At 65.7% G+C, this 450729-nt stretch carries 424 protein-coding genes, 10 tRNA genes, 1 other RNA gene, 3 pseudogenes and 2 riboswitches (2 of these 440 only partly in view); of the genes and pseudogenes, 223 read left to right on the plus strand and 215 right to left on the minus strand.

Annotated elements, in window-relative coordinates; genetic code table 11:
* Positions 1-269, plus strand: partial view of an MFS transporter gene (locus AC1Z3W_RS21840; protein ID WP_057926737.1) — the 3' end only. The gene continues 1009 nt to the left of window position 1, outside the view; 269 of the gene's 1278 nt are visible here — the last part of the coding sequence; its start codon lies beyond the left edge, outside the window; the stop codon is at positions 267-269.
* A gap of 155 nt (positions 270-424) precedes the next feature.
* On the opposite strand, the gene secF is transcribed toward AC1Z3W_RS21840, so the two are convergent.
* From secF to queA, 5 genes are all read right to left on the minus strand, one after another.
* Positions 425-1375, minus strand: coding sequence for a protein translocase subunit SecF (gene secF, locus AC1Z3W_RS21845; protein WP_124834308.1), 951 nt, complete (start codon positions 1373-1375; stop codon positions 425-427).
* Positions 1376-1393: 18 nt separating this feature from the next.
* Positions 1394-3415 carry a protein translocase subunit SecD gene (gene secD / locus AC1Z3W_RS21850; protein ID WP_483508414.1) on the minus strand — a complete coding sequence of 674 codons (2022 nt, stop codon included), beginning with the start codon at positions 3413-3415 and terminating at the stop codon, positions 1394-1396.
* 106 nt (positions 3416-3521) lie between these two features.
* On the minus strand, positions 3522-3845 hold the full coding sequence (yajC, locus tag AC1Z3W_RS21855; protein ID WP_006476868.1) for a preprotein translocase subunit YajC: 324 nt from the start codon (positions 3843-3845) through the stop codon (positions 3522-3524).
* A 221-nt stretch (positions 3846-4066) separates the two neighbouring features.
* Positions 4067-5254 (minus strand): tRNA guanosine(34) transglycosylase Tgt, encoded by a 1188-nt coding sequence (tgt, locus tag AC1Z3W_RS21860; protein ID WP_057926734.1) that lies wholly within the window; start codon positions 5252-5254, stop codon positions 4067-4069.
* Between the two features lie 161 nt (positions 5255-5415).
* The gene (queA, locus tag AC1Z3W_RS21865) at positions 5416-6483 is read right to left on the minus strand and encodes a tRNA preQ1(34) S-adenosylmethionine ribosyltransferase-isomerase QueA (protein ID WP_057926733.1); all 1068 of its coding nucleotides are present in this window, start codon (positions 6481-6483) and stop codon (positions 5416-5418) included.
* A 167-nt stretch (positions 6484-6650) separates the two neighbouring features.
* On the opposite strand from queA, the gene recG reads away from it, so the two are divergent.
* From recG to ubiA, 7 genes are all read left to right on the plus strand, one after another.
* Entirely contained in the window at positions 6651-9017 is a 2367-nt protein-coding gene (gene recG, locus AC1Z3W_RS21870) for an ATP-dependent DNA helicase RecG (RefSeq protein ID WP_124834309.1), read from the plus strand.
* Between the two features lie 149 nt (positions 9018-9166).
* Complete coding sequence (locus tag AC1Z3W_RS21875) at positions 9167-10126, plus strand: hydrogen peroxide-inducible genes activator (protein ID WP_057926731.1); 960 nt, start codon at positions 9167-9169, stop codon at positions 10124-10126.
* 188 nt (positions 10127-10314) lie between these two features.
* Positions 10315-10452 (plus strand): hypothetical protein, encoded by a 138-nt coding sequence (locus AC1Z3W_RS21880; protein WP_162840561.1) that lies wholly within the window; start codon positions 10315-10317, stop codon positions 10450-10452.
* A gap of 212 nt (positions 10453-10664) precedes the next feature.
* A complete protein-coding gene (katG, locus tag AC1Z3W_RS21885) occupies positions 10665-12851 on the plus strand; it encodes a catalase/peroxidase HPI (RefSeq protein ID WP_483508415.1) in 2187 nt (728 codons plus the stop codon).
* 104 nt (positions 12852-12955) lie between these two features.
* Positions 12956-13102 carry a hypothetical protein gene (locus AC1Z3W_RS21890; RefSeq protein ID WP_162840560.1) on the plus strand — a complete coding sequence of 49 codons (147 nt, stop codon included), beginning with the start codon at positions 12956-12958 and terminating at the stop codon, positions 13100-13102.
* A gap of 120 nt (positions 13103-13222) precedes the next feature.
* Positions 13223-13711: a non-specific DNA-binding protein DpsA gene (dpsA, locus tag AC1Z3W_RS21895; protein ID WP_057926729.1), complete on the plus strand. Its 489-nt coding sequence runs from the start codon at positions 13223-13225 to the stop codon at positions 13709-13711.
* A gap of 281 nt (positions 13712-13992) precedes the next feature.
* Positions 13993-14856, plus strand: coding sequence for a 4-hydroxybenzoate octaprenyltransferase (ubiA, locus tag AC1Z3W_RS21900; protein WP_124834311.1), 864 nt, complete (start codon positions 13993-13995; stop codon positions 14854-14856).
* 97 nt (positions 14857-14953) lie between these two features.
* Here ubiA and proC read toward each other — a convergent pair whose 3' ends face one another.
* From proC to AC1Z3W_RS21930, 6 genes are all read right to left on the minus strand, one after another.
* Positions 14954-15766 (minus strand): pyrroline-5-carboxylate reductase, encoded by an 813-nt coding sequence (proC, locus tag AC1Z3W_RS21905; RefSeq protein ID WP_057926727.1) that lies wholly within the window; start codon positions 15764-15766, stop codon positions 14954-14956.
* A 50-nt stretch (positions 15767-15816) separates the two neighbouring features.
* The gene (locus AC1Z3W_RS21910) at positions 15817-16515 is read right to left on the minus strand and encodes a YggS family pyridoxal phosphate-dependent enzyme (RefSeq protein ID WP_057926868.1); all 699 of its coding nucleotides are present in this window, start codon (positions 16513-16515) and stop codon (positions 15817-15819) included.
* A 122-nt stretch (positions 16516-16637) separates the two neighbouring features.
* Complete coding sequence (gene glcF / locus AC1Z3W_RS21915; RefSeq protein ID WP_057926726.1) at positions 16638-17864, minus strand: glycolate oxidase subunit GlcF; 1227 nt, start codon at positions 17862-17864, stop codon at positions 16638-16640.
* A 3-nt stretch (positions 17865-17867) separates the two neighbouring features.
* The gene (glcE, locus tag AC1Z3W_RS21920; RefSeq protein WP_057926725.1) at positions 17868-18956 is read right to left on the minus strand and encodes a glycolate oxidase subunit GlcE; all 1089 of its coding nucleotides are present in this window, start codon (positions 18954-18956) and stop codon (positions 17868-17870) included.
* Positions 18957-19138: 182 nt separating this feature from the next.
* Positions 19139-20632: an FAD-linked oxidase C-terminal domain-containing protein gene (locus tag AC1Z3W_RS21925; protein WP_483508417.1), complete on the minus strand. Its 1494-nt coding sequence runs from the start codon at positions 20630-20632 to the stop codon at positions 19139-19141.
* A gap of 37 nt (positions 20633-20669) precedes the next feature.
* Positions 20670-22079, minus strand: coding sequence for an FAD-binding oxidoreductase (locus AC1Z3W_RS21930; protein WP_057926723.1), 1410 nt, complete (start codon positions 22077-22079; stop codon positions 20670-20672).
* A 140-nt stretch (positions 22080-22219) separates the two neighbouring features.
* Here AC1Z3W_RS21930 and AC1Z3W_RS21935 point away from each other — a divergent pair, with 140 nt between their 5' ends.
* Together AC1Z3W_RS21935 and hmpA are read left to right on the plus strand one after the other, a co-directional pair.
* Complete coding sequence (locus tag AC1Z3W_RS21935) at positions 22220-22771, plus strand: cob(I)yrinic acid a,c-diamide adenosyltransferase (protein WP_057926722.1); 552 nt, start codon at positions 22220-22222, stop codon at positions 22769-22771.
* Positions 22772-22866: 95 nt separating this feature from the next.
* A complete protein-coding gene (gene hmpA, locus AC1Z3W_RS21940; protein ID WP_483508418.1) occupies positions 22867-24075 on the plus strand; it encodes an NO-inducible flavohemoprotein in 1209 nt (402 codons plus the stop codon).
* Positions 24076-24153: 78 nt separating this feature from the next.
* On the opposite strand, the gene AC1Z3W_RS21945 is transcribed toward hmpA, so the two are convergent.
* From AC1Z3W_RS21945 to aroG, 3 genes are all read right to left on the minus strand, one after another.
* Complete coding sequence (locus AC1Z3W_RS21945; RefSeq protein ID WP_483508419.1) at positions 24154-24543, minus strand: type II toxin-antitoxin system VapC family toxin; 390 nt, start codon at positions 24541-24543, stop codon at positions 24154-24156.
* Entirely contained in the window at positions 24540-24809 is a 270-nt protein-coding gene (locus tag AC1Z3W_RS21950; protein WP_057926719.1) for a type II toxin-antitoxin system Phd/YefM family antitoxin, read from the minus strand. The genes AC1Z3W_RS21945 and AC1Z3W_RS21950 overlap by 4 nt, the downstream gene beginning before the upstream one ends.
* Before the next feature lie 121 nt (positions 24810-24930).
* Positions 24931-26004: a 3-deoxy-7-phosphoheptulonate synthase AroG gene (aroG, locus tag AC1Z3W_RS21955; protein ID WP_057926718.1), complete on the minus strand. Its 1074-nt coding sequence runs from the start codon at positions 26002-26004 to the stop codon at positions 24931-24933.
* On the opposite strand from aroG, the gene AC1Z3W_RS21960 reads away from it, so the two are divergent.
* Entirely contained in the window at positions 26003-26290 is a 288-nt protein-coding gene (locus AC1Z3W_RS21960) for a hypothetical protein (protein WP_162492268.1), read from the plus strand. The genes aroG and AC1Z3W_RS21960 overlap by 2 nt on opposite strands.
* A gap of 110 nt (positions 26291-26400) precedes the next feature.
* Here the strand turns inward: AC1Z3W_RS21960 and tldD are convergent, their stop codons facing one another.
* The 3 genes from tldD to AC1Z3W_RS21975 form a co-directional block, all read right to left on the minus strand.
* Positions 26401-27867: a metalloprotease TldD gene (gene tldD, locus AC1Z3W_RS21965; protein ID WP_057926717.1), complete on the minus strand. Its 1467-nt coding sequence runs from the start codon at positions 27865-27867 to the stop codon at positions 26401-26403.
* Positions 27868-27960: 93 nt separating this feature from the next.
* A complete protein-coding gene (locus AC1Z3W_RS21970) occupies positions 27961-28788 on the minus strand; it encodes a carbon-nitrogen hydrolase family protein (protein WP_483508420.1) in 828 nt (275 codons plus the stop codon).
* Between the two features lie 54 nt (positions 28789-28842).
* Entirely contained in the window at positions 28843-33039 is a 4197-nt protein-coding gene (locus AC1Z3W_RS21975; RefSeq protein WP_483508421.1) for a YhdP family phospholipid transporter, read from the minus strand.
* A 228-nt stretch (positions 33040-33267) separates the two neighbouring features.
* On the opposite strand from AC1Z3W_RS21975, the gene glnE reads away from it, so the two are divergent.
* Positions 33268-36069: a bifunctional [glutamate--ammonia ligase]-adenylyl-L-tyrosine phosphorylase/[glutamate--ammonia-ligase] adenylyltransferase gene (gene glnE, locus AC1Z3W_RS21980; RefSeq protein ID WP_124834319.1), complete on the plus strand. Its 2802-nt coding sequence runs from the start codon at positions 33268-33270 to the stop codon at positions 36067-36069.
* A 137-nt stretch (positions 36070-36206) separates the two neighbouring features.
* Here glnE and recN read toward each other — a convergent pair whose 3' ends face one another.
* Both recN and AC1Z3W_RS21990 read right to left on the minus strand, forming a co-directional pair.
* The gene (gene recN / locus AC1Z3W_RS21985) at positions 36207-37856 is read right to left on the minus strand and encodes a DNA repair protein RecN (RefSeq protein ID WP_483508422.1); all 1650 of its coding nucleotides are present in this window, start codon (positions 37854-37856) and stop codon (positions 36207-36209) included.
* Positions 37857-37875: 19 nt separating this feature from the next.
* A complete protein-coding gene (locus AC1Z3W_RS21990; RefSeq protein WP_483508423.1) occupies positions 37876-38778 on the minus strand; it encodes an NAD kinase in 903 nt (300 codons plus the stop codon).
* A 130-nt stretch (positions 38779-38908) separates the two neighbouring features.
* Here AC1Z3W_RS21990 and hrcA point away from each other — a divergent pair, with 130 nt between their 5' ends.
* The 3 genes from hrcA (at position 38909) to AC1Z3W_RS22005 (ending at position 41546) form a co-directional block, all read left to right on the plus strand.
* Complete coding sequence (hrcA, locus tag AC1Z3W_RS21995; RefSeq protein WP_011544637.1) at positions 38909-39931, plus strand: heat-inducible transcriptional repressor HrcA; 1023 nt, start codon at positions 38909-38911, stop codon at positions 39929-39931.
* 137 nt (positions 39932-40068) lie between these two features.
* Positions 40069-41133: a ferrochelatase gene (hemH, locus tag AC1Z3W_RS22000; RefSeq protein WP_483508424.1), complete on the plus strand. Its 1065-nt coding sequence runs from the start codon at positions 40069-40071 to the stop codon at positions 41131-41133.
* Between the two features lie 5 nt (positions 41134-41138).
* Entirely contained in the window at positions 41139-41546 is a 408-nt protein-coding gene (locus AC1Z3W_RS22005) for an RNA-binding S4 domain-containing protein (RefSeq protein ID WP_057926710.1), read from the plus strand.
* On the opposite strand, the gene AC1Z3W_RS22010 is transcribed toward AC1Z3W_RS22005, so the two are convergent.
* The gene (locus AC1Z3W_RS22010; RefSeq protein WP_006476841.1) at positions 41518-41679 is read right to left on the minus strand and encodes a hypothetical protein; all 162 of its coding nucleotides are present in this window, start codon (positions 41677-41679) and stop codon (positions 41518-41520) included. The two genes, AC1Z3W_RS22005 and AC1Z3W_RS22010, sit on opposite strands and share 29 nt — an antisense overlap.
* A gap of 350 nt (positions 41680-42029) precedes the next feature.
* Between AC1Z3W_RS22010 and grpE the strand changes: the two genes are divergently transcribed.
* The 5 genes from grpE to AC1Z3W_RS22035 all read left to right on the plus strand — a co-directional run bounded on the left by grpE (position 42030) and on the right by AC1Z3W_RS22035 (position 48486).
* Complete coding sequence (gene grpE, locus AC1Z3W_RS22015; protein ID WP_483508425.1) at positions 42030-42575, plus strand: nucleotide exchange factor GrpE; 546 nt, start codon at positions 42030-42032, stop codon at positions 42573-42575.
* A gap of 10 nt (positions 42576-42585) precedes the next feature.
* Entirely contained in the window at positions 42586-43053 is a 468-nt protein-coding gene (locus AC1Z3W_RS22020; RefSeq protein ID WP_483508426.1) for a thioredoxin family protein, read from the plus strand.
* Positions 43054-43200: 147 nt separating this feature from the next.
* Complete coding sequence (gene dnaK / locus AC1Z3W_RS22025; protein WP_057926707.1) at positions 43201-45153, plus strand: molecular chaperone DnaK; 1953 nt, start codon at positions 43201-43203, stop codon at positions 45151-45153.
* A 254-nt stretch (positions 45154-45407) separates the two neighbouring features.
* A complete protein-coding gene (dnaJ, locus tag AC1Z3W_RS22030; RefSeq protein ID WP_057926706.1) occupies positions 45408-46544 on the plus strand; it encodes a molecular chaperone DnaJ in 1137 nt (378 codons plus the stop codon).
* A gap of 4 nt (positions 46545-46548) precedes the next feature.
* Positions 46549-48486: a chorismate-binding protein gene (locus tag AC1Z3W_RS22035; protein ID WP_483508427.1), complete on the plus strand. Its 1938-nt coding sequence runs from the start codon at positions 46549-46551 to the stop codon at positions 48484-48486.
* A 7-nt stretch (positions 48487-48493) separates the two neighbouring features.
* Here AC1Z3W_RS22035 and AC1Z3W_RS22040 read toward each other — a convergent pair whose 3' ends face one another.
* The 8 genes from AC1Z3W_RS22040 to hda form a co-directional block, all read right to left on the minus strand.
* Entirely contained in the window at positions 48494-48943 is a 450-nt protein-coding gene (locus tag AC1Z3W_RS22040; protein WP_483508429.1) for an STY0301 family protein, read from the minus strand.
* On the minus strand, positions 48940-49320 hold the full coding sequence (locus AC1Z3W_RS22045; protein WP_483508430.1) for a BPSL0067 family protein: 381 nt from the start codon (positions 49318-49320) through the stop codon (positions 48940-48942). Before AC1Z3W_RS22045 ends, AC1Z3W_RS22040 begins: the two co-directional genes overlap by 4 nt.
* Before the next feature lie 188 nt (positions 49321-49508).
* The gene (gene panB / locus AC1Z3W_RS22050; RefSeq protein ID WP_483508431.1) at positions 49509-50324 is read right to left on the minus strand and encodes a 3-methyl-2-oxobutanoate hydroxymethyltransferase; all 816 of its coding nucleotides are present in this window, start codon (positions 50322-50324) and stop codon (positions 49509-49511) included.
* Between the two features lie 42 nt (positions 50325-50366).
* Complete coding sequence (locus tag AC1Z3W_RS22055) at positions 50367-51053, minus strand: deoxynucleoside kinase (protein ID WP_057926703.1); 687 nt, start codon at positions 51051-51053, stop codon at positions 50367-50369.
* The gene (gene folK, locus AC1Z3W_RS22060) at positions 51050-51592 is read right to left on the minus strand and encodes a 2-amino-4-hydroxy-6-hydroxymethyldihydropteridine diphosphokinase (protein WP_057926702.1); all 543 of its coding nucleotides are present in this window, start codon (positions 51590-51592) and stop codon (positions 51050-51052) included. Before folK ends, AC1Z3W_RS22055 begins: the two co-directional genes overlap by 4 nt.
* Before the next feature lie 35 nt (positions 51593-51627).
* Positions 51628-53166 carry a polynucleotide adenylyltransferase PcnB gene (gene pcnB / locus AC1Z3W_RS22065; RefSeq protein WP_483508432.1) on the minus strand — a complete coding sequence of 513 codons (1539 nt, stop codon included), beginning with the start codon at positions 53164-53166 and terminating at the stop codon, positions 51628-51630.
* 5 nt (positions 53167-53171) lie between these two features.
* Positions 53172-53849: a histidinol-phosphatase gene (locus AC1Z3W_RS22070; protein WP_124498266.1), complete on the minus strand. Its 678-nt coding sequence runs from the start codon at positions 53847-53849 to the stop codon at positions 53172-53174.
* 11 nt (positions 53850-53860) lie between these two features.
* Positions 53861-54595, minus strand: coding sequence for a DnaA regulatory inactivator Hda (gene hda, locus AC1Z3W_RS22075; RefSeq protein ID WP_057926699.1), 735 nt, complete (start codon positions 54593-54595; stop codon positions 53861-53863).
* 247 nt (positions 54596-54842) lie between these two features.
* Between hda and purM the strand changes: the two genes are divergently transcribed.
* A complete protein-coding gene (purM, locus tag AC1Z3W_RS22080; RefSeq protein WP_483508433.1) occupies positions 54843-55898 on the plus strand; it encodes a phosphoribosylformylglycinamidine cyclo-ligase in 1056 nt (351 codons plus the stop codon).
* 112 nt (positions 55899-56010) lie between these two features.
* Entirely contained in the window at positions 56011-56406 is a 396-nt protein-coding gene (locus tag AC1Z3W_RS22085) for a YybH family protein (RefSeq protein ID WP_483508434.1), read from the plus strand.
* Positions 56407-56472: 66 nt separating this feature from the next.
* Here AC1Z3W_RS22085 and miaA read toward each other — a convergent pair whose 3' ends face one another.
* Together miaA and mutL are read right to left on the minus strand one after the other, a co-directional pair.
* Positions 56473-57447, minus strand: a complete 975-nt coding sequence (gene miaA, locus AC1Z3W_RS22090; protein WP_483508436.1) for a tRNA (adenosine(37)-N6)-dimethylallyltransferase MiaA — start codon at positions 57445-57447, stop codon at positions 56473-56475.
* On the minus strand, positions 57444-59450 hold the full coding sequence (gene mutL / locus AC1Z3W_RS22095) for a DNA mismatch repair endonuclease MutL (protein ID WP_483508438.1): 2007 nt from the start codon (positions 59448-59450) through the stop codon (positions 57444-57446). Before mutL ends, miaA begins: the two co-directional genes overlap by 4 nt.
* 175 nt (positions 59451-59625) lie before the next feature.
* Here mutL and AC1Z3W_RS22100 point away from each other — a divergent pair, with 175 nt between their 5' ends.
* Positions 59626-60309: a DedA family protein gene (locus tag AC1Z3W_RS22100; RefSeq protein ID WP_483508439.1), complete on the plus strand. Its 684-nt coding sequence runs from the start codon at positions 59626-59628 to the stop codon at positions 60307-60309.
* Positions 60310-60386: 77 nt separating this feature from the next.
* Here the strand turns inward: AC1Z3W_RS22100 and AC1Z3W_RS22105 are convergent, their stop codons facing one another.
* Positions 60387-61199, minus strand: a complete 813-nt coding sequence (locus AC1Z3W_RS22105; RefSeq protein WP_057926693.1) for a mechanosensitive ion channel family protein — start codon at positions 61197-61199, stop codon at positions 60387-60389.
* A gap of 281 nt (positions 61200-61480) precedes the next feature.
* Between AC1Z3W_RS22105 and AC1Z3W_RS22110 the strand changes: the two genes are divergently transcribed.
* Positions 61481-62263 (plus strand): SDR family NAD(P)-dependent oxidoreductase, encoded by a 783-nt coding sequence (locus tag AC1Z3W_RS22110; protein WP_483508441.1) that lies wholly within the window; start codon positions 61481-61483, stop codon positions 62261-62263.
* Here the strand turns inward: AC1Z3W_RS22110 and AC1Z3W_RS22115 are convergent.
* Entirely contained in the window at positions 62166-63272 is a 1107-nt protein-coding gene (locus AC1Z3W_RS22115; RefSeq protein WP_244104944.1) for a glycosyltransferase family protein, read from the minus strand. The two genes, AC1Z3W_RS22110 and AC1Z3W_RS22115, sit on opposite strands and share 98 nt — an antisense overlap.
* A 663-nt stretch (positions 63273-63935) precedes the next feature.
* Between AC1Z3W_RS22115 and AC1Z3W_RS22120 the strand changes: the two genes are divergently transcribed.
* Complete coding sequence (locus tag AC1Z3W_RS22120; RefSeq protein WP_483508442.1) at positions 63936-65996, plus strand: capsular polysaccharide biosynthesis protein; 2061 nt, start codon at positions 63936-63938, stop codon at positions 65994-65996.
* On the opposite strand, the gene AC1Z3W_RS22125 is transcribed toward AC1Z3W_RS22120, so the two are convergent.
* Positions 65938-67269, minus strand: coding sequence for a capsule biosynthesis protein (locus AC1Z3W_RS22125; RefSeq protein ID WP_483508443.1), 1332 nt, complete (start codon positions 67267-67269; stop codon positions 65938-65940). The genes AC1Z3W_RS22120 and AC1Z3W_RS22125 overlap by 59 nt on opposite strands.
* A 128-nt stretch (positions 67270-67397) precedes the next feature.
* Between AC1Z3W_RS22125 and AC1Z3W_RS22130 the strand changes: the two genes are divergently transcribed.
* From AC1Z3W_RS22130 to AC1Z3W_RS22165, 8 genes are all read left to right on the plus strand, one after another.
* Entirely contained in the window at positions 67398-69461 is a 2064-nt protein-coding gene (locus AC1Z3W_RS22130; protein ID WP_483508444.1) for a glycosyltransferase family 2 protein, read from the plus strand.
* Between the two features lie 71 nt (positions 69462-69532).
* Complete coding sequence (locus AC1Z3W_RS22135; protein WP_483508445.1) at positions 69533-70651, plus strand: KpsE/RkpR family capsule polysaccharide export protein; 1119 nt, start codon at positions 69533-69535, stop codon at positions 70649-70651.
* 17 nt (positions 70652-70668) lie between these two features.
* Positions 70669-71796, plus strand: a complete 1128-nt coding sequence (locus AC1Z3W_RS22140) for a polysaccharide biosynthesis/export family protein (protein ID WP_483508446.1) — start codon at positions 70669-70671, stop codon at positions 71794-71796.
* 15 nt (positions 71797-71811) lie between these two features.
* Complete coding sequence (locus AC1Z3W_RS22145; RefSeq protein ID WP_483508447.1) at positions 71812-72627, plus strand: ABC transporter permease; 816 nt, start codon at positions 71812-71814, stop codon at positions 72625-72627.
* 4 nt (positions 72628-72631) lie between these two features.
* Positions 72632-73285, plus strand: a complete 654-nt coding sequence (locus AC1Z3W_RS22150; protein WP_483508448.1) for an ABC transporter ATP-binding protein — start codon at positions 72632-72634, stop codon at positions 73283-73285.
* 87 nt (positions 73286-73372) lie between these two features.
* A complete protein-coding gene (locus AC1Z3W_RS22155) occupies positions 73373-77512 on the plus strand; it encodes a glycosyltransferase (protein ID WP_483508449.1) in 4140 nt (1379 codons plus the stop codon).
* A gap of 16 nt (positions 77513-77528) precedes the next feature.
* Complete coding sequence (locus AC1Z3W_RS22160; RefSeq protein WP_483508450.1) at positions 77529-79028, plus strand: BNR repeat-containing protein; 1500 nt, start codon at positions 77529-77531, stop codon at positions 79026-79028.
* Positions 79029-79240: 212 nt separating this feature from the next.
* Positions 79241-80305 carry a glycosyltransferase family 61 protein gene (locus tag AC1Z3W_RS22165; protein ID WP_483508451.1) on the plus strand — a complete coding sequence of 355 codons (1065 nt, stop codon included), beginning with the start codon at positions 79241-79243 and terminating at the stop codon, positions 80303-80305.
* Positions 80306-80736: 431 nt separating this feature from the next.
* Here AC1Z3W_RS22165 and AC1Z3W_RS22170 read toward each other — a convergent pair whose 3' ends face one another.
* The 11 genes from AC1Z3W_RS22170 to AC1Z3W_RS22220 all read right to left on the minus strand — a co-directional run bounded on the left by AC1Z3W_RS22170 (position 80737) and on the right by AC1Z3W_RS22220 (position 97906).
* On the minus strand, positions 80737-81648 hold the full coding sequence (locus AC1Z3W_RS22170) for a glycosyltransferase family 2 protein (RefSeq protein WP_483508452.1): 912 nt from the start codon (positions 81646-81648) through the stop codon (positions 80737-80739).
* Positions 81649-81786: 138 nt separating this feature from the next.
* On the minus strand, positions 81787-82953 hold the full coding sequence (locus AC1Z3W_RS22175; protein ID WP_483508453.1) for a nucleotide sugar dehydrogenase: 1167 nt from the start codon (positions 82951-82953) through the stop codon (positions 81787-81789).
* Positions 82954-83006: 53 nt separating this feature from the next.
* Positions 83007-84365, minus strand: a complete 1359-nt coding sequence (locus AC1Z3W_RS22180) for an aminotransferase class I/II-fold pyridoxal phosphate-dependent enzyme (protein ID WP_124834341.1) — start codon at positions 84363-84365, stop codon at positions 83007-83009.
* Between the two features lie 7 nt (positions 84366-84372).
* Entirely contained in the window at positions 84373-92004 is a 7632-nt protein-coding gene (locus tag AC1Z3W_RS22185; protein WP_483508454.1) for an SDR family NAD(P)-dependent oxidoreductase, read from the minus strand.
* 265 nt (positions 92005-92269) lie between these two features.
* Positions 92270-92632 carry a hypothetical protein gene (locus tag AC1Z3W_RS22190; RefSeq protein ID WP_124834343.1) on the minus strand — a complete coding sequence of 121 codons (363 nt, stop codon included), beginning with the start codon at positions 92630-92632 and terminating at the stop codon, positions 92270-92272.
* Positions 92593-93495, minus strand: a complete 903-nt coding sequence (rfbD, locus tag AC1Z3W_RS22195) for a dTDP-4-dehydrorhamnose reductase (RefSeq protein ID WP_483508455.1) — start codon at positions 93493-93495, stop codon at positions 92593-92595. The genes AC1Z3W_RS22190 and rfbD (AC1Z3W_RS22195) overlap by 40 nt, the downstream gene beginning before the upstream one ends.
* 8 nt (positions 93496-93503) lie before the next feature.
* Positions 93504-94055: a dTDP-4-dehydrorhamnose 3,5-epimerase gene (rfbC, locus tag AC1Z3W_RS22200; protein WP_057926195.1), complete on the minus strand. Its 552-nt coding sequence runs from the start codon at positions 94053-94055 to the stop codon at positions 93504-93506.
* Positions 94040-94933: a glucose-1-phosphate thymidylyltransferase RfbA gene (gene rfbA / locus AC1Z3W_RS22205; protein ID WP_057926194.1), complete on the minus strand. Its 894-nt coding sequence runs from the start codon at positions 94931-94933 to the stop codon at positions 94040-94042. Before rfbA (AC1Z3W_RS22205) ends, rfbC (AC1Z3W_RS22200) begins: the two co-directional genes overlap by 16 nt.
* A gap of 11 nt (positions 94934-94944) precedes the next feature.
* Positions 94945-96006, minus strand: coding sequence for a dTDP-glucose 4,6-dehydratase (rfbB, locus tag AC1Z3W_RS22210; protein ID WP_483508456.1), 1062 nt, complete (start codon positions 96004-96006; stop codon positions 94945-94947).
* Between the two features lie 589 nt (positions 96007-96595).
* Positions 96596-97429, minus strand: a complete 834-nt coding sequence (locus AC1Z3W_RS22215) for a class II glutamine amidotransferase (protein ID WP_483508457.1) — start codon at positions 97427-97429, stop codon at positions 96596-96598.
* Positions 97430-97576: 147 nt separating this feature from the next.
* A complete protein-coding gene (locus AC1Z3W_RS22220; protein WP_483508459.1) occupies positions 97577-97906 on the minus strand; it encodes a carboxymuconolactone decarboxylase family protein in 330 nt (109 codons plus the stop codon).
* A gap of 130 nt (positions 97907-98036) precedes the next feature.
* Here AC1Z3W_RS22220 and AC1Z3W_RS22225 point away from each other — a divergent pair, with 130 nt between their 5' ends.
* Positions 98037-98984, plus strand: coding sequence for a cupin domain-containing protein (locus AC1Z3W_RS22225; protein WP_483508460.1), 948 nt, complete (start codon positions 98037-98039; stop codon positions 98982-98984).
* 233 nt (positions 98985-99217) lie between these two features.
* On the opposite strand, the gene AC1Z3W_RS22230 is transcribed toward AC1Z3W_RS22225, so the two are convergent.
* The 9 genes from AC1Z3W_RS22230 to AC1Z3W_RS22270 form a co-directional block, all read right to left on the minus strand.
* Positions 99218-99294 (minus strand) — tRNA-Lys (locus AC1Z3W_RS22230).
* Positions 99295-99402: 108 nt separating this feature from the next.
* Positions 99403-100152 carry a tol-pal system protein YbgF gene (gene ybgF / locus AC1Z3W_RS22235; RefSeq protein ID WP_124834346.1) on the minus strand — a complete coding sequence of 250 codons (750 nt, stop codon included), beginning with the start codon at positions 100150-100152 and terminating at the stop codon, positions 99403-99405.
* Between the two features lie 19 nt (positions 100153-100171).
* Positions 100172-100681 carry a peptidoglycan-associated lipoprotein Pal gene (pal, locus tag AC1Z3W_RS22240; protein WP_057926182.1) on the minus strand — a complete coding sequence of 170 codons (510 nt, stop codon included), beginning with the start codon at positions 100679-100681 and terminating at the stop codon, positions 100172-100174.
* 17 nt (positions 100682-100698) lie between these two features.
* Positions 100699-101994 (minus strand): Tol-Pal system beta propeller repeat protein TolB, encoded by a 1296-nt coding sequence (tolB, locus tag AC1Z3W_RS22245; protein ID WP_057926181.1) that lies wholly within the window; start codon positions 101992-101994, stop codon positions 100699-100701.
* Between the two features lie 109 nt (positions 101995-102103).
* Positions 102104-103174, minus strand: a complete 1071-nt coding sequence (tolA, locus tag AC1Z3W_RS22250) for a cell envelope integrity protein TolA (RefSeq protein WP_483508461.1) — start codon at positions 103172-103174, stop codon at positions 102104-102106.
* On the minus strand, positions 103171-103620 hold the full coding sequence (tolR, locus tag AC1Z3W_RS22255) for a protein TolR (RefSeq protein WP_057926179.1): 450 nt from the start codon (positions 103618-103620) through the stop codon (positions 103171-103173). Before tolR ends, tolA begins: the two co-directional genes overlap by 4 nt.
* 10 nt (positions 103621-103630) lie before the next feature.
* Entirely contained in the window at positions 103631-104308 is a 678-nt protein-coding gene (gene tolQ / locus AC1Z3W_RS22260) for a protein TolQ (protein ID WP_057926178.1), read from the minus strand.
* Positions 104309-104452: 144 nt separating this feature from the next.
* The gene (ybgC, locus tag AC1Z3W_RS22265; protein WP_057926177.1) at positions 104453-104938 is read right to left on the minus strand and encodes a tol-pal system-associated acyl-CoA thioesterase; all 486 of its coding nucleotides are present in this window, start codon (positions 104936-104938) and stop codon (positions 104453-104455) included.
* A gap of 108 nt (positions 104939-105046) precedes the next feature.
* Positions 105047-105793, minus strand: coding sequence for an SDR family NAD(P)-dependent oxidoreductase (locus tag AC1Z3W_RS22270; protein ID WP_124834348.1), 747 nt, complete (start codon positions 105791-105793; stop codon positions 105047-105049).
* Positions 105794-105973: 180 nt separating this feature from the next.
* Positions 105974-106074: riboswitch (ZMP/ZTP riboswitch) on the plus strand.
* A gap of 137 nt (positions 106075-106211) precedes the next feature.
* Here AC1Z3W_RS22270 and glyA point away from each other — a divergent pair.
* From glyA to AC1Z3W_RS22305, 7 genes are all read left to right on the plus strand, one after another.
* The gene (gene glyA, locus AC1Z3W_RS22275; RefSeq protein WP_483508462.1) at positions 106212-107459 is read left to right on the plus strand and encodes a serine hydroxymethyltransferase; all 1248 of its coding nucleotides are present in this window, start codon (positions 106212-106214) and stop codon (positions 107457-107459) included.
* 6 nt (positions 107460-107465) lie between these two features.
* Complete coding sequence (gene nrdR / locus AC1Z3W_RS22280; RefSeq protein ID WP_006760615.1) at positions 107466-107945, plus strand: transcriptional regulator NrdR; 480 nt, start codon at positions 107466-107468, stop codon at positions 107943-107945.
* A 153-nt stretch (positions 107946-108098) separates the two neighbouring features.
* Positions 108099-108659, plus strand: a complete 561-nt coding sequence (locus AC1Z3W_RS22285; RefSeq protein ID WP_483509576.1) for a GspH/FimT family pseudopilin — start codon at positions 108099-108101, stop codon at positions 108657-108659.
* Complete coding sequence (locus AC1Z3W_RS22290) at positions 108656-109072, plus strand: hypothetical protein (protein ID WP_483508463.1); 417 nt, start codon at positions 108656-108658, stop codon at positions 109070-109072. Before AC1Z3W_RS22285 ends, AC1Z3W_RS22290 begins: the two co-directional genes overlap by 4 nt.
* Positions 109056-109895, plus strand: coding sequence for a PilW family protein (locus tag AC1Z3W_RS22295; protein ID WP_124835145.1), 840 nt, complete (start codon positions 109056-109058; stop codon positions 109893-109895). Before AC1Z3W_RS22290 ends, AC1Z3W_RS22295 begins: the two co-directional genes overlap by 17 nt.
* 109 nt (positions 109896-110004) lie before the next feature.
* Positions 110005-110553 (plus strand): pilus assembly PilX family protein, encoded by a 549-nt coding sequence (locus AC1Z3W_RS22300; protein WP_483508464.1) that lies wholly within the window; start codon positions 110005-110007, stop codon positions 110551-110553.
* Positions 110550-111002 (plus strand): type IV pilin protein, encoded by a 453-nt coding sequence (locus AC1Z3W_RS22305; RefSeq protein WP_483508465.1) that lies wholly within the window; start codon positions 110550-110552, stop codon positions 111000-111002. Before AC1Z3W_RS22300 ends, AC1Z3W_RS22305 begins: the two co-directional genes overlap by 4 nt.
* 73 nt (positions 111003-111075) lie before the next feature.
* On the opposite strand, the gene AC1Z3W_RS22310 is transcribed toward AC1Z3W_RS22305, so the two are convergent.
* The 3 genes from AC1Z3W_RS22310 to AC1Z3W_RS22320 form a co-directional block, all read right to left on the minus strand.
* Positions 111076-111519, minus strand: coding sequence for a DUF3318 domain-containing protein (locus tag AC1Z3W_RS22310; RefSeq protein ID WP_124835142.1), 444 nt, complete (start codon positions 111517-111519; stop codon positions 111076-111078).
* Between the two features lie 43 nt (positions 111520-111562).
* A complete protein-coding gene (locus AC1Z3W_RS22315) occupies positions 111563-111952 on the minus strand; it encodes a phage holin family protein (protein ID WP_057926170.1) in 390 nt (129 codons plus the stop codon).
* A gap of 122 nt (positions 111953-112074) precedes the next feature.
* Complete coding sequence (locus tag AC1Z3W_RS22320) at positions 112075-112377, minus strand: ElaB/YgaM/YqjD family protein (protein ID WP_483508467.1); 303 nt, start codon at positions 112375-112377, stop codon at positions 112075-112077.
* A gap of 315 nt (positions 112378-112692) precedes the next feature.
* On the opposite strand from AC1Z3W_RS22320, the gene AC1Z3W_RS22325 reads away from it, so the two are divergent.
* Positions 112693-113331, plus strand: coding sequence for a peroxiredoxin (locus AC1Z3W_RS22325; RefSeq protein ID WP_034182833.1), 639 nt, complete (start codon positions 112693-112695; stop codon positions 113329-113331).
* Between the two features lie 141 nt (positions 113332-113472).
* Here AC1Z3W_RS22325 and AC1Z3W_RS22330 read toward each other — a convergent pair whose 3' ends face one another.
* Complete coding sequence (locus tag AC1Z3W_RS22330) at positions 113473-114660, minus strand: acyl-CoA dehydrogenase (protein WP_057926169.1); 1188 nt, start codon at positions 114658-114660, stop codon at positions 113473-113475.
* A gap of 128 nt (positions 114661-114788) precedes the next feature.
* Here AC1Z3W_RS22330 and AC1Z3W_RS22335 point away from each other — a divergent pair, with 128 nt between their 5' ends.
* Together AC1Z3W_RS22335 and AC1Z3W_RS22340 are read left to right on the plus strand one after the other, a co-directional pair.
* On the plus strand, positions 114789-115580 hold the full coding sequence (locus tag AC1Z3W_RS22335) for an IclR family transcriptional regulator (protein WP_057926168.1): 792 nt from the start codon (positions 114789-114791) through the stop codon (positions 115578-115580).
* A gap of 126 nt (positions 115581-115706) precedes the next feature.
* Positions 115707-116117, plus strand: a complete 411-nt coding sequence (locus AC1Z3W_RS22340; RefSeq protein ID WP_057926222.1) for a GFA family protein — start codon at positions 115707-115709, stop codon at positions 116115-116117.
* Between the two features lie 189 nt (positions 116118-116306).
* Here AC1Z3W_RS22340 and AC1Z3W_RS22345 read toward each other — a convergent pair whose 3' ends face one another.
* A complete protein-coding gene (locus tag AC1Z3W_RS22345; RefSeq protein ID WP_057926167.1) occupies positions 116307-117110 on the minus strand; it encodes an EAL domain-containing protein in 804 nt (267 codons plus the stop codon).
* A 379-nt stretch (positions 117111-117489) separates the two neighbouring features.
* Here AC1Z3W_RS22345 and AC1Z3W_RS22350 point away from each other — a divergent pair, with 379 nt between their 5' ends.
* Genes AC1Z3W_RS22350 through fahA form a run of 5 tightly spaced genes read left to right on the plus strand, consistent with a single transcriptional unit; the run spans position 117490 to position 123447 of the window.
* Positions 117490-119166, plus strand: coding sequence for an FAD-dependent oxidoreductase (locus tag AC1Z3W_RS22350; RefSeq protein ID WP_483508469.1), 1677 nt, complete (start codon positions 117490-117492; stop codon positions 119164-119166).
* Positions 119167-119207: 41 nt separating this feature from the next.
* Positions 119208-119438, plus strand: a complete 231-nt coding sequence (locus AC1Z3W_RS22355; protein ID WP_124496955.1) for a DUF2783 domain-containing protein — start codon at positions 119208-119210, stop codon at positions 119436-119438.
* Complete coding sequence (locus AC1Z3W_RS22360) at positions 119435-120796, plus strand: MFS transporter (protein WP_175826976.1); 1362 nt, start codon at positions 119435-119437, stop codon at positions 120794-120796. Before AC1Z3W_RS22355 ends, AC1Z3W_RS22360 begins: the two co-directional genes overlap by 4 nt.
* 15 nt (positions 120797-120811) lie before the next feature.
* Complete coding sequence (hmgA, locus tag AC1Z3W_RS22365; protein WP_124835137.1) at positions 120812-122146, plus strand: homogentisate 1,2-dioxygenase; 1335 nt, start codon at positions 120812-120814, stop codon at positions 122144-122146.
* Complete coding sequence (fahA, locus tag AC1Z3W_RS22370) at positions 122143-123447, plus strand: fumarylacetoacetase (RefSeq protein WP_483508470.1); 1305 nt, start codon at positions 122143-122145, stop codon at positions 123445-123447. Before hmgA ends, fahA begins: the two co-directional genes overlap by 4 nt.
* A gap of 141 nt (positions 123448-123588) precedes the next feature.
* On the opposite strand, the gene AC1Z3W_RS22375 is transcribed toward fahA, so the two are convergent.
* From AC1Z3W_RS22375 to bluB, 3 genes are all read right to left on the minus strand, one after another.
* Entirely contained in the window at positions 123589-124749 is a 1161-nt protein-coding gene (locus tag AC1Z3W_RS22375; RefSeq protein ID WP_124835135.1) for an MFS transporter, read from the minus strand.
* Positions 124750-125011: 262 nt separating this feature from the next.
* Positions 125012-126181 carry an MFS transporter gene (locus AC1Z3W_RS22380; protein WP_483508471.1) on the minus strand — a complete coding sequence of 390 codons (1170 nt, stop codon included), beginning with the start codon at positions 126179-126181 and terminating at the stop codon, positions 125012-125014.
* 276 nt (positions 126182-126457) lie between these two features.
* A complete protein-coding gene (bluB, locus tag AC1Z3W_RS22385) occupies positions 126458-127219 on the minus strand; it encodes a 5,6-dimethylbenzimidazole synthase (RefSeq protein WP_483508472.1) in 762 nt (253 codons plus the stop codon).
* Between bluB and AC1Z3W_RS22390 the strand changes: the two genes are divergently transcribed.
* On the plus strand, positions 127151-127570 hold the full coding sequence (locus AC1Z3W_RS22390) for a hypothetical protein (protein ID WP_483509645.1): 420 nt from the start codon (positions 127151-127153) through the stop codon (positions 127568-127570). The two genes, bluB and AC1Z3W_RS22390, sit on opposite strands and share 69 nt — an antisense overlap.
* Here AC1Z3W_RS22390 and AC1Z3W_RS22395 read toward each other — a convergent pair.
* Both AC1Z3W_RS22395 and AC1Z3W_RS22400 read right to left on the minus strand, forming a co-directional pair.
* Positions 127554-128552, minus strand: a complete 999-nt coding sequence (locus tag AC1Z3W_RS22395) for a 2-hydroxyacid dehydrogenase (RefSeq protein ID WP_124835133.1) — start codon at positions 128550-128552, stop codon at positions 127554-127556. The two genes, AC1Z3W_RS22390 and AC1Z3W_RS22395, sit on opposite strands and share 17 nt — an antisense overlap.
* A 30-nt stretch (positions 128553-128582) precedes the next feature.
* Positions 128583-129569, minus strand: a complete 987-nt coding sequence (locus AC1Z3W_RS22400) for a LysR family transcriptional regulator (RefSeq protein WP_057926156.1) — start codon at positions 129567-129569, stop codon at positions 128583-128585.
* Between the two features lie 509 nt (positions 129570-130078).
* Between AC1Z3W_RS22400 and AC1Z3W_RS22405 the strand changes: the two genes are divergently transcribed.
* Together AC1Z3W_RS22405 and AC1Z3W_RS22410 are read left to right on the plus strand one after the other, a co-directional pair.
* A complete protein-coding gene (locus tag AC1Z3W_RS22405) occupies positions 130079-130285 on the plus strand; it encodes a hypothetical protein (protein WP_124835131.1) in 207 nt (68 codons plus the stop codon).
* A 35-nt stretch (positions 130286-130320) separates the two neighbouring features.
* Entirely contained in the window at positions 130321-131532 is a 1212-nt protein-coding gene (locus AC1Z3W_RS22410; protein ID WP_483508473.1) for a pyridoxal-phosphate-dependent aminotransferase family protein, read from the plus strand.
* Between the two features lie 65 nt (positions 131533-131597).
* Here AC1Z3W_RS22410 and AC1Z3W_RS22415 read toward each other — a convergent pair whose 3' ends face one another.
* Positions 131598-132533: an AraC family transcriptional regulator gene (locus AC1Z3W_RS22415; protein ID WP_483508474.1), complete on the minus strand. Its 936-nt coding sequence runs from the start codon at positions 132531-132533 to the stop codon at positions 131598-131600.
* A gap of 133 nt (positions 132534-132666) precedes the next feature.
* Between AC1Z3W_RS22415 and AC1Z3W_RS22420 the strand changes: the two genes are divergently transcribed.
* The 3 genes from AC1Z3W_RS22420 to AC1Z3W_RS22430 are packed head-to-tail and all read left to right on the plus strand — an operon-like array spanning position 132667 to position 134139.
* The gene (locus AC1Z3W_RS22420) at positions 132667-133557 is read left to right on the plus strand and encodes a DMT family transporter (RefSeq protein WP_057926153.1); all 891 of its coding nucleotides are present in this window, start codon (positions 132667-132669) and stop codon (positions 133555-133557) included.
* A complete protein-coding gene (locus AC1Z3W_RS22425; RefSeq protein ID WP_483508475.1) occupies positions 133554-133823 on the plus strand; it encodes an RES domain-containing protein in 270 nt (89 codons plus the stop codon). Before AC1Z3W_RS22420 ends, AC1Z3W_RS22425 begins: the two co-directional genes overlap by 4 nt.
* Positions 133824-133830: 7 nt before the next feature.
* Positions 133831-134139, plus strand: coding sequence for a hypothetical protein (locus AC1Z3W_RS22430; protein ID WP_483508476.1), 309 nt, complete (start codon positions 133831-133833; stop codon positions 134137-134139).
* On the opposite strand, the gene AC1Z3W_RS22435 is transcribed toward AC1Z3W_RS22430, so the two are convergent.
* A complete protein-coding gene (locus AC1Z3W_RS22435; RefSeq protein ID WP_483508477.1) occupies positions 134097-135311 on the minus strand; it encodes an MFS transporter in 1215 nt (404 codons plus the stop codon). The genes AC1Z3W_RS22430 and AC1Z3W_RS22435 overlap by 43 nt on opposite strands.
* A 370-nt stretch (positions 135312-135681) precedes the next feature.
* Here AC1Z3W_RS22435 and xdhA point away from each other — a divergent pair, with 370 nt between their 5' ends.
* The 4 genes from xdhA to AC1Z3W_RS22455 all read left to right on the plus strand — a co-directional run bounded on the left by xdhA (position 135682) and on the right by AC1Z3W_RS22455 (position 140850).
* Complete coding sequence (gene xdhA / locus AC1Z3W_RS22440) at positions 135682-137241, plus strand: xanthine dehydrogenase small subunit (protein WP_483508478.1); 1560 nt, start codon at positions 135682-135684, stop codon at positions 137239-137241.
* A gap of 18 nt (positions 137242-137259) precedes the next feature.
* Positions 137260-139623: a xanthine dehydrogenase molybdopterin binding subunit gene (gene xdhB / locus AC1Z3W_RS22445; RefSeq protein ID WP_483508479.1), complete on the plus strand. Its 2364-nt coding sequence runs from the start codon at positions 137260-137262 to the stop codon at positions 139621-139623.
* 66 nt (positions 139624-139689) lie between these two features.
* Complete coding sequence (gene xdhC, locus AC1Z3W_RS22450; protein WP_057926149.1) at positions 139690-140352, plus strand: xanthine dehydrogenase accessory protein XdhC; 663 nt, start codon at positions 139690-139692, stop codon at positions 140350-140352.
* Positions 140353-140448: 96 nt separating this feature from the next.
* Positions 140449-140850, plus strand: a complete 402-nt coding sequence (locus AC1Z3W_RS22455; RefSeq protein ID WP_124835127.1) for a polyketide cyclase — start codon at positions 140449-140451, stop codon at positions 140848-140850.
* Positions 140851-140896: 46 nt separating this feature from the next.
* On the opposite strand, the gene AC1Z3W_RS22460 is transcribed toward AC1Z3W_RS22455, so the two are convergent.
* From AC1Z3W_RS22460 to AC1Z3W_RS22470, 3 genes are all read right to left on the minus strand, one after another.
* Positions 140897-141844: a LysR family transcriptional regulator gene (locus AC1Z3W_RS22460; protein ID WP_175826966.1), complete on the minus strand. Its 948-nt coding sequence runs from the start codon at positions 141842-141844 to the stop codon at positions 140897-140899.
* 354 nt (positions 141845-142198) lie between these two features.
* Positions 142199-142837 (minus strand): 2-hydroxychromene-2-carboxylate isomerase, encoded by a 639-nt coding sequence (locus AC1Z3W_RS22465; protein WP_057926147.1) that lies wholly within the window; start codon positions 142835-142837, stop codon positions 142199-142201.
* 93 nt (positions 142838-142930) lie between these two features.
* Positions 142931-144376: a TAXI family TRAP transporter solute-binding subunit gene (locus AC1Z3W_RS22470; RefSeq protein WP_057926146.1), complete on the minus strand. Its 1446-nt coding sequence runs from the start codon at positions 144374-144376 to the stop codon at positions 142931-142933.
* Between the two features lie 452 nt (positions 144377-144828).
* On the opposite strand from AC1Z3W_RS22470, the gene AC1Z3W_RS22475 reads away from it, so the two are divergent.
* Positions 144829-145194, plus strand: coding sequence for a BON domain-containing protein (locus AC1Z3W_RS22475; RefSeq protein WP_124835124.1), 366 nt, complete (start codon positions 144829-144831; stop codon positions 145192-145194).
* Between the two features lie 240 nt (positions 145195-145434).
* The gene (locus AC1Z3W_RS22480) at positions 145435-147525 is read left to right on the plus strand and encodes a D-(-)-3-hydroxybutyrate oligomer hydrolase (protein ID WP_124835123.1); all 2091 of its coding nucleotides are present in this window, start codon (positions 145435-145437) and stop codon (positions 147523-147525) included.
* Positions 147526-147731: 206 nt separating this feature from the next.
* Here the strand turns inward: AC1Z3W_RS22480 and AC1Z3W_RS22485 are convergent, their stop codons facing one another.
* The 5 genes from AC1Z3W_RS22485 to AC1Z3W_RS22505 form a co-directional block, all read right to left on the minus strand.
* A complete protein-coding gene (locus AC1Z3W_RS22485) occupies positions 147732-148520 on the minus strand; it encodes a sulfite exporter TauE/SafE family protein (protein ID WP_057926143.1) in 789 nt (262 codons plus the stop codon).
* A 239-nt stretch (positions 148521-148759) separates the two neighbouring features.
* Positions 148760-150199: a DHA2 family efflux MFS transporter permease subunit gene (locus AC1Z3W_RS22490; protein WP_124835122.1), complete on the minus strand. Its 1440-nt coding sequence runs from the start codon at positions 150197-150199 to the stop codon at positions 148760-148762.
* Between the two features lie 104 nt (positions 150200-150303).
* Positions 150304-151038 carry a DsbA family oxidoreductase gene (locus AC1Z3W_RS22495; RefSeq protein ID WP_057926141.1) on the minus strand — a complete coding sequence of 245 codons (735 nt, stop codon included), beginning with the start codon at positions 151036-151038 and terminating at the stop codon, positions 150304-150306.
* 199 nt (positions 151039-151237) lie between these two features.
* A complete protein-coding gene (locus AC1Z3W_RS22500) occupies positions 151238-152032 on the minus strand; it encodes a helix-turn-helix transcriptional regulator (protein ID WP_057926140.1) in 795 nt (264 codons plus the stop codon).
* Complete coding sequence (locus AC1Z3W_RS22505) at positions 152029-152991, minus strand: ornithine cyclodeaminase family protein (RefSeq protein ID WP_057926139.1); 963 nt, start codon at positions 152989-152991, stop codon at positions 152029-152031. The genes AC1Z3W_RS22500 and AC1Z3W_RS22505 overlap by 4 nt, the downstream gene beginning before the upstream one ends.
* Positions 152992-153372: 381 nt before the next feature.
* Between AC1Z3W_RS22505 and AC1Z3W_RS22510 the strand changes: the two genes are divergently transcribed.
* The 11 genes from AC1Z3W_RS22510 to groL all read left to right on the plus strand — a co-directional run bounded on the left by AC1Z3W_RS22510 (position 153373) and on the right by groL (position 163326).
* Complete coding sequence (locus AC1Z3W_RS22510) at positions 153373-154152, plus strand: ABC transporter substrate-binding protein (protein WP_057926138.1); 780 nt, start codon at positions 153373-153375, stop codon at positions 154150-154152.
* Positions 154153-154219: 67 nt separating this feature from the next.
* Positions 154220-155464 carry an NAD(P)/FAD-dependent oxidoreductase gene (locus tag AC1Z3W_RS22515; RefSeq protein WP_483508481.1) on the plus strand — a complete coding sequence of 415 codons (1245 nt, stop codon included), beginning with the start codon at positions 154220-154222 and terminating at the stop codon, positions 155462-155464.
* A 480-nt stretch (positions 155465-155944) separates the two neighbouring features.
* Positions 155945-157348, plus strand: coding sequence for a hypothetical protein (locus AC1Z3W_RS22520; RefSeq protein WP_483508483.1), 1404 nt, complete (start codon positions 155945-155947; stop codon positions 157346-157348).
* A 291-nt stretch (positions 157349-157639) separates the two neighbouring features.
* The gene (locus AC1Z3W_RS22525) at positions 157640-157999 is read left to right on the plus strand and encodes a COG4315 family predicted lipoprotein (RefSeq protein WP_057926220.1); all 360 of its coding nucleotides are present in this window, start codon (positions 157640-157642) and stop codon (positions 157997-157999) included.
* A 54-nt stretch (positions 158000-158053) separates the two neighbouring features.
* A complete protein-coding gene (locus AC1Z3W_RS22530; protein WP_057926135.1) occupies positions 158054-158569 on the plus strand; it encodes a sigma-70 family RNA polymerase sigma factor in 516 nt (171 codons plus the stop codon).
* Positions 158569-159351, plus strand: a complete 783-nt coding sequence (locus AC1Z3W_RS22535) for an anti-sigma factor family protein (protein WP_057926134.1) — start codon at positions 158569-158571, stop codon at positions 159349-159351. The genes AC1Z3W_RS22530 and AC1Z3W_RS22535 overlap by 1 nt, the downstream gene beginning before the upstream one ends.
* A gap of 28 nt (positions 159352-159379) precedes the next feature.
* Complete coding sequence (locus AC1Z3W_RS22540; RefSeq protein WP_483508484.1) at positions 159380-159802, plus strand: quinol oxidase; 423 nt, start codon at positions 159380-159382, stop codon at positions 159800-159802.
* Positions 159799-160431, plus strand: coding sequence for a LolA family protein (locus AC1Z3W_RS22545; protein WP_057926132.1), 633 nt, complete (start codon positions 159799-159801; stop codon positions 160429-160431). The genes AC1Z3W_RS22540 and AC1Z3W_RS22545 overlap by 4 nt, the downstream gene beginning before the upstream one ends.
* Before the next feature lie 30 nt (positions 160432-160461).
* Positions 160462-160971: an SRPBCC family protein gene (locus tag AC1Z3W_RS22550; protein ID WP_124835117.1), complete on the plus strand. Its 510-nt coding sequence runs from the start codon at positions 160462-160464 to the stop codon at positions 160969-160971.
* Positions 160972-161345: 374 nt separating this feature from the next.
* Positions 161346-161639, plus strand: coding sequence for a co-chaperone GroES (locus tag AC1Z3W_RS22555; RefSeq protein WP_011544732.1), 294 nt, complete (start codon positions 161346-161348; stop codon positions 161637-161639).
* Positions 161640-161685: 46 nt separating this feature from the next.
* Positions 161686-163326, plus strand: a complete 1641-nt coding sequence (groL, locus tag AC1Z3W_RS22560; RefSeq protein WP_057926130.1) for a chaperonin GroEL — start codon at positions 161686-161688, stop codon at positions 163324-163326.
* Positions 163327-163490: 164 nt separating this feature from the next.
* Here the strand turns inward: groL and thiD are convergent, their stop codons facing one another.
* Positions 163491-164357, minus strand: coding sequence for a bifunctional hydroxymethylpyrimidine kinase/phosphomethylpyrimidine kinase (gene thiD, locus AC1Z3W_RS22565; protein WP_057926129.1), 867 nt, complete (start codon positions 164355-164357; stop codon positions 163491-163493).
* Between the two features lie 253 nt (positions 164358-164610).
* Between thiD and AC1Z3W_RS22570 the strand changes: the two genes are divergently transcribed.
* From AC1Z3W_RS22570 to AC1Z3W_RS22605, 8 genes are all read left to right on the plus strand, one after another.
* Entirely contained in the window at positions 164611-164781 is a 171-nt protein-coding gene (locus AC1Z3W_RS22570) for a rubredoxin (RefSeq protein WP_004186709.1), read from the plus strand.
* A gap of 104 nt (positions 164782-164885) precedes the next feature.
* Positions 164886-166187: a hypothetical protein gene (locus tag AC1Z3W_RS22575; protein WP_483508485.1), complete on the plus strand. Its 1302-nt coding sequence runs from the start codon at positions 164886-164888 to the stop codon at positions 166185-166187.
* Between the two features lie 182 nt (positions 166188-166369).
* Positions 166370-166948 carry a YqgE/AlgH family protein gene (locus AC1Z3W_RS22580; RefSeq protein WP_006751106.1) on the plus strand — a complete coding sequence of 193 codons (579 nt, stop codon included), beginning with the start codon at positions 166370-166372 and terminating at the stop codon, positions 166946-166948.
* Positions 166945-167394, plus strand: a complete 450-nt coding sequence (gene ruvX / locus AC1Z3W_RS22585; RefSeq protein WP_124835115.1) for a Holliday junction resolvase RuvX — start codon at positions 166945-166947, stop codon at positions 167392-167394. Before AC1Z3W_RS22580 ends, ruvX begins: the two co-directional genes overlap by 4 nt.
* Complete coding sequence (gene pyrR / locus AC1Z3W_RS22590) at positions 167381-167896, plus strand: bifunctional pyr operon transcriptional regulator/uracil phosphoribosyltransferase PyrR (protein ID WP_057926127.1); 516 nt, start codon at positions 167381-167383, stop codon at positions 167894-167896. The genes ruvX and pyrR overlap by 14 nt, the downstream gene beginning before the upstream one ends.
* A gap of 74 nt (positions 167897-167970) precedes the next feature.
* Entirely contained in the window at positions 167971-169002 is a 1032-nt protein-coding gene (locus tag AC1Z3W_RS22595; protein ID WP_006400966.1) for an aspartate carbamoyltransferase catalytic subunit, read from the plus strand.
* A gap of 52 nt (positions 169003-169054) precedes the next feature.
* On the plus strand, positions 169055-170341 hold the full coding sequence (locus AC1Z3W_RS22600) for a dihydroorotase (protein ID WP_175826960.1): 1287 nt from the start codon (positions 169055-169057) through the stop codon (positions 170339-170341).
* A gap of 19 nt (positions 170342-170360) precedes the next feature.
* Complete coding sequence (locus AC1Z3W_RS22605) at positions 170361-171218, plus strand: lysophospholipid acyltransferase family protein (protein ID WP_057926125.1); 858 nt, start codon at positions 170361-170363, stop codon at positions 171216-171218.
* Between the two features lie 34 nt (positions 171219-171252).
* On the opposite strand, the gene AC1Z3W_RS22610 is transcribed toward AC1Z3W_RS22605, so the two are convergent.
* Positions 171253-172092 carry a symmetrical bis(5'-nucleosyl)-tetraphosphatase gene (locus tag AC1Z3W_RS22610; protein ID WP_175826959.1) on the minus strand — a complete coding sequence of 280 codons (840 nt, stop codon included), beginning with the start codon at positions 172090-172092 and terminating at the stop codon, positions 171253-171255.
* Positions 172093-172437: 345 nt separating this feature from the next.
* On the opposite strand from AC1Z3W_RS22610, the gene rfbB (AC1Z3W_RS22615) reads away from it, so the two are divergent.
* From rfbB (AC1Z3W_RS22615) to AC1Z3W_RS22695, 17 genes are all read left to right on the plus strand, one after another.
* On the plus strand, positions 172438-173499 hold the full coding sequence (rfbB, locus tag AC1Z3W_RS22615; RefSeq protein WP_483509578.1) for a dTDP-glucose 4,6-dehydratase: 1062 nt from the start codon (positions 172438-172440) through the stop codon (positions 173497-173499).
* A gap of 11 nt (positions 173500-173510) precedes the next feature.
* On the plus strand, positions 173511-174404 hold the full coding sequence (gene rfbA / locus AC1Z3W_RS22620) for a glucose-1-phosphate thymidylyltransferase RfbA (protein ID WP_483508487.1): 894 nt from the start codon (positions 173511-173513) through the stop codon (positions 174402-174404).
* Positions 174389-174940 carry a dTDP-4-dehydrorhamnose 3,5-epimerase gene (rfbC, locus tag AC1Z3W_RS22625; RefSeq protein WP_175827371.1) on the plus strand — a complete coding sequence of 184 codons (552 nt, stop codon included), beginning with the start codon at positions 174389-174391 and terminating at the stop codon, positions 174938-174940. The genes rfbA (AC1Z3W_RS22620) and rfbC (AC1Z3W_RS22625) overlap by 16 nt, the downstream gene beginning before the upstream one ends.
* Positions 174933-175832 (plus strand): dTDP-4-dehydrorhamnose reductase, encoded by a 900-nt coding sequence (rfbD, locus tag AC1Z3W_RS22630; RefSeq protein WP_483508488.1) that lies wholly within the window; start codon positions 174933-174935, stop codon positions 175830-175832. The genes rfbC (AC1Z3W_RS22625) and rfbD (AC1Z3W_RS22630) overlap by 8 nt, the downstream gene beginning before the upstream one ends.
* Before the next feature lie 391 nt (positions 175833-176223).
* Complete coding sequence (locus tag AC1Z3W_RS22635; protein WP_483509579.1) at positions 176224-177669, plus strand: mannose-1-phosphate guanylyltransferase/mannose-6-phosphate isomerase; 1446 nt, start codon at positions 176224-176226, stop codon at positions 177667-177669.
* On the plus strand, positions 177669-178463 hold the full coding sequence (locus tag AC1Z3W_RS22640) for an ABC transporter permease (RefSeq protein WP_483508490.1): 795 nt from the start codon (positions 177669-177671) through the stop codon (positions 178461-178463). The genes AC1Z3W_RS22635 and AC1Z3W_RS22640 overlap by 1 nt, the downstream gene beginning before the upstream one ends.
* Positions 178463-179683 (plus strand): ABC transporter ATP-binding protein, encoded by a 1221-nt coding sequence (locus AC1Z3W_RS22645; protein WP_483508492.1) that lies wholly within the window; start codon positions 178463-178465, stop codon positions 179681-179683. The genes AC1Z3W_RS22640 and AC1Z3W_RS22645 overlap by 1 nt, the downstream gene beginning before the upstream one ends.
* Positions 179650-181074, plus strand: coding sequence for a class I SAM-dependent methyltransferase (locus AC1Z3W_RS22650; RefSeq protein WP_483508493.1), 1425 nt, complete (start codon positions 179650-179652; stop codon positions 181072-181074). The genes AC1Z3W_RS22645 and AC1Z3W_RS22650 overlap by 34 nt, the downstream gene beginning before the upstream one ends.
* Positions 181074-184799 carry a glycosyltransferase gene (locus AC1Z3W_RS22655; RefSeq protein WP_483508495.1) on the plus strand — a complete coding sequence of 1242 codons (3726 nt, stop codon included), beginning with the start codon at positions 181074-181076 and terminating at the stop codon, positions 184797-184799. Before AC1Z3W_RS22650 ends, AC1Z3W_RS22655 begins: the two co-directional genes overlap by 1 nt.
* Before the next feature lie 12 nt (positions 184800-184811).
* On the plus strand, positions 184812-185852 hold the full coding sequence (gene gmd / locus AC1Z3W_RS22660) for a GDP-mannose 4,6-dehydratase (RefSeq protein WP_483508496.1): 1041 nt from the start codon (positions 184812-184814) through the stop codon (positions 185850-185852).
* Complete coding sequence (locus AC1Z3W_RS22665; protein ID WP_483508497.1) at positions 185830-186747, plus strand: NAD-dependent epimerase/dehydratase family protein; 918 nt, start codon at positions 185830-185832, stop codon at positions 186745-186747. Before gmd ends, AC1Z3W_RS22665 begins: the two co-directional genes overlap by 23 nt.
* Before the next feature lie 259 nt (positions 186748-187006).
* On the plus strand, positions 187007-188071 hold the full coding sequence (locus tag AC1Z3W_RS22670; protein WP_483508498.1) for a glycosyltransferase family 4 protein: 1065 nt from the start codon (positions 187007-187009) through the stop codon (positions 188069-188071).
* Positions 188068-189258, plus strand: a complete 1191-nt coding sequence (locus AC1Z3W_RS22675) for a glycosyltransferase (protein WP_483508499.1) — start codon at positions 188068-188070, stop codon at positions 189256-189258. Before AC1Z3W_RS22670 ends, AC1Z3W_RS22675 begins: the two co-directional genes overlap by 4 nt.
* 481 nt (positions 189259-189739) lie before the next feature.
* Complete coding sequence (locus AC1Z3W_RS22680; protein ID WP_175827383.1) at positions 189740-190705, plus strand: UDP-glucose 4-epimerase family protein; 966 nt, start codon at positions 189740-189742, stop codon at positions 190703-190705.
* Between the two features lie 5 nt (positions 190706-190710).
* Positions 190711-191727: an MraY family glycosyltransferase gene (locus AC1Z3W_RS22685; protein WP_175827384.1), complete on the plus strand. Its 1017-nt coding sequence runs from the start codon at positions 190711-190713 to the stop codon at positions 191725-191727.
* Between the two features lie 12 nt (positions 191728-191739).
* Positions 191740-193623, plus strand: a complete 1884-nt coding sequence (locus AC1Z3W_RS22690) for a nucleoside-diphosphate sugar epimerase/dehydratase (RefSeq protein ID WP_175827385.1) — start codon at positions 191740-191742, stop codon at positions 193621-193623.
* 263 nt (positions 193624-193886) lie between these two features.
* Positions 193887-196262 (plus strand): protease pro-enzyme activation domain-containing protein, encoded by a 2376-nt coding sequence (locus tag AC1Z3W_RS22695; protein ID WP_175825398.1) that lies wholly within the window; start codon positions 193887-193889, stop codon positions 196260-196262.
* 117 nt (positions 196263-196379) lie between these two features.
* On the opposite strand, the gene AC1Z3W_RS22700 is transcribed toward AC1Z3W_RS22695, so the two are convergent.
* The 5 genes from AC1Z3W_RS22700 to AC1Z3W_RS22720 are packed head-to-tail and all read right to left on the minus strand — an operon-like array spanning position 196380 to position 201807.
* The gene (locus AC1Z3W_RS22700) at positions 196380-197486 is read right to left on the minus strand and encodes an MraY family glycosyltransferase (protein WP_175825399.1); all 1107 of its coding nucleotides are present in this window, start codon (positions 197484-197486) and stop codon (positions 196380-196382) included.
* 27 nt (positions 197487-197513) lie between these two features.
* The gene (gene galE, locus AC1Z3W_RS22705) at positions 197514-198536 is read right to left on the minus strand and encodes a UDP-glucose 4-epimerase GalE (RefSeq protein ID WP_175825400.1); all 1023 of its coding nucleotides are present in this window, start codon (positions 198534-198536) and stop codon (positions 197514-197516) included.
* 14 nt (positions 198537-198550) lie between these two features.
* Positions 198551-199687, minus strand: coding sequence for a glycosyltransferase family 4 protein (locus AC1Z3W_RS22710; protein ID WP_175825401.1), 1137 nt, complete (start codon positions 199685-199687; stop codon positions 198551-198553).
* A gap of 42 nt (positions 199688-199729) precedes the next feature.
* The gene (locus AC1Z3W_RS22715; protein WP_483508501.1) at positions 199730-200554 is read right to left on the minus strand and encodes a glycosyltransferase; all 825 of its coding nucleotides are present in this window, start codon (positions 200552-200554) and stop codon (positions 199730-199732) included.
* On the minus strand, positions 200551-201807 hold the full coding sequence (locus AC1Z3W_RS22720) for a lipopolysaccharide biosynthesis protein (RefSeq protein ID WP_483508502.1): 1257 nt from the start codon (positions 201805-201807) through the stop codon (positions 200551-200553). Before AC1Z3W_RS22720 ends, AC1Z3W_RS22715 begins: the two co-directional genes overlap by 4 nt.
* A 242-nt stretch (positions 201808-202049) precedes the next feature.
* Here AC1Z3W_RS22720 and AC1Z3W_RS22725 point away from each other — a divergent pair, with 242 nt between their 5' ends.
* The 4 genes from AC1Z3W_RS22725 (at position 202050) to waaA (ending at position 206957) form a co-directional block, all read left to right on the plus strand.
* Positions 202050-203444 (plus strand): phosphomannomutase/phosphoglucomutase, encoded by a 1395-nt coding sequence (locus tag AC1Z3W_RS22725; RefSeq protein ID WP_175825403.1) that lies wholly within the window; start codon positions 202050-202052, stop codon positions 203442-203444.
* A 175-nt stretch (positions 203445-203619) separates the two neighbouring features.
* Positions 203620-204615 carry a lipopolysaccharide heptosyltransferase I gene (gene waaC, locus AC1Z3W_RS22730; protein ID WP_057928444.1) on the plus strand — a complete coding sequence of 332 codons (996 nt, stop codon included), beginning with the start codon at positions 203620-203622 and terminating at the stop codon, positions 204613-204615.
* 52 nt (positions 204616-204667) lie between these two features.
* A complete protein-coding gene (kdoO, locus tag AC1Z3W_RS22735) occupies positions 204668-205552 on the plus strand; it encodes a Kdo hydroxylase KdoO (protein ID WP_483508503.1) in 885 nt (294 codons plus the stop codon).
* Positions 205553-205589: 37 nt separating this feature from the next.
* Positions 205590-206957 (plus strand): lipid IV(A) 3-deoxy-D-manno-octulosonic acid transferase, encoded by a 1368-nt coding sequence (gene waaA / locus AC1Z3W_RS22740; RefSeq protein WP_124835760.1) that lies wholly within the window; start codon positions 205590-205592, stop codon positions 206955-206957.
* A 189-nt stretch (positions 206958-207146) separates the two neighbouring features.
* Here waaA and AC1Z3W_RS22745 read toward each other — a convergent pair whose 3' ends face one another.
* The 9 genes from AC1Z3W_RS22745 to ureC all read right to left on the minus strand — a co-directional run bounded on the left by AC1Z3W_RS22745 (position 207147) and on the right by ureC (position 213057).
* Positions 207147-207425, minus strand: a complete 279-nt coding sequence (locus tag AC1Z3W_RS22745; protein ID WP_124835761.1) for a hypothetical protein — start codon at positions 207423-207425, stop codon at positions 207147-207149.
* 2 nt (positions 207426-207427) lie between these two features.
* On the minus strand, positions 207428-207709 hold the full coding sequence (locus tag AC1Z3W_RS22750) for a hypothetical protein (protein ID WP_483508504.1): 282 nt from the start codon (positions 207707-207709) through the stop codon (positions 207428-207430).
* Positions 207710-207997: 288 nt separating this feature from the next.
* Positions 207998-208270, minus strand: a complete 273-nt coding sequence (locus AC1Z3W_RS22755; RefSeq protein ID WP_057928449.1) for a hypothetical protein — start codon at positions 208268-208270, stop codon at positions 207998-208000.
* On the minus strand, positions 208251-208769 hold the full coding sequence (locus AC1Z3W_RS22760) for a DUF2778 domain-containing protein (RefSeq protein WP_483508505.1): 519 nt from the start codon (positions 208767-208769) through the stop codon (positions 208251-208253). The genes AC1Z3W_RS22755 and AC1Z3W_RS22760 overlap by 20 nt, the downstream gene beginning before the upstream one ends.
* A 13-nt stretch (positions 208770-208782) precedes the next feature.
* The gene (locus AC1Z3W_RS22765; RefSeq protein WP_483508506.1) at positions 208783-209268 is read right to left on the minus strand and encodes an Hcp family type VI secretion system effector; all 486 of its coding nucleotides are present in this window, start codon (positions 209266-209268) and stop codon (positions 208783-208785) included.
* Positions 209269-209415: 147 nt separating this feature from the next.
* Entirely contained in the window at positions 209416-210063 is a 648-nt protein-coding gene (ureG, locus tag AC1Z3W_RS22770) for an urease accessory protein UreG (RefSeq protein ID WP_057928451.1), read from the minus strand.
* Between the two features lie 12 nt (positions 210064-210075).
* Entirely contained in the window at positions 210076-210756 is a 681-nt protein-coding gene (locus AC1Z3W_RS22775; protein ID WP_057928452.1) for an urease accessory protein UreF, read from the minus strand.
* Complete coding sequence (ureE, locus tag AC1Z3W_RS22780) at positions 210743-211333, minus strand: urease accessory protein UreE (RefSeq protein ID WP_175825408.1); 591 nt, start codon at positions 211331-211333, stop codon at positions 210743-210745. The genes AC1Z3W_RS22775 and ureE overlap by 14 nt, the downstream gene beginning before the upstream one ends.
* Positions 211334-211350: 17 nt before the next feature.
* Entirely contained in the window at positions 211351-213057 is a 1707-nt protein-coding gene (ureC, locus tag AC1Z3W_RS22785; protein WP_124835764.1) for an urease subunit alpha, read from the minus strand.
* 92 nt (positions 213058-213149) lie between these two features.
* On the opposite strand from ureC, the gene AC1Z3W_RS22790 reads away from it, so the two are divergent.
* Entirely contained in the window at positions 213150-214202 is a 1053-nt protein-coding gene (locus tag AC1Z3W_RS22790; protein ID WP_175825409.1) for an RNA-guided endonuclease InsQ/TnpB family protein, read from the plus strand.
* 45 nt (positions 214203-214247) lie between these two features.
* Here the strand turns inward: AC1Z3W_RS22790 and AC1Z3W_RS22795 are convergent, their stop codons facing one another.
* The 12 genes from AC1Z3W_RS22795 to hemN form a co-directional block, all read right to left on the minus strand.
* The gene (locus AC1Z3W_RS22795) at positions 214248-214553 is read right to left on the minus strand and encodes an urease subunit beta (protein ID WP_057928456.1); all 306 of its coding nucleotides are present in this window, start codon (positions 214551-214553) and stop codon (positions 214248-214250) included.
* Positions 214554-214569: 16 nt separating this feature from the next.
* Positions 214570-214872, minus strand: coding sequence for an urease subunit gamma (gene ureA, locus AC1Z3W_RS22800; protein WP_057928457.1), 303 nt, complete (start codon positions 214870-214872; stop codon positions 214570-214572).
* 239 nt (positions 214873-215111) lie between these two features.
* Positions 215112-215987, minus strand: coding sequence for an urease accessory protein UreD (locus AC1Z3W_RS22805; protein ID WP_124835768.1), 876 nt, complete (start codon positions 215985-215987; stop codon positions 215112-215114).
* A gap of 160 nt (positions 215988-216147) precedes the next feature.
* The gene (gene urtE, locus AC1Z3W_RS22810) at positions 216148-216840 is read right to left on the minus strand and encodes an urea ABC transporter ATP-binding subunit UrtE (RefSeq protein ID WP_057928459.1); all 693 of its coding nucleotides are present in this window, start codon (positions 216838-216840) and stop codon (positions 216148-216150) included.
* Between the two features lie 4 nt (positions 216841-216844).
* Complete coding sequence (gene urtD / locus AC1Z3W_RS22815; protein WP_124835769.1) at positions 216845-217702, minus strand: urea ABC transporter ATP-binding protein UrtD; 858 nt, start codon at positions 217700-217702, stop codon at positions 216845-216847.
* Positions 217699-218886, minus strand: coding sequence for an urea ABC transporter permease subunit UrtC (gene urtC / locus AC1Z3W_RS22820; RefSeq protein ID WP_124835770.1), 1188 nt, complete (start codon positions 218884-218886; stop codon positions 217699-217701). The genes urtD and urtC overlap by 4 nt, the downstream gene beginning before the upstream one ends.
* A 1-nt stretch (position 218887) precedes the next feature.
* Entirely contained in the window at positions 218888-220507 is a 1620-nt protein-coding gene (gene urtB / locus AC1Z3W_RS22825; RefSeq protein ID WP_124835771.1) for an urea ABC transporter permease subunit UrtB, read from the minus strand.
* Positions 220508-220668: 161 nt separating this feature from the next.
* Positions 220669-221976 carry an urea ABC transporter substrate-binding protein gene (gene urtA, locus AC1Z3W_RS22830; protein WP_057928463.1) on the minus strand — a complete coding sequence of 436 codons (1308 nt, stop codon included), beginning with the start codon at positions 221974-221976 and terminating at the stop codon, positions 220669-220671.
* A gap of 342 nt (positions 221977-222318) precedes the next feature.
* Positions 222319-222642: a rhodanese-like domain-containing protein gene (locus AC1Z3W_RS22835; RefSeq protein WP_006758748.1), complete on the minus strand. Its 324-nt coding sequence runs from the start codon at positions 222640-222642 to the stop codon at positions 222319-222321.
* 11 nt (positions 222643-222653) lie between these two features.
* A complete protein-coding gene (locus AC1Z3W_RS22840; protein ID WP_057928464.1) occupies positions 222654-223310 on the minus strand; it encodes a protein-L-isoaspartate O-methyltransferase family protein in 657 nt (218 codons plus the stop codon).
* Positions 223311-223414: 104 nt separating this feature from the next.
* Positions 223415-223672 carry a hypothetical protein gene (locus AC1Z3W_RS22845; RefSeq protein ID WP_057928465.1) on the minus strand — a complete coding sequence of 86 codons (258 nt, stop codon included), beginning with the start codon at positions 223670-223672 and terminating at the stop codon, positions 223415-223417.
* A gap of 72 nt (positions 223673-223744) precedes the next feature.
* Positions 223745-225136, minus strand: a complete 1392-nt coding sequence (hemN, locus tag AC1Z3W_RS22850) for an oxygen-independent coproporphyrinogen III oxidase (RefSeq protein WP_124835772.1) — start codon at positions 225134-225136, stop codon at positions 223745-223747.
* Positions 225137-225307: 171 nt separating this feature from the next.
* Here hemN and AC1Z3W_RS22855 point away from each other — a divergent pair, with 171 nt between their 5' ends.
* The 3 genes from AC1Z3W_RS22855 to AC1Z3W_RS22865 all read left to right on the plus strand — a co-directional run bounded on the left by AC1Z3W_RS22855 (position 225308) and on the right by AC1Z3W_RS22865 (position 227255).
* Positions 225308-225625, plus strand: a complete 318-nt coding sequence (locus AC1Z3W_RS22855) for a YkgJ family cysteine cluster protein (protein ID WP_124835773.1) — start codon at positions 225308-225310, stop codon at positions 225623-225625.
* Between the two features lie 139 nt (positions 225626-225764).
* Complete coding sequence (locus AC1Z3W_RS22860) at positions 225765-226346, plus strand: DUF1439 domain-containing protein (protein ID WP_057928467.1); 582 nt, start codon at positions 225765-225767, stop codon at positions 226344-226346.
* Between the two features lie 78 nt (positions 226347-226424).
* Complete coding sequence (locus AC1Z3W_RS22865; RefSeq protein ID WP_057928468.1) at positions 226425-227255, plus strand: undecaprenyl-diphosphate phosphatase; 831 nt, start codon at positions 226425-226427, stop codon at positions 227253-227255.
* A gap of 123 nt (positions 227256-227378) precedes the next feature.
* On the opposite strand, the gene trmB is transcribed toward AC1Z3W_RS22865, so the two are convergent.
* On the minus strand, positions 227379-228146 hold the full coding sequence (gene trmB, locus AC1Z3W_RS22870) for a tRNA (guanosine(46)-N7)-methyltransferase TrmB (RefSeq protein ID WP_483508507.1): 768 nt from the start codon (positions 228144-228146) through the stop codon (positions 227379-227381).
* Between the two features lie 132 nt (positions 228147-228278).
* Positions 228279-228353 (minus strand) — tRNA-Gly (locus tag AC1Z3W_RS22875).
* A 293-nt stretch (positions 228354-228646) separates the two neighbouring features.
* Here AC1Z3W_RS22875 and AC1Z3W_RS22880 point away from each other — a divergent pair.
* A complete protein-coding gene (locus tag AC1Z3W_RS22880; protein WP_006752094.1) occupies positions 228647-228991 on the plus strand; it encodes a cupin domain-containing protein in 345 nt (114 codons plus the stop codon).
* Between the two features lie 120 nt (positions 228992-229111).
* Here AC1Z3W_RS22880 and AC1Z3W_RS22885 read toward each other — a convergent pair whose 3' ends face one another.
* From AC1Z3W_RS22885 to AC1Z3W_RS22895, 3 genes are all read right to left on the minus strand, one after another.
* Positions 229112-230209: a GlxA family transcriptional regulator gene (locus tag AC1Z3W_RS22885; RefSeq protein ID WP_124834148.1), complete on the minus strand. Its 1098-nt coding sequence runs from the start codon at positions 230207-230209 to the stop codon at positions 229112-229114.
* Between the two features lie 319 nt (positions 230210-230528).
* The gene (gabP, locus tag AC1Z3W_RS22890; protein WP_057928543.1) at positions 230529-231923 is read right to left on the minus strand and encodes a GABA permease; all 1395 of its coding nucleotides are present in this window, start codon (positions 231921-231923) and stop codon (positions 230529-230531) included.
* Positions 231924-232486: 563 nt separating this feature from the next.
* On the minus strand, positions 232487-232771 hold the full coding sequence (locus AC1Z3W_RS22895; RefSeq protein ID WP_057928471.1) for a hypothetical protein: 285 nt from the start codon (positions 232769-232771) through the stop codon (positions 232487-232489).
* 416 nt (positions 232772-233187) lie between these two features.
* Here AC1Z3W_RS22895 and AC1Z3W_RS22900 point away from each other — a divergent pair.
* Positions 233188-233397 (plus strand): annotated as a pseudogene (locus tag AC1Z3W_RS22900) (mandelate racemase); the annotation flags it as partial.
* 57 nt (positions 233398-233454) lie between these two features.
* Here AC1Z3W_RS22900 and AC1Z3W_RS22905 read toward each other — a convergent pair.
* The 3 genes and pseudogenes from AC1Z3W_RS22905 to AC1Z3W_RS22915 all read right to left on the minus strand — a co-directional run.
* Positions 233455-233991 carry a chromate transporter gene (locus AC1Z3W_RS22905; protein ID WP_057928473.1) on the minus strand — a complete coding sequence of 179 codons (537 nt, stop codon included), beginning with the start codon at positions 233989-233991 and terminating at the stop codon, positions 233455-233457.
* Positions 233988-234596, minus strand: a complete 609-nt coding sequence (locus AC1Z3W_RS22910) for a chromate transporter (protein ID WP_124834146.1) — start codon at positions 234594-234596, stop codon at positions 233988-233990. Before AC1Z3W_RS22910 ends, AC1Z3W_RS22905 begins: the two co-directional genes overlap by 4 nt.
* Before the next feature lie 128 nt (positions 234597-234724).
* Positions 234725-235147, minus strand: a pseudogene (locus AC1Z3W_RS22915) (DeoR/GlpR family DNA-binding transcription regulator); the annotation flags it as partial.
* Positions 235148-235203: 56 nt separating this feature from the next.
* On the opposite strand from AC1Z3W_RS22915, the gene AC1Z3W_RS22920 reads away from it, so the two are divergent.
* The gene (locus AC1Z3W_RS22920; protein WP_124834145.1) at positions 235204-236088 is read left to right on the plus strand and encodes an SIR2 family NAD-dependent protein deacylase; all 885 of its coding nucleotides are present in this window, start codon (positions 235204-235206) and stop codon (positions 236086-236088) included.
* A gap of 37 nt (positions 236089-236125) precedes the next feature.
* Here AC1Z3W_RS22920 and AC1Z3W_RS22925 read toward each other — a convergent pair whose 3' ends face one another.
* Positions 236126-237310, minus strand: a complete 1185-nt coding sequence (locus AC1Z3W_RS22925) for a S53 family peptidase (protein ID WP_409364310.1) — start codon at positions 237308-237310, stop codon at positions 236126-236128.
* 206 nt (positions 237311-237516) lie between these two features.
* Positions 237517-237681, minus strand: coding sequence for a hypothetical protein (locus AC1Z3W_RS22930; protein ID WP_160327477.1), 165 nt, complete (start codon positions 237679-237681; stop codon positions 237517-237519).
* A gap of 68 nt (positions 237682-237749) precedes the next feature.
* On the opposite strand from AC1Z3W_RS22930, the gene crcB reads away from it, so the two are divergent.
* Positions 237750-238151 (plus strand): fluoride efflux transporter CrcB, encoded by a 402-nt coding sequence (gene crcB, locus AC1Z3W_RS22935; protein ID WP_483508508.1) that lies wholly within the window; start codon positions 237750-237752, stop codon positions 238149-238151.
* A 24-nt stretch (positions 238152-238175) separates the two neighbouring features.
* Positions 238176-238526: a DUF190 domain-containing protein gene (locus AC1Z3W_RS22940; RefSeq protein ID WP_124834144.1), complete on the plus strand. Its 351-nt coding sequence runs from the start codon at positions 238176-238178 to the stop codon at positions 238524-238526.
* Between the two features lie 9 nt (positions 238527-238535).
* On the opposite strand, the gene AC1Z3W_RS22945 is transcribed toward AC1Z3W_RS22940, so the two are convergent.
* Complete coding sequence (locus AC1Z3W_RS22945) at positions 238536-239099, minus strand: YggT family protein (RefSeq protein WP_057928544.1); 564 nt, start codon at positions 239097-239099, stop codon at positions 238536-238538.
* A 76-nt stretch (positions 239100-239175) separates the two neighbouring features.
* Positions 239176-240105, minus strand: a complete 930-nt coding sequence (locus AC1Z3W_RS22950; protein WP_124834143.1) for a Rossmann-like and DUF2520 domain-containing protein — start codon at positions 240103-240105, stop codon at positions 239176-239178.
* 510 nt (positions 240106-240615) lie between these two features.
* Here AC1Z3W_RS22950 and AC1Z3W_RS22955 point away from each other — a divergent pair.
* Positions 240616-240906 (plus strand): hypothetical protein, encoded by a 291-nt coding sequence (locus AC1Z3W_RS22955; RefSeq protein ID WP_124834142.1) that lies wholly within the window; start codon positions 240616-240618, stop codon positions 240904-240906.
* 103 nt (positions 240907-241009) lie between these two features.
* On the opposite strand, the gene AC1Z3W_RS22960 is transcribed toward AC1Z3W_RS22955, so the two are convergent.
* The gene (locus AC1Z3W_RS22960; protein ID WP_057928481.1) at positions 241010-241681 is read right to left on the minus strand and encodes a LysE family translocator; all 672 of its coding nucleotides are present in this window, start codon (positions 241679-241681) and stop codon (positions 241010-241012) included.
* A 34-nt stretch (positions 241682-241715) separates the two neighbouring features.
* Entirely contained in the window at positions 241716-243272 is a 1557-nt protein-coding gene (locus tag AC1Z3W_RS22965; RefSeq protein ID WP_057928482.1) for a UbiD family decarboxylase, read from the minus strand.
* A gap of 598 nt (positions 243273-243870) precedes the next feature.
* On the opposite strand from AC1Z3W_RS22965, the gene AC1Z3W_RS22970 reads away from it, so the two are divergent.
* Positions 243871-244983, plus strand: coding sequence for a transglycosylase SLT domain-containing protein (locus AC1Z3W_RS22970; protein WP_483508509.1), 1113 nt, complete (start codon positions 243871-243873; stop codon positions 244981-244983).
* 119 nt (positions 244984-245102) lie between these two features.
* Here AC1Z3W_RS22970 and AC1Z3W_RS22975 read toward each other — a convergent pair whose 3' ends face one another.
* The 7 genes from AC1Z3W_RS22975 to AC1Z3W_RS23005 form a co-directional block, all read right to left on the minus strand.
* Positions 245103-246299 carry a pyridoxal phosphate-dependent aminotransferase gene (locus AC1Z3W_RS22975; RefSeq protein WP_175825416.1) on the minus strand — a complete coding sequence of 399 codons (1197 nt, stop codon included), beginning with the start codon at positions 246297-246299 and terminating at the stop codon, positions 245103-245105.
* Positions 246300-246369: 70 nt separating this feature from the next.
* Positions 246370-246807: a transcription antitermination factor NusB gene (gene nusB, locus AC1Z3W_RS22980; protein ID WP_014897817.1), complete on the minus strand. Its 438-nt coding sequence runs from the start codon at positions 246805-246807 to the stop codon at positions 246370-246372.
* Positions 246804-247319: a 6,7-dimethyl-8-ribityllumazine synthase gene (ribH, locus tag AC1Z3W_RS22985; RefSeq protein ID WP_040143614.1), complete on the minus strand. Its 516-nt coding sequence runs from the start codon at positions 247317-247319 to the stop codon at positions 246804-246806. The genes nusB and ribH overlap by 4 nt, the downstream gene beginning before the upstream one ends.
* Before the next feature lie 53 nt (positions 247320-247372).
* Positions 247373-248515: a bifunctional 3,4-dihydroxy-2-butanone-4-phosphate synthase/GTP cyclohydrolase II gene (ribBA, locus tag AC1Z3W_RS22990; protein ID WP_057928485.1), complete on the minus strand. Its 1143-nt coding sequence runs from the start codon at positions 248513-248515 to the stop codon at positions 247373-247375.
* Positions 248516-248702: 187 nt separating this feature from the next.
* A complete protein-coding gene (locus AC1Z3W_RS22995; RefSeq protein ID WP_057928486.1) occupies positions 248703-249221 on the minus strand; it encodes a DUF1993 domain-containing protein in 519 nt (172 codons plus the stop codon).
* A gap of 385 nt (positions 249222-249606) precedes the next feature.
* A complete protein-coding gene (locus tag AC1Z3W_RS23000; RefSeq protein WP_175825417.1) occupies positions 249607-249921 on the minus strand; it encodes a helix-turn-helix domain-containing protein in 315 nt (104 codons plus the stop codon).
* Positions 249918-250262, minus strand: coding sequence for a type II toxin-antitoxin system RelE/ParE family toxin (locus AC1Z3W_RS23005; RefSeq protein WP_175825418.1), 345 nt, complete (start codon positions 250260-250262; stop codon positions 249918-249920). The genes AC1Z3W_RS23000 and AC1Z3W_RS23005 overlap by 4 nt, the downstream gene beginning before the upstream one ends.
* Positions 250263-250360: 98 nt before the next feature.
* Here AC1Z3W_RS23005 and AC1Z3W_RS23010 point away from each other — a divergent pair, with 98 nt between their 5' ends.
* Positions 250361-250924, plus strand: a complete 564-nt coding sequence (locus AC1Z3W_RS23010; protein WP_244104860.1) for a DUF6933 domain-containing protein — start codon at positions 250361-250363, stop codon at positions 250922-250924.
* An 87-nt stretch (positions 250925-251011) separates the two neighbouring features.
* Positions 251012-252814, plus strand: a complete 1803-nt coding sequence (locus AC1Z3W_RS23015) for a hypothetical protein (RefSeq protein WP_244104861.1) — start codon at positions 251012-251014, stop codon at positions 252812-252814.
* 104 nt (positions 252815-252918) lie between these two features.
* Here the strand turns inward: AC1Z3W_RS23015 and AC1Z3W_RS23020 are convergent, their stop codons facing one another.
* From AC1Z3W_RS23020 to AC1Z3W_RS23035, 4 genes are all read right to left on the minus strand, one after another.
* Positions 252919-253548 carry a riboflavin synthase gene (locus AC1Z3W_RS23020; protein ID WP_124834140.1) on the minus strand — a complete coding sequence of 210 codons (630 nt, stop codon included), beginning with the start codon at positions 253546-253548 and terminating at the stop codon, positions 252919-252921.
* Positions 253549-253562: 14 nt separating this feature from the next.
* Positions 253563-254684, minus strand: a complete 1122-nt coding sequence (ribD, locus tag AC1Z3W_RS23025; RefSeq protein ID WP_124834139.1) for a bifunctional diaminohydroxyphosphoribosylaminopyrimidine deaminase/5-amino-6-(5-phosphoribosylamino)uracil reductase RibD — start codon at positions 254682-254684, stop codon at positions 253563-253565.
* A 15-nt stretch (positions 254685-254699) separates the two neighbouring features.
* Positions 254700-255983 carry a glutamate-1-semialdehyde 2,1-aminomutase gene (hemL, locus tag AC1Z3W_RS23030; RefSeq protein WP_124834138.1) on the minus strand — a complete coding sequence of 428 codons (1284 nt, stop codon included), beginning with the start codon at positions 255981-255983 and terminating at the stop codon, positions 254700-254702.
* A 186-nt stretch (positions 255984-256169) separates the two neighbouring features.
* Positions 256170-256634 carry a hypothetical protein gene (locus tag AC1Z3W_RS23035; RefSeq protein ID WP_057928490.1) on the minus strand — a complete coding sequence of 155 codons (465 nt, stop codon included), beginning with the start codon at positions 256632-256634 and terminating at the stop codon, positions 256170-256172.
* A 236-nt stretch (positions 256635-256870) separates the two neighbouring features.
* Between AC1Z3W_RS23035 and AC1Z3W_RS23040 the strand changes: the two genes are divergently transcribed.
* The gene (locus tag AC1Z3W_RS23040) at positions 256871-258088 is read left to right on the plus strand and encodes a Bcr/CflA family multidrug efflux MFS transporter (protein ID WP_483508511.1); all 1218 of its coding nucleotides are present in this window, start codon (positions 256871-256873) and stop codon (positions 258086-258088) included.
* Positions 258089-258340: 252 nt separating this feature from the next.
* Here AC1Z3W_RS23040 and AC1Z3W_RS23045 read toward each other — a convergent pair whose 3' ends face one another.
* From AC1Z3W_RS23045 to zwf, 5 genes are all read right to left on the minus strand, one after another.
* On the minus strand, positions 258341-258697 hold the full coding sequence (locus tag AC1Z3W_RS23045; RefSeq protein WP_175825420.1) for a DUF1493 family protein: 357 nt from the start codon (positions 258695-258697) through the stop codon (positions 258341-258343).
* Positions 258697-259125 (minus strand): STM2901 family protein, encoded by a 429-nt coding sequence (locus AC1Z3W_RS23050; protein WP_175825421.1) that lies wholly within the window; start codon positions 259123-259125, stop codon positions 258697-258699. Before AC1Z3W_RS23050 ends, AC1Z3W_RS23045 begins: the two co-directional genes overlap by 1 nt.
* Positions 259126-259461: 336 nt before the next feature.
* Complete coding sequence (locus tag AC1Z3W_RS23055; RefSeq protein WP_483508513.1) at positions 259462-261390, minus strand: bifunctional transcriptional regulator/glucokinase; 1929 nt, start codon at positions 261388-261390, stop codon at positions 259462-259464.
* Positions 261368-262048 (minus strand): 6-phosphogluconolactonase, encoded by a 681-nt coding sequence (gene pgl, locus AC1Z3W_RS23060; RefSeq protein ID WP_483508514.1) that lies wholly within the window; start codon positions 262046-262048, stop codon positions 261368-261370. Before pgl ends, AC1Z3W_RS23055 begins: the two co-directional genes overlap by 23 nt.
* 86 nt (positions 262049-262134) lie before the next feature.
* Positions 262135-263604, minus strand: coding sequence for a glucose-6-phosphate dehydrogenase (zwf, locus tag AC1Z3W_RS23065; RefSeq protein ID WP_057928497.1), 1470 nt, complete (start codon positions 263602-263604; stop codon positions 262135-262137).
* Positions 263605-264032: 428 nt separating this feature from the next.
* On the opposite strand from zwf, the gene AC1Z3W_RS23070 reads away from it, so the two are divergent.
* The 4 genes from AC1Z3W_RS23070 to AC1Z3W_RS23085 all read left to right on the plus strand — a co-directional run bounded on the left by AC1Z3W_RS23070 (position 264033) and on the right by AC1Z3W_RS23085 (position 268434).
* Positions 264033-265280 (plus strand): ABC transporter substrate-binding protein, encoded by a 1248-nt coding sequence (locus AC1Z3W_RS23070; protein ID WP_124834130.1) that lies wholly within the window; start codon positions 264033-264035, stop codon positions 265278-265280.
* Between the two features lie 139 nt (positions 265281-265419).
* On the plus strand, positions 265420-266358 hold the full coding sequence (locus tag AC1Z3W_RS23075; protein ID WP_057928499.1) for a carbohydrate ABC transporter permease: 939 nt from the start codon (positions 265420-265422) through the stop codon (positions 266356-266358).
* Positions 266348-267205 (plus strand): carbohydrate ABC transporter permease, encoded by an 858-nt coding sequence (locus AC1Z3W_RS23080; RefSeq protein ID WP_057928500.1) that lies wholly within the window; start codon positions 266348-266350, stop codon positions 267203-267205. The genes AC1Z3W_RS23075 and AC1Z3W_RS23080 overlap by 11 nt, the downstream gene beginning before the upstream one ends.
* A 110-nt stretch (positions 267206-267315) precedes the next feature.
* Positions 267316-268434 carry an ABC transporter ATP-binding protein gene (locus AC1Z3W_RS23085; RefSeq protein WP_483508516.1) on the plus strand — a complete coding sequence of 373 codons (1119 nt, stop codon included), beginning with the start codon at positions 267316-267318 and terminating at the stop codon, positions 268432-268434.
* Positions 268435-268522: 88 nt separating this feature from the next.
* Here AC1Z3W_RS23085 and AC1Z3W_RS23090 read toward each other — a convergent pair whose 3' ends face one another.
* The 3 genes from AC1Z3W_RS23090 to trxB all read right to left on the minus strand — a co-directional run bounded on the left by AC1Z3W_RS23090 (position 268523) and on the right by trxB (position 271011).
* A complete protein-coding gene (locus AC1Z3W_RS23090; RefSeq protein WP_057928502.1) occupies positions 268523-269146 on the minus strand; it encodes a trimeric intracellular cation channel family protein in 624 nt (207 codons plus the stop codon).
* Positions 269133-269912 carry a Smr/MutS family protein gene (locus AC1Z3W_RS23095; RefSeq protein WP_057928503.1) on the minus strand — a complete coding sequence of 260 codons (780 nt, stop codon included), beginning with the start codon at positions 269910-269912 and terminating at the stop codon, positions 269133-269135. Before AC1Z3W_RS23095 ends, AC1Z3W_RS23090 begins: the two co-directional genes overlap by 14 nt.
* A 136-nt stretch (positions 269913-270048) precedes the next feature.
* Complete coding sequence (gene trxB / locus AC1Z3W_RS23100) at positions 270049-271011, minus strand: thioredoxin-disulfide reductase (protein ID WP_057928504.1); 963 nt, start codon at positions 271009-271011, stop codon at positions 270049-270051.
* A gap of 412 nt (positions 271012-271423) precedes the next feature.
* Here trxB and AC1Z3W_RS23105 point away from each other — a divergent pair, with 412 nt between their 5' ends.
* The 3 genes from AC1Z3W_RS23105 (at position 271424) to AC1Z3W_RS23115 (ending at position 275949) form a co-directional block, all read left to right on the plus strand.
* Complete coding sequence (locus tag AC1Z3W_RS23105) at positions 271424-273733, plus strand: DNA translocase FtsK (protein ID WP_057928505.1); 2310 nt, start codon at positions 271424-271426, stop codon at positions 273731-273733.
* 37 nt (positions 273734-273770) lie between these two features.
* A complete protein-coding gene (gene lolA, locus AC1Z3W_RS23110; protein ID WP_483508518.1) occupies positions 273771-274460 on the plus strand; it encodes an outer membrane lipoprotein chaperone LolA in 690 nt (229 codons plus the stop codon).
* A 178-nt stretch (positions 274461-274638) separates the two neighbouring features.
* Positions 274639-275949 carry a replication-associated recombination protein A gene (locus AC1Z3W_RS23115; protein WP_057928506.1) on the plus strand — a complete coding sequence of 437 codons (1311 nt, stop codon included), beginning with the start codon at positions 274639-274641 and terminating at the stop codon, positions 275947-275949.
* Between the two features lie 39 nt (positions 275950-275988).
* Here the strand turns inward: AC1Z3W_RS23115 and AC1Z3W_RS23120 are convergent, their stop codons facing one another.
* The gene (locus AC1Z3W_RS23120) at positions 275989-276255 is read right to left on the minus strand and encodes a DUF2164 domain-containing protein (protein WP_483508519.1); all 267 of its coding nucleotides are present in this window, start codon (positions 276253-276255) and stop codon (positions 275989-275991) included.
* 251 nt (positions 276256-276506) lie between these two features.
* On the opposite strand from AC1Z3W_RS23120, the gene serS reads away from it, so the two are divergent.
* Together serS and AC1Z3W_RS23130 are read left to right on the plus strand one after the other, a co-directional pair.
* On the plus strand, positions 276507-277808 hold the full coding sequence (gene serS, locus AC1Z3W_RS23125; RefSeq protein ID WP_057928508.1) for a serine--tRNA ligase: 1302 nt from the start codon (positions 276507-276509) through the stop codon (positions 277806-277808).
* 130 nt (positions 277809-277938) lie between these two features.
* Positions 277939-278029: transfer RNA gene (locus AC1Z3W_RS23130), tRNA-Ser, on the plus strand.
* A 148-nt stretch (positions 278030-278177) separates the two neighbouring features.
* Here the strand turns inward: AC1Z3W_RS23130 and AC1Z3W_RS23135 are convergent.
* Positions 278178-279338: an alkane 1-monooxygenase gene (locus AC1Z3W_RS23135; protein WP_483508520.1), complete on the minus strand. Its 1161-nt coding sequence runs from the start codon at positions 279336-279338 to the stop codon at positions 278178-278180.
* Positions 279339-279879: 541 nt separating this feature from the next.
* Here AC1Z3W_RS23135 and AC1Z3W_RS23140 point away from each other — a divergent pair.
* The 5 genes from AC1Z3W_RS23140 to AC1Z3W_RS23160 all read left to right on the plus strand — a co-directional run bounded on the left by AC1Z3W_RS23140 (position 279880) and on the right by AC1Z3W_RS23160 (position 283167).
* Complete coding sequence (locus AC1Z3W_RS23140) at positions 279880-280533, plus strand: GNAT family N-acetyltransferase (RefSeq protein WP_242431893.1); 654 nt, start codon at positions 279880-279882, stop codon at positions 280531-280533.
* Between the two features lie 166 nt (positions 280534-280699).
* Positions 280700-281464 (plus strand): septum site-determining protein MinC, encoded by a 765-nt coding sequence (gene minC / locus AC1Z3W_RS23145; RefSeq protein WP_057928511.1) that lies wholly within the window; start codon positions 280700-280702, stop codon positions 281462-281464.
* A 59-nt stretch (positions 281465-281523) separates the two neighbouring features.
* Complete coding sequence (gene minD, locus AC1Z3W_RS23150; RefSeq protein ID WP_057928512.1) at positions 281524-282339, plus strand: septum site-determining protein MinD; 816 nt, start codon at positions 281524-281526, stop codon at positions 282337-282339.
* A 12-nt stretch (positions 282340-282351) separates the two neighbouring features.
* Complete coding sequence (gene minE / locus AC1Z3W_RS23155) at positions 282352-282606, plus strand: cell division topological specificity factor MinE (protein ID WP_006486661.1); 255 nt, start codon at positions 282352-282354, stop codon at positions 282604-282606.
* A gap of 159 nt (positions 282607-282765) precedes the next feature.
* Positions 282766-283167: a YXWGXW repeat-containing protein gene (locus tag AC1Z3W_RS23160; protein WP_057928513.1), complete on the plus strand. Its 402-nt coding sequence runs from the start codon at positions 282766-282768 to the stop codon at positions 283165-283167.
* A 116-nt stretch (positions 283168-283283) separates the two neighbouring features.
* Here the strand turns inward: AC1Z3W_RS23160 and AC1Z3W_RS23165 are convergent, their stop codons facing one another.
* A complete protein-coding gene (locus AC1Z3W_RS23165) occupies positions 283284-284825 on the minus strand; it encodes a chloride channel protein (RefSeq protein WP_057928514.1) in 1542 nt (513 codons plus the stop codon).
* Positions 284826-284999: 174 nt separating this feature from the next.
* Here AC1Z3W_RS23165 and waaC (AC1Z3W_RS23170) point away from each other — a divergent pair, with 174 nt between their 5' ends.
* A complete protein-coding gene (gene waaC, locus AC1Z3W_RS23170) occupies positions 285000-285998 on the plus strand; it encodes a lipopolysaccharide heptosyltransferase I (protein WP_057928515.1) in 999 nt (332 codons plus the stop codon).
* A gap of 53 nt (positions 285999-286051) precedes the next feature.
* Here waaC (AC1Z3W_RS23170) and AC1Z3W_RS23175 read toward each other — a convergent pair whose 3' ends face one another.
* The 9 genes from AC1Z3W_RS23175 to rph all read right to left on the minus strand — a co-directional run bounded on the left by AC1Z3W_RS23175 (position 286052) and on the right by rph (position 292382).
* Positions 286052-286231, minus strand: a complete 180-nt coding sequence (locus AC1Z3W_RS23175) for a hypothetical protein (RefSeq protein ID WP_057928516.1) — start codon at positions 286229-286231, stop codon at positions 286052-286054.
* Positions 286232-286335: 104 nt separating this feature from the next.
* Positions 286336-287646 carry an MFS transporter gene (locus tag AC1Z3W_RS23180; RefSeq protein WP_057928517.1) on the minus strand — a complete coding sequence of 437 codons (1311 nt, stop codon included), beginning with the start codon at positions 287644-287646 and terminating at the stop codon, positions 286336-286338.
* 291 nt (positions 287647-287937) lie between these two features.
* Positions 287938-288429, minus strand: coding sequence for an energy transducer TonB family protein (locus tag AC1Z3W_RS23185; protein WP_057928518.1), 492 nt, complete (start codon positions 288427-288429; stop codon positions 287938-287940).
* A gap of 228 nt (positions 288430-288657) precedes the next feature.
* Positions 288658-288951, minus strand: coding sequence for a hypothetical protein (locus AC1Z3W_RS23190; protein ID WP_057928519.1), 294 nt, complete (start codon positions 288949-288951; stop codon positions 288658-288660).
* A gap of 157 nt (positions 288952-289108) precedes the next feature.
* Positions 289109-289510, minus strand: coding sequence for a hypothetical protein (locus AC1Z3W_RS23195; protein WP_057928520.1), 402 nt, complete (start codon positions 289508-289510; stop codon positions 289109-289111).
* A 129-nt stretch (positions 289511-289639) separates the two neighbouring features.
* Positions 289640-289727: transfer RNA gene (locus tag AC1Z3W_RS23200), tRNA-Ser, on the minus strand.
* 43 nt (positions 289728-289770) lie between these two features.
* Positions 289771-290985 (minus strand): radical SAM family heme chaperone HemW, encoded by a 1215-nt coding sequence (gene hemW, locus AC1Z3W_RS23205; protein WP_124834124.1) that lies wholly within the window; start codon positions 290983-290985, stop codon positions 289771-289773.
* Between the two features lie 34 nt (positions 290986-291019).
* Positions 291020-291649, minus strand: a complete 630-nt coding sequence (gene rdgB / locus AC1Z3W_RS23210) for an RdgB/HAM1 family non-canonical purine NTP pyrophosphatase (RefSeq protein WP_483508521.1) — start codon at positions 291647-291649, stop codon at positions 291020-291022.
* On the minus strand, positions 291642-292382 hold the full coding sequence (gene rph / locus AC1Z3W_RS23215; RefSeq protein WP_057928523.1) for a ribonuclease PH: 741 nt from the start codon (positions 292380-292382) through the stop codon (positions 291642-291644). Before rph ends, rdgB begins: the two co-directional genes overlap by 8 nt.
* A gap of 175 nt (positions 292383-292557) precedes the next feature.
* On the opposite strand from rph, the gene AC1Z3W_RS23220 reads away from it, so the two are divergent.
* From AC1Z3W_RS23220 to AC1Z3W_RS23235, 4 genes are all read left to right on the plus strand, one after another.
* A complete protein-coding gene (locus AC1Z3W_RS23220) occupies positions 292558-293481 on the plus strand; it encodes a YicC/YloC family endoribonuclease (RefSeq protein WP_057928524.1) in 924 nt (307 codons plus the stop codon).
* A gap of 7 nt (positions 293482-293488) precedes the next feature.
* Positions 293489-294172 carry a guanylate kinase gene (gene gmk / locus AC1Z3W_RS23225; protein ID WP_057928525.1) on the plus strand — a complete coding sequence of 228 codons (684 nt, stop codon included), beginning with the start codon at positions 293489-293491 and terminating at the stop codon, positions 294170-294172.
* 58 nt (positions 294173-294230) lie between these two features.
* A complete protein-coding gene (rpoZ, locus tag AC1Z3W_RS23230) occupies positions 294231-294434 on the plus strand; it encodes a DNA-directed RNA polymerase subunit omega (protein ID WP_006025620.1) in 204 nt (67 codons plus the stop codon).
* Positions 294435-294497: 63 nt separating this feature from the next.
* Complete coding sequence (locus tag AC1Z3W_RS23235) at positions 294498-296864, plus strand: RelA/SpoT family protein (RefSeq protein WP_057928526.1); 2367 nt, start codon at positions 294498-294500, stop codon at positions 296862-296864.
* A gap of 160 nt (positions 296865-297024) precedes the next feature.
* Here AC1Z3W_RS23235 and AC1Z3W_RS23240 read toward each other — a convergent pair.
* From AC1Z3W_RS23240 to AC1Z3W_RS23250, 3 genes are all read right to left on the minus strand, one after another.
* A tRNA-Arg gene (locus tag AC1Z3W_RS23240) sits at positions 297025-297101 on the minus strand.
* Between the two features lie 61 nt (positions 297102-297162).
* Positions 297163-297239: transfer RNA gene (locus AC1Z3W_RS23245), tRNA-Arg, on the minus strand.
* Between the two features lie 68 nt (positions 297240-297307).
* A tRNA-Arg gene (locus AC1Z3W_RS23250) sits at positions 297308-297384 on the minus strand.
* 130 nt (positions 297385-297514) lie between these two features.
* On the opposite strand from AC1Z3W_RS23250, the gene greB reads away from it, so the two are divergent.
* A complete protein-coding gene (gene greB / locus AC1Z3W_RS23255; RefSeq protein WP_057928527.1) occupies positions 297515-298078 on the plus strand; it encodes a transcription elongation factor GreB in 564 nt (187 codons plus the stop codon).
* Between the two features lie 108 nt (positions 298079-298186).
* Here the strand turns inward: greB and AC1Z3W_RS23260 are convergent, their stop codons facing one another.
* Entirely contained in the window at positions 298187-299329 is a 1143-nt protein-coding gene (locus AC1Z3W_RS23260) for a porin (RefSeq protein WP_483508523.1), read from the minus strand.
* An 18-nt stretch (positions 299330-299347) separates the two neighbouring features.
* On the opposite strand from AC1Z3W_RS23260, the gene AC1Z3W_RS23265 reads away from it, so the two are divergent.
* A complete protein-coding gene (locus tag AC1Z3W_RS23265; RefSeq protein WP_141661904.1) occupies positions 299348-299590 on the plus strand; it encodes a hypothetical protein in 243 nt (80 codons plus the stop codon).
* Positions 299591-299826: 236 nt separating this feature from the next.
* Here AC1Z3W_RS23265 and AC1Z3W_RS23270 read toward each other — a convergent pair whose 3' ends face one another.
* The gene (locus AC1Z3W_RS23270) at positions 299827-300090 is read right to left on the minus strand and encodes a hypothetical protein (RefSeq protein WP_057928529.1); all 264 of its coding nucleotides are present in this window, start codon (positions 300088-300090) and stop codon (positions 299827-299829) included.
* 390 nt (positions 300091-300480) lie between these two features.
* Between AC1Z3W_RS23270 and AC1Z3W_RS23275 the strand changes: the two genes are divergently transcribed.
* Together AC1Z3W_RS23275 and AC1Z3W_RS23280 are read left to right on the plus strand one after the other, a co-directional pair.
* Positions 300481-300684, plus strand: a complete 204-nt coding sequence (locus AC1Z3W_RS23275; RefSeq protein WP_006476615.1) for a cold-shock protein — start codon at positions 300481-300483, stop codon at positions 300682-300684.
* Between the two features lie 160 nt (positions 300685-300844).
* Entirely contained in the window at positions 300845-301969 is a 1125-nt protein-coding gene (locus AC1Z3W_RS23280) for an exonuclease domain-containing protein (protein WP_175825430.1), read from the plus strand.
* A 35-nt stretch (positions 301970-302004) separates the two neighbouring features.
* On the opposite strand, the gene AC1Z3W_RS23285 is transcribed toward AC1Z3W_RS23280, so the two are convergent.
* Together AC1Z3W_RS23285 and AC1Z3W_RS23290 are read right to left on the minus strand one after the other, a co-directional pair.
* Positions 302005-302598 (minus strand): chorismate mutase, encoded by a 594-nt coding sequence (locus AC1Z3W_RS23285; protein ID WP_057928531.1) that lies wholly within the window; start codon positions 302596-302598, stop codon positions 302005-302007.
* A gap of 220 nt (positions 302599-302818) precedes the next feature.
* Entirely contained in the window at positions 302819-302965 is a 147-nt protein-coding gene (locus tag AC1Z3W_RS23290; protein WP_009690993.1) for a hypothetical protein, read from the minus strand.
* Between the two features lie 197 nt (positions 302966-303162).
* Between AC1Z3W_RS23290 and AC1Z3W_RS23295 the strand changes: the two genes are divergently transcribed.
* From AC1Z3W_RS23295 to AC1Z3W_RS23310, 4 genes are all read left to right on the plus strand, one after another.
* Positions 303163-303552 carry a DUF2946 domain-containing protein gene (locus tag AC1Z3W_RS23295; RefSeq protein ID WP_057928532.1) on the plus strand — a complete coding sequence of 130 codons (390 nt, stop codon included), beginning with the start codon at positions 303163-303165 and terminating at the stop codon, positions 303550-303552.
* Positions 303553-303679: 127 nt separating this feature from the next.
* Positions 303680-306034, plus strand: coding sequence for a TonB-dependent receptor (locus AC1Z3W_RS23300; protein ID WP_483508525.1), 2355 nt, complete (start codon positions 303680-303682; stop codon positions 306032-306034).
* Complete coding sequence (locus AC1Z3W_RS23305) at positions 306022-307281, plus strand: sialidase family protein (RefSeq protein WP_483508526.1); 1260 nt, start codon at positions 306022-306024, stop codon at positions 307279-307281. The genes AC1Z3W_RS23300 and AC1Z3W_RS23305 overlap by 13 nt, the downstream gene beginning before the upstream one ends.
* On the plus strand, positions 307278-307760 hold the full coding sequence (locus tag AC1Z3W_RS23310; protein ID WP_483508527.1) for a TlpA disulfide reductase family protein: 483 nt from the start codon (positions 307278-307280) through the stop codon (positions 307758-307760). Before AC1Z3W_RS23305 ends, AC1Z3W_RS23310 begins: the two co-directional genes overlap by 4 nt.
* An 87-nt stretch (positions 307761-307847) precedes the next feature.
* Here the strand turns inward: AC1Z3W_RS23310 and AC1Z3W_RS23315 are convergent, their stop codons facing one another.
* The 7 genes from AC1Z3W_RS23315 to pepN all read right to left on the minus strand — a co-directional run bounded on the left by AC1Z3W_RS23315 (position 307848) and on the right by pepN (position 315724).
* Positions 307848-308102 carry a GlsB/YeaQ/YmgE family stress response membrane protein gene (locus tag AC1Z3W_RS23315; RefSeq protein WP_057928536.1) on the minus strand — a complete coding sequence of 85 codons (255 nt, stop codon included), beginning with the start codon at positions 308100-308102 and terminating at the stop codon, positions 307848-307850.
* Between the two features lie 261 nt (positions 308103-308363).
* Positions 308364-308576 (minus strand): hypothetical protein, encoded by a 213-nt coding sequence (locus AC1Z3W_RS23320; protein WP_057928537.1) that lies wholly within the window; start codon positions 308574-308576, stop codon positions 308364-308366.
* Positions 308573-310318, minus strand: a complete 1746-nt coding sequence (locus tag AC1Z3W_RS23325; RefSeq protein WP_124834116.1) for an FAD-dependent oxidoreductase — start codon at positions 310316-310318, stop codon at positions 308573-308575. The genes AC1Z3W_RS23320 and AC1Z3W_RS23325 overlap by 4 nt, the downstream gene beginning before the upstream one ends.
* Positions 310319-310493: 175 nt before the next feature.
* Positions 310494-311273 (minus strand): helix-turn-helix transcriptional regulator, encoded by a 780-nt coding sequence (locus AC1Z3W_RS23330; protein ID WP_483509582.1) that lies wholly within the window; start codon positions 311271-311273, stop codon positions 310494-310496.
* 169 nt (positions 311274-311442) lie between these two features.
* Positions 311443-311518, minus strand: a tRNA-Thr gene (locus AC1Z3W_RS23335).
* Positions 311519-311726: 208 nt separating this feature from the next.
* Entirely contained in the window at positions 311727-312740 is a 1014-nt protein-coding gene (locus AC1Z3W_RS23340; RefSeq protein ID WP_057928540.1) for a class 1 fructose-bisphosphatase, read from the minus strand.
* Between the two features lie 290 nt (positions 312741-313030).
* A complete protein-coding gene (gene pepN / locus AC1Z3W_RS23345; protein ID WP_483508528.1) occupies positions 313031-315724 on the minus strand; it encodes an aminopeptidase N in 2694 nt (897 codons plus the stop codon).
* Between the two features lie 186 nt (positions 315725-315910).
* On the opposite strand from pepN, the gene AC1Z3W_RS23350 reads away from it, so the two are divergent.
* On the plus strand, positions 315911-316615 hold the full coding sequence (locus AC1Z3W_RS23350) for a DUF4136 domain-containing protein (RefSeq protein WP_124834114.1): 705 nt from the start codon (positions 315911-315913) through the stop codon (positions 316613-316615).
* Positions 316616-316667: 52 nt separating this feature from the next.
* On the opposite strand, the gene AC1Z3W_RS23355 is transcribed toward AC1Z3W_RS23350, so the two are convergent.
* The 8 genes from AC1Z3W_RS23355 to AC1Z3W_RS23390 form a co-directional block, all read right to left on the minus strand.
* Positions 316668-317240: a TMEM165/GDT1 family protein gene (locus tag AC1Z3W_RS23355; protein WP_124834113.1), complete on the minus strand. Its 573-nt coding sequence runs from the start codon at positions 317238-317240 to the stop codon at positions 316668-316670.
* A gap of 78 nt (positions 317241-317318) precedes the next feature.
* Positions 317319-317456: riboswitch (yybP-ykoY riboswitch) on the minus strand.
* A gap of 96 nt (positions 317457-317552) precedes the next feature.
* On the minus strand, positions 317553-318869 hold the full coding sequence (guaD, locus tag AC1Z3W_RS23360) for a guanine deaminase (RefSeq protein WP_057928137.1): 1317 nt from the start codon (positions 318867-318869) through the stop codon (positions 317553-317555).
* A complete protein-coding gene (locus AC1Z3W_RS23365; RefSeq protein ID WP_483508530.1) occupies positions 318866-319279 on the minus strand; it encodes a hypothetical protein in 414 nt (137 codons plus the stop codon). Before AC1Z3W_RS23365 ends, guaD begins: the two co-directional genes overlap by 4 nt.
* A 27-nt stretch (positions 319280-319306) precedes the next feature.
* Entirely contained in the window at positions 319307-320332 is a 1026-nt protein-coding gene (locus AC1Z3W_RS23370; protein WP_483508531.1) for an adenosine deaminase, read from the minus strand.
* An 18-nt stretch (positions 320333-320350) separates the two neighbouring features.
* Positions 320351-321355, minus strand: coding sequence for a xanthine dehydrogenase accessory protein XdhC (gene xdhC, locus AC1Z3W_RS23375; RefSeq protein WP_483508532.1), 1005 nt, complete (start codon positions 321353-321355; stop codon positions 320351-320353).
* A gap of 601 nt (positions 321356-321956) precedes the next feature.
* Positions 321957-322469, minus strand: a complete 513-nt coding sequence (locus tag AC1Z3W_RS23380) for a disulfide bond formation protein B (RefSeq protein WP_124834109.1) — start codon at positions 322467-322469, stop codon at positions 321957-321959.
* A gap of 149 nt (positions 322470-322618) precedes the next feature.
* Positions 322619-323995, minus strand: coding sequence for an amidase (locus AC1Z3W_RS23385; protein ID WP_483508534.1), 1377 nt, complete (start codon positions 323993-323995; stop codon positions 322619-322621).
* A gap of 7 nt (positions 323996-324002) precedes the next feature.
* Positions 324003-324683, minus strand: a complete 681-nt coding sequence (locus tag AC1Z3W_RS23390) for a GntR family transcriptional regulator (RefSeq protein WP_057928133.1) — start codon at positions 324681-324683, stop codon at positions 324003-324005.
* A 290-nt stretch (positions 324684-324973) separates the two neighbouring features.
* Here AC1Z3W_RS23390 and AC1Z3W_RS23395 point away from each other — a divergent pair, with 290 nt between their 5' ends.
* On the plus strand, positions 324974-326152 hold the full coding sequence (locus AC1Z3W_RS23395) for a gamma-glutamyl-gamma-aminobutyrate hydrolase family protein (RefSeq protein WP_057928132.1): 1179 nt from the start codon (positions 324974-324976) through the stop codon (positions 326150-326152).
* A 165-nt stretch (positions 326153-326317) separates the two neighbouring features.
* A complete protein-coding gene (locus AC1Z3W_RS23400) occupies positions 326318-326965 on the plus strand; it encodes a DUF2968 domain-containing protein (protein WP_483508535.1) in 648 nt (215 codons plus the stop codon).
* Positions 326966-327072: 107 nt separating this feature from the next.
* Here the strand turns inward: AC1Z3W_RS23400 and AC1Z3W_RS23405 are convergent, their stop codons facing one another.
* Positions 327073-327198, minus strand: coding sequence for a hypothetical protein (locus tag AC1Z3W_RS23405; protein WP_260428289.1), 126 nt, complete (start codon positions 327196-327198; stop codon positions 327073-327075).
* Between the two features lie 82 nt (positions 327199-327280).
* Here AC1Z3W_RS23405 and tcuC point away from each other — a divergent pair.
* Positions 327281-328456: pseudogene (gene tcuC, locus AC1Z3W_RS23410) on the plus strand (tricarballylate/proton symporter TcuC); the annotation flags it as partial.
* Between the two features lie 155 nt (positions 328457-328611).
* Here tcuC and AC1Z3W_RS23415 read toward each other — a convergent pair.
* Positions 328612-330450, minus strand: a complete 1839-nt coding sequence (locus AC1Z3W_RS23415; RefSeq protein ID WP_409364309.1) for a tetratricopeptide repeat protein — start codon at positions 330448-330450, stop codon at positions 328612-328614.
* A 130-nt stretch (positions 330451-330580) separates the two neighbouring features.
* On the opposite strand from AC1Z3W_RS23415, the gene AC1Z3W_RS23420 reads away from it, so the two are divergent.
* The gene (locus AC1Z3W_RS23420; protein ID WP_057928129.1) at positions 330581-332245 is read left to right on the plus strand and encodes an FAD-dependent monooxygenase; all 1665 of its coding nucleotides are present in this window, start codon (positions 330581-330583) and stop codon (positions 332243-332245) included.
* An 8-nt stretch (positions 332246-332253) separates the two neighbouring features.
* On the opposite strand, the gene AC1Z3W_RS23425 is transcribed toward AC1Z3W_RS23420, so the two are convergent.
* Genes AC1Z3W_RS23425 through AC1Z3W_RS23440 form a run of 4 tightly spaced genes read right to left on the minus strand, consistent with a single transcriptional unit; the run spans position 332254 to position 337556 of the window.
* Positions 332254-332505, minus strand: coding sequence for a formate dehydrogenase subunit delta (locus tag AC1Z3W_RS23425; protein ID WP_057928128.1), 252 nt, complete (start codon positions 332503-332505; stop codon positions 332254-332256).
* A 7-nt stretch (positions 332506-332512) separates the two neighbouring features.
* Positions 332513-335464 (minus strand): formate dehydrogenase subunit alpha, encoded by a 2952-nt coding sequence (gene fdhF, locus AC1Z3W_RS23430; protein ID WP_483508536.1) that lies wholly within the window; start codon positions 335462-335464, stop codon positions 332513-332515.
* A 17-nt stretch (positions 335465-335481) separates the two neighbouring features.
* A complete protein-coding gene (locus AC1Z3W_RS23435) occupies positions 335482-337059 on the minus strand; it encodes a formate dehydrogenase beta subunit (RefSeq protein WP_483508537.1) in 1578 nt (525 codons plus the stop codon).
* Complete coding sequence (locus AC1Z3W_RS23440) at positions 337056-337556, minus strand: NAD(P)H-dependent oxidoreductase subunit E (protein WP_483508538.1); 501 nt, start codon at positions 337554-337556, stop codon at positions 337056-337058. Before AC1Z3W_RS23440 ends, AC1Z3W_RS23435 begins: the two co-directional genes overlap by 4 nt.
* Positions 337557-337687: 131 nt before the next feature.
* Here AC1Z3W_RS23440 and AC1Z3W_RS23445 point away from each other — a divergent pair, with 131 nt between their 5' ends.
* The 3 genes from AC1Z3W_RS23445 (at position 337688) to AC1Z3W_RS23455 (ending at position 339840) form a co-directional block, all read left to right on the plus strand.
* Complete coding sequence (locus AC1Z3W_RS23445) at positions 337688-338794, plus strand: substrate-binding domain-containing protein (RefSeq protein ID WP_124834101.1); 1107 nt, start codon at positions 337688-337690, stop codon at positions 338792-338794.
* Positions 338795-338895: 101 nt separating this feature from the next.
* Complete coding sequence (locus tag AC1Z3W_RS23450; protein ID WP_057928123.1) at positions 338896-339165, plus strand: hypothetical protein; 270 nt, start codon at positions 338896-338898, stop codon at positions 339163-339165.
* Positions 339166-339486: 321 nt separating this feature from the next.
* Positions 339487-339840, plus strand: coding sequence for a DUF4148 domain-containing protein (locus tag AC1Z3W_RS23455; RefSeq protein WP_124834100.1), 354 nt, complete (start codon positions 339487-339489; stop codon positions 339838-339840).
* A 798-nt stretch (positions 339841-340638) separates the two neighbouring features.
* Here AC1Z3W_RS23455 and AC1Z3W_RS23460 read toward each other — a convergent pair.
* The 3 genes from AC1Z3W_RS23460 to AC1Z3W_RS23470 form a co-directional block, all read right to left on the minus strand.
* On the minus strand, positions 340639-341232 hold the full coding sequence (locus AC1Z3W_RS23460; protein WP_483508539.1) for a recombinase family protein: 594 nt from the start codon (positions 341230-341232) through the stop codon (positions 340639-340641).
* A gap of 136 nt (positions 341233-341368) precedes the next feature.
* The gene (locus AC1Z3W_RS23465) at positions 341369-343579 is read right to left on the minus strand and encodes a S8 family peptidase (protein WP_483508540.1); all 2211 of its coding nucleotides are present in this window, start codon (positions 343577-343579) and stop codon (positions 341369-341371) included.
* A complete protein-coding gene (locus AC1Z3W_RS23470) occupies positions 343572-344672 on the minus strand; it encodes an AAA family ATPase (protein WP_483508541.1) in 1101 nt (366 codons plus the stop codon). Before AC1Z3W_RS23470 ends, AC1Z3W_RS23465 begins: the two co-directional genes overlap by 8 nt.
* Before the next feature lie 233 nt (positions 344673-344905).
* Here AC1Z3W_RS23470 and AC1Z3W_RS23475 point away from each other — a divergent pair, with 233 nt between their 5' ends.
* From AC1Z3W_RS23475 to AC1Z3W_RS23510, 8 genes are all read left to right on the plus strand, one after another.
* On the plus strand, positions 344906-345727 hold the full coding sequence (locus AC1Z3W_RS23475) for a hypothetical protein (RefSeq protein WP_483508542.1): 822 nt from the start codon (positions 344906-344908) through the stop codon (positions 345725-345727).
* A gap of 152 nt (positions 345728-345879) precedes the next feature.
* On the plus strand, positions 345880-346182 hold the full coding sequence (locus AC1Z3W_RS23480) for a helix-turn-helix transcriptional regulator (RefSeq protein ID WP_483508543.1): 303 nt from the start codon (positions 345880-345882) through the stop codon (positions 346180-346182).
* Positions 346179-346625, plus strand: a complete 447-nt coding sequence (locus AC1Z3W_RS23485; protein ID WP_483508544.1) for a hypothetical protein — start codon at positions 346179-346181, stop codon at positions 346623-346625. Before AC1Z3W_RS23480 ends, AC1Z3W_RS23485 begins: the two co-directional genes overlap by 4 nt.
* Positions 346622-346897, plus strand: coding sequence for a hypothetical protein (locus AC1Z3W_RS23490; protein ID WP_483508545.1), 276 nt, complete (start codon positions 346622-346624; stop codon positions 346895-346897). The genes AC1Z3W_RS23485 and AC1Z3W_RS23490 overlap by 4 nt, the downstream gene beginning before the upstream one ends.
* Positions 346898-347235: 338 nt before the next feature.
* Positions 347236-347412: a hypothetical protein gene (locus AC1Z3W_RS23495; RefSeq protein WP_483508546.1), complete on the plus strand. Its 177-nt coding sequence runs from the start codon at positions 347236-347238 to the stop codon at positions 347410-347412.
* Entirely contained in the window at positions 347405-347752 is a 348-nt protein-coding gene (locus AC1Z3W_RS23500; protein ID WP_483508547.1) for a hypothetical protein, read from the plus strand. Before AC1Z3W_RS23495 ends, AC1Z3W_RS23500 begins: the two co-directional genes overlap by 8 nt.
* Before the next feature lie 11 nt (positions 347753-347763).
* Positions 347764-348321, plus strand: a complete 558-nt coding sequence (locus AC1Z3W_RS23505; protein WP_483508548.1) for a hypothetical protein — start codon at positions 347764-347766, stop codon at positions 348319-348321.
* A gap of 131 nt (positions 348322-348452) precedes the next feature.
* Positions 348453-351302, plus strand: coding sequence for a DUF927 domain-containing protein (locus tag AC1Z3W_RS23510; RefSeq protein ID WP_483508549.1), 2850 nt, complete (start codon positions 348453-348455; stop codon positions 351300-351302).
* A gap of 874 nt (positions 351303-352176) precedes the next feature.
* Here the strand turns inward: AC1Z3W_RS23510 and AC1Z3W_RS23515 are convergent.
* The 5 genes from AC1Z3W_RS23515 to ompA form a co-directional block, all read right to left on the minus strand.
* Complete coding sequence (locus AC1Z3W_RS23515) at positions 352177-353421, minus strand: tyrosine-type recombinase/integrase (protein WP_483508550.1); 1245 nt, start codon at positions 353419-353421, stop codon at positions 352177-352179.
* Positions 353422-353584: 163 nt separating this feature from the next.
* Positions 353585-353954, minus strand: a transfer-messenger RNA (tmRNA) gene (gene ssrA, locus AC1Z3W_RS23520).
* Between the two features lie 17 nt (positions 353955-353971).
* Positions 353972-354688, minus strand: a complete 717-nt coding sequence (gph, locus tag AC1Z3W_RS23525; RefSeq protein WP_057928121.1) for a phosphoglycolate phosphatase — start codon at positions 354686-354688, stop codon at positions 353972-353974.
* Between the two features lie 13 nt (positions 354689-354701).
* Positions 354702-355400, minus strand: a complete 699-nt coding sequence (gene ubiG, locus AC1Z3W_RS23530; protein ID WP_057928120.1) for a bifunctional 2-polyprenyl-6-hydroxyphenol methylase/3-demethylubiquinol 3-O-methyltransferase UbiG — start codon at positions 355398-355400, stop codon at positions 354702-354704.
* A 156-nt stretch (positions 355401-355556) separates the two neighbouring features.
* Positions 355557-356225 carry an outer membrane protein OmpA gene (ompA, locus tag AC1Z3W_RS23535; protein ID WP_057928119.1) on the minus strand — a complete coding sequence of 223 codons (669 nt, stop codon included), beginning with the start codon at positions 356223-356225 and terminating at the stop codon, positions 355557-355559.
* 533 nt (positions 356226-356758) lie between these two features.
* Between ompA and gyrA the strand changes: the two genes are divergently transcribed.
* The 16 genes from gyrA (at position 356759) to cysM (ending at position 374500) form a co-directional block, all read left to right on the plus strand.
* Positions 356759-359362, plus strand: coding sequence for a DNA gyrase subunit A (gyrA, locus tag AC1Z3W_RS23540; RefSeq protein ID WP_057928118.1), 2604 nt, complete (start codon positions 356759-356761; stop codon positions 359360-359362).
* An 83-nt stretch (positions 359363-359445) separates the two neighbouring features.
* On the plus strand, positions 359446-360045 hold the full coding sequence (locus tag AC1Z3W_RS23545) for a DUF2059 domain-containing protein (RefSeq protein WP_040144902.1): 600 nt from the start codon (positions 359446-359448) through the stop codon (positions 360043-360045).
* A 160-nt stretch (positions 360046-360205) separates the two neighbouring features.
* Complete coding sequence (gene serC, locus AC1Z3W_RS23550) at positions 360206-361288, plus strand: 3-phosphoserine/phosphohydroxythreonine transaminase (protein WP_057928117.1); 1083 nt, start codon at positions 360206-360208, stop codon at positions 361286-361288.
* 34 nt (positions 361289-361322) lie between these two features.
* Positions 361323-362405 (plus strand): prephenate dehydratase, encoded by a 1083-nt coding sequence (gene pheA, locus AC1Z3W_RS23555; protein ID WP_175825441.1) that lies wholly within the window; start codon positions 361323-361325, stop codon positions 362403-362405.
* Between the two features lie 187 nt (positions 362406-362592).
* Entirely contained in the window at positions 362593-363519 is a 927-nt protein-coding gene (locus tag AC1Z3W_RS23560; protein WP_483508553.1) for a prephenate dehydrogenase/arogenate dehydrogenase family protein, read from the plus strand.
* A 13-nt stretch (positions 363520-363532) separates the two neighbouring features.
* Complete coding sequence (gene aroA, locus AC1Z3W_RS23565; RefSeq protein WP_483508554.1) at positions 363533-364837, plus strand: 3-phosphoshikimate 1-carboxyvinyltransferase; 1305 nt, start codon at positions 363533-363535, stop codon at positions 364835-364837.
* A gap of 13 nt (positions 364838-364850) precedes the next feature.
* The gene (gene cmk / locus AC1Z3W_RS23570; RefSeq protein WP_057928113.1) at positions 364851-365537 is read left to right on the plus strand and encodes a (d)CMP kinase; all 687 of its coding nucleotides are present in this window, start codon (positions 364851-364853) and stop codon (positions 365535-365537) included.
* Positions 365538-365678: 141 nt separating this feature from the next.
* The gene (gene rpsA, locus AC1Z3W_RS23575) at positions 365679-367391 is read left to right on the plus strand and encodes a 30S ribosomal protein S1 (RefSeq protein ID WP_044844859.1); all 1713 of its coding nucleotides are present in this window, start codon (positions 365679-365681) and stop codon (positions 367389-367391) included.
* Positions 367392-367413: 22 nt separating this feature from the next.
* A complete protein-coding gene (locus AC1Z3W_RS23580) occupies positions 367414-367737 on the plus strand; it encodes an integration host factor subunit beta (protein WP_006750752.1) in 324 nt (107 codons plus the stop codon).
* A 210-nt stretch (positions 367738-367947) separates the two neighbouring features.
* Entirely contained in the window at positions 367948-368241 is a 294-nt protein-coding gene (locus tag AC1Z3W_RS23585) for a lipopolysaccharide assembly protein LapA domain-containing protein (protein ID WP_057928112.1), read from the plus strand.
* 53 nt (positions 368242-368294) lie between these two features.
* Entirely contained in the window at positions 368295-369467 is a 1173-nt protein-coding gene (lapB, locus tag AC1Z3W_RS23590) for a lipopolysaccharide assembly protein LapB (protein ID WP_483508556.1), read from the plus strand.
* 90 nt (positions 369468-369557) lie between these two features.
* On the plus strand, positions 369558-370958 hold the full coding sequence (locus AC1Z3W_RS23595) for a UDP-glucose dehydrogenase family protein (protein WP_057928110.1): 1401 nt from the start codon (positions 369558-369560) through the stop codon (positions 370956-370958).
* Between the two features lie 7 nt (positions 370959-370965).
* Complete coding sequence (rfaE1, locus tag AC1Z3W_RS23600) at positions 370966-371916, plus strand: D-glycero-beta-D-manno-heptose-7-phosphate kinase (protein WP_483508557.1); 951 nt, start codon at positions 370966-370968, stop codon at positions 371914-371916.
* Positions 371917-371980: 64 nt separating this feature from the next.
* Positions 371981-372973 carry an ADP-glyceromanno-heptose 6-epimerase gene (gene rfaD / locus AC1Z3W_RS23605; RefSeq protein WP_057928108.1) on the plus strand — a complete coding sequence of 331 codons (993 nt, stop codon included), beginning with the start codon at positions 371981-371983 and terminating at the stop codon, positions 372971-372973.
* Positions 372974-373046: 73 nt separating this feature from the next.
* Positions 373047-373391, plus strand: coding sequence for a ComEA family DNA-binding protein (locus AC1Z3W_RS23610; protein WP_057928107.1), 345 nt, complete (start codon positions 373047-373049; stop codon positions 373389-373391).
* A gap of 206 nt (positions 373392-373597) precedes the next feature.
* A complete protein-coding gene (gene cysM, locus AC1Z3W_RS23615; protein ID WP_057928106.1) occupies positions 373598-374500 on the plus strand; it encodes a cysteine synthase CysM in 903 nt (300 codons plus the stop codon).
* Between the two features lie 76 nt (positions 374501-374576).
* Here cysM and mltB read toward each other — a convergent pair whose 3' ends face one another.
* Entirely contained in the window at positions 374577-375920 is a 1344-nt protein-coding gene (gene mltB / locus AC1Z3W_RS23620; protein WP_082664810.1) for a lytic murein transglycosylase B, read from the minus strand.
* A 43-nt stretch (positions 375921-375963) separates the two neighbouring features.
* Here mltB and AC1Z3W_RS23625 point away from each other — a divergent pair, with 43 nt between their 5' ends.
* On the plus strand, positions 375964-376887 hold the full coding sequence (locus AC1Z3W_RS23625; RefSeq protein ID WP_483508558.1) for a histone deacetylase family protein: 924 nt from the start codon (positions 375964-375966) through the stop codon (positions 376885-376887).
* A gap of 22 nt (positions 376888-376909) precedes the next feature.
* Here the strand turns inward: AC1Z3W_RS23625 and AC1Z3W_RS23630 are convergent, their stop codons facing one another.
* Positions 376910-377830: a lysophospholipase gene (locus AC1Z3W_RS23630; RefSeq protein ID WP_483508559.1), complete on the minus strand. Its 921-nt coding sequence runs from the start codon at positions 377828-377830 to the stop codon at positions 376910-376912.
* A gap of 215 nt (positions 377831-378045) precedes the next feature.
* On the opposite strand from AC1Z3W_RS23630, the gene AC1Z3W_RS23635 reads away from it, so the two are divergent.
* The 5 genes from AC1Z3W_RS23635 to AC1Z3W_RS23655 all read left to right on the plus strand — a co-directional run bounded on the left by AC1Z3W_RS23635 (position 378046) and on the right by AC1Z3W_RS23655 (position 382477).
* A complete protein-coding gene (locus tag AC1Z3W_RS23635; RefSeq protein ID WP_057928102.1) occupies positions 378046-379080 on the plus strand; it encodes a methionine ABC transporter ATP-binding protein in 1035 nt (344 codons plus the stop codon).
* A complete protein-coding gene (locus tag AC1Z3W_RS23640; RefSeq protein ID WP_057928101.1) occupies positions 379070-379723 on the plus strand; it encodes a methionine ABC transporter permease in 654 nt (217 codons plus the stop codon). Before AC1Z3W_RS23635 ends, AC1Z3W_RS23640 begins: the two co-directional genes overlap by 11 nt.
* Positions 379724-379751: 28 nt before the next feature.
* Positions 379752-380546, plus strand: a complete 795-nt coding sequence (locus AC1Z3W_RS23645) for a MetQ/NlpA family ABC transporter substrate-binding protein (RefSeq protein ID WP_124834072.1) — start codon at positions 379752-379754, stop codon at positions 380544-380546.
* A 229-nt stretch (positions 380547-380775) separates the two neighbouring features.
* The gene (locus AC1Z3W_RS23650; protein ID WP_057928099.1) at positions 380776-381525 is read left to right on the plus strand and encodes an electron transfer flavoprotein subunit beta/FixA family protein; all 750 of its coding nucleotides are present in this window, start codon (positions 380776-380778) and stop codon (positions 381523-381525) included.
* Between the two features lie 16 nt (positions 381526-381541).
* Entirely contained in the window at positions 381542-382477 is a 936-nt protein-coding gene (locus AC1Z3W_RS23655; RefSeq protein ID WP_057928098.1) for an electron transfer flavoprotein subunit alpha/FixB family protein, read from the plus strand.
* Positions 382478-382800: 323 nt separating this feature from the next.
* Here the strand turns inward: AC1Z3W_RS23655 and AC1Z3W_RS23660 are convergent, their stop codons facing one another.
* On the minus strand, positions 382801-384087 hold the full coding sequence (locus AC1Z3W_RS23660; RefSeq protein ID WP_124834880.1) for a D-amino acid dehydrogenase: 1287 nt from the start codon (positions 384085-384087) through the stop codon (positions 382801-382803).
* A gap of 145 nt (positions 384088-384232) precedes the next feature.
* Between AC1Z3W_RS23660 and AC1Z3W_RS23665 the strand changes: the two genes are divergently transcribed.
* Positions 384233-384721, plus strand: a complete 489-nt coding sequence (locus AC1Z3W_RS23665; RefSeq protein WP_006762687.1) for an Lrp/AsnC ligand binding domain-containing protein — start codon at positions 384233-384235, stop codon at positions 384719-384721.
* A gap of 104 nt (positions 384722-384825) precedes the next feature.
* On the plus strand, positions 384826-386004 hold the full coding sequence (locus tag AC1Z3W_RS23670; RefSeq protein ID WP_124834879.1) for a PA0069 family radical SAM protein: 1179 nt from the start codon (positions 384826-384828) through the stop codon (positions 386002-386004).
* Positions 386005-386021: 17 nt separating this feature from the next.
* Here AC1Z3W_RS23670 and AC1Z3W_RS23675 read toward each other — a convergent pair whose 3' ends face one another.
* Together AC1Z3W_RS23675 and AC1Z3W_RS23680 are read right to left on the minus strand one after the other, a co-directional pair.
* Entirely contained in the window at positions 386022-386489 is a 468-nt protein-coding gene (locus AC1Z3W_RS23675) for an NINE protein (protein WP_057928095.1), read from the minus strand.
* A 110-nt stretch (positions 386490-386599) separates the two neighbouring features.
* Positions 386600-387739 (minus strand): PQQ-dependent sugar dehydrogenase, encoded by a 1140-nt coding sequence (locus AC1Z3W_RS23680; RefSeq protein ID WP_057928094.1) that lies wholly within the window; start codon positions 387737-387739, stop codon positions 386600-386602.
* A 153-nt stretch (positions 387740-387892) separates the two neighbouring features.
* Here AC1Z3W_RS23680 and rpsP point away from each other — a divergent pair, with 153 nt between their 5' ends.
* From rpsP to AC1Z3W_RS23710, 6 genes are all read left to right on the plus strand, one after another.
* Positions 387893-388147: a 30S ribosomal protein S16 gene (gene rpsP, locus AC1Z3W_RS23685; protein WP_006476550.1), complete on the plus strand. Its 255-nt coding sequence runs from the start codon at positions 387893-387895 to the stop codon at positions 388145-388147.
* Positions 388148-388190: 43 nt separating this feature from the next.
* Positions 388191-388868 (plus strand): ribosome maturation factor RimM, encoded by a 678-nt coding sequence (gene rimM, locus AC1Z3W_RS23690; protein WP_057928093.1) that lies wholly within the window; start codon positions 388191-388193, stop codon positions 388866-388868.
* Positions 388868-389662 (plus strand): tRNA (guanosine(37)-N1)-methyltransferase TrmD, encoded by a 795-nt coding sequence (trmD, locus tag AC1Z3W_RS23695; RefSeq protein ID WP_057928092.1) that lies wholly within the window; start codon positions 388868-388870, stop codon positions 389660-389662. The genes rimM and trmD overlap by 1 nt, the downstream gene beginning before the upstream one ends.
* Positions 389663-389795: 133 nt before the next feature.
* Positions 389796-390188: a 50S ribosomal protein L19 gene (gene rplS, locus AC1Z3W_RS23700; protein WP_006753174.1), complete on the plus strand. Its 393-nt coding sequence runs from the start codon at positions 389796-389798 to the stop codon at positions 390186-390188.
* 86 nt (positions 390189-390274) lie between these two features.
* Positions 390275-390973, plus strand: coding sequence for a CoA pyrophosphatase (locus tag AC1Z3W_RS23705; RefSeq protein ID WP_057928091.1), 699 nt, complete (start codon positions 390275-390277; stop codon positions 390971-390973).
* A gap of 108 nt (positions 390974-391081) precedes the next feature.
* Entirely contained in the window at positions 391082-392020 is a 939-nt protein-coding gene (locus AC1Z3W_RS23710; protein WP_057928090.1) for a CobD/CbiB family protein, read from the plus strand.
* 77 nt (positions 392021-392097) lie between these two features.
* On the opposite strand, the gene AC1Z3W_RS23715 is transcribed toward AC1Z3W_RS23710, so the two are convergent.
* The 3 genes from AC1Z3W_RS23715 to AC1Z3W_RS23725 are packed head-to-tail and all read right to left on the minus strand — an operon-like array spanning position 392098 to position 394670.
* The gene (locus AC1Z3W_RS23715) at positions 392098-392415 is read right to left on the minus strand and encodes a putative signal transducing protein (protein ID WP_057928089.1); all 318 of its coding nucleotides are present in this window, start codon (positions 392413-392415) and stop codon (positions 392098-392100) included.
* 57 nt (positions 392416-392472) lie between these two features.
* On the minus strand, positions 392473-393414 hold the full coding sequence (rsgA, locus tag AC1Z3W_RS23720; protein WP_483508560.1) for a ribosome small subunit-dependent GTPase A: 942 nt from the start codon (positions 393412-393414) through the stop codon (positions 392473-392475).
* The gene (locus tag AC1Z3W_RS23725) at positions 393411-394670 is read right to left on the minus strand and encodes a M48 family metallopeptidase (RefSeq protein WP_483508561.1); all 1260 of its coding nucleotides are present in this window, start codon (positions 394668-394670) and stop codon (positions 393411-393413) included. The genes rsgA and AC1Z3W_RS23725 overlap by 4 nt, the downstream gene beginning before the upstream one ends.
* A 125-nt stretch (positions 394671-394795) precedes the next feature.
* On the opposite strand from AC1Z3W_RS23725, the gene orn reads away from it, so the two are divergent.
* Positions 394796-395416 (plus strand): oligoribonuclease, encoded by a 621-nt coding sequence (gene orn, locus AC1Z3W_RS23730; RefSeq protein WP_057928086.1) that lies wholly within the window; start codon positions 394796-394798, stop codon positions 395414-395416.
* A gap of 34 nt (positions 395417-395450) precedes the next feature.
* Here the strand turns inward: orn and mog are convergent, their stop codons facing one another.
* Positions 395451-396059, minus strand: a complete 609-nt coding sequence (gene mog / locus AC1Z3W_RS23735) for a molybdopterin adenylyltransferase (protein ID WP_483508562.1) — start codon at positions 396057-396059, stop codon at positions 395451-395453.
* Positions 396043-396648, minus strand: coding sequence for a ribosome biogenesis factor YjgA (yjgA, locus tag AC1Z3W_RS23740; protein WP_311771987.1), 606 nt, complete (start codon positions 396646-396648; stop codon positions 396043-396045). Before yjgA ends, mog begins: the two co-directional genes overlap by 17 nt.
* A gap of 128 nt (positions 396649-396776) precedes the next feature.
* Between yjgA and pmbA the strand changes: the two genes are divergently transcribed.
* Positions 396777-398147 carry a metalloprotease PmbA gene (pmbA, locus tag AC1Z3W_RS23745; protein WP_057928084.1) on the plus strand — a complete coding sequence of 457 codons (1371 nt, stop codon included), beginning with the start codon at positions 396777-396779 and terminating at the stop codon, positions 398145-398147.
* Between the two features lie 81 nt (positions 398148-398228).
* Here pmbA and AC1Z3W_RS23750 read toward each other — a convergent pair whose 3' ends face one another.
* The gene (locus tag AC1Z3W_RS23750) at positions 398229-398729 is read right to left on the minus strand and encodes a dihydrofolate reductase (RefSeq protein ID WP_057928083.1); all 501 of its coding nucleotides are present in this window, start codon (positions 398727-398729) and stop codon (positions 398229-398231) included.
* Positions 398730-398756: 27 nt separating this feature from the next.
* Between AC1Z3W_RS23750 and AC1Z3W_RS23755 the strand changes: the two genes are divergently transcribed.
* A complete protein-coding gene (locus AC1Z3W_RS23755) occupies positions 398757-398993 on the plus strand; it encodes a hypothetical protein (RefSeq protein ID WP_124834875.1) in 237 nt (78 codons plus the stop codon).
* Between the two features lie 42 nt (positions 398994-399035).
* Here the strand turns inward: AC1Z3W_RS23755 and AC1Z3W_RS23760 are convergent, their stop codons facing one another.
* Positions 399036-399368, minus strand: a complete 333-nt coding sequence (locus AC1Z3W_RS23760) for a hypothetical protein (protein ID WP_057928081.1) — start codon at positions 399366-399368, stop codon at positions 399036-399038.
* A gap of 513 nt (positions 399369-399881) precedes the next feature.
* Here AC1Z3W_RS23760 and AC1Z3W_RS23765 point away from each other — a divergent pair.
* The gene (locus AC1Z3W_RS23765) at positions 399882-401279 is read left to right on the plus strand and encodes a sigma-54 dependent transcriptional regulator (protein ID WP_124834874.1); all 1398 of its coding nucleotides are present in this window, start codon (positions 399882-399884) and stop codon (positions 401277-401279) included.
* A 42-nt stretch (positions 401280-401321) separates the two neighbouring features.
* Positions 401322-402293: a thymidylate synthase gene (locus tag AC1Z3W_RS23770; RefSeq protein WP_057928142.1), complete on the plus strand. Its 972-nt coding sequence runs from the start codon at positions 401322-401324 to the stop codon at positions 402291-402293.
* 109 nt (positions 402294-402402) lie between these two features.
* On the opposite strand, the gene AC1Z3W_RS23775 is transcribed toward AC1Z3W_RS23770, so the two are convergent.
* Entirely contained in the window at positions 402403-404940 is a 2538-nt protein-coding gene (locus AC1Z3W_RS23775) for a DUF6600 domain-containing protein (protein ID WP_483508563.1), read from the minus strand.
* A gap of 162 nt (positions 404941-405102) precedes the next feature.
* Positions 405103-405822 carry an ArsR/SmtB family transcription factor gene (locus tag AC1Z3W_RS23780; RefSeq protein WP_483509585.1) on the minus strand — a complete coding sequence of 240 codons (720 nt, stop codon included), beginning with the start codon at positions 405820-405822 and terminating at the stop codon, positions 405103-405105.
* A gap of 176 nt (positions 405823-405998) precedes the next feature.
* Here AC1Z3W_RS23780 and AC1Z3W_RS23785 point away from each other — a divergent pair, with 176 nt between their 5' ends.
* Both AC1Z3W_RS23785 and AC1Z3W_RS23790 read left to right on the plus strand, forming a co-directional pair.
* Positions 405999-406139: a hypothetical protein gene (locus AC1Z3W_RS23785; RefSeq protein ID WP_006753078.1), complete on the plus strand. Its 141-nt coding sequence runs from the start codon at positions 405999-406001 to the stop codon at positions 406137-406139.
* Between the two features lie 130 nt (positions 406140-406269).
* Positions 406270-406782: an acyl-CoA thioesterase gene (locus AC1Z3W_RS23790; RefSeq protein ID WP_014897688.1), complete on the plus strand. Its 513-nt coding sequence runs from the start codon at positions 406270-406272 to the stop codon at positions 406780-406782.
* Positions 406783-406853: 71 nt separating this feature from the next.
* Here the strand turns inward: AC1Z3W_RS23790 and fumC are convergent, their stop codons facing one another.
* The 3 genes from fumC to AC1Z3W_RS23805 form a co-directional block, all read right to left on the minus strand.
* Positions 406854-408248 (minus strand): class II fumarate hydratase, encoded by a 1395-nt coding sequence (gene fumC, locus AC1Z3W_RS23795; protein WP_124834872.1) that lies wholly within the window; start codon positions 408246-408248, stop codon positions 406854-406856.
* A gap of 141 nt (positions 408249-408389) precedes the next feature.
* Positions 408390-409778 carry a multidrug efflux MATE transporter NorM gene (gene norM, locus AC1Z3W_RS23800; RefSeq protein WP_124834871.1) on the minus strand — a complete coding sequence of 463 codons (1389 nt, stop codon included), beginning with the start codon at positions 409776-409778 and terminating at the stop codon, positions 408390-408392.
* A 129-nt stretch (positions 409779-409907) separates the two neighbouring features.
* Positions 409908-410126 carry an RNA-binding S4 domain-containing protein gene (locus AC1Z3W_RS23805; protein WP_006753074.1) on the minus strand — a complete coding sequence of 73 codons (219 nt, stop codon included), beginning with the start codon at positions 410124-410126 and terminating at the stop codon, positions 409908-409910.
* Positions 410127-410406: 280 nt separating this feature from the next.
* Here AC1Z3W_RS23805 and AC1Z3W_RS23810 point away from each other — a divergent pair, with 280 nt between their 5' ends.
* The gene (locus tag AC1Z3W_RS23810) at positions 410407-410817 is read left to right on the plus strand and encodes a hypothetical protein (protein ID WP_175825458.1); all 411 of its coding nucleotides are present in this window, start codon (positions 410407-410409) and stop codon (positions 410815-410817) included.
* Between the two features lie 117 nt (positions 410818-410934).
* On the opposite strand, the gene AC1Z3W_RS23815 is transcribed toward AC1Z3W_RS23810, so the two are convergent.
* The 8 genes from AC1Z3W_RS23815 to fdxA all read right to left on the minus strand — a co-directional run bounded on the left by AC1Z3W_RS23815 (position 410935) and on the right by fdxA (position 415276).
* On the minus strand, positions 410935-411699 hold the full coding sequence (locus AC1Z3W_RS23815; RefSeq protein WP_057928075.1) for a DUF4088 family protein: 765 nt from the start codon (positions 411697-411699) through the stop codon (positions 410935-410937).
* Positions 411700-411858: 159 nt separating this feature from the next.
* Positions 411859-412197 (minus strand): AzlD domain-containing protein, encoded by a 339-nt coding sequence (locus AC1Z3W_RS23820; RefSeq protein WP_006757668.1) that lies wholly within the window; start codon positions 412195-412197, stop codon positions 411859-411861.
* On the minus strand, positions 412194-412967 hold the full coding sequence (locus AC1Z3W_RS23825) for an AzlC family ABC transporter permease (RefSeq protein ID WP_124834868.1): 774 nt from the start codon (positions 412965-412967) through the stop codon (positions 412194-412196). Before AC1Z3W_RS23825 ends, AC1Z3W_RS23820 begins: the two co-directional genes overlap by 4 nt.
* A 102-nt stretch (positions 412968-413069) precedes the next feature.
* Complete coding sequence (locus tag AC1Z3W_RS23830) at positions 413070-413972, minus strand: AraC family transcriptional regulator (protein ID WP_057928073.1); 903 nt, start codon at positions 413970-413972, stop codon at positions 413070-413072.
* 60 nt (positions 413973-414032) lie between these two features.
* The gene (locus AC1Z3W_RS23835; RefSeq protein WP_057928072.1) at positions 414033-414518 is read right to left on the minus strand and encodes a CreA family protein; all 486 of its coding nucleotides are present in this window, start codon (positions 414516-414518) and stop codon (positions 414033-414035) included.
* Between the two features lie 107 nt (positions 414519-414625).
* Positions 414626-414701, minus strand: a tRNA-Asn gene (locus tag AC1Z3W_RS23840).
* A gap of 71 nt (positions 414702-414772) precedes the next feature.
* Positions 414773-414848 (minus strand) — tRNA-Asn (locus AC1Z3W_RS23845).
* Between the two features lie 104 nt (positions 414849-414952).
* On the minus strand, positions 414953-415276 hold the full coding sequence (gene fdxA / locus AC1Z3W_RS23850) for a ferredoxin FdxA (RefSeq protein WP_006753067.1): 324 nt from the start codon (positions 415274-415276) through the stop codon (positions 414953-414955).
* A 283-nt stretch (positions 415277-415559) separates the two neighbouring features.
* On the opposite strand from fdxA, the gene pncB reads away from it, so the two are divergent.
* The 5 genes from pncB to AC1Z3W_RS23875 all read left to right on the plus strand — a co-directional run bounded on the left by pncB (position 415560) and on the right by AC1Z3W_RS23875 (position 421535).
* Positions 415560-416759, plus strand: a complete 1200-nt coding sequence (gene pncB / locus AC1Z3W_RS23855) for a nicotinate phosphoribosyltransferase (protein ID WP_124834867.1) — start codon at positions 415560-415562, stop codon at positions 416757-416759.
* Positions 416760-416845: 86 nt separating this feature from the next.
* A complete protein-coding gene (locus AC1Z3W_RS23860; protein ID WP_057928070.1) occupies positions 416846-417508 on the plus strand; it encodes a LutC/YkgG family protein in 663 nt (220 codons plus the stop codon).
* Between the two features lie 50 nt (positions 417509-417558).
* A complete protein-coding gene (locus AC1Z3W_RS23865; protein ID WP_057928069.1) occupies positions 417559-418989 on the plus strand; it encodes a sodium:proton antiporter in 1431 nt (476 codons plus the stop codon).
* Positions 418990-419070: 81 nt separating this feature from the next.
* Entirely contained in the window at positions 419071-420060 is a 990-nt protein-coding gene (locus AC1Z3W_RS23870) for a 2-hydroxyacid dehydrogenase (protein WP_057928140.1), read from the plus strand.
* The gene (locus AC1Z3W_RS23875; RefSeq protein ID WP_057928068.1) at positions 420057-421535 is read left to right on the plus strand and encodes a DNA recombination protein RmuC; all 1479 of its coding nucleotides are present in this window, start codon (positions 420057-420059) and stop codon (positions 421533-421535) included. The genes AC1Z3W_RS23870 and AC1Z3W_RS23875 overlap by 4 nt, the downstream gene beginning before the upstream one ends.
* A 94-nt stretch (positions 421536-421629) precedes the next feature.
* On the opposite strand, the gene AC1Z3W_RS23880 is transcribed toward AC1Z3W_RS23875, so the two are convergent.
* The 6 genes from AC1Z3W_RS23880 to AC1Z3W_RS23905 all read right to left on the minus strand — a co-directional run bounded on the left by AC1Z3W_RS23880 (position 421630) and on the right by AC1Z3W_RS23905 (position 428826).
* A complete protein-coding gene (locus AC1Z3W_RS23880) occupies positions 421630-422115 on the minus strand; it encodes a GNAT family N-acetyltransferase (RefSeq protein WP_057928067.1) in 486 nt (161 codons plus the stop codon).
* A complete protein-coding gene (locus AC1Z3W_RS23885; RefSeq protein WP_006476519.1) occupies positions 422112-422387 on the minus strand; it encodes a hypothetical protein in 276 nt (91 codons plus the stop codon). Before AC1Z3W_RS23885 ends, AC1Z3W_RS23880 begins: the two co-directional genes overlap by 4 nt.
* Before the next feature lie 37 nt (positions 422388-422424).
* The gene (gene moeA / locus AC1Z3W_RS23890) at positions 422425-423720 is read right to left on the minus strand and encodes a molybdopterin molybdotransferase MoeA (protein ID WP_483508564.1); all 1296 of its coding nucleotides are present in this window, start codon (positions 423718-423720) and stop codon (positions 422425-422427) included.
* A gap of 105 nt (positions 423721-423825) precedes the next feature.
* Positions 423826-424443: a molybdenum cofactor guanylyltransferase MobA gene (gene mobA / locus AC1Z3W_RS23895; protein WP_124834865.1), complete on the minus strand. Its 618-nt coding sequence runs from the start codon at positions 424441-424443 to the stop codon at positions 423826-423828.
* 28 nt (positions 424444-424471) lie between these two features.
* Complete coding sequence (gene moaA / locus AC1Z3W_RS23900) at positions 424472-425584, minus strand: GTP 3',8-cyclase MoaA (RefSeq protein WP_057928064.1); 1113 nt, start codon at positions 425582-425584, stop codon at positions 424472-424474.
* A 131-nt stretch (positions 425585-425715) separates the two neighbouring features.
* Positions 425716-428826, minus strand: coding sequence for an Rne/Rng family ribonuclease (locus AC1Z3W_RS23905; protein ID WP_483508565.1), 3111 nt, complete (start codon positions 428824-428826; stop codon positions 425716-425718).
* 724 nt (positions 428827-429550) lie between these two features.
* Between AC1Z3W_RS23905 and AC1Z3W_RS23910 the strand changes: the two genes are divergently transcribed.
* From AC1Z3W_RS23910 to AC1Z3W_RS23925, 4 genes are read left to right on the plus strand one after another with little or no spacing between them, the layout of a single operon-like run.
* The gene (locus AC1Z3W_RS23910; RefSeq protein ID WP_057928062.1) at positions 429551-430555 is read left to right on the plus strand and encodes an RluA family pseudouridine synthase; all 1005 of its coding nucleotides are present in this window, start codon (positions 429551-429553) and stop codon (positions 430553-430555) included.
* Between the two features lie 5 nt (positions 430556-430560).
* On the plus strand, positions 430561-431220 hold the full coding sequence (locus AC1Z3W_RS23915) for an HAD-IA family hydrolase (RefSeq protein ID WP_483508566.1): 660 nt from the start codon (positions 430561-430563) through the stop codon (positions 431218-431220).
* Positions 431217-431627, plus strand: coding sequence for a Rieske (2Fe-2S) protein (locus tag AC1Z3W_RS23920; protein WP_057928139.1), 411 nt, complete (start codon positions 431217-431219; stop codon positions 431625-431627). Before AC1Z3W_RS23915 ends, AC1Z3W_RS23920 begins: the two co-directional genes overlap by 4 nt.
* Positions 431628-431639: 12 nt before the next feature.
* Positions 431640-432632 (plus strand): S49 family peptidase, encoded by a 993-nt coding sequence (locus tag AC1Z3W_RS23925; RefSeq protein WP_483508567.1) that lies wholly within the window; start codon positions 431640-431642, stop codon positions 432630-432632.
* A gap of 73 nt (positions 432633-432705) precedes the next feature.
* On the opposite strand, the gene AC1Z3W_RS23930 is transcribed toward AC1Z3W_RS23925, so the two are convergent.
* Together AC1Z3W_RS23930 and AC1Z3W_RS23935 are read right to left on the minus strand one after the other, a co-directional pair.
* Positions 432706-433428, minus strand: a complete 723-nt coding sequence (locus tag AC1Z3W_RS23930; RefSeq protein WP_124834863.1) for an SAM-dependent methyltransferase — start codon at positions 433426-433428, stop codon at positions 432706-432708.
* Positions 433425-434054 carry a Maf-like protein gene (locus AC1Z3W_RS23935; protein ID WP_057928058.1) on the minus strand — a complete coding sequence of 210 codons (630 nt, stop codon included), beginning with the start codon at positions 434052-434054 and terminating at the stop codon, positions 433425-433427. The genes AC1Z3W_RS23930 and AC1Z3W_RS23935 overlap by 4 nt, the downstream gene beginning before the upstream one ends.
* 282 nt (positions 434055-434336) lie before the next feature.
* On the opposite strand from AC1Z3W_RS23935, the gene AC1Z3W_RS23940 reads away from it, so the two are divergent.
* The 18 genes from AC1Z3W_RS23940 to era form a co-directional block, all read left to right on the plus strand.
* A complete protein-coding gene (locus AC1Z3W_RS23940) occupies positions 434337-434972 on the plus strand; it encodes a YceD family protein (RefSeq protein ID WP_057928057.1) in 636 nt (211 codons plus the stop codon).
* A gap of 98 nt (positions 434973-435070) precedes the next feature.
* Complete coding sequence (rpmF, locus tag AC1Z3W_RS23945; protein WP_006051932.1) at positions 435071-435250, plus strand: 50S ribosomal protein L32; 180 nt, start codon at positions 435071-435073, stop codon at positions 435248-435250.
* A 129-nt stretch (positions 435251-435379) separates the two neighbouring features.
* Positions 435380-436486: a phosphate acyltransferase PlsX gene (gene plsX / locus AC1Z3W_RS23950; protein WP_057928056.1), complete on the plus strand. Its 1107-nt coding sequence runs from the start codon at positions 435380-435382 to the stop codon at positions 436484-436486.
* A complete protein-coding gene (locus tag AC1Z3W_RS23955) occupies positions 436487-437476 on the plus strand; it encodes a beta-ketoacyl-ACP synthase III (RefSeq protein ID WP_057928055.1) in 990 nt (329 codons plus the stop codon).
* 85 nt (positions 437477-437561) lie between these two features.
* Positions 437562-438494 carry an ACP S-malonyltransferase gene (gene fabD, locus AC1Z3W_RS23960; RefSeq protein WP_483508568.1) on the plus strand — a complete coding sequence of 311 codons (933 nt, stop codon included), beginning with the start codon at positions 437562-437564 and terminating at the stop codon, positions 438492-438494.
* Positions 438495-438530: 36 nt separating this feature from the next.
* Positions 438531-439280, plus strand: a complete 750-nt coding sequence (gene fabG / locus AC1Z3W_RS23965; RefSeq protein WP_483508570.1) for a 3-oxoacyl-ACP reductase FabG — start codon at positions 438531-438533, stop codon at positions 439278-439280.
* Between the two features lie 144 nt (positions 439281-439424).
* Entirely contained in the window at positions 439425-439664 is a 240-nt protein-coding gene (acpP, locus tag AC1Z3W_RS23970) for an acyl carrier protein (RefSeq protein WP_004197638.1), read from the plus strand.
* Positions 439665-439826: 162 nt separating this feature from the next.
* The gene (gene fabF / locus AC1Z3W_RS23975) at positions 439827-441059 is read left to right on the plus strand and encodes a beta-ketoacyl-ACP synthase II (protein WP_057928052.1); all 1233 of its coding nucleotides are present in this window, start codon (positions 439827-439829) and stop codon (positions 441057-441059) included.
* A 12-nt stretch (positions 441060-441071) separates the two neighbouring features.
* The gene (locus AC1Z3W_RS23980) at positions 441072-441536 is read left to right on the plus strand and encodes a hypothetical protein (protein ID WP_175825464.1); all 465 of its coding nucleotides are present in this window, start codon (positions 441072-441074) and stop codon (positions 441534-441536) included.
* A gap of 91 nt (positions 441537-441627) precedes the next feature.
* Entirely contained in the window at positions 441628-442227 is a 600-nt protein-coding gene (gene rpoE, locus AC1Z3W_RS23985) for an RNA polymerase sigma factor RpoE (RefSeq protein WP_006752490.1), read from the plus strand.
* An 88-nt stretch (positions 442228-442315) separates the two neighbouring features.
* Positions 442316-442933: a sigma-E factor negative regulatory protein gene (locus AC1Z3W_RS23990; RefSeq protein WP_057928050.1), complete on the plus strand. Its 618-nt coding sequence runs from the start codon at positions 442316-442318 to the stop codon at positions 442931-442933.
* 5 nt (positions 442934-442938) lie between these two features.
* Positions 442939-443991: a MucB/RseB C-terminal domain-containing protein gene (locus tag AC1Z3W_RS23995; protein WP_057928049.1), complete on the plus strand. Its 1053-nt coding sequence runs from the start codon at positions 442939-442941 to the stop codon at positions 443989-443991.
* A 16-nt stretch (positions 443992-444007) separates the two neighbouring features.
* On the plus strand, positions 444008-445513 hold the full coding sequence (locus AC1Z3W_RS24000; RefSeq protein WP_175825465.1) for a DegQ family serine endoprotease: 1506 nt from the start codon (positions 444008-444010) through the stop codon (positions 445511-445513).
* 7 nt (positions 445514-445520) lie between these two features.
* A complete protein-coding gene (locus AC1Z3W_RS24005) occupies positions 445521-445757 on the plus strand; it encodes a glutaredoxin family protein (RefSeq protein ID WP_057928047.1) in 237 nt (78 codons plus the stop codon).
* A 224-nt stretch (positions 445758-445981) separates the two neighbouring features.
* The gene (gene lepA / locus AC1Z3W_RS24010; protein ID WP_057928046.1) at positions 445982-447775 is read left to right on the plus strand and encodes a translation elongation factor 4; all 1794 of its coding nucleotides are present in this window, start codon (positions 445982-445984) and stop codon (positions 447773-447775) included.
* A 17-nt stretch (positions 447776-447792) separates the two neighbouring features.
* On the plus strand, positions 447793-448686 hold the full coding sequence (gene lepB / locus AC1Z3W_RS24015) for a signal peptidase I (RefSeq protein ID WP_057928045.1): 894 nt from the start codon (positions 447793-447795) through the stop codon (positions 448684-448686).
* A gap of 153 nt (positions 448687-448839) precedes the next feature.
* Positions 448840-450093: a ribonuclease III gene (gene rnc / locus AC1Z3W_RS24020; protein ID WP_483508571.1), complete on the plus strand. Its 1254-nt coding sequence runs from the start codon at positions 448840-448842 to the stop codon at positions 450091-450093.
* A gap of 60 nt (positions 450094-450153) precedes the next feature.
* Positions 450154-450729, plus strand: the 5' portion of a protein-coding gene (gene era, locus AC1Z3W_RS24025) for a GTPase Era (protein ID WP_041490532.1). Its footprint extends 324 nt past the window's final position; the window shows 576 of its 900 coding nt (coding positions 1-576); its start codon is at positions 450154-450156; its stop codon lies beyond the right edge, outside the window.

Raw genomic sequence — 450729 nt, forward strand, 5'->3', positions numbered from 1 at the left:
AGGTGCTGCTCGCGTTCCTGATGACCGGCTATTTCGCGGCGCTGCCGGGCCTGCTGTCCGAAGTGTTTCCGGTGCAGACGCGCACGACCGGGATGTCGCTCGCCTATAACGTCGCGGTGACGATCTTCGGCGGCTTCGGGCCGTTCATCATCGCGTGGCTGATCCGCGCGACCGGGATGAAGACCGCGCCGAGTTTCTACCTGATGTTCGCGGCCGTGCTGAGCCTCGCGGCGCTGGTCGTGCTGCGGCGGCGGTTCGGGTTCCGGTGATCGCGTGCGTAGGCATCCGTCGCGCGGGAGAGATCGACTTCGCAGTATCGCGGCAGCACGCCGTCGCGCCGTGGGAGGAGGGCGTGGCGCGCACATGAAAAAAGGCCGGTCCACGAGGGACCGGCCTTCCGGTATCAGCCGAAACGGCGCGGCGCTTAAACCTGCGCGCCCGCGTTCGGATCGTCCGGGTCGTGCGCGGTCTTCTTGTCCTTGATCAGGTCTTCGCGCTTGATGCCGAGCCACATCGCGAGCGAGCCCGCGACGAACACCGACGAGTAGATGCCGAACATGATGCCGACCGTCAGCGCGAGCGCGAAGTAGTGCAGCGTCGGACCGCCGAAGAAGAACATCGACAGCACCATCATTTCCGTCGACGTGTGCGTGATGATCGTCCGCGACATCGTGGTCGTGATCGCGTGGTTGATCACCTCCGGCACGCTCATCCTGCGTTCGCGGCGGAACGTTTCGCGGATCCGGTCGAAGATGACGACCGACTCGTTGACCGAGTAGCCGAGCACCGCGAGGATCGCCGCGAGCACCGCCAGCGAGAACTCCCACTGGAAGAACGCGAAGAAGCCGAGAATGATCACGACGTCGTGCAGGTTCGCGATGATGCCGGCGACCGCGTACTTCCATTCGAAGCGGATCGACAGGTAGATCACGATGCCGATCACCACGCACGCGAGTGCGAGCAGGCCGTCGGTCGCGAGTTCGCGGCCAACCTGCGGGCCGACGAACTCGACGCGCTGCAGCGACACGTCGGGGCTCTGCGCCTTCAGCGCGGTCATCACCTGGTCGCTCTGTTGCGCGGACGTGAGGCCTTCCTTCAGCTGCAGGCGGATCAGCACGTTGCGCGACGTGCCGAAGTTCTGCACCTGCGCATCGGCGTAGCCAAGCTTGCCGAGCGTGTCGCGCACGGGTTCGAGCTGCGCGGCCTGCTGGTACTGGACCTCGATCACCGTCCCGCCGGTGAATTCGACGGACAGGTGCAGCCCGCGGTGGAACAGGAAGAACACGGCGGCGAGGAACGTGACCAGCGAGATCACGTTGAACACCAGCGCGTGCCGCATGAACGGAATGTCTTTACGGATGCGGAAAAATTCCATGGCTTCGTCTCCGGGGCCTTATTGGGTCGAGCCCGGTTTCTTCGGCGACACGCCTTGCTGCGCGCGGTTGCGCAGTTGCGGCTTGCCGGCGCGCGGTGCGTTGCCCTTCGCGGGTGCGGCGAGCTTCGCGGCGCGCGCGGTGTCGGTCGATTCGTCGGCCGCGGCGAACGATGCGCCGGCGGTGGCGCCTTCCGGCTTCCACACCTGGCCGATCGCGAGCGACTTCAGCTTCTTGCGGCCGCCGTACCAGAGGTTGACGATCCCGCGCGAGAAGAACACCGCGGAGAACATCGACGTCAGGATGCCGAGGCAGTGCACGATCGCGAACGCGCGAACCGGGCCCGAGCCGAACGCGAGCAGCGCGAGGCCGGCGATCAGCGTCGTGACGTTCGAGTCGAGAATCGTCGCCCACGCGTGCGCGTAGCCGGACTGGATCGCGAGCTGCGGCGGCTGGCCGGCGCGCAGTTCTTCACGCACGCGCTCGTTGATCAGCACGTTCGAGTCGATCGCCATACCGAGCGCGAGCGCGATTGCCGCGATACCCGGCAGCGTCAGCGTCGCCTGCATCAGCGACAGCACCGCGACGAGCAGCAGCAGGTTCACCGACAGGCCGATCACCGAGATCACGCCGAACAGCATGTAGTACGCGATCATGAACACGGCGATCGCGCAGAAGCCCCAGATCACCGAGTGCACGCCCATCTTGATGTTGTCCGCGCCGAGGCTCGGGCCGATCGTGCGTTCCTCGATGATGTCCATCGGGGCGGCGAGCGAACCGGCGCGCAGCAGCAGCGCGAGGTCGGCCGCGGCCTGCGGCGTCGGCTGGCCCGTGATCTGGAAGCGGTCGCCGAGTTCCGACTGGATCGTCGCGACCGTCAGCACTTCGCCCTTGCCCTTCTCGAACAGCACCATCGCCATCGGCTTGCCGATGTTCTCGCGCGACACCGTGCGCACCGAGCGGCCGCCCGCCGAGTCGAGGCGGATGTTGACCGACGGACGCTGGTGTTCGTCGAAGCCGGCCGACGCGTCGATGATGCGGTCGCCGGTGAAGATCACGTCCTTCTTCAGCAGCACGGGCGCCTGGTTGCCCTGCGTGAACAGCTCCTCGCCCGGCGGCACGGGGTCGTTCGGGTTCGGGTGCGTGTTGATCGGATCGGCGAGGCGTGCCTCGAGCGTCGCGGTGCGGCCGATGATGTCCTTCGCCTTCGCGGTGTCCTGCACGCCCGGCAGTTCGACGACGATACGGTCGCTGCCCTGCTGCTGGAGGATCGGCTCGGACACGCCGAGTTCGTTCACGCGGTTGTGGAGCGTCGTCAGGTTCTGCTTGAGCGCGGCGTCCTCGACGGCCTTCTGCACGGCCGGCGTGAACGTGCCGACGACCTGCGTGCCGCCGCCGCCGGGCTGGGTCGCCCATTGCAGTTCGGTGACCGACGCGGCGAGCACCTTGCGGGCGTCTTCGGCCGTTTGCGCATCGCTGAAGTTGACGACGACGGACTGGTCGACGCGGCTCACGCCGCCGTCGCGGATGTTCTTGTCACGCAGCAGCGTGCGCGCGTCGGACGCGTCGGAGTCGAGCTTCTTCGTGAGCGCGCCCGTCATGTCGACCTGAAGCAGGAAGTGGACACCGCCGCGCAGGTCGAGGCCGAGATACATCGGCAGTGCGTGCAGCGCGGTCAGCCAGCGCGGCGACGCGCTCTGCAGGTTCAGTGCGACGACGTACTGCGGATCGTTCGGATCGGCGTTCAGCGATTTCTGCAGCAGGTCCTTGACGCGCAGCTGCGTATCGGTGTCCTTCAGGCGCACGCGGATGTTCGCGTTGGACGCCGTGTTCTCGAAGGTGACGTCGTCCGGCTTGATCTGTGCGGACGCGAGCGCGGATTCGACCTGGGTCAGCGTGGTCGAGTCGAGCTTGACCGTGGCCTTGCCGCTCGATACCTGCACCGCCGGCGCTTCGCCGAAGAAGTTGGGCAATGTGTACAGAAAGCCGATGGCGAGCGCCACGACCATCACGACATATTTCCAGAGTGGATAACGATTCATGAGGGGGCCGAACGGGTGGTTGGCGTGAAAGCGTCGCGTCCGGCGCCGCGGCGGCCCGCTCTCTCAGGCGGGCACGGCGCGGGGAGCCGGACGCTCGGTGAAAGCCTTACAGCGACTTGATCGTGCCCTTCGGCAGAATGGTCGTGACGGCAGCCTTCTGCACGGTGATTTCGGTGCCTTCGGCGATTTCGACGCCGATGTAGCCTTCGGTGACCTTCGTCACCTTGCCGACGAGGCCGCCGCTCGTGACGACTTCGTCGCCCTTCGCCATGGCCGCGAGCATGTTGCGGTGTTCCTTCTGGCGCTTCATCTGCGGACGAATCATGATGAAGTAGAGCACCGCGAACATCAGAATGAGCGGCAGGAAGCTCATCAGGCTCGATTCGGCGCCACCGGCACCTTGCGCGAAGGCATTGGAAATGAACGGCACGTTGGTCTCTCCGTAGGGGAAGATCGAAAAATAAGCCGGTTATTCTACCACCGGCCCCATGCGCGAACGGCGCAGCAAATGCGCTTTCGGATCAAGCTGTTAAAGCATGAAACGACACCGTCGCGACTCGTTTGGAAAGGCAATTGTAATATTCAGCGGTCGTGACTGGTACCTGGAACGCGTTATTTAGTACACGTCCCATATGGTGGGCAGCCGGCCCGTCAGTCGACCCCTCTCGCGCGGTCCTCCGCGAAGCGCTGCCGGAACGCATCGAACGTATGGGTCTCGATCGCGTCGCGGATCTCGCTCATCAGTTGCAGGTAGTAGTGCAGGTTGTGGATCGTGTTCAACTGCGCGCCGAGGATTTCGCCGACGCGGTGCAGGTGATGCAGGTAGCCGCGCGAGAAGTTTTGGCACGTGTAGCAGGTGCAGCTCGCATCGAGCGGCTTCAGCGCGTTCTTGTGCGTCGCGTTGCGGATCTTCACGTCGCCGAAGCGCGTGAAGAGCCACCCGTTGCGCGCGTTGCGGGTCGGCATCACGCAGTCGAACATGTCGATGCCGTTCGCGACGCCCTCGACCAGGTCCTCCGGCGTGCCGACGCCCATCAGGTAGTGCGGCTTGTTGGCCGGCAGCTTCGGGCCGACGTGCCGCAGCACGCGCATCATGTCTTCCTTCGGCTCGCCGACCGACAGCCCGCCGATCGCGAGGCCGTGGAAGCCGAGTTCCGACAGGCCTGCGAGCGATTCGTCGCGCAGGTCCTCGAACATCCCGCCCTGGACGATCCCGAACAGGGCATTCGGGTTGCCGAGCCGGTCGAACTCGTCGAGAGAACGCTTCGCCCAGCGCAGCGACATGCGCATCGACTCGGCCGCTTCCTTGTGCGTCGTCGGCACGCCGTTGGTCGCGTACGGCGTGCATTCGTCGAACTGCATCACGATGTCGGAGTTCAGCACCTTCTGGATCTGCATCGATACTTCCGGCGACAGGAAGAGCTTGTCGCCGTTGATCGGCGACGCGAACGTCACGCCGTCTTCGGTGATCTTGCGCAGGTCGCCGAGCGAGAACACCTGGAAGCCGCCCGAGTCGGTCAGGATCGGCTTGTTCCAGCCCATGAAGCCGTGCAGGCCGCCGTGCGCGTCGATCGTGTCGAGGCCCGGACGCAGCCACAGGTGGAACGTGTTGCCGAGGATGATCTGCGCGTTGATCTCGTGCAGCTCGCGCGGCTGGATCGCCTTCACGGTGCCGTACGTGCCGACCGGCATGAAGATCGGCGTCTCGACCACGCCATGGTTGAGCTTCACGCGGCCGCGGCGTGCATGGCCGTCGGTCGTCAGCAGTTCGAATTCGAGCCCGTTGGCGGGGCGGTCCTGCACGGGCGCGTGCGTATCGTGGGATGAACCTTCGGTCATCGCGTCATTCTCCTTGCCACCGGAGAACAGTCCGGCGCATGTTGGAAACGCCGCCGGGAACCCGGCGACGGGGAAAAGCAGGTGCGCGCCATCGTGGCGCGCAGCGGGAAAACGGGGCGCGGCGGCCGCGCGGGCCCTCGTGCCTGTCGTGCCGGTGGCGCTTACACGCGCGGCGACTCCGGCGTGTCGCGCCGCGTGAGCAGCATCGCGTCGCCGTAGCTGAAGAAGCGGTAGCGTTCGTCGATTGCGTGCCGGTACGCGGCGCGGATCGTCTCGACGCCCGCGAACGCCGACACCAGCATCAGCAGCGTCGACTTCGGCAGGTGGAAGTTCGTGACGAGCCGGTCGACCACGCGAAAACGGTAGCCGGGCGTGATGAAGATGTCGGTCTCCGCCTGCGCCGCCGCGAGCGGGCGGCCCGCTTCGTCGGCGCTGCGCGCCGCGGCTTCGAGCGCGCGCATCGACGTCGTGCCGACCGCGATCACGTTGCCGCCGCGCGCGCGGGTCGCGGCGATCTTGTCGACGAGCGACTGCGGCAGGTCGTACCACTCGCTGTGCATCTTGTGCTCGGCGAGGTTCTCGACGCGCACCGGCTGGAACGTGCCGGCGCCCACGTGCAGCGTCAGCGTCGCGCGCTCGACGCCCATCGCATCGAGCTTCTCCAGCAGCGGCTGGTCGAAATGGAGCCCGGCCGTAGGCGCCGCGACCGCGCCCGGGTTGCTCGCGTAGACGGTCTGGTAGCGCGTCTCGTCGTTCGCGTCGGCGTCGTGCTCGATGTACGGCGGCAGCGGCAGGCGGCCGTGCTGCTCGATCAGCGCGAGGCACGGCTGCGGGAAGTGCAGCGTGAAGAACGGCTCGACGCGCTCGCCGACCGTCACGTCGAACGCGTCGGCGAGGCGCAGCGTCGTGCCGGCGCCCGGCGACTTGCTCGCGCGGATCTGCGCGAGCGCCGTGTGCGTGCCGGTCACGCGCTCGATCAGCACCTCGATCTTGCCGCCGCTGGCCTTCTGGCCGAAGAAACGCGCCTTCAGCACCTTGGTATCGTTGAACACGAGCAGGTCGCCGGGTGCGATGCACGACGGCAGCTCGGCGAAGCGGCGGTCGACGAGGCGCGCTGGCTCGGCGGTGCCATCGACCTCGAGCAGACGGCTCGCGGTGCGGTCGGGCAGCGCGGTTTGCGCAATCAGCTCGGGCGGCAGATTGAAATCGAAATCGGAAAGCGTGAACATGCGGGCTGGTTCGAAACGGCCGGCGGGCGCCGCCGACAGGGCGGAAACGCATAAATGGGGCGCGCGAGCCGCTATGATGGCGGGATGCGCGGCCTGGCCGGCGTCGTTCGTTCGGACGACGTGAAAGCCGCTATTGTACTTGCCTTGCGAAGCACCCAGACGATCCGATGCCTGTGTCACCACGCCGTTCCTCCGCCGCCGTTGCCGATTCCGCCGATCCGTTCGACGCGGACGATGCCGCGTCACCCGCGCGAAGCACGGGGGAGCGCGATTCAACGGCGCGCGGCACCGCGCCGCAAAGTGCCGCGCCGCGTCGCGCGGGCCCGAAGCGCGGCACCGACGGGCGGCTCGCGCAGCCGGCCGCCGCCGCGCCCGACGTCGAACCGGGCGCGGGCAGCGACGAAGCGGGCGGGGCGGGTGCCGTGGGTGCATCCGGCGCGAAGCGCAAGAAGAAGCCGGCCGCCGACAAACCTGTGAAGACCGTCGACAAACTCGCGAAGCTCGGCCTCACGCGCTCGATCGATCTCGTGCTGCATCTGCCGATGCGCTACGAGGACGAAACCACGCTCACGCCGATCGGCGAGCTGCTGCCGGGCGGCATCGCGCAGACCGAAGGCGTCGTGTTCGACAACGAGGTCGCGTACCGGCCGCGACGCCAGCTCGTCGTGAAGATCCAGGACGACGACGGCGAGCAGCTCGTGCTGCGCTTCCTGAATTTCTACGGCTCGCAGGTCAAGCAGATGGCCGTCGGCCAGCGGCTGCGCGTGCGCGGCGACGTGCGCGGCGGCTTCTTCGGGATGGAGATGGTGCATCCGGCCGTGCGCGTCGTCGAGGCCGATGCGCCGTTGCCGCAGGTGCTCACGCCCGTCTATCCGAGCACGGCCGGCGTGTCGCAGGCGTATCTGCGCAAGGCGATCGAGAACGCGGTCGAGCGCACGCCGCTGCCCGAGCTGCTGCCGCCCGAGATCGAGCGCGACTACCTGAAGCCGCTCGGCGTGCCGACGCTCGCGCAGGCCGTGCGCATCCTGCACCACCCGGGCGTCGATTCCGACGAAGCCGCGTTGATGGACGGCTCGCATCCGGCGTGGACGCGCATCAAGTTCGAGGAACTGCTCGCGCAGCAGCTGTCGCTCAAGCGCGCGCACGAGGAGCGCCGCACGCGCGCGGCGCCCGCGATGCCGCGCCGCACCGCGGCCGATGCCGATGCGCTGACGACCCGTCTCTACGCGGCGCTGCCGTTCACGCTGACCGGCGCGCAGTCGCGTGTCGTCGACGAGATCGCGCGTGACCTCACGCTCGCGCACCCGATGCAGCGGCTGCTGCAGGGCGACGTCGGGAGCGGCAAGACCGTCGTCGCGGCGCTGGCCGCGACGCAGGCGATCGACGCCGGCTACCAGGCCGCGCTGATGGCGCCGACCGAAATCCTCGCGGAACAGCACGCGCGCAAGCTGCGCGCATGGCTCGAGCCGCTCGGCGTGTCGGTCGCATGGCTCGCGGGCAGCCTGAAGGCGAAGGAGAAGCGCGCGGCGATCGAGGCCGCGGCGCTCGGCACCGCGCAGCTCGTGATCGGCACGCACGCGATCATCCAGGACACCGTCGAGTTCGCGCGGCTCGGCCTCGTGATCGTCGACGAGCAGCATCGCTTCGGCGTCGAGCAGCGTCTCGCGTTGCGCGCGAAGGCCGCGAACGCGGCCAACGGCGCGCGCGATTTCCAGCCGCACCAGCTGATGATGTCGGCCACGCCGATTCCGCGCACGCTCGCGATGACGTACTACGCGGATCTCGAAGTCTCGACGATCGACGAACTGCCGCCGGGCCGCACGCCGGTGCTGACGCGCCTCGTCGGCGACGCGCGGCGCGAGGAGGTGATCGCCCGCGTGCGCGAGGCCGCGCTGACTGGGCGCCAGGTGTACTGGGTGTGCCCGCTGATCGAGGAAAGCGAGACGCTGCAGCTGCAGACGGCCGTCGAAACCTACGAGACGCTGGCCGAGGCGCTCCCCGAACTGAAGGTGGGGCTCGTGCACGGCCGGCTGTCGCCGGCCGACAAGGCGGCCGTGATGGAAGCGTTCACGCGCAACGACGTGCAGCTGCTCGTCGCGACGACCGTGATCGAGGTCGGTGTCGACGTGCCGAACGCGTCGCTGATGGTGATCGAGCACGCGGAGCGCTTCGGCCTCGCGCAGTTGCACCAGCTGCGCGGGCGTGTCGGGCGCGGCACCGCGGCGTCGGTGTGCGTGCTGCTGTATACGGGTCCGCTGTCGCTCACCGGCCGCGAGCGGCTGAAGACGATGCGCGAGACGACCGATGGCTTCGAGATCGCGCGACGCGACCTCGAGATTCGCGGCCCAGGCGAATTCCTCGGCGCGCGCCAGTCCGGCGCGGCGATGCTGCGCTTCGCGAGCCTCGAGACCGACGGCTGGCTGATCGACCCGGCCCGCGACGCCGCGGCGCGACTGATCGCCGCGTATCCCGACGTGGTCACGCAGCATCTCGCCCGCTGGCTCGGCGCGCGGGAGCAGTATCTGAAGGCGTGATCGAAGACCTGGCCGGCGCATTCGGGGACGGATTCAAAACCGCCATTCGGCGCGTAATCGGCGCATTGCGATGCTGAGAAACTTGGCGAACCGGTGCCAGTGGGTGTATAAATTAAACCTATCGCCTGTATATCCCTGATTGACCCACAATGACCCTGACTGAACTGAAATACATCGTCGCGGTCGCGCGCGAGCGGCATTTCGGTCGCGCGGCCGAAGCATGCTTCGTGAGCCAGCCGACGCTATCGGTGGCGATCAAGAAGCTGGAAGACGAGCTCAACGTGCAGATCTTCGAGCGCGGCGCGAGCGAAGTGAGCGTGACGCCGATCGGCGACCAGATCGTCACGCAGGCGCAGCGCGTGCTCGAGCAGACCTTCGCGATCAAGGAGATCGCGAAGCAGGGCAAGGACCCGCTCGTCGGCCCGTTCCGTCTCGGCGTGATCTACACGATCGGGCCGTACCTGCTGCCGACGCTCGTCAAGCAGATGATCCAGCGCGTGCCGCAGATGCCGCTGATGCTGCAGGAGAACTACACACTGAAGCTGCTCGAACTGCTGAAGCAGGGCGAGATCGACGCCGCGATCATGGCGCTGCCATTCCCCGAAACCGGCCTGATGGTGCGGCCGCTGTACGACGAGCCGTTCGTCGTCGCGCTGCCGGCAGGACATCCGTGGGAAAAGCGCGCCGAGATCGACGCCGAGGACCTGAAGCAGGAAACCATGCTGCTGCTCGGCAACGGCCACTGCTTCCGCGACCACGTGCTGGGCGTGTGCCCGGAACTGATGCGCTTCTCGCAGACGGCCGACGGCATCCAGAAGACCTTCGAGGGCTCGTCGCTCGAGACGATTCGCCACATGGTCGCGAGCGGCGTCGGCATCACGGTGCTGCCGCGGATGTCGGTCGCCGAGGTCGGCCCGCGCGCGAACGGCCCCGACGCCGAGCTGCTGTCGTACGTGCCCTTCAACGAACCGGTGCCGGATCGCCGCGTCGTGCTGGTGTGGCGCAAGAGCTTCACGCGGATGCCCGCGATCGACGCGATCAGCGAGGCGATCGCCGCGTGCGACCTGCCGGGCGTCGCGAAGCTCGACATGCCGGCGACGATGAACTGACCACAACCGCTGCATGCGTGACAGCGCGATGAACGGGGTCTTGCGGCCCCGTTTATTTTTTCCTATCGCATAGATGAAATTTATCAAATTCAAGAATTTGATAGATGTAAATAGAATGCGCTACATGGATCGGCGTCGGATCGAAAGCCCGATTCGCACGCTGAATGCAAGCGTCAAAGGAGGATGTCATGATGCGGTCGGTATTGCAGCACGCGCAGCGGAACATCCCGTCGCGCAACGAGGTCGTAAATCGTGCCAAGGCGGCGGCCCGCAGCCTGCGCCCGATTGCGTTCGCGTACCTGGCGGACCGTGTGTACGGCGGATGAGTGCCGTCGCACGCCGGTCAGTGTTCCCCCGATGTGCCCGCCGTTCAGCCATCAGGGAGCATGGCATGTCCGAAGTCCCGAAAGCCGCATCGAAAGCCACGCCTGACACCCCGTAGCACGACAGAACACCCTGTTGCGTTTCACCCCCCCGCAGTGCTCCACGAACCGCGCCCGGCAAGTGGGGGCCTACGAGCAAGTAAAGGAGAAAAAGCATGTCGACCGAATCGAAATGTCCGTTCAACCACACGGCGGCCGGCGGCACGTCGAACAAGGACTGGTGGCCGAACCAGCTGAACCTCAACATCCTCCACCGGCACTCGGCGTTGTCCGATCCGATGGACAAGGATTTCGACTACGCGCAAGCATTCGGAAAGCTGGACCTCGCGGCGGTCAAGCGCGACCTGCAGGCGCTGATGACGACGTCGCAGGACTGGTGGCCGGCCGACTTCGGCCACTACGGCGGCCTGTTCATCCGGATGGCCTGGCATAGCGCCGGTACGTACCGGACCGCCGACGGCCGCGGCGGCGCGGGCGGCGGGCAGCAGCGCTTCGCGCCGCTGAACAGCTGGCCGGACAACGCGAACCTCGACAAGGCGCGCCGGCTGCTGTGGCCGATCAAGCAGAAGTACGGCCGCAACATCTCGTGGGCCGACCTGCTGATCCTGACCGGCAACGTCGCGCTCGAATCGATGGGCTTCAAGACCTTCGGTTACGCGGGCGGCCGTGTCGACACGTGGGAACCGGACGACGTCTACTGGGGTTCGGAAAAGATCTGGCTGGAACTGAGCGGCGGCCCGAACAGCCGTTACTCGGGCGACCGTGATCTCGAGAACCCGCTCGCGGCCGTGCAGATGGGCCTCATCTACGTGAACCCGGAAGGCCCGGACGGCAACCCCGACCCGGTCGCGGCGGCGCGTGACATCCGCGAGACGTTCGCGCGGATGGCGATGAACGACGAAGAGACGGTCGCGCTGATCGCCGGCGGCCACACGTTCGGCAAGACGCACGGCGCGGGCCCCGCATCGGACGTCGGTGCGGAGCCGGAAGCGGCGAGCATCGAGCAGCAGGGTCTCGGCTGGAAAAGCGCGTACGCGTCGGGCAAGGGCCACGATGCGATCACGAGCGGCCTCGAAGTCACGTGGACGTCGACGCCGACGAAATGGAGCAATGACTTCTTCAAGCACCTGTTCAGCTACGAATGGGAACTGACGAAGAGCCCGGCCGGTGCGCACCAGTGGGTCGCGAAGGGCGCCGACGAAGTGATTCCCGACGCGTTCGACGCGTCGAAGAAGCATCGTCCGACGATGCTGACGACCGACCTGTCGCTGCGTTTCGATCCGGCCTACGAGAAGATCTCGCGCCGCTTCCACGAGAACCCGGCCGAGTTCGCCGACGCGTTCGCGCGCGCCTGGTTCAAGCTCACGCACCGCGACATGGGTCCGCGTTCGCGCTATCTCGGCCCGGATGTGCCGGCCGAGGCACTGCTGTGGCAGGACCCGATCCCGGCCGTCGACCACACGCTGATCGATGACGCGGACGTCGCGGCGCTGAAGGCGAAGGTGCTTGCGTCGGGCCTGTCGGTCGCGCAGCTCGTGTCGACCGCATGGGCGTCGGCCTCGACGTTCCGCGGTTCGGACAAGCGCGGCGGCGCGAACGGTGCGCGCATCCGCCTGGCACCGCAGAAGGACTGGGAAGTGAACCAGCCGGCGGCGCTCGCGAAGGTGATCGAGACGCTCGAAGGCGTGCAGAAGGCGTTCAACGATGCGCAGACGGGCGGCAAGAAGGTGTCGCTCGCCGACCTGATCGTGCTGGCGGGTGCAGCCGGCGTCGAGCAGGCCGCGAAGAGCGCGGGTGTCGCGGTAACGGTGCCGTTCGCGCCGGGCCGGATGGACGCGTCGCAGGAGCAGACCGATGTCGAGGCGATGGCCGTGCTCGAGCCGGTTGCGGACGGTTTCCGCAACTACCTGAAGGGCGCGTACAAGACGCCGGCCGAGGCACTGCTGGTCGACAAGGCCCAGCTGCTGACGCTGAGCGGGCCGGAGCTGACGGTGCTGGTCGGCGGCCTGCGTGTGCTTGGCGCGAACGTCGGCGATACGAAGCACGGCGTGTTCACCGATCGTCCGGGCACGCTGACCAACGACTTCTTCGTGAACCTGCTCGACATGGGCACGGAGTGGAAGCCGGTGTCGGCCGCCAACGACGTGTTCGAAGGGCGCGATCGTGCGACGGGCCAGGTCAAGTGGACCGGCACGCGCGTCGACCTGATCTTCGGTTCGCACTCGCAGCTGCGTGCGCTGGCCGAGGTGTACGGCAGCGCGGATGCGAACGAGAAGTTCGTGCGCGATTTCGTCGCGGCCTGGAACAAGGTGATGAACCTCGACCGCTTCGACCTCGCGTGAACGTCGTGACGCGCTAGCGCGGTCGCGTTGCAACGTGAAACGGCCGGTCGCCCGACCGGCCGTTTTTTCTTCCGGTTCAAGGTCTTGTCGAAGGAGTGACGACCATGACGCACATGATGCTGAACATGCGCGCGCCGGCCGAGTGGGCGCGGCGCATCGTCGGTTTCGCGATCGTCATCGGCGGTGCGGCCGAGCTGGCCGCGCAGGCGCTGCACGCGCTCGCGCCGATCGTCTCGCGTGCCGGCGGTTGAGCGCGGCGATTCGCTCGCCGCGCCAGACCGGCAAGTCGCGAACGGATGCCGCACGACGCGGCATGCGGATTGCTCGACGCATTTTCGCCGGTTCAACATTTCGAATGAGGAGTCCCGAAGATGGCCAGGAAAGGCAACGCCACGCAGATCAACATCGGCATCAGCGACAAGGACCGCAGGAAAATCGCGGACGGCCTGTCGCGCCTGCTTGCCGATACGTTTTCGCTGTACCTGAAGACCCACAACTTCCACTGGAACGTCACGGGTCCGATGTTCAACACGCTGCACCTGATGTTCGAGGAGCAGTACAACGAACTGTGGCTCGCGGTCGACTTGGTCGCCGAGCGCATTCGCACGCTCGGCGTTGTCGCGCCGGGCACGTTCGCGGATTTCGCGAAGCTGTCGTCGGTGCCTGAGGCGAACGGCGTGCCGGCGGCCGAAGAGATGATCCGGCAGCTCGTCGAAGGGCACGAGACCGTCGTGCGCACCGCGCGCGAGATCTTCCCCATCGCCGACGCGGCGAGCGACGAGCCGACCGCCGACCTGCTGACGCAGCGCCTGCAGACGCATGAAAAGACCGCGTGGATGCTGCGGTCGCTGCTCGCGTAAATCCGGTGCGGCCGGTCGCATGCGCTGTGGCCGGCATGAGCGGGTGTCCCGACTACAAACCGGAGTCTGGGGTGTCCGCATCGGGATCGAATGCCGGCGAGGGCCGGGTACGCACCTGCCATGCATCTGTCCCTTCATTGACGCGCGGGACCGCCCGGCCGCTTGCAGCGGGCCCGGGCGGCCGCCGCGCGTGCCGCGGCACCCGATCGAGGGCCGCTCCGACATGACGCGGACCGCCGCTCGGCTCTAAAATGCCGGGATTATCTTCCCGGTGCTTCGCCATGCTTGCCCGCTTTCCCCTGTATCTGCGGCTCGTCCGGATGGACAAGCCGATCGGCAGCCTGCTGCTGCTCTGGCCGACGCTCAACGCACTGTGGATCGCGTCGGACGGCCATCCGCGCTGGCCGCTGCTCGTGATCTTCGCGCTCGGCACGCTGCTGATGCGCTCGGCCGGCTGCGCGATGAACGACTATGCCGACCGCGATTTCGACCGTCACGTGAAGCGCACGGCCGACCGGCCGCTGACGTCGGGAAAGATCCGCGCATGGGAAGCCGTCGCGATCGCGGTGGTGCTGGCCTTCATCTCGTTCCTGCTGATCCTGCCGCTCAATACGCTGACGAAAGAGCTGTCGGTCGTCGCGCTGTTCGTCGCCGGCTCGTATCCGTTCATGAAGCGTTTCTTCGCGATTCCGCAAGCGTATCTCGGCATTGCGTTCGGCTTCGGCATCCCGATGGCATTCGCGGCCGTGCAGGACACGGTGCCGGCGATCGCATGGGTGATGCTGGTCGCGAACATCTTCTGGTCGGTCGCGTACGACACCGAATACGCGATGGTCGACCGCGACGACGACATCAAGATCGGCATTCGCACGTCCGCGCTGACGTTCGGCCGCTTCGACGTCGCGGCCGTGATGGCGTGCTATGCGGTGACGCTCGGGATCTACGTGTGGATCGGCGTGACGCTCGGCTTCGGTCTCGCATACTGGGCCGGCTGGGCCGCGGCGGTCGGCTGCGCGTTGTATCACTACACGCTGATCAAGGGCCGCGAGCGGATGCCGTGCTTCGCGGCGTTCCGGCACAACAACTGGCTCGGCGGTGTACTGTTCGCGGGCATTGCGATGCATTACCTGCTGGCCGGCAACTGAACGAAATGGCGCACCCGGTGCGCGATGCCAACAAAAAAGCGGCCGGGCGGCCGCTTTTTTACGTCGAGTGCCGGAGCAACCGGCACCGCTGTCGCGCTTACGCGCGGCCGAGCTCGTCGCCCATTTCCTTCGCGCGTGCCTCGGCGGCGAGCGCGCCGCGCACGATCGCTTCCTTCACGCCCTGCGCGTCGAACGACGCGAGCGCAGCGGCCGTCGTGCCGCCTTTCGACGTCACGCGCTCGCGCAGCACGCTCGCCGGTTCGCCCGATTGCGCGGCGAGTTGCGCGGCGCCCGTGAACGTTGCGACCGCGAGTGCGCGGCCCTGTTCGTCGTTCATGCCGAGCTGGCGCGCGGCTTCCTGCAGCGCTTCGATGAAATAGAACACGTACGCGGGGCCGCTGCCCGAAATGGCCGTGACGGCGTCGAGCTTCGACTCGTCGTCGAACCATACGATTTCGCCGACCGCACCCAGCACGTTCGACGCGAGTTCGCGACCGGCCGCATCCACGCCCGGCAGCGCGGCGAGGCCCGTCACGCCCATGCCGACCAGCGCGGGCGTGTTCGGCATCGTGCGCACGATGCGCGCGTAGCCGCCGAGCCAGCGCGCGAGATCGGTGCCGCGGATGCCGGCCGCGATGCTGATCACGAGCTGCGACTTCAGGTGCGGCGCGAGCGCCTGCGCGACGTCCTTCAGTACCTGCGGTTTCACCGCGAGCACGATCGCGTCGTAGCCGGCGAGCGTCGCGTCGATGGCCGCGCCGGTGCGCACGCCGAATTGCTGCGCGGCGCGCGTGCGTACCTCTTCGTTGACGTCGATGGCATACAGGCCGTCAGCGGCGACGCCGCGCTTGATCAGGCCGCCGATCAGGGCCGCGGCCATGTTGCCGCCGCCGATGAATGCGATTTTCATGATGTCGGATTGAGCGAGTGAGTGAACGGAAAGACGAAAAAGGGCGGCGCTCAGTGCGAATAGTCGCGTGCGCCGAAGATCGCGGTGCCGACGCGCACGATCGTCGCGCCTTCGAGCACCGCGGCCTCGAGATCGGCGGACATGCCCATCGACAACGTATCGAGCGGCAGGCCGTCGGCACGCAGCGTATCGAACAGCGCACGCAGCGCACGATGCGGCGCACGTTGCGCGTCGATATCGCCGGCCGGTTCGGGAATCGCCATCAGGCCGCGCAGCCGCAGTGTCGGCAGCGCGGCGACCGCGCGCGCGACTTCGGCCACGTCGGCCGGCGCGACGCCGCTCTTCGACGCCTCGCCGCTGATGTTCACCTGCACGCACACGTTCAGCGGCGGCAGGTGGGCGGGGCGCTGTTCGGCGAGGCGCTGTGCGATCTTCAGCCGGTCGACCGAATGGACCCAGTCGAAGCGTTCTGCGACCGGGCGCGTCTTGTTCGATTGCAGCGGCCCGATGAAATGCCATTCGAGCCCGGCGCGGAGATCCGCGAGCGCGTCGATCTTGTCGATCGATTCCTGCACGTAGTTTTCGCCGAACGCGCGTTGTCCGGCCGCATGCGCGGCGCGCACGTCGTCGGCAGGAAACGTCTTCGACACGGCGAGCAGCGAGACGGTGGCGGGATCGCGGCCGGCCGCGCGGGCGGCGTCGGCGATGCGGCGGTGAACGGAGTCGAGACGGGCGGCGAAATCGGACATGACGGGCACGGAAGCAGGCACGGGAAGCGAGTACGGCAGCGGATGCGGCACGGCACGCACCGCATCGATTCGCCCATTATACGGACGGGATGCCGTGCGCGACCGGCCGGACCGGCGCCGTACTAGCCGTACAGCAGATGCTCGACGAGCTGGATCCAGTGCGCGACCGGGATCTGCGTGCCGCTTTGCAGATGCGCGATGCAGCCCACGTTGCCGGACACGATCATCTGCGGCTCGAGTGCCTGCAGCTTCAGCAGCTTCTGCTTGCGCAGCCGGTACGACAGCGACGGTTGCGTGAGCGAATAGGTGCCGGCCGACCCGCAGCACAGATGGCTGTCGGCCGGCAGCCGCACGTCGATGCCGAGCGTCTCGAGCAGGCGCTCGACCTTGCCGCGCGACTGCTGGCCGTGCTGCAGCGTGCACGGCGGGTGGTACGCGACGGTATGGATCGCGCGGCGCCGCGCGAGCGTCGCGAGCTCGGCCTCGAACGCGAGCAATACGTCGGAGATGTCGCGCGTCAGCGCGACGACGCGCCGCGCCTTCTCCGCATAGGCCGGATCGTCGCGCAGCAGGTGCGCATATTCGAGCACCGTCGCACCGCAGCCCGACGCGTTCATCACGATCGCCTCGACGCCTTGCTCGACATGCGGCCACCATGCGTCGATGTTGCGGCGCGCGTCGTCGAGCGCTTCGTCATGGTAGTTCAGGTGCAGGCGGATCGCGCCGCAGCAGCCTGCGTCGGGTGCGACGATCGTCTCGACGCCGAGCGCGTCGAGCACGCGCGCGGTCGCGATGTTGATGTTCGGCAGCATCGACGGCTGCACGCAGCCGCCGAGCATCAGCATCTTGCGCCGATGCGTGCGCTGCGGCCATTCGAGCAGCCGCGTGCGCGGCGGCACCTTGTCGCGCAGCCGTTTCGGCAAGAGCGGCCGCACGTGCTGGCCGAGCCGCATCAACGGTGAGAACAGCGCCGCATTCGGCACGAGGCTCGCGAGCACGCGGCGCACGAGGCGCTGCTGGATGGGGCGCTGCACCTGTGCCTCGACGTGCTTGCGGCCGATCTCGACGAGCCGGCCGTACTGGACACCCGACGGGCAGGTCGTCTCGCAGCTGCGGCACGTGAGGCAGCGGTCGAGGTGCTGCTGCGTGCTGCGCGTGACGGGCGCGCCTTCGACCATCTGCTTGATCAGGTAGATGCGCCCACGCGGGCCGTCGAGTTCATCGCCGAGCAGCTGGTAGGTCGGGCACGTCGCGGTGCAGAAGCCGCAATGCACGCACTTGCGCAGGATCGCGTCGGCCTCGTCGCCGTCGGGCGTGTTGCGGATGAAATCGGCGAGGTTCGTTTGCATCGCTCAGAGATCCGGATAGAGCCGGCCGCGGTTGAAGACGCGTGCGGGATCGAATGCGGCCTTCAGCCCGCGGTGAATCTTCATCAGCGGCGCGGGCAGCGGCGTGAACACGCCCGCGCTGCGGTCGTAGGACTCGCCCGCGCGGAACAGCGTCGCATGGCCGCCGGCCTGCTTCGCGCTCATGCGCACCGTCTGCGCGTCGGCGTCGCTGATCCACCAGCGCTGTGCGCCGCCCCATTCCATCAGCTGGGTACCGGGCAGGTGCATCGGTTCGGTGATCGACGGTAGCGACAGGCGCCACAGCGCATAGCCGGGCGGGATGCCGTTGAAGAACGGGTCGGTGTGTTCGCGCAGGCCGGCCCAGAAGCGCTCGGCCTCGACCGCGTCGACGACTTCGCCGCCGAGCAGCGTCTTTGCCGATTTCACGGCGGCCTCGGCGCCGGACAGCCGCAGCACCAGCGTGCCGTTGCGCCACGCGCTCGCGCTGACGGGCAGCGGATGGCCGCCCCATTCGTTGAGCTTGCGCACCGCGTCGGTCGCGGTCATCTCGAACTTCAGCGTGACTTCCGCGACCGGCACCGGCAGCACCTTGATCGACAGGTCGAGCATCAGCCCGAGCGTGCCGAGCGAGCCGGCCATCAGCCGCGACACGTCGTAGCCGGCGACGTTCTTCACGACCTGGCCGCCGAAGCGCAGCAGCTCGCCGCGCCCGTTCATCAGCGTGACGCCCAGCACGAAATCGCGCGGGGCGCCGCAGGTCGCGCGGCGCGGGCCCGCGAGGCCGGCCGCGATGCAGCCGCCGACGGTGGCCGAGCGGCCGAAGTGCGGCGGCTCGAACGGCAGCATCTGACCGCACTCGGCGAGGACGGTTTCAAGCTGCGCGAGCGGCGTGCCCGCGCGGACCGTGACGACGAGTTCGGCCGGGTCGTACGACACGATGCCCTGATACGCACGCGTGTCGAGTATTTCGCCGTCCAGCGCCTGGCCGTACCAGTCCTTGGTGCCGCCGCCGCGAATCCGCAGCGGCCGGCCGTCGGCACTGGCGGCGCGGATGCGCTCGGCCCATCCGGCGACGATGTCGTCCTCTTCCATGTTCTGTTGCTGCCTCGTCTTGTTGTCCGGTCGATTGTACCGGGGTGGCGCGAATCCACATCGCGACTATCCCTAAGCCCCGTATAACGAAGCATGCAGGCGCCGCCGCGCGCACGGCAGGCGCGGGCAGGGCGGTGCGGCGCGGCTCGCGTGTCGACACGGGCCGCGCAACTGCACGGCGCTCAGAAGCGCGGCAGGTCGGGGTGCGGCAGCAGCCCCCCGCGCACGTGCTGGCGGCCGTATTCCGCGCAGCGCGCGCGGGTCGGGATGCCCTTGTCGGGATTGAGCAGCCCGGCCGGATCGAACGCGCGCTTGACCGCGAAGAACGCGTCGCGCTCCTGCGGCGAGAACTGTACGCACATCGAATTGAGCTTTTCGATGCCGACGCCGTGCTCGCCCGTCACGCTGCCGCCGAATTCCACGCAGCATTCGAGGATTTCCGCGCCGAACTGCTCGGCGCGGTGCAGCTCGTCCGGATCGTTCGCGTTGTAGAGGATCAGCGGATGCATGTTGCCGTCGCCGGCGTGGAACACGTTGATGCAGCGCAGCCCGTAGCGCGTCTCGAGCTGCTCGATGCGCGCGAGCAGCGGGCCGATCGCGCGACGCGGCACGGTGCCGTCCATGCAGTAATAGTCGGCGGAAATACGCCCGGCGGCTGGAAACGCGTTCTTGCGGCCCGACCAGAAGCGCAGCCGCTCGTGTTCGTTGCGCGAGACCTGGATGCGCGTCGCGCCATGTTCGCGCAGCACCGCCGTCATGCGGACGATCTCCTCCGCGACTTCTTCTGGCGTGCCGTCCGATTCGCACAGCAGGATCGCCTTCGCGTTGAGGTCGTAGCCCGCGTGCGTGAATGCCTCGACGGCCTGCGTGGCCGGCTTGTCCATCATCTCGAGCCCGGCCGGGATGATGCCCGACGCGATGATCGCGGCGACTGCCTCGCCGCCCTTCACGACATCGTCGAAGCTCGCCATCACGAGCTGCGCGGTCTGCGGCTTGGGGATCAGCTTCACCGTGACCTCGGTGACGATCGCGAACATCCCTTCGCTGCCGATCATCACCGCGAGCAGGTCGAGGCCCGGCATGTCGAGGCCGAGCGAGCCGAATTCGACGATCTCGCCGTCGATCGTGACCGCGCGCACGCGCATCACGTTGTGCACGGTCAGCCCGTATTTCAGGCAGTGGACGCCGCCGGAGTTTTCCGCGACGTTGCCGCCGATCGTGCAGGCGATCTGCGACGAAGGATCGGGTGCGTAATAGAGCCCGTAAGGTGCGGCCGCTTCGGAAATCGCCAGGTTGCGCACGCCGGGCTGCACGGTGGCCGTGCGCGCGTACGGATCGACCTCGACGATGCGCGTGAAGCGCGCGAGCGACAGCACGACGCCGTTCGCGATCGGCAGCGCGCCGCCCGACAGGCTCGTGCCCGCGCCGCGCGGCACGATCGGCACTTCCATGCGGCGGCAGATCTGCACGATCCGCTGCACCTGCGATTCGGTTTCGGGCAGCGCGACTGCGAGCGGCAGCCGCCGGTACGCGGACAGGCCGTCGCATTCGTACGGTGCGGTGTCTTCGTCGCGGAACAGCAGGCAATGCGTCGGCAGCACGGCCATCAGCGCCTGCACGACTTCGCGCTGGCGCTGCGCGCGGGTCGCGCTCGACAGTTCGACGGAAGCGTTCATTGAGTCTCCTGCGGGCGCGCTGCGGCGCGCCGCCGTGTCAGCACGTGAAGATCTTGCCGGGATTCATCAGGTTGCGTGGATCGAGCGCGAGCTTGATCGCGCGCATCGCGTCGATCGCGTTGTCGCCGTGCTCCTTCGGCAGGAAGCGCATCTTGTGCAGCCCGACGCCGTGTTCGCCGGTGCAGGTGCCGCCGAGGCGCAGCGCGCGTTCGACGATCCGGTCGTTGATGCGTTCGGCTTCGTCGATTTCCTCGGGCTTGTCGGGATCGATCAGGATCGCGACGTGGAAATTGCCGTCGCCGACGTGGCCGACGATCGGGCAGGGCAGCGACGACGCGCGCAGGTCGGCTTCGGTCTCCTCGACGCACGCGGCGAGTTGCGAGATCGGCACGCACACGTCGGTCGTCACCGCGCGGCAGCCGGGCTTCAGCTGCAGCATCGCGAAGTACGCGTTGTGGCGCGCGGCCCAGAGCCGCGTGCGGTCCTCGGGGCGGGTCGCCCATTCGAAGCCCTGGCCGTTGTTCTGGCCCGCGAGCGCCTGCACGAGCTCGGCTTGCTCCTTCACGCCGGCCTCGGTGCCGTGGAATTCGAAGAACAGCGTCGGCGCTTCGGCGAGCGTCAGGTTCGAGTGGCGGTTGATCGAGCGCACCGCGAGTGAGTCGACGAATTCGACGCGTGCGATCGGCACGCCGATCTGGATCGTCTCGATCACGGTGCGCACCGCGTCGCCCATCGACGGGAACGCGCAGATCGCGGCCGACACGGCCTCGGGCAGCGGATGCAGGCGCAGCGTGATCTCCGTGATCACGCCGAGCGTGCCTTCGGAGCCGACGAACAGGCGCGTGAGGTCGTAGCCGGCCGACGACTTGCGCGCGCGCGAGCCCGTCTTCACGACGCGGCCGTCGGCGAGCACGGCGCTCAGGCCGAGCACGTTTTCGCGCATCGTTCCGTAGCGCACGGCGTTGGTGCCCGACGCGCGGGTCGCGGTCATCCCGCCGATGCTCGCGTCGGCACCCGGATCGATCGGGAAGAACAGGCCGGTGTCGCGCAGCGCCTCGTTGAGCGCCTTGCGCGTGATGCCCGGTTCGACCGTGACCGTCAGGTCTTCCGCGTTGATCGACAGCACGCGGTTCATTTCCGACAGGTCGAGCGATACGCCGCCGCGCACGGCGAGCAGGTGGCCTTCGAGCGACGAGCCGGCGCCGTACGGGATCAGCGGCACGCTGTAGAGCGCGCACAGCGACACGACTTCGCGCACTTCATCGGCGTTGCGGGCGAACACGACGGCGTCGGGCAGTTGCGGATCGAACGGCGATTCGTCGCGGCCGTGGTGGGCGCGGACGGCGTCGGCGGTCGACACGCGCTCGCCGAAGGCGGCGCGCAGCGCATCGAGCATCGCGGGTGGAAGGGGACGGCGCGTGGCGGCCGGCGTGGCGGGATGATTCACGAATGTCTCCTGACGGCGGCTTGTCGAACTTTCGGCTCATTCTACGCTGCAACGCCTGCTGCGGCCCCCGCCGCAGGCTGCGATAATCGCGTTCCAATGCAACCGGGCCGCGTTGCGGCCGCGCACGAGAGGACATTCGCATGGGCAACCGCTTGAGCAAGATCGCCACGCGCACGGGCGACGACGGCACCACCGGTCTCGGCGACGGGCGGCGCATCGGCAAGGACGACGCGCGGATCGCCGCGATCGGCGACGTCGACGAACTGAACTCGACCCTCGGCGTGCTGCTCGCCGAGCCGCTTCCGGACGACGTCCGCACCGCGCTCGTCACGATCCAGCACGACCTGTTCGATCTGGGCGGCGAGCTGTGCATTCCGGGTCATACGGTGCTCGACGATACGCACCTCGCGCGCCTCGACCGGTGGCTCGCCGACTACAACGCGACGCTGCCGCCGCTGAAGGAATTCATCCTGCCGGCCGGCTCGCGCGCGGCGTCGCTTGCGCACGTCTGCCGGACGGTGTGCCGCCGCGCCGAGCGCTCGATCGTCGCGCTCGGGCGCACCGAGACGCTCAACGATGCGCCGCGGCGATACGTGAACCGGCTGTCGGACCTGCTGTTCGTGCTGGCGCGCGTGCTGAACCGCGCAGATGGCGGCTCGGACGTGCTGTGGGAGCGCGGCCGCGTCCGCTGACGCCTGCTGTCGTTTTTTCCGCACTGCGACAATTTGCCCGAGGGGCATCGATTTTTAAAGATGTATCGTATGTGCATGTTTAACGGAGAACGAACATGACCGATATCACCGCTGATCAGATGGCTCGCGTGAAGGCCACTGCCCCTGTCCTCGCCGTGCACGGCGCGACGATCACGAAGCACTTCTACCAGCGCATGTTCGCGCGCCATCCGGAACTGAAGAACCTGTTCAACCAGACGCACCAGAAGAGCGGCAGCCAGCCGGAAACGCTCGCGAAGGCGGTCTACGCGTATGCGGCGAACATCGACAATCTCGGCGCGCTCGGCGGTGCGGTGTCGCACATCGCGCACAAGCACGCGAGCCTGAACATTCGCCCCGAGCATTACCCGATCGTCGGCGAGAACCTGCTCGCGTCGATCGTCGAGGTGCTCGGTGACGCGGTCGATGCGCAAACGCTCGAGGCATGGCGCGTCGCGTACGGCCAGCTCGCGCGGATCCTGATCGGCGTCGAGGCCAACCTGTACGCGGGGGCTGCATGGAGCGGCTTCCGTCCGTTCAAGGTGGCGCGCAAGGTGCGCGAGAGCGACGAGATCACGTCGTTCTACCTGAGCCCGGCCGACGGTGGCGAGGCGCCGACCTTCGAGCCGGGCCAGTACATCACCGTGAAGCGCTTCGTCGGCGACCTCGGTGTCGACCAGCCGCGCCAGTACAGCCTGTCCGACGCGCCGCACGGCAAGTGGCTGCGCATCTCGGTGAAGCGCGAGGCCGGCAAGCCGGAAGCGATCCCGGCCGGCAAGGTGTCGACGCTGATGCATGACGGCGTGGAGGAGGGCGCGATCGTCGAGGTGACGGCGCCGATGGGCGAGTTTTCGCTGAAGCGCGGCGTCGATACGCCGGTCGTGCTGATCTCCGGCGGTGTCGGCCTGACCCCGATGGTGTCGATGGCATCGACGCTGGTCGGCGAAGGCAGCAAGCGTGAGGTGCGGTTCGTCCACGCATGCCGGTCGGGTGCGGTGCATGCGTTCCGCGACTGGCTGAACGATACGGTGCGCGAACACGCGAACGTGAAGCGCACGGTGCTGTACGAGCTGGTCGGCCCGAACGACCGTGTCGGCGTCGATTACGATCTCGAGGGGCGCCTGACGCAGGAGCGCGTGAAGCAATATGCGCTGGTGCCGGATGCCGACTACTACATCTGCGGCCCGATCGCGTTCATGAAGGCGCAACGCGACGCGCTGGTCGCGCTCGGCGTCGCGCCGGAACGCATCAATACCGAGATCTTCGGCTCGGGCGCGCTCGAGTGAGATCCTGACGGACGGTTTCGGCCAACGCAATGAAAAGCCCGGCGCGAGCCGGGCTTTGCTTGTGTAGCGGGCAGCGCATCAGGCGCGCAGCATCAGCGTGGCGTGATAGCGCCACACTTTGGGATCGGCGCTGACGAGCGGCATGCCTTCATGGAGCGCCTGCGCGACCATCACGCGGTCGAACGGATCGACATGATCCGGAAAATCCGGTAGTGTGGCGACGCCTTCGACGTGATCGCTGCTGATCGGCAACTCCGCAAATCCTGCGAGCCGGAACGCTGAACGTGCATCGCGCGGATGAACAGGTAGATTGCCCTTGCGATATTTGATCGCGATTTCCCAGATGGACGCGGCGCTGACGTACAGCGTGTTCTCGGGATGCTCGATCAACGCGACCGCGGTCGCCGAAAGTTGAGGCGCCCCTTCGGCGGCCCATAGTGCGATATGCGTATCGAGCAGCAGCTTCACGGTGCGAGTCCCTGCTCCGAACTGGCGTCGAAGTCGGCGGCGATCGATTCATCGCCGGCATTGAATGCCTCGACCGTCGTCGGGATGTTGAGCCCGGCAAGCAACTGGCGGGCGGCGCCGATCCGCTTCGGCGCCACGTAAGGCACGATCCGGGCGACCGGATGACCGTTGCGGGCAATCACGACTTCGGATTCACGCCCCAATTCAAGTGCTTCGACGAGGCTCGAGAGCCTCGACTTGGCGTCGTGCATGTTGATGGTCGGCATGATCGTCCCTGGTTAGCTAGATAATGTTAGCTAGTCTAGCAGGGCGAAACGACATCCGCAGGCTGACCGCATGGCCAACCCCACGCCAGGCGGGGTCATGCGGTCGGCCTGTTGGTGTGCGTCAGTTGCCGCTGCCGCGCGCGACGCGGCGTGCCTTCACCGATTCCGCGAGGCCTTCGAGCACCTTCACGCTGTCGTCCCACGCGATGCATGCGTCGGTGATGCTCTGGCCGTAGGTCAGCGGGAAGCCTTCCTTCAGGTCCTGGCGCCCTTCGACGAGGTGCGACTCGATCATCACGCCGACGATGCGCTCGTCGCCGGCCGCGACCTGGCGGCCGATGTCCGCACACACGGGAATCTGGTTCTCGTGCTTCTTCGAGCTGTTCGCGTGGCTCGCGTCGATCATCAGGCGTGCGGCGAGGCCGGCCTTGCCGATGTCCGCGCACGCGGCGTTCACGCTGTCCGCGTCGTAGTTCGGCGCCTTGCCGCCGCGCAGGATCACGTGGCAGTCTTCGTTGCCGGCCGTCGACACGATCGCCGAATGGCCGCCCTTGGTCACCGACAGGAAATGGTGCGGCTGCGATGCGGCCTTGATCGCGTCGACCGCGATCTTCACGTTGCCGTCGGTGCCGTTCTTGAAGCCGACCGGGCACGACAGCCCCGACGCCAGTTCGCGGTGCACCTGCGACTCGGTCGTGCGCGCGCCGATCGCGCCCCACGAGATCAGGTCGGCGATGTACTGCGGGCTGATCATGTCGAGGTATTCGGTCGCGGCCGGCAGCCCCATCTCGTTGATCTGCAGCAGCAGTTCGCGCGCGGTGCGCAGCCCTTCGTTGATCTTGAAGCTGTTGTCCAGGTGCGGATCGTTGATGAGCCCCTTCCAGCCGACCGTCGTGCGCGGCTTCTCGAAGTACACGCGCATCACGATTTCCAGTTCGCCCTTGAAGCGCTCGCGCTCCTTCACGAGCCGCCCCGCGTACTCGATCGCCGCCTTCGTATCGTGGATCGAGCACGGCCCGATCACGACGATCAGCCTGTCGTCCATCCCGTGCAGGATGCGGTGCATCGACTGGCGCGAGTTGTAGATCAGCTCGGACGCGGCCTCGGAGCACGCGAATTCGCGGATCAGGTGGGCGGGCGGCGTCAGTTCCTTGAGTTCGCGGATGCGGACGTCGTCGGTATTGTGCGGGGGCATGTTGTTTCTCCTTGGTTCCGGGCGCCGTTCGGTCAATGCGCGTGCGGCAGATTCATCAATTCAAGCGATTCAGTGGTTTCGGTCGGGGCCGCGGGATCCGCTGCGGCGGCGACCGGATGGCGAAGGGCGAAAAAAAACCGCCGGGTTCGCCGGCGGTTTTTCGGGAATTTCGGTTGCGCTTTACGCGCCATCAACCCTCTCGATCCGCCAGCGGTCTGAGATGCCAAAAAAAGTAAAAATAAAACTTGGCGGACATGACGGAGATTCGGTTCGTCAAAAAAGTTGATTCGGAATTTATACCCGGTCGCCGTGCGGCTGGCAACCGGGGGTGCTCAAAAATGCGGATAATCCGCACGTATTCGTCGAAGCGCGCGGATTGTCTGCGCCGCGATGCGGTTATGCCGTACCGCCGACCGTCATCTTGTCGATGCGCAGGGTCGGCTGGCCGACGCCGACCGGCACGCTCTGGCCTTCCTTGCCGCACACACCGACGCCCGAGTCGAGCGACATGTCGTTGCCGATCATGCTCACGTACTTCAGCGATTCCGGGCCGCTGCCGATCAGCGTCGCGCCCTTCACCGGGTAGGTGATCTTGCCGTTCTCGATCATGTACGCCTCGGACGCCGAGAACACGAACTTGCCGTTCGTGATGTCGACCTGGCCGCCGCCGAAGTTCACCGCGTACAGGCCGTTCTTCACCGACGCGATGATTTCCTGCGGATCCTTGTCGCCGTTGAGCATGTACGTGTTGGTCATGCGCGGCATCGGCAGCGCCGCGTACGATTCGCGCCGCGCGTTGCCGGTGACCGGCATCTTCATCAGGCGCGCGTTCAGCGTGTCCTGGATGTAGCCCTTCAGGATGCCGTCCTCGATCAGCGTCGTGCACTGCGTCGGGTTGCCTTCGTCGTCGATGTTCAGCGAGCCGCGGCGGTTCGGCAGCGTGCCGTCGTCGACGACGGTCACGCCCTTCGCGGCGACCTGCTCGCCGATCCGGCCGGCGAACGCCGACGAACCCTTGCGGTTGAAGTCGCCCTCGAGGCCGTGGCCGATCGCTTCGTGCAGCAGCACGCCCGGCCAACCCGGCCCGAGCACGACCGTCATCGCGCCGGCCGGCGCGGGGCGCGCGTCGAGGTTGACGAGCGCCGCGTGCACGGCGTCGTCGACGTAGCGCGACAGCACGTCATCGGTGAAGTAGCCGTAGTCGAAGCGGCCGCCGCCGCCGCCGGAGCCGATCTCGCGGCGGCCGTTCTGTTCGGCGATCACCGTGACCGACACGCGCACGAGCGGGCGGATGTCGGCGGCGAGCGCACCGTCGCTGCGCGCGACCAGCACGACGTCGTATTCGCCGGCAAGGCCCGCCATCACCTGCGTGACGCGCGGATCGCGGCCGCGCGCCATCTGCTCGATGCGCTCGAGCAGCTTGACCTTGGCGGTCGCGTCGAGCGATGCGAGCGGATCGGACGGCAGGTACAGGTCGCGGCCCGAGATGCCCTTCAGCGACGTCGCGGCCTTGATCTTCTGACGGCCGCCGCCGGCCGCCGCGATCGCCTTGGTGGCCGCGGCCGCCTGCGCGATGGCTTCCGGCGACAGGTCGTCCGAATAAGCGAACGCGGTGCGGTCGCCCGCGACCGCGCGCACGCCGACGCCCTGGTCGATGCTGAAGCTGCCCGACTTCACGATGCCTTCCTCGAGGCTCCACGCTTCGCTGCGGGTCGCCTGGAAGTACAGGTCCGCGTAGTCGACGCGATGCGTGAAGATGTCGGCGATCGTGCGCGTGAGCAGGCTCTCGTCGAGGCCGTACGGCGTGAGGAGGATGTCCTTCGCCAGCGCAAGATTGCGGATGCCGGGTTCGATGATGTTCATGCGGGTATCGAGGGTTCTCAAAAAGTTGTCGGGTGCGTTCTGGGCAGATGGGTTGGCCGGGCGGGGTTTCAAGCGCCGCGGCGGTTCAGCGGTTCAGGCCAGCACGCGATGCCGCCACGCGGGCAGGCTCTGGCGCACCTCGGCGATGCGCTGCGGATCGAGCGCGCCGGTCACGACGCTCGCGCCTTCGTCGTGGACCGCGACGATCTCGCCCCACGGGTCGATCAGCATGCTGTGGCCCCAGGTGCGCCGGCCGTTCTCGTGCTTGCCGCCCTGCGCGGCCGCGAGCACGTAGCACTGGTTCTCGACGGCCCGCGCGCGCAGCAGCATTTCCCAGTGCGCGCGGCCCGTCGTATACGTAAACGCGGACGGCACGACGATCAGCGCGCAGTCGCCCATCCTGCGATACAGCTCCGGAAAGCGCAGATCGTAACAGACCGACAGGCCGACCCGCCCGAACGGCGCGTCGAACGTGACGACCGTGTCGCCCGCGCGGATCGTGCGCGCCTCGTCGAACGATTCGTCGCCTTTCTCGAAGTTGAACAGGTGGATCTTGTCGTAACGGGCCGCCTCGTGGCCGTTCGGGTCAAACACGAGCGTCGTGTTCAGTACGCGATCGGGTTCCGGCGCCTTCAGCGGCAGTGTGCCGCCGATCACCCAGATGCCGTGGCGGTGCGCGGCCTTCGCGAGAAAACGCTGGATCGGACCGTCGCGGTAGGGTTCGGCAAGCGCGAGCTTGTCGGTGTCGCGGTGGCCCATGAAGCAGAAATACTCGGGCAGCAGCACGAGCTGTGCACCATCGCTCGCCGCTTCCGCGATCAGGCGGCCGGCTTCGGCGAGATTGCGCGCGACGTCCGGCGTGCTCACCATCTGCAGCGCGGCGACCTGAAAGGGCGTGGCGGAACGGGTGTGATCGGTCATCGCAGGATCGGTTGCGTCATAAATGGGGTGCGGCCCGGCATCATCGAGCGATCATCAATGGGTCGCCGCGTCGGCCGGACCGTGATTCATCTTACCCTGATCGCCCCGCACCCGCTCGATGTGCGGATGCGCCCACGAGCCCGTGATCGCGTAGTCGAGCGCGAACGCGTGCGACAGCGTCTCCGACAGCGCGTAGTTCGCGGCCAGCACGCCGACGCCGAGCAGTGGATTGATGATCGCGGCCGCGATCGCCGCCGTGCCGGCGCCGATCTTCGGCGCGACGTGCGCGTGCAGGTCCTGCGTCTCGGTGCCGAGGTCGACCGCGCCGCGCACGGTCACGTTCGCTGGCGCCGTCGTCATCGAGAAGTCGTCGGTGCGTGCGATCCCGTTCGAGATCCGGCTGGTGCCGGTGATCTTGTCGAACGGCAGCCCCTTGCCGACCACATCGCGAAAATTCAGCGTCAGGAAGCGCGCGAGGCTTTGCAGGCTCAGCACGCCGAGCAGTTTCGCCGCACCCGGATCGACCTTCAGGATCTGGCCGTGCTCGAGGTCGAGCGCGACCTGGCCGCCGAGCGACGGGAGATCGACCGCGGTCGGACCGCCGCGCCAGCCGACCTTGCCGGTCACCGTGCCATGGCCGTCCGCGAGCGTGCGCGGCAGGCCGACGAGGCCGAGCAGCGCGCCCGCGTTGCCGACGTCGAGCTTGAAGTCGAACACGCTGCGGCGTGGCGCATCGTTTTCGTCGACGCCGCGGGCCAGCGCGCGGCGCGACGTGCGCCAGTTGCCGGTCGCCGTCAGCTTCGCGGCCGGGTTCGCCAGCTCGAGCTTGTCGAGCTGCCACACCGGCGCGCCGTCTTCCTCGATGTTGCGCGCATTGACGACGAGCCGGCCGATGTCGTGATCGCGCGCGACGACCTGGTCGACGATCAGGTCGACCGACGGCATCGGCCGGTCGGTCGGCGTCGGCAGGTTCATCGCACGGCCGACGAGGTCGTGCTGCGCGCTCTGCGGAATCACGAGCTTCGCGAGCCGCGCGTTCAGCACGCCCGCACCGTTATGGCCGCCGCCCGGCTCCCACGACAGGTAGCCCGAGACCTGGTTCGACGCGATGTTCGCCTGCCACAGCTCGTCGACGTGCGACGCGCCGATGATCACGTTTTCCCAGTTGCGCTTGAGCAGCTTCAGCGTGCCGAAGTGGAGCGCGAAGCGCTTCGGCGTGAAGCTCGCGATGTCGATGCGCGGCGTGGCCTGCTCCGGCGCGCGCGGCGTGTCGCGTTGCAGCGTGCGGGCCAGGGTGAGCCATGCGTCGGCGTCCAGTTCGTCGACGTCGACGGCGGCGCTCACGCCGTCCTGCGGCAGGTCGGGCATCCGGTGGATGCCCATCGCGCCGCGCACCGCGCGCAGCGGCTGGCCGCGCGTCGCGTCGAGCAGGTAGGTCGCGGACACGGGGCCGAGCGTCAGGTCGGCATGCTCGAGGCGCTTGCCGTTCTCCTGGGCGGCGGGCTGCAGCGTGAAGCGGAACGGCATCGGCGTGCCGGCCGGTTTCGCGAACGGCGCCGGGAAATTCAGCGCGACGCCCGTCAGGTCGGAATGTGCGGTGACCTCGGGCAGGCGGCCCGGCGCGCCGCGCACGGCGAGCTGGTACGGCGCGTCGCCGACCACGTGCTCGAGCAGCGCCGCGGCCGTGCCGCGCAGGTTCAGGCCGCGTGCCGCGTCGAGCGCGAGCTTGCCGTCGACGTCCACCGCGTACGGGCCATGCGACTGGAAGTTGCCGTTCGCGCGCACCGGGCCGCCGAGGAAACGCCCCGACAGGCCCTGCAGCGATGCGCCGGCTTCCGTGAAGCGCACGCTGCCGCGCAGCGCGGACAGCGGCGGCACGCCGTCGGTCGACAGCGTGTTGCCGCCGAACGCGAGTGCGCCTTCGATGTGCGTATGCGGATGCGGTACGTGCTGCGGAATCGTGATCTTGAGCGCGAGCGCCGCGGGCCCCTGCGCATCGATCCGCTGGCCGATGTGCCCGCTCATCGTGCCGAGCGAGCTGTTGTCCGCATAGTCGATCAGGTCCGCGAGCGGGCCCTGCGCATGGCCGTCGATGATGAGCGGCGACTTCGACGGGTTGCCGAGATCGTCGATCCGGCCGGCGACCTTCGTCAGCACGACGCGCTTGTAGTGCGCGCGCGCGATGTCGAAGCGCAGCTTGTTCTGCGCGAGCTCGAACACGCCGTCGATCCCGTCGAGAGCCGGCCAGACGCTCGGCGTGCCGTTCGCGAGTTTGCGCGGCGGGTACGGCGTCGGCTCGAAGCGCCCGCCGGTGAACGGCGCGACGATATGGAACACGCCGGCATCCGGCTCGTGTTCGAACGGGAATTTCTCGAGCGGGCCGCGCGCGACGATCGACGCGCCTTTGGTCACCCGGCCGTCCTGCAGCGCATGGCCGAGATAGTCGCGCAGATGCTCGGACATCCCGGTCGGCAGGTAGCGCGGAATGCGCGCCACCGACGCACGCGCGAAATCCGCGCGCAGGTCGAGCGAGCCGCGGCCGTGGCCGGGGTTCGTGTACGAGCCCGACACCGCGATTTCGGCATCGGGGTTCGCGACGAAGAAGTCGGGCAACGTCACGTCGACGCGCGCGTGCTTCTCGCCCGGCGCCGGCGTGATCACCCATTTCGCGTTGCCGCGCAGCCGGTCGAAAGTCAGGCGCGGCTCGTCGAATTCGCCGGGCACCGTCACGGCCGCGTTGACCGTGTCGAAGCGCGCGCTGCCGCCCGTTTCGTTCGCGTCGATGTGGCCCCACAAATTCTCGACGCCCGGCCAGCCGGCGCGCGGGTGACCGCGCGGGGACAGGCCCGGCGGCGGCTCCTGCGCGGCGACGCTGATGCCCTGCAGATCGCCGAGGAAGCGGTAGCGGACGATCGGCGCCGCGCCCGTGCGCCGTTCTTCGTCGGCGAGGTCGGCCCGCGCGGGCTTCGCGCGTTCGACCTCGATGTGATAGTTCGACACCATCCCGCGCGGGTCGAGCTTGATCAGCTCGTTGCGCAGGCGCGCCGGCAGCGGCAGCCCTCGGATGAACTCGCTGAGGATGCCGAGATCGACGCGATCGCCGACGACGCTCAGCAGTTGCCCCTGGTCGGCGGCCGGCACGCGGTAGCGGGCGGTCAGCGTCGACAGCGCGAGCGAGCGGGCGAGCGGCGTGCCGTCCGGCAGCGGCGGCTGGCCGAGCTCCGCGTTGAAGCGCGTGAGGTGCAGCGTGTAGTCGCGGCCGGCGTTCAGCGCCATGTCCCAGCCGAAGCCGACCGTCGGCACGTCGAGGCGCGGCTGGGTCGGCCGCACGCGCAGCACGACGTCGGCGCCCTGCAGGTCGCCGCCGGCGGAGCGCAGGTGGCCGTCCTGGAAGGTCGCCCAGATCGCGTTGTCGATCCGGCCCGCGTGGACCGTGAGCGGCAGGTCGAGATAGCGGCCGAGCGTCTGCAGGTCGACCGGGCCGGTCGACAGATACGCGTCGCCCGTCCAGTTCGTCGGCTTGCCGATCGGCGCGAGCGGCTTGTGCCGGAAGCGCGCGCGGAAATCGAGCGGGCCGAGCAGCAGCGTGCCGTTCGCGGGCGCCTGCAGCGCGGCCTTGTGCTCGCGGCCGTGGTTGAGCACCGCGAGGCGGATGCCCGACAGCGCGAGCTCCGGCGCGGCGTGCTGCGCGTCGCGCCAGCGCAGCGTGCCGTTGCGCAGCACGATCGCTTCCTGTTTCAGCAGCCACGTGCTGAACGTGTCGTTGCCGCCGTGGGTGGTCGCGACGCCGACGCCCGCGACGCTCAACGAGCCGTCGGCCGCGCGCGCGACGACGAGGTCCGGGTGATCGACGATCAGGCTCGACAGCGCGGGCGACAGCCGCAGCAGCGACATCCACGACAACGCGGCCGTCGCGTGCGGGACCGACAGCGCGATCCGGCCGTCGCGGCCGCGAATGGTGAGGTTGGTGACTTCGACGCCCGGCTGCATGCCGGACCAGTTGGGTGACAGTTTGCCGATCGAAAGCTGCGCGTGGAGCTTGTCGGACACCGCGCGCTCGATACGCGGGCGGAATTCGTCGATGCGCGGCAGCAGCACGTAGCGCAGCCCGAGGAGCGCGCCGGACGCGACGAAGTAGGTGCCGATCCCGACTGCCAGCGTCACCCTGAATACGCGACGCAAGACCGGATGATCGTGCTTCGGAGGTCCCGCTTCGGGCGCAGCTACGGCGGATTCCTGACGGTCGGACATGCGGCGGAAGGGCGGCGATATGGTAGTTTTGCAGACTGACGTTGAAATGTATCACACGGGTTCGTGCCGGCGGCCGTTGCGGCAGCACGGCACGGGCTTTCCGGCGCGCGGTTTTCGCGGCGGCGCACCTGCGTCGCGACACCGCGCCGAGTCCAAGGGGCCTGTCGGCAGCGGGGCGCGCATGCGTCGTCCCGCGGCGGCGGGCCTTACCGCCAGGCCCGCTTTTCGATGACCGACGCTTCCGCCCTGATCAGCCAGTCCTATTCCCGCTACATCGCCCGCGCGGCCGCCGCGCGGCCCGCGCTGTCCGACCAGATCGCCGCGTGGGCCGCCGCGCCGCTCTCCCGCGCGCAGCTCGACGCGCGCCTGAGCGAGCTGCTCGCGCTACCGGCCGGCACGGCCGCGCCGAACGACGAGCAACTGAAGCGCGCGCTGCGGCAGTTGCGTGTCGAGGTGTTCGGCGCGGTTGCGGAGCGCGACCTGCGCGGCTTCGCGGACGTCGCCGAGGTGACGGGCGCGATGACCGATCTCGCCGAAGTGGCCGTGCAACGCTCGCTCGCGCTGCTGTCGGCGGAACTCGAGGCGATGTACGGCGAGCCGCGCGGCGCCGACGGCCAGCGCGTCGTGCTGGGCGTGGTCGGGATGGGCAAGCTCGGCGGCCGCGAGCTCAACGTGTCGTCGGACATCGACCTGATCTTCGTCTACGAGGACGACGGCGAGACGGCCGGCGGCACGCGCTCGCCGCTGTCCACGCAGGAATACTTCACGCGGCTCGGCCGGCGCCTGATCGGCGTGCTGTCCGAGGTCACGGCCGACGGCTACGTGTTTCGCGTCGACATGCGGCTGCGCCCGAACGGCGATTCGGGGCCGCTCGTCTGCAGCCTCGGGATGCTCGAGGAATATTTCTACGTGCAGGGGCGCGAATGGGAGCGCTACGCGTGGATCAAGGGGCGGCTCGTGTCGGAGGGCGACAGCGACGCGGCGCAGCGGCTCGAGTCGCAGCTCGAATCGATCGTCAAGCCGTTCGTGTACCGCCGCTATCTCGACTTCGGCGTGATCGGCGCGATCCGTTCGCTGCACCAGCAGATTCGCCACGAAGCCGCGCGCCGCGCGTCGATGCGGCCCGACAAGGCCGACGACATCAAGCTCGGGCGCGGCGGGATCCGCGAGATCGAATTCAGCGCGCAGGTGTTCCAGCTGATCCGCGGCGGCCAGGATGCGGAATTCCGCGTGCGGCCGACGCTCGCGGTGCTGCGCCACGCGCAGGCGCGCGGGCTGATCGGCGAAGACGTGCGCGAGCGGCTGACCGACGCCTACAACTTCCTGCGCACGCTCGAGCACCGGCTGCAGTACCGCGACGACGCGCAGACGCATGCGATGCCGGTCGATCCCGGCGAGCGCACGGCGCTGGCCGCGTCGCTCGGTTTTGCCGACTACGCGGCGCTGATGACGGTGCTCGATGGCTACCGCACCTTCGTCGAAGCACAGTTCGACCAGATTTTCGCCGACAAGGTGAGCGGCGGCCCCTGCGCGGCGGGCGAGGACACGGCGGCTGCGTGGATCTGGAGCGGGGCGCTCGCCGACGACGGCGAAGACGATGCGCTGCTCGCGCGTCTCGACGGGCTGGGTTTCACCGATCCGGCAACCGTGCTCGCGCGGCTGCGCGCGATCTGGCAGTCGTCGCGCTACGCGGGCCTGCCGGAAAAGAGCCGGCAGCGCTTCGACAGCGTCGCGCAGCGCGCGCTCGAGGCCGCGCCGCGAATCGATGCCGCGCGCCGCGACGACACCATCGTGCGGCTGTTCGACCTGCTCGAGACGGTCAGCCGGCGCGGCGTCTATCTCGCGCTCCTGACCGAGTATCCGGCCGCGCTCGACCGCGTGCTGTCGGTGCTCGGCGCGACGCGCTGGGGCGGCGGCTACCTGATCCGCCATCCGCAACTGCTCGACGAACTGCTTGACGACGAAGCGATCGCGAGCCCGTTCGACTGGCCCGCATTCAAGGATGCATTGCGCGCGCGCCTTGCGGCAGCCGACGGCCCCGAGCAGCAGATGGACCTGCTGCGGCATGCGCAGCACGCCGAGGTGTTCCGCATCCTGCTGATCGACCTGGCGGGCCAGTTGTCGGTCGAGCACGTGAGCGACCGCCTGTCCGAGCTCGCCGACGCGGTGCTCGACGTGACGATCGAAGTGGTCTGGTCGCAGCTCGCGAAGCGCCATCGCGACGTGCCGAAGTTCGCGGTGATCGCGTACGGCAAGCTCGGCGGCAAGGAGCTCGGCTACGCATCGGATCTCGACCTGATCTTCCTGTACGACGACCCCGACGAGCGCTCGGCGGACGTCTACACGACGTTCACGCGACGGCTGATCACGTGGCTCACGACCGCGACCGGCGCGGGCGCGCTGTTCGACATCGACCTGCGGCTGCGGCCGAACGGCGAGGCCGGGCTGCTGGTGACCGATCTCGACGCGTTCCGTCGCTACCAGCTGCGCGAGGGCGATGCGGCGAACACGGCGTGGGTGTGGGAGCATCAGGCGCTGACGCGCGCCCGCTACAGCGCGGGCGACACGCAGATCGGCGCGGATTTCGAGGCGATTCGCCAGCAGGTGCTGACGACGCCGCGCGACGGGGCGGTGCTCGCGAAGGAAATCGTCGACATGCGCGGCAAGGTGTTCGCGGGCCATCCGAACCAGACCGAACTGTTCGACCTGAAGCACGATCGCGGCGGGATGGTCGACATCGAGTTCATCGTCCAGTACTGGGTGCTGCTGCATGCGTCGAGCGATGCCGAGCTGATCCGCAACACCGGCAACATCGCACTGCTGCGCGAGGTCGCCCGGTTCGGGCTGATGGGCGAGGACGAAGCCGAGCGCGTCGGCGCGGCCTACCGCAAGTACCGGAAGCTGCAGCACAAGCTGCGGCTCGACGGGATGGAGAAGGCACGGGTCGATCCGGCCCTGGTGGCCGACGAGCGGGCGGCGGTGACGGCACTGTGGGAGCGGGTGTTCGGGGCAGCCGAAACGGGCGTTTGAGTCGGGCGTTCGAGTCGAGGCTGTGACTCGAGGCTTCGAATCCGCGGGGCAGGGCGGGCGCGATCGAGCGGCCGCCTTCCGCAAAAAAAGACCGGCGCATGCGCCGGTCTTCTTGCATTCGGTCAACGGGGGGCGTGTCAGGCCGCCAGCATTTCCTTCGCGTGCTTGCGCGTCGTGGCGGTGATCTCGAGCCCGCCGAGCATCCGCGCGACTTCCTCGACCCGGCTCGTCTTGTCGAGCGGGACGACCGACGAGACGGTGCCGCCGCGGTCGTCGGCGCCCTTCGCGACCTGGAAGTGATGGTCGCCGCGCGCGGCGACCTGCGGCAGGTGCGTCACGCACAGCACCTGGCGGTCGCGCCCGAGCTGGTGCAGCAGGCGGCCGACCACTTCGGCGACACCGCCTCCGATCCCCGTGTCGACTTCGTCGAAGATCAGCGTCGGCGTCGGGCTTGCCGCGCTCGCGATCACCGCCAGCGCGAGGCTGATCCGCGCGAGTTCGCCGCCCGACGCAACCTTCGCGAGCGGCCGCAGCGGCACGCCAGGGTGCCCGGCGACCCGGAATTCGACCTGCTCGAGCCCATGCGGGCCGCCGTCGGCGAGCGGTACGAGCGCGACTTCGAAGCTGCCGCCCGCCATCGACAGTTCCTGCATGCCGGCCGTGACGGCTGTGCCGAGCGTCTTCGCGGCCTGCGCGCGTGCCTTCGACAGCTGCTTCGCATCGGTGAGATAGGCTTCCCATGCCTTAGCCTGCGCGGCTTCGAGCGCGCCGAGATCGGCGGCCGCGTCGAGCGCGGCCAGCTGCGCGCGGCGTGCCGCATGTTCCTCGTGCAGCGTGTCGGGCGGCAGCCGGAACTTGCGGGCGGTCGAGTGCAGCGCGTCGAGGCGCGTTTCGACCTGCGCGAGCCGGGCCGGGTCGAGATCGAGGCGCTGCGCGTAGTGCGACAACGAATAGACGGCTTCCTGCAGCTGGATCTCGGCCGGTTCGAGCGATGCGAGCGCATCGCCGAGCCCCGTGTCGTAGTCGGCCAGGCTGCGCAGTTTCGACACGATCGCGCCGAGCTGCGGGAGCATCGCGTCGTCGGCCTCCGACAGCGCGTTGAGCGCGCCCTGCACGCCGGCGATCAGGTTTGCCGAGTGCGACAGCCGCTTGTGCTCGCTGCCGACTTCGTCCCATTCGCCCGGTTGCGGCGCGAGCTTGTCGAGTTCGGCGAGCTGCCACGCGAGTTTTTCGCGTTCGAGCTGCAGTTCGCGCTCGTGCGCCTTCGCGGCGTCGATCGCCTGCGTTGCGTCGCGCCATACGCGCCACGCGCGGGCGACGTTCGCGGCATCGGAGACGAGCCCCGCGTGCGTGTCGAACAGCTCGCGCTGCGCGTCGGGCCGCATCAGCAGCTGGTGCGCGTGCTGGCCGTGGATGTCGACCAGCATCTCGCCGAGCCCGCGCAACTGCGCGAGCGTCGCGCTGGTGCCGTTGATGAACGCGCGCGAGCGGCCGTTCGCGTCGATCACGCGGCGCAGCATCACGGTGTCCTCGGCGTCGAACGCGTGTTCGTCGAGCCAGCGCGCGACGCGGTCGTGCGGCGTGAATTCGGCGGTGATGTCGGCGCGGCCGCAGCCGGCGCGCACGACGCTCGCGTCGGCGCGTTCGCCGAGGGCGAGGGCGAGGGCGTCGATCAGGATCGATTTGCCGGCGCCGGTTTCGCCGGAAAAGACGGTAAAGCCGCTGTCGAATTCGAGATCGAGCGCGGCGACGATGACGAAGTCGCGAATCGAGAGGTGGCGGAGCATGGTGTCGGGCGGTGGTGCGTCAGGACGCCTTGTCGTCTTCGTTCGATGCGTGTTCGTTCCAGTGCAGCTTCTTGCGCAGCGTCGCGTAGTAGCTGTAGCCGACCGGGTGCAGGAACGGCACGGTGTGCTTCGAGCGGCGCACCTCGATCGTGTCGTTCAGTTCGAGCGCGGTGAACGACTGCATGTCGAAGTTCACGTTGACGTCGCGGCCGCCGACGATCTGGATCGCGATCTTCGAATCGTCGGGCAGCACGATCGGCCGGTTCGACAGCGCGTGCGGCGCGATCGGCACGAGCACGATGCCCGCCAGCTGCGGATGGAGGATCGGGCCGGCCGACGACAGCGCGTACGCGGTCGAGCCGGTCGGCGTGGCGACGATCAGGCCGTCCGAGCGCTGGTTGTACATGTACCGGCCGTCGACCGATGCGCGCAGCTCGACCATCCCGGAAAAGCCGCTGCGGTTCACGACGACGTCGTTGAACGCGATCGCGTGGTAGATCGGTTCGCCGTCGCGCATGATCCGGGCCTCGAGCAGCGCGCGCTCCTCGCGCTCGAACTTGCCCGACAGGATCACCGGGACGAGCGCCTGCATGTCGGCCGCCGCGATATCGGTGATGAAGCCTAGCCGCCCGTGGTTGATCCCGATCAGCGGTGTCTTGTACGGCGCGAGCTGGCGGCCGATGCCGAGCATCGTGCCGTCGCCGCCGAGCACGACCGCCACGTCCGCGCGCGCCCCGATTTCCGCCGGGGTGAGCGCCGGATAGCCGGCGATGCCGATCTCGCGCGCGGTGTCGGCTTCGAACACGACCTCGAAGCCGAGCTTCGCGATGCAGCCAGCCAGCGTGGCGAGCGGCTCGGCGATGCCGGGCGTGTTGCTCCGGCCGACGAGCGCGACAGTATTGAACTGATTACCGGTTTTCATGCCGGCATTACACCATAGCTCGTTGACGAAAAGAACCGGCTGTGCACACACGGGGCCGGATCGGTCAGCCCGCGCGACTGTGGCCGCGGCCACTCGCCGTGCTCGCGCGGTTGCGCTAAAATTTTCTACCATGCTAGATCCTCGCGCACGAACCCTCCTGAAAACCCTGATCGAACGGTATATCGCCGACGGTCAGCCGGTCGGCTCGCGCACGTTGTCCCGTTACTCCGGCCTCGAGCTGAGCCCGGCAACGATCCGCAACGTGATGTCCGACCTGGAGGAACTCGGCCTCGTGTCGAGCCCGCACACGTCGGCCGGCCGCGTGCCGACGCCGCGCGGCTATCGCCTGTTCGTCGACACGATGCTGACGGTCGAGGCGCCGATCGACGCCGAGGCCGTCGCGCGCCAGGTGCAGAACACGCTGCAGGCCGGCGAGCCGCAGCAGCGGGTCGTGGCGGCCGCGGCGAGCGTGCTGTCGAACCTGTCGCAGTTCGCGGGCGTCGTGCTGACGCCGCGCCGCAGCCACGTGTTCAAGCAGATCGAGTTCATGCGCCTGTCGGACAAGCGCATCCTGCTGATCATCGTCACGCCCGAGGGCGACGTGCAGAACCGGATGCTCGCGACGCCGCGCGACTATTCGCCGTCGCAGCTCACCGAGGCGTCCAACTACATCAACGCGCATTTCGCCGGGCTGTCGTTCGACGAGGTGCGCCGCCGCCTGCGCGACGAGATCGACCAGCTGCGCGGCGACATGACCACGCTGATGCATGCCGCCGTGACGGCCAGCACCGAGGTGCCCGATACCGAGGACACCGTGCTCATTTCCGGCGAGCGCAACCTGCTCGAAGTGGCGGACCTGTCGTCCGACATGGCACGGCTGCGCAAGCTGTTCGACGTGTTCGACCAAAAGACGGGCCTCCTGCAACTGCTCGACGTGTCGAGCCACGCCCAGGGCGTGCAGATCTTCATTGGCGGTGAATCGACGCTCGTGCCGATCGAGGAAATGAGCGTCGTTACCGCACCGTACGAGGTGAATGGCCAGATCGTCGGCACGCTTGGCGTGATCGGCCCGACCCGCATGGCGTACAACCGCGTGATTCCGATCGTCGACATCACCGCGCGCCTGTTGTCGCTCACGCTGAGCCAGCAGTAACCTGACCGACACCGCCCCGCCATCGTGCCGCGGCGCGGCGTGTGCCGCCAGTCGGCCGAACGGCCAGCCGACCCGAGCGAGGCGGCCCGCTATAATTGAGGGCCGTCCGACTGCGTGCCCCGAGCACGTTCCTGCCCATGCGTTTCGATCTTGAGCCGCCTTCGAGCGTCGCGGCTGCCCATCGCATCGGCGTGCTGCTGATCAATCTCGGCACGCCGGACGCCCCGACGCCGCGCGCGGTGCGGCGCTATCTGACCGAATTCCTGTCGGACCCCCGCGTCGTCGAAATCCCGCAGGCCGTCTGGCAGGTGCTGCTGCGCACGCTGATCCTGCCGCTGCGCGGCCGCGCGTCCGCGAAGAAATACGCGGCCGTCTGGATGCCCGAGGGCTCGCCGCTGCGCGTGTACACCGAGCGCCAGACCGAAGGCGTGCGCCACCTGCTCGCCTCGAACGGCTATCAGGTGATGGTCGACTACGCAATGCGCTATGGCAGTCCGAATATTGCGCACGCGCTCGCGCAGTTCAAGCGCGCCGGCGTCGAGCGCGTGCTGCTGATGCCGATGTATCCGCAATACTCGGCGTCCACCACCGCGACGGCATTCGATGCCGCGTTCGCCGCGCTCGCGCGGATGCGCAACCAGCCGGAAGTGCGTACGGTGCGCCAGTACGCCGACCATCCGGCCTACATTCACGCGCTGGCCGAGCAGGTGCGCCAATACTGGGCGCAGCACGGCCGGCCCGACTTCGCGGCCGGCGACAAACTCGTGCTGAGCTTTCACGGCGTGCCGAAACGCACGCTCGACCTGGGCGACCCCTATCATGACCAATGCCAGCAGACGGGCGCGCTGCTGATGGCCGCGCTCGGGCTGTCGACGCTCGAATGCCGCGTGACGTTCCAGTCGCGCTTCGGCAAGGCCGAATGGCTGCAGCCGTACACGGCGCCGACGCTGCGCGAGCTCGGCGAGGCCGGCGTGCGGCGTGCGGACGTGTTCTGTCCCGGTTTTACGGCCGATTGTCTGGAGACGATCGAGGAGATCGGGATGGAGGTGCGCGACGAGTTCATCGCGGGCGGCGGCCGGGCGTTCCACCGGATTCCGTGCCTGAACGGCGCGCCCGCGTGGATCGGCGCGGTGGGCGAGATCGTCGCCGAGAATCTGCAGGGCTGGCCGGTGAAGGCCGCGCAGCCCGAAACGGTGAGTTGAACGCGATGAACTACAGGATTTCGACGGAACCCGGCGCGAAGCTGCGCATCGACAAATGGCTGTGGGCGGCGCGCTTTTTCAAGACGCGCTCGCTCGCATCGGACGCGGTCGACAAGGGCCACGTGAAGATCGGCGGCGCGGCGGTCAAGCCGGCAAAGGACGTGCGCGTCGGCGACGAGGTCGAGATTGCGATCGACGGTGTCGTCTGGCACATTGCCGTGCTGGGCATTTGCGACGTGCGCGGGCCCGCGAGCATCGCGCAGACGCTTTACCAGGAAACGGAAGCGGGGCGCGTCGCGCGGCTCGCCGAACTGGAGCGGCGGCGCACGTATCGCGAGCCGGCGGCCGAACTGCACGGCCGGCCGACCAAGCGCGACCGGCGCATCATCGACAGATTTTCTGGTGGGAGCTGAACATCTGGTCGAACGTCGCCCGCGCGCTTCCGTATTCGGTCGTGCGGTCGGTGACGGCTCCGGACAGGCAGATGGTGGTGGTGCCGGCAATCAGTACCAGCGCGACCACCGATATGGCAAAGGTCAGTTTCACGGTACTCGCCTCTCGGGACGGGTGAATGCGGCGCCAGGTGGATGCAGGCGGCGGTCAGCTAGGGTAAACACGCTTTTCCGACGCTTGAGTCGAGTGTAGTGCAGCCTCTAGGGCCGAGCTAGTACTTGCCTGGTAAGCGTTGTTACCGGCCGTTTCCGTCGATCTGGCGGCAAATGCGCGTAATTGGGCGGCGCGCGGCGCGGTTGTTTCGCGGCATTGGCGAATGCCGGCGAATAACCCTCTTGAAATTGCAGTTTTCGCCCTTATTTGCACCAACAATGTACGGTGCCGCCGGGTATACGGCCGGCGGTTGCCGATTTGGCTTCAACCTCTAATCGACTTTCAGCGACATGGAAAACACGCAAGAGAACCCGGCTACCCAATCGGCCGAAGACATCGGCAGCGAGAAGCAGGCGGCGCAAGGCGCTGCTCCCGCCGCCGAAGCAGCCGACGCGGCGCTCGCGGAGGCTCAAGCCAAGGTCGCCGACCTGCAGGAGAGCTTCCTCCGGGCGAAGGCCGAGACCGAGAACGTGCGCCGCCGCGCGCAGGAAGACGTCTCGAAGGCGCACAAGTTTGCGATCGAGAGCTTCGCCGAGCACCTGCTGCCCGTGCTGGACAGCCTCGAGGCCGCCGTCGGTGACACGTCCGGCGACATCGCGAAGGTGCGCGAAGGCGTCGAGCTGACGCTGCGCCAGCTGACGAGCGCGCTCGAGAAGGGCCGCGTCGTCGCGATCAACCCGGTCGGCGAGAAGTTCGATCCGCACCAGCACCAGGCGATTTCGATGGTGCCGGCCGAGCAGGAGCCGAACACCGTCGTCACCGTGCTGCAAAAGGGCTACATGATCGCCGACCGCGTGCTGCGTCCGGCGCTCGTCACGGTCGCCCAGCCGAAGTAAGGCTGCCGCGATGGTTCCTGCCGGCGTCGATCCGGCCGCGTTTGAAGCGTTCGGCATGCAGGCGCTGGCGCCCGACACGTTCGACGCCGCGATCGCCGGCGCCGGCGATGCCCCGCAGGAAGTCCCCTTGGGGGATGCGCTCGCCGTGGTGTTCTTCTGGGGCGTCGACTGCTTCAACTGCGAGATCGCGAAGAAGGCGATGCTCGCCCAGCCGGACGCGATCCGCGCGCTGGGCCTGAAGTGGTTCCATTGCAACGTGTACGAACACCACGAGCTGGGGCGCCGCTTCGGCCTGCACGGCGTGCCGACCTGGTTTTTCTTTCACCGTGGCAAGCGGCTCGGCCGCGCGACCGGCTGGCATGGCCTCGCGCAGTTCCAGGCGGCGGTGTCGGCGGCGCGCGCGAAGATCGTGGCGGCGGCCGGTGCGCCGTCGGAGCGCGATGGCGGCCCGCACGATCCAGCTACCGGCGGCGATTGAAAAAATTTAATATCCGCATCGCCTGGCGGGTCTTGAAAACGGATCGGCCGGACGCATTTCGGGAACAGAGTTGAATTCTGGCGCGCGAAACCGCCCAAAAACGTCGGGTTTCGCGCAGCAAACAAGCATTTCTGGAGATTAGGAAAAATGGGAAAGATCATCGGTATTGACCTCGGCACCACGAACTCGTGCGTCGCCATCATGGAAGGCAACCAGGTCAAGGTCATCGAGAACTCGGAAGGCACGCGCACGACGCCGTCGATCATCGCCTACATGGACGATAACGAAGTGCTCGTCGGCGCGCCGGCCAAGCGTCAGTCCGTGACCAACCCGAAGAACACGCTGTTCGCGGTGAAGCGCCTGATCGGCCGCCGCTTCGAAGAGAAGGAAGTTCAGAAGGACATCGGCCTGATGCCGTACGCGATCATCAAGGCCGACAACGGCGACGCATGGGTCGAAGCGCACGGCGAGAAGCTCGCGCCGCCGCAGGTTTCGGCGGAAGTGCTGCGCAAGATGAAGAAGACGGCTGAAGACTACCTCGGCGAGCCGGTCACGGAAGCCGTGATCACGGTGCCGGCGTACTTCAACGACAGCCAGCGCCAGGCAACCAAGGACGCCGGCCGCATCGCGGGCCTGGAAGTCAAGCGGATCATCAACGAGCCGACCGCTGCCGCGCTCGCGTTCGGCCTCGACAAGGCAGAGAAGGGCGACCGCAAGATCGCCGTGTATGACCTCGGCGGCGGCACGTTCGACGTGTCGATCATCGAGATCGCGGACGTCGACGGCGAAATGCAGTTCGAAGTGCTGTCGACCAACGGCGACACGTTCCTCGGCGGCGAAGACTTCGACCAGCGCATCATCGATTACATCATCGGCGAGTTCAAGAAGGAGCAGGGTGTCGACCTGTCGAAGGACGTGCTCGCGCTGCAGCGCCTGAAGGAAGCGGCCGAAAAGGCGAAGATCGAGCTGTCGTCGAGCCAGCAGACCGAAATCAACCTGCCGTACATCACGGCCGACGCATCGGGTCCGAAGCACTTGAACCTGAAGATCACCCGCGCGAAGCTGGAAGCGCTGGTCGAGGATCTTGTCGAGCGCACGATCGAACCGTGCCGCATCGCGATCAAGGACGCCGGCGTCAAGGTGTCGGACATCGACGACGTGATCCTGGTCGGCGGCCAGACCCGCATGCCGAAGGTGCAGGAGAAGGTGAAGGAGTTCTTCGGCAAGGATCCGCGCCGTGACGTGAACCCGGACGAAGCCGTCGCAGTCGGCGCGGCGATCCAGGGCCAGGTCCTGTCGGGCGACCGCAAGGACGTGCTGCTGCTCGACGTGACCCCGCTGTCGCTCGGTATCGAGACGCTCGGCGGCGTGATGACGAAGATGATCAACAAGAACACGACGATCCCGACGAAGCACGCACAGGTGTATTCGACGGCGGACGACAACCAGTCGGCCGTGACGATCAAGGTGTTCCAGGGCGAACGCGAGATGGCGGCAGGCAACAAGTTGCTCGGCGAGTTCAACCTCGAAGGCATCCCGCCGTCGCCGCGCGGCGTGCCGCAGATCGAAGTGACCTTCGACATCGACGCGAACGGCATCCTGCACGTCGGCGCGAAGGACAAGGCGACCGGCAAGGAAAACAAGATCACGATCAAGGCGAACTCGGGCCTGTCCGACGCCGAAATCGACCAGATGATCAAGGACGCGGAAGCGAACGCAGCGGAAGACCACAAGCTGCGCGAGTTGGCTGATTCGCGCAACCAGGGCGACGCGCTGGTCCACAGCACGAAGAAGGCGCTCACCGAGTACGGCGACAAGCTGGACGCGGGCGAGAAGGAAAAGATCGAAGCGTCGCTGAAGTCGCTCGAGGACGTCCTGAAGGATACGTCGGCCGACAAGGCGGCGATCGACGCGAAGGTCGAGGAACTCGGTCAGGCTTCGCAGAAGCTCGGCGAAAAGATGTACGCCGACATGCAGGCGCAGCAGGCCGGTGCGGCCGGTGCGGCGGGTGCAGCGGAAGGCGCGGCCCACGCGGGCGGTGCGCAGCAGGCTGCCGACGACGTCGTCGACGCCGAGTTCAAGGAAGTGAAGAAGGACTAAGCCGGGTTGCCATGGCACCGCACGCCGCGCGCGAAACGCGCGCGGCGCGGCTGAACAGCGGTCTGTCTTTCCCTTCCGGATGGCCGGATCGACTCCACGCCTGGCGGGCTTCGCGGCCCTCCGGGCACATTTGTTTTTTGGCGGGTGCTGCGCGAGCCGTCCGCGGACGGCGCAGCGCCAGACGAGTCGAGAGACTTTACTGCGGGCGAAAGGAGCCGCCGCGTGCGTGACGCGCGACGGCACAGTGAATCGATATGGCGAAACGGGATTACTACGAGGTTCTGGGCGTCGCAAAGAATGCGAGCGACGACGAAATCAAGAAGGCATATCGCAAGCTTGCGATGAAGTATCACCCTGACCGCAATCCGGACAACAAGGATGCGGAAGAGCATTTCAAGGAGGTGAAGGAAGCCTATGAAATGCTGTCGGACGACCAGAAGCGCGCGGCGTACGACCAGTACGGTCACGCGGGCGTCGATCCGAACATGGGTGGTGCGGGTGGCCAGGGTTTCGGCGGCTTCGCGGATGCGTTCGGCGACATCTTCGGCGACATCTTCGGTCAGGCCGCGGGCGGTGCCGCGCGCGGCGGCCGCGGCGGCCCGCAGGTGTATCGCGGTGCCGACTTGCGCTACAGCATGGAAATCACGCTGGAACAGGCCGCGCACGGCTACGACACGCAGATCCGCGTGCCGAGCTGGGTATCGTGCGAAGTCTGTCACGGGTCGGGCGCGAAGCCCGGCACGAAGCCCGAAACCTGCCCGACCTGTCATGGCCAGGGCACGGTGCGCATGTCGCAGGGCTTCTTCAGCATCCAGCAGACCTGCCCGAAGTGTCACGGCACCGGTACCTACATCCCCGAACCGTGCGCGCATTGCCACGGGTCGGGCAAGGTGAAGGAAACCAAGACGCTCGAAGTGAAGATCCCGGCCGGTATCGACGACGGGATGCGGATCCGCTCGGCCGGCAACGGCGAGCCGGGCATCAACGGCGGGCCGCCGGGCGACCTGTACGTCGAGATCCACATCAAGCCGCACTCGGTGTTCGAGCGCGACGGCGACGATCTCCACTGCCAGATGCCGATCCCGTTCACGACCGCCGCACTCGGCGGCGAGATCGAGGTGCCGACGCTGGCCGGCCGTGCGTCGTTCCCGGTGCCGGAAGGCACGCAGTCGGGCAAGACGTTCCGTCTGCGCGGCAAGGGGATCAAGGGTCTGCGTTCGAGCATCGCGGGTGATCTGTACGTACACGTGCAGGTCGAGACGCCCGTGAAGCTGACCGACCAGCAGCGCGACCTGCTCAAGCAGTTCGAGAAGTCGCTGGCCGAGGGCGGTGCGCGTCACAGCCCGCAGAGCAAGAGCTGGTTCGACCGAGTGAAGAGCTTCTTCGAGTAACGGCATGACTGAAGGCAACGAGGGCGCGTCATTCGCGCTCTTGGACGATTGCGACTCGACCGCGTCCGCGCGGTCGAGTCGTTTGTATTCCGGTTTCGTACGCGAACGCGTATGCACGGATCCGGCACGGCTCGACGAAGTCGATGCGGCGGTGGCGCAGGACCTGCGCGACGGGCTGCATGCGGTCGTCGTCGGCGATTACGAATTCGGACGCAATCTGGAAAGAGCGCAGCCGGGCCATGCCCCGCTGCGCTTTTTGCTGTATGCGCGCTGCGAGCGGCTGTCGCGTGACGAAGTCGACGCATGGCTCGCGCAGCAGGATGGCGGCGGCCCGCCGTCGATCGCGGGCGTCGCGCACGTCGCGAAGAGCGTGTCGCGCGACGCGTTCGACGCGGCAATCGGCGCGGTGCACGACGCGCTGCGCGCAGGCGATTCGTATCAGATCAACTACACGTACCGGCTGAATTTCGACATGTTCGGCACGCCGCTCGCGCTGTACCGGCGGCTGCGCGCGCGTCAGCCCGTGCGTTACGGCGCGCTGATCGCGCTGCCCGACGGCGCGTGGGTCGTGTCGTGCTCGCCGGAGCTGTTCGTCGAGAAGCGCGGCGACGTGCTGCGCGCGCGACCGATGAAGGGCACCGCGCCGCGCTCGGCCGATCCGCGCGAAGATGCGGCCGCGGCCGCGTTCCTCGCGAACGATCCGAAGAACCGCGCGGAAAACGTGATGATCGTCGATCTGCTGCGCAACGACGTGTCGCGGATCGCGCGCACGGGCACCGTCAAGGTGCCGGCGCTGTTCTCGGTCGAGCCGTATGCGTCGGTGTGGCAGATGACGTCGACGGTCGAGGCCGGCTGGCGCGATGGAACGACGTTCGCGCAGATGCTGCGCGCGCTGTTTCCGTGCGGATCGATCACCGGTGCGCCGAAGCACAAGACGATGGAATTGATCGACGCGATCGAGTCGACGCCGCGCGGGCTTTATACGGGCGCGATCGGCTGGCTCGATGCGCCGAAGGAAAACCGCTCGTCAGGCGATGCATCGCCTGACGGCGCGGCCGGCTGCGGCGATTTCTGCCTGTCGGTCGCGATCCGGACGCTGACGCTCGAAGCGGCCGATGTCGATGCCGGGGCAACGATCAACCCGCGCGACGCGGCAATGACTGCTGCCGGCCGGCGGCGCGGCACGATGGGCGTTGGCGCGGGCATCGTGCTCGACAGCGTCGCCGCCGACGAATATGCGGAGTGCGAATTGAAAGCACGATTCCTGACCGACGCCGATCCCGGCTTCCAGTTGTTCGAGACGACCGCCGCGACGCGCGCGGACGGCATCCGGCATCTCGAGCGCCATCTCGCGCGGCTGCAGCGCAGTGCCGATGCATTCGGCTTCCGCCTCGACGCCGATGCGTTGCGCCGCGAGATCGACGCGCGCTGTGCGGCGCTCGACGGCGACGGTCCGTACCGGATGAAGCTCGCGCTCGCGAAGGACGGCACGGTCGACATCACGGCCGCCGTACTGAAGCCGCTGCCCGCGGGGCCGGTTGGCGTGATGCTCGCGTCCGGGCACGGCTTCGCGTCGACCCGCACGGACGATGCATTGCTGCTGCACAAGACGACGCGCCGCGCCGAATTCGACCGTGCATGGCAGGCGGCGGAAGCGCTCGGCGGCTTCGACATGCTGTTCTTTAACGAGCGCGGCGAGTTGACCGAAGGTGGGCGCTCGAATGTGTTCGTGAAGCTTGATGGGGTGTGGGTGACGCCGCCGTTGTCGTGCGGCGTGCTGCCGGGTGTGATGCGCGGCGTGCTGCTCGACGATTTGGCACTAGGCGCAAAAGAGCGTGCGCTGACGCTCGACGATGTGCTGAACGCGGATGAGTTGATGATCTGCAATGCGTTGCGCGGGCCGATGGCGGCGCGGCTGATTCACGGCTGCGCACCGGCCTGAGCGCGGATTACTTCCGCGGCGTACATTGCCAGCTTTGTACGATGGCGTGCCCGCGTCTGTAGCGCGCGACGCACGTCTGTGCCTGTTTGCCCAGTGGCCGCGCGATCACGACGCTCGTATTGCCGTAGTCACACGAAATCCAGTAGTCTTCACGGTTTTCTGCGAGCGACCAGATATAAATATCGCTTTTAGACTCGGAGTGCGAGCGGTTCGGCAGCAACGACGTCATCCGATCCGGCGGCCCTGACCAGAAGGTGACGCTGGCAAGCGGATAGGTGCTTTGCGTGTCGAAGCTTTTCCAGCCATCAGGCGGTTGACCGTCGAGCTGCTGGGTAACGGCAAGGCGTGCAGGACAATCTGCTGTCGCAGCGGACGCGGGTACTGCGACGAGCGAACTGTATGCGAGCGCAGCGATGGCGAGCAGTCGACACGGTGTTTGGCGGATGAGCATCATCATTTCACGACCGAAAATGCATCGGCGTTATTGCTCGGATCGATGTAACGGCCATTTTTGTCCTTGCCTTTGAACGGAATGCATCTTCTCTGAATTGCCTTGAGTGAGCGCCATTGTTCAACGACGTGGATACCGCGCACATCCTGGCCGAGATAGAACGCCGCATGATTGCCGTGCGATCGGCTTGGGTAGCGATCGTTCTCGAAAGTTGCAATGACGGTTCCGGCGCGGATACTCCGGTCGCCGCTTGCTTTTTTTTCCGGTCGCCAGATGGCGGTGGGGCCGATGGAAGTATAAATTTTGACCAGCGCGACGCATTCTCCGTCGCCTGCCAGCTTTTGCCCGACGAGTTCAGCCGCCTTTTCATACATATGAGCCATCTTTTGGCACTCCTTCGATTGACGAAGGTTTGATGGTCGCAGCGACGAAGACGAGCAGAAATAGGACGAGTTAGAAAGTATGTGTTGTCCGGCAATGCAGTACGAGAACCGGCGTACCGCATTGCCGGACACTTCAGCGAGTGTGCCGCAGCGATCGCCGGCAGCGCGCCACGGCGCTGCCGTCCCGATCAGAACGAATGTTCCGCCCCCGGGAACGAACCGTCCTTCACCGCACGCACATAGGCTTCGACGGCTGCCTGGATGTTCGGCTGGCCCTGCATGAAGTCCTTCACGAAGCGCGGACGCTTGCCGGGGAAGATGCCGAGCATGTCGTGCAGCACCAGCACCTGGCCCGAGCAGTCGGCGCCCGCACCGATGCCGATCGTCGGCACGCGCAGCATGTGCGTGACCTCGGAACCGATGAGGGTCGGCACGGCCTCGAGCAGGACGACCTGCGCGCCGGCTTCCTCGACCGCGCGCGCGTCACGCAGCAGCTGCGCGGCGCCGGCCTCGGTCTTGCCCTGTACCTTGAAGCCGCCGAAAGCGTGCACCGACTGCGGCGTGAGGCCCACGTGCGCGCACACGGGCACCGCGCGTTCGACGAGGAAGCGGATCGTTTCGGCGAGCCATTCGCCGCCTTCGAGCTTGATCATCTGCGCACCGGCGCGCATCAGCTTGACGGCGCTCGCGAATGCCTCGGCCGGCGTGCCGTATGTGCCGAACGGCAGGTCGGCCATGATCAGCGCGCGCGGCTGCACGCGCGCGACGCACGCGGTGTGGTACGCGATGTCGTCGAGCGACACGGGCAGCGTAGTCGTGTGACCCTGCAGCACGTTGCCGAGCGAGTCGCCGATCAGCAGCACGTCGACGCCCGAGCGATCGAGCAGCGACGAGAAGCTCGCGTCGTAGCAGGTGAGCATCGCGATCTTCTCGCCGGCGTCGCGCATTGCCTGCAGCTTGGGCACCGTGACGGCAGGCCGGCTCGAGTCCTGGAGATAGGTCATGGGTAATCCGGTTCGATGATGAAAACGACGGGCGAGGACGCGTCAGCGCGTCGTCTCGCCCTTGACGAAGAATTCCTTGCGGCCGCGCATCGTCTCGATGCGCTCGATCAGCAGCGCGAGGTCTTCGGGGGAATCCAGCGGGTTCAGGTGTTCGGCTGCGACCGTCAGTACCGGCGTGCGGTCGTAGTGATAGAAGAATTCGTTGTAGGCGTCGACGAGCGAGCGCAGATACGCGTCGCTGATCTGCAGCTCCATCGGCAGCCCGCGCTTCTGGATGCGCGAGAACAGCACCTCGGGGCTCGCCTGCAGGTAGACGACGAGATCGGGCGCGGGGGCCTGCGGCACGTCGACGTGCGTCGCGACCGACCGGTACAGCTGCCATTCGTCTTCCGGCAGGTTCAGCCGCGCGAAGATGTCGTTCTTCTGCGGCATGAAATCGGCGATGACCGGGCGGCCCGTTTCGAGCGCGCCGATCAGTTCGCGTGCCTGCTGCGCGCGCTGCAGCGCGAACGACAGCTGCGCGGGCAGTGCGTAGCGCGCGGTGTCGCGATAGAAGCGCTCGAGGAACGGGTTGTCCTGCGGGCGTTCGAGCAGCGTCTGCATCGACCAGCGCTCGCCGAGCAGGCGCGCGAGCGTCGTCTTGCCGACGCCAATCGGGCCTTCGATCACGAGATAGCGATGCGGGGCGCGCAGGTCGGGGGCGGTGACGGTCAGCGGAGTAGTGTTCATCGGCAGCGGTTCTTGTCGGCATCTGCGCCGGCGGCAAGGGCCTTCTGCATCAGGCATTGGCAGGTCTGCACCTTCTCGACGCGCTGATCGGCGACGGCGGCGAGGAACGCATCGGCGCGGCCGCGCGCGGGGATGTCGAGCGCCGGGTCGATTTCGACGAGCGGCACGAGCGCGAATGCGCGGTCGGTGAGGCGCGGATGCGGGACGATCAGGTCGGGTTCGTCGATCGAATCGGTGCCGAACAGCAGGATGTCGAGGTCGAGCGTGCGTGGCGCGTTGCGATACGGGCGCTCGCGCCCGAAGTGATGTTCGATCTTCTGGCAGAGCGCGAGCAGCTCGCGGGCCGACAGCGTCGTGTCGAGCTTGACGACGCAGTTGTAGTAATCGTCGCCGCCGGCTTCGAAGGGCGCCGTGCGATACAGGCTCGACTTGCCGAGGATCGAGATGGTGCGCTGCTGCGCAAGGCACACCACCGCGTCCTTCAGGGTCTGGCGCGCATCGCCGAGATTCGCCCCCAGTCCGATATATGCAACCGTCATGGCATCACTTCCTACGTCGTTCGCCGGCGAGCGCGTCAGTCGTCGGAACCGTCTGCGGTGTCCGGCGCCTGCTCGGCTGCGCCTTCGTCCGGCTTGCGGTTTCGCGCACCGCCGCGGCGGCGCCGCTTGCGGGGTGATTTTTCCTTCGAGCCGCCCTGCGTGAGGAGTGTCTCACGGGCGGCCGCGTCGCCTTCGATGAAATCCGTCCACCACTGTCCGACTTCCGCATCGAGCTCGCCGGATTCGCAGCGTAACAGGAGGAAATCATACCCCGCTCTAAACCTTTGGTGTTCCAGCAGCCGCATCGCGCTGCGGCCCGAGCGTTTTTCGAGGCGCAGCTGCAAGCCCCAGATCTCGCGCATGTCGGCCGAGTAGCGCTTGTGGATCGCGAGCTTCTCGGTCTGCATGTCGAGCACGTCGTCCATCGCGCGATGGAGCGCCGGCACCGGGAATTCGCCTTCGGCCGTGTATTGCTCGAAGCGCTGGCGCATGTCGTGCCACAGCAGCGTCGCGAACAGGAAGCCCGGCGATACCGGCTTGCCGGCGCGCACGCGCGCGTCGGTGTTGTTCAGCGCGAGCGTGATGAACTTCTCGCCCTGCGGCTGTTCCAGCACGACGTCGAGCAGCGGCAGCAGCCCGTGGTGCAGGCCTTCCTTGCGCAACTGCTTCAGGCACGCGAGTGCGTGACCCGACAGCAGCAGCTTCAGCATTTCGTCGAACAGGCGCGCGGCCGGCACGTTGTTGATCAGGTCGGCGAGCGCGTTGATCGGCTCGCGCGTGTGCGGCTCGATCTCGAAGCCGAGCTTGGCCGCGAAGCGCACGACGCGCAGCATCCGCACCGGATCCTCGCGGAAGCGCGTGGCCGGATCGCCGATCATCCGCAGCAGACGGGCGCGCATGTCGGCCATCCCGTCGTGGTAGTCGAGCACCGTCTGCGTCGACGGGTCGTAGTACATCGCATTGATCGTGAAGTCGCGGCGCGCGGCGTCTTCGTGCTGTTCGCCCCAGACGTTGTCGCGCAGCACGCGGCCGCTGGCGTCCACCGCGTGCGTGCGGCGGTCGAGTTCGTCGCGCTTCAGGCGCTTCGGCGGCTCGGCGGCGGCCGCTTCGGGCGGCGCGTCGACCAGTGCGCGGAACGTCGACACCTCGATCAGTTCCTGGCCGAACTGCACGTGGACGATCTGGAAGCGGCGGCCGATCAGGCGCGCACGGCGGAACAGGCGCTGAACCTCGGTCGGCGTCGCATCGGTCGCGACGTCGAAGTCCTTCGGCGCGATGCCGAGCAGCAGGTCGCGCACGGCGCCGCCGACGATGAACGCGCGAAAGCCCGCCTGCTGCAGCGTGTCGGTCACGCGCACCGCGTTCTTCGAGATCAGTGCCGGATCGATCCGGTGCACGCTGGCCGGCACGACGGTCGGTTCGTGATTGCTGCGCGATTTCCTGGCGGCGCCGCTGCTGCGGCTACCCTTCGCGGCGCGCGGAGCGGGGGCCGTGTCGGCGGCGGGCGCCGCGGCGGGCGTCGTTTGTTCGGCGCCGTCCTGGCCGAGCAGCTTGCGAATGAATTTTTTGATCACGACGTTCAGAAGAGATCGAGGATGCGCCAGCCGCGGTCGCTTGCATGCGCGCGCAGCGTGTCGTCGGGGTTGGTCGCGATCGGGTCGGTGACTTTCTCGAGCAACGGGATGTCGTTGTGCGAGTCGCTGTAGAAGTAGCTGTGTTCGAAGTCGTCCCAGTGCTTGCCGAGCGACGCGAGCCACGCTTCGGTGCGCACGATCTTGCCTTCGCGATAGCTCGGCGTGCCGGTCGGCCGGCCCGTGTACGGCGAGTCGGGATGCCCGTCGGTCGTTTCGACCTCGCACGCGATCAGCGTGTCGACGCCGAACGCGGTCGCGATCGGACGCGTGATGAATTCGTTGGTGGCGGTCACGACGCAGCACAGGTCGCCGGCATCGAGGTGCTTGCGCACGAGTTCGAGCGCGGCGGGCGTCATCGCGGGGCGGATCACTTCATGCATGTACTGCTCGTGCCATTGCGCGAGCTGCGCGCGCGAGTACTTCGCGAGCGGCGTGAGCATCGCGCACAGGTACGCATGGATGTCGAGCTTGCCGGCCTTGTAGTCGGCGAAGAACTGGTCGTTCTGACGCGAGAAGCTTTCCGCGTCGACGATGCCGAGTTTCACCATGAAGCGACCCCATTCGTGGTCGCTATCGGTTGGGATCAGCGTGTGATCGAGGTCAAAGAGTGCCAGATTAGTCATGGGAGGGCATTTTACTCGAAGCGGTTCGGGCCTGTGCCCGGTGGTGCGATGTCGTCGCCGGGGCGTGCCAGCATCCGGCGCAGCAGCGGCAGCGTGACGGCGCGTTTCTGCTCGAGCGAGAAGCGGTCTAGCGCGTCGAGCAGCGCCATCAGGCTCGGCATGTCGCGGCGGAAATGGGTCAGCAGGTAAGCGGCGATGTCGTCGGTGAGCGCGATCCCACGCTCCTTCGCCGCCAGTTTCAGCACGGCGATCTTGCCGGCGTCGGACGGCGGCGACAGGTGGAACACGAGCCCCCAGCCGAGGCGCGTGCGCAGATCCTCGCGCACGTCGAGCGCGAGCGGTGCCGCGGGGCCCGCCGCGACGAACGCGCTCGACGGGTGCGCGCGGACCTCGTTGAACAGGTTGAACAGCGCGACCTGCTGCGTATCGCTCATCCGGTCGCAGTCGTCGATCGCGTAGATGCCGATGCGCGGGTCGAACGTGAACGCGCCGAGCGGGCTCTGCGGCGTGAGATAGCGAGCGTAGCCGTACGACGCGTCGCTCACGAGCGCCTGCAGCAGGTGGGTGCGGCCGCAGCCGGGCTCGCCCCAGATGTAGAACGACCGGTCGGGCACGGGCCCCGCCGCGAGCGCGAGGTCGAGCTTCTGGAGCCGCGAGATGAGCTCGTCGTTCTCCTCATTCATGATGAAGTTGTCGAACGTGGCCGGCGGCGGCGTGCCGAGATCGAGCGTCAGTTGACGGGACACAACAGTCACAATGCGGGTCGGTTGATGAAACGCGCGCCGTACGGCGGGCACGCGCGAGGGGCTGCTCCGGTGCCTGCACACGCGGCCGCACGCACGGCGGCGCGCGGGTTTCGGCGCGGCTCGCGTAGCGAAGAAAACGGGGACGTGTCGACCAAGATGCAATCCCTGACGATTCGGTGCTGGGAATTCCGGCCAACGGGCCGGCTTCGGGTAAAATCGCATTTTACCGACCTTCTCGCATTCCCCCATGAATCCTCCGAAATCCGCTCCCGACGCTCAGGGTCTGTCCTACCGCGACGCAGGCGTCGACATCGACGCGGGCGACGCGCTCATCGACAAGATCAAGCCTTTTGCGAAGAAAACCCTGCGCGACGGCGTGCTCGGCGGCATCGGCGGGTTCGGCGCGCTGTTCGAAGTGCCGAAGAAGTACAAGGAGCCCGTGCTCGTGTCGGGCACCGACGGCGTGGGCACCAAGCTCAAGCTGGCCTTTCATCTGAACAAACACGACACCGTCGGCCAGGATCTGGTCGCGATGAGCGTGAACGACATCCTCGTGCAGGGTGCCGAGCCGCTGTTCTTCCTCGATTACTTCGCGTGCGGCAAGCTCGACGTCGACACGGCCGCCACGGTCGTCAAGGGCATCGCGCACGGCTGCGAGCTGTCGGGCTGCGCGCTGATCGGCGGTGAAACGGCCGAAATGCCGGGCATGTACCCGGACGGCGAATACGATCTGGCCGGTTTCGCGGTCGGTGCGGTCGAGAAGAGCAAGATCATCGACGGCAGCACGATCGCCGAAGGCGACGTGGTGCTCGGTCTCGCGTCGAGCGGCATCCACTCGAACGGCTTCTCGCTCGTGCGCAAGATCATCGAGCGCGCGAATCCCGACCTGTCGGCCGACTTCCACGGCCGCTCGCTGGCCGACACGCTGATGGCGCCCACGCGCATCTACGTGAAGCCGCTGCTCGCACTGATGCAGAAGCTGTCGGTGAAGGGCATGGCCCACATCACCGGCGGCGGCCTCGTCGAGAACATTCCGCGCGTGCTGTGCGAAGGCCTCACGGCCGAGCTCGACCAGAACGCATGGCCGCTGCCGCCGCTGTTCAAGTGGCTGCAGGAGCACGGCGGCGTCGCCGATGCGGAAATGCACCGCGTGTTCAACTGCGGGATCGGGATGGCCGTGATCGTGTCGGCGGCGGACGCCGACGCGGCGATCGCCGACCTGACGGCCGCCGGCGAACAGGTGTGGAAGATCGGCACCGTGCGTGCGAGCCGCGAAGGCGAGGCGCAGACGGTCGTGGTCTGACGCACCGCAAGCAGGATGCAGCAAGGAAAGCCGCCCGGAGTCGATCCGGGCGGCTTTTTTTCTGGGGGGGTGCGGCCTGGCGTGGTGGCGCACCGCCCAAGGAGGAGCGACGATGACCGAAGACGAACACGCGATTCGCGATCTGGTGGAAACCTGGTTCGTGTCGAGCCGGCGCGGCGATCTGGCGACCGTGCTCGACCTGATCGCCGACGACGCGATTTTCATGGTGGCCGGCAAGCCGCCGTTCGACAAGGCGGCGTTCGCGGCCGTGTCACGCGACGCGCATGCGGCGGCCGGCAACGGGCCGAAAATCGACGGCCGTTACCGGATCGACGAGTTGCGCGTGATGGGCGACTGGGCGTACCTGCGCAATTTCCTCGAGATCGACGTGACGCCGCCCGGTGGCGATACCGTGCGCCGCTCCGGCCATACGTTGACGATCTTTCGCAAGCTGGACGGCCGCTGGCAGCTCACGCGCGACGCCAATCTCGTGACGCTCGCGCACTGAGCGAGGCGGCGTGAGTGCCTCCGGGCGGCTGGCCGCCGTGCACGCGGCGGGGCCGCGAGCGGCGAATCAGGCCGGCAGGTGCTCGTCCAGCACGCGTTCGAGCGTGTCGAGTGCCTGCGCCGTCGCATCCGGCGCGACGCAGTCGACGACGATCCGCTCGGGCATCGCGCGCAGCCACGTGATCTGCCGTTTGCACAGCTGGCGCGTCGCGAAGATGCCCTTGTCGCGCATGGTCCGGTAGTCGGTGTCGCCGTCGAGGAATTCCCATGCCTGCCGGTAGCCGACGCAGCGCATCGACGGCAGGCCGAGATGCAGATCCTCGCGGCGGCGCAGACGTTCGACCTCGTCGATGAAGCCCGCGTCGAGCATCGCGTCGAAGCGTTGCGCGATGCGCGCGTGCAGCACCGCGCGGTCCGACGGTTCGAGCGCGACCGGCACGAAGCGGTACGCGGCGGCCTCGTCGTCCGCGCGCCGCGGCGCGGCGAGCAGCACCGACATCGGCTGACCGCTCAGCATGAACACTTCGAGCGCGCGCTGGATCCGCTGCGAATCGTTCGGCGCGAGCCGCGCGGCCGTCGCGGGATCGACCTGCGCGAGCCGCGCATGCAGGGCGGGCCAGCCGTCGCGCTCGGCGTCGGCGTCGAGCGCCGCGCGCACGGCCGGATCGGCGGTCGGCAGGTCGTTGAGGCCTTGCGTCAGCGCCTTGTAGTACAGCATCGTGCCGCCCGCGAGCAACGGCGTGCGGCCGCGTGCGGCGATCTCGCCGATCAGGCGCAGCGCGTCCGCGCGGAATTCGGCCGCCGAATATGCATCGGCCGGGTCGATGATGTCGATCAGATGGTGCGGCACGCTCGCGCGCTCGTCACGCGTCGGTTTCGCGGTGCCGATATCCATGTCGCGGTAGACGAGCGCCGAATCGACGCTGACGATCTCGATCGGGCGGCGCGCGGCGAGCGCCAGCGCGGCGGCCGTCTTGCCCGATGCGGTGGGGCCGAGCAGGCAGGCGATCGTCGTCGGACGGGACTGCGGTGAATCGCTCATTGCCCGCGCATGAAGAGGCGGTCGAGATCGTTCAGCGTGAGCTGATACCACGTCGGCCGGCCGTGATTGCATTGATCCGCGCGCTCGGTTGCTTCCATCTGGCGCAGCAGCGCATTCATCTCGTCGAGCGTCAGACGCCGGTTCGCGCGCACCGCGTGGTGGCACGCGAGCGTGCCGAGCAGCTCGTGCTGGCGCTCGGTGAGCACGCGCGAGCCGCCGAACGCGTGCAGGTCGGCGAGCACGGCGCGCGCGAGCGACTGCAGGTCCGCGTCCTTCAGCAGCGCGGGCACCGCGCGGATCGCGAGCGTCGTCGGCGACAGCACCGCGAGGTCGAAGCCGAGCGATTCGAGCGTGTCGCGTTCTTCCTCGACCGTGCCGATCTCGACCGGCGTCGCCGTCATCGATACCGGCAGCAGCAGCGACTGCACGGCGACCGTGCGGTCGGCCAGCGCGTTCTTGAACTGTTCGTACAGGATCCGTTCGTGCGCCGCGTGCATGTCGACGATCACGAGGCCGTGCGCGTTCTGCGCGAGCACGTAGATCCCATGGATCTGGCCGAGCGCGAAGCCGAGCGGCTGCTCGTCGTGCGCGCTGGCAGCGAGCGGCGACGCGACGAAACCCGGCCGCGGCGCGACCGGTGCGTCGGCTGCATCCGCCGAATCGCGCGCGACGATCGTCGTGCCGCCCGGTGTGCCCGCGCCCGTGTCCTTGCGGCCGAACAGCGCGTCGTAGAGTGCGAGCGGTTGCGCGACCGGCAGCGTGCCCTGCGTCATGCGCGCCTGGCGCATCCACGTGTTGCCCGTCGGCGAAGACGACGAAGACGACGGCGAGGCGGGCGAGAAGCCGCTGCCGCCCGTGCCGGTGGCTGCGCCCTGGCCGAGCGGGGTATTCAGGAACGACGCGGGGCCGCTCGGCGCGGGTGAGAGTTGCGCGGCATGGCCGCCCGCGGTGGTTTCCGGCGACGCGCCCGCATGACGGGCGAGTGCGCGCTGCACCGCATGGAAGACGTACTGGTGGATCGAGCGCGAATCGCGGAACCGCACTTCGATCTTCGACGGGTGCACGTTCACGTCGACCGCTTCGGGCGGCAGGTCGAGGAACAGCACGTACGACGGGTAGCGATCGCCGTGGAGCACGTCCTCGTAAGCGGCGCGCACCGCGTGCGTGAGCAGCTTGTCGCGCACGAAGCGGCCGTTGACGAAGAAGTATTGCTGGTCGGCGCGGCCGCGGCTCGCGGTCGGCAGGCCCGCGCAGCCGTAGACGGCGAGCGGCCCGGCCTGTTCGTCGAGTGGCAGGTGCGCGGTCGCGAAGCCGTCGCCGAGGATCTTCGCGACGCGCTGCGCGGGTTCGGTCGCGTTCCAGTGCTCGACGGCCTTGCCGTTGTGCAGCACCGAGATCGCGACGTCCGGCCGCGCGAGCGCCGCGCGGCGGATCATTTCGAGGCAGTGGCCGAACTCGGTCTGCTCGCTTTTCAGGAATTTGCGGCGCGCGGGCGTGTTGAAGTACAGCTCGCGCACTTCGATCGTCGTACCGACCGCGCCGGCGGCCGGCGACAGCGCACCCGTGGTCGCGTCGATTTTCGTCGCATGCGCGAGCTCGGCCGTGCGGCTCGTGATCGACATCTCGGCGACCGACGCGATCGACGCGAGCGCTTCGCCGCGAAAACCCAGCGTTGCGACGGCCTCGAGCTCCTCGAGCGAGCGGATCTTGCTCGTCGCGTGGCGCATCAGCGCGAGCGGCAGCTCGGCGGGCGGAATCCCGCAGCCGTCGTCGGTGATCGAGATGCGCTTGACGCCGCCTTCCTCGAGCACGATGCGCAGCGTCGTCGCACCGGCGTCCATCGCGTTCTCGAGCAGCTCCTTGACGACCGACGCCGGGCGTTCGACGACCTCGCCGGCAGCGATCTGGCTGATCAGCTGGTCGGGCAGGGGCTGGATCGCGCGCAGCGGGCGCGGAGCGGGGGCGGGTGCGGCGCCCGCGGCCGTTTCGGTGATTTCGGACATGGCCGAATTATAGCGAGGCCGCGAGGGCGTGCCGGGGCCGCGAACGGTTACGTTTTTTCACGGAGCCTTAAGGTAGTTTCGGTATCATGGGGCTCAGTTGCGCGCGCCGCCTTGTCCGGCGGGCACTTCCGCTTTTTCCGGCCGTTCCGGCCCTTTCGCCTTCGAGGAATCGCATTTGGATACGCTGCTTCATTTCGTCAACCTGGTCCTGCATATCGACGCGTTCCTCGGCGACTTCATCCGGCAGTACGGCGCATGGGTGTACCTGGTGTTGTTCCTGATCGTGTTCTGCGAGACGGGGCTCGTCGTATTGCCGTTCCTGCCGGGCGATTCGCTGCTGTTCATCGGCGGCGCGTTCGCGGCGACGGGCGACATGAACGTCGGCGCGCTCATCATGCTGCTGCTCGTCGCGGCGATTACCGGCAACACCGTGAACTACCTGATCGGCCGCTGGATCGGCCCGAAGGTGTTCAATACCCATATCCCGGTGCTCGAGCGCTTCCTCGATCGCGCGGCGCTGCAGAAGACTCACTCGTTCTACGACAAGCACGGCGGCAAGACGATCGTGCTCGCGCGCTTCATCCCGGTCGTGCGCACGTTCGCGCCGTTCGTTGCCGGCGCGTCGTCGATGAGCTTCGCGCGCTTCCAGCTGTTCAACGTGATCGGCGCGCTGGTCTGGGTGCTGCTGCTGGTGCTGCTCGGTTACTTCTTCGGCAATATTCCGTTCATCCGCCAGTACCTGAACGTGATCGTGCTGGCGGGGATCGGCGCGGCGATCGTGCCGGTTGCGCTTGGCGCGCTGTGGAAGCTGGTGCGCGGGCGGCACTCGGACAGCACGCAGAAGACAGGCGGTCGCTGAGCCGGCGCGTTTTCCTTTCTTGCAATAAAAAAGCGTGGCGGTTGTGAACTGCCACGCTTTTTTTTCGTCCGTGCGGTTCAGGTAGTGCGATGCGAGATCGGCGTTTCGGGCGTCGGGTATTGCGCGTCGCGGAACGTTTCGAGGATCACGCGGTTGGTATCGCAGTACACCTGCCAGTAGTTCTCCGGCTGCGTCGACGGGCGCACGAACAGCAGCGGGCCTTCCGGCGTGAACTGCAGCACGCCGACGTCCGGTGCCGGCACTTTCATCACGTTCGGGATCAACTGGATCTGCGTCTTCAGGCGGTTGATCGCATCGACTGCGTCGACGCTGTTCGCGATCTTCGCGGTCAGGTCGACGCGGCGATGCGGCGTCGCGCTGTAGTTCGCGATGTTGTCCGAGAAGATCTTGTTGTTGCCGACGATCGTCACGATGTTGTCGGCGGTGATGATCGTCGTGCCGAACAGGCCGAGTTCCTTCACAGTGCCCGTGACGCCGCCCGCGCTGATGACGTCGCCGATCTTGAACGGACGCAGCACCTGCATGAACACGCCGGCGGCGAAGTGCGCGAGCAGGCCGCCCCAGGCGGTGCCGATCGCGAGGCCGAGGCCGGCGAGCAGCGCGGCGAACGACGTGGTCTGCACGCCGAAGACCTGCAGGATCGCGAGGATCAGCAGGATCGTCAGCAGCACGCTGACGACCGAAGTCAGGTAGTCGGTGAGCGTCGGGTCGACCTTGCCGCTGCGGCGCACGACCTTGCCGAGCAGGCGGGTGCCGATGCGGATCGCCCAGCGGCCGATGAACCACAGGACGATCGCGGCGAGGAGGTTGAGGCCGAAGTCGAGGCCGCGGGTCATCAGGAATTGCTGGGCGGATTCTAGGTTCAGCATGGGGGCTCCATAAATGGAAAGGGGCCGGCAGGCGGCTTTGCGACGAAGGGTTATAACCGAAGAGAAGACGACCGAGGATGAACGAGTGTTAAACCACGAGCGGCGTGGCGGGAATTGCAGACGTCTCCCGGCGTTTATGCCGACGCGCGGGCTTGCCGGAGCCAGCGGATTGCCGCGCCGGCTGTTTGGGGAAAATATTCTATGAATCGTGCGCGTTTTTTGTGAAGCATGTCAGATAATGCTGCCGAAAATATCACTTTCCAAAGCCATATTTCTCGACCATGCCTACACAAAAAAAAAGGGTTCCGCGCTGCGTGCTGATTACGGGTGCAACGGGCGGCATCGGTTCAGCACTGGCGCAGGAATATGCGCGAGCCGGCTCGGCCGTACTCATTTTGCACGGTCGCAACACCACGCTGCTGCAGCAGGTTAGCGACGCGTGTACCGCGCTCGGTGCGCGCGTCGTCACGGCGGTATTCGATGTTCGCGACCACGACAGGCTGCGAAGCTGGATCAGCGAAATGAGCGCGGCCGAAGCGCCCGATCTCGTGATTGCCAATGCCGGCGTCAACATCAATACCGGCCCTGCACATCAAGGCGAAGACTGGGAAGACATGCACCGTCTGCTGGACGTGAACGTGAAGGCCAGCATGGCCACCGCTCATGCGGCAATGCCCGCGATGCGCGCGCGCCGCGGCGGGCAGATTGCGTTGATCAGTTCCCTTGCCGCATGGCGAGGCTTGCCCGAGACGCCGAGCTACAGTGCGAGCAAGGCCGCGGTGAAGGCTTACGGGGAGGCGATGCGCGACGGGCTGGCGGCAGAGGGCGTGAAGGTCAACGTCGTGATGCCCGGTTACGTCGAATCGCAGATGTGCTTCGACATGCCCGGGCCGAAGCCTTTCCTGTGGAGAGCGCCAAAGGCGGCACGCGTGATACGTCTCGGCCTGCGCGCCAATCGCGCGCGAATCAGCTTCCCATTCCCGCTGAATCTGGGATGTTTCCTGCTGGCAGGAATACATCCGGCCGTGTCCGGCTGGTTCCTGAGTCGGCTGGGTTACGAGTAAGCGTGATTTGCGCGGGCGCGGTGCGGGTGAGTTCGATCGGCACCGCCTGACCGACAGGCCGCTGCAGCAGTGCCTGTGCGGCCACGCGCAGCGCATGGAGCCGGGCCGGATCGCTGGCCAGCGCGCATAACGCTTCCACCCAGCTTTGCGGATCGTTGTCGAGCAGCAGGCCGTTCTCGTCGTGCCGAATCACCTCGTGATACGGGCCGGTAGCGGCATACAGCCCCACCGCCCGGCAGCGGGCGATGTCGTAGGCCTTTACGTGTGCGCGGGCAGCGTTGAATGCCGACGGCAGCAGCGGGGCGAGGCCGATATGACCGTCGAGCAGACGGCAATGGCCGCGGTAGTTGACCCAGTCCATCGGATGCACAACTCGGGTGCGCGGCAGGCCGCGATAGAGCACGTTCACCGCATGCGAGCCGATCAGCTCGAAATGGATGTTCGAACAGCGCGCGAGCACTTGCGCCATGATCGGCTGCAGCCACGAGATCTCGGCTTCGTGGGCGGCGCTACCGTGATAGAACACGAGGATCGGCGATTCCGCCGATGCGCTGCGCACCCGCTGCGTGCGCGCATCTTCGGGCAGCGCGCGCGGCGTCACGAGTGTTGCTGCGCGATCCGGATAGCGATCGCGAAGCGCCTGCGTGGAAAACCAGTATTCCGTCGCAAGGTCGCGGATGTCGTCAGTATGCGCATGGCAGTATTTGCGGAGTTTTTTCACGTACGGCCGCGGCAACCCGTTCCATGACCGCGGATGCAGCAAGTCGTCGTCCATGAAATAGACGATGCGTGCCAGTTGCACGCGATGGATGCGCAGCGCCCGCGCCCATCGCGCATTCAGGTAGCGGATGATGATGACCGCCGTTCCCGGCGCGAGGTCGCCGGGCTCCGGAAATGCGCTGTCCAGGTTCTTGTAGACGACGGGCAGCCCGAGCTCACGCAGGCGCGGGAGCACGTAATAATCCGTGGACGGATTTTCGCCTTGATGCAAAACCAGCCAGCGCTGCACCGCCGTGTTGTGACGGAGGTGAGACGGGCCGTGCGCCGATTTTCGGTATAGGAGCCTGCGCAACATCAGGATATTAAATACGTGTGGTTGGTCGGTGCGCGTTGTCGCAGCTTATGCAGAATCGGTCTCGACATGAGCGGCGACTTTGGTTTTTTCGGTGATTCGAGGATTCTAAAGACATTTGATTGTGCGTGCGTTACCGATGGCATCAAATTTATATGGGGTCATCTTCGTAACGATTTAAATCCCAAAGCCGACCGCGTTTATGCAAGCGACGCGACGCGGGTGTCGTGCGGGCCTCCAGGGCCGCCCAGCGGCGGGAAGGCGCCTCCCGAGCGAATAAATCGGATTTCCTGCGGCTTCGAGCGGCCGGCCCGTTAAAATACCGGCCACGAGCCGGCCGGGTAGCGGCGAACAGTGGACAAGTACAATTCGAGTGCGTCAGCAGCGTGAGGAAGTGCGCAGCGATCGCGTGAATTGCGTCCACGGGCAGCATCTCTGCCGCCGCCGTCGGGTTGCGTGAACCGATACTCGATTGCACGCTCGACACGAAGAACCACATGAGCACACCGATATTCCATTATTCCGGCTTCGCGGCAAAACCCACCGCTTTCGGCAATTGCCGGATCGTGCGGGCGCTTGCGGCCATATTTGTCGAGGCTCGTGTCTTTGACTGATTTTTCTGTTGCCCGGGGCGAAGTCGCCGGACAGGCGCTGCCCGATGCATTGGCGGGTTCGCTGCCGACGGCCTATACACAGGCGCCGGGCGTGAACCGCATCCCGACACTCGCCGCGTTGCTCGACGATTTCCAGTTGCACTACCGGTCGGTCGGCGAACCGGTGGCCGGCGCGGGCGTGCTCGCCTGGGGGCGCCGCCCGAGCGCACTGGCGGCTCAACGCTATGCGCAGAAGCACGGCCTCGCCGTCTATCACATCGAAGACGGCTTTTTGCGCTCCGTCGGACTCGGCAAGGACGATCCGCCGCTCGCGATCATTTTCGACGATATCGGGCTTTATCTCGATGCGAGTCAGCCGTCGCGGCTCGAGTCGCTGATCGCGCAGCCGCTGCGCGACGACCAGATCGTACGGGCCCGCGCACTGGCCGCAGCGTGGCGGGATGGCCGCGTGTCCAAGTACAACCATAGTCGCGACCTGGGCAGGGCATTGCCCGATGGATGCGTATTGGTCGTGGACCAGACGCGCGGCGATGCATCGATCTCCTGCGGTCTCGCCGATGCCGCCAGTTTTCACCGGATGCTCGCGGCCGCGCTGCACGAGCATCCCGATCGCACCATCCTGCTCAAGGTCCATCCTGACGTCGTGTCCGGCCGCAAGCACGGCCACTTCGATCTCGATGCGGTGCGGGCGATGCCGCGCGTGCAGGTGCTGGACGACAATGTGCATCCGGCCAGCCTGCTGCCGCTGGTGCACGAGGTGTATACCGTCACGTCGCAACTCGGCTTCGAGGCGCTGATGTGGGGGGTGCCGGTGCGCGTCTTCGGCATGCCGTTCTATGCGGGCTGGGGACTGACGCGGGACGCATTGCCGGCGCCCGCGCGACGTGGCGCGGCCACGCTGGAACAACTGGTTCACGCGGCGCTGATCGATTACTGCCGCTACGTCGATCCGGAAACCGGCGAGCGCTGCGAGGTCGAAACCGTGCTGGCATGGCTGGCGTTGCAGCGGCGGATGCGACAGCGATTTCCCGTCGATATCGATGCGCTCGGCTTTTCCGGCTGGAAGAAGGACTATGTGCGTCAATTCTTCGGCGGCAGCGCCGTTCGTTTTCGGTGGCGCGTGCCGCGCGCGATCGACCGCGCGGTTGCCACATGGGGGCGCAAGCTCGACGACCGGCTCGCGCCCGCGCTGTCCACAACGCAAAAGGTCATCCGCGTCGAGGACGGCTTCGTGCGCTCCGTCGGCCTCGGGGCCGATCTGACTCGTCCGCTGTCGTGGGTGCAGGACGACGTCGGTATCTATTACGACGCCACGCGGCCTTCGCGGCTGGAAACGCTGCTCGCGCAAACCGCGTTCACGCCCGAACTGCTCGAGCGCGCGGCGGGTCTGCGCCAGGCCATTTGCGACGCGGGCATTACCAAATACAACCTCACCGGACACGCGAACTGGGTTCGTCCGGAGGGCAGGCGCGTGATTCTTGTGCCCGGACAGGTCGAGACCGATGCGTCGATTCGCTTCGGTGCGTCCGGGATTCGCGGCAATATGGATCTGTTGCAGGCCGTGCGTGCTGCCAATCCCGATGCGTATCTGCTGTACAAGCCGCACCCGGACGTGATGGCTGGCCTGCGCAAGATCGGGCGTGGCGAGAGCGACGCGGCGCAGTGGTGCGACGAGACGATTGGCTCAGTGTCGTTTCACCAGTTGCTCGGCAGCGTGGACGAAGTCCATGTGCTGACGTCGCTGGCCGGATTCGAGGCGCTGCTGCGCGGCGTGAAGGTGGTGACTTATGGGCAGCCGTTCTATGCGGGCTGGGGTGTGTCGCACGATGCGGGATTGACGGAACCGGTGCGTCAGCGGCGCGACCGTATGCTGACGCTCGACGAGCTCGTTGCCGCCGCGCTGATTCTGTATCCCACGTACGTGAGCCGAACGACGAGACGCTTCACCACGCCGGAGCGTGCGCTGCAGGAACTCGTCGAATGGCGTGCTACGCCGCGGGTGCCACGTTGGCGGCACTGGGTCGCGCGGCTGTTTCGGGAGGCTTAGCGACCGGGCGTGTACCTGCCGGCTCGATGCCGCTGCCTTTCAACGAACCGAAGATCGGAACGTTCGACCGCAGCGCGCGATCGAGTCGCGGTGGAGGATCGACAAAGGCGCCCTGGCCGTTGACTGCGTCGTTCATCACGCGGCGCACGATTTCGACGCACGCTGCGTCGCGGCCCGCACGGTTGTAGAACGAGCCATGTATCTGTACGGTGGCGGCAATCGCCGCCACGAAGTCGTTGAGCAACGGTTTATTGACGCGCTCGGGCCTGGTCCAGAACGTTTCCAGCGAACCCTGGTGCGTGAGGCCCGCAATGTCGTACATCGCCATGCCGAGCACTTTCACCGGGCAATTGGCGCGCAAGGCATGCAGGCCCACGGTCGAATTCACCGCAATGACACCTTTGCTGTGCTTGATCGTGCGCTTGAGGTCGCAGTCCGTCACGGCAATGACGCGCGACGCTACGTCGTACCGTTTTGCCGTGCGCGCGACGAATTTCTCCCAGCGCTCCATGCCATTGTCGAGCGGATGCAGCTTGATGATCAGCGAGCCGTCCTGCGGAGCGTGCTGCGCGAACGACGCAATGACTTCCTCGATTACTTGCCGCTGATCGCTGTACGCGGAATTGGCGCGCAACTGGTAATCGGCCTGCATTTGCAGCGCGAGCATCCAGTAGCGAGCGCCCGAGTGGCGCAATACGTCGGCGGCGGCGACCCGCGCGGGCTCATGCAGACGTTGGCCGATCATGCGCGGCAGCCAGCGCAGATAGTCGAGTAATGGCAGGTAATATTTGTCGGTACGATAGAGCGGGAAAAAATATGGCACCAGCGAGGTCAGGAGGTTATAAAGCACCTCGTTAAACGCTTCTTGCCCGAAACTGTGCGAATAGTGCTTGGTGTCCGGCTTGAATGGCCCGACGCGGCGGGCAATTGCGCGGATCGCCTTCGGGTCGGTGGGGAAGTGTGACAGCGTGCCCATGCCGCCTCGCTCGAGGGTGAGCCAGTCGGGGCGCAAGTAGCCGAATTCGATCGAGTATGTGCGAATGCCGAGCGACTCGGCGACTTCGCGCGCGACCGCATGATAGGGCAGGCGGTCGGCAAAGTAGAAGATGTCGGTGATCTCGTGGCGCACCAGATAATCGCGCAGAAAATCCGCCCAGCGGCTAAAGCGGCCGCGGTAGTTGGCCGCGCCCGGTTTGCGCCAGTAGGCCCAGTCCCCCAAGGAAAGATTGATTCGATGCGTGCGCACGAGTGCGGCATCGAAGTGGTCGCTCAACTGACGCCAAAAAAGCGACGGAGGCCCCTGGAGAAATAGTATGGATCTGCGCATGTTTGAGACTTCTAGGTTTTTTCTAGTCTTCCTTTTCTGACTGTGAATTATAATCGCGGATCCAAAGTTGCGTCATGGTTAAGGCAGGTAGTGAAGAAGTGGTGGCTAAAATCGTACATAAGGGGAGTTGGCGTGCTGCCACGGCTTGGCTTGTAGAGGGGCAAGTGGTAGGTAATTCCAAGGCCTGCGTAGCGACTGTCGTGCTGACGATGCATGATGATCGCACGCAGGCGTTAAAAGTCTTAATCAGCAGTAAGGGCCATATCCAGGAACTGGTCAGGACTCCCGCTGCCGTGCGGACTGTCCATTTGATCATGGACAGCGATGAACCCGCCCTTCAAGTCCGATTCCTTCAGCATCGCCGCCTGAGTGTCGCGGAGTACCGCTTGCGGCAGTTCTGGCGGGCGGCGAATACGCTGTACAAGCAACCCATGCGGCGCTGCGCCCGGGCAGGACTTACGCCGGTCACCCTTTTCCGCGATCTTGATCACGCATACGACGTGGCGTGCCGCTTTCGCGCGAACGTGTATCGCGCAGGTTACGCAGGGTGGTATCAGGAGTTCTATGCTATTACGCCGGCGGACCGTGCGTTGATGGCTCGTCGCGTGAAGCGTTGGCAATATTCACCAATATTTAATATTTCGCTCTGGGTGAGCCGGCAAACTACGCAGGCTGATATCGATGCTACGCGTGCCAGTTTGCAGGCGCAGACATATCAGCACTTTAAAGTCGAGGTGCGAGACGATTTCTCAGATGATTTAACCCGGTTGATTTCGACACCGGCCGCTGAGAATTCCTGGCACCTCGCTATCCGGGCTGGAGTGACACTCTCAGAGCAGGCGTTGTTTTGCCTCGCGGATGCTGTCATCAAAACGCCTGATGCTGCTGCTATTTATGCCGATCATGACGTCGCGGGGACTGACGGCCAACTGCGCGATCCCATTTTCAAGCCAGACTGGTCTCCCGAGCTGCTGCGTTCCACTAACTATATCGGCGATGCTTTTGTCTGGAACGGCCAGTATGCGGATCGCCTGCAGGGATTCGGCGTGGACGCGACAGATGTCAACGTGATGCACGCTTTGCTGTTGGCGCTGAGCGAGCTCGGCTCGCCGATGGTCCACGCGCCCGCACCGCTCTGGCATATGACACCACGGGATGAACGGGATGATGGCGCGGAGACGGTTTGTGCAGTGGCCGCGCATCTGCGGCGCATGGGCGTGTCGGCTGAAGTTGAGGGCACGGGGCCGGGCCGTTGTCGGGTGCGCTATCCGGTGGCTGAGCCGGCGCCGTTGGTCAGCATTGTCATTCCTACGCGTGATCAGTTGGGACACCTGAGCCGTTGCATCTCCAGCGTGCTGGAAAAGACGCGCTATGGACCATATGAAATCCTCGTTGTTGATAACCAAAGCACCGAACCCGACACACTGACTTACCTGCAGAGCTTGAAGCAGGTAGCCAATGTTCGGGTATTGCCGTTTGATGAGCCGTTCAATTACTCGCGCATCAACAACATGGCGATCGCCGAGGCGAAGGGCGAACTGGTGTGTCTGCTCAACAACGATACGGAAGTGATTTCGCCGGATTGGTTGGATGAGATGGTCGGAGTGTTGTTGAGTGATGGTGTTGGCGCCGTCGGAGCCAAACTACTGTATGGCGACGGTACGGTCCAGCATGCTGGCGACACTGTTGGACCCGGGGGATGTGCCGATCACTTGCATAACGGGATCGGACGGGACGAGCCGGGTTATATGGGTAGAGCGTTAGTCGCTCAAGATTTGTCCGCGGTTACAGCGGCGTGTCTTCTAACCCGGAAATCCGTTTACCAGGCCGTAGGTGGTCTTGACGAAACGAATCTCAAAGTGGCTTTTAACGACGTAGATTATTGCTTGCGAATACGGGGCATGGGGTTCCGCGTGGTGTGGACTCCGCACGCAATGTTATACCACCACGAATCAATATCGCGCGGAAAGGACGAGTCTAGAGCTCAGCAACGCCGTGCTAAAGCCGAAGTGAGCTATATGCGAAAACGCTGGTCGCATGTGATGCGACATGATCCTTATTACAATCCGAATCTTAATTATCTGCAGCCTGATTTTGCATTAAATGCGACTCCGATTTTTTTGCGTCCATGGTATTGATCGGTGCGTGAGGTGGGGGCGCCGAACGGGGTGAGTCATTGTTCACAATATGAAGCGGAATTGAGAATAAAATGGTTACTGGAAGAATAAAAAAGCATCGACTTCTATTGGGCATGGTCGTTGTGCCAACAATTATTGCTGCAATTTATTATGGTCTTCTTGCTGAGAATCGCTACATAAGTTCATCAGAGGTTGTTGTTCATAAAGTTAGCTCAGATAATGCGAGTGGCGCCGCTCCAATATCTGGATTGGCTGCGCTGATGGGCGGTGGTGGATTGATGGGAGGTTCATCGGCAGAGACACTCTATGTTCGCGAATATGTGACATCTCAAGACATGTTGACGGTGCTTCAACAGAAGTTGCATTGGAGCCAGCATTATGCCGGGAGGCTTCGAGATCCGTGGTATTACTTGCCATCGGATGCCACGAAAGAGAGGCTGTTGAAATACTACCAGCGGATGGTAACGGCTCAGTTTGACGAAGCAACCGGACTTTTGACGATTCAGGTGCAAGGATTTGACCAAGAATTTGCAAATAAAACGTTATCTGCAATTATTGATGAAAGTGATCGGTTTGTGAATGAGATGTCTCACAGGCTGGCGCGCGAGCAGGTGAATTTCGCTGAAGGGGAGTTGGAGCGCTCTCGCCTAAATTACCATGAAAGGCAGATGGCATTGTTGCAATTTCAGGGGAAAAATAACGTCCTCGATGCGCGCCAAGCAGCCGTTGCTAGTAATGACATAATTAATGGATTGCAAGCAGATCTTACCAAGCAAAGCGCAGTTTTGCGTGCTATGCAAGCCAGTTTGAGTGGCGATAGTCCTCAGGTGCGACAGCAAAAAATACAGATTGAAGCGATTCGGAAACAAATTTCCGTTGAAGAGCAGAAGCTGATTTCTGATAATTCTAAAGGAAAATTGAACGTTGTTGCTTCTCAATTCCATGGGCTGGAATTGGATGCTGGTATTGCGGAGGAGTCTTATAAAGCGTCAGTCGCCTCCTTGCAGAGCGCGCAAATTGACGCGACGCGAAAACTGCGGAGTTTGGTTGTTGTCGTAAGTCCGAACATGCCGGATGAGGCTTTATTCCCACGAAGAATTTATAGCTTGTTCACAACTTTTGTTCTTCTGTTGTTGATCTATGGGATTACTCGCTTCGCCATTGCATCAGTCAACGATCATAAAGACTAGGTAGAGTGGCAAACGGCATGAAAAATAGAATTTTGTCGATATATCGAGATATGAAATACATTCGCTCCGCTTGCGGGTTTGCGGTTATTGTTGGTCTTACATTGTTGGGTGGTTGCGGCGTATTGTCTGGCGCCGGACCTCAAATTCTTACTATTAAACACGAAAGTAATTCCCAAGATTCGGACTATCCCTATGAATTGGTAAATCTCTCGGCGACGAATATCGGGCCGTATATGAAGCCCGAAGATAGCCCACTACTAAAGCACGTTGCGCGCCCAGAAGAGCCAGAGGTTCGTCTTATGCCTGGAGACGTGCTGAAGGTCGTCATTTCGGATGATAGTGGCGCCGATAAGACGGTATTTGCTCCACTGGCACAAGGCGGTACGGTGTTTGCTCAAGTGAGGGTCGATGCGCGCGGAAGAATCTCACTCCCCTATATGGGGACGGAAGTCGTGCGTGACGTTACGTTGGCTCAAGCGGAAAACATCATTCGACGTGGTGTAAAAGGGAAAGCTAGTGAACCACAAGTACACATCGAGTTGATTAGTAATCTATCTGCCTCGGTTCTTGTGGCGGGAGCGGTTAAAACTCCGGGGCGTTTTTCTGTTCTGCAAGGACCTCTTACTATTCTTGATGCAATAAATCAAGCGGGGGGGCCGGTCCTCGAGCCGTATCTAATTAACGTAGTGCTTCGTACTGGGAAATCGGTGCGTAGTTACAACTATCAAGATCTTCTGTCGGGGGGGAATGTCCCGGTACCACCAAACTCTGAAATTGTGCTCGAGCGAGCAAGAAAGCGCTTTGTTGCTATGGGAGCGGTTACCCAGCCCGGCCTTCACGATTTTCCGTCGTCCACTCCCAGTCTCTTAGAGGTACTGGGATCAGTCGGAGGACTAAGCGAGCGCACGGCTAATCCAAGTGGGGTGTTCGTATTTCGTTTGGTAAATGGTCGAAATGGAGAGAAGGATAAGGCAGAAGTATTTCAATTGGATATGCGCGAACCTGTTTCGATGTTTTTGGCAAAAAATTTCTTGGTTCAGCCAGATGACACAGTGTACGTAACCAATGCACCAGTGTACGAAATGCAAAAAATCATCTCGCCGATTGTTCAAGTATTGGTTTTGGGGCGGGATTTAAGCAATTGACGGTGGAGAAATATTGTGTCCGATCTTGATTCACCATTTAAGGCGACCCGATCATCTATAAAGATAGTGCAATCGGTTCTTTTCGCTTTATTTATGCGGGAGATGCAAACTCGGTTCGGTGCTCGAAGAATGGGTTTTCTTTGGGTTATTCTGGAGCCGCTGGCGATTCTCGTTGTCATTTTGATATTTCATGCCGTGCTGCGAGCGATGCCGATGCAAGGGATGGATTTCGTTGTATTTTTATTCAGCGGAATCGTTCCCTTTCATATGATGAGAAATATTGCATGGCGCTTAACAGATTCGATACAGGCAAATCAAGGGTTGTTCTCGTACCGACAGGTGATGCCGCTTGATACCTTTGTCGCTCGATTGATTGTCGAATTGTGCACATATTCGTGCGCCTTTGCCATTCTTAGCTTCTTTCTGGGGTTTTGGCTTCAGCGTGATGTGCTAATAAGCAACCCATTGGAATGGCTGGGGGCCGTGGCGGTTGGGGTGTTTTTGTCGTTTGCCTTAGGTGTCGGGTTTGCAATGATTGGGAATTTTGTTCCTAATTCGACTCGGATATGTAAGCTCAGTTTTATTCCGTTATATATCACCTCCGGCGTTTTCTTTCCTATTTGGAACGTTCCGCAGGAAAAAATGTTCGTTTTCGCCCTAAATCCATATGTTGGAATAGTTAATGAAATCAGGCTGGCGACCTTTGATAATTATCCGAATACTAAGGGAGTGGGAATAGAGTATCCGATATGTTTTTCACTCGTATTGATGCTGATTGTGATGATGGCGTATAGGCGGCGACGTCAAATCTTGCGCGCGCCCAAGGTATAGTCAAATGATCGAATTGTCGGCGTTAACTAAATCCTATGTGACGAAAAATGGTCGGAAATATGTTTTTCGGGATCTGTCACTTGTGGTGCCTCCCAATAAAAACATCGCCTTGATTGGAAAGAATGGTGCCGGGAAAAGTACATTGATGCGTTTGCTTTGCGGCACAGATATTCCAGATAGTGGAAGGATCATCACCGACAAACGAATATCTTGGCCTGTCGGCCTCGGTGGTGGTTTTCAAGGCTCACTTACTGGACGGCAAAATGTGAAATTCGTTTGCCGATCGTTGGGAGCTGAGGGCGATCATATGCAGAAGGTGATCGCTTATGTCGAAGGATTTGCGGAGTTAGGTGAGTATTTCGATCATCCGGTCAAAACATACTCTTCCGGCATGGGTGCGCGACTCCGCTTCGGCCTGAGTTTGGCCTTTGACTTTGACTACTATATGGTCGACGAGGCAATGTCGGTGGGGGATGCGCATTTTCGAGAAAAAGCCGCCGAGGAATTTAAGCGTCGAGTGGGTAAGGCAAATCTAATTTTGGTTACGCATGGAATGGGGCAGGTTCGGAAAATGTGCGATATCGTCTTGTTGCTTCGTGATGGACATGTTGAGATTTTCGATGATGTCGAAGAGGGCATAGCCGCATATTCCAAGTAACTCGACGGATTTCTATTGTCTTGTAATTGAAGCGGGTTGTGGTGGCGGTGCCACGCAAATCTCGATGAAGTCGAAAGGGGCCAAAAAATGAGTAAAGAAAATCGTGCTAACTTGAAATCGGCGCGCGAAATGGAAGATGATATTTTAGAAAAGAAAAATACTAAATCCCTGGATGGCCATGAGTTGACTATCGGTCGGATTTTTAAAAAAATGCGCAAGATTACGAGTGGGTCGGAAAAAGGCAAGGGTGGTTCCGCGGCTACTGATTTGTCAGTTATTCGAAATTCCGAGCTATTTGATGTGAACTGGTATTTGCAGCAATACCCAGACGTGGCTATCGCTGGGGTTGATCCGCATATGCATTATTTTCTTCACGGGGCTAGAGAGGGTCGAGACCCTGGTCCCGGGTTTGACACTACCCACTATCTTCGGAGCTATCCGGATGTTGCTGAAAATGGGGTAAATCCTCTGCTTCATTTCCTCAGGCACGGGCAATATGAAGGAAGACTCCCTTTGCCGCAGTTGGGTAGGGTCGAGAGTGCGAGATTTATTCCTGAGAAACTCGACAAGGTCTTGGAGAGAGCCGGTAAGGGATATCTGTTGGCCGAAGTTGACACGTCGTCGGAAAAACAAAAAAATGTGAAAAACAATGAGGCAACGCCGGCGAAGAACTCTAAGACAATCAATGCAACTGCCGCCACTTCTGCGCTGGAGCGAAAGAATGAATCTTTGGGGAGAGAGGCCAAAGATCTAGGAAAAGGTCAATCTTCTATTGCATCAAAAGAACAGATTTCCCCGTCAAAGAAAGTACTTTCTTCTAAATCGATTCGAGGAAATGTAGACATTGTCGATGAGAAGGGGATTGCCGGGTGGGCGGTCGATACCACTAAACCAGGTCAGTCTGTTTCGATATCGTTGTCGGTCGATGGACAATTTGTTTTATCCATGCCGACGTCAAGGGCGCGTCCAGATGTTTCGCGCGCGGGTATGGATGGTAAAGCGGCCGGCTTTTTTATTTCATTTCCGCCCGGTCTTTTGCTCCCGGGTCAGGAGATTGAGGTCCGTGCTGACGGTGTGTTATTGAAAAACGGAAGCACCACTCTCAAGACTGTAAAACCACGCGGAAATATACCACTGCCTGAATATCTCTCCGTCTTCCGCAGAGGGTCAATTCCTCCGGTTACAGTGGTTGTGCCAGTGTTCAATGCTTGGGAGGCTACATCGCGTTGTTTAGAGGCGCTATCGCAAAATCTCATTCTCGATGCTGAAGTATTGATTATGGATGATGCTAGTCCAGACGACCGAATTCCCGCACTGCTAAAAAAGTATAGTGTGCGACCGGGATTTAGAGTCCATAGAAATTCTAAAAATGTCGGATATACCGAGAATGTTAACGCTGCGCTAAAAATGTGCTCGGGCAGAGACGTCGTATTGCTTAATAGTGATACGGTGGTGACTAGGAATTGGCTGCAGAATATGCGGTACTGCGCATATTCCCAATCTCATGTTGCGACTGTCACCGCCTTGTCTGACAATTCGGGTGCATTCTCTGTTCCGGAATTCGGGAAATTTAACCCTCGCCCAGAGCATTTGAGTGCCGACGATGTTGGGTATCTCGTACGTCAGTCTGGTAAGGGCTACGGGCTTCCGGTGCCGACCGGAAATGGGTTCTGCATGTACATTAAGAGAGCCTTAATAGAGGAAATCGGAGGATTCGATAATAAAAAATTTCCTCGAGGGTACGGTGAGGAAAATGATTTCTGCATGCGTGCCATGTATGCAGGTTGGGTGAATTTGGTTTGTGATAAAGCCTATGTTCTGCATCAGAGGTCGCAAAGTTTCCAAGAAGAAAAGACCGAACTAATCGCCGCTGGCGCAAAGCAGCTTTTGAAAGAGTATCCTGAGTATAAAGTACTGACTCAGAGATTCTCTGATATGGAATTTTCCTTATTGCGCTCGAGAATTCGCGGCCGACTGGAGTCGGCGCGTCGCGATAATATTATTCCTAGAATTCTCTACGTTATTTCGACTCAGACCGGTGGAACGCCACAGACGAATCTCGATCTCATGCGTGGAATGCGCGGGCATTACGATTGTTGGCTATTGCACTCCGATGGCGTGCGCTTGACGCTCTCGCATTTGGAGGCGAATGGGCTCGTAGAAGTTGAGATTCGAGACCTTTCGGCGGAAATGGAGCCGTATACTCATCGATCTAATGAGTATGACAGAATCGTTCTCGATATGATGTATCGAAACTCGATCGATCTACTTCATATCCGTCATACCGCGTGGCACAGCCTTGGATTGGCCGAAGCGGCAAAATCTCTAGGAATTCCCGTTGTCTATTCTGTGCACGACTTTTATAGCGTTTGTTATTCGGTAAATCTGATCGATGAAAATAATCGCTATTGTGGCGTCGACCCGCTTGGGAAAAAATTAAATCTTTTGTGGCCAAAATACAACTTGCCAGAGGAGTTTTCATTTCGCTGGCGCAAATCAATGCGTGAATTCATGGGAAGCTGCGATCGGCTGATTACGACCACGCCGTCTGCTGTTTCCATATTTTCGAGTGTTTATCCGGATCAGAAGGAAAAATTCGAGGTTATTCCTCACGGTCGCGACTTCGAGAAATTCTCCTTTGTCGGAAAATGTCCGGCTCCCGGAGAGCGTGTGCGAGTTCTCGTTCCTGGCAATATCTCTATTGCGAAGGGTGCGCTCCTTTTTGAACAGCTATCTAAGCTTGATAAGGATAACCAGTTCGAATTTCATTTCTTGGGAAAGACCATTGCGCAGATAAAGCATTTTGGCGTGCATCATGGAGAGTATACGAGAGATGAATTTCAGAAAAGAGTGGCCGAAATTAAGCCTCATGTAGGCATGATTTTATCGATTTGGCCAGAAACGTATTGCCACACTCTGACTGAAATGTGGGTGTGCGGGATTCCAGTTTTTGGCATCGATCTCGGAGCGGTCGGCGATCGAATTCGAGCTACCGGATGCGGGTGGAATATAAAGCCGGAGGCCTCACCTCAGGAGGTGTTTGCTTATCTAAAGAAAGCGATTCGAGATGAAAAGGAATTTTCTCGAAAACTCGAGGCGGTTGGTAATTGGCAGGCGGGCGAGGGAACGTACGGCACAACTGCCAATATGGCAAGCAAGTACAGAGAAATCTATTATTCGCTGCTTCGGCCTCAGCTCAAACCTTTGAGTCGAGTAGGAGTGCTACTCCGTGGCGAAAATGGGGAGGATAACGGGGCGATAGATGATGTGCGAATTCTACGTCCGCTGATTGCGGCAGCCGCGGAGGCAGCATTGGACATCCGACCAGTTTCTATGCCTTGGCTGATGGCGGGCGGAGCTTCTCAATTAGACAGCCTTGTTGTACAAGACGGGGCTATCTCATCGCACGACGCAAGAAAATTTTCTGACATTTTAAATCGGGCTGGTCTGCCATGGATTTATGATGTGGACGGCAGGGAGTTCGCGGGCGTCAGAATTCCAGATCTTGTATCCAGAGCCTCCTTGGTGACCTGCTCATCTGATATTGCCGCAACGAGCTTAAAGTCAAAAATCCGACGGGTTGAAATTATTGAAAATGCACTGGATGACGATGCTTGGTTGGCGCCTTTGAGTCAGAACTTCGTTGGGGAAGTCGCAAGACGTTACGGGTTCAAGAGCGGAGTTCAGCGTCTGCTTTATGTGAGCTCAAAATCTAAAGCCATTGACGTGGAAATTTTGGAGTTGGCGCTGAAGGAAGTTCTCGAAAAAATTCCGACACTGCATGTCATTCAAATTGGGGACGGGAAACAGCTTTCCATGGCGGATTTTGTTGAAATGCCACTGTCGATTTCTTCGTATCAGGACTATGTTTCATGGTTTAGGGCGCTGTGCAAAAATTCCACTATGGCTGTTTCTCCGCTCATCGACGAGAATTCAGACCAAATTGAGGATCTGACTTACTTAGACTATGCGCTCGCGGGGATTCCGGCCGTGTACAGCAATGTTCCTGCATATAAACAGGTAGTTGACGGCCGCTCAGGTTTGATTGTGAAAGGCAACAATTCCGAATCTTGGGCTTTTGCTGTGCTAAAAATTCTTAATGAGAAAACGTTGCGGAGCCACATTAGAAAAAATGCCGCAAATAGTCTATGCTTACTCCAGCGAGATGGGGTGGCGAAGAAATGGGTACAAGCTGTTCGGTTTCTTCTCGATGGGCGCGAGAAATGATGCAAGCGAGTGGTGATTGATCCATTTTCTGCTGCTGGCTCATCTCTCAGTTGGATCATTGATAAATGATGAGGATGTGCCAGCCTATAACGGGAGGGTTCTTGGAATGATCTACTTTAGACGAAAGTTGACCTGCGGCATATTTTTGACTTCTCTGTTTTTTGGAGGAGGCGGAGTGGCAGTGGCAGCTGAGATGGATTGCCATCAAATTTCGCCGGTTTCGATGGATAACGGCGGAAGGAAATACACTATCGACTATGGTTGGTCAGGTACTCAGATCGGTTATGAAGGTTTGAGTGATGGCAAAAAAATATATACTGCATACTACGACGCCAATCGATGGCTTACCGTTGCAAGCCTTCAACTGGATAATGGGGAATTGTGTAAAATCCGTCTCGGATCTCAATTTAGTGGATGGGATAGTCATAAATATCCAAAACTTTTTTTGGATAGTGAAGGAGTGTTGCATGTTGCGGCGAACATGCACGACTCTAATTTGGTCTACGGGCACGGTGAAATTCCGAGAAGTATTAAAGATTTCACGTTGACCGGTATGACGGGTGTTGATGAAAATCATGTGACATATCCTCGATTCCTCCATACTAGAGAGGGTGGGGAGCTATTTTTTTATAGAAATGGGAGTAGCGGAAATGGTGCTTGGTATATAAATAAGCTTGAGCACGGGAAGTGGTCGAAGTTGATTGATAAGCCGATCTATACTGACAGATGGGAAGGAAGTCCTGTCAGTGCGTATCCTTCATCTCCTCTCCTAGATCAGGCTGGGTATTACCACATTGCCATTGTGTGGCGTAGAAATTCAGACGTTTCCTCGAATTTCGCACTTAGTTATGTAAAAACTGCAAATTTCGTCAACTATTTCTCGGTTGATGGTGTCAAGTTGAAGCTACCCGTTTCTCCCGAAAAATCTGCTCTGATCATAGCGCCTGGGCCTATGAAGGGGTTGGTAAATAACGCTCAAGTAGCGGTGGACGGGAGCGGTAATCCCGTCGTGTTTTATACGAAGTACGATAGTAATGGGATGAATGGTGCATTTGCTGCCGATTTTAGAAATGGCAAATGGGTCGAGCGCCTGATAGATTCTTCCACGTCTCGCGTTGCTATTCAGGGTGGGGGGTCGATCAAGATGCCGGTAAGTTTTGGGGGGGATCTTGATGCAATCCCGGGTGAGACGGCGGTATCTGTCTCCGTAAAACTGGCGGGAAAGCCCACTACTAAGTACGTTGTTGATACGGAAAATCTGGCAATCGATCGTGCGCCTCAAGCGGGTAGTAAAAAGGCTTCTGCGATAACGCTATCTATTCCGGATGGACTGGAGCAGGCGGTTGTTACTAGTGGTCCCATAAATTATGAAAAGGGTTTTAAGGTCAAGAGGGTTGGATCAATTGTGTACTATGCCCAACTTCCCAATGGTGATCGCCCTCATAATTGCACGCCTGCCTTTCCAAAGGCGTGTCAGCCTATAGCTTCTCCAATTGAGATTGTATTGGATAAGTGATGTGACTCGACCGATTCCTGATCGAGAGTCTCATGAGTTTTTAATATGAGGCTCTCGATATTAACCTGATTGACATGCGCGAGGATGAAGTGTACAGTAATCCGCCATGAAAGTTTGGACATGGGCTCGGCGTTTACGCGAAAATAAATTATGTAAATTTATTAATAATTCGTGGTCGGGTAAAGGTGTGGCAAAACATTGGTAAGCGCAATATGTCTTTTGTAACTAAGCCGATATCGGCAATCGAGTATGAGCAACTTGGTGTCATGGAGAGGGAGGATTTTTCTCTGAGACGTCCACTTATTGTAAATGAAGATATTATTCCGGCCAAACAATTGGCCTCTATGAAGAAATCTTGGGTTGCAGAAAAATTCCGGGGCAGGCCAATCCGGATATATCGTTTGCATGATGTTATTGTTGCCGGTCAAGGACTTGTTTTGACCAAAGACATGGAGGTGGTGCAGGAGTCCGTAACTCAGCATAGTGTTGAGGAAATTGAGCGCATAATTAAAGATGTCTCGAGTCGAAGCGGATTTGATAGAGTCGACAGTGAAGCTTTATTGCTGCGTAAACGAGGTGAGCAGAATTATGGCCATTGGTTGGTGGAGTGTTTGCCAAAGGCCTTGATAGCGGCTGAGTTTTTCGCGCCAGAATTGCTCGTGGTTCCTAACGTAGGCCACGGGATGAATCGAGTGATCTCGGATTCATTAGAGTTAGTCGGCTGCGGAGCTATTCCTCGCTTGCCTATGCAAGAAGGAGAGTGTCGCTTATTTTCTAAATTGGTCATTGTAGATGGTTTGACGAGCCACGGCTCCTATATGTCTCCGGATGTTAGGCGTGCGTTGGAGACGATGCGAGGGAGGGCAACCGGCATCGGCGAGAAGAAGGTTCTAATTCGTCGCACCAATTTAAATCGCTCCATCTCGAATGAAAATGAACTAGCCGAAAGACTAGCGCAGCACGGTTTCGTCTCGGTGGATCCGATCGGAATGACATTGGAGCAACAAATATCTGCTCTCCAAGATGCGGAGGTCGTTGTTGGAGCAATGGGAGCTGCGATGACCAATATCGCATTCGCAACTCCCGGCGCAAAGATAATTAATATCTCGCCTGCAGTGATGCCGGATACGTTTTTTTATTTCTTGGCGTCGATTAGAGATCAAATCTATATGGAAATGCGCTGCCCGATCGACGATGAGGCGAAGGGTCGGCACAGTAATTTTACGGTGGACATCGACGCGGTCGTTCAAAATCTGAAAGAATTGAAAGTTATTTGAGATCATTGCGCATGTTACAAGCCCCTTCTTTGAGGAGAGATCAATCGATAGAGAGTGGCGGTGTGCCGGTAGAGTTCATATCCCGGCAACTTGATTTCCGAATTTCCATCGCTGCGGTCTCCTTGAAGAGGGGCATATGAGTAATTCCTAAATGTATCGAGTCTCCTCGATGACTAGCCTTGACGGACGGGTGTCGCGATAAGTTCGCGTCATACGCGTCGATGTTCAGGCGGCGGCTGATATGACAGTGAAGTGAGTTCCTAATTTTCTCGATGTGGAAGCTTGGGGATTTTATTTCCGAAAAAATTGAATTACTGAAGATCGACGGCGCAGGCCGCATCAATGGAAATGCTGCGAGTCGATGTGGCGAGCCCCCGCGTGTGATGGTGTCCTTCGAATGACTGATTCTGTTTGGTAGGTTTATTGGTCATTTATTTCCAATTTATTAGTCGCGATATTGCATGCTTAGGCTGTGTTGCTTGCATTGCTTGCGTCTCGTAGCTGCTGGCGATTATGGTCGCGAGGCGATCGATTTCGGCATTCGTGGCTACTGAAAATTTTGCCGCTAATAGGCATTGCTCGTCATTTCTGTCGTGATGAAGGAAATAGCGTTTATGCTTGACGCGTCCTTCCTTCGATGCACTACCTCTTCGACTTTTTCCTAAGAGAAACTCTTCGAGCGATTTTGTTGCGTAGTGATTTATTCTGACGCCATTCCAGATTGCTTTGTCACTTAATCCGTGTCCGTGTTTGGAGTGAGGTGTGAGCTCATCGCCAAGTGCGTCCACATAGCGTCCGTAGTTGATATGTGCATGATGCGGGTTAAGGAAGCTTGTGGCATTTTCAGGGCGCACTATTGTTTTGTAATGGTGGTGAACGCTGAATTCCTTCTTGGCGCGTTGGGTAAAGCGATCGATTACCAGGCCATCCTCGATAAAGACAGCTCCCGATGACCCAAAGTTGGCCCAATTCAAGGCGAGCGCAGAAACGTCCGGGTCGTCGAAAATTGTTTGAATAAATGGTTTTATAGATGTCGTGTTGTCCATCGGAGTGATGAATTCATCAGCATCTATAAACGCGATCACGTCACATTTTTTTTTGGCAAGAGTTAGTAAGGCAGTGTAGGCTGGAAGCTGCGGTTTTTTTCCTGGAATTGTTGGCGTGTCGATGAAATTGACAATTCCACCAGCCTGCAAGGCGGATAGCATCTCTCGAGTACCATCGGTGCTGTCATTATTCGCGATGAAAAATTGATCGACTCCCACAACACGATGGTACGCGATCCACTCTAATAAGCTATCTGCCTCATCCTTAACGATAGCTGCTAGGCCAAGAGTTAGCATGATTGGCTATCCGATTTTTGAGTGAAAAAAACTTTACTAAGAAACATGTGCTATCGATGTGGGGCGAAAGTTCTGTGCTGTCGACGGGTGTATGAGGTCTTTTCTTGATGGAGTTTGACTGTTTAAAATCTTGTCAATTTAATCGTTTCCGAAAAGATCGCGTGTGTAGACTTTGCTTTCCACTTCTTTCAGTGAGGTGGACATTCGATTGCTGATGATGACGTCTGCCTCGGCCTTGAATTCTTCGAGATTCTTGATGATTCGAGAGTTGAAGAAGGAGTTGGCGTCTAAGGCCGGTTCGTAAATAATAATTTCAACGCCCTTTGCCTTGATCCGCTTCATCACGCCCTGAATGCTTGACGCCCGGAAGTTGTCCGATCCGCTCTTCATGATCAGGCGATAGATCCCGACCACCTTCGGCTTGCGGCGCAGCACGTCTTCGGCAATGAAATCCTTGCGCGTCGTGTTGGACGCCACGATCGCCTGAATCAGGTTCTGTGGCACAGCCGTGTAGTTGGCGAGGAGCTGCTTGGTGTCCTTGGGCAGACAGTACCCACCGTAGCCGAACGACGGGTTGTTGTAATGGCCGCCAATCCGCGGATCAAGACAAACCCCGTCGATGATCTGCCGCGTATCCAGCCGGTGCGTTGCTGCGTAGGTATCGAGTTCGTTGAAGTACGATACACGCATCGCGAGGTAGGTATTCGCGAAGAGTTTGATGGCTTCCGCCTCCGTCGAATCGGTAAAAAGAACCGAGATATCTTTCTTGATTGCACCTTCCTGAAGCAACTCGGCGAACACCCTGGCTCGTTCCGATTGCTCGCCGACGATGATACGCGACGGATACAGGTTATCGTGCAGCGCGCGGCCTTCGCGCAGGAATTCAGGTGAGAAGATCACGCGGTCGCAATCCAGCTCTTGTCGAACCTTCGCAGTGTATCCGACCGGCACGGTCGACTTGATCACCATCACCGCGTGCGGATTGATCGCCTTGACGTCCTTGATCACGGCTTCGATCGAGCGCGTATTGAAGTAGTTGGTCTCCGGATCGTAGTCCGTCGGCGTAGCGATGATGACGTAGTCCGCTCCTTCATAGGCGTCGTGCTTGTCCAGCGTCGCACGGAAGTTCAGGCGCTTGTTCGCGAGATAATCCTCGATCTCGGTATCGATGATCGGAGACTGCTTGCGATTAAGCATCTCCACTTTCTCGGGAACGATGTCCAGCGCGACGACTTCGTGGTGCTGAGCGAGCAGGATACCGTTGGAAAGCCCGACATAGCCGGTGCCGGCGATAGCGATTTTCATGAGTCGTTGATTGATTTGGAATTGGAATGGACCGCGTACTCAACGTACCGGGACTATCGTTTCTCGAGCAACCCCTTCATTGCCTGCACGGTCTGGTCGATCTGCGCCTCACTATGCGTGCAAGCGATGAAAAACCTCAACCGAGCCGACTGCTCCGGCACCGCCGGATAAAGAATGGGCTGCACATTGATGCCTTGCTCGAACAGGGCGTCCGACCACTTGGTCGCCCGTAGCGAGCTGCCGAGAATCGCCGGAACGACAGCAATCCCCGCGCTGCTGCCCGTATCGATCCCGGCCGCCTTGGCCTGCGCGAGGAAATACTGCCCGCGTGCCTGAAGCGTTGCCACGCGCTCGGGCAATTCCAGCATGCGCCGCAGCGCCGCGAGCGAAGCGGCCGCGACCGGCGGCGGCATCCCCACGCTATACAGGAACCCGGGCGCCAGAAATTTCAAATGCTCGACGAGCGCCGTCTCGCCGGCGATATAACCGCCGCAGCCGGCCAGCGATTTGCTGAGCGTGCCCATCCAGATATCGACGGCATCGCCGGCAAGGCCGAAGTGCTCCCGAATCCCGCGCCCCGTCTTGCCCATCACGCCTAGCGAGTGCGCCTCGTCCACCATCAGGAACGCGCGGTGGCGGCGCTTGATGTCGACAAAGCGTGGCAGGTCGGGGTAGTCGCCGTCCATGCTGTAGATGCCTTCCAGCACGATCAGCACGCGCTCGAACTGATGCCGCTGTTCCGTCAGCAGCCGCTCGAGCGCATCGGCGTCGTTGTGCGCGAACGAAAAGCGCTTCGCGCCCGACAGCTGGATCCCCTGCAGCACGCTGTTGTGGATCAGTTCGTCGTGGATGACGAGATCGCGCGGGCCGAACAGGTAGCCGATCGTCGTCACGTTGGCCGCATGGCCGCTCACGAACGTGATCGCGTCGTCCACGCCGTACAGATCGGCGAGCGCCCGTTCGAGTTCGCGGTGGATCGGACGTTCGCCCGACACCAGGCGGCTCGCGGATACGGATGTGCCGTAGCGGTCGATCGCATCCTTGGCGGCTTGCGACACGACGGGGTCGCCCGACATGTCGAGGTAGTTGTAGCTGGCGTAGTTGACGTACGTATGACCGGCAATGCTGGTTTGCGCACCGGCCGTCCCTTCATGCAGCTTGAAGAACGGGCTGCGCACGCCAAGGCGGGCAGCGCCGTCGCTCATGATGCGCAACTGCCGATAGCCCGGGTATTGGTCGAAGCGCGTGTAGGCTTCCGGCACGGAAGCCGCCGTTCTGCGACCCGCCGCCGGCGCGGCCGCGGGCTGCTCGCGCCCGGCTTCGCGCAGCTTGCGCTCGAGCGCCTGCTGGATGAGCTTGTTCTTCAGGGCCGAGGTGAGGCCCGGCAGTCCGGTGGTTTTGGTCTTGCTCATATCGCGCTTATCGGATCATGCGTTGCGGCTTGTGGCCGGCCTGTTGTGCGGCCTTGATTTCGTCGGCGAACTCCGCGATCGCTTCGCTGGACACGTCCTCGGTGTGCTGGGCCACGACATGCGCGACCTGTTGCGCGACCGTGTCGGGCTCGACCGGTTCGTCGCCGCGCAGCACTTCGATCAGCCGCGTGGCAAGCTTGGTCATGGTGGGGCTCTCGGAGAGCGCCATGACTGGCAGCCGTACGCCGAAGCGGCTCTCGAGCGCGACCACCAGCTCGACGCCCATCAGCGAATCGAGGCCCATGTCGTACACCGAACGATCGGGATCGATCTTGTCGGCGGGCACGCGCAGGATCTCGCTGACTTCATGCTTGATCATGTCGATCACGGCCGGGTGAAGCTCGTCGTCGTTCAGCGTCGCCAGCAGCTCGGCGACATCGTCGCTGCCGTCGTCATCCTGGTGGGCAGTCGCGGCGTCGCGCGCGACCCACGCGAACTTGGGCGTCTGTGCGCTGGGCAGGAAGCGCGACAGAGCGCGCCAGTCCAGTTCGAGCACACCCAGGTCGCCGACGTTGCCCAGCAGCATGTCTTCTAGCGCATCGAGCGCCGTCGCGGCGGGCAGGGCGCTGCCGCCCATGCGGTTTTGCAGCGCGTCCTTGACCTTCTGGTTACGCGCGAGGAAGCCGGCGTCGGCAATGGCGCCCCAGCGCGGGCTGGTTGCAGGCAACCCGCGTGCGCGCCGCTGTCGGGCCAGCGCTTCGAGCCAGCCGTTTGCGGCCACATAGTTCGACTGTCCCGGGTTGCCGAACAGCGTGGTGCCCGACGAATAGAACACGAAGAAGTCGAGCGGTCGCGCACGGGTGAGCTCGTCGAGATGCAGTGCACCGACGATCTTGGGCGCCATCACGCGTTCGATTTGCTCAGCCGTTGCGCCGCGCACGAGCCCGTCGTCGATCACCATCGCGGCATGCACGATGCCGCGCAGCGGTGGCATGTGCGCGTCGACGTGCGCGAGCAGCGCGGCGAGCGCCGCGCGATCGGTGACGTCGCACGCGGCGGCATGCACGTCCACGCCGCGTTCGCGCAGTGCGGCGATCGCTTCCTGTGCCTCGTCCGACGCGGGGCCGCTCCGGCTCACGAGCACGAGATGGCGCGCGCCCTTGTCGGCCAGCCATTGCGCAGTGCGCAGGCCGAAGCCGGACAGGCCGCCGGTGACGAGGTAGCTGGCATCGTCGCGCAAACGCAGTTCGTCCGCGGGCGCGGCGGTGTGCGCCGCCGTGCTTGCCTGCAGGTCGCGACGATAGGTAACGACGATCTTGCCGATCTGGCGCGCCTGTTGCATATGGCGGAACGCGTCAACGATATCGTTGGCGTCGAAGGCGTGATAAGGGAGCGGACGGAGCACGCCCTCCTCGAAGAGCGCCATCATCTCGCCGTACAGGCGTCGCGTCAGATCCGGCCGCTTCGACATCAACTGGTCGGCGTCGATGCCGAAGTAGCTGATGTTGTTCCGGAACGGACGCAGGCCGATGCGGGTGTTCTCGTAGAAGTCGCGTTTGCCAAGTTCCAGGAAGCGCCCGAACGGCTTGAGCGCGCGCAGGTTGCGGTTGATGGCTTCGCCCGCGAGCGAGTTGAGCACGACGTCGACGCCCTCACCATCGGTCGCGGCGAGGATATCGTCGGCGAATTCGAGCGAGCGCGAATCGTAGATGTGCTTCACGCCCATCATTCGCAGGAAGTCGCGCTTCTCGTCCGAGCCCGCGCTCGCGTGAATCTCTGCGCCGATCCACTGCGCAAACTGGATCGCGGCGATGCCTACACCGCCGGCCGCGCCGTGGATCAGCACGCGTTCGCCGGGCTCGAGCCGGGCCAGGTGATGGAACGCGTAGTAGACGGTGAAGAACGTGCTGGGAATGGTGGCCGCCGCCTCGAACGACAGGCTGCGCGGAATGTGCGACAGCGCGCTCGGCTGGGTGACGACGCGGTTGCCGAAGCTGGCCGGCCCGAAGCCGACGACGGCGTCGCCCGGCTTGTATCCGGTGACCTTGCGGCCGACGCGCTCGACGACGCCCGAGAACTCGAGCCCGAGCGTCGGTCCGGCAAAGCCGTTTTCGATCGCTTCGTCGGACAGCAGGCCGAGCGTGTACATCACGTCACGGAAATTCAGGCCGGTGGCTTCGACGCGGATTTGCAGCTCGTCCTCGCGTACGTCGGGCAGCGTATGCGCTTCCCAGCGCAGGTTGCGTAGCTGGCCGGGCACCTCGAAGCCGAGGCGCAGTGCGGTCGCGGTATCGGTCGCGGGTGTCGCCGGCGCCGCGGAATGCGGGCGCGGATTCTTGCGCAGGCGCGGCGCATAGCGTTCACCCGACGCGCCCAGCGCGACTTCCTGTTCGCCGTCCGGCCAGAGCAGTTCGCGTGCGAGCGCTTCGAGCGGCACCGGCTCGGCTTGCGGCAGATCGACGAGGCGAACGTCGAATCCGGCGGCCTCGTTGATCATCGTGCGGCCGTACAGCCACAGCGAAGCGTCGTTCAGCGTCGCGTAGCGGCTGGTCGGCGCGCTCGGCAGGAACGGCGCGGCGCCGGCCGTCAGCAGCCACAGCGTGGTCTTCAGGCCCGCGCGCTCACATGCCGACGCGAGCCCGGCGGCCAGCGCGCAGCGCTGCACCTGGGCCTGCAGCAGGTGTTGCGGATCGTCGCCGTCGGCGAGGTTCGCGCCGTAGGCGAGGCCCGCGAGATGCACGATGCCGCGAATCTCGCCGAGTTCGGTTTGCGCGCGCTGGAGTGCCGCATCCAGGTGCTCGGGTGTGACGTCTGTCTCCACGCGCACCGGCAAGCGGCGGCGGCTCGACAGATGATCGGCAAGCTTGCGTGCGGGGCCGGATTCGCCGGCCGTATGCGCATCCGCGAGAATCAGCCAGCCGCCTTGAGGCGGTTGCGGCTGCGCGACGGCGGCCGCTTCGACGGGCAAGCCGGCGGCGAGCAGATACGGGCCGCACGCGCTTTCCGGCGCGAGTTCCAGCGGCTCGTCACATTCCAGGCCGAGTTGTGCCAGCTCGGTTTGCCAGTGAGCGGCCGTGCGTTGCGGCGAGACCGGCGTGCCGTCGGCGCGCTTGGCCCACCACGCGGCGGTGCCGCCGAAGATGAAGTCCATCCACGCGGCCGGTTGCGTGCCCCACAGCAGCAGCGTGCCGCCGGGCTTGAGGCGGTTCGCGCCGTATTGCAGCGCCAGCCGGGCCGCGTCCAGGTTGCCGAAGTCGCAATGGAAGACGATCAGGTCGGCGTCGCGGTTCGGGCTTGCCGCGCTGGCGTCGATCCGCTGGACCGACAATTCGGGGCAATGCTCGCGCAAGCGTTCCGCGTGTTCGAGCGCGGCATCTTCGGAGCTTGCGTAGCTGAAGTCGGCAACCGCGAAATCGAGATGGCGGCACAGGTCAGCGGCCACGCGCGATGCGCCGGCGCCGATTTCCAGAATGCCGACGCGCTGGTCGGGCGCGCGCGCGACCAGCGCCTTCTCGAGGTGCTCGCTCAGCGTGTCGGACAGCCGCTGGCTCGCCTCGTCGCCCAGCACGTAGTGCGCGAGCTCCACGGGCGTGACGTCGCGGGGGCACACGTTTGCCCACGCGGCCGCGCCAGTCAGCAGGGCGGGCAGGTGCAGGCCGACTCGGCCGGTTGCGTGAACCAGCGTGAAGTAGTCGGGGTATTCGCGCAGCAGGCTGTTCCAGATGTCGCCGGTGCTGGCGCCGTCGTCTTGCGGCACATCGATCTGCCAGTCCTGCGAATCCGGCAGCCGGTGCGCGCTGCGGCCGAGCGCCCAGTCGAGCAGCGGGGCGGCGTGCGGTGCGGCATCGCGACAAGCGGTGAGCGCGGCGGCGTCCAGTCGACCGTCGGTCGACAGCGTCAGCAGCGCTTGTGCGGCATAGCGGTCGCACAACGTTTCCAGCAGCGGATCGACTTCTTGCGCATAGCGTTCGAGCAGGCCGTCGGTCGCGATGGAGCGGACCGTCGCGCGCAGCGCGGGCTGCAGCGCGTTGCGTCGCAGCGCGGTGTTCGCGGGTTGCCGGCTCTGCGGGTGCGGGCTCGGCGTGGCGGCGTAATCGAGGAAAGCGAGCGGTTCGCCGTGCGCCTTTGCCAGGCGCACGCTGCGAAAGCGCGCTTCGCTGACGGCCGCGATCTGCTGCCCGTGTTCGTCGAAGATCGCGAATTCGGCGGTGAGCGAATGTGGCGCCCGCTTCAGCAGGCGCGCACGCACGCGGTGCGGCGTGCCTTGCCCGGCGCGCCAGCGCAGCCGGCCGATGCGGGTCGGCACGAACGCGATGCCGTGTCCCAGCGACGGATCGTCCTTCAGCATCTGGATGATGAGCTGGAACGTGCAGTCGAGCAGGGCAGGGTGCAGCAGGCTGTGGGGCAGGCTGTCCGCCAGCGCTTGCGGCGCGTGCAGTACGGCCACCACGCTTTGCGGCGATTCGATCCAGCCGTGCGACACGGCCTGGAAGGCCGGGCCGTAGTCGAGTTCGGCCGCGCGTGTCAGCTCGAGGTGCGTGGCGCCCGTGAAGTCAGGCTCGCGCTCGGGCAGCGCAGGCGCGGTTTCGGCCAGTTGCTGCGCGTTTGCGCCCGACAGCAGGCGGCCGCTGGCGTGCACGGTCCACGGATCGGTGCTGCCGACCTGCTTGCTGCGCAGCCTGAAGCGGCCGTCGCCTTCGTCGAGCGACAGCCGGGTGATCTTGCTCGGCGTGGCCGACAGCAGCAGCGGCGCATGAATCTCCAGTTCCTCGACGTCCGCGTGGTCGCCGGGGTGCCATTGAAGCGCGGCGGCGAGCGCGATTTCCGCGAAGCCGGAGCCCGGGAAGACGGTCGCGTGGCCGACCACGTGGTCGGCGAGCCACGGCTGAAGTAGCGTATCGAGCTGGTTTTCCCATGCAGGCTGGGTCTGCTGGGTCATCTTATAGCCGAGCAGCGGATGAACGCGGCGGCGGCCGAGCTGGTTCAGCGACTCGGTAGTGACCGGGTGCCAGTAGCGCTCGCGTTGCCACGCGTACGAAGGCAGTTTGGTGCGTGCCGCGTCGCTCGGGAAGAATCGCGTCCAGTCGATCGGCACACCGCTGATCAGCGTCTGCGCGACGGCTGCCTGCACGCGTTCGGGTGCGTCGTCGGTGCGGCGGCCGGTCGGGATGCAGTGGCCGGTCTTGCCGTGCTGCTTGAGCGTCTCGTTGACGTAGTTGCGCAGCACGGGCGCCGGGCCGACTTCGATCAGCACGTTGCTGCCTTGCGTGACGAGGCTGTCGAGCGCCTGCTCGAAGCGCACCGGCACGCGAATGTTGCGCCACCAGTAGTCGGCATCGAGCACGGTGCCGTCGAGTTCGGCGCCGGCCACGGTCGAGAAGAACGGCACGCTCGCGCGCTGCGGCCGGATATGGGCCAGCGCCTGCTTGAGCGGGGCTTCGATCGGATCCATCGCACTGCTGTGGAACGCGTAATCGAGGTCGAGCTGCTTGTAGAACACGCGGCGCTCGGCGAGCACCCGGCCGACCTGCTCCAGCGCGTGCGGTGCGCCGGCCAGCGTGGCGCCCTTGGCGCTGTTGTAGCCGGCGACGCACAGCGCGTCCTGCAGGCCGAGCTCGTCGAGCAGCGCGGCGGTGGCGACGCCGTCGATGCCGACTGCTGCCATGCGTCCCTTGCCCTTCGTGAGCCCCTGCTGCTGGCTGCGGTGATAGATGACCGCGACGGCATCGGCGAGCGAGAGCGCGCCGCACGCCCAGGCGGCGGCGACTTCGCCGACGCTGTGTCCGATGACGGCGGTGGGCCGCACGCCTTGCTCGGCGAGCATGCGCGTCACGCCGACCTGCAGCGCGAACAGCGCGGGCTGCGCGATTTCGGTGCGCTCGTAGACGCCGTCCTGCGCGTCGCGCTCGAACAACGCGTTGAGCGACCAGTCGGCAAGTTCGGCGAACACGCGATCGATTTCGACGGTCGTCTGCTTGAAGACCGGATGCGCGAGCAGCTTGCTGCCCATTCCCGCCCATTGCGAGCCGTTGCCGGAATACACGAAGACCGGGCCTTGCGCGTCGCGCACGCCGACGCCTTCGTGGATCGACGGGTTCGCCGCATCGTCGGTGCCGAGTTGCTCGAGCAACTGCGCGACGTGCTCGCTGTCGGTGCCGAATACGACCGCACGCTTTTCGTGCCAGTCGCGACGCAGCGCAGCTTCATGCGCGACGTCGTACAGCGCCGGGGCGCCCGGGCCGCGCAGCGTATCGGCGAGCTTGCGGGAGTTGGCCTGCAGCGCCGCGGTGCTGCGGCCGGTGACGATCACCGGCACGGCGGCCGTTGCCGTCGCGCGCGTATCCGGCGTGTTGGCCGCTTCGGCGGGCGTCTGCAGGATCACGTGCGCGTTGGCGCCGCCGAAGCCGAACGAGTTGACGCCGATGGTCAGTGTGCCGGTTTCGCGCAGCGGATACGGCTTGGTCAGGACTTCGATGTTCCAGTCGTCGAAGCGGATGTTCGGATTGAATTCCTTGATGCCGATCGTGCCCGGTACCACGCGATGCTGCAGGCTGTAGATCGCCTTGACGAGCCCGGCGACGCCGGATGCCGCTTCGAGGTGGCCGAGGTTGCTCTTGACCGACCCGATAGGCAGCGGCGCATCGGCGGCGCGGCACTGGCCGAGCGCTTGCCCGATCGCGCGGGTTTCGATCGGATCGCCCACCGGCGTGCCGGTGCCGTGGGCTTCCAGATAGTCGATCGCGCTCGGCGGAATGCCGGCCTGCTCGTAGACCTGGCGCATCAGCGCGGTCTGGGCGTCCACGCTCGGCACGGTCAGGCCCGACTTGCGGCCATCGGTGTTCACCGCGGTGCCGGCCACGACGGCGAGGATGCGGTCGCCATCGGCGACGGCCTGGTCGTAGTCCTTCAGCAGGAACAAGCCGCCGCCTTCCGAGCGCACGTAGCCGTCGCCGGATGCGTCGAATGTCTTGCAGCGCCCGTTGGGCGACAGCATCGACGCCTTCGAGAACGTGATGAAGCCGTACGGATGCAGGTGCAGGCTGACGCCGCCCGCGATCGCATGGCTGATCTCGCCGTTGGCGATCGCGCGGCAGGCGAGGTGGAAGGCCACCATCGCCGACGAGCACGCGGTATCGATGGCCAGGCTCGGGCCACGCAGGTCGAAGACGTAGGACAGGCGGTTGGCCGCGATGCTGGCCGTATTGCCGGTCGCCATGGACGCATCGACCGTCGCGAGGTCGTCCGCCATCCGGTACGAATAATCCGCGCTGGCGATGCCGACGAACACGCCGCAGTCACTGCCGCGCAGCGACGAAGGCTTGATGCCGGCGCTTTCGATGCTTTCCCAGCCGAGTTCCAGCAACAGTCGTTGCTGCGGATCCATCAGAGCGGCTTCGCGTGGCGAAATGCCGAAGAAATCCGCATCGAAACCGGAGACGTCGCCGATCGAACCTGCGGCGAACGTGTAGGCGGTACCCGGATGTTCCTTGGCCGGATGCAGATAAGCGTCTTTCGACCATCTGCCGGCTTCGACTTCGGTGACGCAGTCCTTGCCGTTGAGCAGGTCGTTCCAGTAGTGACGACTATCTGTTCCAGGAAATCGAAACGCCAATCCGACTAAAGCGACGCATTTGCTCATGTGCTTGTATCTTTCTTACTGGCTGACTGCGTGATTTCCCTGTTATTGCATGCGAAAAGCAAGGCGGCCCGGGGGTTGTACGGCAGATGAGAGGGGGAGATTGACCATGCCCGCCAGCTTTGGACATGGACGCGACCCGCGATTTTATCTCGAAAACTATGTTTCACCCTAGAACGTCTCGAAATTTGCGGACCGGTCGGACGCGGTATGGTAGCGCAGCTTCGATTGAAGGGGCGGATCGGCGCGGGGATGTAAACAGTTCTAATCAATATCTCGTTATTGCTTCCGGCCAGTCGTGCGAATGGCGCTCGCCGAACACATGTTTGATACGTGATCGCATGAAATGAGGAATATTTTGCATCAAAAGGGGGCGGTCGGATGCTGGATCGGGTATTTTTTGCCGATTGCTGGCGGGATGGCGCACGGGTGCTGAACGTTGCGGCGTGCCGCGCATTTGAATAGAAATGCTGTGCGCGGATATTTCCGGGATGGACGACGCTACAACCGGAATGGCCGGAATATGCATTCCATAATAATGCGAAATAATCCGCCAGCCGCGATTCAGCGAGAAACGGCTGGCGGTGCGCTTTAAATCTCTTTCATGCAGAGTTCGAGCGCGGTTTCCCAATCCGGTGCGCCGAGGCCGAAGTGCTCGGCTAGTTTCGCATTCGACATGCGGGAATTGGCCGGACGTGCCGCGGGCGTCGGATAAGCGCTGGCGGGAATCGGTGCCACCGACGGCTTCTTCGGGAGATTCGACAGACGGAAGATCGCTTCCGCGAATCCGTGCCACGACGTCGAGCCGCCCGCGCACAGGTGATAGATGCCGGAATGCGTGCGCCACCATTCGTCCCGGCCGGCCGCGCCTGCACCGATGGCCTGCGCGGCGACGTTCGCGCTCAGTGCGGCGATCGTCTTCGACCAGGTGGGTGCGCCGATCTGGTCCGAGACGATCTTCAGCTCGTCGCGCTCGGCGCCCAGGCGCAGCATGGTCAGCAGGAAGTTCTTGCCGCGCGTGCCGTACACCCAGCTCGTGCGGAAGATCAGGTGCGCGCATCCCGATGCCGCGATCGCCTGTTCGCCCGCCAGCTTGGTCTCGCCGTAGACGTTTTGCGGATCGACGGGGTCATCCTCGACGTACGGGCCGTTCTTCGTGCCAGCAAACACGTAGTCCGTCGAGTAATGAATCAGCGCCGCGCCGATGCGCTTCGCTTCTTCCGCGAGCACGGCGGGTGCTTCCGCATTCAGCCGCGTGGCCAGCGCGACGTCGTTTTGCGCCTGGTCCACGGCCGTATAGGCGGCCGGGTTGACGATCAGGTCTGGCTTGACGTCGCGCACGACGTCGCGCACCTGATCGAGGTTCGACAGGTCGAGCCGGCTGCGATCCAGTGCGACGACCTTGCCGAGACCCTGCAGGCTGCGCGCGAGCTCGAACCCGACCTGACCGTTGATGCCGGTGAGCAGGATGGTCCGCTGTTCGGGGGATTGCATGGCGCCGCTCATGCGTAGCACTCGGCTTCGACGAGTCGCTTGCCCGCTGCATCCTTCGCCGCCAGCACCGGCTCGCCGTCGAACGGCCATTGAATGCCGATCTCCGGATCGTTCCACAGCAGGCTGCGTTCGTGCTCCGGGAACCAGTAGTCGGTCGTCTTGTACAGGAATTGCGCGGACTCGGACAGCACCACGAAGCCGTGCGCGAAGCCGGGCGGCACCCAGAGCTGGCGGTGGTTGTCGGCGGACAGCGTCACGCCGATCCACTTGCCGAAGTTCGGGGAGCTGCGCCGGATGTCGACCGCGACGTCGAACACCTCGCCTTCGACCACGCGCACGAGTTTGCCCTGCGCGTGTTCGATCTGATAGTGCAGCCCGCGCAGCACGCCTTTCGCCGAGCGCGAATGGTTGTCCTGCACGAACTCGACGCCGGTTTCGACGAGTTCCGCGAATTCGCGGCCGTTGAAGCTCTCGTAGAAGTAGCCGCGCGCGTCGCCGAATACCTTCGGCTCGACGATCTTGACTTCGGGGAGTGCCGTAGCAGTTACCGTGATGGCCATGCAACCTGATCCGTAAGAATGTTCAGCAAATATTTACCGTAGCCGTTTTTCGACAGCGGCTGCGCGAGCTTCTGCACTTGCTCCGCATCGATCCAGCGCTTGCGGAACGCGATTTCTTCGGGGCAGGCGACGACCAGGCCTTGCCGCTTCTGCAGCGTCGCGATGAAGCTTGCCGCCTCGATCAGCGAATCGTGCGTGCCGGTGTCGAGCCATGCATAGCCGCGTCCCATGATCTCGACGTTCAGCGCGCCGTCTGCAAGATAGCGCGAATTCACGTCGGTGATTTCGAACTCGCCGCGCGGCGACGGCTTGATGTCGGCCGCGATGTCGCACACGCGGTTGTCGTAGAAGTAGAGACCGGTGACGGCGTAGTTCGAACGCGGTTTTGCCGGCTTCTCTTCGATCGACAGCGCGCGGAATTCGTCGTCGAACTCGACGACGCCGTAACGCTCCGGATCGTGCACGTGATACGCGAACACCGTCGCGCCCGTGTCCTGTGCGTCCGCACGCTCGAGCTGTTTCGCCAGATCGTGACCGTAGAAGATGTTGTCGCCGAGGATCAGCGCCGACGGATCGTTGCCGACGAAATCCTTGCCGATCACGAACGCCTGCGCGAGACCGTCAGGCGACGGCTGCACTGCGTACTGGATGTTCATCCCCCACTGGCTGCCGTCGCCGAGCATCGATTCGAAGCGCGGCGTGTCCTGCGGCGTCGAGATGATCAGCACGTCGCGGATGCCCGCGACCATCAGCGTCGACAGCGGGTAATAGATCATCGGCTTGTCGTACACCGGCAGCAGCTGCTTCGACACGGCGTGCGTGATCGGATACAGCCGGGTGCCGGACCCGCCGGCGAGAATAATGCCCTTGCGTGCCATGTCCGTTGCCCTTACGCGCGTTGCGCGTAGTTCGTTGCGACCCACTTGCGGTAGTCGCCCGAAGCGACTTCGTCGACCCATTCCTGGTTGTCCAGGTACCAGCGCACCGTCTTCGCGAGGCCCGTTTCGAACGTTTCGGCGGGCTTCCAGCCGAGCTCGCGCTCAAGCTTGCGCGCATCGATCGCATAACGACGATCGTGGCCGGGACGATCCGTCACGTAGGTAATCTGGTCGCGATACGAGTCGGCCTGTTTCGGCCGCAGCTCGTCGAGCAGGTCGCACAGCGTATGCACGACCTCAAGGTTCTTCTTCTCGTTCCAGCCGCCAACGTTGTACGTTTCGCCGGTCTGGCCGCGAGCGAGCACCTCGCGAATCGCGCTGCAGTGGTCGCCGACATACAGCCAGTCACGCACGTTCTGGCCGTCGCCGTACACCGGCAGCGGCTTGCCGGCGAGCGCGTTGGCGATCATCAGCGGGATCAGCTTCTCCGGGAACTGGTACGGGCCGTAGTTGTTCGAGCAGTTCGTGGTCAGCGTCGGCAGGCCGTACGTATGCTGATAGGCACGCACGAGATGGTCCGAACCGGCCTTGGTGGCCGAATAGGGACTGTTCGGCGCGTACGGGGTCGTTTCGGAGAATTGCGGATCGGTGGCCGACAGCGAACCGAATACTTCGTCGGTGGAAACGTGCAGGAAACGGAATGCGGCCTGGTCCGCTTCAGGCAGCGTATTCCAGTACTGGCGCGCCGCTTCGAGCAGCGTGAACGTGCCGACGACGTTGGTTTGCACGAAATCCGCCGGCCCGTGAATCGAGCGATCGACGTGGCTTTCCGCAGCGAAATGCAGGACCGCGCGAGGCTTGTATTCGGCGAACAGCGCGTCGAGCGCCGCGCGGTCACAAATGTCTGCTTGCGCGAACACGTGCTTCGCGTTTCCGTGCAGCGATTTTAACGTTCCGAGATTGCCCGCATAGGTCAGTTTGTCGACGTTCAGTACCGATTCGTCCGATTGACGCAGCCAGTCCAGCACAAAGTTGGCGCCGATAAACCCGGCACCACCTGTAACCAATATCATGTAGCCTCTTTTATATGTTAATGGCAGCGAATCCTGCCTTGCTCTCGTTCGTGTACGTTGCCCTCGATTGATGCAGGGCGAAGAATATCAAGAAAAAATCGTGCAGGCCCGGCGGACATGAGCGGACTGGTTTGCCCGCGTATTCTTGGGCATTCCTTGGCGGCGACGCATGCACCAGCCGGGCGGTTTGCATTGCAAGACTATTAATTCTCTATGCCGCGGGACCCACCCTGCACCTGTTGTGTGCGGCGTATCACGACGTCCCGTCCTCTCGCGTGTGATTCGTCAGACATGCTGTCGCACGCAAACATTTGCGCGGACCGCAGCAAAGAAACAGCAGGCGGGGCTCGAGGCAGAATGTGATGAGTTTTTGGCGCCGGTTAAAATCGATGGCAACTATATCATGCTCGATTCGTTGGGTGCGAATCAGACATTTATATCGCGATTTAAAACTGACATGTTTTTGCTTTACCGCCATGGTCTTGATGCCGCTGCGACCGTTGCTGCGCTTGCCGGGTTACTCGTCGAAACCGGTTCTATCTAGATGCATTCCGCGCATCGACGCTGATACCTGAAGCACCGCTTCGGCCTACTTATGCCGCGGATTAAACGGCCGCTGCTGCACATCCGCCCCATGCGCGACGATCGCCGTGCTTTCCGGCACTTCCTCCCATGCCCCGCGCAGGTCGACAAGCGGTTCCGAGACGACCATGAACGCGTCGTCGCCCGCTTCGGCGATGCGCGGATTGTGCGGATAGAGTTCGTGCAGGTGCTTGAACGACGTGCTGTGGAACAGCGAGCGCGATTGCCGTTCGCTCGAGTAGCGCACCGCGATGATCCGGTCACCGTCCGTCGTGCAGATCGTCATGTTGAGCGGCTCGGCGACGCGATACCGCGCGGCGGTTTCCTCGACCACGCCGACCATCCGCTCGAGCGCAGCCAACGGCGTCTGCTCGAGGCCGTAGGTCAGTGCGAGTCGAAACATCAGTTCGGAGTCGGTCGAGCCTTCGAGCGTCGGGAACAGCGCCGGGTCGACCTTCATCGTCAGGTCGCGGCGCAGCTTGTGGAAATCGCGGATCAGCCCGTTGTGCGCGAAGAGCCATCGGCCGTGGCGGAACGGGTGGCAGTTGGTTTCCTGGACCGGCGTATCGGTCGCTGCGCGAATGTGCGCGATGAACATCCGCGAGCGGATCGCACGCGCGGCTTCGCGCAGGTTGCGGTCGTTCCATGCGGGATGCACTGAGCGGTAGCGGAACGGCAGTTCGTCGGGGTGGCCGTACCAGCCGATGCCGAACCCGTCACCGTTGGTGGTCGTGGCGCCCAGCTCCGAATGCAGGCTCTGGTCGATCAGCGAATGCTTCGCGCGAAACAGTACGGTCTCGAGATGAATCGGATTACCCGTATAGGCGAGCCAGCGGCACATGGTGCGCTCCTCCGCGATGAGTCTTCGCGCATGGTAGCCGACTTCGCGACACCGCTTACGCGACCGCGGCGCGCCCGTCGGTTGGCCGATAGTGCCGGCCGATCGTCGGTAAAGGATGCGGCGGGCGCCGCACCCTTCATGCGCGCGTCACTCGCCGAGCGCGTCCATCACGCGGGCCGAGTAGACGAGCGCCGCACCCGCGTTCAGCGCGATCGCGACGCCGAGTGCTTCTGCCACTTCCTCCTTGGTCGCGCCGTGCTTCGCGGCTTCGGCCGTGTGCACCGCGATACAGCCGTCGCAGCGCGTCGTGACGGCCACCGCGAGCGCGATCAGTTCGTGTGTCTTCGCGTCGAGATGGCCCGTCTTGGCACCGGCGCCGGACAGCGCCTTGTAGCCGGCCAGCGTGTCGGGCGACAGCTTGGCGATATCGCCGATGCGGGTCGAGAGTTCCTTCCGGTATTCGTTCCAGTTCAGCATGATGCGTCCTTTCGAGAAGAGGTGGGTTAGGCGGCGGATGCCGCGATCTCGGGCGATGCAGGACTTATTCTGATCGTTCGCGCTGAGGGTTTCGATACGTTAGAGTGTCAATTTTTAGCGCAAACGTCTCATGGACGCGTTGAGTCAACTGTTGTCGCTGGGCCGCAGCCATGTCGAGCTCGACGTGCGCTGCCTGCTCGACGGCCCGTTCGCGATGCCGCACGACCCGTTGCCGCCCGGCGAGGCGGCGTTTCATCTGTTGCTGTCCGGAAAGTGCCGGTTGCGCACGGCCGACGGGCGCACGCTGCGGCTGGCCGACGGCGACTTCGTGCTGCTGCCGGCGGGCGACGCGCACGATTTGTCGGATGCGGACGGTGGCCGCGCCAGGTCGGTCGCGTCGCTGCGCGAAGTGGGCGAGGCCAGTGGAGCGGTGCTGCCGGTCAAGTCGAACCGCGATCCCGCGGATGCGGGCGAGGCGGGTGTCGACCTGCTCTGCGGGCGCTTCGTCTATGCACGCGGCGCCGGTGAATTGCTGATGCGCACGCTACCGCGCGTGCTGCACGTCGGGCTGCGCGAGGCGTCGGGGCTGGCGTCGCTGCAACTGCTGACGAGCGTGCTGCGCGCAGAGGCATCGAATGCGCAGCCGGGCGGGCGCGCCATCGTGAATGCGCTCGGACAGGCGCTGCTCGCCTATGCATTGCGCGCGTACGGCCGCGATGCGCGCGTGCCGGCCGGCTGGCTCGCGCTCGCTGCCGATGCGCGGCTCGGCCCGTCGGTCCAGGCCGTGCTGCAAACGCCGGCGAAGCCGTGGACGGTCGAATCGCTCGGCGCGGCATCCGCGATGTCGCGCGCGACGTATGCGCGGCATTTCCGCGAGAAGGCAGGGATGAGCGTTGGCGCGTTCGTCGCGCAGATCCGGATGATGCATGCGTGCGCGCTGCTGCAGGACACGCAGCGCGGGCAAGCGGAAATCGGGCAGGCGGTCGGCTATCAGTCGGAGGCGGCGTTCGGCAAGGCGTTTCGCGCGGTGCTCGGCACGACGCCGGGGCGCTGGCGGCGTGCGCAACGCGGCACGTAAGGCTGCAAGCGCGATCGTCGTGTGATGCGGTAGCCGCCGTTCGTATTCGTCGCGGCGTCGTGGGCCGCCCGTATCGCGTCAACCCGCATGCACCGGCGAACCGCAGGCTCCCCGTCCGGACGACTGCGTCGAAATCGGCGCGAGCATCATCGAGATGCCGAGCCGAACACGGCAGGAAGCAGACGCAAAAAAGCCTCCGCTTGGGAGGCTTTAATTGCACTATCAAAGATAGTTGGTAGGGTGGGAGGGACTCGAACCCTCGACTCTCTGATTAAAAGTCAGATACTCTAACCAACTGAGTTACCACCCCACGTTCTTGAAACCTGTTAGTCCGTTGCGCTAACAACTCTCGCAGCGACCTAAAGAGCAAAAAATTATAGCGACGGATTGCGAGCCTGTCAACAACCCGCCGCGATAATTATTTGATGCTCTCGATCTTGCCCTGCGCCGTCTGCGCAGCGTTCGACCCGGCGTACTGCGACACGACCTGCTCGAACGTCTTCTTCGCGGCCGCCTTCTGGCCTTGCTCGAGCTGGTTCGTCCCGATTGCGACGAGCGCGTCGGCCGCGCGCGGATGCTGCGGATACTTGCTCACGATCGCTTGCCACGTCGCAGTCGAGCCGCGGTAGTCGCGCAGCGCATATTGCGCATTGCCGAGCCAGTACTGCGCGGTCGGCTGGTACGGGCTCTGCGGATACTTCGCGATGAAGCTGCGGAACGATGCCGCGGCCGCCTTGAAGTTGCCGTTGCGGAACTGCTGCTGCGCCGCGCTGAGCGCATCCGTTTCACCCGGCTGCACGGTGCCTTCGACACCATCGATCGTCGCCTGTTGCGGCTCGAACTTCTTGAGTCGCGTGTCGAGATCCTGGTAGTACTCCTTCTGCTGCCGTTCGAGCGTCGTCAGCCGGTTCGTCAGATCCTCGTTCTCGCCGCGCAGCGTCGCGACCTGCTGGTTGAGCTGGTCGAGACGGCCGGATTGATCGAGGATCGTACGCTGGGCGGCCGACAACTGACTGGCCAGGTTGTCGGTCTTGCTGCGCAGGTCGAGCACGGCGCGGCGCGCTTCGTTGTCGTCGAACACGCCGGCGTGCGCCGGCGCGGCCGACCACGCCGCGCCGGCGACGCAGAATGCTGCGGCAACGCGCAGCAGGGATACACGGTGCGTCATACGGCGATTCTTCCGTTACTTACTGTTGGTAGACGAGGTCGGCGCGACGGTTCTGCGCCCACGATGCTTCGTCGTGACCCGTTGCCTGCGGCTTTTCCTTGCCGAGGCTCACGGCTTCCATTTGCGAGTCGTTCACGCCGAGCAGTGCCATCGCGCGACGGACGGCTTCCGCACGCTTCTGGCCCAGCGCGAGGTTGTACTCGCTCGTGCCGCGTTCGTCGGTGTTGCCCTGGATCAGCACGTGACGCTGCGGGTGGCTCTTCAGGTACTGGGCGTGCTGCTGCATCAGCGGCTGGTACTCGTCCTTCACCGAATAGCTGTCGAAGTCGAAGTAGATGCTGCGCTTCGCGAGCGGGCTGTTCGGGTCGTTCAGCGGATCGACGTTCACTTGCGCGACGTTGTCGGCGCTCGGCTGCGTGCTCATCGCGCCCGCATTGGCCTTGTCGTCGAGCTTCACGCCCGACTTGCACGCTGCGAGCGCGCTGATCATCATCACGGCCAGGGCCAGACGAGCTTTATTCGACATCATGGTTACTCTCCTTGTGGTCATTGCATGAAGGGCCCCCACGACGGCTCACGAACGGAGCCGCCCTGGACGGACAGGATCTGCGGCGGCGCGCTGCCGTCGGAGGGCACTGCTGCCAGCACGTTGCGACCACCCGACTGGGTAGCGTAGAGAAGGTACTGGCCGTTTGCCGCGAAGCTCGGCGATTCGTCGCGATTGGTATTCGTGATGGCGTTCGCCGCGCCGGTTTGCAGATCCTGAACGTACAGCTTGAACCCCCCACCCGTGCGGGAGATGTAGGCAAGCAGCTTGCCGTCCGGGCTGATGCGCGGACTGGTGTTGTAGCTGCCGGTGAAGGTCACGCGTTGTGCCGAGCCGGCGCTTTCGCCTTGCGCGGGCATCCGGTAGATCTGCGGCGCACCGCCGCGATCGCTCGTGAAATAGATCCAGCGGCCGTCCGGCGAGTAGAACGGCTCGGTGTCGATCGAGCTGCTCTGCGTGAGCCGGCGCAGACCGCCGCCGTTCGCATTGACCGTATAGATTTGCGTATTGCCCGTCAGCGACAGTGCGACGGCCAGCGTGTTGCTGTCCGGCGACCACGCCGGGGCGCTGTTGTTGCCCTTCTGGTCCGAGACCATGTAGCGGCGGCCGGTCGGCAGGTCATGGATGTAGACGATCGGCTTCTTGCGCTCGAACGACACGTACGCGACCTTCGTTCCGCTCGGCGACCACGCCGGCGAGATGATCGGCTCGGTGCTCGACAGCGCGATGCGCGCGTTCTGGCCGTCCGAATCCGAAATCTGCAACTGGTAGCGGTTGCCGGTCTTGATCACGTACGACAGGCGCGTGGCGAACACGCCGCGCACGCCGAGCAGCTTCTGGTAGATGTAGTCGGCGATCTTGTGGCCGGCCGTGCGCAGCGTGGTGTCGTTCGCCGTCAGCGACAGGCCGCCGAGGCTTTGCTGCTTCACGGTGTCGTACAGGATGAAGTTCACCTTGTACTGGCCGTTCGCTTCGCGGTTGACGCTGCCGGCGACGAACGCGTTCGCGCCCTTGGCCTTCCACGCGCCGAGATCGACCGAAGCGGTCTCGGGCACGGGCGTGCTGCCTGCGTCGATATTGGTGAATTTGCCGCTGCGCGCGAGGTCCGCACGGACGATCGACGTGACCTGCTGCGGCAGGCCGGCCTCGTTCGCGAAGTTCGCGGTGGCGATGGGGAACTGGGTCGAACCGACGCCGGTGATCAGCACGTTGACCTGCGCGTTAGCGGCGCCGCCGGCCGCAATCAGACACGAGGCCACGAGTGCCCTGAAACCTAGTTTCGTCATCAAACTCATGCTTCTTGCTTCCCATGTGACTTGGATCGCTGCGCAACCGCAGAGACAGTAAAAATACCCGATTCGTTCCCGTCCGGCAGCGACGCACGGAGTGTAAGCGCATTTCCGCTCACTCCGCCGCCTTGAAGGTAATCGTAATACTGGACGGGGTATGACCGTCAGTATCGGGCGGTAACGGGACCGACGCCTGGATTGCATTGACGACCGCTTGATCCCACCCCGAATTGCCGCTCGGCCGCGAGACCGATACGCTCAACAGGTCGCCCGAGGGCGTACAGCGGATCTTGACGATCGTCGTGAGCCCCGCGCGCTCGCCACCCCAGACGATGTTCGGCTTCACGCGCCGGCGCACCTTGTCGGCATAGCCGGGCGACGCGGCATTGCCGCCGGAACCCGTACCAGTGCCACTTTTCGCGAGCCCTTGGCCGCCGCCTTCGCCGGCACCCGCCAGGCCCTGCATCTGCGCAAGCCGCGCATTCCGTTCCCGGTCGAGCTTCGCTGTTGCTGCTGCATCGGCCTTCGCGCGCGCAGCCGCTTCGGCCTTTGCCTTGGCCTGGGCGTCCGCCTTTGCTTTCGCGGCCGCGTCGGCCTTGGCCTTCGCCGCCTGCTGGGCTTCCAGCTGCGCCTGCTTCTGCTGCTGCAGTTTCTGCTGCTGGAGCTGCTTTTGCTGTTCGAGCTTCTGCTGCTCCACGAGCTGCTGTTGCTTGAGCTTGTCCGCCTGCTTCTGCTTTTCGCGCTCGGCGGCCTTTTGCGCGGCGAGCGCGGCGGCCTGCTGGGCTGCGAGCTGCTCGCGCCGGGCTTCCTCTTGCTGCGTTTTCAACTGCTGCGCGCGGCGCTGCTGTTCGAGCAGCGCTTCGCGCGCGGCCGCTTCCTGTTGCCGTTTCTTCTGCTGCAGTGCAATGTCCGCCTGCTCGTCACGGACCGGGGGAGGGGGCGGTGCGAGCTTCGCGGGCGGCGTGGGCGTGACGACGGGCCGCGGTGCGGGGACGTCGGGCACCTCGGTCCACAGCTCGGCTTCGGCGCCGGCCGGCGTGCTGTTTTGCCACTGCACGCCGTGATAGAGGAACAGCGCGAGCAGCACGTGCATCAGCGCGGCGAGCGCGAACGCGCGCCAGGTGCCGCGCTCGCGAGGGGGCTGAGACGGGTAGGCGTTGCTGCGCGTGGATTGCTGCCGGTTCATTGCGATTTGACGAGGAGGCCGACGCGCTTGACGCCGCGCGCCTTCAGATCCGACATCACGGTCATGACTGCATCGTACTGCACGGTCTTGTCGGCCGCGATCACGACCGGCTGGTCGGGATGATCGGCCTGCCGGGCCGAGATGAAGCTGTCGAGCTCGGCCTTGGTCATCGTGTCTTCCTGCGTCGCGCCGGCGTCGCCCTTGTACTTGACGCTCATCGTGCGGTCGGCCTTGATGTTGACGACGACGGGCGGCGTCTGTTCCTGCGGCGCTGCATTGCCGACGGTCGGCAGATTGATGATCGACGGGGCCACGAGCGGTGCCGTGACCATGAAGATCACGAGCAGCACCAGCATCACGTCGATATACGGCACGACGTTGATGTCGGCCATCGCGCGACGCGAGCGGCCGCCGCGCATGCTGGATCGAATGGGACTTCCTGCCATGGCGTGCTCCTTACTGGGCCTGACGCTGCAGGATGTTCGAGAACTCTTCGATGAAGGTCTCGAAGCGGATCGCGAGGCGGTCGATGTCGTGCGCGTAGCGGTTGTACGCGACCACCGCCGGAATCGCGGCGAACAGGCCGATCGCGGTGGCGACGAGCGCCTCGGCGATGCCCGGTGCGACGTTCGCGAGCGTGGCCTGCTGCACGTTCGCGAGGCCGCGGAACGAGTTCATGATCCCCCACACGGTGCCGAACAGACCGATGTACGGGCTGACCGAGCCGACCGACGCGAGGAACGCGAGGTTCGCTTCGAGCACGTCCATTTCGCGCTGGAACGATGCGCGCATCGCGCGGCGCGCACCGTCGAGCACGAGGCCCGGGTCGCTGATCCGCTTTTCCTTCGCCTTCAGGAATTCACGCATCCCCGATTCGAAGATCCGCTCGAGCGCGCCGATCGTGTGGCGGTTGTTGGCCGCGCTCTGATACAGCGCCTGCAAGTCGCCGCCCGACCAGAAATCCCTTTCGAAGCGTTCGGTCTGCGCGCGTGCGCGGCGGATCGCGAACCACTTGCGGAAAATGAAGGTCCACGACATCAGCGACAGCAGCAACAGCAGCCCCATCACGGCCTGGGCCAGCACGCTCGCGTTGAGGACGAGGGAAATGATCGACAGGTCTTGAGTTGTGTTCATAGAGGTTTGAGTAACGTCCCTTCGGGGGTGCCCGGCGAGGGCGCACGGTATGCGTGCGGTGCGGCGCGCCGGTCAGGCCTGGCGCCGAACCTTGCTTAGTATCGATTCAGGAAGGCAAGTTCATAGGCTTTGTCTAAACGGTGCTCATGCGAGCTTCGTTGACAATACAGTTTGCCCGGCGTCGATGACGGGCCCGCGTTGCAGCACGTCGAGCACGGCCGGCGGGATCGCCGCGGGCCGGATGCCGGTTCGGTCCACGCAGCCGAGGCGGATGTGTCCGGCGACGAGCAGCGTGTCGCCACGCCAGGCTTCCTGTGTGAATTCCACCGATGCGCGGCCGATGCGTCCGGGCCGGCTCGTGATCGTCAGTGCGTCGTCGAGTCGCGCCGGCGCGCGGTAGTCGAGCGACGTGCTGCGGACGATGAAGATCGCGTCCGTATCGTCTGCGAGCCGACGCTGGTCGATGCCGCACGCGCGCAGCCATTCGGTGCGGGCGCGCTCGAAGAATTTCAGGTAGTTGGCATAGAAGACGATGCCGCCTGCGTCGGTATCCTCGTAGTACACGCGTACCGGCCAGGTGAAGCCGGAGGGCGCGTCCGGGGAGCGGGTAGGCTGAGTCATGGCGCGCATTTTACCGGAAGGCCGGAGCCGGATTCGTAACCGATTCGTAACGGAATGTAGTATGCGGTAGCACGCCGCAGGCCGGCCGGAGGCGGGCCCGCGGCTGTGCCCGGCGTATCAGCCGCGATGGATCGTGAGGCCGGCCGGAGCCTGGGCGACCGGCATCATTTCGATCGTGTTGATGTTGACGTGCGCGGGGCGCGTCGCGATCCAGTAGATCGTGTCGGCGATGTCCTCGGCCGTGAGCGGCTGGACGTTCTGGTAGACGTTCGCCGCCTTTGCATCGTCGCCGCGGAAGCGGATGTTCGAGAATTCCGTGCCGCCGCACAGGCCCGGCTCGATGTCGGTTACGCGCAACGGTGTGCCGATCAGGTCGGCGCGCAGGTTCAGGCTGAATTGTCGGACAAAAGCCTTGGTTGCGCCGTATACGTTCCCGCCCGGATACGGATAGGTGCCGGCGACCGAACCGAGGTTGAAGATGTGGCCGCGGCCTCGCGCGATCATCCCGGGCAGCAACGCGTGCGTGACGGTCACGAGGCCCGAGCAGTTCGTGTCGATCATGGTCTGCCACTCGTCGAGGCTGGCCTTGTGGGCCGGCTCGACGCCGAGCGCGAGACCGGCGTTGTTGACGAGCACGTCGAGTGCGGCGAATTCGGCGGGAAGGGCGGCCGGCACGGCTTCGACGGCTGCGCGGTCGCGTACGTCGAGCTCCAGCGGCAGCAGCGCGTCGCCGAGTTCGGCCGCGAGCGCATCGAGACGATCCTTGCGGCGCGCGGTTGCGACGACGCGGTGGCCGCCCTTGACGAAGGCACGGGCGATGGCGGCGCCGAAGCCGGCGGACGCGCCTGTGACGAACACGATCATTGCTGCTCCTGGTCGGTAACAAAGTGGCGGATAGTATCCCGCAAGCCTACTGAGATTGCCGCACCGCGGCAAGGCGCCAAAGCGTGTCGGGGCGGGTGCGTAGAGTCTGGCCCTTATTGTTTTGGGGCCGCTGCCGTGCGGTTGCCTATTCATGACGCATCCAATACACTAACGCGCTCATCACCCCTGCGTGACTGGCGATAGAACCCTTCGGGTTCAAGGTGGAGCATCCCACCGTGAAGCGCGGGGCGCCGTTTTTGCCGTTCGCCTGGGCAGCCGTTGTGCGCCGTTGCGTGCATCGCCGGTGGCTGTCCTGTCTCGCGTCATACGGATTCTTCCGCCACGTCGAGCTGGTTCCGCCAGCAGCGCAATGTACTCGGCCACCCCGGTCAACCTGTACACACTTAACGGAAACCGTATGTTTGACAGAGCCCAAAGCACCATCGCGAACGTCGATCCCGAAATCTTTGCAGCGATCGAGCAGGAAAACCGCCGCCAGGAAGATCACATCGAGCTGATCGCGTCGGAAAACTACACGAGCCCGGCCGTGATGGCCGCACAGGGCTCGCAGCTCACGAACAAGTATGCGGAAGGTTACCCGGGCAAGCGTTACTACGGCGGCTGTGAATACGTCGACGTGGTCGAGCAGCTGGCGATCGACCGCGTGAAGCAGCTGTTCGGCGCGGAAGCCGCGAACGTGCAGCCGAACTCGGGTTCGCAGGCGAACCAGGGCGTGTTCTTCGCGATGCTCAAGCCGGGTGACACGATCATGGGCATGAGCCTCGCGCACGGTGGTCACCTGACGCACGGCTCGCCGGTGAACATGTCGGGCAAGTGGTTCAACGTGGTGAGCTACGGCCTGAACGAAAACGAAGACATCGACTACGACGCAGCCGAGAAGCTGGCAAACGAACACAAGCCGAAGCTGATCGTCGCGGGTGCATCGGCATTCGCGCTGAAGATCGACTTCGAGCGTCTGGCGAAGATTGCGAAGTCGGTGGGTGCGTACCTGATGGTCGACATGGCGCACTACGCGGGCCTGATCGCCGCGGGCGTGTACCCGAACCCGGTGCCGCACGCGGATTTCGTGACGACGACGACGCACAAGAGCCTGCGCGGCCCGCGCGGCGGCGTGATCCTGATGAAGTCGGAATACGAGAAGCCGATCAACTCGGCGATCTTCCCCGGCATCCAGGGTGGCCCGCTGATGCACGTGATCGCGGCGAAGGCCGTGGCGTTCAAGGAAGCGCTGTCGCCGGAGTTCAAGGAGTATCAGCAGAAGGTGGTCGAGAACGCACGCGTGCTGGCTGAAACGCTGGTCAAGCGCGGCCTGCGCATCGTGTCGGGCCGCACCGAAAGCCACGTGATGCTGGTGGACCTGCGCGCGAAGAACATCACGGGCAAGGCGGCGGAAGCGGCGCTGGGTGCTGCGCACATCACGGTGAACAAGAACGCGATCCCGAACGATCCGGAAAAGCCGTTCGTGACGAGCGGCATCCGCCTGGGTTCGCCGGCGATGACGACGCGCGGCTTCGGCCCGGCGGAAGCCGAGAAGGTCGGCAACCTGATCGCCGACGTGCTGGAAGCGCCGGAAGATGCGGCGACGCTCGAGCGCGTGCGCGCGCAAGTGGCCGAGCTGACCAAGCGTTTCCCGGTCTATCGCTAATCCAGCATGCGCTGCCCGTTCTGCCGGCATGAAGACACGCAGGTCGTCGACTCGCGCGTGTCCGAAGATGGCGCCGCGATTCGTCGGCGCCGTCGCTGCTCGGCTTGCGACAAGCGCTTCACGACGTACGAGCGGGTCGAGCTGAACCTGCCGGCCGTCGTGAAGAAGGACGGCAGCCGCACGGAATTCGACCGTCGCAAGATCGTCGCCAGCATGCAACTCGCGCTGCGCAAGCGGCCGGTTGCCGCTGACGCGATCGACGCGGCGGTCGCCCGCATCGAATATCAACTGCTCGCGACCGGCGAGCGTGAAGTGCGTAGCGAGAAGCTCGGCGAACTCGTGATGAACGAGTTGCGCGGTCTCGATACGATTGCCTATGTCCGTTTCGCATCGGTTTACCGCCGGTTCGAGGATGTGTCCGAATTTGCCGACGTGATCGAAGAGTTCCGTCGCGCGTCCCCCTCCAAGCCTCCACGTAAGCGCTGACGCGCTGCGTTCGTTCATCGTCTTCTCCGTGGGTTCAGTTCGCACCGATTGTGTCGGTCGCGATCGCATGTCGCCAGTCGGCCGTTCGGCCAATGGCGCGCGTTCGCTCGCGTCGCTACAGTCGTCGCATCACGTTGACGGAGGGCGATGGCAATGGAATTGCACCGGCAGGCCGTTGAAAAAAGCTTGCGACGCTGCGGCGGTTTCACGCTCGTCGAGCTGATGGTCGCGATCGCGCTCGCGGCCGCGATCGGACTTTCCGCAGCACCCGCATTCGATCAGTGGCGCATGCGCGAACGCGTGGACGCCCGCTCTCGCGCGCTGCTCGGTGCACTATCGTTCGCGCGCACCGAGGCGACGCGTCTCGGCGTGCGCGTCACGCTGTGCAGGGCCGGGCGCGACGGCGACTGCGTGCGTCCCGGCGAGCGGTGCGACCCGGCGGAATGGTCGTGCGGCTGGATCGTCAGCGGGCAGTTCGACGGGCAATCGCGCGTGCTGCGGCGCTATCCGCGCGATGCCGACATCGCCGTCGCGGGCGCTGCACACGATCTGGCGTTTGCACCGCCGGCGGGCCAGGTGCTCGGCGGGATCAGGCGTTTCGAATTGCGTCCGCAGCGCGCGCTGCCCGGCGATGATGCACACGTATCGCGTTGCATCCGGATCGCGGCGGGCGGTCGGGCGCGCGTCGTCGCCGGGCGTTGCGACGCGGCATGAAGCATCCGTACAAGTCGATGCACGGTACGTCGCTGCTCGAAGCGGTGCTGGCCATTGCGCTGCTCGCAGCCGTGATGCTGGCCGTGGCCGGCAGCCAGCTCGCGATGACGCGCGCGCAGCGAGCGACGATCTGGCGTGAACGCGCGCTGTGGCTGGCCGACGCACGCATCGAAGGCCGGCACGCAGCGGCGGGTGTCGACGACGGCATCGCGGCGCTTGCAGTCGCATCGTTGCCGGGTGGCGCGATGACGCTCGATCATGGGTCGGGCGGCATCCGGTACGTGATAGTTGGCTGGCGCGATGCGGACGCGGCGGCGTCGGCGCGATGCGAAGGTGCCGGGGCAACGGTGAAGCCGCCGTCGTGCGTGCGGATTCCGTTTCGGGAGGCCGAGATCGATGCGGTTGAACACTGAGCGCCGCAGCCGCGCGCATACGCTGCTCGAAGTGCTGATCGCGATGATCGTCGGTCTGCTCGTGCTTGCCGCCGCCGGTGCGCTGTATCACGCCCAGCGCGTCGCGCAGCGGCAGGCGGAAGACGGGTTCCGGATGCGCGATGCGGCCGCCACCGCATTGATGCTGATCGGCCAGCAGATCCAGATGGCCGGGTTTCGCCCGCTCGATGTCGAAGGGCCGTCATCGTTGCCGCCGGTGTTCGGTTGTTCCGCGGGGCGCGTGCGAGGCGACGGCGCACAGGTGCGCTGCGAAGCCGTGCGCGCAGCGTCGGATGCGGTGCTGGTTCGGTATGTCGGGGATGCCGTGTCGACGTGGCTGACGGTCGGCTCACACGTATCGGATTGTCTCGGACAAGGTGTCGGGGCTCCCGGTGAGCGGCCGCTCGTGGAAAACCGTTTCGACGCGCATGTCAGTCCGTCGACGGGCGAGCCCGAGCTGTACTGCGAAGGAAGCGGGCGCCCCGGTACGCCGCAACCCCTCGTGTCCGGCATCGACCAGCTGCGCATGCGCTACCTGCGTCGCGAAGGCGCGCAGTTCGTCGACGCGGAGGCGATTGGCGCAGGCGACTGGCACGATGTCATCGCCGTGCACGTGTGCGTGCGGGCGCGTGGCGAACCGATGCGCGAGCCCGTGCGTCATGTCGATTGCGACGGCCGCACGGCCGCGTCGCCGGATGGTCGCGCGCGTCTGGTGCTGCATCGAATCGTTGCGTTGCGGAATGCCGCGGTCGCATTCGCCGATCCTGCCCGCGACACGCCGCAGGACCAACAGGCGTTGCGATGACCCACGCCAACGGATTCATCGACGAGCTTGCGATGCAAGTCGCGACAAGTCGGGCAAAACGCGCGCGTGCCATGTCGCCCTGCGGCCCGCAGCGCGCGGCGGAGGCCTCATGTTGAGCCGCGGAGCAGCGCGCACGCGCATTCTGTCCGGCACTCGCAGGCGGCGTCGCGACGCGGGCCTTGCGTTGCCTGCCGTGATCGCGGTCGGTGCAGCGGTCGCCGCGCTCACCGGCACGTGGTTCGAATCCGCACTGACGGAATCCCGCCGCACGCGTGCACTGTCCGACCGGCTGATTGCGTTTCACGCGGCCGATGCGGCACTGACAGCCTGCACTGCGCGATTGCTTCGCGGCGGCGCGCCGTACATGGACGAACCGGCATCATCCGCTGAGCCGGATGCATGGCGGCGAACGCCTGCGCTGGGCGCCGCCGAAGCGTTCGCCCCGTTCGCGTCCTGGCCGATGGCGGCGCAGCCGCCGCGTTGCCTGATCGAAGCCTGGCGAGGCGTCGGTCCGCAAGGTAGTCGCGCTTACCTCGTGACCGCACGTGGCGTCGGCGGCCATGCGTCGAGCGTGGTCTGGCTGCAGAGCCAGGTTGCGCTGCGCGATGGACGCATCGTTGCGCAGCGCTGGCGTCGCGTCGCGGCGGTGCATCGATGAAACGGCCTGCGCTGATGCACCGATCGGCGGCGTTCACGTTGCTCGAACTGATGATCGTGCTCGCGATCGTCGCCGTGCTGGCCGCGTGGGGTATTCCTTCGTATCGCGAGCATGTCGCTCGCGCGCATCGCGCATCCGCGGTTGCCGCACTGTATCGCGCCGCCCAGTATCTCGAAACGCTCGACGGCCCACCACCGCGGACGTTGCCGGACGCATATGCGCAGGCGCCGCCGGACGGGCCGGCAGTCTATCGCGTGGCGCTGCAACGATCGGTTGGCGACGATGCGCCGGTCGTCTACGAACTCGTTGCGAGCCCGCTCGATGCAGGCCCGATGCGCGACGACGCATGCGGCGCATTCACGCTGCGTTCGGACGGGACGAAAGGCAATGCGGGATCGAATGACGGGGAGACCGATGTACGGGACCGGACATGCTGGGGCGTGCGCTGATCGCCCGATAACGCACGGAAAACCCGCAAAACACGCGCAACGGCGTGGGGCCGTGCGCGTCTGTCGTTACGTGTCAGTCGTCGCTCGCGGCAGTTTCGCGCTCGTCGCGCGACTGTTTCCAGATCCGGTAGACCTCCCACGCGGCGAAGCCGACGGTGCCCCACTTCAGCGCGGGGCCCGCGCTCGCGCGCAGAAGCGAGCGAACGGGTTTCGCCAGCACGAGCGATGCGAGCGAACTCAACATCGGATACTGGTTCACGAGTTGGCCGAGGCTCGCATTCAGGTTCTTGGCGGACTGGCTGAACTTGCCGCTCGACATGCCGGGAATGAACACCTTGAGCCAGCTGAAGCGCGTGACGGCGTGGCGCATTTCGGTGGCGGCTTCGGCAAGCTCGAGCCGCTCGACCTCGGATCGCAGGATCAGCAATTCCTTGCGGAGCGCGCGATGCTGCGACGCGCTCCAGTTCGATCGCGACGAATGGGGGCGGGGTGAATTGCCCGTGACGTTCTGGCTCATGGCGCGTCGGCGAAATAGGTGAGAGGGGTGAGCGCGACTGCGTTCACGGCTTGCCGCGGAAAATTTCGCGGTCTTTCTCGAGCTCGGCGAGCGTGGCTTCGAACACGGTCGGCGCTTCGCGCAGGCCCGAACGCGCCTTCAGCGCACATGCGATGCCAGCGATCGCGTACAGCGCGGTGATGGCCGCGAGCGACTGCCAGCGATAGGTGTCCCAGAACGCGATCGCGACGAGCACGGTCAGGCTGATCAGTGCCATCGTCGCGAGCATCATGGCCGCGAGCCCGAGGAACAGCACGCCCATCAGGCGTTCCTTCTCCTCGGCGAGCTCGATGCCCACCAGTTCGAGGCGCGTTTGCAGGAGGCCGATCGCGGAGCCGACGAGGCGGCGCAGCGGTCCCTGGCCGGACGGCTGCGGGTGAGTGTCTGTCGTCATGGATGAGGCGCTTGCGCGCGCAGTGAGCGGCTAGGTCAAAGCAGCCGGTGGCGAACCACCGGCTGGCTTCGGCGCCCATGTACCGCCCGGGCGGCACATGGGGCGGAACGGCGCTGAGCGCGTTACTTGCGGTTGACCAGCAGACCGATCAGCACGCCGACGCCGGCGGCGATGCTGATCGACGTCCACGGATGCTCGTGCACGTAATCGTCGGTCGCGCGTGCGGCCTTCTTGCCTTTCTCGACCACCACGACCTGAACGTCGGTTGCCTTTTCCTTGGCCTGCTTCAGGCGCGACATGGCTTTCTCGCGCAGCTCGGCCGCACGGTCGCCCGTGCTGCTCGCTGCCTGCTTGAGCAGATCCTCGGCGTCCGCGAGAACGGTTTTGATATCCGACATCAGTTTCTCCTTGTTGATTTCCGACATTGCAACTCCCTTCATGCTGTCATGCTGCAGGTTCATATCGTAGCGAAACCCCTGCCTGCTGGCGAGCCGGGAAGACACACGGCGGTGCAAGACCGCATGGTAAACGACTCGTAATCATCAACAGAGCCGCAAACCGTGCGAAAAGTTTCCATCGCGGCCGTCCGTCCTGCTCCGGCATCGGGTAAAAATGACAAAAAAGTATGAATATCAAACGGAATAATCGTTCGCGCGGCCCATTGCTTCCCGGTAAGCTGATGGACTGTCCCGCGCCGATCGCGCGCGGTTTTAACCAGCATCGTTCGAGGAGGGAACATCATGAGTCTGCGTCTTGGTGACATCGCACCGGATTTCGAGCAGGAATCGAGCCTGGGTCCCATCAAGTTTCACGAGTGGCTGGGCGACAGCTGGGGTGTTCTGTTCTCGCACCCGGCCGACTACACGCCGGTGTGCACGACTGAACTCGGGCTGACCTCGAAGCTGAAGGGCGAATTCGAGAAACGTAACGTGAAGGTGATCGCGCTGTCGGTCGACGGCGTCGAATCGCACAAGGGCTGGATCAACGATATCAACGAAACGCAGTCGACGGTCGTCGGTTTCCCGATCATCGCCGACGCGGACCGCAAGGTTTCGCAGCTGTACGACATGATCCACCCGAACGCGAACGAAACGCTGACGGTGCGCTCGCTGTTCGTGATCGACCCGAACAAGAAGGTGCGGCTCACCATCACCTATCCGGCCAGCACGGGACGTAACTTCGACGAAGTGCTGCGCGTGATCGACTCGCTGCAACTGACCGACAACTACAAGGTCGCGACGCCCGGCAACTGGAAGGATGGCGACGACGTCGTGATCGTGCCGTCGCTGCAGGATCCGGAAGAGCTGAAGAAACGCTTCCCGAAGGGTTTCAACGCCGTGCGTCCGTACCTGCGCCTCACGCCGCAGCCGAACAAGTAAGCAGCGGCTGCCAAATCGGCGGCGCGTGACGCACGCGCGCGCCGATGCACACGGCCCGCCCGGCAGTGATGCCGGGCGGGCCGTGTGGTTTCAGCGTGTGCGATGCGACGCGAAGCGCAGCCGCGTATCGGACGCGAATGATCAGAAGAATGCCTGGATGCCCGTTTGCGCGCGGCCGAGAATCAGCGCGTGGATGTCGTGCGTGCCTTCGTACGTGTTGACCACCTCGAGGTTCACGAGGTGGCGCGCGACGCCGAATTCGTCCGAGATGCCGTTGCCGCCGAGCATGTCGCGCGCGAGCCGCGCGATGTCGAGCGCCTTGCCGCACGAGTTGCGCTTCATGATCGACGTAATCTCGACGGCCGCCGTGCCTTCGTCCTTCATCCGGCCGAGACGCAGCACGCCCTGCAGGCCGAGCGTGATCTCGGTCTGCATGTCGGCGAGCTTCTTCTGGATCAGCTGGTTCGCGGCGAGCGGCCGGCCGAACTGCTTGCGATCGAGCACGTACTGGCGCGCGGTGTGCCAGCACGACTCGGCCGCGCCGAGCGCGCCCCACGCGATGCCGTAGCGTGCCGAGTTCAGGCACGTGAACGGGCCGCGCAGGCCGCTCACGTTCGGCATCAGGTTCTCTTCGGGCACGAACACCTCGTCGAGGACGATCTCGCCGGTGATCGACGCACGCAGCCCGACCTTGCCGTGGATCGCCGGCGCGGACAGGCCCTTCCAGCCTTTTTCGAGGATGAAGCCGCGGATCGCGTCCTTGCCGTCTTCTTCCAGCTTTGCCCACACGACGAACACGTCGGCGATCGGCGAGTTGGTGATCCACATCTTCGCGCCGGACAGCGAATAACCGCCGGGCACCTTCTTCGCGCGCGTGACCATGCTGCCCGGGTCGGAGCCGTGGTTCGGCTCGGTCAGCCCGAAGCAGCCGATCCATTCGCCGGTCACGAGCTTCGGCAGGTATTTCTGCTTCTGCGCGTCGGAGCCGAATTCGAAGATCGGCACCATCACGAGCGACGACTGCACGGACATCATCGAGCGGTAGCCGGAGTCGACGCGCTCGACTTCGCGCGCGATCAGGCCGTAGCTCACGTAATTGAGACCAGGGCCGCCGTATTCTTCCGGAATCGTCGGGCCGAGCAGGCCGACTTCACCCATCTCGCGGAAGATCTCGGCGTCGGTGCGTTCATGGCGGAACGCCTCGGTGACGCGCGGCGCGAGCTTGTCCTGCGCGTATGCGTGCGCGGCATCGCGCACCATCCGCTCTTCTTCGGTCAGTTGCTGGTCGAGCAGCAGCGGATCATCCCAATGAAAAGTTGCGGCGCCCATCGTGTCATCTCCTGTCTGTCAGGTCCCGGGCTGGCGCTTCGCCGCCCGGCCCGGTGTCTAAAGTTCGCTTGACTGAAGTTCCGCTGTGCGGAACAATGTTTTGCAAATTGAACCCAGTGTAGCATCCCATGACGCTTTCAACCATCGACGAAACCACGATCGACGAACGCAAGTTCGTCGTTGCGCTCGCGCGCGGGCTCGACCTGCTGCGCGCATTCCGGCCCGGCGAGACGATGCTGGGCAATCGCGACTTCGCGGAGCGCACCGGGCTGCCGAAGGCGACGGTGAACCGGCTCGCCTACACGCTGACCGTGCTCGGCTACCTGCGCTACGACGAGACGCTCGGAAAGTATGCGCTCGACGCCGGCGTGCTGTCGCTCGGCTACGCGCTGCTGTCCGGCTCGGGGACGATCGATCTCGCGCGGCCGCACATGCAGGCGCTCGCGCGCGAGATCGGCGCGGCCGTGTCGCTCGGCTGCCGCGACGGGCTCGACATGATCTACCTGGAGACGATCCGCAGCGAAACCGCGCTGACGCTCGGGCTCGCGCCAGGCTCGCGGCTGTCGATGCTGACGAGCTCGATGGGGCGCGCTTACCTGGCCGTGCAGCCGGAGGACGTGCGCCGCGCGCTCTATGCGGACCTGCACCGGGCAGCCGGCGGCGCGGCCGACGCGGATGCGCTCGTCGCGGCCGCGCAGCATGCGGTGGCCGAGTTCTCCGACGGCGGATGCTGTTATTCGTTTCGCGCGTGGCACATGGACGTGAATGCGGCGGCCGTGCCGTTTCGCGAGCCGCGCGAAGGGCGCTGGCTGATCCTGAGCTGCAGCGGGCCCGCGTCGTCGATGGACGAGGACGTGTTCCGCACGCAGGTCGGGCCGAAGCTGAAGGCGCTCGCGCAGCGGCTCGGGCAGACGGCCTGAGACGGGCGCGGCGCGCCGGTGCGTTGCCGGTTCTCCGGAACGGAGAAGCGCGTGGCCGCCGGTTGCATCGCGCGTGAACGGCGCTCATCATCGTTCGCCAGCTTCCCGACGATGACGAGGTTCGCGATGCCACATCCGGAAACGATGGAAGGCGGTTGCGCATGCGGTGCGATCCGCTACCGGATCGCCGGCATTCCGGCCGACGCCGGCTTCTGCCATTGCCGGCTCTGCCAGCGCACGACAGGTGCGGCGGTCGTCGCGTCGGCATCGGTGCCGATCGACGCATTCGAGTACCTGCAGGGCGAGCCGACGGTCTATGCGTCGAGCGCGTGGGGCGAGCGGCGCTTCTGCGGCCGCTGCGGCGCGCAGCTCGAGTACCGGCTGGCCGATGCGCCGACGACCGTGGAAATCAACTCCGCGACGCTCGACGAGCCGTCGCGGCTGCGTCCCGCGTGGCATGTCTGGTACGGGGATCGTTTCCCGGGCATCGAGATCGACGACGATCTGCCGAAATACGACGACGGTGGACGAGCGTAGGCGACCGGAAGCGGCGATGCGCCGGCATCGAACCCGCGATCAAGCGCATTCGCCCGTTCCGCACGAACGGACAGGAAACCGGCCGGCATCGCGTGACGCTGCCCGCTGACACACGATTCCGAAGCCATACGCCATCGGAATCCACCATCCGGCGCGGCGCGCCCCGCGCGCGCCTGTCACCCGTCCGGCTCAGGCCGTGACGACCTTCGCGAACACCGGCCCCTGCATGAACCGCACGTCGTGCTGGCGCAGCAGCTCGCACTGCGTCTCGTCGACGACGCCGTCGAAGATCAGCGGAATCCGCACGCGCTGCGCATACGCGACCAGCGCCTTCACCATCCCGTCGCGCAGCGCGATGCCCGCATCTATCTTGATGTAGTCGGGCCGTGCCATCTCCGATTCGACCGCGAGGATCCGGCCCGGGTCGGGCAGCTTGTCCGCGACCTTGAAGCCGTGATGCTGGTAGCTGCGCGTCAGGTAGCCGAGGAAGGTCTTGTGCGCGACCGCGACCGACGGCAGCTCGATCACGATCCGCTCGGCCGGCAGCCCGAAACGCTGCAGCACCGACGAGAAATGCTTGCCGTGGTCGTACTTCACGCTCTTGAGCAGCCGCTCGTGCACGCGCAGGAACAGCAGCCCGTGGCGTTGCGCGCCGAAGAAGTTGATCGCATGCAGCGCGCGCGACAGCCGGTCGATCGCGACGAGCGTCTGATCGTCGACGGCCGAGTCGACCGGATCGTGCGGCGCACCCGTGGCCAGCGTGACGGCCTGGAAGCCGAGTTCGTCGCCGTAGCGCTCGATCGCATCCGCGAACGACGTCGACTGTGGTGCGCCGGGCATCGTTACGTCGTAGATCGGTTCGTAGGCACTCGCGAGCGTGCGCTCGGGCAGATTCGCGCACGCGGTGCCGCCGTCGGCAAGCGCGAGGTGTTCCCGCAGATAAGGCAGTTGCCCGGCACGGGCGACCAGCTCGGGAATGTTGGGCGGAATCATCGGCTTGGCAAGGAAAAATGGCGGCCGAAAGGGCCGCCTCATGTCTTGATATTAGCAGTGCGCGCCCGGCTCGGCTTGGCGTTTCGCTCATATGGTTATCCCGTCCTTGAGACGATGGCTAGGGTTTACGTTGATTTCACTATTCGTAATTGGTTTTACTATTCGTAAATCCAAGGATTTGTCGCCGATCAAGAAACGCGGCGTTCGGGCGTCGGGAACGGCGCCGTTTCCCGAATCGGATCAACAGGAAGCAAGGAGCGAGACGTGGCGGTTGACAGGAAGTGGGCTGAGCAGGGCGGGCCGCGGCAGCGGCGGGCAACGTGCGCGAGCGGAACGACGCTGCGCGCGCCGGCGTGCGCGCGGCAGGGCTGAGGAGCGGATGGCGACCATGAGCATCGATTACCAGACGCTGAAGTTCGAGTACCGGCCGCGCGCGATGCGGGCTGCCGGCCATGACGCGGCCATCCATCCGGTGATCGTCGTCGGCGCGGGCCCGGTGGGCCTGTCGGCCGCGATCGATCTGGCGCAGCAAGGCGTGCCGGTCTTGCTGCTCGACGACGACGACACGCTGTCGACGGGCTCGCGCGCGATCTGCTTCGCGAAGCGCACGCTCGAGATCTTCGACCGGCTCGGCTGCGGCGAGCGCTTCGTCGACAAGGGCGTGAGCTGGCACGTCGGCAAGGTGTTCCTGCAGGACGAACAGCTCTACGCGTTCGACCTGCTGCCCGAGGAAGGGCATGCGCGCCCCGCGTTCATCAACCTGCAGCAGTACTACGTCGAAGGCTACCTGGCCGAGCGCGCGTTCGAACTGCCGAACCTCGAGATCCGCTGGAAGCACAAGGTGACGGGCGTCGCGCAGTCGGCGGACCACGCGGCGCTGACCGTCGAGACGCCGGAAGGCATCGAGACGCTGCGCGCGCAGTACGTGATCGCGGCCGACGGCTCGCGCAGCCCGATGCGCGCGGCGATGGGCCTCGAGAGCCGCGGCCGCACGTTCAAGGATCGCTTCCTGATCGCCGACGTGAAGATGAAGGCGGAATTCCCGACCGAGCGCTGGTTCTGGTTCGACCCGCCGTTTCACCGCAACCAGTCGGTGCTGCTGCATCGCCAGCCCGACAACGTGTGGCGCATCGACTTCCAGCTCGGCTGGGACGCCGATCCGGTCGCCGAGAAGCAGCCGGAGCGCGTGATTCCGCGCGTGCGTGCGCTGCTCGGGCCGGAGGTCGAGTTCGAACTGGAATGGGTGAGCGTCTATACGTTCCGCTGCCAGCGGATGGATACGTTCCGTCACGGCCGCGTGCTGTTTGCGGGCGATTCCGCGCACGGCGTGTCGCCGTTCGGCGCGCGCGGCGCGAACAGCGGCGTGCAGGATGCGGACAACCTCGCGTGGAAGCTGAAGCTCGTGCTCGACGGCCGCGCGGACGATCGCCTGCTCGACACCTATGCGAGCGAGCGCGAGTTCGCGGCCGACGAGAACATCCGCAATTCGACGCGCTCGACCGACTTCATCACGCCGAAGAGCGCGGTGTCGCGCGTGTTCCGCGACGCGACGCTGAAGCTCGCACGCGACTGCGAGTTCGCACGCAAGCTGGTGAACAGCGGACGCCTGTCGGTGCCGGCCGTGCTGGCCGATTCGCCGCTGAACACGCCGGACCGCAACGGCGACGCGTTCACGTGCGCGATGCGCCCGGGCGCGGCGGCGGCCGATGCGCCGGTGCGCACGCAGGGGGCGTCGGGTTGGCTGCTGCCGCATCTGGGCGATGGCTTCGCGGGCGTGCTGTTCGGGCTGCCGGGAGACGCGGCCGCGCTCGCGCAGGTGCTCGACGGCCTCGCGCTGCCGGTGCGGCCCGTGCTGGTCGTGCCGGCCGGGCATGCGCAACCGGTGGCCGGTGTCGACGTCGTGGAGGACGTCGACGGTTTTGCCGCGCAACGCTACGACGCGCGGCCCGGCACGTTCTACCTGCTGCGCCCCGACCAGCACGTGTGCGCCCGGATGCGCGCGCTCGATCGTCAGGCGATCGCCGACGCACTGGCGCGCGCGACCTGCGCACGCTGAACACCGCATTGGACCCGACAACGACACCGGAGACACCCGTCATGCCCCGACTCGATACCCGCCCGCGCCTGGCCGATCCGGACGCGTTCTACGAAGCGCTGATCGACATGCATCGCGACCTGTCGGACGCCGACAGCCAACTCGTCAACGCGAAGCTGATCCTGCTGCTCGCGAACCAGATCGGCGACGCCGACGTGCTGCGCGAAGCGATGGCGCTCGCGCGCCAGGGCGTGAGCCCGCCCGTGCATCCGGCCGCCGAGGTGGCGCAATGAGCGCGGCGCCGGCCGATGCGCGCGTGCTCGAAGTCGAGCGCGTGATCGACGAGACCCATTGCCCGGGCTTTCACTGGATGCTGCTCGTGTTGTGCGGGCTGTGCCTCGTGATCGACGGTTTCGATGCGCAGGCGATGGGTTATGTCGCACCGAGCGTGATCGCCGAATGGGGTGTGCCGAAGCAGGCGCTTGGGCCCGTGTTCAGCGCGAGCCTGTTCGGGATGCTGCTCGGCGCGCTCGGACTGTCGGTACTCGCCGACCGGATCGGGCGGCGCCCGGTGCTGATCGGCTCGACGCTGTTTTTCGCGGTGACGATGCTCGCGACGCCGTTCGCGGGTTCGATCCCGGTGCTGATGGCGCTGCGCTTCGTCACGGGCCTCGGCCTCGGCTGCATCATGCCGAACGCGATGGCGCTGGTCGGCGAGTTCAGCCCGGCCACGCATCGCGTGAAGCGGATGATGATCGTGTCGTGCGGCTTCACGCTCGGCGCCGCGCTCGGCGGTTTCATCAGCGCCGCGCTGATTCCGGCGCTCGGCTGGCGCTCGGTGTTCTTCGTCGGCGGCGCGGTGCCGCTCGTGCTGACGATCGCGATGCTCGCACGGCTGCCCGAGTCGCTGCAGTTCCTCGTGCTGAAAGGGCGCGATGCGCAGGCACGCGACTGGCTCGCGCGCTTCGCGCCGCAGGCCGGCATCGATGCGAACACGCGCCTCGTCGTGCGCGAGCGAGCCGCAACCGGCGCGCCGGTCGCCGAGCTGTTCAGCCACGGACGCCTGCCGGTCACGCTGCTGTTGTGGGCCATCAGCTTCATGAACCTGATCGACCTGTACTTCCTGTCGAACTGGCTGCCGACCGTGATGCGCGACGCGGGTTACTCGCCCGGCACGGCGGTGATCGTCGGCACGGTGCTGCAGACGGGCGGCGTGATCGGCACGCTGTCGCTCGGCTGGTTCATCGAACGCTACGGCTTCGTGCGCGTGCTGTTCGCATGCTTTGCCTGCGCGGCCGTGTCGGTCGGGCTGATCGGCTCGGTCGCGCATGCGCTGCCGTGGCTGCTGCTCGTCGTGTTCGCGGGCGGATTCTGCGTGGTGGGTGGCCAGCCGGCCGTGAACGCACTCGCGGGCCAGTACTACCCGACGTCGCTGCGCTCGACCGGCATCGGCTGGAGTCTCGGCATCGGCCGGATCGGCTCGGTGCTCGGGCCGCTCGTCGGCGGACAACTGATTGCGCTCAACTGGACCAACGGCGCGCTGTTCCATGCGGCCGCGGTGCCCGTGCTGTGCTCGGCGCTGTTCGTGCTCGGGCTGGCCGGTGTGACGCGGCGCAACGGCGCGCAGGCGCCGAACGCCGCCATGAATTGATGGAGAAAGGAAACGATGACGTTTGACCTGTCGAAACCGGCAAGCGCCGGCTACCTGAGCGGCTTCGCGAACGAATTCGCGACCGAGGCGCTGCCCGGTGCGCTGCCGCACGGCCGCAACTCGCCGCAGCGCGCGCCGTACGGCCTGTATGCGGAGCAACTGTCGGGCACCGCGTTTACCGCGCCGCGCAGCCACAACCGCCGTTCGTGGCTGTACCGGATCCGGCCGGCGGCCGTGCACCGGCCGTTCGAGCCGCTCACGGGCCCGCAGCGGCTCGTGTCGGAGTTCGGCGATTCGGCCGACGTGCCGCCGACGCCCCCGAACCAGCTGCGTTGGGATCCGCTACCGATGCCGGTCGAGCCGACCGATTTCGTCGAAGGGCTCGTGACGATGGCCGGCAACGGCTCGGCGGCCGCGATGAACGGCTGCGCGATCCACCTGTATGCGGCGAACCGCTCGATGCGGGACCGCTTCTTCTATAGCGCGGACGGCGAACTGCTGATCGTGCCGCAGCAGGGGCGTCTCTTCATCGCGACCGAATTCGGCCGGCTCGACGTCGAGCCGTTCGAGATCGCGGTGATCCCGCGCGGCGTGCGCTTTTCCGTCGCGCTGCCGGACGGCGATGCGCGCGGCTATATCTGCGAGAACTTCGGCGCGCTGCTGCGCCTGCCGGATCTCGGCCCGATCGGCTCGAACGGGCTCGCGAACCCGCGCGACTTCCTGACGCCGCAGGCCGCGTACGAGGATCGCGAAGGCGCGTTCGAGCTGGTCGCGAAACTGAACGGGCGCCTGTGGCGCGCGGACATCGGCCATTCGCCGTTCGACGTCGTCGCGTGGCACGGCAACTATGCGCCGTACAAATACGACCTGCGCCTGTTCAACACGATCGGCTCGATCAGCTTCGACCATCCCGATCCGTCGATCTTCCTCGTGCTGCAGTCGCCCAGCGACACGCCGGGCGTCGACACCATCGACTTCGTGATCTTCCCGCCGCGCTGGCTCGCGGCCGAGGATACGTTCCGCCCGCCGTGGTTCCACCGCAACGTCGCGAGCGAGTTCATGGGGCTCGTGCACGGCGCGTACGACGCGAAGGCCGAAGGCTTCGTGCCGGGCGGCGCGAGCCTGCACAACTGCATGTCGGGCCACGGGCCCGACGCGGACACGTTCGAGAAGGCGTCGGCGGGCGACACGACGAAGCCGCACAAGGTCGACGCGACGATGGCGTTCATGTTCGAAACCCGCACGCTGATCCGGCCGACGCGTTACGCGCTCGACACCGCGCAGCTGCAGGCCGACTACTTCGAATGCTGGCAAGGCATCAAGAAACATTTCAATCCGGAGCAAAGATGAGCGACACCCAAGACTGGCGCGCGACGCTCGACCCGGCTCGCAAGAGCTGGGTCGACACGGCGAACGATTCCGCCTGCGATTTCCCGATCCAGAACCTGCCGTTCGGGATCTTCAGCGATGCGAAGCAGGCGGCGCGTCGTGCGGGCGTCGCGCTCGGCGACCAGATCGTCGATCTCGCCGCGCTCGCGCGTGCGGGCCTCGTGACGCTGCCGGCCAGCGCCGACGTGTTCGCCGCGCCGACGCTCAACGCGTTCATCGCGCTCGGCCGCGACGCATGGCGCAGCGTGCGCGTGCAGCTGTCGGACCTGTTCTCGCGCGACAACGCACGGTTGCGCGACGATGCGGCGCTGCGCGCACAAGTGCTCGTCGCGCAGCGCGACGCGACGCTGCATCTGCCGGTCGACATTCCCGGCTACACCGATTTCTATTCGTCGAAGGAGCATGCGACCAACGTCGGCTCGATGTTCCGCGATCCGAAGAATGCGCTGTTGCCGAACTGGTCGGAGATGCCGATCGGCTACAACGGCCGTGCGTCGTCGGTGGTCGTGAGCGGCACGCCGGTGCGGCGCCCGAACGGGCAACTGAAGCTGCCCGACCAGGAGCGCCCGGTGTTCGGCGCGTGCCGCAAGCTCGATATCGAACTGGAGACGGGCTTCATCGTCGGCTGCGGCAACGCGCTCGGCGAGCCGATCGCGTGCGAGGATGCCGAAGCGCACATCTTCGGGATGGTGCTGCTGAACGACTGGAGCGCGCGCGACATCCAGCAATGGGAATACGTGCCGCTCGGCCCGTTCAACGCGAAGACCTTCGCGACGACGATCTCGCCGTGGATCGTCACGCTCGACGCGCTCGAACCGTTCCGCGTCGCGCAGCCGGAGCAGTCGCCGCAGCCGCTCGCGTATCTGCGGCACGCGGGCAAGCATGCGTTCGACATCGCGCTCGAAGTGACGCTGCGCGCGGAGGGGGCCGCCGAAGCGACGTCGATCTGCCGTACCAACTTCAAGCACATGTACTGGACGATGGCGCAGCAGCTCGCGCATCACACGGTCGCGGGCTGCAACACGCGCGTCGGCGACCTGATGGGTTCGGGCACGATCAGCGGGCCGACGCAGGATTCGTTCGGCAGCCTGCTCGAACTGACGTGGAACGGCAAGGACCCGCTCGCGCTGAATGACGGCGGTAGTCGCACGTTCATCGAGGACGGCGACGAGCTCACGCTCGCGGGCTGGTGCCAGGGCGACGGCTATCGCGTCGGCTTCGGGGCGTGCGCCGGCACGATCCTGCCGGCACGTAGCGCATAATCGGCCGCGGCGCGATACGTCGCGCGTGATTCGCCGGAGCAGGGCGGCCCGCATTGCGCGGGCCGTTTTCGTTTGGGCGGCGGGCGGTGGTGATACGCAGACATGTCGACACTCCGACACGCCGAACGCCGAACGCCGGCGTCAGACCGCGCGCCGCAACGCGGCGCGTCGTTCCCACAGCGCGGCCGCGACGAACGCGGCGACGCAGACGACCAGCACGCCGATCAGCGCATGGCTGCCCAGTTGCTCCATCAATGCGCCGGCCACCAGCGGGCCGCCGAAACTCGCGGCGCTCCACGACGCCGACACGAGCGAGCTCGCGGTGACGAGCGCCGCGCCGCGAAAGCGTTCGCCGCACGCGACGAGCGACAGCGTGTAGATGCTGCCGGCCGCCGCGCCGAGCACGAACAGCAGCGGCCAGCACAGCCACGGATTCGCGATCACGAACGGCAGCAGCGGCAGGCCCGCGAGCACGATCCAGCCGGCGCCGAGGTGCACGCGTTCGCGGCCGAGCTTGTCCGCGAGCCAGCCGATCGGGAACTGCATCGCGGTGTCGCCAAACAGCATGATCGACGCGAGCAGCACGGCGGTCGCGCTCGCGACGCCGTGATCCATCGCGTAGAGCGGCAGCAGCGACAGCGCGAGCGTATCGAACAGCGCGAAGAAGCCGGTGCCGATGATCAGCGCCGGCATGCGCGGCAGCACGGCGAGCCAGTGATCGTGTTCCTCGCGATGCGCGTCGTCGCCGGCGAGCGGCGCGCGCCGGATCGTCGCGAGCGTTGGCAGCGCGAGCAGGAACAGCGCGCCGCACAGCGCGAAGCGGATGCTCGTCGCGCCGGCGATCTGGCTGACGAGCACGGGGCCGGCCATCTGGAACAGCGTGAAATTGGTCGCGTAGATCGCGACCACGCGGCCGCGCGTCGAATCGTCGGCGAGCTGGTTGACCCACGCCTCGCCGATCGTGAACAGCAGCATCAGCGCGGCACCGCACAGCACGCGCAGCACGCCCCAGACGATCAGGTTCGACGTGAACTGCATCAGCGCGGTGGCCGCGGCGAGCAGCACGACCGATACGACGATCGCGCGGCGTGCGCCGATGCGCCGCGCGAGCGCGGTGACGAACGGGACGATGGCGAGGCCGCCAAGTGCCTGCGCGGCCGTCAGCATGCCGACGACGTTGGTGCCGTGCCCGGCTTCGGTCAGCGCGAGCGCGGTGAGCGGCAGCGTGGCGCCGGTGCCGAGGCCGACGACCGCGACGCTCAGGATCAGTGCGAGGAAGTCGCGATTGAGAATGGCTTTCATCGGCCGCGATGCTACACCGCGGAACTTGAAAGGTCCATGAAGGCCGTCAGGTCTAGGGCGGGTTCCCCTGACTGGGAGAAATTCATAAATGGGGCTGGCCGCCAGAAGGGCCGATCGCCGCGTCATGCTCGTCGCGAATACATCGAGTATTCGCTTCGTCGCGATCCTTGCGCTCGGTCCTTCTGGCGGCCAGCGCAAGCCCGTTATTAGCGGGAACAGGCCCTATAGGAGTTGCGCACGCAACGATCGCGGCAGGGTTGCATCAGACGTACTCGGTCGGCACGGCTGCCGGACGACGTTCGAGCGACGCCGACCACAGCGTGAGCGCAAGCGCGGCGACGGCCATCGCGACACCGACCCACGGCAGCTTCACGAGCGACACGCCGGAGCCGATCGCCATCCCGCCGAGCCAGGCGCCCGTCGCGTTGCCGAGGTTGAACGCGCCCTGGTTCAGCGTCGACGCGAGGTTCGGCGCGTCGCTTGCGCGGTCGACGATCAGGATCTGCAGCGGCGGCACGATCGCGAACGCGAGGATGCCCCACACGAAGATCGTCGCGGGCGCGGCGAACGGCAGGTGCATCGTGCCCGCGAACAGCGCGAGGATCACGCCGATCAGCGCGAGCGTCGCGATCAGCGACGGCATCCGGCGCCAGTCGGCGAGCTTGCCGCCGAGCGTGCCGCCGACGGTCAGGCCGAGGCCGAACAGCAGCAGCACGTAGGTGACCTGGTGCGGCGAGAAGCCCGTCACGTCCTCGAGGATCGGCGTGATGTACGTGAACACGCTGAACAGGCTCGCGGACGCGAGCACGCTGATGCCGAGCACCATCAGCACCTGCGGGTGCTTCAGCACGCCGAATTCGCGCGTGATGCTGGTGTCGGGCATCGCGAGATGCTTCGGCAGGCATACCGCGAGCGCGGCGGCCGCGGCGATGCCGATGCCGGTGACGGCCCAGAACGTCGCGCGCCAGCCATAGGCCTGGCCGAGCGCGGTGCCGAGCGGCACGCCGAGCACGTTCGCGAGCGTGAGGCCGGTGAACATCAGCGCGATCGCCTGCGCGCGGCGGTTCGGCGCGACGAGATTGCTCGCGACCACCGAGCCGATCCCGAAGAATGCGCCGTGGCAGAACGCGGTGACGACGCGCGCGGCCATCAGCACCGCATAGCCGGGCGCGATCGCGCAGAACAGGTTGCCCGCGATGAACAGCCCGATCAGGCCCATCAGCGCGCGCTTGCGCGGCATTTTCGCGGTGACGATCGCGAGGATCGGCGCACCGATCGTCACGCCGAGCGCGTAGCCCGACACGAGCATCCCGGCGGCCGGGATCGATACGCCGAGGTCGCGGGCGACGTTGGGCAGCAGCCCCATGATCACGAATTCGGTGGTACCGATTCCAAAGGCGGCGACGGCAAGGGCGAAAAGAGGTAAGGGCATCGCGGGTGGGCTACCGAAAAGGCCGCGGCCCGAGGCCGGCGCGGGATGCGCGGGACGGGCAGGGCGGGGAGGCATCAGCCGCGATTCTACTTCAGTGAAAACCCCTATGCTCGGGGCCAAAACGGATGTTGCCGGCGTGCGACGGGGAAACGCGCAGGATGCCCAGAGTGTGGGATCTGGCGGTATGTTCGGCGGCGGCGGCGGCGGCGGCGGCAGGCGAAATATCGGGCCGGAGAGAAGCGGGCGGCACGTCTGTTCTACGCGCCGTGCGTTCGGTCAGCGGCCGGGAAGCGCCCCGGCTGGTGCCGAATCGGAGAGGCTGCCCGGTGCGGCAACCTCGGGCGACGGGGACGATTCCGCGACAGTGCTCGACGCCGCCGCACGATCGGCGGCTTGCGTCGCCGGCGCGTCCCAGCCGTTTTCGAACAGGCATGCCTCGATCGGCATGCGTGCGGCCCAGCGCTCCTCCTCGAGCATCGGCTTCGCATAGAACGCGTCGACATGCCCGACACACAGCACGGCGATCGGCTTCGCGCCGGCCGGCATGCCGAGCAGCGTGCGCAGCGCGTCGACGTCGAACAGCGACACCCAGCCCATCCCGAGCCCTTCGGCGCGCGCGGCGAGCCACATGTTCTGGATCGCGCAGGCGGCGGATGCGAGGTCCATCTCCGGCAGCGTGCGGCGGCCGAACACGTGGCGCTCGCGGTCGTCGGTCAGCGCGACGACCAGCAGCTCGCCGCATTCGCGCACGCCTTCGACCTTCAGCCGCATGAATTCGTCCTGGCGCTCGCCGAGCGCGTCGGCGGTCGCGCGGCGCTCGGCCTCGACCAGCGCGTGGATCGCGGTGCGCAGCGCGGCGTCGGTGATGCGGATGAAGCGCCAAGGCTGCATGAAGCCGACGCTCGGCGCGTGGTGCGCGGCGCGCAGCAATCGCGCGAGCGTGGCCGGATCGACGGGCGCCGGCGTGAAATGGCGCATGTCGCGCCGTTCGAAGATGGCGCGGTAGACCGCGGCAATGGCGGAGTCGTCGAAACGCATGGGCGGCAGAAGCAGGGGGAAGTCGGCGCAACGATAGCAGACGCCGCGCGTGCGGCGTTACATCAGTCGAAACAAAGTGACGAATCGTTGATGGATGGGGGCGCCGAACGTGGAATGCGTAACGCCGAGCGCCGAACGCCGAACGCCGAATGCCGAATGCCGAATGCCGAATGCCGAATGCCGAATGCCGAATGCCGAATGCCGAATGCCGAGCGCCGAGCGCCGAGCGCCGAGCGCCGAGCGCCGAATGCCGAATGCCGAATGCCGAATGCCGAATGCCGAACGCCGAACGCCGAACGCCGAATGCCGAATGCCGAATGCCGAATGCCGCGGATCAGCGCCCCGTCGTGACGACGTTGGTCGGCGTGCCGGCGTGCCATGCCTCGATGTTCAGTAGCGTCGTGTGCGCGATCTCGGCGAGCGCCTCGCGCGTGAAGAACGCCTGGTGCGACGTGACGATCACGTTCGGGAACGTCAGCAGGCGCGCGAGCACGTCGTCCTGCAGCGGCAGGTCGGAGTGATCCTCGAAGAAGAGGCCGCTTTCCTCTTCGTACACGTCGAGCCCGAGATGGCCGAGCTGGCCGCTCTTGAGCGCGTCGACCAGCGCCTGCGCATCGACGAGGCCGCCGCGGCCGGTATTGATCAGCATCGCGCCGTGCTTCATCCGCGCGAGCGTCTGCGTATTGATCAGATGATGCGTCGACGGCAGCAACGGGCAGTGCAGGCTGACGATGTCGGCATGGTGCAGCAGCTCGTCGAGGTCGACGTAGCGCGCGCCGAACGCGATCAGCTCGTCGTCGTACGGCGGCATCGAGTGCGCGAGCACGTGCATGCCGAAGCCCATCATGATCTTCGCGAACACGCGGCCGATCAGGCCGGTGCCGATCACGCCGACGGTCTTGCCGTGCAGGTCGAAGCCGAGCAGCCCGTTCAGCGAGAAGTCGCCCTCGCGCGTGCGCGCAACCGCGCGCGGCAGGCGGCGGTTGAGCGCGAGGATCAGCGCGACCGCGTGTTCGGCGACCGCATGCGGCGAATACGCAGGCACGCGCACGACCGCGATGCCGAGCCGCTCGGCGGCCGCCAGGTCGACATGATTGAACCCGGCCGAGCGCAGCGCGATCAGGCGCGTGCCGCCGTCGGCGAGCCGCTCGAGCACGGTCGCGTCGACCGTGTCGTTGACGAACGGACAGACGACCTCATAGCCGTGCGCGAGGATCGCGGTTTCCGCGTCGAGATGGGACGGCTGGAAGTGCAGCCGATAGCCGAACTGCCGGTTGGCGGTGGTAAACGATTCGTCGTCGTACTGCCGGCTGCTGAACAGGATTACGCGCACGCTGCACCTCCGATGGCTGTCGCGTGCAGTTTACTGCAGGCCCGTCTGCCGGCCCGTGACGACATCGACGCGATCGGGCGTGCGCAGGAAGCCGTAGCCGGTCCGCCCGCGGGCCGCCTGCACGCCGAAATACTCGAGCGCGTGCTCGACGAAGCTGCGCGTGCGGGCCGGCACGTACTGGCGATTCGGGTAGACGAGCGACAGCTGGGCATCCGGGTCGTCGATCCGGTAGGCGGGCAACAGCCGCACGAGCGTGCCGGCGGCGAGCGCGTCGGCGATGCACGGCTCGGGCAACACGGCGATGCCGGCCCCGGCGACGACTGCCGCCTGCACGAGCGTCAGCTGGTTGACGGTGCAGGTCGGGCGCACCGTGATCGAATGCGTGACGCCGTCGTGGCCGACCAGCCGCCACGCGGGCGCATGCTGGTGCGGTGCGAGCGCGACCCAGTCGTGGCCCGGCAGGTCGTCGGGCGCGCGCGGCTCGCCGCGTCGTTCGAGATAGGCGGGCGCCGCGCAGGCGACGAACGGGTTCGGCGCGAGGGCGTGGCCGATCAGCGTCGGGTTGCCGTCGAGCCGGTTGCCGGTCACGATGCCGACGTCGTAGCCCGAATCGAGCACGTCGAGCGGCCCTTCGGCGACGGTGAGCTGCACGCGCAGCTCGGGGTAGCGGTGGCGGAAACTGCTGACGAGCGGCGTCAGCGCGAGCGGCGACAGCAGGCCCGACGCGACGACGCGCAGCGTGCCGGCCGGCTCGCGCACCGCGTGTGCGACGGATGCCTCGAGGTGATCGAATTCCTCTAGCAGCGCGCGACAGCCGTCGAGGTAGCGCAGGCCGGCCTCGGTCAGCGACAGGTTGCGCGTGGTGCGATGGATCAACCGCGTGTTCAGGTGCGACTCGAGCATCGCGATCGAACGCGTGACGAGCGCATTGGACACGCCTAGATGGTGCGCCGCGCGCCGGAAGCTCTGCTGCTCGGCGACGCAGACGAACACACGCATGGTCTGAATCTGGTTCATGGCTCGCGAATTTCTGGCCCGGTTGATTGATTTCCGTTGTGATTTTTCGTGGCACGACCGGGAAAACCGTCGCGCAACCTCCGGTTCTCGTTCGTATCGAAAAATCGGTTTTCGATTCTGCAGATGATTGTTCATGACGGAAGCGATAGCCGTCAACCTGAGAAAAGGGGCGGGTTGCGTAAAATCGAAATCACGGGTATCGCTTTAACGAATCGGTGTCGCGTATGCGGGCTGGGGATAGCCGTGGCGTATTGGATGGCGGTCGCATGAGATTTGAATATCATCATTTAAATCAATGTGTTATCCGTAATCGTGGGGTTGGGTGCGGTAATTGGTGAAATTGCTCACCAATAGATGTAACGGTAATGGATGTTTTTTGAACAGGTCCCGTTTTCGTGGATCGACTCCACTTGCGCGATTTTTATCGTGATGACCGGTATTCCGGTCGATGCGCGCGTCCTGATGAACGCAGGTATCCGGGGCTTGTCGCAATATTGCGGGAGAAAATCATGGGCATCGACCCGCGGGATGGAGCCGTTTCGCATGCGATGGGCAATGCCGCGGCAATACGAAGCGCGGTCGTCCGGCGTGTGCGCGGCCGGCTGGCCCGGTCTGTCGACCGGGCCAGCGTCACGCTGTCCGGCCGCGTGTGCCTCTTGCGCGCGGGCTCGGAACGCGGAATGATCGATCCGTTCGCCATGCCGTGCGGCGAATGACGTCCGCGCGTTTCTTTCTTCCTCTTTTGCCAGCCATGTCCATCGATTACTCGCCGATTCCCTGTCCCATCGTCGTGCCGCTCGACGCGATCCTGCCCGAAGAACCGCTGCTGATGATGGGGGCCGGCCCGGTCCCGATCCCGGCCGCCGTCGCGAAGGCGAACACGATCGTGATCAACCACCTCGGCGCGACGATGGCGAAGATCATCGAGCAGGTGAAGGAGATGGCGCGCTACGTGTTCCAGACCCGCACGAAATGGGTGCTCGGCGTCGCCGGCCCCGGCTCCGCGGCGATGGAAATGGCGATCTCGAACCTCGCGTGGCGCGGCACGCGCGTGCTGTCGATCCGCAACGGCTTCTTCAGCGCTCGGATGGCCGAGATGGCGACGCGCGTCGGTGCCGACGTCGCGACGCTCGAAGTGGCCGACCGCTCGGTCGCGAGCCTCGACGAGATCGCCGACGCGATCGCGCGCGAGCGGCCCGAGATCGTCACGATCGTGCAGGGTGAGACGTCGAACACCGTATGGAACCGCGACCTGCGCGACATCGCGGCACTCGCGAAGGCGGCCGGCGCGCTGGTCGTCGTCGATGCGGTGTGCACGCTGTCGACGATGCCGCTCGAAATGGACGCGTGGGGCATCGACGCGGTGATCACGGGCGGCCAGAAGGGGCTGTCGTCGATCCCCGGCGTGTCGCTGATCGCATTCTCCGACGCCGCGTGGGAGCGCATGAAGCAGCGTCCGGAACCGAACGCGCACTGGTGCCTCGACATGGCGCTCGCGGAGAACTTCTGGCACAACGCGGGCTATCACTACACGGCGCCGGTGTCGGGCGTGCTCGCGCTGCACGAGGCGCTGCGCCTCGTCTGCGCGGAGACGCTCGAAAGCCGCTTCGCGCGCCACCTGCGCTGCTCGCTCGCGCTGCAGGCGGGCGTCGAGGCGATGGGGCTCACGCTCTATGCGCCGAAGGACTGCCGGCTCAATTCGGTGGTGGGAATCGAGACGCCCGAAGGGCTCACGCCCGGCATGGTGTGCGGCCATATCTCGAAGCAGTACCAGGTCGAGATCTCGGGCTCGTTCGGGCTGCCGATCGTGCGGATCGGGCAGATGGGCGAACAGTGCCGCGAACACAACCTGTTCCGCACGCTGCATGCGTTCGGCCGCACGATGTTCGATCTGAAGGTGCCGGTCGACCTGCCGGCCGGCGTGGCCGCGCTCGAGCAGGAATTGTCGCAGCGGGGCGTGTAAGCAGCGGGACGCGCGCGGGGCCGGGTGCGCCGCGCGCAACGGATCGTCGAACGCCGGGGCGCGGCTCAGCCGCCCTGCATTGCCCGGCGATACGCGTTCGGCGTCGTGCCGTGCGCGTCGCGAAAGCGATGGCTGAAGTGGCCGGCGTTCGCGTAGCCGCATTCGGCGGCGACCTGCGCGAGCGGCAGCGCCGTCGTGCGCAGCAGCAGGCGCGCCCGCGCGAGCCGCTGCTCGGCGACCCACGCATGCGGCGCGCGGCCGAACGACAGCCGGAACATCCGCGAGAAGTGATACTCGGACAGCGCGGCGACGTCCGCCAGTTCGCCGAGCGTCAGCGGCTGCGACAGGTAGCTGTCGATATAGTCGCGCACGCGGCGGCGCACGGCCGGCGCGAGCCCGCCGCGAGACGGCACGTCGGTGCGGGTCGTGCTCTGGCCGCGCAGCAGCAGGCTCAGCACGTCGTGCGCGGCCTCGTTTACGCGCAGCCGCCCGTCGGCATCGTCCCAGCGCTCCAGCGCGAGCGAACGGAATTGCGCCGCGACGCGCGCATCCTCGAAATAGGTGCGGTCGGCAAGCTTCAGCTCGCGCGGCTCGCGATCGAGCTCGCGGATCGCGCGCTGCGTGAAGTGCTCGGGCAGGAAGTACAGGTGGATGAAGTGCATCTCGCCGCGCACCCACCAGCGCGATTCATGGTCGCCCGGCAGCGCGCACAGCAGGCTCGGCGCGCCGTAGCGCGGCACGCGTTCACGTTCCGTCCGGTAGCCGCCGTCGAGATAGCACGACAGCGTATGGTGGCCGGGCTGTTCGTAGATCGTCTCGCTTTCGTCGGTGATGCGCGTCCATTCGGCGATCGCGAGATGGTCGCCGAGCCACGTGAAACGCTCGAGCGTCGCGTTCGCCTCGGCGAGCGTGCGGCATACCGACTGCAGGCCGAACGGCATCGCGCCGCCGGCAAGGGCGGCCGCGTGATCGACGGGCGGGGCGTACAGGGGCGAACTCATGGTGCGACGAGTATAAGCGCGCGCGCGGCGGGCCGTGCGGCGGCCCGTAAAAGACCGCAATTCCGGACAATCCGTGCGGGCGGGGCGGCGGCATAGTCGGCTTCCGTTTCACTCGTTTCGCTTCGTTGCCGCCATGAACCTGTCGCTTTATTTCGTCACCGTGCTGATCTGGGGCACCACCTGGATCGCGATCAAATGGCAGCTCGGCGCCGTGCCGCCGCCCGTGTCGATCGCATGGCGCTTCTGGCTCGCGGCCGCCGTGCTGTTCGCGCTGCTGCGCGTGATGCGCCGGCCGGTGCGCCCGCCGCGCGAAGCGTGGCGCTACCTCGTCGCGCAGGGTTTCGCGCTGTTCTGCCTGAATTTCCTGTGCTTCTACTATTCGGAGCAGGTCGTGCCGAGCGGACTCGTCGCGGTGATCTTCTCGACCGCGCCGCTGCTGAATTCGATCAACGGCCGGCTGTTCATGGGCCGCCCGCTGCGGCCGTCGGCGATCGCCGGCGCGCTGCTCGGGCTGACCGGCATCGCGTGCCTGTTCTGGCAGCAGATGGCCGGCCACCTCGACGATCACGCCACGTGGGTGGGCCTCGCGATCGCGTTCGCGGGCACGATGTGCTTCTCGGCCGGCAATTTGCTGTCGAGCCGGATGCAGTCGATGGGCCTGCATCCGCTCGCAACCAACGGCTGGGCGATGTTGATCGGCGCGGCGATCCTGACGGTCGGCAGCGCGGCGGCCGGGCTGCCGTTCATGATCGACCCGAGCCCGCGCTATCTCGGCGCGCTCGTCTATCTCGCGGTGCCGGGCTCGGTGATCGGGTTCACCGCGTACCTGACCCTCGTCGGCCGGATCGGGCCGGAGCGCGCAGCGTACTGCACGGTGCTGTTCCCGATCGTCGCGCTGGCCGTGTCGACCGTGTTCGAGGGTTATCAGTGGTCGCCGCTCGCGGTGATCGGGCTGCTGCTCGTGCTGGCCGGCAATCTCGTTGCGTTCGACCTGACGCGCCGGTTGTTTCTGCGCACGGCGTGATCGGCGAGCCGTACTTCGGCAAGGCGGGCGGCAACCGCTTCGACGATCCGCGTCCGCGGCGCCGGTACGGCACCAGCTATTTCGGTTTCGATTTGCATTGCGCATTCGCCGAGACGGTGCTGCACGACGAAGTCGCCGATCTGGAGCTGGGCGGCTTTCCGCTCGTGACGACCGAGCTCGATCGCTACGTGTTTTCATTTGACGGCGCGCCGTTGAACGTGGCCGTCCTGCACGGCTTGCTTGCCGCTGAAGAGCCTGGGCGGTGATGGCGCGTTGTCGACCATCGTGCCGTACGACGTTCCGCAGCAGTGGTCGCTTGCCGTCCATCGGCATCACCAGCGGGTCGACGGCTTTCTATATATGTCCCGCCATCTCAACACATCGGAAGCGCTCGTGCTCTTCGATCGTGCCGAACCCAGGCTTTCGCTCTTTCGCTCACGAACGCCGTTCCGTTCCGGCGCCATCCCCAAGCCGTCGGCGTATTGCGGGAATTCAACGTGTTGCCGCGTTGAACGGCGCTGCACGCGCCGCAATACGGCTCAAGCCGCCGCGCCGCTCCCCGCGATCCGCGCCTGCCGCTGATACAGCACCATCGACAGCGCGACGCCCGCCGCGGCCGCCGCCGCCGCGAACAGGAACACTTGCGGATAGCCGAACGCACCGGCCACATAGCCGGCGAGCGGGCCGGTAATGCCGAGCGACAGGTCGAGGAACACCGAATATGCGGACAGCGCCGCGCCGCGGCTCGCCGGCGGCACGAGCGCGACGGCCTCGACGCCGAGCGCCGGGAAGATCAGCGCGAAGCCGAAACCGGTCAGCGCGGCGCCGACGAGCGCGACGTGCGGCACGGGCGCGAGCCACAGCAGCACGAGGCCCGAGCATTCGAACGCGAACGACACGATCGCGACGCGGAAGCCGCCGTAGGTCTTGATCGTGTTCGCGAACAGCAGGCGCGCGCCGATGAACAGCGTGCCGAACACGGTCAGCGACAGCGCGGCGTTCGGCCAGTGGCGCGCCGCGTAGTACAGCGTGACGAAGGTCGCGATCGAGCCGAAGCCGGCCGAGCCGAGCGCGAGGCCGAGACCGTGCGGCAGCACGCGCGTGAACACGCTCGCATACGACATCCGCTCGCCGTGCACGAGCGGCACGGAATCGATCAGGCGTGCGAGGTAGAAGCCGATCGCGGCGAGCGCGATCACGATCACGCCGATCAGCGCCGGGTTCAGCGTATGCGCGATCGCGACGCCGACCGGCGCGCCGAGCGCGAGCGCGCCGTAGGTCGCGATACCGTTCCACGAGATCACCTTCGCGTTGTGCGCGACGCCGACCCGGCCGATGCCCCACAGGATCGCGCCGGTGCCGCACAGGCTTTCGCCGACGCCGAGCACGAGGCGGCTCGCGACCAGCAGCACGAGGCTTGCGACCGGCCAGTGGGCCAGCAGCAGCGCGACGAGCAGCAGCACGCCCGACACGCCGCAGCCGATCAGCCCGCGCAGCACCGTCTGCTTCGGCCCGAGCGTATCGGCGAAGCGCCCGGCGAGCGGGCGTGACGCGAGTGTCGCGAAATACTGGACGCTGATCGCGCCGCCCGCGACGATCGCGGAAAAGCCGAGATCGTCGTGGACGAAGCCCGGCAGCACGGCGAGCGGCAGGCCGATGGTCAGGTAGCAGATGAACGTGAAGCAGACGACGGACACGATTTGCAGCGTGACCGCGAACCCGCTGCGCGGCGGTGTGGCGGAATCGGATGACATGGGGTCGGAACGAATGAGCGAAACGGAACGGAAGGCGGCGAAAAACGGAATCGGGATTTTCCCATGGAACCGGTTTTCACGCAGGTACCATTTAGTTAATCGCGACCTGTTTCATCGCTGATGGGTCGCTGACGGATCGCCGAAGAATCGCCGACGAAGCGGCGCAAGCAGGCCCGAAACGCAGGCGCGGCAATGCGCGAGACGGCCGCCGGGCGGCCCCGGTGCTCATATCGCGGCAGTTATATGGGCCCCATGCGTGATGGGCTATGGGTTGCGGAATTTGATGGTGATAGCGTGCAAACTGTCAGAGAAACGTCGGTCGAGCGCCCCGCGCTGGCCGCCTTGCCCCCACTTGAAGAACGATAGAGACATGAGTGAGCCGATTCGCTTCTACCATCGTCACGCGATCCGCGAAGTCAGCGGCGCGGACGTCACCCGCACCGTGCTGCAGTATCTGCGCGAGGATGCGCATTGCACCGGTACCAAGGAAGGCTGCGCGGAAGGCGACTGCGGCGCGTGCACGGTCGTCGTCGGCGAGTTGACCGACGCGGGCACGGTCGAGTTCAAGGCCGTCAACGCCTGCATCCAGTTCCTGCCGACGCTGGACGGCAAGGCGTTGCTGACGGTGGAAGACCTGCGTCAGCCGGACGGTTCGCTGCACCCGGTGCAGCAGGCGATGGTCGACTGTCACGGGTCGCAATGCGGGTTCTGCACGCCCGGCTTCGTGATGTCGATGTGGGCGCTGTACGAGAAGCACGGCCATGAAGGCTGCGGCAGCGCGTGTGCGAAGGCGAAGGACGTGCCGACGCGCACCGAGATCGCCGATGCGCTGACCGGCAACCTGTGCCGCTGCACCGGCTACCGGCCGATCGTCGATGCGGCGGTGCAGATGTTCGACGCGGCCGGCGAAGGTGCGCCCGCGCCGGCGGCGCCGGTCGACACGGCCGCACTTGCCCGCACGCTCGCCTCGCTCAAGCGCGACGATACGTTCGACTACACGACGATCGACGGCGCGCGCTTCGCGGCGCCGCGCACGCTCGACGCGCTGGCCGCGTTGAAGGCCGGGCGTCCGGACGCACGGATCCTCGCCGGCAGCACCGACATGGGCCTGTGGGTCACCAAGCAGATGCGCCGGCTCGACGACCTGATCTACGTCGGCCAGATCGCCGAGCTGCAGACCATCGTGCACGGCGACGACTGGATCGAAATCGGTGCGGGCGTGACGGTCGAGAAAGGGTATGCGGCACTCGCCGGCACGTATCCGGAGCTGACCGAAATGTGGAAGCGCTTCGCGTCGCTGCCGATCCGTAACGCAGGGACGATCGGCGGCAACGTCGCGAACGGCTCGCCGATCGGCGACTCGATGCCGGGCCTGATCGCGCTCGGCGCGCGCGTCGTGCTGCGCGGCGGCGACACGGTGCGCGAGCTGCCGCTCGAGGCGCTCTACACCGGCTATCAGCAAAAGGACATGGCGCCGCACGAATTCGTCGTCGGCCTGAAGGTGCCGACCCGCACCGGCGCGCGCGCGAAACTGCAGTTCCGCACCTACAAGCTGTCGAAGCGGTTCGACTCCGACATTTCGGCGGTGTGCGCGGCATTCGCGTTCATCGCGGACGGCGAGCTGATCCGCGAGCCGCGCATCGCATTCGGCGGGATGGCCGCGACGCCGAAACGCGCGACGCATACGGAAAGCCTGCTCGATGGCGCGCAGTGGCACGAAGCCACCGCGCAGGCCGCGATGCAGGCGCTCGAGCGCGACTACCAGCCGCTCACCGACATGCGTGCGACGAGCGCGTACCGCCTCGATACCGCGAAGAACCTGATGTATCGATTCTGGCTGGAGACGCGCCCGCACGACCCGCTGCCGCCGCAGGCGTTGAACGTGCGTGAAGTCGCCGCCGAAGTTGCCAACGACGCGGCGCGCGTCTGAAGAGGGAGAACACCGAACATGAACCAGCAAGCAGAACCGTTCCTGAGCACCCTCGACCCGCAAGCCGATGCTGCGCAGGTGCATGTATCCCGCGCGCACGAATCCGCCCACCTGCACGTGAGCGGACGCGCGACCTACACCGACGACATCCCGCTCGTCGCGGGCACGCTGCACGCGGCGCTCGGGTTGTCCGCGAAGCCGCACGCGAAGATCGTGTCGATGAACTTCGACGCGGTGCGCGCGACGCCCGGCGTGGTCGCCGTGTTTACGGCCGACGATATTCCCGGCGTCAACGATTGCGGCCCGATCATCCACGACGACCCGGTGCTCGCGAAGGGCATCGTGCAGTTCGTCGGCCAGCCGATGTTCATCGTCGTCGCAACCTCGCACGAGATCGCACGGCTCGCCGCGCGCCGCGCGCAGGTCGACTACGAGGAGCTGCCCGCGATCCTGACCGCGCAGGAAGCGCGCAAGGCCGAAACCTACGTGATCCCGCCGCTGAAGCTCGCGCGCGGCGACGCGGCCGCGCGGCTCGCCGCCGCGCCGCATCGCGAGTCGGGCGAGATGCTGCTCGGCGGCCAGGAACAGTTCTACCTCGAAGGGCAGATCGCGTACGCGGTGCCGAAGGACGACGACGGGATGCACGTGTTCTGCTCGACGCAGCACCCGAGCGAAATGCAGCACCTCGTCGCGCACGTGCTCGGCGTCGCGTCGCACAACGTGCTGGTCGAATGCCGCCGGATGGGCGGCGGGTTCGGCGGCAAGGAATCGCAGTCGGGCCTGTTCGCATGCTGCGCGGCGCTCGCCGCGTGGAAGCTGCTGTGCCCCGTGAAGCTGCGTCCGGACCGCGACGACGACATGATGATCACCGGCAAGCGGCACGACTTCCATTACCGCTTCGACGTCGGCTACGACGACGACGGCCGCCTCGACGGCGTCGCGCTCGACATGACGTCGCGCTGCGGTTTCTCGGCCGACCTGTCGGGCCCGGTGATGACGCGCGCGGTGTGCCACTTCGACAACGCGTACTGGCTCGGCGACGTCGACATCGCCGGCTACTGCGGCAAGACCAACACGCAGTCGAACACCGCGTTCCGCGGCTTCGGCGGCCCGCAGGGCGCGTTCGCGATCGAGACCATCCTCGACAACGTCGCGCGCTCGCTCGGTCGCGATCCGCTCGACGTGCGCTACGCGAACCTGTACGGCAAGACCGAGCGCAACGTCACACCGTACGGGCAGACGGTCGAGGACAACGTGCTGCAGGAACTGCTCGGCGAACTCGAGGCGACGAGCGACTACCGCGCGCGGCGCGCGGGCGTGCGTGAATTCAACGCACGCAACACGGTGCTGAAGAAGGGCATCGCGCTCACGCCGGTGAAGTTCGGCATCGCGTTCAACGTCACGCACTTCAACCAGGCCGGCGCGCTGGTGCACATCTACACCGACGGCTCGGTGCTCGTGAACCACGGCGGCACGGAGATGGGGCAGGGGCTCAACACGAAGGTCGCGCAGGTCGTCGCGCACGAACTCGGCATTCGCTTCGGCCGGATCCGCGTGACCGCGACCGACACGAGCAAGGTCGCGAACACGTCCGCGACGGCTGCATCGACCGGCTCCGACCTGAACGGCAAGGCCGCGCAGGACGCCGCGCGCCAGTTGCGCGAGCGGCTCGCGGCATTCGCGGCGAAGCAGTTCGGCGATGGCAAGGTCGATGCGGCCGACGTGAAGTTCGGCAACGACTTCGTGTGGGTCGGCAGCGCGAGCGTGCCGTTCGGCGAGGTGATCGCGAAGGCGTACCTCGCGCGCGTTCAGCTGTGGTCCGACGGCTTCTACGCGACGCCGAAGCTGTACTGGGATCAGTCGAAGCTGCAGGGCCGGCCGTTCTACTACTACTCGTACGGCGCGGCCGTGTCGGAAGTCGTGATCGACACGCTGACGGGCGAAATGCGCACGCTGCGCGTCGATGCGCTGCACGACGTCGGCGCGTCGCTGAACCCGGCGCTCGACATCGGCCAGGTCGAAGGCGCGTTCATCCAGGGGATGGGCTGGCTCACGACCGAGGAGCTGTGGTGGAACAAGGGCGGCAAGCTGATGACGCACGCGCCGTCCACGTACAAGATCCCGACCGTCAACGACACGCCGCCCGAATTCAACGTGCGGCTGTTCCAGAATCGCAATGTGGAGGACAGCATCCATCGTTCGAAGGCCGTCGGCGAGCCGCCGCTGCTGCTGCCGTTCTCGGTGTTCTTCGCGGTGCGCGACGCGATCGCCGCGATCGGCGACTACCGCGTGAATCCGCCGCTCGACGCGCCGGCCACCGGCGAGTCGATCCTGCGCGCGTTGCATGCGGTGCGTGCGGCGAGCGCCGCACGGGCAGGCTGATATGGAAATGGCCCGCACGCTCATTTCGTTCGCTGCCCCCTGCGGGACGGCCCGGCGGAGGCTGATATGAACGGCCCCGCTCGTTCGCTGCGTGCCGCGTCGCATGCGCCCGTCGCCGGGTGCGACGGCGTGTGCGGCGCCTCGCCCGCGCAGCCGTTCGCGCAAGGCACCGGCCGGCGCAACCGCGCGAGCGCCGCGCCGCCACCGATGCACGTCGTGCTGTTCGGCGCGGGGCACGTCGGCCACGCGCTCGTCACGCTGCTCGGCGCGTTGCCGTGCGTCGTGCAGTGGGTCGACACGCGCGACGAGCTGTTCCCGGATGAATGTCCGCCGAACGTGCAGCCGGAGCCGACCGACACGCCTGAGGCCGTCGTCGACGCGGCGCCGCCCGGCGCGTATTTCCTCGTGATGACGCACAACCACGCACTCGACTTCTCGCTCGCCGCGCAGATCATGCGGCGGCGCGACTTCGCCTATTTCGGGATGATCGGCTCGCGCACCAAGCGCGTGAAGTTCGAGCGCCGGCTCGCCGCGCGCGGCGTCGATCCGGCGCGGCTCACGGAGATGGTGTGCCCGATCGGTGTCGCGGGCATCGTCGACAAGGCGCCCGGCGCGATCGCGGTGGCCGTCTGCGCGGAACTGCTGCAGGCCCGCTCGGGGATGCCGGTGGCCGATGCGAAGGCGGCCGCGGCCGCGCGCGTGCGCGACGACCTGAGCTGCGCGCGCTGACGACGAGGGGCCGACGCTCGACGCACGTCCGCGCGTTTTTGCCTACACTGCACGGATCGCGTGGCATCGGTGCCGCGCGTCATGCGTGCAGGTGCCATGTCCGATCATCAGGTCTATCTCGACGCGCTCGATGCGAGCCTCGTCGCCATCGAGCGCTGGCTGTCCGGCGCCGATACGGAACCCGCGGCGCTCGATGCGCTGCTCGCGCCTTTTTCCGCCGATTTCACGATGATCATGACCGACGGCCGCGTGCTCGACCATGAAGGCACGCGCGCGCTGTTCGCGAAACTCGGCGGCGCGAAGCCGGGTCTGCGCATCGCGCTGTCGGACATCCGCGTGCTCGCGGCCGACGCGTCGCATGTGGTGCTCACCTATCTCGAAGCGCAGCATGCGGCGTCGGGCGAACTGCCCGCGCGTCGCGCGACCGCCGTGTTCGCGCGCGACGCGGCAGGCGTCGTGCGCTGGAGCCATCTGCAGGAAACCTTCTGCACGGCCTGAGCGGCGGCCGCGTTGCGTGATTCCGCGCGGGCCGTCCCGCGCCGGGTCAGCGCTTGCGACCGCGCGCGGCCGTCAGCTCGTCGGATACGCTCTGCATCAGTGCGCACAGCCACGCGATGTCGGTCGGGCGATCGGGCTGCGGGTGCGTGAGCAGGTAGCTCTTGATGCGCGGGAACGGCACGGGCGGCGTGACGACGACGAGCGGCAGCAACTGCGCGTAGTGCGTCGCGAAGCGGCGCGTCGTCGTGAAGATCAGGTCCGACTGCAGCAGCACCTGCGGCACGATCCCGAAGTAAGGCAGCGTCGTCACGATCCGCCGCGTGAGGCGCGCGCGTGCGAGGCCGATCTCGATCGCGTTGCGCTTGTCGCCGGTGTACGGCGTCGGCGCGACGTGCGCGGCCGATGCATAGGCTTCGCGCGTGAGCGGTTCGCGTGCGAGCGGATGCGCATCGCGCATCAGGCACACGATCGTGTCGGAGAACAGGTCCTGACGCGCGAAGTACGGGTCGGGCTTCGGCCAGTTGCCGATCACGAGATCGAGTGCGCCCGATTCGAGCGCCTCCGCGTGATCGAGCGCGGGATTCAGCGAGTCGATTTCCAGATGCGCATGCGGCGCCGCGTCGCGAAAGCGCTCGATCAGCGTCGGCATGAAGAAATCGTTCAGGTAGTCGGGTGCGGCGACGCGGAACGTGCGCCGCGCGGACGACGGGTCGAAGTCGCCGTGCGGCGTCGCGATGAAGTCGACCTCGCGCAGCGCGCGCGACGCGGCGCCGAGCAGCGACGCGCCATATTCGGTCGGCACCATCCCCGACTTGCCGCGCACGAGAATCGGGTCGTTCAGCGTCTCGCGCAGCTTGCGCAACGCGGTGCTGATCGCGGGCTGCGTCTGGTTCAGCCGCAGTGCGGTCTGCGTGACGCTGCGCTCGAGCAGCAGCGTGCGCAATACGCGCACGAGCCAGATATCGAGCGAGGCGGTACGGTCGTCGTCTTCCATCGATGGAGGGGGATTCGAGCGAAGCTTAGGGTCTGTTTACGTATGGAACGTGCATGCGTTGCCACGAGAACGGCCGCTCGCGAGGCGTGCGACGCCGCGAATACTGACGTATTCGCAAGGAGCACAACGCGGCGAGCGGCCGTTCTCGTGGCAACCCCAAATTAAAAAAATTATGTCACGGGAATGCCCGAAATCGCCCGCATGGCGGCGTCGCTCGTTGCTTGTTTGGCATGGCCAAACGGCGCTCCTCACTTCTTGCCCTGCGAGCGATTTCGGGCATTCGCATGCACGTTCCATACGTAAACAGACCCTAACCTTACCGCAGCCGCGCGATGCCGTGCGTGATACCGGCCATCACGCGCGTCCCTTCGGCAGCGTGCTGATCCGCTTGACCTCGCGCGACTCGAGCCAGTTCGGCGTGCGCGCGCAGTACAGCACCATCGGCAGCGCATCCTCGCCCCAGAACAGCTGCTGGTTCATCCAGAAGGTCGGGACGCCGAACACACCGAGCGCGATCGCGTCGTCGGTGTTGCGGCGCAGCTGCGCGCTCGTTTCCTCGAACTCGATCAGCTCGTCGCCGTGCCCGACGCCGACGCGTTCGCACAGCGCGGCGAACCCGTCCGGCGTCGACGGATCGTTGCCGTCGTGCCAGATGAAGCGGAAAATTTCCAGCACGGTCGCGATGTCGGCGCGCAGCGCGATCGCGAGGCGCAGTACCTTGTCGGAATCGAACGGATGCGCGGGCGGCATCTTGAAGCGGATGCCGAGCTGTTCGGCGCGAAACAGCGCGTGGCGGTACGTGAACACGCGCTTGGCCGGCACGTCGGCGCTCGAGCGTTGTCCCCAGTGGCGCTGCAGGTCGAGCAGCGACACGGCAACGGGTTCGAACGGCACGTCCGGCCATTTGTCGAGCTGCTCGAGCAACAGGTAGGAGAACGGCGACACGAAGTCGTAGAACCAGGCGGGTTGGGCGGTGTCGAGGCCGGTTGTCATGGCGATCTCCAGAGGGTGGGGCGTGCGCGCCTGGCGGCGGCCTTCATGTTACGCGGTGGCGCGCGGATGCAGCAATGATCGCGGATCGGCCGCTCACACGGAACCGGGAGTCGCCCGGGGTGGCTCGCCGGCCGGCGGCGGCGTCGCGCCGGTGCGTGCCGCCGCGGGGGTGCCGGCGCCCGGCGTGCCCGTTGCGGCGTCGTGGTCGTGCGCGGTGAGCCGCTCGCGCACGAAGCCGATGTGCTCGCGCAGCACGTAGAACTGTCCCGCGTACGCGAGCGGCATCTTCATCCGGTTCACGGCTTCCTCGATGTCGTCGAGCTCGTCGAGCAACCGGACGCGCTCCTCGGCCGTGTGCTCGCCGAGCGCACGGCGCTCGAGCGCGATCAGCGCGCCGTACCAGCGATAGATGCGCGAACGCACGCGCCAGCCGTACAGCGACGGCACGAGCCGCAGCCCGGGGATCAGCACGACGATCAGCGGCACCACGACCACGAGCAGCCGGTCGACGAGACTGGCGACCCAGAACGGCAGCCGCCGGTACAGGAAGGTCTTGCCCGACTTGTAGTAGCGCGCCGCGTCGTCCGACAGCGGGAAGCCGCGCGTGACGGCCGACGGGAATTCGCCCGCGTGCTGAAGGATCGTCGCGTGGCCGTGCACTTCGCGTGCGGCCTCGATCAGCAGGTCCGACAGCGCGGGGTGCAGCGTGTCGCGCGCGACCAGCTCGATCGTCGGCGCGACCGTGTGGATGTCGGCGGGCGGCAGGTTGCGGCCGAGATCGTAGACGCCCATCGGCAGCGTGATCGCAGTCAGGTACGGAAAGCGCCGCGCGTATGCCTCGGCCTGCGTGAACGAGTACACGTGCACGCCGGGCGCGCGGAACAGCTTCGCCATCACCGGGATCTGGGTCGAGTCGCCGGACAGGAATGCGGCGTCGATCTTGCCGTCGAGCAGTGCCGTTGCCGCGTCCTCGCCCGCGGTCGGCAGCAGCTCGGTCGAGCCGCCCGGCACGATGCCGTTCATCTTCAGCAGCGCCAGGCTCAGTTCGCGGGCACCGCTGCCTTCCGCACCAAGCGCGAGCCGCTTGCCCTTGAAGTCGGACAGGCGCGCGACGACCGGGCCGCGGTACATGATCGCGAGCGGCACGTAGCCGATGCTGCCGAGCGATACCAGGTGCTCGTCGCGCTCCTTCGGGCCGATGCCGCTCTGCACGAAGCCGACGTCGACCGGTGCGTTCGGGTTGGACAGCCGCGCAAGGTTCTGCGCCGATCCTTCGGACGACTCGACGTCGAGCGTGACGCCGTTCTTCGCGAGGATCGCCTTGTATTTCTGCGCGGCGTTCCAGTACGTGCTGCCGGGCGGCCCGGACGAAATCACGAGCGTGGACGGCGGCGCGGGCTGGATCAGCTTGACCGCGAGCCAGACCGCTGCGACCGCGAGCAGCACGGTGGGGCCGATCGACAGCGCGAGGTCGCGCCACGACACCGCGACGAAGCGGGCGAGGATGCGGCGGGGCGGGCGAGGGCGGGCTGGCTTCATGGCGGCGGATGACACGGGTGTGACGCATCGATGACGACCGTCACGGACGACACACGCGATGCACGTTCTGGCGGCGATGGTACCCGGTTTCGCCGCGCGTGCGCGAGTCGGTCGCCGTGGCGCGGCCGCGGATCCGGGCGAGCGCGCCGTCAGACGGCGGGCGGCCGCGCGTCAAAAGCTTTGCGCTTCGGCGGGCGCTGGATTACATTGTGCGACGCAGCCGCGCCCGATTCGCGCGCGACCCGGCACGCAATGAGACCGGGCGCGTCCGGCCGGCGGCTGTCCGGCCCGGCTGGCCCGCATTCGCGCGCGCCGGCCGCCGGCCCGTGTCGCCTCTCTCGCATCGCCGTGGAAATCATCGGCCGTCCCGCCCGTTCGCGCGCGGGCCGGCTGCCTTTGGGGGGTATCCGGCCGTACTGTGCACGGCCGTTCCGAAGTCACAAGGAGTTAGCATGAAGTCGATCGTGTTGAGAGCGTTGGGTGTTGCGGCCGTAGCCGCCTGTTTGTCGGGCAGCGTATACGCGCAGTCGAGCGATGCGGCGGCAACCGAAGCGCCGGCCGCGGCGGCGAGCTCGCCGAAGGCCGCGGCCAAGACCGCGAAGAAGGCGAACCGCAAGCTCGGCTACGCGGTGCGCAAGGCAATTACGAAGGCGGGCGGCGTCAACGTGGCGAACCTCGTCGTGCGTTCGAAGGGCGGGGCGATCACGCTGGAGGGCACGGTGCCCGACCAGGCACAGATCGACAAGGCCGAAGAAGCAGCGAAGGGTGTGACCGGCGTGACGTCCGTCACGAACAAGCTGACGGTCCAGCAGCAGTGATGCCGGGCGGCGGCGCGTGAGCGCCGCTCGCGCCCGCTTTCAGGCGGGCCCCGGCGTGCCGGGGCCCGTTTGCGCTGTAGCGTGCCCCCGGGATCTGTCGCTTCGCGACAGGCTCCAGGGGGCATCCCCAAGGGGACTTCCTTCGGGGCGGAAAACCAGGGGCGGCCCCGCGTTTTCTTCAGAGGCCGCAAGCCGCGCACGAAGAGGCGGCGGATCGATAACGATATCGAGAGGGCGGCAATGACGACGAACGGGTGGGGTAGTCGGATTCTTGTCGGCGCGGCGCTGGCCGCGCTCACGTTGCTCGGCGCCTGCAACGGCGACGATTCGGGCGAACGCAACCGGTTGCCCGGTTTCGTTTCCGGCAGCGTGCGCACGACCGCCTATGACGGTTCGAGCGACGACCTGCTGACGGCCGGCCTCGGCAAGACGGGCCTCGCCGTCGCCACCGCGCCCGCGTTCGCGGATCCGTCCCGGCCGACGAGTGCCGAGTTGCGCCGGGTCGCGATCTGGTCGAACTACCGCGCGCTCGTCGACATGAGCGCGAACGGCGGCTACGGCCGCTTCTGGGGGCCGAACGTCGACCTCGACGGCAACGACACGCTCGGCGAAGGCAAGATCCCCGGCACCGAATATCTCGCGTACTCCGACGACGGCAGCGGCCGCAAGAACGTGACGCTGCTCGTGCAGGTGCCGGCCAGCTTCGATCCGGCGCAGCCGTGCATCGTCACCGCGACGTCGTCGGGTTCGCGCGGCGTGTACGGCGCGATTTCGGCGGCCGGCGAGTGGGGCCTCAAGCGTGGCTGCGCGGTCGCGTACAACGACAAGGGCGGCGGCAACGGCGCGCACGAGCTCGGCTCCGACACGATCACGCTGATCGACGGCACGCTCGCCAACGCGGTGCTCGCCGGCAATGCCAGTCTCTTTACCGCGAACGTGACGAGCGGCGACCTGGCCGCGTTCAACGGCAGCTTCCCGAACCGCTACGCGTTCAAGCACGCGCATTCGCAGCAGAATCCCGAGCAGGACTGGGGGCACGCGACGCTGCAGTCGGTCGAATTCGCGTACTGGGCGCTCAACGAACAGTTCGGACCGCTGCTCGACAGCTCGCATCACGGCGTGCGCTACCACCCGGGCGACATCACGACGATCGCCGCGTCCGTCAGCAACGGCGGCGGCGCGGCGCTCGCGGCGGCCGAGCAGGACACGCGCCGCTGGATCACGGCGGTCGTGGTCGGCGAGCCGCAGGTCAACGTGCGGATGGCGCCGAACGCCGTCGTGCGCGAGGGCGGCCAGCCGGTGCCGTCGTTCGGCCGGCCGCTGGCCGACTACGCGACGCTCGCGAACCTGCTGCAGCCGTGCGCGGCCGCGTCGGCATCGCTCGCGGGCGAGCCGTACCTGAGCGCGCTGCCGCTCGCCACCACGCAGTCGATCCGCGCGCAGCGCTGCGCGACGCTCGCGGCGGCGGGGCTCGTGTCGGGTGCCGATACGCAGAGCCAGGCCGCCGATGCGCTCGCGCAACTGCATGCGGCCGGCTATCTCGCCGATTCCGACCTGCTGCACGCGTCGATGTGGGATTCGCAGGCGATTCCGGCGATCGCGGTCACCTATGCGAATGCGTACACGCGCTCGCGCGTGACCGACAACCTGTGCAATTTCAGCTTCGCGACCACCAATGCGGCAACCGGCGCGGTCGCGCCGCCCGCCGCATCGCCGATGCCGGCCGTGTTCGGGCTTGGCAACGGCGTGCCGCCGACGGCCGGCGTCAATCTGGTGTTCAACACCGGCGCGGGCGTCGATCACCGGCTCGCGACGCCCGACGCGAGCTTCGCGGGCGCGTTGTGCCTGCGCCAGCTGTGGACCAACGGGTTGCTCGACATGCCGGCGAACGTCGAGGCCGTGCGCGTGAACGCGAACCTGCAGGGCAAGCCTGCGATCATCGTGCAGGGCCGCAGCGACGCGCTCGTGCCGGTGAACCACGCATCGCGCGCGTACGTCGCGCAGAACAGCATCAGCGAAGGCGGCCGCAGCCAGCTCGTGTTCTACGAGGTGACGAACGGGCAGCACTTCGACGCGTTCCTGCCCGTCGCGGGCTTCGACACGCGCTTCGTGCCGGTCCATTACTACAACCTGCAGGCGCTGAACCTGATGTGGCGCCATCTGAAGAGCGGTGCCGCGCTGCCGCCGTCGCAGGTGATCCGCACGGTGCCGCGTGGTGGCACGCCGGGCGCCGCCCCCGCGCTGACCGGCGCAAACCTGCCGCCGATCTCGGCGTCGCCCGGTGCGAACGCGATTGCGGCCGGCGCCGGCGCGATCGACGTGCCGCTCTGACGGCGTACATGGTGCAGGCCCGCAGCTACGCGGACTACACGCTGTATGGACGACAGCCCGATCGGCGCAGGCCGGTCGGGCTGTTTTTTCAGGGTGTTCGGGGCGGCGAACTGCCGGCGTGCGGTACGCGGACGATGGCGGCGGAGCTGGGCTGGGTTGGGCCGGAGCTAGGGCGAGGGCAGGTGGCGTGAGCGGCGCGACCGGGCTTACGCGAGCACGAGCCGTACGCCGACCGCGACGAGCGTCGCGGCGAGCAGGTTGCGCAGCAGGCGCTCGGGCGCGCGCGCCGACAGCAGGCTGCCGAGCACGATGCCGGGTAGCGAACCGAGCAGCAGCGACAGCAGCATCGACCAGTCGACCGAGCCGAGCAGCCAGTGGCCCATGCCCGCGACGAGCGTGAGCGGCACCGCGTGCGCGATGTCGGAGCCGACGATGCGGCTGGTCGCGAGCGTCGGATACAGCAGCAGGAGCACGGTCACGCCGATTGCGCCGGCGCCGACCGACGTCATCGACACGAGCACGCCGAGCACGGCGCCGGTCAGCACGGTCGACCACAGCGTGCGAGCGGGGCTCGGTGCAAGCGGGTTGCGCGCGGCGAGCGCGGTGAGTTGCGGCCGGAAGATCAGCGCGAGCGACGTGAGCAGCAGCGCGACGCCGAGCACCAGCTGGATCATCCGCGCGGTGCCGGGCGAATTCATCCCGTGCGTGTGCAGCACCCACAACGTGACGGCCGCGGCCGGGACGCTGCCGGCTGCGAGCCGGCAGGTGATGCGCCAGTCGATCGACCCTTTCAGTCCGTGGACGAGCGTGCCGGTGGCCTTGGTCGCGGCCGCGTACAGCAGGTCGGTGCCGACCGCCGTCGCGGGGTGGACGCCGAACAGCAGCACGAGGATCGGCGTCATCAGCGAACCGCCGCCGACGCCCGTCAGGCCGACGAGAATGCCGACGAACAGGCCGGACAGGGAGTACAGCAGATCGATATGGGGAAGCGACATCGGAAGCAGGCGGTTATGCGGCGTTCGGCGGCGGCGCGCAGGTCAAAGTCTGCCATTGTCGCAAAAGTGGCGCGTCGGTGTACGACTACGTTAAAAATCGGCCGGGACGGCTTGCCGGACGGGGGTGTTCGCGGCGGGTGAAACAGTCGTTTGAACGGGCGCCGGGCCCGGCGGGGCGGCGCGCCGGATCGGCGCGGAAAAGGGGGCCGGCACGCGCCCCGGTTCAGGCCGGACGGCCGTCAGTGCATCGCGGGGCCGACGTCCGAAACGGCGTCCTGGCGGCGGATGCGCAGCGCGAGACCGAGCAACCCGGCCGCGGCCGCGAATGCCGCGCCGACCGCGAACGCGGCGTGATAGCCGCCGTTCAGTGCATCGAGCGGCGTCGCGCGGGCGGCCGCGAGCGCGTCGGTGCGCGCGGCCGCGAGGCTTGCGAGCACGGCGAGACCGAGTGCGCCGCCCATCATGAACGCGGTGTTGACGATGCCCGACGCGAGCCCCGAATCGGCCGGATCGACGTCGCTCATCGCGGCGAGCAGCACCGGGTTGAACGCGACACCCGCGCCGATGCCGAGCAGCGTCATGCCGGGCAGCACGTGCCAGACGAAGCTGCCGTCCGCCGGCGCGCGCGAAAACAGCGCGAGGCCGCATGCGGCGATCAGCAGGCCGGCCGCGATCGGGCCGCGGATCCCGAAGCGCATCACGATCCGCGCCGACAGCCCGAGCGAGAACGCCGCCATGATCAGGTTCGCCGGCAGGAACGCGAGCCCGACCTGCAGCGGCCCGTAGCCAAGCACGCGCTGCATGTAGAGCGCGGACAGGAAGAACCACGCGAACATCGCGGCCGCCCACAGCACGCCGATCACGTTCGCGAGCGCGACGTTGCGCGCGGCGAACAGCGTGAGCGGCATCAGCGGATGCGCGACGCGCGCCTCGATCGCGACGAACAGCGCGAGCAGCACGGCGGCCGCGCCGATCAGCACGACCGTCTGCGTCGACAGCCAGCCGGCCTCGTTGCCGCCGACGATCCCGTAGACCGCGAGCATCAGCGACGCGGTCACGGTGATCGCGCCCGCGACATCGAGCCGCGCGGCGCCGGCCGGCGCGCGCATGCGCGGCAGCAGCGCGACGCACATCGCGTAGACGGCGATGCCGATCGGCAGGTTGACGAGGAAGATCCAGTGCCAGGACAGCGTGCTCGTCAGGAGCCCGCCGAGCAGCACGCCGATGCTGCCGCCGCCCGCGCAGACGAAGCCGTAGACGCCCATCGCGCGCGCCCGTTCGCCCGGTTCGGTAAAGAGATTCATGATCAGCGACAGCGACACGGCCGACACGATTGCGCCGCCGAAGCCCTGCACCGCGCGCGCGGCGATCAGCATCGCCTGCGCTTGCGCGAGGCCGCAGGCGAGCGACGCGAGCGTGAACACGACGAGGCCCGCGAGGAACATGCTCCGCTGGCCGTACAGGTCGCCGAGGCGGCCGCCGAGCAGCAGGCAACCGCCGAACGTGAGCAGGTATGCGTTGACGACCCATACAAGGGCCGTCTCGGTGAAATGTAGGTCGGTGCTGATCGACGGCAGCGCAACGTTCACGATCGTGCTGTCGAGCACGATCATCAGCACGCCGAGGCAGAGGACGATCAGCGCGTACCAGCGCCTTTCGCCGTGAATCCCGTGGGTCATGGGCCTGCAGCCTTCCGATAGCCTTTGAAAGGTTGCATTGTAGACATCGTTCGCGCGTGCTTCCTGTCGGTTTGTGGCAGGAGCGACGCGTAGCGGCGGCGCGTTTAGCCGCGCGGCGGCAGTTCGCAGCCGTCGGGGCCGCACGCGGCTGCGTCGTCGCCGGCGAATTCGACGATCGCGCCGTCGCGCCACGCCTGCTCGAGTGCCTGCGCGAACACGTCGGCCGGCTGCGCGCCCGACACCGCGTAGCGGCCGCCGAACACGAACAGTGGCACGCCGCGTCCGCCGATCTGCGCGGCACGCGCAATGTCGGCCTCGACTTCGTCGCGATATGCGCCGCTGCGCAGCACGGCTTCGACGGCCGAGCGCTCGAGCCCCGCTTCGACCGCGAAATCGATCAGCGCCGCGTGGTCGAACAGCGAGCCGTGCTCGCAGAAATACGCGCGGTACAGGCGTTCGGTCAGCGCATGCGCACGGCCGGTCGCTTCCGCGAGTTTCACGAGCCGGTGACCGTCGAGCGTGTCGCCGACGAATGTGCCGGGCAGGTCGTAGCGGAGCCCGACGCTCGCGGCCGCGTCGGTCACCTGGCGCAGCATCTGGTCGACCTGAGCGGACGACATCCGGTACTTGCCGGCGAGCATCGCCTCGACCGGCTCGACCGGTTGACCCGGCATCAGCCGGTACGCGCGCAGCGCGACGTCGACGTGCTCGGCATGCGCGAACGCGGCGAGCGCCTCGTCGAAGCGGCGCTTGCCGATCCAGCACCACGGGCAGATCAGGTCGGACCAGATTTCGACGGTCAGGGTCGGGCGGGCAGTCGGGGCAGGGGTGGTCGTCATGGGCGGTCCGGGGCGGCAAATAAATGTAACCGGGACTATATCATTTTGTGCTTCGACGCTTCGTCATGGTCGTTCCCGTGCGGAACGGGCCGGCCTTCGACGTATCACGAAGCATAGACACGGACGCCGCGTACCGGTAGCGATTGCCGATGCCGACGACAGCGGCATGTCCGGCGCCCCCGCCCCTGGAGCGCGCCGCCTACGCGTCGCCCTGCGTTTCCTTCAGATGTTTCAGATGCTTGTAGACGGTCGCGCGCCCCATCCCGAGCACGTTCGCGACATAGTTCGCGGCGCTCTTGCCGCGGAACGCGCCTTCCGCATGCAGCGCCTCGACGAGTTCGCGCCGATGCTCGCGCGTGAGGCCGTTCAGGCCGACCTGCCGTTCGCGCAGCCAGCCGTGCAGGAACGTGTTGATGCGCTCCTGCCAGTCGTCGCGGAACAGCTCGTCGGGTTGCGCGACGATGCCCGCGCCCTTGATGAACACATCGAGCGTCGCGCGGACGTCGTCGAACACCGCGATGTTGAAGTTGATGCACATCATCCCGGCCGGGCGGCCTTCGTCGTCGAACAGCACGTTGCTCACGCAGCGCATCCGCCGGCCGTCCCAGTTCAGCTTCTCGTAGGGGCCGATCACGCGCTCGCGCGCCGAATGATCGATTTCCTCGAGCGCCGAGTCGTCACCGACCTCGCGCTTCGACAGGTTGTTCGCGAGGTACAGCACGGTCTGGTCGTGCAGGTCGTGGATCACGACTTCCGCGTACGGGAAGAACAGCGCCGCGATGCCGTCGGCGATCGGTGCATAGCGGGTGAGCAGCAGGTCTTTGACGGGGGATTGCTTCTTGCGCATCGGAATCGCCATCTCGGGTGAGCGGGGGCCGGGCAGCGCGTCGGCGCGGCGCGCCGGCGTACCGTTGACCGGCCCGTCCGTGCGCCCGCGCGCTGCCGCCGCGGCGGTTGCGCCATTGTATCGGCCCCGCGTGCGCGTGCTGCTCATGCGCGCGTCAGATGCGTGTACAGCGCGTGCGCGATCGCGATGTCCTCGAGGCCGAGGCCGATCGAGCGGAAGAACGCATGCCGCGTGCGCGACGGCGCCGCGCAGGTCCCGGCGACGAGCGCGGGCAGGTCGCCGACGATCCGCTCGGGCGTCCAGCCGTGCCCGGCCGCCGCGATCTGCATCTCGCCCGCGCTCGCGGGCGTCGTGTGGCGGTAGTCGCAGTACACGTCCATGTCGGGCAGCCACGCGGGCGGGATTTCGTGCGCGCGCGCGACGTTGGTGCTGATCGATGTGACGAGCGCGGGGCGGGTGAGCATGCCGTCGGCGAGCACCGGCGTGCCCGACGACGTACACAGCATCACGACGTCCGCATCGCGCACGCACGCCTCGACACTGGCGGCCGGGCGCGCGCGCGGGTCGATCTGCGCGAGCGTCGCCTGCAGTGCCGGGTCGCCGGCGAGCGCGGGCGAATGGACGCTGATCGACGCCCAGTCGCGCAGTGCCGCGGTGTGGCGCAGATGTGCGAGGCCGACCGCGCCCGTGCCGATCACGGCGAGCCGGCGCGCGTCGCGCGGCGCGAGGCAGTCGACCGCGAGCGCCGTCGTGCCGGCCGTGCGCTCGACCGTCAGCAGCCCTGCGTCGCACCACATCAGCGGCTGGCCGGTGCGCATCGACATCAGCGCGGTCCACGCGGTGACGATCGGCTTGCCGCCCGTCACGACGTACGGCGACAGCTTCGCGCCGAACACCTGCTCGTCGGCGAGCGCGCCGAGATACGTGATGAAATCGCCGGCCTGTTCGGGGAACAGCGTGAGGGTTTGCGGCGGCTGCACCGCGCGGGCCGACGCAAGCGACGCGAACATGCGACGCAGCGCGCCGAGCACGTCGAGCGACGGCAGTGCCGCGCGCACCGCGGCTTCGTCGACGGTCAGCGGCGGGGTCGGGGCGGGTTGCGTCATGGGACTTCTCCGGTCGGGGCCGGACAGGACTGTCTCGAAAGAGGGCGTCCGGCGGTGTTAATAATGGACTAAAAGTCTAATATAGACAAATAAACTCGGGTAGATTTTTCTTTTCGTGACTCGATCACGTCGCCTGTAGCAGAAAAAACATCGACAAATCAAAGGTGTTTGGCGCGATCGACAGAATTCCGGCAGGGGGCGACCGCGCTACGATTATCGTATCCCCTATAGTCTATAGTAGACTAAGAGTCTATATTTCGCGTGCAGACACAGCGTGTCGCCGCATGGCGGCCGGCTGCATCGCATGCCGATCCGGCGCCCGGCAACGGCGTCGCACGACCGGTCTTCATCGCCTCAATCCGGAATCGAAGGACATCCGTCATGAACTGGAAGCTTTCCCTCTGCGCCGTCGCGGCGCTTGCGTGCGCGGCCGTCACGGCCCACGCGGAACAGACCACGCTGCGCTTCGGGATCGAAGCCGCCTATCCGCCGTTCGAGAGCAAGACGCCGGCCGGCCAGTTGCAGGGCTTCGACGTCGACGTCGGCAATGCGGTCTGCGCGAAGCTGAACATGAAATGCGTGTGGGTCGAGAATGCGTTCGACGGGCTGATCCCGGCGCTGCAGGCGCGCAAGTTCGACGCGATCAATTCGGCGATGAACATCACCGCGAAGCGCAAGCAGAGCATCGACTTCACGCCGGCCATCTACGTGGTGCCGATCGTGATGGTCGCGCACCGCGGCTCGCCGCTGCGGCCCGATGCCGCGAGCCTGCGCGGCAAGCACGTGGGCGTGCTGCAGGGCTCGTCGCAGGAGGATTTCCTGAAGGCGCACTGGGCGAATGCGGGCGTGGACGTCGTGTCGTATCAGGACCAGGACCAGATCTACGCGGATCTCGTCGCCGGTCGTCTCGACGCGGCCGTGCAGGAAGCGCAGACCGCTCAGGACGGTTTCCTCGACAAGCCGGCCGGCCGCGACTACCAGATCGTCGGCGAGCCGCTGAAGGATCCCGCGACGCTCGGCGAAGGCACCGGCTTCGGGATGCGCAAGGGCGACAAGGCGCTGCAGGCGAAGATCGTCGGCGCGCTCGACGCGCTGAAGAAGGACGGCACGCTGAGCGCGCTGTCGCAGAAGTACTTCAAGCGCGACATCGTCGCGAAGTAAGCCTGGCCGCGCGCCGGCCGCGGTGCCGGCGCGCGTCGCACCGAATCTCGACGCAGTACGGGGAAGCATGGATTTCGACGTCATCGTTCTGGGGGCCGGCATCGTCGGCGTGTCGTCGGCGCTGCATCTGCAGGATCGCGGGTTGCGCGTCGCGCTCGTCGACCGGCGCGCGCCCGGCGAGGAAACGAGCCACGGCAATGCCGGGCTGATCGAGCGCTCGTCGGTCGTGCCTTACGCGTTCCCGCGCCGGCTCGGCACGCTGCTGCGCTATGCGCGCAACCGCTCGGTCGATCTCTATTGGGACTACAAGGCGCTGCCCGCATACGCGGGCTGGCTCGCGCGCTTCTGGCGCGAATCGTCGCCGCAGCGGCTCGCGGCGGCCGCGCGTGACATGCTGCCGCTCGTCGCGGCGAGCGTCGTCGAGCACGACGCGCTGCTCGCGCGCACCGACGCGCAGCCGCTCGTGCATGACGGCGGGTGGCTCGAGGCGTTCCGTTCGCCCGCGCTGTTCGATGCGGAAACGCGCGCGCAGCAGCGGGTGGCCGACGCGCACGGGCTGCGGATGAGTGTGCTCGATGCGCGCGCGTTGCGCGAGCGCGAGCCCGGCATCGGCGACGCATTCTGCGGCGCATTCCACTGGCAGGACCCGAAGACCGTGTCGAGTCCCGGCGGCCTCACGAAGGCGTACGCGCGGCTGTTCGAGCGCGACGGCGGTACGTTCGTGCGCGGCGACGCGACGACGCTCGCGCAGGTGCGCGACGGCTGGCAGGTCGATACCGAACACGGGCCGATTTCGGCCCGGTCGGCCGTGGTCGCGCTCGGGCCCTGGTCCGATCACGTGTTCGCGCCGCTTGGCTACCGGATTCCGCTGCGCGTGAAGCGCGGCTATCACATGCATTACCGGCCGACCCGCGCGCCACTGAACGTGCCCGTGTGCGATACCGAGGAGGGCTTCGTCGTCGCGCCGATGGAGGGTGGCCGCCTGCGGCTCACCACCGGCGTCGAGATCGCGTTGCGCGGTGCGCCGCCGACGGGCGTGCAGCTCGCGCGCGCCGAGCCGCTGGCGCGCGACGCGTTCGGTATCGGCGAACGGCTCGATCCGGCGCCGTGGCTCGGGATGCGGCCGTGCACGCCCGACATGCGACCGGTGATCGGGCCTGCGCCGCGCCATCGTCATCTGTGGTTCGCGTTCGGCCATTGCCACCACGGACTCACGCTCGGCCCCGCGACCGGGCGTCTGCTCGCCGAGATGATGACGGGCGCGCCGACCTATATCGATCCCCATCCGTACCGGCCCGCGCGCTTCGGCTGAGCCCATCGCGGCACGACGGCCGCCGCGCGTGCGGCCGTCACGGTTTTTCATTTGCCTGTTCGAATTGTCGAAAAACCGATCGGCCGGAAATTATCTACGTAATTGATCGGAAAGAAATCGCAATTAAGAAAATAAGAAAAAACGCGATTTATCAATGCATTTCCATGGGAATGCAATGCGAAATAGGCAGGCCGTCAGAGTAATCCGGCGTCGCTTCGTAACGGCCCGTTCCGATGTGAGCAGAAATGTACCGGAACACGTTGCTTTGAGCCTCACAAACGTTACGTTACATCCGCGCTCCCTACGCCTTTTTCGTCGGAAGATTGGCGCGTCGCGACTCGTTTTTTTACCGATAACCCATATAAAAAACGTTATTGGCTTGCAATAAGCCAAAGAATGGATCCGTTTATCGAGGTGGCACGCTTCGTGCAGTCCGTCCCCATGCTTTATCAACGTAGTGCCAACCGAGATGGGGTAACGATGGGAAAAAATCATAAATTGACGGGTGTGGCGCTGTCGGTCGCGACGGTATTCGGGGTACTGGCTTCCGGTTCGGCAATCGCGGGGCCGCTCGACACGCTGCCGATTCCGCAAGTGATCGTGAATCCGCCGACGAACAGCGTATCGATCGGGCTGGCCGTGACCGGCACGTCGCCGCTGGGTTCGGTCACCGTGGCGGCGGGCGGGGCGGGCGAGATTCAGACGTTGCCGGGTAATCCGGCGCAGGCGTTGTCGGGCGCGGCGAATGCGCTGACGGGCGCGCTCGGCGGCGGCGGTGGCGGCTCGGTGACGCCGCTGGCGCCGGTGCACGGCGTGGTGAATCAAGTGACCGGGGCACTTGGCGGCGGCAACCCGGCAGGTACGCTCACCGGCGCGCTCGGCACGGTAACGGGCGCACTGGGCAACGTCGGCGGTGCGAACCCGCTGACGCCGATCCAGAACATCGTCGACCAGGTCACGGGCACGCTGGGCAGCGGCAATCCGGCCGGCGCACTGGGCAACGCGGTCAACCCGATCACGAGTACGCTCGGCAACATCGGTGGCGCGTCGAGCACGCTGGCACCGGTGCAAGGCGTCGTTACGCAACTCGCCGGCACGCTCGGCAACGGCGACCCGGCCAGTGCACTGACGAACGCGGTGAATTCGATGACGGGTGCGCTCGGCAATCTCGGCGGCACGAACCCGCTCGCTCCGGTACAGGGCGTCGTGAACCAGGTCGTCGGCACGCTGTCGGGCGCTGGCGGCGGCAGCCCGATCGCGCCGATCACGAACCTCGTCAGCGGCCTGCAGAACGCGCTGCCGACGGGCGGCAACGCGGCTGGCGTGCTGACCGGTGCCCTCGGTTCGGTCACGGGTGCACTCGGCAATCTCGGCGGCACGAACCCGCTCGCCCCGGTGCAGGGCGTCGTGAACCAGGTCGTCAACACGCTAGGCAGCAGCAATCCGGTCGGCGCACTGAGCAATGCGGTCAGCTCGGTGACGGGCGCCCTGGGCAACCTCGGCGGCTCGAACCCGCTGGCGCCGGTGCAAGGCGTCGTGAACCAGGTGGTCGGTACGCTTGGCGGCAGCAATCCGGCCGGCGCGCTGACGGGCGCCGTGAACTCGGTGACGGGCGCGCTGGGCAACCTCGGCGGCACGAACCCGCTGGCGCCGGTACAGGGCGTCGTGAACCAGGTCGTCAACACGCTGTCGAGCGCGGGCGGCAGCCTGCTCGGTTCGGGCGCGGCGGGCAGCACGGCGACGATCGTCAATGCGGTCGGCCCGGCGCTGGGTTCCGCGCCGGGCCTGTCGGTCGCGCCGCACTCGGGCAGCAGCTCGGCGAACAACCCGCTCGCACCGGTGTCGACGCTGCTCCAGTCGGTGACGGGCGCCCTGCCGAAGTAACCGGCCGGAACGCGCGGCGGCGATCCATCGCCTGCCGCGCGCAACAGGTCGCGCAACGCGGCATGACAGCAATGTCATGCCGCGTTTTCTTTTGGGTTCCCGATCGGCTTCGTCGGAGGCATGGGCGTGCGCGGTTGCCGCCGCCTATTGTGGGGCGGCATGGAATAACCGGCCGCGTCCGTCCGTTTACATACCGAGTCGCGGCGTAACCGGACGGCGGGATAATGGTCATGACGAAGTCGACCCCCGTCCGGCGGTGCCGTGCCGCAACGCCATGCCAAGGAGACGGAAATGAAGACGATGCTGTTCGCCATCGCGCTGACGGCCGCGATCGCGCGGCCCGCGGCCGCCGAGCCGCCGCAGGCCGGCGACGGGAAACTGGTCGACGAAGATCACATGACGCTTTACGTGTTCGATCACGACGCGCCGGGCAAGAGCACGTGCAGCGGCACCTGCGCGGCCAACTGGCCGCCGGCGCTCGCCGACGAATACGACAAGCCGTCGGGCGCGCTGAGCCTCGTCGCGCGCGACGACGGCAAGAAGCAATGGGCGTACCGCGGGCGCCCGCTGTATCGCTGGAAAATGGACCACAAGGCCGGCGACGCGGGCGGCGACGGAATCGGCGGCATGTGGCACGTCGCGCGTCCCTGAGAACTGACGGACGGACCGAGGGGCTGACGGCGCGGCGACGCGCAAGGCATCCGGATGAGCTACGAATCGGACCTGCTGGTATGGCTGCCGCATCTCACGCGGTACGCGCGTGCGCTGACGGGCGATCGGGCCTGGGCGGACGATCTCGTGCAGGACACGCTCGAGCGCGCGCTGAACCGGCCGCCGCGCGACGGCGGCAATCTGCGCGCATGGCTGCTGACGCTGCTGCGCCACCGCTTCATCGACCAGTTGCGCGCGCGGCGCGAGATCGCGGTCGACGACGCGACCGCGCCGTGGCAGACGATGGCTGCACCGGCCGACGAGATCGGCGGCCTGATGCTGCGCGACGTGCAGCGCGCGCTGTACCGGCTGCCCGTCGAGCAGCGTGAGGTGCTGCTGCTGGTCGCGCTCGAGGAGTTGAGCTACCGCGACGCCGCGCAGGTGCTCGGCGTGCCGGTGGGGACGGTGATGTCGCGGCTGTCGCGGGCGCGTGAACAGATGCGTACGTTGCTGTCCGGCGAACCGCCGGCGCACGGCACGGCCGCGTTACGGGTGATCGGGAAGAGATGATGGACGACGATCCGCGCAAACCTTCGAACGATCGGGACGACGCTGCATCGGCCCAGCTGCTGTCGGCGCTGCTCGACGGCGAGTTGTCCGGACAGGAGCGCCGCGAGGTGCTCGAGCGGCTGCAGTCCGATCCGCGGGAAGCCGACCGGTTCGCGCATTACGGTGCGCAGCGCGACGCGTTGCGCGCGCTGTTCCCGCTGCCGGCCGCCGCACCGGCATTGTTCGTGCAGCGGCGCGCGTCGCGCCGGCGCATGGTCGCGTACGCGTTCGCGGGGCTGGCGGCCGGGCTGGTGCTCGGCATCGCGCTGCACGCGGGCTGGACGGCATTCGGCGTCGAACCGGCGTTCGCCGCGCGCGCGGATGTCGCGTATGCGGTGTACGCGGCCGATCGTGAACACCCGGTCGAAATCGACGCCCGCGACCCGGCGCGCCTGGCCGGGTGGCTGTCCGCGCGTCTCGGCCGGCCTGTGCGCGCACCGTCGCTCGACGAATACGGCTATGCGCTGCTGGGCGGCCGGCTGCTGCCGGGCGACGCGGGGCCGGCCGCACAGCTGATGTACCAGCGTGCGGACGGCGCGCGCGTGACGCTGTACATGACGGCCTACGACGCGCGGCGCCTCACACCGCAGGCGATGTCGGCCGACGGCCGCTACACGTACTTCTGGTCGGATCGCGGCATGGGTTATGCGCTGTCCGGCCGAGGCGACGAACGGCGCCTGCGCGAGCTCGCGATCGACGCGTGCGGCGCACTCGGCGGGCCGACCGACGCATGGAAGGGGTGACGCACGCGGCATCGGCAGGGAGCAGAGGATGAACGCGAAGACGGCGATGGTGGCGACGATAGTGGCGGTGCTCGCGGCGGGCGGCGGGCTTGCACGGGCGGACGGCGACGCCCCGGTGCGCGTGCCGGTCGATGCCGATGGCGTGCAGCGGGTGACGATCGTCGGCGGCAGCTATTTCTTTCGTCCGAACCACGTGATCGTCCGCGCGCATGTGCCGGTCGAACTGACGGTATCGGCCGAACCGGGTGTCGTGCCGCACAGTTTCGAGATCGCTGCGCCGCAGGCCGGCATCGCGGTGCACACCGAACTGCGCACGACGCCGCGCATCTTGCGCTTCACGCCGACGGAGCCTGGTCGCTTCGCCTACTATTGCACGCATCGGCTGCTGTTCCTGCGCAGCCATCGCGAGCGCGGCATGGAAGGCGTGCTCGACGTCGAGGCGGCGCCATGATCGCAGCATGGCTGGCCGCGAGCCTGATAGGAGTGAGCATGACAGCCGACCCCGTGAGCGTCGCGCAGGCGCATTTCGATCAGGTCCGCTCGTACCGCGCGACGATCCGCTCGTCGGCGCGCAGCGGCGAGCACGCCGAATTCCATTATGCGTACCTGAAACCGGGTTTCGTCCGGATGGACTTCGTGTCGCCCCATCACGGCGCGGTGCTCGCGTACGATCCCGGCGACGGCAAGGTCCGGCTGCGTCCGTTCGGCGAGCATGCGCCGCCCGCGCTGACGCTGTCGCCGTCCAATCCGCTCGTGCGCGACCGCAGCGGCCATCGCGTCGACCGGTCGGACGTCGGCGCGCTGCTGCGCAACGTGCATGCGCTGCAGCAGGGCGGTGCGACGGTGACGGAAGGCGAGGAAACTGTCGGCGGCCGGGCCACGCTGCGCGTGTCGGTGACGGGCGCGCCCGCGCACGTGGTCGGCGGCGTGCATCGCTACCGGCTGTGGCTGGACACCGAGGACGGCTTTCCGCTGAAGGTCGTCAGCTTCGCAGACGGCGACGGCGACCCGCTCGAAACGGTGACACTCGACGACGTCGAGATCGACGTCGCGTTTCCCGCTCGCTTTTTCGCGCCCTGATCCCTGATCCCGACACGTGCCGGAGGCTGCATGGCGGAATACCGGTTTTCGACGACGTGGCGCGTGGACGCGCCGCTCGCGGCGGTCTGGGATGCAATCTACCAGGTCGACCGCTGGCCCGACTGGTGGAAGGGCGCGGTACGGACCGTCGAGATCGAGTGCGGCGACGTGCGCGGCGTCGGCGCGCTGCAGCGATACACGTGGAAAGGTGCGTTGCCGTACCAGCTGACCTTCGACATGCGCGTGCTGCGCGTCGAGCGGCCGCATGTGCTCGAAGGCCGCGCGAGCGGCGCGATCGAAGGCGATGGCCGCTGGTCGTTCGCGGGCGACGGCACGCGTACCGTCGTGCGCTACGACTGGCACATCCGTACGCGCGAGCGCTGGATGAACTGGCTGGAGCCGGTTGCGCGCCCGCTGTTCATCTGGAACCACGACGTCGTGATGCGCGAAGGCGCGAAAGGGCTCGCGCGGCTGCTCGGCGCGACGGTCGAGACCGACGGCCGGACGTTCCAGCCGGTCGCGGGCTGTCCCGACACGTGACGGTCCGGTGCCGGAAATGTGGCCCCGTCGGCGCCCGGGCAGTTTTTTTCATGCGATGCCGGACGACCGCGGGAACTCAGTGCTTACCCCGTGTCAAATCGGTGCGATGGCAGGGATATCCCGCATCGTGCTCGCTTCCGGAGCGCGGGATTGATGTCTACTTGATTGTTTCAAAAGGATTTTTTCAGTTTTGTCCCCGTTTTTTCGCCGTCTCGCCCCGGGCGAAAAAACCTCCGGCTCCCCTTCTTGAATTTGTCAAAACCCGTCCATATAATTAGCACTCGCTGCACGAGAGTGCTAACAATTCTCTGCCGGGCGATCCGCCGGGCAGATTCCCTAAGCGTTCTTCAATCTCATTCAAGAGAGGAGTGAATATGAACCTTCGTCCTTTGCACGATCGCGTGATCGTCAAGCGCCTGGATCAAGAAACCAAGACCGCCTCGGGCATCGTGATCCCCGAAGCTGCAGCTGAAAAGCCGGATCAAGGCGAGATCCTCGCGGTCGGCCCGGGCAAGCGTGACGACAAGGGCGCGCCGATCGCGCTCGACGTGAAGGTCGGCGATCGCGTGCTGTTCGGCAAGTACGCTGGTCAGACCGTGAAGGTCGACGGCCAGGAACTGCTGGTCATGCGCGAAGAAGACATCATGGCCGTGGTCAACGCGAAGTAAGCGTCCACTGACGGTACATATTCCCAAGAATTCAAGGAGTTAGAAGATGGCAGCTAAAGACGTCGTATTCGGCGATTCCGCCCGTTCGAAGATGGTCGAAGGCGTGAACATTCTCGCCAACGCAGTCAAGGTCACGCTGGGTCCGAAGGGCCGTAACGTCGTGCTCGAGCGCAGCTTCGGCGGCCCGACGGTCACCAAGGACGGTGTGTCGGTCGCGAAGGAAATCGAACTGAAGGACAAGCTCCAGAACATGGGCGCGCAAATGGTCAAGGAAGTGGCTTCCAAGACCAGCGACAACGCCGGCGACGGCACGACGACGGCAACCGTCCTCGCGCAATCGATCGTCCGCGAAGGCATGAAGTACGTCGCATCGGGCATGAACCCGATGGACCTGAAGCGCGGCATCGACAAGGCAGTCGCAGCGGCTGTCGAAGAGCTGAAGAAGATCAGCAAGCCGTGCACGACGAACAAGGAAATCGCACAGGTCGGCTCGATCTCGGCGAACAGCGACACGTCGATCGGCGATCGCATCGCTGAAGCGATGGACAAGGTCGGCAAGGAAGGCGTGATCACCGTCGAAGACGGCAAGTCGCTCGCCGACGAACTCGACGTCGTCGAAGGCATGCAGTTCGACCGCGGCTACCTGTCGCCGTACTTCATCAACAACCCGGACAAGCAAGTCGCCGTCCTCGACAACCCGTTCGTGCTGCTGCACGACAAGAAGGTGTCGAACATCCGTGATCTGCTGCCGGTGCTCGAGCAAGTCGCGAAGGCTGGCCGTCCGCTGCTGATCATCGCTGAAGACGTCGAAGGCGAAGCGCTCGCAACGCTGGTCGTCAACAACATCCGCGGCATCCTGAAGACCGTTGCGGTCAAGGCGCCGGGCTTCGGCGATCGTCGCAAGGCGATGCTGGAAGACATCGCGATCCTGACCGGCGGTCAAGTCGTCGCGGAAGAAACCGGCCTGACGCTCGAGAAGGCAACGCTGGCAGAACTGGGCCAGGCGAAGCGTATCGAAGTGGGCAAGGAAAACACGACGATCATCGACGGCGCAGGCGAAGCCGTGAACATCGAAGCGCGCGTCAAGCAAGTTCGCACGCAAATCGAAGAAGCGACGTCGGACTACGACCGTGAAAAGCTGCAAGAGCGCGTGGCCAAGCTGGCCGGCGGCGTGGCAGTGATCAAGGTTGGTGCTGCGACCGAAGTCGAAATGAAGGAAAAGAAGGCACGTGTCGAAGACGCACTGCACGCAACGCGCGCAGCTGTGGAAGAAGGCATCGTGGCAGGTGGCGGCGTTGCGCTGATCCGCGCTCGCACCGCGATCGCAGCCCTGACCGGCGCGAACGCTGACCAAAACGCCGGCATCAAGATCGTGCTGCGCGCAATGGAAGAGCCGCTGCGCCAGATCGTCACGAACGGCGGCGAAGAAGCGAGCGTTGTTGTGGCGGCAGTGGCTGCAGGCACGGGCAACTACGGCTACAACGCAGCAACGGGCGAGTACGTCGACATGGTTGAAGCCGGCGTCGTCGATCCGACCAAGGTCACGCGTACCGCACTGCAGAACGCAGCTTCGGTTGCAGGCCTGCTGCTGACGACGGACGCTGCTGTCGCAGAACTGCCGAAGGAAGACGCACCGATGCCGGGCGGCATGCCGGGCGGCATGGGCGGCATGGGCATGGACATGTAATCGACTTCGGTCGATGGTGTCCGGAGCGCGCAGCGATGCGCGTTCCAGCCAAAAGAAAAGACCCGCAGCGATGCGGGTCTTTTTTTATGCACGCGTGAAAAAGAGCGTACATGCCGCCCCGAAGCAATGGCACGCCACGGCGGCGAAGGGCCGCCGTGCGGGCGTCAATGCCTGTGCGACGTTCTCGGTACCGGGTCGGCCTTCACGGCCGGCGGCGTGTCCGCATCATCGTTGCTGCGCGCCCAGAAGAACCGGTCGGGCAGGTGCGCGCCCATGCCGGGCCGGAACGCGTCGCGCACCGCCTGGTACAGGTATTCCTGCGCTTCGCGCACCGCTTCGGGCGGCTCCTGGCCGTTCGCGAGCAGTGCCGCGATCGCCGCGCCGAGTGTGTCGGTGATGCCCATCAGCCGGTGCGGCGAGCGATCCCACATGTCTTCGCGGAGCTGGCCTTCCTCGCCGTACAGCGTGTTGACGAGCCGGTGCGAGCCCGTCTCCGACGACAGGATGTACTCGCAGCCCTGTGACAGCAGGTGCGACACGGCCGCGTCGAGATTCGGCGCCTCGGCGTCGCCGTCCGGCTGCGCGAGCGCGATCAGCGTCGCGTGGTCGGCAACCAGCAGCGTCGTCTGCGGCGCGAGCAGGTCGGCGATCGATTCGCGCAGGTCGTCGGCGGCGAGCACGTGCTCGTCGTCGAGCGTGAAATCCGGTGCGAGCACGAGCGGCACGCCGTCGTAGTCGGCGACCACTTCGGCGATCGCGCTCACGACTTCCGCGCGCGTCGCCGCGCCGATCTTGAACGCGGCGACCGGCATGTCCTCGAGCAGCATGCGCGCCTGGGCGACGACGACATCGGGATCGAGGCCGGTCACTTCGTCGCAGGCGGCCGAGTCGCGCACGGTATAGCCCGTCAGGACGGACACGCCGTGACAGCCCATGCTCGCCAGGGTCATCAGATCGGCTTGGAGGCCGGAGCCGCCGGTGGGATCGGACAGGCCGAAGGTGAGGACGATCGGAGGGGCGTTGCTGGACATGTAAAAATGGGGCAAGAAAAAAACGGGGAAGCGACGGAGCTGCGGACGGCGAGGCGAAGTGGGCGGTTTGGCCCTGTGTTGCCCGGCAGGCCGCACTTTCCAGCCATTATGCGGCGGAATCCGGCCCGCACGACGGATTTTTTAGCGCAGCGCAACGTAGTTGCCGCACTCCAGTGCGATTGCTAGGCAGTCCGGCCCCGACACGGTACCATCATGGCTCCCGAATTTACCGACTTTCCCGACGCGGCTTAAGATGGAATACAAGAGCTGGATGTGCCTGATTTGTGGCTGGATTTATGACGAAGAAGCCGGGCTGCCCGAAGAGGGCATCGCCCCGGGCACGCGCTGGGAAGACGTCCCGATCAACTGGACGTGCCCCGAATGCGGCGCTCGCAAGGAAGACTTCGAGATGGTCCAGATCTGACCGGACCCTTGGCCCACGGACACACCGCTCCGGCCTCGCGGTTGCCCGGCGCTTGTGCGCCGCGGCCGGCGCGAGCGACTTGACGATGACAGGCGCGCGTGTCCATGACGTCCGATCCGGCGAACGTTTCCCACCCTGACGCACTGCCCAACCCGCGCGGCGGGGCCGTGCGCGCGGCCGATGCGTGGCTCGCGGCGGCCGTCGACGCATTCGAGCGTCGCGACGACGCGGCCGCGCCGCTGTCGGCCGCAGCCGCCGTACTGGCGGAGGCCGGCTGGCTGCCGGCCGCCCGTTTCGCCGGGCAACTGGCCGCCACGGCGCCGCTCGTCGCCGCCGAACCGGGTTCCGCCGCCTGGCGCATCGCGTTGCGCGATTTCCGCGCGGCGATCGGGCGTCACAATCTGCGCGAGCTGGCCTGTTCGCCGCTTCTGTTCGACCATTTTCGTACGCTGCGCGCCCAAAGCGCGGCCGATCTGCATGCGAGCGTGTCGCTCGACGCGCTGGCACTCGTCGGGCGCGCAATGCCGCCGGCGACGCTGCGTGCGTTGCCCTGCGCGTTCGCAAGCCGGGCCCGGGCCCGCTACGAACAGGCGCTGCTCGGCGTGCTGCGCGCGCCGAATGGCACGCCGGACGCGGCACTCGACGAACTCGATACGACCCTGACCGCGCTGGCTGCCGATGGCCCGTACGACTTCTGGCGGCTCGCCGCCGCGTGCCTGCGCGCGCTGCGTGCCAGCGCCGCGCCCGAACTGAAACGTTTCCTCGCCCGGACCAACCTGCTGCTCGGCGAGCACGTGCAGGGCAGGCGCCATGCGCCACCGGCACTCGTGCGCGAAACGGTCGCACTGCTATGGCGCGATTTCGCGCTGTTCGGCGCGGCCGCCGAGGATGTCGCGCTCGTCGACGTACTGCACGACTATGGCCTGACCGTGGACTGGCACGTCGCCGGCACGCCCGCGTCCGAGGCGCTGTGGGAGGCCGGCGCCGCGCGGGCCGAGCATGACGCGGTCGCGGCGGCGCCCACCCGCATGCTCGGGGTCGTGACCGTCAACGCGCATGCATATGAGGATTTCCTGCAGACGGCCGATGCGTCGATGGCCGAACTCGCGATCGATCCGGCCGCGGCCGATGCGGGGGCCGCATGGCGCGCATCCGCGGCCGCCTATCGGGTCGGTACGGCCGCGTGCGCGCTCGGGCTCGGTCACGCGGCGCTGCTGGCCGATACGCTAGGACTGGCGTGGCGCCGTGCCGCGCACGGCGTGCCGCTCGCCGACGGCGGACGCGATGCGCACGGTCGCGCGTCCGACATGCTGCGCGCCGCGCTGCTGAAGATTGCCGCGGGGGTCGCGCCGCCGGACCTCACGGCGGCGTCCGAGGCGCTCGGCACGGCGCTCGGCCGGATCTGACGCGCAACGGGGCGCGTACACCACAGCAGCCCTTGCCGCGCGGGCCGGCAACACGCTGCCGACAGCGCCCGCGCGCGTGTTAGAGTGCCGTGTGATCCGCGTGCGTCGTTGCCAGCGTCGCGCGGCGTTGCTTGTTGATCGCGGCCCGGTCAGGTCGCGGCGTCTTTGCTAAAATTCAAACCATGTCAAAGCCTTCCGATCGCATCAATCTCACCAACCAGTTCCTGATCGCCATGCCGAACATGGCGGATCCGACGTTTTCGGGAACGGTGGTCTATCTTTGCGATCACAGCGAGCGCGGTGCGCTCGGCCTCGTCATCAATCGTCCCACCGACATCGACCTCGAATCGCTGTTCAATCGCATCGACCTGAAACTCGACATCGAGCCGCTGCTGCACATTCCCGTGTACTTCGGCGGCCCGGTGCAGACCGAGCGCGGCTTCGTGCTTCACGAGCCGGTCGAGGGCGCGAACTACAACTCGTCCATGTCGGTCGAGGGCGGGCTCGAGATGACGACGTCGAAGGACGTGCTCGAGGCGGTCGCAACGGGCACCGGCCCGAAGCGTTTCCTGCTGACGCTTGGCCATGCAGGCTGGGGCGCAGGGCAGCTCGAGGAAGAAATTTCCCGCAACGGCTGGCTGACCGTGGCCGCCGATCCGCGCATCGTGTTCGACACGCCGGCCGAGGAACGCTTCGAAGCCGCGCTCGGCCTGCTCGGCGTCAGCTCGTCGATGCTGTCCGGCGAAGCAGGGCACGCATGAGTGGCGCGAGCGCGCGCGATGCGACGCTCCTGGCGTTCGACTACGGCGAGAAGCGGATCGGCGTCGCGATCGGCAATGCGCTGACGCGCTCGGCCCGCGCGCTCGTCGTGATTCCCAACCTGAACCGCGAGCACCGCTTCAAGGCGGTCGGCGACCTGCTGGCCGAATGGCGGCCGGATGCGCTCGTCGTCGGCCTGCCGATGCATCCGGACGGCACGCCGCACGAGATGACGCAGCAGGCGAAGCGCTTCGGCAACCAGCTGAATGGCCGCTTCGGGCTGCCCGTCACGTGGGTCGACGAACGCTATTCGTCGGTCGAGGCCGAGGCCGGGCTGCGCGAGCGCAACGTGCGCGGCCGCGCACGCACGGAGATGCTCGATGCCGAGGCCGCGCGCGTGATCCTTCAACAGTATCTCGATCAATTGTCCGACCATGAGCACCATTGACGCCGACGCGCTCTACCGCGTCCTGCTCGACCAGATCCGCGACGCCTACGGCACGGCCTTCGCCGAGCCGGGCGGCCCGCGGCTCGCCGGCATTCACAGCGGCGGCGCCTGGCTCGCCGAGCGCCTCGCGCGCGATCTCGGCGCACCGGGGTTCGGCGTCGTGAACGTCGCGCTGCACCGCGACGACTACGCGAAGAAGGGGCTGCACAGCCAGGCCAGCCCGACGTCGCTGCCGTTCGAGGTCGACGGCGCGCGCATCGTGCTCGTCGACGACGTGCTGTACACCGGCCGCACCGTGCGCGCCGCGCTCAACGAACTGTTCGACTACGGCCGTCCGGCCGCGGTCGAGCTCGCGGTGCTTGCCGATCGCGGCGGCCGCGAGCTGCCGGTCGCCGCGCGCTTCGCGGGCGGCACGCTCGACGTGCCGGCCGATGCGACGCTCGTGCTCGAGCGCGACGAAGCCGCGCAGCTCACGCTGCGCATCGAGGCGCACGGCGCCTGAGCGGACCGCGAAACCGTATCCCGGGCCGCCGGTTCGCGCCGCGGCCCGTTTGCATAGTTGGAATCACGCACACCATGACCACCGACACCACTGGCCGCACCGGCAATCCCGCTGCGGCCGCGAGCCCCGAGCGGTTCCGCTACGGTTTCCTGAAGGGCAACCCGCAGCTCACGAAAAACGGCGAGCTGAAACACCTGCTGTCGATCGAGGGCCTGCCGCGCTCGATCGTCAACCACATTCTCGATACGGCCGAGCAGTTCGTCAGCGTGACGGACCGCGAGGTGAAGAAGGTGCCGCTGTTGCGCGGCAAGTCGGTGTTCAACCTGTTCTTCGAGAACTCGACGCGCACGCGCACGACCTTCGAGATCGCCGCGACGCGCCTGTCGGCCGATGTGCTGAACCTGAACATCAACGCGTCGTCGACGAGCAAGGGCGAGTCGCTGCTCGACACGATCAACAACCTGTCGGCGATGCATGCCGACCTGTTCGTCGTGCGCCACGCGTCGAGCGGCGCGCCGTACCTGATCGCCGAGCACTGCGCGCCGCACGTGCACGTGATCAACGCTGGCGACGGCCGTCATGCGCATCCGACGCAGGGCCTGCTCGACATGTACACGATCCGCCACTACAAGCGCGACTTCACGAAGCTGCGCGTGGCGATCGTCGGCGACATCCTGCATTCGCGCGTCGCGCGCTCGGACATCCATGCGCTCACCACGCTCGGCGTGCCGGAAGTGCGCGCGATCGGCCCGCGCACGCTGCTGCCGGGCGGTCTCGAGCAGATGGGCGTGAAGGTGTTCCACAACCTCGACGAAGGGCTGAAGGGCGTCGACGTGATCATCATGCTGCGCCTGCAGAACGAGCGGATGAGCGGCGCGCTGCTGCCGTCCGCGCAGGAGTACTTCAAGACCTGGGGCCTGACGCCCGAGCGCCTCGCGCTCGCCGCGCCCGACGCGATCGTGATGCACCCCGGCCCGATGAACCGCGGCGTCGAGATCGACTCGCAGGTTGCCGACGGTCCGCAGTCGGTGATCCTTAACCAGGTCACGTTCGGCATCGCCGTGCGGATGGCGGTGATGGGCATCGTCGCCGGCAACAACGACTGAGCTCGCCTTCGCGCATCCTTATTCACGCAATCAACGCATTCACAGACAGCGCATGAAGATTCATATCCAAGGCGGCACGCTGATCGACCCGGTCGCCGGCACCGAACGGCAGGCCGACGTATTCGTCGCGGACGGCAAGATCGCCGCGCTCGCGGAGGCCGGTACAGCGCCGGCCGGCTTCAACGCGGAGAAGACGATCGACGCGTCGGGCCTGATCGTCGCGCCCGGTCTCGTCGACCTGTGCGCGCGCCTGCGCGAGCCCGGCTACGAGCACAAGGCGACGCTCGCGTCCGAGATGGCCGCGGCCGTCGCGGGCGGCGTCACGACCCTCGTGTGCCCGCCGGACACCGACCCCGTGCTCGACGAGCCGGGCCTCGTCGAGATGCTCAAGTTCCGCGCTCGCAACCTGCGCCAGGCGAACGTGCATCCACTCGGCGCGCTCACCGTCGGCCTCAAGGGCGAAGTGATCACCGAGATGGTCGCGCTGACCGAGTCGGGCTGCGTCGGCTTCACGCATGCCACCGTGCCGGTGCGCGACACGCAGGTGCTGCTGCGTGCGCTGCAGTACGCGAGCACCTACGGCTACACCACGTGGCTGCGCCCGCAAGACGCATTCATCGGCCGCGGCGGCGTCGCCGCGAGCGGTGCGCTTGCGTCCCGGCTCGGGCTGTCCGGCGTGCCGGTCGCGGCCGAGACGATCGCGCTGCACACGATTTTCGAACTGATGCGCGTGACCGGCGCGCGCGTGCACCTCGCACGGTTGTCGTCGGCGGCCGGCCTCGCGCTCGTGCGCGAGGCGAAGGCCGAGGGGCTGCCTGTGACGTGCGACGTCGGCGTGAACCATGTGCACCTGATCGACGTCGACATCGGCTACTTCGATTCGCAGTTCCGGCTCGATCCGCCGCTGCGCAGCGAGCGCGATCGCGAAGCGATTCGCGCGGCGCTCGCCGACGGCACGATCGACGCGATCTGCTCCGATCACACGCCGGTCGACGATGACGAGAAGCTGCTGCCGTTCGCCGAAGCGACGCCGGGTGCGACGGGGCTCGAACTGCTGCTGTCGCTCACGGTGAAGTGGGCCGATGAAACGAACACGCCGCTCGCGCAGGCGCTGCGCCGCATCACGGCCGCGCCGGCCGACGTGCTGCAGTTGCCGGCCGGCCGCCTGGCCGAAGGCGGCGCGGCCGACCTGTGCGTATTCGACCCGCGCGCGCACTGGCGTGTCGAGCCGCGTGCGCTGAAGAGCCAGGGCCACAACTCGCCGTTCCTCGGCTACGAACTGCCGGCCTGCGTGCGTGCGACGCTCGTGGCGGGGCAGGTCGCGTTCGAGCGTCACTGAACCACGCCGGATCCTCGCCATGACCGCTCTTCGCAAGCTGCGCCTCGTCTTTCACCTGCTGCGCGGCATGGCGATCGTCGCGCTGCGCTTTTCGCACGTGAGCCCCGCGCGGCGCCTCGAGCTCACGCGCCGCTGGTCGCTCAAGCTGCTGCGGATCTGCGGGATGCGCCTCGTCGTCCACAACGATGGGGCGCGTCTCGACGCGGGCGCGCTCGTCGTCGGCAATCACGTGTCGTGGCTCGACATCTACACAGTCAACGCGTGGCGGCCGACGCCGTTCGTGTCGAAGGCCGAGGTGCGGCAGTGGCCGGTGGTCGGCTGGCTGGCCGAGAAGCTCGACACCGTGTTCCTGCAGCGCGAGAAGCGCACCGAGGCGATGCGGGTCATGCACGAGATGGCCGACCGGTTGCGCAACGGCGGCGTGATGTGCGTGTTTCCGGAGGGCACGACGTCGGACGGGCAGGCGCTGCTGCCGTTTCATGCGAACCTGTTCCAGGCTGCGGTGTCGGCCGGCTGCGCGGTGCAGCCGATCTGCCTGATGTACGAGGACGCGCGGCGGCGGCAGTCGGTCGCGCCGGCCTATACGGGCGAGTTGTCGCTCGGCATGTCGCTCGACATGGTGTTGCGCGGCGGCCCGCTCGTCGCGCACCTGTACGTGTGCGAGCCGATTCCGCCGGGTGGTGATCGTCGCACGACGTCCGCGGCCGCGCGCGATGCGATCGCGGCCGCGCTCGAGACGCTGCAGGCGAAGGTCGGCAAGCCGTCGCCCGAGTCGCTGGCGGAACTCGAGAAGCATGCATATCCGGCAACCGAAATCGGCGCCGGCGCGGCGGGCGATGCCGCGGCCGAGGAGCCGGTGCCGGGGCGCGAAGGCTGACGCGTCGTTTCGTTCACGCGCGTCGCCGCGCGTGTCAGTCGCCGCCGGGCGTGCGGCACGCTTCGCATTGCACCTGCGTGACCGTCCGCTGGGCCGGGTCAGCCGTCAGTCGCACGGCCGACAACTGATTTCCCCACACACACCCCGAATCCAGCGCGATGACGTTCTCGCGCAGCATCAGGCCGAGCGCGGCCCAGTGGCCGAACACGACCGTCACGTCTTCGGTGCGGCGGCCCGGCACGTCGAACCACGGCAGGTAGCCGGGCGGCGCGCTGTCGAGGCCGCCGTTCGCCTTGAACTCCATCGCGCCGTCGGGCGTGCAGAAGCGCAGGCGCGTGAGCGCATTGAACGCGACGCGCATCCGGTCGCGTTTTTTCAGGTTCGGGTTCCATTGGTTCGGCTCGTTGCCGTACAGGTTTTGCAGCGTTTCACGCCAGTCGGGCGCGCATAGCGCGCGCTGCAGTTCGTCAGCGAGTTCGAGGGTGAGCGTGACGTCCCATTGCGGCAGTACGCCCGCGTGGACGAGCAGTTTGCCGTCTTCGAAATGGGCGAACGGACGGTGGCGCACCCAGTCGAGCAGCGCGTCGGCGTCGGGTGCGTCGAGGATCTCGCCGATCGTGTCGCCGGGGCGTTCGGTGCGGATGCCCGCTGCAACCGCGAGCAGGTGGAGGTCGTGATTGCCGAGGACGGCAGTTACACGCGGGCCGAGGTCGACCAGCGCGCGCAATGCCGCGAGGGAGGCCGGGCCGCGGTTGACGATGTCGCCGGCGACCCACAGCGGGGTGTCATTAGGGACCGAAAGCTTTTCGAACAATGACTGGAAAGCCGAATGACAGCCTTGGATGTCGCCGATGGCGATGGGAGTAGGCGGCATGAGAGACGATTGTTACAGGTTCTGAATGCTGAATGGGAAAGGGCGCAGCTGCGGCAATGGGATCAGGTATAACAACATGCTAGTTTAATGTATTGATTTAAAACATGATTTCATCCGTGTTGCCGATTGTTGACCACTGTTTCAAGTTGTTAGCACCATGGCTTTTGCAGCGGCTTGCTTCCTATAATTGCCGCTTCCTCGACAAAATTAGCATTTCATGACTTTGACGGTCACGGTGAGAAGTTAGAATGCCCGCCTTGGGCGACGCGTACCTGGACGTCGTCGCAGTTCGAAATGATGGCGGCTCGTGCTCGAGGCCTGCCGCGTACGACTAAAGGGAGCCTCATGATCCTGGTGACGGGTGGCGCGGGTTTTATCGGCGCAAATTTTGTACTCGACTGGCTTCGTCATTCCGACGAGGCGGTGCTCAATGTCGATAAGCTGACCTACGCCGGCAACCTTCGCACGCTGCAGTCGCTGGACGGAAGCCCGAAACACGTGTTCGTACGCGCCGACATTTGCGACCGCACCACCCTCGACACGCTGTTCGCAGAACACAAGCCTCGCGCTGTCCTGCATTTCGCTGCTGAAAGCCACGTCGATCGCTCGATTCACGGGCCCGCGGATTTTGTTCAGACCAATGTGGTGGGCACGTTCACGCTGCTCGAAGCCGCACGAACATACTGGAGCGGCCTGAACGACGCAGACAAGTCGGCCTTTCGTTTCCTGCACGTATCGACGGATGAAGTGTTCGGCTCGTTGTCGGCCACCGATCCGCAGTTCTCGGAAACCACGCCATACGCCCCGAACAGTCCGTATTCGGCGACCAAGGCGGGCTCCGATCATCTCGTGCGCGCCTATCATCATACGTACGGCCTGCCGACGCTGACCACGAACTGCTCGAACAACTACGGCCCGTACCAGTTTCCCGAGAAGCTCATTCCGCTGATGATTGCCAACGCGCTCGCTGGCAAGGCACTGCCCATTTATGGTGACGGGCAGAACGTGCGTGACTGGTTGTACGTCGGCGACCACTGCAGCGCGATTCGTGAAGTGCTCGCGAGCGGTGTGTCCGGCGAGACGTACAACGTCGGTGGGTGGAACGAGAAGAAGAACCTTGAGGTCGTGCATACGCTGTGCGACCTGCTCGACGAGCTGCGGCCGAAACAGGCCGGCTCGTATCGCGACCAGATTACCTACGTGACGGATCGTCCCGGTCATGATCGTCGTTATGCGATCGATGCGCGCAAGCTCGAGCGCGAACTCGGCTGGAAGCCCGCCGAAACGTTCGAGACCGGTCTGGCGAAGACGGTTGCGTGGTATCTCGACAATCAGGCGTGGGTCAACGAGGTGGCCTCGGGTGAATACCGCAAGTGGGTTGAAACCAACTACGCAGAGCGCGCTTGAGGAGTCGATCGATGGCACGTAAGGGCATCATTCTCGCCGGTGGTTCCGGCACGCGGCTGTATCCGATCACGCACGTCGTATCCAAGCAGCTCCTGCCGGTGTACGACAAGCCGATGATTTACTATCCGCTGTCGACGCTGATGGTCGCTGGAATCCGCGACGTTCTGATTATCTCGACCCCGCAGGATACGCCGCGCTTCGAAGCCATGCTCGGCGACGGCAGCCAATGGGGGATGAATATCCAGTATGCGGTGCAGCCGTCACCGGACGGCCTTGCGCAGGCGTTCGTCATCGGCCGGGATTTCGTCGGCAACGATCCGTCGGCGCTGATCCTCGGCGACAACATCTTCTACGGTCACGATCTGGCAAAACAGCTCGAGCGCGCCTATGCGCAGGAAGGCGGCGCGACCGTGTTCGCGTATCACGTGCAGGATCCGGAGCGCTACGGCGTCGTCGAGTTCGACGCGTCGTTCCGTGCGCTGTCGATCGAGGAAAAGCCCGCGAAGCCGCGTTCGAACTATGCGGTCACGGGCCTGTATTTCTACGACAACCGCGTATGCGAGATCGCGGCCGACATCAAGCCGTCGTCGCGTGGCGAGCTGGAAATCACCGACGTCAACTCGCGGTATCTCGCCGACGGCGCGCTGAACGTCGAGATCATGGGGCGCGGTTATGCATGGCTCGACACGGGCACCCACGATTCGCTGATCGAGGCGGCGAGCTTTATCGCGACGCTGCAGAAGCGTCAGGGGCTCGTCGTCGCCTGCCCCGAAGAGATTGCGTACCGTCGGCAATGGATCGACGCGGAGCAGGTGCTGAAACTGGCGCAGCCGCTATCGAAGAACGCCTACGGGCAGTATCTCAGGAACCTTCTTACGCACCAGGTCGCATGGCTATCCAAGTAACGGCAACGGCGCTGCCCGAGGTCAAGCTCATCGAACCCAAGGTGTTCGGCGATGCGCGCGGGTATTTCTACGAGAGCTTCAAGGCAAGCGATTTTGCCGAGCAGGTGGAGCCGGGGATCGTGTTCGTGCAGGACAACCATTCGCGCTCGGCGAAGGGCGTGCTGCGCGGGTTGCATTACCAGATTCAGCATGCGCAGGGCAAGCTCGTGCGCGTGGTTGAGGGCGCGGTATTCGACGTCGCCGTCGATATCCGTCGCGGGTCGCCGAATTTCGGCAAGTGGGTCGGTGTGATGCTGTCGGCCGACAACCATCGGCAGCTGTGGGTTCCGCCCGGCTTTGCGCACGGCTTCGTCGTGCTGTCGGAGGCCGCGCAGTTCCTGTACAAGACGACCGACTACTGGTTTCCCGAGCACGAACGCAGCATCGCGTGGAACGATCCGGAGATCGGGATCGCGTGGCCGATCGATGACGAGCCGGTTCTGGCGCCAAAGGATGCGGCAGGCAAGCGCCTGAGTGAGGCAGAAGTCTATGCGTGAGGGTGGTATGAATCCCGAGCCGACGATCCTCGTGACGGGTGTGAACGGCCAGGTCGGGTTCGAACTGCTGCGTACGCTGCAGGGGCTCGGCCGTGTGGTGCCGTGCGACAGATCGATGCTGGATCTGACCGATCTTGACCGCGTGCGTGCATTTGTACGCGACGTGAAGCCGTCGCTGATCGTGAATCCGGCCGCCTATACGGCGGTGGACAAGGCCGAGACCGATGTCGATGCGGCGCGGCGATTGAATGCAGACGTACCCCGCATCCTTGCCGAGGAGATGGCGCGCACCGGTGGTGCGCTGATTCATTATTCGACCGATTACGTGTTCGATGGCACGAAGGCGGGTGCGTATACGGAAACCGACGCGACGAATCCCGTGAACGTATACGGCGCGACGAAGCTTGAAGGCGAGCAGGCAATCGCGGCGACGGGCTGTGCGCATTTGATTCTCAGGACGAGCTGGGTGTACGGGCGGCGCGGCAAGAACTTCCTGCTGACGATGTTGAAGCTCGGCAGAGAACGGCCGGAATTGCGTGTCGTTGCGGATCAGGTCGGTGCGCCGACCTGGGCGAATACCATCGCTGCCGTGACGTCGCACATCGTCGCGCAGGGTACGGTATCGACCGATGCCAACTGGTGGGCGCGTCGTTCCGGCGTGTACCACCTCACGTCGGCCGGCTTGACTTCGTGGCACGGCTTTGCCGAGGCGATCTTCGCGGCCGCGATGGCATCGCAGGCGCCGACGGTCATCTCGATCACGTCGAGCGACTACCCGACACCGGCGAAGCGGCCGGCCAATTCGCGGCTGGTGTTGGACAAGCTGACCGCGACGTTCGGTCTGCGGATGCCGGACTGGCGTGACGCACTGCACCTGTGCTTGGCCGAATGAATCGGTTGGCCGGGAGGGCGGCGCGCTGCGCGTATTCGTTCGGCAAGATCGGTTCGACAGCGCGCGCCGTCCCTTCACGGGGCGTCCGTCGGATGTCCAGCGAACCGACTGCATGCTCCGAGCGGGGGCAGAATCCGGTGCATGACGCCGTATCGCGAATTTTTCGTTGAGCGAGACGGAGGCTGGCCAGGAAGAGTGTGTTGCACACGTGTTCAGCCTTCCCCGGCGGCCGTTCCAGGGCCTAGTCGTTTCTGGGAGGAGTAGTTCGCCGGCTATAATTCTGGTCCAGCCTGGTCTGGCATGACCGGCTGGCAACCACGCCGGCGGTGTATTGATGTAAGTGGCGAAGACATTGACTTCGCCAGCGGATACTAAATCTGGAGTGAATGTGATGTTAATCCCCGTCATCCTGTCCGGTGGTGCCGGCACGCGACTTTGGCCGGTCTCCCGCGAAGGGCACCCGAAGCCGTTCATGAAGCTCGCCGATGGCGAGAGCCTGCTCCTGAAGACCTATCGTCGGGCGGCCGCGGTTGTCGGCAACGATGAGGACGCGCAGCGCGCGGAACTGTTGACGGTCACCAACCGCGACTACTACTTCATGAGCAAGGACGAGTTCGCGAGCGCAGCGCTCGGCGAACAGCGGCCAGGTGTGTTCATGCTCGAACCGGCGGGGCGCAATACCGCGCCCGCCGTGGCGATGGCGGCGCATCATGTCGCGGAAAAGTACGGGCGCGACGCGCTGATGCTGGTACTGGCGGCCGATCATCTGGTGCAGGACCAGCAAGGCTTCGCCTCCGCCGTGGCGAGCGCGACCGAACTGGCGAAGCAAGGCAAGCTGGTCACGTTCGGTATCGTGCCGACGAGCCCGGACACCGGTTTCGGCTACATCGAGGCAGGCGAGAAAATCGGGGCCGGGCGGGCGGCGCTGCGCTTCGTCGAGAAGCCGGATGCGGTGAAGGCCGCTGAATATCTCGCGGCGGGCAACTACCTGTGGAACTCGGGCATGTTCTGCTTCAAGGCTGGCGTGATTCTCGACGAGATGGTCCGTCATGCTCCGGATGTCGCGACGGCCGCTGACGCGTGCTGGGCAGCGCTGCAAAGCGGCAATGCGTCGACGCAGATGCTCGAGATCCCCGCCGAATCGTTCCAGAAGATGCCGGATATCTCGATCGACTATGCGGTGATGGAGCGCTCGTCGAACGTGGCAGTGGTGCCGTCCAGCTTCGGCTGGAGCGACATCGGCTCGTGGGGGGCGGTGCGCGATCTGGTCGCGCCTGACCAGGACAGCAACCGTGCTGTCGGCGACGCGATCTTCGTCGACAGCCGCAACATGTACGTGCAGACCCAGGATCGCGTGGTCGCATCGGTCGGCGTGGCCGATCTGATGATCATCGATACGCCGGATGCGTTGCTCGTCGCGCATCCCGATCGTGCTCAGGACGTGAAGCAGGTTGTCGCTCGCCTGAAGAAACGCAATCACGATGCTTACAAGCTGCATCGCACCGTCAGCCGTCCGTGGGGCACCTACACGGTGCTGGAAGAAGGGCCGCGGTTCAAGATCAAGCGCATCGAAGTCAAGCCGGGCGCGAGCCTGAGCCTGCAGATGCATCATCACCGCAGCGAACACTGGATCGTCGTGTGCGGGATGGCCAAAGTCGTCAACGGAGATCAGGAAATCTTCGTCCGGACCAATGAATCCACCTACATCCCGGCCGGCCACAAGCATCGTCTCGAGAATCCGGGCGTGCTGGACCTCGTGATGATCGAGGTGCAGAGCGGCGAGTACCTCGGGGAAGACGACATCGTTCGTTTCCAAGATGTATACGGGCGGGCTTGATGCTGGGAATGCTGAGAGCCCTTTGGGCGTATCGCGGCTTCATTCTGGGAAGCGTCAAGCGGGAGTTCCAGTCCAAGTACCGGAACTCCCTGCTGGGCGCGGCATGGACCGTCCTCAATCCGCTCGCGATGATCGTCGTCTATACGGTGATCTTCTCGCGTGTCATGCATACGAGGTTGCCCGGCGTCGACAACAGCTTCGCATACAGCATTCATCTGTGCGCGGGTATGTTGCCGTGGGGGATGTTCGTGGAGGTCGTCAGTCGCGCGCAGAACTCGTTTATCGAAAACGCGAACCTGATCAAGAAGCTTAGTTTTCCACGGCTCTGTCTGCCGGTGATCGTGGTCGCCAACTCGATGGTCAACTTCGCGATCGTGTTCGGGTTGTTCGTTGCGTTCCTGCTGCTGACCGGCAACTTCCCGGGTATCGCGTTCCTCGCCGTCATTCCGTTGCTGATGCTGCTGACGCTGTTTGCGATCGGTCTCGGGATTACGCTTGGCGTGCTCAACGTGTTTTTCCGAGATGTCGGGCAGTTCTTCAACATTGTGCTGAATTTCTGGTTCTGGCTGACACCGATCGTCTATTCCATCGAAATCCTACCCAAGCCGATCCAGGCAGGTATGCAGTTCAATCCGATGGCATCGCTGATCCAGGCGTTCCAGGTCGTGATGATGCAGGGCCGGTGGCCGGACTGGTCGCAACTCTGGTTCGTAACGGCACTGGGCGTCGGCTGGTGTCTTCTCGGTTTCAGTCTGTTCCGCAGGCACGCGGGCGAAATGGTGGATGAACTCTGATGGGCACCATTACCGTTAGCAATCTGGGCAAGGCCTACAAGCAGTACCCGACGCGCTGGTCACGTCTGGTCGAGTGGATGGATCCGCGCCGCAAGCAGCATCACACGCTGCACTGGGTGCTGCAGGATGTGAATTTCACGGTGCGCGCTGGCGAAGCGCTGGGCATCATCGGCATCAACGGCGCGGGCAAGAGCACGTTGCTGAAGATGATCGTCGGGACCACGCAGCCGACTGCCGGCAGCGTGACGATGACCGGGCGCGTCGCTGCGCTGCTGGAACTCGGGATGGGGTTTCATCCGGACTTCACCGGTCGCCAGAACGTGATGATGGCCGGGCAACTGCTCGGTTATTCGGTTGATGAGCTGTTGGCGCTGATGCCCGAAATCGAGGCATTCGCCGAAATCGGCGAATACATCGACCAACCGGTACGGGTGTATTCGAGCGGCATGCAGGTGCGTCTTGCGTTCAGCGTTGCGACGGCCCGTCGGCCTGATGTGCTCATCGTCGACGAGGCATTGTCGGTCGGCGACGCGTATTTCCAGCACAAGAGCTTCGATCGTATCCGCGAGTTTCGCACGCAAGGCACGACGCTTCTGATCGTCGCGCACGACAAGGCCGCTATCCAGGCGATCTGCGATCACGCGATCCTGCTGAATGCGGGGCGGCTGGAGATGGAAGGGCCGCCCGAGGCGGTCATGGACTACTACAACGCGATGCTGGCCGATCGCAAGGATCACGGAATCCGGCAGGAAACGCTGGAGAGCGGCGCCGTGCAGACCGTGTCCGGAACGGGCGAGGCCGTGATCGATGCAGTCGATCTGCTGGACGAGTCGGGGCAACCCATCGAGGTCGCTGGTGTCGGGCAGCCGGTCGCGCTGCGCGTCAAGGTTCGCTGCGTCCAGGCGATCCCCGAACTGGTGGTCGGATACATGATCAAGGATCGTCTTGGTCAGACTGTGTTTGGAACGAATACTTATCACCTTAAGCAGGTGCTGGTCGATCTCGATGCGGGCCAGTCTGTCGAGTTGCACTTTGAATTCACTGCAAACATTGGAGTGGGAAGTTACTCGGTCGCTGTGGCGCTGCACACGGGCGACGCCCATGTCGTGAACAACTACCAGTGGCGTGATCGCGCTTTGGTATTCAACGTTGTCAACAAGAAGATGGAAACTTTCGTTGGTGTGGCATGGCTACCGACGACCGTGAGGAGCTTGCCGTAGTGGACAGTTTTTATCGCGCGTTTGAAGATCAGCATCGCGGTTCGAGGGAACTGATCAAAGGCCGATTGGCGAAATATCTGCCGTTCATCACGCCGCTTGCGACGCTCTACCCGGGTGGAAAAGTCTTCGACCTGGGGTGCGGTCGCGGTGAATGGCTAGAGCTTATGACCGAGGTAGGTTTTACCCCGGTCGGGGTGGACCTTGATGCCGATATGTTGGAAGCATGCCGCGAACGCAGCTTGCCGGTATTTCAGGGTGACGCAATCGAGTATCTGGCTTCGCTTGATTCGGACAGCCACGTGCTCGTCTCGGCTTTTCACGTCGTCGAGCACGTATCCTTCGAGCAGGTGCGCCGCATCGTCAGCGAAGCATTGCGTGTATTGAAACCGGGTGGCCTTCTGATTCTCGAGACGCCGAACCCGGAAAATATTGTTGTTGCAGGCTGTAATTTCTATTTGGACCCGAGTCACAAGCAGCCGATTCCTCCCGAGTTGCTGAGCTTCGTCGGTGAATACACCGGATTTGCGCGGGTCAAGCGGCTGAGGCTGCAGGAAGCCCCTGCGTTGCGGGACGAAGGCGCACGGATTCATCTGCTCGACGTGTTGGGTGGCGTCAGCCCCGACTATGCGATCGTCGCGCAGAAATCCTGTGGCGAAGAAGAGGCGGCATCATTCGACGATGCGTTCAATGCCAATTACGGTCTCGCACTGGCCGATCTGGCCGACCGGTTCGAGCAACGGGTGGCGCGGGAGCACGAGCGATCGGCCGAGCAGGTCCGGAAGACTGACGACGAGATTGGACAGGTGCGTGGCGAAATGGGGCAGGTCCGTGGTGAACTGGGGGTGGTCCTCGACGAATTGAGGCGTGCCCGCAGCGAACTGGGGCAAGTCCTCGACGAGCTTGGGCGAGTACGCGGCGAGCTGGGATACGTCCGGGGTGATCTCGGGCAAGTCCAGGACGCGATCGGGGCAGTCCATGGTGAGCAGGGGATGGTCCTGGATGAGCTGGGGCGTGTTCATGACGAAGCGCAACACACGGCTGAAACGCTGCAGGCGGTCTATGCGAGCACGTCGTGGCGCATTACTGCTCCGATGCGCAGCGCTGTAACGCATGCCCGCGAAGTGAAGGGGGCATGCAAATCCGGCATGCGACGCGCGCTGTTCCGCGGCGTTGCATTTGCCAATCGCAATCCGCAACTGCGACGACTTGCCGTTCGAATATTGAGCAGGATGCCAGGCGTGAAGCAGCGACTCGTTCGAATCATCGTTGGTGCATCTGCTCAGCCGGTGCACAGGAAGCCGGTCGACGATGATGGTTTGACACCCCGCGCGCGCGAAGCGTTCACGGCATTGAAGTCCGCCCTCGTGCACGATATTGGGAATGCTGAATAATGCGAATCGTTGTTGACATGCAAGGGGCGCAAAGCCTCAACTCGCGCAACCGCGGCGTAGGGCGTTACACAGAGTCGATCGTCAAGGCGATGATTCGCAATCGCGGTGAGCATGAGATCGTTCTTGCGCTGAACGGGTCGTTTGTGGAATCTGCGCGAATTTTGCGTGAGCAGTTCGAGGCATTCATTTTGCCGCGCAACATCCAAGTCTGGTATGCAGCGGGGCCGGTCGCCTACGTCGATAAGGCGAACCTGTGGCGTCGCCAATCAGGTGAACTGACTTATGAAGCATTCCTGCTCAGCCTTCGGCCGGATTTCATTTATATCGCCAGCTACTTCGAGGGTTTCGGCGACGATTCGATTGCCAGCATTCACGCACTTCAGAAGGACGTTCCTGTCGCGGTCACGCTGTACGACCTGATTCCGTACATCTATGCCAAGCCCTATCTGGAGAATCCGGTTTTCAAGGATTGGTATCTGGAGAAAATCGAACATCTTCGACGCGCCGACCTCTGGCTGGCGATATCCGAATCGTCGCGCGCGGAGGGTATCGAGCATCTCGGTCTCTCCCCCGAATGGTCCGTCAACATGTCAGCCGATGTCGACGCGTGGTTCAGGCCGGAACAGATTCCTTCCGAGCAGGAAGCGGCCTTGCGAAATAGGTACGGGTTATCTAAGCCGTTCGTGCTGTATACAGGCGGTATTGACCATCGCAAGAACGTCGAGGGCATGATTCGCGCGTTCGCGTTGTTGCCGCCCGCGTTGCGCGAGTCGCATCAGTTGGCGATTGTTTGCTCAATCCAGCCGGCCAGCCGTGATGCGCTGATGCGCCTGGCCCGGCAGGTCGGACTGGGTGCGGACGATGTCGTGTGTACGGGGTTCGTGCCGGACGAGGACCTGCTAGCGCTTTACAACCTGTGCCGCTTGTTTGTCTTTCCTTCGTGGCACGAAGGATTCGGCTTGCCGGTGCTGGAGGCAATGCGCTGCGGAGCACCCGTCATCGGTGCAAATACGTCGAGCGTCCCCGAAGTGATTGGATGGGACGAAGCGTTGTTTGATCCCAAATCCGATGAAGCGATTGCACGTTACATGCAGCGCGGCTTGTCGGACGAGGATTATCGTCAGACGCTGATCCAACACGGAAAGCGTCAGGCCGAGAAGTTTTCATGGGATCAGAGCGGGCGTTGCGCACTCGACGCAATGGAGCGACGGTTGGAGGCGAAGCTGATCGAGCGGCGCGAGCCGGATGTCCAGTCACGCCGCCCCAAGCTGGCTTACGTATCGCCGTTGCCACCGGCCCGCACGGGGATTGCCGACTATAGCGCGGAATTGCTGCCGGAACTGGCGCGCTTTTACGATATTGACGTCATTGTCGATCCGGATGTAGAGGGAGGCGTGCTGGCTGGGCAGTCCGTGCACGTTTCGGTGAAAACGCCGGCCTGGTTGCGCAAGCATGCGGATTCCTACGATCGGGTGCTCTATCATTTCGGAAATTCGTCATTTCACCAGTACATGTTTCCGTTGCTGGAGGCCGTACCGGGCGTGGTCGTGCTGCACGATTTCTTTCTGTCGGGGATTCTCGCGCACATGGCCATTCACGGGAATCGTCCTGACGGCTGGTCTAGGGCGCTGTATGACGCGCACGGGTATGTTGGCCTGAGGGCCCGCCATCAGAAAGAGGACATCGCGGATGTCATCTGGGAATATCCATGCAGTCTTGGCGTGATTCAGAAGGGCCTAGGCCTGATTGTTCATTCACCTAATTCGCTGCGACTGGCGCGGCACTGGTATGGCGGGGATATCACCGACTGGACCGTGATTCCTCACATGCGTGATGCGACTACGGCGTCGAGCAGTGGCGGCGCTCGGGATGTGCTGGGGCTCGACAAGAGCGACTTTGTGGTGTGCGCTTTTGGCGGACTGGGGCCGTCCAAGCTGAACCATCGCCTGCTGAATGCATGGGGCAAGTCGTCTCTCGCGCGGGATCCCGCTTGTCATCTGGTCTTCGTCGGAGAAAATCAGCCGACCGAATATGGCGAGGAACTCGTGCGCACTATTCGGCAAATGGGCGAGAAGGCCGGTATCCGCATTACCGGCTGGGCCGATGCGCAAACGTTCCGGCAGTATCTGGCGGCGGCCGATGTTGGCGTCCAACTGCGGACGCTGTCACGCGGCGAGACGTCGGGAACGGTGCTGGACTGCATGAATTTCGGCAAGGCGACGATCGTCAACGCGAACGGAAGCATGGCTGATCTGGATCGGGACGCGGTGTGGATGCTGCCTGACGACTTTTCCGATGAGCAACTGGTCGAGGCGCTGCAGACGTTGCGTTCGGATGCCGCGCGCCGGCAACGGATGGGCGCGCGCGCGCGGGATATCATCGAGAAGAAGCATGCGCCCGACGTTTGCGCTGAACAGTATCGCGATGCCATCGAGCGGTTCTATATTCGGGCCGGCGCGAATCCTGTCGTGCTGTCCCGCGCAATCGCGCGTCGGGCCGGCAAGGCGAGTGACGATCAATTGCGCGCGTGGGCGCTGACTGTCGCAAGAAATTTTGTACCGCGCAACAATAAGCGGCAATTGCTGGTTGACATTTCGGAACTCGTTCGGGTAGACGCAAGAAGCGGGATTCAGCGTGTGGTCCGCAACCTGTTGAAGGAATGGCTGGATTCTCCGCCGGACGGCTTCCGGGTTGAGCCGGTTTACGCGACGACTACGGACTCTTATCGCTATGCGCGCGATTTTACGATGCGGCTGATGGGGTTCGAGGATGGCTGGCTGCATGACGAGCCGATCGACTACGCGTCAGGAGACATATTCATCGGCCTGGATCTGCAGCCGCAGGTCGTACCCGCACAGCGAGAGTTTTATCAGTGTCTGCGATTGCAGGGTGTTCAGGTCAAGTTTGTCGTCTACGATCTTTTGTGTGTGCTGCTTCCGCAGTACTTCGTTCCGGGTGCCGCTGACGGTTTTACGGGCTGGCTTGATGTTGTTGCGGAAAATGACGGCGCATTGTGTATTTCAAAGGCGGTGGCGACGGATCTGTCGACATGGCTTGATGCGCATGCCCCGCAGCGGCCGCGCTTGTTTGAAATAGACTGGTTCCATCTGGGTGCGGATATCGAGAATTTCGCGACTTCATCGGAGATTCCTCGCGAAGGCGATAAAGTACTGCAACACCTGCGTAGCGCGCCGACGTTTCTAATGGTCGGTACGCTTGAGCCGCGCAAGGGCCATGTTGACGTCCTGGATGCATTCGAGCAGTTGTGGCGCGAGAATCAGGACGTCAACCTCGTGATCGTGGGGCGGCAGGGTTGGATGGTCGAGGATTTGGTCTCGAGGTTGCGGACGCACGCCGAGCAGGGGCGCCACCTGTTCTGGCTGGAAAGCGTCTCGGATGGCTATCTGGAGAAAATCTACGGTGCAAGTTCGTGCCTGATTGCGGCATCCTATGGTGAAGGTTTTGGTTTGCCGCTGATTGAAGCCGCCCAGCATGGACTGTCACTCATTGCTCGTGATCTGCCCGTGTTTCGTGAAGTGGCGGGCGAGCATGCGTTTTACTTTTCCACGCAGGAAGGGGGCAATCTGGCGACAGAGATCAAGGCATGGCTCGAGCTTCGAGCGGTGCAGCAGGCGCCTTCGTCTCGCGACATGCCTTTCCTGACTTGGGCGCAGAGTGCCCAACATTTGGCAAAAATTCTCACGCGCAGCGAAGCGTGTTCCTAAAGCAGGTCTATTATGTCTAAGAAAATTTCCATCATCACCGGCATCACCGGTCAAGACGGCGCCTATCTTGCGGAGCTTCTGCTCGACAAGGGCTATACGGTCTACGGCACCTATCGTCGCACTAGTTCGGTAAATTTCTGGCGTATCGAAGAACTGGGCATCGCCAAGCATCCGAACCTGCATCTGGTCGAGTACGACCTGACCGATCTCTCGGCCAGCATCCGTCTGCTGCAGACGACCGGCGCGACGGAAATCTACAACCTGGCGGCACAGAGCTTTGTCGGTGTGTCCTTTGACCAGCCGGTCACGACCGCGGAGATCACGGGCATTGGTCCGCTGAACCTGCTCGAGGCGATCCGCATCGTCAACCCGAAGATCCGCTTCTATCAGGCAAGCACGTCCGAAATGTTCGGCAAGGTACAGGCGATTCCGCAGATCGAATCGACGCCGTTTTATCCGCGCAGCCCGTATGGCGTGGCGAAGCTGTATGCGCACTGGATCACGGTGAACTACCGCGAGAGCTACGATATCTTCGGCTGTAGCGGGATCCTCTTCAATCACGAATCGCCGCTGCGCGGTCGCGAATTCGTCACGCGCAAGATCACCGACTCCGTCGCCAAGATCAAGCTCGGCCAGCTCGACGTGCTCGAACTGGGCAACATGGATGCGAAACGCGACTGGGGCTTTGCGAAGGAATATGTCGAAGGCATGTGGCGCATGCTGCAGGCCGACGAGCCGGATACCTTTGTGCTGGCCACGAACCGCACCGAGACCGTGCGTGACTTCGTCCGCATGGCGTTCAAGGCGACCGGTGTCGATCTCGAGTTCAAAGGCAGCGACGCGAACGAGATCGCTGTCGATGTTGCAACCGGCAAGACGGTGGTTCGCGTGAATCCAAAGTTCCATCGTCCGGCCGAGGTCGACCTGCTGATCGGTAATCCGGAGAAGGCGAAGCAGAAGCTTGGCTGGGAGCCGAAGACGACGCTCGAGCAGCTGTGCGCGATGATGGTTGAAGCGGATTTGCGACGCAATGAGCGCGGCTTTTCGTTCTGACGCGCCGCGCGCGCTCATCACGGGGCTCGGCGGATTTACCGGCGACTATCTGGCGCAGTCGCTGAGGGGCGCAGGCTACCGCGTGTTCGGTACGGCGCACGGTGCTGAGGCGACCGGCGTCGACACGTATCGGGTGGATTTGTGCGACCGTGCCGAACTGGCGAGAGTCGTTGCTGACGTGCAGCCGGACGTGGTCGCGCATCTCGCTGCGATCGCGTTCGTTGCGCATGGCGATGCCGACGCGATCTATCGCACGAATGTAGTCGGCACACGTAACCTGCTGGAGGCGCTCGCGACTCAGGAGAAGCGTCCGGATGCGGTTCTGCTGACCAGCAGCGCCAACATCTATGGCAACGCGGCGGTCGAGATCATCGACGAATCGGTCGAACCGAATCCGGCGAACGATTACGCGGTCAGCAAGCTGGCGATGGAATACATGGCGCGCCTGTGGCACGACAAGCTGCCGATCATCGTCGCGCGTCCGTTCAACTACACGGGCGTTGGCCAATCATCGCAGTTCCTGCTCCCGAAGATCGTCGGTCATTTTCAGCGCGGCGAGCGCGTGATCGAGCTTGGAAATATCGATGTCGAGCGTGATTTTTCGGATGTACGTCGTGTGGCAGATGCGTATCGGCGCCTGCTGCAACTCGCGCCCGCCGGCGGTGTGTTCAACGTCTGCTCCGGGCGGGCGGTGTCGCTGAAGGCGGTGATCGCGACGATGGAGCAGATCGCCGGCTATACGATCGAGGTGCGCGTCAATCCGGCCTTCGTACGTGCGAACGAAGTGCGCCGATTGCAGGGCGACGGCTCGCGCCTGCAGACCGTTGTCGGGCCGCTCGAGGATATTCCCCTGGAAACCACGCTGCGCTGGATGTTTGACGGGGGGCGGGGGTGAAGGTTGGTTTCGGCACGATCGCGCTGGCCCGGCGTAGTGCGTATGGTTCGGCGCGTGAGCATTTGCAGCACGTCGAACGTAAGGGGTGCGGCGACGTATCGCCGCGGCTCGGTTTACCTGTGAAAACTGGCTCGCGGAACGACAACACTCGCGCGGCTGGTGTCTGTGGTGAAGCCGTCGATCATCGGCAGCGCTACGCCGAGACACCCTCATCGCGCGCGGAAGATTTTGCGTCAAGGAGCACCGCGTGAAGTTGGGGGTGGACATCACCTGGATGGTGGGCAACTACCGCGGCATGGGGCGCTTCGCCCGCCAACTGGTGGCACCGATCGGCGAGTCGGTGCTGGGCTTTGCGCCAAGCGGGGTGAGCACCGACGAATGGCCATGCGTCAGCAAAGGGCGCGGTTTCTTCCCGTGGTGGGAACAGGTCGAGTTGCCACGGTTGTGCCGCGAGCAGAAGCCGGACTATCTGCTGTGCCCGTACAACACCGGGCCGCTGCGCTCCACGGGCAACACGCCATTGATCGCGGTCATTTACGATCTGATCTACATGCAGCCGTGGAGCGTATTGCCGCCGGCGCGGTCGCTGTACCAGACCGCCGGGCGCGTATACCGTCGGCATGTCGTGCCGCGGCTGGCGCGGCGAGCCGACGTCGTGCTGACCATCTCGCGGTTTACGCAGCGGGAGTTGGTCGAGACGTTCGGGCTGAGCGAGTCTGACGTGCACGTCATTCCGTGCATGATTTCAGACGACTGGTTCGACGCGCCGGTGAGTCCGGCTGCGCGCCGACCGTACCTTTTCACGGTCGCGGGCGAGGTGCCGAGCAAGAACGTGGATCGGCTCCTGCAGGCGTTCGCAATCGCGCGCCCGGCCCTCGGCAATGACGCGACGCTCAGGATCGCCGGGATCAAGTCCGAACATCATGCGCATTTTCTCGGACGGGCGGCAGCGCACGGGCTCGCGGGTGCGGTCGAACTGCTCGGCTATGTTTCCCGGGACGAACTGCGCGAGCAGTACCGGCACGCACGCGCGTTCATCTTTGCTTCGCTGTTCGAAGGGTTCGGCATTCCGCTGCTGGAGGCGATGGCGTCGGGTACCCCTGTCACGTGCAGCAATACGACGTCGATGCCCGAGGTGGTCGGCGACTGCGGCCTGCAGTTCGATCCCTTTTCCGTGGAAGACATGGCGGAGCAGATTCGCAAGGTATGGAACGACGGCGCGCGATTCGACGTCGCGATCGGCGATGGCGTCGCCCGCGCACGTACCTTCTCGGAGTCGGCCGTGCGTCCGTTGATTCAGGATTTCTGGGCGCGTCTACCATGAACGAGGACAAGAAGAAGCTGCTGGTGCTGACGCCGCGGTTTCCGTATCCGGTGATCGGTGGCGACAAGCTGCGGATCTACCATCTTTGCCGTGTGCTGTCCCGCCGATACTCGCTGACGCTGCTGAGCATGTGCGAGACCGACGAGGAGATGCACGCCGCGCTGCCGGACGATGGCGTATTCGACCGCGTCGAACGGGTCTTTCTGTCGCGCCGGCGATCGTACGTGAATACGCTGCTCGCGTTGCCCACGCGCACGCCGCTGCAGGTGGCGTACTACCGAAGTCGCGCGTTTGCGGCGGCGGTGGCGCGACTGCTGCCGTCGCACGACGGCGCCTTCGTGCATCTCGTGCGCTGCGCCGAGTATGTCCGCAAGTCGGACAAGCCACGCATCCTGGAAATGACCGATGCGATCTCGCTCAACTACAGACGGGTGAAGCAGCTGAAGCGTGCACGCGGACTGAAGTCGCGTGTGTTCGGCATCGAGGCGAAGCGCCTGCTCGACTACGAGCGTGCGATCGTCGACGATTTCGACCTGTCGGTGCTGGTTTCGCGGACCGATCGCGACTACCTGTTTCCGGGCGAGTCGGGCAAGAAGGTGATGGTGTGCTCGAACGGCGTGGATCTGTCTGGCCTCCCGTACACGCCACGCGGCATGGCGAGCCGGATCCTGATTTTCATCGGCGACATGCGCACGCTCCAGAACCAGGACATGTGCCACTATTTCGCGGAGGCCGTGCTGCCGTTGCTGCGCAAGCGTGCCGATTATCGCTTCCGGATCGTCGGGTCCATCGCGCCCGCACTCGCGGAACGATTTCGCGCTTATGACGGCGTCGATGTGACCGGCCGCGTCGAGTCGGTCGCGCAAGCGGCATCCGACGGCGCAATCGGCGTGTGTCCGATGCGCATCGGCGCAGGTGTGCAGAACAAGATTCTCGAGTACATGGCGCTCGGGCTGCCCGTGGTCACTACGTCGCTGGGCCACGAGGGTCTCGGTGCGGAAAGCGGCCGGGATCTGCTGATTGCGGATACGCCGGAGGAATTCGTTGATCGCATCGAGCAGCTCGTCGCCGACGAGGCCGAGACGGTCGAGATGACGGCACGAGCGCGAGCCTTCGTCGAGCATGAGCACGGGTGGGAACGGATGCTCGCCCCTCTGGTCGACAGGGTGGGTGCGTTGCTGGCCTGAGCGATGGCCGGTCCGGCCCTCATGGTGCCAGTGGCCGCGGGGCCGGGGCGTACGGCTTGGTTGCTGCCGACCGGCAAGGTTACAATGTTCGCGCATCGATGCGGCATCATCGGCATGCGTCGCCAGTGGCCTTCGTTCGGGATTGCGTCGTGGCGAAGTCGCTGTCCATCAACGGGGCGATCCGCGCCGCGCGACGCTTTCATCCGATTCGGAACCCGAACATCGCCGTGTCTTTCCATAGGGTTGCATCCGGCAGCATATGCTTTGATGCATCGCCAGATGCCGGTCGCGCGGCACCGATCGATAACGGTGTCGGCGAGCGACATGCTTTCCGTCTTCGAGATCCCGACGTGCCTGTGTCAGCTTCCCGTTCCGTTCCCCCGCGTTGTTCCAATGTGCATCGGCTCGCGCCGTCGGATTGCGCGACAGGCGGGTTCACAATGCTTCGTCGAGGCGTCAGCCAACAAGGCCGGAGGGCGCAATGACACATCTCGTCGTCACCGGTGCGAACGGTTTCGTCGGCCGCGCACTGTGCCGCCGCGCGCTACAGGCCGGCTACACGGTTACCGCACTGGTACGGCGATCGGGCGGCTGCATCGGCGGCGTGCGCGAATGGGTACACGGCACCGCCGATTTCGACGGTCTTGATGAGGCGTGGCCGGCCAATCTTGCCGCCGATTGCGTGATCCATCTCGCCGCCCGTGTGCACGTGATGCGCGACGAGTCGCCCGATCCCGACGCTGCGTTCGACGCCACCAACGTCGTCGGTACCTTGCGTCTCGCTCAGGCGGCGCGTAATCATGGCGTACGCCGCATCGTGTTCGCGAGCAGCATCAAGGCGGTCGGCGAGGGCGACGGCGGTGTGCCGCTGTCGGAAGTCGTCGAACCCGATCCGCAGGATGCGTATGGCCGATCGAAACTGCGTGCAGAGCGACAACTCGCGCAGTTCGGCGCGTCAGCAGGGCTCGACGTCGTCGTCGTTCGTCCCCCGCTCGTTTATGGCCCGGCCGTTCGCGCCAACTTCCTGCGGATGATGGATGCGGTCGCGCGCGGGATACCGTTGCCGCTCGGCGCCGTTTCGGCTCGTCGCAGCATCGTCTATGTCGAAAACTTCGCGGATGCGCTGCTGCGTTGCGCGATCGACCCGCGTGCGGCCGGCGAAATCTTTCATGTTGCCGACGACGACGCGCCGTCGGTCGCGGGCCTGCTGCGTGTCGTCGGCGACGCGCTTGGCAAGCCGGCGCGGTTGATCGCAGTGCCACCGGTGATGCTGCGTGGGCTCGGTAAGCTGACGGGCCGCAGCGCGGCCATCGACCGCCTGACCGGCAGCCTGCAACTCGATACCGGCCGGATCGCGCGCGTGCTCGGCTGGCATCCGCCCTATACGACCCGCCAGGGTCTCGAAGCGACCGCCGCATGGTATCGTTCGCGCGATACACAACAATAGTCGACATGTATCTCCCGATCTCCACATGGCCTTCCGCGGTCGTGGTGGCGCTGGTCACCGCCGTCGCGTCGACGGCCATCCTGCGCATGCTGCTTGCGACCGGCCTCGCATGGCGCCTTGCCACCGATATTCCGAACGATCGTTCGCTTCATACGCGGCCGACGCCGCGCGTTGGCGGATGGGGTATCGTGCCGGTCTGCGTTGTCGCACTGCTGGCGCTTGCGCCGGCGTTGTGGCTGATTGCCGCGGCGGCGGCGGGGCTGGCGGCGATGTCGCAAATCGACGACCGACGGGGGCTGCCGGCTCGTGTGCGGTTCTCGGCTCACCTTGCGGCAGTGGCTGCGCTGATCGTCGTCTATCCGGCCGATGCGCCATGGTGGCTGCTCGTCGGTGTCGGCTTCGTGATGGTCTGGTTGACGAACCTGTACAACTTCATGGACGGCGCCGACGGCCTTGCGGGCGGTATGGCGCTGTTTGGCTTCGGTGCCTACGCGGTCGCGGCGCTGAGCGGTGTGAAACCGTCATCGGATCTCACCGTGGCCGCTGCGGCCGTCGCTGGCGCGGCGCTCGGTTTCCTGTTGCTCAACTTCCATCCGGCCCGCCTGTTTCTCGGCGATGCAGGCTCGATTCCGCTCGGATTCCTGGCCGGCGCGCTCGGCTACTGGGGATGGCGTGCCGAGGCCTGGCCGATCTGGTTTCCTGCGCTCGTCTTCGCGCCCTTTATTGCCGATGCATCTGTAACACTTTTGAGACGTCTGTTACGCGGAGAAAAGTTCTGGCAGGCGCATCGGGAGCATTATTATCAAAGGATGGTCCGCGCGGGCGTAGGTCACCGCCGGACTGCTCTTTATTGGTACCTCATCATGCTCGCAGGCATAATCGTCGCCGTGTGGGCAAAGGGCCGCCCTGAACAGCAGCAGTGGCTGTTGTTTTTCGCATGGTATGGCGTCCTTGCATGTATCGGGTTGGTGATCGACATGCGTTGGCGCCGGTTTCAGTCGGCCGCCGAAAACAACTCTTGAGGTTTCCTGCCGATGTTGCGATCCAAAGCATCGTGGCTGTCGCTGAGTGCTTTCCTATTCGACCTGACGGCGGTTGTCGCCTCGTGGTTGTTCGCTTATCTCGTTCGTTTCAACGGTAGCGTTCCGCCTGATTTCCTGGGCGGCGCGGTGACCGCGCTCGTCTGGACGCTGCCGGTCTACGCGCTGATGTTCCACGTGTTCGGCCTGTATCGTGGCCTGTGGGTGTTCGCCAGCCTTCCCGACCTGATGCGAATCTCGAAGGCGGTTGCTGGCGGCGGCGTGATCGTGATGATCGGGGCGGTGATGTTCCAGCCGTCGCCGATCATTCCGCGCTCGGTGCTCCTCGTATCGCCGCTGATGCTGTTCCTGCTGATGGGCGGTGCCCGTGCGCTCTACCGGGCGACGAAGGAGTTCTACCTGTACGGCGGCCTCGTCGGACAGGGCAAGCCCGTGCTGGTTCTTGGCGCCGGCACGGCTGGTGCGAGCCTGGCGCGCGAGTTGTCGCGTTCGGGCGAATGGCGCCTCGTCGGCTTGCTTGATGACGATGTCACCAAGCATGGGCGCGAGATCTACGGCTACAAGGTGCTCGGTTCGTTCAATGACCTGAAGCACTGGACCGACGCGATGAAGGTCGAATACGCGATCATCGCGATTCCGTCGGCGTCCGTCGAAACGCAGCGTCGCGTCGCGACGCTATGCGTGCGCGCCGGCGTGAAGGCGATGGTGCTGCCGTCGCTGACCGCACTGATGCCGGGGCAGGGGTTCCTGTCGCAGGTGCGCAATATCGACCTCGAGGACTTGCTCGGCCGCGATGCGGTGACGATCGACACGCCGCACGTCGAAGCGCTGCTGCGCGGACGCGTCGTAATGGTGACGGGCGCGGGCGGTTCGATCGGCTCCGAGCTGTGCCGCCAGATCCTTCGTTTTGCGCCTGCGCAACTCGTCGCTTTCGATCTGTCCGAATACGCGATGTATCGGCTCACGGAGGAGTTGCGGGAACGCTTCCCCGACCAGCCCGTCGTGCCGATCATCGGCGACGCGAAGGACTCGCTGCTGCTCGACCAGGTGATGTCGCGCTATGCGCCGCACATCGTGTTCCATGCAGCCGCGTACAAACACGTGCCGCTGATGGAGGAGCACAATGCGTGGCAGGCGCTGCGCAACAACGTGCTCGGCACGTATCGTGTCGCGCGCGCGGCAATCCGGCACGGCGTCCGCCATTTCGTGCTGATCTCGACCGACAAGGCCGTCAACCCGACCAACGTCATGGGCGCGAGCAAGCGTCTCGCCGAGATGGCGTGCCAGGCGTTGCTGCAGACGAGCGGCGGCACGCAGTTCGAGACTGTTCGGTTCGGCAACGTTCTCGGCAGCGCGGGCAGCGTGATTCCGAAGTTCCAGCAGCAGATCGCGAAGGGCGGCCCGGTGACCGTCACGCATCCCGAAATCACGCGCTTCTTCATGACGATCCCCGAAGCGTCGCAGCTCGTGCTGCAGGCGTCGAGTATGGGCCACGGTGGCGAGATCTTCATTCTCGACATGGGCGAGCCCGTCAAGATCGTCGATCTCGCGCGCGACCTGATTCGTCTGTACGGCTTTTCGGAGGGACAGATCCGGATCGAGTTTACGGGGCTGCGACCTGGCGAAAAGCTCTACGAGGAACTGCTCGCGGATGACGAGACGACGACGCGTACGCCGCATCCGAAACTGCGGATCGCGCGCGCGCGGGAGGTGCCGGATCACTTGCTCGACGAATTGCTGCCGTGGCTGATGCAGAATCGTGTGCTGAGTGACGACGAGGTCCGGCGTGATCTGCGACGCTGGGTGCCGGAGTACCAGTCGACGGCTACCCCCGTGCTGCAGAGTGTGCCGGACGTGCGGGCAGCGTCGAACGAGTGAGAATCACTGCCGAGTGCGTGTATCGGTCACGCCGGTCAAAAGGCGCCCTTGGGGCGCTTTTTTTGATTCTGGGCACTTGGTTGCGGCGTCATCGTTCCCATCCGGGCACGGAACAGCCCGTTCTCGTCCACTCGCATCCTCCGGCCCTATTCATTTGACTACCGGTCGATTCCTTCCTATGTTTTCCTCAAGGTAACCGTGCGATTGCCGTAAAAGAACGAGGTGAAAAGCCAAATACGAGATCTACGGTCCATACCAATCCAATGAAAACGCAGCACATTGCCAGGGGAATGAGCGCGGCACTCATGGTGCTCGCGCTTGCAGGTTGCGGCGGGGACGATAGTCCGACGGCCGCCACTACCAGTACCGCGGCGCAGACCGGCAAACTGTCGGCATTGCGTGCCACGGGCAACGTGGTAAGTGCGACGCCGATGAGCGCGACGGCGCCGGTTCATGTTGCCCTGGTACTCAAGCTGAACGACGAAACCGCGTTGCATCGCTTCGTGCAGGACGCGCGAACGCCCGGCAGCGCCAGCTTCGGCGCCGTGCTGACCTCCGCGCAAATCGCCGCGCGATACACGCCTACTGCCGGCCAGGTCGCCACGGTGAAGGCCTATCTGCAAAGTAAGGGCTTCACGAACATCAACGTCGCCGGCAACAACATGATCGTCGAAGCCGATGCGCCGGCCGGTGTGATATCCGGCGTGTTCCAGACGACGCTGGTGCCGGTCGCGATGACGGACGGCAGCCGTGCACATATCAACACCGCCCCGGAGACGATGCCCGACGCGATCGGCGGGGTAGTGCAATCGGTACTGGGGCTGGATACGGCGACCCGCCTCCATCCGTATTTCGTTCGCGCCACCCTTTCGGCAGCGGCGCCGCAACAGAATGCATCGCCGACGACCGCAGCCGTGACGGTAGCGCATAGTCCGACGGACTTTCCCGGTATCTATTCCGTGGGCAGCGCTCCGACGGCCGGCAACGTCACGGTGGGCATCATTGCAGAAGGCGACCTGACCCAGCCCGTCATCGACCTGGCCACCTTCGAACGCAACCACCAACTGCCCGCCGTACCCGTTTCAGTAATCAACGCCGGGTTGCCAAGCGCCGACACCAGCGCGAACCTCGAATGGTCGCTCGATAGCCAGACCATCGTCGGGATGTCCGGCGGCATCAAGCAGCTCAGTTTCTATGTCGCGCCATCCTTCGCGTGGAGCGATATGGCGCTCGCGATCAATCGGGCCGTGACCGACAACACCGCCCGCGTTGTGAACATGTCGATCGGTGGCTGCGAGAACTGGGCGCCGACGGCCGCCATCGATACGCTATTCGAGCTCGCCGTTGCGCAGGGACAAACTTTCGCGATCAGTTCCGGGGATTCAGGCAGCGTTGCATACGGCTGCACCGGCACGTCGGTGCAATACCCGGCTACGTCCCCCTATGTCGTCGCCGTGGGCGGCACGACGCTTTATACGAACGGGAACGGCAGCTACGCTGGTGAGACGGCCTGGGACTCCAGCGGCGGCGGCATCAGTGGCATCGAGCCGATTCCGTCGTGGCAGGCGAACGTTCCGGCGCTCAAGGGCCGCGCTTTTCGGGGCATGCCGGACGTCGCATTCGACGCCGATCCGAACAGCGGCGAACTGGTCGTCGTGGGCGGACAACTCGAGATAGTGGGCGGGACGAGCCTGTCGGCGCCGCTGTTTTCCGCAACCTGGGCGCGCATGCTGTCCGGTGCTTGCGCGATCAAGCTCGGGTTCGCGGCGCCTACGCTGTACGGCGCGGAAGCCACGACTCCATCGATCTTTCGCGATATCACGAACGGGTCGAACGGCGCATACAGCGCGGCTTCGGGATGGGACTTCGTGACCGGCTGGGGCACGCCGAACGTCAGCGTGCTGCATTCGTCGATATGCGTGCCGACGGCGCCGATCTACGGCGGCACCGTCAGTGAAGGGACGACGCTCAAGCCGGCACAAATCGTGTACTCGGCGTCCCAAAGCCATCGCCTGGTCATGCAGGATGACGGCAACCTCGTGCTGTACAACACGACCAACGGTGCCGCGGTATGGAACTCGGGGACCAACGGAAACACCGGCGCCTATGCCGTGTTCCAGACCGACGGCAACTTCGTGGTGTACAGCGCGAGCGGCGCTCCGTTGTGGTACTCGTCGACCAGCAGCACGTCGTATGGCCAGAGTCTTGCCGTGCAGGACGACGGCAACATGGTGATCTACCGGCTGTCGGTACCGGTATTTGCCACGGGGACTTCCGCGACGGGCCTGGCGAATTCCTCGAGCGGCCCCGCCGTCTGGAAGGGCGGCGTCACCCTGACCAATGGCCAGAGCCTGACTTCGGGCAACGGTGCAAACGTGCTCGTCATGCAGGGTGACGGGAATCTGGTGCTGCTTCGCCAGGGCGTTCCGCAGTGGAGTTCGCATACTTACAATCACCCGGGTGCGTATGCGACGATGCAAACGGACGGCAACCTGGTCGTCTACAGTTCGGCGGGGGCACCGCTCTGGTATTCCGGTACCAGCGGGAATCCGGGGGCAGTCACTTACGTTCAGGACGACGGTAACGTCGTGATCTATTCGCAAGTGCCAGGCTGGAGCACGAGTACCTCGGGAAGCTAGCCGTCCATTCGTCGAGCCGCCGCAGCGCCGTCATGATCCTGTCGGCAATGACGGCTCGTTCGTCATCGGGGCACGCTTCGTTGCGCGAACCGGCATCACGCCGGCCGCCCGCCACGCTCAATGCCCGCGCTTTTCCTTCCTCACCACCATCCACCTCGGCACCCTGAACCGCACGATGCTGAGATAAAGCCACACATACGTCAGCGCAAACAGCACGACAAACACGAACAAATGCACGGTGTGCCGCCAGAACAACGTCGCCGGAATCACCGCGACGAGGCACAGCAGCCAAAGATAAGGCGAAGTAAGCGAATTGCGCCGTGTGAGATCGTGCGCATGCTTGGTACCCACGGCCCAGCGCATCAGTCGCTTGTACACGAGCATATGCAGATGCACACCATCCGGAATCCCCGGCGACATCCCGCGAATGAACTTCTTCCGATAAATCGAGAAGCACGTCTCGAAGATCGGATACATGAACAGCAGCACCGGGTACCACGCTGACACCTCGTGATTGCGCATCACCAGCATGATCGCGAGTTCGGCGAGCATGAAGCCGATGAAATACGCGCCGCCGTCGCCGAGGAAGATCAGCCCGGCGGGGAAATTCCACAGGAAGAAGCCGAGCACGGCGCCCATCATGATGATCGACGCGGACATCACGACGGGGTCGTTTACGTGGAACGCGACGTAGGCGAGCGACGCGAACATCATGAAGCTGACCATCGACGCGAGGCCGTTGAAGCCGTCGATGATGTTGATCGCGTTCGCGAGTGCCGCGACCGCGAGCACGGTGATGAATGCCGAAATGGCCGCGTAGTGGAGCAGGAAGTCGAGCGGCGGCACGCTGATGCGCGTCACCGCGATGCCCAGCAGCCAGAACGCCAGCGCGGCCGCGCCCATCGTGCACAGCAGCCGCGCGCGCGGCGACACGCGCTTGGTCAGGTCCTCGACGAGGCCCGACAGGAACGCCGGCATCCCGCATGCGGCGATCCCGAGGATGCTGCCGGCGATCGTCGGATAGCGCCGGGACAGGATCAGCGCGGCAATGACGACCCCGGCGAGGATTCCGATGCCCCCGACGCGCGGCACCGGCCGCACGTGGAATTTCTGCACGCCGGCCAGGTCGCTGTCGATCGAGAATTTCTCGTGAAGGTGCGCATAGCGCACGATGAACAGCGTGACGAGCAGGGAGACGATGAAGCCGGACGCGAAGCTGAGCATGGGATCGCTCGAAAAATGGACAGCGGATTATACAAAACCGCGGGGGTTCCCCTCCTGCCATTTCCAGTGGTCGGCGCACATCTCGTCGATCCCGAGCGTCGCGCGCCAGCCGATCAGGTCGGCCGCGGCCTGCGGATTCGCGTAGCACTCGGCGATATCGCCCGGGCGGCGCGCGACGAGTTCGTACGGCACCGGGCGGCCCGACGCCTTTTCGAACGCGCGCACGACTTCCAGCACGCTGTAGCCCTGGCCTGTGCCGAGATTCACGACGAAGCTCGCATCGCGCTTCGCGAGCGCGTCGAGCGCGGCGATGTGCCCCTTCGCGAGATCGACGACGTGGATGTAGTCGCGCACGCCGGTGCCGTCCGGCGTCGGGTAGTCGGAGCCGAACACGCGCAGCTTCTCGAGCTTGCCGACCGCGACCTGCGCGACGTACGGCATCAGGTTGTTCGGGATGCCGGCCGGATCCTCGCCGATCAGCCCGCTCGCATGCGCGCCGACCGGGTTGAAGTAGCGCAGCGTGGCGATGCGCCACGACGGGTCCGATACCTCGAGATCGCGCAGGATCTGCTCGGCGATCAGCTTCGACTGGCCGTACGGGTTGGTCGCGGACAGCGGGAACGATTCGTCGATCGGCGAGCGCTCGGGCACGCCGTACACGGTCGCCGACGAGCTGAACACGAACTGCCTGACGTTGCGCTCGCGCATGATCTTGAGCACGGCGAGCAGCCCGCCGATGTTGTTCTGGTAGTACTCGAGCGGCTTCGCGACCGATTCGCCGACCGCCTTGAGCGCCGCGAAATGGATCGTGCCGGTGATCGGATGTGCGTCGAACACCTTTGCGAGCGCGGCTTCGTCGCACACGTCGACCTGGTGGAACGCGGGCGTCCTGCCCGTGATCTGCTCGATGCGCCGCACGGACTCGGCCTTGCTGTTGACGAGGTTGTCGACGATCACGACATCGTAGCCGTTGTCGAGCAGCTCGACGGCCGTGTGCGAGCCGATGTAGCCCGCACCGCCGGTAACGAGGATGGTGCCTTTAGCGGTCATGCTGATGCGCTCCTTCAGAGTGTGATGCCGGTCAATGTATGAATGGTCTGCCGGTAGCGTTCGACGACCTGCTGCTCGTCGAATTCCGCGGCCACCTTGCGGCGGCCGCGCGTGCCCATCGCGTCGCGTCCGGCGGTCCCGAGTTCGATCATGCGGATCAACTGCTCCGCGAGGCTCGCGCTGTCGCGCACGCGGCACAGGAAGCCGGTTTCGCCGTCGGCGACGACGTCGCGGCAGCCCGGCACGTCGGTCGCGACGATCGGGCGGCCCATCGCGGACGCTTCCATCAGCGTGCGCGGCACGCCCTCGCGGTACGACGGCAGCACGACGCAGTCGGCCGCGGCGATGTGCGGGCGCACGTCGTGCGCCTCGCCGAGATACTCGACGACGCCTTCGCCGACCCAAGCGTCGACGTCCGCAGGGCCGATCGCGCTCGGGTTGTCGACACCGAGCGGCCCGAGCAGTTGGAAGCGCGCGTCCGGGTAGCGGGCGCGCACGACGCGCGCGGCCTCGACATACTCGCGCACGCCCTTGTCCCACAGCAGCCGGCCGATCAGGATGAACACGGGGCCTTGGCCTGCGGGCAGCGGCACCGGCGCGAACTGGTCGAGATCGACGCCTTCGCCGTGCAGCAGGCGCGCGCGGTCCGGGTGCGCGAGCAGCTGCTCGTCGGTGAAGGTCGCGAGATCGTCGCGGTTCAGGAACCAGACTTCACGCGGGAAGCGGAAGGCGAACCGGTACAGGCGCTTCGCGACGCTCGCCGCGCGGCTTTTCTGGATGAACACGTAGCCGAGACCGGTGGTAACCGCGATCGACGGCACGCGCGCGAGCCACGCGGCGATCGACCCGTAGATGTTCGGCTTGATCGTGTAATGGAACACGAGATCGGGCGTGAGCGCGCGGTAATGGCGCACCAGCGCGGCGAGCGTGCCGAGATCCTCGCGCGGGCTCGTGCCTTTCGACGCGACGGCGAGCGCGACGTAGCGGCAGCCCATCTGCTCGAGCAGCGGCACCGTGCGGTCGTGCGGCGCGATCACGATGACCTCGGCGCCGCGCGCGACGAGCGCACGGATCAGCCCGTGGCGGTACGTGTAGATCGCCCAGGCCGTGTTGCAGACGAGCGCGATGCGCAGCGAGGAGGTAGCGGACATGAAAAAAAGAAAAAATAAAGCGTCGAAAATGCCGAATGCGGGTTACGCGGACGGCCGCGCCGCGAACAGCGTCTGCTTGATCCGCTGCAGCGTGCGGTACGGCGTCACGAAATGCAGCAGGTTCTTGGCGAGGCCGGCCCAGTCATACGGGTTCAGCACGTTGAAGTGTCGCAGCAGCAGCGATAGCGTCGAGATCAGCTGGCGGCGGCGCTTGGTCGCGCTGATCCCGCCCTCGTTGAGCTCGTAGTAGAGGCCGAGCTCGGGCAGGTTCGCGCAATCGTAGCGTTGCATTAACCGTAAAAAAAGATCGAGATCCTCGGCCGCACGGTACTTCGCGCGGTAGTTGCCGACTTCGCGCACGGCGTCGATGCGCAGCATGACCGACGGATGCACGAGCGGCGAGCGCAGGAAGCGTGTGCGGCGCAGCGCGCGGGGATCGGCGGGCGGGGTCAGCATGAAGCGCGGCTCGCCGGCGCGCGACACGACCTGGGTCCACATGCCGACGCAGGCCACGCGCGGGTGCGCGTCGAGATACGCGCGCTGCTTCGCGAGCCGCTGCGGCGCGGCGAGGTCGCCGGCGTCGATGCGGGCCGCATAGCGGAAGCCGCGCGCCTCGAGCGCGTCGATGCCGGCCTCGAGCGCGCGCTCGATGCCGCCGTTCTGCGGCATGCGCAGCACGTCGACCGCGAGGCCGGGCAGGTCGGGCGCCACGATCGGCGGCGTGCTGCCGTCGTCGACGATCAGCACGTGCACCGGCGCGTCCTCGCGAAACGACGCGAGGGTGCGGACGACGTCGTCGTGTCCGTTGTAGGCCGGCATCAGCACGGCCACGTCGTCGAGCGGGGGCGGGCAATCGGAAGACGTCATGGGCGCAGCTTGAAACGAATGTAATAAAAATTAACGGCGGTGGCGGCGACATAGCCGGCCGCGAGCCCGACGAGCGCGCCGTACAGGCCGAGCAGGGGGATCGCGAACACGTTGACGAGCGCGGCGATCGCCAGCGCGAGCACCCATTTCGCCAGCAACACGAATTTTGCTTGATATTTGAGAACGATAAGATTGCCTATCGCCTCGATGCCGGCTGGCACGGACAGCCAGACGGCCCAGCGGAAGATGTCGACCGACGCCTCGTAGCCGTGGCCGAACACCTTGCCGACGATGAGCGGTGCGGCCGCGTCGAGCACCAGCGCGCCGGCCGTCATCAGGCCGGCGGTCATCGCGATCAGCCGGACGATGTTGCGGCGCAGCCGCGCGACGTCCTGCACGCGGTACACGAACGCGGGCGCGATGGTCTGCGCGAGCATCAGCGCGAGCGTGATCCAGTTCTCGTTGAGCTGCTGGGCCGCCGCGTAGCGGCCGAGATCGGCGAACGACACGTGTCGCTCGAGCATCAGGCGGTCGAGCTTCAGGAACAGGTACATGCAGATCAGGCCGAGCCAGAACACGGTGCCGGCGGTGGCGAAGTGCCTGAACAGCGGCTTGTCGAACGTCCAGCCGAGCGTGCCGCCGTTACGGTGGCGGTAGTACAGCACCAGCGCGAAGCCGATCGCGGCGGCCTCCAGCGCCCACAGCCACGCGAAGCGGGCAGGGCCGGCGGCCGCGCGGACCATCAGCCAGACGAGCAGCGCCTTCGCCAGCGCGGTGACCATGCTGGTCACGAGCTGCGGCTTGCTGTAGGTCATGCTCTGCAGCCACGCGTTGATCACGCCGACGAACGGCTCGCGGAACACCATCGTGACCGCGAGGCCCGCGAGCATCGCGCCGACGAGCGGGTCGAACGCGCCGGCGCTTATCGCGATCCAGGTCGCGACGAGCGCGGCGGCGGACACGCCGATGCGCAGCGCGAATGCGCTGCCGAGCACCGCGCCGAGTTGCGCGGGCGGGCGCTGGACGATGGTCGGAACCAGGATTTCGGCGCCGCACACCCAGGTGAGCGGCGCCAGTACGAGGAGAAGCGTATTCGCATACTGCCATTTGCCGAACACATCGGGCCCGAAATAACGGGCCAGAAGACCGCTGATCGCGATCGCGACGCCGATCTGCGTGAGCCGTTCGAGCCCCAGCCAGACGAGATTCGCGACGGCCTTCGCGACGTCCGGGTTGCCGAATCGCTTCAGCATGCGGGGCAGCCGCACGCGCTTGATGCGGCCGGCAGGGCGCCAGGAGGCGAGAGGTTGGCGGCGGCGGAACGGCTAGGCATTAAAATGGACAAAACGCGCGTCATCAAAACCCGCGATTATAAGTGGGATCGGGGCCGCTCCAGCCGTCCCGCTCCTTGCAGCGCCGGGCCCGCATGTATGATGCCGGGCATGCGCGAAAGGCGGCCAGATTATTTTCCATGCATGCAACCGAGAGAGAATCGATGATCTCCCAATCCATCTTCAAGGCATATGACATTCGCGGTGTGGTCGGCAAGACGCTCGACGCCGATACGGCGCGCGGGATCGGCCGGGCATTCGGCAGCGAAGTGCGCGCACAGGGCGGCGACGCGGTCGTCGTCGCGCGCGACGGCCGCCTGTCGGGGCCCGAGCTCGTCGGTGCGCTCGCCGATGGCCTGCGTGCGGCGGGTGTCGATGTCGTCGACGTCGGCATGGTGCCCACGCCGGTCGGCTATTTCGCGGCGAGCGTGCCGCTGGCACTGAAGGGCGGCGAGCGCCGCGTCGATTCGTGCATCGTCGTCACGGGCAGCCACAACCCGCCCGACTACAACGGCTTCAAGATGGTGCTGCGCGGCGCCGCGATCTACGGCGAGCAGATCCAGGCGCTGTACCGTCGCATCGTCGACGAGCGCTTCGAAACGGGCAACGGCACGTTCGAGCAGTTCGACGTCGCGGACCAGTACATCGCGCGCATCGTCGGCGACGTGAAGCTCGCGCGCCCGCTGAAGCTCGTCGTCGACGCCGGCAACGGCGTCGCGGGCCCGCTCGCGACGCGCCTGTTCAAGGCGCTCGGCTGCGAACTCGTCGAGCGCTTCACCGACATCGACGGCACGTTCCCGAATCACCACCCCGATCCCGCCCACCCGGAAAACCTGCAGGACGTGATCCAGGCGCTGAAGGACACCGACGCCGAACTCGGCTTCGCGTTCGACGGCGACGGCGACCGCCTGGGCGTCGTCACGAAGGACGGCCAGATCATTTTCCCGGACCGCCAGCTGATGCTGTTCGCGGAGGAAGTGCTGTCGCGCAACCCGGGCGCGCAGATCATCTACGACGTGAAGTGCACGCGCCATCTCGCGCAGTGGGTGAAGGCGAAGGGCGGCGAGCCGCTGATGTGGAAGACGGGCCATTCGCTGGTGAAGGCGAAGCTGCGCGAGACGGGCGCACCGCTCGCGGGCGAGATGAGCGGCCACGTGTTCTTCAAGGACCGCTGGTACGGCTTCGACGACGGTCTCTACACGGGCGCGCGCCTGCTCGAGATCCTCGCGAAGACGGCCGATCCGAGCGCGGTGCTCAATGCGCTGCCGGACGCGATGAGCACGCCCGAACTGCAGCTCTGGCTCGACGAAGGCGAGAACTTCCGTCTGATCGACAAGCTGCAGAAAGAGGCGAAGTTCGACGGCGCAGAGGAAGTCGTGACGATCGACGGCCTGCGCGTCGAGTACCCGGACGGCTTCGGCCTCGCGCGTTCGTCGAACACGACGCCGGTCGTCGTGATGCGGTTCGAATCGGAGACCAAGGAAGGGCTCGAGCGCATCCAGGACGATTTCCGCCGCGTGCTGACGGCCGCGAAGCCGGACGTCAAGCTGCCGTTCTGAACCTCGGCGGCCTGCGGGCTGCCGCCGGCGCGACGGTCGAGTTATCCGTCGCGCCATTCCCGAAAAGCGGCGCATGCCAGCGGCATGCGGCCGCTTTTTGTCTGTCTGACGTCCCGGGCGCGATAAAATCGCGTCTTTATGCCTGTCGCCGGCTGTCCGCCGGCGTTTTTTCAGCGTGCAAAAGATCCTGATCGTGCGCGTGTCGTCGCTGGGCGACGTCGTGCACAACATGCCGGTGATCGCCGATATCCGGCGCCGCCATCCCGATGCGCAAATCGACTGGCTCGTCGAGGAGAGCTTCGTCGGCCTCGTGCGTCTTGTCGAGGGCGTGCGCGACGTGTTGCCGTTCTCGCTGCGCCGCTGGCGCAAGAAGCCGTTCTCGGGCGCGACGTGGCGCGAGATCCGCGCGTTCCGCAAGCGCCTCGCGGCCGAACGGTACGACCTCGTGATCGACTGCCAGGGGCTCATCAAGACGGCCTGGGTCGCGAGCTGGGCGCGCGGCCCGCTCGCCGGCCTCGGCAACCGCACCGACGGCGCCGGCTACGAATGGCCCGTGCGCTTCTTCTATCGCAAGCGCGTGCCGATCGCGCCGCGCACGCACGTGGTCGAGCGTACGCGCCAGCTGGTCGCGGCCGCGCTGGGCGACCCGGCGCCGACGCCGGCCGATCCGGTCGACTTCGGTCTCGACACGCGCGCGGCGGCGCTCGCGGTCGCGGCGCTCGGCCTGAACCTGCCGGTGCCGTACGTGGTGTTCGTGCACGCGACGTCGCGTGCCGACAAGCAGTGGCCGGACGCCGCGTGGATCGAGCTCGGCCAGGCGCTCGTGCGGCGCGGTGCGTCGCTCGTGCTGCCGTGGGGCAACGACGCGGAACGCGCGACCAGCGAGCGGCTCGCGAAGGAGTTCGGCGCGGCGGCGATCGTGCCGCCGAAGCTGTCGCTGCCGGCCGTCGTCGGCCTGATCGACGGCGCGGCCGCGACGGTCGGGGTTGATACAGGTCTGGTTCATATCGCGGCCGCGCTGAAGCGCCCGACGGTCGAACTGTACAATTTTGCGACGGCCTGGCGGACCGGCGGCTATTGGTCGCCGAACGTCGTCAATCTCGGCACGGCGGGGCAGCCGCCGTCGATCGCACAGGTGAAGGCGGCGCTCGCGGGCTTCGGCCTGCTGTAATGCCTGTCATGCCCATCATGCCTGCCCTGCCTGTCACGCACGCGAACCGATCATGAGCGAATCCCAGATCATCGAAGTCCCGTCCGCCGACTGGAGCGGACACAACCTGTCGGCGCCGCGCGAGCAGCTGCTGGCCGCGGTCGAGGAAGGCAAGGTGCTGTATTTCCCGCATCTGCGCTTCGCGATCGAAGGCGGCGAGGAAGCGCTGCTCGATCCGGCGCTCGCCGATCCGAAACGCAAGAACATCAGCCTCGCGCCGAACGGCGGCGCGCTCGCCGGCGTGCTCGGCGACAGCGTCACGCAGTCGGCCGTGCGTGCACTCGTCGCGCGCTTCCAGCATCAGGCCGGCACGCTCGTCGACGGCCTTTTTCCCGAATACCGCGGCAAGCTGCGCGTTGCGCCGACGAGCCTGCGGCTGATGCAGGTCGAGACGCGCCAGACGTCCTGGCGCAAGGACGACAGCCGGCTGCACGTCGACGCGTTCCCGTCGCGGCCGAATTACGGCGAGCGCATCCTGCGCGTGTTCACGAACGTGAACCCGGCCGGCCAGCCGCGCGTGTGGCGCGTCGGCGAGCCGTTCGAGGACGTCGCGAAGCGCTTCCTGCCGAAGATCCGGCCGCAGTTCCCCGGCTCGGCGTGGCTGCTGAACCTGCTGCACGTGACGAAGTCGCCGCGCAGCGCGTACGACCACCTGATGCTGAACCTGCACGACGGGATGAAGGCCGATCTCGACTACCAGAAGACTTGCCCGCAGCAGACCATGCCGTTTCCGCCGGGCAGCGTGTGGATATGTTTCTCGGATCAGACTTCGCACGCTGTGATGTCCGGCCAGTTCATGCTCGAGCAAACCTTCTTCCTGCCGGTCGACGCAATGGTGCGTCGCGAATGCGCGCCGCTCGGGATTCTCGAGCGCCTGCAGGGCAGGGCGCTGGTTTGAGCGCGCCCCGCATCCTCCGCGGTAATGGGGCCCGCTCATGCTGAGGGCGATCTATCGCGCGTTGTGGTGGCTCGTCGCGCCGATCGCGGTCATCCGCCTCTTGGTGCGCTCGCGCAAGGAGCGCGGCTATCGCGAGCACATCGGCGAGCGCTTCGGCCACGTCGCGGGCCGTTCGCGCGACGATCGCGCGCCGCTGATCTGGGTGCATGCGGTGTCGGTCGGCGAGACGCGTGCCGCGCAGCCGCTAATCGATGCGCTGATGCAGGCACGTCCCGACGCGCGCATCCTGCTCACGCACATGACGCCGAGCGGCCGCGCGACCGGCGAGCAGATCTTCGGCGATCGCGTGCTGCGCTGCTACCTGCCGTACGACATGCCGGGCGCGGTGCGGCGTTTTCTGCGCGCGTGGCGGCCGACGCTCGGCCTCGTGATGGAAACCGAGGTGTGGCCGACGCTGATCGACGAGTGCCGCCACGCGGACGTGCCGCTCGTGTTGACCAACGCGCGGATGTCCGCGCGCTCGCATCGCCGTGCGGCGAAGTTCGGCGCGGCGACGCGCGACGTGTTCGGCGGGTTCTCGCGCGTGCTCGCGCAGAGTCCGGCCGATGCGGAACGGCTGACGTCGCTCGGTGCGCGCAACGTGACGGTGCTGGGCAACCTGAAATTCGACATGACGACGCCGCCGGAGCTGGCGGCGCGCGGCCATGCATGGCGCGACGCGATCGGCACGCGGCCCGTATGGGTCGCCGCCAGCACACGCGAGAACGAAGAGGCGCTGGTGCTGCAGGCGTTCGCCGCGATGAAGACGCCCGATGCGCTGCTGATCCTCGTGCCGCGCCATCCGCAGCGTTTCGCCGAAGTCGAGGCACTCGTCGAGCGCAGCGGGTTCAAGTGCGTGCGGCGTTCGGTGTGGGGTGCGGACGCGGCGGCCCTCGCGGCCGGCCGGCCCGCTGCGGCGGAACCGCTGCCGGCCGACGTGACGGTGCTGCTCGGCGATTCGATGGGTGAGCTCGGCGCGTACTATGCGGCCGCCGACGTCGCGTTCATCGGCGGCAGCTTGCTGCCGCTCGGCGGGCAGAACCTGATCGAGGCGTGCGCGGTCGGCGTGCCGGTGCTGATCGGCCCGCACGTGTTCAACTTCACGCAGGCGACCGCCGATGCGGTCGCGGCTGGCGCGGCGATGCAGGTCGCGGATCCGCTCGATCTCGCGCACGTGCTCGACGCGCTGTTCGCCGACAATGCGCGGCGCATCGCGATGGGTGCGGCGGGTTCCGCGTTCGCGTCGCGCCATCGCGGCGCGACCGCGCGCACGGTCGACGTGCTCGCGGCGCTGCTGCCGCCGGTGGAGAACGGCACGCACTCGATGCAGGACGGGCAGGATGCTCAGGGCGGCAAATATGTGTAACGACTTGCATTCGAACGCGTCGCGCTCGAATGAGCTGCAATCAGTTGAAGGGCCAAGGTCGTGTCCAGTGAACCTTGAGTCGGGTACGCGCGTGGCTTTCTTTCTACCCATAGAGGGGGCAGAACAAAGCGATAGAACGAGCAGATCGAAAAACAGTGCGATTTTGAAAGGCCTATGGTGCAGCCATTCTTAGTCGCTATTTCTCGGCATGCTTTTTTTGCGATGGTGTCGCCACAGCCACATAATCGCTACATAGGCGAACACTGCCGCAATCAGTTCGATAGTCACCCACACCACGAAATACAAGTCGTCGGGATCGCGAACGCCGAGCCATTCCGAAGCACGCCACCATGCACGCGCCTCGGCTGGCGTCCACTCATAGTGGTATGGACGGACATAACGAAGCGATAGAGCGAGCAGGCCGATAAACAGCACGATCTTGAAGAGCCTACGGGTAAAAGTGATCATTCTCAGACGCTATTTCTCAACATGGATTTTTTGCCGCGATAGTGCCTCCACAGCCTCATGATCACCATATACGCAAACGTTGCCACGAGCAGATTGGCCAGCAGGACGAGCGGAATGTATAGATCATCGGGGGCGCGAATACCAAGCCGATTTGCAACGCGTAGCCAAGCGAGCGCTTGGCTTTCTGGCATTGGTATAGGATATGTGTGGACGTACGGTACGGAGAGGCAGAACAGGCCGACGAACAGCGTGACCTTGAACAGCCTATGGGTAAGAGAGGTCATTCTCAGTCACTATTTCTCCACATGCTTTTTCACGCGATGGTGTCGCCACATCCACATGATCGCTATGTAGACGAGCACTGCCACGATCAGTTCGATAATTACCCACCCCCCGATATACAAATCCTCGGGATCGCGGACACCGAGCCAATCCGAAGCACGCCACCATGCACGCGATTCGGCTGGCGTCCATTCATGGTATGGTCGGATATAACGAAATGAGAGAAGAAACAATCCGACAAACAGCGCGACCTTGAAGAGCCTACGGACAAGATAGGTCATTCTCAGACGCTATTTCTCAACATGGCTTTTTTTCCCACGATAGTGCTTCCATAGCTTTATGATCATCATATACGCAAGCGTTGCCACAAGCAGATCAAGAGCCAGCATCACCGGGATATAGACATCATCCGCCTCGTGCAGACCAAGGCTTTGCGCGATGCTCAACCATCGAAGTGCCTCACTTTCCGGCATCGCCCCATTCCGACCAATGCAGCGCACGGATAGAAGAAACAAGCCGAAAAACAGCGCCATCTTGAAAAGTCTACGGACAAGTGTTGCCATGCGCGATGACCTCAATTGTTCCGTATGCATTAAGTCCTGAATTGCCGGCCGCGATTTGCTTGGTGGTCAAAAGTGCTGTTCGGATTCTCAGGAAATCCGTACGGCTCGGCAGAGTAATGCAGCCTAGCGAAATCCCATCGCCGCCCACCGGATGCAGCCGGAACTGACCGCGCTGGAGACCATTGATCCAGGTGAAATCGTCGATTAAGCCGTCGCTCCTATACAGTGCAAACCACTCGGAATGGTAAGATGGTTTGCCTTTTGCCGCGTTATATGCGTCCTTGATCGAAGCCCAAGCTTGAGACCTGACGCCACCTGCAGGACGGTCCACGATCCAGTATTTACCGCCAGGAATCGGGCCGTTGTCGGGCACCGCCGTACAGCCGCCCCGATTCCGATAGATGCCATTGCCAGAGAACGCATCAAACGTACCCAACCCATCGACGGTAAGGGGAGAGAGGAAACTGTTATTCACCAGAAATCTACCGGTATAAGCCATTGACCGCTCCCGCTTATCCGATGTCATTCCATGAATCGGTGAATTTGATATTGCCGTCGAGGTAATGCCACGTGATGCGGTCATACATCATGGAGACGGCTTCCACGTGATTGAGCGCGGACGCTTGCGATAGTCTGGTATTCGTCATGCCGGGGTTGATGCCGCAGACTTTTACGCCTTCGAGCAGCATCACGAAATAGACTTCCTCTCTTCCCGCATCGTTGATGCGATACCACTTGATCTCGGCCGATTGCAGGGTTTGCCCCTTCGCCACGGCCTTGTAGAGATAGGGTGTCGCCGCGTCGAATTCCTTTTCGAACGCAATCGGTGAATGCGTACGCTTGCCGGTGATCTTGCCGTTGGCACCATCAACCGGCAGATTTACACCGTGGCCGAAGCTGATGATTTCAATGTTTCCTTCACGGTCCTGGACGGTTGACGAGCCTTTGATGTCTGCGCCGCCATCATCCTTAAGCCACATATGTGCGGGAATCGGCATATCGAAAATCCTCACTTACAGAGAAAGCGTAATGTAAGGAATCGATGCCAGCCAAGTCAATTGCCGTCGCAAAGTCGCTGGAGGCTTTTCGATAGCGGGCTCGCTACTGCGTGCGCAAACGCTATGTCGTTCTGCCTGGACACTTATTCAAACCGTCAACAACCCCTTCTTCTCGATGAACGCGACGACGTCCGCCACGCCTTCGAGCGCCTTCAGGTTCGTCATCACGTAAGGCCGCTCGCCGCGCATCTTCTTCGTGTCGGAGGCCATCACGTCGAGGTTCGCGCCGACGAGCGGCGCGAGATCCGTCTTGTTGATCACCAGCAGGTCGGACTTCGTGATGCCCGGGCCGCCCTTGCGCGGAATCTTCTCGCCGCCGGCGACGTCGATCACGTAGATCGTCAGGTCCGACAGCTCGGGGCTGAACGTCGCCGCGAGATTGTCGCCGCCCGATTCGATGAACACGATGTCGGCGTCGGGAAAGCGCGCCAGCATCCGGTCGACGGCCTCGAGGTTGATCGACGCATCCTCGCGGATCGCCGTGTGCGGGCAGCCGCCCGTCTCGACGCCCATGATGCGTTCCTCGGGCAGCGCGCCCGCGACCGTCAGCAGGCGCTGGTCTTCCTTCGTATAGATGTCGTTCGTGATCGCGACGAGGTCGTAGCGCTCGCGCATCGCCTTGCACAGCATTTCGAGCAGCGTGGTCTTGCCGGAGCCGACCGGGCCGCCGATGCCGACGCGCAGCGGCGGCAGTTTCTTGGTGCGGCGGGGGGAGGAGGGAGCGGGTGCGTTCATGGCGTGTCGGGTTCAGGAGCGGAACAACCGCGAATACTGGGTTTCGTGCCGCGCGGACAGGATGCCCAACTGCGGTGCGAATGTGTTGATCGCGTCGGGTGGCGTCGCGAGCGCGCGGCGCACGGCCGCGTCGATCGCGCCGCGCAGCGCGACGATGATGCGCTGGCCGGCAAGCTGGCCGAGCGGCACGGCCTTCAGCGCGGCCGACGTCTGGTTCTCGACCCAGCCGAATGCGTACGCGGCGAGCGTCGCGTCCGCGCTGGCATCGTGCGCGGCGGCTGCGTACGCGAATGCGGTCGGCAGCGCGATCGGCGTCAGCGATGCGAGCGTCGCTCGGCGTGCGGCATCACCCCATTCGAGCGATGCGCAAAGCTGCGCGAGCGACCAGCCCATCTGTTCGGTCTCGCGGCGCAGCTCCGCCGATTCGCGGCTCGCGACGAACCATGCGTTCTCGCGGGCCAGTGCGTCGGCGTCGTGGGTCTGCCAGCGGGCGAGCTGGTGCGCGAGGAACGGCAGCTCGCCATGCGCGAGCACGTCGGTCAGGCCGCTCGCGATCCAGTCGCGCGCGGTGTCGGCGTCGCGGATCAGGTTCGCGTCGAGCGCGGCTTCGAGGCCCTGCGAATAGCTGTACGCGCCGATCGGCAGCGCCGGCGACGCGAGGTGCAGCAGCGCGACGAGTTCAGTGGTGTTCATGGCCGTGGTGGCCGTGCGTACAGCCCGGACCATGCTGATGATCGTGATCGTGCGAGTGCCCGTGGTGTTCGCCGAATACCTGCTGCGCAAGCGCGTAATCCTCGGCGAACGTCGCGTCGTGTCCGTGCTTGTGACCGCCGCCGTATGCGCCGGCTTCCGGCTGGAACGGCGCGCTCGCTTCTTCGACCTGCGTGCCGAGCCGGCGCAGCATGTCCGCGAGCACCGGGTCGGCTTCGAGCTTCAGGTAACCGTCGCCGATCTCGACCGGCGTGTGGCGGTTGCCGAGGTGATACGCGGCGCGCATCAGCGTGAGCCGGTCGGCGGCGCGTACGAGCAGCACCGTTTCGGAAGCGGCGGCGATGCGCACGAGCGCGCCGTCGTCGGCGACGAGCACGTCGCCGTCGCGCAGCACGGTGCCGCGCGGCAGCAGGACCGCGACGTCCTCGCCGGTGTCGAGCGTGGCCGCGAGGCGGCTCTTGCAGCGGGCGTCGTAGACGAGCGTGAGCGTCGGCGCGCGTGCGACGAGCGACGCGGCGAGTTTCACGTTCGGGGCAATGCGTTTGTCGAGGGTGCGCATGGAACGAAAACCGGAAATCAGAACAGGAAATAGCGCTGCGCCATCGGCAGCACCGTCGCCGGCTCGCAGGTGAGCAACTGGCCGTCGGCGATCACGTCGTAGGTTTCGGGATCGACGCTGATCGACGGGCGCCATGCGTTGTGGATCATGTCGGCCTTCGTCACGTTGCGGCAGTTGCGCACCGGCACGACACGCTTCGCGAGCCCGTAGCGTTCGGCGATGCCCGCGTCGGCGGCCATCTGCGACACGAAGGTCAGCGACGTGCGTGCGAGCGCGCCGCCGCGCGTGGCGAACATCTCGCGGTAGTGCACCGGCTGCGGCGTCGGGATCGATCCGTTCGGGTCGCCCATCTGCGCGACCGCGATCATCCCGCCCTTCAGGATCATCGACGGCTTGATCCCGAAGAACGCGGGCTCCCACAGCACGAGGTCGGCCCACTTGCCCGGTTCGAGCGAGCCGACTTCGTGTGCGATCCCATGCGTGATCGCCGGGTTGATCGTGTACTTCGCGACGTAGCGTTTCGCGCGAAAGTTGTCGTTGCGCGCGTTGTCTTCCGGCAGCGCGCCGCGCTGCACCTTCATCTTGTGCGCGGTCTGCCAGGTGCGGATGATCACTTCGCCGACGCGGCCCATCGCCTGCGAGTCGGACGACAGCATCGACAGCGCGCCGAGATCGTGCAGGATGTCCTCGGCCGCGATCGTCTCGCGGCGGATCCGCGATTCCGCGAACGCGAGATCCTCGGCGATCGACGGATCGAGGTGATGGCACACCATCAGCATGTCGAGGTGCTCGTCGAGCGTGTTGATCGTGTACGGGCGCGTCGGATTGGTCGACGACGGCAGCACGTTCGCCTCGCCGCACACCTTCAGGATGTCGGGCGCATGGCCGCCGCCCGCGCCTTCGGTGTGATACGTGTGGATCGTGCGGCCTTTGAACGCGGCGACCGTCGATTCGACGAAGCCGGCTTCGTTCAGCGTGTCGGTGTGGATCGCGACTTGCGTGTCGGTGTCGTCGGCGACCGACAGGCAGTTGTCGATCGCGGCGGGCGTCGTGCCCCAGTCTTCATGCAGCTTCAGGCCGATCGCGCCGGCCGCGACCTGCTCGACGAGCGGCTGCGGCAGGCTCGCGTTGCCCTTGCCGAGGAAGCCGAGATTGATCGGCCAGCCGTCGGCCGCCTGCAGCATCCGCTCCATGTGCCACGGCCCCGGCGTGCAGGTCGTCGCGTTGGTGCCGGTGGCCGGCCCCGTGCCGCCGCCGAGCATCGTCGTCACGCCCGATGCGAGCGCCTCGTCGATCTGCTGCGGGCTGATGAAGTGGATGTGCGTGTCGATACCGCCCGCGGTGACGATCAGCCCTTCGCCGGCAATCACTTCGGTTGCCGCGCCGATCGCGATCGTCACGCCGGGCTGGATGTCGGGATTGCCGGCCTTGCCGATCGCCGCGATGCGGCCGTGCTTGATCGCGATGTCGGCCTTCACGATGCCCCAGTGATCGAGGATCACCGCGTTCGTGATGATCGTGTCGGGCACGTCGGCGGCCACGCGCTGCGACTGGCCCATGCCGTCGCGGATCACCTTCCCGCCGCCGAATTTCACTTCCTCGCCGTAGGTGGTGAAGTCGCGTTCGATCTCGATCAGCAGTTCGGTATCGGCGAGCCGCACGCGGTCGCCCGTCGTCGGCCCGAACATTTCCGCGTACGCGCGGCGGCTCAAGCGTAGTGTCATCAGAATTTGCTCCGAGAAACCCCGCCATTGATGGTGGGAAGGAAAGGCGTGCTGTTGACAGGCAGCTTCTTCCACGGGTTAGGATCACCTGCATGATTCTTGTCTACCGCTACCGGGTGAAGTCGCTCAACGGACTGCTTAACAAGCAGAGCCGTGCGGTGAACTACGTCTGGAACTTCTGCAATGACACGCAGAAGCACGCGCTCAAGTGGAGCAAGAAGTGGCCGACGGGATTCGATCTGAACGTGCTGACGACGGGGAGCAGCAAAGCGCTCGGCATCCACTCCGGCACGATCAACGCGACGTGCGAGCAATACGCGAAGTCGCGCAGTCAGCACCGTCGGCCCTACCTGCGCTATCGCGGCAAGAAATCGCTGGGCTGGGTGCCGCTGAAGGGCCGCGACCTGAAGCGCGAAGGCGAAGCGTTTCGCTTTGCCGGCAACACGTTTCGCGTGTTCAACAGCAGGCCGCTTCCCGAAGGCAAGATCAAGGACGGAACCAACTTTGCGCAGGATGCGCGTGGCAACTGGTTTCTCAACATCGTGATCGAGATGCCCGATGTTCTGGTCCGCCCGATCCGTTCCGGCGTCGGCATCGATCTCGGCCTGAAAGACTTCGCCACACTTTCGACCGGCGAGAAGCTGCCGAATGACCAATTCGGCCGACGCGCGGCCGAGAAGCTCGCGAAAGCGCAACGGGCGCGCAAGCACAAACGCCATATCGCGAAGCTGCACGCCAAAGTGGCAAATGCTCGAGCCGATTTCCAGCACAAGCTCGCGCTCAATCTGGTGCGGCGCTTCGATTACATCGCGGTCGGCAACGTGTCGGCTGTCAAACTCGCTAGAACCAGGATGGCGAAGAGCGTCTACGACGCATCCTGGTCGACCTTCCGAAACAAGCTCCGCTACAAAGCGATCGCGCACGGAGTCACGTTCGAGGAAGTCGACGAAAGCGGTTCGACCCAGTCCTGTTCGGCGTGCGGGTCGAAAGACAGCACGACGCGGCCGAAAGGTATCGCAGGGCTGCGAATAAGAGAGTGGGCCTGCAGTGGATGTGGAGTCGTGCATGATCGTGATATCAACGCTGCGCTGAACATTCTCCGATGCGGACGTGCATCGCCAGGTGTGGGAATCTTCCGCCTTTAGGCGGAGGAGGACGTCAAGTGCTGTTCCTGAAGAGCGGGGCGCGGCTTACAGCGGCCCCATCACCTTGCCCTGAAAACCGTAGACGGCGCGTTCGCCGGCCAACTCGACGAGCTCGACGGTGCGTGTCTGGCCCGGCTCGAAGCGCACGGCGGTGCCCGCCGCGATGTTGAGCCGGAAGCCGCGCGCGGCCGCGCGATCGAACGACAGCGCGTCGTTGACTTCGAAGAAGTGGTAATGCGAGCCGACTTGAACCGGGCGGTCGCCGGTGTTCGCGACGACGAGCGTCAGCGTCGGGCGGCCTGCGTTCAGTTCGTGCTCGCCGTCGTCGGTGAGGATTTCGCCGGGGATCATGCGCGTTACACCTCGGTCACGGAATCGGGTGGTGGACGGTGACGAGCTTGGTGCCGTCGGGGAAGGTCGCTTCGACCTGGATGTCGGGGATCATTTCGGGCACGCCGTCCATCACGTCGTCGCGCGAGAGCAGCGTCGTGCCGTAGTGCATCACCTCGGCGACGGTCTTGCCGTCGCGCGCGGCTTCCATCAGCGCGGCGGTGATGAACGCGACCGCTTCCGGATAGTTGAGCTTCAGCCCGCGCGCGCGACGGCGCTCGGCCAGCAGCGCCGCCGTGAAGATCAGCAGCTTGTCCTTCTCTCGGGGAGTCAGTTTCATGAAGGCAGTCGTTCAGGAAAACGTAATTTTTATCGGTGCGCACGGTTCGGGGCAAAGGCGCAGGTCATCGTAGCACCGCGCCGTTTTTCGTGCGTCGTGTATCCGTTATGTAAGGAGCAAGGCGCGTGCCATGCCGCTGGAACGCGAGGCAATGCGCGTTCGTGGTGCGCGATGCATGGATTGCGGGCGCCGCAGGCGACGGCGCTGCGCCGAAACGGTGCGTGGCGGGCCGGGCGCGCTCAGGTTTGCCAGAGGCGCAGCGGCCGTGCATCGACGCCGTGCACGAGCGGCCGCAGGTAAAGCCAGCAGTCGATGAAGTGACGCTGCAGCGCTTCCATCGAGGTCGACAGCGCGCGCACCAGCACGACGCCCGGCGTCACGCAGGTCGCGCCCGCACGCAGCGTGTCGTCGAACGGCATCCGCGCGGCGAGCGCTTCGGCGAGCGCCGCGTCGCACGCGGCGCCGGCTGCCCACAGCGTGCCGTACACGGGAAAGCCGGCGAGACCCTGCAGCGCGCCGCGCAGCGGATCGTGCGCGTCGAGCAGCGCGCGCTCGGTCCACAGCGGCCGGCCGTCGGCATCGACGAGTGCCGAACCCGACGCGATGCGGCCCGCCGACCACGTTTCGCCGGCCGCCTGCCGGCCGAGCTGCGTCGCGTCCCAGCCGATCGCGCTCGCGCCTGCGCCGAGCGTCACCGTGAAGTCGAGCGCGGCATGCGCCGCGTCGAAGAACAGGTTGTTCTGCGGCAGCCAGTCGAGCTTCGCGTGCGCGCCGACCGTGATGCCAATGCGCTGCGTCGCATCGAGACCGTTCGATTTGTACCACTTGGTCGCGCCGGGCGTTGTCAGCACGGCGTGGGTGCCGTCGCCGAGCGCGATGTCGATGTCGAGCCGGTCGCCGCCCGCGACGCCGCCCGGCGGGTGAACGATGACCGCGTGGCAGATCGCGTCGCCTTCCGGATACAGCGGCCGCTGCACGCGCAGCGGGCCGTCGTGCAGCCGGTGGACGAGCGTCGTGCGCGCGCCGTGCCGTTCGAAGCCGAGTTCGAGACGGCCGCGCCACGATTTGGCGGCGGCAGGGCGGGACAGCGGGGCGTGGGAGTCGAGGGCGGACATCGGTGGGAAGCAGGGGACGGGCGCGGTGATCGAGGATGCTACCGCAACACTATACGCTTGGGTGTTCGGGTTGTTGAACGTGGCGACGGCGCCGACGATCGCATGATATGCCGCGGTCGCCGGCACCACGCCTCGGCGCAATCACGCGCCGCGTGCCGCGCTACACCGCGATCAGCTCGCGCACGCCGTTCGTCTCCATGTCCCGCGCGTCGCCGCCCGCGACGATCTCGCCGCGGCTCATCACCCAGTAGCGGTCCGCGATCGAGCGCGCGAAGTCGTAATACTGCTCGACGAGCAGCACGGTCATCTTCGATTCGTCGACGAGCTGGCGCAGCGTGCGGCCGATGTCCTGGATGATCGACGGCTGGATGCCTTCGGTCGGCTCGTCGAGGATCAGCAGCTGCGGCTCGCTCATCAGCGCACGGCCGATCGCGAGCTGCTGCTGCTGGCCGCCCGACAGGTCGCCGCCGCGCCGTGCGCGCATGTCCTTCAGCACCGGGAACAGGTCGTAGATGCGCTCGGGCACCTTCGATGGCGCCTTGCGGCTTGCCGCGCCGACGAGCAGGTTCTCCTCGACGGTGAGGCGCGGAAAGATGTCGCGGCCCTGCGGCACGTACGCGAGCCCCGCCGCCACGCGCGCATAAGGCGGCAACGCACCGAGCGCCGTGCCGCGCCACGACACGCTGCCGCTTTTTGCGGCGACGACACCCATCAGGCAGCGCAGCAGCGTGCTCTTGCCGACACCGTTGCGGCCGAGCAGCACGGTGAGCTTGCCGTCGTCGGCGGCGAGGTTCACGTTGCGCAGGATATGGCTGCCGCCGTAGTACTGGTTCAATGCATCGATCTTCAGCATCGCATCATCTTCCGAGGTAAGACTCGATCACCGTATCGTCGCGCTTGACCTGGTCGAGCGTGCCCTGCGCGAGCACCGCGCCTTCGGCCATCACCGTCACGCGGCCCGTGTCGCCCGCGAGCGCCGCGACGAAGTCCATGTCGTGCTCGACGACCATCATCGAGCAGGTGCCGCGCAGCGTGTTCAGCAGCGCGGCGAGCTCCATCGTCTCGTGGTCGGTCATCCCGGCGGCCGGCTCGTCGAGCAGCAGGAGCGCGGGGCGCTGCATCAGCAGCATGCCGATCTCGAGCCGCTGCTTCTGCCCGTGCGACAGCTCGCCGGCCGCGCGATACGCATCGCTTTCGAGGCCGATCAGTGCGAGCGTCTCCTCGATCTTTGCCTGCGCGGCGCGGTCGAGCCGCGCGCGCAGCGATGCGAGCCAGCCCTTGTCGGTCTGCATCGCGAGCTCGAGGTTTTCCCACACAGGATGCTGTTCGAACACGGTCGGCTTCTGGAACTTGCGGCCGATCCCCGCACGCGCGATTTCCGGCTCGTTCATCCGCGCGAGGTCGATGGTCTGGCCGAGAAACACCTTGCCCGCATCGGGACGCGTCTTGCCGGTGATCACGTCCATCATCGTCGTCTTGCCCGCACCGTTCGGGCCGATCACGCAGCGCAGCTCGCCGGCGTCGATCGCGAGCGACAGCTTGTTCAGCGCCCGAAAGCCGTCGAAGCTCACCTCGATGTCCTCGAGATAGAGGATCGTGCCGTGCGACGTGTCGATCCCGGGCGGCACCACATGGCCCATCGATGCGGTGCCGCTGACGGCCAGCAACTCGTCTTCGGGCGGCGGCGTGAACTGGTAGAGGGCGGTGCCGTTCATCCGCGTTTCCCCTTCGCGAGCAGCGTGTCGACGAGGCCCATGATCCCGCGCGGCAGCAAGAGCGGCACCAGCACGAAGATCAGGCCGAGAAAGAACAACCAGTATTCGGCGAAGTAAGCGGTGAAGAGACTCTTCGCGCCGTTCACCGCGAACGCGCCGACGATCGGCCCGATCAGCGTGCCGCGCCCGCCCACCGCAACCCAGATCGCCATTTCGATCGAATTGCCGGGCGACATCTCGCCGGGATTGATGATGCCGACCTGCGGCACGTACAGCGCGCCCGCGATCCCGCACAGCACGGCCGACAGCGTCCACACGAACAGCTTGTATGCGAGCGGGCTGTAGCCGAGGAACATCAGTCGCGTCTCGCCGTCGCGCACCGCGGTGACCACGCGCCCGAGCTTGCTGGTGACGATCGCGCGCGCGGCGATGAACGCGAGCACCAGCGTCGCGAAGGTCAGCAGCAACAGCACCGTGCGCGTGCCGGGCGACGTGATCGGAAACCCGGCGATGCGCTTGAAGTCGGTGAAGCCGTTGTTGCCGCCGAAGCCGGTCTCGTTGCGAAAGAACAGCAGCATCGCGGCGAACGTCAGCGCCTGCGTGATGATCGACAGGTACACGCCCTTCACGCGCGAACGGAACGTGAAGAAGCCGAACACCCACGCGAGCACGGCCGGCACGAGTACGACGAGCAGCAGCGCCCATGCGAGATGCTGCGTGCCGTTCCAGTACCACGGAAGCTGATGCCAGTCGAGGAACACCATGAAGTCGGGCAGGTCGCTGCCGTACTTGCCGTCGCGACCGATCTCGCGCATCAGGTACATGCCGATCGCATAGCCGCCGAGCGCGAAGAACAGCCCGTGGCCGAGGCTCAGGATGCCGCAGTAACCCCATACGAGATCGAGCGCGAGCGCGGCGATCGCGTAGCACATCAGCTTGCCGGCGAGCGTCATCGCGTACGCGGACAGATGGAACGCGCTCGATTCGGGCGCGACCAGCGTGGCGAGCGGCACGCCGATGCCGATCGCGAGGCACAGCGCGACGAGCGCGAGCCATGCGCGGCGCGAGAGCAACGCAGGGCGGGGCGGCAGGCCGAGCGCGAAACCTTCCTCCGTGCGCACGGAGGCAGGGGGTTTCGGCGCGTCGGCGAGCGGGTTCGACAACGAATCGGTGAATGAAGTCACGTCAGGCCTCCGCGCTGCGTCCCTTCGGGGCGAACATGCCCTGCGGACGTTTCTGGATGAACAGCACGATCATCACGAGCACCGCGATCTTCGCGAGCACCGCGCCCCAGAACGGCTCGATCGCCTTGCTGACGAGACCGAGCCCGAAGCCGCCGAGCACGGTGCCGGCAATCTGGCCGACGCCGCCGAGCACGACCGCCATGAACGAATCGATGATGTAGTTCTGCCCGAGATCGGGGCCCACGTTTCCGATCTGCGACAGCGCGCAGCCGCCGAGGCCCGCGATGCCCGCGCCGAACGCGAACGCATACGCGTCGACGCGCGCGGTCTTCACGCCGACGCACGCGGCCATCCGGCGGTTCTGCGTGACAGCACGCACGAACAGGCCGAGCCGCGTCTTCGTCAGCACGCCCCACGCGACGAACACGACCGCGAGCGCGAACGCGAGGATCGCGAGCCGGTTGTACGGCAGGATCAGGTTCTGCATCACGGTGACGCCGCCGCTCATCCACGACGGGTTCACCACCTGCACGTTCTGCGCGCCGAACAGCATGCGGGTTGCCTGGATCAGGATCAGGCTCACGCCGAAGGTCGCGAGCAGCGTTTCGAGCGGGCGGCCGTACAGGTGCCGCAGCACGAGCCGTTCGAGCACGATGCCGACCAGCGCGGCCGCCGCGAACGATACCGGCACCGCGACGAGCGGATACCAGTCGAACGCGCCCGGCGCGTAGCGCTGGATCAGCGTCTGCACGACATAGGTTGCGTACGCACCGATCATCAGGAATTCGCCGTGCGCCATGTTGATCACGCCGATCAGCCCATACGTGATCGCGAGGCCGAGCGCCGCCAGCAGCAGCACGCTGCCGAGCGACAGGCCCGCGAACACTGTGCCCGCGATCTCGCCGCGGCGCTGCAGCGCGTGCAACGCATCGAGCCCTTGCTGCGCGGCATCGCGCACGCGTGCGTCGGGTTCCGCGTAGCTGCCGTCCGCGTTCTTCGCGACGAGCGGGCGCAACTGCTCGATCATGTCGAGATCGCGGCGTGCGGCCACGACCTGCACGGCTTCGAGACGCTTCGCCGGATCCGCATCGTGCAGCGCGGCGATCGCCCACAGTGCGTCGAGACGGCGCTTCAACGCCGGATCGGTTTCCTTCGCGCGTGCGCGGTCGATCATCGGCTTGAGTGCAGGATCGGGGGACTTCAGCAGTGCATCGATCGCGTCGCGACGCGCGGCGACATCGGGCGATGCGAGCGCCAGACCCGACAGCGCGCCGGCGATCTTCGTGCGCAGCAGGTTGTTCAGCATCACGGGCTGCGCGTCGCCGGCCGGCGTCGTGGCCTGCGTGAGCGCATCGTGTGCGGTGTCGCCGGTCTGGATCAGCAGGCGGCCGTCGCCGGTCGCGAGCGCGTCGCCGGTCGACAGCGCATTGAGCAGCGCGACGGCGCGCGGATCGGCATCTGCGGCGAGCCGTTCGACCGCAGCCGTTTTCGCGTCGAAGTCGTCGCCGGCGAGCGCAGCGGTATCGGCGGCCGTCAGGGCGAGCGCGGCGCGCGGCAGCGCGCCCGCCAGCGCGGCACAGGCGACGAGCGCGACGGCGGCGCGGCGAAAGCATGTAGGCATCGGGGATCCTGTCGGGCGTGGGAATCGGGTTGTGCGACGGGTTGCGCGACGGTGCGCGGGCGCGCGGGCGCGCGACGCGCGTTACCGCGCTCGCGGCGGCGGAGTGCGTGCATCCGCCTGCAAGCGGAGCGCCACGCCGGTGCGCGGCGCTCCGCATCGCATCAGACGAGCGCCGCGCGCTGCCGGCGCAGGAACGCCGGAATCGAGCTGACGATGTCCGGCTTGCCCTGGTTGCCTGCGATGAACGGGCTCCACGGCTGCGCGCGGACCGCGGTCTTCGTCTTCCACACGACGTTGAATTGCCCGTCGCCGCGGATCTCGCCGATCATTACCGGCTTGTGAAGGTGATGGTTGCCGTCCATCGCGAGCGTGAAGCCCGACGGCGCGGCGACGGTCTGGCCGATCATCGCGACGCGCACCTTGTCGACGTCGGTGCTCTTCGCCTTCTCGACGGCCTGCTTCCACATGTGGATGCCCACATAGGTCGCCTCCATCGGGTCGTTGGTCACGCGCTTCGCGCCGCCCGGCAGGTTGTTCGCCTTCACCCACGCGGCGAACTGGTCCTTGAACTTCGTGTTCGTCGGGTTCTTCACCGACATGAAGTAGTTCCACGCGGCGAGGTGGCCGACGAGCGGCTTCGTGTCGATCCCGCGCAGCTCTTCCTCGCCGACCGAGAACGCGACCACCGGTACGTCGGTCGCCTTGATCCCCTGGTTGCCGAGCTCCTTGTAGAACGGCACGTTCGAGTCGCCGTTGATCGTCGATACCACGGTCGTCTTGCCGCCCTGCGCGAAGTTCTTGATGTTCGCGACGATGGTCTGGTAATCGCTGTGGCCGAACGGCGTGTAGACCTCCTGAATGTCGGCGTCCTTCACGCCCTTCGATTTCAGGAACGCGCGCAGGATCTTGTTGGTCGTGCGCGGATACACATAGTCGGTGCCGAGCAGGAAGAAGCGTTTCGCACCGCCGCCTTCCGCGCTCATCAGGTACTCGACGGCCGGAATCGCCTGCTGGTTCGGCGCGGCGCCCGTGTAGAACACGTTGCGCGACATCTCCTCGCCTTCGTACTGCACCGGGTAGTAGAGCAGACCGTTCAGTTCCTCGAACACGGGCAGCACCGACTTGCGCGACACCGACGTCCAGCAGCCGAACACGCATGCGACCTTGTCCTGCGTGAGCAGCTGGCGCGCCTTCTCCGCGAACAGCGGCCAGTTCGATGCGGGATCGACGACCACCGGCTCGAGCTTGCGGCCCATCACACCGCCGCTCTTGTTGATCTCGGCGATCGTCATCAGCGCCGTGTCCTTCAGCGACGTTTCGGAGATCGCCATCGTCCCCGACAGCGAATGCAGGATGCCGACCTTGATCGGGCCGGTGCCCGCATCGGCCGCTTGCGCGAACGGACTCTTGCCCGCCAGCGCGAGTGCACCGGCCATCGAACCGAACTTCAGCAGACTGCGACGTTTCATCGGGTTCCCCTTGACGTGTTGGATACGCGTGCGCCGTGGCGGCGCCGGCATCGGAGTAACGCAAGGCATGTGCCAGTCGCGCGGATGCACGCCGGGCGTGCCTGTGCGGGGTGGTGCGGGGCGTCAGTGCGGTGCGCATGGCACGTCGTGCAGCATGCGCGACCCGTTGCGGTGCGCTCACGCGGGCGCAAATGGTGCACGGCGCGCATGCTTGCACGGAGGAGGGGGCACACGGGAGCAGAAATGGAAACGGGCGCGCAAGGCGCGCCCGTTCGGCGGACTGGCGAGACCGGCGGCAACGTGCCGGTCGGCATGGCGGCGCGCGATGCGCCGCGGGGAGGATCAGTAACGCGGCACGGACGGATCGACGTCGCGCGACCACGCGTCGATCCCGCCTTGCAGGTTGTACAGCTTCGTGAAGCCGCGCGATTCGAGGAACATCGCGACCTGCGCGCTGCGCATTCCGTGATGGCACACGCAGACGATTTCCGCTTCGTCGTCGAGCTCCTCGCTGCGCGCGGGAATCTGCTGCATCGGGATCGACACGCTGCCGGCGATCTGCGCGGTCGAGATTTCCCACGGCTCGCGCACGTCGAGCACGACCGGCGCGGGGCGCGCCGGGTCACGAAGCCATTCCGCGAGCATCGCGGGCGTCAGGATTTGCATGGGGCCGCCGCTCAGAACTTGAAGCGCGACGGTTCGATCGCGTTGACGAGGTGATTGACGTAGGTTTCGAACACGTCGGCGACGCGGTACTGCTTGTCGTCGATGCGCGTGATGATCTGCGCCTTCATCACCGGACGGCCGCCGACGAACGCCGACAGGCGGCCGCCGATCTTCAGCTGTTCGAGCATCTGCTGCGGCACGACCGGCAGGCCGCCCGCGACGCAGATCACGTCGTACGGCGCCTTGTCGGGCCAGCCGAGCGAACCGTCGCCGAGCACGACTTCCGCGTTGGTCACGCCGTCGTTGCGCAGGTTGTCGGCCGCGAACTTCGCGATGACCGGATCGATGTCGACCGCCGTCACGTGCTGCGCGCGATGGGCGAACAGCGCCGCGAGGTAGCCCGAACCCGCGCCGATCACGAGCACGTTCTCATGCTTCTTGACGGCCAGTTCCTGCAGCACGCGCGCTTCGACGCGCGGGAACAGCATCTTGCTGGTGCCGCCGGGCAGCGGCAGCTCGAGGTCGGCGAACGCGAGATCGCGATGTTCGGGCGACACGTAGTTTTCACGCTTGACGATCGACAGCAGGCCCAGGATGTCCAGGTCCAGCACGTCCCACGGCCGGATCTGTTGTTCGATCATGTTGAAACGCGCGTTTTCGATATTCATGGTGTGGTCACGCAGCCAGGTCGGCCATCAGCGGGGATAGAGAAACTTCGTGATTGTACCAAACCGGGCGGCGCCGAAGCCTTCAGACGGCCTGCAACAGACCTTTACCCCTTGCTCTTCTTGATCTGCGCCTCGAACGCGAGGTCGAGCTTGCTCGCCTTGCGCGGCTTCTTGGGGCCGAATTCGTCGACGAACCTGACGAATTCGTCGAGCGGCAGCGGTTCGCTGCGCTTCTCGGCGGTGCCGCCGGAGCGGTCGACCAGGTAGAACAGGCCGCCCGCCATCGCGACGGCCGCGAACTGCGGGTTGCCGGAGCGGGTTTTCAGGCGTTCGACCGCGTGGGTTGCTTTGGTGGTGCGCATCGTGCGGGTTCTTGCAGGGGCGTTGAGCCCCTTACTTTATCAAACCGGCCGCCCGCCCGCGGCCGTGCCGCGTCAGACGGTGCGCGAGTAGCGCTGGCGCGGCGTCCGGCCGAGGTACGCGTCGAACGCCATCGCGATGTTGCGCACGACCATCCGGCCGGCCGGATGGATCGTCAGGCGATCGCCGGCGACGGTCAGCAGCCCGTCCTGCTCGAATCCGCGCAACGCGTCGAGTTCGCGCGCGAAGTGCTCGGCGAAGCGGATCCCGTGCGCGGCCTCGATATGCGAGAACGGCAGTTCGAGGTTGCACATCAGCTGCGTGATCACGTCGCGGCGCAGCCGGTCGTCGGCCGTGAGCCGCACGCCGCGCGCGATCGGCAGCCGGCCCGCGTCGAGCGCCGCGCCGTAGGCCGGCAGGTCCTTCGCGTTCTGCGCGTAGACGTCGCCGACCTTGCCGATCGACGACACGCCGAAGCCGACCAGGTCCGTGTCCGCGCGCGTGCTGTAGCCCTGGAAATTGCGCTGCAGCGTGCCGTTGCGCTGCGCGCGCACGAGTTCGTCGGACGGCCGCGCGAAGTGATCCATTCCGATGTACACGTAGCCGGCCGACGTCAGCATGTCGATCGCGAGGCCGAGCAGCGCGATGCGCGTTTCGGGCGGCGGCAGCGTCGCATCGTCGATCTGCCGCTGCATCTTGAACAGGTGCGGCATGTGCGCGTAGCCGAATACCGACAGGCGATCCGGCGCGAGTTCGATGATCGTCTCGAGCGTGCGCGCGAACACGGCGACCGTCTGGTGCGGCAGCCCGTAGATCAGGTCGACGCTGACCGAATGGAAGCCCGTCGTGCGCGCGGCCGACAGCAGGTCGGCCGTCATCGCGAGCGGCTGGATCCGGTTGATCGCCTGCTGCACGACCGGATCGAAATCCTGCACGCCGAGGCTCAGCCGGTTGAAGCCGATATTGCGCAGGTGGACGACCGTCGCGGGCGTGACCGTGCGCGGGTCGATCTCGATCGAGAACTCGGCGTCGGCGTCCGGCGCGAGCGCGAAGTGCTCGCGGGTGGCCGCCATCAGTTCGGCCGTTTCGGCGTCGGACAGGAACGTCGGCGTGCCGCCGCCCCAGTGCAACTGCGTGACCGGGCGCTCGGGATCGAACAGCGCGGCCTGCAGCGCCAGTTCGCGCTTCAGTTGCTCGAGATACGGGCGCGCGCGGCGATGATTGTTGGTCGCGATCTTGTTGCAGCCGCAATAGAAGCAGGCCGTGTTGCAGAACGGGATGTGGAAGTACAGCGACAGATCGCTCGACGACGCGCCGGGATCGGCCGCCGCGCGCACGTAGTCGGCCGGATCGAAATCGTCGCGGAACTGCAGCGCGGTGGGGTAGGACGTATAGCGCGGCCCGTTCGCGCCGTACTTCGCGAGCAAATCGGGACGGAACAGTATGTCGGCAGAACCGGAGTTCATGATGGTCTCGCGCTTTTTAGATGCTTTCGAGTATATGAATGTCCGTTTCGGCTGCATTGTGTAATAACGTCGCAGCCGGCGGTGGCACAATGCGCAGTGGGCCGCCGCGCCGCTGCGTCCGGTTGCCGCACCGTTTTTGTTGTTTGCGAGAGAGTCGAAGTGTCCGTCGAAATGCCCATCCGTCCGGCGCCCGCCGATGTCCCGCCGCCGCATGCGTGCCGCGAGGGGTGCGGCGCGTGCTGCATCGCGCCGTCGATTTCCTCCCCGATTCCGGGGATGCCCGACGGCAAGCCGGCCGGCGTGCGCTGCGTGCAGCTCGGCGACGACCTGCGCTGCCGGATCTTCGGCCGGCCCGAGCGTCCCGCGTGCTGTTCCGGGCTGCAGCCGTCCGTCGAGATGTGCGGGGCATCGCGCGACGACGCGCTCGCGTGGCTGACGCGCCTCGAGGTCGCGACGCAGCCGTCGCCCGGCGCCGGCGCGGCCCGCTGACGCACGGCCGCGCCGCCGTGCAGCGGCGCGCGCACGGAACCGGTGGCGTGCGCTCGAGCACTAACTTCGGTCCACGCCTCACACGGGGCGAAGCCGATGGCCCGACTGCCGCTTTGCCCGATACAGGAGATTGTTCAGCATGACCGCATCTTGCACGCCCGGCCGGCGCCGTTTCCTCGCCGTTTGCGCCGGCGCCATCGGCGTGTCGGTATCGCTCGCCGCCTGTGCGTCGACGTTCCCGTTCATCCCCGATCACTACACGTTCTCGCGCGGCGACGTGCAGAAAGCCGTCGCGCGCAAGTTTCCGTATCAGAAGACGGTCGCGCAGGTCGTCGACGTGTCGCTCGCGAATCCCGCCGTCAACCTGCTGCCCGACCAGAACCGCGTCGCCGTGCAGCTCGATGCGCATTTCGCGAGTCCGTTCCTGCGCGAACCGGTGAGCGGCAAATTCACCGTATCGGGCCAGCTCGCTTACGATGCGCCGAGCCGCTCGGTCGTGCTGAAGGCGCCGGCCGTCGACAGCCTCGTGCTCGACGGCGACGCGCAGATGTACGCGCAGCAGGTCGGCGCGGCCGCCGGCCTGCTCGCGACGCAGGTGCTGACCAACTATCCGATCTACACGTTCAAGCCCGAGCAATTGCAATTTGCCGGAGTGAACTACGAACCCGGTACAATTACGATTCTTACAAACGGCATACGCGTGGCGATCGTCGAAAAGTGACGGCGCACCGCGCGCGGCCGGGCGGGCCGCGGCGGTGACGCGGCCCTTTCTTTCGACTACTTCGGAGTTGGGCCACGGATGGACTGGATCCTGATCTGCAAGGCATTGATCCTCGGCGTCGTCGAGGGGCTGACGGAATTCCTCCCGGTATCGAGCACCGGCCACCTGATCGTCGCGGGCAGCTTCCTGAATTTCAACGATGCGCACGCGAAGACCTTCGACGTCGTGATCCAGTTCGGCGCGATCCTCGCGGTCTGCTGGGAATACCGGCAGCGGATCGTGTCCGTCGTGTGCGGGCTGCCGAGCCGGGCCGACGCGCAGCGCTTCACGCTGAACGTCGTGATCGCGACGATTCCCGCGATCGCGCTCGGCCTGCTGTTCGAGAAGAAGATCAAGGCCGTGCTGTTTTCGCCGGTGCCGGTCGCATTCGCGCTCGTCGTCGGCGGCGCGATCATCCTGTGGGCCGAGGCGCGGCAGCGCGAACGCCGCGAGCCGCCGCGCGTGCAGTCGGTCGATGCGCTCACGCCGCTCGACGCGCTGAAGGTTGGCATCGCGCAATGCTTCGCACTGGTGCCGGGCATGTCGCGCTCGGGCTCGACGATCATCGGCGGGATGCTGTTCGGCCTCGATCGGCGCGTCGCGACCGAATTCTCGTTCTTCCTCGCGATTCCGATCATCTTCGGCGCGACGCTCTATGAAACGGTCAAGGACTGGCAGGCGTTCACGGTCGACTCGCTCGGCCTGTTCGCGCTCGGGCTCGTTGCCGCGTTCATCAGCGCGTTCGTGTGCGTGCGCTGGCTGCTGCGCTTCGTCGCGACGCACGACTTCACCGTGTTTGCGTGGTATCGGATCGCGTTCGGCCTGTTCGTGCTGCTTGTGGGTTACAGCGGATGGTTGAACTGGGCGTGATGCCGGTGCGGGGGCGACGGCGCTTCCAATAGAAAAAGAAAACGGCCCGATCGGCAAAGATGCCGGTCGGGCCGTTTTTCATTGCGCGGCGCGCAGCGTGCGGTGCGCCGCGGCAGCAGGAATTCAGCCGGCGCGCTTGCGGAACACCAGGTCCCACACGCCGTGGCCGAGCCGCAGCCCGCGCCGTTCGAACTTCGTGACGGGGCGGTACTCGGGGCGCGGCGCGTAGTCGGCGGCCGTGTTGTCGAGCGTCGGTTCGGCGCCGAGCACTTCCAGCATCTGTTCGGCGTAGTTCTGCCAGTCGGTCGCGCAATGCAGGTATGCGCCAGGCTTCAGGCGCGACGCGAGGTGCGCGACGAGCGGCGGCTGGATCAGCCGGCGCTTGTGGTGGCGCGCCTTGTGCCACGGATCCGGGAAGAAGATGTGCACGCCGTCGAGGCTTTCCGGCGCGAGCATGTGCTCGAGCACTTCGACCGCGTCGTGCTGGATGATGCGGATGTTCGGCAGGTCCTGCTCGCCGATCAGCTTCAGCAGTGCGCCGACGCCCGGCTCGTGCACCTCGACGCCGAGGAAGTCGTCGCCCGGGCGGTGCGCGGCGATTTCCGCGGTCGATGCGCCCATCCCGAAGCCGATCTCCAGGATGTGCGGCGCGCTGCGGCCGAACACGGCGTCCCAGTCGGGAATTTCAGCCGCGTACGGGACGACGAAGCGCGGGCCGAGATCGTCGAGCGCGCGGCGCTGGCCGGTCGATACGCGGCCGGCGCGCGTCACGAAGCTGCGGATGCGGCGGTGGTGCAGCGGATTGACTTCGTCGGCGCCGTCGGCGGCTTCGTCGGGAAGGGCGGCGTCGTCCGGCGGCAGGCCGGCTTCGTTCGGATCGTCGTGCATCATCGGTGACAGAGAAAGGCTCGGTTCGGGCGCGGGCCCGTTACGCGCAGCGGTGCGCCGGATGAACGGGCACATGGTACAAAAAAGCCGCCTTCGACGAGGCGGCTCTTGCGCTGGCTGCCGTGCAGCCGAAGGTGGAGCGGGCGATGGGAATCGAACCCACGTCATCAGCTTGGGAAGCTGAGGTAATGGCCATTATACGACGCCCGCAGAACGCGTAATTCTACAGGGTTTGGCCGAGATGTTGCAAGCGAGGCGTTCTGGTCGCTATTCCCGAAACCGGCATGGCCCGGGTTGAGGGCGATGGCATCGGCGGGAATGGCCGCAAACGATCGGCCGGAAGCGTTCCGTCGCCGCAAGGCGCAACGGAACGCGCTCACGACACACCGCCCCGCGCGCCGGTGTCGAAAATAGACGAGTCGGTGTCGGAAGCATACAAGCCCCGCCAACGCTTTCGAACTAACGTGACAGACCTCTTATACGATCGTTAGTCTGGAGCCGACATGTCCGATTTCATCACCGTTTTGCGCGAAACCTGCCCGACGCCGGTCCTTGATGCGACCAAGTGGAAGCGCATCGGCGGCGATCCGCACACCGTGAACCTCAACGCTTACCTCTCCAAGGACGGCAGCAAGATCATGGGTACCTGGATCTGCACGCCGGGCAAGTTCGAGGTGAACTACGAGAAATGGGAGTACTGCCATTTCCTTGACGGCTACTGCATCATCACGCCGGAAGGCGAGGAAGCGGTGCACCTGAAAGCCGGCGACGTGTTCGTCATCGAACCCGGGATGAAGGGGACCTGGGAAGTGGTGGAGACGGTGCGCAAGTACTTCGTGTTCGCCTGAGCGAGTTGATCGGTTCGGCCTGCGCAAGGGCGCCGGTCGTTCCGACGCATTGCGCCGCACCCTTCAGCCGATACCGACGAACAGGGATTGCGGCCGGGATGACCCGCGAGGGATTCCGGTTCAATAGAACTCGTTCCGGTTCGGAAACAGCTCGCCGAGCGTGGTCGCACGCTCGGCCGGTTCCGCTATCGCGCCGATCGCGCAGGGTGCCTGACGCTCACGATAGGCGCCCGGCGACATTCCGTACGCGCGCCGGAACTCGCGCCCGAGATGCGACGCATCGGCAAATCCGCAAGCCGCCGCGATTTCGGAAATGTTCTTGTCCAGATGCATGAGCATCCATGCGGCCGTGCGAATCCGGATCGCCCGATAGCAGGCGGCTGGCCCGCTGCCGGTGGCTTCCCTGAACAGCCGTTCCAGCTGTCTGGCCGACAGGTCCAGTCGTCGCGCGAGCTCGTCGATCGTGATCGAGTGGCTGATGTGTTGTTCCATCAGCAGGATCGCGCGCTTCACCTTCGGATGCGCGTTGGGCGCGACGCCGGGCGGATGCGGCTGCGGCGCGCTGACCGTTTCGCGCCCGTCGACCAGCAGGATCCGCAGCGCCTTGTAGACGATCGACGGCTCGATGTGCCGCACCAGGATCGCGGCCGCGACGTCGATCGACGCGCGTCCGCCGGAGCAGGTCACGCGCCGGCCGTCCATGACGTAGAGACGATCGGACACCACGAGCTTCGCATCGACGGACGGAAACCGCTCGATGAAGTCCCAGTAGTGAAACCAGCTGATGCAGATCCGGTGTCCGGCCATCACGCCCGCACGCGCCAGTGCGAACGCGCCCGTGCAGATGCCGACCAGCATCGTGCCCGCCGATGCGGCCGCGCGAATGAATGCGAGTGTCGTCGCGTCGAGTTCCGATCGGGCGTGCAGGAGCCCGCCCACGACGACCACATAGTCGTATTCCCGGCGCGCATCCAGCGACTCCCACGCCGGGATCTGGATTCCGCAACTCGCGCGAACCGGGGCGGTCATGTCGCCGAGGATCGTCCACGACAGCCTGACCGGCCGGCTGTTGTCGCCTTCGTCGGCCGCGAGGCGCAGTACGTCGATCATCCCCGAGAACGCCGTCAGCGTGAAATTCGGCAACAGGATGAAGCCGAACCGGATACGTGTCGGCGTGTCGGATTCCGGCGGGGGGGCGACAGGCGCTGCATGACTCATGATGATGCGCGGATAGTGCAGCTGCTCGCGCAGATGCGAAACAAGGAAGGCCGGCGCGATTCTTGTCGAATCGCACCGGCCGGCCGACGTAGGGCCGCAGACTCGGCTGGGATGCGAATGTCCGCCGCGAACGACGCGGCCCGGACCTCATCGTCCGGGCCGCGTCGGAAACATCGCCGTTGCACGGCGGTCGTCGGCGAAGGGCGCGAAACATTCGACATGCGCGAAGCCTGATGCGACCGATGCGACCGATGCGACCGATGCGACCGATGCGCCGGCAGCGGCAACCGCGCGCCTGCCTGCGCGCGTCGATTCGCCCTCAGGCCGACGACACGCCGCGGCGGCCAAGGCTCGACTGCGCGTCGCGGCTGCGCTGGCTGATCCGCGCGGCGATCAGCACGAGCGCGGCGAGCACGCCGGTTGCGGCGATTTCCATCCGGTGGCCGTCGAGGAACAGCATCGTGACGAGCGTTCCGCAGATGAACACGATGACTGCCCACGTGAGCCACGGGAACATCCACATCCGCAGCGTCAGCGCCGAACCGCTCACGTCGAGCATGCGGCGCATCCGCAGTTGCGACACTGCAATCACCAGATACACGAGCAGTGCGATCGCGCCGGACGTCGCGATCAGCACGTTGAACACTTGCTCCGGCACCACGTAGTTCGCGATCACGGTCAGGAAGCCGAACGCGGTCGATGCGAGCACGGCCGCACGCGGCGTGCCGGTCGAATCGGTGCGTTGCAGGAACGCCGGTGCGTCCTTGCGCTTCGCGAGCGAGAACAGCATGCGCGACGCCGTATACAGCGCCGAGTTCAGGCAACTCGCGACCGATACGAGCACGATCACGTCGATGATCGCCTTCGCGTGCGGGACGCCGAGCAGTTCCATCACGCGCTGGTAGGAGCCGTGCACCGGCAGCAGCGGATCGTTCCACGGCACGATCGCGGTGACGAACAGGATCGAGCCGAGATAGAACAGCGAGATGCGCCAGATCACCGAATTCGTCGCGCGCACGATCTGCCGCTCCGGATTCTCCGATTCGGCCGCGGCGATCGTCACGATCTCGGTGCCGACGAACGAGAACATCGTCATCAGCATGCCGGCGAATACCGCACCGATTCCGTTCGGCATGAACCCGCCGTGCGTGACCAGGTTCGAGAAGCCCGATGCGTGGCCGCCCGGCAGCAGCCCGAACACGGCCGCACCGCCGATCGCGATGAACACGGCGATCGCGACGACCTTGATCAGCGCGAACCAGAACTCGAATTCGCCGTAGTTCTTGACGGAGAAGAGGTTGGTCACCGTCAGCAGCAGCGTCACGCCGAGCGCGAAGATCCAGGTCGCGATACTCGGGAACCACGCGTTCAGGATGGTGGCCGCCGCCGTTGCCTCGATCGGAATCACCAGCACCCAGAACCACCAGTACAGCCAGCCGATCGTGAAGCCGGCCCAATGGCCGATCGCGCGATCGGCGTAGGTCGAGAACGAGCCGCTGTCCGGGTGCGCGACGGCCATTTCGCCGAGCATGCGCATCACGAGGACGACGAGCGCACCCGTCAGTGCATAGGCGATCAGTGCCGCCGGTCCCGCTGCCGCGATTGCGTGCCCGGAGCCGACGAATAGGCCCGCGCCAATCACGCCCGCGATCGACAGCATCGTGACGTGGCGTTGCTTCAGGCCTGTCGCCAGGCCCGTATGACTACCATTCATGTCGTCCTCCAATCCCTGTTTCCAGTGTCTGGTTTGTTGTTCAATGAATTGCGCGTTGCAGGGAGGCACCGCGGCGCTTCGGCACGCTTCGGCTCACCTGGCGACATGTATCTTCTCGGCACAAAACCACGCGATCTAGAAAATATCCGACCGCAACCCATAACAAATGCGACGCGCTGTTGACCGGCAGCGACATTTTTCGCGTGCGATACCGATCGGCGAGGCGATGCGACGGTACAAAGGCAAATTGCGGGGCGCTATCGGATATCGGCAAGCGTTGCCGATATCGGGCGTGGATGACGTGGAGCGACACGTGAGTGGCGGCTTGCATCGACCAGCCGAACCTTCGATGGCCGATGCAATTCAAGCGCACGCGAGATGGCGTGCAAGGCACTCATCCTGAGGATTCGTCGTTTCGCGTGAATGTCCCGCAAGTGGATCGCGGCTTTCGCGATCCTCGGGCGTGCGGTGACGATCGAAGGGGCGCCGATCGGTTGGGTCGGCTCGGCGCTTCGTGCTTGCATGAAGCGCAGCCGGCTGGTTTTCGCAACAGGCAGAATGCGTCAGTGTATGTCGGCAAAGAGCGGCTGCTTGCCGCGATTGCCGTCGATGATTTCCTCCGCGTAGCGCAGGGAAGCCCGGCGCGCTTCGCCTGCCGATTCGAACGGCGCGTGCTCGAGCACGCGGAATGTTTCACTGCGGGTCAGCGTTTCGGCGGTGCCGCGCAGACAGATCTTCACGGCCGCGTCGAAGCCGCCGTCGTAGTTGTGCGGGTTGCCGTTCTGCGACGCAACGTGCGGATAAATCAGTGGATAGATTTCGAAGCCGCGATAGAGATGCATGCTCATGATCAACTCCTGGGTTCGGACGCGAAAAATCGCCTGGACGAACGCATCCGACCGGTATCACCGCGGCGCGACGGGTTGGGTGAAAGGGGCGGCAATGCGTGCGGATGAATGCGCAACGCAGTGTGGGGGCAGACGGCGGGGCGAGCGGTCGTCGAAATGACCCATGCTCGGACGAATTCATCATACGCGCATCGTATTGGATGTCCATCTTATTCTCGGCCGTGCCGGTGGTGCGTGTGGACCGGCTGAGACTAGCATGATGCGCATCGCGCACGACGGAAAATTAATCTGCATTCCGATGTTGTTCGGTGCGATTCGGACGATGCCGGACAAGTCGCACGACTTCACTGCGTCGCGACGGCCACGCGCCTGCGAGCTCTCGCGCAAGCGCCTATGATGCAGCGATCCGCCAGTCGCACGGCGGTCATCTGTTCGCGCTGCACGTCGTCGCTGCGCTCGGGCTCGGCGGTGCGGAGGTCAGTCCGTTCGCGTTCCGTCCGTTCAGCGGGCTGATGGACGGCGAAACGATCGACGCCGGCTGCGCGGCCGTGCCGCAGGCGCCGGGCATCGGCTTCGAGCTTCATGCCGACGCGTACCGCGTGTTTCGCAAGGTAGCGGGTGGCTAAGCGCCACGGCCGGCCTCGGCGCACGTCGCTCGCGAACGGTGTGCCCGGCGTCTGCCGTCAGCCGATCGCGTGCACGCCGACGAGCAGCAGCGCGCCGACGGCGATCAGCAGCAGCGCATGAATGCGCGTGACCATCACGCACACGGTCGATGCGACCGCGATCGCCCGCGCGGGCCAGCCGCCGTCGAGCGCCTGCAGCAGCACCCAGACTGATGCGAGGAGCATGCCGGCCGCGACCGGGCGCAGGCCGGCCTCGAGCGCGATTTGCCAGCGTGCGCCCTGGTGCCGCCGCCACAGATGCGCGATGCCGTAGATCAGGAACGCGGTCGGCCCGAACAGCGCGAGCGTCGCGATCACCGCGCCCCAGAAGCCCGCCACCTGCCAGCCGATCAGCGTCGCGAGCAGCGAGCCGGGGCCCGGCGCCATCCGCGCGATCGCGAAGTCGTTCACGAACTGCGTGGCCGTCATCCAGTGATGCACGTCGACGACCTGCCGCTGGATGTCGGCGATGATCGCCTGACCGCCGCCGATCGTCGCGATCGACAGCGGCGCGAACACGCCGAACAGCGCGGTGTAGCGTGATGACACAGTCATCGCTCGTCGCTCCCGACGGCGGCGGCCGCACGGCGGTATTCGAGCGCGACGCTCAGCGTGCCGCCGATCAGCACGGTCCACACGAGCGGCCAGTGCAGCACCGCAACCGACACGAACGTGAGCGTCATCACCGCGAACGGCAGCACGCGGCGCGGCAGCCGGCGCACTGCGGTGATCGCCATCGAGATCGACAGCCCGATCGCGGCGGCGGCCGCGCCCGCGAGGGCGACGTGCGTGAGCGTAAAGCGCGTGAGCGTCGAGAACGCGACGCCGAACAGCACGATCAGCACGGCCGGCGGCGCGATGATGCCGGTGAAGCCGGCCACCGCGCCGCGCCATCCGGCGAGCCGATAGCCGATCCAGATCGCGAGGTTCTTCACGTTGACGCCCGGCAGCGCCTGCGACAGCGCAAGACCGTTGAGGAAGGCTTCTTCGTCGAGCCAGCGACGCTCGTGCACGAAGTCGCGCATCATGCGCCCGCTCAGCCCGCCGCCGAAGCTGGTCAGGCCGATCTGCGCGAAGGCGACGAACAACGCGAGGACGCCAGGTGGCGGGGCATCGCCGTCAGGCGGTGTGGGGGCGATCGGAGCGGAAGGCGAAGACATCGGATGGACTGGACGCGGCAGGTGGGCGTCGCCCATGGTAGCAAGCGGTGCCTGTCGCCACGCTGACATCGCGCCGGCGACGATGTCGGTGCAACGCCGCTGGTGCCGCCATCGAAGTCGCCGCGCGGCTATGCCCGCACGACCGTCACGCCTGCTGCCCCGATCGGCTCGGTCAGCGCCGCGTTGGTTTCCTGTTCGACCACGATGGATTGCGCGAGCTCGCCGATCACGAGCTGCGACGCCGCACGCAATTTGGATTGCGAAGCAAGAACGACCGTCTCGCCGGCGGGCGCGGCCAGTGCACGCTTGATCGCCGCTTCCTCGAAATCGCCGGTGCTCAGCCCCGCGACCGGATGAACGCCGATCACGCCCATGAAATACAGGTCCGCGTGGATGCGCGCGATGCCTTCCATCGCCGTGGCGCTGGATGCGGTCGAGCGCGGCGAGATCGTCGACGCGAAGACGATCGTGCTGCTGCAGTACGTCGCGCTGAGGGAACCCGCAGGCGTGCGCGCCGCAACTGCGTGATGTCGCGTCACGGTGCTCGAACGGGCGTATGATCGCGCGACGCCCTTCGCGCACCGTTCGACGCTACTGCCGCTCCATCATGCCGCTTTCCGATTCGTCCGCTTCCTCCGACTCCATCGATTCCGGCGTCGCCGGCGCGCCACTGCCGGCCCAACTGGTCGCCTCCGCCGTCGAGGCGCTCGCGCGCGCCGATGCGCTCCTGGTGACGGCCGGCGCCGGCATCGGCGTCGATTCGGGGCTGCCCGATTTCCGCGGCACGGACGGCTTCTGGCGCGCGTATCCGGCGCTGCGCCACGAGCGTTTCGAATTCCACGAGATCGCGTCGCCGCAGGCGTTCCGCGCGCATCCGCAGCTCGCGTGGGGCTTCTACGGACACCGTCTCGAGCTCTACCGGCAGACGTTGCCGCACGCGGGCTTCGCGATCCTGCGGCGCTGGATGGACGCGATGCCGAATGGCGGCTTCGTGCTGACGAGCAATGTCGACGGCCAGTTCCAGACGGCCGGTTTCGATCCGGCGCGTGTCGCCGAGATCCATGGCTCGATTCATTCGATGCAGTGCCTGCGCCCCTGCTCGGACGACACGTGGGACGCCGCGCCGTTCACGCCCGACGTCGACGCCGCCGCGTGCCGGCTGGTCGGCGAACTGCCGCGCTGCCCGCGGTGCGGCGGCCTGGCGCGGCCGAACATCCTGATGTTCGGCGACAACGGCTGGCTCGGCGAACGCTACGATGCGCAGGAGCGAGCGCTGCAGGACTGGATCGCGCAGGCAGGGCGGGTGATCGTCGTGGAGATCGGCGCGGGCACCGCGATTCCGACCGTGCGGCTGCTGAGCGAACGGCTCGGCGCCGACGTGATCCGCATCAACGCACGCGAAGCCCATGCGCGCCGTGCGGACGTGATCGGGCTGAAGGGCGGCGCGCTCGCGACGCTCGTCGCGCTCGACCGCGCGTGGCACGGCGGTTGAGCATCACGGTACGAATCCGCCGGCCGCGCCCGCGCGGTTACGGCTGCGCGACGAGCGCCTGGACGAGCGCCGGCGCGATCGGCGAGCCGAGCCCCGTCACATAGTCGTAGCCGCCCGCTGCGTTGCAGATGCTGCCGCAACGGCCGTTGGACCCGGTGGTTACGTCGTGATAGTCGCTGCCGTAGGCGCTCTTGCCGACCGTATAGAGCGCGTCGTAGGTGCCGCTCAGCGGGTGCTTGCCGGCAGCCGTGCGCAGCGAATTCGCGATCGCGACGAGCGCCGACCATTGCGGCGCGCCCGCGCTCGTGCCGCCGACCTGGAACCAGCCGGCCTGCCCCTGATAGGTGACCGAGTCATACACCGCGAAACCGCTGGACGGGTTCGCGTCGTAGCTGACGTCGGGCACGCCGCGCTTGCCGGCCACCGGGATCGGCCAGCCGGTCTGTCCGGCCGGCTCGGCTTCGACGGTGCTCACGCCGCCGCCGCTGCCGCTCCATGCAGCCTCGCCGACGTAGGTGCCGGACGTGTCGGTGGACAGCGTCGTGCCACCCACCGCCAACACGGACGGTGACGCCGCCGGGTACTCGGTGCCTGCACCGCTGTCGCCGGACGATGCGACGAACGTGACGCCCGATACGTTGAAATGGCTGTCGAAGCCGGCTTCACTGCTGAACTCGCTGCCGCCGAAGCTCATCGACACCACCGACGCGCCGCGCTTGACCGCAACGTCGACTGCGGCCATCAGGTCGTTGAAGCTGGCCGACGCGGCTTCGACGAGCACGATCTTCGCCTTCGGCGCGATCGCGTGCACCCACTCGACGTCGAGCGACATCTCGAGCGACCAGCCCGAATCGGTCCGGGGCCGCGAGCCTCGCGCATAGACCTTGGTGAAGCAGCCGTTCGCCGTGGTGCAGGCGGGCAGCGAAAACGCGTTGCTGAACACGCCGAGATCGGCCTCGATCTTCGGGTCGTCGTAGGCGTCGACGATCGCGACCACCATACCGTCGCCCTGGTTGGCGATCGTGTCGAACCCGTATGCATGCCGTGCGAGCGCGGGCGTGAGGCCGGCTACCGTGGCCGTGCTTGCGCGCGGCTTCGTATGGAATGGTGGGCGGGCGAACCCTTTCGGCGCGCGGTTGCCTTCGACGTACGACGGGGCATTGCCCTCGGCGAGCGCAACCGTCGAGGCGAGCAGCGACGCGCACAGCGTCGGAATCAACATGGATGACAGGCGGATATTTTTCATTTGACGAGTTTCCATGTCGATGGAATGAAGGGGCGAAACGATTTTACGAAATCGGTGAAGCCGATTGCATTGAATATCGGCTGGATGCGGGAATATCTGATAAGGGAAAGTACGCGGATCTCCATGTAGAGCATGGGTTTTGAGGATTGGCGTGTGGCGGGGTTGGCCAGCCTCTTTCTTTTTTAAAAATCTGATAAATAATCGATCTGCATTTGATTGATTTGTAATGTCCTGCGTAATTCGTCAGAAAATATCGATTGCGGCAGCCGCGCGGGAGTCATGAAATGTGCGGTTCCGGTCCGGACCGCCCCCGCGCCTGCCGTGCGGGCCGCCGGCATTGCCGCCATGGCGCGATTCCGCATACAGTTCGGCGTAGGCCGCATCCGCCATGCGGCCTCGTCAGCGAGGAGCTCCCTTGTTCTATTCGATCGTTGCGATCTTCGTCGGCGCCGGGCTCGGTGCGTTGCTGCGCTGGTTCCTGAGTCTTGCGCTCAACGAATTCTTTCCCGCCGTGCCGCTCGGCACGCTCGCCGCGAACCTGATCGGCGGCTACGTGATCGGCGGCTACGTGATCGGCGTGGCCGCCGTCGCATTCACCACCCGCGTCGGGCTGCCGCCCGAGTGGCGGCTATTCGTGATCACGGGCTTCCTCGGCGGCCTCACGACGTTCTCGACCTACTCGGTCGAAGTGATGACGCACGCGGTGCAGGGCGAATTCGGATGGGCGTTCGCGGTGGCTGCCCTACACTTGACTGGATCGTTCACGCTGACGGCGCTCGGTATGTGGACCGCGCGCGTGTGGTTCGCGGCGGCCTGAGCGCGCCGGCACCGGGAGGGTGCGATGGACAGGGTCTTCTTGCGTTTCTACGTGCACGAGCAGCACCGGCTGCACTGGAAGCCGCTATGGGAGTGGTTGCTGGAGGAAGGAAACCGGATGGGCGTCGCGGGCGGTTCCGCGTTCCGTGCGATGGCCGGCTTCGGCCGGCATCGGGTGCTGCACGAGGACCGCTTTTTCGAACTGCAGGGTTCGCTTGCGGTCGAGGTCGAGTTCATCGTCACCGAGGACGAGGCGCAGCAGCTGCTCGAGCGGCTGTCGCGCGAGAAAGTGCGCGTGTGCTACGCGATGATTCCGGCGCGCTTCGGCGTGATCGACACGCTCGGGGCGCCGCCAGCGCGAGGGCCGACGGCGTAGCGCAACGAGTCAGATGCCGAACATCGTCAGCGACACGGCGGCGCGCGTGACGATCATCAGCAGCACCTGCACGATCACGAACAGCAGGATCGGCGACAGGTCGATACCGCCGAGGTTCGGGATCACGCGGCGCAGCGGGTTCAGGAATGGCGCGGTGAGCTGATAGAGGATCGGCATCGCCGGCGAGCGCGGATTGAGCCACGACAGCAGCGCCATCAGGATCGTCATCCAGATCACGAGATTCAGTGCCCACTTCACGACGGTGAGCAGCGCGACCACGACGAGCGTCGCGATCACCGAGGCCGGATCGAAGCCGGCCATCACGACCATCAGCACCACGTAGACGAGCGCGGTGAGGAGGGCTGCGACGACGCTCGCCCAATCGATGCCGCGCACACCCGGGATCACGCGGCGCAGCGGCAGCACGAGCCAGTTGGTCGCCTGCAGCACGGCCTGCGTGACGGGATTGTACGGCGGCACGCGGACGGCCTGCATCCAGACGCGCAGGATCAGTGCGGCGCCGAACAGCGTGAAGACGGTATTGAGCAGAAAACGGGCGATCTCGCCGAACATCGTTGGCATCCTTTTTATACAGTCGAGTAGCGTGCGGCCGCCAACGCCGGATGGCGGCGCATCGGCCGACACCTTATCACGCCTCGTCTCGCGGCGGGGAGGGGTGCCCGGTCGTGCGCGCGAGCGACGCCTCGACGGCCTGCGCGAGCGCCGGCAGCGCGGCTGGCGGCGCTGCGCGCTTCGCCGCGAGCGCGACCGCGCGGCGGGTCATCAGCGCATACAGCGTCGCGTGATCGCCGCCGCGCGCCTCGAGCAGCGCGAGCTGGCGCTCGACGATGCCGGTGTCGCCGCGCGACACCGGGCCCGACAGTGCGTTCGCGAGGCCCTTGTCGCGTGCGGTCTCGATCGTGCCGGCCAGCATCGGCAGCAGCGCGCGCAGCGCGGCTTCCTCGTCGAAGCCGAGGCCGCGCCATAGCTCGACCGCTTCCGATAGTCCGCACAGCGCGAAGCTCGCCGCGTAATGCGCGGCCGCGTGATAGAGCATCCGGCCACCGGCCGGAATCGACAGCGGATGGCAGCCGAGTGCGGCAGCAAGCCGCAGCAGCGTCGCGTGCAGCGCGCCGTCGGCTTCGAGCGTGACCGAGCAGCCGTCGATGCGAGTGAGATCGGCGTCCGTGCCGCCGAACAGGTAGAGCGGATGGAAGCCGCCGGTGGCCGCGCCTTGCCGTCTTGCCGGATCGAGCAGTTCGATCGCCGACGCGCCGCTGCAGTGGACGAGCGCCTGGCCTGCCGCGCGCGCCGGGTCGAACCGCAGCGCTGCGGCGGTCGACGCCAGATGGTCGTCGGGCACGGTCAGGAAGATCAGGTCGGCGGCGTCGACGACCCGCTGCGGCGTGTCGACCGCCCGGCAGCCGTCGATGCGCGCGGCGAGCGCCGCGGCCGACTCCGCCGTGCGGCTCGCGATCGCGACGACCGGAAAGCCGGCCGCGGCGAAACGCTGGGCGACGCAGCGCGCAAGGCGCCCGGCACCGATGAAGCCGAGGCGGGGAGTATCGGGGAAGGGCATGGCGGGTCACGGAGCGAAAGCGGAGCAGCCGCCAGTATCGCAGGAATGACAGGGCGGTCGTATGAGCGGTGCCGGGCGGGGACGACCTGGGCGGCGGCGTTCGATGCGGGGACCCGGTCAATTCGCGGGGCAGTCTCGCCGCCCGATGACGATCGCCTAATCCGGCCCCGAATCACGCGCGGGCCGTGTCCCTCCCGGATTGTCGGCGTCTTGTCTCAAATTTGTAATCGTTCATTACGGAAGCGTGCCTGCCGCGCTTGCCGGATCCGGTAAGACTGACCGGCCAATATGTCGCGATTTTACTGGTCGGACGGAATCACGCGACCGGCAAGGGATGTCGACGATAGGCAAAGCCATGCCGCGCGGTGGCTGCAGCCGCGTGGAATTGCAATTTGCAACAAATGCGCGATACGCGCCGGGCGGGTTTTCGCTACATTGCTTCCATGCGACGTGCATGCCCGCCGTTGCCGACAGGGGCGCACAAATTACCGCTCCAGCAGGAGAATCGAAGTGAAAAAGCTCATTCCGTTCATCGCCGCCGCTGCGCTGGGCCTGGGTGCCGCGAGCGCCGCGCAGGCCCACGTGTCGATCGGGGTCGGCGTCGGTATCCCGGTCGCACCTGCGTATCCCGTGTATGCGCCGCCGCCGCCCGTGTATTACGCACCGCCGCCGCCCGTGTACTACGCGCCGGCGCCGGCCTACTATGCACCGCCGGCCGTAGTCGTCGGCGGCTACTACGGCCGTCCGCACTGGCGTCACGGTTACTACGGCGGCTGGGGTCACCACGGCTGGCGTCGCTGACGCATTCCGCGTGGCGGCCTGACTGCGCACGGCAAAACGGCGCAACGTCCCTCGCGGGGCGTTGCGCCGTTTTTCATTCGGGCTGCGGCTCGGTGCGCGGCGGTCACACCGCGTGGGCAATCAGGTCGCGATAACCGCCGACGATCACGCTGTACGAGAAATACGCGAACAGCAGCGCCGATGCGACATGGCACGCGCGCATCAGCCCCGCGCCCGCGTGCTTGCGGCCCTGGCTCGCGAGCGTGCACATGAAGAGCGTCCACGCGAGGCCGCCCAGGAAGAAGCCGGACAGGAACACCGACGCCGTCGCCGGCGTCGTCGCGCCGGCTTTCGCGATCAGCGCGCCGCCGACCGCCGCGAACCACAGGATCGCGCTCGGCGACGACATCGCGAGCAGCATCCCGCGCATGAAGCTGCGCCGCGCGCCGGCTCGCGGCTGCGGCGTGTCGTCCGTATCACCGGCATCGGTGCCGCCGGCCGGCGCGAGCGCTTCACGCGCCATCTTCCACGTGAGGAACAGCAGTACCGCACCGCCGCCGATCCAGACGATCCAGCGCACGGCCTCGAACTGCAGCAGCACGGCCATCCCCGCGAGCGCGAGCGCCGCGTAGACCAGATCGCCGACGCACGAGCCGACGCCGAGCCAGAAGCCCGGCCGGAAGCCATGCGACAGCGTCAGCGACAGCATCGCGACGTTGACGAGGCCGATGTCGAGACACAGCGACAGCGACAGGAAGAATCCGTCGGACAGCATCGAGGCGGGGGGAAAGCTCATCGTCGTTCTTGTCGGATCCGTTCAAGGCGCGGACTTACAGTCCGATCTCCTGCCAGAGCCGGTCGACACGCGCCTTCACGGCCGCGTCCATTTCGATCGGGCGGCCCCATTCGCGGTTCGTCTCGCCGGGCCACTTGTTGGTCGCGTCGAGCCCCATCTTCGAGCCGAGGCCCGCGACGGGCGACGCGAAGTCGAGATAGTCGATCGGCGTGCTGTCGACCATCACGGTGTCGCGCACGGGGTCGACGCGCGTCGTGATCGCCCAGATCACCTCGTTCCAGTCGCGAATGTTCACGTCCTCGTCGACGACCACGATGAACTTCGTATACATGAACTGCCGCAGGAAGCTCCACACGCCGAACATCACGCGCTTCGCATGGCCCGCGTAGCTCTTCTTCATCTGGACGATGGCCATCCGGTAGCTGCAGCCTTCCGGCGGCAGGTAGAAGTCGGTGATCTCGGTGAACTGCTTCTGCAGCAGCGGCACGAACACCTCGTTGAGCGCGACGCCGAGCACGGCCGGCTCGTCGGGCGGCTTGCCGGTATAGGTCGAGTGATAGATCGCGTCGCGGCGCATCGTGATGCGCTCGACGGTGAACACCGGAAACCACTCCTGCTCGTTGTAGTAGCCGGTGTGGTCGCCGTATGGGCCTTCGAGCGCGTGCTCGTACACGGCGGCCGCATTGCCGGCCGGGCGAGGCGGTGCGCCGGCCGGGGCAGGGGCGGGCGCGCCTTCCTGCGGGTAAATGAAGCCTTCGAGCACGATCTCCGCACGGGCGGGGACCTGCAGCGTGTCGACGCCGGGCGTCAGGCACTTCGCGAGCTCGGTGCGGCTGCCGCGCAGCAGGCCGGCGAACTGGTATTCGGACAGCGAATCGGGCACGGGCGTCACCGCGCCGAGCGTCGTGGCCGGATCCGCGCCGAGCACGACTGCGACCGGATACGGCTTGCCGGGGTTCTTCAGCGCGAATTCACGGAAGTCCAGCGCGCCGCCGCGGTGCGCGAGCCAGCGCATGATCAGCTTGTTGCGTCCGATCAGTTGCTGACGGTAGATGCCGAGATTCTGGCGCGGCTTGTTCGGCCCGCGCGTGACCGTGAGGCCCCACGTGACGAGCGGCCCCGCGTCGCCGGGCCAGCAGGTCTGGATCGGCAGCTTGTTCAGGTCGACGTCGGTGCCTTCCCAGACGATCTCCTGGCATGGCGGCGACGACACCGATTTCGGCGCCATGTCCCACACGGCCTTGGCAAGCGACAGCAGCTTGCCGGCGTCCTTCAGGCTCTTCGGTGGATCCGGCTCCTTCAGCGCGGACAGCAGCCGGCCGAGGTCGCGCAGGGAGCCGAGCGCGGCGTCGTCGCCCGCATCGACACCCATCCCGAGCGCGACGCGGCGCGGCGTGCCGAACAGGTTGCCGAGTACCGGGAACGCATTGCCTGGCGGTGCGCTGAACAGCAGCGCCGGGCCGCCGGCGCGCAGCACGCGGTCGCACAGCTCGGTCATTTCGAGCACGGGCGACACGGGTTGCGTGACGCGCCGCAGTTCGCCGAGCGCCTCGAGGCGCTGGATGAAATCGCGTAAGTCTTTGTATTTCATGAAGAAGGTCCGGGCCGCCCGCAGAGCGGGCAGCGATGGGCGGGCGCAGCGGCCGGCTGCGGCCCCGAATCGACCGACGATTTTACCCGGCCCGCCGCGCGCACGCCCGGCGCAGAAAAAAGTCGACCGCGCGCGGAGCCCCTACGGCAGGGGGCTCACGATCTGAAGGGTGGCTCAAAATTACTTTTTGTTATAATTTCAAGGTTTTATAGTGTTGACGATCTATAAAACCCTGCTAGAATCCGCTGACATTGGTTGCAGGGTAAAAGGCTTCGAGCCGCCAATCACCGATCTTTGACGCAGCGCGTCACCGTCCGCCGAATCCTGCACGGCGTCTTCGACGGCCTTTAGTTGTAGTCCCAGCCAGCGCCACCAGACGCTGGTTTTTTGCGTGGGTGCCACCGCGTATGCCCGCCTCGCCCAGTGTGCGAAGGTGCCGGCCCTCTTACACCGTGGCCTCGAACGGTACTTATACCGTTTCCCCCGATGCTTGCGCGTCCCAACCAAGGCGTGCGGCGTCGTGATTCCGCGGCGCGTTTTCTGTCTCGCCATCGAGCTGAGCGAGCCGCACGAGTCATGTTCATGGGAGATGATCTGAATGAACGCTTGGTTATCGTGGCGTCCCAGTGAGCAGCATGCACAAATCGTGCGCAACATGCTGCGTCGCGGGACGCGTGTCAGTCACCATCTATTCAGCGTTGTCGGCTGTCTTGCTGTTGCGGTCGCACTTGCCCTCTGGCTGCTGCCGACCGTGCGCGGGAACCTTGCCGCGAAGCTGATGCCGGTCGTATCCGCGGCCGTGCAGGCCGGTCCGGCCCGTCTGCTGACCGGTCATCCGCTGCCGAACTTCGCGCCTGCCGGCGTGCAGCCGCAGCAGGAAGACGCTTCCGAAACGGATGCGCTCGCCGTCGGTCTCGACGTCGCACCGGAAACGGCTGCGCAGAACGATGTGTCCGATCCGGCCCGTAACGGCCCGTCGCCCGTCGCGCTCGCGAAACTGATTCCGTCCCAGCGGGTCCCTGCCGATGCGCGCGACGATCGTACGCTCGCGTCGAACCGCCAGCAGGCGCTCGTCGCCACTTACCTGTCGCGCCGTTACCGGGTTGCCCAGGAGCCGCTCGGCCAGCTCGTGAAGGCCGCGTTCCAGACCGGCCACGACGTCGGCCTCGATCCGCTGCTGCTGCTGTCCGTGATGGCGATCGAATCGGGCTTCAACCCGTACGCGGAAAGCGGCGTCGGCGCGCAAGGCCTGATGCAGGTCATGTCGAAGGTTCATTCCGACAAGTTCGAATATTTCGGCGGTACCGACACCGCGCTGCAGCCGCTCGCGAACCTGCAGGTCGGCGCACTGGTGCTGAAGGACTGCATCGCCCGCGGCGGCTCGCTGGCGACCGGCCTGCGCCTGTACAACGGCTCGACCAATCCGGACGACACCGTATACGGCTCGAAGGTCATGGCCGAGCGCGGCCGCCTGCGTGACGTCGCGCATGGCCGCAGCGTGCCGGTCAATGCGCCGCAGGCGCCGGCCCAGCCGTCGAAGCCGATCGTCACCGCGGCAGCGGCGGGCAGCGCGAAGCGCGTGCACGCGACGCTCGATGCCGCGCAGCCGATCACCGCGAAGGCCACTGCCGCGCCGAAGAGTGCTCCGCAGGACGACGCGAGTGTCGACACCGCGAAGTCGCACGGCGACCACTCGGAACTCGGCGCGTAAGTCACGTAACGCCACGCGGTTCCAGCCCGACCCAAGCAAAAAGCACCCGATTCGGGTGCTTTTTCTTTTTGCGCGGACGGAAAGGGCCTTGCCCGCCGGCCGTGAAGGCCGGCGGGGCGTCAGTGCTGACCGAACAGCGTCGCGAGCCGCTCGACGGCCTCTTCGAGGCGCGAGTAGGCGGTCGCATAAGACAGCCGGATATAGTCGCGCGGCGCATGGACGCCGAAGTCCATGCCTGGCACCAGCACGACGCCTGCGTCGTGCAGCATCGCCTGTGTGAGCGCCGCGCTATCGCCGGCCGCCGGATGGGCGACCCCGCCGCAATGCGCATACACGTAGAACGCACCGTCCGGCATTACAGGTACCGTGAAGCCGAGCCGTTCGAGCGCGGGCGCGATGAAGTCGCGGCGACGCTTGAATTCGAGGCGGCGCGCTTCGTAGATGTCGAGCGCCGCCGGTTCGAAGCACGCGAGCGCCGCGTGCTGCGCGAGCGCGGACGGGCAGATGAACAGGTTCTGCGACAGCTTTTCGAAGGTGCCGACGAGCGCGGGCGGCACGACCAGCCAGCCGAGCCGCCAGCCGGTCATGCTGAAGTACTTCGAGAAGCTGTTCACGGTGACGACATCGTCGCCGAACGACAGCGCCGACACGGGCGCCGCGTCGTAGCTGAGCCCCTGGTAGATCTCGTCGACGATCGTGAAGCCGCCGCGTGCGCGCACGGCTTCGACGATCCGCTTCAGCTCGTCCGGCTCGAGCGACGTGCCGGTCGGGTTCGACGGCGACGCGAGCAGCACGCCGCGAGTGCGGCTGCCCCAGCGCGTGCGGACGTCGTCCGCGGTGAGCTGGAAGCGGGCTTCCGGGCCGCTCGGCACGAGCACCGGGCGGCCTTCGGCCGCCGCGACGAAGTGCCGGTTGCACGGATACGACGGATCGGGCATCAGCACCTCGTCGTCGCGGCCGACGAGCGCGAGGCATGCGAGCAGCAGCGCGGCCGACGCGCCGGCCGTCACGACGATCCGCTCGGGGCTGATCGTGAGGCCGTAGGCGCGCGCATAGTGCGCGGCGATCGCTTCGCGCAGCGGCGCGATGCCGAGCGCGCTGGTGTACTGCGTGACGCCGCGACGCAACGCGGCCGCGGCCGCCTCGACGACGGGCTCCGGCGCGGTGAAATCCGGTTCGCCGATGCCCATGTGGATAACATCGCGCCCGGAGGACTCGAGCCGCTGTGCCTCCTTCATCAGTTCCATCACGTGGAAGGGCTGGATCGCGTCGACGCGTGCGGCGAGCGTGACGAGCGAATCGGCGGTGGTATTCATCGGTCGGGCGGGGCGGGGAAGGGGAGGGAGAACCAAAAACGGGCGCTTGCGCGCCCGTGAACAAACGGAATCAGCCGTTGCGGCGCGCCTGCGTTTCGGCGGGGCGCAGCTTCGCGGCGAGCTTGTCGAGCACGCCGTTGACGTACTTGTAGCCGTCGGAGCCGCCGAATGTCTTCGCGAGTTCGACTGCTTCGTTGATGATCACGCGGTACGGCGTTTCGACATGATGCGTGAGCTCGAACGTCGCGATCAGCAGCACGGCGCGTTCGACTGGCGACAACTGGTCGACCGGACGGTCCAGCGACGGCGTGAGCGCTTCGACGAGCGTCGCATGCTCGCGAATCACGCCGTGCAGGATCGCGTCGAGCAGCTCCTTGTCGGCCTTGTCGTAACCGAGCGCGCCGCGCAGTTGCGCGTCGATCTCGCCGGAGGACGCGTTCGACAGCAGCCACTGATACAGGCCCTGCGTCGCCAGCTCGCGCGATTGTCGGCGGGCGCTCTTCTTCATGCGCGCTCCTCTTCGTCGTCTTCGTCTTCTTCTTCGTCCTCGTCGTCGCCGAGTTGGTCGAGCGCCATCGTCAGGTTCGCCATCTCGACCGCGACGCGTGCGGCGTCACGACCCTTTTCGGTCATGCGCGCGACAGCCTGCTCGTCGTTTTCAGTCGTCAGGACCGCGTTCGCGATCGGCAGGTTGAAGTCGAGGCCGATGCGGGTGATGCCCGCGCCGCTTTCGTTCGACACGAGTTCGAAGTGGTACGTCTCGCCGCGGATTACCGCGCCGAGCGCGATCAGTGCGTCGAACTGGCCGCTTTCCGCGAGCTTCTGCAGCGCGAGCGGGATTTCCAGCGCGCCGGGCACCGACACGAGCAGCACGTCTTCACCGGAGACGCCGAGGCGCTCGAGTTCTTCGACGCACGCATCGGCGAGGCCGTTGCAGACGGGTTCGTTGAAGCGGGATTGCACGATGCCGATACGCAGGCCGTCGCCTTCGAGATTCGGTTGGTATTGTCCGATTTCCATGATCTGGTCCGTGGTGTGGATGAACGGTTATAGGGCGAAAGCGCCGTGGCGGGTTACGCGTTGGGCGCCGGGCAGGACTTGGCTTCGCCGCCGGGCATCGGAATGAAGCCCGTGACTTCGAGGCCGTAGCCGGACATGCTGCCCAGCTTGCGCGGATTCGACAGCACCTGCATCTTGCCGACGCCGACATCGCGCAGGATCTGCGCGCCGATGCCGAACGTCTTGAAATCGACCGGCCGGCGCTTCAGTGCAGCGGCCTTTTCTTCCTCGTCGAACGCCTTGAAGACGTCGATCAGATGTTCCTTTGTGTCGCCGCAGTTGAGCAGCACGATCACGCCGAGGTCGCGTTCCGCGATGTCGCGCATCGCCGCGTCGAGCGTCCACGAGTGCGTCGAGATGCTCGTCTCGAGCAGGTCGAGGACGGACAGCGGCTCGTGCACGCGCACGGGCGTATCGACGTCGGGCGACGGCGTGCCGCGCACCAGCGCGATGTGCGGCGAGCCGCTCGGCTGGTCGCGGTACAGCACCGCGCGGAACGTGCCGTGCGCGGTCTGCATCGTGCGCTCGGCGATCCGCTCGATGATCGATTCGGTACGGCTGCGGTACTGGATCAGGTCGGCGATCGTGCCGATCTTCAGGTCGTGTTCCTTCGCGAACTCGAGCAGGTCGGGCAGGCGCGCCATCGTGCCGTCGTCCTTGATGACCTCGCAGATCACCGCGGCCGGCGTGAGCCCGGCGAGCGCGGTGAAGTCGCAGCCGGCCTCGGTGTGACCGGCGCGCACGAGCACGCCGCCCGGCTGCGCCATGATCGGGAACACGTGGCCAGGCTGCACGATGTGCTCGGGGCGGACGTCGTGCGCGACCGCCGTGGCGATCGTGTGCGCGCGGTCGGCGGCCGAGATGCCGGTCGTCACGCCTTCGGCCGCTTCGATGCTGACCGTAAACGCGGTGCCGTACTGGGTGCCGTTGCGGTAGGTCATCAGCGGCAGGTGCAGCTGCTTGCAGCGTTCCTGCGTCAACGTCAGACAAATCAGGCCGCGGCCGTACTTGGCCATGAAGTTGATCGCTTCCGGCGTAACGAATTCGGCGGCGATCACGAGGTCGCCTTCGTTTTCGCGGTCTTCTTCGTCGACCAGGATCACCATCCGGCCGGCTTTCAATTCCGCGATGATGTCGAGCGTGGAGGCGAGCGTCATAAGGGGGCGAGAAAGAGGAAAGTGCGTATTTTACGCCAGCCGGGCTACGTTTCGGCTGGCACGGGGAGCGCGTGGCCGGCGAGCGCGCCGCAACGCGGCGCGGCCGGCCGGCGGGGCGGGCCTGCCCGGGCCGCCGCGGCCTGCCCGAAGGGGGGCGACCGCAGGCCGGCCGGGGCCCGGCCCTGCGTCACGCGTGCTCGTTGCGCCCGCCGAGGTAGTCGAGCTTGCCGAGTTCGACGCCGCTGTGGCGCAGGATGTCGTACGCGGTCGTCACGTGGAAGAAGAAGTTGGGCAGCACGAAGTTCAGCAGATACGATTGCCCGGTGAACTCGATCGGGCCGACGCGCATCTTGAGCACGATCTGGCGTGCCTCGGTGCCGTCGATCTGCGCGGCGTCGAAGCCCTTCAGATAGTCGATCGTCTTCTGGATGCGCGCATGTAGTTCGTCGAACGTTTGCTCGACGTCGGGGTAGCTCGGGATGTCGACGCCGGCGAGCCGCGCGGCGCAGCCCTTGGCCGTGTCGGTCGCGATGTACACCTGGCGGACGAGCGGCAGCATGTCCGGATAGAGGCGCGCGCCGATGAACACCGACGGGTCGATCTGCTTCTCGGCCGCATGCGCCTGGGCCTTGCCGAGGATGTGCTGCAGGTTGGTGAGGCCGCGGATCAGGACGGGCAGCGAAGCCTGGTACATCGAGATGGACATGGGACGACTCCTGGAGGAAAAGGGGCAGCCGGTACGCGGCGCACCGTGCGTCGCCGCGCCGAAACCGCTGCCGTGCATCTTAGCGCGACGGGATGACCCGTGCGCGTCGTTGGCCATCCGGCCAGGTGTCGGGCCGAACCGCCGGCCGCCGTTCCAGACATTCCATATCCAGGGGCGCCGCCGCCCGGTCAGTCCTGATGCACGCCCTGCGATGCCGACAGCATCCGCTCCACATACCGCGCGATTATGTTGAGTCTGGCGCGAATACCAAGCCCCACATAGGCGGGGTCGAGAAAAGCGGCTCGTATACCGTCAGAAATACCGTCGCGTCACGGTGCTTGTAGCGAGACGACGATAGGCGATGCTGGACGGTGCCCGCAATTGTTCAGAGCGTTTCCAGCATCTGAAGCGTTTCCGGGTGCTTGGCGACCAGTCGGATCAGCGTGGCGGCCTGTGCGTTGGGCTTGGCTTTGCCTTGTTCCCAATTCTGATACGTGCGCACGTTGATGCGCAGGCTTCGAGCCATGACAGCTTGCGACGCGTGAGAGGCTTCGCGCACGGCCTTGATTTCGGCCGGCGAGACTTCAAGCGCATCGGGTACATCGGCCTTGATCTTGCGCAGCGTGATTTTTCCTTCGCGCTCGGCAACAAGGGCGTCGAGACCCTCAGTCAATTCAGCAAACAGATTTCGCTTCTTCATTGCTTGCTCCGTATCGTGACCTCTCTTTCCAGCAGCTTCGCGAAAGCTTTGCGCTCATCACTGGATAGGTCCGCCATTTCATCCTTGTCGTACAGTGTGAACAACCAGAATTGATAACCGCTGACCCAGTAGTAATAGATCACTCGTAGGCCACCGCGTTTGCCTTTCTGGCGCCGTTTGTCGGCGAACCTCAACTTCCGCAGACCGCCGGCTCCCTTGATCAAGTCGCCAGCCTCGGGATTAGCCAGCAGCGCTTTCTGCAGGACGGCGTACTCGTCATCCGCCAGATAGTTCTCGCGTTCACGGGAAAACGGCGGTAGTTCAATGAAGGTCGCTTGCATGGCAAAATTATACGCTACCTGCGTATAATTTCAACGGTAGGCTTTGGCGAGCCCGGCCGAAGCACGCTTGGGCCTACCGCTCCTCGCGCCGGAGTCGGTTGGAGGTACGCCATGTCAGCCCGGCGTACATCTTCTCTTGGTACAAGGTTGCTCCCCTTTCTATGCTCTATCTTTACTGCACTCACAAGCTGCTCAAACGTCTGAAACCCGAAGTGGTCGAGGCCGGAAGCAGCACCGCGAAGCTTGGCAACTGGTACGCAACTGTTTTGCCATGGCGGCCGCAGGTTGCGATGCTCGTGAATGAGCAGACGCTATTGCCGGTGCTGATGCCATTGGCTCCGGCCGCCAACCTGGCGGTCAGGTTCCCGGGGGCTCTGATAGATATATTGGACGCCCACGGAGTGCCGCGTTCGTTTATCGACTCGGAAGTGAGAGAAATGCAGGTCGTCAAATACGCGAAGACGCAAAATCGCAGCGTTGTCGGCATCATGACGGAGTTCGCACATCTCGCCGAAGCCTACCGCGCCCACGACAAACCGAACGAACTCATCGAGCTGTCGCTAAAACTGGCGCGCACGCCATGTAGCCCGCTTTACAAGGGGGCGGTCTTCCCGGACAGGGCTTTGAAAGAGCTGACGGGCGATAGCGGCGCGATCGCTTGATTGCGCGCTGTCGCGCGCGTATTCCTGTTCGATCTGACCGGAGGGCAGCCCGGTAGGCGACCACCGACTAGCTGATGGCCGGCGATAATGCCGGTCATCTCCTGCCAAACCCAATCCGCCATCGATATGTTGAACGAAGTGCTCTCGCGCCTCACCATGGACCAGTTGAAATCGCTTATGCGCTGGTTGCCTGATACGGCGCCGACCGGAAAGAAGGACCAACTGATCGAACAGATCCTGAAGAGCCTCGATGGCGATGCGCTGCACGCGCTTTGGGATCGCCTGGACGACACGCAACGTATGGCTGTTGCCGAAGCTGCGTACGCCGAGCGAGGAGTCTTCGATGGGAAGCGGTTTCGAGCGAAATACGGGAGATTGCCGGATTTCACAGTCGACGAGGGCGGCCGGCGCTATTCCTCCCGCGGGCAGCCGACGGCGCTGGGTCTTTTCCTGTACTACGAGGCCGGTCGCTACAGCCTGCCATTCGAACTCCGTGAACGGCTGCGCGGTTTCGTCCATGAGCCTGCACCCGTTAGGCTGAGCCCGGTCGCCGCGCTGCCCGAAAAGGTCGGCGAAAAACAGCTGACCGTGAGGCGTACCGAACTCGATGCATTGGTCGATCTGCCGGTTTTGCTGCGACTGGCGGACCAGGGGAAGATTCAGACGAGCGAGAAAACGTTGCTGCCCGGAAGCGTTACATTGCGGTTGCTGACGGAGTACCTTGCCAATGGGGATTTCTATGGGCCGGCAGGCGGTAACCCGGAGCCGGGTACCGGTCCGTTCAAGGCGTTTTCTTGGCCGCTGCTGCTTCAGGCCGCGGGGCTCGTGCAGCGAAACGGCAGCAAACTGGCTCTGAGCGTTGCCGGTCGCACAGCATTGGCGTCCGCGCCAGCCATTGTGTTGAGAGCGATCTGGAGCAAATGGCTGAAGACCAATCTGTTCGATGAATTTAGCCGTATCGATGTCATCAAGGGGCAAAAATCCAAAGGACGAGCGATGACCGCGGTAGCGCCGCGTCGCACCGCGATTATCGACGCGCTGAGGGACTGCCCGATCGGAGCCTGGGTCGGCGTCGACGACCTTTCCCGGTTCATGGAGGCGACCGGGCGGACATTCGAAGTGGCGAATGATCCTTGGAGTCTTTATATCTGCGAACCGCAATACGGTAATCTGGGCCACGACGGTTACCACGATTGGTCAATTCTGCAGTTTCGATATCTTCTTTGCGTGCTGTTCGAGTATGCAGCGGCCCTCGGGGTGGTCGATGTCGCCTATATCGAGCCCGCCGGCGTACGTGACGACTATCGCGGGATGTGGGGGACCGACGACCTGGAATACCTGAGCCGTTATGATGGCCTGATGTATTTCCGCATTAGCTCGCTCGGGGCATATTGCCTCGGATTGAACGACGAGTATGTGCCTCCTCCGGTTGTGCCGAGCGTCAAGCTTGCCGTGTTGCCGAGCTTGCAAGTGAATGTCGTCGACGGACGGCTCTCAATCGACGAAACGCTGGCGCTGGCTACGTGGGCAGAGGAACTGACGGAAAATCGGTGGCGCTTGGATCTTCAAAGGGCCGTTGGCGCCATTGAGAAAGGGCTCGATATTGGAGAGCTTCGGCTGTTCCTGGAGGCACGAGAAGATCAGCCGTTGCCTGAAACAGTGGAGTCGTTCTTAAAGGCGGCCGAGCAGCAGGGGAAAGCGCTGAAGGTTCTGGGAACCGCGCTACTGATTGATTGCGAGAACGAGAAGATCGCTTCGATGGTGGCGGAGGCGAAGGAAGCAAGGGGTCTTTGTCTACGCGCCGGCGAGCGACAACTGGTGGTCAGGCTTGAACACGAGGAAAAATTTCGGAGCCTCGTCCGCAAGCTCGGGCTCGGCGTGATGGTCTGAAATCCGTTGCGCCGGGTCCAACGACGCCGGAGGCTCCGAAGTCGTCCGATGGACGACTTGCAACGCGGCGCAAAGCTGTTGGGCAGCGAGGGCAGCCGCAGCGGTTAGCTGCGCGCTGTGGGCGGTGCCGACGACAGAATCCTTTCGGTGTACCGCGCGATCATGTCGACTTCGAGGTTGACCTTGTCGCCGGCCTTCACGTGACGCAGCGTCGTGACCTCGACCGTATGCGGGATCAGGTTGATCGAGAATTCGCAGCCGTCCGCGCGATCGTCGACCGTGTTGACGGTCAGGCTCACGCCATTGACCGTGATCGAGCCCTTGTATGCCAGATAGCGGCCGAGCTCGCGCGGCGCGACGATCCGCAACTCGTGCGATTCGCCGACCGGCGCGAACCGGGTCACGGTGCCGAGGCCGTCGACGTGGCCCGACACGATGTGCCCGCCGAGGCGGTCGTGTGCGCGCAGCGCCTTCTCGAGGTTCACTTCGCCGGGTTGCGCGAGGCCGACCGTGCGGTTCAGGCTTTCGCGCGACACGTCGACGTCGAATCCGGTTTCGGTCTTTTCGATGACCGTCATGCACGCGCCCTGGATCGCGATGCTGTCGCCGAGCGCGACATCGGCCAGGTCGAGCCCGCCGGCCTGCACGGTCAGCCGCACGCCCGCGTCGGGCGACGCGCCGAGCGGGTTGATCGATTCGATGCGGCCGACGGCCGCGACAATTCCGGTAAACATCGTGACGGCTCCGTTCAGTGGGAGGCGGGGGGCGGCGCGACACGCGCCAGGATCCGCAGATCGTCGCCGATCCGATCGACGCTGTGGAATGCGAGCCGCGTGCGGGCGTCGAGGCTCGCCGGCGCGGCGAGGTCGAACATGCCGGCCGCGTCGCTGCCGAGCAGGCTCGGCGCAAGATAGACGAGCAGCTCGTCGACGCATTGCTCGCGCAGCAGCGAACCGTTCAGCTTGTGGCCGGCCTCGACGTGCAGCTCGTTGACGCCGCGTGCGCCGAGCGCCGCCAGCATCGCGGGCAGGTCGACCTTGCCGTGCGCATTCGCGAGCGGCACGATTTCCGCGCCGCGCGACTTCAGCACGTTCGCACGCACTTCGCCGGCGGCATCGAGCCGGCCGCAGAAGATCAGCAGCGGCGCGCCTTCGAGCAGGCGCGCATCGAGCGGCAGGTCGAGGCGGCTGTCGACCAGCACGCGTTGCGGCTGGCGCGGCGTGTCGATGCCGCGCACGGTCAACAGCGGGTTGTCCTCGCGCACGGTGCCGATGCCGGTGAGGATCGCGCACGCGCGCGCACGCCATGCATGGCCGTCGAGGCGCGCGGCCTCGCCGGTGATCCACTGGCTTTCGCCGGACGGCAGCGCGGTGCGTGCATCGAGCGACGCGGCCGTCTTCATCCGCACCCACGGGCGGCCGCGCGTCATCCGCGACACGAAGCCGATGTTCAGTTCACCCGCCTCGTTCGCGAGCAGCCCGCAGCGCACGTCGATGCCCGCGTCGCGGAGCATCCCGAGGCCGCGCCCCGACACCTGCGGGTTCGGGTCTTCCATCGCCGCGACGACCTTCGCGACGCGCGCGTCGATCAGCGCGTTCGCGCACGGCGGCGTGCGGCCGAAGTGGCTGCACGGCTCGAGCGTCACGTACACGGTGGAGCCGGCGACGTCGTGGCCGCGCGAGCGCGCGTCCTTCAGCGCCTGCACTTCCGCGTGATCCTGGCCGGCCGGTTGCGTGAAGCCTTCGCCGATCACGTCGCCGTCCTTGACGATCACGCAACCGACGCGCGGGTTCGGCGCGGTCGTGTACATCCCGCGCGCCGCGAGCGTCAGCGCACGCTGCATGTGGGCGAAATCGGTATCCGAGAACATGCGCGGGGACCCGGGTCAGGCGGCGAGGGCCGCGAATGCGCGGCGGGCGGCCGCGAGCGTCGCGTCGATCACCGCGTCGTCGTGCGTGCTCGACACGAAGCCGGCCTCATACGCGGACGGCGCGAAGTACACGCCTTCGTCGAGCATCAGGTGGAAGAAGCGGTTGAAGCGCTCGATGTCGCTCTTCGTGACTTCCGCGAAGCTGGTCGGCACGCGCTCGGCGAAGTACAGGCCGAACATCGCACCGATCGAGTCGGCCGCGAACGGCACGCCGGCTGCGCGCGCTTCGGCCGCGAGGCCGTCGGCGAGGCGCTTCGTCTGTGCGGTGAGCGCGTCGTAGAAGCCCGGCGCCTGGATCAGCTGCAGCGTCTTCAGGCCCGCGGCGACCGCGATCGGGTTGCCCGACAGCGTGCCGGCCTGGTACACGCCGCCGAGCGGCGCGAGGTGGGCCATGATGTCGCGGCGGCCGCCGAACGCGGCAGCCGGCATCCCGCCGCCGATCACCTTGCCGAGGCAGGTGAGGTCCGCCGTGATCCCATAGTGTTGCTGCGCGCCGCCGAGCGCGACGCGGAAACCGCACATCACCTCGTCGAAGATCAGCACGGCGCCGTGCTTCGTGCACAGCGCGCGCAGCGCGTTCAGGAATTCGGGCGTGCCGCGCACGAGGTTCATGTTGCCCGCGACGGGCTCGACGATCACCGCGGCGATCTCGTCGCCGAACGCGCCGAATGCTTCTTCCAGCGCGGCGACGTTGTTGTATTCGAGGACGGTCGTGTGCTTCGCGATGTCGGCGGGCACGCCGGCCGACGTCGGATTGCCGAACGTCAGCAGGCCCGAGCCGGCCTTGACCAGCAGGCTGTCCGCGTGGCCGTGGTAGCAGCCCTCGAACTTGACGATGCGGCTGCGGCCCGTGAAGCCGCGCGCGAGACGCAGCGCGCTCATCGTGGCCTCGGTGCCGCTCGACACCATCCGCACCTGTTCGATCGACGGCACGAGCTTGCAGATTTCCTCGGCGATCTCGATTTCCGCCTCGGTCGGCGCGCCGAACGAGAAGCCGTCGGCGAGTACGTTCTGCACGGCCGACAGCACTTCCGGATGGACGTGGCCGACGATCATCGGGCCCCACGAGCCGATGTAATCGATGTACTGCTTGCCGTCGGCATCCCAGAAGTACGGGCCCTGTGCGCGCGACACGAAGCGCGGCGTGCCGCCGACCGAACGGAAGGCGCGCACCGGCGAGTTGACGCCGCCGGGAATGGTCTTCTGGGCGCGTTCGAAGAGGATCTGATTGTTGGACATGAGCGAAACCTGCGAGAGAAGGGCGCGGGGGCCTGTGCACGGGCCGCGGCGCCTGGGCGGAACGATCGTCTGATTGTACCGGAGACGCGCTCGGCGGGCCTGCCGGGCGGACTGCGTCCTTTCCGCGCGTGAAGGATTGCATGGGGATTGCACGGGCCGGAAAGGAAGTGGGGTGATTCGGCCCCGTTATCGATCCGGCACGGGCGGCGGCTTGCGCTTGCCGGTCAGCTCGGCCCAACGCTTCTCCAGCGGGCCTTCGACCATCGGCTTGATCACCGTGCCGGAACTTTGCGCATCCCAGGTCTGCACCGAGTACGGATGCACGCGCAGCGCGTCGCGCGGGATCACGACGTCCTGGTGTGCGTCGACCAGCCAGTCATAGACGAAGTCGATGCACAGCCGGTAGCCGCGCTTCGTCGACGGATCGGGCACCTCGTACGGCGCGCGCGTCACGTAGCCGGAACCGAACACGCCCTTCGGCTCCTTCGCGACGCGGTGCAGGAACACGCGGTCGCCCGGCAGGATGCCGCGCGCGAAGCCGCAGCCCCACACGTCATGCACGGCCTCGCCGGCCTTCACGCGCGCGGCCACGTCGGGCAGCTCGGGCCACGGCCATTTCTTGGGGCTCCAGATCAGCAGGAAGGCGGTCATCGGTTCGGTCGTACGTCGAATGGGTCAGACAAAAGAAGCGGGAGCCGCAAGCTTAATCGAATCCACCCGCGCGACACTGGCCGCACGGGCACTTTCCGGCCGTGCGCGGCACGCGGCCGGCAGCACGCGAAAAAGTTGCGCGTACAATCATGGGCCTGAGCGCCGTGCGCGGCGCAGCCTCCCGTCTTCACCGCCACGCGCGCCCCGATGCGCGCGGGCCTCCATTCCGGATACCCATGTCCCACGTCGTCCGGCGCCGGCCCGATGCCCGGCTGATCCTGTTGCTCGGCGCGCTTGCCGCCTGCGGGCCGATTGCCACCGACATGTACCTGCCGAGCCTGCCGTCGATCGCCGACGGCTTCTCGGTGAGCCCCGGCGCCGCGCAGCGCACGCTGACGAGCTTCATGGCCGGCTTCTCGGTCGGCATGCTGCTGTACGGTCCGCTGTCCGATACGTGGGGCCGCCGCCCGGTGCTGCTCGGCGGCATCGCGCTGTTCACGCTGGCGAGCATCGGCTGCTTCGTGTCGACCTCGATCGACATGCTGATCCTCGTGCGCTTTCTGCAGGCGCTCGGCGCCGGCGCGGCGTCGGTGCTGTCGCGTGCGATCGCGCGCGATGCGCATGAACCGACCGACGCGGCGAAGGTGCTGTCGATGGTCGCGATCGTCACCGCGGTCGGGCCGCTGCTTGCGCCACTGATCGGCGGGCAGATCCTGCGTTTCTCGGGCTGGCGCGGCGTGTTCGTCGTGCTGGCCGTGTTCGGCGCGGTGTGTGCGGCGACCGCGTACCTGCGCGTGCCCGAAACCTGGCCGAAGGAGCGCCGCAAGAGCGCGGCCGTGCTCGCATCGTTCGCGTCGTACGGGCGCATCCTGTCCGATCCGGTCGCATGGGGGCACATGCTGTGCGGCGGGATGGCGTTCGCGTCGATGTTCTCGTACATCACCGCGACGCCGTTCGTGTACATCGAGTATTTCCACGTGTCGCCGCAGCACTACGGGCTGCTGTTCGGGCTGAACGTGGTCGGGATCATGATTGGCAACTTCACCAATACGCGGCTCGTCGGCCGCATCGGCTCGCTGCGCATCATCGCGGCCGCGTCGCTCGTGAGCTGCATCGCATCGCTCGCGGTCGCGCTCGTCGCGCTGACGGGGTGGGGCGGACTGTGGTCGATCGTCGTGTGCCTGTTCTTCGTGGTCGGCGTGGTCGGGATCCTGTCCGCGAACTGCACGACCGACCTGATGCATCGCTATCCGCACAACGCGGGCGCGTCGGCTGCCGTGTTCGGCGCGATGCAGCTCGCGCTCGGCGCGATCGCGAGCGTCGCGATCGGTGCACTCGCGGACGGCACGCCGTTCGCGATGGGCGTGACGATCGGCGTGTCGGGCGTGCTGTGCTTCGTCGGGCGCTATCTGGTGCTGCGCTGGCATGGGCGGCCGGTATCGGCCGGGGCTTGAGCGGCGCGGCGGAACTGGCGGAGCAAGCGCCCGATAGGGCGGGCGTATGTCGTCGGTATTCGCCCAAGCGATAGCCCAAGTGAATACCACACCGATGTCACTCCGCCAGACGGCAATGCGAGTCATGCACTGATTTCACGTCCGCATCACTTGCATCCATTGAAAAATGGATTGCATGTCCCGTGACATTTCAATTGCCGTCGATCCATCAAGTCGACTGAAAAATAAACCGATCTATCTGGTGAAGTGCAATCAGCGTGGCAGACTCTCCAAGCGCTGATTGTTCCACTCTCCATCCAAAATAGCCTGATACAGCATGCCGAGAGTCAGTGGCACTTTGTCATATTTTTCCCGGCGTTTTCTGGAGAAAGCCATCAGTGCCACTTCAATCAAGCTAAAGCCCTCTCCGGAGAAGTAGCGATTGAACTCGAAATCTCCAGCTTGCACCGGAAATTTTTCGAAGAAGCTCTCCATAAACTCAACCGCATCGTCGCCGGTGATATCCAAATCACCTTCAACGGCATGACCTTTCGTGAGAATTTCTTTGGGGCTCACCCCCGCCTCCTTTCTCACAAAAGCCTCGAACTCGTCCCATGTAAGCTGGTTCATCAGAACACCTTGTCCTCAGGCTTGGCAAGCGAGTTATAGCGCGCCACGGAATGAATGCTGATCATCGTGACATCGTTGGCAGCAACGACCCAGCCGACGACAGGAACCGCGCGCTCAACGAACACCCCGATGTTTCTTACCAGCATGAACCTCAAGCGCTTGACGCTGGCGTTGGTCAGCGTCGGGAGGATCTTCTTCTTCAAATCGTAGTCCAGATACTTGCGACTCAATATCGACGCAACTGACGTGCCCGGCGTGGCGCCAAAAGGCTTTGCTCGTGTTGGAATCCAGTTTTGATCTGCCGCAATGGCAACCACTGCTGCATCGTCGACACCCAGCTTCTTACATGTCTCATCGATGAAGACAAAGAAAAACAGCTCCATCGGCGTGAGATCTCGATGTGTACCAAAGTCATAGGTATTGCTCATGATGGTATTTCTCTCCGCAAACTGGATGAACGTGATGCGGTCGATGCCAATCCGGGTTCTTTGAGAAACGCATCATTTCTCGCGTCGGACCGAGATGGCGACATCACACGGGGTGAAGGAAGTTACCGAGCCCGGGCAACGGCTGACAATTGGACTTGTTCGAAAATGAGAGCGTGTGCGAACGTATGACGTCACGCGCAACCATCGGCGGAACGCTCGTCGATGATTGCCGAGCCGCTGTGGCCCGGGGCAGTGCCGCTCATGCGAAACACCCCGAACGCCAGGCCTGAATCCGGCGTTCGGGGTGTCGTGTAGCGACGGCGTTCCACCGAAGCGTCAGTCCCGCGCGACGTCCTTCGCCGCCGGCGACGCGCCGTGGCTCAGCCAGTCGAGCACGTCAGCCGTTTCGTCGTCGCTCGCCCGTGCGCGCGCCTGCGCGACGGCTTCCGGCAATTCGCCGTTGGTCGACGCGCGGCGGATCGCGACGCCGACCGCGAGGATGTCGATCATCAGCAGATGCAGGATCCGCGAGATCATCGACAGCTGCGATTCGCGCATCTCGATGTGGTCGGTTTCGAGCGCGACGGTCGCGCGCTTGGCGAGCGGCGTGTTGCTCGACGTGATCGCGATCACCTTCGCGCCGGCCTGCATCGCGACTTCGAGCACGCGCAGCAGTTCGGGCGCGCGCCCCGACTTCGACACCGCGACGATCACGTCGCCCTTGCCGAGCAGCGCGGCCGACGCGGCCTGCATGTACAGGTCGCCGTACGCGATCGTCGGGATCCCGAAGCGGAAGAACTTGTAGTGCGCGTCCTGCGCGACGATGTTCGAGTTGCCGAGCCCGTAGAACTCGATGCGGCGCGCGCCGTTCAGGATCTCGATCGCGTTCTCGACGTGCTCGAAGTTCAGGTGTTCGCGCAATTGCAGGATCGCGGACACCGTGTTGTCGAGCACCTTCGCGCCGAAGTCGGTGGCGGTGTCGCCGAGATGCACCTGGCTGTGGCTCATCGGAATCGTGCCGGTGAGGCCGGTCGCGAGCTTCAGCTTGAAGTCCGACAAGCCCTGGCAGCCGAGCGAGCGGCAGAAGCGGATCACCGTCGGCTGGCTCACGTCCGCCTTGCGCGCGATGTCGACGATCGGGTCGTTGATGATCGAGCGCGGATGGTTCAGCGCGAGATCGGCGACGCGGCGCTCGGCCGGCGTGAGCGCGTCGCGCATCTGGCGGATCCGCTCGAACACGGCCGACGACGCGCCGCCCGACCGGTTCGACAGCTGTTCCGCGAGGATCGCCGACACGCCGAGAAATGCCGGATATTCGGCGGTGATCAGGTAGGTCGGGATGTTCTGGAGATACTGCGTGAAACGGCCCTTCGCCTCGAAGCGTGCGCGGAACGACGAGCGCGTGAACAGTTCGCCGAGCTTCAGCGCGACGCCGCCGCCGATGTAGACGCCGCCGAGCGCGCCGAGCGTCAGCGCGACGCTGCCGGCGAACGCGCCGAGAATCCCGCAGAAGCATTCGACCGTCTCGAGCGCGAGCGCGTCGCCCGCATGCGCGCGCTCGACGATCTCGGCCGTGTCGACGCTCGCGGCGACGCGCTTCTTGTCGCGCGCGGCCAGCGCACGATAGATGATCTCGATGCCGGGGCCGGCGCACACACGCTCGAACGACACGTGCGGAAACTTCTTGCGCGCGTACTGCAGCACGAGATCCTCGCGCTCGTCCTGCGGCGCGAACGACGCGTGACCGCCTTCGCTGCCGAGCGCGATCCAGCGGTCGTCTGCCGGAATCAGGCCGGATACGCCGAGCCCGGTGCCGGGCCCGAGCAGCCCGATCACGCTGTTCTGGCGGCGCGCGCCGCCGCCGATCTGCACGCGCTGTGCATCGGTGAGGCCGGGCAGCGCCATCGCGAGCGCGGTGAAGTCGTTGACGACGAGCAGCGTGTCGAAGCCGAGCGCGCGGCGCGTCGCCTCGATCGAGAAGCTCCAGTCGTGATTGGTCATCGTGACCTGGTCGCCGTCGACCGGGTTCGCGATCGCGATCGCCGCGTGGTTCACGCGGCTGATCTTCACGTCCTTCAGGTACTTGCGGATCGCGTCGGTGAGCGTCGGATAGTCGGCGCCGGGATAGACGCGGATCTGCGTGATCTCGCCCGGGCCGGTTTCCAGCGCGAAACGCGCGTTGGTGCCGCCGACGTCCGCGAGCAGGCGCGGGCCGTCGGCATGCTGGCCCGTGACGACAGCCTTACTTTGCGCACCAGTAGACATCGAGCTTGGTCCCCTTGTCGTTGGCCAGTTGGGAAATCGCGTTCTTCTGCAGCGTGGCGGCCGCGGCGTCGAGCACGTCGCGCTTGGCGGCACCCGCGATCAACAGGAAGAGCCGGTCGACGCGCTTTAGCGCATCGAGCGAAAAGCTCACGCGCGCATGCGGTGCCGCGCCGGGATGCACGGCGACGAAGCGCTCGGGCGTCGTGATCGCGTGGTCCCATTCGGGCGCGTCCGCGAAGATCGACGCGGTGTGGCCGTCCTCGCCCATGCCGAGCACGGCGACGTTCGGCACGCGGTAGTCGGCGTTCGCGTTGAGCGCGGCGACGTGCGCATCGAGCGTCGCGCGCGTGTCGACGAGCGGCAGGAAGCGGGCAGGGGCCGCCGCGTGCTGCAGCAGCGTGTCGCGCACGAGGTGCGCGTTGCTGGCTGCGTCGTCCTCCGGCACCCAGCGGTCGTCGACCAGCGTGACGTCGACGCCGGCCCAGTCGAGCGCCGTGTGCGATAGCGTTTGCAGGAACGGGCGCGGGCTCGTGCCGCCGGACACCGCGAGCGTGGGGCGCGCGGGGCCGGCGAGCGCGGCGCGCAGCGCATCGCCGACGGCGCGCGCGAGCGCTTCGCTTTGCGCTTCCTGGGTGTCGAAAGCGTGGATCTCGATCACATCTCCTCCGGACTGCTTTGTCTGTTCAATTCGTGCGTATCGTGGAGCACGTTGCCGCGCGCGAGTGCGCACGGCAACGGTTTGCATCAGTTTTCTTCTTCGAGCCAGCAGGTGCCGTGCTGCGCGAGCATCGCGCTCGCCGCGGCCGGCCCCCATGTGCCCGCCGCGTACGGCTTCGGCGGCTTCAGCGTGCGTGCCCATTCATTGAGGATCGGCTCGACCCAGCGCCATGCTGCTTCCTGTTCGTCGCGGCGCACGAACAATGCAAGACGGCCGTTGATCACGTCGAGCAGCAGGCGCTGGTACGCCTCCATCTGCCCTTCCTTGAAGAACTGGTCGAACGCGAGGTCGAGGTGCACGCTCGCGAGGTTCATCCCTTCGCCGGGCTGCTTCGCGAGGCAGTACAGGCGAATCGTCTCGTTCGGCTGCAGCCGGATCACGAGGCGGTTCGAGCCGGCGCGCAGCGCGGTCGGCCCGAGTGCCGAGTGCGGCACCGGCCGGAAGTTGACGACGATCTCCGCGACGCGATCGGCGAGACGCTTGCCGGTGCGCAGGAAGAACGGCACGCCGGCCCAGCGCCAGTTCTCGATCTCGACCTTCAGCGCGACGAAGGTTTCGGTCTGGCTGTCGGACTTCACGCCCGGCTCGGTCGCGTAGGCCGGCACCTGCGCCCCCTTGATCACGCCCGCATGATACTGGCCGCGCACCGCGACCTTGCCGATGTCACGCGGATCGACCGGCTTCAGCGCACGCAGCACGCGCAGCTTTTCGTCGCGCACCGAGTCGGAATCCATCGAGTGCGGCGGCTCCATCGCGACGATCGACAGCAGCTGCAGCAGGTGGTTCTGCACCATGTCGCGCAGCGCGCCCGTATTGTCGTAGAAATCGCCGCGCGCCTCGACACCGAGCTCCTCGGCGATCGTGATCTGGATGCTCTCGACCCATTCGCGGCGCCACAGCGGCTCGAACAGCGCATTGCCGAAGCGCAGCGCGAGCAGGTTCTGCACCGGCTCTTTCCCGAGGTAGTGGTCGATCCGGTAGATCTGGTCTTCCGCGAAGATCTCGCCAACCGCGTCGTTGATCGCGTTCGACGAGCGCAGGTCGTAGCCGAGCGGCTTCTCGAGCACGATGCGTGCGCCTTCGTTCAGGCCGACCGACGCGAGCGCCTTGCAGATCGGCACGAACAGCGACGGGCCCGTCGCGAGATAGAACACGCGGATGCCGGGCAGTTGCGCGACCGCGTCGCGCAGCACGACGTAGTCCTCCGCACGGCCGAGGTCGAGCTTCACGTATTCGATGCGCTCGAGGAAGGATTGCCACGCGCCGTCGTCGAATGCCTTGCCGGCCGCCTTCGCCGCATGCGGCTTCACGTGCGTGTCGACCCATTCGAGATAGCCGGCCCGATCCGATTCGTGCCGCGCGACGGCAACGATCCGGCCGCTTTCCGCAAGCATGTTGCCGCGGTGCGCTTCGAACAGCGCGGGCAGGATCTTGCGCATCGACAGGTCGCCGGTGCCGCCGAAAAGTACGAAGGTAAAGCTGGAATCGGTATGCATGTGTCTCCGCCGGTTGGGGGCTGGGAAGCGATCCGTAGTGTGATAAAAATATTTTTGACACTGAATTGTAGTTTAACTACAATCCGCCGCAAAGGGTAGCACCTGGGTGAAGAAAAAAAGAAGTGCGGTCGATGAACTGCACGAGCTTCGCCTTCGGGAACGCCTTGTGCCGAATGTTATCGGACATTGACGGTGCGCATCGTCCGCGCGCCGTCGCCCCGGGCTCGCGCCGCGGCATCGCGGCGGGCCAGAAACACAAAGAGGAGACACGCCGTTGAATCTCGATTCACGCTTTCTATAAGAGCCCGGCCGGTCATCGGCCCCGTACGCTGCACGCGTCCCGCGGCTCGATTTCCCCGTCGTTTATCAAGAAGCCGGTTCCCCGTCCGGGAACCTCACGAGTTGATTCAGTCTGGAGGAGATAAGTAATGAAAGTTCGCTCGATCATGGGCGCGCTCTGCGCCGCGGGTCTGATGGCTGGCGCCGTGGCGGCGCAGGCGGCCGAGAACGTAACGGTGCTGCACTGGTGGACCTCGGGCGGCGAGTCGAAGGCCGTCGGCGTGCTGAAGGACGACGTGCAGAAGCAGGGCTACGTGTGGAAGGACTTCGCGGTCGCGGGCGGCGCGGGCGCGGCGGCCATGACCGCGCTGAAGACCAAGGTGATCAGCGGCGACGCACCGTCGGCCGCGCAGATCAAGGGTCCGCTGATCCAGGACTGGGCTGATCAGGGCGTACTCGTCAACATCGATTCCGTCGCCGGCGACTGGAAGCAGAACCTGCCGCCGGAAATCGACAAGATCATCAAGTACAAGGGCCACACCGTCGCTGCACCGTTCTCGGTGCATCGCGTGAACTGGCTGTACATCAACAAGGCCGCGCTCGACAAGGTCGGCGCGAAGGTGCCGACCACCTGGCCCGAATTCTTCGCGGTGGCCGACAAGCTGAAGGCCGCCGGCATCCAGCCGGTCGCGATGGGTGGCCAGCCGTGGCAGGACCTGACGCTGTGGGAAGACGTGGTGCTGTCGCAGGGCCCGGCCTTCTACAAGAAGGCGCTCGTCGATCTCGACCAGGCCACGCTGACGTCGCCGCAGATGCTGTCCGTGTTCGACACGGTGCGCAAGATCCAGGGTTACTTCGACACCGGCCGCAACGGCCGCGACTGGAACCTCGCGACCGCGATGGTGATCAACGGCAAGGCCGGCATGCAGTTCATGGGCGACTGGGCGAAGGGCGAGTTCGAGAGTGCCGGCAAGAAGTCGGGCAAGGACTACATCTGCGCGCCGGTGCCGGGCACCGCGAACGCGTACACGTTCAACGTCGACTCGTTCGTGTTCTTCCAGCAGAAGGGCCAGAAGGCCGCGACGCCGGGCCAGCTCGCCCTTGCGAAGACGATCATGACGCCGGATTTCCAGGAGCAGTTCAGCCTGCTGAAGGGTTCGATTCCGGTGCGCCTCGGCGTGAAGATGGACAAGTTCGACGACTGCGCGAAGAAGTCGTACGCCGACGAGCAGACCGCGATCAAGTCGGGCGGCTACGTGCCGTCGCTCGCGCACGGGATGGCGCAGAGCGATGCAACGGCCGGCGCGATCACCGACGTCGTGACGAAGTTCATGAACTCGCAGCAGGATTCGAAGAGCGCGGTCGCCGCGCTCGCGAAAGCCGCGAAGGTGAAGTAAAGCGCGACGGGCGCCCGGCTGGAAACGCATCGTCGGCCGGGCGTTTTTGCATGTGCAGCAAACGGGCTCGCCCCGCGGGCCCGTGCCGTACCCGGCGCCGGCCCGGCCTGCGCCGCCCTCGTTCCAGGAGTCGAATCAAGTGGCTGCCCCTCTTAGCGGAAACGGATCCGGCGCTGCCGTCGCACGGCGCACGTCGCCGATGTCGGCCTTCGCCGATCGCTGGATTCCGAAGCTCGTGCTCGCGCCGAGCCTTGCGATCGCCGTGGTATTCATCTACGGCTTCATCCTGATTACCGGCTATCTGTCGCTCACCAATTCGCGGCTGTTGCCGAACTACGAATTCGACGGCTTCGGCCGCTACTCGGACCTGTTCCAGAACGACGTGTGGTGGACCTCCGCCGCTAACCTCGGCTGGTTCGGGATTCCGTTCATCGTGATCTGCGTCGCGCTCGGGCTGTTCCTTGCGATCCTGCTCGACCAGCGGATCCGCAACGAAGGCGCGCTGCGCGCGATCTTCCTGTACCCGATGGCGCTGTCGTTCATCGTCACGGGCACCGCGTGGCAGTGGATCCTGAACCCGGGCCTCGGCCTGGAGAAGGTGATGCACGACTGGGGCTGGACGAGTTTCTCGTTCGGCTGGCTCGACGATCCGGACAAGGCGATCTTCTGTATCGTGATCGCCGCCGTGTGGCAGTCGACCGGCTTCGTGATGGCGCTGTTCCTCGCGGGGCTGCGCGGTGTCGACGGCGAGATCTTCAAGGCTGCGCAGGTCGACGGCGCGACGCTGCCGACCATCTACCGCAAGATCGTGATCCCGAGCATGCGCCCGGTGTTCTTCTCGGTGCTGCTGATCCTCTGCCACATCACGATCAAGACCTTCGACCTGGTGGTCGCGCTGACGGCGGGCGGCCCCGGCACGTCGTCGTCGCTGCCGGCCATGTTCATGTACACGTTTTCGTTCAACCGCGGCCAGCTCGGGCTCGGCGCGGCGTCGTCGGTGATGATGCTCGTGACCGTGGTCGCAGTGCTGGTGCCGCTGATGTATATGGAATCGAGGAGCACCCGCAATGCAGCCTAAGATGACGATCAGCCGGGCAGTGATCTATGCGGCGTTGATCCTGTTCGCGCTGTACTTCCTGTTCCCGATCTACGTGATGCTGTCGACGTCGTTCAAGGACCTCGACCAACTGCGCACCGGCAACCTGCTGACGCCGCCGACGCACTGGACCCTCGATCCGTGGGTGAAGGCATGGAGCGGTGCATGTACCGGCGTGCGCTGCGACGGGATGAAGCCGTTCTTCCTGAACTCGCTGCAGATGGTGATTCCGGCCGTGCTGATCTCGTCGCTGATCGGCGCGTTCAACGGCTACGTGCTCACGCACTGGCGCTTTCGCGGCGCGGATGCGCTGTTCACGATGATGCTGGTCGGCTGCTTCATCCCGTTCCAGGTGATCCTGCTGCCGATGGCGCGCCTGCAGGGGATGCTCGGCCTCGCGAATACGATTCCGGGCCTGGTGTTCGTGCACGTCGTGTACGGGATCGCGTTCACGACGATGTTCTTCCGCAACTTCTACGTGAGCGTGCCGGCCGAGCTCGTGAAGGCCGCGCGCATCGACGGTGCCGGTTTCTTCACGATCTTCACGAAGATCCTGCTGCCGGTGTCGCTGCCGATCTTCATGGTGTGCCTGATCTGGCAATTCACGCAGATCTGGAACGACTTCCTGTTCGGGATCGTGTTCTCCGGCGTCGACTCGATGCCGATCACGGTCGCGCTGAACAACCTCGTCAACACGTCGACGGGCGTGAAGGAATACAACGTCGACATGGCCGGCGCGATCATCGCCGCGCTGCCGACGCTGCTCGTCTACGTGGTCGCCGGCCGCTACTTCGTGCGCGGGCTGACGGCGGGCGCGGTGAAGGGGTAAGCGCGGCTTCATCCGATACGACGAACCGGCCGCGCATCGCGCGCGGCGCATCGAAACGAACCCGACGCGGCGCCCTAGCGCCGCGCGAGACGAGACAGAGGATTCACAGCATGGCAAGCCTTTCCATCCGTGACGTGTACAAGACCTACCCGAACGGGGTGCCGGTCCTGAAGGGTGTCGACATCGAGATCGAGGACGGACAGTTCCTGATCCTGGTCGGCGGGTCGGGCTGCGGGAAGTCGACGCTGCTCAACATGATCGCCGGCCTCGAGACCGTGACGAGCGGCGAGATCTGCATCGACGGCAAGGTCGTCAACGACCTGTCGCCGAAGGATCGCGACATCGCGATGGTGTTCCAGTCGTACGCGCTGTATCCGTCGATGACGGTGCGCGAGAACATCTCGTTCGGCCTGAACATCCGCAAGGTGCCGAAGAGCGAGCAGCAGCAGATCGTCGAGCGCGTATCGGCGATGCTGCAGATCCAGCACCTGCTCGACCGCAAGCCGGGCCAGCTGTCGGGCGGCCAGCGCCAGCGCGTCGCGATGGGCCGCGCACTGGCGCGCGATCCGTCGCTGTTTCTGTTCGACGAGCCGTTGTCGAACCTGGACGCGAAGCTGCGCATCGAGATGCGCGCGGAAATCAAGCTGCTGCACCAGCGCCTCGGCACGACGATCGTCTACGTGACGCACGACCAGATCGAGGCGATGACGCTTGGCGACCGGATCGCGGTGATGAAGGACGGCGTGGTTCAGCAGTTCGGCGCGCCGCAGGAGATCTACGATTCGCCGTCGAACCTGTTCGTCGCGGGCTTCATCGGCGCGCCGCCGATGAACTTCATCAACGGCAAGCTGGTCGAGCAGAGCGGCGGGATCGCGCTCGAAGTCGACACGGGCGTCAAGCGCGGCGCGCTGAACCTGCCGTTCGATGCGGGCAAGCTGAAGTCGCACGTCGGCCGCGAGGTGATCCTCGGCCTGCGTCCGGAGCGCATCACCGACGTGCGCCATGCGCACAACGGCGACGCGTCGCACCTGCAGCCGTTCGACGTGCGCGTCGACGTGACCGAGCCGACCGGGCCCGATACGCACGTGTTCGCGCAGGTCAACGGCAAGCGGATCGTGAGCCGCGTGCATCCGGCCGCGAACCCGCAGCCCGACCAGACGTTGTCGCTGCTGTTCGACGTGTCGAAGGCGGTGCTGTTCGATCCGGCGTCGGAAGAGCGGATCGCGTGAGGCGGCGCGTGCGCTGAATGAAAGAGAAGGGGCCGTCTCGAACGGCCCCTTTGATTTTTGCGTGCCGGCGATGCGCGGCGCGGGGGCGTCAGTGCGGCAGCCGCACGTCGAACTTGAACGTCGCGAGCCGCGCGACGAGGATGAAGCCGGTCGCGAACAGCACGCTGTACACCGAGTCGAACTGCAGCCACGCGAGCAGCAGGTAGAACCAGCAGCCGGCGAACGCGCAGGTCGCGTACGGTCGCGAATCGCGCAGGATCAGCGGAATGTCGTTGCACAGCACGTCGCGCACGATGCCACCGACCACGCCGGTGATCACGCCCATCATCACCGCGATGAAGCGTGGCATCTCGGCATCGAGCGCGATCGCGGTGCCCGAGATGCTGAAGATCCCGAGCCCGATTGCGTCGGCCACCAGCAGGAGCCGCTCGGCCGACAGTCGCGACAGCATCCGCAGCACGAACGGCGCGAACAGCGCGAGCACGAAGATCGCGATCACGTAGTCGTCGTGGACGACCCAGTAGAACGGCCGGCGTTCGAGCAGGATGTCGCGCAGCGTGCCGCCGCCGAACGCGGTGGCGAGCGCGACGACGAACGTGCCGACCGAGTCGAGACGATTCTTGCGTGCCTCGATGAAACCCGAGATCGCGAAGGCCAGCGTCGCGATCGCCTCCAGTATCGAGATCGCGAGCGTCAGCCTAGGATGCGGCACGCGGCCCCCGATCGGCGGGCGCGGCCAGCGGCTGCAGCAGCACGAGCACCGCGCCCGCGCCGCCGTCGTGGCTGCGCGCCTCGCAGAATGCGATCACTTCTTCCTTCTGCACGAGCCACGCGCGCACCTTGCCTTTCAGCACGGGCTCCTTGCCGATCGAGCCGAGCCCCTTGCCGTGGATCACGCGCAGGCAGCGCAGCCCCTTCTTGCCGGCCTCGCGGATGAACTCCGCGAGCGCGTCGCGCGCCTCGTCGCGCCGCATCCCGTGCAGGTCGAGCTGCGCCTGCACGATCCACGCGCCGCTGCGCAGCTTGCGCACGACGTCGCGGCTGATGCCGGGGCGGTGGTAGTACAGCGATTCGTCGCTGTCGAGCAGCGTCTCGGGATCGAATTCGTCCGACAGCGTCGCATTCAGCACGTCTTCCTCGTCGCGCTGCGTCTGCTTCGGCACCGGGTCGGGCGGCATGCGGCCCGACTTCGCGCGCGGCGGCGCGTTCAGCGGCTGGATCGCGCCGATTTCGTTGCGGAACAGATTCGCGTCGGCCTCCGCCTGGCGGGCGGCCTTCACGGTTTCGACGCGGGTGCGCTCGCGGCGGTCGGCTTCGCCTTGCAGCGACTTGCGCAGCGCGCCGAGGCCGGCAAGGCCCTGGCCGCGCAGTGCGGCGGCGTCGGGTGCGGGCGGTGGCGCGGCGGGCGCCGGGTTCGCGGGACGGGCGGCGATCTGCCGCTTCGCGGGATCGCTCGGATGGGGCTGGTTCTTCGCCATGATTCGGTAACCGGGCAGGCGCGTTCGGGCGCGCGGGCACAAAAAAAGCCGCTGCGCGGCGGCAGCGGCTTTCCGGCCAAGCCCGCTTCGCGGCAGCGGACGCCATTGTAGCGCCCGGCGCGCGAAGGCCTGACGCTTACTTCTTGTCGTGCAGGCTTTCGAGGTAGCGCTGCGCGTCGAGCGCGGCCATGCAGCCCGTGCCGGCGCTCGTGATCGCCTGGCGGTACACGTTGTCCTGCACGTCGCCTGCAGCGAACACGCCCGGCATGCTGGTCGACGTCGCGTTGCCCTGCAGGCCACTCTTCGTCAGGATGTAGCCGTCCTTCATCTCGAGCTGGCCCTGGAACAGGTCGGTGTTCGGCTTGTGGCCGATCGCGACGAATACGCCCTGCACGGTGAGGTCCTGCTTCTCGCCGGTCTTCACGTTCTTGATGCGCAGGCCCGTGACGCCCGATTCCTCGCCCGTCACTTCGTCGAGCACGTGATCCCACTTGATGTCGACGACGCCTTCCTTTTCCTTTTCCAGCAGGCGGTCGATCAGGATCGGCTCGGCGCGGAACTTGTCGCGGCGGTGGATCACCGTGACCTTCTTCGCGATACCCGTCAGGTAGAGCGCTTCCTCGACGGCCGTGTTGCCGCCGCCGATCACCGCGACTTCCTGGTTGCGATAGAAGAACCCGTCGCAGGTCGCGCAGGCCGACACGCCCTTGCCCATGAACGCTTCCTCGGACGGCAGGCCGAGATACTGCGCGGATGCGCCGGTCGCGATGATCAGCGAGTCGCACGTGTATTCGCCCGAATCGCCGATCAGCCGGATCGGCTGTTCGTGCAGTTTCGCGGTGTGGATGTGGTCGAATACGATTTCGGTGTTGAAGCGCTCGGCGTGCTCCTGGAAGCGCGTCATCAGTTCCGGGCCTTGCACGCCCTTCGCGTCCGCCGGCCAGTTTTCGACATCGGTGGTCGTCATCAGCTGGCCGCCCTGCGCGATGCCGGTGATCAGCACCGGGGACAGGTTGGCGCGTGCGGCATAGACGGCAGCCGTGTAGCCGGCGGGGCCGGAACCGAGAATCAGGACTTTGGCGTGTTTGGGCGTGGACATGTGCGAATCCGTAAAAGGCGGCCGCGGCGGGCGGGGTAAGGCTCGCCGGACGGTCTGGGTTGACCGGGATGCCGTCATAGATGGGTATCAGACGCGCATTATAAAGGCCCCGTTGCTGCGCTGCCGAACGAGAGTTTCAATCGTGGCGATAGCGTTCCCCGGCAGCCGGCTCGCGGCGGCGGGGCGGGCAAGGGCGGACACGACACGGCCGTCGTTGCCGGTGGCGGCGCATTGCCGCAGGCGGGTGTCACGGGCCGGGGGCCGACGGTACGGCTCGTGTGTGGGTGTGCGCTTCATGCGCCCCGGCCCTGTTATGTAACCGTCATTTACACTTGGCGCCCCGGTGCAGCGTTTACAATAAGCGGGATCGAACGACAGGCGGGCGCGCGGCCCGTCCTCTTTATACGGATTCATGGCAAAAGCTCCTTATTCCGCCCAGGCACAGGCGTTGCCGCACCGGATGTCGAAGCTCCTCACGGAGATCCGCTGGATTCTCCAGGTCGCGCTCTGCGCTTTTCTGGTGATGGCCCTGTTGAGCTACAGCCGGCGCGATCCGAGCTGGACGCACGCCGCGCAGGTGGACCACATCTCGAACTGGGCCGGCCGCGTCGGTGCGTGGACGGCCGACATCATCCTGCTGCTGTTCGGCCTGTCGGCCTACTGGCTAATCGTGCCGCTCGGGCGGCGCATCGCGGTCAACTACCGGCGCATCACGCGTCACGAGGCGGTCGTTGACGAACCCGAGCGGCCGATCGGCTGGCTCACCGAGATCTTCGCGTTCGTGCTCGTCGTGCTCGCGTGCGACGGCATCGAGGCGCTGCGGATGTGGTCGCTGAAGGTGCAGTTGCCGCGTGCGCCGGGTGGCGTGATCGGCGAGGCCGTGGCAGGCGCGATGTCGCACGCGTTCGGCTTCACCGGCGGCACGCTGCTGCTCCTGATCGCGCTCGCGATCGGCCTGTCGCTGTATTTCCGCTTCTCCTGGCTGTCGGTTTCCGAGCGCGTCGGCGGCGCGATCCTGTCCGCCGTCAACGTCGCGAAGCTGCGCCGCGAGGCCGAGCGAGATCGCAAGCTCGGCGAAGCCGCGGCCGTGCGCCGCGAAGGCAAGGTCGAAGAAGAGCGCGTGCGCATCGAGGATCACGAGCCGGTGACGATCGTGCCGCCGGTCGTCACGCCGGCGAAGTCCGAACGTGTCGAGCGCGAGCGCCAGGTGCCGCTCTTCACCGACCTGCCGGGCGATTCGACGCTGCCGCCGGTATCGCTGCTCGACCCCGCGCCGAAGACGCAGGAAGCAATTTCCGCCGATACGCTTGAATTCACGTCGCGCCTGATCGAGAAGAAGCTGAAGGACTTCGGCGTCGAGGCGAGCGTCGTCGCCGCGTATCCGGGCCCGGTCGTCACGCGCTACGAGATCGAGCCGGCCACGGGCGTGAAGGGCAGCCAGATCGTCAACCTCGCGAAGGATCTCGCGCGTTCGCTGTCGCTCGTGTCGATCCGGGTGGTCGAGACGATTCCCGGCAAGAACTACATGGCGCTCGAACTGCCGAACCAGCGCCGCCAGACGGTGCACCTGTCCGAGATCATCGGCTCGGAAGTCTATGCGGCCGCATCGTCGGCGCTGACGCTGAGCCTCGGCAAGGACATCGGCGGCAAGCCGGTGTGCGCCGATCTCGCGAAGATGCCGCACCTGCTGGTCGCCGGCACGACCGGTTCCGGCAAGTCGGTCGGGATCAACGCGATGATCCTGTCGCTGCTGTACAAGGCGACCGCCGAGCAGGTGCGCCTGATCCTGATTGATCCGAAGATGCTCGAAATGAGCGTCTACGAAGGCATTCCGCACCTGCTGTGTCCGGTCGTCACCGACATGCGCCAGGCCGGCCACGCGCTGAACTGGACGGTCGCGGAGATGGAGCGCCGCTACAAGCTGATGAGCAAGCTCGGCGTGCGCAACCTCGCCGGCTACAACAACAAGATCGACGAGGCGGCGAAGCGCGAGGAAAAGATTCCGAATCCGTTCAGCCTGACGCCGGACGATCCCGAACCGCTCGGCCGCCTGCCGAACATCGTCGTCGTGATCGACGAGCTGGCCGACCTGATGATGGTCGTCGGCAAGAAGGTCGAGGAGCTGATCGCACGGATCGCGCAGAAGGCGCGTGCGGCCGGCATCCACCTGATCCTCGCGACGCAGCGTCCGTCCGTCGACGTGATCACCGGCCTGATCAAGGCGAACGTGCCGACGCGGATCGCGTTCCAGGTGTCGTCGAAGATCGACTCGCGCACGATTCTCGACCAGATGGGCGCCGAATCGCTGCTCGGGATGGGCGACATGCTGTACCTGCCGCCGGGCACCGGGCTGCCCGTGCGCGTGCACGGCGCGTTCGTCGCCGACGATGAAGTGCATCGCGTCGTCGAGAAGCTCAAGGAGCAGGGCGAGCCCAACTACGTCGAAGGGCTGCTCGAGGGCGGCACCGTCGACGGCGACGAGGGTTCGGCGGGCGCGGGAACCGGTGAAGGCGGCGGCGAGTCTGATCCGCTGTACGACCAGGCGGTCGAGATCGTCATCAAGAACCGCCGCGCGTCAATCTCGCTCGTGCAGCGCCATTTGCGGATCGGCTATAACCGCGCGGCACGGCTGCTCGAACAGATGGAACAGTCGGGGCTCGTGTCGGCGATGTCGTCGAGCGGCAACCGCGAAATTCTTGTGCCGGCGCGCGACGCGGAATGAGTCCGCGGCGCCGGCCACCCAAGGAGAAAACCGCATCATGCAGCAACTTTCGTTCGTCCCTTCCCTTCGTTCGACGCGCCGCTGGCTCGGCGCGGCGTTCGCCGGCGCATCGCTGATGCTCGCGGCGACACACGCGTTCGCGGGCGGCACCGACCAACTGAAGGCCTTCGTATCGCAGGTGCATTCGGCGAAGGGTGATTTCACGCAGCAGATCGTCAAGGCGCCGACCAAGGGGGCGAGCGCCGTGCAGGTCGCGCCGAAGCCGAACGACAATTCGAGCGGCACATTCGTGTTCTCGCGTCCGGGCAAGTTCATCTGGACGTACCAGAAGCCGTACCAGCAGGTGCTGCAGGCCGACGGCGACAAGCTCTACGTGTACGACCGCGACCTGAACCAGGTCACCGAGCGCAAGCTGAACGGCGCGTTGGGCGCGAGCCCGGCCGCGATCCTGTTCGGCAGCAACGATCTCGACAAGAACTACACGCTGCGCGATGCCGGCCAGAAGGGCGGCATCGAGTGGCTCGAGATGCTGCCGAAGGCGCAGGACACGCAATTCCAGCGGATCGGCATCGGCTTCCGCAACGGCACGCTCGCCGCGATGGAGCTGCACGACGTGTTCGGCAACGTCACGCTGCTCACGTTCACGAACATCCAGACGAACCCGCCGCTGAAGAGCGATACGTTCAAGTTCGTCGTGCCGAAGGGCGCGGACGTGATCACCGGCTGACCGACACCGCACCGTTTTTCCGACACGGGCCTGCCGGCGACGGCAGGCCCGTGTTGTTTTTGGGCGCGCGGGCAACGGGCGCGGGCACCGCGCGCGGCGGTGCAGTCGTGCGGGCTGTCATAATGTCGGGTCCGGCGGCCGCGTTCGGCCGCTACCGTTTGATGTGGAGCGAGGGTTCATGTCCGACCTGTTTCAAGTCGAGCCGCGCCGGCCGCTCGCCGAGGCGCTGCGGCCGAAGACGCTCGCCGAGGTGATCGGCCAGACGCATCTGCTGGGCGAAGGCAAGCCGCTGCGGCTTGCCTTCGAATCCGGCAAGCCGCATTCGATGATCCTCTGGGGGCCGCCCGGCGTCGGCAAGACGACGCTCGCGCGGCTCACCGCGCTCGCGTTCGACTGCGAGTTCATCGCGCTGTCCGCGGTGCTCGGCGGCGTGAAGGACATCCGCGAGTCGATGGAGCAGGCGAAGGACACGCTGAATCGCACCGGCCGTCACACGATCCTGTTCGTCGATGAAATCCACCGCTTCAACAAGGGGCAGCAGGATGCGCTGCTGCCGTTCGTCGAGTCGGGGCTCGTGACCTTCATCGGCGCGACGACCGAGAATCCGAGCTTCGAAGTCAACTCGGCACTGCTGTCGCGGGCGCAGGTGTACGTGCTGAAGTCGCTGAACGACGACGAGATGCGTCAGTTGCTCAAGCGTGCGCAGGAAATCGCGCTCGACGGCCTCGCGTTCGACGACAAGGCGATCGACACGCTCATCGGTTACGCGGACGGCGACGCGCGGCGCTTCCTGAACCTGCTCGAGCAGGCGCAGACGGCCGCATCGTCCGCCCGGGTCACGACCATCGATGCCGATTTCGTCAGCAGTGCGATGACGCTGAACGCGCGGCGCTTCGACAAGGGCGGCGACAATTTCTACGACCAGATCTCGGCGCTGCACAAGTCGGTGCGCGGTTCGAGCCCGGACGGCGCACTGTACTGGTTCTGCCGGATGATCGACGGCGGCGCGGATCCGAAATATCTCGCGCGGCGGATCGTGCGGATGGCGTGGGAAGACATCGGCCTGGCCGACCCGCGCGCGCTGCAGATGGCGAACGACGCGGCCGAGACCTACGAGCGGCTCGGCTCGCCCGAAGGCGAGCTGGCGCTCGGGCAGGCGGTGATCTATCTCGCGTGCGCGGCGAAGAGCAACGCGGGCTATAACGCGTTCAACCAGGCGATGGCGTTCGTGAAGCAGGACAAGTCGCGCGAGGTGCCCGTGCATCTGCGCAATGCGCCGACCAAGCTGATGAAGGAACTCGGCTACGGTCACGCGTATCGCTACGCGCACGACGAGCCGAATGCCTATGCCGCCGGCGAGACCTACCTGCCGGAAGGGATGCGTGAGCCGCACTGGTACAAGCCGGTGCCGCGCGGGCTCGAATCGAAGATCGCCGACAAGCTTGCATGGCTGCGCGAGCTCGACCGCGAGGCCGGCAAGAAGGACTGACCGGCCACGCGTGGCCGGGCGGCGGGCGCCTGGCGCGCGTCAGCGCTTGCGGCCCGGCTGTTTCTTCCAATACTCGAACGGCTCCTCGTGGCATTCGATGTCGAGTTCGGCCACCCGCGCGTGCAGGCGCGCCTGCGCATCGGCGATCGCGACGTTGTAGATCGCCGGCGCGATTTCCTCGACGAAGAAGTGCAGCAGCGCGCCGGCCTGGATGTTGCCGATCGGCTCGTCCATGTTTTCTGTGAAATAGCGTTGCAGCGATGCGATCGCGCGGTCGCGGACATCCTTGTCCAGTTCGATGGCCATCGGGTTCCCTCGGGTGATGGTGATGCGAAGGCGGGTGCGTTGCCTGCCGCGTTGCGCCCGGCCGAGGCGGCTGTCGCGCGCGGCGCGACGGCATCGCCCGACGCGCTTTGCCGGGTGCCGGCGCGCAGGCCGGCAATGCGATACTGCCACGCCCGCCGCGCGTTTGCGGCATTGTCCATCCGGCCAGTGCCGTGGCGGCCCCGCGGTGCGTTAGAATTCCCGTCTTACACAACGATTTTCCAAGTCCTCCCATGCTCGACATTCAGTTGCTGCGCAAAGACCTCGACGGCGTCGCGAAGCGCCTCGCCGATCGCGGCTACACCCTCGACGTCGCCGCGTTCTCCGCACTCGAAGCGGAACGCCGCGCGATCCAGACCCGCACCGAAGAGCTCCAGGCGCGCCGCAACAGCCTGTCGAAGCAGATCGGCGCGATGAAGGGGAAGGGCGAGGACACGTCGGCCGTGATGGCCGAAGTCGGCGGGATCGGCGACGAGATGAAGGCGTCGGAGGCCAAGCTCGGCGAGATCCAGTCGCGCCTGTCCGACCTGATGCTGGGCATGCCGAACATCGCGCACGAAAGCGTGCCGGTCGGCAAGGACGAGGCCGACAACGTCGAGGTGCGCCGCTGGGGTACGCCGCGCCAGTTCGACTTCGAGGTGAAGGATCACGTCGACGTCGGCACGCCGCTCGGCCTCGATTTCGAAACCGGCGCGAAGCTCGCCGGCGCACGCTTCACGATGCTGCGCGGCGCGATCGCCCGCCTGCACCGCGCACTCGCGCAGTTCATGCTCGACACGCACACGCTGCAGCACGGCTACAGCGAGACGTACACGCCGTACATCGTGAACCCCGAGATCCTGTACGGCACGGGTCAACTGCCGAAGTTCGCGGACGACATGTTCCGCGTCGAGAAGGGCGGCGCCGAGAACACGATCACGCAGTACCTGATTTCGACGTCCGAGATTTCGCTGACGAACACCGTGCGCGAGTCGATCGTCGAAGGCTCCGCGCTGCCGATCAAGCTGACCGCGCATTCGCCGTGCTTCCGTTCGGAAGCAGGCTCGTACGGCCGCGACACGCGCGGGATGATCCGCCAGCACCAGTTCGACAAGGTCGAGATGGTGCAGGTCGTCGCACCGGACGCATCGTACGCGGCGCTCGACGAGATGGTCGGCCACGCGGAAGCGATCCTGCAGAAGCTCGGCCTGCCGTACCGCGTGATCACGCTGTGCACGGGTGACATGGGTTTCTCGGCCGCGAAGACGTTCGACCTCGAAGTGTGGCTGCCCGCGCAGAACACCTATCGCGAGATCTCGAGCTGCTCGAACACCGAGGCGTTCCAGGCACGCCGGATGCAAGCGCGTTTCCGCAACGCGCAAGGCAAGCCGGAACTCGTGCATACGCTGAACGGCTCGGGGCTCGCGGTCGGCCGCACGCTCGTCGCGGTGCTCGAGAACTACCAGAGTGCCGACGGTTCGGTCACGGTACCGGAGGTACTGCGTCCGTACATGGGCGGCATGGAGCGAATCGAAGCGCCTGCACAGGCGTCGTGAGATTGCTGCGCGATCGATCTCCGAGGGCATCGCAAAAATTTTGCAGAAAACGCTTGTGAGTGTCGAAGAGATCGTTCTATAATCTTTTCTTTCCCGGACACGACCAACCGGGAAATGAAGCAGCAAGGAAGGAGAGGTGGCAGAGTGGTCGAATGTACCTGACTCGAAATCAGGCGTACGGTTTCCCCGTACCGTGGGTTCGAATCCCACCCTCTCCGCCAAAATACGAAACCCCGTGATCCGGAAGGATCACGGGGTTTTTCGTTTGTGTCGTCCGGCCGTGAACGTGGCTGCATCGACGACGGTGTATCGCCACGTTCAGGTCGCAGCAAGCCGCGTGACGATATCGCGCGACCGCGCTGTCCTGCATCACGCCGCAGCCGAATACCGCGCGAGCACGCGCGCGCGGATCGACGGCTTGATGTTCGACTGCGCCATGTTGCCGCCGTAGTGCGCGACGACACGCGGGTTCATCACGCGATACCAGAGCGGCGGCACATAGGCGAACAGAATCATCGTCGCGTAGCCGGCCGGCAGTTGCGGCGAGTCGTCGAAGTGACGCAGTGCCTGGTACGAGCGCGTCGGGTTCGCGTGATGGTCGGCGTGCCGCTGCAATTGATACAGGAACAGGTTGGTGACGACGTGATTGCTGTTCCACGAATGCTGCGGCGTGCAGCGTTCGTAGCGGCCGCTCGGCAGCTTGCGGCGGCCGAGCCCGTAGTGCTCGACGTAGTTGACGACTTCAAGCAGCGACGCACCGTACACGGCCTGGATCACGAGGAACGGGATCACGACCTTGCCGGCCATCGCGATCGCGATGCCCCACACGACGACGGTCATCGCCCATGCGTGCAGCACCTCGTTGCGCCAGGTCCACGGCGAATGCCCGAGCCGCTCGAGGCGCGCCTTTTCGAGCCGCCACGCCGAGCGGACGCTGCCCGTCATCGTGCGCGGCAGGAAGGCCCAGAACGATTCGCCGTAGCGCGCGCTCGCCGGGTCCTCGGCCGTCGCGACGCGCACGTGATGGCCGCGGTTGTGCTCGACGAAGAAGTGCCCGTACGCAACCGGCGCGAGCGTAACTTTCGCGAGCCAGCGCTCGAAGCGGTTGGTCTTGTGCCCGAGTTCGTGCGCGGTGTTGATCGAGATACCCGTTGCGGCGCCGAGCGACAGCGCGAAGCCGACATAGTCGTACCACGCGAGCGCGTGCGTGCCGACGATCCACACGCACATGAAGAACGCGACGTATTCGACCAGCGTCGCGAGATAGACGATGTAGCGGTAGTAGCGCGCCCGTTCGAGATGCGGGACGACGGCTTCGGGTGGATTGTCGCGATCGTCGCCGATCAGCGTGTCGAGGATCGGAATCACGCCGAACGCGAACAGCGGGCCGAACCACCAGAACACGTGAAGGCCCGTCGACAGCGCGAGCTGGGCCGAAAGAATCGGCAGCGTGATGGTCACCGCGCCGAGCAGCCACAGATAACGTTTGCTATCCGACCAGCCCGAGGCCGATTCGTCGGTCATTGCCATTGTCTCCCTCCTTTGGGGGCCGGCTCCTGCGCTCGAGGGCGCAGGAGCCGCACGTGCACGTTTATCGTCGTTCGAATCGTCGTTGGTCCGCGACACGGCGTGCGTCACCGGATCGTTGGTCCGGTTGTGCCAGTTATACGACTGTCGCGCGCGCTTTCCAAACATCGCCGCTAGGCATGCAACTCCAAACGGCGGACCGTGCATGACGCAGGTCGGGAAGGGCCGGTGCGGGGGTGATTGAAACAGGCAGGCAAGTGCCGATCCGCTCGCGCGAGCGCTGTTCTTGTCAGACGAATGTATGGCGCGACGCGCGCGTACATACGGCCACGCGCGCCGAAACGAATGTTGCAATGCAATATATGCGGTGCGGTAACGCACGCAGACGCAGCCATTTTGCGTACATATGTTACGGACCATCAGGCTCGTGGCGATGAAATGATGGACGCTCGTTGCATGAATACCGTATAGGACAAGGCGAGCGAGGCGGCACGTCCGACCTTGTGATCGGGAGTGCCATGTGTCGCTGCGCATCGACGCGTCAATGCTGCACCTGCACACCCGCGCGTGCGCCGCCCCCGTTGCCTTTCGATCCACGCAGCCATTTGAAAATAACGATTTGACTCATGCCCCGCTTTCGGTTGAAGCTAGCAGCTTGCTGTCCGAAAGGGGCTGTGCCTGCATGAGTTCGACCTTGACCGTTCGTCGTATCGTTGCCGACCAGGGCGGCGTGTATCGCGAACTCCGCGCCGCATCGCTGCGTGAGCCCTATGCACCCGGTGAAGCGCCGGAGGCCGAATTGCTGAACGTCGATTCCGACGCGGCGGCGGCCATCGCCGCGCTGCGTGCGGCGTCCGACGAGTCGACGACTTTCCTGCTGTACACCGAAGGCCATCCGGCCGGCATGATCGGCGCGTATTTCGACAATACGCCCGAGCGGCGCGCGTTCGTCAGCGAGCTGTGGGTCGCGCACGCGGTCCGCCACCTGCGCGGCGGCGTGCTGCTGCTGGAAACGGCCACCGCATGGCTCGCCGAACGTGGTGCGCAGGACGTCTACGCATGGATCGCCGATGCGAACCGCAACGCGATCCGTTTCTACGAACGTGCGGGTTTCGGTAACACGGGCGAGCATGCGCCGATCGGGCGGATGCCCGGCGCGATGAAGTCGTTGTTCGTGTCGCACTTCAACACGCCCTGACGCATGAACGCGCGGGCCGCACGGCGCGATGAAGGCCAGCTCGCCCGTCCGACTGCCCGCCTGCCGGTTGCGCGCTCGCGGCGACCATCGCCGCCCGGTTCCCCAAAAATAATGGCCGCACGCGTGGACGCCTGTAAAATACGCAAAAATTTTTTGCAGAGTGTCCATGTCGCTTAAAAAATCGCCATTCTTCGAGCTGCGCAGCGGATCGGTCGATACGTTGCTGTTCACCGTGAAGACGACCGATCTCGAGGCGTTGCGTACCGAACTGGTCAAGCGCTTCGAAGCGACTCCCGAGTTTTTCGCCGATGATGTCGTCGCGATCGACGTCCGCCGCCTTGCGGACGGCGAACGCGTCGCGCTCGCCGACATCCGCCAGATGCTGAACGACGTGCGGATGCGCCCGGTGGGCGTCGTTGCGCTGGCCACGCAGGGCTGGGCGGGGGAAGCCGGCCTGCCGTTGCTCGAGGCGCGCGATCGCCGCGTGTCGGCCGCGAAGCCGGCCGACGAAGCGGAGCCGGCGCCGGTCGTCGCGGCTGCTGCCGCGGCAGCCGAACCGGCACCGGAGCCTGCGCCGACGCCGATTTCGGCGGGTGGCCAGACGCTGGTGATCGACCGGCCGCTGCGTTCGGGGCAGCAGATTTACGCGAAAGGAGACCTCGTGGTGCTTGCGCCGGTCAGTCACGGCGCCGAGATCATCGCGGAAGGCAACATCCACATCTACGCGCCGCTGCGCGGCCGCGCACTCGCGGGTGTGCACGGCAATCACGACGCGCGCATTTTCTGCACGTGTCTCGAACCGGAACTGATTTCGATCGCGGGTATCTATCGAACGACCGAGAACCCGTTGCCCGCCGACATACTGGGCAAATCGGTGCAGATCTGGCTCGAAGAGGAAAAATTGATGATCGAACCGCTGCGCCTGACGTGATTCGCACGGCGCGCTCCGGATCGATCGGCTCTCATTGACGAACACAGGGTATTGGGTAAATGGCAAAAATCATCGTGGTGACTTCGGGCAAGGGCGGCGTGGGCAAGACGACGACCAGCGCGAGCTTCGCGTCCGGCCTCGCGCTGCGCGGCCACAAGACGGCCGTGATCGACTTCGACGTCGGCCTGCGCAACCTCGATCTCATCATGGGCTGCGAGCGCCGCGTGGTGTACGACCTCGTCAACGTGATCCAGGGCGAAGCGAACCTGAACCAGGCGCTGATCAAGGACAAGAAGTGCGAGAACCTGTTCATCCTGCCGGCATCGCAGACGCGCGACAAGGATGCGCTCACGCGTGACGGCGTCGAGAAGGTACTGAACGACCTGGTTGCGATGAACTTCGACTACATCGTGTGCGATTCGCCGGCCGGTATCGAGGCAGGCGCGCTGCACGCGATGTACTTCGCGGACGAAGCGCTGATCGTCACGAACCCGGAAGTGTCGTCGGTGCGCGACTCGGACCGCATTCTCGGTATCCTGTCGTCGAAGACGAAGCGCGCGACCGAAGGCAAGGATCCGATCAAGGAACACCTGCTGATCACGCGTTACAGCCCGAAGCGTGTGAGCGAAGGCGAGATGCTGTCGCTCGAGGACATCAGCGAGATCCTGCGCATCAAGCTGATCGGCGTGGTGCCCGAATCGGAAGCCGTGCTGCACGCATCGAACCAGGGTCTGCCGGCCGTGCATATCGACGGCACCGACGTTGCGGAAGCGTACAAGGACGTCGTTGCTCGCTTCCTCGGCGAAGACAAGCCGCTGCGCTTCACCGATTACCAGAAGCCGGGCCTGCTGCAGCGCCTCTTCGGCAGCAAGTAACGGAGGCCGCCCATGTCCATCCTTTCGTTTCTCCTCGGCGAGAAGAAGAAGTCCGCATCGGTCGCGAAGGAGCGCCTGCAGCTCATCATCGCGCACGAGCGGGTCGGTGGCCGGCCGCCGGCCGATTATCTTCCGGCGCTGCAGAAGGAGCTGGTCGCGGTCATCTCGAAGTACGTCCATATTTCGAACGATGACATCCGCGTGAGCCTCGAGCGCCAGGACGATCTCGAAGTCCTCGAAGTGAAGATCGAGATCCCGCAAGCCTGACCTTCGCCGGTCTCCCCCCGCACGGCGGCGTATGCCGCCGTGCGCGTCTTACGCCCTGTTGCACTTTCGGGCTCGCCGTAACACGGTGTCTGTCGGCCGTTGGTCGACCTCCCGCATTGAACGAATACGCTCGCGTCATTTGTTAATCAGGAGGTTGTGATGGCTGTCTCTACTGTTCAACGTCGTATCGTTTCGCTCGCGCTGTTCGCCGCGGGCCTGTCGGCCGTCGTCGCGCCGCTCGCCGCGCGCGCGGACGAAATCCTCGTCGGCGCGCCGGTGATGGTGCAGTCGGGCCGGATGGTCGTCGCCGAACCGGTCGCCGTGCCGGCCGGGGAAATCGTCGTCGTCGCGCCGAACGCGCCGCCGCCCGTGCGCTACGAAGTCGTGCCCGACGCGCGTGTCGGCTATGTGTGGGAGCGCGGTCACTGGCGCTGGGATCATGGTCGCTATGTCTGGATCGGCGGCCACTGGGAAACCGAGCGTATCGGCATGCACTGGGTGCCGGGCCACTGGGATCACCGCGGCCCGAACTGGTTCTGGACCCGCGGCCACTGGGCTTGATGGAGGCGTGCGATGAAACGAACCGCCATTGCCATCGCGCTCGTCGCGATCACGCTCGCAGGCTGTATCGTCGTGCCGGCGCGGCCTGTCTACTATCGGCCGGCGCCGGTGGTGATCTATTGAGTATCGCGCGGGCCTGCTTGCGCCGGGCCGCTCGTGGCGGATGCAGGCCGGCCGCCGTCATGCGGCGTAGCCGGCGCGTGCGTGGCCCCGCTATCGGTCGCCGGGGTGTCCGGCTCGCCACTGTCCCGTTCGCGCAGCGTGTCGAGCGGGTCGGCGGGCGCGGCGGCCGCGTCCTGCGGCTCGGTGACGCCGGTTATGGCCGCCGGTGCAGCAGCAGGTTCGGCGGCGGCCGCGGGCGGCGCGAGATAGCGCTGTGCGAGCGTTTCGTAGAGCGGCGGCGCGAAGAAGCGCGCCATGCGGCTCGACACCAGTGCGGTCGCCATCAGCGAAATCACGAGTGCGTGGCCGTTGATCATCTCCATCACGATCACGAACGACGTGATCGGCGACTGCGTGACGGCCGCGAGGTAGCCGACCATCGCGAGCGCGATCAGCATCGGCAGGCTCATGTCGCCGAACACGATGTGCAGCAGGTTGCCGAACCCGGCGCCGATCGACAGCGACGGCGCGAAGATCCCGCCCGGGATGCCGGGCAGGTACGACGCAACCATCGACACCATCTTCAGGAACGGATAGAGCACCGACAGCCGTTCATGGCCATCGAGCAGGCCGCGCGCCTCGGCATAGCCGCTGCCGAAGGTCGTCCCGCCCGACACGATGCCGACGACGGCGATCACGAAGCCGCACAGCGCCGCGAACGCGATCGGCCGCTCGCGATACAGGTCGAGCAGGCGTGCGGGCAGCCAGCGCCCGGTGTTGAGCAGCAGCCAGCTGAAGAGGCCGCCCGCGATGCCGGTCACGATCGCCGTGACGAGCACGGCGACGGCGAGCATCTTCGGGAAATGCTGGCCGGCGTCGATCGTGCCGAAGTACGTGTAATTGCCGTTCAGGCCCAATGCGACGACACCGGCGAGGATGATCGCGGTGATCAGCACGCCGCTTGCGCGGGCGGAGAAGCTGCGGGTCAGCTCCTCGATCGCGAACACGATCCCGGCGAGCGGCGTATTGAACGCGGCCGACAGGCCAGCCGCCGCGCCGGCGAGCACGAGCTGCCGTTCGATCTGCGCGTTCGAGCGCGGATAGAAGCGCCGCAGGTTGAACATCAGTGCCGCGCCGACCTGCACGGTCGGACCTTCGCGGCCGATCGTGAAGCCGCCGAGGATTCCCAGGAACGAGATCAGGACCTTGCCGAACAGGATGCGCAGCGTCAGCAGCCGCGCGCCGAACGCGCCCGGGCTCGCATGCAGCGTCGCAATGACCTGCGGGATCCCGCTGCCCTCGGCGCCCCGAAAGAAGCGGCGCGTGATCCATGCGGACGCCGCGGCGATCGACGGCGTCAGCAGCAGCGGCAGCCACGCGACGTGGTCGCGCATCGTGCGGAAGGTGTCGTAGCCCCAGTCGATCAACCGCGCGTACAGCACGGCCGCGAGGCCCACGGCGATCGCGCCCAGCCAGAACACGCCATACTGGCGCCAGATCCGCAGCGAGCGGCGGGTGAGGGCGGGAAACAGGGCGGGAAGAGCGGGACGTTGCATCGGCGGTGGGCCGGAGGGCAAAGAACGCATTATAAAAAGAACCGGATGCAGCCGGGGCTCGACAAACTTTCACAAAAGCGACGCACTTTGTTGCAAATGTAATGTCGTAGTAATGTTTGTGCGCCGCTAGCGTCGTTAGCATGGCGAAATGGTCCGATATATCCCACAAAGAACGTGAAACGCATCCTCATCGTGAAAGTGACGTCGCTCGGCGACGTCGTCCAGACGTTGCCCGTCGTCGCGGACCTCCATCGCGCTTTTCCGGGCGTGGCGGTCGATTGGGCCGTGGACGAATCGTGCGCTGAAGTCGTGCGCTGGCACCCGGGTGTGAGCGAGGTGCTCTGCGCGCCGCTGCGGCGGTTCAAGAAGCTCCGCAACGGCGGCGACCTGAAGGCGATCTCCGCGTCGATCGGTGCGCTGCGCGCGCACCGCTACGATGCGATCATCGACCTGCACGGCGTCTACAAGAGCGCAATCATCTCGATCCTCGCGCGCGCCGCGCGCCGCGTCGGTTATCAGACGCAGGATCTCGGCGAGACGGGCGCCCGTTTCGCGTATTCGCATCGCTTCGGCCCGAGGCCGGACTGCGACGCGTGGCACGGGATGCGCGTGAGCGCCGGCGAGGCGCTGGGCTATGTCCCCGAAGGCATCGCCGACTACGGGGTCGTCGCGCCGCAGGATGCGAGCCTGCCCCCCGCCGTGACCGACGGCGCGCCGTTCATGCTGCTGTTTCACGCGACGTCCAATCCGGACAAGCAATGGCCGGCCGACCATTGGGCCGCGCTGGCTATCCGGATGATGGCGCGCGGTGTGCGCGTGCTGATGCCATGGGGATCGCCGGCCGAACATGACGATGCGCAGGACATTGCCGCGCGCGCGCCGGGCGCGATCGTGCTACCGGCGATGTCGGTGCGCGAACTGGGCGCGGCCATCGGCCGGGCCGCGCTCGTGGTGGGGGTCGATACCGGGTTCGTGCACATGGCGCACGCGCTGAAGCGGCCGACCGTGATGATCTTCGTCGCGACGTCGCGCCACCACTGCGGTATCGGCGGCGCACCGAATGCGCTGTCGATCGGTGAGCCGGGTGCGCCGCCGTCGGTCGAGCAGGCACTCGATGCGATCGATACGGTCGGCCCGGCCTACGCCGTGCTGCGTGCGCGGCTGACAGCCTAGGCGCAAGCCGGTGATTCGCGTGAGCAGGCCGCGGGGAAGCGGCGCCTGCCGGTTCAGGCGAGCAGCGCTTCGACCGTGACCACCGCGGCGATGGCCGCCAGGTTGGCGAGCAACGCCTCGAACAGCAGGCCGCGCCAGGTCTTCGGCCGAAAGCGGGCCGCGAGCAGCAGCGCGCCGCCCAGCGCGAGCGCCAGGATCAGGACGAGGTCTGCGTTGTCGAGGCGGATGTTCATCGCGGCGGCTCCTTCGGGGAGGGATCCCGGGGGCGCGCGGCGGCGCACCCAGGATCGAGTATAGGCAGCGCCACCCACCGCACAACCCGGGGCGCCCCGAAGGCTCAGACGAGTGATGTGTTGCGGGTTTCCCGCATCAGCAGCACGCCGATCAGGCTGATTGCCGCCGCGATCGACACGTACCCGCCCACCCACGACAGCCCACCGTGCGCGGCGAGCAGCTGCGCGATGTACGGCGCGATCGACGCGCCGAGGATCCCGCCGAGGTTGTACGCGACGCCCGCGCCCGTATAGCGGACGTTGGTCGGGAACAGCTCGGGCAGCAGCGCGCCCATCGGCGCGAACGTCACGCCCATCAGGAACAGCTCGAGCGTCAGGAACAGTGCGACGAGCGGCATCGAGCCGCTGCCGAGCAGCGGTTCCATCGCGAAGCCGGACAGCAGCGCGGCGATCGCGCCGACGACCAGCACCGGCTTGCGGCCGAAGCGATCCGACGCCCATGCCGACAGCGGCGTCGCGAGGCCCATGAACACCACCGCGAAGCACAGCAGGCCGAGGAAGCTCTGGCGCGGAATATGCAGCGTCGACACGCCGTATGACAGCGAGAACACCGTCGAGATATAGAACAGCGTGTAGCAGACCACCATCGCGAGCGCGCCGAGCAGCGTCGGCTGCCAGTGTTGCGAGACGAGCGTCGCGACCGGCACGCGCACGCGCTCGTTGCGGTCGAGCGCGGCCTGGAACGCCGGCGTCTCGGTGATCTTCAGCCGCACGTACAGGCCGAGTGCGACGAGCACCGCACTGACGAGGAACGGGATGCGCCAGCCCCAGCTGCGGAACTGTTCGTCGGACAGCGACAGCGCGAGCGCGAAGAACAGCCCGTTCGACATCAGGAAGCCGACCGACGGGCCCAGCTGCGGGAACATCCCGAACCAGCCGCGCTTGCCTGGCGGCGCGTGCTCGGTCGCGAGCAGCGCCGCGCCGCCCCATTCGCCGCCGAGACCGATCCCCTGGCCAAAACGCAGCACGCACAGCAGCACCGGCGCGAGCGCGCCGATCGTGTCGTAGCCGGGCACGAAACCGATCGCGGTGGTGGACACGCCCATGACGAGCAGCGATGCGACGAGTGTCGATTTGCGGCCGATGCGGTCGCCGAAGTGGCCGAACAGGAACGAGCCGATCGGCCGCGCGATGAACGCGATGCCGAACGTGACGAACGCGGACAGCGCCTGTGCGGTCGCGGAGCCGTGCGGGAAGAACACGGGACCGATGACGAGTGCCGCGGCGGTCGCGTATACGTAGAAGTCGTAGAACTCGATCGCGGTGCCGATGAAGCTCGCGAACACGATGCGCCGGTGGCTGACGGCGCCGGCCGAACCGGTTGCGTGTGCAACGGCCGGGGGGGATGCGGACATGGATGTCTCCGTTTTGTCGTTGGGGCGGTCGGCTGAGCGTGCGCTCGGGGAGGCGGGCACCTGCCGGGAGCAGCCGAGCGGATGATGCAATGGCGGCGTGGACGCGCGCTGTGGCGCGAACGTCACCCGCCGGTCGACGATGGAGACGGATAGGTCGCCGCCGCCCGGGGCCGGCGTGGTCGGCTCGCGTGCCGGGTGCGGCGCGCGAACGCGCGCGGGAGGATGGCCGCGCGATTGCGGAAAATTATAGCCAGCGCCGCGACATAGCGGCAATCACGGGCGGGCGCGCGCTCAGTCGAGCGATTGCGCCTGCGCCGACGCGGTGCTTTGCAACTGGAAGTGCCCGTCGTCGTTGAACAGCCAGCCTTCCATCATCTCGATCCGACCATTGCCGTCCAGCAGTTTCGATGGTGGTGGCGGCAGCGGTGCCGAGCGGCGCAGCGACGCGAGCGCGAGTGCTTCCGCTTCGCTGTCGCCGTTGCTGCGATAGACGGATGCGTTGACGAGGCGGCCGCTGCGATCGACGGTGAACGCGACGACGACGAGCGAGCGCAGCATCGCCTGCGGCGTCCCGCGCAACACGCCGGACGGATTGTGTTCGGCGACGCAGTGTGCGACTTCCACGCGGTACTGGTCGAGATTCGCGCTGCGCGTGACTGACGGGATCGTCAGTACCGAGCGCAGCGACGGCGGCGGCGTGATCGTGCAGGCGGCAAGCATGGTGGCGGCGACCAGCGCGGCAATACGCAGCCGGTCGACGCCCGGGCGGGGAAGAGGGGGCATGGGAGGTGTGCCGGAGGGTGACTATAAAAAAATGATAGGCGCCCGGACACGGCGTGTTATCGGGAGAAACGCATAGCGCGCGAATCGCGACGTGGCGATTCGCAGATGATGGCGATCGGCGGCCCGTCTGCCGGGCCGGCGTTGCGATGTGACGTGACATGCGACGGTGCGCACACGCCTTGTGCGCACGCGAGTCGCGCGCGGTGGCGGCGGTGAGGCGGGCCTCGCTCAGTAGCCGTGCGTCACGAGCGACAGAACGGACAGGTCCGGATGCGTGCCGTCTATGATGCTCTTGCCGATGTGCACGGCTTCCCGAACTGCTTCGTCGACGCTCGCGTAGCTTTCCTCGCCGTCCGCGTGGAAGGGCACCGCATGATCGGGTAGCGCGGGATTCGCACCAGGATGGCAGACATAGCCGGTGTAGGTGTAACGCGTGTCGCTGCCGGGTGCGAGGCCCGGCACCACATGGATCTCGAAGCCTTCGTAATCGACGTGATCCGTCGCTGTCGACAGTTCGGTCATGGCGGTCTCCGTGTGTCGCTCGCACGGATGGCGCGGGCGGCATCGAGTCGCGGCGGCGGTCGTGTCGCCGTGCTGATCGAATTCTAGGCGATGGCGGACCGGCCCGTGAGGCTTGCGCGCATCGCCTGCGGCAGCGTCGAGCTTGCCGCGTCGCGCGTTACCGCGTGCAGCGTGCGTCCTTGCGCTGCACGACGAGGATCACCGGGTACTTCTCGCCGTGATCGAGTTCCACCGGCGCGACGACGGTCAGCGTCGCCGGGTCGGAATCGTCGTACACGCTGACCTGCTCGTTGCGGATATACGTCACTCCGGTGCAGTTCGACGCGCGCCCGTCATCCGACACCTTGCACTGGATCTCGTTTTCCTTCAGGTAGTTGTACGGCGTCGGGCTTGCGAGATATTCGCGCAGGCTGCGCGGCGAGCCGCCGACGCCCTTCACGTACGCGATCGCGCACGACGGCGTTTGCGCGTCGGTGCCGGAGGCGGAATCGGCGGCCGCTGCGTGCGTGCTGACGGCGGCCAGCAGGGCGACGAGCGACGAGGCGATGAGGGGCTTCATGACGTGGGTTTCCCGTTTCGCGAATCGGAGCGCCGGATTGTAACGGCATCCGGCGGGACGTGTCGGCACGCGGGGCGGGCAAACAAAAACCCCGTCATTCGATGAATGGACGGGGTTTGGCGAACTTCCTGGCGGAAGCGGTGAGATTCGAACTCACGGACAGTTTCCCGTCGCCGGTTTTCAAGACCGGTGCCTTAAACCGCTCGGCCACGCTTCCACACGAGGCGGCATTGTAACCGAAATGCCGCGTCGTTCCCGCTTCAATCGTCGCGCAGGAACAATTCCTGCAGGTCGTTGAGGAAACGCTGGCCGAGCGGCGTCGGTGCGATCTGCGCAAAATCGCGCGTGATCAGCCCGCGCCGCTCCGCTTCCTTGAGTGCCGGATCGATCGTGCTGATTGGCAGGCCGGTGCGTTCGACGAAACTGTGCACGGGAAAGCCCTCGACGAGCCGCAGCGTGTTCAGCATGAACTCGAACGGCAGGTCGCGCGCGCCGACTTCACGCTCTTCCTGCACCGGCGTGCCGGCCATCGCCTGTTCGATGAAGGTCGCCGGATGCTTGTAGCGCGCCTGCCGCAGGATCCGGTTCGGGAACGACAGCTTCGTGTGCGCGCCGGCGCCGATCCCGAGATAGTCGCCGAAGCGCCAGTAGTTCAGGTTGTGCTTGCACTGATGATTCGGCTTCGCGTATGCGGACACTTCGTAGCGTCCGTAACCGGCCTCGGCCGTGCGTTCGTGAATCCATTCCTGCATGTCGGCCGACGCGTCGTCGTCGGGTACCGCAGGCGGAAACTTCGCGAACATCGTGTTCGGTTCGAGCGTCAGGTGATACAGCGACAGATGCGGCGGCGCGAACGACAGCGCGGTCTCGATGTCGGCCCGGCATTCGTCGAGCGTCTGGTTCGGCAGTGCGAACATCAGGTCGAGGTTGAAGTTGTCGAACGTCTTCGCGGCGATCTCGACGGCGGCGCGCGCCTGTGCGGTGTCGTGAATGCGGCCGAGCGCTTTCAGATGGCCTTCGTTGAAGCTCTGGATGCCGACCGACAGGCGGTTCACGCCGCTCGCGCGGAACTGCGCGAACTTCGCGGCCTCGAACGTGCCCGGATTCGCCTCGAGCGTGATCTCGGCGTCGGCATCGAGCGGCAGCAGCGCGCGCACGTCAGACAGCAGCCGGTCGAGGCCGGCCGCGGACAGCAGGCTCGGCGTGCCGCCACCGATGAACACCGTATGCACCTGGCGGCCCCAGACGAGCGGCAGTGCCTGTTCGAGATCGGCGCGCAGCGCGTCGAGATACTCGGTTTCCGGGAACCGCTCGCCTTTCCACTCGTGCGAGTTGAAATCGCAGTACGGGCACTTGCGCACGCACCACGGGAAATGTACGTACAGCGCGAGCGGCGGCAGCGACGTGAGCCGCACCTGCCCGGGCGACGTGAACGTCGCGACGACGCGCGCGCCGGTTTGCGCTGCCTGGCTCATGTGGCCTCCGGCTGCGAATGCGTGACGAAGACGATCATGCGGGTTCCTCCGCGAGCCGAGCGAGCAGCGCCTTCAGCGCAAGTGTGCGATGGCTGTGCGTGTTCTTCACGGCCGGCTCGAGTTCGGCTGCCGTCGCGCCGAGCGACGGCAGATGGAAATACGGGTCATAGCCGAATCCGTGCTCGCCGCGCGGCGTGTCGACGATCTCGCCGACCCAGCGGCCTTCGGCGAACAGCGGCTCGGGATCGTCCGCGTGGCGCACCAGCGCGAGCACGCAGCAATAGTATGCGCGCCGGTCGTCGACGCCGTGCAGCTGCTCGACGAGATACGCATTGTTCGCCGCGTCGCCCTTGTCGCGGCCCGCGCGCTGCGCGTAGCGCGCCGAATAGACGCCCGGTGCGCCGCGCAGCGCACGCACGCACAGGCCCGAATCGTCGGCGATCGCCGGCAGGCCGGTGAGGCGCGACGCATGCCGCGCTTTCGCCAGCGCATTCTCGATGAACGTGCCGAACGGCTCTTCCGCCTCGGGCACGGCCAGGTCACCCTGCGGCACGATCTCGATGCCGACTGTCGAGAACAGCGCGGTGAATTCGCGCAGCTTGCCGGCGTTGTTCGACGCGAGCACGATGCGCGACAGCGGCGCGAGGGTGCGATCGTCAGACATGGGCGGCGCCCAGCACGTCCTTCTGCAGCTGCACGAGCTGGCCGATCCCGCTTTGCGCGAGGTCGAGCAGCGCGTTCATCTCGGCGCGCGAGAACGGTACGCCTTCGGCGGTGCCCTGGACTTCGACGAAGCCGCCGGCGCCCGTCATCACGACGTTCATGTCGGTGTCGCAGCGCGAATCTTCCGCGTAGTCGAGGTCGAGCACGGGCGCGCCTTCGTACACGCCGACCGAGATCGCGGCAACGTGGTCGGTGATCGGCGAACGCGCGAGCTTGCCGGCCGTGATCAGTTTCGACACGGCGTCGTGCGCGGCGACGAAGGCGCCGGTGATGCTCGCCGTGCGCGTGCCGCCGTCGGCCTGGATCACGTCGCAGTCGATGTGGATCGTGCGTGGGCCGAGCGCCTCGAGATCGAACACCGCACGCAGCGCGCGGCCGATCAGGCGCTGAATTTCCTGCGTACGGCCCGTCTGCTTGCCGCGTGCGGCCTCACGGTCGCTGCGCGTGTGCGTCGCGCGCGGCAGCATTCCGTATTCGGCCGTCAGCCAGCCCTGGCCGCGATCGCGCAGGAATTCGGGCACGCGTTCGGCGACGCTCGCGGTGCAGATCACCTTGGTGTCGCCGAATTCGACCAGGACCGAGCCTTCGGCGTGTTTCGTGTAGTGGCGCGTGAGGGCGACCTTGCGCAGTTCGTCGGCGCGGCGGCCGCTCGGGCGGGACAGGGAAGACGTCATGGGGGAATCGTGGACGGAAGAGGAAACCCCGATTTTAGCGCCGAACGGCAGCCTTGCCCGGCGGGGTGGGGCGCAAAAATGGGATAATGCGCGCTTCCCGCCCCGCGCCTTGCAATGCGCCGGGCGCCTCGACATATCCCCGCCCGAGAAGGGCACCCAGACGGCGAGACGAACCATGATCTACAGCATGACGGGCTATGCGAGCGCGACGCGCGAACTCGCGACGGCCACCGGCAACGGCGGCACCAGCGTGTCGGTCGAACTGCGCACCGTGAACTCGCGCTTCCTCGACCTGAATTTCCGCATGCCGGACGACGTGCGCGCGTGCGAACCCGCGCTGCGCGAAATGCTGATGAACAAGCTGTCGCGCGGCAAGGTCGACGTGCGCATCAACCTGCAGCGCGGCGAGCAGAGCATCGGCGCGGGCGCGCTGAACCAGTCGGCGCTCGGCCAGCTCGCCGAGCTCGAGCGCTCGGTGCTCGATGCGTTCCCGGGTGTCGGCCGCCTGCGCGCGGGCGAGATCCTGCGCTGGCCGGGCGTGCTCGCCGAGAGCGGCGTGTCGGCGGAAGCGATCCGCGACGCGGTGCTCGCGTGCGGCAAGGAAGCGATCGGCGAGCTCGTCGTCGTGCGTTCGCGCGAAGGCGCGCAGCTCGCGACGATGCTGCTGTCGAACGTCACTGAAATGGAAGCGATCGTCGCGCGCATCACGCCGCTCGTGCCGGAGCTGATCGCGAAGCATCAGCAGAAGATCGTCGAGCGGCTGCAGGAAGCGCTCGGCCTCGCGGCGCCCGAAGGCAGCGCGGCGATCGTCACGCGCGAGGAAGCCGCGGAACGCATTCGTCAGGAAGTGACGATGTACGGCATCCGGATCGACATCGCGGAAGAGCTGTCGCGACTCACCGCGCACCTGAACGAAACGCGTCACGTGATCGAGAAGGGCGGCCGCGTCGGCAAGCGTCTCGACTTCATGATGCAGGAACTGAATCGCGAAGCAAACACGCTCGGCTCGAAGGCGGCGGCGAAGGAACTGGCCGACGCGTCGATGGCACTGAAGCTGCTGATCGAGCAGATGCGCGAGCAAGTGCAAAACCTGGAGTAAAAGCAACATGACCGACCCTAACCGCGACGGCCACGCGTCGCATGCGCTGCACGGCGGCGTCTATCCCGGCAACCTGTTCATGGTCATCGCCCCGTCGGGCGCCGGCAAGTCGACGCTCGTGAACGCGCTGCTGTCGAAGGACAGCGACATCTGCCTGTCGATTTCGTACACGACGCGCAAGCCGCGCCCCAACGAGCAGGACGGCCAGCACTACCACTTCACGACCGTCGAGGATTTCCGTGTGCGCCACGCCGCGCATGAATTCCTCGAGAGCGCGGAAGTGCACGGCAACTACTACGGCACGTCGCGCGTCTGGATCGAGGAGCAGATGGCGAACGGCCATGACGTGCTGCTCGAGATCGACTGGCAGGGCGCGCTGCAGGTGAAGAAGCAGTTCCGCAACGCGGTCGGCATCTTCATTCTGCCGCCGTCGCTCGATGCGCTCGAGGAGCGCCTGAAGAAGCGCGGGCAGGACGAGCCGAACGTGATCACGCGACGCCTGCTCGCCGCGGGCAGCGAGATGGCGCACGCATCCGAAGCGGAATACGTCGTGATCAACGAGAATTTCGATCGTGCGCTGGCCGAGCTCGAATGCATCGTCGCGGCGACGCGCCTGCGCTTTGCTTCGCAGTACGCGCGACATGCGGAGCTGTTCATCGAGCTCGGTATCCATCTGCCCCACGCGGAATGACGCGGGGGTAGAGGGACATAAGGTAGAATAAGGACTATATTCAGAAGGAATTACCAACATGGCTCGCATTACCGTCGAAGACTGCCTGAAGCAAATCCCCAACCGCTTCGAACTGGCGCTCGCCGCCACCTACCGCGCGCGGCAGCTCGCGCAAGGCCATACGCCGAAGATCGAGAGCCGCGACAAGCCGACCGTCGTCGCGCTGCGCGAGATCGCCGCCGGCCAGGTCGGCGTCGAGATGCTGAAGAAGGTGCCGGTGTAACGCGCATCCGGCCCGTTCCAGCCATGTAGTCCACGCGCGCAACGACTCGACCTGGAGGCGAATATGAGCACCACCCCATCGTCCGCCTCCGCGGATTCGACCACCGAAGCCACGGCCCAGTCGCCTGCGCGCCAGTACATCGACGCGGTCCTCGAACAGTCCTTCCGGCATCTGTTCGGGCCGACCGCCACTCCGGAGCAGCCGCGCAAGCACGGTGTCGTTTCGATCGCGAAACTGACGACCGCGCTTGCCGAGTATCTCCCTCCGGAAGAAATCAAAGAGGTCAAGGCGGCGTTCCACTTCAGCGACGAAGCCCACCTCGGTCAATATCGCCAGAGCGGCGAACCCTACATCACCCATCCCGTCGCCGTCGCGGAAATCTGCGCCGGCTGGAAGCTCGACGCGCAAGCCGTGATGGCAGCGTTGCTGCACGACGTGATGGAAGACCAGGGCGTGACCAAGAGCGAGCTGGCCGAACGCTTCGGCCCGAAGGTCGCCGAACTGGTCGACGGCCTGTCGAAGCTCGACAAGATGGAGTTCCGCAGTCGCGAGGAAGCGCAGGCGGAAAACTTCCGAAAGATGCTGCTCGCGATGGCACGCGACGTGCGCGTCATCCTCGTCAAGCTCGCCGACCGCTTGCACAACATGCGCACGCTCGGCGCGGTGCCGATGGAAAAGCGCCGCCGCGTCGCACGCGAGACGCTCGACATCTATGCGCCGATCGCGCACCGCCTCGGGTTGAACAACACGTATCGCGAGCTGCAGGACATGAGCTTCGCGAATTTCAACCCGCATCGCTACGCAACGCTCGAGAAGGCCGTGAAGGCCGCGCGCGGCAACCGCCGCGAAGTGATCAGCAAGATCCTCGAGGCTGCGCAACGCGCGATGACCGACGCGAAGATCGACGCCGAGATCACCGGCCGCGAAAAGACGATCTACAGCATCTACCGCAAGATGCGCGACAAGCAGCTGTCGTTCTCGCAGGTGCTCGACGTGTACGGCTTTCGCGTCGTCGTCGAGAGCCCGCTCGACTGCTACACGTGCATCGGCGCGCTGCACGCGCTGTACAAGCCCGTGCCCGGCAAGTTCAAGGACTACATCGCGATCCCGAAGATCAACGGCTATCAGTCGCTGCACACGACGCTCGTCGGCCCGTTCGGCGCGCCGATCGAGTTTCAGGTGCGCACGCGCAAGATGCACGAGATCGCCGAGGCCGGCGTGGCCGCGCACTGGTTGTACAAGAACGGCGGCGCGGATCTGAACGATGTGCAGAAGCGCGCGCATCAGTGGCTGAAGTCGCTGCTCGACATCCAGAGCGAAGCCGGCGATTCGAGCGAATTCCTCGAGCACGTGAAGATCGACCTGTTCCCGGATGCGGTCTACGTGTTTACGCCGAAGTCGAAGATCATGGCGCTGCCGCGCGGCGCGACGGCGCTCGATTTCGCGTATTCGATCCACAGCGACCTCGGCAACCAGTGCGTGGCCGTGAAGATCAACAACGAGCTGCTGCCGCTGCGTACCGAGTTGAAGAGCGGCGACATCGTCGAGGTGATCACCGCGCCGTATTCGAAGCCGAACCCCGCGTGGCTCGGTTTCGTGCGTACCGGCAAGGCACGCTCGGCGATTCGTCACTACCTGAAGACGATGCGCCTGAACGAGTCGGTGCAGCTCGGCGAGCGGCTCGTCGACCAGAGCCTGAAGGGTTATGGGCTCGCACTGGCCGACGTGACGCCGGAAGTGTGGGAAAAGCTCGTGCAGTGGACGGGCAACAAGAGCCGCCAGGAAATCTTCGCGGACATCGGCCTCGGCCGCCGCGTCGCTGCGGTGATGGCCAAGCGCATCGAGGTACTGATGAGCGGCCGCGATGCGGACGACGACCTGCCGAAGTCCGAGCGTCATCCCGCACACAATGCGCCGCCGGTCGTGATTACCGGCACCGAAGGGATGTCCGTGCAGCTGTCGGCGTGCTGCCGGCCGATTCCGGGCGATGCGATCATGGGCTATATCGGCATTGGCCTCGGGATGGCGATTCATACGACCGATTGCCGTGTCGCGCAGCGCATCCATCGCCGCGATCCGGGCCGCTGGATCGACGTCGAATGGGCGCCGCAGCCGGGACGTCTGTTCGACGTCGCGGTGAAGGCGCTCGTGAAGAACACGAAGGGCATCTTCGCGCGTGTCGCGGCGGACATCACGTCCGCCGACGCGAACATCGTCCACATCGCGATGGACGAGGACCTGACGCACGAATCGACGGTGCTGCGCTTCGTGATCCAGGTCAGCGATCGCGTGCACCTTGCGAACGTGATGCGGCGCGTGCGGACCAATCCGGACGTGATGCGGATCATGCGCGAGCGCTCGACCGACGACAGCGTGCATGCGCGTCACGACGGCGGCATGCGCATCGAGCGCGAACGGCAGGATTACTGACGCGACGCGTTGCACGGACGGCGGCCACGGGCCGCCGTTTTTGTTGGTGGCGCGGGTTCGACGACGTTGTGCGGGAGCAGGTCGAGCGGACGTAGTGGTCGCAGGGAAGAGGGGAGCAGAAAAGAAAAAAGGGCCTTCCCGGAGGAAGGCCCTTCTGAGGTGGCGCGGCTGGCAGGATTCGAACCCACGACCCCTTGGTTCGTAGCCAAGTACTCTATCCAACTGAGCTACAGCCGCACGCAAAACGGTACTGCTTCAACTGTCGGAACCTTCTGCGATGGGAAGGCCCCCAAAAAGATGGCGCGGCTGGCAGGATTCGAACCCACGACCCCTTGGTTCGTAGCCAAGTACTCTATCCAACTGAGCTACAGCCGCACGCAATAACAAAACAACGACTACTTCGAACTGAAAGGGCCTTCGGTTCGGAAGGCCCTCGAAAAAAGTGGCGCGGCTGGCAGGATTCGAACCCACGACCCCTTGGTTCGTAGCCAAGTACTCTATCCAACTGAGCTACAGCCGCACGCAGAAGCGGAAGTATAGCAGAGCCGTATAAAAAGGGAAGCCTTATTCACAAAATATGTCGCGCGATCTTGCACGGCCGCCTTCGTGTACTCTTGGGGCATCAGTCATCCAGGTTTTGAATCTGCATCATGAACAAGGCGTTTGTCAAAGAGTCGGACGGCGACGACGACGATCTCGACCCGAGTCAACCCGCGATTCCGGCGGGCACGAAGAACTACATCACGCCGGCCGGCCACAAGCGGCTCAGGGACGAGCTCCTGAACCTGATCGACGTCGAGCGTCCCGAGGTCGTGCGCCTCGTGTCGTGGGCCGCGTCGAACGGCGACCGGTCGGAGAACGGCGACTACATCTACGGCAAGCGGCGGTTGCGCGAGATCGACCGCCGGATCCGCTTCCTGACGAAGCGGCTCGATCTCGCCGAAATCGTCGACGCGAGCCGGCAGGAGAACGTCGACCAGGTGTTCTTCGGCGCGACCGTCGACTACGCGACGCCGGACGGCGAGGATCACACCGTCACGATCGTCGGGATCGACGAGGTCGATCTCGATCACGGTTGCGTCAGCTGGATCTCGCCGGTCGCGCGAGCGCTCATCAAGGCGAAGATCGGCGATACCGTCACGCTGATGACGCCGGTCGGTCCGCAGCCGATCGATGTGCTCGACGTTCGATATCCGGCACCGGGCAACGCGTGAGCATGAAGCGGCGCATCCGTGCAATGCCACGCTGAAACGAACAAGCGCCCCGGGTGGGGCGCTTCGTCATGACGGTCCCGGACGAACGGCCGGGACGAATCGAATCGCTCAGAAGCGGTGACGCATGCCGGCCGTGACGGCGATCTGCTTGTTCGTCGACGACGCGGTGCCGAGCCCGTTGATGTTTGCGCCGATCGCCAGGCCGTCCGAATTGACCCGCTGGTATACGCCTTGCAGGTACAGGTCGGTGCGCTTCGACAGCGCATAGTCGGCCTGCAGGTTGAACTGGTGCCAGCTCGGTGTCTGGCCGTCGAGGCGGCTGTCCGTGTACGTGTACGAGCCAGCGAGCGAGAACGCCGGCGTCAGCGCGTAGCGACCGTTGACTTCGTAGTTGTTGAAGCGCGTGCCGCCAGTGAGCGGGATGCCGCTCGACACGCCGGACTGCCCGGCGCTGATCCCCGCCGAATCGGTCAGGCGCGTCTGCGTGAATACGAAGCCGGCCGTCGCGGGCCCGAACGTGTAGTCGAGGCCCGCGCCCCAGGTGCGCTGCCGGCTGGCCGCGAACGTCCAGTCGCCGGCCACCGCGCCGGGGTCGCTGGCCGCGAGCGCCAGCGCGTTGATGTTGTTGTTGAGCTGCATGTACGCGGCCGCGACGTTGAAACCCATATAGCTGTACGACGCGCCGACGCTGTATGCGCGGTTGTTCGAGAAATCGCTGGAATTCGAGAAGCCGTACAGCGCGCCGAACTTCAGGCCGCCGTAGTTTGCGCTCTGGTACTTGACCGAATTGTTGATCCGGAACGAGTTGTTCAGGTTGTCGTTGTCGAACGGATGCGCGAACTGCGTGCCGCCGTACTGGGTGCCGGTCAGCGACAATGGGCCGAGGAAATCGACGACGCTGTCGTATTGGCGGCCGACCGTGAGCGAGCCATAGCTGTCGTGCGCGAGCCCGACGAACGCCTGGCGGCCGAACTCGCGGCCGTTCTGCTTCAGTGAGCCGTTGTTGATGCCGAAGCCGTTCTCCAGCGTGAAGATCGCCTTCAGTCCGCCGCCGAGATCCTCGGTGCCGCGCAGGCCCCAGCGGCTGCCGTTGATCGAGCCGCTCGTTTCCTGCCACGCGCTGTGTCCGCCCTGGTTGTTCGTGTAAGTGATGCCGGCATCGATCAGGCCGTACAGCGTGACGCTGCTTTGCGCATGGGCGGCGCTGGCCGCCACGCCCGCCAATGCGGCGACGATCAGGGTCTTTTTCATGATCTGTCTCCAAACAGGATGATGTCGATCGAACCTGCTGCGGGCATCGGCGGCATCGCAGGTGGCGACGCCGTGCGCGTGGGCGCGGCACCCTCGTCGGAATCCATTTGCAGTGTACGAATCGGCCGGGGCACTGAAGAAAATCGCTTCCGGCAATACTGTATTTTGAATCGCGCAAGAATGAGTATGAACCCCGGGAGCCGTGGCCATCAAGACTTTGCGGCGGCGCAGCAGGCGGAACTGCGGATCAGGACTGCGTAACGGGCGTTGCGCGATCGCGACAGGCGATCAGTAGCGGGCGAGGGTGCGGCTAGCGCGATTATTGACACAACGGCAATAGAGGTTTGTGTGGAGCATGGATAATGAAAGGATGTTCTCTCGCTATACTGCGATCTCTGCTTTCCGAAGCAGACTTTTTCGTTGACGGAAAAGATCTCCAAACCTTTGTCGGCGCGACTTCCCAGTCGCGCTTTTTTTTTGCTCCGTCTTCCCGATCCCTATTGCGGGTACGAGCGCCGCTTGCGCTTGCCTGTCGGCTGCGCGTCTTCGGCTTCGGCCTGAGGCGGCGTGTACGTCCAGTCTTCCATCACGTAGTGACGGGCGTCCAGCGGTGACGCCAGCAGGTTCTGCCAATGATCGCCGTGCCAGGTCGGGTCGAACTCGGTGTCGCACGGCGCTTCATGGGACTCGGCCAGCGCGCGGGACTTGCGGCGTACGCGTGTGAGCCGGCTCGCGAAGCGCTTGATTCCGTCCAGCCACATGACCTTCTCCTTCCATTGCTTTGCACCAGCATCGCAACGTCCCCTGTTTTTCGCAACCGGAAAAAACCCGAGGAATTACCGACTTGATTTGTCCCCGGTAGGTTTTTCTCGATATGGATTAATGGCGAACTGGGCCCGGTAACATTGACAGGTTTTTGATGCGAATCAATTAATAAAAGGCGATGGTGTACCGATTCCAGTGGTATTGACGTTTTTTGATTAAGAAGGCGCAAAAAATTCCCTTGACGCACCCGGATTGTCCAATTTATAAAGTCAGCACTCCGTCCCCGGGCGGAGCGCTGGGGGTGAGTGTCGGCGCGCCGTTGCGGGATTTCGGGAAGCGGCTATAAACAGTAGCTTTTTTGATCTAAACGAGTGGGGAACGAAGGTATGGATACCGGTATCGTAAAATGGTTTAACGATGCTAAAGGTTTCGGCTTTATTACGTCCGACAATGGCGGTGAAGATCTGTTTGCGCACTTTTCCGAAATCCGGATGGACGGCTTCAAAACGCTGAAGGAAAACCAGCGCGTTTCCTTCGACGTGAAAGTCGGCCCGAAAGGCAAGCAGGCAGCGAATATCCAGGCGGTCTGACGCGCCACGCATTGCCGATCACGTCCGGCCCCTGCATTGCGGGGGCTTTTTGTTTTTCGGGGCGCGAAAAGCTGGCGGCGGCGCATCGATTCGGGTTCGGACTGGTCGCAAACACGCATGCCGGTGCATACTCACGAAAGCATCGTTTCCCTGTCTTTTCATGTCCGATTCCCGTCCGTCCGATCCCGCCAGCGAACAACCGCTCGTCTTCGTCGACCTTGAAACCACCGGTGGCTCGTCCGCCGAACACCGCATCACCGAAATCGGTGTGGTCGAAATTGGTCCGCTCGGCGTATCGACGTGGACGACGCTCGTCAATCCGGGACAGTCGATTCCGCCCTTCATCCAGCAACTGACGGGCATTTCGGACGAGATGGTACGCGATGCGCCGTCGTTCGCGTCGCTCGCGCCCCCGCTGTTCGAACGGCTCGACGGCAAGCTGTTCGTCGCGCACAACGCGAGCTTCGACCGTGGCTTCCTGCGCGCCGAGTTCGAACGTGCCGGCATCGCGTTCAACCCGGACGTGCTGTGCACGGTGCGGCTGTCGCGTGCGCTGTTTCCGCGCGAGGCGCGGCACGGACTCGATGCGCTGATCGAGCGGCATGGCCTCGTCCCCGCGGCCCGCCACCGGGCACTCGCAGATGCGGATCTCCTTTGGCAGTTCTGGCGGCAATTGCACGAGATCGTGCCGCTGGAGCGTCTGCGCGACCAGATCGCGCGCACGACGCGCCACTTCCGTCTCGGGGGGAACCTGACTGAAGCGTGGCTCGATACCGCGCCCGCCGGATGCGGTGCGTACGCGTTGTTCGGGGAGGGTGATGAAGCCCTTTATGTCGGGCGCAGCGTGCGCGTGCGACAGCGCTTGCGCGCGCTGCTGACCGGCGAGCGGCGCTCGTCGAAGGAAATGCGGCTTGCGCAGCAGGTGCGGCGTGTCGAATGGCAGGAAACCGGCAACGAACTCGGCGCGATGCTCGCCGAGGCGCAGTGGATCGCCCGCTTGCGTCCGTCGTACAACCGGCGTCCCGCCGATCACGCCCGTGCGGGCAGTGCGCCCTGGCCGTTCGACGGCGCGGTCGCGTTCGAAGCGTGCGGCGAGCGTCGCATGTTTCATGTGATCGACGGGTGGCGCTACCTCGGGGCAGCCGATTCGCTCGACGCGGCCGTGCGGCTCGCGGCCGATGGTCCGGACGGCGCGTTCGAACCCCATACCCACCGGCTGCTGCAGACCCATCTCGCGCGTGGCCTGCAGCTGATTCCGCTCGTGGTGCTCACGCCTACCGACTGAACGGCACGCGCGTCCGCACCGTATGGCGTGTGCAGTCAGCCGATCGCGCTGGCGCCGCCGGCCGAGCAGACGTGCGCCAGTGCAGTGCCGAGCGCCTGCGTCTGGGTGGCGTCGTAGCGTGTGAGCGTCTTCCAGTTCGCGATGCTGCGAGCGAGCCGCGCCTGGCAGTCGGGCGCGTCGCGCAGCGGCGCGACCTGGGCGAGGCCGGTCAGCATCTTTTGCGTGAGCTGGTCGAGCGCCGGCCGCGTGCTGGTCGCGAGGTCGGGCGGCGTGCCTTCGGGCGGCCGCGTGGCGCGCCAGGTCGCAAAGAGTGCGTTCTGCACGTCCTTGCTCGCGGCGATCTGATCCTCGAAGAACCTGCGCGCGAACGCCGGGTCCACGCCCGCCTGCGCAGCGCGCTTCTCCACCGATGAGAGCAGTGCCGCTTCGCGCGGCCCATCCTCGATCGCCTTGTGGTTCGCCCATTTCCAGCGTGCGACGGGCTCGGCAAGCGCGAGCCGCTGCGATGCGAGCGCGACGAGGTTGGTGAGCGCGGTGTCGTCGCCGTCCGCGCGCGCGACGTGCGGTGACGAAAAAAGGGCGACGCCGAGCGCGGCGACAGCGACGCTGGCACGAATGACTTGTTTCATCGGGACGATCGTGAGAGCCGGGCGGGCCGGAGGTGGAAAAACAGAAGGATAGACGAAGACAGTCGCGCGGCGGAGCGACGCGACAGAAGAATCAGCGGACGAACTGATCCGGCACCGTCAGGCCGTTGCAACCCGGGTGCGAAGCGATCTGCGCCGAAAACGCAGCGATGAACCGCACGATATCGATCGACACGTGGCGGTTACAGAACGGAACGTAGGTTCACTTCGGCGAGTACAGCTTGTGCTGCTCGTCGAAGAATGCCCGGACGTGCTCGGGCAATTCGGCGAGGAATTCCACGCCGACGGGTTCCGGATCCGGGCTCATCACTTGCTCGGGCGGGGGCATGCGGGTTGGTCTTTCGTCCATGGTCGTTTCTCCAGCGGGTTCAATAATTATCAACCTCGCGCTCGGATTTATGCCAGTGGCGAATCGTTAGATTTTGTCTCTGTTGTATTAACGGCACATGCGCCGCTGCGCGCCGTGCGATGCCGGCTATCACGCTTTGTTCGATCGGCAACAACCGGCCGCTTGCTATACTTGCGCGCACTTTTTCCTGGACCGCGATGAAACGAACGACGCGATGGATCGGCCTCGTATGGCTGGCGCTGGTACTGAACGTACTGTCGCCCGTCGTCGGCTACGCGCGTCTCGCGTCGAGCGGTTCCGGCGAGCTCACGCTCGAGCTGTGCAGTGCGGCCGGCGCACGTCAGGTCGTCCTCGCGCAGTCCGGCGACGACCGCGGCGCGGCGTCGTTCGACCATGCCGGCGTGCCGCACTGCGTGTACTGTCCCGGCTTCGCGGCGAACGTCGCGCTCGGCACGAGCCTGCCCGCGTTGCCGGGTTTCGTGCGCGCGTTCGCATACCGGGCGGCCGCCCCGGCCGTTCCCGATTTTCCCCGCAAGGGCATCCGTCTTGCGCAGCCGCGCGGTCCGCCTGAAAACGTCCCGATCTGATTGACATCGTCCGCGCGCCCCGATGGCGCGCGCGCCGCCCGCGGCTCGATCCGCGCGCCGCGCCTTACGCGCGCGGCTCGCCGGCTCGCGTCCGGCGGCTTCCGGTCACGTTTTCAGGAATTCATTCATGTCGTTCACCTTCGCCGCGCGGCCGCCGCGCGGTCGGCTCGCGCTCGCCTGCGCGGCCGCTTTTGCCTGGCCGGCTGCGCAGGCGGCCCCGATCGATGGCGCGTCCGCCGACCCGCTGCCCGGCGCCTCGGGCAACCCGGCCGGCCTTGCCGCGTCCGCTGCAGCGGTCGTGCCCGCGCCGACGGGCGACACGCTGACCGCGGTCAGCGTCACCGCCCAGCGGCAACCCGTCGATCCGGATACGCCGGCCGTCGTCGAGTCGATCACGCGCGAGCAGATCGACGCGCACACCAACGTCGCCACCGAGGATGCGCTGAAGTACGCGCCCAACCTGATGGTTCGCAAGCGCTACATCGGCGACCGCAACAGCGTGTTCGCCGGCCGAGACTTCAACGAACTGCAGAGCGCGCGCGGGCTCGTGTACGCCGACGGCCTGCTGCTGTCGAACCTGCTCGGCTCGAGCTATGCGTATCCGCCGCGCTGGTCGCTGATCGCGCCCGACGATATCGCGCGCGTCGACGTGCTGTATGGCCCCTTTTCCGCGCTGTATCCCGGCAACGCGATCGGCTCGACCGTGCTGCTGACGACGCGCCGTCCTGAAAAACTCGAGGCGTCGCTGTCGACGCAGTTCTTCACGCAGCGCTATCACGACGGCTACGGTTTCGCGGACAGCTTCGGCGGCAATCACCAGACCGCGCGGATCGCGAACCGCGTCGGCCGGTTCTGGTTCTCGCTGTCGCTCGACCGGCTGGAGAACGACGGTCAGCCGATGCAGTATGCGAGCCCCAATTCCGCCTACAACCCGCGGCTTGGCGCCGCAGTGCCGGTGGCGGGCGCGGCCACCGACATCGGCCCTAACGGCAAGCCGCGCACGATCGTCGGCGCGCAGAACATCGAGCGGACGGAGCAGCTCAACGAGACGGTCCGGATGGGCTACGCGTTCACGGATCACGTCGACGCGACGCTGACGCTCGGGCACTGGGAGAACCATTACCGGCAGCACGGCGAAACCTTCCTGCGCGACGCGGCCGGCAACCCGGTCTACGGCGGCAACGTGTCGATCGGCGGCCAGAGCGTGACCGTCGCGCCGAGCGCGTTCGCGCCGCAGCGCGGCGACCAGGAGAACTGGCTGTACGCGCTCGGGCTGAATGGCCGGCTCGATTCGGGCTGGCGACTGTCGGGCGTGGTGTCCGCGTACGACGTGTCGCGCGACGTGCTGCGCGCGGCATCGACCGCGCAGGGCGGCGCGGGCACGCTGTTCCAGGGCGACGGCACGGGCTGGCGTACGCTCGACCTGAAGGCCGAGGCGCCGCAGGTGAAGGGCCACACGTTCACGTTCGGCTATCACTACGACAACTATTTCCTGCGCAACGTCACGTACAACACGGCCGACTGGCTGGCCGGGCCAACCACGTCGCTCGCGAGCGTCTACCAGGGCGACACGCGCACGCAGGCGCTGTTTGCACAGGACGCGTGGCGTTTCGCGCCAGGCTGGCTCGCGACCCTCGGTCTGCGCTACGAGCGCTGGGATGCGTACGGCGGCGCGCTCGGCAACGCGACCGGCACGCTCGGCTACGCCGGCCGCAGCGCCAATGCGCTGTCACCGAAAGTCGCGCTGCAATGGGACGCGACGGAGGTCTGGCGCTTCCGGCTGTCGTTCGCGACGGGCACGCGCTTCCCGACGGTCGGCGAACTGTTCCAGGGCACGATCTCGAACAACGCGATCGTCAACAACAACCCGAACCTGCGGCCGGAAAAGGCGATCGACTGGGACTTCACGGCCGAGCGCGACGTGGGCGTCGGCGTGCTGCGTGCGAGCGTGTTCCAGAGCGACCTGCGCGATTCGATCTACAGCCAGACGACGGTGTCCGGTGCGTCGACCGTCACGAACATCTCGAATGTCGATCGCGTGCGCGTACGCGGTGTCGAGCTCGGCTTCAGCGGCCAGAACGTCGGGCTGCGCGGGCTAGACATCGACGCGAACGTGTCGGCGAGCAATGCGCAGATCCTCGCCGACACCGCGAATCCCGCATATGTCGGTTCGCGCTTTCCGCGCATCCCGCGCATGCGCGCGAACCTGCTCGCATCGTACCGCTTCGACGAGCACTGGCTCGCGAGCGTCGGCGTGCGCTACTCGGGCCGCCAGTTCAACACGCTCGACAACAGCGACGTGAATCCGGACGTGTACGGCGGCACGAGCATCTTCACGGTCGTCGACCTGAAGGCGCGCTACCGGTTCGACCGTCACTGGACCGCGTCGGTCGGCATCGACAATCTGACCGACCGCCGCTACTACGTATTCCACCCGTATCCAGGCCGCACTTTCTTTGGAGAACTGAAATGGTCGCTGTGAAATCGTTCGCGGCAGGCTGCGCGTTGTGGCTCGCGGCGTTGTCGCCCGCCGGCGCGCACGATGCACCGAAAGCCGCCGATCCGCATGCGGCGCACATGAGCATGCAGGCCGCACCGGCGCAACAGAAGCAGCCGCTCGCGACCGGCGCCGCGTTCGACGCGCGGCACCGGCTGTGGGTCGCATGGGTCGAAGGCGCGCACGTCGTCGTCGCGCACTCGGACGACGCGGGCCGCACGCTGTCCGCGCCCGTGATCGTCAATGCGATGCCCGAGCCGATCTACACGAGCGCGGAGAATCGGCCGAAGATTGCGACGAGCCCCGACGGTCGCGCGGTGTACGTGTCGTGGTCGATGCCGCTCGATGCGCCGTACACCGGCATGGTGCGCTTCTCGCGTTCGCTCGATAGCGGTGCGACCTGGAGCGTGCCGGTCACCGTGCATCGCGACCGGCAGGCGATCACGCACCGCTTCGACATGATGGCCGTCGATCCGGCCGGCAATATCGCGATCGCGTGGATCGACAAGCGCGATCTCGTCGCGGCGAAGGCGGCGGGGCAGGCGTACGAGGGCGCGGCCGTCTACTACGCGGTGTCGCGCGACGGCGGCACGTCGTTCGAGCCCGAGCGCAAGGTGACCGACCACACGTGCGAATGCTGTCGCATCGCGATGGCGATCGATCCGGCCGGACACATCGAAGCCGTGTGGCGCAACGTGTTCCCGGGACAGATTCGCGACCATGCGCTCGCGGTATTGCCGGTGTCGGCGTCGGAGCCCGTCGTGCCGGTGCGTGCGACGTTCTCGAACTGGCACGTCGAGGCCTGCCCCGAACACGGGCCGGCGCTTGCGATCACGCCCGACGGTACGCGTCATATTGCGTGGTTCGGCGTGGTCGATGGTCGTGCCGACGTGTTCTATTCACGCATCGGCGCCGACGGCCGGCCGCGCGGCACGCCGTGGGCATTCGGTGCGAATCCGGCCGTGCCGGCTGAACAGGCATCGCACGCGGCGCTCGTCGCGCGCGGCGACGTCGTCTGGCTCGCGTGGAAGGCGTTCGACGGAGACACGATGCAGATCAAGCTGCGCCGCTCGGACGATCGTGGCGAGCACTGGTCGGCGCCGCGCGTGATCGCGTCGACATCGGGCGCGAGCGACAATCCGCAACTGCTCGACGATGCGGGGCGCATCTACCTGTCGTGGCGCACGCGTAACGACGGCTACCGGCTGATTCCCGTGGAGGGCGCGCAATGAAGCGGCTGGTGATTTTGATCGGCGTCGTGCTCGCGAGCCTGCCGGCGTGGGCCGGCGAACTGCAGCCGCTGCGCGCGGCCGAGGTCGCGAAGTTGTATGCGACGGCGCACGACCGACCGCTCGCGGTCGAGATCTGGTCGCTCGATTGCGGATACTGCCGCGAGAACGCCGCGCATCTCGTCGCGTGGCAGCGCCGGCATCCGGACGTGCAACTCGCAATGGTTGCGATGGACGCTTATGACGACAACGGTGCGGCGATCGCGCAGGCGCTCGCGCAAATGAACCTGCCGCCGCAGGTCGCGCAGTATGCGAATGCGGAGCCGATGCCCGAGCGTCTGCGGGCGGCGCTCGATGCGGGATGGCGGGGAGAGATGCCGCGTACCGTGTGGATCGGTCGCGATGGCGCACGCGAAGCGCGCAGCGGATTGCTGACGACCGGCGTGCTCGACGGCTGGTTGCAGCGCGGCAAGCGCCACTGAAACGGAAGGCGGCGCGCGCGGGATGCCGCGCGCCGCTTCGATGCAAAGACGCAGCGAAAGCACGCCCGAAGGCGCGCGAGAAGATCGTCAGGCCGCGCGCCTGAATAGCCGGATCACGAACAGCAGGATCACGGCGCCGATGACCGCGACGATCACCGAGCCGATGAAGCCGCTGCCGAGGCTGATGCCGAGCAGTCCGGCCAGCCAGCCGCCGATCACCGCGCCGACGATACCGACGATGATGTCGACGATCAGGCCGAACCCGCCGCCCTTGACGAGCAGCCCGGCCAGCCAGCCGGCGATCGCACCGATGATGAGCCACATAATCAAGCCATGAGTCATGGTGATCCTCTCCTTGGGTTGAGTCGAAATGACCGGATGTCGGCTGTTTCGCCGCAAGCCGCATGTAGGCGGCTTGCGATCCGCCGAGCCGCCCACGCAATGTAACGCGATAGACGGGTCGGAATCGTTAAGTAATGTTATGCACCCTTAACGGGTTTTTCCAGGGATTCGTCTGCCTACGGCGCGGCGCCTACGCAGACGATGCGTGGCGAAATGAATATGTAAGGAGGGCGTGGCGACCGTTCGGCGGTGCGTCGTGCGTCATTGTCCGTGCGCCGGCGCCGGTGCGCCCGTATCTGGCAGGCCGTCGCCCGCGTCGGCAATCAGGCGGGCGACGGTCTTCGCATCGCCGATCGTCTCGATTGCCAGCAGCGCGAAGCGCGCGAGAAAGAGCGAGGCATCGGTTTCGCCGATGCGGGTCATCGTGTGGCACAGATCGGTGTAGAGGGTGTCGCGTTCAGTGTCGGTCATCATGCGTTTTCCTGAAGATCGGATGACGTGCGCGGATGGAGCGCGCGTTCGAGTGCGGTGGTCAGGTCGGCGGGGCGTGCGTCGTGCCAGCGGCCGAGCACGTGTCCGTCCGGACGCACGAGGTAGACGGTGCCGTCGCGCGCACCGTACAGGTCGAACAGCCGGCCGTCGGTATCGTAGCCGCCGCATCCCGGCTGTTGCGGTGCCGCGTGCCGCGCGAGCGTGACCAGCGCGAATGGTATGCCGGCGTCGTGCAGGTGCCGTTCGAGATCGTCGAACGACGGATCGGGTGCGCCGTCGCGCGTGAAGCGGAACGCCGTGAAGCACGGGCCGACGAGATCGGTCAGGTGGCTGCGACGCGCGCCGCCGGGCTTGCCGATGTCGCGCGACGCCTGCAGCATCAGCGGACATTCCGCGAGTACCGTGCCGGAGGCCGGCCCGGCTGAAAATGCATCGCGCGCGTCCGCATTGAGCGGCGACGCCGTGTAAGCGATGGCCGACGTCTGGCGCGGATTGATCAGCGAACGCAGCGCCGGATGCCGGACCGCGAGCGTCAGCACGGCCTTGCGCATCAGGTCGAACGCGAATGACGGCGGCGCCATGAACTCGGTGCTCTTGGTGCCGTAGCGCAGGTTCTCGTGCGTCGCGAACACGCGCTCGTCCGAATAGCTGTCGAGCAGCGCGTCCGACGCGAGGCCGCGAATCACGTACGCCAGTTTCCACGCGACATTGTCGGCGTCGTCGATGCCGGAATTCGCGCCGCGCACGCCGAAGATCGGCACGAGGTGTGCGGCGTCGCCGCAGAACAGCACGCGGCCGTGCCGGTAGCGTTCGAGCGTCAGTGCGTTCGCCTTGTAGATCGTGATCCAGATCGGCGACCAGTCGCCGCGCTCGCCCATCATGTCGAGCAGGTTCTGTACGCGCGGGATCACGTTCTCGGGCTTCACGGCCGCTTCGGGATCCTCGTCGTCGCGCAACTGGTAGTCGATCCGCCACACGTTGTCGGGCTGCTTGTGGACGAGCACCGTCGAGCCGGGGTTCGACGCCGGGTCGAAATACGCGAGCCGCTCGGTCGGCCGGTCGCTGTCGAGCGCGATGTCGACGATCACGTAGCGGCCTTCGTAGCGGGTTCCTTGCAGCGTCAGGCCGAGCGCTTCGCGCATCGTGCTGCGCCCGCCGTCGCTCGCGACGATCCAGTCGGCATCGAGCGCGTAGCCGCCGAGCGGCGTATCGACGTCCAGGCGCACGCCGTCCGGGTGTCGCGTGACGCCCGCGACCTTCGTCTGCCAGCGGATCTCGATGAACTCGGGGCGGCGCAGCGCGGCATCGAGCAGGAACTGCTCGATGTGATACTGCGCGAGGTTCACCATCGGCGGCAGCTTCTGGTTCTCGTCCTGCGGCATCGTGAAATGCAGTACTTCGTCGCGACGATGGAAGCTGCGTCCGCCGCTCCACGGCAGTCCGACGCGCAGGAAGTCGCCGAGCGCGCCGAGCCGCTCGATGATCTCGAGGCTGCGTCGCGAGATGCAGATCGCGCGGCTGCCGTGACAGACCGAATCGTCGGCTTCGAGCAGCACGCTGCGGATGCCGTGGTTGGCGAGGCCGAGTGCGACAGCGAGGCCGACCGGCCCGCCGCCGACGATCGCGACGCGGTGCCGCTGCGTATCGACACCATCGCTGCAGGTCGGCAGGTGCGCGGGATGACGCGCGGCGACGAACGGATATGGCTTGAATTCGATGCCCATCGTTGGCTTCCAGGGTTGCAGTGATCGGACCCGCACGCGCGATGACGCGACGCGTGCGGCAGCTCGATGCAGTATGGAAGCCGTGCCGGACACCGCTGTCCTCATTCCGGGTACGGCGAACGGCTGGTGGCGGGCCGGGACTTACCCTGACGCGTTCAGGATCGGCAGGCGCCGTTCACGGTTGCAGGCACAGCGCAAACAGCTGGCGCTGGCTCGAGATGCCGAGACGCCGATAGGCGCGCTTCTGATAAGTGACCACGCTCGATGCCTTTACGCCGATCGTCTCGCCGATCTCCTGCGCGGTTTGGCCTTCGAGCACGCCGCGCAGCACGTCGAGTTCGCGTTTGGACAGTGTCGGGCATGCGCCGCGCAGCCGCCCGAGCATCAGTTGCGGGATGCCGATCTGCGCCGAGCCCGCGAGCGCGTAGTGATGCTGCGCCGCCTGCGCGATCAACGGCGCGAGCGTTTCGATGGCCGCGATCTCGCGCGGCTGGAATGCGCCGCTGCGATGCGCGCGATACAGGTTGATCGACAGCCAGGTCGAGTCGTTCGGCTGCATCAGCAACGCGAGGCGATCGGATACGTCGGGGCCGCGGTAGCAGGCCGCGCGATATGCGTCATGACCGATCTCGTCGCCGGTCTGCTGATGCAGCAGCACGTCGCGGCGGTGCGTGCCGCGACCGGCGGCCGAAACGATCTTCTGGTTGCCGTCGAGCGCATAGAAATGTCGCGCGTAGGTGTCCGCGACATCGCGCAGGTAGCGGCCGCCGCGATGATCGGCGACCGACACGGTGCGTGGCCGGTTGCCGAACTCGTACGCGAAGATCGTGCACTGCGTGACGGACAGCGCATCGTCGAACAGCTTCAGGATTTCCGCGGCGAACGCGTTCGGGTCACTGCCGCCGATCGCGGCGACGAGACCGGTCGCGCGAGACGCCAGGTGCGCATGATGCAGGGAGAGGGCCGGGTGGTCCGGCGATTGTAATCGGCGGCGCGGGAGTCGGGAGATGCCCGCAAGCGGAATTGACGGGGGAGGGCAGGCGCACGATTCCGTGTGTATCGGAAAACGTGGGCCGGAAAAGAGAAAAGGCCTGACAAGCATCACTTGTCAGGCCTTTATATCTTGGTGCCGGAGATAGGAGTCGAACCTACGACCTTCGCATTACGAATGCGCTGCTCTACCAACTGAGCTACACCGGCAGCAGAGAAATGAAATTATATGGTGAAATCCGAGATCTTGGCAATAGGTTTTGCGAATTTTTTTCAGCTTGTTGCTGCTGCTTCGCGAAACCCTCGATCCGGCGGACTTCCCGCTTTCACTTCACTGCGATGCGGCCTGTCAGGGCCACATCGCGAAGGCGCGATTGTACTGACGTCTCGCACCTCCGTCTAGTGCTGCGGTGCAAATTTATTTGCCTTCGTCGTGATAGCCGGTCACGCGTTCGACTTCGTTCTTCGAACCGAGGAATACCGGCACGCGCTGGTGCAGGCCGGTCGGCTGCACTTCCATGATGCGCTGCGTGCCCGTCGTCGCGGCGCCGCCCGCCTGTTCGACGATGAACGACATCGGGTTCGCTTCATACATCAGGCGCAGCTTGCCCGGACGATCGGGCGTGCGCTTGTCGGCCGGGTACATGAAGATGCCGCCGCGGTTCAGGATCCGGTGCACGTCGGCAACCATCGACGCGATCCAGCGCATGTTGAAGTTGTCGCCGCGCGGGCCTTCCTTGCCGGCGTTCAGTTCGTCGACGTAGCGCTGGACCGGCTCGTACCAGTGGCGTGCGTTCGACGCGTTGATCGCGTATTCGCGCGTATCGGCCGGGATCTGCATGTTGCTTTGCGTGAGCACCCACGAGCCGACTTCGCGGTCGAGCGTGAAGCAGTTCACGCCGTTGCCGGTCGTCAGCACGAACACGGTCTGCGGGCCGTACACCGCGTAGCCGGCCGCGACCTGCTGCGTGCCCGGCTGCAGGAACGATTCCTCGGTGGCCAGCTTGCCGTCCGGGCAGCGCAGCACCGAGAAGATCGTGCCGATCGACACGTTCACGTCGATGTTCGACGAACCGTCGAGCGGGTCGAACACGAGCAGGTATTCGCCGCGCGGGTAGTTCGCGGGGATCGGGAAGAACGTTTCCATCTCTTCCGATGCCATCGCGGCGAGGTTGCCGCCCCATTCGTTCGCGTCGAGCAGGATCTCGTTCGACAGGATGTCGAGCTTCTTCTGCACTTCGCCCTGGACGTTCTCGCTGCCGGCGGTACCGAGTGCATCGCCGAGCGCGCCCTTCGACACGTTGTAGCTGATCGCCTTGCACGCGCGAGCGACGACTTCGATCAGCAGGCGGAGGTCGGCGGGGAGGTTGTTGGTCTCACGCTGCTGCTCGATCAGGAACTTGGACAGCGTGGTGCGGCGGGCAATGGACATGACAGACTCCGAAAGGCTAAAGAATCCTTGAATTGCCGCAATTTTACCCGGCGCGCCTGCCGACCCGCCGCCTTTTTTCGTCCCGTTACATGGCCGGGCAGCCGATCCGGCCGGGTGCCGGCGAGCGGCTTAGAGCGGAGCGGCCCTGCTGCCGCCGGAAAACCGCGTGCCCGAACGCGTTGTCCGGCTCCGACCCCGCCAACCTTCAGTCGATAAAAAAAGCCGGCGCCGCAACGGGGGCGGCGCCGGCTTAGTCGCGTGGAGGCGCGACGCGAATCGCGTGCGTGACCTTACGCGAGCGCCTTCTCGACGATCTCGCGCACGTCGCGCGATTTCGCGCCGGCCGCGACCTGCTCGAGCGCTTCGCGCATCCGGTCGCGCAGCGCCGGCGTGAAGCGGCGCCACAGTTCGAGCGAGCGGGCGAGGCGCGCGGCGACCTGCGGGTTGATCGCATCGAGCGCGAGCACCTGCTCGGCCCAGAACGCGTAGCCCGAACCGTCCGCCGCATGGAATTGCGCCGGGTTCGCCGCGCAGAAGCTGAAGATCAGCGAGCGTGCGCGGTTCGGGTTCTTCAGGTTGAACGCGGGGTGAGCCATCAGCTTGCGGACCTTCGCGAGCGTCGGCTGGGCGGACGAGCCGCGCTGCGCGGCCTGCATCGCGAACCACTTGTCGATCACGAGCGCTTCCTTCTCGAAGCGACGGTAGAAGTCGTCGAGTGCGCGCGTGGCCGCGTCGTTCGCGCCCGAGGCCGCGGCGGACAGCAGGGCACCGAGCGCGGCAGCGCGATCGGTCATGTTGTTTGCCGCGTCGTACTGCGCGGTCGCGATGCGCACGGCGTCGGCCGGATCCTCGAGTTCGGCGAGATACGCGAGCGCGAGGTTCTTCAGCGCGCGGCGGCCGGACGCTTCGGGCGTCGGCTCGTACGCGCCCGGCGTCTGGTGCTGCTCGAACGCGGCGAGCCACTCGGCGCGCAGCGCGGTCGCGAGCTGGCGGCGCACGAACTGGCGCGCGCGATGCACGGCGGCTGGATCGGCTTCCGCCATCTGGTCGGCCAGATAGGTTTCCGACGGCAGCGTCAGCGCGAGTTCGCGGAACGCGGGCGACAGGTTTTCATCGGTCAGCACGCGGCGGAACGCGGCGACGAAGTTCTCGCCGAGCGTGAGCGGCTCGTTCGCGGCGGCGCGCGCGGCAAGCGTCAGCAGCGCGCGCGTCGCGAGGCGCTGGCCGGCCTCCCAGCGGTTGAACGGGTCGCTGTCGTGCGCGAGCAGGAACGCGAGATCGTTGTCGCTGTAGTCGTACTCGACGATCACCGGCGCCGAGAAATTGCGCAGCAGCGACGGCAGCGGCTGTTCCGGCACGTCGACGAACGTGAAGGTCTGTTCGGTGTCGGTGAAGTCGAGCACGCGCGTCGTGCCCGACGCGGCGGCTTCGCCGTCGAGGCGCAACGGCAGGTCACGGCCGTCGCGGCCGATCAGGCCGATCGCGAACGGGATCAGCAGCGGCCCCTGTTGCGTCTCGCGTGCGGCCGGCGACGCGTCGCCGTAGCCCTGCGCGAGCGTGACAGTGTAGCGGCGCGCGGCCGTGTCGTAGGCGGTGCGCACCGACACGCGCGGCGTGCCGGCCTGGCTGTACCAGCGCTCGAATTGCGCGAGATCGCGCCCGTTCGCGTCGGCCATCGCGTGGCGGAAGTCGTCGCACGTCACCGCGTGACCGTCGTGGCGCTTGAAGTACAGGTCCATCCCCTTGCGGAACCCGTCGCGGCCGAACAGCGTCTGGTACATCCGCACGACTTCCGAGCCTTTCTCGTAGACGGTCATCGTGTAGAAGTTGTTGATCTCGACGTAGCTTTCCGGACGCACCGGATGCGCCATTGGGCCCGCGTCCTCGGCGAACTGCAACTGGCGCAGCACGCGCACGTCTTCGATGCGCTTGACCGCGCGCGCCGCGGATCCGACCTCGTCGCCCGCGGCCATGTCGGCAGAGAATTCCTGGTCGCGGAACACCGTCAGGCCTTCCTTCAGGCTCAGCTGGAACCAGTCGCGGCAGGTCACGCGGTTGCCGGTCCAGTTGTGGAAGTACTCGTGGCCGACCACCGACTCGATGTTCGCGAAGTCGGTGTCGGTCGCGGTCTCGGGGTTCGCCAGCACGTACTTCGTGTTGAAGATGTTGAGCCCCTTGTTCTCCATCGCGCCCATGTTGAAGTCGCCGACCGCGACGATCATGAAGCGGTCGAGATCGAGCTCGAGGCCGAAGCGCTTCTCGTCCCAGCGGATCGAATGGATCAGCGAATCCATCGCGTGACGGGTCTTGTCGAGATCGGCCGGTTCGACCCAGACCTGCAGCAGTTTTTCCTTGCCGGAGCCGGACGTGATCTTTTCCTCGATCGCGACGAGCTTGCCCGCGACGAGCGCGAACAGGTAGCTCGGCTTGCGGAACGGATCTTCCCATTTCGCGAAGTGGCGGCCGTCGGGCAGCTCGCCCGAATCGACCAGGTTGCCGTTCGACAGCAGCACCGGATAGGCGGCCTTGTCGGCGCGCAGCGTGACGGTGTACGACGCCATCACGTCGGGGCGGTCGAGGAAGTAGGTGATGCGGCGAAAGCCTTCGGCCTCGCATTGCGTGAAGAAGTTGCCGCTCGATACGTACAGGCCGGACAGCGTCGTGTTCTGGTCCGGCGCGCACGCGCTATCGAGCGTGAGCTCGAATGCGTCGGGCACGTTCTCGACGGTCAGCCCGTGTTCATGTGCGCGCACCGCACCGTACGGCGCGCCGTCGAGCTGCGCGTCGAGGAACTCGAGCGCTTCGCCCATCAGCTCCAGATGCGGGGTCGGCGCCGCGTCCGGATTGCGGCGCACGCGCATCGTATTCCTGACGATCGTGCGGGCCGGCGCGAGATCGAATTCGAGTGCGACGGAATCGATGAGGAAGGCCGGCGGCGTGTAGTCGGCGCGGCGGATCACGGTGGAGGAGGCGTTGTCGGACATGGTCGTCGAGATCGGTGGAGTGGGGATCGGGCCCGCAGCGCGGGCCGGGCGAACCGGGCCATTGTACAAAGGCTTGCGGCCGCGTGCCGGGCGAACTTTTTACCGGTTGCGGCAGTCCGCGTATTATCGGCATCCCGTGCGGTTCGCGCGGTGCGACGAACGGGTGACGGATCGACGAGGATCAACATGAAACGCGAATGGATTCAACGCGGTGCGGGTTGGGCGGCGGTGCTGTGCGTGGCGCTGCTGACGGGCTGCACCAGCTACGTGACGACGCAGGTCACGGCCTTCTCCGACTGGAGCGGCAGCGACGCGACACGCACTTACGCCTTCACGCGCACCGATGCGCAGAAGCACAGCATCGAGCAGTCGACCTACGAGCCGATCGTCGCGAACGAGTTGTCCGCGTATGCGTTCCGGCAGGTGCCGACCGCGCAGGCGCGCTATCTGGTCGGGTTGACCTACGGGGTCGGCAGCGATCTGGTGACGGTGCCGCAGCCGGTCTACTACGACCCGTGGTTCATGGGGCCGGGGCCGTACTGGCGGGGCGGGCCGTGGGGCCCGTGGGGGCCCTGGGGGCCGATGCCGGCCGGCTATGTCGCGCAGACCTACCAGGTCTTCGACTACACGCTCGGCATCCGGATTACCGAGCGTGCCACCGGCAAGGAGGTCTACAACGTGACCGCACGCACCACCGGCGACAACGGTGCGCTGCTGTATGCGATGCCGTTTCTCGCGCGCAGCGCGCTCGCCGATTTCCCGTTGGCGAACGGCGCGATCCGCACGGTGCGGCTGCCGGTCGACAAGCGCGGTGGCCCGGCTGCGCCGCAGGCCGCCAACGAGCGTGCGGTGCCGGCCGTGCCGGCATCGGGCGCGGTGGTCGCGAAGTAACGCGCTGTCGACTCTGGCGCGGCCGCCCGGCCGCGCCGCTTGCCGGCGTGCGTCAGACCCCGACGCCGAGCAACGCCAGTGCGCCCAGCACGACGAACAGCACGGCCGCGATGCCGTGGACCAGCTTCGTCGGCAGGCAGTGCGCGAAACGGTCGCCCAGCAGGATCGCGGGCACGTTCGCGAGCATCATCCCGAAGGTCGTGCCGGCCACCACGCCGATGTAATCCTGGAAGCGCGCGGCGAGCGCGACGGTCGCGATCTGCGTCTTGTCGCCCATTTCCGCGAGGAAGAACGCGACGAGCGTCGCGCCGAACACGCCGAGCCGCGAGCGGTTCGTATTGGCTTCGTCGGCATCAAGCTTGTCCGGCACGAGGATCCACAACCCCATCGCGATGAACGAGAACGCGAGCGCCCAGCGCATGATCGACGGCGTGACAAGCGCGCCGAGCCATTCGCCGAGCGCGCCGGCGAAGCCGTGGTTCACCAGCGTCGCGACGAGCACGCCGAGAATGATCGGCACGGGCTTGCGATAGCGCGCGGCCAGCACGAGGGACAGCAGTTGGGTCTTGTCGCCGATTTCAGCGAGGGCGACGGCGCCGGTGGAGATCAGGAAGGCTTGGGACACGTATGGGGTTCCACGGGCCGGTGTTGTGCGTGCGAGCGACGATCCGCCGCGCGCCGGGCCCTGAAGCGGCGCGTAGTGAACCATCGGTCTCGCCAGGCCTCGGTGGCTGCGTCCGCCATGGCCGAACGGCCAAGTCTGTTGACGGACGCCTCCGTCACGATGCGCGCCGGGGGCGCGGGGCATCGAGCGGAGCGGCTACTCCCCAATGAGCGGCGAATTCTAGCACGGTGTGTGCCGTGCGCGGCGCGAATTCGGCGGCTCCGGCATGCATCGTGGCGCATGCCGGAGCAGGGCGAGGCAAACGCGCGTGAGTTACGCGGCGGCGCGGCGCGCGGCGCCGCGCTCGTGCACGAGCCGGCCGGCCGCGTATGTGCGATACACGGCACGGTCGTCGCCGAGCAGTGCGAACGCGAACAGCAGTTCCTCGAGCGAATCCGCGCGCTTCGTGCGGCGCGCGAGCAGCGGCGTGGCCTGCGGGTCGAGCACGACGAAGTCCGCTTCGGTGCGCGGCGCGAGCGTGCCGACCGTGTCGGCGAGATCGAGCGCCTGCGCGGCGCCGGCCGTCGCGAGCCAGAACATCCGCGTGGCGCTCAGGTGGTGGCCCGACAGCCGCGCGACCTTGTGCGCCTCGTTCATCGTCTGCAGCATCGAGAACGACGTGCCGCCGCCGACGTCGGTGGCGAGCGTGACAGGCACGTCGTATTCGCCAGCCTTGTCGAAGTCGAACAGCCCGCTGCCGAGGAAGAAGTTCGACGTCGGGCAGTGCGCGACCACTGTGCGCGTCTCGGCCATCCGGCGGCGGTCCTCGTCGTCGAGGTGGATGCAGTGGCCGTACACCGCGCGCGGACGCAGCAGCCCGTAGCGATCGTAGATGTCGAGATAGCTGCGGTGGCCGGGGAACAGCTCCGCGACCCATTTCACTTCATCGACGTTTTCCGCGACGTGGCTCTGCACGAACACGTCCGGATGGCGGCGCGCGAGTTCGCCGCATGCCTCGAGCTGGGCCTCGGTGGACGTCGGCGCGAAGCGCGGCGTGAGCGCGTACAGCTGGCGGCCGTTGCCGTGCCAGCGGTCGATCAGCTCGGCGCTGTCGTCATAGCCCGATTGCGCGGTGTCGCGCAGGAACTCGGGGCAGTTGCGGTCCATCAGCACCTTGCCCGCGATCATCCGCACGTCGCGGGCATCGCTCGCCGCGAACAGCGCGTCGGCCGACTGCTTGTGCACGGTGCAGTAGACGAGCGCGCTTGTCGTGCCGCACGCGAGCAGTTCTTCGACGAAGAAGTCGGCGACTTCGCGCGCATGCTCCGGATCGCCGAACTGGCGCTCGGTCGGGAACGTGTACTTGTCGAGCCATGGCAGCAGGCCGGGGGCCGGCGACGCAATCATGTCCGTCTGCGGATAGTGGATGTGCGTGTCGATGAAGCCGGGCACGATCAGCTTGTCGCGCAGGTCGTGGACGACCGCGTCGCGCGCGAGCGTCGCGGCGAGCCGCGCATGCGGGCCGGCCGCGACGACCTTGCCGTCGTCGACGATCAGCAGGCCGTCGGTCTCGTAGTTTGCGGCCTGGCTCGACTGCGCCGGGTCGCCGTTGAAGGTCAGCAGCTGGGAACGGAAAGCGGTTTGCGTCATGACGAATGGTCCTGCATCAAGGTAAGGCGAACAGAAGAAAACGGTCGGCGCCGGGCGCGCGACGGGGTGGACGGCGTGGCCGGTGTCCGCACGCGGCGGCGATACGCGGATGGCTCGGGCGCGAAGCCTGACGCGCTGCGGGCTGCGATTGCACACACGAGCGCGGCGGCGGCAACCGGCACACGGCTGCCGGGCGGCAGCGCCGCGATGGCAGTGACAATCGCAATCGCGACCGGCACGGCGACGAACGGCACGACGAGCCGCAACGACAGGCGTTCGCGCGCGGCGGCGGAGCGTGCCGTCGCTATGCGTGCGATGGATGCCATGCCCGCATGCACGCACGGTGCACGGGCGGCGCGGCGCAGGGCCGAACCGGTCGTCGCGAAGCGGATGTCGTTGCGGGGTTTCATCTGTCTAGCGAACCTCGATGCCGGCCGTCACGCGGCCTGCCAGTACGAATCGAGACGCGCGATCAGCGCATCGCGCTCTACCGCATCGACGAACGACGCCTCGAAGCCGTTGCGGATCACGGTCTGCACTTCGGCGTCCGTCAGCTGCAGCCCGTCGACCGTCGCGAAGTAGTTGTCGTTGACGTAGCCGCCGAAGTAGGCCGGGTCGTCGGAGTTGATCGTCACCGCGACGCCGCGATCGAGCAGCGCCTTCAGCGTGTGCTTCGTCATGTCGTCGAACACGCACAGCTTCAGGTTCGACAGCGGGCATACGGTCAGCGCCATGCGCGTGCGTGCGAGGCGTTCGACGAGCGCCGCGTCCTCGATGCTGCGCACGCCGTGGTCGATCCGGTCGACCTTCAGCACGTCGAGCGCTTCGTAGATATAGGCGGGCGGGCCTTCCTCGCCCGCATGCGCGACGAGCTTCAGCCCGAGCGCGCGCGCCTTCTCGAACACGCGCGCGAACTTCGTCGGCGGATGGCCGAGCTCGGACGAGTCGAGGCCGACGCCGATCAGCCGATGGCGATAGCGTTCGAACAGCGGCAGCGCGGATTCGAACGTCGCGAGCGCGTCTTCCTCGGACAGGTGGCGCAGAAAACACAGGATCAGCTTGCTCGACAGCCCGCGCTGCTCGGCATCGGCGAGCGCGCGATCGATGCCGGCCACCACCGTTTCGATCGGCACGCCGCGTTCGGTGTGCGTCTGCGGGTCGAAGAACAGTTCGGTGTGGATGACGTTGTCGGCGAGCGCGCGTTCGCAGTACGCGGCCGTCATGTCGTAGAAATCCTGCTCGGTCAGCAGCACGCTCGCGCCGGCGTAGTAGATGTCGAGGAACGACTGCAGGTCGGTGAACGCGTACGCGGCGCGCAGTGCGTCGATCGACTCGTACGCGAGCTTCACGCCGTTGCGCTGCGCGAGCGCGAAAATCAGTTCGGGCTCGAGCGAGCCTTCGATGTGGATGTGCAGCTCCGCTTTCGGAGCGCGGGCAATCTTGTCCTTGAATGTCGGGGTCATGGCGTTGTTCTTGGTCGGTCAGAAGGTAGGGGAAGCCTGCGCGGGCGCGTTCGCCTCGACGGCCTGCAGCAACTGCGCGGCCACCGAGATCGCGATCACTTCGGGCGCCTTGTCGATGATGCCTTCGACGCCGATCGGGCAGCGCATCCGCGCGACCTGGGCCGGGTCGATGCCGATCGCTGCCAGCCGGTGGTCGAACTGCACGCGCTTGGTGTGCGAGCCGGTCATCCCGAAGTACGCATAATCGCCGCGCCGCAGGATGCGCTCGGCCAGCACGAAATCGAGTGTGTGGTCGTGCGTCATCACGACGAAGTACGCGTGCGGCGGCGCAGTGTCGACGGCGTCTGCCGGGCTGGCGAGCGCGTCGATCGCGAGATTGCCGATCCCGGCGAGCGCCTCGGCCGGCGGGAACCCCGCATCGGGTCCGTCGATCCAGCGCACGTGGCACGGCAGCGTCGCCAGTACCTTCACGAGTGCGGTGCCGATGTGTCCGGCGCCGAACAGCATGACGGGAAATGCATACGGCGCGATCGTTTCGGTCATCAGCGACACGCCGCCGGTTTCCCACAGCAGGCAATCGGCACGCGCGGCGGGCGATTCGGGCTCGCTCAGCAGCGGCGCGCCCGGCGCGGGGCCGAATGATACGCTACGCACGGTCGCCGCGCCGGCCGCGACGCGCTTCGCGAGCGACATGATCCAGCCGAGGTCGCCGACGTCGAGCCGCTCGAACGCGAGCACGACCGCGCCGCCGCAGCACTGGCCGAGGCTCGGGCCGAGCGCGAGCCGTTCGAGCCTGCGCGCGTGGGGCACGTGCGCACCGTCCTTCAGCAGATGCCGCGCGATCTCGATCGCCTTCCATTCCAGATGACCGCCGCCGATCGTATGGCGGGCCGTGTCGCGCGTGACGAGCATCTTGGTGCCGGCCTCGCGCGGCGCGGAGCCGTCGGTATGCGCGACCGTCACGAGCACGGCCGCTTCGCCGTGCGCGAGCAGTTGCTGCAGATCGCCGAGCCAGGCTTCCATCAGCACGCTCCGTTCGGGACGACGCGGCACGACGCGCGGCGCGGGCTGGCGGGCGCGGTGGCAACGAGGACTGACGGGAGCGGGACGGGCCGGTCGCACGATCGATGCGGTGCGGCGGCGGCGCGCCGAAGGCGCGCGCATACGACGCCGCGGGACGCGCGGACGCCATGAGGGTGACGGATGCGGATGGTTTGCGTTGTCATGATGAATCCAGTCGACATTGCGGATCGGGCGCGCGTTACGCAGGAGGTGAGACCGCCCGGCCTCGCGCACGTAGATCGCCATCCAGTCGCGAAGATAGCACTGCAAGGCGACGGGAACATCGCCGGGCGGTGATCCGGACTATCAGACGGCGATCATGTCGATCATAGGCCCGCCGCGCGGGATCGGGGCGCCGATGCGCGCGCATCGGGCCGGAACGCTTGTGCGGCGGGGCGTGCGCACGGATGTCGCGCGATGCGCGTTCGCCCGGAAATTCGGGCTGCGGCGGGGGTAGGTGTTTACGCGCGGCCGACAGGGTGCGGCCGCGAGAGACGTTGCGGGTGGAGCCGGACGAACCAGGATCGGCGGCTCCGACCGGTCGGCCGGGCCGCGCGGCGGGTTAGCCTGCCAGCTTGCGGCGATGGCGCCAGACGCTCGAGGCAACGGCGATCAGGATCACGGCGAAGCCGATCAGCGCCCAGCCGGGCAGCAGGATGCCGAAGATCGGCGGGTAGACCGTCTCGCACAGGCCGGCGACCTTGAACATGCCGGGGAACCACTGGGCAGGCGGCAGGCTGTCGACGATCGGCTGCAGCGTGTCGAAGCCGCAGCTGAAGCCCGGATTCATCTGGATCGACAGGTGCCGCGCGGCGGTGCCGACGCCGCCGGCCGCGGCGATCGCGATCAGCAGCTCGAGCACCCAGATGCCGCGCCAGTTGCGCATCCCGGCGGCCAGGAACGCGAAGATCCCGATCGCCGCGAAGAAGTAGCGCTGGATGATGCACAGCGGGCACGGATCCTCGTTCTTGACGTATTGCAGGTACAGCGCGCCGGCCAGCAGGGCGATGCATACCCAGCCGAGCAGCATCAGCAGGCGGCGTTCACGGCGGAGGGCGAGCGTGGAGTCGTTCATGTCGGCGGGATTCCTGTCGTTGGTCGGTCCGAGAAACAATCGCGCGATTTTAGCGCGAACGATCTGGCACGAAACTGACAGCGCGGGTGCGGCACCACGCCGCACCCGCTTCGTCCGGTTCGTCGGCCGCCGTCATTGCGCCGGTGCGGTCACCGGATCGTGTTCAGCACGGCCTCGACCGCCTGGCCGATCGCGAGCAGCGCATCGTCGCGATGCGGCGCGGCCGCGAGCATCAGGCCGACGGGCGCCGCGTCGCGCGGATGGCACGGCAGCGACAGCGCACATGCGTCGAGGAAGTTGAAGGCGCTCGGGTTGCGCAGGATCAGCGCATTGGTGCGCGTGAATGCGGCGTCGTCCGCCTCGAGTTCGGCGATGCGCGGCGGCACGACGGGCACCGTCGGTGCGACGAGCGCGTCGAAGCGCGACCAGACCGTGTGCGCCGCTTCGTCCAGCATCGCGTGGCGGGCCGCGAGCAGGTCGAGATAGTCGGCCGCGCTCGCCGGTTCGCCCTTCAGGATGCGCGACAGCACGCGCGGGTCGTATTGGTCGCGGTGCTGCGCGAGCAGCGGGCGATGCCACGCGTATGCCTCGATCGGCGAGAAGCCGAAGCGGTTGATGTCAGGCAGCCGGTCGAGCGCGGAGAAGCGCACTTCCGTGACGATCGCGCCGGCGGCTTCGAGATGTTTCAGCGAGGCATCGAGCGCAGCGGCGACGTCCGCGTCGACGCCGTCCGTCACATAGTTGGTCAGCACGCCGAGCCGCAAGCCTTCGAGCGGCCGCATGGCCGGCACGTGCGGCTCGAGGCCCGCGAGCATCCGGTCAACGAGGGCGCAGCAGGCAACCGTCAGGCCGATCGGCCCGAACGAGTCGAGCGTCGTCGACAGCGGCACGCCGCCTTGCGTCGGAATCCGGCTTGCGGTCGGCTTGAAGCCCGTGAGCCCGCACAGCGCGGCCGGAATCCGGATCGAGCCGCCGGTGTCGGTGCCGAGCGCGACGGCCGCCATCCCGTCGGCGACGGACGCGGCCGCACCGGACGACGAGCCGCCGGCAATCCGCGCGTCGCCCGGTACGTCGCGGCGGTACGGCGAGCGCGGCGTGCCGAAGTGCGGATTGAGGCCGAGCCCCGAGAACGCGAACTCGCTCATGTTGGTGCGGCCGACCAGCACCGCGCCCGCCCGCTTGAGCCGCGCGACGGCGACCGCGTCGGCCTGCGCTGGCGGCGCGCCGTCGAGCACGCGCGAACCGGCGCGCGTCACCTGGCCCGCGACGTCGAACAGGTCCTTCACCGACACGGGGATGCCCGCGAGCGGCGACAGCACGGTGCCCGCGGCGCGCAGGCGATCGTGTGCATCGGCGGCCGCGCGCGCGTTGTCGGCGTCGACTTCGGTGAAGACGGCCGCGCCCTGGCCCGACGGATCGGCGATCCGTTCGAGCGCGACGTCGACGAGCGCGCGGCTTGTGGTCCGGCCGGCGGAGAGGTCGGTGGCGAGCTGGGCGAGCGGGGGGAAGGGCGTGAAAGTGGTCATGGGCGGCTCAGGGGCGAAGATGTTGGACAAGGGTGGCGCGAAACGAATCGATATGGCGTTCGACGGCCGCGCGCGCGCCGGCGGCGTCGCGCGCGGACAGCTGCTCGAACAGTTCGCGGTGTTCGCGCTGGACGTCGGACAGGTGGTGCGGCTCGGACAGCGTGACGAACCAGAAGCGCAGCGAGCGCTCGTGCAGCGCGCGCAGGATCTCCGCGAGCACCGTATTGCGTGCCGCCGCGGCGATCGCCTGATGAAACGCGCGGTCGAGTTCCATCATGCCCTCGACGTCGTGCGTATCGACGCATGCCTGCCCGTCATCGAGCAGCGCGGCGATGCGGGCGAGATCGTCGGGCGTCGCGTGACGGGCGGCGAGTTCGACGCAGTGCGCTTCGTTGATGCGCCGCACGTCGATCACCGCGACGATGTCGTCGAGCGACAGCGGCTGCACCAGCAGCCCCTTGCGCGGCATCACGGACAACAGCCCTTCGAGCACCAGCCGATGCACGGCCTGGTGGACGGGGGTGCGGCCGATGCCGGTGCGAGCGACGAGGTCGGCTTCGTTGAGCGCGGCGCCGGGTTTCAGGCGCATCGTGATGATGTCGCGCTGGATCAGCGCGTATGCGCGGTCGGCGAGGCTGAGCGCCGCTGCGGCAGGCCGGTCGCGGGGGGCGTCGGTCAGGGCGTTCATGCGGGCGGCGGCGCGTTGGCCGGGCGGGGCGCGATCATGGTGCGGGCGATCGGGGAGCGTGGACAATCCGTGAATATTATTGTGATATATCACAGATGTCCAGTTGGCCGGGGCGAGATGCGATGCCGCCAAACGGAGTGCGGTGGGGTTACGATGGCGGGTCCGGCACCGCATGCGACGACTTGCAACAATATCGACAGGATGTTGCTGGTTTACCGCGCGATCGTGCACTGAAGCATAATGAATCCTCGTCAATCCAATACGCGCGAGCGACGTACCAGACCATCGTCATGAGCGAAATCACGCCTTCCCCGGCCGGTCTGCCCGGCACTTCTTCCGCTTCTTCCGATTCCCCCCGTTCCGGTCCGGCACATATGCCGGAGGCGCCCGCCACGCGGGCTGCCGCTGCACAGAATGTTGCGGCGGACGGCGCGTCACCGGTCACGGCTGCGTCCGAGCCGGGCGCTCCGGGGGCTGCCGTCGACGGTGTTGCAGCGTCGCCGAAACCCGGCGCACCGCCGCCGGGCTTCGGCGCGCAACCCGATTTCGATACGCCGCGCCCGCCGCCCGCGAGCGCGCAGAATGCGCCGCCGGCTTACCTGAAACAAAGCGACACGCCGTGGTCGGTGTTCGGTCGGATCGTCGCCGCGCGTGCGCGTCGGCTGTTCGACCGCGCCGGCCAGCGGATCACCCAGCGCACGTTGCGCATCGGCGTATCGGCGCGCATCTTCCATCCGGAGCCGGGCGCGAAGGGGCTGCGTGGCAAGACGCTGCAGTATCTCGAGGAATCGATCGCGCACTGGGTGATGTCGCGCGACGTGCTCGTGTTCATGATTCCGACCGTCGGTCATCAGGGCATGCTGCACCCGAGCAACATCCGCCTGCGCGACTACGCGAAGCATCTCGACGGCCTGCTGCTGCAAGGCGGCGCCGACGTGTCGCCGCAAACCTACGCGGCGTCGGATGCGCGCCCCGAATGGCCGGGCGACCGCGTGCGCGACATGTACGAGCTCGAGCTGTTCCACGAATTCGTCGAGTCCGGCAAGCCGGTGCTCGGCGTGTGCCGCGGCGCCCAGCTGATCAACGTCGCGTTCGGCGGGTCGCTGTACCAGGACATCGCGACCGACGTGCCGACGGCGAATGCGCACGTGAGCGAGCATTACGACCAGCATCGCCACGCGATCCGCTTCCCCGACTCGTCGACGCTCGCGAGCATGTTCCCCGGGCGCAGCGAAGCGATCGTCAACTCGATCCACCATCAGGCGATCCGCGATCTCGGCCGCGATCTGAACATCGAGGCCGTGTCGGCCGGCGACGGGATCATCGAGGGCATCCGCTACCGGCGTGCGCCGTTCGTCGTCGGCGTGCAGTGGCACCCGGAGTTTCATCGCGCGGGCGGCTCGGAACTGCTCGACTGCACACCGCTGCTCGATGCATTCCTGCGCGCGGCACGCGAAACACGCCTGTAGCCGACGCTTGCATCGCCTCGCAGGAATGCCGGCCGCATCCCGTTAAATTTGAGATGCGGCCGTTTCGTTTTGGACCATAATCGCGACGCCCGATTCGTTCGCCGGAGTCTGACGTTGGTCTTCCGATCTTTGCCTCCCGCACGTTTTGCAACGTGGATCGTTGCGATGGCCGCCTGCGCACGCACGGGCGCAGCATGGTCCGCCGACGCGACCACACCCGTTGCGGGTACGCGCCCCGCGGTGACGAGCCTGCGCGGCGATGCCGCGCAGGCGGCGTCCGCTGCATCCGCGACGGATGCTTCCGTGCAAGGCAATGTGGCCGAACTCACGCAGATGCCGCACGACGGGCGAATCGTCGAGATGCGCACCACCTACAACGGCAGCTACGGCGCGAGCCTGATGTTCGATCCGCGCGAGATGACATATTACGTCGCGCTGTTCCAGGACAAGCATCTGTGGCGCGTGATCAAGTCGCAGGAGAAGAGCCGCGCGGAGATGGTGTACGAGAACTTCGTCCTGCAGACGGTGCAGTTCGCGGACGTCGAGATCCGTCGCACCGAACTGCAGGCGCAGAAGACGTTCCTCGAACGCGTGATTGCGCTGCAGGCGAATCGCGCACAGCAGCTGCAGACCGACCTGAGCGTCGCGCGCAGCCAGCAGGCGGAGGTCGCGCAGCGGCAGAAGTCGGCGCAGGAGCAGACGCAGGCGCTGCAGGTCGAGAAGCGGGCCGCGCAGGTGCAGTTGCGCGATCTGCAGGAGCAGGTTCGGCAACTCGAGCGGCAGGCCGAAACGGGATTGCCCACGCACAAGTGACGACGTGTCGATCCGATGGATCGACGGATGAACGAAACTCGGCGAAGCATGCTTTGCCGGGTTTTTTGTTGGGCGCTCGTCAGCGGGTAATCGTCAGCGGACAGGCATCAGCGGGCAAGCGTGTCCGGTGCGTCGGTCAGGCGGCGCTGGGACAGTTGCGCGGTCCAGTCAAAGCCGGCGGCGGGCACGTTTGCCGACCGTGCGGGGAGATTGGCTTGCAGCGTGTTGGCCATCGCGATCAGCGTGAGTGGATCGTCGAGCGGGTCGCGCGGTGCGTCCGGAAGCGACGGGCGGCCGAGCCGATTGCTTGAGGGCGTCCGCGACGCATGGCGCTCGACCGACGGGCCGGCCGCAAGCCGCCTGGCGCTGGGCGCACGGACTTGCGCGGGCTTCCTGATGCGCCCGGTCGGCGCGATCGTGCTCGGCGCGTACATCGACCATCACGGCCGCCGCAAGGGGCTGATCCTGACGCTGGGGCTGATGGCGCTCGGCACGCTCACGGTGGCCGCGATACCAGGCTACGCGACGCTCGGCGTGCTCGCGTCGGTGCTCGTGCTGCTCGGCCGGTTGCTGCAGGGTTTCTCCGCGGGCGTCGAGCTGGGCGGCGTGTCCGTCTACCTGTCGGAGATCGCAACGAAAGGTCGCAAGGGGTTCTATACGTCGTGGCAATCGGGCAGCCAGCAGGTGGCCGTCGTGTTCGCCGCGTTCGTCGGCGTGCTGCTGAACCGTGCGCTGCCGGTCGAGGACATGACCGCGTGGGGCTGGCGCATTCCGTTCCTGATCGGCTGCCTGATCGTACCGTTCCTGTTCCTGATCCGTCGTTCGCTGAAGGAAACCGACGAGTTCCTCGCGAAGCATCACCGTCCGACGATGAGCGAGATCATGCGTTCGATGCTCGAGAACTGGAGCGTCGTGATCACCGGCATGGGGATGGTGATCATGACGACGGTGTCGTTCTACATGATCACCGCCTACACGCCGACGTTCGGCAAGGAAGTGCTGCACCTGTCGTCGCTCGACGCGCTCGTCGTGACCGTCTGTGTCGGCCTGTCCAATCTCGTCTGGCTGCCGCTGTCCGGCGCGCTGTCGGATCGCATCGGCCGCCGCCCGGTGCTGATCGCGTTCACGGTGCTCACGCTGCTGTCGGCGTACCCGGCCGTGCTGTGGCTCGTGGCGGAACCGTCGTTCCTGCGGCTGCTGGCGATCGAGCTGTGGCTGTCGTTCCTGTACGGCTCCCACAACGGCGCGATGGTCGTCGCGCTGACCGAAGTGATGTCGGCCGACGTGCGCACCGCCGGCTTCTCGCTCGCATACAGCCTCGCGACGACGATCGGCGGCTTCACGCCCGCGATCTCGACGTTGCTGATCCACCAGACCGGCAACAAGGCGGCACCGGGGCTGTGGCTGAGTGTCGCCGCGATTTGCGGATTGGTCGCGACGCTCGTGCTGTATCGCACGCCCGAGTCGCGCAACCAGTACAAGGCGGCCTGACGCCGCCTGCACCGCGTCACGCCGGATGAAAAAGGGAGCGCGCAGCGCTCCCTATACTTATCGGCGTTCCGGCGTTCCGGCGTTCCGGCGTTCCGGCGTTCCGGCGTTCCGGCGTTCCGGCGTTCCGGCGTTCCGGCGTTCCGGCGTTCCGGCATTCAGGCGTCGCGCAGCGCGTTGGCAACCGTCGCCGCTACGTCGAGCCATTGTCCCGGTGCGGACTGGCGGGCCAGCCTCGCGTGCGGATACCACGGACAGTCGTCACCGGTGAACCAGCGCCAGTCGGGAGCGAACGGCAGCATGATCCACTGCGGCTTGCCGAGTGCGCCTGCGAGGTGTGCGACCGCCGTATCGATCGTGACGACGCCGTCGAGCCGTTCGATCAGCGCGGCCGTGTCGGCGAAGTCGTTCAGCCGCCCGTCGAGGCGATGCACGCGCGGATGCGCATCGACGCGCGCCCGTTCGTCGTCGTCGAGCGCGGGCTGCAGCACGACCCAGTCGATGTCCGGTAGCGCAAGCAGCGGGGCGAGCGCGTCGAACGGCATCGAGCGGTTTTCTTGCGCCTGCCGGCGCCCTGACCACGCGAGGCCGAACTTGCGCTTCGACTGGCCGCCGAGCGAGCCGCGAAAGCGTCGATGCGCGCTGTCCGGCGCATCGAGGTAACGCTTGCCCGAGACGATGTCGGCCGGCTGCAGACCGAGCAGGAACGGCAGGCTCATCAGCGTGCACGCGACGTCGGCCACCGGCGGTTTAGCGGCACCCTGAGCGACGAGCGTCACGCGCCAGTGCGTCGCGGCAGGTGCAAGCAGCGCGACGAGTTCCGGCTGGACTTCGAGCACGACACGCGCGCAGCGTGCGCGGGCCAGCGGCACGAAGCGGACGAATTGCAGCGTGTCGCCGAAACCCTGTTCCGCGCGGATCAGCAGTGTGCGCGACGCAATCGGCTCGCCTTGCCAGCGTGGCAGCGTGCCGAGCGGCGTCGCGCCCGGCGTGTCGTGGCGTGCCTCGTATGCGGGCAGGCCGCGCGTGAAGTCGCCCAGCGTCAACAGCGTGACGGCGCGGTGCAGTTGCGCGAGTTTCAGGTCGGGGGCGACGCGCAGCGCCTGGTCGAACGCGCGCAGCGCCATTTCGTGCGCGCCGAGTGCGTGATGCGCATTGCCGAGGTTCAGCCACGCGAGACTGAACGACGGATCGAGACCGACCGCACGTTCGTAGTAGGGCAGCGCTTCACGCTGGCGGCCCTGCGCGCACAGCGCGTTCGCGAGCCCGAAGAGGGCGAGCGGGAAGGGCGGATGCAGCGCGAGCGCGGCTTCGAATGCCGCCGCGGCTTCACCGTGACGGGCGAGCGCCTCGAACGTGTTGCCGAGATTGAAATGCGCGGCGACGAAGCGCGGCTGCGCGGCGATTGCCGCCTGGAAGTGCGCGATCGCGTCGTCGGCCCGGCCCATCGCGTTCAGCGCCATCGCGAGATTGTTGTGCGCGCCGGCATGCCCGGGTCGCAGCTCGAGTGCGCGATGGAATGCGGCGAGCGCGTCGTCGTGACGGCCGAGCGCATTCAGCGCGTTGCCGAGGTTGTTGTGGATCGACGCATCGTCGGGCGTGAGCCGCAGCGCGCGGCCGAACGCGTCGATGGCATCCTCGTGGCGCTGCAGCGCCGCATACGCATTGCCGAGGTTGTAGTGCGCGAGCGGAAATTCGGGCGCGAGCGTCAGCGCGTTGCGAAAGCGGTCGACCGCTTCGTCGAGCCGGCCGAGCGCCTTCAGCGCGTTGCCGAGATTGAGTTGCAGCGCGGCGTCGCCCGGGCGCAGCTCGACCGCACGCCCGACGAGATCGGCTGCCTCGGCATGCTGGCCCTGCTGGTGCCGCAGCACGCCGAACAGATGCAGCGCGTCGGCGTCGGCGGGATTGGTGGCGAGCGCGGCGCGATAGCCGTGCTCGGCTTCGGCGAGGCGGCCCGCGCGGTGCGCGGCATACGCGCGGTCGAATGCGGAATCCATGACGCGAAAACTGACGGAAAGCGCGTATTTTCCCACACTGCGCGCGGGTGTCCCGGATCGGCCGGTCGGCATATGGCCCCGTCACGCAGAGCAGCGTAGACTTGCAGGATCGCGTGTCATCGAGGCTCTCATGGCTGACACACTGCTCGACATCCCGCCCGTGCTGATCGTCGGCGCAGGCCCGACCGGCCTTGCCGCGGCGATGAGTCTCGCGCGGGCCCGCGTGCCGGTGCGCATCATCGACCGGCTAGCCACGCCCGCGCCGTATTCGCGCGCGATCGGCATCCAGGCGCGCACGCTCGAACTGCTTGAGCAGCATCGCGCGGTCGAACCGTTTCTCGCGCTGGGCCATCGCGCGCATGCGGCCGCGTTGCATGCGGACGGCCGCGTGATCGCGCGGCTCGATTTCGATCCGTTGCAAACGCGCTATCCGTATTTGCTGTTTCTCGACCAGAGCATCACCGAGCGGCTGCTCGCCGGGCACCTGGCCGGGCTCGGCGTGACGGTCGAGCGCGGCGTCACGCTGACGGCGTGCGATGCGGGCGGGACGTCGCTCGACGTGACGATCCGCGGCGCCGATGGGCGTGAACAGGTGTTCGCGCCGTCGTACCTGATCGCCGCCGACGGCGCGCACAGCACGGTGCGCCATCTGCTCGGCCTCGGCTTCACCGGGCATGCGTTCGAGCAGACTTTCCTGCTCGCCGATTTCGCGGCGATTCCCGACTGGCCGGACGAGGAGATCCATCTGTTCACGACGCCCGAAGGCATCGCCGGGCTCTTCCCGATGGGCGGCGGCCGCTACCGGCTCGTCGCCGATCGGCCGCCCGGCGGCGACGTATCGCCCGATGCGTCGCCGCCACCACCCCCGTCGCTCGCGGAATGCGAGGCGATCGTGCGCGCCCGCGTCGGTGCATCGATCGCGCCGAGCGACCTCGCGTGGTCGTCGTATTTCCGCCTGCACAGCCGGATGGTCGACCGGCTGCGGCATGGGCGCGTGTTCTTCGCGGGCGACGCCGCGCACGTTCACAGCCCGGCGGGTGCGCAAGGCATGAACACGGGTATCCAGGAAGCGTTCAATCTCGGCTGGAAGCTCGCGCGCGTGCTCGGCGGCGGCACGCCGGAGCGGCTGCTCGACACGTATCATGCGGAGCGCCATCCGATCGAGCGCGACGTATTGCGGCAGACCGGCCTCGTCACGCAGATCGTCGAAGCCGATCATGGTGCGATGAAGCTGCTGCGCGATCATGTCGTGCCGCTGCTGGTGTCGTTCGGGCCGGTGCGCGACGCGGTGCGGCGCACCGTCAGCGAGCTCGGCGTGCAATACCGGAAAAGCCCGCTCACGCTCGAACGCGTGCTCGACGGCGGGCCGCGCGCGGGCGAGCGTGCGCCCGATGCGCTCGTGCATGTGGTCGACGGGCCGCTCGGCAGGGCACCCGGAACCGCGCGGCTATACGATCTGCACGATCCGGCGAGCTTTACGCTGCTGCTGCTCGAGGAGCCGGCAAGTGCCGACACCGGCGAGACGAACGACGTGCCGCCGATGTCCGCGGATGCGCAGGTGCTCGCACAAGGGTTGGAGCGGATCGTGCCGGGCGCCGTGCGGACGTGGCGCGTCGCCGATGCGCAAAGCGATGGGGCGGATGGGCTTGTGCAGGCGTACGGCCGTTCGAGGCCGTCGTTCTACCTGCTGCGGCCCGACGGTTACATCGCGGCGCGCGGTCGCACCGCTACCGACGCGAACGCGCTGCTGCGCCATTGCGAAAGCTGGTTCGCGGGCATGTCGCTGCCCGCGTAGCGGGGCGCTCAGGCGGGGGCTGCGGCCGGCACGAGCGATGCACGGTGCGCGGCGATCGCGTCGCGCACGATCGGCGCGGCGCGTTGTCCGGCTTCGCTCGACGGATCGTCGAGCGCCGCAAGAAGCGCGCGGCGCATCCGCGGCTCCCAGAAGCGCCGGATATGCTCGGCGATTCCGGTCAGCGCTTCTTCGCGATCGGGCATCGATTCGAAGAAAGCGCCGATCTGGTTGGCCATGTCGATCAGGTGTCCGTTGTCCATCGCGTCCTCACTTGCCCGTCGTCATGGCAGCCGGCGTGGCAGCGCGGCGCTCGAGCAGGTCGAGCTGCTCCGAATTGAAGCGCGCATACGCACGCTGCCAGTCGGACGGTTGCGCGACCGGCATCACCTGCACGGCGGTCACCTTGTATTCCGGGCAGTTCGTCGCCCAGTCGGAGCTGTCCGTCGTGATCACGTTCGCACCCGATTCCGGGAAGTGGAACGTCGTGTACACCACACCCGGCTGCATGCGGTCGGACACGAGCGCGCGCAGCACGGTCTGGCCTGCCCGCGATTCGATGCCGACCCAGTCTCCGGTCCGGATCCCTCGATCCTCCGCGTCGTGCGGATGGATCTCGAGGCGGTCCTCTTCGTGCCACTGGACGTTTTCGGTCCGGCGCGTCTGCGCACCGACGTTGTACTGAGACAGGATGCGGCCCGTCGTCAGGATCAGCGGATAGCGCTGCGTGACCTTTTCCGGCGTCGGAATGAACTGCGTGATCACGAAGCGGCCCTTGCCACGCACGAACTCGTCGATGTGCATCGTCGGCGTGCCGTCCGGTGCCTGTTCGTTGCACGGCCACTGGATGCTGCCGAGCGCATCGAGCTTCTCGTATGACACGCCCGAGAAGGTCGGCGTGAGCCGCGCGATCTCGTCCATGATTTCCGACGGATGTGTGTAGTGCATGTCGTAGCCGAGCGCCTGCGACAGCAGCAGCGTCACTTCCCAGTCCGCGTAGCCCGCGAGCGGCGGCATCACCTTGCGCACGCGCGAGATGCGGCGCTCCGCGTTCGTGAACGTGCCGTCCTTCTCGAGGAACGTCGAGCCCGGCAGCAGCACGTGCGCGTATTTCGCGGTCTCGTTCAGGAAGATGTCCTGCACGACGATGCATTCCATCGACGACAGCGCGGCGGCGACATGCTGCGTATTCGGATCCGACTGGACGATGTCCTCGCCCTGGCAGTAGAGCCCCTTGAAGCTGCCGTCGAGCGCCGCGTCGAACATGTTGGGGATGCGCAGGCCCGGTTCCGGTTGCAGCGTGGCCGACCATGCCTGTTCGAACTGCGCGCGCACGCCGTCGTCGCTGATGTGGCGGTAGCCCGGCAGTTCGTGCGGGAACGAGCCCATGTCGCACGAACCCTGCACGTTGTTCTGGCCGCGCAGCGGATTGACGCCGACGCCTTCACGGCCGATGTTGCCGGTCGCCATCGCGAGGTTCGCGATGCCCATCACCGTCGTCGAGCCTTGTGCGTGTTCGGTCACGCCGAGGCCGTAGTAGATCGCGGCGTTGCCGCCGGTCGCATAGAGTCGTGCGGCTTCGCGCACCAGTGCAGCCGGCACGCCCGTCACGTCCTCGGTCGCTTCCGGCGAGTTTTCCGCGCGCGACACGAAGTCACGCCATTGCTCGAACGCACGCGTTTCGCAGCGTTCGGCGACGAACGCATCGGCGACGAGCCCTTCGGTGACGATCACGTGCGCGAGCGCGTTGACCATCGCGACGTTGGTGCCTGGCCGCAGCTGCAGGTGGTGCGTGGCCTTCACATGCGGGCCGTCGACCACGTCGATGCGGCGCGGATCGATCACGATCAGCTTCGCACCTTCGCGAATGCGCCGTTTCATGCGCGAGCCGAACACCGGGTGGCCGTCGGTCGGGTTCGCGCCCATCACGACGATCACGTCGGCGTGGCTGACCGATGCGAAGGTCTGCGTGCCGGCCGATTCGCCGAGCGTCGTCTTCAGGCCATAGCCGGTCGGCGAATGGCACACGCGTGCGCAGGTGTCGACGTTGTTGTTGCCGAACGCCGCGCGCACGAGCTTCTGCACGAGGTAGGTTTCCTCGTTCGTGCAGCGCGACGACGTGATGCCGCCGATCGAATCGCGGCCGTACTTCTGCTGCAGCTTGCGGAATTGCGTCGCCGCGTAGGTGAGCGCTTCTTCCCAGCTGACTTCGCGCCACGGGTCGGTGATCTTCTCGCGGATCATCGGCTTCGTGATGCGGTCCTTGTGCGTTGCGTAGCCCCACGCGAAGCGGCCCTTCACGCACGCGTGGCCTTCGTTTGCGAGACCGTTCTTGTGCGGCGTCATGCGTACGACCTGCGTGCCCTTCATCTCGGCCTTGAACGAGCAGCCGACGCCGCAGTACGCGCAGGTCGTGACGACCGAGTGCTCGGCCTGGCCGAGCTGGACGACAGTCTTTTCCTGCAGCGTGGCGGTCGGGCAGGCGGCGACGCACGCGCCGCACGATACGCACTCCGATGCCATGAACGATTCGCTTTCGCCGGCGGCGACGCGCGATTCGAAGCCGCGGGCGGCGATCGTCAGCGCAAACGTGCCTTGCGTTTCCTCGCACGCGCGCACGCAGCGGTTGCACACGATGCATTTCGACGGATCGTACGTGAAGTACGGGTTCGACTCGTCCTTCTGCTCGCGCAGGTGATTCGCGCAGTCGTTGCCGTAGCGCACTTCGCGTAATCCGACGACACCCGCCATGTCCTGCAGTTCGCAGTCGCCGTTGGCGGGGCAGGTGAGGCAGTCGAGCGGATGATCGGAGATATACAGCTCCATCACGTTGCGGCGCAGCGACTGCAGCCGGTCCGACTGCGTGCGCACCTTCATCCCGGCTTCGGCGGGCGTCGTGCACGACGCCGGATAGCCACGCCGGCCTTCGATTTCGACGAGGCACAGACGGCACGAGCCGAACGGTTCGAGCGAATCGGTCGCGCAGAGCTTAGGCACATTGACGCCGGCTTCGATCGCAGCGCGCATCACCGACGTGCCGGCCGGCACCGTCACGGCCTGGCCGTCGATTTCGAGCGTGACATCGGTATCGGCATGCCGTTGCGGCGTGCCGTAGTCGGTTTCGTCGAGCGGATCGAATGCGCGCGCCTGTGCGGCGCTCTTGCACGCGCATTGGCCCGAGCCGCAGCCGCCTTGGCGGACGTTGTTCGTGTCGAGGGACATGCAGGGCTCCTTCTGGGTCAGGCCGCAGCCTTGACCGGACCCGACGCGGCTTGCTTGCCGGCGGCGAGCCCGAAATCTTCGGGGAAATGGTCGAGCGCGGACAGCACCGGGTATGGCGTCATCCCGCCCATCGCGCACAGCGAGCCGGCGAGCATCGTGTCGCACAGGTCGCGCAGCAGCGTGACCTGTCGCTCCGACGTATCGCCTTCGCGAATGCGTGCGATCGTCTCGACGCCGCGCGTCGAGCCGATCCGGCACGGCGTGCACTTGCCGCACGATTCGATCGCACAGAACTTCATCGCGTATTCGGCGAGCTCCGCGAGATTCGACGTGTCGTCGTGCAGCACGATGCCGCCGTGGCCGACGACCGCGCCGATAGCCGTATAGGCTTCGTAGTCGAGCGGCACGTCCCACTGATGTTCGGGCAGATAGGTGCCGAGCGGGCCGCCGACCTGGGCGGCGCGTGCGGGCCGGCCGCTTGCCGTGCCGCCGCCGTAGTCGAACAGCAGCTCGCGCAGCGTGACGCCGAACGCGAGCTCGACGAGCCCGCCGTGACGGATGTTGCCCGCGAGCTGGAACGGCAGCGTGCCGCGCGAGCGGCCCATCCCGTAGTCGCGATAGAACGCGGCGCCGCGCGCGAAGATCACCGGCGCGGTCGCGAGCGTGATCACGTTGTTGATCACGGTCGGCTGGCCGAACAGGCCGGCGAGCGCAGGCAGCGGCGGCTTCGCGCGCACGACGCCGCGCTTGCCTTCGAGCGATTCGAGTAGCGCCGTTTCCTCGCCGCACACGTACGAGCCGGCGCCCTTCGCGACGTGCAGGTCGAACGCATGTGCGGAGCCGAGCACGTGCTCGCCGAGCCAGCCGGCTTCGCGGGCGCGCACGATTGCGGTTTCGAGCGCGGCGATCGCGTGCGGATATTCGCTGCGCACGTAGATGTAGCCGAGCGTCGCGCCCGTCGTGATGCCGGCGATGATCATCCCTTCGATCAGGCAGTACGGGTCGCATTCCATGATCAGGCGATCGGAGAACGTGCCCGAATCGCCTTCGTCCGCGTTGCAGACGATGTATTTCTGTGCCGCGCTCGCCTGCCGGACCGTGCGCCACTTGATGCCGGCCGGAAAGGCCGCGCCGCCGCGGCCGCGCAGCCCCGATTCGATCAGCAATTCGCACGCGGTGTCGCCGTCGAGCGCGAGTGCATTCTTCAGGCCGGCGAGGCCGTCGTGTTTCAGGTAGTCGTCGATCGACAGCGGATCGGTCAGGCCGATGCGCGCGAACGTGAGGCGCTGCTGACGCGCGAGATAGGGCAGTGCATCGACGAGGCCGACGCCGCTCGGATGCGTGCCGCCGTCGAGCCAGTTCGCGTCGAATAGCGCGGGCACATCGGCGGCCGACAGGTTCGCGTAGCCGACGCGTCCGGCGGCCGTGCCGACCTCGACGAGCGGCTCGAGCCACAGCAACCCGCGCGAACCGTTGCGGATCAGTTCGATCGCGACGCCGCGCCGCTCGGCTTCCGCGACGATCGCGGTGGCGAGGGCGTCGGCGCCGAGCGCCAGCGCGGACGAATCGCGCGGAACGTAGATGCGGGTCGTCATGCGGCCTCCGAGGTATGGGCGGCTGCGTCGGCAAGCAGTGCGTCGAATTTCTCCGGCGTGACCTTTGCGTGCAGCACGCCGTTGACCGTCATCGACGGCGATTGTGCGCACAGCCCGAGGCAGTAGACCGATTCGAGCGCGACGTCGCCCGGTGCGTGCGTATCGGCACCGTCGCCGTGCGCCGCGTCGAACCGGCAACCCGTGCGCGACTCCACGTGCGCGGCCAGCGATTCGCACCCCATGCTGCGACACGCTTCGGCGCGGCACATCTGGATCGTCACGCGCGCGGGCGGCGCAGTGCGGAAGTGGTGATAGTAGGTGAGCACGCCGTGCACTTCCGCGCGCGACAGGTTCAGTGCCTTCGCGAGCGGCGCGACGCAGCCAGACGGCACGTAGCCCACGTCGTCCTGGATCGCGTGCAGGATCGCGACCAGCGAGCGGCCGCCGCGCGCATGGCGCTCGACGAGCGCGTCGGGCGCAGGGGAATTCGGGGACATCGGTTATGCTCCTCCAAAGTCTCATATGCGCTCGGAATGCATATAGTGCGCAATGGGACTTCGCTCTGATTGATTTTAGACAACGATAAGCGGAAGATTTCGCGGTCGCAATAGGAAATCGGAGTACATAATTGATTCGAATCGAATGCGACGCGTATCTGACCGTACGCGACACAGAGGGCCGTACCGCGAGCCTGTCGGACGTCGCGCCATTGCTGGAACTCGTGGCCGATACGGGCAGCATCGCGCAGGCTGCGCAGGCCAAGGGGCTGTCGTATCGGCACGCATGGGGCATGCTGCGGGCGCTGGAGTCGTGCGTCGGCGGCGAGTTGATCGAAACCGCACGCGGCAAGGGGTCGACGCTGTCGGAGCTGGGGCAGGCGGTCGTCGATGCGCAGCGGCTCGCGCGCAGCCGTCTCGACGGGAACCTGCGTGCGCTGGCGGCCGAGGTGGCGAGCGACCTGAACCGGCGGCTCGCGCAGCGCGATGGCGCCGTGCGCATCCACGCATCGCACGGCTATGCGGTCGCGACGCTCGTGTCCGCGCTCGTCGATGCGCAGGCAGCCGTCGACATCAAGTATCGGGAGAGCGTCGAGGCCGTGCAGGCGCTCGCGCGCGGCGAATGTGAACTGGCCGGGTTCCATCTGCCGCGCGGTGCGTTCCGCGAGCAGTGCGCGCAGATCTACCGGCCGTGGCTCGACGACACGCGTCACGTGCTGATTCATCTGACGCGTCGCCAGCAGGGGCTGTTCGTGCCGCGCGGCAACCCGAAGCAGGTCCGCGGGCTCGCCGATCTCGCCCGCAACGACATCCGCTTCGTCAACCGGCAGCCGGGGTCGGGCACGCGGATGCTGCTCGATCTCGCGTTGCGCGCGATCGGCATCGATCCCGAGCGTATCGACGGCTATGCGTCGGCGGAACTCACGCACTCGGCGATCGCCGCCTTCGTCGCGAGCGGGATGGCCGATCTCGGCTTCGGCGTCGAGCCGGCCGCCCATCATTTCGGACTCGATTTCATCCCGGTCGTCGACGAGGACTATTACTTCGCATGCGAACGCGCGCGGCTCGACTCGCGCCCGCTTGCGGGCGTGCTGGCCTTGCTGCGCGATGCGCGCTTCGTCGAACGCGTTGCGCATCTCGACGGCTACGATCCGACCGCGTGCGGGACGCTGACGGGCATCGCGACGGGGCTCGCGGGCACTGCCGGGGCAGGGGGGGCGGACGGCAACGCACGGTAACGCGAACGCGTATGAACCGCGCTGCAGCAGTGGGGGATTTGCGCTACGCTTGCCGCTTGATCAACGTTCCAACAAGCACGCCGTTCAGGCGTCATCCCGCCATGAAATTTCCTGTTCCCCTCTCCGCGGCAGCGTTGACCGCGGGGCTTCTGGTCGCTGTTTCGCCGTTTGCGTTTGCGCAGAATTCCCCGGGTGTGCCCGGCGGCATCCTGAGCGAACAGTTCCGCCTGAACGAGCATCCGCAGATGCCGTTCGCGGCGTCGGCACCGTCGCAGAAATATCAGAGCAGCAAGAAGTCGGCGTTGCGCCGCAAGGGCGATATGGGCGACCCGAACGGTTGCAACCTGAAGTGTCCGATGGACACCCAGTAAGCCTGCGTCCGCGCGCGGCATCGCGGCTGCCGCGTGCCGTGTTGCCGATAACCGCACGGGGTCGGGCGGCTATCTCGGGCCCCGCGAAGCTTGCTGCTTCGCGGGGCCCGTGTTTTTTGCGGCACGTTGTCGTTCGGCGTGAGCATCCTTCAAAGGATCGAGTGGGTGCCGGATTCGTGAATATAGGGTTAACCCGTGATTCGGGAAGAATGTCTTCCAGAAACCTGCCTTATTCTTAAGCACGCGCCTACATAAACTTCGGTTTGTCAGCGATGAACGGGTGTTCACCGCGAAATCAGACAAATCTGGAGGTAGGTCATCATGAAGTCGCTCGTTCAAGCCGTTGTCGTTGCTGCCGCTCTCGTTGCCCCGGTCGTGTCGTTCGCGCAGTCCGGTTCGGCACTCACCCGCGCACAGGTGCGCGCCGAACTGGTTCAGCTCCAGCAGGCCGGTTACAACACCGCCCGCGGCGAGGATCCGCACTATCCGGAAGCCATCCAAGCTGCTACTGCCCGCGTCGCCGAGCAGCAGCGTAGCGCACTCGCCCAGGCGCAAGGCGTCGACGTCAGCGGTTACGGCGCGCAGGTGCAGGGCGCATCGGCGTCGGGCTCGCGTGCGATCGGCGTGCGTCCGGCCAGCACCGAAGAAATGAAGTCGCTGTATCGCGGCAGTTAAGCCGCGCATCGCCCGATGACGCCGCGGGGCGGGTGCGACGACACGTCGCGCCGCCGGTCGCGGTGCCGGGCGGCGTGCCGTCCGGCGCGCTCGATCGCCGTGTGGGCGAGACCGGACATCCGTCACCTCCTGTCGCCGGTACACCGGCGGCATTCCGCCCGTCCCGTCCGGGGCTGGGCGCTTTTTTGGAAGGCGCGGGACGTATGGCTTCACCGGCAGGCAACAAAAAACCCCGCAGACTCGCGTCGTGCGGGGTTCGTGCGTCAAGCGCGGAATTTGGTGGGGCGGCGGCAACCGAATTGAGGCCGCTATGCTTCGTCTGGTAAGAAGCGCATGGTTTCGTGTTGGTGAGATACCACCAAAAATACCACCAGACAACGCCCATTGGGGGGTTATCCATAGGCTGTGATGCGATGCGCGCGACGATGCCGCTAGCGGTGGCGGCTTCTGCCAACCTGAACGCGGAAGCGATGTTCCGTGATATACCGGCCTATAAGCGTCGTCGGAATGAAAAGCCGTGGGAACAGCGGGAACAGTGGGAACAGGGAAGGTAGACGGCTGATTTTCAAGGATTTTTTTGTTCCCAAGTTGTTCCCAAAACACTCATATATCTGGGAACAAATTGGGAACTGCCGCCAGCGTGCGTATCGTCTGGCTGGCGGATCGTTCCGGCCTGTTCGCGTTGAGCTACCCGCTTCTGGAACGCTGCGCGCAAAAGAATTTCCCGCGCCGCCGCCCTTCGGGCTGCGAACGAAAACGGGCCTTGCGGCCCGTGCAAAGTGACTTTACGAGAGTGGATTACTCATCTGCCGCGCACGCTCGTTTGACAGTCGCGGGGCTCACGCCGAAGTATTCCGCTGCTTGGACAATCGTCGCCTTATGCTCGGCCCTCCAGCCTTTGATATCGGTGTAGCTGGCTGCTCGCTGGCGGCCCTTGTATTTGCCCTCGGCCTTGGCGATAGCGACGCCTCGGCGCTGCATTTCGGCGCGGTTTTTATAGTCGGCTTCGCCTTGGGCGGCCATGAATGCCAAAACTGCATCACGCGTCGCTTTCTCGATCGGGTCCGTGGCGCGGCCATCAAACGCCATGCCATTGAGTGTGCATTCCACGCGCACGCCCATATCCATGAGGCGGCGCATCGTTCGGTGCAGCTCGTCATAGCGGCGACTGATGCGGTCGAGCCATCGGACAATCAGCACGCCGCCGTGCCGCAAGTCGTGCTCTACCTTTCGCCATTGCTCGCGATCGTCCGGCGCGACGTGATAGCCACTCACACCTTCGTCAACAAACACGTCCCGCGCGTCAATGCCGTGTGCCTCGGCATCAGCGTATTGGCTGGCGGCGGATTGTCCGTCAGTGGTAGAGATGCGGCCGTAGTAGAGTTTTCGCATGGTAGAGGCTCAATTGAATTGATGGCTCAATAATAGCGACTAGCTCAAATACGATCAACTCTAATGAGCTATCGTTTTGGCCGCATCTTCGAGGCTCAATCAGGTATACCCTAATGAGCTGAATATTGAAGGCTCTTTATGCGTCGAGGTCCGTGTCCACATTGATATCAACTTGAAGCTGGACAGGCACAAGGACGGGGTAACGCTGGCGAATCAGGTCGTAGACGTTGGGCACCCCTTTCGCTGTCACTGAGACAACCAAGGCGTAGCGTACGTCGGGTGCGGATGACGCGGGGACGCCTCGACTGGCGGCGCGTGCATGGTATTCGATGTCAAACACCGGATCGACGAGGCTGCTCGGATCTTCGAAGGTCTTCTTTCGATGCAGCGTGGTCTCCCACTTGTGCGCGCTATCCCGTTGCTCCCGCTCGGATGCGTAATACTGCGACCCAATTCCGAAGAAATCGGACGCCGTTTTGTTACCCACACCGATCTGCGCTCGGAATTTGACGCTCATACCGGAGCGTGTGTAATTGAGCGAGTGCTCTGGGTCGGTGTGTGATTGAATGCAAAGGGTCGCAGAGATTGAAATCTCACCTGGAAGCAGGACATTCGGAAACGGAATCGGGCAGCGGCGATAGTGATTCTTTGCCAACGTGCCTTGGAAAATGATCGTCGCCGACTCGTCATCACATTCAAGCAGTCTCATCGGTTCTTCGACAAATCTGCCCCAGCCTACTTCCTCGCGCGCTGCGCGTGGCCGCCGCTCAGCCCAATGAATCATGAGTGCCTTCAAAGCCATCGCGGACATGTCATACGCAGTCGTGGCAGCGGTCCCAGCCGCCGTGCGCAAGGTTAGGGGAGACGCGTAGCTAGTACCTTGTACTCCGACGATTGATCGCATGATCGGATTGAAAACCAGAAAAGGTTTCTTGCTAGTGCCTCCAAAAGCGACTCCATCCGGCTTCACGAAGCCCGGACTTCGGCCCGGCCCAATACAGCTGTATGACGCGCGTGCCCATTTTGGTCCTGGTGAGTCGGCCGCACCGACCGCGATAGCATTGACCATATCGCTTGGAGGTTGGATCCGGTTCGCGCCGTCTACGTCGCCGTCATTTCCTACAGCCACCGTGGCGAATATCCCATGCCTCGCACAGAGTTGATCTATCGTCGCGGTCCACGCGTGGACTTCATCATCGGCAATCGGCATGCGCGGTCCGATACTGAAGTTCGCGAATTGATACTTGCCGGTTTCAAGCGCGGCTTTGATGCGAGAGAGCACATCGAAAAGGTCGGGGTCGCGGCCCGACGTCGGCGACAGCACCCGAAAGTGATCGACTCCCATGTATGGGCGTGGCAATGCCTTGCCGGTGACCGGCCGACCGAAAAGAAACGTCGAGGTCACTTCGCTTCCGTGAAGCAGCAAAGCCCCGTTTGTAGACTGCGTCGCTTCGTAAGTTACCTCTGTCGCCCACTCTTGCATATCTGACGTGCCGAGTCCGCCATCGAAGATCGCAGCCCGTCGCGACTTATCAATTGCGGGCCCTTGGGGAAATTCTGGGGGTGGTATGAGCGTGGTTTGACGCGGAATGTCCGGCAACGCCTCTCGCACCTTTGCCATTGGCCGTGCTACCCGGAGGAAGGAAAATTCCGCAAGCACGGAGAGTGCATCCCTCGTTGCAGTTAGCGGAACGAACGTCAATCCGCCGACGCGAATGCGCCTCGCGAGGTCCACCGCAGCCGAAAGTTGCTTTGCAAAGTCGGCGAACGCCACAACGATGTCTTCCTCATCCGCGCCAGCATGGAGTGCGACTTCGAACAAGTGCGGCTGATCGTCACTTGGGATGTCACCACGTAGTTTCTCGGCTGGTGCGATCCATTTGACTGTTTCAATCTTCAACAGGTCGGCGGCTACGTTTTTGGGAGGCTTCTCGGCCAGAAGTAGCTCTTTGAAGCGCTCAATACCTTTCCCGTCTCCAGCGACAAACAGTGACGCTGTGGCCTGCTTTTTACCTTCGCGCGATGCTCGTGTGGATTTGCGCGGAACGATCTCAATTTCTTTGCTGCCAACATCCCGCAATCCGCTCTTGCGCAAGGCGTTGGCGGGGTAATAGGACCGGGCCAGGAACGCCGGATGAAGGATCAATTCGAATACTGCTTCATGCCGCGGCTTTGCTTCATTGCGGAGGGTTTCCAATGATTCTCTGACGAACTCCAGCGGGGCTTGAACGGCGTGTCGAACCTCTTCTATCTTATACGGCCACTTCTTGTTGTTCGGTCCCCGTTCAATCGTGCTTTCCGACGCTAGCGCCTCACCGCCGCCCAGCAGAATATTTCTCTTACTCATCGTTGTTGTTCTCCTGTTTCAGCGCTTTCAAGATTCGGCCGACCGTAGGATGTGAAACGCCAACAGCGTCAGCTATTTTCCGCTGCGAATGCCCCTGCATTGCGAGCTGGATAATCTGTAACTTGCGTGCATCGCCGTCTAGTTTTCCAAGTGCGAGCTGCGCTTCGAATGCAATGCCGACAATTGCTTCATCCGTAGACATGCCATCCAGAATTGATTGCTTACGTGCAGCGTCGATGAGCCTGCGAACATCGGCGAACGAGTAGCCCACAATGACCGGTGCGAGTTCTTCCGAGACGACTTCGCCAATATTCTCTGACCGCAGGAACCGCTTGATCGAATGTGCATCGGGTTTGCCGAAATCCATCACAAGGTCAAAGCGCCGCCATACCGCCGGGTCCAATATCTCAGGGTGATTCGTCGCAGCAACCAGCACCGAGGTCGCAGGCCAGTCATCTATAGCCTGCAACAGCACTGTCACGAGGCGCTTCAGCTCCCCGACGTCTTTATCGTCATCCCGCTTTTTGGCAACTGCATCAAACTCATCCAACAGGAGAATGCAGGGAAACCCACGCGCGTAGTCGATGACCGATTTGATATTTGATCCCGTCTTGCCTAACAGGCTTGACATAACTGTAGCGAGATCGAGTGTTAGCACGGGCAGACCGAGCTCTCGGCCGAGCCAGTGTGCCGCCAAGGTCTTACCCGCACCGGGCGGTCCCTTAAACAATAGGGCTCTGATTGGCGCGAGCCCAGCCGCGAAGAGCCTCGATGCCTCCTTTCGCTCGCGGATTACTTGATTGAGCGGCGCTTGTACCTGCGGCGGCCAAATCGGCTCCTCTGCAAGAACCACAGACTGGACTTCTTTGAGCAATTGCCGACGACTGTCGCTATCGACCGGTGGCGGTTGGACGACGCTGCTGCGAGTCACTGTGTCTGACGTGAACACTTCGGCCAGCCGTGCAGCTTCATCTGGCTGGCGTCGCCGTAGGCTACTTATGATCTTTCGCGATACGAGTGCGAATCCTTGTGCGTTCCCTCGCAAGCCCTGCTGAAAGAGATTGAGTAGGTCATTTTCTTCTATGTGTACCATCGCAGTGCCTGAAAATGCTGGAGTTCCGTCGAATGGTACATTATTGTTGGTTCATGTACCATCAAATTTACCAATTCGTTTCGGCGGCTTTGCAGGGCGCTGCGCCGGCTGTGGCCTGTCCTCGCCCTTCCTGCGAAAATGATGACCGTCGAGCCTAGGGTGGCCACCCGAAAACCGGATACCTTCACCGGCTGGCTCGGCGTCAACTGAGGGGCGCACACGAAGGATGCGCTGTGACAACCGAACCATTGCCGGGTGCACCGGCATGTCTCGCCGCGTTCCTCGCGGAAATGGAAAACGCGCGGGCAATCTATTCCGATGCCGACCTTGCGGCCGCTCGTCGCCTCGTCATGCACAAGGCGATGCGGCCTTTCTATACCGATGCGTGGACAAGGCAATTGCGGACCGACAACCAATGGCGCGTTTGGTTTGATTGTTCGTGGCACGCGGCCACCTATCCATACGCCAATTTGCGTAACGAGCGGAGCGAACAAATCAAGGCGATGGAGCGCCTTGGGTTAGCCCTTGAAGGTGCCGTAATGGCAATGGAGGAAGTGCGGGATACGTCAGACGGCCCACTCGGTCTTCCACTGGAGTTTTTCGACCCGCTCCGGCTTTTGGCCAGTGCAGCAGAGAGTTCACAGCGGAACGGCGTTGGCGGCCGATACATGGCCCATGTCGCGCCGACAATGGGAAGGCTATCCATGCTCGATCTGCGGTATTTCCCCGATGCTGTTGATCTGCTTGCACGAATGTCGCTGTCTGTGACCAGTTGGCTGCGCTCTGCATCGGCTTCTGGTCAATATTCCTATTCTCACGATCAGGTCGCGATACGTTCGCGGAAAGCCAGTGACGTTCCGGAGTACGTGCGGTGGTTTGATCAGCGTCTAGCTGACGAAGGCGAATGGGCTTTGTTGGGCTGTCGCCTGCCGGATCGTCTGCTTGCCAGGCAATGTGCTGTAGCGCTCGATATGACAGCGCTCATTAACGATGAGCATTCACTACTCGCGTTCGTTGATCGTGTCCGGAAGGCGCGCACCGATGTAGTTGAGTGAGTGCGACGCCGTACTGACTACCGCCTGACCACCTTGGTAGTCACATCGGATCATTCGACTACCAATTTGCCGTTGAATTGTCCGTGGCGTGAAGCTTGCCGCGAATACAGAATTGCCTCCCGTAACGCCCATGTTTCACAAAGGAGGCTCAATTGGCAAAACGTACTGCGTTTGCGTGTCAGCCCGTCACGGTGGCGCATTTATCACAGGTCGCAAATCGGGTTACATCGGCCCCGATTTCACTGCCGCTCGATGGCCTTTCCCGCTGGAGCGATCTGAGGCCGTTTATTCCCCTGTCGCGCGAAACAATCCGTCAGCGTGAGCTGGCGGGCCGTTTCCCTCGCCATCAGAAGATTACGGAACGGTGCACGGTCTGGCCAAACAGGGAAATTCATAAGTGGCTGGCGGACCCCGTGAATTATCGTGCTAGCAACATCACCGGAGGTGCCGCGTGACTGCCCTCTATCGCTTCGATGGCGCTGCCCGCGCCCAGCTCGATAACCTTCACATCTCGTACCGCCACGCAGCACGGGCGTGCACTGATCCCCAAGCCCGCCGCAACGGCGATGCGCTGCGCTCGGCTTCTAAGCGCCTCTGGAATGCTGGGGGCCCGAAGAATGTGACCGCCAGCGTGCGTGCGTCCCAGCTCGCGCTGCTGGCCGTGCAGCCCATCAAACTCTCGTGCGGTACAAATGCGGATTTCTGCGCCGCGCGCGCTGCTGCAAACGGTGCTATCGGTCATGAGCTGGACGACGATGACCCGCGCGTTGACGACATTCGGCCGCTCGATGATCTCGCGGAGGCTTTTTGGTATCGCGGCGACGACAAGCACGGCCGCGCCGCCGTCGCGGTGCTGGACATTATCGAATGTCTGCTTACTGCGGAGGAATCGGCGTGACGGACTCCGAAAAGATGCTGCCGGCTGCGCTGCCGCCCGTTCGTGCGGTCAAAGCTGATCAATACCGCGCCATGATCGTGCGTCAGCGTGCGCGTTACGGCAGTGCCTATGGCCGCTGTGCGGACGCGGATCGATGCGAGAAAGCGCGTGGACTCGTGGCGGCGGCGGCCTTGTTTGAGCGAGATGGCGCAATGTTTCCGACACGGCTGAAAAAGGTCGCCGAAGTCCTGAAGCTGGCCGTTTTCATGCTCGATCCGAAGGCCCCGGCATGACGCGCGCTCAAAGTCACTTTGTGCGCGCCGCCGACCGCCTCGCTGGAACGCTCCAGACGGGGCTAGTTGCACGAAACGGCGGTGCGCAGTATCCTGCGAGCGTCGCTGAGACAACAGCGACCGGGTTTGGAAGCCCGAAAATACTGGCGGACGACCGCCGCAGTGCGGTTTTTTTACGTCCGTATGCCTTCGCGCGCCTCTACGATCAATGGGTGGGCGACGGTGGGGAGGCTTCGGCCTGCCGGTTCCAGTATTCCGGTCTTCCAACCCTGCCGTCTGCCCGCCCACCCCATTTGGAAGTGGGGAGCGGGCTCCAAGCCAATACTGGAGGCCGCGCCATGCGCCAGCTCACGCACGCCCATTCCGGGCAAAACCCCGCCCTCATTCAGTCCATCATTCGCGACGCCCTGCGCGTCGCAGCGACTGCCGACACATATCAATCCGCGCTCGACGCCGCGGGCGCTGCTCTCGTCGCTATCTCGGCTCTCGTTCGCACGGAGGTGCGTCATGGCTAACACGACGACGCGCACGGCGATTCTGGATGCCGTAGACAACGCGCCGCCCCTCGATACGGGCGCTCCGATTGAACTGCAATTCGCCGTCAACCTCGGCGGGATCTGCGCCGATGCATGGATCGACCTGAAGGGAGATGTGCGGCTTCACGACTATGCGGCCCATCAAACGGCCGCTTTCGTGCGCGGGTTGGAGGGCGCAATGCGCGAGGCTGGCGAGGTCGATGCATATCGTGTCACCGTGAGCCGCCAAGCGTTCGCGGCCGGCTTGATGGGGCGCGTGCAACAGCATTTGTTAACGTCGCTCGGCGTCGTCACGCGCGATCTGCGCCCGACTCATTGACGGGAGCGACCATGCAGAACACGAACGAAGGTGCGCGCGGGGATAGTTCGGCTGTGAGCGTCGATGCCGCAAATGTATCTGGCGGTGCGAGCTTGTTCGATGGCCGCGAATTGCGCATCCGAATCGGCCTGATGGAAGTGACTTACGAAGGGACAGCCGCGCAGCTCATTGATGAGGGGCTGATTCCTGCTGATTTTAAGTGGCCCGCCGGCCGTGATCGCGTGGAATGGGATTCCGGAAAAATGAGTTTCTACATTTTCCGCTGCCGCCCGCCGGGTCATAAGGGATTGATGCGCACGTGGCTAGATGCTGACTGGTGGGTGCTTGATATGCGGCCAATTGACCGTCCGCATCATGAGGTGATTGTGCGTGCCATCAAACGGAACGAAATCGCCGCGATTGAGTGGGAATTGTCGGCGCAAGGTCGCGCGGCACGTCGCGAGCTAGAACGTCGTTCGAGCGCCGCATTTTTTGACGATGCGTTTCAGGGGTTCAAAGAACGAATCCCCGCGCTTGCGAAGCCTCGCCGGACGCGTCGCAAAACGACAAACGACGGCGCTCGGGGTTAGGTAGTTTGGGCTCTCCGGGCGTGATCTGTTTATAGCGATTTGCACTACTAATCGCATTGCGAGGCTGGTGATTTATGCCTGATTGGTATCCTGCCTCGCCTTGAATATTCGAATCTATGACCGATACTTTCATGTCCGAATTCGAGCGGGCTAAAGTTGCTTTGAGCTATGTTCAGCCTGACGACCGCGATACGTGGCGTCAGGTCGGGATGGCGCTCAAAGCCGAGTTTGGTGAGGATGGCTTCGCTATCTGGAGCGAGTGGAGCCAAGGCGCGCAGAATTACAACGGGAAAGATGTTCGCGATGTGTGGAAGTCGTTCAAGGGCGGCAAGATCACGATCAACACACTGTTCCACCTCGCCAAGCAAGGCGGCTTTGATCCGCGCGCGCATCGTGCAAAGCCAGTCGATCCAGCGGAGCGCGAGCGCCGCAAGGCCGAACGCGCCGCCCGCGATGCGGCGGAGCTGGCCGCGCAAGCCGAAAAACAGCAAGAGGCGGCAACGCTTGCTGACTCGATCTGGTCGGCGGCAGGGCCTGCATCGGCCGATCACCCGTATCTTGTCCGCAAGCATATTCCGGCCGGGGATTTGCGCGTCTATCGCGGGAATCTGCGTATTGGCACGGCTGCATGCGACGGCGCACTGATCATCCCGGCGCGTGACGCGGACGGCAAGCTGTGGACGCTGGAATTCATTCTGGAGGACGGACAGAAGCGCTATCTGCCGAACGGCCGTAAGTCCGGTTGCCTCTCGATGATCGGCGGCGCGGTGTCGTCCGCGCTGCTGATTGGTGAGGGTTACGCAACGTGTGCGACGCTCGCGACCGCGACGGGCTACCCGGCCGCCGTCGCGTTCGACGCGGGCAACCTGCACGCCGTGGCGACAGCGCTGCGCGGCCGATATTCAGCCGCGCACATCGTCGTGTGCGCCGATGACGATCACACGACGAAAGGCAATCCGGGCGTGACGAAGGCTCGCGCGGCGGCCGAGGCCGTCGCCGGCGTGGTGGCCCTCCCTGAGTTCGGCGCGGATCGTCCGGTGTCGGGTACAGACTTTAACGACATGGCGGCGCATCGTGGTCCGGATGCCGTGGCCGCTACGGTGCGTGCGGCCCTTCCCATAGGCGGCTCGTCAGTATCCGGTAAGGGCAAGGCTGCCCCGCCCGCTACGAAGGCCGCCAAGCGCCCGAAAACGACGCGGACGGGCGACGGGCGGGCGCGATTCCGCGTCGATGGCCGGGGCGTCTGGTATGAGGGTTGCGACCGCGACGGAAACGACCTGCCGCCGCAATGGATCTGTGATCCGCTGGAGGTTGCGGCCGAGACGCGCAATGAGGCAAACACGGAATGGGGCGTGTTGCTCCAGTTCGAAGACCGCGACGGCAATCCGAAGCGGTGGGCGATGCCTCGCCGTACGCTGGCGGGCGACGGCGCGGAATACCGCGCGATCCTGCTGGACATGGGCTTGAACATCGACCCGTCGTCGTCCGCGAAACAGCGGCTCACAAGCTATATTCAGACGGCGCGCAGCAATGAACGCGCACGCTGTACGAGCCGGATTGGCTGGCATGGCAACGCCTTTGTCCTGCCGGATCGGACCATCGGTGCGGGTGACGACCTGACGATTTTTCAGACGGACGGCAGTATCGAAAGTCACTTCAAGCAAAGCGGGGCGCTGGATGAATGGCAACGCGAGCTGGCTGCGTTGTGCGTCGGCAATAGCCGCCTGATGTTTTGCGTATCGAGCGCCTTCGCTGGAACGTTGCTGCGGTTCTCCGGGCAGGCGTCGGGTGGTTTCCACCTGATGGGTAACAGCACAGTTGGTAAAACGACGGCATTGCGTGCGGCCGCATCGGTGTTCGGCGGGCGTGACTACCTGCGAAGCTGGCGGGCCACCTCGAACGCGATGGAATCGACGGCCGCGCAGCATAGCGACGGCCTGCTGATTCTCGATGAAATCGGGCAGGTCGAGCCGAAAGAGGTCGGCGATATCGTGTATATGATCGGCAACGAGGCAGGCAAGGGGCGCGCAACCCGCAACGCTACTGCAAAGCCTGTGTTGTCCTGGCGGTTGTTGTTTCTGTCGAGCGGAGAAAAGACCCTCGCGTCGATCATGGGCGAGGCAAGCAAGACGGCGAACCCCGGTCAGGATGTACGGCTTGCGACGATCCCGGCCGATGCGGGCTGCGGTTACGGCATCTTTGAGGATCTGCACGGGTTCGCGACGGCGAAGGAACTTGCGGACCACGTTACCCGCGCCGCTGGCCAGTATTACGGCGTGGCCGCAATGGAATTCATTCAACACGCGGCTGAAAACGCCGAACGCATGCGCGAGACGGTAAGCAGTATGGTTACGGCGCTTGTGGCCGATTGGGTGCCGCAAGGATCGGACGGGCAGGTGGCCCGCGTTGCGCAGCGATTCGCGCTCGTCGGTGTCGCCGGCGAGATTGCGAGCGAGGCGGGTTGTACGGGATGGGGCGAGGGATATGCGATCCAAGCGGCGCACGCTTGCTTCAAGGCGTGGGTGCGGGAGCGCGGGGGCGTGGGTAACGCCGAAACAACTGCGATGATTCGGCAAGTTCGAGGCTTTCTGGAGGCGCACGGCGACGCGCGCTTTACGTGGGCGCAGCGTGTCGATGACGACCATGCGGGCAAGACGATGCACCGGGCCGGGTTCAAACGGTCGCTGTCGGCGGATCGCGCCGTGACTACTGACCGGGAGTACATGGCGGAGTACGGCGAAAGGATGGCGGCCGCTGACGCAGAGCGCAGCGACACTGAATATCTTGTGCTGACGGAGCCGTTTCGCAACGAGGTCTGTCGCGGCTTCGATCATCGCGCCGTTGCCCGTGTGCTTGCTGACATGGGCGTATTGAGGCCCGAGAGTAACGGCCGTGCCGATTCCAAGGTCCGTGTCGGCTCGCTTGGCCTGATGCGCGCGTACCGCATCCAGTCGTCCATCTTCGCGCTCGATATCGGCTAGTCGCCCGCGCCCGTGCCGAGGTGTCGGCGCGGGGCATTCTTTTGCGCGGCAATCGTGGATATGCCGCGTTCAAAGTCACTTTGGTGTGACGTTCCAGATGAGAGTGGGCGGGCGTTCGCCTCGCCTCGATTTCATCAATAATCGCAACAATGACTCGGCCTGTTCCCAAACCCTTGAGTTGGGCGCGGGAACGGCTGAAAGCCTTTCCCCGCAAGGCTCTAGCGAGTTTGTTCCCAAAATCACCTTGCCCGTGTTCCCATATTCTCGGGAACAGATGAAAGCCTTGCTGGTATTGGGTTTCCGGCGATTTTTGAGCCTTGTTCCCAATGTTCCCAAGAAAAATGAGCAATGGGGGAGGTGCGCGTGGAGGTAGTGCAACAAAGCCAAACTCAATACAGGTAAGGCAACGCGGTATGAGTGGAGGATTAAATGTGATGTTTCGACCGGGGGGTAAGAGATGCCCAGCGTTCAGCGATTGTTGCCGTAACAGAGAAGGTTCGGCGGATGAAATGCGAGGCGGCCAACCGCCAAATGAGGGCTATTCGCTTTTTGGATGGGTCCTCCCAGGGGCCCCGCCCACACGGGTAATTCGAGCCCCGTCGAGTCGGCGTGCGTCATCAAATTTCAGGGTAGTCACTGGGTGGTCGGGTAGTCAGTGGCGGCCTGAATCTGGCCGTCTGGTGCGCTTGCTTTTGATCGACATACCTCTCTATTTCGTCGCGTGGGCGCGCCGAACTGCGGCGCAAAGAATGCCGCCGCCGCGCCGCTTTCGCGGGAAATGGCTCTCTTCGCGTGTCTGTGCGAGTGGCTACTGGGTGACTACCTCGGGTAGTCAGGTGGTCACTTTGGGTGGTCAGGTAGTCACGTACGTGGACTATCGCGCCGCCGTCAGGGGAATCACCTTGGCTCCGGCCTTGATCTGGTCAAGGTAGTCCGCCCACTGCTGCATCATTTCGCGACGGTGAGGCAGATGGGCTGTGCGGTTGTACGCACGGCCAAGCGGGTCTTTCACAGCGTGCGCGAGCTGGGCCTCAATGATCGCCGCCGCCACGCCCAGTACTTCCTCAAGAATCGTCCGCGCCATTGCCCGGAACCCATGGCCGGTCATGGTGTCGCCGTCATAGCCGAGCCTGCGTAGTGCGCCGTTGATGGTGTTGTCGGACATGGGGCGGTCCTTCGTCCGAACGCTCGGAAACAGGAAGCGGCCATTGCCTGTCAGTGCATGCAACTCGTGCAGGATTGCGACAGCCTGAGACGGTAGAGGGACGATGTGCGCGCCGCCGGCCGCCTTGCCCTGCTTGGTGCGCTTCATGCGTTCGCCCGGTATCTCCCATGTGCCTGCGTCGAGGTCAAACTCGAACCATTCCGCGGCGCGAAGCTCACCGGGGCGCTGGAATAGCAGCGGGGCAAGCCGCAAGGCGCATAGCACCGGAAACGTGCCCTGATAGCCGTCGATTGCGCGCAGCAGCTCGCCCACCTGTTTCGGATCGGTGAGGGACGCCATATGCTCGACCTGCACGGGCGGCAACGCGCCTCGAAGATCGGCGGTAACGTCGCGCTGGGCGCGGCCCGTGGCCACGGCATAGCGGCAAGCCTGGCTGATATTTGCCCGGAGGCGGTGAGCGGTTTCCAACGCTCCGCGCTTCTCAACCCGGCGTAGCACGTCGAGCACGTCGGGCGGCGCGAGGTCGGCAACAGGCTTGCCACCGATCCACGGGAATGCATCAACCTCTAGGCGGCGCAGGATGCGGTCTCCGTGGCCTTCTGACCATGTGGGGGCGTACTTCGCGTGCCACTCGCGGGCAATGGCCTCGAACGAGTTTTCGGCGTTGAGGCGCTGGGTGCGCTTCTCCGCCTTCTTCGATTCGCCCGGATCGATGCCGGCCGCTAGCTTCTCGCGGGCCTCGTCCCGTTTCCTGCGCGCTGCCGCCAGCGGTACGTCTGGGTAGACGCCGAGCGCCAGCGTCTTGTCTTTCCCATTAAATCGGTAGTTCATCCGCCAGTACTTCGCACCTGATGCGGCGATCTGTAGGTACATACGACCACCGTCCGACAGGCGGTTTCCGGTGCCGATCGGGTTATATCGGGCGTTCCTGATCTGGGTATCGGTGAGTGGCATGGTGGTATCGGGGATTGGTGGTCCGGCAGATGCCACCGAAAGTACCACCCGATACCACCGGCTGGCAATGGTGAAACTTTGGCGTAGCTAGGAATGAAAAACCCCGCGGAGCCAAGCCCGGCGGGGTTTTCTAGCGAAACGTGGTGAACGTTTGGCGGGTATTTGGTGGAGGCGGCGGGAATCGAACCCGCGTCCAGAAGCGCTCCACGACTAGTTCTACATGTTTAGTTCAGTCATTTGATTTAACCGCAGCGACGCGGACGAACACGCTGCACTACGGCGATTCGCTAGGTTTTCGACCCTGGCGTCGCGACGCCGACAGGGCTTAACTGACGTAAATGACCTCTGGCGGTATTGCTACCGGTCTTGCGACACTAGCCCGTCAGTGAACTAGGCAGAGGACGGCGGCCGTTAGGCTGCCAGTGCGAACGTATCGTCGTTTGCAGTTACGATTTTCCCATTGATTAACGAGGTGACGGGTCCTCGACATGCCCTAGCCGCTTCACAACCCCTGTCGAAACCAGGTCGCCCCCGCGGATAAGATCAATCATTATAGCCCAACATCGCGTAGCAGTTTGCGCAGTTCCTGCGTCGAGCCGACGAGATGCTGCGCTTGCCAGTCAGCCGGCGCGGCGCCGTCGCCGCAGTAGCCGTACGCGGCCGCGACTGTCGCCATGCCTGCCGCGCTGCCGGCTTGGATGTCGCGAAGATCGTCGCCGACATAGACGATTCGCTCCGGTGCGAGCGTCATTTGTCCGGCAGCATGCAGCAGCGGGGCCGGATGCGGTTTCGGATGCGGCGTTGTGTCGCCCCCGACGATGCAGGCCGCGCGTGGCGCAAGGCCGAGCAGGTCGGCAAGCGGTGTAGTGAGGCGCATCGCCTTGTTGGTGACGATGCCCCAGCGCACGCCGCGCGCATCGAGTTCGTCGAGTACGTCGCCGATGCCGGGGAACAGCACCGTGTGCACACAGATGTCCGTCGCATAATTGACGAGGAACTCGTCGCGCATCGCATCGTAGTCGGGCGATTGCGGGTCGATACCGAATGCGCCGCCGAGCAGTCCGCGCGCACCGGCCGATGCCAGCGGCCGCAGCACGTCGAGCGGCGTTTCGGGCAGGCCGCGTACGCGCTGCATCTTGTTGACGGCGGCGGCCAGATCGGGCGCGGTGTCTGCGAGCGTGCCATCGAGATCGAACAATACGGCATCGCAGTGCAGCAGGCGCGGCTCGTCGAGCGCGGTTCGCTCGGTCGAAAGGGGAGTCGTCATGCCGGTCGGAAGGTCACACGCCGCGGCGGCACGCGACCAGATAGTTGATGTCGGTGTCGTTCGACAGCGCGAAGCGCTTGCCGATCGGGTGATAGGTAATGCCCTTGATCTCCACGATGTGCAGATCGGTCCCGCGCACGAAGCTCGCCAGTTCCGACGGGCGGATGAAGCGCGCGTAGTCGTGGGTGCCCTTCGGCAGCATCTGTGCGATGTACTCCGCGCCGATCACCGCGAACAGGTACGACTTCAGGTTGCGGTTCAGCGTCGAGAAGAACACCCAGCCGCCCGGCTTCACGAGCGTCGCGCACGCGGCGACGACACCGGCCGGCGACGGCACGTGCTCGAGCATCTCCATGCACGTGACGACGTCGTAGGTGCCCGGCTCGCGTTCGGCGATCGCTTCGGCGGCGATTGCCTCATAGTCGACCATGATGCCGCTTTCGAGGCTGTGCAGGTCGGCGACGCCGAGCGCTTCGGTCGACAGGTCGATGCCTTTCACCTGTGCGCCGAGCCCGGCCATCGATTCGGACAGGATGCCGCCGCCGCAGCCGACATCGAGCGCGCGCTTGCCGGCGAGGTGCGCATGCGAATCGATCCAGCCGAGCCGGACCGGGTTCAGGTCATGCAGAGGCTTGAATTCGGCGTTCGGGTCCCACCACCGATGGGCGAGGTCGCTGAATTTCTGGAGTTCGTGCGGATCGGCGTTGGTCATGTCGGCAAACGGGCTACAGGAGGAGGGCGGTACGACGGTGCGTCAGCCCCGAGTATATAAGATGCGGGCGAGCGGCGAAGTGACGGGGGCCCCTGGGCCGGCATCAAAGAAAAAGCCCCGCCGGAGCGGGGCTTTGAAGCAGTCGAAAACCGCGGCTTACTGCGCCGGAACGGTCGTCTTCTGGACTTCTTGCGTACCGACCACTTCGACTTCCACGCGGCGGTCCGGTGCGAGGCAGGCGATCAGTTGCTTGCGGTTCTTCTGGTTGCAGCCGGTCGTGACCGGGTTGCGCTTGCCCTTGCCTTCCGTGTAGATCTTGTTGGCCGGGACACCCTTGCTGACCAGGTACGACTTGACTGCTTGCGCACGGCGCAGCGACAGACGGTCGTTGTACTTGTCCGAACCGATGCGGTCCGTGTAGCCCGTAGCGACGACCACTTCCGTGTTCATGCCTTCGATCTTCGCTGCCAGCTCGTCCAGCTTCTGCTTGCCGAGCGGCTTGAGCGTTGCCTTGTCGAAGTCGAACAGTGCGTCGGCCTGGTACGTGATCTTCTGGCTCGTGATGGCCGGAGCGACCGGAGCGACCGGCGGCTGCGGTGCCTGGGCGACCAGTGCGCCATCGCATTTCGCGTTGGCGGTGGCCGGCGTCCAGAACGCGTCACGCCAGCAGAGCTCGTTCGTGCCGTTCATCCACACCCATTCGCCCGTGCCGTTCACCCAGTTGTCGTTGACGGCTTGACGCGACGCCGGCACCGACTGTGCCGAAGCGGATGCAGCCATAACTGCGGTAGCTGCAATGAACGCGAGCTTTGAAAGTTTATTCATATTTCTCCTCTCGAAATTGAGATTACCGCAGGTTTACTGCGAGCTTGTTGACGGTGACAAGTCATACATTGCTCGAAGTATAACATTGGTGCGGCACAAAAAACGCGGCACCGCTCTGTGTAGACTTCGAGCAGCGTCTAACTTTCAGTGCGTTGGCATTTTGCCATATCGTTCCCTTCCTACGAAAAAAAATCCTCCCCACCCCAAGATCGCTCCAACTTTGTGGTGCATGCGCAACACCGGCCTGCCGCAACTTTTAGAGATTGTCAAGGGTGTGTCCGCGAAATTGCGCGAAAGGCCTCGAGTGTTTACTGGTGGACGTGACACGGATTCGCAGGGCCTGAGCCCAAGAAGGGGCGCGATCGTGGTCGGTTCTGGGTGCCGCCGCCGTGGCCACGATTTTTGCTGTTTACATATAGAGGGGGTGGCGAATTGGCGGCCGATGGGCGCATGTTAGAATCTCGCGTTGCGTTGCGCATGCAGCGCCCACGCGAAAGGCGTTCGCCGTCTTCGCTCCGAAACGATACGGATACATGGATCAATTCGCCAAAGAGACCCTGCCCACCTCCCTAGAGGAGGAAATGCGCCGTTCGTATCTCGATTACGCGATGAGCGTGATCGTCGGACGTGCCCTCCCGGATGTCCGCGATGGCCTGAAACCCGTGCACCGGCGCGTGTTGTTCGCGATGCACGAACTGAACAACGACTGGAACCGCGCGTACAAGAAATCGGCGCGTATCGTTGGTGACGTGATCGGTAAGTATCACCCTCACGGCGATACCGCGGTGTACGACACGATCGTGCGGATGGCGCAGGACTTCTCGCTGCGCTACATGCTGATCGACGGACAGGGCAACTTCGGCTCGATCGATGGCGACAATGCCGCGGCGATGCGTTACACCGAGATTCGCATGGCGAAGATCGGTCACGAACTGCTCGCCGACATCGACAAGGAAACGGTCGACTTCGAGCCGAACTACGACGGCAACGAGACGCAGCCGTCGGTCCTGCCGTCGCGCATTCCGAACCTGCTGATCAACGGCTCGTCGGGCATCGCGGTCGGCATGGCGACCAACATCCCGCCGCACAACCTGAACGAAGTCGTCGACGCTTGTCAGCACCTGCTGAACAACCCCGAAGCGACGATCGACGAGCTGATCGAGATCATCCCGGCGCCGGACTTCCCGACGGCCGGCATCATCTACGGCGTCGCCGGCGTGCGCGATGGCTATCGCACCGGCCGCGGCCGCGTCGTGATGCGCGCGGCCACGCACTTCGAGGAGATCGACCGCGGCCAGCGGATGGCGATCATCGTCGACGAACTGCCGTACCAGGTGAACAAGCGCTCGCTGCTCGAGCGCATCGCCGAGCTCGTCAACGAGAAGAAGCTCGAAGGCATCTCCGACATTCGCGACGAGTCCGACAAGAGCGGCATGCGCGTCGTGATCGAGCTGAAGCGCGGCGAAGTGCCCGAAGTGGTGCTGAACAACCTGTACAAGGCGACACAGCTGCAGGACACGTTCGGCATGAACATGGTTGCGCTGGTCGACGGCCAGCCGAAGCTGCTGAACCTGAAGGAAATCCTGCAGTGCTTCCTGTCGCATCGACGCGAAGTGCTGACGCGCCGCACGATCTACGAACTGCGCAAGGCCCGCGAGCGCGGCCACGTGCTCGAAGGTCTCGCGGTCGCGCTCGCGAACATCGACGAGTTCATCGCGATCATCAAGGCGGCGCCGACGCCGCCGATCGCGAAAGCGGAGTTGATGGCGAAGCCGTGGGATTCGTCGCTCGTGCGCGAGATGCTCACGCGCGCCGAGAGCGAGAACGCAGCGGCCGGCGGCCGCTCCGCGTATCGTCCGGAAGGCCTGAACCCGGCGTTCGGGATGCAGGGCGACGGACTGTACAAGCTGTCCGACACGCAGGCCCAGGAAATCCTGCAGATGCGTCTGCAACGCCTGACGGGCCTCGAGCAGGACAAGATCATCGGCGAGTACCGCGAAGTGATGGCGCAGATCGCCGACCTGCTGGACATCCTCGCGCGCCCCGAGCGGATCACGACGATGATCGGCGAAGAGCTGACGACGGTGAAGGCCGAATTCGGCGACGCGCGCCGCTCGAAGATCGAGCTGAACGCGACCGAGCTGAATACGGAAGACCTGATCACGCCGCAGGACATGGTCGTCACGATGTCGCACGCGGGTTACGTGAAGTCGCAGCCGCTGTCGGAGTACCGTGCGCAGAAGCGCGGCGGTCGCGGCAAGCAGGCGACGCAGATGAAGGAAGACGACTGGATCGAGACGCTGTTCATCGCGAATACGCACGACTACATCCTGTGCTTCTCGAACCGCGGCCGCGTGTACTGGGTCAAGGTCTATGAAGTGCCGCAGGGCTCGCGCAACTCGCGCGGCCGTCCGATTGTCAACATGTTCCCGCTGCAGGACGGCGAGAAGATCAACGTCGTGCTGCCGGTCAAGGAATTCTCGGCCGACAAGTTCATCTTCATGGCAACGTCGCTCGGCACCGTGAAGAAGACGCCGCTCGAGGCATTCAGCCGCCCGATGAAGAAGGGCATCATCGCGGTCGGTCTCGACGACGGCGACTTCCTGATCGGCGCGTCGATCACCGACGGCGCGCACGACGTGATGCTGTTCTCGGATGCCGGCAAGGCCGTACGCTTCGACGAGAACGACGTGCGCCCGATGGGGCGCGAGGCGCGCGGCGTGCGCGGCATGCAGCTCGAGGACGGGCAGCAGGTCATCGCGCTGCTGGTCGCGGGCAGCGAAGAGCAGACCGTGCTCACCGCGACCGAGAACGGCTACGGCAAGCGCACGCCGATCACCGAGTACACGCGTCACGGCCGCGGCACGAAGGGGATGATCGCGATCCAGACGTCCGAGCGTAACGGCAAGGTCGTGGCTGCGACGCTCGTCGACGCCGAGGATCAGATCATGCTGATCACGACGGCCGGCGTGTTGATTCGTACCCGTGTGTCCGAGATTCGCGAGATGGGGCGTGCTACGCAAGGTGTTACACTCATCAGTCTCGATGAAGGTACCAAGCTCTCCGGCCTGCAGCAGATCGCGGAAGCCGAAGAGGGCGATGGCGAGGCCGACGAGGCGTCGGACGGCGAAGCCTGAAGAACGGATGAGATTCGAGCCACCGCGGGCGCCAGGCGCCGCGGTCGGCGAGCAACCATTCATATTTCCAAAAGGGAGTGATGATGCAAAAGCAATTCAAGCAACTGGTTCTGCTGGCTGCACTGGTGCCGACGTTCGCGATGGCGCAAGCGCTGTCGAATTCCGCACCGGCTGCAACCGCGGCAGCTGCGCCGATCGACGCCGACAAGAAGGCGGCGATCAAGGATCTGCTCGACGCGATCGACGCGCCGAAGCTCGTGTCGGCTATCGGCAACAGCGCCGAGATGCAGGCAAAGCAGCTCGTGCCGGCAATCCTGTCGGACGCGCTGTCGGAAAACAAGACGCTGAACGACAAGCAGAAGCAGGCAGCCGTTCCGACGCTGCAGAAGAACGCGGTACCGAAGCTGGTCGACGGCGCAGGCAAGGTGTTCGGCACGCAGCAGTTCCAGAACGACGCGATGTCGGCTCAGTACGACGCCTACGCGAAGTACTACAGCACGTCGGAGATCAAGGATCTGACGACGTTCTACAAGAGCCCGACGGGCCGCAAGTTCATCCAGGTTCAGGATCAGGTCGGCCGCGACGTGGTCAACGGCCTGATGCAGAAGTACATGCCGCAAGCGATCCAGGCGACGCGCGCGCAGGCTGACAAGGAAGTCGCGGCAGTCAAGCCGGGCAAGTAAGCCGTCCGGGCGCGCCGCCCGGCCTTCGGCCGGGTTTGGCGGGAGCCTGATGACAGTGCGATAATGGCCGTTTGCGCGTGAGCGCAAGCGGCCATTCCTTTTCTGGCGCGGTTCTTTCTGCCGGCGGCAAGCCGGTCGCGTCCTTCCCGAGGTTTTCACGATGCGCGTCTTTAATTTCTCCGCCGGTCCTGCGGCGCTCCCCGAGGAAGTGCTGCGGCAGGCCGCCGACGAAATGCTCGACTGGCACGGCAGCGGCATGAGCGTGATGGAGATGAGCCATCGCGGCAAGGAGTTCATGTCGATCCACGAGGCGGCGCTGACCGATCTGCGGGAACTGCTCGATGTGCCGGCCAGCCACCGGATCCTGTTCCTGCAGGGCGGCGGCATTGCCGAAAACGCGATCGTGCCGATGAACCTGCTCGGTTCGCGCAAGACCGCCGACTTCGTCGTGACGGGCTCGTGGTCGCAGAAGTCGTTCAACGAAGCGAAGAAATACGGCACGCCGCATCTGGCCGCATCCGGCAAGACGGCGGACGGTTTCACGCGTGCGCCTGCCCGCGCCGACTGGCAACTGTCGGACGATCCGGCCTACGTGCATCTGTGCACGAACGAGACGATCGACGGGGTCGAGACGTTCGAGATTCCCGACCTCGGCGACGTGCCGCTCGTCGCGGATGTGTCGTCGCATATCCTGTCGCGCCCGATGGACGTCGCGAAATACGGCGTGCTGTTCGGTGGCGCGCAGAAGAACATCGGGATGGCCGGCGTGACAGTCGTGATCGTTCGCGAGGATCTGCTCGATCGCGCGCTGTCGATCTGCCCGTCCGCCTTCGAATGGAAGACCGTCGCCGAGAACAACTCGCTGTACAACACGCCGCCCACCTATGCGATCTACATCGCGGGCCTCGTGTTCCAGTGGCTGAAGCGGCTGGGCGGCCTCGAGGCGATCGAGGCCCGCAATATCGAGAAGGCGAAGCTGCTCTACGACACGATCGATGCGAGCAGCTTCTATCTGAACAAGGTCGAGCCGGCGGTGCGTTCGCGAATGAACGTGCCCTTTTTCCTGGCCGACGAAACGCGCAATGAAGACTTCCTTGCCGGCGCAAAGGCGCGCGGGCTGCTGCAGCTGAAGGGCCACAAGTCCGTCGGCGGCATGCGGGCGTCGATCTACAACGCGGTGCCGCTCGAGGGCGTCAAGGCGCTCGTCGAGTACATGAAGGACTTCGAGCAGCGCGGCGCCTGACCGCGACGCTGTTCAAACAGCACGGCAACTACGCATGGACGACGAACTGAATTCCCGCCTGAAACCGCTGCGCGACCGCATCGATGCGATCGACGCGCAGTTGATCGCGCTCCTCAACCAGCGCGCCGCTGTGGCGCTCGAGGTGGGCGAGGTCAAGAAGCACTTCAACGCGCCGGTGTTCCGGCCGGAGCGCGAGCTGCAGGTGATCGCGCGCCTGCAGGACATGAGCGCGGGGCCGCTCGCAAGCGAGCACATCAGCGCCATCTGGCGCGAGATCATGGCTGCGAGCCGGGCGCTCGAGCAGACGATCCACGTCGCGTTCCTCGGGCCGGTCGGCACGTATAGCGAACAGGCGATGTTCGAGTATTTCGGCCAGTCGATCGAAGGACTGCCGTGCCCGTCGATCGACGAAGTGTTCCGCTCGGTCGAGGCAGGCGCGTCCGCATTCGGCATCGCGCCCGTCGAGAATTCGACCGAAGGCGCGGTGTCGCGCACGCTCGACCTGCTGCTGCAGACGCAGTTGCTGATCAGCGGCGAACTCGCGCTGCCGATCCATCACAACCTGCTCACGCAGAGCGGCACGCTCGACGGCGTGACGCGCGTCTGCGCGCATGCGCAGGCGCTCGCGCAATGCCAGCAGTGGCTTGCCGCGAACGCGCCGCAACTCGAGCGGCAAGCGGTATCGAGCAACGCGGAAGCCGCGCGTCTCGCGGCGGCCGACCCGAGCGTCGCGGCGATCGCGGGCGACCGCGCGGCCGCGCACTACGGGCTGCAGATCGCGTTCTCGCTGATTCAGGACGATCCGCACAACCGCACGCGCTTCGTGATCATCGGCAAGCAGCCTACCGGGCAGAGCGGTCACGACCAGACCTCGCTGATCGTATCGGTGAAGAACGAGCCGGGCGCCGTGTTCAAGCTGCTCGAGCCGCTCGCGCGGCACGGCGTGTCGATGACGCGCTTCGAGTCGCGTCCGGCGCGCGTCGGCACGTGGGAGTATTACTTCTACATCGACATCGAAGGGCACCGGGACGAGGCGGCCGTGGCCGCCGCGCTCGCGGAGCTCGGCCAGAAGGCTGCGTTCCTGAAGATACTCGGTTCATATCCGCGCGCGCGCTGACGCGCAGCGGCCCGTCGCCCGCACCGCGCGGGCGGCGCGGCGAAGCGGGCAGGGCAGGCCGGGCGGCACTGCCGAAGGCGGGCTCGGGCGGTATCCGGTGCAGGTCGCGCCGGGTGCGGGCCCGTTGCCCAGGATCTGGACTTCCGCGCGCGGGGCATCGTTTCGCGCGCGTCACTTGGCTCTTGTCGTGTCAGGCTTTGCATTCAACAAACTTGTCATCTTCGGCGTCGGCCTGATCGGCGGATCGCTGGCGCGCGCACTGCGCGAGCGCGCGCTGGGCGGCGCGGGCGAAGTCGTCGGCGTCGGCCGTTCACGTGCGTCGGTCGAGCGCGCGCTGGCACTCGGCGTGATCGATCGCGCGGCAGCGCTCGACGACGATGCGCAACTGCGCGACGCGCTCGCCGGCGCCGATCTCGTGCTGCTGGCCGCGCCCGTCGCGCAAACGGGCCCGTTGCTCGCGCGCATCGCACCGTGGCTCGACGCCGCGACGATCGTCACCGACGCGGGCAGTACCAAGTCCGACGTCGTCGCGGCCGCGCGCGAAGCGCTCGGTGCGCGGATCGCGCAGTTCGTGCCGGGGCACCCGATCGCCGGGCGCGAATCGAGTGGCGTCGAAGCCGCGCTGCCGGATCTGTACGTCGGCCGCAACGTCGTGCTGTGCCCGCTGCCGGAGAACGCGTCCGCATCGGTCGCGCGGATCGACGCGATGTGGCGGGCGACCGGCGCCGACGTGCGCACGATGAGTACCGAGCAGCACGATCGCGTGTTCGCGTCGATCAGTCATCTGCCGCACGTGCTGTCGTTCGCGCTCGTCGAGCAGATCCTCGGCGAGGCGGATGCCGAACTGAAATTCTCGTACGCGGCGGGCGGCTTCCGCGACTTCACGCGAATCGCGGCATCGAGCCCGGAAATGTGGCGCGACGTATGCGTCGCGAATCGCGCGGCGCTGCTCGACGAACTCGACGGCTACACGCGCGTGCTCGCACGTCTGCGTGCGGCGATCGACGCCGGTGACGGCGCGGCGCTCGAAGCCGTGTTCACGCGCTCGCGCGCCGCACGCAAGGCATGGCAGGAGCGCGGCGCGCAGCCCGCTGCCGAACCGGTCAAGAAATAACAGGACGATTCTCATGGACTATCTCGATCTCGGCCCGTATTCCAGCGCTTCGGGCACCGTGCGCCTGCCCGGCTCGAAGAGCATCTCGAACCGCGTGCTGCTGCTCGCGGCGCTTGCCGAAGGCGACACGACGATCACCAACCTGCTGGATTCCGACGACACGCGCGTGATGCTCGATGCGCTCGGCAAGCTCGGTGTGAAACTCGCGCGCGAGGGCGACACCTGTGTCGTCACCGGCACGCGCGGTGCGTTCACGGCGAAGACGGCCGACCTGTTCCTCGGCAATGCGGGCACGGCGGTGCGGCCGTTGACGGCGGCGCTCGCGGTCAACGGTGGCGACTATCGCGTGCATGGCGTGCCGCGCATGCACGAGCGGCCGATCGGCGACCTCGTCGACGGCCTGCGGCAGATCGGCGCGCAGATCGACTACGAGCAGAACGAAGGTTTTCCGCCGCTGCGGATCAAGCCTGCGGCAATCACGGTCGACGCGCCGATCCGCGTGCGCGGCGACGTGTCGAGCCAGTTCCTCACCGCGCTGCTGATGGCGCTGCCGCTCGTGAAGGCGAAGGATGGCAGGATCGTCGTCGAAGTCGACGGCGAACTGATTTCGAAGCCGTACATCGACATCACGATCCGGTTGATGGAGCGCTTCGGCGTGACCATCGAGCGCGATGGCTGGCAGCGCTTCGTCGTGCCGGCCGGCGTCCGCTACCGTTCGCCGGGGCGCATCATGGTTGAGGGCGACGCGTCCTCGGCCTCGTACTTCCTCGCGGCCGGCGCGCTCGGCGGCGGTCCGTTGCGCGTCGAGGGCGTGGGGCGTGCGAGCATTCAGGGCGACGTCGGCTTCGCGAACGCGCTGATGCAGATGGGCGCAAACGTGTCGATGGGCGACGACTGGATCGAGGTGCGCGGCATCGGCCACGACCACGGCAAGCTCGAGCCGATCGACATGGACTTCAACCTGATTCCGGACGCGGCGATGACCATCGCGGTTGCGGCGCTGTTCGCGAGCGGCACCAGCACGCTGCGCAACATCGCGAGCTGGCGCGTGAAGGAAACCGACCGCATCGCCGCGATGGCGACCGAACTGCGCAAGGTCGGCGCGATCGTCGAGGAAGGCCCCGACTATCTGGTCGTCACGCCGCCGCAGCAACTCACGCCGAACGCCGCGATCGACACGTACGACGATCACCGGATGGCGATGTGCTTCTCGCTTGTCAGCCTGGGCGGCGTGCCCGTGCGGATCAACGATCCGAAGTGCGTCGGCAAGACGTTCCCCGACTATTTCGACCGCTTCGCCGCGCTCGCCAAGGCCTGACCCGACTGACCCGATGAAATCGACCCGACCCTTTCACCCGACCCCCGTCATCACGATCGACGGCCCGACTGCTTCCGGCAAGGGGACCGTCGCCGCGCTCGTCGCCGCGCATCTCGGTTTCCACCTGCTCGACAGTGGTGCGCTATACCGTCTGGCGGCGCTCGCGAGCGTGCGCTACGGCATCGCGGCGGAGGACATCGACGCGCTCGTGAAGCTGATCGACGATCTTCACATCACGTTCCGCGAGGGCTGCGCGCAGCTCGATGGCGTCGACGTGTCGAACGATATCCGTGCCGAAGCGGTCGGCAATCGCGCGTCGGCGATTGCCGTGCACGGGCCGGTGCGTGCCGCGCTCGTCGCGCGCCAGCGCGCGTTTCGCAAGACACCGGGCCTCGTCGCCGACGGGCGTGACATGGGCACCGTGATCTTCCCGGACGCCGTGCTGAAGGTGTTTCTGACGGCCAGCGCCGAGGCGCGCGCGACCAGGCGGCATAAGCAATTGATGCAAAAAGGTTTTTCTGCTAATATAGATAACTTGCTCCGGGATCTTCGTGAACGTGACGCGCGCGACAGTAATCGCGCCGCCGCGCCGCTGAAGCCTGCGGCAGATGCCAAGCTGCTCGATACGTCGGCGCTTTCGGTCGATGAAGCGGTCGACCAGGTGCTGCAGTGGTACCGGGCGCTGGGCCAGCCCGCCTGAGAAGGCGGGCAGCAGTAGGTGCTCCGCGCGTAAGCGCGGAGCGTGTTTTGAACCCTTAACCCCGTGTGGACTTCGATCTGGCCCTTTCAGCCTGCCATTCCGGCCGGCGTGGCACAGCGATCCATGCACAATCAGATTTTTATGTCCGACCTGCAAACCTCCACCCCGAATACCGAATCCTTTGCGGCTCTGTTCGAAGAGTCGCTGACCCGTCAAGACATGCGCGCCGGCGAAGTGATTTCCGCCGAAGTCGTGCGCGTCGACCACAACTTCGTGGTCGTCAATGCAGGCCTGAAGTCCGAGGCTTACATTCCGATCGAGGAATTCCTGAACGATCAGGGCGAGGTTGAGGTGCAGTCGGGCGATTTCGTGTCCGTCGCCATCGACGCACTCGAAAACGGCTACGGCGACACGATCCTGTCGCGCGACAAGGCGAAGCGCCTTGCATCGTGGCTGTCGCTGGAAAAGGCCCTCGACAACAACGAACTCGTCACCGGCACGATCACCGGCAAGGTGAAGGGCGGCATGACCGTGATGGTCAACGGCATCCGCGCGTTCCTGCCGGGTTCGCTGGTCGACACGCGTCCGGTCAAGGACACGACCCCGTACGAAGGCAAGACGCTCGAGTTCCGCGTGATCAAGCTCGATCGCAAGCGTAACAACGTCGTGCTGTCGCGTCGTGCAGTGATCGAAGCGACCCAAGGCGAAGAGCGCGCGAAGCTGCTCGAGACGCTGAAGGAAGGCGCGATCGTCAACGGCGTGGTCAAGAACATCACCGACTACGGCGCGTTCGTCGACCTCGGCGGCATCGACGGCCTGCTGCACATCACCGACATCGCATGGCGTCGTGTGCGTCACCCGAGCGAAGTCCTGTCGGTTGGCCAGGAAGTCACCGCGAAGATCCTCAAGTTCGACCAGGAGAAGAACCGCGTCTCGCTGGGCATCAAGCAACTGGGCGACGATCCGTGGGAAGGCATCTCGCGCCGTTACCCGTCGGGCACGCGCCTGTTCGGCAAGGTCACGAACATCACCGACTACGGCGCATTCGTCGAAGTGGAATCGGGCATCGAAGGCCTCGTCCACGTGTCGGAAATGGACTGGACCAACAAGAACGTTGCTCCGTCGAAGGTTGTCCAGCTGGGCGACGAAGTCGAAGTCATGGTCCTCGAGATCGACGAAGACCGCCGTCGTATCAGCCTCGGCATGAAGCAGTGCAAGCCGAATCCGTGGGATGACTTCAGCCGCAACTTCAAGAAGGGCGACAAGATCACGGGCGCAATCAAGTCGATCACCGACTTCGGCGTGTTCATCGGTCTGCCGGGCGGCATCGACGGCCTGGTCCACCTGTCGGACCTGTCGTGGAGCGAAGCCGGCGAAGAAGCCGTTCGCAAGTACAAGAAGGGCGACGAAGTCGAAGCAATCGTGCTTGGCATCGACGTCGAGAAGGAGCGTATTTCGCTCGGCATCAAGCAGCTCGAAGGCGACCCGTTCAGCAACTACGTTGCAATGAACGACAAGGGTTCGATCGTCGACGGCGTGGTGAAGTCGGTCGATGCGAAGGGCGCTGTCATCACGCTGACGGGCGACATCGAAGGCTACCTGCGTGCATCGGAAATCTCGCAGGATCGCGTCGAAGACGCACGCAACGTGCTGAAGGAAGGCGACAAGGTCAACGCGATGGTGATCAACATCGATCGCAAGTCGCGTGGCATCAACCTGTCGATCAAGGCAAAGGATTCGGCTGAACAACAGGAAGCGATCCGCGGCCTGCAGTCGGACACCAGCGCTGCTGCGACCGGTACGACCAACCTCGGCGCGCTGCTGAAGGCGAAGCTCGACGGCCAGAACCAGTAAGCCTCACGAGGTCTGCTGAAGTATGACCAAATCCGAGTTGGTCGCGCAGCTGGCACTGCGATTTCCGCAACTTGTCCTCAAGGATGCGGATTTCGCGGTGAAAACGATGCTCGATGCGATGTCCGACGCCCTGTCGAAAGGGCATCGCATCGAAATTCGGGGTTTCGGCAGCTTCGGCCTCAACCGTCGCCCGGCGCGCGTCGGACGCAACCCGAAGTCGGGGGAGAAAGTGCAGGTGCCCGAGAAGTTCGTGCCTCACTTCAAGCCCGGCAAGGAATTGCGTGAACGCGTCGACGGCCGCGCCGGCGAGCCGCTGAAAGCTGATGATCCGGACGACGAGCGTTGAACGTCGTTCGGCTTGCCCGGAATCCATCCGGCGAAGGCTGAAGAAAAAAGCGCCCCTTGCGGGCGCTTTTTTCATTTCCGGCGACTGCGTGGCAACGCGCATCCGCAGGATGTGCGGTGACGCGGAAACGCTTCCTTTACAATACGGGTCGATTCGGCGCCGCGAAGGGGAGTCGCGCGCCACGGCAAACCTCAACAAAGAGAGGGCTACATGAAGTTTATCGTCTGGCTGATCCGGGTATTGGTGTTCGTGCTGCTGCTGGTGCTCGCACTGGCCAATACGCAAACCGCGACGCTGAATTTCGTTGCCGGCTACGCATGGCAAGCGCCGTTGATCCTGATCGGCCTCGCGTTCTTCGTCGTGGGGCTGCTGGCCGGCCTGCTGTCCGCGCTGCCGGCCATCTTCCGTTTGCGTCTCGAGAACGGACGCCTGAAGCGCGACCTGCGCGCGGTGCGTGAAACTCCGGCCGTCGTCGACCAGCCGCCGATGCCGCCCGTCATTTAATACGGAAGCCGCGCGATCCTCGCGCGGTTTTCGTCTCTGCTTCGATATTTCGCATGGATCTGGATTTCTGGTGGTTGCTCGCAATTCCGGTGGCGTTCGCGCTCGGCTGGGCGGCGTCACGCTATGACCTGAAGAATCTCCTGTCGGAGAGCGCCAACCTGCCGCGATCGTATTTCCGCGGCCTGAACTTTCTGTTGAACGAACAACCGGACAAGGCGATCGATGCGTTCATCGAGGTCGCGAAACTCGACCCCGAAACGGTCGAACTGCACTTCGCGCTCGGCAACCTGTTTCGTCGCCGCGGTGAAACGGACCGTGCGATCCGCGTGCACCAGAATCTGCTGAGCCGCACGGACCTGCCGGTGAACGAGCGCGACCACGCGCTGTACGAACTCGGTCAGGATTTTCTGAAAGCCGGCCTGCTTGATCGTGCCGAAGAGGCCTTCCACCGGCTCGCCGATGGCGACTACGCACTGGGCGCACAGCGGGCGCTGCTGACGATCTACGAGATCGAGAAGGACTGGAACAAGTCGATCGATACGGCGAAGCGCATCGAGTCGATGAGCGACAAGCCGCTCGGCACCGAAATCGCGCAGTTTCACTGCGAACTCGCGCAGGACGCACTGCAACGCAAGGACGCCCCGGCAGCGGCCGAACAGCTGAAGCTCGCGCTTGCCGCGAACCCGCAGAACGTGCGCGCGACGATCCTGTCCGGCGATGCCGCGGGGGCGGCGGGCGATCACGCGGCCGCGATCGAGCACTGGAAGCGCGTCGAAGGGCAGAATCCGGCGTATCTGCCGCTCGTCGCAGACAAGCTGATGAAGGCCCATGCCGCGCTTGGCAAGTCGGTCGAGGGCGCCGAACTGCTGATGGGCTATGTCGAACGTTATCCGTCGAACGACCTGCTTGATATCGCATATCAGCATATCGCCGGGCTGAGCGGCCAGGAAGCGGCGCATACGCTCGCGCGCACGCAGATGGAGAAGTCGCCGAACCTGTCCGGCATGCTGCACCTGCTCGATGCGCAGATCGCGGCCGCCGACGAGCCGTGCCGTAAGGAACTTGAAATGATGCGCACGCTGATCAAGCAGCGCACCAAAAATCTGCCACGGTATACGTGCCAGAATTGCGGTTTCCGGGCCCGGCTTTTCTACTGGCAGTGCCCCGGATGCAGCGGCTGGGAAACCTACGCGCCGCGCCGCGTCGAACCTGCGATGCCGGGCTGATGCCGGCATGCGGCGCCGACGCGCTGCGGTTGCCGCCGGGTCCGGCCCGGCGGCCAAGTTAGTCAATTACCGGGACGTACCGGAACATCTATGAAAATCACCATCATCGGCACCGGCTATGTCGGTCTTGTCACGGGCTCCTGTCTCGCCGAGATCGGCCACGACGTCTTCTGCCTGGATGTCGATCCGCGCAAGATCGAGATCCTGAACAACGGCGGGATGCCGATTCACGAACCGGGCCTGCTGGACATCATCGCACGCAACCGCGCGGCAGGGCGTCTGCGCTTCTCCACCGACATCGAAGCGAGCGTCGCGCACGGCGAGATCCAGTTCATTGCGGTCGGCACGCCGCCCGACGAGGACGGGTCGGCCGACCTGCAATACGTGCTCGAGGCCGCGCGCAACATCGGCCGTCACATGACCGGTTTCAAGGTGATCGTCGACAAGTCGACGGTACCGGTCGGCACCGCGCAGCGCGTGCGTGCCGTTGTCGACGAGGCGCTTGCCGCCCGCGGGCTCGCCGGCAGCGTCGCGCACCGGTTCTCGGTCGTATCGAATCCGGAATTCCTGAAGGAAGGGGCGGCAGTCGAGGACTTCATGCGCCCGGACCGGATCATCATCGGCGTCGATGACGACGAGACGGGCACGGTGGCGCGCGAGAAGATGAAGAAACTGTACGCGCCGTTCAACCGCAATCACGAGCGCACGATCTACATGGACGTGCGTTCGGCCGAATTCGCGAAGTATGCGGCGAATGCGATGCTCGCGACGCGCATCTCGTTCATGAACGAGATGTCGAATCTTGCCGACAAGGTTGGTGCCGACATCGAAGCCGTGCGCCGCGGGATCGGCTCCGATCCGCGCATCGGCTATCACTTCCTGTACGCGGGCGTCGGTTACGGCGGTTCGTGCTTCCCGAAGGACGTGCAGGCGCTGATCCGCACCGCGGGCGAAAATGGCCAGCCGCTGCGCATCCTGGAGGCCGTCGAAGCGGCCAACTCCGCGCAGAAGGACGTGCTGATCGGCAAGATCGAACAGCGCTTCGGCGCGGACCTGGCCGGTCGCGAATTCGCGGTCTGGGGCCTTGCGTTCAAGCCGAACACGGACGACATGCGCGAAGCGCCGAGCCGTCGGCTGATCGCGGCGCTGCTCGGGCGTGGCGCGACCGTGCGCGCATACGATCCGGTCGCGATCGACGAGGCGCGCCGCGTGTTCGCGCTCGATCTCGGTGAAGGGTCCGACGCGCTTGCGCGCCTGCACTTCGTCGATACGCAGGACGCGGCCGTGACGGCAGCGGACGCGCTCGTGATCGTCACCGAGTGGAAGGAATTCAGGAGCCCGGATTTCACGCGTCTGAAGACCGAACTGAAGGCGCCGGTGATCTTCGACGGGCGCAACCTGTACGAGCCGGACGCGATGGCCGAACTCGGCATCGACTACCATGCGATCGGGCGTCCGCATGTCGATCCCCAGTCCTCCTTCCGTGGATGAATGCACGATGACTACCCTTCGCGAAGTGGTGCCGGTGCCGCGCGCGCAGCTTGCGCGTTCGCGCGTGCTCGTCGTCGGTGACGTGATGCTCGACCGTTACTGGTTCGGCAACGTCGACCGTATTTCGCCGGAAGCGCCGGTTCCCGTCGTGCACGTGCAGCGCCAGGAGGAGCGACTCGGTGGCGCGGCCAACGTCGCACGCAACGCCGTGACGCTCGGCGGTCAGGCCGGGCTGCTGTGCGTGGTCGGCTGCGACGAACCGGGCGAGCGGATCGTCGAGCTGCTCGACAGCAGCGGCGTGACGCCGCATCTCGTACGCGATGCGACGCTGCCGACGACGATCAAGTTGCGCGTGCTCGCGCGGCAGCAGCAGTTGCTGCGCGTCGACTTCGAGGCGGTGCCGACGCACGAGGTGCTGCTCGCCGGGCTCGCGCGTTTCGATGCGCTGCTTCCGCAGCACGACGTCGTGCTGATGTCTGATTACGCGAAAGGCGGTCTGACGCACGTGACGACGATGATCGAAAAGGCGCGCGCGGCCGGCAAGCCGGTGCTCGTCGATCCGAAGGGCGGCGACTGGGCGCGCTATCGGGGCGCATCGCTGATCACGCCGAACCGCGCGGAGTTGCGCGAAGTCGTCGGACAGTGGCAATCGGAGGACGACTTGCGCGCGCGTGTCGCCAAGCTGCGCGCGGATCTCGATCTCGATGCCCTGCTGCTCACGCGTTCGGAAGAGGGGATGACGCTTTTTTCCGCTACGGGCGAACTGCATGCACCGGCGCTCGCGCGCGAGGTGTATGACGTGTCCGGCGCGGGCGATACCGTGATCGCGACGGTCGCGACGATGCTCGGTGCAGGCGTGCCGCTCGTCGATGCCGTCGTGCTCGCGAACCGTGCAGCAGGCATCGTGGTCGGCAAGCTCGGTACGGCCACGGTAGACTACGACGAACTGTTTCACTGAGCGCACTCGGCGGCGCGCCGAGCGCGCAGCACGGATGTCTTGTAATTTTTCAGGTAGAACGACCATGACCATCATCGTCACCGGCGCAGCCGGTTTTATCGGCGCGAACATCGTCAAGGCGCTCAACGAGCGCGGCGAGTCGCGCATCATCGCAGTCGACAATCTGACGCGCGCGGACAAATTCCGCAACCTCATCGATTGCGAGATCGACGACTATCTCGACAAGACGGAATTCGTCGAGCGCTTCACGCGCGGCGATTTCGGCAAGGTACGCGCGGTGTTCCACGAAGGCGCCTGTTCGGACACGATGGAAACCGACGGCCGCTACATGATGGACAACAACTTCCGCTACAGCCGCGCGGTGCTCGATGCGTGCCTCGCGCAGGGCGCGCAGTTCCTGTACGCGTCGTCGGCCGCGATCTACGGCGGCTCGACGCGTTTCGTCGAGGAGCGCGAGGTCGAGGCACCGCTGAACGTCTATGGCTATTCGAAGTTCCTGTTCGACCAGGTGATCCGCCGCGTGCTGCCGAGCGCGAAGAGCCAGATCGCCGGATTCCGCTACTTCAACGTGTACGGCCCGCGCGAGACGCATAAGGGCCGCATGGCATCGGTCGCGTTCCACAACTTCAACCAGTTTCGCGCGGAAGGCAAGGTCAAGTTGTTCGGCGAGTACAACGGTTACGCGCCGGGCGAGCAGACGCGCGACTTCGTTTCGGTCGAGGATGTCGCGAAGGTGAACCTGTTCTTCTTCGATCATCCGGAGAAGTCGGGCATCTTCAACCTCGGCACGGGCCGTGCACAACCGTTCAACGACATTGCATCGACGGTCGTGAACACGCTGCGCGCGCTCGACAGCCTGCCGCCGCTGACGCTCGCGCAGCAAGTCGAACAAGGGCTGATCGAATACGTGCCGTTCCCCGACGCGCTGCGCGGCAAGTACCAGTGCTTCACGCAGGCAGACCAGACGAAACTGCGCGCTGCCGGCTACGAGGCGCCGTTCCTGACGGTGCAGGAAGGTGTCGACCGCTACGTGCGTTGGCTGTCCGGCCAGGTTTAAACGCGCGCTTTGCATCGCTAGACTGGGTCTCACGGTCGGCAGCCGCCGACCGCTTTCATCGGAGATCCAGCACATGATCAGGAAATGGTTTGCCGCAGCCGTGATGTTCGGCGCGATTGCGTCGGCCTGGGCGGCCGTCGACGTCAACACCGCGAACGAAGATGCACTCGTCGGCATCAAGGGCATCGGTCCCGCGCGGGCAAAGGCGATTCTCGACGAGCGCGGCGCACGCGGGCCGTTCAGGAATGCAGAAGATCTCGCGTCTCGCGTGAAAGGCATGGGCGGCCATACGGTCGAGCGCCTCCAGCAGGAGGGGTTGACGATCGGCGCGGCCGGTTCGGTTGCGACGGCCTCGGCCGCCGGCAAGCCCGCCGCGGCAAAACCTGCTGCGGCGCCAGCCCGTACTGCGCAGAAGTAACGCACACGAGACGAAAGGCTCCTTCAGTCGCCGTCGTTACGACGGCTTCCCGCGGCATGCCGCGGGTTTTTTGCGTCATGCTGCGCGCGCACAATCAATGAGACAGGCGGAAGGCCTATTCCATCGTCGCAATGGGGTTGCCGGCGCGAGCCCCTGCGCTGGTTTACAATCAATCGATTGATCGGCCTCGCACTCACGGTATCTCCATGGCTTACAAAACTATCGAAGACACGATCGGCAATACGCCGCTCGTGCAACTGGTCCGCCTGCCGGACGACGAGATTCGCGCACGCAACAACGTGGTGCTCGCGAAGCTGGAAGGCAACAATCCGGCCGGTTCCGTAAAGGATCGCCCGGCGCTGTCGATGATCAGCAAGGCCGAGGCGCGCGGTCGCATCAAGCCGGGCGATACGCTGATCGAGGCGACGAGCGGCAACACGGGCATCGCGCTCGCGATGGCCGCGGCGATCCGTGGTTACAAGATGGTGCTGATCATGCCGGAGGACCTGTCGGTCGAGCGTCGCCAGAGCATGGCCGCTTACGGCGCTGAAATCATCCTGACGCCGGTAAAGGGCGGGATGGAACTGGCGCGCGACCTCGCGGAGCAGATGCAGCGTGAAGGCAAGGGCGTGATCCTCGATCAGTTCGGGAACCCCGACAATCCCGTCGCGCACTACGAAGGAACGGGCCCGGAGATCTGGCGCGACACCGAAGGTCGCATCACGCACTTCGTGTCTGCGATGGGCACGACGGGCACGATCATGGGCACGTCGCGCTATCTGAAGGAACAGAATTCGGCGATCGAGATCGTCGGCGCGCAGCCGGAAGACGGGTCGCGCATTCCGGGCATTCGCAAGTGGCCGGAAGCCTACATGCCGACGATCTTCGATCGCAGCCGCGTCGATCGCGTCGAGAACGTGAGCCAGGCCGCGGCGGAAACGATGGCGCGCCGGCTCGCGGCCGTCGAGGGCATCTTTGCAGGCATTTCGTCGGGCGGCGCATGCGAAGTCGCGATGCGCATCGCACGCCAGGTCGAGAATGCGACGATCGTGTTCATCGTCTGCGACCGCGGCGACCGCTACCTGTCGACCGGCGTGTTTCCTGCCTGAGCCCGATCGGCATCCGTAGAATCACCCGATAAAAATGCGCCGCATACGCGGCGCTTTTTGTTTGCGCGGGCCGTGCTTACTGCACTGGCGCTTCCGTATCCGCTGCAGGCAGCGGCAGCGCGCCACTCGCTTCCATCTGCGCCTTCACGGCTTCGCCGAGCTGGTACACGGCGAGCGCATAGAAGAAGCTGCGGTTGTAGCGCGTCAGCACGTAGAAATTCTTCAGGCCAAGCATGTATTCGGTCGCAAGTCCCGGCGACGGCAGGTCGACCACGGTGACCGGCGTGCCGGCTTCGGTGGTGATGTTGACCATCGGCTCGTTGAGCGTCATGCCGGCGCGCAGCAGTTGCGACAGCGCCCAGTGCGGCTCGGGCTGGCCGTCCGCGGCGGCCTGTGCGATGCCGAGGCTGCCCGTGTCGGGCGTGATGCGCCAGACCACCGGGCGATCGGTTTCCCAGCCGTGCTGCTTCAGGTAGTTCGCGACGCTGCCGATCGCATCGGCAGGACTGCTGCGCAGATCGACGTGGCTGCCGCCGTCGTAGTCGACCGCATACTCGCGAATGCTGCTCGGCAGGAACTGCGGGATGCCGATCGCACCCGTATACGAGCCAAGCACGGTGGTCGGGTCGAGCTGGTTGTCGCGGGTCCAGACCAGGAAGTCCTCGAGGTTCTTGCGGAACGTTGCCTGGCGGCTGTCGCGATTCGGCGTGTCCGGATAGTCGAACGTGAGCGTCGTCAGTGCATCGAGCACGCGGAAGTTGCCCATGTAGCGGCCATAGATCGTTTCGACGCCGATGATGCCGACGATCACCTCGGGTGGCACGCCGAATTCCTCGGATGCGCGCTGCAGCGTCGCCTGGTTCGCCTTCCAGAATTTCACGCCCGCGTTGATGCGGATCGGTTCGATGAACCTCGAACGATAGACGCGCCAGTTCTTTACCGAAGGCGTCGGCGCCGGCTTCACGAGCTTGACGGCGGTGGCCGAGTAGCTGATGCGCGAGAACAGCGCATGCAGGCTCGCGGAATCGAAGCCGTTGCGGCTCACCATCTCGTCGATGAACGCATCGACCTTCGCGTTGTTCGCGTAACGCTGCGGAACGATTTCCTCTTCGAAGGTCTGGCCTTGCTGCGCCGGCTGTTGCGCCTGCGCGACGAGCGTGCCGGAGGACTTCGCAGGCTGCGTCTGCGCGACGGCGGGCGCGGCGGTCAGCGTAGCGGCGACGGCAGCGGCAACGAGCGGAACGCGAACGCGGAACAGCGTGGAGAGAAGGGCGGCAGGCTTGCTGGAATTCATGTCGAAGCGGGCGGACAGGGCGATGGGGTTCGGCGCAGTATACCCGACGCATCCTGCGTGCCGGGGCGAAGCAGCGTACCGTTGTGGTAAGTTAGCGGCGAATTGGCGGCAGACGATGGACATCATTGATGGAGACCTGCGGCGCACCTTGCGTCGCGGATGACAGCTTATGGCAACCGCCTTCTATACGCACCCCGATTGCATGCTGCACGAGATGGGGGAATGGCATCCCGAATGCCCGGCCCGACTGTCGGCGATCCAGGATCAACTGATCGCGAGCCGCATCGACGACCTGATCGTGCATGAAACCGCACCGTTCGCGAGCGAGGTGGCGCTGGGCCGCGTGCATACGCAAGCCCATATCGACTACATCCGCAGCATGACGCCCGTCGACGGCTACGTCGAGATCGATCCGGACACGCTGATGAACCGCGACACGTGGCGCGCCGCGCTGCGTGCGGCCGGCGCCGCGATCGCGGCGACCGACGCAGTGATCGAAGGCCGCTACGTGAATGCGTTTTGCAGCGTTCGGCCGCCCGGCCATCACGCGGAACCCGCGCGTGCGATGGGCTTCTGCTTCTTCAACAACGTCGCGATCGCCGCGCGACATGCGCTCGACGTCCACGGTATCGAGCGCGTCGCGATCATCGATTTCGACGTGCACCACGGCAACGGCACCGAAGCCGCATTCGCGAATGACGAGCGGGTGCTGATGTGCAGCTTCTTCCAGCATCCGCTGTACCCGTTCTCGGGCGTCGATCACCAGGCGCCGAACATGGTCAACCTGCCGATGCCTGCGCGTAGCAACGGGATGGCGATCCGTGAAGCGGTCGACATGTTCTGGCTGCCGCGTCTCGACGCGTTCAAGCCGCAAATGCTGTTCGTGTCGGCAGGTTTCGACGCGCATCGCGAGGACGACATCGGTAATCTCGGTCTCGTCGAGGCCGATTTCGAATGGCTGACCGCGCAGATCGTCGACGTCGCGCGCCGGCATGCGCAGGGCCGCATCGTGAGCTGTCTCGAGGGTGGCTACAACCTGTCCGCGCTCGGCCGCAGCGTCGTCGCGCACTTGCGCGTGCTGGCCGGCATCTGACCGGCAGCGGGGTGGCGCGAGCTCAGCGCGCCGGCACGCGCGCGTGAATCCACACGATCAGCGCATCGATCACGCGGTCGCGCTCGAGATCGTTCATCGTTTCGTGGACCCCCCCTTCGTATAGCGTCAGCGTGCGATCGGGCGAGCCGACGCGGGCGCCGAATGCGCGGCTTCCGTCGGGCTCGGTCAGCTTGTCCTTGGTGCCGTGATAGACCAGCACCGGCACGCGCAGCGCGCCGCGACCGTGCTCGATGCGCGCCATCGCGTCGAGAATTTCGGCACCCGTGCGCGCCGGCACCGCGCCGTGGTGCACGAGTGGATCGGCACGATTCGCCGCGACGACGGCCGGATCGCGCGACAACAGCGCGGCGTCGATCCTGATTGCAGGGAAGGTCGGCCACACGCGACTGATGAAGCGGCTCATCGCGAGCATCCAGCGCGGCACGTCGCGCCCCGGCGCGAGCGCCGGACTCGACAGCACGAGGCCAGCCAGCGCATGGCCGCGAGCCGGCACGCGTTCGATCGCATACAGCGCCGCGACGGCGCCGCCCATGCTGTGACCCATCAGGAAGAGCGGCGTATCGCCGCGGGCGGCTTCGGCAACCAGCGCGTCCGCATCGTTCAGGTAACCGTCGAAACGCTCGACCCACGTGCGTTTGCCGGGCGACTGGCCGTGGCCGCGCAGATCGATCGCCAGCACGTCGATGCCGGCCGCGTTCAGTCGGGCCGCAAGTGCCGCGTAGCGGCCCGCATGCTCGGCGAGGCCATGGACGAGCGCAATCGTTGCGCGCGGCGGTACCGTGCCGTCGCCGGCCGGCCAGCGGTACGACGCCAGCTCGAGACCGTCCGCGGTACGCAGCCGGCCCATCCGTGGGGCGGGCGGCGACGCCGGCCCCGGTGCTGCGGTGGCGGTTGCGGCGGCCGGCGTAGTCGTGGCGGTCATCTGGCGGGTCCCCTGTTCGTTGGCATTGGTGTTCCGGATCATAGTCGCGGCACTCCCACGGCGGGCCAGCAACGCTCCTCTAATTTCGTCTGGTTATGAAAAGATCGAAATCGATTATTAAGTGGAATGAGGCGTTTGCGGTAAAATCGCCGGCTATTCCAGATGCATCGGCGGCCGACTGGCGGGCCTCGCCAGCCGGCCGCCGTTTTGTTTACATGATCGAATTACGCAATCTGTCGCAGCGTTTCCCTGGGCCGACCGGCTGGGTCGACGCGTTGCACAACGTCAATCTGACGATCCCGCAGGGCGAGGTGTTCGGCATCATCGGCCGAAGCGGCGCCGGCAAGAGCACGCTCGTGCGCACCATCAACCTGCTCACGCGGCCGACCGAAGGCAACGTCGTCGTCGGCGGACGCGACCTCACGGTGCTGCCGGCCGGCGCGCTGCGCGAAGCCCGCCGCGAAATCGGCATGATCTTCCAGCACTTCAACCTGTTGTCGTCGCGCACGGTGTTCGACAATGTCGCGCTGCCGCTCGAACTGGCAGGCGCGAGCCGCACCGATATCGAGGCGGCCGTGCTGCCGCTGCTCGACCTCGTCGGGCTGTCCGCGCAGAAGGATCGCTATCCGGCGCAGATCAGCGGCGGCCAGAAGCAGCGCGTCGGCATCGCCCGCGCGCTCGCGAGCAAGCCGAAGGTGCTGCTGTCGGACGAGGCGACGTCGGCGCTCGACCCCGAAACCACGCGCTCGATCCTCGATCTGCTCAAGCGCATCAATCGCGAGCTCGGCCTGACGATCGTGCTGATTACCCACCAGATGGAAGTGATCAAGCAGGTGTGCGATCGCGTCGCGGTGCTCGATGCGGGCCGCGTGGTCGAAGAAGGCCGCGTGATCGACGTGTTCCTGCAGCCGCATCACGAAGTGACGCGCGCGCTGATCGGCGACGTGATCGCGCAGGAGCTGCCACCGGCGCTGAAGGCACGTGTCGCCGAGCGGCTCAAGACGGGCAGCAGGCACTTGCTGCGGCTTGCGTTCACCGGCTCGGGTGTCGACCAGCCGATCCTGTCGGAGACGATCCGCCGGTACGAACTCGATTTCAACATCCTGCACGGCCAGATCGACGAGATCCAGGGGCAGGCGTTCGGATCGCTCGCTGTGCTCGCGGGCGGCGAACCGGGCAAGGTCGGGCAGGCGCTCGCGTTCCTGCGCGAGCAAGGTGTGGTGGTAGAGGAGCTTTCGCATGTTGAGTGAGATGTTCGATATGTTCGTGCAGTCGTTCTGGGAGACGCTGATCATGGTCGGCATCTCGGGGGCGGTTGGCGCGCTCGTCGGGCTGCCGCTCGGCGTGCTGCTCTATCTGACCGACCGCCAAGGCGTGCTCCAGAACCTCGGCGTGAATCGCGTGCTAGGCGGCATCGTGAACGCGGTGCGCTCGACGCCGTTCATCATCCTGCTGGTCGCGGTCATTCCGCTAACGCGACTCGTCACGGGGTCGTCGATCGGCACGGCCGCGGCGGTCGTGCCGTTGACGCTCGCGGCCGCGCCGTTCATCGCGCGGCTGGTCGAGACCGCGCTGCGCGAAGTCGACCGCGGGCTGATCGAGGCCGCGCAGTCGATGGGCGCAACGACGTCGCAGATCGTGTTCAAGGTGCTGCTGCCCGAATCGCTGCCAGGCATCGTCGCGGGCCTGACGATCACGTTCGTGTCGCTCGTCGGCTATTCGGCGATGGCCGGCGCGATCGGCGGCGGCGGACTCGGCGATCTGGGGATCCGCTACGGCTACCAGCGCTATCTGCCGGAAGTGATGTGGACGGTCGTCGCGATCCTGATCGTGTTCGTGCAGATCGTGCAATCGTTCGGCGACTGGCTCGTGCGCCGGCTGAGCCACAAGTAAAAACGACATCCAACCGTTGGGGGAGACGATGCAACGACGCTTCATGCTGAAGTTCGCGGCCGCACTCGGCGCGGCCGCGCTGTTCGCGAGCGCGCATGCGCAGGCTGAAACCATCAAGGTGGGCGTGACGGGCGGCCCGCACGCGCAGATCATGGACGTGGTGAAGAAGGTTGCGGCCAAGAGCGGCCTCGACATCCGCGTCGTCGAATTCTCCGATTACGTGCAGCCGAACGCGGCGCTCGCGTCGGGCGATCTCGACGCGAACAGCTACCAGCACGCGCCGTATCTGCAGGCGCAGGTGAAGGATCGCGGCTACAAGCTGGTCAAGGTCGCCGATACCGTCACGTTTCCGATGGGCATCTATTCGAAGCGGGTGAAGTCGCTGGCCGAACTCAAGCCCGGCGCGCACATCGCGGTGCCGAACGATCCGACCAACGGCGGCCGCGCGCTGCTGTTGTTGCAAAAGCAGGGGCTTCTGAAGCTGCGCGCGGATGCGGGGCTGAAGGCGACGCCGCTCGACATCGTCGACAATCCGCGCAAGCTGAAGATCGTCGAGCTCGATGCGGCGCAGATTCCGCGCTCGCTCGGCGACGTCGACGCGGCGGCGATCAATACCAACTATGCGATGGAAGCGGGGTTGAAACCGAAGCAGGACGCGATCGCGATCGAGGGCCCGAATGGCCCGTACGCGAACATTCTCGCGATTCGCGAGGCTGACAGGAACAAGCCGTGGGTCGCGAAGCTGGTCGCGGCCTACCATTCCGCGGAAGTGAAGCAGTTCATCGAACAGAAGTTCGGCGGCGCGGTCATTGCCGCCTGGTAACACGATGTACAGGGCGCGCCCGGCGACGATTAGAGTCGATGATCGAAAACCCGGGCTTTGCGTCCGGGTTTTTTCTCTTTTAAAATAGAACGATCGTTCGCTATTGCCGGCGTGCCGAAGAGGAGCGCTATCCTCGATAGCCGCGATGGATGGGTCCGCTTGGCCGCGCAGTCATGAGGCCTCGCTATAGAATGGCCTCTGGTCGTATTCGTAACTTTGGAGCGTGTGCATGAAAATCCTGGTGCCAGTGAAAAGAGTGGTCGATTACAACGTGAAGGTCCGCGTAAAGTCGGACAACACGGGTGTCGACATCGCGAACGTGAAGATGTCGATGAACCCGTTCGACGAAATTGCGGTGGAAGAAGCCGTGCGCCTGAAGGAAGCGGGCGTGGCGACCGAAGTGATCGCGGTGTCGGTCGGTGTCGCGCAAGCGCAGGAAACGCTGCGCACGGCGCTGGCGATCGGCGCGGATCGCGCGATCCTCGTCGAGTCGAACGACAGCGTCGAGCCGCTGGCCGTCGCGAAGATCCTGAAGGCGCTGGTCGACAAGGAGCAGCCGCAACTGGTGATCCTCGGCAAGCAGGCAATCGACGACGATTCGAACCAGACGGGCCAGATGTTGGCCGCGTTGGCCAACCTGCCGCAAGCGACGTTCGCATCGAAGGTGACGATCGCCGACGGCCGTGCAACCGTTGCGCGTGAAGTCGACGGCGGCGCGGAAACGCTGTCGCTGACGCTGCCGGCGGTGGTCACGACCGACCTGCGCCTGAACGAGCCGCGCTACGTGACGCTGCCGAACATCATGAAGGCGAAGAAGAAGCCGCTGGAAACGGTGAAGCCGGAAGACCTGGGCGTGGACGTCGCGCCGCGTCTGAAGACGCTGAAGGTGGTCGAGCCGCCGAAGCGCGCAGCCGGCGTGAAGGTGCCGGACGTGAAGACGCTGGTCGAGAAGCTGAAGACCGAAGCCAAGGTGCTGTAAGAGGGAGCGCAGAGAAATGACGATTCTGGTGATTGCAGAACACGATAACGCGTCGATCAAGGCCGCGACGCTGAACACGGTGGCAGCGGCGGCGAAGATTGGCGGTGACATCCACGTGCTGGTCGCGGGCCACAACGCGCAAGCGGCAGCAGATGCAGCGGCGAAGATCGCAGGTGTCTCGAAGGTACTCCTGGCCGACGCGCCGCAACTCGAAGTGGGCCTCGCGGAAAACGTCGAAGCGACCACGCTGAACATCGCGAAGGACTATTCGCACATCCTCGCGCCGGCTACCGCCTACGGCAAGAACATCGCGCCGCGTATCGCCGCGAAGCTGGACGTCGCGCAGATCTCGGACATCACGGCGGTTGACAGCGCGGACACGTTCGAGCGCCCGATCTACGCGGGTAACGCGATCGCAACGGTGCAGTCGAGCGATCCGATCAAGGTGATCACTGTGCGTGCGACGGGTTTCGATCCGGTTGCCGCGGAAGGCGGCAGCGCAGCGGTCGAGAAGATCGAAGCGGCAGCCGACGCCGGCAAGTCGCAGTTCGTGAGCCGTGAAGTGACGAAGCTGGACCGTCCGGAGCTGACGTCGGCGAGCATCATCGTGTCGGGCGGCCGTGGCCTGGGCAGCGGCGAGAACTACACGAAGGTGCTGGAGCCGCTGGCGGACAAGCTGTCGGCAGCACTCGGCGCATCGCGCGCGGCAGTCGACGCCGGCTACGTGCCGAACGACTACCAGGTCGGCCAGACCGGCAAGATCGTCGCGCCGCAGCTGTACATCGCGGTCGGCATCTCGGGTGCGATCCAGCATCTGGCCGGCATGAAGGATTCGAAGGTGATCGTCGCGATCAACAAGGATCCGGAAGCGCCGATCTTCAGCGTGGCCGATTACGGCCTCGTCGGCGATCTGTTCGCGCTCGTGCCGGAGCTCGTGAACGAGCTCGGCTGACGCGGCATGCCGCTTCGGCGGTAAGCATGCAAGAAGACAAGGGGCGCGATGAGCGCCCCTTTTTTGCGGCATGCGGATGAGGGCGGGGCGTTTTTCGATGCGCCGAGCCACGATCATGCAATGCTGCACGAAGCATGCACTCGTGCAAGCAGATGGGCTCGCAGCGTCGATCGTTGGCGTGAAGGGCAACAGCGAGCGTGTACGTGTCGACGCAAGCCCCGTTCCGAGCCGCCAACGTGTTTGCTGCAACGAAGAAGGCGCCCCACAAGGAGCGCCTTCTTCGTGGATGCCGACAGGCCTGCGTCGCCGCAGGCCGTTGCGACTTATGCGTATGCCGGGCGTGTCTGGCCGGCTACATCCTTCAGGTAGCGATGCACCGACAGGTCATCGGCCTGAATCGCCGGCTTCTTGCCCGAGATCAGGTCGGCGAGTAGCTGGCCCGACCCGCACGACATCGTCCAGCCGAGCGTGCCGTGGCCGGTGTTCAGGAACAGGTTCGAGACCGGCGTGCGGCCGACGATCGGCGTGCCGTCCGGCGTCATGGGGCGCAGGCCCGTCCAGAAAGTCGCTTTCGACGTGTCGCCGCCGCCGGGGAACAGGTCGTTCACGCACATTTCGAGCGTTTCGCGGCGCGCGGCGCGCAGGTTTTTGTCGAAGCCGACGATCTCGGCCATACCGCCGACGCGGATGCGCTGGTCGAAACGTGTGATCGCGATCTTGTAGGTTTCGTCGAGCACCGTCGATACGGGGGCAGCCGTCTCGTTGACGATCGGCGCGGTGATCGAATAGCCCTTGAGCGGATAGACCGGAATCTTCATCAGGTTCGAGATGAAGCTGGTCGAGTACGAGCCGAGCGCGACGACATACGCATCCGCGCGCACCGTCTCGCTGCCGCACTGCACGCCGGCGATCTTGCCGCCGGCGATCGCGAGCGCGTCGATCGGCGTGTTGTAGCGGAACTTCACGCCGAGCGATTCCGCGAGCGCCGCGAGGCGCGTCGTGAACAGCTGGCAGTCGCCCGTTTCGTCGCCCGGCAGGCGCAAGCCGCCCGTCAGCTTGTGCGACACGGCCGCGAGTGCGGGTTCGGCATTCTTCAGCTCGGCCGGCGACAGCAGTTCGAACGGCACGTTTGCTTCCTGCAGCACCGCGATGTCCTTGGCCGCGCCATCGAGTTGCTGTTGCGTGCGGAACAGCTGCAGCGTGCCGCCCGTGCGTCCTTCGTACTGGATGCCGGTATCGGCGCGTAGCGCCTGCAGGCAATCGCGGCTGTATTCGGCGAGGCGGACCATGCGGCCCTTGTTGACTGCATAACGCTCGGCCGTGCAGTTGCGCAGCATCTGCCACATCCACTGGAGCTGGAAGCGCGTGCCGTCGAGGCGGATCGCGAGCGGCGCGTGCTTTTCGAACATCCACTTGACGGCCTTCAGCGGCACGCCGGGCGCGGCCCACGGCGCGGCATAGCCGGGCGAGATCTGGCCCGCGTTCGCGAAGCTCGTCTCGAGCGCCGGACCGGCTTCCCGGTCGATCACCGTGACTTCATGACCGGCGCGCGCGAGGTAATACGCGCTTGCCACGCCCACCACACCGCTGCCCAGAATGACGACTCGCATAGCTGCTCCAGATGGAAGGAATCAGGTCGAGGCCGGGCGCACGTGCGTCTCCGTGTAACCTCTAGCTGATCTAGTTTTTTGAGCTATGGTATTGTCGAATGTGTAGGTTTTGTTATCGTATTTTTCAGGTTTTCAGCATAAACCAATGAGAACGCAACGCCAGCCAGTACGCTCGCTCGACAAGCTCGACCGGCGCATCCTCAAACTGCTTCAGGACGACGGCCGGATGGCGATGAAGGACCTCGCGGAACAGGTTGGACTGACCGTGACGCCGTGCATCGAACGCGTGCGGCGCATGGAGCGCGACGGCGTCATTACTGGCTATCACGCTCGCGTCGATCCGGGCCAGCTCGGCGCGGCGCTGCTGGTGTTCGTCGAAATCACGCTCGGCCACAAGGGCGGCAACATGTTCGAGCAGTTCCGTCGCGAAGTGATGAAGATCGACGAGGTGCTCGAATGCCATCTCGTGTCCGGCGACTTCGACTATCTGATCAAGGCGCGGATCGGTGAGATGGCCGACTATCGCAAGCTGCTCGGTGACATCCTGCTGCAACTGCCCGGCGCGGTGCAGTCGAAGAGCTATGTCGTGATGGAGGAAATCAAGGAGACGCTGACGATCTCGGTCGGCGAATGACCGCTGCGGCAGGGCCGTTGCCGGGCCTGCTGTCGGACCCCTTATCTCGCCCTTGGCATGCTGCACCTAATACTGTATAAATATACAGTATTAGGTGCAGGTGAATGGGTGAGCGCATGGACGGTCGGTCCGACAACGAATTTCCGATAGCGCCGCCAGCGCCCCGCAAGGGGCGCGGTGCGGTCGACAACCTCCAGGGGCGGTACGAAACGGCGCTGCGCGAAGCGGTCGACGACGGCTGGACGCACGAATCGGACGACGCGGATTTGCCCGCTCCGCTGCGCACGCAGGTGTTTGAGGAGCGCGCAAAGAGCATCCTGACGCACAACCGGTCACCGGACATTCCGTTCAGCGTGTCGCTCAATCCGTATCGTGGTTGCGAGCACGGCTGCATCTACTGCTTTGCACGGCCGACCCACAGCTATCTCGGCCTGTCGCCGGGGCTCGATTTCGAGAGCCGCATTTATGCGAAGGTCAACGCGGCCGAACTGCTCGAGCGCGAGATTTCGCGCAAGCGTTACGTGCCGGAACCGATCGCGCTTGGCGTCAACACCGACGCATACCAGCCGGTCGAGCGCGACTTGCGCATCACGCGCAGCGTGATCCAGGTGATGCACGATCACGGGCTGCCGTTCGCCGCGATCACGAAATCGTCGCTGATCGAGCGCGATCTCGACCTGCTTGCCCCGATGGCGGAGCGGGGGCAGGTGATGGCCGCGGTCACGATCACGACGCTCGACGCCGATCTCGCGCGCACGCTCGAGCCGCGTGCGGCGACGCCGGCGCGCCGGCTGCGTACGATCCGCGCGCTGCGCGACGCGGGCGTGCCGGTGGGTGTCAGCATCGCACCGATGATCCCGTTCGTCACCGAGCCGGATATGGAACGCGTGCTGGAGGCCTGCGCGGAAGCCGGTGCGACGCATGCGAGCTACATCATCCTGCGGCTGCCTTGGGAAGTCGCGCCACTGTTCAAGAACTGGCTCTCCGCGCATTTTCCCGATCGCGCGGAGCGCGTGATGAATCGCGTGCGCGACATGCGCGGCGGAAAGGATTACGACTCGGATTTCTCGAAACGGATGAAGGGCGAGGGTATCTGGGCCGACCTGTTGCGGCAGCGTTTCCGGCAGGCCGTGAAGCGCCTCGGGTTGAACGAGCGTGCGAACGGCATTCTGGATCTGTCGCAGTTTCGCGGCGCGCCGGCGGCCGGGGCGGCCACTCGGCGCATGGTAGGGGGCGCAACCGGCGTGAAACCGCGTGACGACATGCAGTTGAGCCTGTTCTGATCGGGGCGCGTCGGCGCTTATTGCGAAATCTGCTTCGCCGCTTCGACTTGCGATTCGAAATACGTCTGGAACGACAGCGCGAGCGCGGTCATCAGCAGGAATGCACCAATCAGCAGCGAGAAGATCACGATGAAGATCACTGTCCAGCCCGACCGGCTGTGCTTGCCCGTATCGGCATTGAATTGAGCGTCCCATTTCTCGTCGGGGCGCAGGCCGTAGACGAGCGCGGCGAGGAACGCAGCCAGCAGCGAGATCGCGCCCGGCACGGCGAGCCACCATCCGAGGCCGGCGCTGCGCTGGGTCGCGGCGAGCAGCATGAAACCCGGAATCCCGACGATCGTCGCGAGCAAGTGCGCCCAGCCGTACACGTCGCGAAAGCCGTACAGGTAGAAGCGGTGCGCGCCGAGCGAACCGAACAGGAGCGCGAGGGCGGCGGTGAGCGTCTTGGAGCGGAAGCGGCGGAACGGTGCGGTGCTGCTGGACATGGGTGGCGGCGGATTATCGTTGGCATGGGCGGCCGGCAGGCCGGCGCGGGGCGCTCGGCCCGGCACGCATTCTACGATGCCCGGTCGGGCCTGGTCACCCCTCGCCTGCGTCAAGGTGCCGCATAGGTGACGCGGTAGATGGCGCCTGCATGGTCGTCGCTGACGAGCAGCGAGCCGTCCGGCAGCGGCAGCACGTCGGCCGGGCGTCCCCACACGGTGCCGTCCGCGCGCAGCCAGCCCGTGATGAATGGTGTCTGGCGTGAGTGGCTGCCGTCGGCTGACACGACCGCGCGCATCACGCGGTAACCGACCTTCGAGCTGCGATTCCACGAGCCGTGTTCGGCAATGAAGATGTTGTTGCGAAACGACGCAGGAAACATCGGTCCCGTATAGAAGCGCATGCCGAGTGCCGCGACGTGCGCACCGAGCTTCAGCACGGGCGGCACATAGCGGCGGCACACGTTGGCGCTCCCGAATTCGGGGTCGGGCGTGTCGCCGCCATGACAGTAGGGAAAGCCGAAGTCGAGCCCCGCGCGTGGCGCGCGGTTGAGCTTGTCGTCGGGCACGTCGTCGCCCATCAGATCGCGCCCGTTGTCGGTGAACCACAATTCACCCGAATCGGGGTGCCATGCGAAGCCGACGGTATTGCGCACGCCGCGGGCAAATACTTCGCGACCGCTGCCGTCGGCGTTCATGCGTGCGATGATCGCGTAGCGGCTACGATCGGCGAGGCACACGTTGCACGGCGCGCCGGTTGGAACGTAGAGTTTGCCGTCGGGGCCGAACGCAATGAATTTCCACCCGTGATGATGTTCGGCCGGCAGTGCGTCCGTCACGACTGCCGGGGTGGGCGGCCTGGCGAGCCGGTCGTCGATGTGGTCGAGGCGCAGGATGCGCGACACGGCTGAGATATAGAGCGCGCCGTCGCGATACGCGACACCGACGGGCATGTCGAGCCCCGATGCGATCACGTACCGGGCCGTGATCCGGCCCTCCTGCATCACGAATGCATGCACGCGGCCTTCCCGCGAGCCGACATATAGAATGCCGCGCGGCGACCACGCCATTTCGCGGGCGGTCGGCACGGCGTCGGTCAGCACGTCGACGCGGAAGCCGGGCGGCACGACGAGTTCGCCCACCGGCGGTGCGGCGCAAGCCGCGGTGGCTGCGAGGCAGGTGACGAGGCCGGCCAGCAAGCCCGCGAGGCGGTGCTGCGCGCGGCGCGCCGGGGTCACGCGAAATAGCGGCATGGCGGCGGGGAGCGTCGTGGACACGACGATTGTATGCCCGGCGGACAGGGCGCCTGCGGAATTTTTGCGCGTAAGTGTTTGTTGTGGCTTTGGTTTCCGGCTATAATCGCACGTTTCAGTAGTTTCGAACCCGGTTTTCCCGAAGGATTTCATATGGTTATCATCCGTCTGGCTCGCGGCGGCTCGAAGAAGCGCCCGTTCTACAACATCGTCGCTACCGATTCGCGCAACCGTCGTGACGGCCGCTTCATCGAGCGCGTCGGCTTCTACAACCCGGTTGCTACGAAGGGCGAATCGCTGCGTATCGCTCAAGATCGCCTGACGTATTGGCAAGGTGTTGGCGCACAACTGTCGCCGACCGTCCAGCGTCTCGTGAAAGAAGCGCAAAAGGCGCAGCCGGCTGCCTAACAATGGCGCGGTGTGCCGGTCGTGCCGGCTGCAAGGAGCATTGATGTCCGGTCACGATTCCGGTAACGCAAAGCGCGGGCGAGCGTCGTTTGGCGCATTCGTCCGCAAGCCGGTCGAGCGCGACGTTGTCGCGAGCGCCGGTGCGGCTGCCGAGCAGGGCAGTCTCGAAGCGGTGCAAGCCTGGCCTGACGATGCTGTCGAGGTCGGGGCGGTGGTCGACGCCTACGGCCTGAAGGGCTGGATCAAGGTGGCGACGCATGCCGACGCCGGTCGCGGCGGCGACGCGCTGCTCAAGGCGCGCCGCTGGTGGCTGGAACGGGGTGGGGAGCGGTTATCCGCCCGCATCCTGCAGTCGAAGACGCACAGTGACACTGTCGTCGCGCATGCCGCAGGTGTCAGCGACCGCGATGCCGCACTCGCTTTGCGCGGCTTTCGCGTGTTCGTGCGCCGGGAGGATTTCCCGGCATTGGACGCGGACGAATTCTATTGGGTCGACCTGATCGGCCTCGAGGTCGTCAACGAGCAATCGGTGGCGCTCGGGACGGTGAGCGGGATGATCGACAACGGCGTGCATTCGATCATGCGCGTCGAGTATCCGGTAGTCGGCAAGGATGGTCGGCCGGCCACCGACGAACGGCTGATTCCGTTCGTCGGCGTCTACGTCAAAACGGTGGATCAGGCGGCACGTCGCATCGTCGTCGACTGGGAAGCCGATTACTAATGAACCAGGTTACGGAGAGCGCGGTGCAGTTCGACGTCGTCACGCTCTTTCCCGAAATGTTCCGCGCGCTGACCGACTGGGGAATTACCAGTCGGGCTGTGAAGCAGGAGCGCTTTGGGTTGCGCACCTGGAACCCGCGTGATTTCACGACGGACAATTACCGCACGGTCGACGATCGTCCGTATGGTGGTGGTCCGGGCATGGTGATGCTGGCCAAGCCGCTCGAGGCCGCGATCGGCGCTGCGAAAGCAGCGCAGGCGGAGCAGGGCATCGCGAGCACGCGTGTGGTGATGATGTCGCCGCAGGGTGCGCCGTTCACGCACGAACGTGCGGTGCGGATGGCGCAGGAACCCGGTTTCATCGTGCTGTGCGGCCGCTACGAAGCGATCGATCAGCGTTTGCTCGATCGTTGCGTCGACGAGGAAATCAGCCTCGGCGATTTCGTTCTGTCCGGTGGTGAACTGCCGGCGATGGCGATGATGGATGCCGTCGTGCGCCTGCTGCCCGGTGTGTTGAACGATGCGCAGTCGGCGGTGCAGGACAGCTTCGCCGACGGGCTGCTCGATTGTCCGCATTACACGCGCCCCGAGGAATACGAGGGGATGCGCGTACCGGACGTGCTGCTCGGCGGGCATCATGCCGAGATCGAACGGTGGCGACGCCAGGAAGCATTGAAGAATACGTTGCGGAAGCGGCCGGACCTGATCGTCCGGGCGCGCCGCGAGAAGTTGTTGAGCCGGGCCGACGAGGCGTGGCTTGCGAACCTCGCACGCGAAGCGAAGAGCGCCTCCTGAGGCGGCGTCGCGGGCGGGAAATGGCGGTGCCGTGCATGCGTGCGCGGTGCCTGATGTAAATCCATCCTCTATCGGGGCCAGGCCTGGAAGCAGGCGGGTGCAAACGCCGACAAGATGGCTTTAGGAGTCAGTGATGAATCTGATTGCAAAACTTGAGCAGGAAGAGATCGAGCGCGCGCTCGCCGGCAAGACGATCCCCGAATTCGCCCCGGGCGACACGGTGATCGTGAACGTGAACGTGGTTGAAGGTAACCGCAAGCGCGTTCAGGCGTACGAAGGCGTCGTGATCGCGATTCGCAACCGTGGCCTGAACTCGAACTTCATCGTCCGCAAGATCTCGTCGGGCGAAGGCGTCGAGCGTACGTTCCAGACCTACTCGCCGCTGCTGGCGAGCATCGTCGTGAAGCGTCGCGGTGATGTGCGTCGCGCGAAGCTGTACTACCTGCGCGAGCGTTCGGGCAAGTCGGCTCGAATCAAGGAAAAGCTGGTGTCGAAGGATCGCGCCGCAGCAGCTTCCCAAGAGTAAGAGCTGTAAGGAAAAAGCACCCTCCCGGGTGCTTTTTTCATTCTGGCGCGACAATATGCTCGATACGTCACGAACCCGAGAGCCCCTTGAATCGCCGCCCCATCATTGATCCCGAAGTGCTGCCCGTCGAAGGCACTGGCGCCGGCCTGCCGTCCATCGATGCCCGCCTGATGACGCCGCCCGGGCTGCGCGAGCGTTTCGCGCGCACGCTCGACTGGAGCGTCGAGCCCGGCGAGGCGAGGCTGCAGGAGGGCGTCGATCCGCGCAGCGCCGCTGTCCTCGTGCCGCTCGTCGTGCGCGAGAGCGGCCTCACCGTGCTGCTGACCCAGCGCGCCGATCACCTGAACGACCACGCCGGGCAGATCAGCTTCCCCGGCGGCCGCCGCGAGCCGTTCGATCGCGATACGACCGCGACCGCGCTGCGCGAGGCGAAGGAAGAAATCGGGCTGGCCGCCGAACGGGTGGAGATTCTCGGCGCGCTGCCCGACTACCTGACGGGTACCGGCTTCTGCGTGGCGCCCGTCGTGGGGCTCGTGCATCCGCCGTTCACCGTGCAGGCCGACACGTTCGAAGTCGCCGAGATTTTCGAAGTGCCGCTCGCGTTCCTGATGAGTCCCGCGAACCACCAGGTGCGCGTGTTCCGCTGGGAAGGCGGCGAGCGTCGTTTTTTTGCGATGCCCTATCCGAATGGCGAATCGGCCGGGCGTTACTTCATCTGGGGCGCAACTGCAGGCATGTTGCGCAATCTGTACCGCTTCTTGGCAGCCGGAGAGCCTCCCGTCTGATCTGGCTCATGCGGCCGGCACCGGGCCTGTCGCGCCAGCAGCCATGCGGCCCTTACGCTGTGCTATCGTTATGCAAAAAATGACATAACTCCGAAGACGGCGCCACGCATGACTTTCTTTTCGGTTCTCCTCGCTCTCATCATCGAACAGGTCCGCGCGTTGTCGCCGAGCAATCCGGTGTTCGCGCTGTTCCAGTTTCATGCGGAAACCGTCGCACATGGCCTCGACGCCGGCAAGCAAAAGCATGGCGTGCTCGCATGGCTCGCAGTCGTGCTGCCGTGGGTGCTGGTCGTCGCGCTGATCTACTTCCTGCTGTACAAGGTGAGCTTCGTGCTCGCGTTCATCTGGAACGTCGTGGTCGTGTATTTCACGCTCGGCTTCCGCCAGTTCAGCCACTATTTCACCGATATCCATCTCGCGCTCAACAACGACGACGTGCCGCGCGCGCGCGAAATCCTGCACGAGTGGACGGGCATCGACACGGTCGATATGCCGGTCGGCGAAATCGTCCGCCATACGCTGATTCATGCGGTCGTCGCGTCGCATCGCCACGTGTTCGGCGTGTTCTTCTGGTACGTGCTGCCGATCGGTCCGGCCGGCGCCGTGCTGTACCGCATCTCCGAATATCTCGCGCGCAGCTGGTCGACGCCGGGCGACGATCGCACGGCTGCGTTCTCGACCTTCGCGCAGCGCGCGTTCTTCGTGATCGACTGGATTCCGTCGCGGCTGACCGCGCTCGGCTTCGCGATCGTCGGCAACTTCGAGGATGCGATCTACGCGTGGCGCAATCACACGCGCCAGTGGCCCGACCCGAACGACGGCGTGCTGCTCGCGGCTGGCAGTGGCGCGCTCGGTGCACGCCTCGCGGGGCCGCTTGCGGAACCGTCGAGCCTCGACGCGCTCGCGGTCGGCGACAGCGGTCCGTTGACGGTCGGTGACGATTGCACGCCGCGCACGCTGCAGTCGGCGGTTGGCCTGGTGTGGCGCGCCGTGATCCTGTGGATGATCTTGCTGTTGATGCTGACGCTGGCGGTCTGGGTATCGTGACGCGATAGTGCGGCATCCGATGAAATGAAAAGGCCGGCTCGATGCCGGCCTTCTTGCTGTGCGTCGGGGCGGTCCATTCAGTCGTCGCGCGGATCGCGCACGGCGCCGCATTGCCAGCAGGCAGTGAACTGGGCTTCGAGCATCTCGCCGCACCGGTGGCAGCGCCACGGCACGGCGCCGGCCGCAGGGCCGTGTGACGCCGCATCGAGGAGCCGCCGCGCGAGCGCATCGTCGCGCTCGTCGTCGAGCCACAGCTCGGGCGCGCACGCGTCGGCGGGCAGGCCACCGAGCGCACCGGTCGCGTAGCAGTTGTGCAACTCGCAACCGATGCCGGCCGCCTGCAGCACGTTCGCCCAATGCTGCGCGGTGGCAAGATCGGGGGCCTTGAAACGCATCGCGGCTCCTGTCGGTGAAGGCCGGGCCGGCCCGGCAGCGTTCTGCCCGCCGCGCGGTCAGCGGACGATCTGGCTCGCCTCGTGCACGAGCTGGGCGTAAAGCGCATGGCGCGACGGCGCAATGCGGCCGTCGGCCACGGCTTCGAGAATCGCGCAGCCGGGCTCGTGCAGATGATGGCAATTATAGAAACGGCAGTCCGCGAGCAGCGGGCGGAATTCCGGGAACGCGCGCTCGAGGCGGCCTTCCGTCAGGTGATAGAGGCCGAACTCCTGGAAACCCGGCGAATCGATCAGCGCGCCGCCACCTTCGAGCGGGTAGAGGCGCGTGAACGTCGTCGTGTGGCGGCCGCTGTTGAGTGCGGCCGAGATTTCGCGGGTCGCGGCTTCGGCATCGGGCACGAGCAGGTTCACGAGCGTCGACTTGCCCATCCCGGACTGGCCGAGCAGGATCGTCGAATGCCCGGCCAGATGCGGCATTAGCTGCGTGCGTGCATCGTCGGGCGAGCCCTTCACCGACAGCTCGAGCACGTCGTAGCCAAGCGCGCGATAGGGCGCGAGGCGCTCGCGGGCGACCGGCAGCGCGGCTTCGACGTCGATCTTGTTTAGCACGACGAGCGGCTTCAGTTCGTTCGCTTCGGCCGCGATCAGCGCGCGACCGAGCAGGTCCTCGCTGAAATAGGGCTCGGTCGCGAGCACGATCAGCAACTGGTCGAGATTGGCCGCGAACAGCTTCGACTTGAACTGGTCGGAGCGGTACAGCAGGTTGCGCCGCTCGCCGATCTCGACGATCACACCCTGGTCGGCCGACGCCTGCTCGTACACGACGCGGTCGCCCACTGCGATCTCGCTTTTCTTGCCGCGCGGAAAGCACTGCAGCATCGGGCCGCCGTCGTCGGGCGCGACGATGTAGTGGCGGCCGTGTGCCGCGATCACGCGGCCTTCGACACGCGGCGCGCCCGATGCGCGCGGGGCCGGCTTGCGGGAGGTCGGCCGGCTCATGCGTGCTGCATCAGGCGGTCGATCCGCTGCGACGCAGGCGGATGCGAGTAGTAGAAGGCCGTGTAGACGGGGTCGGGCGTGAGTGTCGACGCGTTGTCCTCGTAGAGCTTCACGAGCGCGCTGACGAGATCCTGCGCGTCGGTCTGGCTGGCCGCGAACGCGTCGGCCTCGAATTCATGCTTGCGCGACGTGAGGCTGCTGAACGGCGTCGCAAAGAACAGGAACACGGGAATCGCGAGGAAGAACAGCACGAGCGCGGCGCCCGCGTTGCTCGTGTCGAGCGACGGCGTGACGCCGAGCCCCGTGTAGAACCAGGTGCGCTGCGCGAGCCAGCCTAGCAGCGCGAGCAGCACGAGACTCAGCACGAACGACACGAGCATCCGCTTCATCACGTGGCGGCGCTTGAAGTGGCCGAGTTCGTGCGCGAGCACGGCCTCGATTTCCTGGCCCGTCAGCCGCGCGAGCAGGGTGTCGAAGAACACGATCCGCTTCGATGCGCCGAAGCCGGTGAAGTATGCGTTGCCGTGCGCGGAGCGGCGGCTGCCGTCCATCACGAACAGGCCTTTCGCCGCGAAGCCGCACCGTTTCATCAGCGACTCGATGCGCGTGCGCAGCGCTTCGTCCTTCAGCGGTTCGAACTTGTTGAAGATCGGCGCGATGAAGGTCGGGTAGATCAGCAGCACGAGCATCTGGAACGCGACCCAGACGATCCAGGTCCACAGCCACCACAGGCTGCCGGTCTGATTCATCAGCCACAGCACGACGAACAGCAGCGGCAGGCCGAGCACGGCGCCGAGCAGCGTGTTCTTCAGCAAGTCGGTGAAGAACAGGCGCTTGGTCATCCGGTTGAAGCCGAAGCGTTGTTCGATCCCGAACTGACGGTAATACTCGAACGGCACGTCGATCACGCCCGTGATCACGAGCACGGCGGCGACGAGCGCGACCTGCTGCCCGTAGCCGCGGCCGAACCAGCCCGTCAGCAGCGTATCGAGCGCGCCGACGCCGCCGAGCAGCGTGAGGCCGACCAGCACGGCCGCGCTGACGACGATCTCGAACATCGCGAGCCGCGTGCGCTCGACGGTGTAGTCGGCCGCGCGCTGGTGGGCGGTCAGCGGAATGGTGGCGCTGAACTGCGCGGGCACGCCGTTGCGGTGTGCGGCGACGAAGCGGATCTGCCGCGACGCGAGCCACAGCTTGGTGACGACCATCGCGAGCACGGCGATCGCGAACAGCAGGGTGAACGAAAAGGGTGACATCGAAGGCGCCAAAGGGTTCTATGCGAGAATTATATGTTCTTGCGGACCGGGCCCGCTCACGCGATGCCGCCCGCCCGGGCGGCGCCGCATCGGCGAGCCCGGTCCGCCATTTTCCAGGATGACTCATGACCGATACCGCCGCTTCCGCCAGCCAGCCCGCGCTCGTGCGCAACGAGTTGAACCTCGTCTGGCTCGACATGGAGATGACGGGCCTCGACCCGGATAACGACCGCATCATCGAAATTGCGGTCGTCGTGACCAATTCCACCCTCGATATCGCGGTGGAAGGCCCCGTGTTCGCGATCCACCAGAGCGACGAAACGCTCGCCAAGATGGACGACTGGAACAAGTCGACGCACGGCCGTTCGGGGCTGATCGACCGCGTGCGCGCGTCGACCGTGACCGAGGCGGACGCCGCCGCGCAGCTGCAGGCGTTCCTCGCACAGTACGTGTCGCCCGGCAAGTCGCCGATGTGCGGCAACTCGATCTGCCAGGATCGCCGCTTCATGGCGCGCTGGATGCCGGAATTCGAGCGGTTCTTCCACTACCGAAACCTGGACGTCAGCACGCTCAAGGAGCTGTGCCGCCGCTGGCAGCCCGCGATCTACAAGGGCTTCCAGAAGCGCGCGATGCATACTGCACTCGCCGACATCCACGAGTCGATCGACGAGTTGAAGTACTACCGCGAGCATTTCCTGATTCCGGCCGCGTCGGCGCCGGCAGGGGAGTCAGCGCCGGCCGCCTGAGCGGGCCGGCACGCGCGCGGCGTTCGATACACGCTCAGCGCCGCGCGCTCTTCGGCCGGAACGCCGCGACCACCGCGGCGTCGGTCTCGATGTACGGGCCACCGATCAGGTCGATGCAATAGGGCACCGCCGCGAAGATGCCGGGCACGGTCGATTTGCCGTCGGCGTCGCGCAGCCCTTCGAGCGTTTCCCGGATCGACTTCGGCTGGCCGGGCAGGTTGATGATCAGCGCCGCGTGGTCGGCCGTCTCGCGGATCACCGCGACCTGCCGCGACAGGATCGCGGTCGGCACGAAATTCAGGCTGATCTGCCGCATCTGTTCGCCGAATCCCGGCATTTCCTTCGTCGCCACGGCCAGCGTGGCTTCCGGCGTCACGTCGCGGCGCGCGGGGCCGGTGCCGCCGGTCGTCAGCACCAGATCGCAGCCGGCGACGTTGACGAGTTCGGCCAGCGTGGCGGAGATCGTCGGCGCGTCGTCCTGGATTAGCCGGGTTTCGGCGCGCCACGGCGAGCGCAGCGCGCCGGCGAGCCATTCCTGCAGCGCCGGGATGCCCTTGTCCTCGTAGACGCCCGTGCTGGCGCGGTCGCTGATCGACACGAGGCCGACCACGAGTTCGTCCGGGTGGTTACGCTTCGTCGTCATGGTCGTCTCCGGCGTCGTCCGATGCGTCGTCTTCGTCCGCCTCGCCCGTGCCGCTCGCGGTCTTGATCCACTGGAACAGCTCGCGGAAATAGCGCGGCGGCTTGCCTTGCTGTGCTTCCTTGCGCGCATTGCGGATCAGCGTGCGGCCTTCCTGGATGTCGGCTTCGGGGTGCTGGCGGAGGAATTCGGTCAACGCGTCGTCGCTCGCGAGCAGCTGTTCGCGCGTGCGCTCGATCCAGTGCAGGCGCGCGGTCGCGGCCTTGTTGACGCCTCGCTGGGCGTCGAGCGCGGTGCGCAGCGCGGCCGTTTCGTCGTCGGTCAGCGAGCGCATCACGCGGCCGACGTACTGGAGCTGGCGGCGCTTGCCTTCGTGATCGGTGATCCGGCGCGCTTCGCGCACGGCGTCCGCGAGGTCCTCGGGCATCGGCATGCGCTTGAGCGCGTCCTTCGGCAGGTCGACCAGGGCCTGGCCGAGCTCCTGCAGCGCGTGCATCTCGCGTTTCAACTGGGATTTGCTGGGGCGATCGTAGCCATTGTCGGTGTCGTCGTCGGCATGCTCGATCGGCTGGATTCGGGTTTTGCGTGTCATGAGCGGCATTGTATCGCGGCGCGGACACCCCAAGCTTGTCGGTATGTGGCCCCGGACCTTGCTATGATCGCGGGATACGCAACATTTTGAACATGCGGGCGGCTCGCCCGCCACCGGATATCACGACGATGGCAGCCAATCTCGACGTACAAGCGCGCTATTTCCCGCACACGCAGGACCAGCTCAAAGAAATTGCCTCGGACATCCTTCGCCACGCGAAGGCGCTCGGTGCGACGGACGCCGCGACCGAAATCTCCGAAGGCGACGGCCTGTCGGTGTCGGTGCGCCGCGGCGAGGTCGAGACGATCGAACACAACCGCGACAAGATGGTCGGCGTGACGGTGTTCATCGGCAAGAAGCGCGGCAATGCGAGCACGTCGGACTTTTCGCCGGCCGCGATCAAGGATACCGTCGCCGCCGCGTACAACATCGCGCGCTTCACCGCAGAAGACGACGCGGCAGGCCTCGCCGAGGCCGAGCTGCTCGAAACCGACCCGCGCGACCTCGACCTCTATCACCCGTGGGCGCTGACGGCCGACGAGGCCGTCGAACTCGCCCGCCGCGCGGAAGACGCCGCGTTCGCGGTCAGCCCGCAGATCCGCAACTCGGAAGGCGCGAGTGTGTCGGCGCAGCATTCGCAGTTCGTGCTCGCAACGTCGCGCGGCTTCCTCTCCGGTTACCCGTACTCGCGCCACTACATCGCGTGCGCGCCGATCGCGGGCAGCGGTCGCCACATGCAGCGTGACGACTGGTATTCGTCGAAGCGCAGCGCCGTCGATCTCGCGGCGCCGGAAGCCGTCGGGCGCTATGCGGCCGAGCGTGCGCTCGCGCGGATGGGCGCGCGCCGTCTCGATACCCGCAAGGTGCCCGTGCTGTTCGAGGCCCCGCTTGCGGCCGGCCTGCTCGGCGCGTTCGTGCAGGCAGTCAGCGGCGGCGCGCTGTACCGCAAGACGTCGTTCCTCGTCGACAGCCTCGGCAAGCCGGTGTTCGCGCCGCACGTCCAGGTCGTCGAGGATCCGCACGTGCCGCGCGCGATGGGCAGCGCGCCGTTCGACGAGGAAGGTGTGCGCACGCGTGCGCGCAGCGTCGTCAAGGACGGTGTCGTCGAAGGCTATTTCCTGTCGACCTATTCGGCGCGCAAGCTCGGCACGCAGACGACCGGCAACGCAGGCGGCTCGCACAACCTCGCGCTGCGCAGCTCGAACACGCAGCCGGGCGACGACTTCGACGCGATGCTGAAGAAGCTCGGCACGGGCCTTTTGCTGACCGAGCTGATGGGGCAGGGCGTGAACTACGTGACCGGCGATTATTCGCGCGGCGCGGCCGGCTTCTGGGTCGAGAATGGCGTGATCCAGTATCCGGTCGAGGAAATCACCGTCGCGAGCACGCTGCAGGAGATGTTCCGGCATATCGTCGCGATCGGTGCGGATTCGATCGTGCGCGGGACGAAGGAAACGGGCTCGGTGCTGATCGAGCAGATGACGATCGCCGGGCAGTAAGCGGTGCGGCATCGGCCGCCAGGAAACGAAAAAGCCCGACTGGCGCAGAGCCGGTCGGGCTTTTTTATCGCGTGTCGCGCGTCAGTCGCGCTTGCGCGCGTAGACGACGAACGCATAGCCGAACGTGTTCGGCGCGGCAGCCTGGTGGGTGTCGCGCGACACTTCGTGCCAGTGCGCGGGATCGGGCGCCGGGAACGACGCATCGCCATCGAAGTCCGCATCGATCTCGGTGACGATCAGCTTGTCGGCGAGTTCGAGGCCTTCCGCATAGAGCTGCGCACCGCCGATCAGGAATGCTTCGACCACCCCGTCGCGTGCGGCGAGTGCGAGCGCGTCGGCGAGCGACGTGACGGTGTCGCAGCCGTCGAAGCGGCGTGCTGCGTCGCGCGTGACGACGATGTTGCGGCGGCCCGGCAGCGGCCGGCCGATCGACTCGTGGGTCTTGCGGCCCATCACGATCGGTGCGCCCATCGTCGTACGCTTGAAGAATGCGAGGTCCTCGGGAAGTTTCCAGGGCAACTGGTTGTCGCGGCCGATGATGCCGTTGCGGGCGCGCGCGACGATCAGGGTCAACGTCGTCATGAAGGTCGGGGGAAGAGGAGAGCCGGAATGGCGCCGATTCTACCGGAATGGCGGCGTGCGCCGGCTTCGGCGCGGATGCGCCGGCAGTTCCGCTGTGCCGGCGCGCGCACATCGTCGCTGCTCGCGACGATGTGCGCGCCTTCGCATCGCGACGTCATGAATAAAAAGAGTGCCCGCCGGGGGACGGACACAAAAACCGTTCGCGTCGTTGCGTCGACGAAACCCTGCACGATCGGCATCGTCCGCTTCGCATCAATTCAATAGGTGGTCCTCATCAAATCGACGGCGCTCGGTATCGCGTGCGCGTCATCGACGCACGCCGTTCCCGGTATTTCCTTGCATCGCATGCTGTGCATCATCGGGGCGCGGCGCGGGGAGCGGCACGTGCAGCGGCTGTAGCGGAGACGGCGGGGCGATCTCGTCCCACAGCGTCACCGATGTCTTGTCAGACGAACGCGCTTGCGGCACGGCGACGGGTACGACGATGAACTGGTTGTCCTGTTGCATGCCCGGTGCGTTGTCGGCAAGCTGCGCGCGCGCGCGTTCCGCGCTTTCGTCCGCGCGTGCCGGCATGAACAGACACGCGAGCGCGAACGCAATCGTCGCCTGCCCGAAAGACCGTGAAAAAAGTGTTCCCATGGTCGCCTTCTCCGATCCGTTACGCATTCAGCGAAATGCATGCCATCCGGCGAAGAGCGTTGTTGTGTCTATGATTTGCGTGCGAGCATAGTGAATCGAGGTCGAAAACGCGGGGAAATGTTTCAGCCGTGAAACGAAGGTGCTCGGGAATACTGCGGATTCAATCGATACGCTCCAAGGATGAAAATCTGCGCGTGTGTCGATGCAATGAACGTATCGCGCTGTGCGTGCGTTATGTGCAGACGATTGATCTGCGTCGACCGCTGAGCGATAAGACCGCTCGCCCATTCGCGCCGCAATCGGTTTGTCTTATTCGGCGCCTATAACCAAGCTGTCTTGATCGAAAAATAACTGGACGCGAGATAAGCGCCATCATGCGAGGCTTGTTGTTGCCACGCATCGGCATGGCGAATCGAGCCGCTTCGGCTGACCCGATTCGATCCGATTCGATCCTTTTCGCACGCGACTGGCGTGCGCGGCAATCGTTAGACGGTTGATGAACGGGGTGGGCATATGGGAGCCGAGCAGCGGCATGTGATCTATTTCTCGCGCGAACCGAACGACGCGTTGCGCGGGCATTTCGACGAATGCGGGTGGCGCGTCGATCTTGCGGAAAGCGCTCGCGACGTGCGGCGTGTCGTCCAGCACGGCGTGGCATCCGCCGGCCTGCTCGATTTCTCGCCGGGTTTCAGGCCCGCGGATCTGCGCGAACTCGAAGCGTGTCTGAGCATCCAGCACATCGGCTGGATCGCGGCGACCCGGCGTGGCCAGTTGCAGGACGCCACGTTGCGGCATCTCATTCGTGACTATTGCTTCGACTACGTGACGATGCCGTACGAGACGTCGCGCATCGTCGAGACCGTCGGCCATGCGCACGGCATGGTCGCGCTGACCGACACGGTGGCGTCCCCCGTCGGCGCCGGGCGCGCCGAAGGCGAGATGGTCGGCACCTGCGATGCGATGCTCGGGCTCTTCAGGACGATCCGGCGCGTCGCGACGACCGATGCACCGGTGTTCATCTCCGGCGAGTCGGGTACCGGCAAGGAGCTGACGGCCGTCGCGATTCACGAGCGTTCGGCGCGCGCACACGCACCGTTCGTCGCAATCAACTGCGGTGCGATTCCGTCGACGCTGCTGCAAGCCGAACTGTTCGGCTATGAGCGCGGCGCGTTTACGGGCGCGAACCAGCGCAAGATCGGCCGTGTCGAGGCTGCGAACGGCGGCACGCTGTTTCTCGACGAAATCGGCGACCTGCCGCTCGAGAGCCAGGCGAGCCTCTTGCGGTTCCTGCAGGAAGGCAAGATCGAGCGGCTCGGCGCGCATGTATCGGTGCAGGTCGACGTGCGCGTGATCTGCGCGACACATGTGGACATGGAAGCGGCGCTGCGCGAAGGGCGGTTCCGCGAGGATCTGTTCCACCGTCTGTGCGTGCTGAAGATCGAGGAGCCGCCGCTGCGCGCGCGCGGCAAGGATATCGAGGTGCTCGCACGCCACATGCTCGAGCGTTTCAAGGGCGATGCGCATCGCCGCCTGCGCGGCTTCTCTCCGGACGCGATCGCCGCGCTCTATGGCTATTCATGGCCGGGCAACGTGCGCGAGCTGATCAATCGCGTGCGCCGCGCGATCGTGATGTCGGAGGGCCGGATGATTACCGCGGCCGATCTCGAGCTCCATGAATTCGCGGTACTGGCGCCCGTATCGCTCACCGAGGCGAGGGAAGCGGCCGAACGGCAGGCGATCGAGCAGGCGCTGCTGCGTCATCGCGGCCGTTTCGCCGATGCGGCGCGCGAGCTCGGTGTGTCGCGTGTCACGCTCTACAGGCTGATGTGCGCACACGGAATGCGCGACCGCAGCGACCCGCTGGGCGGGTTTTCGGCGTCGTTGCCGGAGGTTCCGCATCACGCTTGCTAAAATTGGCGGGTGACGGCCGCCCTCGCGGCCGAAGGAACCCGCATGAAACAGTACCTCGACCTCGTTCGCACCATCCTCGACACCGGCACCTGGCAGGAAAACCGCACGGGCATCCGCACCATCAGCATGCCCGGCGCGATGCTGCGGTTCGACCTGCAGCAAGGCTTCCCGGCCGTGACGACCAAGAAGCTGGCGTTCAAGTCCGCGATCGGCGAGTTGGTCGGTTTCCTGCGCGCGTCGCGCAGCGCGGCCGATTTCCGTGCGCTCGGCTGCAAGGTCTGGGATGCGAACGCGAACGACAACGCGCAGTGGCTCGCGAACCCGTACCGCCAGGGCGTCGACGACCTGGGTGACGTGTACGGCGTGCAATGGCGCCAGTGGCCCGGCTACAAGGTGCTCGACGCGGGCGCCGACGCGCAGATCGCCGACGCGACGCGCCGCGGTTTCCGGGTCGTCACGCGTTTCGACGAGGACGGTGCGCCGAAGGTGCTGGTGTACAAGGCGATCGACCAGTTGCGCCAGTGTCTCGACACGATCATGGAGAACCCGGCGGACCGCCGCATTCTGTTTCATGCATGGAATCCGGCCGTGCTCGACCAGATCGCGCTGCCCGCGTGCCATCTGCTGTATCAGTTCCTGCCGAACGTCGCGAAGCGCGAGATTTCGCTGTGTCTGTATATCCGCAGCAATGACGTCGGGCTCGGCACGCCGTTCAACCTGACCGAAGGCGCCGCGCTGCTGTCGCTCGTCGGCCGGCTGACGGGCTACACGCCGCGCTGGTTCACGTATTTCATCGGTGACGCGCACATCTACGAGAACCAGCTCGACATGTTGCAGCAGCAACTCACGCGCGAGCCGTACGAAAGCCCGCGGCTCGAGATCGCCGAGCGCGTGCCGGACTACGCGAAGACGGGCGTGTATGCGCCCGAATGGCTCGAGCAGATCGAGCCGTCCGATTTCTCGCTCGTCGGCTACCGGCACCATGAGCCGCTGACCGCGCCGATGGCGGTCTGAGCAGCGGCGCCCGCTGGCTGCGCGGGTTGTACGACCCGCATCCGGCAGAGTGAAGAAGGCCCGACCGGCATACCTGCCGGTCGGGCCTTTCTGTTTCTTCGGGCGATCGTTACTGATGACGCCGCTCGTCGTGGCCGCCGGGCGGCGGATTGCTCGGGTGCGGCGCCTCGACGTGCGGCGTCGGTTGCGGCCGCGGTTCCATGTGCGGTGCGGGCATCGACGGTCGCGGTTCCATGCGAGGTGCGGGCATCGACGGCCGCGGCTCCATGCGCGGAGCCTGCGGTTGCGGTCGCGGCATTTCATGCGCCACGTGTGCGGGTGGGCGGTACTCGTTCACGCGCGGCGGTGCGACTTCGCGGTGCGGTGCCGGTTGCGCGAATTCGGGGCGCGGTTGCGGCGCCGGCGCAGTCCGCTCCGGACGCGGCTGCGCATGTTGGGCCGGCGTCGGGAAATCGGGGCGCGGACGCGGCTGCGGAATCTGCGCGGTCGTGTCGGGTCGCGGTTGCGGCGACGCACGCGGCGTTTCCTGCCGCCCGCCGGGTTGCGTTACGGGCGCGCCTTCCTGATGCGGGACCGGCGCCGCGCCGCGCACGGGCGGCAACGCATTCTGGCCCGCTGCGTGGAGCGCGGTCGGCGGCGTCGCGCGCTGACGCTCCATCGGTGTGTGCGGCTGCATCCAGGCAGGGGCGGGCGCCGCGGCTGCATGCGCGTTGTCGCGCGGGGCCGGCTCGTTGCCGGCCGTCGGCGGGTGCGGGACGCCATTTCCCGGACCCAATGCCTGATGCGGAGCCGGATTGCCCGGCGCCTGCGGCGTCGCGCCGTTGGCGAAGCGCGGCGCATTGGGGGCCTCGCCGTTCATCGGTCGCATGCCATTCTGCACGAGCGGCATCGGCGCGCCTGGCCGTGCCGCCTGTGTCGGGGCCGGCTGGCCTTCGTGCGGCGCGTGCGCCGGTTGCACGACGGGGCCGTGCGGATTCACGAGCTGCACGTTGCGCATCGCCCATGCGCCGGCTTTCGGATTGCCCGGCACGCGGACCGGGCGAGCCGTATAGTCGGCCGGTACGCTGGTCCTGGCGACAGGGGCGCCCGCGCCGGGCACGTGTCCGCCCTGCCGTGCGAGATGGGCGGCCGCCTGGTCGCGATACGCGGCCGGCACCGCCGGATTGCGCGTTGCGACGAACGTGTGCTGGCCGATCGCCGCCGGCGGCCGGTAGCTGGCCGCGCGCAATCCGCCGGTAAAGCTCTGGCGCACCGGCGCAATGCCGGGCGTGCCCGGCATCACGTGCGCGTTGCGCCATTGCTTCGGATCGACGTGTTGCGAGAAGTGCGCGACCGGCTGGCCGTGCACGAAGGCGGACGCCGGCACGGCCGTAATCGCGTGCGGTGCGCGGAAGTTCACGTACGTCTTGTTGATGTTCGTGATGTTGGTGATGTTCGTCACGTTCACGGTCTTGTTCACCGTGACGTTATTGACCACGATGTTCCGGTTCACGCGATCGTAGTAGTGCGGGCTCCAGCCGCCCCAGCCGGGATGCCACGGTTCGCCCGGGCCGAGTGCGAACCATGCGCAGCCGGCTGCGGCGACGCCGCCGACCGTCAGCGCGACGCTCCAGTCGGGACCGCCGCCGCCGCCCACGAATGCGACGAGCGCCGGCGCGTAGACGGGCGGCTGGCTGACCACCGTCGGGCCGGGCACCCACGCCCAGCTGTCGTCCACATAGGCCCAGCGGCCGTAGTGGTACGGCGCGAAGCCCCACGGCGCATCGTCGACCCACGTCCAGCCCCACGGTGCCTGCCAGATCCAGTGACCGTCGTGATACGGCGCCCAGTCGGCCGGCGTGTCGTTGGGCACCCAGACCGCACCGTAGTTCGGGGTCTCGCGCCACGTGCCGTTCGCGTCGAGATCCTGGTAGCCGGGAATATCGCGCGACACGTAGCGGGCCGATACCGAGCGCTGCTCGGCTGCATCGCGGCTGGCGGCCCACTGATCGAGCGCATCCGGGGCCAGCGCGGCCGATTGCTGCGCGACCTGCAGGTCGGTGCCGGTGAACACGACCTGCTGGCCGGGCGACAGCGGGTACTGCCCATTGCTGCCGTACACGGTCGCGCTGCCGCTGCGCACGGTCACCGTCGTGCTCGCGCCGTTCGGCGCGACATCGACGCGATAGTCGCCGGGGCCCGTGATGCCGAGCGCGAGATTGGGCGTATCGATTTCGTACGACCCGCCGGACGGCAGATCGCGCACGTGCGTCGATACGGTGCCGAGTCCGACCTTCAGTTGCGTCGTCGTGTCGTCGAGGTTCAGCACCGACAGGCTCGTCGATTCACCGAGCCGCACCGCGGTCGAGCCGATGTGCAGCTCCGAGCGCGCACCGGCGTCGTTCCACAGCTGGTCGCCCGTCGTCAGCGGCCGGTTCACGGCGGCGTACGACCACGTATCGGTGCCGGCCGGCTCCGTCGTCACGGCACCCGACATGTAGTTGAGCCGGGCGACGCGGCTTGGCGGATCACCGCCCGGCTGCCGGGCGGCGGTCGCATACGGTGCGGCCGGGGTCGCTTGCGCGAATGCGGGGGGCAGGGTCGCCAGCGCGGCGAACGCGAGCAGCGTGCAGCGTGCGGTTCGCTTGAGCGTGAACAGGGAAGCCATGATGAGCGTCTTCGTCGTGATCGCGGCGCGTCGATTCGTGCCGTCCAGTTCACAATATCCGCTCGGCCTGTTTCAGTGCTCGGTGTTTTGTAAGTCGGATGGCACGCGATGTAACAAAACCTGTCCATCGAGCGCCGTTGTTGCCCGGTCGCAATGCGCGTGTCAAGCGGACGTAAGCCCGGACGCAAGCCAGTCGTCGAAAAGCTGCTGTCCGGGCACGGTGACCCGCAGCACGCGCGGCCGTGCGGTGCGCTCGATCCAGCCGTGTGCGCAAAAGCTGTCGAGCAGTGCCGCGCCGAGCGCGCCGCCGAGATGCGCGCGGCGCTCGCTCCAGTCGAGGCAACCGCATGCGAAGCGGCGCCGGCGCGCGCGCTGCTGCGCGACGTCGATGCCCCAGCGTGCGAGTGCCTGCGTGCCGAGCTCGGTGGTCTCGATCGCGTCGCCGTCCGCACGCAGCCAGCCGCGCGCGGTGAGCCCGTCGAAGATGCGGACCGCGAGTTCGCCGGCCATGTGGTCGTAGCAGGTGCGGGCGTAACGCAGCTCGGCCGGCACCGTGCGCGACGGCGGCGGCACCGGGCGGTTCGGCGCGGCCGCGCGGGCCACGTTCGCGAGCGCCTCGAGCGATGCTGCGATGTCGGCCGATGCAAGCCGGTAGTAGCGGTGCCGGCCGCGCACGTCGAGCGCGAGCAGGCCGCCTTCGGTCAGGCGCGAGAGATGCGCGCTCGCCGCGGACGGCGACAGCCCCGCGATCATCGTCAGTTCGCCGGCCGGACGCGCGCTGCCGTCCATCAGCACCCACAGCATCGCGGCGCGCCCCGGATCGGCAATCAGTGCACCGATCCGGCTCAGGCCGGGAAAGTGGTGGTCGTCTTGATCGGTCATCATCGTGTCTCGTCGGGCGGAATGACTGCAGTGTAGGCGTTGCGTACATTCGATGTTTCGCGTTCGGATGAAATGTCGGATGCGGCGGGGTGCGTACGGCCGCGGCCGGCGACCGCGCACGCGTAGAATGACCGGACGCGGCGGCAGTGGGCCGCCGGATGCGACACGATGCAACGATGAAGACGATTTTCTGCCTGTTGGCGGCTGCGCTCGTCTGCGCGGCCTGTGCGCAGGGCGGCGCGGGTGCCGCCGGCGAGCGGGGCGGCAGCCTCGAGATGTACGGGACGATCGATCAGGGAATCACGGTGCGCCGCTGACGGGGCGCCGAATCTCCGTGCCGATGCCGGTTCAACGCGTGGGTGGCCGCCCGGCGGGAACTGCGACGTGTTGTCGCAGTGCAACGTATAATGCGCCGATTGCCGTACCCCGCCGCCTGGAGCTACCACGATGTCCCAACCGTCCCCCGTACCGGCCGCCCTCGACCGCACCGAAACCGTATTCCGCTTCCTCGCCGAGCCGTCGTCCGTGAACTTCGGCGGCAAGGTGCACGGCGGCGCACTGATGAAGTGGATCGACGAGGTCGCGTATGCGTGCGCGGCAGTCTGGTCGAGCCGCTACTGCGTGACGGTCAGCGTCGGCAACATCCGTTTCCAGCGTCCGATTCTCGTCGGTAACCTGGTTGAACTGAAGGCGCGCGTCGTCGCGACGGGCCGCACCAGCATGCACATCCATGTGTCCGTGCATGCCGGCGATCCGAAAGGCGGCGTGCTGCGCCAGACGACCGACTGCCTGGTCGTGTTCGTCGCGGTTGACGAGAACGGCAACCCAGTGCCGGTGCCGCCGTTCGTGCCCGAGACCGACGAGCAGAAGGTGCTGGCGAAATATGCGGCCGACGTGCGCGCCGCGCTCGACAAGATCGTCGAGATGAAGCCCGAGGAAGTGGCGAAGGGCACCGTCTGACGGCACCGGGCACCGGGCGCCGGGCGCCGCGTTCGCGCCGCGCCCGTCCCGTCATCGCGTCAAACCTGCGATTAGCGTGACCCGATCATCTCTTCGGGGCGCACCCACGCATCGAATTCCGCCTCGGTCAGATAGCCGAGCGCAAGCGCGGCTGCCTTCAGCGTCGTGCCTTCCTTGTGCGCCTTCTTCGCGATCTGCGCGGCCTTGTCGTAGCCGATGTGCGGATTGAGCGCCGTCACGAGCATCAGCGATTCGTTCAGCAGCAGGTCGATGCGCGCACGGTTCGGCTCGATGCCCACCGCGCAGTGATCGTTGAAGCTCTGTGCACCGTCGGCGAGGAGCCGCACCGACTGCAGCACGTTGTGCGCGATCATCGGCCGGAACACGTTCAGCTCGAAGTTGCCGCTGGCGCCGCCGACGTTGACCGCGACGTCGTTGCCGAACACCTGGCAGCACAGCATCGTCACGGCTTCCGACTGCGTCGGGTTCACCTTGCCCGGCATGATCGAACTGCCCGGCTCGTTTTCCGGGATCGACAGTTCGCCGAGCCCGCAGCGCGGCCCGCTCGCGAGCCAGCGGACGTCGTTGGCGATCTTCATCAGGCCGGCGGCGACCGTCTTCAGCGCGCCGTGCGCGAACACCAGCGCGTCGGCGGCCGCCATCACCTCGAACTTGCTCGGTGCGGTCACGAACGGCAGCTTCGTCAGCCGGCCGATCTCGTCGGCGACGCGCACCGCGAACTCCGGATGCGCGTTCAGCCCGGTGCCGACCGCGGTGCCGCCGAGCGCGAGCTCGTACAGGTGCGGCAGCGCCGACTCGACGTGCCGGACGCCCTGGTCGAGTTGCGCGACATAGCCGGAGAATTCCTGCCCGAGCGTGAGCGGTGTCGCGTCCTGCAGGTGCGTGCGGCCGATCTTTACGATATCGGCGAAGGCCTTTGACTTCGCATCGAGCGTCGCGCGCAGCGTGCGCAGCGCGGGCAGCAGGTGGTTGACGATCGCGTAGGCCGCCGCGACGTGCATCGCGGTCGGGAACACGTCGTTCGACGACTGGCCGCGGTTCACGTCGTCGTTCGGGTGGACCTTGCGCGCTTCGCCGCGCTTGCCGCCGAGCAACTCGCTCGCCCGGTTCGCGATCACCTCGTTGAGGTTCATGTTGGTCTGCGTGCCGGAGCCCGTCTGCCACACCGCGAGCGGGAATTCGCGCGGATGCTTGCCCGCGATGATCTCGTCGGCCGTGTCGATGATTGCGCGGGCCTTGTCGTCGGCCAGCACGCCGAGCGACTGGTTCACGGCGGCCGCGGCGCGCTTGACGATCGCGAGCGCGTGGATCAGCTCGGGAGACTGCTTCTCCGTCGAGATCCGGAAATTCTGCAGCGAGCGCTCGGTCTGCGCGCCCCAGAGCCGGTCGGCCGGCACGGCGATCTCGCCGAACGTGTCGCGTTCCATCCGAACTGCTTCGTTCATGATGCACTCCTCTTGGGAAGGGGAAAGGCCGCGCGTCGCGCGGCGTCTGGCGTATCGTGAGGCAGTCGCGCCGCTGGCGCGGCGTCGTGGGTCTTCAACCGACAAGCATAGCGCCGGCCGCGATTTTGCGTCGTGTCGCGCTCAGCGCGTCGATGCGATGAGCGACGATGTCTTCAGGTGAAAGCGCCACGCCATCAGCACGGCGACGCTCGCGAGGCCGGCCGCGAGCCCCCACCACAGGCCGCGTGCGCCGAGGCCCGCGTGGAACGCCAGCCAGTAGCCGGTCGGGAAGCCGATGCCCCAGTAGCCGAGGGTCGCCGCGAGCATCGGGATGCGTGTATCCCGCAGCCCGCGTAGCGCACCCGACCCGACAGTCTGCATTCCGTCCACGACCTGGAACACCGCGGCGATGCCGAGCAGCGACGCCGCAAGCGACACCGTCGCCGCGTTGGCCGGGTCGTCGAGGTGCAGGTACAGGCCGACGATCGCATGCGGCGCGACGATCAGCACGAGCCCCGACAGCGACATGAACGCGATGCCGAGGCCGAGTGCGACGAAGCCCGCGTGCCGCGCGGCGACCGGTTCGCCGGCGCCGACCCAGTAGCCAACCCGCACGTTGGCCGCCTGACCGATCGCGAGCGGCACCATGAACGCCACCGATGCGACGTTCAGCGCGATCTGGTGCGCGGCAAGCGACGTCGCGCCGAGCACGCCGATGGTCAGGCCCGTGGCGAGAAAGAGCGTCGATTCGACTCCGTACGTGATCGCCACCGGCCAGCCGATGCCGATCAGCTCGCCCATCACGGGCAGCTTCGGGCGGGCGGCGGTCACGAAATGGCGGAACCGCTGGCGGCCGTGCAGCAGCCAGATCAGCGCGAGCGCGGTGAGCCAGATCGTGATGGTCGTCGCGACCGCGGAGCCGAGGAAGCCGAGCCGCGGCAAGCCGAATGCGCCGTGGATCAGCCCGTAGTTCAGCACGCCGTTGACCCCGACGCCGCCGATCGATACCCACAGCAGCCGCCGCGCGGCCCCGATCGCGGGCAGGAACGCGCGCATCAGCCCGACGCCGATCAGGCTGCCGAGCGCCGCGAAGCGCAGGATGCCGGTGTATTCGCCGACGTGATGCGCGAGCATCGGCGGCTCGTGGAACATCAGCAGGATCGGTTCGGACAGCGACAGCGCGATGATCGCCGGAATCGCGAGCAGCACGGACAGCACGAAGCCCGTCCAATAGATATGGGGCACGCGATCCTCGGCCTGTGCGCCGCGCGCATGCGCGACGCTCACGCTCACCGACGACAGCACGCCCTGCAGCACGGTCACGATGACGAAGAAGAAGTTCGCGCCGAGGCCGCCCGCCGCGAGCGAATCGGGGCCGAGCGAGCCGAGCAATACCGTATCGGTGACGCTCATCGCCATCTGCGAGAGCTGCGCGATCGCGAGCGGCGCGGCGAGGCGTGCGGTATCGGCGGCATGACTGGACAGGGACGGCGGCGCGGCGGCCGTCCGCGTAAGACCGGAATGCGACATGGAATGAGCGCTCGCGCGGGTGCGTGCCCGCGCCGTCTGTATTTATTTTGAGAGACAGCCAGCTTACGGCCTTATTCGAACGGTGTCGAACGCGCGCGCCGATGGCCATGTCACGGCAAGGGGGAACCGCTATGCGTCGTGCACGGCGATCCGCGTATCGCCGAACAGCACGACCTGGCCCGCGCGGATCTTGCAGGTCTTGCGCAGCTCGACCACGCCGTCGACTTTCACCGCGCCGGACGCGACGAACATCTTCGCGGTGCCGCCGCTATCGGCGAGGCCGGTGATCTTGAGAAGGTTGTGCAGCTCGACGTATTCGCCGGTCAGCGTGAAATCCAGATTGGGCATGACGAAGGAAGCGCGCGATGCGCGGGAGGAATCGCCCCGCATCATACGGCACCGCGGCCCGGCACGCGAGCGCGGACGTTCGTGCAGGCGCGCGCACCGCAGTTGTTAAGGACTGTGAGCGATTCGTCAGCAAATGAAACGGTGGGTAACAGTCTGACAGATTCGAGAACCGGGCGTGCGTCCCGCGGGTCTTCTGTCGTACCTGCTGCGTGTTGCGGCAGGGGACGCGACGGAGCGTATCGATGCGCTCCGCGCCCACAACTTCTTGAGGAGGATTGTCATGTCCAAGATTCGTACGATGCTGATCGGTGCCGCGCTGACGGCGTTCGCCACTTCGGCCGCATTTGCGCAGACGGGCGTCGCGACACAGGGCGCCGCGGGCGCCGGCGTGCAGACGCAGGCGCCGGCAGCAGGGGCAGGCGCCGGCGCGGGTATGCAGGGCGGAGCCGGCGCCAACGTGTCAAGCAATGCGGTCGGCGGCGCAACCGATGCAGTCGGTGCGGCAGCCGACGGCGCGAAGGATACGGCGGCGTCGTCGGTCCACTCGACCAAGAAGCACGCGAAGCATGCGATGAAGTCGGCCAAGCATCATGCCGGCTCGGCGAAGTCGAAGGTGGGCGACGAAGCGACCGAAGGCGGCGCGTCGGTCGGCGTGCAGGGCGGTGCATCGGCCTCGGGCGCCACGCAGTAAGCGGTGCCAGACCGTCGCACGACGCCCGGCCCGGACGGCGCGTCGTGACGGCGATCGACCGGCGGCCCGGTTCGCTTCGCGCGAACCGGGCCGTTCTTCATGCGCGGGGCCGGACCGTCATGGCCGGCGCTGTTCCGGCGCCGGCCGTGCGGCGGACGGCGTGAACACGCTGCGCAGCCACGCGGCGAGCCGCGTGAACACGTCGTACGGTTCGTCGACGAAGATTTCGGGCTTCAGCAGCCGCAGGTACTCCATGATCTGCTGCGCTTCCTGTTTCTGGAACGAACCGTGCGAGAGCCCGAGCCGCAGCAGGCCGCGCAGTTCGCCGAGCTTGTCGCGCGCGGCGCTGCCGACGCTCATCTCGCATGCGAGCTTCGCCTCGTAGATGCGCTGGCGCAGCGATTCCGCGAGCCGCCACGCGGGCGTCTGCATCATTTCCTCGAGTGCCTGGATGTCGTGCACCGCGCTCTTGATCTGCGCGGCGAGCGGATCGACGAGCGACGGATCGCCTTGCGCTTCGGTGACGATCGCCTTGGCCCAGTCGCGGCACGCCTTCGCGAGCTCGTCAGGCGTCCATTCCGAGCGCGACGCGAAGCCGAAGCCGAATTCGCCGGCCTGCCGCATCAGGATCGCGACGACGTCCGGGAATTCCTTGTCGAGCGTGCGTTTCGCCCACGCGTACTGGCCACCCTCGAGCATCCGCTGCACGGCATGCTCGGTCAGCGGCACCATGTTGTCGAGCAGCTTGGCACGCAGGAAGTCCTCGAACGACGGCGTCGCGAACTGCGGGTCGAGTTTCAGCGACACGCGCACGAACGCGTCGTAGTCCTTGCGCAGGGACGCAAGCGTGTCGTCCTTGAGGGAAAGGGTGATCTGGCCCATGAATCGTCTCGATGGCGGCCCGCGCGTGCCGGCGTCCGACGCCGTGCACCGGTATGGGCGCAGCGTCGACGGACCGGTTCGCGCCGAGGCCGATGGCGGATCTTCATCCCCTATATCGGCGCGCAGGACGGAAACTTGAGCGCGGCCGGCGACGTCCGCTCAGGCCGGCAGCCAGTGCGGCATCACGATCCCTTGCCAGAAGAAGAACACTGCGAGCCCGAGCGCGATCGTCACGAGCGGCCGGCGCGTCGTCGCCGACACGAGCACGGCCGCGAGCGCGCCGACCAGCTGCGGATTGCGCCAGGTCAGCTCGGCCGTGCCGCCGTGCGGCGAAACCGTCATCGGCACGATGATCGCGGTCAGCACGGTGACGGGCACGAAGCCGAGTGCCGTCCGCACGAGCGGCGGGAAGGTCAGCCGCTCGCCGAACAGGAACAGCGTCGTCCGGATCGCATAGGTGATCGCGGCCATCCCGAGGATCAGCAGTGCGTAGCTCACGATGCGGCCTCCGTGCGTGAGCCGGTGCGCGAGCGCTCGTGCATCAGCGTGAGCGCGACGCCGACCGCGACGCCGGCGGCGACCGCGCCCAGCAACCCGAGCTTGTACGGCCAGCCCTGCCAGAAGTACGCGAGCGTGCCGGCAGTTGCGGCGGCCGCGAAATAGCGCAGCGTGCCGAGCTGCGGGACGACGATCGCGATGAAGGTCGCCGCCATCGCGAAATCGAGGCCGAGCGACTGGAGGCCCGGGAAGGCCGCGCCGAAGCCGATGCCCGCGAGCGTCCAGACCTGCCAGTTCAAGTACATCGCGAGGCCCGAACCGAAGAAGTAGTGGGGGCCGATCGCACCGGGCGGAAAGTGCCGGTAGTGCGCGTAGGCGACCGCGAACACCTCGTCGGTCATCAGCGCGCCGAGCGTTGCGCGCCAGCGCAGCGGCAGGTGCGCGACATACGGCGCGAGCGTCGCGCTGTACAGCAGGTGGCGCAGGTTCACGATCAGCGTCGTCGCGAGCACGACGACGAAGCTCGCGCTGCCGGCGATCAGGCCGAGCGCGATGAATTGCGCGGAGCCCGCGAACACCGCGAGCGACATTAGCGCGCCGTGCCATGCGGTCAGCGGCCCGCCGCCGACGAGCGTGCCGAAGATCACGCCGAACGGCGCCGCGCCGATCATCATCGGGATCGTGTCGCGTGCGCCGTCGAGCCATTCATTGAACGGACGGCGGGGCAGGGACGAGGGGATGGGTGTCGAGTTCAAAGGGCGCTTCTCCATGGAATGGAGGATAGCGGGCCGATCTCGTGGCGGCTTGTATGTTCTTGCGCCCGCGGGCGCCGGCTGCCGCGGGCGGGTGATGCGGGGTGAGGAGCGTGCGCGTCAGCGCGCCTGCCAGCGTCCAGGCGGCACGCCGAACATCCGTTTGAAATGCCGTGTGAAGTGGCTCTGGTCGACGAAGCCGCTGGCCGCGGCGACATCGGCAATCGACGCGCCCGCGCGCAACGGCGCAAGCGCACGCTGCAGTCGCAGCTGGTTGCGCCACGCATGCGGCGGCATCCCGGTCGTGCGGGTGAACAGGCGTGCTGCGTGAAACGGCGACAGGCCGGCGGCCTGAGCGACGTCGTCCAGCGTGACCGTACATGTGAGATCGGCGGCAAGCCGTTCGCGCATCGCATCGACGCGCGGCTCGTCGGCCGCGAGCGCTGCGGGCCGCAGCCGCGCGTCGGCATGGCGCGCGATGAGTGTCGACAGCGCATCGAGCATCGCCGTTTCGGCGGCGAGCGGATCGTAGATGCGCGGGGCTCCGGCCGCCGGTACGTCGTCGGCCGGCTGGCCAGACAGGTGACCAGCCGGTATGCGTTCGCTGCCGGCCTCCATCATCCGGTGGGCCAGCGCGAGCCGTGTCGCGAGATCGGTGTCTCGGATCACGTCGGACGGGAACCACGGCGCATCCTGCGGTCGCCCGGCGATCGCGGTGGCGAGTGCGCGAATGTAGTCGACCGGCACGTAGCTCACGCGATAGCACCAGCCTTCGTCGGTCGCGCGCGAGCCCGTATGCACTTCGCCGGGATTGATCACGGGCACGGTACCCGTTTCGGCGACATGGCCGCTGCCGCGACAGGTGTAGCGCTCCGCCCCCTCGAGGATCACGGGAATCGTGTATGCGTCGTGCCAGTGCGGCGCGAACGTATGGTCGCGATAGGTGGCCGTGAGCAGATCCGCATCCGGCAGCAGCGGTGTGCGCCAGTAGCGTGCGGAGTCGGGAAGACGGGTGGCGGACATGGTCGGACGCTAAGCGGTCGAATCGACAGTGTAGCGCTCGCGCGCCCGGCAGGCGCGGGCTTACTTGACCGGAATCGTCGTGCCAGCCGGCATCGGCACCGCGGTGACGGCGTTCTTCGGGCTGCCGCTGACGATGCGGTCGCTGTAGGTCAGGTAGACGAGCGTGTTGCGCTTCTTGTCGACCACGCGCACGACGTGCAGCGTCTTGAAGATGAACGACATCCGCTCGCTGAACACGTCGGTCTGCTGCTTGAGCGGCTCCTTGAAGCTGAGCGGACCGACTTGCCGGCACGCGATCGACGCTTCGCTCGGATCCTCGGCGACGCCGAGCGTGCCCTTGATCCCGCCAGTGCGCGCCCGCGACACATAGCAGGTGACGCCCGTCACGAGCGGATCGTCGTACGCTTCGACGACCACGCGGTCGGAGCCCGTCACGCGGAAATGGGTGTTGACGCTGCCGACTTCCTCCGCGTGCGCGAGTGGTGCGACGGCAAAGGTGGAGAGCAGCAGGGCGAACGGCGCGGCGGAAAGGAGGCGATGCTTCATCGACGGAACCGGATGCGAATGCGGGACAGAGACTCTAGCATGCGTGGCGGTGGCCGACAGGCGCCGGAAAAACAAAAGGCCCGTCGAATGACGGGCCTTTCGCTGTTTGGCTCCCCGACCTGGGCTCGAACCAGGGACCTACGGATTAACAGTCCGGCGCTCTACCGACTGAGCTATCGGGGAATAAATCGGTACATCTGCTTGTTCGGTTGCCAACAAAAAACCCGTCCACTTTCAACGGGCCTTTGCTTTTTTGGCTCCCCGACCTGGGCTCGAACCAGGGACCTACGGATTAACAGTCCGGCGCTCTACCGACTGAGCTATCGGGGAACAAACAACAACAGCAGAGAAACGAGATTGTATGGAGTGTTCGCTAACCTGTCAATACTTTTGAGCGGCGGTGCACAAAATATTTTTGCGGTGCCGCTGCGCGATCAGCGCTCGAGCAGGTGCAGCTTTTCCTGCACGTCCTTCCACTCGTCCGCGTCGGCCGGTGCCGGCTTGGTCTTCGTGATCGACGGCCAGTTCTTCGCCAGTTCGGCGTTCAGCTCGGTGAACTGCTGCTGGTCGCCCGGAACGTCTTCTTCGGCATAGATCGCATTGGTCGGGCACTCGGCGACGCACACGGCGCAGTCGATGCACTCGTCCGGATCGATGGCGAGAAAGTTGGGACCTTCACGGAAGCAATCCACCGGGCACACATCCACGCAATCCGTGTATTTGCACTTGATGCAGCCTTCGGTCACAACGTGAGTCATTAAAGCGCTCCTGCTTGGCGGTATATATGGGGTGGCGTTTGCGCCAAAAGCGGCATTGTAACTGAAGCGCAAAACCCGCATGGCATGGTCGGCTATCCGGCTTATATCGTTTCGTGATTAGTTTATGGGGCCGACGGCGGATGCCGCGCATGCGGCGCTGCCGGCACGGCCCGGGCAGGGGAGGTTTCACGATGGTCGGGCCCGCATTCGGGTAACATGGCCAACAGACCGGGCGGCGCGCGGTGCGCCGGGGCCCTGTCACGATATTGGCGGTGCCGTAATCATGATCATCACTTCGCTGCTCGACACGGATCTCTACAAGTTCACGATGATGCAGGTCGTCCTGCATCACTTTCCTGCCGCAAACGTCGAGTACCGATTCCGGTGCCGCACGCCGGGCGTCGATCTCGTGCCGTACATCGACGAGATTCGCGACGAGGTGCGCGGCCTGTGTTCGCTGCGCTTCACCGACATCGAACTCGACTACCTGCGGCGCATGCGCTTCATCAAGAGCGATTTCGTCGACTTCCTCGCGCTGTTCCACCTGAACGAGAAGTACATCTCGATCACCCCTTCGCCGAAGGGCAACGGCGAGATCGACATCGTGATCGAGGGACCGTGGCTGCACACGATCCTGTTCGAGATCCCGGTGCTCGCGATCGTCAATGAAGTCTATTTCCGCAACACGCAGCGCGAGCCCGACTATCGCGAAGGCCGCGTGCGGCTGCGCGAGAAGATCAAGCTGCTCGGCGCGAAGCCCGAGTTCGCCGACTGCAAGATCGCCGACTACGGCACGCGCCGGCGCTTCTCGAAGGTGTGGCACGAGGAGGTCGCGTTGACGCTGCGCGACGGGCTCGGGCCGCAGTTCGCGGGCACGAGCAACGTGTTCTACGCGATGAAGCACGACCTGACGCCGCTCGGCACGATGGCACACGAATACCTGCAGGCCTGCCAGGCGCTCGGCCCGCGGCTGCGCGATTCGCAGACCTACGGTTTCGAGATGTGGGCGAAGGAGTATCGCGGCGACCTCGGGATCGCGCTGTCGGACGTCTACGGGATGGATGCGTTCCTGAACGACTTCGACATGTACTTCTGCAAGCTGTTCGACGGCGCGCGCCATGATTCGGGCGATCCGTTCGAGTGGGGCGAGCGCATGCTGCGCCACTACGAGGCGAACCGCTGCGATCCGCGCACCAAGGTGCTCGTGTTCTCGGATGCGCTCGACATCCCGAAGGTCATGCAGTTGTACGAACGGTTTCGAAACCGCTGCAAGCTTGCGTTCGGCGTCGGTACCAACCTCACGAACGACCTCGGCTACGTGCCGCTGCAGATCGTGATCAAGATGGTTCGCTGCAACGGACAGCCGGTTGCGAAGCTGTCGGATTCGCCAGGCAAGAGCATGTGCGACGACAGGGCGTATCTCGCATACCTGCGCCAGGTGTTCGGCATCGCGCAGCCGGTCGACGACGACGCGGCGCAGTAGGCGTCGGCCGTCCGGCCAGGTGCGTCGCGGCGAGGGCGGCCGGTATAATCCGACGGTATCGCACGCCAACGTCACGAGGACCGTTCATGGACACTTCCGCTGCCCGTCGCCAGATCCTCGCACGCATTCGCGCGGCGCAAGGGCGCGCGCCCGAACCCGATGCGGCGGAGCGCGACGAAGTCGCCGACTATCTCGGCCGCCATCCCGAGGGGCCGCGCCCGCCGATGCCGGCCGACCTCGTCGCCGCGTTCGTCGATGAAGCTGCACGTCTGTCGACGACGGTCGACGAAGTCGCGACGCTGGCCGACGCGCCCGCTGCTGCTGCCCGCTATCTTTCCGCTCACGGCCTGCCGATGCAGGCCGTCGCATGGCGCACGCTGGCCGAGCTCGACTGGGTCGGCGCAGGCCTGTCGGTCGAATGCCGCAAGCCGCGCGACGGCGATCTCGTCGGCCTGACCGGCTGCTTCTGCGCGACCGCCGAAACGGGTTCGCTGGTGCTGCTGTCCGGCCCCGACACCTATGCATCGGCCGGGCTGCTGCCGGAGACTCACATCGCGATCGTGCCGGCCTCGCGGATCGTCGCGGGCCATGAAGACGCATTCGCGCTGATTCGCGCGGAGCGCGGCGAATTGCCGCGCGCGGTCAATTTCGTGTCGGGCCCGTCGCGCACGGGCGATATCGAGCAGACCATCGTGCTGGGCGCACACGGCCCGTACCGCGTTCATGCGATCGTCGTGCGGGGCGCATGACGCGCGCCGGCTTCATCCTCACTCGACTCACTCGCACAAGGAAGTGCTGCATGAAACGACATGCCGCCTGGGCGGGCATGGCGTCGGGAGCCGCGCTTGGCGCCGTTCCCGCACTCGCATCGGCCGCCACGCTCGACGGTGCCACGCTGTCCGCACTCTGGGGCATCCCGTTCGCCGGGATCCTGCTGTCCATCGCGGTGTTCCCGCTCGTCGCCCCGGTGTTCTGGCATCACCACTTCGGCAAGATCGCCGCGGCGTGGGCGATCGCGTTCCTGGTTCCGTTCGCGCTCGCGTTCGGCGCGGGCACGGCGTTCGGCACGCTCGTGCACGCGTTGCTCGAGGAGTACATCCCGTTCATCGTGCTGTTGACCGCGCTCTATACGGTCGCCGGCGGTATTTGCGTGAACGGCAACCTTCACGGCACGCCGAAGCTGAACACGGCGATCCTTGCGCTCGGCACGCTGCTCGCGAGCGTGATGGGCACGACGGGCGCCGCGATGCTGCTGATCCGGCCGCTGCTGCGCGCGAACGACAACCGCAAGCATGTCGTGCACGTCGTGATCTTCTTCATCTTCCTCGTCGCGAACGCGGGCGGCTCGCTGTCGCCGCTCGGCGATCCGCCGCTGTTCCTCGGCTTCCTGAACGGCGTGAGCTTCTTCTGGACGACCACGCATCTCGCGCTGCCGATGCTGTTCATCTGCGCGGTGCTGCTGATGCTGTTCTTCGTGCTCGACACGTATTTCTACCGGAAGGGCGGCGAGGAGCGGCCGGCCGCGCTCGACCCGACACCCGACGATGCCGCGTTGTCGATCGACGGCAAGGTCAACTTCGTGCTGCTCGCGGCCGTGATCGGCCTCGTGCTGATGAGCGGCATCTGGAAGCCGGGCATCACGTTCGACGTATGGGGCACGCACGTCGCGCTGCAGAATCTCGTGCGCGACGTCGCGCTCGTCGTCGTGGCACTCGCGTCGCTCGCGCTGACGCCGCGCTCGGCGCGCGAAGGCAATGCGTTCAACTGGGCGCCGATCGAGGAGGTCGCGAAGCTGTTCGCCGGGATCTTCGTGACGATCGCGCCGGTGATCGTGATCCTGCGCGCGGGTGCGGACGGCGCGTTCGCGCAGATCGTCCATCTCGTCACGGGGCCCGACGGCAAGCCGATCGACGCGATGTACTTCTGGGCGACCGGTCTGCTGTCGTCGTTCCTCGACAACGCGCCGACCTACCTCGTGTTCTTCAACCTCGCAGGCGGCGACGCGCAATCGCTGATGACGACGGGCGCGACGACGCTCGCCGCGATTTCGGCGGGTGCGGTGTTCATGGGCGCGAACAGCTATATCGGCAATGCGCCGAACTTCATGGTGAAGGCGATCGCGGAGTCGCGCGGCGTGAAGATGCCGAGCTTCTTCGCGTATCTCGGCTGGGCGTTCGTGATACTGGTGCCGGTATTCCTGCTGACGTCGTGGATCTTCTTCACGGCGTAGGCTGACGATTTTCAACCAAGCGTGGACGGTTCCGGCGGCGCACGACGCGTCGCGTTCCGGCCGCGGCATGCGGAGATGGCGATGCAGAAGATCCTGGTCGCACGTCCGATTTTTCCGGACGTGATCGAACGGCTCGAGCAGTATTTCGAAGTCGACTGGAACAACGGCGACGCGCTCGCCCCCGATGCGCTCGCCGCGCGTCTCGCCGACAAGGACGGCGCGCTGACGGCGGGCGACCCGGTCGGCGCGGCCGAGCTGGCGGCAGCACCGCGCCTGCGCGTCGTATCGAACATGGCGGTCGGCTACAACAACTTCGACATGGCCGCGTTCAACGCGGCGAACGTGCTCGGCACCAACACGCCCGACGTACTGAACGAGTCGACCGCGGATTTCGGCTGGGCGCTGATGATGGCCGCCGCGCGCCGGATCGCAGAATCCGAGCACTGGCTGCGCGCGGGGCACTGGCAGAAGTGGACGTACGACGGATTCCTCGGCAGCGACATTTACGGTTCGACGCTCGGCGTCATCGGAATGGGGCGCATCGGCCAGGCACTCGCACGCCGCGCGCGCGGCTTCGGGATGCAGGTGATCTATCACAACCGGTCGCGGGTCGCGCCCGAGATCGAGGCCGAGTTGAGTGCCGAGTACGTGGCGAAGGATGTGCTGCTGGCGCGCGCCGATCACGTCGTGCTCGTGCTGCCGTACACGAAGGAGAACCATCACACGATCGGCGCGACCGAGCTCGCGAAGATGAAGCCGACTGCGACGCTGACCAACATCGCGCGTGGCGGCATCGTCGACGACGCGGCGCTGGCCGCCGCGCTGCGCAGCGGGACGATCGCCGCGGCCGGCCTCGACGTGTACGAAGGCGAGCCGAGCGTCCATCCGGCACTGCTCGAGGTGCCGAACGTCGTGCTGACACCGCACATCGCGAGTGCGACCGAGAAGACGCGCCGTGCGATGGCGAACCTCGCAGCCGACAACCTGATCGCCGCACTGGGCGTCGGGCCGCGCGCGGGGCAGCCGCCGAACCCGATCAACCCTGACGTGATCGGGAAGCCGCGCGCATGACGACGATGGTGTTGCTGGCGGCGGTCGTCGTGCTGGCCGTCGCGCTCGCGTTGGCGATCGTCGCGATCGTGCGCGGCGGCGGCCGCCACGACGATGCGGCCGTGCTCGGCGACCAGATCGAGGACGCTGCTCACGCGCAGGCGCTCGCGGTCGAGCGGCTCGAACGCGAGTTGCGCGGTGAGATCGTCGAGAACGCGCGCGGCTCGCGCACCGAGCTGGCCGGCAGTTTCTCGCAGCTTCAGCAGACGCTCGCGACGCAGCTGACGAGCATCGCGACCGTGCAGAACAACCAGATCGAAGGTTTCGCGCAACAGCTCGGCAAGCTCGTCGCCGGCAACGCGCAGCAGTTCGACGCGATGCGCGAGAGCGTGCAGCGCCAGGCGCAGCAGGCGCGTGAAGAGCAGACGGTCGCACTGCGGCTGTTCGGCGACACGCTGAACCGACAGCTCACGCAACTGACCGAGGCCAACGATCGCCGGATCGGCGAAGTGCGTGCGACGCTCGAGCAGCGGCTGAAGGAAATCGAGACGAACAACGCGGCGAAGCTCGAGGAGATGCGCCGCACCGTCGACGAGAAGCTGCATGCGACGCTCGAACAGCGGCTCGGCGAATCGTTCAAGCTCGTGTCGGACCGGCTCGAGCAGGTGCATCGCGGGCTCGGCGAGATGCAGACGCTCGCGGCCGGCGTCGGCGACCTGAAGAAGGTGCTGACCAACGTGAAGACGCGCGGCACTTGGGGCGAGGTGCAGCTAGAGGCCTTGCTCGAGCAGATGCTCACGCCCGACCAGTACGCGAAGAACGTCGCGACGGTGCCGAAGAGCAGCGAACGCGTCGAGTTCGCAATCCGGCTGCCGGGGCGCGACGCCGGCACGCGTGACGCACCGCCGGTGTGGCTGCCGATCGACGCGAAATTTCCGCGCGAGGACTACGAGCGGCTGATCGATGCGCAGGAACGTGCCGATTCGGTGGCGGTGGAGGACGCGGCCCGTGCGCTCGAAACGCGCGTGCGGATGGAAGCGAGGACGATCGCCGAGAAGTACGTTGCACCGCCGCATACGACCGATTTCGCGCTGCTGTTCCTGCCGACCGAGGGGCTCTATGCGGAGATCCTGCGTCGTCCGGGGCTGACCGACCTGCTGCAGCGCGACTATCGCGTGACGGTGGCAGGGCCGACGACCTTGACCGCATTGCTGAACAGCTTGCAGATGGGCTTCCGCACGCTTGCGATCGAGCAGCGCTCGAGCGAAGTGTGGCAGGTGCTCGGTGCGGTGAAGACCGAATTCGGCAAGTTTGGCGATGTGCTCGCGCGCACGAAGGCGCAACTCGAAACGGTCACGCGCTCGATCGAGGCAGCCGAGCAGCGCACCCGCGTGATGAACCGCAAGCTGAAGCAGGTCGAGGCGTTGCCGGGCGATACGGCGGCCGGGTTGCTGGGCGCGGAAGCCGCGGACGGCGCCGATGCGGACGATGCATGACGCATGGCGTGTGCAGCCGCAACCGGCTGGAACGAAGAACGGGCGCCGCGGCGCCCGTTTTTTCGAAGCGGCGACCGGTGTGGCCGGCCCGCGTTCAGCGTGCGGCGAGCGCGTCCAGCGCGTCGCCGGTGACGCGCACGATTCGCCAGTCCGGCAGCACGGTCGCGCCCATCTTCTCGTAGAAATCGATTGCCGGCTGGTTCCAGTCGAGCACCGACCATTCGAAGCGCCCGCAGCGGCGTTCGACGGCGAGTGCCGCGAGGTGCTGCAGCATCGCGGTGCCGAGCCCCGTGCCGCGCTGCGACGGCTGCACGTACAGATCCTCGAGATACAGGCCGCGACGGCCGAGGAACGTCGAATAGTTGTGGAAGAACAGCGCATACGCGACGATCGCGCCGTCGCGCTCGGCCACAAGCGCTTCGGCGGCGGGGCGTTCGCCGAACAGTGCGTCGGCCAGATCGGCTTCGCTCGCGACGAACAGGTGCGTGAGTTTCTCGAACTCGGCCAGCTCGCGCATCAGTGCGAGGATCGCGCCGACGTCGTGCGCTTCGGCCGCACGGATCAGCGGCGTGCCGCTCACGCTTCCTCCGGCGGATCGGACAGCACGATCTCGATGCCGCCGAAGCGTGACGCGACCCAGTTGTACGCGTGGCAGGCGATCCACAGCAGCACGAAACCGAGGATCGCGTTCAGCAGCAGCGCGCTCAGGATCGTGCTCAGTTCGACCATCCCGTAGCGGATGTACGCGACCAGGATGCCGAGCAGCACGATCGGCACGCTGAACGTCAGGTAGACGAGGATCAGCGCCTTCGCGGTCTGCCCCGCGGCGATCGACGAGATTTGTTTCTTCATGTGCGGATTGCCCCCGTAGAGATATACCGATTGGAATTCAGATCAGGCCGTCGAGCGGCAGGATGTCGACCGGGGCGCCCGCGTCGACTGCCGCGGAATCGTGGCCCAGGACGATGAAACAGTTGGCGGCCGCGAGACCGCTCAGCGATGCGGAACTCTGCGAACCTGCCGGCGCGACATGCCACTGGCCGTCGGCGGCGCGCGTCGCGACGGCGCGCAGGTATTCGGTGCGCCCCGGACGCTTTTTCAGGGTCTGTGTGCTGAGCGCCGTGTACGTCGCCGGCGGCGGCGTGTGCGCGCCGGCCAGTGTCAGCAGCGCGGGGCGCACGATCGCGTAGAACGTCACGGCGGACGCGACCGGATTGCCGGGCAGCCCGAAGAACAGCACCTGGCCGGCATCGTCGCCCGCGCGCGCGAGCGTGCCGCATGCGAGCGGCCGGCCCGGCCGCAGTGCGAGGCTTGCGAAGGTCACGTCGCCGAGCCGTGCCATCACGTCGCGCGTGAAATCGGCTTCGCCGACCGACACGCCGCCCGACGTGATCACTGCGTCGGCCCGTGCGGCGGCGGCATCGCGCAGCGCGCGTTCGAGCGCGGCCGGATCGTCGCGGACGATCCCCAGATCGAGCGCGTCGATATGCAGCCTTTCGAGCATCGCGATCAGCATTCCGCGATTGCTGTCGTACAGCGTGCCGCGGCCGAGCGGCTCGCCGGGCTCGCGCAGTTCGTCGCCGGTCGAGAACACGGCGACGCGCACGCGGCGGCGCACCGTGATTTCGCGCAACCCGAACGATGCGAGCAGGCCGAGATCGGACGGGCGCAGGATGCGGCCGGAGGCGAGCGCGCACGCGCCGCGCGCGAGATCCTCGCCGGCCCGGCGGCAGTTCGCGCCGCGCGCGACGTCGTGCGCGGCGAAGCGGATGATGTCGCCGTCGACGCGCACGTGCTCCTGCGGAATGACCGTGTCACATCCAGCCGGTATCGGCGCGCCGGTCATGATGCGGATGCACGCGCCGGGCACCACCGTGCCATCGAATGGATGGCCGGCGAACGCCGCGCCGGCGACCGTCAGCGTGATGTCGGCGGCCGATGCAGGTGCGCCAGCGCTGCCGTCGAACGCGTAGCCGTCCATCGCCGAATTGTCGTACGCGGGAATGTCGAACGGCGCGTTCACGTCGGCTGCGAGCACGCGGTCGAGCGCGTCATGCAGCGGCACCGTGTCGTACCCGTCGACCGGCACCGCGAACCGGCACGCGAGCGCTTGCGCATCGGCGAGCGACAGCGGGGCATCGGAATCGGGGGCGGTTCGGGAAGCGGGTGAGGATTGGGTGATCATCAGTCGGACTGCGCCGCAAGGCGTATCGGGTTCGTGGCCGGCGGCGCGCGGAGGGCGCCTGAGCGCGGAGGCGCATGCGGCGGGCGGGAACGGATGCCGGTGCCGTCAGCGGCGGGCAAGCGCGGCGAGTTCCTGCCAGGAGTTGGCATTGTAAAACGCACGCTCGTCGCGAAACTCGACTTCGACCGTCTTGTGGCGTGCGTACCACGCACGGACCTTGCGCTCGCCGGTCGCGAGTCCTGCGGCGAGATCGTCGGCGAGCGATGTGCGCAGCAGCGCGAAGGTTGGCTGCGGCGAACGCGCGTGCTGCGTGTCGACGGTAACTGCCATCGCGATGTCGGCCTGCTGCGCGTCAAGCGCCGCGTGCAGCCGCGCGACGAGATCGGCCGGCAAATAGGGCGTATCGCACGGCGAGCACGCGACGAGCGGTGCGCGCGCTGCCCGCATGCCGGCAAGCAGGCCCGCGAGCGGGCCGGGGAAATCGGGTGTTTCGTCCGGCACGATGCGCGCGCCGAACGGCGCACCGAGCTCGGCGTAGCGATCGGCGTTCCGATTCGCGCTGATCAGCGTCTCGTCGACCTGCGGCGAGAGCCGGCGCAGCACGTGCAGCGCGAGCGGCGTGCCGTCGAGCAGCTGCAGGCCCTTGTCGGCGCCGTCCATGCGCGTGGCACGTCCGCCCGCGAGCAGCAGGCCGGTGACGGAAGGCGAGGCGGAAGCGGACATTGCGGGAAGTCGGGGCGGGCGGCGCGCGTCAGCCGCCGATGTACGACATTTCGACGCGCTTGCCGGCGCCGTCGGGCGCGGCGTCGGCGGCCGCGCTGCCGCGCAGTTGCGAATAGCGGTCGGTACGGGCCTGCCAGATCCGGGCGATCGCGGTCGCGATTTCGGCGTCGGTGGCGCCGCCACGTACCAGCGCGCGCAGGTCATGGCCTGTGGATGCGAACAGGCACAGGTACAGCTTGCCTTCGGTCGACAGCCGCGCGCGCGTGCAGTCGCCGCAGAATGCCTGCGTGACGCTCGAGATCACGCCGATCTCGCCGCTGCCGTCCGCGTAGCCCCAGCGCTGCGCGGTTTCCGCCGCCGTGTGCGGCTCGAGCGGCACGAGCGGGAACTGTTCGGCGATCCGCGCGACGACGTCCGCGGACGGCAGCACTTCGGTCATGTTCCAGCCGTTCGACGTACCGACGTCCATGTATTCGATGAAGCGCAGGATCACGCCGGTGCTGCGGAAGCGCTCGGCCATCGGCAGGATCTCGCCGTCGTTGGTGCCGCGCTTCACGACCATGTTGACCTTGACCGGGGCGAGGCCCGCGGCCTGCGCGGCGAAGATGCCGTCGAGCACGTCCGCGCTCGCGAAATCGGCGTCGTTCATGCGCTTGAACAGCGTGTCGTCGAGCGCGTCGAGGCTGACCGTCACGCGCGTGAGGCCGGCGTCCTTCAGCGCACGCGCCTTGCGCGCGAGCAGCGAGCCGTTGGTGGTCAGCGTCAGGTCGAGCGGGCGGCCGTCGTGAGTCGTCAGGCGCGCGAGGCGCTCGATCAGGAATTCGAGGTTCTTGCGCAGCAGCGGCTCGCCGCCCGTGATCCGGATCTTTTCTACGCCGTGCGCGACGAACAGCCGCGCCACGCGCTCGATCTCTTCGTGCGTGAGCAGGGCGCTGTGCGGCAGGAACGGGTAGTCCTTGTCGAATACGTCCCGCGGCATGCAGTACACGCAGCGGAAGTTGCAGCGGTCCGTCACCGAGATGCGCAGGTCGCGCAGCGGCCTGGCGAACGTGTCGGCCAGGGCACCGTCAGGGGTATGCGCGACGCCGGAGATATCCGGCATCCCGCTGACGTCGGCGAGAGGAATGATGCGTCGGGACATGTTGAAAGAAGTGCGAGCCAAGCCTCCATTTTAGCCTCAAGCGGCCGGCCGGGCCGGTGGGCGGAAACCCGCAGCGCGGAAATGAAAAAGCCCGCCGGAGGCGGGCTTTTCCTGGTCGGGCGCCGCGCCGCTTAGCGGTGCGACGTTTCGACCTGCTGCATCGGGGTCGAGTCGACCGGCGGCAGTGCCTTGCGTTCGCGCGGCACGCGGGACGGACGCGGCAGGCGCGACGCGGCTTCCTGTGCGGCGCGGAACTTGTCGGCGTCCGTGTTCACCCACACGAGACCGGCCTGTTCCAGCACGACATCGAGGCTCGCCGAAGCGGGCGTAGCGACCGGCTGGACGGGCGCTGGAGCCGGCGTGGCAACGGCTTCGACCGGTGCTGTCTCGACGTAGGCCGGTTCGACGGCTGCCGGAGCGACTTCGGCTGCGACGACCGGTGCCGGTGCGGCTTGCTCGACGGGCGCGGACTGCGGCGCTTCGACGGCAGCCGGCGTGGCCGGCACTTCGAACGCATCGGTCGGCGAAACCGTAACCGGAGCCGGGCCGGCTTCCGGAGCAGCGGCCGGCGCGACCGGTGCCGATTCGGCTGCCGGTGCGGGCTCGATCGGTGCGACCGGCGTCGCTTCGACACGAACCGGTGCCGGTTGCGACTCGACCGCAGCCGGTGCGACTGCTTCGGCACGCTGCTCGACTGCTGCTTCGGCAACCACGGCGCCTGCTGCAGCGACGGCTGCTACGGCGACCGGTGCGGTCGTATGGGCCGGCTCGACCGCGCCTTGGGCTTCCGCCGTCACCGCGTGCACGACGGCTTCGCCGTCCACGCCTTGTTCGGCGTGCTCGACGACTGCGCCTTCGTCCTCGCGCTCGCGACGACCACCGCGGCGGCCGCGGCGGCGGCGGCGACGTTCCTCGCCGTCACGTGCGCCGGCTTCCGTGTCGGCGGCGACATCGGCGCCCGGCAGCGCCGTTGCGACGGCCTGGTCGGCTTCCGCTTCCGGATGTTCGCCACGGGTGACGGTCTCGAGCGTCGCCGCGTGTTGCGTCGGCTTACGGCGCTCACCGCGCTCACGACGTTCGCCGCGACCGGCTGCCTCGACGGCTTCCTGTTGCTCGGCGCGCTCGCGCGGTTCGCGGTTCTCGCGCGGTTCGCGCGACTCACGGCTTTCACGCGGTTCGCGGCCTTCGCGCGGGCCACGGCCCTCGCGGCCCTCGCGGCCGTCACGACCTTCACGGCTTTCACGCGGTTCGCGACCCTCACGCGGTTCACGCGGCTCGCGAACTTCCTTGCCTTCGCGTTCCTGGCGTTGCGACTGGCCGCGGCCTGCCGCTGCCTGGTCGCGACCACCCTGAGCCTGCTGGGTGCCGCCACGGCGGTTGCGGTTGCGATCGCCGCCGCGTTCGCCGCGTTGCTCGGACTTCTCGGTGCGCTCGCCGCGGGCGGGACGGGCTGCCTGTTCCTTCGCCGGTTCCGGTGCAACCGGCGCGGGTGCCGGAGCCGGCGACATGCCGAACAGACCCTTCAGCCAGCCAATGAAGCCGCCGCTTGCCGCAGCAACCGGGGCAGGGGCGGGCACCGCAACCGGCTCGGCCGGACGCTGCGGAGCCGGGCTCGGAGCCGGACGCTCGGGCGTGATGCCCTTGACGGCCGCTTCCTGCTTCGGCTTCACATCGGCTGCGCGCTTGCTGTAGCCGGTTTCCGACTCCAGTTCACGGGCGGCTTCCTCGGCCATCTTCCAGGACGCACGCGGATCGTCGAGGCGCGCGTCGTCGTGGCGCAGGCGCTCGAGCTTGTAGTGCGGCGTGTCGAGGTGCTTGTTCGGGATCAGCACGATGCCGACCTTGAAGCGCGACTCGATCTTGTTGATTTCCTGACGCTTTTCGTTGAGCAGGAAGGCGGTCACCTCAACCGGCACCTGGCAGTGGATCGCCGCGGTGTTTTCCTTCATCGCTTCTTCCTGAATGATCCGCAGGACCTGCAGCGCGGACGATTCGGTATCGCGGATGTGGCCGGTGCCGTTACAGCGCGGGCACGTCACGTGGCTGCCTTCCGACAGGGCCGGACGCAGGCGCTGGCGCGACAGTTCCATCAGGCCGAAGCGGGAGATCTTGCCCATCTGCACGCGCGCACGGTCGTGCTTGAGCGCGTCTTTCAGGCGCTGCTCGACTTCGCGTTGGCTCTTGGCCGACTCCATGTCGATGAAGTCGATCACGATCAGGCCGCCGAGGTCGCGCAGGCGCAGCTGGCGGGCCACTTCGTCCGCTGCTTCGAGGTTCGTGCGGGTCGCCGTTTCCTCGATGTCCGCGCCCTTGGTCGCACGCGCCGAGTTCACGTCGATCGCGACGAGCGCTTCGGTGTGGTCGATCACGATCGCGCCGCCCGACGGCAGCGGAACCGTGCGCGAGTACGCGGTTTCGATCTGGTGCTCGATCTGGAAGCGGGAGAAGAGCGGCACGTCGTCGTGGTAGCGCTTCACCTTCGACACGTTGTCCGGCATCACGATGTCCATGAACGCACGGGCCTGATCGTAGATCTCGGTCGTGTCGATCAGGATTTCGCCGATATCGGGCTGGAAATAGTCCCGGATCGCGCGGATCACGAGGCTCGATTCCAGATAGATCAGCATCGGCTGGCCGGCGTTGCCGCTTTGCGACGCCGCTTCGATCGCGCGCCACAGCTGCAGCAGGTAGTTCAGGTCCCACTGCAGTTCCTCGGCGCTGCGGCCGATGCCCGCGGTGCGGGCAATCATGCTCATGCCGTCCGGAATCTGCAGCTGCGCCATGGTTTCGCGCAGTTCCTGGCGCTCGTCGCCTTCGATCCGGCGCGACACGCCGCCGCCGCGCGGGTTGTTCGGCATCAGCACGAGGTAGCGGCCGGCGAGCGAGATGAAGGTCGTGAGGGCGGCGCCCTTGTTGCCGCGCTCTTCCTTCTCGACCTGGACGATCAGCTCCTGGCCTTCGCGCAGGGCATCCTGGATGCGCGCGGAGCGCATGTCGATGCCTTCCTTGAAGTACTGGCGGGCGACTTCCTTGAACGGCAGGAAGCCGTGGCGGTCTTCGCCGTAGTTAACGAAGCACGCTTCGAGCGACGGCTCGATACGGGTGATGACACCTTTGTAGATATTGCCTTTGCGCTGTTCGCGCCCGGCTGTCTCGATGTCGATGTCGATGAGCTTCTGCCCATCGACGATGGCGACGCGCAGCTCCTCCTGCTGCGTCGCATTGAACAGCATGCGTTTCATGAACGACTCCAGGCGGCTCTGCTGCCGGCGCCTCGCGGTTGTCAGTCGCGAGGGCGGGAACGACGGCAGGCCGCGCCTTGTTGTGTTGTCACAAGCACGCTGGAGCGGGAAGGATGGCGGGGAGAATTGCCTGAAGAGGCGCTTGGGCCCGAAAGACGGGGCCGGCGGCCATAGGGCACCTGCGAACACGGCTTCAAAGCACGGCGTCCACACACCGCACGCTGCGAAAGCGCGCTAAGCCTGAGACCGGGGCACTGCCACGGGGCGCGCGCAATGCGTCGCGCGCGCCGACGGGCGGCAGATGCTGCGGCTTGGGCCGCAGCGGGGAGTATCGAATCCAGCCCGACTTTCCCGCCTGGGGTGTACTTCCCTGGTTTGACGTCGCCAAGCCCCGCACGCTTCGCGGGGCCAAATCGGGCGCAACGCCGTAATTTTCGCAACCGGCAGCCCGCGGACGCACTTCGCGCCGTCGGGCTGCCGATCAAATTCTTTTCAACCAACTTTCCGTTACCGCGGCGCCTTGTCGACCGAATCCGCCTGTGGGCGCGATCCTTGCCGACGGCCGGCGCCGTGCGTGCAACTTGCTGCATCTCTTGGATTAGGGGCGAGCAGCGGACCCCCGGCGCAAGTAAAATGATGGTTTGCGCTTGCGCCTTGCCCGATTCAGCCGGGGCCGGCCTGTCAGGCCACCCTCAACGTCAGGCTGGGCAAAATTATATTCAGTATGAATGAGTTAGGCAAAATATCCCAGAATTCGGTCGCAAGCGGCCAGGTATCGATGCTCCAGATCGACGAAAACTCGGCTGGTCAGCGGATCGACAACTTCCTGTTGCGCGTCTGTAAAGGCGTGCCCAAAAGCCATATTTACCGGATCCTGCGCAGCGGCGAAGTGCGCGTAAACAAGGGTCGGGTCGACGCCCAGTACCGCCTCGCATTCGGCGACATCGTCCGCGTGCCGCCCGTGCGGGTGGCCGCGGCCGACCTCGCGCGCGCCGACACGCCGGTCGTGCCGCCCGCGCAGTTCGACGTGCTGTACGAAGACGACGCGATGCTCGTCATCAACAAGCCGGCCGGCGTCGCGGTGCATGGCGGCAGCGGCGTCGCGTTCGGCGTGATCGAGCAGATGCGCCAGGCGCGCCCGCGCGCGAAATTCCTCGAACTGGTGCACCGGCTCGACCGCGAGACGTCCGGGATCCTGATGCTCGCGAAGAAGCGCTCGGCGCTCGTCGGCCTGCACGAGCAGATCCGCGAAAACCGGATGGACAAGCGCTACTTCGCGTGCGGACACGGTGAATGGCAGCCCGACTGGGGCCGCCGCCGCGCGGTAAAGGCGCCGCTGTTCAAGTATTCGACCCCGGAAGGGGAGCGGCGCGTGCGCGTGCAGGACGACGGCCTGCCGTCGCACACGGTGTTCAACCTGGTCGAAAGCTGGCCCCACTACGCGCTGGTTGAAGCGGAACTCAAAACGGGTCGCACCCATCAGATCCGGGTGCACCTCGCGCATCTCGGCCTGCCGATCGCCGGCGACGCCAAGTACGGCGATTTCGCACTGAACAAGGCGCTGGCGCGCGCGAATGCGCAACCGTCGCTGAAACGGATGTTCCTGCATGCGTACCGGCTGAAGCTCGCGCATCCGCTGACCGGCGAGCCGCTGCAGTTCGACGCGCCGCTGCCGGACGAATGCCGGCGCTTTCTTGATCAACTCAGCGCTCTGCGCGATACCGCCTGATTCGCATGGCCCGACAGCAATTTGATTTGATCGTCTTCGACTGGGACGGCACGCTGATGGATTCGACTGCGCACATCGCGCATAGCATCCAGGCGGCTTGCCGCGATCTCGGCCTGCCCACGCCGTCGGACAAGGCGTCCCGCTACGTGATCGGCCTCGGCCTGCGCGATGCGCTGCAGATTACCGCTCCGACCCTCGATCCGTCCGAGTATCCGCGGCTGGCCGAGCGTTACCGCTATCACTACCTGCTGGACGATCAGCGCATCACGTTGTTCGCCGGCGTGCGCGAACTGCTCGCGGAATTGCGCGATACGGGCTACCTGCTGGCGGTCGCGACCGGCAAGGGCCGGGTTGGGCTGAACCGCGTACTCGACCAGTCGAAGCTGACGAGCCTGTTCGATGCGACGCGCTGTGCGGACGAGACGTTCTCGAAGCCGCACCCGGCGATGCTGCACGAACTGTCCCGTGAATTGGGGCAGGATCTTGCGCGTACCGTGATGATCGGAGATACCACGCACGACCTGCAGATGGCCGCGAGCGCAGGGGCGGCCGGCATCGGCGTCTCGTACGGTGCGCATACGGCCGACGCGCTGGCCGCGCTGACGCCGCGCTTCGTCGCGCCGGACGTCGTCGCGCTGGCGGCATGGCTGCGGGAGCACGCATGAGCGCGGCGCCGGAAGCCGTGCGCGTGTGCGCATCGGACGCGCTGACCGACGGCGGCGCCGGCGTGCGCGTCGACGCGACGCTGCGCGGCGAGCAGGCGGTCGTGTTCTTTGTGCGCTACGACGGCCGCGCGTATGGCTACCTGAATCGCTGCGCGCACGTGCCGATGGAACTCGACTGGGCCGAGGGGCAGTTCTTCGAGTCGTCGGGCCTTTACCTGATGTGCGCGACGCACGGCGCGATCTACGCACCGGATACCGGCAAGTGCGTCGGCGGCCCGTGTCGCGGCGGCCGCCTGCGGCCGGTAGAAGTCGACGAGCGCGACACGCCGGACGGGCGTGCGGTATTCTGGGTGCCGGATGCCGACCTGGGTCCCGCCGCTCCGCCCCCTCCCGCCACGACCGACTGACGACACTACTGCATGGCCGATCAACCGAACACCCCTGATTCCTCGTCCCGTCCCGACAGCCGCGAGCCGAACTGGGAGCGGGCGGCGCTCGAGCGGATCGCGCTCGCGGCCGTCAGGGAACAGCGCGCGGCGCGGCGCTGGAAGATCTTCTTCCGCTTCGCGTTCCTCGGCGTGTTCGTGCTGCTCGCGTTCGCGCTGATCGATTTCTCGAGCGATTCGAAGTTCTTGTCGAGCGGGCGCCATACGGCGCTCGTGACGATCGACGGCGAGATCGCGGCGGGCACCAACGCGAACGCCGACGACATCAACACGGCGCTCGATGCCGCATTCGACGACGACGGAACGGCCGGCGTCGTGCTGCGGATCAACAGCCCGGGCGGCAGCCCGGTGCAGGCCGGCATGGTCTACGACGAGATCCGTCGGCTGCGCACGAAGTATCCGGACAAGCCGTTGTATGTCGTCGTGACCGATATGTGCGCATCGGGCGGTTATTACATTGCGTCCGCCGCCGACAAGATCTTCGTCGACAAGGCGAGCATCGTCGGCTCGATCGGCGTGCTGATGGACGGGTTCGGCTTCACGGGCCTGATGGGCAAGCTCGGCGTCGATCGCCGTCTGCACACGTCGGGTGAAAACAAGGGCTTCTACGACCCGTTCTCGCCCGAGACGCCGAAGATGGACGCCCATGCGCAGGCGCTGCTCGACCAGGTCCATGCGCAGTTCATCAAGGCGGTGAAGGATGGTCGCGGCAAGCGGCTGCACGAAACGCCCGATATGTTCTCGGGCCTGTTCTGGACGGGCGAGAAGAGCGTGGAGCTGGGGCTCGCCGATGCCTATGGCACGACCGACACGGTCGCGCGCGACGTGCTGAAGGCGCCGGACCTCGTCGACTACACGGTGAAGGAAAGCCTGACGAACCGCGTCGCGCGCAAATTCGGCGCGGCGGTTGGCGGAGCGGCGATGAAGGCCCTCACCGCGGGCGGCACGTCGTTCAGCCTGCGCTGAGCGGCGGTCGGGCCGCCGCCGCGGCGAACGGAGCCGGGTGCCCCGTGCCGCGAAGCGGCTCCGGCTGCGAGCGTCAGTTCGCGAGCAGGAGGAAGATGGCGGGGCGCTTGTGCAGATTCGGCGCGGGCGCCTTTTTCCAGTCGGCTACCGAGCGGCTGGCGATTGTCTCGGTCTCGAGGGTCAGGTCGGCCGCGACGCAGATCTGTGTCGACGGTGCGCAAGTTGCGACGAGCGTGTCGAGCATCGCGTGGTTGCGGTATGGCGTCTCGATGAAGATCTGCGTCTGGCGCGCCTTGCGCGACAGTTGCTCGAGTTCGCGCAGGCGCTTCGCGCGCGCGGCCGCATCGACCGGCAGGTAGCCGTTGAACGCGAAACTCTGGCCATTCAGGCCCGACGCCATCAGCGCGAGCAGGATCGAACTCGGCCCGACGAGCGGCACGACCTTCACGCCGCGCTCGTGCGCCCGGCGGACCAGCAGCGCGCCGGGATCGGCAACGGCGGGGCAGCCGGCCTCGGACACGAGCCCCGCATCCGCACCCGCCAGCACTGGCGCCAGCAGCCGGTCGATCTCGCCGGCCGGCGTGTTGACGTTCAGTTCGCGGATCTCGATTTCCTGGATCGGCCGCGTCGTGCCGATCTTCTTCAGGAACACGCGGGTCGTTTTCGCGTTTTCGCCGATGTAGTAGCCGAGCGTGCCGGCACGCGCTTGCACGGCCGCAGGCAGTACGGCGGCGAGCATCGATTCGTCGCCTTCGCCGAGGGTGTTCGGGACGAGATAGAGCGTTCCGGCCGTCATGCGCGGTCTCCCTGGGTAGCGAACAGCGGGTAGCCTGCGGCGCGCAGCATCCGTGTGAGCGCGATCAGTGGCAAGCCGACGAGCGCCGTCGGGTCGTCGGAGTCGATCGCGTCGAGCAGCGCGATGCCGAGTCCTTCGGACTTCGCGCTGCCGGCGACGTCGTACGGTGTTTCAACGCGCAGGTACGCATCGAGTTCGGCTTCGGGTAGCGAACGGAAGCGCACGTGCGTGACGATGTCCTCGCTCTGCGTTTCGCCCGTGCGGCTGTCGTACAGGCTGAGCGCACTGTGGAACTCGACATTCCGTCCCTGCATCGACAGGAGCTGCGCGAGCGCGCGCTCGTGCGTACCGGGCTTGCCGATCTGGAGGCCGTCGAACGTCGCGACCTGGTCCGAACCGATCACGAGCACGCCGTCCGGCGCGTCGATCGTCGCGGCGACCGCGCGCGCCTTCGCGCCGGCGAGGCGCAGCGCGGTCGCGGCCGGCGTTTCGCCCGCGAGCGGGGTTTCGTCGAGGTCGGGCGACACGACGTCGAACGGCAGGCCGAGGCGCTCGAGGAGCGCGCGGCGGTAGCGGGAACTGGAGGCGAGAATCAGCCGCGGCGGGCGGCAAACGGTATCCGGCATGGTCGGTTGGATCGGTGAGTCGTCGGGCGTGAAGCGGTGTTGCGAGGGCGCAAGCATAAGTGATTGACCGAAAAAGGTAAAACAGGTATGCTTTCCCGCTTTTCGTCGACAGGCTTTCGCTGTGGTGGCGCCTGCCGATCTTCGGAAGTAAAGTACGTCATCGTACGCGGCGTAGATCGCGTACGTAACGGTACGTAGGTAAGGGTACGTAAGTAAGCGGCGCCAAATGATCGGCGCCCGCAAGCCGGATCCCGCAAGTCAGCCTGTAGGCAGGAGCGCAACATGAACACTTCTTCTGGCAAGCCTGCAGCATCGCTTGATCCGCACGCAGTCGACCTGTTCGAATTCGCCCGCAGCGGGCGGCAGGCAGCGGGCGCCGTGCGTCTGTCGCAACTGCCGCGCATGTTGAATGAAGTGCCGGCGGACGCGTCTGATCGCGACACGGTCTTCACGTGGCAGGCCGAAGGGTTCACCCAGAAGGAGTTGCAGGACGACGGCGCCGATGGGCAGCAGCCGTATCTGCGCCTCGCGGTGCACGGCCATGCATGGCTCACGTGCCAGCGCTGCATGACTCCGTACGACCAGGCGTTCGACATCGACATGACGTACCGGGTCGTCGCGACCGAAGAGGAAGCTGAAGAATTTCCGCTCGACGACGATGAAGCCGATGTGATCGTGGGCTCACGCCAGTTCGATCTCGTCGACTTGATCGAAGAGGAGTTGCTGCTTTCGTTGCCGCTCGTGCCCAAGCACGAGGTTTGCCCGGCAGTCCACGAAAGCCTCGTGTCGGGTGCGAGCGGTCCTTCGGAAGACGCGGACGATGAGTCCGCCGACGGCGAGGACGAAGGCAAACGGCCGAATCCGTTCGCAGCGCTGGAAGCGTTGAAGAAGGACGGGGACGGCAGCAAGAAACACTAAGCAGTTGTGGCGCGGGAAGGCGTAAGGGCTTTGGGCCAGGGTAGTCAAGCGCCGGATCGGGCTGTGTTAGAATCCGGAAAATTATTTAGGAGTTAGTCATGGCAGTCCAGCAAAACAAGAAGTCGCCGTCGAAGCGCGGCATGCATCGTTCGCACGATTTCCTGACGGCAGCGCCGCTGGCAGTCGAGCCGAGCACGGGTGAAGTGCACCTGCGTCACCACGTCAGCCCGAACGGCTACTATCGCGGCAAGAAAGTCGTCAAGACGAAGAACGACTAAGCGTCAAGTCACGCGTTGCGCGCTACGATCGCCGTTCGCGTGACAACTGGTTCGCTTGACACTTTCCTGGCTCAACAAAAAGGCGGCATTCAACTGCCGCTTTTTTGTGCCTGAAATTCGTCGCATTCCATGACCGTAAAGCTCACAATCGATTGCATGGGAGGCGACCACGGCCCGTCCGTGACCGTTCCCGCGGCAGTCAAGTTCGTCCGCGCGCATCCCGATGCGCATCTGATGCTCGTCGGCATCGAAAGCGCGATCCGCGCTCAGCTGAAAAAGCTGAAGGCCCTCGACGATCCCGCGCTGACCATCGTGCCCGCCACCGAAGTCGTGGCGATGGACGACCCTGTCGAAGTGGCGCTGCGCAAGAAGAAGGATTCTTCGATGCGTGTCGCGCTCAATCACGTCAAGGAAGGCGCGGCGCAGGCCTGTATCTCCGCCGGCAACACCGGCGCGCTGATGGCCGTTTCCCGTTATGTGCTCAAGACGCTGCCCGGCATCGAGCGGCCTGCGATCGCGTTCGCGTTGCCGAACCCGACCGGCTACACGATGATGCTGGACCTCGGCGCGAACGTCGACTGCGAGCCGCAGCACCTGCTGCAGTTTGCGGAGATGGGGCATGCGCTCGTCGCCGCGCTCGAAGGCAAGGAGCGTCCGACGATCGGCCTGCTGAACATCGGCGAAGAGGTCATCAAGGGCAACGAGACGATCAAGCGCGCAGGCGAACTGCTGCGCGCCAGCACGTTGAATTTCCGCGGCAACGTCGAAGGCAACGACATCTACAAGGGCACGGTCGACGTGATCGTCTGCGATGGCTTCGTCGGCAACGTCGCGCTGAAGACGTCCGAAGGGCTCGCGCAGATGCTGTCCGACATCATCCGCGAGGAGTTCGGCCGTTCGCTGATGTCGAAGCTGATGGCGCTGCTCGCGCTGCCGGTGCTGATGCGCTTCAAGAAGCGCGTCGACCATCGCCAGTACAACGGCGCGGCGCTGCTGGGGCTGAAGAGCCTCGTGATCAAAAGCCACGGTTCGGCCGATGCCTACGCGTTTGAGTGGGCGATCAAACGCGGGTATGATGCCGTCAAAAACGGCGTGCTGGAGCGCCTCGCGCGCGCGATGGCGGACAATTCGGTGTCGCTCGGCGACGGCGAACACGACGCGGGCGGCGCGGGCCAGACGAGCCCGGCCGCAGGCCATCACGCCGAACCTTCCGCTGCGCAATCCTCTAAAGCATAAATGGCCCAATCGACTCTCTATTCCCGCGTGCTCGGCACGGGCAGCTACCTGCCGCCCGACCGCGTCACGAACCAGCAGCTCGCCGATCGTCTCGCGAAGGAAGGCATCGAGACGAGCGATGAGTGGATCGTTGCGCGCACGGGCATCCATGCGCGCCATTTCGCCGCACCGGACGTCACGACGAGCGATCTCGCGCTCGAAGCGTCGCGCCGTGCGATCGAGGCAGCCGACATCGATCCGCAGTCGATCGATCTGATCATCGTCGCGACTTCGACCCCCGATTTCGTGTTCCCCAGCACGGCTTGCCTGCTGCAGAACAAGCTCGGCATCAAGAACGGCGGCGCGGCATTCGACGTGCAGGCCGTATGCTCGGGCTTCGCCTATGCGATGGCGACGGCCGACAGCTTCATCCGCAGCGGCCAGCACCGCACGGCGCTCATCGTCGGTGCTGAGACGTTCTCGCGCATTCTCGATTTCAAGGACCGCACGACCTGCGTGCTGTTCGGCGACGGCGCGGGCGCGGTGATCCTGTCCGCATCGGAAGAGCCGGGCGTGCTCGGCAGCGCGCTGCATGCGGACGGCAGCTATTCGAACATCCTCTGCACGCCGGGCAACGTCAATCGCGGCGTGATCGACGGCAGCGCGTTCCTGTACATGGACGGGCAGGCCGTGTTCAAGCTCGCGGTCAACGTGCTCGAAAAGGTCGCGATCGAGGCGCTCGCCAAGGCGAATCTCGCACCCGAGCAGGTCGACTGGCTGATTCCGCACCAGGCCAACATCCGCATCATGACCAGCACCTGCCGCAAGCTCGGCCTGCCGCAGGAGCGCATGGTCGTGACGGTCGACCAGCACGGCAACACGTCGGCTGCATCGATCCCGCTGGCGCTCGACGCCGCGGTGCGCGACGGTCGCATCCAGCGCGGTCAGCACGTGCTGATCGAAGGCGTTGGCGGCGGCTTCACCTGGGGCGCGTCGGTCTTCCGCTTCTGATCCGCGGCGCGCGCGAGCTGCGCGCGGATCCCGAACCGGCGCGCCGTTCGCGCGCGCCGTCCGAATCGATTCAATTGGGGACGATATGAAATTTGCATTCGTTTTTCCGGGGCAGGGCTCGCAGTCGGTCGGCATGCTCAACGCATTCGCCGACCGCGCCGTCGTGCGCGAGACGCTCCAGGAAGCATCCGATGCACTCAATCAGGATCTCGGCAAGCTGATCGCCGAAGGTCCGGCCGAAGAGCTGAATCTGACCACCAACACGCAGCCCGTGATGCTGACGGCCGCCTATGCGTGCTATCGCGCATGGCAGCAGGCCGGCGGCCCGGCGCCGTCGATCGTTGCGGGCCACAGCCTCGGCGAATACACGGCGCTCGTCGCGGCGGGCGCGATCGCGTTCAAGGACGCGGTGCCGCTCGTGCGCTTCCGCGCGCAGGCGATGCAGACGGCTGTGCCGGTTGGCCAGGGCGGCATGGCCGCGATCCTGGGTCTCGATGACGACACGGTGCGCGCGGTGTGTGCCGAAGCCGCGGAAGCGGGCGTCGTCGAAGCCGTGAACTTCAACGCACCGGCGCAGGTCGTGATCGCGGGCGCGAAGGCGGCCGTCGAGAAGGCATGCGAGATCGCGAAGGCGAAGGGCGCGAAGCGCGCGCTGCCGCTGCCGGTGTCGGCGCCGTTCCATTCGTCGCTGCTCAAGCCGGCGTCGGACCAACTGCGCGACTACCTCGCGAACGTTGACGTCAAGGCGCCGCAAATTCCGGTCGTCAACAACATCGACGTCGCGGTGGTCGGCGATCCGGCAGCGATCAAGGACGCGTTGGTGCGCCAGGCCGCGGGCCCGGTGCGCTGGGTCGAGTGCGTGCAGCACATCGCAGGCACGGGCGTCACGCACGTGATCGAATGCGGTCCGGGCAAGGTGCTGGCAGGCCTGACGAAGCGCATCGACGGCAACCTGGTCGGCGCATCGGTGTTCGATCCGGCTTCGCTCGACGAAGCGCTGAAGCTGGCGACCGCCTGACGCGGCGCCTTTCCTCAAGAGACGGATACTCGATTCATGGAAAAGACTCTCGATAAACAGGTTGCGATCGTGACCGGCGCATCGCGCGGCATCGGCCGGGCGATCGCGCTCGAACTCGCGCGCCAGGGCGCGACGGTGATCGGCACGGCGACGAGCGAATCGGGCGCCGCCGCGATTACCGCCGGGTTCGCGGAAGCGGGCGTGACGGGCCGCGGCGCGGTGCTGAACGTCAACGACGCGGCGGCTGCCGAAGCGTTGATCGACGCGACCGTGAAGGAATTCGGCGCGCTGCACGTGCTCGTCAACAACGCCGGGATCACGCAGGACCAGCTCGCGATGCGGATGAAGGACGAGGACTGGGACGCGGTGATCGACACCAACCTGAATTCGGTGTTCCGCCTGTCGCGTGCGGTCCTGCGCCCGATGATGAAGGCCCGCGGCGGCCGCATTATCAATATCACGTCGGTGGTCGGTTCGGCCGGCAACCCGGGCCAGGCCAACTACGCGGCTGCGAAGGCAGGCGTCGCGGGCATGACCCGTGCGCTCGCGCGCGAAATCGGTAGCCGCGGCATCACGGTGAACTGCGTCGCGCCGGGCTTCATCGACACCGACATGACGAAGACGCTGCCGGAAGAACAGCAGGCCGCGCTCAAGACCCAGATTCCGCTCGGCCGCCTCGGCAGCCCGGAAGACATCGCCCATGCCGTCACGTTCCTCGCATCGCCGCAGGCCGGTTACATTACCGGCACGACGCTGCACGTGAACGGCGGCATGTACATGTCGTAACGGTTTTCGTTTACCATCCGCGCCGTATCCCGTTTTTCAGGCGGACCGGCGCTTGATCGACCATCAAGCCAACGCGCGTTTTGGCGTCAGCAAACCTGATAAAATGCGCGCACTTGTAAATCTGAACTTTCCCTCGGAGGGGTAATGGATAACATCGAACAACGTGTCAAGAAGATCGTCGCTGAACAACTGGGCGTCGCAGAAGCCGAGATCAAGAACGAAGCATCGTTCGTGAACGACCTGGGCGCGGACTCGCTCGACACGGTCGAACTGGTGATGGCGCTCGAAGACGAGTTCGGCATGGAAATCCCGGACGAAGAAGCAGAGAAGATCACGACCGTTCAGCAAGCGATCGACTACGCTCGCGCAAACGTCAAGGCGTAAGCGCCTTTCGCGCTTGTTCGCCACGTCGCCGCGATCTTCGCGATTGACGCGCCATCCTGCCGGCATTCGCGCCGGACGGACTAACAGCCACAGGGCTCGCAGGGCTGGTTCCTGTGGCCACTGTGGCTTTTGTTTTTGTCATCCAATGGAAAAGAGGTTACCGTGAGCCGCCGTCGTGTTGTCGTTACAGGCCTGGGGCTGATTTCGCCTGTTGGCAATAATGTTGCCGACGGCTGGGCCAATCTCGTCGCCGGCAAGTCCGGCATCGCCACCGTTACGAAGTTCGATCCGTCGAACCTCGCCGTGCATTTCGCGGGCGAGGTGAAGGGTTTCAGCGCCGAGGAATACATCCCGGCGAAGGAAGCCCGCAACATGGATACGTTCATCCATTACGGCATCGCAGCCGGCGTCCAGGCAATCCGGGACAGCGGCCTCGAAGTGAACGAAGCCAATGCGGAACGCATCGGCGTGCTGGTCGGCTCCGGCATCGGCGGCCTGCCGATGATCGAAGACACGCACCAGACCTACGTCGATCGCGGCGCACGCCGGATTTCGCCGTTCTTCGTGCCGGGTTCGATCATCAACATGATCTCGGGCCACCTGAGCATCATGTTCGGCCTGAAGGGCCCGAACCTCGCGGCCGTGACGGCCTGCACGACCGGTCTGCACAGCATCGGCCTCGCGGCGCGCCTGATCCAGGCCGGCGACGCCGACGTGATGGTCGCGGGCGGCGCCGAATCGACGGTGTCGCCGCTGGGCATCGGCGGCTTCGCGGCCGCGCGTGCGCTGTCGACCCGCAACGACGATCCGGCCACCGCGTCCCGTCCGTGGGACAAGGACCGCGACGGCTTCGTGCTGGGCGAGGGAGCAGGCGTGATGGTGCTCGAAGAGTACGAGGCGGCGAAGGCACGCGGCGCGAAGATCTATGCGGAAGTCTCGGGCTTCGGCATGACGGGCGACGCGTACCACATGACCGCGCCGAACATGGACGGTCCGCGCCGCTGCATGGTTGCGGCATTGCGCGACGCCGGCGTGAACGCGGACGAGGTCCAGTACCTGAACGCGCACGGCACGTCGACGCCGCTCGGCGATAAGAACGAGTCCGACGCGGTGAAGGCGGCATTCGGCGAGCACGCGTACAAGCTCGTCGTGAACTCGACGAAGTCGATGACGGGTCACCTGCTGGGTGGCGCGGGCGGCCTCGAGTCGGTGTTCACGGTGCTGGCGCTGCACAACAGCGTGTCGCCGCCGACCATCAACATCTTCAACCAGGACCCCGAGTGCGATCTCGATTACTGCGCGAACACCGCGCGTGACATGAAGATCGACGTGGCCGTGAAGAACAACTTCGGCTTCGGCGGTACTAACGGCACGCTGGTGTTCAAGCGCGTCTGACGCTGAAATCGCTTGACGAGTCCATTCGATGCTCCGGCCGGGTGTCCGCAGCGCTTTGCGTTGCGGGCCTCGGCCGTGTCGTATGTCGTGCTGGCCGCCTTCGTCGCGGCGGCTGCCGCGTCCGCGTATCTGTTCTGGGCGCCGCGGGCCGGTGCTGCCGCCGGCGCATGCGTGTCCGCGGCGACGGCCGCGCTGCTTGTCGTGTGTGCCGCGCGGGCGTGTGCCCGTCGGCTGCCGGCCGAGCTGCGGATCGATGCCTTCGGGGAGATTGCGGCGTTTGGCCGCACCGGGCGCTTGCTGGCCCGGGGCCGCGTGACCGGCCATGCACACTGGAGCAGCCTGCTGCTCGTGCTGTCGGTCGGGCAAGGCGCCCGGCGTGCCCGGCCGCTGCTGATTCCGGCCGATGCGCTCGATGCTGCGTCGTTCAGCGCGCTGTCCGTGCTGGCGCGTACCGCGGGCACGGCGGGGCGGGCATGACGGCGGCGCGGTTACCGACCGTAACCAGCGGTCGGCGCCGGAACGCTACAATAACGCTCCGCGTTGCATCCCTAGTTAACGGATTTGTCAGGTGAGTGAAAAAGAAATCGATCAGGCTCTGGTCGAGCGCGTACAGAAGGGCGACAAGGCAGCGTTCGAACTCCTGGTCTCCAAATACCACCGCAAGATCATTCGGCTGATCTCGCGCCTCGTGCGGGATCCCGCCGAGGTCGAGGATGTGGCCCAGGACGCGTTCATCAAGGCGTATCGTGCACTGCCGCAATTCCGCGGCGAGTCGGCGTTTTACACGTGGTTGTACCGGATTGCCGTCAATACGGCGAAGAACTACCTTGCGACGCAGGGCCGCCGGGCACCGACCTCCACCGAGGCCGATGCAGAGGAAGCGGAAACTTTCTCCGACGCAGACCAACTAAGGGATATCAACACGCCTGAGTCGATGTTGATGAGCAAGCAGATTGCCGAGACGGTCAACGCTGCAATGGCCGTCCTGCCCGAAGAACTGCGCCAGGCGATTACGCTGCGCGAGATCGAGGGGCTGAGCTACGAAGAGATCGCGGAAATGATGGATTGTCCGATCGGGACGGTTCGGTCGCGGATCTTCCGGGCGCGCGAGGCAATCGCTGCGAAATTGCGTCCGCTGCTCGATACACCCGAAGGCAAGCGCTGGTAAGCGCGACGGGTGCAACGACGCGGGTCGGGGTCTAGTTACGGATAGAGTCGTGAAATCACGACGGGGTGTGTGCAAGATGGGGAGCATCATGGGGTCGGTCAATACGCAATCGCAAGCGTGCTCGCGCGGCGAGCGCCTTTCCGCTCTGGTCGACGGTGAGCTGTTCGACGGCCCGGATCACGGGCAGTTTCTGGTTGAGCTCGACCGCGCGGATCGCGCAACGTGGGCCCATTACCACCTGATCGGCGATGCGCTGCGCTCGGACGAGCTCGCGCTGTCGCCCGCGCTGAGCGTCGCGTTCACCGCGCGCATGTCGGCTGCGCTCGAAAGCGAGCCGCACCTGCTCGCGCCGGCCGCCGCGCCGGTCGCACGCAAGTTGCTGTCGCTGCGCCGCCGTGTCGTGCCGGCGTTCGCGGTGGCCGCCGCGGCCGCCACGCTGACGTGGATCGTCGTCCCGCAAATGCAGACAGCCGGTGCGCCGGGCGCCGTTCAGGTCGCATCGGCAGGCGCACCGCAGGGCGGCAACCTGCAGCGCGTGACGGTCGCCCAGGCATCGGCGCAGCCGGGCCTACAGGACGTCAACATCATCCGCGACGCAAGTCTCGACCAATACCTTGAAGCGCACCAGCAATTCGCGCAGCAGCCTGTCGTCACGGGCTCGATGCCGCTGATCCGCGCTGCCGTGACTACCACGCCAGGCCAATAAACCCGATGCGGACATTGCAGTTGAATCAAGCCATCTCCGGATGGAAGCGGCTGCCGGCCCTCCTGCTTTGCGCAGCCGCCCTGTTGTCCGTTCAATCCCTCCCTGCCAGCGCCCAGCAACCGGACGATCCCGTCGCGACCCGCAAGGGCGCGGCGGAGTGGCTCGACCGCATCCAGCAGGCGGCACAGCAGCAGAGCTACGAGGGCACGTTCGTCTACCAGCGCGGCGGGTATGTTCAGTCGTCACGTATCGCGCACGTGGCGTCTCGCGACGGCGAGTTCGAGCGCATCGAGACGCTCGACGGCAAGCCGCGCAAGGTGCTGCGCCATAACGACGAGCTGTACACGTTCGTACCCGAGCGCAAGCTGTGCGTGGTCGAGCGCCGCCAGACGCGCGACTCGTTCCCCGCACTGCTCGGCGCGGGCGGCGAGCACGTGATGTCCGTCTATGACGCGAAGCTGCTCGGCAAGGACCGTGTGGCGGGGCTCGACGCGCAAGTCGTCGAACTCGTGCCGAAGGATGCGTACCGCTTCACGTACAAGCTGTGGGCCGACGCGCGCACCGGACTGCTACTGCGCTCGCAGACGCTCGACGCGGGCGATCACGTACTCGAGCAGGTTGCGTTCTCGCAAGTCCAGACGGGCGGCACGGCCGGAGACAAGTCCTCGATCGCGGCCGGCATCCGCAACCTGGGCGGCTGGACGGTGGTGCGCCCGCCGGTCGCGACGGTCGACATGGAGGCGCAGGGCTGGCAGATCGCGCCGACCGTCGCCGGCTTCCGGAAGATTCGCGAGGTGCGCCGCCCGATGGCCGCGCGCGACGCCGGCGATCCGCCGATTGCGGTCGACCAGGCCGTTTTCACCGATGGCCTCGCGACGATCTCCGTCTTCATCGAGCCGGCTGAAAAGAACACGCGCAAGGAAGGCGCGGGCAGTACCGGTGCGACCCATGTTCTCGTGAAGCGCCGCGGCGACTACTGGATCACCGTGCTCGGCGAAGTGCCGCCGGCCACGTTGCAGCAGTTCGCGTCTGCCATAGAATACAAGGCTTCCAAGTAACGCTACGGCTTCCGACATGACGAAACTCACGCTGCGCAAAGTGCTCGCGGCGGCGGCGCTGTGTGCCTGCCTGCCGCTCGTCCCGCATACCGCGTTCGCGGTCACGGCGCCCGCCGCCAGCCTTCCCGATTTCGCCGATCTGGTCGAAAAGGTCGGGCCGGCCGTCGTGAACATCCGCACCACCGCGAACGTGCCGACACCCGGCCCGCGCGGCGTGCTGCCGCCGGGCTTCGACAACGGCGACATGTCGGAATTCTTTCGGCGTTTCTTCGGCATTCCGCTGCCGCAGGCGCCCGGCAACGGTAGCGGCAACGGCAGTGGCAACCCGAAGAACGCGCCAGCGCCGGACAATCCGCCCGACACCGAGCAGAACCGCGGCGTCGGCTCGGGCTTCATCGTGTCGGCAGACGGTTACGTGATGACCAACGCGCACGTCGTCGACGATGCGGACACCATCTACGTGACGCTGACCGACAAGCGCGAATTCAAGGCGAAGCTGATTGGCGTCGACGACCGCACGGACGTCGCGGTGGTCAAGATCCAGGCGTCGAACCTGCCGGTCGTCGCGATCGGCGATTCGAACAAGGTGCGCGTCGGCGAGTGGGTTGTCGCGATCGGTTCGCCGTTCGGCCTCGACAACACCGTGACGGCCGGCATCGTGAGTTCGAAGAGCCGCAACACGGGCGACTACCTGCCGTTCATCCAGACCGACGTCGCGGTGAACCCCGGCAACTCGGGCGGCCCGCTGATCAACATGCAGGGCGAGGTGATCGGCATCAACTCGCAGATCTACAGCCGCACCGGCGGTTTCATGGGCATTTCGTTCGCGATCCCGATCGACGAGGCGATGCGTGTGGCCGACCAGCTGAAGGCCACCGGCAAGGTCACGCGCGGCCGCATCGCGGTGGCGATCGGCGAGGTGACGAAGGACGTGGCCGACTCGATCGGGCTGCCGAAGGCGGAAGGCGCGCTCGTCAGCAGCGTCGAGGCGGGCGGTCCGGCCGACAAGGCGGGCATCCAGCCGGGCGACATCATCCTGAAGTTCAACGGCCGGCCGGTCGATACGGCGTCGGATCTGCCGCGCATGGTCGGTGACACGAAGCCGGGCACGAAGGCGACCGTCAGCGTGTGGCGCAAGGGTCAGGCGCGCGATCTGCCGATCACGATTGCCGAGACGCCGGTGGAGACGACGGCGAAGGCCGAGCAGCGCAAGAACGTGCCGCAGAAGCCGCGCCAGGCCAATTCGCTCGGCTTGACGGTCAGTGACATTCCGGCGGATCAGATGAAATCGCTGAAGCTGAAGAACGGCGTGCAGATCGACGGCGTCGACGGGCCGGCGGCCCGTGCGGGCCTGCAGCGCGGTGACATCGTGCTGCGCGTCGGCGACACCGACATTACGAGCACGAAGCAATTCGCCGAAGTGACCGCGCAGCTGGATTCACAGAAGGCGGTCGCGGTGCTCGTGCGGCGCGGCGACAACACGCAGTTCGTGCCGGTGCGCCCGCGCCCGACGCAGAAGTAACGCCTCGATGTTCACGCTCTACGGCCGCGGCTGGTGCCATCTGTGCGACGACATGCGCGATGCGCTGGCGCCGGTGGCGGCTGAATTCGGTGTCGCGGTCGACTACGTCGACATCGATGGCGATCCGGCACTCGTCGCCCGCTACGACGAGGACGTGCCGGTGCTGCTGCTGAACGGCACGGAAGTCTGTCGCCACCGGTTCGACGAGACGAGGGTGCGCGGTGCGCTCGCGGCCCGGCGCTGAACCGGGCCCGGGTGGCGGCCAACTGCGCGCGGCGCGAGGTGATGGGTGGCGGGCCGGCCCGCCAGAAGGCTCCGGCGGGCGGCCTTGGGCGGGGCGTCCCTGACCTGGCGTCCAAATTACCGCCCGGCAAAGGCCTTTTCGGCTAAAATAAGCCGTTTTTTCACCGACTTACAAGGCGTGCTCCGCAGTCGTCGAGCGCGCCTTTTTCGCTTGATCGGCACTGAATGGATCATATTCGCAATTTCTCGATCATCGCGCACATCGACCACGGCAAGTCGACGCTCGCGGATCGCATCATCCAGGTATGCGGTGGCCTCGCCGACCGTGAAATGGAAGCGCAGGTGCTCGACTCGATGGATATCGAGCGCGAGCGCGGCATCACGATCAAGGCGCAGACGGCCGCACTGTCCTATCGCGCCCGCGACGGCAAGGTCTACAACCTCAACCTGATCGATACGCCGGGGCACGTCGACTTCTCGTACGAGGTCAGCCGTTCGCTGTCCGCGTGCGAAGGTGCGCTGCTCGTGGTCGACGCGAGCCAGGGCGTCGAGGCGCAGACGGTCGCGAACTGCTACACGGCGATCGAGCTCGGCGTCGAGGTCGTGCCGGTGCTGAACAAGATCGATCTGCCGGCCGCGAACCCCGAGAACGCGATCGAGGAGATCGAGGACGTGATCGGCATCGACGCGACCGACGCGACGCGCTGCAGCGCGAAGACGGGGCTCGGCGTCGAGGACGTGCTCGAAGCGCTGATCGCGAAGGTGCCGCCACCCAAGGGCGATCCGGCCGCGCCGCTGCAGGCGCTGATCATCGACTCGTGGTTCGACAACTACGTCGGCGTCGTGATGCTCGTGCGGATCGTCAACGGCACGCTGCGTCCGAAGGACAAGATCAAGATGATGGCGACCGGCGCGCAGTATCCGGTCGAGCACGTCGGCGTGTTCACGCCGAAGTCGCGCAATCTCGACTCGCTGTCTGCGGGGCAGGTGGGCTTCATCATCGCCGGCATCAAGGAGCTGACGGCCGCGAAGGTCGGCGATACCGTCACGCACGTGAGCAAGGCTGCCGCCGAGCCGCTGCCGGGCTTCAAGGAAGTGAAGCCGCAGGTGTTCGCGGGCCTGTATCCGGTCGAGGCGAACCAGTACGACGCGCTGCGCGAGTCGCTCGAGAAGCTGAAGCTCAACGATGCGTCGCTGCAGTACGAGCCGGAAGTATCGCAGGCGCTCGGCTTCGGTTTCCGCTGCGGCTTCCTCGGGCTGCTGCACATGGAAATCGTGCAGGAGCGGCTCGAGCGCGAGTTCGACATGGACCTCATCACGACCGCACCGACGGTCGTCTACGAGGTCGTGCAGAGCGACGGCTCGACGATCATGGTCGAGAACCCGGCGAAGATGCCGGAGCCCGGCCGCATCGGCGAAGTTCGTGAGCCGATCGTCACCGTGAACCTGTACATGCCGCAGGACTACGTCGGTTCCGTGATCACGCTGTGCGAGCAGAAGCGCGGCTCGCAGATCAACATGCAGTATCACGGCCGCCAGGTGCAGCTCACGTACGAGATCCCGATGGCGGAAATCGTGCTCGACTTCTTCGATCGACTGAAGTCGGTGTCGCGCGGCTACGCGTCGATGGACTACGAGTTCAAGGAATATCGTTCATCGGACGTCGTGAAGGTCGACATGCTGATCAACGGCGACAAGGTCGACGCGCTGTCGATCATCGTGCACCGATCGCAGTCGCAGTACCGCGGCCGTGAAGTCGCCGCGAAGATGCGCGAGATCATCCCGCGCCAGATGTACGACGTGGCGATCCAGGCCGCGATCGGCGCGCACATCGTCGCACGCGAGAACATCAAGGCGCTGCGCAAGAACGTGCTCGCGAAGTGCTACGGCGGCGACATCACGCGAAAGAAGAAACTGCTCGAGAAGCAGAAAGAAGGTAAGAAACGCATGAAGCAGGTGGGTTCGGTCGAGATCCCGCAGGAGGCGTTCCTCGCGATCTTGCGCGTCGAAGACAAATAACAGGACTGATCCTTTTTATGAATTTTGCGCTGATTCTTTTTGTGCTCGTCGTCGTGACGGGCGTAGCGTGGGTGCTGGACAAACTGGTGTTCCTGCCGCGGCGACGCAAGGCGGCCGATACGGCGATCGAGGAGTTCGATCGCCAGCAGTCGCGCGTCGACAAGCGTTTCGCGGACGAAAACGCGGTGCAGACGCGTTCGAAGCTGCGCGACGAAAAGCTGCGCCAGCCGTGGTGGCTCGAGTACACCGCGAGCTTCTTCCCGGTGATCCTGGCCGTGTTCGTCGTGCGTTCGTTCGTCGTCGAGCCGTTCAAGATCCCGTCGGGCTCGATGGTGCCGACGCTGCTGGTCGGCGACTTCATCCTCGTGAACAAGTTCGAATATGGCCTGCGCCTGCCGATCACGAACACGAAGATCACGCAGGGCAGCCCGCTGTCGCGCGGTGACGTCGTCGTGTTCCGCTATCCGAAGGACGAGTCGGTCGACTACATCAAGCGCGTGATCGGCCTGCCGGGCGATACCGTTGCCTACCAGGACAAGCAACTGACGATCAACGGCCAGCCGGTACCCGAAACGCCGCTGCCGGATTTCTTCGACGACGAGCGCCAGAATTACGCGAAGCAGTTCGAGGAAACGATCGGCACGAAGAAGAACGCGATTCTCAACAATCCCGCCGTGCCGCCGTTCGTGATGGGCGCCTACGACTATCCGTATCGCGATAACTGCACGTACAACAGCCGCGGCGTGATCTGCAAGGTGCCGCCGGGTCACTACTTCATGATGGGCGACAACCGCGACAACAGCGCGGACAGCCGCTACTGGGGTTTCGTGCCGGACAACAACATCGTCGGCCGTGCGTTCTTCATCTGGATGAACTTCGGCGACCTGAAGCGCATCGGTTCCTTCAACTGATCGCGTTCGACTCGCACGCAATACGTGACGCACGGGCCGCGTCGCGTATTGCCGAACTACTTTAAGAACCGGCGGTAACACCGCCTCGTCACGCCTTTTCGCGTCCGGCCGTGCCGTTTCGGCCCGACCGGCGCCCGCGTTATACTCCTGCACATGCCCCTATCCCAGTTGGAAAGCCGGCTGCGCTACGAATTTCGCAATGCGGAATTGTTGCGCCAGGCTTTGACCCATCGCAGTCACAGTGCCACGCACAACGAACGGCTCGAGTTTCTCGGCGATTCCGTTCTGAATTGCGCGGTGGCCGCCCTTTTGTTCCAGCGTTTCAGCAAGCTGGACGAAGGCGACCTGTCGCGCGTGCGCGCCAATCTCGTCAAGCAGCAGTCGCTGTACGAAATCGCTCAGGCCCTGAATATCTCGGAAGGGTTGCGGCTGGGCGAGGGCGAGCTGCGCAGCGGCGGCTTCCGCCGCCCGTCGATCCTCGCGGACGCGTTCGAAGCCATCATCGGGGCCGTATTCCTCGATGGCGGCTTCGAAGCCGCCCAAGGGGTCATCAAGCGCCTCTATATCCCGATTCTCGACCACATCGATCCGCGCACGCTCGGCAAGGACGCGAAGACGCTGCTGCAGGAATACCTGCAGGGGCACAAGATCGCGCTGCCAACCTACACGGTCGTCGCGACGCATGGTGCGGCGCACAATCAGCAGTTCGAGGTCGAATGCACGGTGCCGAAGCTCGACGTGAAGGTGTCGGGCTCCGGCGCGAGCCGGCGGGCGGCCGAGCAGGCTGCCGCGAAGAAGGCGCTCGACGAGGTCCTGGCGGCCGCGCCGATGCTGGCCGCGAAGCCGAAGCGTTCGAAGAACGCGCGCGGGTCGAAGCACGTCGAGCCGGAAATCGTGCCGGGTGTGAAGGGGGTGCAGGAAGCGCTCGACCTGCGTTCTCCGGAACGGAAGGAACGTGCGGCGGCGCGCGACGCGAAGTTGGCCGCTGCGGCGTCTGCCGCGGCCGACGCCGGCGAGCGGCCGACGCAGGCGCCGATGGCCGCGATTCGTGCCGCGCATGTGGAAACGGCCGCGGACAAGGCTGACCGCTCCGCGAAGCCGACAGCCGACAAACCTGCCGAGAAGGCGTCCGACAAGCCGTCGGACCGCAGCGAAACCGGCTCGCGCGCGGCGGACAAGCCGGCCGAGCGTGCCGACAGGCCCGCTGAAGGCGCACCGCGTGCAGCCGACAAGCCGGCTGCCCAGGCGACCGATCCGGCCGCGTCGTCCGCTGATCAGCCGGTGGCCGATGCCGCTTCGCATGCGGTGCCGCGCGCCCGCGACGCCGCGGCGCCCGACACCGACACGCCGCCGGGCGGCGCAAGCCTCGCTGCCGCGCAGGCGCGCGTGGCCGATGCCGACCACTGAATTGCCCATCGATCGTGCCGCGCGTCGCGCGGCCGGTTCTGAACCTGTCTCCCAAACGATATGAACACTCCCGCTCCTACCGGTTTCCGTTGCGGCATGATCGCGATCGTGGGCCGCCCGAACGTCGGCAAGTCGACGTTGATGAACGCACTCGTCGGCCAGAAGATCAGCATCACGTCGCGCAAGGCGCAAACGACCCGCCATCGCATCACCGGCATCAACACGTTCGACGACGCGCAATTCGTGTTCGTCGACACGCCGGGCTTCCAGACCCGTCACAGCACCGCGCTGAACCGCTCGCTGAACCGCGCGGTCACGTCGACGCTCACGTCGGTCGACGTGATCCTGTTCGTGATCGAGGCCGGCCGCTTCGGGCCCGACGACCAGAAGGTGCTCGACCTGATCCCGCCCGGCATGCCGACGCTGCTGATCGCGAACAAGATCGACCGCGTGGCCGACAAGGCGACGCTGTTCCCGTTCATGCAGCAGATGAGCGGGCTGCGCGAATTCACTGAGCTCGTGCCGCTGTCGGCGCAGCGGCCGGAAGACATCAAGCGCCTGCTGGACACGATCAAGCCATACCTGCCGGAAGGCGAGCCGATCTACGGCGAGGACGAGCTGACCGACCGCAGCTCG

The sequence above is a fragment of the Burkholderia sp. 10_S31 genome, assembly GCF_056930375.1.

Bases quoted from the DNA above. Each gene is read 5' to 3' on its own strand.
- AC1Z3W_RS22460 (WP_175826966.1), bottom strand. From the start codon at position 141,844: ATGGAAGACGACGACCGTACCGCCTCGCTCGATATCTGGCTCGTGCGC.
- AC1Z3W_RS23755 (WP_124834875.1), top strand. From the start codon at position 398,757: ATGGCGCCGATTCTACCGGAATGGCGGCGTGCGCCGGCTTCGGCGCGG.
- AC1Z3W_RS23865 (WP_057928069.1), top strand. From the start codon at position 417,559: ATGAAACGACATGCCGCCTGGGCGGGCATGGCGTCGGGAGCCGCGCTT.
- AC1Z3W_RS23055 (WP_483508513.1), bottom strand. From the start codon at position 261,390: ATGTCTACTGGTGCGCAAAGTAAGGCTGTCGTCACGGGCCAGCATGCC.
- AC1Z3W_RS22455 (WP_124835127.1), top strand. From the start codon at position 140,449: ATGTCCGATCATCAGGTCTATCTCGACGCGCTCGATGCGAGCCTCGTC.
- AC1Z3W_RS22540 (WP_483508484.1), top strand. From the start codon at position 159,380: ATGAACGCGAAGACGGCGATGGTGGCGACGATAGTGGCGGTGCTCGCG.
- serC (WP_057928117.1), top strand. From the start codon at position 360,206: ATGCGCGTCTTTAATTTCTCCGCCGGTCCTGCGGCGCTCCCCGAGGAA.
- AC1Z3W_RS22315 (WP_057926170.1), bottom strand. From the start codon at position 111,952: ATGACGACAGACACTCACCCGCAGCCGTCCGGCCAGGGACCGCTGCGC.
- lapB (WP_483508556.1), top strand. From the start codon at position 368,295: ATGGATCTGGATTTCTGGTGGTTGCTCGCAATTCCGGTGGCGTTCGCG.
- recG (WP_124834309.1), top strand. From the start codon at position 6,651: ATGCCTGTGTCACCACGCCGTTCCTCCGCCGCCGTTGCCGATTCCGCC.
- AC1Z3W_RS23405 (WP_260428289.1), bottom strand. From the start codon at position 327,198: ATGGCCAACACGCTGCAAGCCAATCTCCCCGCACGGTCGGCAAACGTG.
- AC1Z3W_RS23440 (WP_483508538.1), bottom strand. From the start codon at position 337,556: ATGTCCCCGAATTCCCCTGCGCCCGACGCGCTCGTCGAGCGCCATGCG.
- xdhC (WP_057926149.1), top strand. From the start codon at position 139,690: ATGAACGGCCCCGCTCGTTCGCTGCGTGCCGCGTCGCATGCGCCCGTC.
- rfbA (WP_057926194.1), bottom strand. From the start codon at position 94,933: ATGGCACGCAAGGGCATTATTCTCGCCGGCGGGTCCGGCACCCGGCTG.
- orn (WP_057928086.1), top strand. From the start codon at position 394,796: ATGACCGATACCGCCGCTTCCGCCAGCCAGCCCGCGCTCGTGCGCAAC.
- lepB (WP_057928045.1), top strand. From the start codon at position 447,793: ATGAATTTTGCGCTGATTCTTTTTGTGCTCGTCGTCGTGACGGGCGTA.
- AC1Z3W_RS23500 (WP_483508547.1), top strand. From the start codon at position 347,405: ATGGCTAACACGACGACGCGCACGGCGATTCTGGATGCCGTAGACAAC.
- AC1Z3W_RS23995 (WP_057928049.1), top strand. From the start codon at position 442,939: ATGCGGACATTGCAGTTGAATCAAGCCATCTCCGGATGGAAGCGGCTG.
- tldD (WP_057926717.1), bottom strand. From the start codon at position 27,867: ATGAACATCATCGAACCCGGCATCCGCAATCTTGCGCTGGCGAAGGAC.
- AC1Z3W_RS22130 (WP_483508444.1), top strand. From the start codon at position 67,398: ATGGTTAAGGCAGGTAGTGAAGAAGTGGTGGCTAAAATCGTACATAAG.
- ruvX (WP_124835115.1), top strand. From the start codon at position 166,945: ATGAGTGGCGCGAGCGCGCGCGATGCGACGCTCCTGGCGTTCGACTAC.
- rph (WP_057928523.1), bottom strand. From the start codon at position 292,382: ATGACGTCTTCCCTGTCCCGCCCGAGCGGCCGCCGCGCCGACGAACTG.
- AC1Z3W_RS22970 (WP_483508509.1), top strand. From the start codon at position 243,871: ATGAACGCTTGGTTATCGTGGCGTCCCAGTGAGCAGCATGCACAAATC.
- AC1Z3W_RS22005 (WP_057926710.1), top strand. From the start codon at position 41,139: ATGAACTACAGGATTTCGACGGAACCCGGCGCGAAGCTGCGCATCGAC.
- AC1Z3W_RS22700 (WP_175825399.1), bottom strand. From the start codon at position 197,486: ATGCTCAGCTTCGCGTCCGGCTTCATCGTCTCCCTGCTCGTCACGCTG.
- xdhC (WP_483508532.1), bottom strand. From the start codon at position 321,355: ATGGAAGCCTGGCTCGGCGATCTGCAGCAACTGCTCGCGCACGGCGAA.
- AC1Z3W_RS23515 (WP_483508550.1), bottom strand. From the start codon at position 353,421: ATGCCACTCACCGATACCCAGATCAGGAACGCCCGATATAACCCGATC.
- AC1Z3W_RS22515 (WP_483508481.1), top strand. From the start codon at position 154,220: ATGGATTTCGACGTCATCGTTCTGGGGGCCGGCATCGTCGGCGTGTCG.
- AC1Z3W_RS23635 (WP_057928102.1), top strand. From the start codon at position 378,046: ATGATCGAATTACGCAATCTGTCGCAGCGTTTCCCTGGGCCGACCGGC.
- AC1Z3W_RS23460 (WP_483508539.1), bottom strand. From the start codon at position 341,232: ATGCGAAAACTCTACTACGGCCGCATCTCTACCACTGACGGACAATCC.
- minD (WP_057928512.1), top strand. From the start codon at position 281,524: ATGGCAAAAATCATCGTGGTGACTTCGGGCAAGGGCGGCGTGGGCAAG.
- rdgB (WP_483508521.1), bottom strand. From the start codon at position 291,649: ATGTCTGACGATCGCACCCTCGCGCCGCTGTCGCGCATCGTGCTCGCG.
- waaA (WP_124835760.1), top strand. From the start codon at position 205,590: ATGCTGAGGGCGATCTATCGCGCGTTGTGGTGGCTCGTCGCGCCGATC.
- bluB (WP_483508472.1), bottom strand. From the start codon at position 127,219: ATGCGTTTCGACGACTCCGCCATTGCCGCGGTCTACCGCGCCATCTTC.
- AC1Z3W_RS22885 (WP_124834148.1), bottom strand. From the start codon at position 230,209: ATGAGTCATGCAGCGCCTGTCGCCCCCCCGCCGGAATCCGACACGCCG.
- AC1Z3W_RS23295 (WP_057928532.1), top strand. From the start codon at position 303,163: ATGAAACGAACGACGCGATGGATCGGCCTCGTATGGCTGGCGCTGGTA.
- AC1Z3W_RS22040 (WP_483508429.1), bottom strand. From the start codon at position 48,943: ATGATGATGCTCATCCGCCAAACACCGTGTCGACTGCTCGCCATCGCT.
- AC1Z3W_RS23395 (WP_057928132.1), top strand. From the start codon at position 324,974: ATGAGCGAAATCACGCCTTCCCCGGCCGGTCTGCCCGGCACTTCTTCC.
- AC1Z3W_RS23815 (WP_057928075.1), bottom strand. From the start codon at position 411,699: ATGGGCCAGATCACCCTTTCCCTCAAGGACGACACGCTTGCGTCCCTG.
- AC1Z3W_RS22580 (WP_006751106.1), top strand. From the start codon at position 166,370: ATGTCAAAGCCTTCCGATCGCATCAATCTCACCAACCAGTTCCTGATC.
- ubiG (WP_057928120.1), bottom strand. From the start codon at position 355,400: ATGACCAACGCCGATCCGCACGAACTCCAGAAATTCAGCGACCTCGCC.
- AC1Z3W_RS23265 (WP_141661904.1), top strand. From the start codon at position 299,348: ATGATGTCGATCGAACCTGCTGCGGGCATCGGCGGCATCGCAGGTGGC.
- AC1Z3W_RS23875 (WP_057928068.1), top strand. From the start codon at position 420,057: ATGACGACGATGGTGTTGCTGGCGGCGGTCGTCGTGCTGGCCGTCGCG.
- AC1Z3W_RS22480 (WP_124835123.1), top strand. From the start codon at position 145,435: ATGACGACGAACGGGTGGGGTAGTCGGATTCTTGTCGGCGCGGCGCTG.
- AC1Z3W_RS21990 (WP_483508423.1), bottom strand. From the start codon at position 38,778: ATGAAAACCGGTAATCAGTTCAATACTGTCGCGCTCGTCGGCCGGAGC.
- gmd (WP_483508496.1), top strand. From the start codon at position 184,812: ATGTCTAAGAAAATTTCCATCATCACCGGCATCACCGGTCAAGACGGC.
- cysM (WP_057928106.1), top strand. From the start codon at position 373,598: ATGGCTTACAAAACTATCGAAGACACGATCGGCAATACGCCGCTCGTG.
- AC1Z3W_RS23465 (WP_483508540.1), bottom strand. From the start codon at position 343,579: ATGAGTAAGAGAAATATTCTGCTGGGCGGCGGTGAGGCGCTAGCGTCG.
- AC1Z3W_RS22695 (WP_175825398.1), top strand. From the start codon at position 193,887: ATGAAAACGCAGCACATTGCCAGGGGAATGAGCGCGGCACTCATGGTG.
- pyrR (WP_057926127.1), top strand. From the start codon at position 167,381: ATGAGCACCATTGACGCCGACGCGCTCTACCGCGTCCTGCTCGACCAG.
- AC1Z3W_RS23425 (WP_057928128.1), bottom strand. From the start codon at position 332,505: ATGGACAACGGACACCTGATCGACATGGCCAACCAGATCGGCGCTTTC.
- AC1Z3W_RS22410 (WP_483508473.1), top strand. From the start codon at position 130,321: ATGTCCATCGATTACTCGCCGATTCCCTGTCCCATCGTCGTGCCGCTC.
- AC1Z3W_RS22500 (WP_057926140.1), bottom strand. From the start codon at position 152,032: ATGAGCAGCACGCGCACGCGGGGCCGATACAATGGCGCAACCGCCGCG.
- nrdR (WP_006760615.1), top strand. From the start codon at position 107,466: ATGCGCTGCCCGTTCTGCCGGCATGAAGACACGCAGGTCGTCGACTCG.
- galE (WP_175825400.1), bottom strand. From the start codon at position 198,536: ATGACCGCTAAAGGCACCATCCTCGTTACCGGCGGTGCGGGCTACATC.
- AC1Z3W_RS23905 (WP_483508565.1), bottom strand. From the start codon at position 428,826: ATGAAACGCATGCTGTTCAATGCGACGCAGCAGGAGGAGCTGCGCGTC.
- AC1Z3W_RS23040 (WP_483508511.1), top strand. From the start codon at position 256,871: ATGTCCCACGTCGTCCGGCGCCGGCCCGATGCCCGGCTGATCCTGTTG.
- acpP (WP_004197638.1), top strand. From the start codon at position 439,425: ATGGATAACATCGAACAACGTGTCAAGAAGATCGTCGCTGAACAACTG.
- pheA (WP_175825441.1), top strand. From the start codon at position 361,323: ATGGACGACGAACTGAATTCCCGCCTGAAACCGCTGCGCGACCGCATC.
- rsgA (WP_483508560.1), bottom strand. From the start codon at position 393,414: ATGAGCCGGCCGACCTCCCGCAAGCCGGCCCCGCGCGCATCGGGCGCG.
- pal (WP_057926182.1), bottom strand. From the start codon at position 100,681: ATGATGTCGAATAAAGCTCGTCTGGCCCTGGCCGTGATGATGATCAGC.
- AC1Z3W_RS23545 (WP_040144902.1), top strand. From the start codon at position 359,446: ATGCAAAAGCAATTCAAGCAACTGGTTCTGCTGGCTGCACTGGTGCCG.
- AC1Z3W_RS22940 (WP_124834144.1), top strand. From the start codon at position 238,176: ATGGACAGGGTCTTCTTGCGTTTCTACGTGCACGAGCAGCACCGGCTG.
- proC (WP_057926727.1), bottom strand. From the start codon at position 15,766: ATGAAAATCGCATTCATCGGCGGCGGCAACATGGCCGCGGCCCTGATC.
- kdoO (WP_483508503.1), top strand. From the start codon at position 204,668: ATGAGCGAATCCCAGATCATCGAAGTCCCGTCCGCCGACTGGAGCGGA.
- AC1Z3W_RS22105 (WP_057926693.1), bottom strand. From the start codon at position 61,199: ATGCTGAACCTAGAATCCGCCCAGCAATTCCTGATGACCCGCGGCCTC.
- norM (WP_124834871.1), bottom strand. From the start codon at position 409,778: ATGTCGCATTCCGGTCTTACGCGGACGGCCGCCGCGCCGCCGTCCCTG.
- rpoZ (WP_006025620.1), top strand. From the start codon at position 294,231: ATGGCTCGCATTACCGTCGAAGACTGCCTGAAGCAAATCCCCAACCGC.
- lolA (WP_483508518.1), top strand. From the start codon at position 273,771: ATGCAGCAACTTTCGTTCGTCCCTTCCCTTCGTTCGACGCGCCGCTGG.
- AC1Z3W_RS22835 (WP_006758748.1), bottom strand. From the start codon at position 222,642: ATGCAAATCCTGACGCCCGCGATGCTCGCGGAATGGCTTCGTGACCCG.
- AC1Z3W_RS22710 (WP_175825401.1), bottom strand. From the start codon at position 199,687: ATGTCCGCTACCTCCTCGCTGCGCATCGCGCTCGTCTGCAACACGGCC.
- gmk (WP_057928525.1), top strand. From the start codon at position 293,489: ATGACCGACCCTAACCGCGACGGCCACGCGTCGCATGCGCTGCACGGC.
- AC1Z3W_RS22675 (WP_483508499.1), top strand. From the start codon at position 188,068: ATGAACGAGGACAAGAAGAAGCTGCTGGTGCTGACGCCGCGGTTTCCG.
- aroA (WP_483508554.1), top strand. From the start codon at position 363,533: ATGGACTATCTCGATCTCGGCCCGTATTCCAGCGCTTCGGGCACCGTG.
- AC1Z3W_RS23280 (WP_175825430.1), top strand. From the start codon at position 300,845: ATGTCCGATTCCCGTCCGTCCGATCCCGCCAGCGAACAACCGCTCGTC.
- AC1Z3W_RS23450 (WP_057928123.1), top strand. From the start codon at position 338,896: ATGAAATTTCCTGTTCCCCTCTCCGCGGCAGCGTTGACCGCGGGGCTT.
- AC1Z3W_RS22405 (WP_124835131.1), top strand. From the start codon at position 130,079: ATGGGCATCGACCCGCGGGATGGAGCCGTTTCGCATGCGATGGGCAAT.
- ureE (WP_175825408.1), bottom strand. From the start codon at position 211,333: ATGCGCACCCTCGACAAACGCATTGCCCCGAACGTGAAACTCGCCGCG.
- AC1Z3W_RS22345 (WP_057926167.1), bottom strand. From the start codon at position 117,110: ATGATTCCGCCCAACATTCCCGAGCTGGTCGCCCGTGCCGGGCAACTG.
- glnE (WP_124834319.1), top strand. From the start codon at position 33,268: ATGACCGACGCTTCCGCCCTGATCAGCCAGTCCTATTCCCGCTACATC.
- miaA (WP_483508436.1), bottom strand. From the start codon at position 57,447: ATGAGCGATTCACCGCAGTCCCGTCCGACGACGATCGCCTGCCTGCTC.
- purM (WP_483508433.1), top strand. From the start codon at position 54,843: ATGAATCCTCCGAAATCCGCTCCCGACGCTCAGGGTCTGTCCTACCGC.
- AC1Z3W_RS22745 (WP_124835761.1), bottom strand. From the start codon at position 207,425: ATGATCACTTTTACCCGTAGGCTCTTCAAGATCGTGCTGTTTATCGGC.
- AC1Z3W_RS22775 (WP_057928452.1), bottom strand. From the start codon at position 210,756: ATGAACACCACTGAACTCGTCGCGCTGCTGCACCTCGCGTCGCCGGCG.
- AC1Z3W_RS24000 (WP_175825465.1), top strand. From the start codon at position 444,008: ATGACGAAACTCACGCTGCGCAAAGTGCTCGCGGCGGCGGCGCTGTGT.
- AC1Z3W_RS22690 (WP_175827385.1), top strand. From the start codon at position 191,740: ATGTTGCGATCCAAAGCATCGTGGCTGTCGCTGAGTGCTTTCCTATTC.
- AC1Z3W_RS22795 (WP_057928456.1), bottom strand. From the start codon at position 214,553: ATGATCCCCGGCGAAATCCTCACCGACGACGGCGAGCACGAACTGAAC.
- AC1Z3W_RS23595 (WP_057928110.1), top strand. From the start codon at position 369,558: ATGAAAATCACCATCATCGGCACCGGCTATGTCGGTCTTGTCACGGGC.
- AC1Z3W_RS23675 (WP_057928095.1), bottom strand. From the start codon at position 386,489: ATGTCCAGCAGCACCGCACCGTTCCGCCGCTTCCGCTCCAAGACGCTC.
- AC1Z3W_RS22295 (WP_124835145.1), top strand. From the start codon at position 109,056: ATGCGGTTGAACACTGAGCGCCGCAGCCGCGCGCATACGCTGCTCGAA.
- AC1Z3W_RS23935 (WP_057928058.1), bottom strand. From the start codon at position 434,054: ATGCCGGATACCGTTTGCCGCCCGCCGCGGCTGATTCTCGCCTCCAGT.
- AC1Z3W_RS22665 (WP_483508497.1), top strand. From the start codon at position 185,830: ATGAGCGCGGCTTTTCGTTCTGACGCGCCGCGCGCGCTCATCACGGGG.
- AC1Z3W_RS22310 (WP_124835142.1), bottom strand. From the start codon at position 111,519: ATGAGCCAGAACGTCACGGGCAATTCACCCCGCCCCCATTCGTCGCGA.
- ybgC (WP_057926177.1), bottom strand. From the start codon at position 104,938: ATGCGCGCCATGACTCAGCCTACCCGCTCCCCGGACGCGCCCTCCGGC.
- AC1Z3W_RS23085 (WP_483508516.1), top strand. From the start codon at position 267,316: ATGGCAAGCCTTTCCATCCGTGACGTGTACAAGACCTACCCGAACGGG.
- rfaE1 (WP_483508557.1), top strand. From the start codon at position 370,966: ATGACTACCCTTCGCGAAGTGGTGCCGGTGCCGCGCGCGCAGCTTGCG.
- AC1Z3W_RS23715 (WP_057928089.1), bottom strand. From the start codon at position 392,415: ATGCGTTTCAAGGCCCCCGATCTTGCCACCGCGCAGCATTGGGCGAAC.
- AC1Z3W_RS22930 (WP_160327477.1), bottom strand. From the start codon at position 237,681: ATGGCGGCAATGCCGGCGGCCCGCACGGCAGGCGCGGGGGCGGTCCGG.
- AC1Z3W_RS23650 (WP_057928099.1), top strand. From the start codon at position 380,776: ATGAAAATCCTGGTGCCAGTGAAAAGAGTGGTCGATTACAACGTGAAG.
- AC1Z3W_RS23680 (WP_057928094.1), bottom strand. From the start codon at position 387,739: ATGCCGCTATTTCGCGTGACCCCGGCGCGCCGCGCGCAGCACCGCCTC.
- AC1Z3W_RS23285 (WP_057928531.1), bottom strand. From the start codon at position 302,598: ATGAAACAAGTCATTCGTGCCAGCGTCGCTGTCGCCGCGCTCGGCGTC.
- AC1Z3W_RS21910 (WP_057926868.1), bottom strand. From the start codon at position 16,515: ATGTCCGATTTCGCCGCCCGTCTCGACTCCGTTCACCGCCGCATCGCC.
- grpE (WP_483508425.1), top strand. From the start codon at position 42,030: ATGGAAAACACGCAAGAGAACCCGGCTACCCAATCGGCCGAAGACATC.
- AC1Z3W_RS22530 (WP_057926135.1), top strand. From the start codon at position 158,054: ATGAGCTACGAATCGGACCTGCTGGTATGGCTGCCGCATCTCACGCGG.
- AC1Z3W_RS22185 (WP_483508454.1), bottom strand. From the start codon at position 92,004: ATGAGCAAATGCGTCGCTTTAGTCGGATTGGCGTTTCGATTTCCTGGA.
- AC1Z3W_RS22600 (WP_175826960.1), top strand. From the start codon at position 169,055: ATGAAGATTCATATCCAAGGCGGCACGCTGATCGACCCGGTCGCCGGC.
- ribH (WP_040143614.1), bottom strand. From the start codon at position 247,319: ATGGAAATCGGACAATACCAACCGAATCTCGAAGGCGACGGCCTGCGT.
- AC1Z3W_RS21890 (WP_162840560.1), top strand. From the start codon at position 12,956: ATGACGCACATGATGCTGAACATGCGCGCGCCGGCCGAGTGGGCGCGG.
- katG (WP_483508415.1), top strand. From the start codon at position 10,665: ATGTCGACCGAATCGAAATGTCCGTTCAACCACACGGCGGCCGGCGGC.
- AC1Z3W_RS22570 (WP_004186709.1), top strand. From the start codon at position 164,611: ATGGAATACAAGAGCTGGATGTGCCTGATTTGTGGCTGGATTTATGAC.
- AC1Z3W_RS23045 (WP_175825420.1), bottom strand. From the start codon at position 258,697: ATGAACCAGCTTACATGGGACGAGTTCGAGGCTTTTGTGAGAAAGGAG.
- AC1Z3W_RS23305 (WP_483508526.1), top strand. From the start codon at position 306,022: ATGGTCGCTGTGAAATCGTTCGCGGCAGGCTGCGCGTTGTGGCTCGCG.
- AC1Z3W_RS22055 (WP_057926703.1), bottom strand. From the start codon at position 51,053: ATGAACACTACTCCGCTGACCGTCACCGCCCCCGACCTGCGCGCCCCG.
- mog (WP_483508562.1), bottom strand. From the start codon at position 396,059: ATGACGACGAAGCGTAACCACCCGGACGAACTCGTGGTCGGCCTCGTG.
- AC1Z3W_RS23830 (WP_057928073.1), bottom strand. From the start codon at position 413,972: ATGTCCGCCACCCGTCTTCCCGACTCCGCACGCTACTGGCGCACACCG.
- xdhB (WP_483508479.1), top strand. From the start codon at position 137,260: ATGAACCAGCAAGCAGAACCGTTCCTGAGCACCCTCGACCCGCAAGCC.
- AC1Z3W_RS22435 (WP_483508477.1), bottom strand. From the start codon at position 135,311: ATGTCATCCGATTCCGCCACACCGCCGCGCAGCGGGTTCGCGGTCACG.
- AC1Z3W_RS23365 (WP_483508530.1), bottom strand. From the start codon at position 319,279: ATGAAACCCCGCAACGACATCCGCTTCGCGACGACCGGTTCGGCCCTG.
- queA (WP_057926733.1), bottom strand. From the start codon at position 6,483: ATGTTCACGCTTTCCGATTTCGATTTCAATCTGCCGCCCGAGCTGATT.
- AC1Z3W_RS23435 (WP_483508537.1), bottom strand. From the start codon at position 337,059: ATGACGACCCGCATCTACGTTCCGCGCGATTCGTCCGCGCTGGCGCTC.
- AC1Z3W_RS21975 (WP_483508421.1), bottom strand. From the start codon at position 33,039: ATGTCCGACCGTCAGGAATCCGCCGTAGCTGCGCCCGAAGCGGGACCT.
- recN (WP_483508422.1), bottom strand. From the start codon at position 37,856: ATGCTCCGCCACCTCTCGATTCGCGACTTCGTCATCGTCGCCGCGCTC.
- AC1Z3W_RS23080 (WP_057928500.1), top strand. From the start codon at position 266,348: ATGCAGCCTAAGATGACGATCAGCCGGGCAGTGATCTATGCGGCGTTG.
- rfbC (WP_057926195.1), bottom strand. From the start codon at position 94,055: ATGGCCATCACGGTAACTGCTACGGCACTCCCCGAAGTCAAGATCGTC.
- greB (WP_057928527.1), top strand. From the start codon at position 297,515: ATGAACAAGGCGTTTGTCAAAGAGTCGGACGGCGACGACGACGATCTC.
- AC1Z3W_RS23580 (WP_006750752.1), top strand. From the start codon at position 367,414: ATGACCAAATCCGAGTTGGTCGCGCAGCTGGCACTGCGATTTCCGCAA.
- AC1Z3W_RS22920 (WP_124834145.1), top strand. From the start codon at position 235,204: ATGCCGCTTTCCGATTCGTCCGCTTCCTCCGACTCCATCGATTCCGGC.
- AC1Z3W_RS22790 (WP_175825409.1), top strand. From the start codon at position 213,150: ATGATTCTTGTCTACCGCTACCGGGTGAAGTCGCTCAACGGACTGCTT.
- AC1Z3W_RS23760 (WP_057928081.1), bottom strand. From the start codon at position 399,368: ATGGGAACACTTTTTTCACGGTCTTTCGGGCAGGCGACGATTGCGTTC.
- AC1Z3W_RS22555 (WP_011544732.1), top strand. From the start codon at position 161,346: ATGAACCTTCGTCCTTTGCACGATCGCGTGATCGTCAAGCGCCTGGAT.
- tolB (WP_057926181.1), bottom strand. From the start codon at position 101,994: ATGAGTTTGATGACGAAACTAGGTTTCAGGGCACTCGTGGCCTCGTGT.
- AC1Z3W_RS22175 (WP_483508453.1), bottom strand. From the start codon at position 82,953: ATGAAAATCGCTATCGCCGGCACCGGCTATGTCGGGCTTTCCAACGGT.
- AC1Z3W_RS22910 (WP_124834146.1), bottom strand. From the start codon at position 234,596: ATGTCTTCGCCTTCCGCTCCGATCGCCCCCACACCGCCTGACGGCGAT.
- pepN (WP_483508528.1), bottom strand. From the start codon at position 315,724: ATGTCCGACAACGCCTCCTCCACCGTGATCCGCCGCGCCGACTACACG.
- AC1Z3W_RS21950 (WP_057926719.1), bottom strand. From the start codon at position 24,809: ATGCCGACCATCAACATGCACGACGCCAAGTCGAGGCTCTCGAGCCTC.
- AC1Z3W_RS23000 (WP_175825417.1), bottom strand. From the start codon at position 249,921: ATGAAGAAGCGAAATCTGTTTGCTGAATTGACTGAGGGTCTCGACGCC.
- trmB (WP_483508507.1), bottom strand. From the start codon at position 228,146: ATGATGCACGACGATCCGAACGAAGCCGGCCTGCCGCCGGACGACGCC.
- AC1Z3W_RS22640 (WP_483508490.1), top strand. From the start codon at position 177,669: ATGCTGGGAATGCTGAGAGCCCTTTGGGCGTATCGCGGCTTCATTCTG.
- AC1Z3W_RS23050 (WP_175825421.1), bottom strand. From the start codon at position 259,125: ATGAGCAATACCTATGACTTTGGTACACATCGAGATCTCACGCCGATG.
- AC1Z3W_RS23320 (WP_057928537.1), bottom strand. From the start codon at position 308,576: ATGATGACCGACACTGAACGCGACACCCTCTACACCGATCTGTGCCAC.
- AC1Z3W_RS22685 (WP_175827384.1), top strand. From the start codon at position 190,711: ATGTATCTCCCGATCTCCACATGGCCTTCCGCGGTCGTGGTGGCGCTG.
- AC1Z3W_RS22865 (WP_057928468.1), top strand. From the start codon at position 226,425: ATGGACTGGATCCTGATCTGCAAGGCATTGATCCTCGGCGTCGTCGAG.
- xdhA (WP_483508478.1), top strand. From the start codon at position 135,682: ATGAGTGAGCCGATTCGCTTCTACCATCGTCACGCGATCCGCGAAGTC.
- AC1Z3W_RS22375 (WP_124835135.1), bottom strand. From the start codon at position 124,749: ATGAAAGCCATTCTCAATCGCGACTTCCTCGCACTGATCCTGAGCGTC.
- AC1Z3W_RS22880 (WP_006752094.1), top strand. From the start codon at position 228,647: ATGTCCGATTTCATCACCGTTTTGCGCGAAACCTGCCCGACGCCGGTC.
- rfbA (WP_483508487.1), top strand. From the start codon at position 173,511: ATGGCACGTAAGGGCATCATTCTCGCCGGTGGTTCCGGCACGCGGCTG.
- AC1Z3W_RS23940 (WP_057928057.1), top strand. From the start codon at position 434,337: ATGAACACTTCTTCTGGCAAGCCTGCAGCATCGCTTGATCCGCACGCA.
- ureA (WP_057928457.1), bottom strand. From the start codon at position 214,872: ATGAAACTGACTCCCCGAGAGAAGGACAAGCTGCTGATCTTCACGGCG.
- AC1Z3W_RS22895 (WP_057928471.1), bottom strand. From the start codon at position 232,771: ATGAGCATGCATCTCTATCGCGGCTTCGAAATCTATCCACTGATTTAT.
- hemW (WP_124834124.1), bottom strand. From the start codon at position 290,985: ATGAGCCAGGCAGCGCAAACCGGCGCGCGCGTCGTCGCGACGTTCACG.
- AC1Z3W_RS22725 (WP_175825403.1), top strand. From the start codon at position 202,050: ATGATCTCCCAATCCATCTTCAAGGCATATGACATTCGCGGTGTGGTC.
- AC1Z3W_RS21960 (WP_162492268.1), top strand. From the start codon at position 26,003: ATGTTGTTTCTCCTTGGTTCCGGGCGCCGTTCGGTCAATGCGCGTGCG.
- hrcA (WP_011544637.1), top strand. From the start codon at position 38,909: ATGCTAGATCCTCGCGCACGAACCCTCCTGAAAACCCTGATCGAACGG.
- groL (WP_057926130.1), top strand. From the start codon at position 161,686: ATGGCAGCTAAAGACGTCGTATTCGGCGATTCCGCCCGTTCGAAGATG.
- glyA (WP_483508462.1), top strand. From the start codon at position 106,212: ATGTTTGACAGAGCCCAAAGCACCATCGCGAACGTCGATCCCGAAATC.
- AC1Z3W_RS23380 (WP_124834109.1), bottom strand. From the start codon at position 322,469: ATGAACGACTCCACGCTCGCCCTCCGCCGTGAACGCCGCCTGCTGATG.
- AC1Z3W_RS22715 (WP_483508501.1), bottom strand. From the start codon at position 200,554: ATGACGTCTTCCGATTGCCCGCCCCCGCTCGACGACGTGGCCGTGCTG.
- AC1Z3W_RS23775 (WP_483508563.1), bottom strand. From the start codon at position 404,940: ATGGCTTCCCTGTTCACGCTCAAGCGAACCGCACGCTGCACGCTGCTC.
- AC1Z3W_RS22635 (WP_483509579.1), top strand. From the start codon at position 176,224: ATGTTAATCCCCGTCATCCTGTCCGGTGGTGCCGGCACGCGACTTTGG.
- AC1Z3W_RS23825 (WP_124834868.1), bottom strand. From the start codon at position 412,967: ATGGAGAAGCGCCCTTTGAACTCGACACCCATCCCCTCGTCCCTGCCC.
- rfbD (WP_483508488.1), top strand. From the start codon at position 174,933: ATGCGTGAGGGTGGTATGAATCCCGAGCCGACGATCCTCGTGACGGGT.
- lepA (WP_057928046.1), top strand. From the start codon at position 445,982: ATGGATCATATTCGCAATTTCTCGATCATCGCGCACATCGACCACGGC.
- AC1Z3W_RS22110 (WP_483508441.1), top strand. From the start codon at position 61,481: ATGCCTACACAAAAAAAAAGGGTTCCGCGCTGCGTGCTGATTACGGGT.
- AC1Z3W_RS22305 (WP_483508465.1), top strand. From the start codon at position 110,550: ATGAAACGGCCTGCGCTGATGCACCGATCGGCGGCGTTCACGTTGCTC.
- AC1Z3W_RS22390 (WP_483509645.1), top strand. From the start codon at position 127,151: ATGGCGCATGTCGCGCCGTTCGAAGATGGCGCGGTAGACCGCGGCAAT.
- fdhF (WP_483508536.1), bottom strand. From the start codon at position 335,464: ATGTCCCTCGACACGAACAACGTCCGCCAAGGCGGCTGCGGCTCGGGC.
- fabD (WP_483508568.1), top strand. From the start codon at position 437,562: ATGAAATTTGCATTCGTTTTTCCGGGGCAGGGCTCGCAGTCGGTCGGC.
- AC1Z3W_RS22325 (WP_034182833.1), top strand. From the start codon at position 112,693: ATGAGTCTGCGTCTTGGTGACATCGCACCGGATTTCGAGCAGGAATCG.
- AC1Z3W_RS23235 (WP_057928526.1), top strand. From the start codon at position 294,498: ATGAGCACCACCCCATCGTCCGCCTCCGCGGATTCGACCACCGAAGCC.
- trxB (WP_057928504.1), bottom strand. From the start codon at position 271,011: ATGTCCACGCCCAAACACGCCAAAGTCCTGATTCTCGGTTCCGGCCCC.
- AC1Z3W_RS23770 (WP_057928142.1), top strand. From the start codon at position 401,322: ATGAAACAGTACCTCGACCTCGTTCGCACCATCCTCGACACCGGCACC.
- AC1Z3W_RS23270 (WP_057928529.1), bottom strand. From the start codon at position 300,090: ATGTGGCTGGACGGAATCAAGCGCTTCGCGAGCCGGCTCACACGCGTA.
- gyrA (WP_057928118.1), top strand. From the start codon at position 356,759: ATGGATCAATTCGCCAAAGAGACCCTGCCCACCTCCCTAGAGGAGGAA.
- AC1Z3W_RS22360 (WP_175826976.1), top strand. From the start codon at position 119,435: ATGAGCGCGGCGCCGGCCGATGCGCGCGTGCTCGAAGTCGAGCGCGTG.
- AC1Z3W_RS22750 (WP_483508504.1), bottom strand. From the start codon at position 207,709: ATGACCTCTCTTACCCATAGGCTGTTCAAGGTCACGCTGTTCGTCGGC.
- pmbA (WP_057928084.1), top strand. From the start codon at position 396,777: ATGGCAGCCAATCTCGACGTACAAGCGCGCTATTTCCCGCACACGCAG.
- moaA (WP_057928064.1), bottom strand. From the start codon at position 425,584: ATGTCCCGACGCATCATTCCTCTCGCCGACGTCAGCGGGATGCCGGAT.
- AC1Z3W_RS22605 (WP_057926125.1), top strand. From the start codon at position 170,361: ATGACCGCTCTTCGCAAGCTGCGCCTCGTCTTTCACCTGCTGCGCGGC.
- AC1Z3W_RS22495 (WP_057926141.1), bottom strand. From the start codon at position 151,038: ATGACGACCACCCCTGCCCCGACTGCCCGCCCGACCCTGACCGTCGAA.
- fahA (WP_483508470.1), top strand. From the start codon at position 122,143: ATGAGCGACACCCAAGACTGGCGCGCGACGCTCGACCCGGCTCGCAAG.
- zwf (WP_057928497.1), bottom strand. From the start codon at position 263,604: ATGCATACCGATTCCAGCTTTACCTTCGTACTTTTCGGCGGCACCGGC.
- AC1Z3W_RS23220 (WP_057928524.1), top strand. From the start codon at position 292,558: ATGATCTACAGCATGACGGGCTATGCGAGCGCGACGCGCGAACTCGCG.
- AC1Z3W_RS22285 (WP_483509576.1), top strand. From the start codon at position 108,099: ATGGAATTGCACCGGCAGGCCGTTGAAAAAAGCTTGCGACGCTGCGGC.
- AC1Z3W_RS23400 (WP_483508535.1), top strand. From the start codon at position 326,318: ATGGCCGCCTGCGCACGCACGGGCGCAGCATGGTCCGCCGACGCGACC.
- ureG (WP_057928451.1), bottom strand. From the start codon at position 210,063: ATGAACGCACCCGCTCCCTCCTCCCCCCGCCGCACCAAGAAACTGCCG.
- ureC (WP_124835764.1), bottom strand. From the start codon at position 213,057: ATGACACTACGCTTGAGCCGCCGCGCGTACGCGGAAATGTTCGGGCCG.
- ribD (WP_124834139.1), bottom strand. From the start codon at position 254,684: ATGTTCTCGGATACCGATTTCGCCCACATGCAGCGTGCGCTGACGCTC.
- urtD (WP_124835769.1), bottom strand. From the start codon at position 217,702: ATGAACGGCACCGCCCTCTACCAGTTCACGCCGCCGCCCGAAGACGAG.
- AC1Z3W_RS23805 (WP_006753074.1), bottom strand. From the start codon at position 410,126: ATGCCCAATCTGGATTTCACGCTGACCGGCGAATACGTCGAGCTGCAC.
- AC1Z3W_RS22140 (WP_483508446.1), top strand. From the start codon at position 70,669: ATGAAAAATAGAATTTTGTCGATATATCGAGATATGAAATACATTCGC.
- AC1Z3W_RS21970 (WP_483508420.1), bottom strand. From the start codon at position 28,788: ATGACCGATCACACCCGTTCCGCCACGCCCTTTCAGGTCGCCGCGCTG.
- AC1Z3W_RS23470 (WP_483508541.1), bottom strand. From the start codon at position 344,672: ATGGTACACATAGAAGAAAATGACCTACTCAATCTCTTTCAGCAGGGC.
- AC1Z3W_RS22610 (WP_175826959.1), bottom strand. From the start codon at position 172,092: ATGCCGCCTACTCCCATCGCCATCGGCGACATCCAAGGCTGTCATTCG.
- AC1Z3W_RS22680 (WP_175827383.1), top strand. From the start codon at position 189,740: ATGACACATCTCGTCGTCACCGGTGCGAACGGTTTCGTCGGCCGCGCA.
- AC1Z3W_RS22420 (WP_057926153.1), top strand. From the start codon at position 132,667: ATGAACCTGTCGCTTTATTTCGTCACCGTGCTGATCTGGGGCACCACC.
- AC1Z3W_RS23340 (WP_057928540.1), bottom strand. From the start codon at position 312,740: ATGTCCATTGCCCGCCGCACCACGCTGTCCAAGTTCCTGATCGAGCAG.
- AC1Z3W_RS22950 (WP_124834143.1), bottom strand. From the start codon at position 240,105: ATGCCCTTCCCCGATACTCCCCGCCTCGGCTTCATCGGTGCCGGGCGC.
- rpsA (WP_044844859.1), top strand. From the start codon at position 365,679: ATGTCCGACCTGCAAACCTCCACCCCGAATACCGAATCCTTTGCGGCT.
- AC1Z3W_RS22650 (WP_483508493.1), top strand. From the start codon at position 179,650: ATGGCTACCGACGACCGTGAGGAGCTTGCCGTAGTGGACAGTTTTTAT.
- AC1Z3W_RS22340 (WP_057926222.1), top strand. From the start codon at position 115,707: ATGCCACATCCGGAAACGATGGAAGGCGGTTGCGCATGCGGTGCGATC.
- AC1Z3W_RS23790 (WP_014897688.1), top strand. From the start codon at position 406,270: ATGTCCCAACCGTCCCCCGTACCGGCCGCCCTCGACCGCACCGAAACC.
- AC1Z3W_RS22520 (WP_483508483.1), top strand. From the start codon at position 155,945: ATGGGAAAAAATCATAAATTGACGGGTGTGGCGCTGTCGGTCGCGACG.
- AC1Z3W_RS23670 (WP_124834879.1), top strand. From the start codon at position 384,826: ATGGGTGAGCGCATGGACGGTCGGTCCGACAACGAATTTCCGATAGCG.
- AC1Z3W_RS23115 (WP_057928506.1), top strand. From the start codon at position 274,639: ATGTCCGACCTGTTTCAAGTCGAGCCGCGCCGGCCGCTCGCCGAGGCG.
- AC1Z3W_RS22335 (WP_057926168.1), top strand. From the start codon at position 114,789: ATGACGCTTTCAACCATCGACGAAACCACGATCGACGAACGCAAGTTC.
- AC1Z3W_RS23290 (WP_009690993.1), bottom strand. From the start codon at position 302,965: ATGGACGAAAGACCAACCCGCATGCCCCCGCCCGAGCAAGTGATGAGC.
- AC1Z3W_RS22905 (WP_057928473.1), bottom strand. From the start codon at position 233,991: ATGACTGTGTCATCACGCTACACCGCGCTGTTCGGCGTGTTCGCGCCG.
- AC1Z3W_RS23655 (WP_057928098.1), top strand. From the start codon at position 381,542: ATGACGATTCTGGTGATTGCAGAACACGATAACGCGTCGATCAAGGCC.
- AC1Z3W_RS23415 (WP_409364309.1), bottom strand. From the start codon at position 330,450: ATGGATTCCGCATTCGACCGCGCGTATGCCGCGCACCGCGCGGGCCGC.
- AC1Z3W_RS23955 (WP_057928055.1), top strand. From the start codon at position 436,487: ATGGCCCAATCGACTCTCTATTCCCGCGTGCTCGGCACGGGCAGCTAC.
- AC1Z3W_RS22525 (WP_057926220.1), top strand. From the start codon at position 157,640: ATGAAGACGATGCTGTTCGCCATCGCGCTGACGGCCGCGATCGCGCGG.
- dnaJ (WP_057926706.1), top strand. From the start codon at position 45,408: ATGGCGAAACGGGATTACTACGAGGTTCTGGGCGTCGCAAAGAATGCG.
- AC1Z3W_RS23175 (WP_057928516.1), bottom strand. From the start codon at position 286,231: ATGAACATCCGCCTCGACAACGCAGACCTCGTCCTGATCCTGGCGCTC.
- AC1Z3W_RS23275 (WP_006476615.1), top strand. From the start codon at position 300,481: ATGGATACCGGTATCGTAAAATGGTTTAACGATGCTAAAGGTTTCGGC.
- mobA (WP_124834865.1), bottom strand. From the start codon at position 424,443: ATGTCCGCTTCCGCCTCGCCTTCCGTCACCGGCCTGCTGCTCGCGGGC.
- serS (WP_057928508.1), top strand. From the start codon at position 276,507: ATGCTCGACATTCAGTTGCTGCGCAAAGACCTCGACGGCGTCGCGAAG.
- AC1Z3W_RS23455 (WP_124834100.1), top strand. From the start codon at position 339,487: ATGAAGTCGCTCGTTCAAGCCGTTGTCGTTGCTGCCGCTCTCGTTGCC.
- rfbD (WP_483508455.1), bottom strand. From the start codon at position 93,495: ATGCAATCCCCCGAACAGCGGACCATCCTGCTCACCGGCATCAACGGT.
- AC1Z3W_RS22975 (WP_175825416.1), bottom strand. From the start codon at position 246,299: ATGAATACCACCGCCGATTCGCTCGTCACGCTCGCCGCACGCGTCGAC.
- AC1Z3W_RS23510 (WP_483508549.1), top strand. From the start codon at position 348,453: ATGTCCGAATTCGAGCGGGCTAAAGTTGCTTTGAGCTATGTTCAGCCT.
- AC1Z3W_RS22165 (WP_483508451.1), top strand. From the start codon at position 79,241: ATGTCTTTTGTAACTAAGCCGATATCGGCAATCGAGTATGAGCAACTT.
- AC1Z3W_RS23765 (WP_124834874.1), top strand. From the start codon at position 399,882: ATGGGAGCCGAGCAGCGGCATGTGATCTATTTCTCGCGCGAACCGAAC.
- AC1Z3W_RS23665 (WP_006762687.1), top strand. From the start codon at position 384,233: ATGAGAACGCAACGCCAGCCAGTACGCTCGCTCGACAAGCTCGACCGG.
- tolA (WP_483508461.1), bottom strand. From the start codon at position 103,174: ATGAACCGGCAGCAATCCACGCGCAGCAACGCCTACCCGTCTCAGCCC.
- tgt (WP_057926734.1), bottom strand. From the start codon at position 5,254: ATGACCGAAGGTTCATCCCACGATACGCACGCGCCCGTGCAGGACCGC.
- ompA (WP_057928119.1), bottom strand. From the start codon at position 356,225: ATGAATAAACTTTCAAAGCTCGCGTTCATTGCAGCTACCGCAGTTATG.
- AC1Z3W_RS22925 (WP_409364310.1), bottom strand. From the start codon at position 237,310: ATGTTGATTCCGACGCTGTGCGCGTCGCTGCTCGCCTCGACGGTTGCG.
- mltB (WP_082664810.1), bottom strand. From the start codon at position 375,920: ATGATGTCCATCGTCTGCCGCCAATTCGCCGCTAACTTACCACAACGG.
- AC1Z3W_RS23925 (WP_483508567.1), top strand. From the start codon at position 431,640: ATGGCCGATCAACCGAACACCCCTGATTCCTCGTCCCGTCCCGACAGC.
- AC1Z3W_RS23810 (WP_175825458.1), top strand. From the start codon at position 410,407: ATGTCCAAGATTCGTACGATGCTGATCGGTGCCGCGCTGACGGCGTTC.
- AC1Z3W_RS22270 (WP_124834348.1), bottom strand. From the start codon at position 105,793: ATGATCGTGTTCGTCACAGGCGCGTCCGCCGGCTTCGGCGCCGCCATC.
- AC1Z3W_RS22720 (WP_483508502.1), bottom strand. From the start codon at position 201,807: ATGCTGAAGCGATTCGGCAACCCGGACGTCGCGAAGGCCGTCGCGAAT.
- AC1Z3W_RS23190 (WP_057928519.1), bottom strand. From the start codon at position 288,951: ATGACCGAACTGTCGACAGCGACGGATCACGTCGATTACGAAGGCTTC.
- AC1Z3W_RS22490 (WP_124835122.1), bottom strand. From the start codon at position 150,199: ATGACCCACGGGATTCACGGCGAAAGGCGCTGGTACGCGCTGATCGTC.
- AC1Z3W_RS22400 (WP_057926156.1), bottom strand. From the start codon at position 129,569: ATGAACCAGATTCAGACCATGCGTGTGTTCGTCTGCGTCGCCGAGCAG.
- AC1Z3W_RS23140 (WP_242431893.1), top strand. From the start codon at position 279,880: ATGCTGCACCTGCACACCCGCGCGTGCGCCGCCCCCGTTGCCTTTCGA.
- AC1Z3W_RS23420 (WP_057928129.1), top strand. From the start codon at position 330,581: ATGGCTGACACACTGCTCGACATCCCGCCCGTGCTGATCGTCGGCGCA.
- rfbB (WP_483509578.1), top strand. From the start codon at position 172,438: ATGATCCTGGTGACGGGTGGCGCGGGTTTTATCGGCGCAAATTTTGTA.
- AC1Z3W_RS23780 (WP_483509585.1), bottom strand. From the start codon at position 405,822: ATGACCGATCAAGACGACCACCACTTTCCCGGCCTGAGCCGGATCGGT.
- AC1Z3W_RS22760 (WP_483508505.1), bottom strand. From the start codon at position 208,769: ATGGCTTATACCGGTAGATTTCTGGTGAATAACAGTTTCCTCTCTCCC.
- AC1Z3W_RS23180 (WP_057928517.1), bottom strand. From the start codon at position 287,646: ATGTCCGCATCCCCCCCGGCCGTTGCACACGCAACCGGTTCGGCCGGC.
- AC1Z3W_RS22330 (WP_057926169.1), bottom strand. From the start codon at position 114,660: ATGGGCGCCGCAACTTTTCATTGGGATGATCCGCTGCTGCTCGACCAG.
- AC1Z3W_RS22535 (WP_057926134.1), top strand. From the start codon at position 158,569: ATGGACGACGATCCGCGCAAACCTTCGAACGATCGGGACGACGCTGCA.
- hemH (WP_483508424.1), top strand. From the start codon at position 40,069: ATGCGTTTCGATCTTGAGCCGCCTTCGAGCGTCGCGGCTGCCCATCGC.
- AC1Z3W_RS22350 (WP_483508469.1), top strand. From the start codon at position 117,490: ATGGCGACCATGAGCATCGATTACCAGACGCTGAAGTTCGAGTACCGG.
- AC1Z3W_RS23660 (WP_124834880.1), bottom strand. From the start codon at position 384,087: ATGCGAGTCGTCATTCTGGGCAGCGGTGTGGTGGGCGTGGCAAGCGCG.
- rfaD (WP_057928108.1), top strand. From the start codon at position 371,981: ATGACCATCATCGTCACCGGCGCAGCCGGTTTTATCGGCGCGAACATC.
- gabP (WP_057928543.1), bottom strand. From the start codon at position 231,923: ATGAATGGTAGTCATACGGGCCTGGCGACAGGCCTGAAGCAACGCCAC.
- AC1Z3W_RS22380 (WP_483508471.1), bottom strand. From the start codon at position 126,181: ATGCCCTTACCTCTTTTCGCCCTTGCCGTCGCCGCCTTTGGAATCGGT.
- AC1Z3W_RS22960 (WP_057928481.1), bottom strand. From the start codon at position 241,681: ATGAGCTTTCCCCCCGCCTCGATGCTGTCCGACGGATTCTTCCTGTCG.
- AC1Z3W_RS22070 (WP_124498266.1), bottom strand. From the start codon at position 53,849: ATGACTAATCTGGCACTCTTTGACCTCGATCACACGCTGATCCCAACC.
- AC1Z3W_RS22465 (WP_057926147.1), bottom strand. From the start codon at position 142,837: ATGACAACCGGCCTCGACACCGCCCAACCCGCCTGGTTCTACGACTTC.
- AC1Z3W_RS22300 (WP_483508464.1), top strand. From the start codon at position 110,005: ATGTTGAGCCGCGGAGCAGCGCGCACGCGCATTCTGTCCGGCACTCGC.
- fdxA (WP_006753067.1), bottom strand. From the start codon at position 415,276: ATGACTCACGTTGTGACCGAAGGCTGCATCAAGTGCAAATACACGGAT.
- AC1Z3W_RS22645 (WP_483508492.1), top strand. From the start codon at position 178,463: ATGGGCACCATTACCGTTAGCAATCTGGGCAAGGCCTACAAGCAGTAC.
- AC1Z3W_RS22475 (WP_124835124.1), top strand. From the start codon at position 144,829: ATGAAGTCGATCGTGTTGAGAGCGTTGGGTGTTGCGGCCGTAGCCGCC.
- AC1Z3W_RS22320 (WP_483508467.1), bottom strand. From the start codon at position 112,377: ATGTCGGAAATCAACAAGGAGAAACTGATGTCGGATATCAAAACCGTT.
- AC1Z3W_RS23910 (WP_057928062.1), top strand. From the start codon at position 429,551: ATGAATGAGTTAGGCAAAATATCCCAGAATTCGGTCGCAAGCGGCCAG.
- fabG (WP_483508570.1), top strand. From the start codon at position 438,531: ATGGAAAAGACTCTCGATAAACAGGTTGCGATCGTGACCGGCGCATCG.
- dpsA (WP_057926729.1), top strand. From the start codon at position 13,223: ATGGCCAGGAAAGGCAACGCCACGCAGATCAACATCGGCATCAGCGAC.
- AC1Z3W_RS23610 (WP_057928107.1), top strand. From the start codon at position 373,047: ATGATCAGGAAATGGTTTGCCGCAGCCGTGATGTTCGGCGCGATTGCG.
- AC1Z3W_RS23195 (WP_057928520.1), bottom strand. From the start codon at position 289,510: ATGAAGCCCCTCATCGCCTCGTCGCTCGTCGCCCTGCTGGCCGCCGTC.
- AC1Z3W_RS23035 (WP_057928490.1), bottom strand. From the start codon at position 256,634: ATGACCGCCTTCCTGCTGATCTGGAGCCCCAAGAAATGGCCGTGGCCC.
- AC1Z3W_RS22020 (WP_483508426.1), top strand. From the start codon at position 42,586: ATGGTTCCTGCCGGCGTCGATCCGGCCGCGTTTGAAGCGTTCGGCATG.
- AC1Z3W_RS22595 (WP_006400966.1), top strand. From the start codon at position 167,971: ATGACCACCGACACCACTGGCCGCACCGGCAATCCCGCTGCGGCCGCG.
- urtE (WP_057928459.1), bottom strand. From the start codon at position 216,840: ATGCTGAAGATCGATGCATTGAACCAGTACTACGGCGGCAGCCATATC.
- AC1Z3W_RS23315 (WP_057928536.1), bottom strand. From the start codon at position 308,102: ATGACTCATGGCTTGATTATGTGGCTCATCATCGGTGCGATCGCCGGC.
- AC1Z3W_RS23015 (WP_244104861.1), top strand. From the start codon at position 251,012: ATGCCGGTCATCTCCTGCCAAACCCAATCCGCCATCGATATGTTGAAC.
- folK (WP_057926702.1), bottom strand. From the start codon at position 51,592: ATGACGGTTGCATATATCGGACTGGGGGCGAATCTCGGCGATGCGCGC.
- moeA (WP_483508564.1), bottom strand. From the start codon at position 423,720: ATGATCACCCAATCCTCACCCGCTTCCCGAACCGCCCCCGATTCCGAT.
- AC1Z3W_RS23990 (WP_057928050.1), top strand. From the start codon at position 442,316: ATGGGGTCGGTCAATACGCAATCGCAAGCGTGCTCGCGCGGCGAGCGC.
- AC1Z3W_RS23070 (WP_124834130.1), top strand. From the start codon at position 264,033: ATGAAAGTTCGCTCGATCATGGGCGCGCTCTGCGCCGCGGGTCTGATG.
- AC1Z3W_RS22945 (WP_057928544.1), bottom strand. From the start codon at position 239,099: ATGTTCGGCGAGATCGCCCGTTTTCTGCTCAATACCGTCTTCACGCTG.
- secF (WP_124834308.1), bottom strand. From the start codon at position 1,375: ATGGAATTTTTCCGCATCCGTAAAGACATTCCGTTCATGCGGCACGCG.
- AC1Z3W_RS22170 (WP_483508452.1), bottom strand. From the start codon at position 81,648: ATGCTAACTCTTGGCCTAGCAGCTATCGTTAAGGATGAGGCAGATAGC.
- AC1Z3W_RS21875 (WP_057926731.1), top strand. From the start codon at position 9,167: ATGACCCTGACTGAACTGAAATACATCGTCGCGGTCGCGCGCGAGCGG.
- AC1Z3W_RS23710 (WP_057928090.1), top strand. From the start codon at position 391,082: ATGACTTTCTTTTCGGTTCTCCTCGCTCTCATCATCGAACAGGTCCGC.
- AC1Z3W_RS22035 (WP_483508427.1), top strand. From the start codon at position 46,549: ATGACTGAAGGCAACGAGGGCGCGTCATTCGCGCTCTTGGACGATTGC.
- AC1Z3W_RS23105 (WP_057928505.1), top strand. From the start codon at position 271,424: ATGGCAAAAGCTCCTTATTCCGCCCAGGCACAGGCGTTGCCGCACCGG.
- plsX (WP_057928056.1), top strand. From the start codon at position 435,380: ATGACCGTAAAGCTCACAATCGATTGCATGGGAGGCGACCACGGCCCG.
- AC1Z3W_RS22860 (WP_057928467.1), top strand. From the start codon at position 225,765: ATGACCGCATCTTGCACGCCCGGCCGGCGCCGTTTCCTCGCCGTTTGC.
- hemN (WP_124835772.1), bottom strand. From the start codon at position 225,136: ATGAACTCCGGTTCTGCCGACATACTGTTCCGTCCCGATTTGCTCGCG.
- AC1Z3W_RS23390 (WP_057928133.1), bottom strand. From the start codon at position 324,683: ATGAACGCCCTGACCGACGCCCCCCGCGACCGGCCTGCCGCAGCGGCG.
- AC1Z3W_RS23505 (WP_483508548.1), top strand. From the start codon at position 347,764: ATGCAGAACACGAACGAAGGTGCGCGCGGGGATAGTTCGGCTGTGAGC.
- AC1Z3W_RS23350 (WP_124834114.1), top strand. From the start codon at position 315,911: ATGAAACGCGAATGGATTCAACGCGGTGCGGGTTGGGCGGCGGTGCTG.
- AC1Z3W_RS22085 (WP_483508434.1), top strand. From the start codon at position 56,011: ATGACCGAAGACGAACACGCGATTCGCGATCTGGTGGAAACCTGGTTC.
- AC1Z3W_RS21925 (WP_483508417.1), bottom strand. From the start codon at position 20,632: ATGAACGCTTCCGTCGAACTGTCGAGCGCGACCCGCGCGCAGCGCCAG.
- dnaK (WP_057926707.1), top strand. From the start codon at position 43,201: ATGGGAAAGATCATCGGTATTGACCTCGGCACCACGAACTCGTGCGTC.
- AC1Z3W_RS23370 (WP_483508531.1), bottom strand. From the start codon at position 320,332: ATGACCCCGACATTCAAGGACAAGATTGCCCGCGCTCCGAAAGCGGAG.
- AC1Z3W_RS23095 (WP_057928503.1), bottom strand. From the start codon at position 269,912: ATGGCGAAGAACCAGCCCCATCCGAGCGATCCCGCGAAGCGGCAGATC.
- rimM (WP_057928093.1), top strand. From the start codon at position 388,191: ATGTCCGGTCACGATTCCGGTAACGCAAAGCGCGGGCGAGCGTCGTTT.
- thiD (WP_057926129.1), bottom strand. From the start codon at position 164,357: ATGTCCAGCAACGCCCCTCCGATCGTCCTCACCTTCGGCCTGTCCGAT.
- guaD (WP_057928137.1), bottom strand. From the start codon at position 318,869: ATGACGCAAACCGCTTTCCGTTCCCAGCTGCTGACCTTCAACGGCGAC.
- AC1Z3W_RS23165 (WP_057928514.1), bottom strand. From the start codon at position 284,825: ATGCAACGTCCCGCTCTTCCCGCCCTGTTTCCCGCCCTCACCCGCCGC.
- hmgA (WP_124835137.1), top strand. From the start codon at position 120,812: ATGACGTTTGACCTGTCGAAACCGGCAAGCGCCGGCTACCTGAGCGGC.
- AC1Z3W_RS21880 (WP_162840561.1), top strand. From the start codon at position 10,315: ATGATGCGGTCGGTATTGCAGCACGCGCAGCGGAACATCCCGTCGCGC.
- AC1Z3W_RS23885 (WP_006476519.1), bottom strand. From the start codon at position 422,387: ATGAAGAAACAAATCTCGTCGATCGCCGCGGGGCAGACCGCGAAGGCG.
- AC1Z3W_RS22225 (WP_483508460.1), top strand. From the start codon at position 98,037: ATGGACGCGTTGAGTCAACTGTTGTCGCTGGGCCGCAGCCATGTCGAG.
- fumC (WP_124834872.1), bottom strand. From the start codon at position 408,248: ATGAACGAAGCAGTTCGGATGGAACGCGACACGTTCGGCGAGATCGCC.
- rplS (WP_006753174.1), top strand. From the start codon at position 389,796: ATGAATCTGATTGCAAAACTTGAGCAGGAAGAGATCGAGCGCGCGCTC.
- AC1Z3W_RS23020 (WP_124834140.1), bottom strand. From the start codon at position 253,548: ATGTTTACCGGAATTGTCGCGGCCGTCGGCCGCATCGAATCGATCAAC.
- glcF (WP_057926726.1), bottom strand. From the start codon at position 17,864: ATGCAAACGAACCTCGCCGATTTCATCCGCAACACGCCCGACGGCGAC.
- AC1Z3W_RS23750 (WP_057928083.1), bottom strand. From the start codon at position 398,729: ATGACGACGTTGACCCTGATCGTCGCGCGCGCCCGCAACGGCATCATC.
- AC1Z3W_RS23725 (WP_483508561.1), bottom strand. From the start codon at position 394,670: ATGTCACCCTTTTCGTTCACCCTGCTGTTCGCGATCGCCGTGCTCGCG.
- AC1Z3W_RS22510 (WP_057926138.1), top strand. From the start codon at position 153,373: ATGAACTGGAAGCTTTCCCTCTGCGCCGTCGCGGCGCTTGCGTGCGCG.
- AC1Z3W_RS22655 (WP_483508495.1), top strand. From the start codon at position 181,074: ATGCGAATCGTTGTTGACATGCAAGGGGCGCAAAGCCTCAACTCGCGC.
- AC1Z3W_RS22765 (WP_483508506.1), bottom strand. From the start codon at position 209,268: ATGCCGATTCCCGCACATATGTGGCTTAAGGATGATGGCGGCGCAGAC.
- hemL (WP_124834138.1), bottom strand. From the start codon at position 255,983: ATGTCCAACAATCAGATCCTCTTCGAACGCGCCCAGAAGACCATTCCC.
- AC1Z3W_RS23920 (WP_057928139.1), top strand. From the start codon at position 431,217: ATGAGCGCGGCGCCGGAAGCCGTGCGCGTGTGCGCATCGGACGCGCTG.
- AC1Z3W_RS22180 (WP_124834341.1), bottom strand. From the start codon at position 84,365: ATGAGCAAGACCAAAACCACCGGACTGCCGGGCCTCACCTCGGCCCTG.
- minC (WP_057928511.1), top strand. From the start codon at position 280,700: ATGTCGCTTAAAAAATCGCCATTCTTCGAGCTGCGCAGCGGATCGGTC.
- gph (WP_057928121.1), bottom strand. From the start codon at position 354,688: ATGACGACTCCCCTTTCGACCGAGCGAACCGCGCTCGACGAGCCGCGC.
- AC1Z3W_RS22220 (WP_483508459.1), bottom strand. From the start codon at position 97,906: ATGCTGAACTGGAACGAATACCGGAAGGAACTCTCGACCCGCATCGGC.
- AC1Z3W_RS22355 (WP_124496955.1), top strand. From the start codon at position 119,208: ATGCCCCGACTCGATACCCGCCCGCGCCTGGCCGATCCGGACGCGTTC.
- glcE (WP_057926725.1), bottom strand. From the start codon at position 18,956: ATGGAAGAGGACGACATCGTCGCCGGATGGGCCGAGCGCATCCGCGCC.
- AC1Z3W_RS22150 (WP_483508448.1), top strand. From the start codon at position 72,632: ATGATCGAATTGTCGGCGTTAACTAAATCCTATGTGACGAAAAATGGT.
- AC1Z3W_RS23325 (WP_124834116.1), bottom strand. From the start codon at position 310,318: ATGGGCATCGAATTCAAGCCATATCCGTTCGTCGCCGCGCGTCATCCC.
- AC1Z3W_RS23930 (WP_124834863.1), bottom strand. From the start codon at position 433,428: ATGACGGCCGGAACGCTCTATCTCGTCCCGAACACCCTCGGCGAAGGC.
- rpmF (WP_006051932.1), top strand. From the start codon at position 435,071: ATGGCAGTCCAGCAAAACAAGAAGTCGCCGTCGAAGCGCGGCATGCAT.
- AC1Z3W_RS22215 (WP_483508457.1), bottom strand. From the start codon at position 97,429: ATGTGCCGCTGGCTCGCCTATACGGGTAATCCGATTCATCTCGAGACC.
- rfbB (WP_483508456.1), bottom strand. From the start codon at position 96,006: ATGATATTGGTTACAGGTGGTGCCGGGTTTATCGGCGCCAACTTTGTG.
- minE (WP_006486661.1), top strand. From the start codon at position 282,352: ATGTCCATCCTTTCGTTTCTCCTCGGCGAGAAGAAGAAGTCCGCATCG.
- pncB (WP_124834867.1), top strand. From the start codon at position 415,560: ATGATCATCACTTCGCTGCTCGACACGGATCTCTACAAGTTCACGATG.
- AC1Z3W_RS24005 (WP_057928047.1), top strand. From the start codon at position 445,521: ATGTTCACGCTCTACGGCCGCGGCTGGTGCCATCTGTGCGACGACATG.
- cmk (WP_057928113.1), top strand. From the start codon at position 364,851: ATGAAATCGACCCGACCCTTTCACCCGACCCCCGTCATCACGATCGAC.
- AC1Z3W_RS23135 (WP_483508520.1), bottom strand. From the start codon at position 279,338: ATGGCAATGACCGACGAATCGGCCTCGGGCTGGTCGGATAGCAAACGT.
- AC1Z3W_RS22485 (WP_057926143.1), bottom strand. From the start codon at position 148,520: ATGTCGCTTCCCCATATCGATCTGCTGTACTCCCTGTCCGGCCTGTTC.
- rpsP (WP_006476550.1), top strand. From the start codon at position 387,893: ATGGTTATCATCCGTCTGGCTCGCGGCGGCTCGAAGAAGCGCCCGTTC.
- AC1Z3W_RS21935 (WP_057926722.1), top strand. From the start codon at position 22,220: ATGGGCAACCGCTTGAGCAAGATCGCCACGCGCACGGGCGACGACGGC.
- AC1Z3W_RS23870 (WP_057928140.1), top strand. From the start codon at position 419,071: ATGCAGAAGATCCTGGTCGCACGTCCGATTTTTCCGGACGTGATCGAA.
- AC1Z3W_RS22545 (WP_057926132.1), top strand. From the start codon at position 159,799: ATGATCGCAGCATGGCTGGCCGCGAGCCTGATAGGAGTGAGCATGACA.
- trmD (WP_057928092.1), top strand. From the start codon at position 388,868: ATGAACCAGGTTACGGAGAGCGCGGTGCAGTTCGACGTCGTCACGCTC.
- AC1Z3W_RS23915 (WP_483508566.1), top strand. From the start codon at position 430,561: ATGGCCCGACAGCAATTTGATTTGATCGTCTTCGACTGGGACGGCACG.
- AC1Z3W_RS23385 (WP_483508534.1), bottom strand. From the start codon at position 323,995: ATGACCACTTTCACGCCCTTCCCCCCGCTCGCCCAGCTCGCCACCGAC.
- tolR (WP_057926179.1), bottom strand. From the start codon at position 103,620: ATGGCAGGAAGTCCCATTCGATCCAGCATGCGCGGCGGCCGCTCGCGT.
- AC1Z3W_RS22965 (WP_057928482.1), bottom strand. From the start codon at position 243,272: ATGAAATACAAAGACTTACGCGATTTCATCCAGCGCCTCGAGGCGCTC.
- AC1Z3W_RS22845 (WP_057928465.1), bottom strand. From the start codon at position 223,672: ATGCGCACCACCAAAGCAACCCACGCGGTCGAACGCCTGAAAACCCGC.
- ribBA (WP_057928485.1), bottom strand. From the start codon at position 248,515: ATGACGCTCGCCTCCACGCTCGACATCATCGCGGAATTGAAAGCCGGC.
- AC1Z3W_RS23120 (WP_483508519.1), bottom strand. From the start codon at position 276,255: ATGGCCATCGAACTGGACAAGGATGTCCGCGACCGCGCGATCGCATCG.
- ybgF (WP_124834346.1), bottom strand. From the start codon at position 100,152: ATGACGCACCGTGTATCCCTGCTGCGCGTTGCCGCAGCATTCTGCGTC.
- AC1Z3W_RS23160 (WP_057928513.1), top strand. From the start codon at position 282,766: ATGGCTGTCTCTACTGTTCAACGTCGTATCGTTTCGCTCGCGCTGTTC.
- AC1Z3W_RS23785 (WP_006753078.1), top strand. From the start codon at position 405,999: ATGAAGACGATTTTCTGCCTGTTGGCGGCTGCGCTCGTCTGCGCGGCC.
- urtA (WP_057928463.1), bottom strand. From the start codon at position 221,976: ATGAAACGTCGCAGTCTGCTGAAGTTCGGTTCGATGGCCGGTGCACTC.
- tolQ (WP_057926178.1), bottom strand. From the start codon at position 104,308: ATGAACACAACTCAAGACCTGTCGATCATTTCCCTCGTCCTCAACGCG.
- AC1Z3W_RS23260 (WP_483508523.1), bottom strand. From the start codon at position 299,329: ATGAAAAAGACCCTGATCGTCGCCGCATTGGCGGGCGTGGCGGCCAGC.
- AC1Z3W_RS22855 (WP_124835773.1), top strand. From the start codon at position 225,308: ATGCCCATCCGTCCGGCGCCCGCCGATGTCCCGCCGCCGCATGCGTGC.
- aroG (WP_057926718.1), bottom strand. From the start codon at position 26,004: ATGCCCCCGCACAATACCGACGACGTCCGCATCCGCGAACTCAAGGAA.
- rfbC (WP_175827371.1), top strand. From the start codon at position 174,389: ATGGCTATCCAAGTAACGGCAACGGCGCTGCCCGAGGTCAAGCTCATC.
- AC1Z3W_RS23630 (WP_483508559.1), bottom strand. From the start codon at position 377,830: ATGACCGCCACGACTACGCCGGCCGCCGCAACCGCCACCGCAGCACCG.
- AC1Z3W_RS23005 (WP_175825418.1), bottom strand. From the start codon at position 250,262: ATGCAAGCGACCTTCATTGAACTACCGCCGTTTTCCCGTGAACGCGAG.
- ubiA (WP_124834311.1), top strand. From the start codon at position 13,993: ATGCTTGCCCGCTTTCCCCTGTATCTGCGGCTCGTCCGGATGGACAAG.
- AC1Z3W_RS23300 (WP_483508525.1), top strand. From the start codon at position 303,680: ATGTCGTTCACCTTCGCCGCGCGGCCGCCGCGCGGTCGGCTCGCGCTC.
- AC1Z3W_RS23645 (WP_124834072.1), top strand. From the start codon at position 379,752: ATGCAACGACGCTTCATGCTGAAGTTCGCGGCCGCACTCGGCGCGGCC.
- AC1Z3W_RS22290 (WP_483508463.1), top strand. From the start codon at position 108,656: ATGAAGCATCCGTACAAGTCGATGCACGGTACGTCGCTGCTCGAAGCG.
- AC1Z3W_RS22575 (WP_483508485.1), top strand. From the start codon at position 164,886: ATGACGTCCGATCCGGCGAACGTTTCCCACCCTGACGCACTGCCCAAC.
- AC1Z3W_RS22805 (WP_124835768.1), bottom strand. From the start codon at position 215,987: ATGTCCGCCCTCGACTCCCACGCCCCGCTGTCCCGCCCTGCCGCCGCC.
- rnc (WP_483508571.1), top strand. From the start codon at position 448,840: ATGCCCCTATCCCAGTTGGAAAGCCGGCTGCGCTACGAATTTCGCAAT.
- AC1Z3W_RS23495 (WP_483508546.1), top strand. From the start codon at position 347,236: ATGCGCCAGCTCACGCACGCCCATTCCGGGCAAAACCCCGCCCTCATT.
- panB (WP_483508431.1), bottom strand. From the start codon at position 50,324: ATGACCTATCTCCAGGACTCGAGCCGGCCTGCCGTCACGGTGCCCAAG.
- AC1Z3W_RS22415 (WP_483508474.1), bottom strand. From the start codon at position 132,533: ATGAGTTCGCCCCTGTACGCCCCGCCCGTCGATCACGCGGCCGCCCTT.
- AC1Z3W_RS23310 (WP_483508527.1), top strand. From the start codon at position 307,278: ATGAAGCGGCTGGTGATTTTGATCGGCGTCGTGCTCGCGAGCCTGCCG.
- AC1Z3W_RS22470 (WP_057926146.1), bottom strand. From the start codon at position 144,376: ATGAAGCCAGCCCGCCCTCGCCCGCCCCGCCGCATCCTCGCCCGCTTC.
- AC1Z3W_RS23625 (WP_483508558.1), top strand. From the start codon at position 375,964: ATGGCAACCGCCTTCTATACGCACCCCGATTGCATGCTGCACGAGATG.
- AC1Z3W_RS22550 (WP_124835117.1), top strand. From the start codon at position 160,462: ATGGCGGAATACCGGTTTTCGACGACGTGGCGCGTGGACGCGCCGCTC.
- urtB (WP_124835771.1), bottom strand. From the start codon at position 220,507: ATGCCTACATGCTTTCGCCGCGCCGCCGTCGCGCTCGTCGCCTGTGCC.
- AC1Z3W_RS22840 (WP_057928464.1), bottom strand. From the start codon at position 223,310: ATGAATATCGAAAACGCGCGTTTCAACATGATCGAACAACAGATCCGG.
- secD (WP_483508414.1), bottom strand. From the start codon at position 3,415: ATGAATCGTTATCCACTCTGGAAATATGTCGTGATGGTCGTGGCGCTC.
- AC1Z3W_RS22505 (WP_057926139.1), bottom strand. From the start codon at position 152,991: ATGACGCAACCCGCCCCGACCCCGCCGCTGACCGTCGACGAAGCCGCG.
- AC1Z3W_RS23585 (WP_057928112.1), top strand. From the start codon at position 367,948: ATGAAGTTTATCGTCTGGCTGATCCGGGTATTGGTGTTCGTGCTGCTG.
- mutL (WP_483508438.1), bottom strand. From the start codon at position 59,450: ATGTCCGAAATCACCGAAACGGCCGCGGGCGCCGCACCCGCCCCCGCT.
- AC1Z3W_RS23860 (WP_057928070.1), top strand. From the start codon at position 416,846: ATGGACACTTCCGCTGCCCGTCGCCAGATCCTCGCACGCATTCGCGCG.
- AC1Z3W_RS22755 (WP_057928449.1), bottom strand. From the start codon at position 208,270: ATGGCAACACTTGTCCGTAGACTTTTCAAGATGGCGCTGTTTTTCGGC.
- AC1Z3W_RS22045 (WP_483508430.1), bottom strand. From the start codon at position 49,320: ATGGCTCATATGTATGAAAAGGCGGCTGAACTCGTCGGGCAAAAGCTG.
- AC1Z3W_RS23185 (WP_057928518.1), bottom strand. From the start codon at position 288,429: ATGCCCCCTCTTCCCCGCCCGGGCGTCGACCGGCTGCGTATTGCCGCG.
- AC1Z3W_RS22995 (WP_057928486.1), bottom strand. From the start codon at position 249,221: ATGTCCATCTCGATGTACCAGGCTTCGCTGCCCGTCCTGATCCGCGGC.
- AC1Z3W_RS23640 (WP_057928101.1), top strand. From the start codon at position 379,070: ATGTTGAGTGAGATGTTCGATATGTTCGTGCAGTCGTTCTGGGAGACG.
- AC1Z3W_RS22135 (WP_483508445.1), top strand. From the start codon at position 69,533: ATGGTTACTGGAAGAATAAAAAAGCATCGACTTCTATTGGGCATGGTC.
- AC1Z3W_RS23835 (WP_057928072.1), bottom strand. From the start codon at position 414,518: ATGAAGCATCGCCTCCTTTCCGCCGCGCCGTTCGCCCTGCTGCTCTCC.
- AC1Z3W_RS22155 (WP_483508449.1), top strand. From the start codon at position 73,373: ATGAGTAAAGAAAATCGTGCTAACTTGAAATCGGCGCGCGAAATGGAA.
- hmpA (WP_483508418.1), top strand. From the start codon at position 22,867: ATGACCGATATCACCGCTGATCAGATGGCTCGCGTGAAGGCCACTGCC.
- nusB (WP_014897817.1), bottom strand. From the start codon at position 246,807: ATGAAGAAGAGCGCCCGCCGACAATCGCGCGAGCTGGCGACGCAGGGC.
- yjgA (WP_311771987.1), bottom strand. From the start codon at position 396,648: ATGACACGCAAAACCCGAATCCAGCCGATCGAGCATGCCGACGACGAC.